General features: G+C 68.8%; 420 protein-coding genes (2 of these 420 cut by a window edge). 199 read left to right on the top strand and 221 right to left on the bottom strand.

Translation table 11 applies throughout. The features are described 5' to 3' along the window. Window positions 1-307, top strand: partial view of a LacI family DNA-binding transcriptional regulator gene (locus EV138_RS29765; protein ID WP_133982908.1) — the end only. The gene continues 722 nt to the left of window position 1, outside the view; the window shows 307 of its 1,029 coding nt (coding positions 723-1,029); its start codon lies off the left edge, out of view; the stop codon is at window positions 305-307. A 105-nt stretch (window positions 308-412) separates the two neighbouring features. Here EV138_RS29765 and EV138_RS29770 read toward each other — a convergent pair whose 3' ends face one another. Then, the gene (locus EV138_RS29770) at window positions 413-1,204 is read right to left on the bottom strand and encodes a hypothetical protein (protein ID WP_133982910.1); all 792 of its coding nucleotides are present in this window, start codon (window positions 1,202-1,204) and stop codon (window positions 413-415) included. Window positions 1,205-1,270: 66 nt separating this feature from the next. Between EV138_RS29770 and EV138_RS29775 the strand changes: the two genes are divergently transcribed. From EV138_RS29775 to EV138_RS29785, 3 genes are all read left to right on the top strand, one after another. Further along, window positions 1,271-1,762, top strand: coding sequence for a MarR family winged helix-turn-helix transcriptional regulator (locus EV138_RS29775; protein ID WP_133982913.1), 492 nt, complete (start codon window positions 1,271-1,273; stop codon window positions 1,760-1,762). A gap of 300 nt (window positions 1,763-2,062) precedes the next feature. Continuing rightward, on the top strand, window positions 2,063-2,854 hold the full coding sequence (locus EV138_RS29780; protein ID WP_133982915.1) for a GNAT family N-acetyltransferase: 792 nt from the start codon (window positions 2,063-2,065) through the stop codon (window positions 2,852-2,854). 110 nt (window positions 2,855-2,964) lie between these two features. Then, the gene (locus EV138_RS29785) at window positions 2,965-3,354 is read left to right on the top strand and encodes a YciI family protein (RefSeq protein ID WP_133982917.1); all 390 of its coding nucleotides are present in this window, start codon (window positions 2,965-2,967) and stop codon (window positions 3,352-3,354) included. A 167-nt stretch (window positions 3,355-3,521) separates the two neighbouring features. Here EV138_RS29785 and EV138_RS29790 read toward each other — a convergent pair whose 3' ends face one another. Both EV138_RS29790 and EV138_RS29795 read right to left on the bottom strand, forming a co-directional pair. After that, window positions 3,522-4,307, bottom strand: a complete 786-nt coding sequence (locus tag EV138_RS29790) for an SGNH/GDSL hydrolase family protein (RefSeq protein ID WP_202867000.1) — start codon at window positions 4,305-4,307, stop codon at window positions 3,522-3,524. 111 nt (window positions 4,308-4,418) lie between these two features. After that, the gene (locus tag EV138_RS29795) at window positions 4,419-5,246 is read right to left on the bottom strand and encodes a PHP domain-containing protein (RefSeq protein WP_133984535.1); all 828 of its coding nucleotides are present in this window, start codon (window positions 5,244-5,246) and stop codon (window positions 4,419-4,421) included. Between the two features lie 101 nt (window positions 5,247-5,347). On the opposite strand from EV138_RS29795, the gene EV138_RS29800 reads away from it, so the two are divergent. Next, window positions 5,348-8,452, top strand: a complete 3,105-nt coding sequence (locus tag EV138_RS29800; protein ID WP_133982919.1) for a sacsin N-terminal ATP-binding-like domain-containing protein — start codon at window positions 5,348-5,350, stop codon at window positions 8,450-8,452. A gap of 44 nt (window positions 8,453-8,496) precedes the next feature. Here the strand turns inward: EV138_RS29800 and EV138_RS29805 are convergent, their stop codons facing one another. Then, entirely contained in the window at window positions 8,497-10,290 is a 1,794-nt protein-coding gene (locus tag EV138_RS29805) for a BTAD domain-containing putative transcriptional regulator (protein WP_133982921.1), read from the bottom strand. A gap of 93 nt (window positions 10,291-10,383) precedes the next feature. Continuing rightward, complete coding sequence (locus tag EV138_RS29810) at window positions 10,384-11,199, bottom strand: class I SAM-dependent methyltransferase (RefSeq protein WP_133982923.1); 816 nt, start codon at window positions 11,197-11,199, stop codon at window positions 10,384-10,386. A 374-nt stretch (window positions 11,200-11,573) separates the two neighbouring features. Here EV138_RS29810 and EV138_RS29815 point away from each other — a divergent pair, with 374 nt between their 5' ends. The 8 genes from EV138_RS29815 to EV138_RS29850 all read left to right on the top strand — a co-directional run bounded on the left by EV138_RS29815 (window position 11,574) and on the right by EV138_RS29850 (window position 20,188). After that, window positions 11,574-13,406, top strand: coding sequence for an ABC transporter substrate-binding protein (locus EV138_RS29815; protein WP_133982925.1), 1,833 nt, complete (start codon window positions 11,574-11,576; stop codon window positions 13,404-13,406). Further along, window positions 13,403-14,497 (top strand): ABC transporter permease, encoded by a 1,095-nt coding sequence (locus tag EV138_RS29820; RefSeq protein ID WP_133982927.1) that lies wholly within the window; start codon window positions 13,403-13,405, stop codon window positions 14,495-14,497. Before EV138_RS29815 ends, EV138_RS29820 begins: the two co-directional genes overlap by 4 nt. Window positions 14,498-14,502: 5 nt before the next feature. Further along, window positions 14,503-15,378, top strand: coding sequence for an ABC transporter permease (locus EV138_RS29825; RefSeq protein WP_238158503.1), 876 nt, complete (start codon window positions 14,503-14,505; stop codon window positions 15,376-15,378). Then, window positions 15,371-16,186 carry an ABC transporter ATP-binding protein gene (locus EV138_RS29830; protein ID WP_133982931.1) on the top strand — a complete coding sequence of 272 codons (816 nt, stop codon included), beginning with the start codon at window positions 15,371-15,373 and terminating at the stop codon, window positions 16,184-16,186. The genes EV138_RS29825 and EV138_RS29830 overlap by 8 nt, the downstream gene beginning before the upstream one ends. After that, on the top strand, window positions 16,183-17,052 hold the full coding sequence (locus EV138_RS29835; RefSeq protein WP_133982933.1) for an ABC transporter ATP-binding protein: 870 nt from the start codon (window positions 16,183-16,185) through the stop codon (window positions 17,050-17,052). Before EV138_RS29830 ends, EV138_RS29835 begins: the two co-directional genes overlap by 4 nt. 73 nt (window positions 17,053-17,125) lie before the next feature. Next, the gene (locus EV138_RS29840) at window positions 17,126-17,941 is read left to right on the top strand and encodes a hypothetical protein (RefSeq protein WP_133982935.1); all 816 of its coding nucleotides are present in this window, start codon (window positions 17,126-17,128) and stop codon (window positions 17,939-17,941) included. Next, window positions 17,938-18,747 carry an SGNH/GDSL hydrolase family protein gene (locus EV138_RS29845; RefSeq protein ID WP_133982937.1) on the top strand — a complete coding sequence of 270 codons (810 nt, stop codon included), beginning with the start codon at window positions 17,938-17,940 and terminating at the stop codon, window positions 18,745-18,747. The genes EV138_RS29840 and EV138_RS29845 overlap by 4 nt, the downstream gene beginning before the upstream one ends. Before the next feature lie 55 nt (window positions 18,748-18,802). After that, on the top strand, window positions 18,803-20,188 hold the full coding sequence (locus EV138_RS29850; protein ID WP_133982939.1) for a sensor histidine kinase: 1,386 nt from the start codon (window positions 18,803-18,805) through the stop codon (window positions 20,186-20,188). Here EV138_RS29850 and EV138_RS29855 read toward each other — a convergent pair. The 4 genes from EV138_RS29855 to EV138_RS29870 form a co-directional block, all read right to left on the bottom strand. Further along, entirely contained in the window at window positions 20,185-21,486 is a 1,302-nt protein-coding gene (locus tag EV138_RS29855) for an alpha/beta hydrolase (protein ID WP_166678794.1), read from the bottom strand. The two genes, EV138_RS29850 and EV138_RS29855, sit on opposite strands and share 4 nt — an antisense overlap. 57 nt (window positions 21,487-21,543) lie before the next feature. Then, the gene (locus EV138_RS29860; RefSeq protein WP_133982944.1) at window positions 21,544-22,242 is read right to left on the bottom strand and encodes a phosphatase PAP2 family protein; all 699 of its coding nucleotides are present in this window, start codon (window positions 22,240-22,242) and stop codon (window positions 21,544-21,546) included. A gap of 1 nt (window position 22,243) precedes the next feature. Further along, the gene (locus tag EV138_RS29865; RefSeq protein WP_133982946.1) at window positions 22,244-22,921 is read right to left on the bottom strand and encodes a response regulator transcription factor; all 678 of its coding nucleotides are present in this window, start codon (window positions 22,919-22,921) and stop codon (window positions 22,244-22,246) included. Between the two features lie 79 nt (window positions 22,922-23,000). Further along, entirely contained in the window at window positions 23,001-23,810 is an 810-nt protein-coding gene (locus EV138_RS29870) for a PIG-L deacetylase family protein (RefSeq protein WP_238158504.1), read from the bottom strand. Between the two features lie 124 nt (window positions 23,811-23,934). On the opposite strand from EV138_RS29870, the gene EV138_RS29875 reads away from it, so the two are divergent. The 7 genes from EV138_RS29875 to EV138_RS29900 are packed head-to-tail and all read left to right on the top strand — an operon-like array spanning window position 23,935 to window position 31,341. Next, entirely contained in the window at window positions 23,935-24,939 is a 1,005-nt protein-coding gene (locus tag EV138_RS29875; protein WP_133982950.1) for a lysylphosphatidylglycerol synthase transmembrane domain-containing protein, read from the top strand. After that, window positions 24,936-26,084, top strand: a complete 1,149-nt coding sequence (locus EV138_RS29880; protein WP_133982952.1) for a glycosyltransferase family 4 protein — start codon at window positions 24,936-24,938, stop codon at window positions 26,082-26,084. Before EV138_RS29875 ends, EV138_RS29880 begins: the two co-directional genes overlap by 4 nt. After that, window positions 26,081-27,463: an FAD-binding protein gene (locus tag EV138_RS29885; protein ID WP_133982954.1), complete on the top strand. Its 1,383-nt coding sequence runs from the start codon at window positions 26,081-26,083 to the stop codon at window positions 27,461-27,463. The genes EV138_RS29880 and EV138_RS29885 overlap by 4 nt, the downstream gene beginning before the upstream one ends. Next, a complete protein-coding gene (locus EV138_RS37455) occupies window positions 27,460-28,185 on the top strand; it encodes an SDR family NAD(P)-dependent oxidoreductase (RefSeq protein WP_166678795.1) in 726 nt (241 codons plus the stop codon). The genes EV138_RS29885 and EV138_RS37455 overlap by 4 nt, the downstream gene beginning before the upstream one ends. Window positions 28,186-28,235: 50 nt before the next feature. Then, window positions 28,236-29,369 (top strand): hypothetical protein, encoded by a 1,134-nt coding sequence (locus tag EV138_RS37460; RefSeq protein ID WP_166678796.1) that lies wholly within the window; start codon window positions 28,236-28,238, stop codon window positions 29,367-29,369. Then, the gene (locus tag EV138_RS37465; RefSeq protein WP_166678797.1) at window positions 29,366-30,271 is read left to right on the top strand and encodes a decaprenyl-phosphate phosphoribosyltransferase; all 906 of its coding nucleotides are present in this window, start codon (window positions 29,366-29,368) and stop codon (window positions 30,269-30,271) included. The genes EV138_RS37460 and EV138_RS37465 overlap by 4 nt, the downstream gene beginning before the upstream one ends. A 56-nt stretch (window positions 30,272-30,327) precedes the next feature. Further along, on the top strand, window positions 30,328-31,341 hold the full coding sequence (locus tag EV138_RS29900; protein ID WP_133982958.1) for an alkaline phosphatase family protein: 1,014 nt from the start codon (window positions 30,328-30,330) through the stop codon (window positions 31,339-31,341). Window positions 31,342-31,384: 43 nt separating this feature from the next. Here EV138_RS29900 and EV138_RS29905 read toward each other — a convergent pair whose 3' ends face one another. Next, window positions 31,385-33,439 (bottom strand): phosphocholine-specific phospholipase C, encoded by a 2,055-nt coding sequence (locus tag EV138_RS29905; RefSeq protein WP_133982960.1) that lies wholly within the window; start codon window positions 33,437-33,439, stop codon window positions 31,385-31,387. 338 nt (window positions 33,440-33,777) lie between these two features. On the opposite strand from EV138_RS29905, the gene EV138_RS29910 reads away from it, so the two are divergent. Further along, window positions 33,778-34,683, top strand: coding sequence for a hypothetical protein (locus EV138_RS29910; protein WP_133982962.1), 906 nt, complete (start codon window positions 33,778-33,780; stop codon window positions 34,681-34,683). Window positions 34,684-34,742: 59 nt separating this feature from the next. Here the strand turns inward: EV138_RS29910 and EV138_RS29915 are convergent, their stop codons facing one another. Continuing rightward, on the bottom strand, window positions 34,743-36,818 hold the full coding sequence (locus EV138_RS29915) for a M6 family metalloprotease domain-containing protein (protein WP_202867001.1): 2,076 nt from the start codon (window positions 36,816-36,818) through the stop codon (window positions 34,743-34,745). 211 nt (window positions 36,819-37,029) lie between these two features. Here EV138_RS29915 and EV138_RS29920 point away from each other — a divergent pair, with 211 nt between their 5' ends. Then, window positions 37,030-37,578 (top strand): flavodoxin family protein, encoded by a 549-nt coding sequence (locus tag EV138_RS29920; RefSeq protein WP_133982964.1) that lies wholly within the window; start codon window positions 37,030-37,032, stop codon window positions 37,576-37,578. 361 nt (window positions 37,579-37,939) lie between these two features. Here EV138_RS29920 and EV138_RS29925 read toward each other — a convergent pair whose 3' ends face one another. Further along, complete coding sequence (locus EV138_RS29925) at window positions 37,940-38,845, bottom strand: hypothetical protein (RefSeq protein ID WP_133982966.1); 906 nt, start codon at window positions 38,843-38,845, stop codon at window positions 37,940-37,942. A 194-nt stretch (window positions 38,846-39,039) separates the two neighbouring features. On the opposite strand from EV138_RS29925, the gene EV138_RS29930 reads away from it, so the two are divergent. The 6 genes from EV138_RS29930 (at window position 39,040) to EV138_RS29955 (ending at window position 45,550) form a co-directional block, all read left to right on the top strand. After that, entirely contained in the window at window positions 39,040-39,621 is a 582-nt protein-coding gene (locus tag EV138_RS29930; protein ID WP_112238283.1) for a papain-like cysteine protease family protein, read from the top strand. A gap of 3 nt (window positions 39,622-39,624) precedes the next feature. After that, a complete protein-coding gene (locus EV138_RS29935) occupies window positions 39,625-40,446 on the top strand; it encodes a hypothetical protein (RefSeq protein WP_133982968.1) in 822 nt (273 codons plus the stop codon). Window positions 40,447-40,599: 153 nt separating this feature from the next. After that, the gene (locus EV138_RS29940; RefSeq protein WP_238158505.1) at window positions 40,600-41,190 is read left to right on the top strand and encodes a YbaK/EbsC family protein; all 591 of its coding nucleotides are present in this window, start codon (window positions 40,600-40,602) and stop codon (window positions 41,188-41,190) included. 85 nt (window positions 41,191-41,275) lie between these two features. Beyond that, window positions 41,276-42,031, top strand: a complete 756-nt coding sequence (locus EV138_RS29945) for a class I SAM-dependent methyltransferase (protein ID WP_133982970.1) — start codon at window positions 41,276-41,278, stop codon at window positions 42,029-42,031. A 76-nt stretch (window positions 42,032-42,107) separates the two neighbouring features. Then, complete coding sequence (locus EV138_RS29950) at window positions 42,108-44,486, top strand: phosphoketolase family protein (protein ID WP_133982972.1); 2,379 nt, start codon at window positions 42,108-42,110, stop codon at window positions 44,484-44,486. Next, on the top strand, window positions 44,483-45,550 hold the full coding sequence (locus EV138_RS29955; protein ID WP_133982974.1) for an acetate/propionate family kinase: 1,068 nt from the start codon (window positions 44,483-44,485) through the stop codon (window positions 45,548-45,550). The genes EV138_RS29950 and EV138_RS29955 overlap by 4 nt, the downstream gene beginning before the upstream one ends. Here EV138_RS29955 and lexA read toward each other — a convergent pair. Continuing rightward, window positions 45,536-46,195 carry a transcriptional repressor LexA gene (lexA, locus tag EV138_RS29960; RefSeq protein WP_238158506.1) on the bottom strand — a complete coding sequence of 220 codons (660 nt, stop codon included), beginning with the start codon at window positions 46,193-46,195 and terminating at the stop codon, window positions 45,536-45,538. The two genes, EV138_RS29955 and lexA, sit on opposite strands and share 15 nt — an antisense overlap. 77 nt (window positions 46,196-46,272) lie before the next feature. Beyond that, window positions 46,273-46,746 carry a MarR family winged helix-turn-helix transcriptional regulator gene (locus EV138_RS29965; protein WP_202867002.1) on the bottom strand — a complete coding sequence of 158 codons (474 nt, stop codon included), beginning with the start codon at window positions 46,744-46,746 and terminating at the stop codon, window positions 46,273-46,275. A gap of 67 nt (window positions 46,747-46,813) precedes the next feature. On the opposite strand from EV138_RS29965, the gene EV138_RS29970 reads away from it, so the two are divergent. The 3 genes from EV138_RS29970 to EV138_RS29980 are packed head-to-tail and all read left to right on the top strand — an operon-like array spanning window position 46,814 to window position 48,422. Further along, complete coding sequence (locus tag EV138_RS29970; RefSeq protein ID WP_133982978.1) at window positions 46,814-46,966, top strand: SDR family NAD(P)-dependent oxidoreductase; 153 nt, start codon at window positions 46,814-46,816, stop codon at window positions 46,964-46,966. Window positions 46,967-46,978: 12 nt separating this feature from the next. Continuing rightward, window positions 46,979-47,416: a PPOX class F420-dependent oxidoreductase gene (locus tag EV138_RS29975; protein WP_133982980.1), complete on the top strand. Its 438-nt coding sequence runs from the start codon at window positions 46,979-46,981 to the stop codon at window positions 47,414-47,416. A gap of 19 nt (window positions 47,417-47,435) precedes the next feature. Next, window positions 47,436-48,422, top strand: a complete 987-nt coding sequence (locus tag EV138_RS29980) for an aldo/keto reductase (protein WP_133982982.1) — start codon at window positions 47,436-47,438, stop codon at window positions 48,420-48,422. 49 nt (window positions 48,423-48,471) lie between these two features. Here EV138_RS29980 and EV138_RS29985 read toward each other — a convergent pair whose 3' ends face one another. The 4 genes from EV138_RS29985 to EV138_RS37470 form a co-directional block, all read right to left on the bottom strand. Further along, window positions 48,472-49,722: a hypothetical protein gene (locus tag EV138_RS29985; RefSeq protein ID WP_133982984.1), complete on the bottom strand. Its 1,251-nt coding sequence runs from the start codon at window positions 49,720-49,722 to the stop codon at window positions 48,472-48,474. A 12-nt stretch (window positions 49,723-49,734) separates the two neighbouring features. After that, window positions 49,735-51,273 carry an alkaline phosphatase D family protein gene (locus tag EV138_RS29990; protein WP_133982986.1) on the bottom strand — a complete coding sequence of 513 codons (1,539 nt, stop codon included), beginning with the start codon at window positions 51,271-51,273 and terminating at the stop codon, window positions 49,735-49,737. A gap of 149 nt (window positions 51,274-51,422) precedes the next feature. Then, window positions 51,423-53,630: a glycoside hydrolase family 3 C-terminal domain-containing protein gene (locus EV138_RS29995; protein WP_133982988.1), complete on the bottom strand. Its 2,208-nt coding sequence runs from the start codon at window positions 53,628-53,630 to the stop codon at window positions 51,423-51,425. A 102-nt stretch (window positions 53,631-53,732) separates the two neighbouring features. Then, window positions 53,733-54,290, bottom strand: a complete 558-nt coding sequence (locus EV138_RS37470; protein ID WP_202867003.1) for a TetR-like C-terminal domain-containing protein — start codon at window positions 54,288-54,290, stop codon at window positions 53,733-53,735. A 93-nt stretch (window positions 54,291-54,383) separates the two neighbouring features. On the opposite strand from EV138_RS37470, the gene EV138_RS30000 reads away from it, so the two are divergent. Continuing rightward, window positions 54,384-55,625, top strand: a complete 1,242-nt coding sequence (locus EV138_RS30000) for an MFS transporter (RefSeq protein WP_166678798.1) — start codon at window positions 54,384-54,386, stop codon at window positions 55,623-55,625. Between the two features lie 108 nt (window positions 55,626-55,733). On the opposite strand, the gene EV138_RS30005 is transcribed toward EV138_RS30000, so the two are convergent. The 3 genes from EV138_RS30005 to EV138_RS30015 are packed head-to-tail and all read right to left on the bottom strand — an operon-like array spanning window position 55,734 to window position 57,903. Beyond that, window positions 55,734-56,624: an alpha/beta fold hydrolase gene (locus EV138_RS30005; protein ID WP_133982992.1), complete on the bottom strand. Its 891-nt coding sequence runs from the start codon at window positions 56,622-56,624 to the stop codon at window positions 55,734-55,736. A gap of 18 nt (window positions 56,625-56,642) precedes the next feature. Further along, entirely contained in the window at window positions 56,643-57,272 is a 630-nt protein-coding gene (locus tag EV138_RS30010) for a malonic semialdehyde reductase (protein ID WP_133982994.1), read from the bottom strand. A gap of 19 nt (window positions 57,273-57,291) precedes the next feature. Further along, a complete protein-coding gene (locus EV138_RS30015; protein ID WP_133982996.1) occupies window positions 57,292-57,903 on the bottom strand; it encodes an NADPH-dependent F420 reductase in 612 nt (203 codons plus the stop codon). A gap of 80 nt (window positions 57,904-57,983) precedes the next feature. On the opposite strand from EV138_RS30015, the gene EV138_RS30020 reads away from it, so the two are divergent. After that, window positions 57,984-58,454, top strand: coding sequence for a MarR family winged helix-turn-helix transcriptional regulator (locus EV138_RS30020; RefSeq protein WP_202867004.1), 471 nt, complete (start codon window positions 57,984-57,986; stop codon window positions 58,452-58,454). 372 nt (window positions 58,455-58,826) lie between these two features. Here EV138_RS30020 and EV138_RS30025 read toward each other — a convergent pair whose 3' ends face one another. Together EV138_RS30025 and EV138_RS30030 are read right to left on the bottom strand one after the other, a co-directional pair. Beyond that, complete coding sequence (locus tag EV138_RS30025) at window positions 58,827-59,420, bottom strand: ArsR/SmtB family transcription factor (protein WP_133982998.1); 594 nt, start codon at window positions 59,418-59,420, stop codon at window positions 58,827-58,829. 12 nt (window positions 59,421-59,432) lie between these two features. Continuing rightward, a complete protein-coding gene (locus EV138_RS30030) occupies window positions 59,433-60,653 on the bottom strand; it encodes a PucR family transcriptional regulator (protein ID WP_133983000.1) in 1,221 nt (406 codons plus the stop codon). An 86-nt stretch (window positions 60,654-60,739) separates the two neighbouring features. Here EV138_RS30030 and EV138_RS30035 point away from each other — a divergent pair, with 86 nt between their 5' ends. Together EV138_RS30035 and EV138_RS30040 are read left to right on the top strand one after the other, a co-directional pair. Continuing rightward, complete coding sequence (locus EV138_RS30035) at window positions 60,740-61,828, top strand: ferredoxin reductase (RefSeq protein WP_133983002.1); 1,089 nt, start codon at window positions 60,740-60,742, stop codon at window positions 61,826-61,828. A gap of 80 nt (window positions 61,829-61,908) precedes the next feature. Continuing rightward, the gene (locus EV138_RS30040; RefSeq protein WP_133983004.1) at window positions 61,909-63,054 is read left to right on the top strand and encodes a fatty acid desaturase family protein; all 1,146 of its coding nucleotides are present in this window, start codon (window positions 61,909-61,911) and stop codon (window positions 63,052-63,054) included. Window positions 63,055-63,113: 59 nt separating this feature from the next. On the opposite strand, the gene EV138_RS30045 is transcribed toward EV138_RS30040, so the two are convergent. Further along, window positions 63,114-63,500, bottom strand: a complete 387-nt coding sequence (locus EV138_RS30045; RefSeq protein ID WP_133983006.1) for a DUF5997 family protein — start codon at window positions 63,498-63,500, stop codon at window positions 63,114-63,116. Between the two features lie 58 nt (window positions 63,501-63,558). Here EV138_RS30045 and EV138_RS30050 point away from each other — a divergent pair, with 58 nt between their 5' ends. From EV138_RS30050 to EV138_RS30075, 6 genes are all read left to right on the top strand, one after another. Beyond that, complete coding sequence (locus EV138_RS30050) at window positions 63,559-64,317, top strand: LysR family substrate-binding domain-containing protein (RefSeq protein WP_133983008.1); 759 nt, start codon at window positions 63,559-63,561, stop codon at window positions 64,315-64,317. Between the two features lie 88 nt (window positions 64,318-64,405). After that, a complete protein-coding gene (locus EV138_RS37475; RefSeq protein ID WP_166678799.1) occupies window positions 64,406-65,509 on the top strand; it encodes a hypothetical protein in 1,104 nt (367 codons plus the stop codon). A gap of 203 nt (window positions 65,510-65,712) precedes the next feature. Then, window positions 65,713-66,324 (top strand): AMIN-like domain-containing (lipo)protein, encoded by a 612-nt coding sequence (locus tag EV138_RS30060; RefSeq protein ID WP_202867006.1) that lies wholly within the window; start codon window positions 65,713-65,715, stop codon window positions 66,322-66,324. Between the two features lie 179 nt (window positions 66,325-66,503). Continuing rightward, entirely contained in the window at window positions 66,504-67,499 is a 996-nt protein-coding gene (locus EV138_RS30065) for a Gfo/Idh/MocA family protein (RefSeq protein WP_133983012.1), read from the top strand. Window positions 67,500-67,533: 34 nt separating this feature from the next. Next, window positions 67,534-68,535, top strand: a complete 1,002-nt coding sequence (locus EV138_RS30070; RefSeq protein ID WP_133983014.1) for a Gfo/Idh/MocA family protein — start codon at window positions 67,534-67,536, stop codon at window positions 68,533-68,535. Between the two features lie 22 nt (window positions 68,536-68,557). Then, entirely contained in the window at window positions 68,558-69,349 is a 792-nt protein-coding gene (locus tag EV138_RS30075) for a CPBP family intramembrane glutamic endopeptidase (RefSeq protein ID WP_133983016.1), read from the top strand. Here the strand turns inward: EV138_RS30075 and EV138_RS30080 are convergent. The 8 genes from EV138_RS30080 to EV138_RS30115 form a co-directional block, all read right to left on the bottom strand. After that, the gene (locus EV138_RS30080; protein WP_133983018.1) at window positions 69,338-70,066 is read right to left on the bottom strand and encodes a GAF and ANTAR domain-containing protein; all 729 of its coding nucleotides are present in this window, start codon (window positions 70,064-70,066) and stop codon (window positions 69,338-69,340) included. The two genes, EV138_RS30075 and EV138_RS30080, sit on opposite strands and share 12 nt — an antisense overlap. 124 nt (window positions 70,067-70,190) lie before the next feature. Continuing rightward, window positions 70,191-71,057, bottom strand: a complete 867-nt coding sequence (locus EV138_RS30085) for an alpha/beta fold hydrolase (RefSeq protein ID WP_133983020.1) — start codon at window positions 71,055-71,057, stop codon at window positions 70,191-70,193. 33 nt (window positions 71,058-71,090) lie between these two features. Next, window positions 71,091-72,053, bottom strand: coding sequence for a TIGR03557 family F420-dependent LLM class oxidoreductase (locus tag EV138_RS30090; RefSeq protein ID WP_133983022.1), 963 nt, complete (start codon window positions 72,051-72,053; stop codon window positions 71,091-71,093). Window positions 72,054-72,090: 37 nt separating this feature from the next. Next, window positions 72,091-73,764 carry an alpha-amylase family protein gene (locus tag EV138_RS30095; RefSeq protein WP_133983024.1) on the bottom strand — a complete coding sequence of 558 codons (1,674 nt, stop codon included), beginning with the start codon at window positions 73,762-73,764 and terminating at the stop codon, window positions 72,091-72,093. Continuing rightward, window positions 73,761-74,729 (bottom strand): TIGR03885 family FMN-dependent LLM class oxidoreductase, encoded by a 969-nt coding sequence (locus EV138_RS30100; RefSeq protein WP_133983026.1) that lies wholly within the window; start codon window positions 74,727-74,729, stop codon window positions 73,761-73,763. The genes EV138_RS30095 and EV138_RS30100 overlap by 4 nt, the downstream gene beginning before the upstream one ends. 37 nt (window positions 74,730-74,766) lie before the next feature. Then, window positions 74,767-75,165 carry an MAPEG family protein gene (locus tag EV138_RS30105; protein ID WP_133983028.1) on the bottom strand — a complete coding sequence of 133 codons (399 nt, stop codon included), beginning with the start codon at window positions 75,163-75,165 and terminating at the stop codon, window positions 74,767-74,769. Next, on the bottom strand, window positions 75,162-76,133 hold the full coding sequence (locus EV138_RS30110; protein WP_133983030.1) for an ATP-grasp domain-containing protein: 972 nt from the start codon (window positions 76,131-76,133) through the stop codon (window positions 75,162-75,164). Before EV138_RS30110 ends, EV138_RS30105 begins: the two co-directional genes overlap by 4 nt. Then, window positions 76,130-77,308, bottom strand: a complete 1,179-nt coding sequence (locus tag EV138_RS30115; RefSeq protein ID WP_133983032.1) for a glutamate-cysteine ligase family protein — start codon at window positions 77,306-77,308, stop codon at window positions 76,130-76,132. The genes EV138_RS30110 and EV138_RS30115 overlap by 4 nt, the downstream gene beginning before the upstream one ends. 57 nt (window positions 77,309-77,365) lie before the next feature. On the opposite strand from EV138_RS30115, the gene EV138_RS30120 reads away from it, so the two are divergent. Then, complete coding sequence (locus EV138_RS30120; protein WP_133983034.1) at window positions 77,366-77,845, top strand: MarR family winged helix-turn-helix transcriptional regulator; 480 nt, start codon at window positions 77,366-77,368, stop codon at window positions 77,843-77,845. A gap of 129 nt (window positions 77,846-77,974) precedes the next feature. Here the strand turns inward: EV138_RS30120 and EV138_RS30125 are convergent, their stop codons facing one another. Continuing rightward, on the bottom strand, window positions 77,975-78,739 hold the full coding sequence (locus tag EV138_RS30125; RefSeq protein ID WP_133983036.1) for an IclR family transcriptional regulator: 765 nt from the start codon (window positions 78,737-78,739) through the stop codon (window positions 77,975-77,977). A gap of 140 nt (window positions 78,740-78,879) precedes the next feature. Between EV138_RS30125 and EV138_RS30130 the strand changes: the two genes are divergently transcribed. Continuing rightward, window positions 78,880-80,130, top strand: coding sequence for a DUF6986 family protein (locus EV138_RS30130; protein WP_133983038.1), 1,251 nt, complete (start codon window positions 78,880-78,882; stop codon window positions 80,128-80,130). A 218-nt stretch (window positions 80,131-80,348) separates the two neighbouring features. Here the strand turns inward: EV138_RS30130 and EV138_RS30135 are convergent, their stop codons facing one another. The 10 genes from EV138_RS30135 to EV138_RS30180 form a co-directional block, all read right to left on the bottom strand. Next, window positions 80,349-81,689 (bottom strand): 8-oxoguanine deaminase, encoded by a 1,341-nt coding sequence (locus tag EV138_RS30135; RefSeq protein WP_133983040.1) that lies wholly within the window; start codon window positions 81,687-81,689, stop codon window positions 80,349-80,351. Beyond that, window positions 81,686-82,591 carry a factor-independent urate hydroxylase gene (gene pucL, locus EV138_RS30140; RefSeq protein WP_133983042.1) on the bottom strand — a complete coding sequence of 302 codons (906 nt, stop codon included), beginning with the start codon at window positions 82,589-82,591 and terminating at the stop codon, window positions 81,686-81,688. The genes EV138_RS30135 and pucL overlap by 4 nt, the downstream gene beginning before the upstream one ends. A 5-nt stretch (window positions 82,592-82,596) precedes the next feature. Further along, window positions 82,597-82,923: a hydroxyisourate hydrolase gene (gene uraH, locus EV138_RS30145; RefSeq protein WP_133983044.1), complete on the bottom strand. Its 327-nt coding sequence runs from the start codon at window positions 82,921-82,923 to the stop codon at window positions 82,597-82,599. After that, entirely contained in the window at window positions 82,920-83,432 is a 513-nt protein-coding gene (uraD, locus tag EV138_RS30150; RefSeq protein WP_133983046.1) for a 2-oxo-4-hydroxy-4-carboxy-5-ureidoimidazoline decarboxylase, read from the bottom strand. Before uraD (EV138_RS30150) ends, uraH begins: the two co-directional genes overlap by 4 nt. Window positions 83,433-83,435: 3 nt before the next feature. Beyond that, window positions 83,436-84,731, bottom strand: coding sequence for a guanine deaminase (guaD, locus tag EV138_RS30155; protein ID WP_133983048.1), 1,296 nt, complete (start codon window positions 84,729-84,731; stop codon window positions 83,436-83,438). Then, a complete protein-coding gene (gene xdhC, locus EV138_RS30160) occupies window positions 84,728-85,564 on the bottom strand; it encodes a xanthine dehydrogenase accessory protein XdhC (protein WP_133983050.1) in 837 nt (278 codons plus the stop codon). Before xdhC ends, guaD begins: the two co-directional genes overlap by 4 nt. Before the next feature lie 5 nt (window positions 85,565-85,569). After that, window positions 85,570-87,960: a xanthine dehydrogenase molybdopterin binding subunit gene (gene xdhB / locus EV138_RS30165; protein ID WP_133983052.1), complete on the bottom strand. Its 2,391-nt coding sequence runs from the start codon at window positions 87,958-87,960 to the stop codon at window positions 85,570-85,572. Then, the gene (locus tag EV138_RS30170) at window positions 87,957-89,411 is read right to left on the bottom strand and encodes a xanthine dehydrogenase small subunit (RefSeq protein WP_133983054.1); all 1,455 of its coding nucleotides are present in this window, start codon (window positions 89,409-89,411) and stop codon (window positions 87,957-87,959) included. Before EV138_RS30170 ends, xdhB begins: the two co-directional genes overlap by 4 nt. After that, entirely contained in the window at window positions 89,408-91,321 is a 1,914-nt protein-coding gene (gene uraD, locus EV138_RS30175) for a 2-oxo-4-hydroxy-4-carboxy-5-ureidoimidazoline decarboxylase (protein ID WP_133983056.1), read from the bottom strand. The genes EV138_RS30170 and uraD (EV138_RS30175) overlap by 4 nt, the downstream gene beginning before the upstream one ends. 142 nt (window positions 91,322-91,463) lie before the next feature. Beyond that, the gene (locus EV138_RS30180; RefSeq protein ID WP_133983057.1) at window positions 91,464-92,996 is read right to left on the bottom strand and encodes a PucR family transcriptional regulator; all 1,533 of its coding nucleotides are present in this window, start codon (window positions 92,994-92,996) and stop codon (window positions 91,464-91,466) included. A 198-nt stretch (window positions 92,997-93,194) separates the two neighbouring features. Here EV138_RS30180 and EV138_RS30185 point away from each other — a divergent pair, with 198 nt between their 5' ends. The 8 genes from EV138_RS30185 (at window position 93,195) to EV138_RS30220 (ending at window position 102,720) form a co-directional block, all read left to right on the top strand. After that, on the top strand, window positions 93,195-94,040 hold the full coding sequence (locus EV138_RS30185) for a hydroxypyruvate isomerase family protein (RefSeq protein ID WP_133983059.1): 846 nt from the start codon (window positions 93,195-93,197) through the stop codon (window positions 94,038-94,040). Further along, the gene (locus tag EV138_RS30190; RefSeq protein ID WP_133983061.1) at window positions 94,037-94,921 is read left to right on the top strand and encodes a 2-hydroxy-3-oxopropionate reductase; all 885 of its coding nucleotides are present in this window, start codon (window positions 94,037-94,039) and stop codon (window positions 94,919-94,921) included. Before EV138_RS30185 ends, EV138_RS30190 begins: the two co-directional genes overlap by 4 nt. Next, window positions 94,921-96,696, top strand: coding sequence for a glyoxylate carboligase (gcl, locus tag EV138_RS30195; RefSeq protein ID WP_133983063.1), 1,776 nt, complete (start codon window positions 94,921-94,923; stop codon window positions 96,694-96,696). Before EV138_RS30190 ends, gcl begins: the two co-directional genes overlap by 1 nt. Continuing rightward, window positions 96,696-97,832 carry a glycerate kinase gene (locus EV138_RS30200; protein ID WP_133983065.1) on the top strand — a complete coding sequence of 379 codons (1,137 nt, stop codon included), beginning with the start codon at window positions 96,696-96,698 and terminating at the stop codon, window positions 97,830-97,832. The genes gcl and EV138_RS30200 overlap by 1 nt, the downstream gene beginning before the upstream one ends. Next, window positions 97,829-99,172: an allantoinase AllB gene (gene allB, locus EV138_RS30205; RefSeq protein WP_133983067.1), complete on the top strand. Its 1,344-nt coding sequence runs from the start codon at window positions 97,829-97,831 to the stop codon at window positions 99,170-99,172. The genes EV138_RS30200 and allB overlap by 4 nt, the downstream gene beginning before the upstream one ends. After that, window positions 99,169-99,993: a bifunctional allantoicase/(S)-ureidoglycine aminohydrolase gene (locus EV138_RS30210; protein ID WP_133983069.1), complete on the top strand. Its 825-nt coding sequence runs from the start codon at window positions 99,169-99,171 to the stop codon at window positions 99,991-99,993. The genes allB and EV138_RS30210 overlap by 4 nt, the downstream gene beginning before the upstream one ends. 61 nt (window positions 99,994-100,054) lie before the next feature. After that, complete coding sequence (locus tag EV138_RS30215) at window positions 100,055-101,314, top strand: aspartate aminotransferase type Ic (protein ID WP_238158507.1); 1,260 nt, start codon at window positions 100,055-100,057, stop codon at window positions 101,312-101,314. Between the two features lie 92 nt (window positions 101,315-101,406). Further along, window positions 101,407-102,720, top strand: a complete 1,314-nt coding sequence (locus EV138_RS30220) for an ABC transporter ATP-binding protein (protein ID WP_238158508.1) — start codon at window positions 101,407-101,409, stop codon at window positions 102,718-102,720. Here EV138_RS30220 and EV138_RS30225 read toward each other — a convergent pair. Genes EV138_RS30225 through EV138_RS30250 form a run of 6 tightly spaced genes read right to left on the bottom strand, consistent with a single transcriptional unit; the run spans window position 102,717 to window position 109,437 of the window. Further along, on the bottom strand, window positions 102,717-103,808 hold the full coding sequence (locus EV138_RS30225; RefSeq protein ID WP_133983073.1) for an ABC transporter ATP-binding protein: 1,092 nt from the start codon (window positions 103,806-103,808) through the stop codon (window positions 102,717-102,719). The genes EV138_RS30220 and EV138_RS30225 overlap by 4 nt on opposite strands. Continuing rightward, entirely contained in the window at window positions 103,805-104,809 is a 1,005-nt protein-coding gene (locus EV138_RS30230) for an ABC transporter ATP-binding protein (protein ID WP_133983075.1), read from the bottom strand. Before EV138_RS30230 ends, EV138_RS30225 begins: the two co-directional genes overlap by 4 nt. Further along, a complete protein-coding gene (locus EV138_RS30235) occupies window positions 104,796-105,722 on the bottom strand; it encodes an ABC transporter permease (protein WP_133983078.1) in 927 nt (308 codons plus the stop codon). The genes EV138_RS30230 and EV138_RS30235 overlap by 14 nt, the downstream gene beginning before the upstream one ends. Before the next feature lie 4 nt (window positions 105,723-105,726). Beyond that, window positions 105,727-106,725 carry an ABC transporter permease gene (locus EV138_RS30240; protein ID WP_133983080.1) on the bottom strand — a complete coding sequence of 333 codons (999 nt, stop codon included), beginning with the start codon at window positions 106,723-106,725 and terminating at the stop codon, window positions 105,727-105,729. 37 nt (window positions 106,726-106,762) lie between these two features. Next, window positions 106,763-108,472: an ABC transporter substrate-binding protein gene (locus EV138_RS30245; RefSeq protein ID WP_133983083.1), complete on the bottom strand. Its 1,710-nt coding sequence runs from the start codon at window positions 108,470-108,472 to the stop codon at window positions 106,763-106,765. A gap of 32 nt (window positions 108,473-108,504) precedes the next feature. Continuing rightward, window positions 108,505-109,437, bottom strand: a complete 933-nt coding sequence (locus EV138_RS30250) for an ROK family protein (RefSeq protein ID WP_133983085.1) — start codon at window positions 109,435-109,437, stop codon at window positions 108,505-108,507. 121 nt (window positions 109,438-109,558) lie between these two features. Between EV138_RS30250 and EV138_RS30255 the strand changes: the two genes are divergently transcribed. Beyond that, entirely contained in the window at window positions 109,559-110,752 is a 1,194-nt protein-coding gene (locus tag EV138_RS30255) for an ROK family transcriptional regulator (protein ID WP_133983087.1), read from the top strand. A 55-nt stretch (window positions 110,753-110,807) separates the two neighbouring features. Here the strand turns inward: EV138_RS30255 and EV138_RS30260 are convergent, their stop codons facing one another. Genes EV138_RS30260 through EV138_RS30270 form a run of 3 tightly spaced genes read right to left on the bottom strand, consistent with a single transcriptional unit; the run spans window position 110,808 to window position 115,836 of the window. Further along, window positions 110,808-113,549: a bifunctional YncE family protein/alkaline phosphatase family protein gene (locus EV138_RS30260; protein WP_133983089.1), complete on the bottom strand. Its 2,742-nt coding sequence runs from the start codon at window positions 113,547-113,549 to the stop codon at window positions 110,808-110,810. A 5-nt stretch (window positions 113,550-113,554) separates the two neighbouring features. Further along, on the bottom strand, window positions 113,555-114,907 hold the full coding sequence (locus EV138_RS30265) for an ABC-2 transporter permease family protein (protein WP_133983091.1): 1,353 nt from the start codon (window positions 114,905-114,907) through the stop codon (window positions 113,555-113,557). Continuing rightward, window positions 114,907-115,836 (bottom strand): ABC transporter ATP-binding protein, encoded by a 930-nt coding sequence (locus tag EV138_RS30270; protein ID WP_133983093.1) that lies wholly within the window; start codon window positions 115,834-115,836, stop codon window positions 114,907-114,909. The genes EV138_RS30265 and EV138_RS30270 overlap by 1 nt, the downstream gene beginning before the upstream one ends. Window positions 115,837-116,112: 276 nt before the next feature. Here EV138_RS30270 and EV138_RS30275 point away from each other — a divergent pair, with 276 nt between their 5' ends. Both EV138_RS30275 and EV138_RS30280 read left to right on the top strand, forming a co-directional pair. Then, window positions 116,113-118,155 carry a HelD family protein gene (locus EV138_RS30275; RefSeq protein WP_133983095.1) on the top strand — a complete coding sequence of 681 codons (2,043 nt, stop codon included), beginning with the start codon at window positions 116,113-116,115 and terminating at the stop codon, window positions 118,153-118,155. A gap of 108 nt (window positions 118,156-118,263) precedes the next feature. Next, window positions 118,264-118,557 carry a hypothetical protein gene (locus EV138_RS30280; protein ID WP_133983097.1) on the top strand — a complete coding sequence of 98 codons (294 nt, stop codon included), beginning with the start codon at window positions 118,264-118,266 and terminating at the stop codon, window positions 118,555-118,557. Window positions 118,558-118,620: 63 nt separating this feature from the next. Here the strand turns inward: EV138_RS30280 and EV138_RS30285 are convergent, their stop codons facing one another. Continuing rightward, on the bottom strand, window positions 118,621-120,519 hold the full coding sequence (locus EV138_RS30285; RefSeq protein WP_166678801.1) for a putative Ig domain-containing protein: 1,899 nt from the start codon (window positions 120,517-120,519) through the stop codon (window positions 118,621-118,623). 25 nt (window positions 120,520-120,544) lie between these two features. After that, window positions 120,545-121,660 (bottom strand): WD40/YVTN/BNR-like repeat-containing protein, encoded by a 1,116-nt coding sequence (locus EV138_RS30290; RefSeq protein ID WP_133983101.1) that lies wholly within the window; start codon window positions 121,658-121,660, stop codon window positions 120,545-120,547. 109 nt (window positions 121,661-121,769) lie between these two features. Between EV138_RS30290 and EV138_RS30295 the strand changes: the two genes are divergently transcribed. Next, window positions 121,770-122,744 (top strand): helix-turn-helix domain-containing protein, encoded by a 975-nt coding sequence (locus EV138_RS30295; protein WP_133983103.1) that lies wholly within the window; start codon window positions 121,770-121,772, stop codon window positions 122,742-122,744. A 265-nt stretch (window positions 122,745-123,009) separates the two neighbouring features. Here the strand turns inward: EV138_RS30295 and EV138_RS30300 are convergent, their stop codons facing one another. Next, window positions 123,010-125,229: an NADP-dependent isocitrate dehydrogenase gene (locus EV138_RS30300; protein ID WP_133983105.1), complete on the bottom strand. Its 2,220-nt coding sequence runs from the start codon at window positions 125,227-125,229 to the stop codon at window positions 123,010-123,012. A 231-nt stretch (window positions 125,230-125,460) separates the two neighbouring features. On the opposite strand from EV138_RS30300, the gene EV138_RS30305 reads away from it, so the two are divergent. Beyond that, complete coding sequence (locus EV138_RS30305) at window positions 125,461-127,794, top strand: chitobiase/beta-hexosaminidase C-terminal domain-containing protein (RefSeq protein ID WP_238158509.1); 2,334 nt, start codon at window positions 125,461-125,463, stop codon at window positions 127,792-127,794. 76 nt (window positions 127,795-127,870) lie between these two features. Further along, window positions 127,871-128,293, top strand: a complete 423-nt coding sequence (locus EV138_RS30310; RefSeq protein WP_133983107.1) for a hypothetical protein — start codon at window positions 127,871-127,873, stop codon at window positions 128,291-128,293. Between the two features lie 3 nt (window positions 128,294-128,296). On the opposite strand, the gene EV138_RS30315 is transcribed toward EV138_RS30310, so the two are convergent. Genes EV138_RS30315 through EV138_RS30325 form a run of 3 tightly spaced genes read right to left on the bottom strand, consistent with a single transcriptional unit; the run spans window position 128,297 to window position 130,567 of the window. Further along, the gene (locus tag EV138_RS30315) at window positions 128,297-128,656 is read right to left on the bottom strand and encodes a YybH family protein (RefSeq protein WP_133983109.1); all 360 of its coding nucleotides are present in this window, start codon (window positions 128,654-128,656) and stop codon (window positions 128,297-128,299) included. Then, window positions 128,653-129,834 (bottom strand): YbfB/YjiJ family MFS transporter, encoded by a 1,182-nt coding sequence (locus EV138_RS30320; RefSeq protein ID WP_202867007.1) that lies wholly within the window; start codon window positions 129,832-129,834, stop codon window positions 128,653-128,655. Before EV138_RS30320 ends, EV138_RS30315 begins: the two co-directional genes overlap by 4 nt. A gap of 28 nt (window positions 129,835-129,862) precedes the next feature. Next, window positions 129,863-130,567, bottom strand: coding sequence for an SDR family NAD(P)-dependent oxidoreductase (locus EV138_RS30325; protein ID WP_133983111.1), 705 nt, complete (start codon window positions 130,565-130,567; stop codon window positions 129,863-129,865). Window positions 130,568-130,709: 142 nt separating this feature from the next. Here EV138_RS30325 and EV138_RS38430 point away from each other — a divergent pair, with 142 nt between their 5' ends. Next, entirely contained in the window at window positions 130,710-131,633 is a 924-nt protein-coding gene (locus EV138_RS38430; RefSeq protein WP_133983113.1) for a LysR family transcriptional regulator, read from the top strand. Here EV138_RS38430 and EV138_RS30335 read toward each other — a convergent pair. Both EV138_RS30335 and EV138_RS30340 read right to left on the bottom strand, forming a co-directional pair. Beyond that, on the bottom strand, window positions 131,612-131,986 hold the full coding sequence (locus tag EV138_RS30335) for a YchJ family protein (protein ID WP_133983115.1): 375 nt from the start codon (window positions 131,984-131,986) through the stop codon (window positions 131,612-131,614). The genes EV138_RS38430 and EV138_RS30335 overlap by 22 nt on opposite strands. A gap of 9 nt (window positions 131,987-131,995) precedes the next feature. After that, window positions 131,996-133,192, bottom strand: a complete 1,197-nt coding sequence (locus tag EV138_RS30340; RefSeq protein ID WP_238158510.1) for a low temperature requirement protein A — start codon at window positions 133,190-133,192, stop codon at window positions 131,996-131,998. Window positions 133,193-133,372: 180 nt separating this feature from the next. Here EV138_RS30340 and EV138_RS30345 point away from each other — a divergent pair, with 180 nt between their 5' ends. Then, window positions 133,373-134,113: an SDR family oxidoreductase gene (locus EV138_RS30345; protein ID WP_133983117.1), complete on the top strand. Its 741-nt coding sequence runs from the start codon at window positions 133,373-133,375 to the stop codon at window positions 134,111-134,113. A 32-nt stretch (window positions 134,114-134,145) separates the two neighbouring features. After that, a complete protein-coding gene (locus EV138_RS30350; protein ID WP_133983119.1) occupies window positions 134,146-134,373 on the top strand; it encodes a hypothetical protein in 228 nt (75 codons plus the stop codon). Between the two features lie 34 nt (window positions 134,374-134,407). On the opposite strand, the gene EV138_RS30355 is transcribed toward EV138_RS30350, so the two are convergent. Then, window positions 134,408-136,105, bottom strand: coding sequence for an MOSC and FAD-binding oxidoreductase domain-containing protein (locus EV138_RS30355; RefSeq protein WP_238158511.1), 1,698 nt, complete (start codon window positions 136,103-136,105; stop codon window positions 134,408-134,410). A 41-nt stretch (window positions 136,106-136,146) separates the two neighbouring features. Continuing rightward, window positions 136,147-136,956: a hypothetical protein gene (locus EV138_RS30360; RefSeq protein WP_133983121.1), complete on the bottom strand. Its 810-nt coding sequence runs from the start codon at window positions 136,954-136,956 to the stop codon at window positions 136,147-136,149. A 223-nt stretch (window positions 136,957-137,179) separates the two neighbouring features. Between EV138_RS30360 and EV138_RS30365 the strand changes: the two genes are divergently transcribed. Then, window positions 137,180-137,647, top strand: a complete 468-nt coding sequence (locus tag EV138_RS30365; RefSeq protein ID WP_133983123.1) for a GNAT family N-acetyltransferase — start codon at window positions 137,180-137,182, stop codon at window positions 137,645-137,647. Here the strand turns inward: EV138_RS30365 and EV138_RS30370 are convergent. Next, on the bottom strand, window positions 137,640-138,212 hold the full coding sequence (locus EV138_RS30370; protein ID WP_133983125.1) for a GNAT family N-acetyltransferase: 573 nt from the start codon (window positions 138,210-138,212) through the stop codon (window positions 137,640-137,642). The genes EV138_RS30365 and EV138_RS30370 overlap by 8 nt on opposite strands. A gap of 27 nt (window positions 138,213-138,239) precedes the next feature. Beyond that, entirely contained in the window at window positions 138,240-139,202 is a 963-nt protein-coding gene (locus EV138_RS30375) for a helix-turn-helix domain-containing protein (protein ID WP_133983127.1), read from the bottom strand. Between the two features lie 71 nt (window positions 139,203-139,273). Here EV138_RS30375 and EV138_RS30380 point away from each other — a divergent pair, with 71 nt between their 5' ends. Further along, entirely contained in the window at window positions 139,274-139,585 is a 312-nt protein-coding gene (locus tag EV138_RS30380) for a cupin domain-containing protein (RefSeq protein ID WP_133983129.1), read from the top strand. On the opposite strand, the gene EV138_RS30385 is transcribed toward EV138_RS30380, so the two are convergent. The 4 genes from EV138_RS30385 to EV138_RS30400 all read right to left on the bottom strand — a co-directional run bounded on the left by EV138_RS30385 (window position 139,582) and on the right by EV138_RS30400 (window position 143,025). Next, the gene (locus EV138_RS30385; RefSeq protein ID WP_133983131.1) at window positions 139,582-140,703 is read right to left on the bottom strand and encodes a MalY/PatB family protein; all 1,122 of its coding nucleotides are present in this window, start codon (window positions 140,701-140,703) and stop codon (window positions 139,582-139,584) included. The two genes, EV138_RS30380 and EV138_RS30385, sit on opposite strands and share 4 nt — an antisense overlap. 51 nt (window positions 140,704-140,754) lie before the next feature. Continuing rightward, entirely contained in the window at window positions 140,755-141,540 is a 786-nt protein-coding gene (locus EV138_RS30390; protein ID WP_133983133.1) for a GAF and ANTAR domain-containing protein, read from the bottom strand. A gap of 114 nt (window positions 141,541-141,654) precedes the next feature. Then, window positions 141,655-142,008 (bottom strand): hypothetical protein, encoded by a 354-nt coding sequence (locus tag EV138_RS30395; RefSeq protein ID WP_133983135.1) that lies wholly within the window; start codon window positions 142,006-142,008, stop codon window positions 141,655-141,657. A gap of 63 nt (window positions 142,009-142,071) precedes the next feature. Beyond that, entirely contained in the window at window positions 142,072-143,025 is a 954-nt protein-coding gene (locus EV138_RS30400) for a helix-turn-helix transcriptional regulator (protein ID WP_133983137.1), read from the bottom strand. Window positions 143,026-143,116: 91 nt separating this feature from the next. Here EV138_RS30400 and EV138_RS30405 point away from each other — a divergent pair, with 91 nt between their 5' ends. Both EV138_RS30405 and EV138_RS30410 read left to right on the top strand, forming a co-directional pair. Beyond that, a complete protein-coding gene (locus EV138_RS30405) occupies window positions 143,117-143,578 on the top strand; it encodes a VOC family protein (RefSeq protein WP_133983139.1) in 462 nt (153 codons plus the stop codon). Between the two features lie 175 nt (window positions 143,579-143,753). Beyond that, window positions 143,754-144,503: a VOC family protein gene (locus EV138_RS30410; protein ID WP_133983141.1), complete on the top strand. Its 750-nt coding sequence runs from the start codon at window positions 143,754-143,756 to the stop codon at window positions 144,501-144,503. 180 nt (window positions 144,504-144,683) lie between these two features. Here the strand turns inward: EV138_RS30410 and EV138_RS30415 are convergent, their stop codons facing one another. Next, window positions 144,684-145,463, bottom strand: coding sequence for an AraC family transcriptional regulator (locus EV138_RS30415; protein WP_133984559.1), 780 nt, complete (start codon window positions 145,461-145,463; stop codon window positions 144,684-144,686). Window positions 145,464-145,571: 108 nt separating this feature from the next. On the opposite strand from EV138_RS30415, the gene EV138_RS30420 reads away from it, so the two are divergent. The 4 genes from EV138_RS30420 to EV138_RS30435 all read left to right on the top strand — a co-directional run bounded on the left by EV138_RS30420 (window position 145,572) and on the right by EV138_RS30435 (window position 151,197). Continuing rightward, the gene (locus EV138_RS30420; RefSeq protein ID WP_133983143.1) at window positions 145,572-146,549 is read left to right on the top strand and encodes a zinc-binding dehydrogenase; all 978 of its coding nucleotides are present in this window, start codon (window positions 145,572-145,574) and stop codon (window positions 146,547-146,549) included. 153 nt (window positions 146,550-146,702) lie between these two features. Further along, on the top strand, window positions 146,703-149,216 hold the full coding sequence (locus tag EV138_RS30425) for a X2-like carbohydrate binding domain-containing protein (protein ID WP_238158512.1): 2,514 nt from the start codon (window positions 146,703-146,705) through the stop codon (window positions 149,214-149,216). 104 nt (window positions 149,217-149,320) lie between these two features. After that, window positions 149,321-150,067 (top strand): SDR family NAD(P)-dependent oxidoreductase, encoded by a 747-nt coding sequence (locus EV138_RS30430; RefSeq protein WP_133983145.1) that lies wholly within the window; start codon window positions 149,321-149,323, stop codon window positions 150,065-150,067. Window positions 150,068-150,156: 89 nt separating this feature from the next. After that, window positions 150,157-151,197: a ferritin-like domain-containing protein gene (locus EV138_RS30435; RefSeq protein WP_133983147.1), complete on the top strand. Its 1,041-nt coding sequence runs from the start codon at window positions 150,157-150,159 to the stop codon at window positions 151,195-151,197. On the opposite strand, the gene EV138_RS30440 is transcribed toward EV138_RS30435, so the two are convergent. Then, on the bottom strand, window positions 151,194-151,631 hold the full coding sequence (locus tag EV138_RS30440) for a hypothetical protein (RefSeq protein ID WP_133983149.1): 438 nt from the start codon (window positions 151,629-151,631) through the stop codon (window positions 151,194-151,196). The two genes, EV138_RS30435 and EV138_RS30440, sit on opposite strands and share 4 nt — an antisense overlap. Beyond that, entirely contained in the window at window positions 151,628-151,891 is a 264-nt protein-coding gene (locus EV138_RS30445) for a putative antibiotic biosynthesis monooxygenase (protein ID WP_238158513.1), read from the bottom strand. The genes EV138_RS30440 and EV138_RS30445 overlap by 4 nt, the downstream gene beginning before the upstream one ends. Window positions 151,892-152,000: 109 nt before the next feature. Between EV138_RS30445 and EV138_RS30450 the strand changes: the two genes are divergently transcribed. Next, window positions 152,001-152,609 (top strand): helix-turn-helix domain-containing protein, encoded by a 609-nt coding sequence (locus tag EV138_RS30450; protein ID WP_133983151.1) that lies wholly within the window; start codon window positions 152,001-152,003, stop codon window positions 152,607-152,609. 15 nt (window positions 152,610-152,624) lie between these two features. Here the strand turns inward: EV138_RS30450 and EV138_RS30455 are convergent, their stop codons facing one another. After that, the gene (locus tag EV138_RS30455; protein ID WP_133984565.1) at window positions 152,625-155,333 is read right to left on the bottom strand and encodes an ATP-binding protein; all 2,709 of its coding nucleotides are present in this window, start codon (window positions 155,331-155,333) and stop codon (window positions 152,625-152,627) included. A gap of 96 nt (window positions 155,334-155,429) precedes the next feature. On the opposite strand from EV138_RS30455, the gene EV138_RS30460 reads away from it, so the two are divergent. Beyond that, a complete protein-coding gene (locus tag EV138_RS30460; RefSeq protein WP_133983153.1) occupies window positions 155,430-156,128 on the top strand; it encodes a hypothetical protein in 699 nt (232 codons plus the stop codon). Between the two features lie 37 nt (window positions 156,129-156,165). Here the strand turns inward: EV138_RS30460 and EV138_RS37480 are convergent, their stop codons facing one another. After that, window positions 156,166-156,336, bottom strand: a complete 171-nt coding sequence (locus EV138_RS37480; RefSeq protein ID WP_157979594.1) for a hypothetical protein — start codon at window positions 156,334-156,336, stop codon at window positions 156,166-156,168. Window positions 156,337-156,459: 123 nt separating this feature from the next. Then, window positions 156,460-157,434 (bottom strand): iron-containing redox enzyme family protein, encoded by a 975-nt coding sequence (locus tag EV138_RS30465; RefSeq protein ID WP_133983155.1) that lies wholly within the window; start codon window positions 157,432-157,434, stop codon window positions 156,460-156,462. Between the two features lie 73 nt (window positions 157,435-157,507). On the opposite strand from EV138_RS30465, the gene EV138_RS30470 reads away from it, so the two are divergent. After that, window positions 157,508-157,717 carry a CDGSH iron-sulfur domain-containing protein gene (locus EV138_RS30470; protein WP_133983157.1) on the top strand — a complete coding sequence of 70 codons (210 nt, stop codon included), beginning with the start codon at window positions 157,508-157,510 and terminating at the stop codon, window positions 157,715-157,717. On the opposite strand, the gene EV138_RS37485 is transcribed toward EV138_RS30470, so the two are convergent. Beyond that, a complete protein-coding gene (locus tag EV138_RS37485) occupies window positions 157,718-157,885 on the bottom strand; it encodes a hypothetical protein (RefSeq protein WP_166678803.1) in 168 nt (55 codons plus the stop codon). Window positions 157,886-158,112: 227 nt separating this feature from the next. Here EV138_RS37485 and EV138_RS30475 point away from each other — a divergent pair, with 227 nt between their 5' ends. The 5 genes from EV138_RS30475 (at window position 158,113) to EV138_RS30490 (ending at window position 161,276) form a co-directional block, all read left to right on the top strand. Further along, window positions 158,113-158,451, top strand: a complete 339-nt coding sequence (locus tag EV138_RS30475) for an STAS domain-containing protein (protein WP_133983159.1) — start codon at window positions 158,113-158,115, stop codon at window positions 158,449-158,451. 24 nt (window positions 158,452-158,475) lie between these two features. After that, the gene (locus EV138_RS37490; RefSeq protein WP_166678804.1) at window positions 158,476-158,613 is read left to right on the top strand and encodes a hypothetical protein; all 138 of its coding nucleotides are present in this window, start codon (window positions 158,476-158,478) and stop codon (window positions 158,611-158,613) included. 24 nt (window positions 158,614-158,637) lie between these two features. Next, a complete protein-coding gene (locus tag EV138_RS30480; RefSeq protein WP_133983160.1) occupies window positions 158,638-159,435 on the top strand; it encodes an endonuclease/exonuclease/phosphatase family protein in 798 nt (265 codons plus the stop codon). 105 nt (window positions 159,436-159,540) lie between these two features. After that, window positions 159,541-160,569, top strand: coding sequence for an LLM class flavin-dependent oxidoreductase (locus EV138_RS30485; RefSeq protein WP_133983162.1), 1,029 nt, complete (start codon window positions 159,541-159,543; stop codon window positions 160,567-160,569). Further along, entirely contained in the window at window positions 160,566-161,276 is a 711-nt protein-coding gene (locus tag EV138_RS30490) for an NADPH-dependent F420 reductase (protein ID WP_133983164.1), read from the top strand. Before EV138_RS30485 ends, EV138_RS30490 begins: the two co-directional genes overlap by 4 nt. Before the next feature lie 183 nt (window positions 161,277-161,459). On the opposite strand, the gene EV138_RS30495 is transcribed toward EV138_RS30490, so the two are convergent. Further along, window positions 161,460-163,169 (bottom strand): sigma-54-dependent Fis family transcriptional regulator, encoded by a 1,710-nt coding sequence (locus EV138_RS30495; RefSeq protein WP_202867008.1) that lies wholly within the window; start codon window positions 163,167-163,169, stop codon window positions 161,460-161,462. 163 nt (window positions 163,170-163,332) lie between these two features. Between EV138_RS30495 and EV138_RS30500 the strand changes: the two genes are divergently transcribed. From EV138_RS30500 to EV138_RS30540, 9 genes are all read left to right on the top strand, one after another. After that, the gene (locus EV138_RS30500) at window positions 163,333-164,970 is read left to right on the top strand and encodes a ferritin family protein (RefSeq protein ID WP_133983166.1); all 1,638 of its coding nucleotides are present in this window, start codon (window positions 163,333-163,335) and stop codon (window positions 164,968-164,970) included. A gap of 102 nt (window positions 164,971-165,072) precedes the next feature. Beyond that, the gene (locus EV138_RS30505; protein WP_133983168.1) at window positions 165,073-166,107 is read left to right on the top strand and encodes an FAD-binding oxidoreductase; all 1,035 of its coding nucleotides are present in this window, start codon (window positions 165,073-165,075) and stop codon (window positions 166,105-166,107) included. A gap of 1 nt (window position 166,108) precedes the next feature. After that, window positions 166,109-167,215 carry an aromatic/alkene monooxygenase hydroxylase subunit beta gene (locus EV138_RS30510; protein ID WP_133983170.1) on the top strand — a complete coding sequence of 369 codons (1,107 nt, stop codon included), beginning with the start codon at window positions 166,109-166,111 and terminating at the stop codon, window positions 167,213-167,215. 2 nt (window positions 167,216-167,217) lie between these two features. Continuing rightward, entirely contained in the window at window positions 167,218-167,553 is a 336-nt protein-coding gene (mimD, locus tag EV138_RS30515; protein WP_133984569.1) for a propane 2-monooxygenase effector subunit MimD, read from the top strand. A gap of 6 nt (window positions 167,554-167,559) precedes the next feature. After that, the gene (locus EV138_RS30520; RefSeq protein WP_133983172.1) at window positions 167,560-168,603 is read left to right on the top strand and encodes an amidohydrolase family protein; all 1,044 of its coding nucleotides are present in this window, start codon (window positions 167,560-167,562) and stop codon (window positions 168,601-168,603) included. Next, on the top strand, window positions 168,600-169,346 hold the full coding sequence (locus EV138_RS30525; protein ID WP_133983175.1) for an iron-sulfur cluster assembly protein: 747 nt from the start codon (window positions 168,600-168,602) through the stop codon (window positions 169,344-169,346). Before EV138_RS30520 ends, EV138_RS30525 begins: the two co-directional genes overlap by 4 nt. Then, entirely contained in the window at window positions 169,343-170,368 is a 1,026-nt protein-coding gene (locus tag EV138_RS30530) for an NAD(P)-dependent alcohol dehydrogenase (RefSeq protein ID WP_133983177.1), read from the top strand. Before EV138_RS30525 ends, EV138_RS30530 begins: the two co-directional genes overlap by 4 nt. A gap of 11 nt (window positions 170,369-170,379) precedes the next feature. Next, the gene (gene groL, locus EV138_RS30535) at window positions 170,380-172,029 is read left to right on the top strand and encodes a chaperonin GroEL (RefSeq protein ID WP_133983179.1); all 1,650 of its coding nucleotides are present in this window, start codon (window positions 170,380-170,382) and stop codon (window positions 172,027-172,029) included. A 96-nt stretch (window positions 172,030-172,125) separates the two neighbouring features. Beyond that, window positions 172,126-172,515: a hypothetical protein gene (locus EV138_RS30540; protein WP_133983181.1), complete on the top strand. Its 390-nt coding sequence runs from the start codon at window positions 172,126-172,128 to the stop codon at window positions 172,513-172,515. On the opposite strand, the gene EV138_RS30545 is transcribed toward EV138_RS30540, so the two are convergent. Continuing rightward, window positions 172,509-173,480 carry a lysylphosphatidylglycerol synthase domain-containing protein gene (locus EV138_RS30545; protein WP_166678806.1) on the bottom strand — a complete coding sequence of 324 codons (972 nt, stop codon included), beginning with the start codon at window positions 173,478-173,480 and terminating at the stop codon, window positions 172,509-172,511. The two genes, EV138_RS30540 and EV138_RS30545, sit on opposite strands and share 7 nt — an antisense overlap. 239 nt (window positions 173,481-173,719) lie before the next feature. Between EV138_RS30545 and EV138_RS30550 the strand changes: the two genes are divergently transcribed. Then, window positions 173,720-175,750, top strand: a complete 2,031-nt coding sequence (locus EV138_RS30550) for a S53 family peptidase (protein WP_166678807.1) — start codon at window positions 173,720-173,722, stop codon at window positions 175,748-175,750. 24 nt (window positions 175,751-175,774) lie between these two features. On the opposite strand, the gene EV138_RS30555 is transcribed toward EV138_RS30550, so the two are convergent. Continuing rightward, window positions 175,775-177,160 carry an FAD-dependent oxidoreductase gene (locus EV138_RS30555; protein WP_133983187.1) on the bottom strand — a complete coding sequence of 462 codons (1,386 nt, stop codon included), beginning with the start codon at window positions 177,158-177,160 and terminating at the stop codon, window positions 175,775-175,777. 73 nt (window positions 177,161-177,233) lie between these two features. Between EV138_RS30555 and EV138_RS30560 the strand changes: the two genes are divergently transcribed. Next, entirely contained in the window at window positions 177,234-178,133 is a 900-nt protein-coding gene (locus EV138_RS30560; protein ID WP_133983189.1) for a cupin domain-containing protein, read from the top strand. A 5-nt stretch (window positions 178,134-178,138) separates the two neighbouring features. Here the strand turns inward: EV138_RS30560 and EV138_RS30565 are convergent, their stop codons facing one another. After that, window positions 178,139-179,509 carry an MFS transporter gene (locus EV138_RS30565; RefSeq protein WP_238158571.1) on the bottom strand — a complete coding sequence of 457 codons (1,371 nt, stop codon included), beginning with the start codon at window positions 179,507-179,509 and terminating at the stop codon, window positions 178,139-178,141. Window positions 179,510-179,663: 154 nt separating this feature from the next. Here EV138_RS30565 and EV138_RS30570 point away from each other — a divergent pair, with 154 nt between their 5' ends. Continuing rightward, window positions 179,664-180,641, top strand: coding sequence for a GTP-binding protein LepA (locus tag EV138_RS30570; RefSeq protein ID WP_238158514.1), 978 nt, complete (start codon window positions 179,664-179,666; stop codon window positions 180,639-180,641). A 48-nt stretch (window positions 180,642-180,689) separates the two neighbouring features. Here EV138_RS30570 and EV138_RS30575 read toward each other — a convergent pair whose 3' ends face one another. The 3 genes from EV138_RS30575 to EV138_RS30585 are packed head-to-tail and all read right to left on the bottom strand — an operon-like array spanning window position 180,690 to window position 185,702. After that, the gene (locus EV138_RS30575; protein WP_133983193.1) at window positions 180,690-181,205 is read right to left on the bottom strand and encodes a hypothetical protein; all 516 of its coding nucleotides are present in this window, start codon (window positions 181,203-181,205) and stop codon (window positions 180,690-180,692) included. Next, entirely contained in the window at window positions 181,202-183,022 is a 1,821-nt protein-coding gene (locus EV138_RS30580; protein ID WP_133983195.1) for a vWA domain-containing protein, read from the bottom strand. The genes EV138_RS30575 and EV138_RS30580 overlap by 4 nt, the downstream gene beginning before the upstream one ends. 19 nt (window positions 183,023-183,041) lie before the next feature. Continuing rightward, window positions 183,042-185,702, bottom strand: coding sequence for a P-loop NTPase fold protein (locus tag EV138_RS30585; protein ID WP_133983197.1), 2,661 nt, complete (start codon window positions 185,700-185,702; stop codon window positions 183,042-183,044). A 144-nt stretch (window positions 185,703-185,846) separates the two neighbouring features. On the opposite strand from EV138_RS30585, the gene EV138_RS30590 reads away from it, so the two are divergent. From EV138_RS30590 to EV138_RS30615, 6 genes are all read left to right on the top strand, one after another. Next, window positions 185,847-186,728, top strand: coding sequence for an AurF N-oxygenase family protein (locus EV138_RS30590; protein WP_238158515.1), 882 nt, complete (start codon window positions 185,847-185,849; stop codon window positions 186,726-186,728). 6 nt (window positions 186,729-186,734) lie between these two features. Then, window positions 186,735-188,075: an FAD-dependent oxidoreductase gene (locus EV138_RS30595; RefSeq protein ID WP_133983201.1), complete on the top strand. Its 1,341-nt coding sequence runs from the start codon at window positions 186,735-186,737 to the stop codon at window positions 188,073-188,075. Between the two features lie 35 nt (window positions 188,076-188,110). Further along, entirely contained in the window at window positions 188,111-188,935 is an 825-nt protein-coding gene (locus tag EV138_RS30600) for a M55 family metallopeptidase (RefSeq protein WP_133983203.1), read from the top strand. A gap of 33 nt (window positions 188,936-188,968) precedes the next feature. After that, window positions 188,969-189,646, top strand: a complete 678-nt coding sequence (locus EV138_RS30605) for a GAF and ANTAR domain-containing protein (protein ID WP_133983205.1) — start codon at window positions 188,969-188,971, stop codon at window positions 189,644-189,646. A gap of 220 nt (window positions 189,647-189,866) precedes the next feature. Continuing rightward, a complete protein-coding gene (locus EV138_RS30610) occupies window positions 189,867-190,712 on the top strand; it encodes a SigB/SigF/SigG family RNA polymerase sigma factor (RefSeq protein ID WP_238158516.1) in 846 nt (281 codons plus the stop codon). A gap of 141 nt (window positions 190,713-190,853) precedes the next feature. Beyond that, entirely contained in the window at window positions 190,854-191,429 is a 576-nt protein-coding gene (locus EV138_RS30615) for an HAD family hydrolase (protein ID WP_133983207.1), read from the top strand. Here EV138_RS30615 and EV138_RS30620 read toward each other — a convergent pair. From EV138_RS30620 to EV138_RS37500, 6 genes are all read right to left on the bottom strand, one after another. After that, on the bottom strand, window positions 191,426-192,781 hold the full coding sequence (locus EV138_RS30620; protein WP_133983209.1) for an ATP-grasp domain-containing protein: 1,356 nt from the start codon (window positions 192,779-192,781) through the stop codon (window positions 191,426-191,428). The genes EV138_RS30615 and EV138_RS30620 overlap by 4 nt on opposite strands. Further along, window positions 192,778-193,983 carry an MFS transporter gene (locus EV138_RS30625; RefSeq protein ID WP_133983211.1) on the bottom strand — a complete coding sequence of 402 codons (1,206 nt, stop codon included), beginning with the start codon at window positions 193,981-193,983 and terminating at the stop codon, window positions 192,778-192,780. The genes EV138_RS30620 and EV138_RS30625 overlap by 4 nt, the downstream gene beginning before the upstream one ends. Further along, on the bottom strand, window positions 193,980-195,983 hold the full coding sequence (locus EV138_RS30630) for a PEP/pyruvate-binding domain-containing protein (RefSeq protein WP_133983213.1): 2,004 nt from the start codon (window positions 195,981-195,983) through the stop codon (window positions 193,980-193,982). Before EV138_RS30630 ends, EV138_RS30625 begins: the two co-directional genes overlap by 4 nt. Before the next feature lie 100 nt (window positions 195,984-196,083). Further along, complete coding sequence (locus EV138_RS30635; protein ID WP_166678809.1) at window positions 196,084-197,058, bottom strand: threonine ammonia-lyase; 975 nt, start codon at window positions 197,056-197,058, stop codon at window positions 196,084-196,086. A 79-nt stretch (window positions 197,059-197,137) separates the two neighbouring features. Further along, on the bottom strand, window positions 197,138-197,296 hold the full coding sequence (locus EV138_RS37495) for a hypothetical protein (RefSeq protein ID WP_166678810.1): 159 nt from the start codon (window positions 197,294-197,296) through the stop codon (window positions 197,138-197,140). A gap of 116 nt (window positions 197,297-197,412) precedes the next feature. Further along, the gene (locus EV138_RS37500) at window positions 197,413-197,607 is read right to left on the bottom strand and encodes a hypothetical protein (RefSeq protein ID WP_166678766.1); all 195 of its coding nucleotides are present in this window, start codon (window positions 197,605-197,607) and stop codon (window positions 197,413-197,415) included. A gap of 130 nt (window positions 197,608-197,737) precedes the next feature. Between EV138_RS37500 and EV138_RS30640 the strand changes: the two genes are divergently transcribed. Further along, window positions 197,738-198,721: an alpha/beta fold hydrolase gene (locus EV138_RS30640; RefSeq protein ID WP_202867009.1), complete on the top strand. Its 984-nt coding sequence runs from the start codon at window positions 197,738-197,740 to the stop codon at window positions 198,719-198,721. A gap of 40 nt (window positions 198,722-198,761) precedes the next feature. Beyond that, complete coding sequence (locus EV138_RS30645; protein WP_202867010.1) at window positions 198,762-199,553, top strand: esterase/lipase family protein; 792 nt, start codon at window positions 198,762-198,764, stop codon at window positions 199,551-199,553. On the opposite strand, the gene EV138_RS30650 is transcribed toward EV138_RS30645, so the two are convergent. The 5 genes from EV138_RS30650 to EV138_RS30670 all read right to left on the bottom strand — a co-directional run bounded on the left by EV138_RS30650 (window position 199,546) and on the right by EV138_RS30670 (window position 205,050). Continuing rightward, entirely contained in the window at window positions 199,546-200,952 is a 1,407-nt protein-coding gene (locus EV138_RS30650; protein ID WP_133983215.1) for a WS/DGAT/MGAT family O-acyltransferase, read from the bottom strand. The two genes, EV138_RS30645 and EV138_RS30650, sit on opposite strands and share 8 nt — an antisense overlap. A 2-nt stretch (window positions 200,953-200,954) precedes the next feature. Next, window positions 200,955-202,469, bottom strand: coding sequence for a long-chain-fatty-acid--CoA ligase (locus EV138_RS30655; protein ID WP_133983217.1), 1,515 nt, complete (start codon window positions 202,467-202,469; stop codon window positions 200,955-200,957). A 32-nt stretch (window positions 202,470-202,501) separates the two neighbouring features. Further along, window positions 202,502-203,029, bottom strand: coding sequence for a flavodoxin domain-containing protein (locus tag EV138_RS30660; RefSeq protein WP_133983219.1), 528 nt, complete (start codon window positions 203,027-203,029; stop codon window positions 202,502-202,504). Between the two features lies 1 nt (window position 203,030). Next, on the bottom strand, window positions 203,031-204,500 hold the full coding sequence (locus tag EV138_RS30665) for a DUF4389 domain-containing protein (protein WP_133983221.1): 1,470 nt from the start codon (window positions 204,498-204,500) through the stop codon (window positions 203,031-203,033). A 73-nt stretch (window positions 204,501-204,573) separates the two neighbouring features. Next, complete coding sequence (locus EV138_RS30670; RefSeq protein ID WP_133983223.1) at window positions 204,574-205,050, bottom strand: GyrI-like domain-containing protein; 477 nt, start codon at window positions 205,048-205,050, stop codon at window positions 204,574-204,576. A 222-nt stretch (window positions 205,051-205,272) separates the two neighbouring features. Between EV138_RS30670 and EV138_RS30675 the strand changes: the two genes are divergently transcribed. From EV138_RS30675 to EV138_RS30685, 3 genes are all read left to right on the top strand, one after another. Further along, window positions 205,273-205,884 carry an Rv1733c family protein gene (locus EV138_RS30675; protein ID WP_133983225.1) on the top strand — a complete coding sequence of 204 codons (612 nt, stop codon included), beginning with the start codon at window positions 205,273-205,275 and terminating at the stop codon, window positions 205,882-205,884. Between the two features lie 110 nt (window positions 205,885-205,994). After that, window positions 205,995-207,002, top strand: coding sequence for a type I glyceraldehyde-3-phosphate dehydrogenase (gene gap, locus EV138_RS30680; protein ID WP_133983227.1), 1,008 nt, complete (start codon window positions 205,995-205,997; stop codon window positions 207,000-207,002). A gap of 19 nt (window positions 207,003-207,021) precedes the next feature. Continuing rightward, window positions 207,022-207,552 carry a PEP/pyruvate-binding domain-containing protein gene (locus tag EV138_RS30685; protein ID WP_133983229.1) on the top strand — a complete coding sequence of 177 codons (531 nt, stop codon included), beginning with the start codon at window positions 207,022-207,024 and terminating at the stop codon, window positions 207,550-207,552. Between the two features lie 9 nt (window positions 207,553-207,561). Here the strand turns inward: EV138_RS30685 and ppk2 are convergent, their stop codons facing one another. After that, window positions 207,562-208,389, bottom strand: coding sequence for a polyphosphate kinase 2 (gene ppk2 / locus EV138_RS30690; RefSeq protein WP_133983231.1), 828 nt, complete (start codon window positions 208,387-208,389; stop codon window positions 207,562-207,564). Window positions 208,390-208,545: 156 nt separating this feature from the next. On the opposite strand from ppk2, the gene EV138_RS30695 reads away from it, so the two are divergent. The 7 genes from EV138_RS30695 to EV138_RS30725 all read left to right on the top strand — a co-directional run bounded on the left by EV138_RS30695 (window position 208,546) and on the right by EV138_RS30725 (window position 213,830). Beyond that, entirely contained in the window at window positions 208,546-209,097 is a 552-nt protein-coding gene (locus EV138_RS30695; RefSeq protein WP_133983233.1) for a helix-turn-helix domain-containing protein, read from the top strand. Window positions 209,098-209,198: 101 nt separating this feature from the next. Further along, window positions 209,199-210,443 (top strand): type III sulfide quinone reductase, selenoprotein subtype, encoded by a 1,245-nt coding sequence (gene sqr, locus EV138_RS30700; protein WP_133983235.1) that lies wholly within the window; start codon window positions 209,199-209,201, stop codon window positions 210,441-210,443. A gap of 2 nt (window positions 210,444-210,445) precedes the next feature. After that, the gene (locus EV138_RS30705) at window positions 210,446-210,760 is read left to right on the top strand and encodes a TusE/DsrC/DsvC family sulfur relay protein (RefSeq protein WP_133983237.1); all 315 of its coding nucleotides are present in this window, start codon (window positions 210,446-210,448) and stop codon (window positions 210,758-210,760) included. A 13-nt stretch (window positions 210,761-210,773) separates the two neighbouring features. Further along, complete coding sequence (locus tag EV138_RS30710; RefSeq protein ID WP_133983239.1) at window positions 210,774-211,289, top strand: DsrE/DsrF/DrsH-like family protein; 516 nt, start codon at window positions 210,774-210,776, stop codon at window positions 211,287-211,289. Between the two features lie 48 nt (window positions 211,290-211,337). Next, window positions 211,338-212,231, top strand: a complete 894-nt coding sequence (locus tag EV138_RS30715; protein WP_133983241.1) for a class I fructose-bisphosphate aldolase — start codon at window positions 211,338-211,340, stop codon at window positions 212,229-212,231. Between the two features lie 13 nt (window positions 212,232-212,244). Then, window positions 212,245-212,958, top strand: a complete 714-nt coding sequence (locus EV138_RS30720) for a CBS domain-containing protein (protein WP_133983243.1) — start codon at window positions 212,245-212,247, stop codon at window positions 212,956-212,958. After that, window positions 212,955-213,830 (top strand): universal stress protein, encoded by an 876-nt coding sequence (locus EV138_RS30725; RefSeq protein WP_133983245.1) that lies wholly within the window; start codon window positions 212,955-212,957, stop codon window positions 213,828-213,830. The genes EV138_RS30720 and EV138_RS30725 overlap by 4 nt, the downstream gene beginning before the upstream one ends. A gap of 9 nt (window positions 213,831-213,839) precedes the next feature. Here the strand turns inward: EV138_RS30725 and EV138_RS30730 are convergent, their stop codons facing one another. The 10 genes from EV138_RS30730 to EV138_RS30775 form a co-directional block, all read right to left on the bottom strand. Next, window positions 213,840-214,895: a lysylphosphatidylglycerol synthase transmembrane domain-containing protein gene (locus EV138_RS30730; protein WP_166678811.1), complete on the bottom strand. Its 1,056-nt coding sequence runs from the start codon at window positions 214,893-214,895 to the stop codon at window positions 213,840-213,842. 1 nt (window position 214,896) lies between these two features. After that, entirely contained in the window at window positions 214,897-215,736 is an 840-nt protein-coding gene (locus EV138_RS30735) for a slipin family protein (protein WP_133983249.1), read from the bottom strand. 14 nt (window positions 215,737-215,750) lie between these two features. Next, window positions 215,751-216,374, bottom strand: coding sequence for a CBS domain-containing protein (locus EV138_RS30740; protein WP_133983251.1), 624 nt, complete (start codon window positions 216,372-216,374; stop codon window positions 215,751-215,753). 102 nt (window positions 216,375-216,476) lie between these two features. Further along, complete coding sequence (locus EV138_RS30745) at window positions 216,477-217,241, bottom strand: ribosome hibernation promotion factor (protein ID WP_133983253.1); 765 nt, start codon at window positions 217,239-217,241, stop codon at window positions 216,477-216,479. Then, window positions 217,234-217,425, bottom strand: coding sequence for a hypothetical protein (locus EV138_RS30750; protein ID WP_133983255.1), 192 nt, complete (start codon window positions 217,423-217,425; stop codon window positions 217,234-217,236). The genes EV138_RS30745 and EV138_RS30750 overlap by 8 nt, the downstream gene beginning before the upstream one ends. 16 nt (window positions 217,426-217,441) lie before the next feature. After that, window positions 217,442-218,281 (bottom strand): 2-oxo acid dehydrogenase subunit E2, encoded by an 840-nt coding sequence (locus EV138_RS30755; protein WP_133983257.1) that lies wholly within the window; start codon window positions 218,279-218,281, stop codon window positions 217,442-217,444. Further along, entirely contained in the window at window positions 218,278-218,703 is a 426-nt protein-coding gene (locus EV138_RS30760; RefSeq protein WP_133983260.1) for a hypothetical protein, read from the bottom strand. Before EV138_RS30760 ends, EV138_RS30755 begins: the two co-directional genes overlap by 4 nt. A 5-nt stretch (window positions 218,704-218,708) precedes the next feature. Beyond that, a complete protein-coding gene (locus EV138_RS30765; protein WP_133983262.1) occupies window positions 218,709-219,536 on the bottom strand; it encodes a universal stress protein in 828 nt (275 codons plus the stop codon). Window positions 219,537-219,622: 86 nt separating this feature from the next. Further along, window positions 219,623-220,495, bottom strand: a complete 873-nt coding sequence (locus EV138_RS30770; RefSeq protein ID WP_133983264.1) for a universal stress protein — start codon at window positions 220,493-220,495, stop codon at window positions 219,623-219,625. Beyond that, window positions 220,492-222,879 (bottom strand): phosphoketolase family protein, encoded by a 2,388-nt coding sequence (locus EV138_RS30775; RefSeq protein WP_133983266.1) that lies wholly within the window; start codon window positions 222,877-222,879, stop codon window positions 220,492-220,494. The genes EV138_RS30770 and EV138_RS30775 overlap by 4 nt, the downstream gene beginning before the upstream one ends. 174 nt (window positions 222,880-223,053) lie before the next feature. On the opposite strand from EV138_RS30775, the gene EV138_RS30780 reads away from it, so the two are divergent. The 3 genes from EV138_RS30780 (at window position 223,054) to EV138_RS30790 (ending at window position 226,712) form a co-directional block, all read left to right on the top strand. Next, window positions 223,054-225,642, top strand: a complete 2,589-nt coding sequence (locus tag EV138_RS30780) for a cation-translocating P-type ATPase (RefSeq protein WP_133983268.1) — start codon at window positions 223,054-223,056, stop codon at window positions 225,640-225,642. Continuing rightward, window positions 225,639-226,349 (top strand): VIT1/CCC1 transporter family protein, encoded by a 711-nt coding sequence (locus EV138_RS30785; RefSeq protein ID WP_133983270.1) that lies wholly within the window; start codon window positions 225,639-225,641, stop codon window positions 226,347-226,349. The genes EV138_RS30780 and EV138_RS30785 overlap by 4 nt, the downstream gene beginning before the upstream one ends. 126 nt (window positions 226,350-226,475) lie before the next feature. After that, the gene (locus EV138_RS30790) at window positions 226,476-226,712 is read left to right on the top strand and encodes a hypothetical protein (RefSeq protein WP_133983272.1); all 237 of its coding nucleotides are present in this window, start codon (window positions 226,476-226,478) and stop codon (window positions 226,710-226,712) included. Window positions 226,713-226,784: 72 nt separating this feature from the next. Here the strand turns inward: EV138_RS30790 and cydC are convergent, their stop codons facing one another. From cydC to EV138_RS30825, 7 genes are read right to left on the bottom strand one after another with little or no spacing between them, the layout of a single operon-like run. Beyond that, a complete protein-coding gene (gene cydC, locus EV138_RS30795; protein ID WP_133983274.1) occupies window positions 226,785-228,473 on the bottom strand; it encodes a thiol reductant ABC exporter subunit CydC in 1,689 nt (562 codons plus the stop codon). Next, window positions 228,470-230,095 carry a thiol reductant ABC exporter subunit CydD gene (cydD, locus tag EV138_RS30800; RefSeq protein WP_133983277.1) on the bottom strand — a complete coding sequence of 542 codons (1,626 nt, stop codon included), beginning with the start codon at window positions 230,093-230,095 and terminating at the stop codon, window positions 228,470-228,472. Before cydD ends, cydC begins: the two co-directional genes overlap by 4 nt. Further along, window positions 230,095-231,111, bottom strand: coding sequence for a cytochrome d ubiquinol oxidase subunit II (gene cydB, locus EV138_RS30805; RefSeq protein WP_133983279.1), 1,017 nt, complete (start codon window positions 231,109-231,111; stop codon window positions 230,095-230,097). Before cydB ends, cydD begins: the two co-directional genes overlap by 1 nt. Window positions 231,112-231,122: 11 nt before the next feature. Beyond that, window positions 231,123-232,514 carry a cytochrome ubiquinol oxidase subunit I gene (locus EV138_RS30810; protein WP_133983281.1) on the bottom strand — a complete coding sequence of 464 codons (1,392 nt, stop codon included), beginning with the start codon at window positions 232,512-232,514 and terminating at the stop codon, window positions 231,123-231,125. 49 nt (window positions 232,515-232,563) lie between these two features. Then, entirely contained in the window at window positions 232,564-233,103 is a 540-nt protein-coding gene (locus EV138_RS30815; protein WP_133983283.1) for a DUF1579 family protein, read from the bottom strand. A gap of 15 nt (window positions 233,104-233,118) precedes the next feature. After that, window positions 233,119-233,916: an ABC transporter permease gene (locus EV138_RS30820; RefSeq protein ID WP_133983285.1), complete on the bottom strand. Its 798-nt coding sequence runs from the start codon at window positions 233,914-233,916 to the stop codon at window positions 233,119-233,121. 5 nt (window positions 233,917-233,921) lie between these two features. Then, a complete protein-coding gene (locus EV138_RS30825) occupies window positions 233,922-234,812 on the bottom strand; it encodes an ABC transporter ATP-binding protein (protein WP_133983287.1) in 891 nt (296 codons plus the stop codon). Between the two features lie 173 nt (window positions 234,813-234,985). Between EV138_RS30825 and EV138_RS30830 the strand changes: the two genes are divergently transcribed. After that, entirely contained in the window at window positions 234,986-237,709 is a 2,724-nt protein-coding gene (locus EV138_RS30830; protein WP_202867011.1) for a bifunctional acetate--CoA ligase family protein/GNAT family N-acetyltransferase, read from the top strand. A 64-nt stretch (window positions 237,710-237,773) separates the two neighbouring features. Here the strand turns inward: EV138_RS30830 and EV138_RS30835 are convergent, their stop codons facing one another. Continuing rightward, window positions 237,774-240,302, bottom strand: a complete 2,529-nt coding sequence (locus EV138_RS30835) for a cation-translocating P-type ATPase (protein WP_133983289.1) — start codon at window positions 240,300-240,302, stop codon at window positions 237,774-237,776. Then, window positions 240,299-241,171: a universal stress protein gene (locus tag EV138_RS30840; RefSeq protein WP_133983291.1), complete on the bottom strand. Its 873-nt coding sequence runs from the start codon at window positions 241,169-241,171 to the stop codon at window positions 240,299-240,301. The genes EV138_RS30835 and EV138_RS30840 overlap by 4 nt, the downstream gene beginning before the upstream one ends. 194 nt (window positions 241,172-241,365) lie before the next feature. On the opposite strand from EV138_RS30840, the gene EV138_RS30845 reads away from it, so the two are divergent. Together EV138_RS30845 and EV138_RS30850 are read left to right on the top strand one after the other, a co-directional pair. After that, complete coding sequence (locus tag EV138_RS30845; protein WP_133983293.1) at window positions 241,366-242,427, top strand: zinc-dependent alcohol dehydrogenase family protein; 1,062 nt, start codon at window positions 241,366-241,368, stop codon at window positions 242,425-242,427. A gap of 4 nt (window positions 242,428-242,431) precedes the next feature. Further along, window positions 242,432-243,394 carry an Acg family FMN-binding oxidoreductase gene (locus EV138_RS30850; protein WP_133983295.1) on the top strand — a complete coding sequence of 321 codons (963 nt, stop codon included), beginning with the start codon at window positions 242,432-242,434 and terminating at the stop codon, window positions 243,392-243,394. 54 nt (window positions 243,395-243,448) lie between these two features. Here the strand turns inward: EV138_RS30850 and EV138_RS30855 are convergent, their stop codons facing one another. The 4 genes from EV138_RS30855 to EV138_RS30870 form a co-directional block, all read right to left on the bottom strand. Further along, complete coding sequence (locus EV138_RS30855; RefSeq protein WP_133983297.1) at window positions 243,449-243,916, bottom strand: GyrI-like domain-containing protein; 468 nt, start codon at window positions 243,914-243,916, stop codon at window positions 243,449-243,451. A gap of 88 nt (window positions 243,917-244,004) precedes the next feature. After that, on the bottom strand, window positions 244,005-244,880 hold the full coding sequence (locus tag EV138_RS30860) for a universal stress protein (protein WP_133983299.1): 876 nt from the start codon (window positions 244,878-244,880) through the stop codon (window positions 244,005-244,007). A gap of 97 nt (window positions 244,881-244,977) precedes the next feature. Next, window positions 244,978-247,371: a glycoside hydrolase family 65 protein gene (locus EV138_RS30865; protein ID WP_133983301.1), complete on the bottom strand. Its 2,394-nt coding sequence runs from the start codon at window positions 247,369-247,371 to the stop codon at window positions 244,978-244,980. Then, window positions 247,368-248,126, bottom strand: coding sequence for an HAD family hydrolase (locus EV138_RS30870; RefSeq protein ID WP_133983303.1), 759 nt, complete (start codon window positions 248,124-248,126; stop codon window positions 247,368-247,370). The genes EV138_RS30865 and EV138_RS30870 overlap by 4 nt, the downstream gene beginning before the upstream one ends. 276 nt (window positions 248,127-248,402) lie before the next feature. On the opposite strand from EV138_RS30870, the gene EV138_RS30875 reads away from it, so the two are divergent. Continuing rightward, a complete protein-coding gene (locus EV138_RS30875) occupies window positions 248,403-249,014 on the top strand; it encodes an Rv1733c family protein (protein WP_133983305.1) in 612 nt (203 codons plus the stop codon). Between the two features lie 63 nt (window positions 249,015-249,077). Here EV138_RS30875 and EV138_RS30880 read toward each other — a convergent pair whose 3' ends face one another. Genes EV138_RS30880 through EV138_RS30895 form a run of 4 tightly spaced genes read right to left on the bottom strand, consistent with a single transcriptional unit; the run spans window position 249,078 to window position 252,905 of the window. Then, window positions 249,078-250,064, bottom strand: coding sequence for an Acg family FMN-binding oxidoreductase (locus tag EV138_RS30880; protein ID WP_133983307.1), 987 nt, complete (start codon window positions 250,062-250,064; stop codon window positions 249,078-249,080). Then, a complete protein-coding gene (locus EV138_RS30885; protein WP_133983309.1) occupies window positions 250,058-251,437 on the bottom strand; it encodes an MBL fold metallo-hydrolase RNA specificity domain-containing protein in 1,380 nt (459 codons plus the stop codon). Before EV138_RS30885 ends, EV138_RS30880 begins: the two co-directional genes overlap by 7 nt. Beyond that, window positions 251,434-251,925 (bottom strand): hypothetical protein, encoded by a 492-nt coding sequence (locus tag EV138_RS30890; RefSeq protein WP_133983311.1) that lies wholly within the window; start codon window positions 251,923-251,925, stop codon window positions 251,434-251,436. The genes EV138_RS30885 and EV138_RS30890 overlap by 4 nt, the downstream gene beginning before the upstream one ends. Beyond that, entirely contained in the window at window positions 251,925-252,905 is a 981-nt protein-coding gene (locus EV138_RS30895; protein ID WP_133983313.1) for an Acg family FMN-binding oxidoreductase, read from the bottom strand. The genes EV138_RS30890 and EV138_RS30895 overlap by 1 nt, the downstream gene beginning before the upstream one ends. 197 nt (window positions 252,906-253,102) lie before the next feature. Here EV138_RS30895 and EV138_RS30900 point away from each other — a divergent pair, with 197 nt between their 5' ends. After that, complete coding sequence (locus EV138_RS30900) at window positions 253,103-253,657, top strand: hypothetical protein (RefSeq protein ID WP_133983315.1); 555 nt, start codon at window positions 253,103-253,105, stop codon at window positions 253,655-253,657. Window positions 253,658-253,662: 5 nt separating this feature from the next. Further along, entirely contained in the window at window positions 253,663-254,574 is a 912-nt protein-coding gene (locus EV138_RS30905; RefSeq protein ID WP_133983317.1) for a universal stress protein, read from the top strand. Here the strand turns inward: EV138_RS30905 and EV138_RS30910 are convergent. Beyond that, window positions 254,542-256,296: a GAF domain-containing sensor histidine kinase gene (locus EV138_RS30910; protein ID WP_133983319.1), complete on the bottom strand. Its 1,755-nt coding sequence runs from the start codon at window positions 256,294-256,296 to the stop codon at window positions 254,542-254,544. The two genes, EV138_RS30905 and EV138_RS30910, sit on opposite strands and share 33 nt — an antisense overlap. Window positions 256,297-256,500: 204 nt before the next feature. Between EV138_RS30910 and EV138_RS30915 the strand changes: the two genes are divergently transcribed. Further along, a complete protein-coding gene (locus tag EV138_RS30915) occupies window positions 256,501-257,433 on the top strand; it encodes a universal stress protein (protein ID WP_133983321.1) in 933 nt (310 codons plus the stop codon). 4 nt (window positions 257,434-257,437) lie between these two features. Next, window positions 257,438-259,096 (top strand): SulP family inorganic anion transporter, encoded by a 1,659-nt coding sequence (locus tag EV138_RS30920; protein ID WP_202867012.1) that lies wholly within the window; start codon window positions 257,438-257,440, stop codon window positions 259,094-259,096. A gap of 45 nt (window positions 259,097-259,141) precedes the next feature. Here the strand turns inward: EV138_RS30920 and EV138_RS30925 are convergent, their stop codons facing one another. Continuing rightward, window positions 259,142-259,603: a pyridoxamine 5'-phosphate oxidase family protein gene (locus EV138_RS30925; protein ID WP_133983323.1), complete on the bottom strand. Its 462-nt coding sequence runs from the start codon at window positions 259,601-259,603 to the stop codon at window positions 259,142-259,144. A gap of 77 nt (window positions 259,604-259,680) precedes the next feature. Here EV138_RS30925 and EV138_RS30930 point away from each other — a divergent pair, with 77 nt between their 5' ends. Beyond that, on the top strand, window positions 259,681-260,337 hold the full coding sequence (locus EV138_RS30930; RefSeq protein ID WP_133983325.1) for a response regulator: 657 nt from the start codon (window positions 259,681-259,683) through the stop codon (window positions 260,335-260,337). A gap of 10 nt (window positions 260,338-260,347) precedes the next feature. Here EV138_RS30930 and EV138_RS30935 read toward each other — a convergent pair whose 3' ends face one another. Then, window positions 260,348-261,019, bottom strand: coding sequence for a helix-turn-helix domain-containing protein (locus tag EV138_RS30935; RefSeq protein WP_133983327.1), 672 nt, complete (start codon window positions 261,017-261,019; stop codon window positions 260,348-260,350). Window positions 261,020-261,141: 122 nt separating this feature from the next. Here EV138_RS30935 and EV138_RS30940 point away from each other — a divergent pair, with 122 nt between their 5' ends. Genes EV138_RS30940 through EV138_RS30965 form a run of 6 tightly spaced genes read left to right on the top strand, consistent with a single transcriptional unit; the run spans window position 261,142 to window position 268,927 of the window. After that, on the top strand, window positions 261,142-261,732 hold the full coding sequence (locus EV138_RS30940; protein ID WP_133983329.1) for a 2-oxoacid:acceptor oxidoreductase family protein: 591 nt from the start codon (window positions 261,142-261,144) through the stop codon (window positions 261,730-261,732). Continuing rightward, complete coding sequence (locus tag EV138_RS30945) at window positions 261,716-262,960, top strand: transketolase C-terminal domain-containing protein (RefSeq protein ID WP_133983331.1); 1,245 nt, start codon at window positions 261,716-261,718, stop codon at window positions 262,958-262,960. The genes EV138_RS30940 and EV138_RS30945 overlap by 17 nt, the downstream gene beginning before the upstream one ends. A 10-nt stretch (window positions 262,961-262,970) precedes the next feature. Further along, window positions 262,971-263,984 carry a thiamine pyrophosphate-dependent enzyme gene (locus EV138_RS30950; RefSeq protein ID WP_133983333.1) on the top strand — a complete coding sequence of 338 codons (1,014 nt, stop codon included), beginning with the start codon at window positions 262,971-262,973 and terminating at the stop codon, window positions 263,982-263,984. Further along, entirely contained in the window at window positions 263,985-265,622 is a 1,638-nt protein-coding gene (locus EV138_RS30955) for an NAD(P)-binding protein (protein WP_133983335.1), read from the top strand. It abuts the gene before it with no gap. 24 nt (window positions 265,623-265,646) lie between these two features. Further along, window positions 265,647-267,734, top strand: coding sequence for a phosphate acetyltransferase (gene pta, locus EV138_RS30960; RefSeq protein WP_133983337.1), 2,088 nt, complete (start codon window positions 265,647-265,649; stop codon window positions 267,732-267,734). After that, window positions 267,731-268,927 carry an acetate/propionate family kinase gene (locus EV138_RS30965; protein ID WP_133983339.1) on the top strand — a complete coding sequence of 399 codons (1,197 nt, stop codon included), beginning with the start codon at window positions 267,731-267,733 and terminating at the stop codon, window positions 268,925-268,927. The genes pta and EV138_RS30965 overlap by 4 nt, the downstream gene beginning before the upstream one ends. Here EV138_RS30965 and EV138_RS30970 read toward each other — a convergent pair. From EV138_RS30970 to EV138_RS30990, 5 genes are read right to left on the bottom strand one after another with little or no spacing between them, the layout of a single operon-like run. Then, window positions 268,920-270,341, bottom strand: coding sequence for an NAD(P)(+) transhydrogenase (Re/Si-specific) subunit beta (locus tag EV138_RS30970; RefSeq protein WP_133983341.1), 1,422 nt, complete (start codon window positions 270,339-270,341; stop codon window positions 268,920-268,922). The genes EV138_RS30965 and EV138_RS30970 overlap by 8 nt on opposite strands. Further along, window positions 270,334-270,663, bottom strand: coding sequence for an NAD(P) transhydrogenase subunit alpha part 2 (locus tag EV138_RS30975; protein ID WP_133983343.1), 330 nt, complete (start codon window positions 270,661-270,663; stop codon window positions 270,334-270,336). The genes EV138_RS30970 and EV138_RS30975 overlap by 8 nt, the downstream gene beginning before the upstream one ends. Beyond that, window positions 270,641-271,807, bottom strand: coding sequence for an NAD(P) transhydrogenase subunit alpha (locus EV138_RS30980; protein WP_202867013.1), 1,167 nt, complete (start codon window positions 271,805-271,807; stop codon window positions 270,641-270,643). Before EV138_RS30980 ends, EV138_RS30975 begins: the two co-directional genes overlap by 23 nt. After that, window positions 271,804-272,172, bottom strand: coding sequence for a DUF779 domain-containing protein (locus EV138_RS30985; protein WP_133983345.1), 369 nt, complete (start codon window positions 272,170-272,172; stop codon window positions 271,804-271,806). The genes EV138_RS30980 and EV138_RS30985 overlap by 4 nt, the downstream gene beginning before the upstream one ends. 20 nt (window positions 272,173-272,192) lie before the next feature. Next, the gene (locus tag EV138_RS30990) at window positions 272,193-273,713 is read right to left on the bottom strand and encodes an aldehyde dehydrogenase family protein (RefSeq protein WP_133983347.1); all 1,521 of its coding nucleotides are present in this window, start codon (window positions 273,711-273,713) and stop codon (window positions 272,193-272,195) included. Window positions 273,714-273,955: 242 nt separating this feature from the next. On the opposite strand from EV138_RS30990, the gene EV138_RS30995 reads away from it, so the two are divergent. Then, window positions 273,956-274,162: a hypothetical protein gene (locus tag EV138_RS30995; protein ID WP_133983349.1), complete on the top strand. Its 207-nt coding sequence runs from the start codon at window positions 273,956-273,958 to the stop codon at window positions 274,160-274,162. A 27-nt stretch (window positions 274,163-274,189) separates the two neighbouring features. Here the strand turns inward: EV138_RS30995 and narI are convergent, their stop codons facing one another. The 5 genes from narI to EV138_RS31020 are packed head-to-tail and all read right to left on the bottom strand — an operon-like array spanning window position 274,190 to window position 282,312. Next, a complete protein-coding gene (gene narI / locus EV138_RS31000) occupies window positions 274,190-274,918 on the bottom strand; it encodes a respiratory nitrate reductase subunit gamma (RefSeq protein WP_133983351.1) in 729 nt (242 codons plus the stop codon). Then, complete coding sequence (narJ, locus tag EV138_RS31005) at window positions 274,915-275,604, bottom strand: nitrate reductase molybdenum cofactor assembly chaperone (RefSeq protein WP_133983353.1); 690 nt, start codon at window positions 275,602-275,604, stop codon at window positions 274,915-274,917. Before narJ ends, narI begins: the two co-directional genes overlap by 4 nt. Further along, window positions 275,601-277,250 carry a nitrate reductase subunit beta gene (gene narH / locus EV138_RS31010; protein ID WP_133983355.1) on the bottom strand — a complete coding sequence of 550 codons (1,650 nt, stop codon included), beginning with the start codon at window positions 277,248-277,250 and terminating at the stop codon, window positions 275,601-275,603. Before narH ends, narJ begins: the two co-directional genes overlap by 4 nt. After that, on the bottom strand, window positions 277,250-280,966 hold the full coding sequence (locus tag EV138_RS31015) for a nitrate reductase subunit alpha (protein WP_133984587.1): 3,717 nt from the start codon (window positions 280,964-280,966) through the stop codon (window positions 277,250-277,252). The genes narH and EV138_RS31015 overlap by 1 nt, the downstream gene beginning before the upstream one ends. 35 nt (window positions 280,967-281,001) lie before the next feature. Beyond that, a complete protein-coding gene (locus EV138_RS31020; protein WP_238158517.1) occupies window positions 281,002-282,312 on the bottom strand; it encodes an MFS transporter in 1,311 nt (436 codons plus the stop codon). A 333-nt stretch (window positions 282,313-282,645) separates the two neighbouring features. On the opposite strand from EV138_RS31020, the gene EV138_RS37505 reads away from it, so the two are divergent. The 9 genes from EV138_RS37505 (at window position 282,646) to EV138_RS31065 (ending at window position 289,341) form a co-directional block, all read left to right on the top strand. After that, window positions 282,646-282,879, top strand: a complete 234-nt coding sequence (locus tag EV138_RS37505) for a CBS domain-containing protein (RefSeq protein WP_166678812.1) — start codon at window positions 282,646-282,648, stop codon at window positions 282,877-282,879. A gap of 110 nt (window positions 282,880-282,989) precedes the next feature. Next, window positions 282,990-283,265 carry a DUF1876 domain-containing protein gene (locus tag EV138_RS31030; protein WP_238158518.1) on the top strand — a complete coding sequence of 92 codons (276 nt, stop codon included), beginning with the start codon at window positions 282,990-282,992 and terminating at the stop codon, window positions 283,263-283,265. Window positions 283,266-283,331: 66 nt separating this feature from the next. Then, the gene (locus EV138_RS31035) at window positions 283,332-284,189 is read left to right on the top strand and encodes a universal stress protein (RefSeq protein ID WP_133983359.1); all 858 of its coding nucleotides are present in this window, start codon (window positions 283,332-283,334) and stop codon (window positions 284,187-284,189) included. Beyond that, window positions 284,186-284,860 (top strand): CBS domain-containing protein, encoded by a 675-nt coding sequence (locus EV138_RS31040; RefSeq protein WP_133983361.1) that lies wholly within the window; start codon window positions 284,186-284,188, stop codon window positions 284,858-284,860. The genes EV138_RS31035 and EV138_RS31040 overlap by 4 nt, the downstream gene beginning before the upstream one ends. Before the next feature lie 7 nt (window positions 284,861-284,867). After that, window positions 284,868-285,848, top strand: a complete 981-nt coding sequence (locus EV138_RS31045; protein WP_133983363.1) for an ABC transporter ATP-binding protein — start codon at window positions 284,868-284,870, stop codon at window positions 285,846-285,848. A 2-nt stretch (window positions 285,849-285,850) separates the two neighbouring features. Beyond that, entirely contained in the window at window positions 285,851-287,017 is a 1,167-nt protein-coding gene (locus EV138_RS31050; RefSeq protein WP_166678813.1) for an ABC transporter permease, read from the top strand. Further along, window positions 287,014-288,174 (top strand): ABC transporter permease, encoded by a 1,161-nt coding sequence (locus EV138_RS31055; RefSeq protein ID WP_133983367.1) that lies wholly within the window; start codon window positions 287,014-287,016, stop codon window positions 288,172-288,174. The genes EV138_RS31050 and EV138_RS31055 overlap by 4 nt, the downstream gene beginning before the upstream one ends. A gap of 141 nt (window positions 288,175-288,315) precedes the next feature. Then, a complete protein-coding gene (locus EV138_RS31060) occupies window positions 288,316-288,762 on the top strand; it encodes a pyridoxamine 5'-phosphate oxidase family protein (protein WP_238158519.1) in 447 nt (148 codons plus the stop codon). Between the two features lie 324 nt (window positions 288,763-289,086). Continuing rightward, complete coding sequence (locus EV138_RS31065; protein ID WP_133983369.1) at window positions 289,087-289,341, top strand: SHOCT domain-containing protein; 255 nt, start codon at window positions 289,087-289,089, stop codon at window positions 289,339-289,341. Between the two features lie 66 nt (window positions 289,342-289,407). Here the strand turns inward: EV138_RS31065 and EV138_RS31070 are convergent, their stop codons facing one another. From EV138_RS31070 to EV138_RS31090, 5 genes are all read right to left on the bottom strand, one after another. After that, window positions 289,408-289,836 (bottom strand): Hsp20/alpha crystallin family protein, encoded by a 429-nt coding sequence (locus tag EV138_RS31070; RefSeq protein WP_133983371.1) that lies wholly within the window; start codon window positions 289,834-289,836, stop codon window positions 289,408-289,410. A 179-nt stretch (window positions 289,837-290,015) separates the two neighbouring features. After that, the gene (locus EV138_RS31075; protein ID WP_133983373.1) at window positions 290,016-291,365 is read right to left on the bottom strand and encodes an HAD family hydrolase; all 1,350 of its coding nucleotides are present in this window, start codon (window positions 291,363-291,365) and stop codon (window positions 290,016-290,018) included. 81 nt (window positions 291,366-291,446) lie between these two features. Continuing rightward, entirely contained in the window at window positions 291,447-292,004 is a 558-nt protein-coding gene (locus EV138_RS31080; RefSeq protein ID WP_133983376.1) for a hypothetical protein, read from the bottom strand. A gap of 100 nt (window positions 292,005-292,104) precedes the next feature. Continuing rightward, window positions 292,105-292,746: a glycerophosphodiester phosphodiesterase gene (locus tag EV138_RS31085; RefSeq protein ID WP_202867014.1), complete on the bottom strand. Its 642-nt coding sequence runs from the start codon at window positions 292,744-292,746 to the stop codon at window positions 292,105-292,107. Next, entirely contained in the window at window positions 292,743-293,648 is a 906-nt protein-coding gene (locus tag EV138_RS31090; RefSeq protein ID WP_166678814.1) for a lysylphosphatidylglycerol synthase domain-containing protein, read from the bottom strand. The genes EV138_RS31085 and EV138_RS31090 overlap by 4 nt, the downstream gene beginning before the upstream one ends. A 265-nt stretch (window positions 293,649-293,913) precedes the next feature. Here EV138_RS31090 and EV138_RS31095 point away from each other — a divergent pair, with 265 nt between their 5' ends. Together EV138_RS31095 and EV138_RS31100 are read left to right on the top strand one after the other, a co-directional pair. After that, window positions 293,914-294,834, top strand: coding sequence for a phosphatase PAP2 family protein (locus EV138_RS31095; RefSeq protein ID WP_133983380.1), 921 nt, complete (start codon window positions 293,914-293,916; stop codon window positions 294,832-294,834). After that, window positions 294,825-295,928, top strand: a complete 1,104-nt coding sequence (locus EV138_RS31100; protein WP_133983382.1) for a DUF3048 domain-containing protein — start codon at window positions 294,825-294,827, stop codon at window positions 295,926-295,928. Before EV138_RS31095 ends, EV138_RS31100 begins: the two co-directional genes overlap by 10 nt. A gap of 24 nt (window positions 295,929-295,952) precedes the next feature. On the opposite strand, the gene EV138_RS31105 is transcribed toward EV138_RS31100, so the two are convergent. Beyond that, entirely contained in the window at window positions 295,953-296,261 is a 309-nt protein-coding gene (locus EV138_RS31105; protein WP_133983384.1) for a hypothetical protein, read from the bottom strand. A 175-nt stretch (window positions 296,262-296,436) separates the two neighbouring features. Here EV138_RS31105 and EV138_RS31110 point away from each other — a divergent pair, with 175 nt between their 5' ends. Continuing rightward, entirely contained in the window at window positions 296,437-296,841 is a 405-nt protein-coding gene (locus tag EV138_RS31110; protein WP_133983386.1) for a VOC family protein, read from the top strand. Between the two features lie 29 nt (window positions 296,842-296,870). On the opposite strand, the gene EV138_RS31115 is transcribed toward EV138_RS31110, so the two are convergent. Then, complete coding sequence (locus EV138_RS31115) at window positions 296,871-297,119, bottom strand: DUF6343 family protein (RefSeq protein ID WP_133983388.1); 249 nt, start codon at window positions 297,117-297,119, stop codon at window positions 296,871-296,873. 113 nt (window positions 297,120-297,232) lie between these two features. Between EV138_RS31115 and EV138_RS31120 the strand changes: the two genes are divergently transcribed. From EV138_RS31120 to EV138_RS31130, 3 genes are all read left to right on the top strand, one after another. After that, window positions 297,233-297,535, top strand: coding sequence for an NIPSNAP family protein (locus EV138_RS31120; RefSeq protein ID WP_133983389.1), 303 nt, complete (start codon window positions 297,233-297,235; stop codon window positions 297,533-297,535). A gap of 64 nt (window positions 297,536-297,599) precedes the next feature. Then, on the top strand, window positions 297,600-297,800 hold the full coding sequence (locus EV138_RS31125; RefSeq protein ID WP_166678815.1) for a DUF3072 domain-containing protein: 201 nt from the start codon (window positions 297,600-297,602) through the stop codon (window positions 297,798-297,800). A 107-nt stretch (window positions 297,801-297,907) separates the two neighbouring features. Then, the gene (locus tag EV138_RS31130) at window positions 297,908-298,147 is read left to right on the top strand and encodes a hypothetical protein (RefSeq protein WP_133983391.1); all 240 of its coding nucleotides are present in this window, start codon (window positions 297,908-297,910) and stop codon (window positions 298,145-298,147) included. A 78-nt stretch (window positions 298,148-298,225) separates the two neighbouring features. Here EV138_RS31130 and EV138_RS31135 read toward each other — a convergent pair whose 3' ends face one another. The 4 genes from EV138_RS31135 to EV138_RS31150 all read right to left on the bottom strand — a co-directional run bounded on the left by EV138_RS31135 (window position 298,226) and on the right by EV138_RS31150 (window position 299,956). Then, a complete protein-coding gene (locus EV138_RS31135; protein ID WP_133983392.1) occupies window positions 298,226-298,435 on the bottom strand; it encodes a hypothetical protein in 210 nt (69 codons plus the stop codon). 61 nt (window positions 298,436-298,496) lie between these two features. Beyond that, on the bottom strand, window positions 298,497-298,721 hold the full coding sequence (locus EV138_RS31140; RefSeq protein WP_133983393.1) for a hypervirulence associated TUDOR domain-containing protein: 225 nt from the start codon (window positions 298,719-298,721) through the stop codon (window positions 298,497-298,499). Beyond that, the gene (locus tag EV138_RS31145) at window positions 298,718-299,077 is read right to left on the bottom strand and encodes a hypothetical protein (protein ID WP_133983394.1); all 360 of its coding nucleotides are present in this window, start codon (window positions 299,075-299,077) and stop codon (window positions 298,718-298,720) included. Before EV138_RS31145 ends, EV138_RS31140 begins: the two co-directional genes overlap by 4 nt. Window positions 299,078-299,146: 69 nt before the next feature. Beyond that, complete coding sequence (locus EV138_RS31150) at window positions 299,147-299,956, bottom strand: sigma-70 family RNA polymerase sigma factor (protein ID WP_133983396.1); 810 nt, start codon at window positions 299,954-299,956, stop codon at window positions 299,147-299,149. Between the two features lie 196 nt (window positions 299,957-300,152). On the opposite strand from EV138_RS31150, the gene EV138_RS31155 reads away from it, so the two are divergent. The 9 genes from EV138_RS31155 to EV138_RS31195 are packed head-to-tail and all read left to right on the top strand — an operon-like array spanning window position 300,153 to window position 309,963. Then, window positions 300,153-301,787: a carbamoyltransferase family protein gene (locus EV138_RS31155; protein ID WP_133983398.1), complete on the top strand. Its 1,635-nt coding sequence runs from the start codon at window positions 300,153-300,155 to the stop codon at window positions 301,785-301,787. Continuing rightward, window positions 301,784-303,238 carry an HAD-IIIA family hydrolase gene (locus EV138_RS31160; protein ID WP_133983400.1) on the top strand — a complete coding sequence of 485 codons (1,455 nt, stop codon included), beginning with the start codon at window positions 301,784-301,786 and terminating at the stop codon, window positions 303,236-303,238. Before EV138_RS31155 ends, EV138_RS31160 begins: the two co-directional genes overlap by 4 nt. Next, window positions 303,238-304,239: a glycosyltransferase family 9 protein gene (locus tag EV138_RS31165; protein ID WP_133983402.1), complete on the top strand. Its 1,002-nt coding sequence runs from the start codon at window positions 303,238-303,240 to the stop codon at window positions 304,237-304,239. The genes EV138_RS31160 and EV138_RS31165 overlap by 1 nt, the downstream gene beginning before the upstream one ends. Further along, a complete protein-coding gene (locus EV138_RS31170) occupies window positions 304,236-305,192 on the top strand; it encodes a glycosyltransferase (protein ID WP_133983404.1) in 957 nt (318 codons plus the stop codon). Before EV138_RS31165 ends, EV138_RS31170 begins: the two co-directional genes overlap by 4 nt. Further along, on the top strand, window positions 305,189-306,394 hold the full coding sequence (locus tag EV138_RS31175) for a glycosyltransferase (RefSeq protein WP_133983406.1): 1,206 nt from the start codon (window positions 305,189-305,191) through the stop codon (window positions 306,392-306,394). The genes EV138_RS31170 and EV138_RS31175 overlap by 4 nt, the downstream gene beginning before the upstream one ends. Next, window positions 306,394-307,002, top strand: coding sequence for a D-sedoheptulose-7-phosphate isomerase (locus EV138_RS31180; protein WP_133983408.1), 609 nt, complete (start codon window positions 306,394-306,396; stop codon window positions 307,000-307,002). The genes EV138_RS31175 and EV138_RS31180 overlap by 1 nt, the downstream gene beginning before the upstream one ends. After that, entirely contained in the window at window positions 306,999-308,348 is a 1,350-nt protein-coding gene (locus EV138_RS31185; protein WP_133983410.1) for a PfkB family carbohydrate kinase, read from the top strand. Before EV138_RS31180 ends, EV138_RS31185 begins: the two co-directional genes overlap by 4 nt. After that, complete coding sequence (locus EV138_RS31190) at window positions 308,345-309,031, top strand: SDR family oxidoreductase (protein ID WP_133983412.1); 687 nt, start codon at window positions 308,345-308,347, stop codon at window positions 309,029-309,031. The genes EV138_RS31185 and EV138_RS31190 overlap by 4 nt, the downstream gene beginning before the upstream one ends. Then, complete coding sequence (locus tag EV138_RS31195) at window positions 309,031-309,963, top strand: glycosyltransferase family 9 protein (RefSeq protein WP_133983414.1); 933 nt, start codon at window positions 309,031-309,033, stop codon at window positions 309,961-309,963. Before EV138_RS31190 ends, EV138_RS31195 begins: the two co-directional genes overlap by 1 nt. On the opposite strand, the gene EV138_RS31200 is transcribed toward EV138_RS31195, so the two are convergent. Beyond that, entirely contained in the window at window positions 309,893-310,864 is a 972-nt protein-coding gene (locus EV138_RS31200) for a UDP-glucuronic acid decarboxylase family protein (protein ID WP_133983416.1), read from the bottom strand. The two genes, EV138_RS31195 and EV138_RS31200, sit on opposite strands and share 71 nt — an antisense overlap. Window positions 310,865-310,937: 73 nt before the next feature. Here EV138_RS31200 and EV138_RS31205 point away from each other — a divergent pair, with 73 nt between their 5' ends. Together EV138_RS31205 and EV138_RS31210 are read left to right on the top strand one after the other, a co-directional pair. Further along, window positions 310,938-311,954 carry a DNA topoisomerase IB gene (locus EV138_RS31205; protein WP_133983418.1) on the top strand — a complete coding sequence of 339 codons (1,017 nt, stop codon included), beginning with the start codon at window positions 310,938-310,940 and terminating at the stop codon, window positions 311,952-311,954. 95 nt (window positions 311,955-312,049) lie between these two features. Beyond that, window positions 312,050-312,463: a CBS domain-containing protein gene (locus tag EV138_RS31210; RefSeq protein ID WP_112238713.1), complete on the top strand. Its 414-nt coding sequence runs from the start codon at window positions 312,050-312,052 to the stop codon at window positions 312,461-312,463. Window positions 312,464-312,537: 74 nt separating this feature from the next. On the opposite strand, the gene EV138_RS31215 is transcribed toward EV138_RS31210, so the two are convergent. Continuing rightward, on the bottom strand, window positions 312,538-313,971 hold the full coding sequence (locus EV138_RS31215; protein ID WP_133983420.1) for an alkaline phosphatase PhoX: 1,434 nt from the start codon (window positions 313,969-313,971) through the stop codon (window positions 312,538-312,540). Window positions 313,972-314,188: 217 nt separating this feature from the next. On the opposite strand from EV138_RS31215, the gene EV138_RS31220 reads away from it, so the two are divergent. Further along, the gene (locus EV138_RS31220) at window positions 314,189-315,604 is read left to right on the top strand and encodes an ABC-F family ATP-binding cassette domain-containing protein (RefSeq protein ID WP_305000181.1); all 1,416 of its coding nucleotides are present in this window, start codon (window positions 314,189-314,191) and stop codon (window positions 315,602-315,604) included. Window positions 315,605-315,673: 69 nt separating this feature from the next. Here the strand turns inward: EV138_RS31220 and EV138_RS31225 are convergent, their stop codons facing one another. Then, window positions 315,674-317,245, bottom strand: a complete 1,572-nt coding sequence (locus EV138_RS31225) for a tannase/feruloyl esterase family alpha/beta hydrolase (protein ID WP_133983422.1) — start codon at window positions 317,243-317,245, stop codon at window positions 315,674-315,676. A 223-nt stretch (window positions 317,246-317,468) separates the two neighbouring features. On the opposite strand from EV138_RS31225, the gene EV138_RS31230 reads away from it, so the two are divergent. Then, window positions 317,469-318,170 carry an esterase/lipase family protein gene (locus tag EV138_RS31230; protein WP_369410864.1) on the top strand — a complete coding sequence of 234 codons (702 nt, stop codon included), beginning with the start codon at window positions 317,469-317,471 and terminating at the stop codon, window positions 318,168-318,170. On the opposite strand, the gene EV138_RS31235 is transcribed toward EV138_RS31230, so the two are convergent. The 5 genes from EV138_RS31235 to EV138_RS31255 form a co-directional block, all read right to left on the bottom strand. Beyond that, a complete protein-coding gene (locus tag EV138_RS31235) occupies window positions 318,151-319,584 on the bottom strand; it encodes a WS/DGAT/MGAT family O-acyltransferase (protein WP_133983426.1) in 1,434 nt (477 codons plus the stop codon). The two genes, EV138_RS31230 and EV138_RS31235, sit on opposite strands and share 20 nt — an antisense overlap. A 2-nt stretch (window positions 319,585-319,586) precedes the next feature. Further along, on the bottom strand, window positions 319,587-320,483 hold the full coding sequence (locus EV138_RS31240) for a 2-oxo acid dehydrogenase subunit E2 (RefSeq protein WP_133983428.1): 897 nt from the start codon (window positions 320,481-320,483) through the stop codon (window positions 319,587-319,589). Then, on the bottom strand, window positions 320,434-322,425 hold the full coding sequence (locus tag EV138_RS31245) for a neutral/alkaline ceramidase (protein WP_133983431.1): 1,992 nt from the start codon (window positions 322,423-322,425) through the stop codon (window positions 320,434-320,436). Before EV138_RS31245 ends, EV138_RS31240 begins: the two co-directional genes overlap by 50 nt. A gap of 1 nt (window position 322,426) precedes the next feature. Then, on the bottom strand, window positions 322,427-323,179 hold the full coding sequence (locus EV138_RS31250) for an SDR family NAD(P)-dependent oxidoreductase (RefSeq protein WP_133983433.1): 753 nt from the start codon (window positions 323,177-323,179) through the stop codon (window positions 322,427-322,429). A gap of 65 nt (window positions 323,180-323,244) precedes the next feature. After that, window positions 323,245-323,538, bottom strand: a complete 294-nt coding sequence (locus tag EV138_RS31255) for a 2TM domain-containing protein (protein ID WP_133983435.1) — start codon at window positions 323,536-323,538, stop codon at window positions 323,245-323,247. A gap of 143 nt (window positions 323,539-323,681) precedes the next feature. On the opposite strand from EV138_RS31255, the gene EV138_RS31260 reads away from it, so the two are divergent. The 4 genes from EV138_RS31260 (at window position 323,682) to EV138_RS31275 (ending at window position 328,886) form a co-directional block, all read left to right on the top strand. Next, a complete protein-coding gene (locus EV138_RS31260; protein WP_133983437.1) occupies window positions 323,682-324,827 on the top strand; it encodes an alpha/beta hydrolase in 1,146 nt (381 codons plus the stop codon). 160 nt (window positions 324,828-324,987) lie between these two features. Then, window positions 324,988-325,872: a universal stress protein gene (locus tag EV138_RS31265; protein ID WP_133983439.1), complete on the top strand. Its 885-nt coding sequence runs from the start codon at window positions 324,988-324,990 to the stop codon at window positions 325,870-325,872. Window positions 325,873-325,877: 5 nt separating this feature from the next. Continuing rightward, window positions 325,878-328,523 (top strand): magnesium-translocating P-type ATPase, encoded by a 2,646-nt coding sequence (gene mgtA / locus EV138_RS31270; protein WP_133983442.1) that lies wholly within the window; start codon window positions 325,878-325,880, stop codon window positions 328,521-328,523. A 135-nt stretch (window positions 328,524-328,658) separates the two neighbouring features. Next, entirely contained in the window at window positions 328,659-328,886 is a 228-nt protein-coding gene (locus tag EV138_RS31275) for a hypothetical protein (RefSeq protein WP_112238721.1), read from the top strand. Window positions 328,887-328,944: 58 nt separating this feature from the next. Here EV138_RS31275 and EV138_RS31280 read toward each other — a convergent pair whose 3' ends face one another. After that, on the bottom strand, window positions 328,945-329,619 hold the full coding sequence (locus tag EV138_RS31280; protein WP_133983444.1) for a response regulator: 675 nt from the start codon (window positions 329,617-329,619) through the stop codon (window positions 328,945-328,947). Continuing rightward, the gene (locus tag EV138_RS31285) at window positions 329,616-330,779 is read right to left on the bottom strand and encodes a histidine kinase (RefSeq protein WP_133983446.1); all 1,164 of its coding nucleotides are present in this window, start codon (window positions 330,777-330,779) and stop codon (window positions 329,616-329,618) included. Before EV138_RS31285 ends, EV138_RS31280 begins: the two co-directional genes overlap by 4 nt. 154 nt (window positions 330,780-330,933) lie before the next feature. Between EV138_RS31285 and EV138_RS31290 the strand changes: the two genes are divergently transcribed. The 5 genes from EV138_RS31290 to EV138_RS37755 all read left to right on the top strand — a co-directional run bounded on the left by EV138_RS31290 (window position 330,934) and on the right by EV138_RS37755 (window position 335,415). Continuing rightward, window positions 330,934-331,833: an ABC transporter ATP-binding protein gene (locus tag EV138_RS31290; protein ID WP_133983448.1), complete on the top strand. Its 900-nt coding sequence runs from the start codon at window positions 330,934-330,936 to the stop codon at window positions 331,831-331,833. Continuing rightward, window positions 331,830-332,627 (top strand): ABC transporter permease, encoded by a 798-nt coding sequence (locus tag EV138_RS31295; RefSeq protein WP_133983450.1) that lies wholly within the window; start codon window positions 331,830-331,832, stop codon window positions 332,625-332,627. The genes EV138_RS31290 and EV138_RS31295 overlap by 4 nt, the downstream gene beginning before the upstream one ends. A gap of 127 nt (window positions 332,628-332,754) precedes the next feature. Further along, window positions 332,755-333,771 (top strand): tetratricopeptide repeat protein, encoded by a 1,017-nt coding sequence (locus EV138_RS31300; protein ID WP_166678816.1) that lies wholly within the window; start codon window positions 332,755-332,757, stop codon window positions 333,769-333,771. Window positions 333,772-333,784: 13 nt separating this feature from the next. Next, window positions 333,785-334,606: a pentapeptide repeat-containing protein gene (locus EV138_RS31305; RefSeq protein ID WP_133983455.1), complete on the top strand. Its 822-nt coding sequence runs from the start codon at window positions 333,785-333,787 to the stop codon at window positions 334,604-334,606. Between the two features lie 71 nt (window positions 334,607-334,677). Beyond that, complete coding sequence (locus EV138_RS37755; protein ID WP_202867016.1) at window positions 334,678-335,415, top strand: hypothetical protein; 738 nt, start codon at window positions 334,678-334,680, stop codon at window positions 335,413-335,415. On the opposite strand, the gene EV138_RS31315 is transcribed toward EV138_RS37755, so the two are convergent. The 5 genes from EV138_RS31315 to EV138_RS31335 form a co-directional block, all read right to left on the bottom strand. Next, complete coding sequence (locus tag EV138_RS31315; RefSeq protein WP_202867017.1) at window positions 335,357-337,516, bottom strand: hypothetical protein; 2,160 nt, start codon at window positions 337,514-337,516, stop codon at window positions 335,357-335,359. The two genes, EV138_RS37755 and EV138_RS31315, sit on opposite strands and share 59 nt — an antisense overlap. 92 nt (window positions 337,517-337,608) lie before the next feature. After that, window positions 337,609-339,204 carry a DHA2 family efflux MFS transporter permease subunit gene (locus EV138_RS31320; protein WP_133983457.1) on the bottom strand — a complete coding sequence of 532 codons (1,596 nt, stop codon included), beginning with the start codon at window positions 339,202-339,204 and terminating at the stop codon, window positions 337,609-337,611. A gap of 92 nt (window positions 339,205-339,296) precedes the next feature. Continuing rightward, window positions 339,297-340,127 (bottom strand): carbohydrate ABC transporter permease, encoded by an 831-nt coding sequence (locus EV138_RS31325; protein WP_133983459.1) that lies wholly within the window; start codon window positions 340,125-340,127, stop codon window positions 339,297-339,299. A 3-nt stretch (window positions 340,128-340,130) separates the two neighbouring features. Continuing rightward, window positions 340,131-341,036, bottom strand: coding sequence for a carbohydrate ABC transporter permease (locus EV138_RS31330; protein ID WP_133983461.1), 906 nt, complete (start codon window positions 341,034-341,036; stop codon window positions 340,131-340,133). After that, a complete protein-coding gene (locus EV138_RS31335; protein ID WP_133983464.1) occupies window positions 341,036-342,403 on the bottom strand; it encodes a type 2 periplasmic-binding domain-containing protein in 1,368 nt (455 codons plus the stop codon). The genes EV138_RS31330 and EV138_RS31335 overlap by 1 nt, the downstream gene beginning before the upstream one ends. A 126-nt stretch (window positions 342,404-342,529) precedes the next feature. Here EV138_RS31335 and EV138_RS31340 point away from each other — a divergent pair, with 126 nt between their 5' ends. Continuing rightward, complete coding sequence (locus EV138_RS31340; RefSeq protein ID WP_133983466.1) at window positions 342,530-343,411, top strand: manganese catalase; 882 nt, start codon at window positions 342,530-342,532, stop codon at window positions 343,409-343,411. Here EV138_RS31340 and EV138_RS31345 read toward each other — a convergent pair. Together EV138_RS31345 and EV138_RS31350 are read right to left on the bottom strand one after the other, a co-directional pair. Then, window positions 343,398-344,639 (bottom strand): MFS transporter, encoded by a 1,242-nt coding sequence (locus tag EV138_RS31345; protein ID WP_133983468.1) that lies wholly within the window; start codon window positions 344,637-344,639, stop codon window positions 343,398-343,400. The two genes, EV138_RS31340 and EV138_RS31345, sit on opposite strands and share 14 nt — an antisense overlap. Window positions 344,640-344,755: 116 nt before the next feature. Further along, the gene (locus EV138_RS31350) at window positions 344,756-345,214 is read right to left on the bottom strand and encodes a DUF4383 domain-containing protein (RefSeq protein ID WP_202867018.1); all 459 of its coding nucleotides are present in this window, start codon (window positions 345,212-345,214) and stop codon (window positions 344,756-344,758) included. Window positions 345,215-345,442: 228 nt separating this feature from the next. Between EV138_RS31350 and EV138_RS31355 the strand changes: the two genes are divergently transcribed. The 3 genes from EV138_RS31355 (at window position 345,443) to EV138_RS31365 (ending at window position 347,613) form a co-directional block, all read left to right on the top strand. After that, window positions 345,443-346,150, top strand: coding sequence for an ANTAR domain-containing protein (locus EV138_RS31355; protein WP_133983470.1), 708 nt, complete (start codon window positions 345,443-345,445; stop codon window positions 346,148-346,150). Continuing rightward, complete coding sequence (locus EV138_RS31360; protein ID WP_133983472.1) at window positions 346,147-346,848, top strand: GAF and ANTAR domain-containing protein; 702 nt, start codon at window positions 346,147-346,149, stop codon at window positions 346,846-346,848. Before EV138_RS31355 ends, EV138_RS31360 begins: the two co-directional genes overlap by 4 nt. Window positions 346,849-346,911: 63 nt before the next feature. After that, window positions 346,912-347,613 (top strand): GAF and ANTAR domain-containing protein, encoded by a 702-nt coding sequence (locus tag EV138_RS31365; RefSeq protein WP_133983474.1) that lies wholly within the window; start codon window positions 346,912-346,914, stop codon window positions 347,611-347,613. A gap of 7 nt (window positions 347,614-347,620) precedes the next feature. Here the strand turns inward: EV138_RS31365 and EV138_RS37760 are convergent, their stop codons facing one another. Continuing rightward, complete coding sequence (locus EV138_RS37760; RefSeq protein WP_202867019.1) at window positions 347,621-348,337, bottom strand: ANTAR domain-containing protein; 717 nt, start codon at window positions 348,335-348,337, stop codon at window positions 347,621-347,623. Between the two features lie 168 nt (window positions 348,338-348,505). Between EV138_RS37760 and EV138_RS31375 the strand changes: the two genes are divergently transcribed. Both EV138_RS31375 and EV138_RS31380 read left to right on the top strand, forming a co-directional pair. Then, the gene (locus EV138_RS31375; protein WP_133983476.1) at window positions 348,506-349,195 is read left to right on the top strand and encodes a GAF and ANTAR domain-containing protein; all 690 of its coding nucleotides are present in this window, start codon (window positions 348,506-348,508) and stop codon (window positions 349,193-349,195) included. Between the two features lie 39 nt (window positions 349,196-349,234). Beyond that, on the top strand, window positions 349,235-350,020 hold the full coding sequence (locus EV138_RS31380; protein ID WP_133983478.1) for an SDR family oxidoreductase: 786 nt from the start codon (window positions 349,235-349,237) through the stop codon (window positions 350,018-350,020). Window positions 350,021-350,077: 57 nt separating this feature from the next. Here the strand turns inward: EV138_RS31380 and EV138_RS31385 are convergent, their stop codons facing one another. The 4 genes from EV138_RS31385 to EV138_RS31400 all read right to left on the bottom strand — a co-directional run bounded on the left by EV138_RS31385 (window position 350,078) and on the right by EV138_RS31400 (window position 353,694). Then, complete coding sequence (locus tag EV138_RS31385) at window positions 350,078-350,725, bottom strand: HemK2/MTQ2 family protein methyltransferase (protein ID WP_133983480.1); 648 nt, start codon at window positions 350,723-350,725, stop codon at window positions 350,078-350,080. Further along, a complete protein-coding gene (locus EV138_RS31390; RefSeq protein ID WP_133983482.1) occupies window positions 350,722-351,918 on the bottom strand; it encodes a carboxylate-amine ligase in 1,197 nt (398 codons plus the stop codon). Before EV138_RS31390 ends, EV138_RS31385 begins: the two co-directional genes overlap by 4 nt. 135 nt (window positions 351,919-352,053) lie before the next feature. Further along, a complete protein-coding gene (locus EV138_RS31395) occupies window positions 352,054-352,575 on the bottom strand; it encodes a pyridoxamine 5'-phosphate oxidase family protein (protein ID WP_133983484.1) in 522 nt (173 codons plus the stop codon). 39 nt (window positions 352,576-352,614) lie between these two features. After that, entirely contained in the window at window positions 352,615-353,694 is a 1,080-nt protein-coding gene (locus EV138_RS31400; protein WP_133983486.1) for a serine hydrolase domain-containing protein, read from the bottom strand. Between the two features lie 244 nt (window positions 353,695-353,938). Here EV138_RS31400 and EV138_RS31405 point away from each other — a divergent pair, with 244 nt between their 5' ends. From EV138_RS31405 to EV138_RS31425, 5 genes are all read left to right on the top strand, one after another. After that, window positions 353,939-354,667, top strand: a complete 729-nt coding sequence (locus tag EV138_RS31405) for an endonuclease/exonuclease/phosphatase family protein (protein ID WP_133983488.1) — start codon at window positions 353,939-353,941, stop codon at window positions 354,665-354,667. Between the two features lie 199 nt (window positions 354,668-354,866). After that, on the top strand, window positions 354,867-355,934 hold the full coding sequence (locus EV138_RS31410; protein ID WP_202867020.1) for an acyltransferase family protein: 1,068 nt from the start codon (window positions 354,867-354,869) through the stop codon (window positions 355,932-355,934). 210 nt (window positions 355,935-356,144) lie between these two features. Further along, on the top strand, window positions 356,145-357,689 hold the full coding sequence (locus EV138_RS31415; RefSeq protein WP_133983492.1) for an alpha-L-arabinofuranosidase B: 1,545 nt from the start codon (window positions 356,145-356,147) through the stop codon (window positions 357,687-357,689). A gap of 97 nt (window positions 357,690-357,786) precedes the next feature. Next, on the top strand, window positions 357,787-359,625 hold the full coding sequence (locus tag EV138_RS31420; protein ID WP_133983494.1) for a heparinase II/III family protein: 1,839 nt from the start codon (window positions 357,787-357,789) through the stop codon (window positions 359,623-359,625). Further along, on the top strand, window positions 359,618-361,501 hold the full coding sequence (locus tag EV138_RS31425; protein ID WP_133983496.1) for a DUF2264 domain-containing protein: 1,884 nt from the start codon (window positions 359,618-359,620) through the stop codon (window positions 361,499-361,501). Before EV138_RS31420 ends, EV138_RS31425 begins: the two co-directional genes overlap by 8 nt. Here the strand turns inward: EV138_RS31425 and EV138_RS31430 are convergent. Beyond that, complete coding sequence (locus tag EV138_RS31430; protein ID WP_202867021.1) at window positions 361,498-362,589, bottom strand: LacI family DNA-binding transcriptional regulator; 1,092 nt, start codon at window positions 362,587-362,589, stop codon at window positions 361,498-361,500. The genes EV138_RS31425 and EV138_RS31430 overlap by 4 nt on opposite strands. Window positions 362,590-362,682: 93 nt before the next feature. Between EV138_RS31430 and EV138_RS31435 the strand changes: the two genes are divergently transcribed. The 9 genes from EV138_RS31435 (at window position 362,683) to EV138_RS31475 (ending at window position 371,237) form a co-directional block, all read left to right on the top strand. Beyond that, on the top strand, window positions 362,683-363,711 hold the full coding sequence (locus EV138_RS31435) for a hydroxyacid dehydrogenase (RefSeq protein ID WP_133983498.1): 1,029 nt from the start codon (window positions 362,683-362,685) through the stop codon (window positions 363,709-363,711). An 87-nt stretch (window positions 363,712-363,798) separates the two neighbouring features. Next, window positions 363,799-365,070, top strand: coding sequence for an ABC transporter substrate-binding protein (locus EV138_RS31440; RefSeq protein WP_133983500.1), 1,272 nt, complete (start codon window positions 363,799-363,801; stop codon window positions 365,068-365,070). A gap of 3 nt (window positions 365,071-365,073) precedes the next feature. Beyond that, window positions 365,074-366,033, top strand: a complete 960-nt coding sequence (locus EV138_RS31445; protein ID WP_133983502.1) for a carbohydrate ABC transporter permease — start codon at window positions 365,074-365,076, stop codon at window positions 366,031-366,033. After that, a complete protein-coding gene (locus tag EV138_RS31450) occupies window positions 366,030-366,920 on the top strand; it encodes a carbohydrate ABC transporter permease (protein WP_133983504.1) in 891 nt (296 codons plus the stop codon). The genes EV138_RS31445 and EV138_RS31450 overlap by 4 nt, the downstream gene beginning before the upstream one ends. After that, window positions 366,917-367,594, top strand: coding sequence for a hypothetical protein (locus tag EV138_RS31455; protein WP_133983505.1), 678 nt, complete (start codon window positions 366,917-366,919; stop codon window positions 367,592-367,594). Before EV138_RS31450 ends, EV138_RS31455 begins: the two co-directional genes overlap by 4 nt. 7 nt (window positions 367,595-367,601) lie before the next feature. Then, window positions 367,602-369,536 carry a glycoside hydrolase family 43 protein gene (locus EV138_RS31460; protein WP_133983506.1) on the top strand — a complete coding sequence of 645 codons (1,935 nt, stop codon included), beginning with the start codon at window positions 367,602-367,604 and terminating at the stop codon, window positions 369,534-369,536. 145 nt (window positions 369,537-369,681) lie between these two features. Further along, complete coding sequence (locus tag EV138_RS31465; protein WP_369410851.1) at window positions 369,682-370,122, top strand: Hsp20/alpha crystallin family protein; 441 nt, start codon at window positions 369,682-369,684, stop codon at window positions 370,120-370,122. A gap of 43 nt (window positions 370,123-370,165) precedes the next feature. Next, window positions 370,166-370,447, top strand: a complete 282-nt coding sequence (locus EV138_RS31470) for a hypothetical protein (RefSeq protein WP_133983508.1) — start codon at window positions 370,166-370,168, stop codon at window positions 370,445-370,447. A gap of 103 nt (window positions 370,448-370,550) precedes the next feature. Further along, window positions 370,551-371,237 (top strand): GAF and ANTAR domain-containing protein, encoded by a 687-nt coding sequence (locus EV138_RS31475; protein WP_133983509.1) that lies wholly within the window; start codon window positions 370,551-370,553, stop codon window positions 371,235-371,237. A 15-nt stretch (window positions 371,238-371,252) separates the two neighbouring features. Here the strand turns inward: EV138_RS31475 and EV138_RS31480 are convergent, their stop codons facing one another. From EV138_RS31480 to EV138_RS31520, 9 genes are all read right to left on the bottom strand, one after another. Continuing rightward, complete coding sequence (locus EV138_RS31480; protein ID WP_133983510.1) at window positions 371,253-372,092, bottom strand: endonuclease/exonuclease/phosphatase family protein; 840 nt, start codon at window positions 372,090-372,092, stop codon at window positions 371,253-371,255. A gap of 56 nt (window positions 372,093-372,148) precedes the next feature. Then, a complete protein-coding gene (locus EV138_RS31485; protein ID WP_133983511.1) occupies window positions 372,149-372,868 on the bottom strand; it encodes an alpha/beta fold hydrolase in 720 nt (239 codons plus the stop codon). 74 nt (window positions 372,869-372,942) lie between these two features. Further along, a complete protein-coding gene (locus EV138_RS31490) occupies window positions 372,943-374,250 on the bottom strand; it encodes a hypothetical protein (RefSeq protein WP_133983512.1) in 1,308 nt (435 codons plus the stop codon). 249 nt (window positions 374,251-374,499) lie between these two features. Then, window positions 374,500-375,891 carry a sensor histidine kinase gene (locus tag EV138_RS31495; protein WP_133983513.1) on the bottom strand — a complete coding sequence of 464 codons (1,392 nt, stop codon included), beginning with the start codon at window positions 375,889-375,891 and terminating at the stop codon, window positions 374,500-374,502. 3 nt (window positions 375,892-375,894) lie between these two features. Next, the gene (locus EV138_RS31500) at window positions 375,895-377,547 is read right to left on the bottom strand and encodes an FAD-dependent oxidoreductase (protein WP_133983514.1); all 1,653 of its coding nucleotides are present in this window, start codon (window positions 377,545-377,547) and stop codon (window positions 375,895-375,897) included. Window positions 377,548-377,799: 252 nt separating this feature from the next. Further along, window positions 377,800-378,663, bottom strand: coding sequence for an alpha/beta fold hydrolase (locus tag EV138_RS31505; RefSeq protein WP_133983515.1), 864 nt, complete (start codon window positions 378,661-378,663; stop codon window positions 377,800-377,802). Window positions 378,664-378,678: 15 nt separating this feature from the next. Further along, window positions 378,679-379,974, bottom strand: a complete 1,296-nt coding sequence (locus EV138_RS31510; RefSeq protein WP_202867022.1) for a discoidin domain-containing protein — start codon at window positions 379,972-379,974, stop codon at window positions 378,679-378,681. 315 nt (window positions 379,975-380,289) lie between these two features. Next, window positions 380,290-383,598, bottom strand: a complete 3,309-nt coding sequence (locus EV138_RS38530) for a S8 family serine peptidase (protein ID WP_133983516.1) — start codon at window positions 383,596-383,598, stop codon at window positions 380,290-380,292. A 365-nt stretch (window positions 383,599-383,963) separates the two neighbouring features. After that, entirely contained in the window at window positions 383,964-384,554 is a 591-nt protein-coding gene (locus EV138_RS31520; RefSeq protein ID WP_133983517.1) for a hypothetical protein, read from the bottom strand. 196 nt (window positions 384,555-384,750) lie between these two features. On the opposite strand from EV138_RS31520, the gene EV138_RS31525 reads away from it, so the two are divergent. Then, window positions 384,751-386,562 carry a ricin-type beta-trefoil lectin domain protein gene (locus tag EV138_RS31525; protein WP_166678817.1) on the top strand — a complete coding sequence of 604 codons (1,812 nt, stop codon included), beginning with the start codon at window positions 384,751-384,753 and terminating at the stop codon, window positions 386,560-386,562. A 38-nt stretch (window positions 386,563-386,600) separates the two neighbouring features. Here the strand turns inward: EV138_RS31525 and EV138_RS31530 are convergent, their stop codons facing one another. Continuing rightward, window positions 386,601-388,172 carry a DUF4139 domain-containing protein gene (locus tag EV138_RS31530; protein ID WP_133983519.1) on the bottom strand — a complete coding sequence of 524 codons (1,572 nt, stop codon included), beginning with the start codon at window positions 388,170-388,172 and terminating at the stop codon, window positions 386,601-386,603. 110 nt (window positions 388,173-388,282) lie between these two features. Here EV138_RS31530 and EV138_RS31535 point away from each other — a divergent pair, with 110 nt between their 5' ends. Continuing rightward, window positions 388,283-389,869 (top strand): MBL fold metallo-hydrolase, encoded by a 1,587-nt coding sequence (locus EV138_RS31535; protein WP_133983520.1) that lies wholly within the window; start codon window positions 388,283-388,285, stop codon window positions 389,867-389,869. On the opposite strand, the gene EV138_RS31540 is transcribed toward EV138_RS31535, so the two are convergent. The 21 genes from EV138_RS31540 to EV138_RS31640 form a co-directional block, all read right to left on the bottom strand. Next, window positions 389,851-390,546 (bottom strand): sugar transferase, encoded by a 696-nt coding sequence (locus EV138_RS31540; RefSeq protein WP_166678818.1) that lies wholly within the window; start codon window positions 390,544-390,546, stop codon window positions 389,851-389,853. The two genes, EV138_RS31535 and EV138_RS31540, sit on opposite strands and share 19 nt — an antisense overlap. 17 nt (window positions 390,547-390,563) lie before the next feature. Further along, complete coding sequence (locus tag EV138_RS31545; RefSeq protein WP_133983522.1) at window positions 390,564-391,643, bottom strand: hypothetical protein; 1,080 nt, start codon at window positions 391,641-391,643, stop codon at window positions 390,564-390,566. After that, complete coding sequence (locus EV138_RS31550; RefSeq protein WP_133983523.1) at window positions 391,640-392,974, bottom strand: lipopolysaccharide biosynthesis protein; 1,335 nt, start codon at window positions 392,972-392,974, stop codon at window positions 391,640-391,642. The genes EV138_RS31545 and EV138_RS31550 overlap by 4 nt, the downstream gene beginning before the upstream one ends. Beyond that, window positions 392,971-394,266: an O-antigen ligase family protein gene (locus tag EV138_RS31555; RefSeq protein ID WP_133983524.1), complete on the bottom strand. Its 1,296-nt coding sequence runs from the start codon at window positions 394,264-394,266 to the stop codon at window positions 392,971-392,973. The genes EV138_RS31550 and EV138_RS31555 overlap by 4 nt, the downstream gene beginning before the upstream one ends. Further along, window positions 394,267-395,325: an aminoglycoside phosphotransferase family protein gene (locus EV138_RS31560; RefSeq protein ID WP_133983525.1), complete on the bottom strand. Its 1,059-nt coding sequence runs from the start codon at window positions 395,323-395,325 to the stop codon at window positions 394,267-394,269. Further along, window positions 395,322-395,756: a hypothetical protein gene (locus EV138_RS31565; RefSeq protein ID WP_133983526.1), complete on the bottom strand. Its 435-nt coding sequence runs from the start codon at window positions 395,754-395,756 to the stop codon at window positions 395,322-395,324. Before EV138_RS31565 ends, EV138_RS31560 begins: the two co-directional genes overlap by 4 nt. After that, complete coding sequence (locus EV138_RS31570) at window positions 395,753-396,907, bottom strand: glycosyltransferase (protein WP_133983527.1); 1,155 nt, start codon at window positions 396,905-396,907, stop codon at window positions 395,753-395,755. Before EV138_RS31570 ends, EV138_RS31565 begins: the two co-directional genes overlap by 4 nt. Next, the gene (locus EV138_RS31575) at window positions 396,907-397,926 is read right to left on the bottom strand and encodes a hypothetical protein (RefSeq protein WP_133983528.1); all 1,020 of its coding nucleotides are present in this window, start codon (window positions 397,924-397,926) and stop codon (window positions 396,907-396,909) included. The genes EV138_RS31570 and EV138_RS31575 overlap by 1 nt, the downstream gene beginning before the upstream one ends. After that, entirely contained in the window at window positions 397,923-399,167 is a 1,245-nt protein-coding gene (locus tag EV138_RS31580; RefSeq protein ID WP_133983529.1) for a GumC domain-containing protein, read from the bottom strand. Before EV138_RS31580 ends, EV138_RS31575 begins: the two co-directional genes overlap by 4 nt. A gap of 28 nt (window positions 399,168-399,195) precedes the next feature. After that, complete coding sequence (locus EV138_RS31585; protein WP_133983530.1) at window positions 399,196-403,422, bottom strand: right-handed parallel beta-helix repeat-containing protein; 4,227 nt, start codon at window positions 403,420-403,422, stop codon at window positions 399,196-399,198. A 24-nt stretch (window positions 403,423-403,446) separates the two neighbouring features. Further along, window positions 403,447-404,907, bottom strand: a complete 1,461-nt coding sequence (locus tag EV138_RS31590; protein WP_133983531.1) for an RtcB family protein — start codon at window positions 404,905-404,907, stop codon at window positions 403,447-403,449. A 38-nt stretch (window positions 404,908-404,945) separates the two neighbouring features. Beyond that, window positions 404,946-406,427: a polysaccharide biosynthesis protein gene (locus EV138_RS31595; RefSeq protein WP_238158520.1), complete on the bottom strand. Its 1,482-nt coding sequence runs from the start codon at window positions 406,425-406,427 to the stop codon at window positions 404,946-404,948. Beyond that, window positions 406,424-407,641 (bottom strand): DegT/DnrJ/EryC1/StrS family aminotransferase, encoded by a 1,218-nt coding sequence (locus tag EV138_RS31600; protein ID WP_133983532.1) that lies wholly within the window; start codon window positions 407,639-407,641, stop codon window positions 406,424-406,426. Before EV138_RS31600 ends, EV138_RS31595 begins: the two co-directional genes overlap by 4 nt. A gap of 91 nt (window positions 407,642-407,732) precedes the next feature. Beyond that, on the bottom strand, window positions 407,733-408,449 hold the full coding sequence (locus tag EV138_RS31605; protein ID WP_133983533.1) for a response regulator transcription factor: 717 nt from the start codon (window positions 408,447-408,449) through the stop codon (window positions 407,733-407,735). Then, complete coding sequence (locus EV138_RS31610) at window positions 408,446-409,090, bottom strand: helix-turn-helix transcriptional regulator (RefSeq protein WP_133983534.1); 645 nt, start codon at window positions 409,088-409,090, stop codon at window positions 408,446-408,448. The genes EV138_RS31605 and EV138_RS31610 overlap by 4 nt, the downstream gene beginning before the upstream one ends. Continuing rightward, window positions 409,087-409,728 (bottom strand): sensor histidine kinase, encoded by a 642-nt coding sequence (locus EV138_RS31615; RefSeq protein WP_133983535.1) that lies wholly within the window; start codon window positions 409,726-409,728, stop codon window positions 409,087-409,089. Before EV138_RS31615 ends, EV138_RS31610 begins: the two co-directional genes overlap by 4 nt. Before the next feature lie 275 nt (window positions 409,729-410,003). Continuing rightward, the gene (locus EV138_RS31620) at window positions 410,004-411,335 is read right to left on the bottom strand and encodes a right-handed parallel beta-helix repeat-containing protein (protein WP_133983536.1); all 1,332 of its coding nucleotides are present in this window, start codon (window positions 411,333-411,335) and stop codon (window positions 410,004-410,006) included. 274 nt (window positions 411,336-411,609) lie between these two features. Then, window positions 411,610-412,641 carry a sensor histidine kinase gene (locus EV138_RS31625; RefSeq protein ID WP_166678819.1) on the bottom strand — a complete coding sequence of 344 codons (1,032 nt, stop codon included), beginning with the start codon at window positions 412,639-412,641 and terminating at the stop codon, window positions 411,610-411,612. A gap of 1 nt (window position 412,642) precedes the next feature. Continuing rightward, on the bottom strand, window positions 412,643-413,308 hold the full coding sequence (locus EV138_RS31630) for a response regulator transcription factor (protein ID WP_133983538.1): 666 nt from the start codon (window positions 413,306-413,308) through the stop codon (window positions 412,643-412,645). A gap of 194 nt (window positions 413,309-413,502) precedes the next feature. Beyond that, a complete protein-coding gene (locus tag EV138_RS31635) occupies window positions 413,503-414,525 on the bottom strand; it encodes a YihY/virulence factor BrkB family protein (protein WP_133983539.1) in 1,023 nt (340 codons plus the stop codon). A gap of 76 nt (window positions 414,526-414,601) precedes the next feature. Continuing rightward, window positions 414,602-415,174 (bottom strand): RNA polymerase sigma factor, encoded by a 573-nt coding sequence (locus EV138_RS31640; RefSeq protein WP_133983540.1) that lies wholly within the window; start codon window positions 415,172-415,174, stop codon window positions 414,602-414,604. 21 nt (window positions 415,175-415,195) lie between these two features. On the opposite strand from EV138_RS31640, the gene EV138_RS31645 reads away from it, so the two are divergent. Beyond that, complete coding sequence (locus EV138_RS31645; protein ID WP_133983541.1) at window positions 415,196-416,557, top strand: serine/threonine-protein kinase; 1,362 nt, start codon at window positions 415,196-415,198, stop codon at window positions 416,555-416,557. Window positions 416,558-416,603: 46 nt separating this feature from the next. Here the strand turns inward: EV138_RS31645 and EV138_RS31650 are convergent, their stop codons facing one another. The 9 genes from EV138_RS31650 to EV138_RS31690 form a co-directional block, all read right to left on the bottom strand. Beyond that, the gene (locus tag EV138_RS31650; RefSeq protein ID WP_133983542.1) at window positions 416,604-417,785 is read right to left on the bottom strand and encodes a hypothetical protein; all 1,182 of its coding nucleotides are present in this window, start codon (window positions 417,783-417,785) and stop codon (window positions 416,604-416,606) included. A 91-nt stretch (window positions 417,786-417,876) separates the two neighbouring features. Further along, window positions 417,877-418,089: a DUF1918 domain-containing protein gene (locus tag EV138_RS31655; RefSeq protein WP_133983543.1), complete on the bottom strand. Its 213-nt coding sequence runs from the start codon at window positions 418,087-418,089 to the stop codon at window positions 417,877-417,879. Window positions 418,090-418,250: 161 nt separating this feature from the next. Beyond that, window positions 418,251-418,808, bottom strand: coding sequence for a hemerythrin domain-containing protein (locus EV138_RS31660; RefSeq protein ID WP_133983544.1), 558 nt, complete (start codon window positions 418,806-418,808; stop codon window positions 418,251-418,253). Between the two features lie 75 nt (window positions 418,809-418,883). Then, the gene (locus EV138_RS31665; RefSeq protein ID WP_133983545.1) at window positions 418,884-419,684 is read right to left on the bottom strand and encodes an ABC transporter ATP-binding protein; all 801 of its coding nucleotides are present in this window, start codon (window positions 419,682-419,684) and stop codon (window positions 418,884-418,886) included. Beyond that, on the bottom strand, window positions 419,681-420,613 hold the full coding sequence (locus EV138_RS31670; protein ID WP_133983546.1) for an ABC transporter ATP-binding protein: 933 nt from the start codon (window positions 420,611-420,613) through the stop codon (window positions 419,681-419,683). Before EV138_RS31670 ends, EV138_RS31665 begins: the two co-directional genes overlap by 4 nt. After that, entirely contained in the window at window positions 420,610-421,584 is a 975-nt protein-coding gene (locus EV138_RS31675) for an ABC transporter permease (protein ID WP_133983547.1), read from the bottom strand. The genes EV138_RS31670 and EV138_RS31675 overlap by 4 nt, the downstream gene beginning before the upstream one ends. A gap of 15 nt (window positions 421,585-421,599) precedes the next feature. Continuing rightward, a complete protein-coding gene (locus EV138_RS31680; protein WP_133983548.1) occupies window positions 421,600-422,589 on the bottom strand; it encodes an ABC transporter permease in 990 nt (329 codons plus the stop codon). A 16-nt stretch (window positions 422,590-422,605) separates the two neighbouring features. Further along, window positions 422,606-424,270: an ABC transporter substrate-binding protein gene (locus tag EV138_RS31685; RefSeq protein ID WP_133983549.1), complete on the bottom strand. Its 1,665-nt coding sequence runs from the start codon at window positions 424,268-424,270 to the stop codon at window positions 422,606-422,608. A gap of 325 nt (window positions 424,271-424,595) precedes the next feature. Continuing rightward, window positions 424,596-425,732, bottom strand: coding sequence for an ROK family transcriptional regulator (locus tag EV138_RS31690; RefSeq protein WP_166678821.1), 1,137 nt, complete (start codon window positions 425,730-425,732; stop codon window positions 424,596-424,598). Between the two features lie 138 nt (window positions 425,733-425,870). Here EV138_RS31690 and EV138_RS31695 point away from each other — a divergent pair, with 138 nt between their 5' ends. Beyond that, window positions 425,871-426,746, top strand: a complete 876-nt coding sequence (locus EV138_RS31695) for a LacI family DNA-binding transcriptional regulator (protein ID WP_133983551.1) — start codon at window positions 425,871-425,873, stop codon at window positions 426,744-426,746. A gap of 57 nt (window positions 426,747-426,803) precedes the next feature. On the opposite strand, the gene EV138_RS31700 is transcribed toward EV138_RS31695, so the two are convergent. Next, window positions 426,804-428,018: an MFS transporter gene (locus tag EV138_RS31700; RefSeq protein ID WP_133983552.1), complete on the bottom strand. Its 1,215-nt coding sequence runs from the start codon at window positions 428,016-428,018 to the stop codon at window positions 426,804-426,806. Between the two features lie 70 nt (window positions 428,019-428,088). On the opposite strand from EV138_RS31700, the gene EV138_RS31705 reads away from it, so the two are divergent. After that, window positions 428,089-429,033 (top strand): GlxA family transcriptional regulator, encoded by a 945-nt coding sequence (locus EV138_RS31705; RefSeq protein ID WP_133983553.1) that lies wholly within the window; start codon window positions 428,089-428,091, stop codon window positions 429,031-429,033. Between the two features lie 4 nt (window positions 429,034-429,037). Here EV138_RS31705 and EV138_RS31710 read toward each other — a convergent pair whose 3' ends face one another. The 4 genes from EV138_RS31710 to EV138_RS31725 form a co-directional block, all read right to left on the bottom strand. After that, window positions 429,038-430,195, bottom strand: coding sequence for an epoxide hydrolase family protein (locus EV138_RS31710; protein ID WP_133983554.1), 1,158 nt, complete (start codon window positions 430,193-430,195; stop codon window positions 429,038-429,040). A 43-nt stretch (window positions 430,196-430,238) separates the two neighbouring features. After that, complete coding sequence (locus tag EV138_RS31715) at window positions 430,239-430,622, bottom strand: nuclear transport factor 2 family protein (protein WP_166678822.1); 384 nt, start codon at window positions 430,620-430,622, stop codon at window positions 430,239-430,241. Window positions 430,623-430,673: 51 nt separating this feature from the next. Then, a complete protein-coding gene (locus EV138_RS31720; RefSeq protein WP_133983556.1) occupies window positions 430,674-431,717 on the bottom strand; it encodes a glycoside hydrolase family 5 protein in 1,044 nt (347 codons plus the stop codon). A 148-nt stretch (window positions 431,718-431,865) separates the two neighbouring features. After that, the gene (locus EV138_RS31725) at window positions 431,866-432,762 is read right to left on the bottom strand and encodes an LLM class flavin-dependent oxidoreductase (protein WP_166678823.1); all 897 of its coding nucleotides are present in this window, start codon (window positions 432,760-432,762) and stop codon (window positions 431,866-431,868) included. Between the two features lie 61 nt (window positions 432,763-432,823). Here EV138_RS31725 and EV138_RS31730 point away from each other — a divergent pair, with 61 nt between their 5' ends. Continuing rightward, entirely contained in the window at window positions 432,824-433,228 is a 405-nt protein-coding gene (locus tag EV138_RS31730) for a MarR family winged helix-turn-helix transcriptional regulator (RefSeq protein WP_133983557.1), read from the top strand. 39 nt (window positions 433,229-433,267) lie between these two features. Beyond that, window positions 433,268-433,714 carry a GNAT family N-acetyltransferase gene (locus EV138_RS31735; protein ID WP_133983558.1) on the top strand — a complete coding sequence of 149 codons (447 nt, stop codon included), beginning with the start codon at window positions 433,268-433,270 and terminating at the stop codon, window positions 433,712-433,714. Between the two features lie 157 nt (window positions 433,715-433,871). Here EV138_RS31735 and EV138_RS31740 read toward each other — a convergent pair whose 3' ends face one another. Together EV138_RS31740 and EV138_RS31745 are read right to left on the bottom strand one after the other, a co-directional pair. Beyond that, window positions 433,872-434,156: a DUF167 domain-containing protein gene (locus tag EV138_RS31740; protein ID WP_202867023.1), complete on the bottom strand. Its 285-nt coding sequence runs from the start codon at window positions 434,154-434,156 to the stop codon at window positions 433,872-433,874. A 2-nt stretch (window positions 434,157-434,158) separates the two neighbouring features. Further along, a complete protein-coding gene (locus EV138_RS31745) occupies window positions 434,159-435,232 on the bottom strand; it encodes a dienelactone hydrolase family protein (protein WP_369410852.1) in 1,074 nt (357 codons plus the stop codon). A 105-nt stretch (window positions 435,233-435,337) separates the two neighbouring features. Between EV138_RS31745 and EV138_RS31750 the strand changes: the two genes are divergently transcribed. The 3 genes from EV138_RS31750 to EV138_RS31760 are packed head-to-tail and all read left to right on the top strand — an operon-like array spanning window position 435,338 to window position 437,924. After that, window positions 435,338-435,949, top strand: a complete 612-nt coding sequence (locus tag EV138_RS31750; protein WP_133983561.1) for a DUF1989 domain-containing protein — start codon at window positions 435,338-435,340, stop codon at window positions 435,947-435,949. Continuing rightward, window positions 435,946-437,067 carry an oxidoreductase gene (locus EV138_RS31755; RefSeq protein WP_133983562.1) on the top strand — a complete coding sequence of 374 codons (1,122 nt, stop codon included), beginning with the start codon at window positions 435,946-435,948 and terminating at the stop codon, window positions 437,065-437,067. The genes EV138_RS31750 and EV138_RS31755 overlap by 4 nt, the downstream gene beginning before the upstream one ends. Beyond that, complete coding sequence (locus tag EV138_RS31760) at window positions 437,064-437,924, top strand: polysaccharide deacetylase family protein (protein WP_133983563.1); 861 nt, start codon at window positions 437,064-437,066, stop codon at window positions 437,922-437,924. Before EV138_RS31755 ends, EV138_RS31760 begins: the two co-directional genes overlap by 4 nt. On the opposite strand, the gene EV138_RS31765 is transcribed toward EV138_RS31760, so the two are convergent. Further along, on the bottom strand, window positions 437,912-439,474 hold the full coding sequence (locus EV138_RS31765; RefSeq protein ID WP_133983564.1) for a PucR family transcriptional regulator: 1,563 nt from the start codon (window positions 439,472-439,474) through the stop codon (window positions 437,912-437,914). The genes EV138_RS31760 and EV138_RS31765 overlap by 13 nt on opposite strands. A 121-nt stretch (window positions 439,475-439,595) precedes the next feature. On the opposite strand from EV138_RS31765, the gene EV138_RS31770 reads away from it, so the two are divergent. From EV138_RS31770 to EV138_RS31785, 4 genes are all read left to right on the top strand, one after another. Continuing rightward, window positions 439,596-441,005 (top strand): cytosine permease, encoded by a 1,410-nt coding sequence (locus EV138_RS31770; RefSeq protein WP_133983565.1) that lies wholly within the window; start codon window positions 439,596-439,598, stop codon window positions 441,003-441,005. After that, window positions 441,002-441,952 carry an asparaginase gene (locus tag EV138_RS31775; RefSeq protein ID WP_133983566.1) on the top strand — a complete coding sequence of 317 codons (951 nt, stop codon included), beginning with the start codon at window positions 441,002-441,004 and terminating at the stop codon, window positions 441,950-441,952. The genes EV138_RS31770 and EV138_RS31775 overlap by 4 nt, the downstream gene beginning before the upstream one ends. Window positions 441,953-442,217: 265 nt before the next feature. After that, window positions 442,218-442,544, top strand: a complete 327-nt coding sequence (locus tag EV138_RS31780) for an STAS domain-containing protein (protein ID WP_133983567.1) — start codon at window positions 442,218-442,220, stop codon at window positions 442,542-442,544. Between the two features lie 77 nt (window positions 442,545-442,621). Further along, window positions 442,622-442,984, top strand: coding sequence for an ATP-binding protein (locus tag EV138_RS31785; protein ID WP_133983568.1), 363 nt, complete (start codon window positions 442,622-442,624; stop codon window positions 442,982-442,984). A gap of 277 nt (window positions 442,985-443,261) precedes the next feature. On the opposite strand, the gene EV138_RS31790 is transcribed toward EV138_RS31785, so the two are convergent. Then, window positions 443,262-443,651 carry a hypothetical protein gene (locus EV138_RS31790; protein WP_133983569.1) on the bottom strand — a complete coding sequence of 130 codons (390 nt, stop codon included), beginning with the start codon at window positions 443,649-443,651 and terminating at the stop codon, window positions 443,262-443,264. A gap of 128 nt (window positions 443,652-443,779) precedes the next feature. Beyond that, on the bottom strand, window positions 443,780-446,488 hold the full coding sequence (gene ppdK / locus EV138_RS31795) for a pyruvate, phosphate dikinase (protein WP_133983570.1): 2,709 nt from the start codon (window positions 446,486-446,488) through the stop codon (window positions 443,780-443,782). Window positions 446,489-447,074: 586 nt separating this feature from the next. Here ppdK and EV138_RS31800 point away from each other — a divergent pair. From EV138_RS31800 to EV138_RS31810, 3 genes are all read left to right on the top strand, one after another. Next, on the top strand, window positions 447,075-447,776 hold the full coding sequence (locus EV138_RS31800; RefSeq protein ID WP_133983571.1) for a DUF4389 domain-containing protein: 702 nt from the start codon (window positions 447,075-447,077) through the stop codon (window positions 447,774-447,776). Continuing rightward, window positions 447,769-448,530, top strand: a complete 762-nt coding sequence (locus EV138_RS31805; protein WP_166678825.1) for a DUF4386 domain-containing protein — start codon at window positions 447,769-447,771, stop codon at window positions 448,528-448,530. Before EV138_RS31800 ends, EV138_RS31805 begins: the two co-directional genes overlap by 8 nt. A 127-nt stretch (window positions 448,531-448,657) precedes the next feature. Then, window positions 448,658-451,492 carry an AfsR/SARP family transcriptional regulator gene (locus EV138_RS31810; protein WP_166678826.1) on the top strand — a complete coding sequence of 945 codons (2,835 nt, stop codon included), beginning with the start codon at window positions 448,658-448,660 and terminating at the stop codon, window positions 451,490-451,492. Between the two features lie 52 nt (window positions 451,493-451,544). On the opposite strand, the gene EV138_RS31815 is transcribed toward EV138_RS31810, so the two are convergent. The 3 genes from EV138_RS31815 to EV138_RS31825 form a co-directional block, all read right to left on the bottom strand. Next, entirely contained in the window at window positions 451,545-451,739 is a 195-nt protein-coding gene (locus tag EV138_RS31815; RefSeq protein ID WP_133983574.1) for a hypothetical protein, read from the bottom strand. A gap of 146 nt (window positions 451,740-451,885) precedes the next feature. Next, window positions 451,886-452,329, bottom strand: a complete 444-nt coding sequence (locus EV138_RS31820) for a S26 family signal peptidase (RefSeq protein WP_202867024.1) — start codon at window positions 452,327-452,329, stop codon at window positions 451,886-451,888. Then, window positions 452,326-452,847, bottom strand: partial view of an ABC transporter ATP-binding protein gene (locus EV138_RS31825; RefSeq protein WP_202867025.1) — the 3' portion only. 1,302 nt of this gene lie beyond the right edge of the window; only the last 522 of its 1,824 coding nucleotides appear in the window; the start codon falls outside the window, past its right edge; the stop codon is at window positions 452,326-452,328. Before EV138_RS31825 ends, EV138_RS31820 begins: the two co-directional genes overlap by 4 nt.

The following is a 452,847-nucleotide window of genomic DNA, read 5'->3' on the forward strand; positions in this document are numbered from 1 at the left end:
GGCGCAGTTGCTGCGCGATCACCCCACCTTGGACGGTGTCTTCGTCGCCAACGACCTGATGGCCGAAGGCGCTCTCCAGGTACTACGGGATCATGGTCGCCGGGTGCCTGACGATGTCGCGGTCGTCGGCTTCGACGACAGCCTGCCCGCCCGCCAGGCCGAACCAGGACTCACCACCATCGCCCAGCCCCTGGAAGAGATGTCCGCCGAAATGGCCCGCCTCCTCCTCGCCCGCATCGCCGACCCCACGATCCAACCCACCTCAGTCATCTTCAGCCCCCGTCTTGTCATCCGAGAATCCGCCTGACCTGGATCAACTGGCAGGCTCCGGGGTCAGGGTTGCGGATTCTGGTGCCAAGTCATCTTCACTCCCGCGTGGTCGTCCGAGAGTCGGCCTGGCAGGTGAACGTGGTCAGGTGGTGCGGTTCGGGATCAGGGTTGCTGATTCTGTGATCAGCCAGGGGAGGTTTGCCTGGCGGGACCAGCGGTTGACCTCGGTGGCGATGGCGGCTGCGCCGACAGGGTTGCCCTCGTCGCGGGTGAGGACCGCGAGGAGCGTCTGCTGGGCCAACGCGCCGAGGAGGTGGCCGATCTGCTGGCGGAGTTCCGTGGAGCGTTCCCAGTGGGCGCGGGCGAGCTTCAGATCCCCGGCCGTGTGGGCGTGATCGCCGAGGTGCCGCAGCGCGAGTGAGATCACCATCTTGTCGCCTGAGCGTTCGCCGAGTTCGAAGGCGGCGGTCAGGTGCGCGAACGCTTCCTCGGGGAACTCACGGAGGTGCTCGGCGATCATCCCCGCATAGAACGCAGCATGCCCGGCGCGCCCCTCATCAGGCGCGCTGTTCTGTAACTTCGCGGCCTGCTCGCTCAGTTCGAGACTTGTTTCCGCCGTCACCTGATCGCGGGTACGGAGCGCCATCCCGTAGGCCTTGCGGAGTTTGAGAAAGGCGAGATCCCAGCCAAGCGTGGTGTCGGGAGACTCGGTGAGCGCTTTCTCGAAGCGCTCCAAGGGGTCCTGCGCGGTGTCGAGCAGTTGGGCGAAGTCCTGGTCAACGGCGACCTCAGCCCGCAGGGCAGCGACGGCGACGGCCTCGGCGGGATCGCCAGGAGTGACGGCTTCGAGCAACTGGGTGGCTTCAGGCCAGCGGCCGGCGCGCATCAGAGCACCGGCGGACTGGAGAACGGGGGAGAGCGCGATCTGGGTCATGGCGGCAGAGTATTTCGATGTCGAAACTTTTGACAACAAACCTTCAACGGCTGAATACTTTGGTCCATGAAGGACTTCATCGACGACCACATCGACCTGTGGGCCCGCGAGCTACCGGAGATGGATCTGCGGGTCGAGGCCGTCGCGACCCGGCTGCACGTGCTGACCAAGTACCTCGACCGGCGCCGCGATGCCGTGCTGGCCGGCCATGGTCTGCAGTGGTGGGAGTTCAAGACACTGCACATGCTGCGCCGCGGCGGTTCGCCGTACCGGGCGACGCCCGGCGAGTTGGCATCCCAGCTGAACCTGTCGCCGGCAACGCTGACGAACAGGCTGGACGCGCTGGTGCGGCAGGGCTATGTGGTGCGGGAGAACGACCGCGACGACCGCCGCAAGGTGGTCGCGATGCTGACCGAAGCCGGCCTCGAGATCTGGCAGCAGGGCATCGGCGACATCAGCCGGGTGGAGCAGGAACTGGTCGGCGAACTGAGCCGCACGGAGCAGGATCAACTCATCGTCCTGCTCCGCCGTTTGGTGCTCGCCACCGACAGGCCGTGAAATTCCGCTCCGGCGATGACAAGTCCGGTCGATCGGTTCCGACGTATCCGTGAAGGCACCCACCAGGGAGCCCGGGACAGGAGCGCAGACCGATGGAACCGATGAACCTCTTGCTGGCACAACAGCGCGTCGCCGATGACATGCGCCGCAGCGTGAACCCGGGTGCGGGCGGCCAAGCACGCCGTACGACGCGGAGCACCCGTCACCGGCTGTTGAGCGCGATTCGCCAGGCGGTCACGACTCCTTCGAGGAGGGTCGAAAAGAGGGTGGCTGGACCCAGGATCGTGTCAGAGTCCTGCGGTGACTGATACGACGAACAAGGCGGCCGTCCTGCTGACGGCGTACGACGACCAACTGCGCGGCGGCTCCGAGGCGGCCGACGTGCCGACCAGTACCGACGGGCCGGTGATCCGGGTCGAGTACCCGAACCGCGGCTTCGTGAGTTACCGCTCTCTCGAGGGTGTCGAGGATCTCGATGCGTTGATCGCGCGGCAACGCGACTACTTCGCGGCGAAGAACCAGCCGGTGGAGTGGAAGACCCGCGGTCATGACCGGCCCGCGGATTTGCCGGACCGGTTGATCGCGGCCGGGTTCGTGCCTGAAGAGCGGGAAACCGTGGTGATCGCGGAGAGCGCGGACATCGTCGAGCGCCTGCGCGGGCGTGACCACGTCGACGGCGTCACCATCCGGCGTACCGCCGAGGAGGCCGACTTCGCGCGGATCGCGGCGATGGAGTCGACGGTCTGGAACCAGGACTGGTCCTGGCTCACCGCCGACCTGATCCGGCGCCAGGCAACCGGTCTCACCGACATTTTCGTCGCGGAGGCCGGCGGCGAGGTCGTCTCTGCCGCATGGGCGGTCTACAAGAAGGGCACGGACTTCACCGGGTTGTGGGGCGGCTCCACCTTGGCCGAGTGGCGCGGCAAGGGGATCTACAAGGCGCTGGTCGCTGTGCGCGCCGCTCGCGCGGTCGAACTCGGTTACAAGTACCTCCAGGTGGATGCCTCGGACGACAGTTCGCCGATCCTGCAGCGATTGGGATTCCTCGCGGTCACCACCACCACGCCGTACGTCTACACGCCTCGGAGCTGATAGACAGAGCGCTGGGTGCCGACGTGTCGAGAACCGGCATCCGGCTCCGACGTCGTTCGTGAGTGGCGCGGGAGTGCCGTCGCGTGGACCGACCTGGAGGATGCGGACTGATGAAGTACATGCTGTTGATGCACACGAACAAGCAAGGCTGGGAAGAGATGCCCGCGGCGTGGTCGCAGGAGGATCTCGGCGTGATGGTCCGGTACATGAAGGATCTCGATCGCGATCTGGCCGAGTCCGGCGAACTGGTCGAGGAGCGCGGGCTGGCAGGTCCGGACCAGATGAAGACCCTGCAGGCGCGCGACGACGGCGAGCCGATCGTCACCGACGGGCCGTTCAGTGAGACCAAGGAGGTCCTGGCCGGCTACTGGGTCGTCGACGTCGCCTCGGAGGAACGGGTCCTGGAGATCGCTCTCCACATCTCCCGCACACCCGGCCCCGGCGGCCGCCCCCTCAACCAACAAGTAGAAATCCACCCCGAAGGCGTAGCCCCGGCATAACCCCGCACCCCTACCGACGGCAGCTCCCACCTCCCGCTCCGCGGAGCGGGAGGTGCTCCGCGCATCGCGCACTGTTGCGGAGTGCGGAGTGCGGTCTCGCTCCCGTTCACCTGGGGCTGTTGTGGAGTGGGGTGGGCGGTCTCGCTCCGTACATCGGGGCTCTTGGGTCAGGGGTGGGTGCGGAGGTGATTGAGGATGAGGGCTGCTACGGCTTGCATGCCGGCTTCGTTCGGGTGGTAGGGGGTGCCGCGGCCCAGGCGAAAGCCGGTGGTCCACGGTTCGGGGGAGCCGAGGGCGTGGTCGAGGCTTGCGGTTGATGCGGTGATCAGTTCCGCGCCGGTTCTCTCGGCTGCTTCGGCGAAGGCTGCCGCGAGCCCTTCGGCCATCAGTACGACGCTGGGCAGTTGCTCCTCGTTGAGCGGTACGTCGAGCCTCGGGCGGGTGCCCGGTCCGACCAGCGTGAGGTAGTCGACGAGCAGGATCCGGCTCCGGGGAGCGCTCTGTCTGATCCGCGTCACGACCTCGCTCAGCGAATCGGCCGCGGCGTCGTACTCGCTCTGGTCCTTCAGGTAGCTGACCCGGGCGCGGATCCGGTTACCGAGTCGCTTGGCGACCAGACCGACCGGGCGCGCCAACGTGTTCATCGTGCTGCCGCGCAGGAACGTCCCGATGTAGTCGAGGTCGTTGCCGCCGGCAGTCACCGTGACGAGTTCCGTTTCGGGGCCGACGGCATCGATCTGCGGCGCCGCCTCGTTCTGCCGTTCGGACAGCAGGTTGGCCGTCGTCGCACCGGAGTACGTGACGTCGACGAGATCCAGCTCGAGCGCCTCGGCGACCAGGTGCGCGTAGTTGCGCCCTGACCGACCGGCCGCTTTGTCGAGCTGTGGTTTGATTCCGGGCCCGGCAGCGAACGAACTGCCCAGAGCGACATAGCGACTGCCAGGTGAGATCACCGCACCGAAGATAGCCGGTCTGCTGTCACGATGTGCGGGCGTTCCTCCAACACGGCACGGAGGACGCCGTCAAACCCGGGCTGCCCGTTCGGAATAGTCTCGACCGGGATTTCAGTTCGCGGTCGTCCAGGGATCCTCGGGGTTCCGGTCGGGCTGGAAGCCCGCGGACTCCGCCAGGGCGGCAGCGTCGGCGAGACCGAGGCCGAGTGCGTCCGGCGTGTGGGCGTCGCTGCCGAACGTGACGCGGCGGCCGCCGCACTCTCGCCACCACCTCAGGATCGTCGGGTGCAGCGGAACGCGGGTGTTGATCTCGAGAACGCGCTCTCCCGCGGCCAGCGCGCTCAGGGCGTGCCGGAGTTCGTCCTCGAAGTCGCCCGGCTCGAAGGCGTCGCTGCCGCCGGGCCAGGAGCGCACGGGATAGTCGATGTGGGCGAACACCTCGAACGCCTCCGACCCGCTCACCATCCGCGGGATCTCCGCCAGGTACTCCCGGAAGACCTCGTCGGCCGGCCGGTGCGGGAACAGCTCCCACGGCTCGGCGAACTCGTCGCCGTCGAGCAGACAGTGCAGCGAGCCGATCACGCGCTCAAAGGTGCCCTGGGCAAGGAGTTCGGCGACCTCGGACACGTGCAGGTGAGGTTGCCCGACCTCCATCCCCGCCAGGATCCGCAGCTCCGGGAACTTCGCTCGGCACCTCGCCACGGACTCCTGGTATCCGGCGACATCGAGCACGGGTGCGAGCAAGATCCCGTCGGTGACCAGATGCCCGAAGTTCTCGACCAGGAAGCCGGCCCGGAACGGGGTGAAATCCACATGCTCGGTGAACGAGACCGCCGGCACGCCGAGCTCCACCGCCCGTGCACAGGTCGCCTCCATCGCGCCACGGTCGGCATCCCACGACCACTCACTGTGCACGTGCCCATCAGCCGGCAGCGTCATCGTCACCTCGCATCAGTGCTCGGAAGTTCACCCCGGTCAATCTAGTCCTCACCTCCCGGACCGGCGCTGGACGCGGTGAGCCGGGCAGGCATACTCCTCGGGTGATCGACGTCTTCGGGACCGCAGCGATTCGTGAACGAGTGTTGACCGCCTGGGCCGCCGCGCCGGTGCGGTTCCGGGAGGACGCGAACGCCGAGGAGGACCTGGCGCTCGGCGGCTACCTTGACCGGGTCGTGGTCGAGCTTGCGCAGAACGCCGCGGATGCGGCGGCCCGGGCCGGCGTTCCCGGCGGCGTGCACTTCTCTTTCCGTGACGGCACGCTGGTCGTCGCGAACACCGGTACGCCGTTGTCCGCGGAGGGAGTCGAGTCGCTCGCCACTTTGCGGGCATCGGCCAAGCGCGATGATGCCGAAGCCAGCGTCGGCCGGTTCGGCGTCGGGTTCTCGGCAGTGCTGGCAGTGACCGATGAACCGGTGATCCTGTCCCGGACCGGTGGGGTCCGGTTCTCGCGAGCAGACAGTGCTGCCGCGGTCGCCGAGGCGGGCGCCGGGTCGCCGGGCCTGGCGGACGAAGTACGGCGTCGTGATGGGCAGGTGCCCGTCCTGCGTCTGCCGTTCGAGGCTGACGGGGAACCGCCGGAGGGGTACGACACGGCGGTGATCCTGCCGCTGCGGGACGAAGCGGCGTCAGAACTCGTACGCCGGTTGCTCGGCGAAGCCGATGATGCCTTGCTGCTCGCGCTTCCCGGCCTGGAACGGATCGAGATCGACCTCGACGGGGATGTCCGGGAACTCGTCGACGCCGAGTCACGGTGGTACGTACAGCGCGCGAGCGGGATCCTCGACGAGAACGACAGAGAGCGCTTGCTCGCGGATCGGCCGACCGAAGAGCGCTGGCGTCCGCACTGGTCCGTCCTCTGGGCGCTTCCGCGCGATCCGCTGGCCACGGTACCCCGAACCGTGCACGCTCCGACCCCGACCGACGAGCCGCTGTCCCTCCCGGCGTTGCTGTTGGCAACTTTTCCGCTCGATCCGTCCCGCCGGCATGTCGCCGCGGGACCGCTGACCGACCGGCTCGTCGCCGAAGCCGCGGCGGCGTACGCGGAGCTGCTGCGAAACCGTGCCGAGCAAGGCGCGAACATCCTGCCGCTGGTGCCTGTCGGACTGGCGGCGGGCGGGCTCGACCGGGCGGTGCGGGAGGCGATCCTTGCGGCGTCGCCCACGACTCCACTGCTTCGGGCAGTCGACGACGGATCGATGCTGCCGCCCAGGGAGGCGGTCGCCATCGAAGGCTCGGACGACGCGTTCAACGCTGCCATGGCGCCGCTCGTCCCCGGCTTGATTGCCTCACCTCGCCAGGACCGGACCGCGCTGGACGCGCTCGGCGTCCGGCGGCTCGAACTCGCCGACCTCGTCGACCAGTTGGGGACGGTGGCAGAGACGCGGCCGCCCGAGTGGTGGCGGGAAATCTATGGAGCGCTCTCCGAGATGGTCACGGATCCGCTGCTGCGGGAGTCTCTCGGGACCCTGCCGGTTCCGTTGGCCGACGGCCGGCTGGTTCGCGGGGTCCGGGGTCTGCTTCTGCCCGGCCAGGAGTTGGCGGCCAACGTGCTGGCTGTGTTCGGCGAGTACGGCGTACGGGTCGTCCACCCGGACGCGGTGCACGGAACGCTGGAACGGCTGGGAGCGCTTCCCACGACGCCGCGTGCGTTGCTGGAGGACAGCGCGGTCCGGTCGGCCGTCGAGCATTCCGGTGATGCGGATGATCCCGAGGCGATCGCGGACGCCGTCCTGACGGTGGTCGCCGCCGACCCGTCCCAGGCGGACGGCTTGTGGTGGCTGGCGGACCTCGCACTGCGGGATGCCGAGGGCGAGCTGGTGCCCGCCAACGCGCTGGTGATTCCCGGATCGGCCGCGGCGGCCGTACTCGACGACGAAGAGGTGGCGCCGATCGATCAGACGGTCGTCGACCGGTTCGGAATCCCTGCTCTGGAAGCGATCGGGGTGCTCGACTCGCTCGCGACCGTGGCTGCGTCCGATGTCGTACTCGACGACCTGCCGGAGTCGCTGGCCGACCTGGACGGGATCGAGGACTGGGCGTACGACGTGGCGCCGGGCGGGTCGAGGTTCGGCGCGACGGTGGGGGAGGTGGCGGCGATCCGCGATCTCGACTGGGTCGTCGACGACGCGTGGCCGCAGGTGCTCGAGTTGATCGGTGCGACACCTGAACTCCGGCGGGCGCTGGTGGAGACGGTCCGCGTGGTCGGTCCGGACGACCGGGCGGTCGGCGGGCCGTCGTACTCGGCGTGGTGGATCCGGGAACATCTGATCCTGCCTGACGGTGAACCGCTGGCCGGCCGCGCGGACCCCGAGGCCGACCCGGTGCTGGCGGAGTATCTCGACCCGGCGCCGGAGTGGACGGCTGGATTGGATCCGGAGGTGCGTACCGCGGTCGGTCTGGTCCGCGAGGTCGGCGATCTCGAGGCCGACGGAGTCGCGCAAGTCCTTACCCGGTTGGCGGATCCGGCGCGAGAGGTCGGAGAGAGCGCGCTCCTGCGACTCTGGAACCACCTCGGCCGCCTCACGGTCTACGCCTCGGAACCTCCTACGCACATCCGCGTCCTCACCGCCGAATCCGCTGGCCCGCTCGGCTGGCAAGGCGACGAGTCGGGCGGGGCCGTGGCCGAGGAGCGAGGCGCGCTCCTCGAGTTCGGTCCGGGCGGAGGCTCGGAGGGCGCTGGGCGTACGGTGATTGTTGCGGCGGGGGAGGCTGTCGTGGCGGATGCGCCGATGTGGTTGCAGCGTGGGGATCTCGGCGGCTTCGTGGTGGGGTCGGGTGTGGTGGCGGACGGGCTGGGCGATCTGCTCGACCTGCCGATGGCGCAAGAAGTTGCCGAGGGCAAGATCGATGGATTGGGCACAGAGGCCGACGTACCGGCGATCGTGGGCGAACTGGTACCGCAGACGCCCGCCCTGTGGTGGGAACACGAGGAGCTCACCGTCGATGGCGTCGAGGTCTCCTGGTGGGTGAGTGAGAACGGCGAACCCCACGCCGCGACCTTCGACGGTCTGGCCAAGGCCCTCGCCTGGGCGGCCGGCCGCTGGGACCAACGCCACGTCATCCTCGCCATCCTCTCCGACCCCACCCGCGCCTCGGAACTACTGATCGACGCGGCCTTCGACCAAACCCCCGACACGACCGAATAGAGCCCGGAGCGGTCAGGACGGAAGGCGTCCGGCACCTGCCGGCGCTACCGGAGCAAGGCGGTGAGAGCTGGGTTGTCGATGCTCGTGGCCAGGTGGCGGGCGGTTGTGGCGGCCAACGGGTCGCCGAGCCGAGCCCGGTGGAGGTTGGCGCGGACGGTCAGTTCTTTCAGTTCGCAGCGGGCGGCCAGGGCGGTCAAGCGGGAGACGAGAGGGCGCGCGCGACGGTCGTCGCCTCGGTCGAGTGCTGCGGTGATCGCGGCGTCGAGGACGTGAGCGTGGACCCACTGGTAGCGGTCCGGTTCGCGGCTGGACCTGGTAGCGGCCTGGTCGAGCCATGACGTCGCGCTCGCGTCGTCACCGCGGCCGGCGCTGAGCAGGCCGAGTCCTCGCGCGGCCATGCCCTCCCAGCAAGGATCGTTGAGCTGGCAGCTGAGTGCCCACGCCTGCTCGAAACCGTCGGTCGCGGCTTCGAGATCGCCGGCGTTCCAGTCGAGCTCCGCCTTGAGCGCCTGCGGCCAAGGCAGGAAGGCGATCCAGCGCTCCTGTCGGACCAGCTCGAGCGACTGCCGGACGGTCGCCGCCGCCTGACTCTGCTCGCCACGAAGCAGATGCGCACGACCCGTGATCGACAGCGACCACGCCTGCTGGCGACGGTTCCCACATTTCGCGGCCAGCTCGACCGACTCGCCGAGGTGCTCGAACGCAGCAGGATAGTCACCGCTGTCCGATGAGTTCATCCCTTGTACGCCGAGGATCGCGGCGTACTCGGCGTCGGTCTCGGCCAGCGCGTGCGCCTTGCTCAGCCAGGCGACCGCTGTACTGCGCCGCCCGGCCTGGACCTCGACGAAGCCGAGTTCTCGGTGGGCGTCCACGGAGGTGGCTCGATCGCCGGCCCGTTCGGCCACCAGGATCGCCTCGTGCAGGACGATGGCGCCCTCTTCGTCGTGACCGCGGATCGCGTGCACCAGAGCGCTGCCGAGGGCGGAGAGAGCGCGACCTCGCAGTACGGCGTCGTTGCAGTGGCCTGCCTCCGCGACCGCACGGCGCAGGCATTGAAGACCTGCGTCGACCGCTCCGGCGACGATCGCCGCCCGGCCTGCTTCGAGTTGGCTCATCGCCGCGGCCCGGCCGCTGAGCGCCGGGCTGGAGGGCGAACCCGGACCGAGGGTCGACGCGGCCAGGAGCGCAGGGGAGGGGGTGACGGCCAGTTCACGGCGAAGAAGGTCTTCGCAGACGGCGACCTGGCGAAGCGCGGCCGGCCGGTCGCCGGTCAGCGCGAGGCACCGGACGAGGAGTTCGTGGTTGCCCTGTTCGAGTTGGTTGATCGCAACGGCCTTGGCGGCAAAGGAAACCGCCTCGCCCGGCCGGCCGCTCGCGACGAGGGACATGGCGGCTTCGCGGAGTTTCGCTTCGATCATGCCGGCGAGACGATGGCGCTCGACCAGCAGCCACGACTCGATCTCCGGGCACGCCGGAAGCTGCACCCCTTCAAGCAGTTCACCGCTGAGGTCCAGCAGGGTCGCCGGATCGGAGGAGTCCTTGGTGAGCAGCAGAACATCGGCTGAGGTACCGGCTTCGAGAGTGATGACGATCGGGTCGCCGGCCAGGACGACGCCGGCGCCGAGGTTGCGGCGGAGCTCGGCGAGCGTCCACCGCAGGGCCCCGAGCGGATCGTCGGCATCGGCGAACAGCAACTCGGCCAGGCGTTTGCGGCTGGGTGGTCGATCAGCCAGCAACAGGTACGCGAGCAACGCCCAGGCCTTCCGCCCCCGCAGTACCCGAGCAGTTCCCTCGTCGGCCACGATCGCCGGCGCCCCCATCAACCTGATGCTTGTCATCACACCCCCTCCCCGCCCCCAGTCTCACCCACCCCCACTCCAACCGCCAGACGCCCGCAGTACGTGACATCTCGCGGTTGGAGCGGGTGATTGTCAGTGCCTGATGGCCACTGCTTCCAGGTATTCGGCGTGGGCCGCCAGGGTGCTGTCGGTGTTGTCGTCGAAGGCCCGGGGGACGTCGGCGAGGTCTGCGGCGAACTGGGCTCGGTCCGCCTCGGAGAGCGTCCCTGCCAGTTTCGTGATCGGGCCGTAGAACTCACGGAACCACTCGGAGAAGTGCTCGGCCGAGCGGTAGCGGAAGACGAAGTCGCGCCTGGTCAGCGTCACCCATTCGACTCGATCGCCGAACAGTTCCGCCAGGTGCTCCTCGGTGCCCCACAACGTCGCGGGCCGTACTCCGGCAGGCGGCGGCGCCCACTTCGACACCGTCTTGAACATCTGGCCGACCATGCCGGTCGGCGTCCACGAAGCGAGCGCGATCCGGCCGCCCGGCGCGGTGACCCGGACCAGTTCGTCCGCGGCTCGCTGGTGGTCGGGCGCGAACATCACGCCGACCGTGCTGAGAACCCGGTCGAAGGACTCGTCCGGCACCGGAAGTTGCTCGGCGTCACCTTCGAGGAACGTCACCGGCAGGTGCTCGGCGGCGGCCCGCTCACGACCCTGCTCCAACAGGTTCACCGCGTAGTCCACCCCGGTCGCCTCGGCGAAGCGGCGGGCCGCCGCGAGCGCCGCGTTCCCTTGCCCACAAGCCACGTCGAGGACCTTCTGGTCCGCCCGTACGTCGGCGGCCTCCGCCAGCAGTTCGGCGATGATCTGCAGCGTGTTGCCGACCCGGGGATAGTCCCCGGTCTGCCAGCCGGCCCGCTGCTTGTCCTTGATCGCCGCGAAATCCACAGCCGTACTCGTCATCCCATGCCCCCAAAAAGAGAAGTACGCCCCCCAGCCACGCCACCGCGGTGCGCGGTGTACCCACAGCCTGCCGGTACGCCGTGTGACGAGGCGTGTGACTGCGCGAGCCTCTCGGCAATTACGCAGCGCAAACCATCGTTGTCAACGGTTGCTCTTCGCACTGATCTGCGCGTTGGATGAGCGCATTGCAACGTTATAGCCAAAGTCTTGCCAACGTTGTCAGCGGTATTTATAGTCCGAGGAAACGTTTCCAGCCGGTGACGGCCGGATGACAGCAGGTGAGATGGAGGTGGCTTCGCACCGACTGGGCGACGCGTGAGGACGCGTCGAGTGAGGAGAGTCCCGCCGGGACTCGAGGCCGAAGGGAACACATCGTGAACGATGCGCCGCGCCCGCAGTTCGAAGACGTAGCAGACGTCCTCCGCCATCAGCTGAGCCGCCGGACCGCGATCGGAGGCGGTGCGGCCGCCCTGACCGCCTTCCTCGCCGCTTGTTCCGGCAAAGGCTCGTACTCCGACAAGCCGGCCAACAAGCCCGCCGCCACCAAGTCGGTCCAGATCGGTAAGGCGAACATCCCGACACCGCGCGACCAGACGGTGACGATCGCCCAGGTGGACTACACGGTCTACAACAGCTGGAACGGGTTCATCCCGAACGGTATGCCGCACTCGGCCGGCCTGGAGACGCTCGCCCAGGAGCCGATGTTCCTGCTCAACCTGGCCACGGGCGAACTTCTCAACTGGCTCTCCACGGGCTACAAGTACAACGCCGACTTCTCCGAGCTGACGTTCACCTTCGACCCGAAGGCGAAGTGGAGCGACGGGCAACCGCTGACCTCCAGCGACTTCAAGTTCACCGTGCTGCTACTCAGGGACCGCAAGGATCTGCTCGGCGGCGGGGGCGACCTGTCGGAGTTCGTGAAGGACGTCGAGACGCCCGATGCGCACACCGCGGTGATCAAGATGGTCAAGCCGACCCCGCGACTGCACTACGGGTTCATCGCCGCCATCGCGGGTCCGCAGTACTCGATCATGCCCGAGCACATCTGGAAGGGGCAGGACCCGACGAAGTTCCGGGCGAACCCGCCGGTCGCCAGCGGGCCGTACGTGCTGAAGCAGGCGATCCAGAGCCAGAAGATGTTCGTCTGGGAGCGCAATCCGGACTACTGGAACAAGGACAAGCTCGACCCGGCGCCGAAGTACGTGATCTTCCAGAGCACCGCGAAGCAGGCGGACTCGGCGGCGCTGGCCTTCGAGCGGGCCGAGTTCGACGTCGGCTCGATCGACGAGGAGCACGCCAAGCAACTGCGCAACACCGGCTACCCGAACCTGGTCACCACTCAGTTCCACGATCCGAACCCGCGGGTGTTCTGGCTGAACAACGACCCGGCGCGCGGGGTGATCTCCGAGCCGAAGATGCACTGGGCGATCAACTACCTGATCGACCGGGACAAGATCGGCAACAACATCTGGCCGGTGAAGGTGCCGCCCGCGCAGTACCTGTGGGCGGACTACCCGAGCAACGACAAGTGGACGAACAAGGAGCTGGCGGAGAAGTACAAGTTCGAGTACTCGCCGGACAAGGCCGTGAAGCTGCTGGACGAGATCGCACCGAAGGGTGCCGGTGGCAAACGGATGTACCAGGGCAAGGCGATCAGCCTGGAGATGATCACGCCGTCGCCGGTCGACGGGCAGGAGTACGCGATCGGGAACCTGCTCAAGACAGAGCTGAACAAGGTCGGTGTCCCGACCACGCTGCGCAGCCTGAGCGGGTCGGTGCACGACGAGAAGTTCCAGCGCGGGGAGTACGACATCGACTCCCAGTGGGCCGGCGCCGCCTTCGACCCTGAGCAGCTCTACACCGACTGGGAGAGCAGCAAGGCCAAGAAGATCGGCGTGAACGCCGTCGACAAGAACAAGGCGCGGTTCCGGGATCCGAAGCTGGACGAGCTGTCGGCGAAGCTGGCCCAGCTCGACCCGACCAGCGCGGAGGCCAAGCCGTACCTCGACCAGGCGCTGGAGATCTACTTCCAGAAGCTGCCGCTGATCCCGACCATCCAGACCGGCTACCCGTCGTACTTCAACACCACCTTCTGGACCGGCTGGCCGACCGACGACAACCTGTACCAGGTCCCACTCAACTGGTGGCCGCACTTCCTGTTCGTCCTCGGCAAGCTGAAGGCCACCGGACAGAAGGGCCCGTCGTGACCGCGACGGCCCCGCCCGCGGAGGCCGTCGAAGCGTCAGCAGAGAGCGCTCCCCGCAGCGGACTGCGCCCCTGGCTGTCGCGGCATCCGCTGGCGGCGTACGCACTGCGCCGGTTCGGGTTGTACCTGATCGAGCTGTGGGGCGCGCTGACCGTCGCGTTCTTCTTCTTCCGGATGATCCCGGGCGACCCGATCCAGACTCTGATCCAGACCCTGCAGCAGAACTACGTCTACAACCAGCAGGCCAGTGCCGAGGTGATCGCCCGGTACCAGCACGAGTTCGGGCTCGACGGCAACATCTTCACCCAGTACCTGAAGTACATGAACAACCTGATCCTGCACGGGGATCTGGGACCGTCGCTGATCAACTACCCGACGCCGGCGCAGAACGTGATCCTGCATTCGTTGCCCTGGACAATCGGTCTGCTCGGCATCTCCGCGGTACTGGCGTGGGTGCTCGGCATCATCGTCGGCGCGGTCGCCGGCTGGCGACGCGGCAAGGCGGGCTCGGCGATCATCACGAACCTGTCGATCGCGCTCTCTCACGTTCCGTTCTTCTTCGTCGCACTGATCCTCGTCTACGTCTTCGCCTACTCGCTCGGCATGCTGCCGGCGCGATCGGCGTACGACTCGAACATCAGTCCGGGGCTCAGTCCGGCCTTCATCGGCAGCGTGCTGAAGTACGGGTTGCTGCCGGGGCTGTCGATCGTGGTGATCGGTGCTTTCGGCTGGATCCTGTCCACCCGGATGCTGATGGTCCCGGTCCTCGGCGAGGACTACCTCACGTACGCCGAGGCGAAGGGACTCAAGCCGTGGCGGATCCTGACCCGCTACGCGCTGCGGAACTGCTATCTGCCGCAGGTGACCGCGTTCGGGATCTCACTCGGCTTCATCTTCAACGGCAACGTGCTGGTGGAGCAGCTGTTCAACTACCCGGGCCTCGGGACCACCCTGGTCACCGCGATCCAGCAGCTCGACTTCAACACGATCCTCGGGGTCACGGACATGGCGATCTTCTCGGTGCTGACCGCCGTTCTGCTGCTGGACCTCCTCCTGCCTCTGCTTGACCCTCGGGTCAAGTACTGGAAGTGATGACGATGCGACTGCTGACAGCCGTACTGCGAACAGTCCGCGACAGCAGGCGATTGGCGACGGGACTGGTGATCCTGGCGCTGATGGTGCTGCTCGCTGCCTTCAGCCCGTTGATCGTGCACTCGATCGGCAACGGCAACGACCCGATAGCGCTGGCGGCGTACCAGAAGTGGCTGGTGCCGTCGTCCGATCACCTGCTCGGCACCGATCAGTTCGGCCGCGACGTGCTCGCGATGGTCGTGAGCGCGATGTCGGTCTCCTTGCAGATCGGCGCGATCGCCGGGGTCATCTCGACCGTGGTCGGCGTGATCGTCGCGTTCGTCGCCGGCTACAAGGGCGGCTGGGTGGACGGGGTGCTGTCCACGTTCACCGGGATCCTGCTGGTGATTCCGACGTTCCCGCTGCTGATCGCGCTCTCCGCCTATGCCAAGAACGTGAGCCTGTTCCAGGTCGGTGTGATGATCTCGATCTTCAGCTGGCCGTTCGCCGCCAAGACGATCCGATCCCAGGTGCTCAGCCTGCGGTCGCGCCCGTACGTCGACCTGGCCCGGGTGAGCAAGGCGCGTGACCTGGAGATCATCGGCACCGAGTTGCTGCCGAACCTGCTGCCGTTCATCGGGGTCGGGTTCGCGTCCTCGGCGCTCGGCGCGATCTTCGGCCTGGTCGGCCTGGAGGTGATCGGGCTCGGACCCGGTGGCGTGATCGACCTCGGCCAGATCATCTTCAACGCGATCAACACCGGCGCGCTGACGCTGGGCGCGTGGCCGATGTTCGTCGTACCGATCGTGTTGCTGACCTTGCTGTTCGCGGCGCTGAACATGGTCAACATCGGGCTCGAAGAGGTCTACAACCCACGGCTGAGAGGAGTGGCCGGTGAGTGACGACACCGTACTGGAGGTCGCCGGCCTCGAAGTCACCTACTCGACCAACCGTGGCGACGTGCGAGCTGTGGACGGCTTGGACCTGTCCGTACGCCGCGGCGAGATTCTCGGCATCGCGGGGGAGTCGGGGAGCGGCAAGAGCACGCTGGCGGTAGCCCTGCTCAGGTTGCTCAAGCCGCCGGGCCGGGTGACGGCCGGCAGCGTGGTCTTCCGGCCCGCCGGGCAGTCGCCGGTCGATCTGCTGAAGGTCCACGGCGAGCAACTCCGGGTACTACGGTGGAGCGCTCTCTCCTATCTCCCGCAGGGCTCGATGAACTCCCTCAACCCGGTGATGCGGATCCAGGACCAGTTCCGTGATGTCATCCTCGAGCACGCGCCGGAACGCAAGGAAGCGCTCTCCGAGATGATCCCGCGGTTGCTGGGCCAGGTCGGCCTGGAGCCACGGGTGGCCCGGATGTACCCGCACGAGCTGTCCGGCGGGATGAAGCAGCGCGTGCTGATGGCGATCTGCGTCGCCCTCGAACCCGACCTGGTGATCGCGGACGAGCCGACGACAGCCCTCGACGTCACCATCCAGCGGGTGATCCTGCAGAGTCTCGCGGACCTGCGCCGCGACTTCGGCGTCACGCTGATGGTGATCTCGCACGACATGGGCGTGCACGCGCAGTTGGTCGACCGGGTGGCCGTCATGTACGAGGGCCGGCTGGTCGAGGTCGGCGACGTCCACCAGGTCTTCAAGGACCCGCAGCACTCCTACACCCGGCAGCTGATCGACTCCATCCCGAAGCTCGGAAGGAGAGCGTCATGAGCGTCATCGAGCTGCAAGGCGTCGAGCAACGCTTCCACGCCCGCGGCACCCCCGACGGCTACCTGACCGCCCTCAAGGACGCCACCTTCACACTGCAGTCCGAGCCGCCCCAGATCGTCAGCCTGGTCGGCCAGAGCGGCAGCGGGAAGTCGACCATCGCCCGCAACATCCTCGGTCTGCAGAAGCCGACCGCGGGCACCATCAGCTTCGACGGCAAGGACATCTTCAAGCTCTCCCGCACGGAGTACGACAACTACCGCCGCAACGTCCAACCGGTCTTCCAGGACCCGTACTCGATCTTCAACCCGTTCTACCGGGTCGACCGCGTGCTGTGGAAAGCGGTCAAGAAGTTCGGCCTCGCACCCGACCGCGCCAAAGGCCTGGCGATGATCGAGGAGTCGCTCGACGCCGTCAGCCTCGACCCCGCGGGTGTGCTCGGCCGCTATCCGCACCAGCTGTCCGGCGGCCAGCGCCAGCGCATCATGCTGGCCCGGATCCACATGCTCCGCCCGGCCTTCGTGATCGCAGACGAGCCGGTGTCGATGCTGGACGCCCAGATCCGCAAGACGTTCCTCGACATCCTGCTGGACTTCCGTCGCGACCACGGGATGACGACGCTCTTCATCACCCACGACCTGTCCACCGTCTACTACCTCGGCGGCGACGTGATGGTGATCAACAAGGGCACCATCGTCGAGCGAGGCGCGGTGGAGAGCGTCATGCACGAGCCCTCCCACCCCTACACCCGGCTGCTCCTCGACTCGATCCCACAGCCGGACCCCGACCAACGCTGGACCAACCGCATCCACGTCGACGACTCCGGCACCCAGACCCCGGACTCGGCGCCGCAGGAGCCCGTAGTGTGACGGGTGGTTGCTGAGAGCAAGCTGAGCCGGGTGTCGGTGCCCACGAGGGTTTCCGGCCTGAGACAGTGGTCGGGTGATTCTTGCTCTGGTGGGTGCGTTCGGTGCGGCTGTCCTGTACGGCGTGGGCACGGTTCTGCAGGCTGAAGGGCTGCGCCGCTCGGCCCGGTCGACGGCCACCACCTGGTGGGCACGGATCCAAGCAGGTTGGCTGTACGCCGTGGGCCTCGCGCTCGACGGGGCCGGATTCCTCGCCTCCGTGGCGGCACTGAGATCGCTTCCGCTGTTCATCGTGGAGTCCGCCGTCGCGTCGAGCGTTGCCGTGACCGCGATCCTGGCCGCGATCTTCCTCGGTGGGCGGCTGGATCGGCCGACGGTCCTGGCGCTGGCGGTGGTCGGCGTCGGACTGGTCGGTCTCGCGGCGAGTGCCGTCGAAGGACCGGCCAAGGCGCTCAGTGGACCGGCCGCCGTTCTGCTGCTCCTGCTCGCGGTTCCGACGGCGGGCCTCGGGTTCATCGGCTACCGCCTGGCCGCTGCGCGCGGGGTGGCGCTGCTGGCCGTCGTGGCCGGGCTGGGATTCGGTGGCGCCGGCGTCGCGGCCCGGACCCTGAATCTCGACGGCTGGAAGGTCCTCACCGATCCGGTCGCCTGGTCCCTGGTGGTCTACGGCGGCCTCGCCCTGGCCGCCTTCGGGCTCGCCTTGCAACGCGGTTCGGTCACGGTGGTGGCCGCGGTGACCTTCAGCATCGAGACCGTCGTACCGGCGGCCGTCGGGCTGATCTGGCTGGGTGATCAGGTCCGGCAAGGGTTCGCCTGGCTGACCGTGCTGGGGTTCGTGCTGACGCTGGGTGGTTCGGTCCGGCTGGCCAGGTTCGCGGTTCTCGAGCCATGACCAGGCAGCGGATGGCCGTGGTGACCGTCGCGATGATGCTGTGCGCAGGCGGTCTGCTCGCCACGCTCGGTGCGGGTGGCACGGCCGACCGGGAGACCACGAGTCTTCCCGCTACGCCGTCGCCCGGCGGGAAGCCGTTGCGGGTCGTGGCCCTGGGCGACTCGGTGACCGCGGGAGCTGCTTGTGGGTGCACAGCGTTCCCGGAGATTTATGGCCGGCTCCTGAGCCAACGGACCGGAGTACAGGTCACTGTCGAGAACCGAGGGGTGAGTGGCCTTGATTCCGAAGGGTTGTTGCGGCAGCTCGAGGCGCCGGCCGCGGCGAAGGCGGTCGGTTCGGCCGACGTCGACCTGATCACGATCGGCGCGAACGACTTCGGTGATCATCACGACGAGGTCGTGGCCGCTTCGTGTTCGCAGGACTGTGTCAGCGACGAACTGAACGAGTTGTCCGGCACTCTGCACCACATCCTGCAACGCATTCGTCAACTCCGTGCCGCTCGGCCGACCACGGCGCTGGTGACCGGCTACTGGAACGTCTTCGAGGACGGCCAGGTCGCCCGGCAGACGTTCAGCACGGACGGCATTGCGGCGACCGTCGAACTGACTCGGCGGGTGAACACGGTGATCGAGACCACCGCCCTAGCCGAAGGCGCGACCCCGGTCGATCTGGCCGGCCCGTTCCAGCGGGAGGGCGCCGATGTCACCGGCCTGCTCGCTGCTGACGGCGATCACCCGAACGGCTCCGGACATCAACTCATCGCCGAGGTTCTGCTGGCGGCCGGGTTGCCCAGGATGAGGCCGTGATCATGACGCGTCCCGAGCGCTTGCCCGCCGGTGCCCCACCGTTGCCGAGGCCGGCATGAGGGCGTTGCTGGCCGCGGTCAGGCGCCCCGGGGTCCGTGGCCGGTCGACCGCCGCGGCTGTGGTGGTGGTTGCCGTGGCCCTCGCGATCGGCGCCGGGGTCCTGGTGCTGCTGTTGCAGCGGGCGTTGATCACGAGCGTCTCCGACGCGGCCGACGCCCAGGCCTTCGAGATCGCCAGCCAGGTCCAGGAAGAGGGACGCACCGGGCTGACCCAGGACCTGCTGGAGAACGCCAGGCCGAGCCAGCTCATCCAGGTCCTCGAACCGGACGGCGACGTGGTGGCGAGTTCTTCGAGGAAGGCAGCCGGGCGGGCACTCACCACGCTCCGGCCGGCGGCGGGTCAGGAATTGCGGAGCCAGGTCGGCGAGATGCCGCTGCTCGACGACGACCACGCCTATCTGATCGTCGCCCGGGGTGCTCGGCACGAGGAGACGCTGTACACGGTCGTCGTCGCCTCCTCCATCGAGGCGCAGCGCGAGACCGTCAGTACGGTCGCCGAGTACCTGCTGATCGGCTATCCGCTGCTGTTGCTGCTGGTCGGCGCGGCGACCTGGGTGCTGGTCGGCCGGGCGCTCCGGCCGGTCGAGCGGATCAGGGCGCGGGTGCACGGCATCGGCGCCGATCAGCTGTCCGAACGGGTGCCGGTGCCGCCGACGCAGGACGAGATCGCGCGCCTTGCCGTGACGATGAACGAGATGCTCGATCGGCTGCAGACCGGTCAGGAGACCCAGCGGCGTTTCGTCGCGGACGCGAGCCACGAGTTGCGGTCGCCGATCGCCACGCTGATGGCCGCCCTCGATGTGGTCGTCGCGGACGACAGCGGGCAGGCGTGGCAGGACCTGCAGTTGGTGATGGGTGCCGAGACCGAGCGGATGCGTCGCCTCGTCGAGGACCTGTTGCTGTTGGCCAAGGCCGACGACGAAGGTCTGCGGATGCGGCGTACGGACGTCGATCTGGACGACCTGGTGGAGGCCGAGGTCCGGCGGCTGCGGAGTGCCTCCGGGCCGGAGGTGCGGCAGGAGGTCAGCGCGGTACGGGTGTCCGGTGATCCGGACAAGCTCAGCCAGGTGATCCGCAACCTCGCCGACAACGCCGCGCGGGCCGCCAGTGGAGTCGTCCGCTTCTCGCTCTCCGCCGAGGACGGGCAGGCGATCCTGACAGTCGAGGACGACGGTGCCGGCATCCCTGCGGCGGAGCGGTTCAGGGTGTTCGAACGGTTCGTCCGGCTCGACGCCAGCCGGGACCGCGGCAGCGGTGGTTCAGGGCTGGGCCTGTCGATCGTCCAGGAGGTCGTCCGCGGCCACGGAGGTTCGGTCCGGATCACCGATTCGCCCCTGGGCGGCGCCGGCTTCGTCGTCACGCTGCCGATGGCAGGACGCTAGGCCACCCGGTGGAGTGGATGGGCTCCGGCCTGGCCGCCACCGCCGACGCCGAGCTGCTGGCAGAGCCACGGGAAGATGTAGGAGAAGGCTTCCTGGGCGAACTGCCAGTTGTGGGTACCGGGCAGGATCGTCACCTGCGAGACGATGCCGTGCTTCTTTCCGGCGCTGACCAGTTGGTAGGCCTCTTTGGTGTGTAGCTTCTCGTCGCTGCCGTCCAGGAATCGTCCGGTCAGGGCCGGGTAGCGGCCGTGTCGGGCGATCACCGTCAGTGGATCGTGCGCGGCGTACGCCGCCGCGGATCCACCGAACAGGTTGGCGATGGTCTGCGCCTTGTCGCCGGTGTTCGGGAAGAGGTCACCGGAGATGTCGACGAAGTGCCCGAAGGTGTTCGGGTGCTCGGTGGTCAGGCCGATGGCACAGGTGCCGCCCATCGAGAACCCGGCCACCGCCCACGACCGTGGGTTCCTCGACGCCCCGAAGGTGTTGCTGATGTACGCCGGAACATCGCGGAACAGGTGGTCCTCGGCCTGCCCGTGCGGCCCGTTGACGCACTCGGTGTCGTTGCTGAACACCGCGGTGGCATCGACGAACACCAGGATCGGCGCGAGGCCGTGATGGCCGGCGGCGTAGGCCTGGGCGGTCTTGACCGCGTCGCCGATCCGGACCCAGTTCTCCGGCTTCGAATGCTCGGCACCGATCATCTCGACCGCAGGCAGGACCGGGTGGTGCGGGCCACGGAACCACACCGGCGGGAGATAGACGAGTTCCTGGCGGTGGGTGAACCCGCTCGGCACCGCGGGAATGGTGACCACGACCAGCTCGCCCGAACGAGCACCGGCCGGGTCCGACCGGCCGTTGACCTGCGCCAGCGAGACCTGGCCGGGAACCTTCTGTCCCTGCAGACCGGCGACGGCGTCATTGACCGTGGGGAAGTAGCCGACGAACTGATTGACTCCGTTGGCACCGACGACGGCGGCCAGCACGGCCGCCACCAAGGCGGTCAGCTTCCGCTGCCAGCGGGCGCTGGACCAGCCGACCGCCAGGACGAGGAGCGCACCGAAAGCAACGCTGAGCCAGATCCAGATCTTCAGCGGGAGTGGATCGGTGATCCCGAGCGCCGGCGAGATCACCCAGGCGGCCAGAATCCCGAACAGCACGGTGGCAGCAGCGATGACGGGCACCCGCCGGGTGCGCCAGCGGAAGTCTCGCCAGCCGACGGCCAGGATCAGGGCGAGACCCGCAGCGAACTGCAGAGTCAGCGGAAGCCACCCGGTCAAGAGCGACACCTCGACAACCATCCATGCCTCCATCGCATCCCAGGATCGCCACCAGGCGGGGACTGTTTCGCCGTTCGCTCAACGGATGACGCGCCCACCAGGTTCCGGCGCCGGACGGGTCAGATAGCCGATGGTGCCGATAATGGTGAGCCAGGTCATAGCGATCAGCCAGCCGGCCAGTACGTCGGTCGCCCAGTGGTAGCCGAGATAGAGCCGGCTCAGCCCGATGCCCAGGCTGACCAGAACTGCGCCCGCGATCACGGCCGCACGAGCGAGCCGCGCGCGGAGTACGGCGACCAGCAGGGCTGCGACGGTGCCGAAGAAGACCGCCGAGTTCAGCGTGTGACCCGAGGGGAAGGCGAAGCCGTTGTCCACCGGCCCCAGCACATAGGCGGTCCCGGGTCGATGCCTGGCGACCAGCAGTTTGAGGCCGTAGGTGAGCGCCGCCGAGCCGGCCATTGCCACCAGCAACAATCCGGGCGCGCGGTACGACCGGGTCCGGCGCCAGAACAGGAACGCCGCCAGCACGGTGAGCAGGCACAGCACGGGGACGTCACCGATGAAGGTCAAGGCGCGGGCCACGTCGGTCAACGGTGTGGATCGGAGCCTGAGAACGTCGGTCGTCAGCCGCGGATCGAACGCCGCCAGCCCGTTCGCCTCGTTCGCGCTGTCGGCCAGCGCGCCCACGCCGATGGTGCCGGCCACCGCCACGGCCACGCCCGCCACCGGTACGGCGTACCGCAGGCGCGGGGTGGTCCGTTCGTTCAGCAGGGTCATCTCAGCCGCCGTCGGTCGCCAGCCGGTAGCCCATGCCCCGGACGGTCTCGATCGCGTGACGGCCGAACGGTGCGTCGAGTTTCAGCCGCAGGTAGCGGATGTAGACCTCGACCACGTTCGGGTCGCCGTCGAAGGCCGGGTCCCAGACACTCTCCAGGATCTCCATCTTGGTCACGGTGTCGCCGCGGTGCCGCATCAGGAACTCCAGCAGCCCGTATTCGCGCGGTGTCAGCATCACTTCCCGACCGGCTCGCTCGACCCGCTTGCGAGCCGGATCGAGGGTCAGGTCACCAGCCACCAGTACGACGGGGCGCTCGGGTCCACCGCGCCGGATCAGGGCCCGCAACCGGGCCACCAGGACGAGGAAGCTGAACGGCTTGGTCAGGTAGTCGTCCGCGCCGAGGTCGAACGCGTCCGTCTGGTCGTACTCACCGTCCTTGGCCGTCAGCATCAGGACCGGCGTCCAGACGCCCTTGCTGCGCAGCTCCTCGAGCACCTTGTAGCCGTTCAGCTTGGGCAACATGATGTCGAGCACGATCACATCGAAGCTGCTCTCGCTGGCGGCCCAGATCGCGTCCTCGCCGTCGTGCACGAGTTCCACCACGAATCCGGCGTCGGTGAGGCCACGGCGGACCGTGTCGGCCAGCCGCACCTCGTCCTCCACCATCAACACCCGCACCTGACCAGTGTGCCGTCGTCTCGCTGAGAATCCGCTGAGTACGGGCCGGCACGGCGTGGATCAGCCGTACTGCGGCCGGTCAGCGGCGGGCGCGCAGAGTGGCGAAGAGGTCGTCCGTCGGGGTGGTTCGGCCGTGCTCGACGAACCATTCCCGGCCAAGAACCCGGCGGAACAGGGGAGCAGGCAGTTTGAGCAGAAGGGACAGGGTTCTCGCGCCTTCGTCCGCGCTGGCCTGGCTCGCGTGCGCCCGCATCGCCGCGCGCTTCGCATCGGCGTACCGGCGGACGTCGATGCGGTGGGTGATCTCGTCGGTCGCGGCGTAGGCGGCGTCGTAGTCCGACGTACGGACCTCTGGCAGAATGCCCGGTAGTAGCTCGACCAGCCGGATCAACGGCCGGATCGTCGCCCGGTCGATCGTTGCCTCCAGCACCAAAGGTGTACCGGCCAGCCGTGCGGCGGCCAGGCCGGCTGTGTGGACCTGCCGGTGGTCAGGATGGCCGTACCCGCCGGCCGCGTCGTAGATCGTCAGTGCGTCGGCGCGTTCCTCCCGCAGGACTGCGGCCAGTGGTGCTGCCACGACGTCCACCGGCAGCCGGCTGAAGGAGTTCGCCGAGGGCTCCTCCGAGCGGGACCACCCGGAGTCGGGAAAGCCGAACCGCACCACCCGGGCACAGCCGAGGGCGGCGGCTGAGCGGTCCAGTTCGTCGCGGCGACGCTCGGCCAGCCGGCCGTCGGCGCGGTACCGCCCGGCAGCGAGGCCTGCTTCGCCGTCGGTCGCCACTGCGAGGACCACCCGGTGACCCTCCGCCGCGGCACGAGCCAGCGTGCCGCCGGTCAGCAACACCTCGTCGTCGGGGTGCGCGTGGAACGACACCAAGCTGTAGGGCACCTGCCGAGGATCGCACGAAGAGCCGATCCGTCCCATCGGCTCTCAGCGATCTCTCAGTGGCTGCCTTCCACGATGGGCGCACAGGTCGTCCTTCCAGCAGGCCGGCCCTGACCGAGAAGGCGGCATGACGAAGTCAGCCAGAGCCCGGCGAGTGACCATCTCGCTCTTCGCCGCGGCGGCGGCGGTGGCCCTTCTCGTGCTGCTGCCCGGCACCGTCGGAACCACGTGGCAGCTGGTCGGCGGATCGCTCACCCAGGTCTCGCTGCCGGAACTCGCGCTGCTGGGCGTGGTCTGGATGGCGGGGTTGTGTTCGCACTCGTACGTCCTGGCCGCCTCACTGCCCGGCCTGACCAAGCGGCGCGGCCTGACCCTGAATCTGAGCGGCAGCGCGGTGTCGAACGTGTTGCCGCTCGGCGGCGCGGTCGGAACCGGGCTGAACTTCGCGATGACCCGCCGCTGGGGATTCAGCGCGGGCGCCTTCGCCGGGTTCCTGGCGGTGACGACCTTGGTGAACGTGCTGGCCAAGCTCGGGGTCGTCGCCGTCGCCTTGGCGCTCAGCCCGGTCCTCGGCAGTACGGCGGCGCTGCCGGCCGGACGCACAGGCCTGCTCCTGCTGCCTGTGCTGGCTGTCCTCGGCCTCGTCGGCTGGGTTCTCGGCAGGGCACCCGTCGCCGGGCGTGCGGGGCGCGGGCTGGACCGGGTGGTCGGGATGTTCCGGTCCAGCTCTTCGCTCGAGTCGTCCCTGCCCGAACTGAGGTCGGCGATCCTGGGCGTGGTCCGGCGCGGCTGGCGTCCGCTGAGCCTCGGCATGCTCGCCTACCTCTTCCTCCAGGCCGCCTTGCTGTGGCTCTGCTTCCAGGTCGTCGGAGCCTCGCTCGGGCTCCCACTGCTGATCACCGGGCTGGCGGTCGAACGACTGCTCACGCTCGTCCCGATCACGCCGGGAGGTGCCGGTGTCGTCGAGGTCGGCACCATCGCGGCGCTGGTGGCGCTCGGCGGTGACCCACCCCTCGTCACCGCCGGGCTGCTGCTGTTCCGAGGTTTCACCTACCTGCTCGAGATTCCGGTCGGCGGTACCACCCTGGCGATCTGGCTGGTGTGGAACCGTCGGCGGCCGGTCGCCGCATGAGGATCGCCCTGGTCAGCGACTGCTACCTGCCCCGCCTCGGCGGTATCGAGCTGCACGTCCACGACCTGGCGGCGCAGCTGCGGCTGGCCGGGAACTCCGTTGCGGTCTTCACCGTCACCGATTCGACCGGTCCGGACCAGGGCCCGGTACTGCGCCTGCCGGCGGTCGGCGGCATTCCATTGCCTGAGGCAATCAATGCGCTGCGCCGATCGCTCGGTTCGGGAATGTACGACGTCGTGCACGCGCACACGTCGTTCTTCTCCCCGCTGGCCTGGAGCGCGGCGCGGATCGCCGCGGCCGCCGGCGTACCGACGATCCTCACCCTGCACTCGCTGCCGGCGGCCGGGGGAGTCCTGGCTCCCCGGTTGCTGGCCGGACTCGACGCAAGGCTCGGGCCGCGCATCGTCTGGACGGCCGTCAGCGAAGTCGTCGCCGACTCGCTCCGGCAGGCCCTGCCGGGGCGCTCGGTCGAGATCCTCCACAACGGCATCGACCCGGCCCCGTGGCGACAGCCGCGGCACGCCGGCGGCCCGCCGACTTTGGTCAGCACGATGCGGCTGGTACGCCGCAAGCGGCCCTTCGCGCTGCTCCGGATCCTCGAGGCCGTGCGGTCGGAGTCACCGGCGAATCTCCGGGCCGTGATCGTCGGCGACGGTCCGAACGCCCCCGCGCTGGCCCGGGCGGTCGAGCGACGGGGGATGACCGATTGGGTGGAGTTGCCCGGCCGCCTGCGGCGAGCGGAGATCCAGCGGCTCTACGCGAAGACGGACGTCTTCCTCGCGCCGGCCAGGCTGGAGTCGTTCGGCGTGGCCGCGCTGGAGGCACGCTGCGCCGGTCTCGCGGTGGTGGCGATGGGTTCGGGTGGCGTCGGCGAGTTCATCCGCCCGGGCGTCGAAGGTTTCTTGGTCGACTCCGACGAACAGATGGCCCAGGTCACCGCAGCTCTGCTGACCGACCCGGTGCGGCTTCACCGCATGCAGAACCACAACCGGCGTACGGCGTCCGGCATGGCCTGGCCGAACGTGATCGGCAGGCACCTGCACGTGTACGGGCGAGTTGCCCCTCAGCCTGCTCTCAGTGCTCCAGTTCTAGCGTCGAACTCCACGGCCTACGAGAACCTGCAACCGACGGAGCCCACCCGATGAACGTGCTCGATCCGGACGAACGCCGGGTGACTGTTTCCGGGTGGGGGCGGACCACCCACCGGCAGTGTCTGGTACGGCGGCCGTTGTCGGAGGAGGACGTCGTCCGGGCGGTCCGGCAGGCGCCGCGGTTGACGGTTCGTGGGGCCGGCCTGAGTTACGGAGACGCGGCACTGCCTGAGCGCGGGACCTTGCTGGACATGACCGCACGACGCAAGGTGCTGTCATTTGACGAGACGACCGGGATCATCGTGGTCGAGTCCGGAGTGACATTGGCCGACATCGTCCGGGAGGCCATGCCGAAGGGCTGGTTCCCACCGGTCCTCCCCGGTACCGCGGGGGTCACGGTCGGCGGAGCGATCGCCTGCGACGTCCATGGCAAGAACCATCCAGGCAGTGGTTCCTTCGGACTCCACGTGGTGTGGCTGTCGTTGCTGCGGTCCGACGGCGCGGTTGCCCACCTGTCGCCCGGCGAGGACGCCGACGGCTTCTGGGCAACGGTCGGTGGCATGGGCCTGACCGGCGTGATCCTTCGGGCCGCGATCCAGTTGCAGCGCACACAGACCGGCTGGGCCGTCCGGCGACGTACCCGGACCCACTCGTGGGACGAGACGGTCGAGCTGATGATTGCCTTGCAGGCAAGGCAGGAACTCGATCCCGACCTGCACGTGGTCGCCTGGCTGGACACCCAGGCGTCCGGTCGACGGTTGGGCCGGGGGATCGTCGACGAGTCCCGCCCGGCGCTGATCACCGACCTTCCGCCGACGGTCGACCTGATGCCGAAGCCGGCCGGCGGCGTCGGTCGCCGGGTGGCCAGATCGTTGCCCGGACCAGGTGTCATGTTCGGTGCTTCCATCGCCGCGGCGACCTCGACGCGGTGGCACCTGACGAAGTCCGAGGAGAAGCGGATCCTGCCGCTGACGACCGCCTTGTGCCCACTCGACCAGGTCCGGTCGTGGCCGGCGGCCTTCGGCCGGAAGGGGTTGGTCCAGTACCAACTCGTCGTACCGGCGGGTGCGGCACCCACCTTGTTCCAGGTACTCGCGACCTTGATCGGGCGACGGATGGTGCCGGCCCTGACCACACTGAAGAACCTGGGGTACGGCACGGCCGGACCGTTGTCGTTCCCGATCCCGGGGATGACGCTGGCGGTCGACCTGCCGGCCAGGTGGCTTCAGAACGGCACCAGCCTGCGAGCCGTGGACGCGATCGTTGCCGATGCCGGCGGCCGGGTCTACCTGGCCAAGGACTCGGTCGCCGACCCAGAGCTGATCCCGCGGATGTACCCGCGGCTCGAGGCCTGGCGCCGAACCCGGACCAGACTCGACCCCGACCACCGCCTGAACTCGGCCTTGGCCCAGCGACTGCGGCTGCTGACGTGAATCCGGACCTCGGTACCGCCCTGTTGGTCGGAGGTTCGTCGCAGCTCGGCTTCGCGGTGCTGACGGAGTTGCTCGGACCGTCACCGCGCCGGGTGGTGCTGGCCGGCCGGCCGAGCGAAGGACTCTGGCGCCATGCCGATCAGCTGCGCGACGCGGGGTACCAGGTGTCGACCGCGCAGTACGACGCATCGCACGAGGCCGCCGGGACCGACGGGCTGCTCGAACATCTCACCGCCGACCACCAACTCGGACTGGTCGTGATCGCGGTCGGCGCGTTGTCGGCGGACTCGTTCGCCGATGCGCTGGTGGTGAACGGCCTCGCGGTCGCGGTGCTCGTACAGACACTGATCGGGCGGATGAGTGATGCGGGCTCAGGGCAACTGGTGCTGCTCTCGTCCGCCGCGGCCGCCCGGCCGAGACGGTCCGTCATGGCCTACTCGCTCGGCAAGCAGTTGGCGGACTCGACAGCCTTGCTGCTGGCCCCACAGGCGGCGGCCGCCGGCGTACGGGTTCTGGTGGTCCGGCCCGGCTTCGTCGCGACGAGGATGACCGAGGGGCTGGACCGGCCGCCGCTGTGGACCACCCCGGCGAAGGTCGCGAGTCAGGTCGCTCGCGCGATCGCCGGGCATCGCGTCGTGGTCTGGGTGCCGCGATCGATGGCTCTGGTGGTCCGGGTACTGCGGTGGCTGCCGAGTGCGCTGATTCCGGCCGGCCTGCGCTGACCGGGGTTCTCTCCGGATCCTCTCAGCGATGGATCGTTCTACTGGAAAGCATGAAGCAATCCCTCAGGACCCCGTTGCGCAAGCAGCGCCGGCGACGCCGGTTGCGGTGGATCGCGCTCATCATCTGCCTGCTGCTGGTCGTACCGATGGTGTCCTATGTCCGGGCCCTGCTGTACCCGGGCAACGCGAGCTTCTCCGTCCGGTCGGTCGAGTGGGTGCGCGACCATGGTGGCGGGAAGCTCATCGACACGATCGAGACCTGGAAGTACTCCCACCAGGCACCGCCGACGGCCGGACCACCCCAGGACGTCACCGCCGCGGCTCCTGGACCCGCGACCGCGAAGAACTCGGCCAGGTTGCCGAAGGTGACTCCGCCGAGCGGGTTGCCACCGATCTCCCACGAAGCGACCTGGGCTTCGGCCAGGCGGGACTCGAAGGGCCGCACGCTGCTGTGGACGACCTGGTTCCGGCCGGACCCGGCGCATCAGCCGGTGACCGTGGCGGCGGCCCTGGTTCCCCGCGGGGTGGACAGCCTGCACCTGATGCCTGGCACCCGGGAGCCGGTGGTCGGAATGGCTTCGCCCGTCGGCTACTCGGTGCCGGCCGGTGCCTATCCCGGGTTGGTGGCGGTCTTCAACTCGGGCTTCAAGATGAAGGACGCCCACGGCGGCTGGTGGACCACCTGGTCAGCTGCCGTCCCGTTGGTCGACGGGCGTGCCTCGCTGGTCATCTCGCGCGACGGCTCGGCCCGGATCGGCGCCTGGAACTCGACCGTGCGGATGACGCCGGACGTAGTCGCGGTGCGGCAGAACCTGGACCTTGTCATCACCGGCGGGGTCATCGCGAACGGCCTGGCGGACAACGCGAGTGGCCGGTGGGGGAGTTCTCGCAGCCAGTTCCAGTACACCTGGCGATCGGGGCTGGGAACCGATGCCCGAGGCGACCTGATCTATGTGGCCGGGAACCGGCTGACGCTCGCCACGCTGGCGGCCGCGATGCACGACGCCGGCATCCGGGACGGCATGGAGCTGGACATCCACTCGGCCATGGTCAGCTTCGACATCGAGCAACCCAGGTCCTCCGGCGTGGTCACCGGCCGGCGGCTGCTGGCTTCGATGGCCTCCGGCGCCGACCGCTATCTGCGCACCGATCAGCGGGACTTCTTCTATGTCGTGGCCCGATGACCGCTCTCCGTGACGCGCCGGTCATCGCCCGCCCAGCCAGGCTGCGGTCCTTCGTCCAGCTGAGCCGCCCACAGCAATGGCACAAGAGCCTGATGCTGTTCGCCGCGCCGTTCGCGGCCGGCGTGATCGATCAGCGCTGGGCCCTGATCCGGGTCTGCTGGGCAGCTGCCGCCTTCACCCTGCTGTCCGTGGCCGTCTACGCCACCAACGACGTCCAGGATGCGCCCGACGATCGCCGCCACCCCCGGAAACAGAACCGCCCGGTCGCTGCCGGCACGATCAGTCCCCGGCTTGCCCTCGGCTGGGCCGCCTCGACCGCCGTCGCAGGAGTTGTGGCCATGGTGCCGCTGGGTTGGCCGGTGGTGATCCTCGGCGTCGCCTATCTCGGCTCACAGCTGCTGTACGTCTTCGGTCTGAAGCATGTCGCGGTCGTGGATGTGGTCGTCGTGGCCACGGGATTCGTACTGCGTGCGGCGGCCGGTGCCGCCGCCGTTCGGGTGCCGGTCTCCAACTGGTTCCTGCTGGTCTCGCTCTTCGGCGCGTTGTTCCTCGTCGCGGGAAAGCGGCGGGCTGAGCGATCCGCTCCATCGAGCAACGGGCAGACCAGGCCGGTGCTGGCGGCGTACTCGGCGGCCTGGCTCGATCAACTGCTGACCGTGGCTCTGCTGGGCGCCTCCATGTCCTACGGCCTGTGGGCCTTCCAGTACCTCGGCACCGACGTCTACCACCAACTGCTCGCCCTCTCGTTCCTGCCCTTCCTCACCGGCCTCCTCCGCTACGGCCTGCTGGTGTCGACCGGCTCCGGTGAACTCCCCGAACACGAACTCTTCCGCGACCGCGTCCTGCTGACCGCCGGGGTTCTGTGGTCCCTCCTGGTCGCAGCGGGCCTCTACCTGGCCTGATCTCAGCGACTTCTCAGCTGTTCGGGGCTACCGTCAGGAGATCTCGAGGGGGGCTTATGGGTTTGCCAGATCTGATTCGCGGCGGGGTCGTCGCCGCGCTGATCGCAACGGCGGTCGCCTGCGGGGCGCACGCGGCCACGCAGGGATCGTCATCACCGTCACCGTCACCGTCACCGTCGCCGTCGGCGCCGAAGAGCGAGACGGTCAGCAAGAACGACAAATGTCCGCCGGCCGCGCCCGGTCAGGCGGCGGCGCCGCCGATCAATCCGGCCAAGATCACCAAACTCCTGGTGGTGGTGCTGGAGAACAAGAACGCCTGCGCGACCGTCAAGGGCATGCCGTACCTCGCCGGGTTGGCGGACAAGTACGCGACGGCCGCCCGGTACTACGCGATGGCGCATCCCTCGTTGCCGAACTACCTCACCCTGGCCGGCGGCTCGACTTTCGGCATCCGCGACGACCGGTCGCCGGCGGCCCACAAGCTGCCGGGCCAGTCGGTCTTCGGCCAGGTCCTCGCGGCCGGCGAGATCGCGAAGACCTACGCCGAGGACATGAAGTCGAACTGCCAGCTCGAGCAGGGCAAGCACGACACGTACGCCGTACGCCACAACCCGTGGCTCTACTTCGTCTCGGACGCCGAGCGGCAGGCCTGCCAGCAGTACGACGTACCGGCCGGAACTCCGGAAGCGGGGGCATTCCACGACGACGTCGCGAACGGCACCCTGCCGACGTTCGGTTTCCTGGCGCCGAACCTGTGCGACGACGCCCACGACTGCCCACTCGGCTCGGCCAACACGTGGATGAAGACCTGGTTCGAACCTTTGCTGGCCGGCCCGGACTTCACCTCCGGCCACCTGCTGGTCTTGATCACCTTCGACGAGGACGACAAGCACGCCGGCAACCGGGTCCTGATGGTCGCCGTCCACCCCTCCCTGCACCACCTGGTCGTCGACACCCGCCTCGACCACACCGCCACCAGCAAGGCCGTCTCCACCCTCGTCTCCGCCCCTCCTCTCCGCGAGGCCGCCAACGCCCCCGACCTCTACACCACCCTCGGCCTGACCCACTGACCAGCTGCGCCGAAGGTGATGAGAGGAGCGGGCTACAACGGGGTCAGGCGGTGATGATGGCTGGGTCCGTGATGCCGGGACGGCCGGTCTCTACGTGGCCGGCGAAGCGGCGCAGGAAGCTGTTGTCGCCGGCAACGACCACGGACACGTCGTACCAGCGGCTGGAGTAGCCGAGGTCGACCTTGTACGACGTCGTGGCGCCCGCGCGGACCTTCAGGACCTTCGTGCGGCCGTCGTAGGCGTTCGTGATGGTGAAGGTGACCTGGCTGCTGCCACTGTTGGTGAGAGTCAGGTCGAGGTTGCCGTCGGCACCGTTGTGGCGCGCCTTCACCTCCGGACCCGCGAGGGGCTTGCCCTTGAAGGTGCGCAGGAAGCCGTTCGGGCCGAACACGGTGAGGTCGGTGACACCGTTGGAGTAGGCGGTGTTCCAGGAGTCGGTCAGCGTCTTGCCCGCCTCGGTCGTGTAGGTCCACGGCCCGTCCGTGCGGTTGGCCGAGGTGACCAGGAACTGCGCGCCCGCCTTGGTCCCCGAGGCGAAGGTCAGCGTGAACTTGCCGGTGCTCGGCACCGCCGTACCGTCCACACTCGGTGCGTAAGGCAACGGCCTGGTACGGCGACGGCCGCGCTCCTGCACCGGCAGCTTGCCGACCGCCGGTGGCGTCGGCACGTAGTCCGGGTGCCGGTCGTGGTCCGGCGGCTGGTACGCCGAGGTGTCCGGCAACCGGCCGACCGTCGTGGATGAGCCGCTGAAGTCGAACGCCGAGGTGAGGTCGCCGCAGATCGCCCGCCGCCAGGGGGAGATGTTCGGCTCGTGCACCCCGAACCGGCGCTCCATGAACCGGATGATCGAGGTGTGGTCGAGGGTCTCGGAGCAGACGAAACCACCGGTGCTCCACGGCGACAGCACGAGCATGGGGACGCGCTGACCGAGACCGTACGGACCGGCGGCGTACTTCGAACTCCCGGGGAACAGGTCAGGCTGCACATTGACCGTCGACAGGCCCTGGTTCGCCGAGCCGGGAGGGAACGGCGGGACCACGTGGTCGAAGAAGCCGTCGTTCTCGTCGTAGGTGACGAAGAGCGCGGTCTTGCTCCACGTGTCCGGGTCGGACGTCAGTGCGTCGAGGACCTGGGAGATGTACCAGGCGCCGTAGTTCACCGGCCAGTTCGGGTGCTCGGTGAACGCTTCCGGCGCGGCGATCCAGGAGATCTTCGGCAGCGTGCCTGCCTTCACGTCGGCGCGCAACTGGTCGAACAGGCCGTCGCCGGCTTTCGCGTTCGTACCTGTGCGGGCCTTGTCGTAGAGCGGGTTCCCGGGTGCCGCGTTGCGGTAGTTGTTGAAGTAGAGCAGCGAGTTGTCGCCGTAGTTGCCGCGGTACGCGTCGTCGATCCAGCCCCAGCTGCCGGCGGCGTCGAGTCCGTCACCGATGTCCTGGTAGATCTTCCAGGACACGCCTGCCTGCTCGAGCCGTTCGGGGTACGTCGTCCAGCCGTAGCCGGCCTCGTCGTTGCCGAGGACCGGGCCGCCGCCGGTGCCGTCGTTACCGGTGTAGCCGGTCCACAGGTAGTACCGGTTCGGGTCGGTCGAGCCGATGAACGAGCAGTGGTAGGAGTCGCAGATGGTGAACTTGTCGGCCAGCGCGTAACGGAACGGGATGTCCTCGCGGGTCAGATAGGCCATCGTCGTGGACGTCTTGGCCGGCACCCACTGGTCGTACTTGCCGTTGTTGAACGCGCGATGCCCGTCCGGCCAGCTGTGCGCGAGATCCTGGATGAACTGCAGGCCGAGGTTGTCGGCGTCCGGGCGGAACGGCAGGACTTCCTCGCCACCGCTGGTCTGGTGGAAGACGGACCTGCCGCTCGGCAACGTGACCGGCCGCGGGTCGCCGTACCCACGAACCCCGTTGAGGGTGCCGAAGTAGTGGTCGAACGAGCGGTTCTCCTGCATCAGGACGACGATGTGCTCGACGTCGGTGATGTCGCCGTTGAGCCGGTGCGGCGGGATCGCGGCGGCCTGCTCGATGCTGTTCGACATCGCGGCGAGCGCGGCGCTGCCGCCGGCCAACTGGAGGAATCTCCGGCGGTTCAGTTCTGGCATGACTGATCTCCTCGTGGGCGGGACGGTCGGAGTGTTCAGTGCGCACGCTGCTTCCCTGGCACGCTCACCCGAACAGCCGACGGACGTCAGGTGAACTGCTTCCAGCGCGCCTTCGGGACCTTAACGCGCACGAGTGCTCCGAACAAGAAGAAACACGCAATTTGCTGCACGCCCGCCTCCGGCCGGCCCGGGTCCTGCTGACTGGTGACCTTCGCCCCTTTGACGCCGCGTGACGGAGCGAAAGGGTTGAAGTGTGCCGACCGGGTCGGCAGTTGCCGCTTGTTCTCGGCCGGCCCGTGCGACCGGTCCTGAAGGAGCGGGTGAGAAGGGGGTTTGCCATGGCTGCCTGGACGACGCTGGCGCTCCAACGCGTCAAGCTCTTGGACGACAAGGTGTTGCGGCTGAAAGGCGATGCGACCGATCAGAAGGCGATCCGGTCCCTCGGTGCGTTGCACGACGAACTCGTCCGCGCCCGGCTGGAGCACCATCTCGACGGTGCCCACGAAAGCGTCCTGAGTCGGCTCACCGGTAACGCGGTGAATGCCGCATGGGCGGATCTGCACCGGATCGAGGAACGGATCGACGAGTACGAGGACAGCCGCCGGCTGCTGACCGAAGCTCGCGACCACGTCCGCACGGACCTGACCAGCGACAGAGCCACCAAGGTGGACGCGGAGCTGGCCGAACTCCTGACAGCGGCTGACCAGCAGACCCGGCTCGACGCGGCGCAGCGGGCGATCCGGGAGGCCCACGACGCGGCCGAGACCAGGCATCTGTCCGAGCACAACCAGCAGCTGGGCATTCTCGGTATCTGCATCGGGCTGTTCTCGACGGCCGTGGTGGTGCTCGCCGTCCAGGTGCTCGTCGGTGATCGTCTCCGGATCCTGCCGCAGCCCGCGACCGCGACGAATCTGCCGCCGGCCGCGCTGCTCGGACTGGTGATGTTCTTCGGCATGGTCGGTGGGGCCGTGAGCGCGCTGCTGTCGCTCTACATCTCGAGCAAGCAGTACACCAACACGAAGTGGTTCGATCCCCGGCCGGCACTCACCGTGGTGAAGGTCGCGCTCGGACTGTGGACCGCGGTGGTCGGCATCCTCGCGGTTGCCTCCGGGGTCCTGGTGGGGGTCTACAGTTCGACGGCGTCGGCCCTGTTCCTGGCCTTCTTGTTCGGCTACGGACAACAGGCCGTGACGACTTTCATCGACAAGCGGGTCGCGGATCTCGCCACCGCCAAGAAGGACTGATTCAGGGCAGGCGGACAGAGTTCCTCGTCCCCGGCAAGACCCGGGGACGAGGAAGGTGGCTACTTGGCGATGCTGAGGCAGGTGGCGGTGGAGGTCTTGGTCGGGTCGCTTTCCGAGGTGGCGGTCAGGGTGATGCGGCCGACGGGGGCTGCGGTGGAGGTGTGGAGAGCCTGGACCGGGACGCGGATGGTCTGGCCTGTCTTGGCGGTCGCGAGGGCGTTCGGGAGGTTGACCGACCAGCCGCGGCCGGCTGCCTTGGCGGACAGGCGGTAGACGTCGGCGTTGAGGTAGCTGCTGACGTCCTCCGGATGCTGACCGGCCGGTGCCGCGGCCTTGCCCGTGTTGGTGAGCGGGAAGGTGCAGGTGGCCACGCCCTGAGCCGGTACGCCGACCGTCGGCAGCACCCGTACGCCGCGCCACGCGGGCCCGGCTCCGTCGAGCGACTTGATCGCCACCGTGTACGAGAGGACGCCCGAGCCGTCGCGGTGCACGTTGGTGATGTAGAAGTGCAGCCGGTTGGCCGCGTCGACGTACTCGTACTCGCTGCCCGAGTTCGTCCCCGCGTGGAACAGTGCGTCCGAGAGCTGGCGGTAGTCGCCGATCGTGATCGGGACCTTGGTGCCGTCGGGGAGCACGTAGTCGGTCATCCCGATGTTCTGCGGGTTGGCGTCGATCACCCACTCGAACGGAGCGGCGTCGACATCCTTCGTCTTCGCCAGCAGCACTCCCGAGTCCGGGGTGAAGGAGTCGGTACCGACCCGGTCGACCACTTCGACGGTGTAGTTGTTGTAGCCACGGCCGTCGCACATCGGATCGGTCTTCACCTCACACGCCGGCGCCAGATCGCCGCCACCCAGTTGGATGTTGATGCCGGACAACCCGGTCGCACCGGGCTCGATCTCGCGGGCGGTGACATCGGCGACGACCACGCCGGACTGCGCCAGCGCCTCGCGGTTCAGCCGGAGGACGTTCTTCTCGTCGACCATGCCGAGTTTGATCTTGTTGCGCAGCATGTGTTGCGCGCCCATCGACGAGCCGCCTGTGGCCGGGATCATCCACCGGCTGTGTGGGCCGCCCGGTCCGTTGAACGTTCCGCGGCTGAGCATCTCCCACGGACCGGAGTAGTCGCGCTGCGCCGGTACGCCGAACGGGTTGTTGTAGTTGTCCCCGATCCCCAGCACGTGGCTCAGCTCGTGGGCGTACGTCGACATGCCGGAGCTCTCCGCCTGCGTGGTCGAGCCGCCACCCGCATTCGGCCACAGCGACGCACCGGAGGCCCACGAGGTCCATTCGACGTACCGGGTCTTCGACCAGTTCGGCAGGGCCGGGTCCGGTGGTCCGAAGTCGTCGGTGACGTCCTCCTTGGTCGGGAACTTGATCGGCCCGAACTCCTGCCAGGTGGACGACTCGTCCTGGCCGGCGCCGAGGAAGTAGACGAAGTCGAAGCCGGCCGGAACCTCGGCGCCGACGTCGGCGACCCACGCCGCGCGCGCGTCCGTGCGGATGTTCCGGTTGCAGGTGTCACCGGCCGGGCAGGCGGTCCCACCCTGGAACTCCATGCCGTACTCGTGGGACTTGCCAGGCATCCGGTACGGCCCGAAAGCGGTCAACTGTACGCCGTACCGGCCGCCCGAGTCCTCCATCCAGTACTCGTGGATGGTGTGCCAGCGGTTGAGCGCGCCCGGCTTGTTCAGGAAGTCCCGGTAGAACGCGGGCACCTGATCGCGCGGTACGCCGTTCGCCTCGGCGCTCGGATTCCCGAACGGCGTCGAGTGTTTCGGCTGCGTGACGACGAACGGCTGGTTCGGGTAGTCGACCACGACGAGGGCGCCCTTGAACGTCCGGACCGAGCCGGTCTTGCTCGGGTCGGCCCAGTTCGTTCCCGGCGGCTGCTTGTAGTCGGACCAGGTCATCTGGTCGGGGTTGACCCAGTTCTGCGGGTCGATCGGCGACGTTGAGGTGGCGAGCCGGGCGGGGGAGGCCGACTGCTGCCAGGGCTGGGTCTGCGGCCAGTGATCGTACTGCCAGGCGTTGGCCGGATCCGGTTTCGAGGGCGACGGTGCCGCGAGGGCGAGGCTGGGGACCGAGACGGCGGCGAGTATTGCGAGCAGGCGCAACGGGAACTGGAGTTTCACGGGGCGGAGATCCGATCTACGAGGGCGGGAGAACGGTTCCTGACAGCTTGCCCTGCGTGCTCCGGCCGCGACAGTCGATCCGGCCTGTCTCAGCCGATCGGGTTCTGGCCTCGGCTGCCCCGGTGCGCATCGCGGTTCGTGGTTGCCGTACGGTCGAAGGAGCTAGCGATCGTCCTGCCGGCTCTCCCCGATCAGCACCTGAGGTGCCTCTATGTCCGGCAAGTTGAAAGCTCTTATCGTGTGCGAGTCCCTGGCCGGATCGACCCGGCTGGTTGCCGAGGAGATCGGCAAGGGGATCGGCAAGGACCTGATGATCGAGATCGTCGAGGTGAGCAAGGCGCCGGAGCAGTTGTACGGGTCCGTCGCGCTGCTGATCATCGGCGGTGCACCGCAGGCGTTCGGCAGCACCCGGCCGACCGCGGACCGGCCGGTGCCGACGCCCGACAGCGGGCTGCGCAAGTGGCTCGCCGGTCTGACCGGCTCGGCCAACCTCGCGGCCGCCGCGTTCGACACCCGCCCGATGCACAGCCGCCGGCTGCCCGGCTCGGCAGCGAACGGCGCCGCCACCCTGCTCGCCAAACGCGGCTACACCCTCGTCTCCACACCGCACAGTTTCTGGCTCAAGGACGCCACCGAGTCCCTCGCCATCGGCGAAGCCGCCCGAGCCCGCCGCTGGGGCGACGACCTCGCCGCCGCCCTCGAAAAACTCCGCAACCCCGGCCCGGCCCCCTACCGCCGCACCGCCGGCCACACCGGCTGACGCTCACAGCGAGCGGTTCGAGCCCACACCAGCCGTGGCGGCTTCGCAACCAGCATGCGCTTTCTGCCTGCGGTAGGAAAGATCAGCTGCACCCGGACAACCGGTGACCTCGATCTCGTTCGCCGGGGTGCCGGCTCCGGCTCACCACGACCGGGATCGCCTGCCGACAACGCGGTTTGCGTGCGACGAGCCGGCGCCGTCGGCGGACTCGCCGCGGCGCTCAACGCCGTTGCGTTCGGCAGGAGACGGCCTGCGCTGGGCGCGAGCCGCGACGGAGGAGCGGCGGGCTGGGGTGGGCGGGAGCGGCCGTAGCGGTGAGCGACGAAGGAGCGAGGCGCGGGAGGGCGCGTGGAGGGATCAGTTAGTCCCACTCCCAGTCGATTCCGATCAGGCCGCGCGGTACGGCGCGGGCTACTACGTGGACGCGGTTGTCGGGGGTCATCATCAGTTCCCGGCGGGCGATGTCTTCGCCGCCGGAGTGGTGGCGGCGGAACTCGCTGACGCGGACGGGCAGGGCTTCGCGGTGGAACTGCACCTCGAGGACGTAATGGGTGCCCGGCCATTCGTGGAAGCGGTAGTAGTGCAAAGCCTCGATCCCGCTGCGGTCCTCGACTTCGTAGCGGACGACCGCGGTGTCGCCGACGGCGAGCATCCGGTCGAGCAGCAGTTCGCCGAGCACAGCACCGTCGTCGGGGTCGCGGGCGATCCGGCCGGTGCGGCAGCCGGTCACGCCGCGCAACGCGATGAGTGTGACGTCGCAGCCAGGCTCACCTTGATGGACGACGATCTGCCGGTCGGTCTCCTTCACCGCCACCAGCGTCTGCACCACCCGCTTAGAGGTGACGCTGCGATCCGCGCCGAGAATGATCTCCTCGACCACGGTGACGCCGCGCAGCCGCCCGTGGGCGTCCCGCCGTACTTCGTTCAGCAGGCGGGCCAGCGTCGGCGCATAGTCGACGACGGCGTACGGCGGATCGTCGGCGGGCGACTCGGGTCGGGCCGGCGGGATCCGGACTGCCAGCCAGCCGGCCGGGAGGTCCAGCAGTTCCTCGAGCGCGGTGACGACGGCCAGCGAGCCGGGCCGGGGGTGGCGGCTGCCGTTCTGCCAGGTGCTGAGCGTGGCGACGCCGACGTGCAGCCCGCGACAGGCGAGCCTGGCCTGGATCCGGTTCAGCGCGAGTCCGCGGTTCGCGATCGCCGTCCGGAGGGCATCCGCGAAGGGCGCGTCCGGGCTGACGTCCGGGACGTGGAACCGCGCTTCGGTCATGGTGATCCCTCGCAGAGGCCTGGTCCGGCGTCAGTGTAAACGTTCACAGCTGAGCCTTGGTGACAGCCGTCACTCGCCGTTCACCACGACCCGGCCGTTCACACCGGGTGCGCAGAGCCCGAGGGTCATCTTGTCGGCCGGTGAGCAGGTGATCACGATGAGTGCTCTCACCCCGCCCCCACAGAGGAGGACCCATGAGGAGGGTCAGGATCCGCCGTACCTGGTCTTTGCTGCTGGCAACGATCATCGGACTGGCAACGCTGGTGCCGCTCGCCCCGGCGGCCTCGGCCGCGCCAGGCAGCTGGTATCTGAACATCACGGGCCAGGCGCAACAGAAGACCAACTGGTGCTGGGCCGCGTCCGGCAACAGCGTCGCGACGTACTACGGCTACGGCTACTCGCAGAACCAGTTCTGCAACCTTGCCTTCGGCTACTCGATGAACGCCACCTGCCCGAACAACCAGGCCACCCTGGGCAACGACCAGCGGGCGTTCTCGTCGATCGGGATCAGCCAGGGCAACTACGTGTCCGGCACGCTGAGCTTCAGCACCCTGGTCACCGAACTGTCGAACAACCGGCCGGTGATGACCCGGATCGGCTGGACCTCCGGCGGCGGCCACATGATGGACATCATCGGCTACGACTCGTCGAACAGCACGATCGAGTACTACAACCCGTGGCCGGACGACCAGCGGTACAACTACTCGACCTACAACTGGTACCGGTCGAACTCGCAGTTCACCTGGACCCACTCGCTCTACCGGATCGGAGCCTGAGCCATGACTCCCATCAAGCACCAGGTACTACGGGTGGCCCGTCTCACCGCCACCGCGGTCGGCATCGGCACCCTGTTCGCGTTCTCGGCGGCCGCCACCGCCGGTGCGGCGACCCCGGGCCCGGATCTCGCGGCGGCCTCCGGTGCGGCGCACTCGGCCCAGGCCGGCCAACTGCTCGACAAGGTGGCCGCCCAGATGTCCCAGCGATCCGGCCAGTCGGCCTCCGCCAAGGCGGCGACGGCGAAGGCGGCGCTCGTAGTACAGCAGGACGTCGTGCCTGTGTACGCGCTGAACCCTGACTTCGTTCGCTCGCGGTCGGCCGAGGTCGGCACGCTTTGGTACGTCGCCACCAAGGCGACCAAGGGGACCGCGGTGATGACGGTCTACACCGCGCCGGACCAGGCCGGGGCATGGCAGCCGGTCAACATCGCGACCGGTGACACCGAGGCGAGGATGGCTGCGGCCGCACACGGCGGCAAGCTGCTCATCGAGCCACAGATCGACGCGTGGTACGTCGTCGCGGGCAACCAGGTCCGCGCCCTCGACTCCGATGCCACCAAGGCGATCGGGACCAAGCCGATCAGCATCACGGCGTACCGTCAGCAGGTCGCTGCCCGATACGCCGACAAGCAGGCGGGCAGCACCTACGCGAAGAACGGCACGGCCGGCGGGTACGACGTTGCGGCTGCTCCCGCGACTGCGACCGCACCGGCGATGGCGGTGTCGGCGGACGGCAACAGCTGGCTCATCCCCGCGACCGGCGCGACGGCCGTCGTACTGGCTGCTGGTGTGGTGCTCTTCGCGCGGCGGCGCTCGCTGAGCTGATCACCGAACGCAAAGGCTGCGGGTTCCCGTTCTCGGGCCCGCAGCCTTTTCGTCGTCCCACGGGCTGGATAGAGAATGCTGCAAGGCGGCCTGCCTACCGTCGCGGGGTATGAAGCCCACGCGTACTGACCACCCCTGCACCCACTGTTCCCGGTGGACCTCAAGGTCGGCCGGCTGATGGCAAGGCGACTGCAGTGGCAGCCGCTGAAACACCGGCCGGACCTCGTCGCGGCCTCGGTCCGTTCGGTGCTCGACGACCTGGATGCCCTGGTCGCGCCGATCGACCCGGGCCTGGCGGACACGGCCGCGTTCTGCGCCGAGTACGGCGTACCGCTCGACGCCTCCGCGAACTGCCTGATCGTCGAGGGCCGCCGGTCGGCCGTCACGCGAGTGGCCGCTGTAGTCGTCCTGGCGACCGCTCGCGCGGACGTCCGCGGCGTCGTCCGGCGACATCTCGACGTTCGCAAACTCTCCTTCACCGCCCACGACGACGCGGTCGGCCGGACGGGAATGGAGTACGGCGGCATCACGCCGCTGGGGCTGCCGGCCGACTGGCCGGTCCTCGTGGACGAAGCCGTCACCACGGCGGGCTCGGTGATCCTCGGCAGCGGGATCCGGGGCTCCAAGCTGCTGGTCGAGGGCTCGGCCCTGCGCCGCCTGCCGACCGCCCAGATTCTCAGCCTCGCGCTGCCCACGACCGACGCCGACATCGAGGTCGCGCGTCCTGCCCTGTCCGGTTTCTGACACCTCCTCGTTCCACCGCCATGTCCCGGCCTCATCACCCGGGGCATGGCGGTGCCGTCGATTGACGCTGGGTACCGACCTGGCGATGAACAGCGAGAAGATGGAAGCCGAGTTCGACGTGGTCGCCGACTGGACCCGGGAGGCGGTCGAGCACCTCGGCGACGAGCACGCGATCCCCGCGGGCTGCCGTGGCAGCGCCAGTCCCTCAGCGCTCGCCTGGCTGGCCGAAGCGCTCGAGCTCGGTCCCTCGACCAAGCTGCTCGACCTGGGCGCCGGGATCGGCGGTCCGGCGGCCTGGGCGGCCCGCCGGTACGGCGTACGGCCGGTTCTGGTCGATCCGATGGAGGGTGCCTGCCGGGCCGCCGCCCGGTTGTTCGGACTGCCGGCGATCCGGGCGGACGGGTTGTGTGTTCCGTTGCGGACCGCCTCGATCGGTACGGCGTGGTGCCTCGGAGTGCTGTGCACTGTCGAGGACAAGGCCGCTCTGCTGGCCGAACTGCACCGGGTGCTCACGCCGGGCGCGCACCTCGGCCTCCTCGTCCTGGTCGCGCGGACACCGCACCTCGAACCCGTCCCCGAAGGGAACTTCTTCCCTTCGCAGGAAGAACTGGTCAGCGTGCTGGACAAGAGTGGCTTCGCGGTCGAGGAGCAGGTCGACGATCCGGGGGACACCCCCGCCTCCTGGACCAAACGGTCAGCGCGGGTCGACGAGCTGATCCGCGAGCGGCACGAGGGAGAGGAGGCGTACTCCCAGGAGGCCGACCAACAGCACCGGCTCGGACAGCTGCTGTCCACGGCTCAGGTCAGTTCCCAGTTGCTGCACGCCGTCCGGTTGGACTGATCGGCGTTGGGTACCAGACAGCGGGCGCGTGATCGCCTGGCCTGACGCGTGCCGACCGATCTTCGATGGGAGAACCGTGGAGCACGCTGACGGACGTCCGCTGACCGACGACGAACTGCAGGGACTGGACGCGTACTGGCGGGCTGCGAACTACCTGTCCGTGGGACAGATCTACCTGCTCGCGAATCCGCTGCTGACAGAACCGCTGCGTCCTGAGCACATCAAGCCGCGGCTGCTCGGCCACTGGGGGACCACGCCGGGGCTGAACCTGATCTATACCCACTTGAACCGGGTGATCCGCCAACGTGAGCGGGAGCTCATGTACGTGATCGGCCCTGGGCACGGCGGTCCCGCGATCGTGGCGAACAGCTGGCTCGAGGGCAGCTGGACCGCGACGTACCCGGAAGTCGGCCAGGACGAGTCCGGTATGGCCCGGCTGTTCAAGCAGTTCTCGTTCCCGGGCGGCATCCCGAGCCATGTCGCGCCGGAGGTGCCCGGGTCCATCAACGAGGGCGGCGAACTCGGCTACTCGCTCAGTCACGCCTACGGTGCCGCCTTCGACAACCCTCGCCTGGTCGTCGCCTGTGTCGTCGGCGACGGCGAGGCGGAGACCGGGCCGCTGGCCACCTCCTGGCATTCGAACAAGTTCATCGATCCGCGCCGCGACGGCGCGGTCCTGCCGATCCTGCACCTGAACGGCTACAAGATCGCCAACCCGGCTGTGCTCGCCCGGATCGGCGACGAAGAACTCACCGCACTCCTGCGCGGCTACGGCCACGAGCCGTACCTGGTCGAGGGTTCCGAGCCGGCCGAAGTACACCAGGCCCTGGCGGCGGCGATGGATCGCTGTCTGGACCGCATCGATGAGATCCAACTGGAAGCCCGTACGTCGGCCGCCGCGCCGGCGCGCTCGGCCTGGCCGGTGATCGTGCTCCGGACGCCGAAGGGCTGGACCGGTCCGCACACGGTCGACGGCGAACCGGTCGAAGACACCTGGCGATCGCACCAGGTCCCGCTGTCCGGCGTACGGACGAACGAGGACCATCTGCGGCAGCTGGAGGACTGGCTGCGCAGCTATCGACCCGAAGAGTTGTTCGACGGCAGTGGCCGGCCGATGCCGGGCCTCACCGAACTGGCGCCGGCGCCCTCCCTGCGGATGGGGTCGAGCCCGCACGCGAACGGCGGCGTGATCACCCGCGACCTCGAGCTGCCCGCGGCCGCGGAGTACGCCGTACCGGTGAAGTCTCCTGGTGCCGAGGACGGCGAGCCGACCAAGGTTCTCGGTGGTTTCCTGCGCGAGGTGTTCACGCTGAACGCCGACCAGCGGAACTTCCGGATGGTGGGCCCGGACGAGACCGAGTCGAACCGGCTCTCGGCGGTCTACGAGGTGACCGCGAAGGCCTGGAACGCGGACCGGCGCGACACCGACGAGCACCTGGCCGTCGACGGCCGGGTGATGGAGATGCTCAGCGAGCACACCTGCCAGGGCTGGTTGGAGGGGTACCTGCTCACCGGGCGGCACGGGCTGTTCTCGTCGTACGAGGCGTTCGTGCACATCGTGGACTCGATGGTGAACCAGCACGCCAAGTGGCTGAAGACCGTGAACCGGCTGGACTGGCGGCGGCCGATCCCGTCGCTGAACTACCTGCTCACCTCGCACGTCTGGCGGCAGGACCACAACGGCTTCTCGCACCAGGATCCCGGTTTCATCGATCATGTGGTGAACAAGAAGGCCGAGGTCGTCCGCGTCTACCTGCCGCCGGACACCAACACCTTGCTGTCGACGATGGACCACTGCCTGCGGACCCGCAACTACATCAATGTCGTTGTCGCGGGCAAGCAACCGCAGCCGAACTGGCTCGACTGGGAGGCCGCGCAACTGCACTGCGCCCGGGGGATCGGCGTCTGGGACTTCGCCAGCAACGACGAGGGCGACCCGGATGTCGTGATGGCGTGCGCGGGTGACGTCCCGACGCTGGAGACGATGGCGGCCGTCGACCTGTTGCGCGAACACCTGCCGGAGCTGAAGATCCGGGTCGTCAACGTGGTCGACCTGATGCGGCTGCAGGATGCGACCGAACATCCGCACGGGCTCACCGATCGGGACTTCGACGCGCTGTTCACGCCGGACAAGCCGGTGATCTTCGCCTACCACGGCTACCCGTGGCTGATCCACCGGTTGACCTACCGGCGGACCAATCACGAGAACGTGCACGTGCGCGGGTACATCGAGGAGGGCACCACGACGACGCCGTTCGACATGGTGGTGCTGAACAACCTGGACCGGTACCACCTCGCGATGGACGTCATCGACAGGGTGCCGTCGCTGCGCAGCCGCGCGGTCTCCGTTCGCCAGTACTTCGCGGACCAGCGCACCCGGCACCGCGCTCATGTGACGACGGTCGGGGAGGACCTCCCCGAGGTACGGGACTGGCGCTGGAGCCGGCAGGGATGAACCTGCTGATCGTCAACGCCGGTTCGTCGAGTCTGAAGTTGCGGGTGCTCGACGACGAGGACCAGGTGATCGACGAGAAGGACGTCTCCGACTGGGACGGATCGCCGGGACCGATCGAGGCGATGGCCGGTGACGCGGTGGTGCACCGGGTCGTGCACGGTGGCGACCGGTTCGACGGCGCCGCGGTGGTGGACGACGAGGTCGAGGCCGCGATCGAGGACCTCGTTTCGCTCGCGCCTTTGCATCAGCCGAAGGCGCTCGAACTCATCCGGGCCAGCCGGTCGGGTGGCCGCCCGGTGGTGGCCTGCTTCGATACGTCGTACCACCGGACCCTTCCGGACGCCGCGTCCACCTACGCGCTACCGGCGGGGTGGCGCGAGCGGTTCGGGCTGCGGAAGTTCGGGTTCCATGGGTTGTCGCATGCCTACGTCGCTCGTCGCGTGCCCGAGCTGCTCGATCGCGAGGTGCCACGGCTGATCAGTTGTCATCTGGGCTCTGGCGCGTCGCTCTGCGCGATCGAGGACGGCCGGTCGGTGGACACGACGATGGGGTTCACCCCGCTCGACGGGCTGGTGATGGCGACCCGGCCGGGTTCGGTGGATCCCGGGCTGCTGCTGTGGTTGCAGACGTCCGGCGGACTCACGGCCGAGGAGATCGGCGAGGCGCTGGAGCACAACTCCGGCCTGCTGGCGTTGAGTTCGCGATCGGGTGACCTGCGCGAGGTGCTGGAAGGCGTGGAGCACGGCGACGAGGCCTGCCGGCTGGCGTACGACGTGTACCTGCACCGGCTCGTCGGTGAGATCGCCCGGATGGCGGCGGCGCTCGGCGGCGTCGACGCGCTGGCCTTCACCGGCGGAGTGGGCGAGCACTCAGCGCCGCTGCGAGCGGCCGTCGCCCGGCGACTCGACTGGCTGGGCGTCGTACTCGATGCCGAGAGCAACGAATCCTCGGCGCCGGTGATCAGTGCTCCCGGCGCCCCGATCGCGCTCTGCGTCATCGAGTCGCGCGAGGACCTCACGATGGCCGCGCAGGCCCGCGAGGTGCTCGGGTCAGACGCTTCGTAGGACGGACACGACGACGCCGAGGACGGTGGCGTTGTCGCCGTCGATGACCTCGTACGCCGGGTTGCGCGGCTCCAGGTAGACGTGGCCGTTGCGCCGGCGGTAGACCTTCACGGTCGCCTCGTCGTCGATCATCGCGGCCACGATCTGGCCGGAGTGGGCCTCGGACTGCTGCCGGACCACGACGGTGTCGCCGTCGCAGATCGCCGCGTCGATCATCGACTCGCCGCGGACCCGCAGGGCGAAGATGGTGCCGCGGCCGGTCAGTTCGCGCGGCAGCGTGATGAAGTCGTCGACGTGCTCGACCGCGGAGATCGGCGTACCGGCGGCGATGTCACCGACGACGGGCACCGCGATCGACTGGTCGTTGCCCGCCTGCGCAGGACCCTCCCTGAGGAACGCCCGGACGTCGATCGGTCGCGACACCGATTCGCTGCGCCGCAGGAACCCCTTCTCCTCCAGGGCTGTCAGGTGCTTGGACACCGAGGAGGTCGACCGCAGCCCGACGGCCGCGCCGATCTGCCGGGTGCTCGGCGAGTACCCGTTCTTGACCACGCAGTCCCGGATCGCCACCAGAATCCGCTGCTGCCGCTCCGGCAGCGTCGAGGTGTCCAACTGACCGAACGGCTCAAGATCGTCATAACTCACCCGCCGAATCCTAGAGGCAGGAACACCTCCGCCCGCCGTCGCCTCGCTGGCCTGTGTCCCTGGACCGAAGGCGGGTGTCAGGACTGGGCCGGGGGAGTCCATTCGGGGAGCGCTTCGATGACGTGGCCGAGGAGCTCGCGGAGTTGGCGGTACCGCTGGGGACCGAGCGACTCGCGGACGTGCCGTTCGAGATCGGTGATGATGCGCTCGGCCTTCTCGAGTTCCGTGTGGCCGTCGTCGGTGAGGTGAAGCTCCTGCACGCTGCGGTGCCGGGGATGCAGCCGCCGTTCGATCAGGCCTCGCTCGATCAGCTTGGCCGTCAGGAGCGCGACGGCTTGCGGTGTGACGCCGACCAGCCGGGCGAGTTCCGCACCGGTGATGCCGGGCGTGGTCCGCAGGTTCATCAGTACGGCGTAGTTCGAGCCGGACAGACCGACCGCGCGCAAGGGCGGCTCCTTCACCGCCTGCATGGCCAGGTCCGCCCTCCGCAACGCCCACGTCGCCCGACCCAACGCGTCGGGTTCATCGCTGGTCGAACGAGACCTGTCCATGCCCGCACTCTATTGCACCTGCGATGTATCAAGTACTTGATAGGCATCAAATGTTATAGTCAGTGATATGACCCTCCGACCCAAGGCCCTGATCACCGGCGCCAGCGGCGGCATCGGAGCCTCGTTGGCGCCGGCCTTCGCGGAGCGCGGCTACGACCTGGTACTGCTCGCGCGCCGGAGTGACCGCCTCGAAGAAGTTGCCGCAGGCACCCCCCACTGAGACAGGACTTTGATGTCATTCAGCGACACCGAACTCGAATACCTGTCCGGGCAGCGGTTGGGCCGGCTTGCCACCGCGCAGCCGGATGGGACCCTTCAGATCAGTCCGGTGGGATTCCGGTACAACGGCGCGACCGGGACGATCGACGTCGCCGGACGGGGGATGGCCGCTAGCAAGAAGTATCGCAACGTCGCCGACAATGGACAGGTGGCCTTCGTGATCGACGACTTCGTCTCGCTGCAGCCCTGGCGACCGCGGTGCTTGGAGATCCGCGGCGGAGGGGAGGCGATCGCCGAGCCGACCGACTCCGCCTGGGCGACCGACCTTACCGAGACCGGCTTCGACGGGGCGATCATCAGGATCCGCCCGAAGCGGATCATCAGCTTCGGCATCGGTGAGAGCGGGACCGATGTCTATGACTACCAGGTCAGCAAGCGTACCGTCGGCTGACCTGCTCTGGAGGTGCGGTATGCATGTCAGGACGTTGGGACAAGAGCTTCGGGTTTCTGCTGTGGGGCTGGGATGTATGGGCATGTCCCAGAGCTACGGGCCCAATCCCGGAAGTCGCGAGGACATGATCGCGGTACTTCGGTCCGCGGTCGACCTCGGGGTGACGTTCTTCGACACGGCCGAGGTGTACGGGCCGTATGTGAACGAAGAACTCGTCGGTGAGGCGCTGGAACCCGTGCGGGATCAGGTGGTGATCGCGACGAAGTTCGGCTGGCGGATCGAGGGCGGGAAGAGCGTCGGGCTCGACAGCAGGCCCGAGCAGATCCGCCGGGCCGCAGAGGCATCGCTGAGCCGGCTGCGCACGGAGGTCATCGACATGTTCTACCAGCACCGGGTTGACCCGGAGGTGCCGATCGAGGACGTTGCCGGAGCGGTCGGCGAGCTGATCCAGGAGGGGAAAGTGCGGCATTTCGGGTTGTCGGAGGCGTCCGCGCAGACGATCCGCCGAGCGCACGCCGTACAGCCGGTCACCGCCTTGCAGAGTGAGTACTCGTTGTGGACCCGTGATCCCGAAGCCGAGATCCTGCCCACGCTGGCGGAGCTCGGGATCGGGTTCGTGCCGTTCAGCCCGCTCGGCAAGGGATTCCTGACCGGCACCGTCGACACCAGTACGACGTTTGCCGAGGGCGACATCCGGGCGACGATCCCGCGCTTCACCGAAGAGAACCGGGCCGCGAACGCGACCCTGGTCGACCACGTCGCCCACCTCGCCAAAGCCAAGGGTGCCACCCCAGGACAGGTCGCGCTGGCCTGGCTGCTGGCGCGACAACCCTGGATCGTGCCGATCCCCGGAACGCGGCGCACCGCCCGGATCGAGGAGAACGCGGCATCCACCGAGCTGCCGCTGTCCGCCGACGAGCTGGCCGACCTCGACACGCTCGCCCAGCGGATCGGCGTACACGGCGATCGCTACAACCCGGCACAGATGAGCTACGTGAACCGCTGAAGCAGGCAACGCAAGGAGCCCAGGGGCGATCCCTGGGCTCCCTGACGTTCTACCAGCTGTTGTTGGAGATGTCCTGGCCGAGGATGACCTGGTCGTAGGTGTTGCCGTCGTTGTCGTCGGTGTAGGCGACGGACACTTCGGAGTACGGCGAGACGGCGACCGTCTGCTGCTCCTGGCGGCCTGCCGTGAGCTGGCTGAGGCGTTGCGCCGACAGCCTGCCCGCGTCCGTTCCGGTGGTGTTGAAGCCGCGGACCCACACGTCCAGGTCGGCCGCCTGCACTGTCCAGCCGACGACCGAGTTCGACTGGTCGTCGATCCCGACCGACGGTGCCGTGCCGCCGACGGCGACCTCCACATCGGAGAAGCGAGCAGCCCCGGTTGCGTCGAAGGTGCGGGTCCAGGCGCCCGCAGTACCGGTGTGGTCGGACTCCCAGGCGACGGCGAAGTCGCCGTTGAAGTTGGTCGCCACCGACGCGTGCCGCTCCTGCCCGCTCCCGAGGGCGTTCGCCGTACGGCGGGAGAGGGTGGCCGCGCCGTTCGTGCGCGCCAACCGGATCAGGCCGACGTTGTACGACCCGTTGGCGTCACCGTCCTCGTCCCAGACGACGACCGCGTCGCCGGCGGCCGACACTCCGACATCCGGGTTGTGGTGCTGACCCGTGGTCTGCGAAGCCGTCACCTCCCAGGCCCGGGTGGTCGGACCGGTGAACCCGGCCGCCTTGACCATGGCCTGCGCGCCGGTCTGGATGTCTTCCCACACCACCGTGAAGGCCACTGCGGCGCCCGACGGTGCGCCGTCCGGATCGACAGCGACGCGCGGATTGATCTGCTGGCCCGTCGAGCTGCTGTTGGCATTGCCTGAGGCAGTGACGGTGCCGGCGGTGTTCACCACGCGGTACGGGATGTTGTAGTAGCCGTTGCCGTCCGGGTCGTCGGCCCAGACCACGACGGCGTTGCCCTTGTCGTCAAGGCCGACATCGGGGTGGAGGTGGCGCCAGTTGGTGACACCGCTGCTGCCGCCCGCGGACAGCTTCACCTCGTACGTCGCTGTGCCGTTGTGGAACATCCGCAGGAAGATCTCGCTGTGGGCGTTGTCGGTCGCGTCGGTGCTGTCCCGGTCGTCCTCCCAGACGACCGCGACGTAGCCGTTGCGGTTGGTCGCGATCGACGGCGTGTCCTGGTCGCCGGTGGCGACACTGTTCGCCGTCTGCCAGGTCGGTGTGGCCACGGCGGCACTCGCGTTCGTCGCGGTGAAGACGGCAGACGATGCCACCACTGCCAGGGCGATGAGCTTCTTCATGAGCCGGCCCTCTCAGACTGCCTGAAGGCCGGGCTGGCCCTCTTGGACGACGAACGACTTCACCGTGGACGCCGCGGCGCCGTGTTCGGACACCTTGGCCACGGCCCGGAAGTCGGCGCGGACCTGGGTCGGACTGATCGCCGTGCGCACGTAGCCGCGGCGGTTGTTGTAGAACTTCAGCCACGGGTTGGTCCCGACGTCCGGGATCGTCGTCGCGCCGTCGCCGTCGCCACTGGAGGTGACGGAGCTGGTGACGAGCTCGGTGCCGATCACGGCCGACGACGGGTTGTTGTAGTCGGCAACCAAATTGCTGGCCCAGGCGCGGTGCACGTCGCCGGTCAGGACGAGTGGGTTGCGGACGCCGCGATCGACCCAGCCCTGCTGGATCCGGGCCCGGGACGCGCGGTACCCGTCCCAGGAGTCCATGCTCGCGCCGGTCGAGTTGAACCGCCGGGCGAAGAACACCTGCTGGCCGATGATGTCCCACGTTCCCTGGTGCTGGGACAGACCGTCCAGGAGCCAGGACTCCTGGGCGTTGCCCGGCAGGCTGCGCGACGCCAGATCCGCGTCCGCGCAGACCTTCCAGCCGTCACCGCAAGCCTGGTCGTCGCGGTACTGCCGGGTGTCGAGCATGTGGAAGGTGGCCAGGTTGCCCCAGCGAATCCTGCGGAACAAGGGAATGCTCGCGCCGTTGCTGGCCTGCGCCGGTCGCAGCGGCATGTTCTCGTAGTAGGCCTGGTAGGCACCGGCCTGCCGCGCTGTCCACTGCGCCGCGGTCAGTGCCGGCACGTTGTTCTCGCGGATGTTGCCGGCCCGGTTGTTCTCGACCTCGTGGTCGTCCGGTACGACGATCCAGGGCGCGACCGCGTGCGCCGCCTGCAGGTCGGGATCCGTCTTGTACTGCGCGTAGCGCACGCGGTATTCCGCGAGGGTGGTGATCTCGGCGGTGCCGGCGTGCAACCGCGTCCGGCCGGCCGTCGGGCCGTACTCGTAGATGTAGTCGCCGAGGTGCAGGATGACGCCCGGGTTGTCCTCGGCCATCCGCCGGTAGACGGTGAAGTATCCCTCTTCGTAGTGCGAGCAGGAGGTGAACGCCATCAGCAGATCGCGACCGGCGGCGCCGAGCGCGGGCGTCGTACGGGTGCGGCCGACGGGGGAGAGGTGGCCCTGGGCGCGGAAGCGGTAGAAGTAGTCCGAGTCGGGGTTGAGGCCGCCGGCGATGACGTGCACCGAGTGCGCGGCGGCGTACGTCGCTGTGACGGATCCCGAGGCGACCACGGTGGTGAAGAGTTCGTCGCCGGCGACCTGCCAGTCCACGACCACATCGGCGTTGGCCATGCCGCCGTGGCCATCGGCGTTCAGGGGGACCGGCGCCAGCCGCGTCCACAGCACGACGCTGCTCGGGTCCGGCTCACCGGAGGCGATCCCGAGTTGGAAGGGGTAGGGCACTGCTGCGGTGGCGGTGATGACACTGGAATGGGCGGGCAGGGCGGTGGCTCCGGCAGCCGCGAGTCCGCCGAGGACAAGGGTTCGACGACTGAGAGGTTTCATGGGCCTCACCTTCAGGAGAGCGCATGGCGGTAGGCCCCTCGGACAGATGAAGCGGGCGGAAACATCCGGGGACCTTGTGGGCGGTGGTAGTGCGTTCCCATAGTTCCCGGTTTTATGTAACTTTTCTACGGCGCGCCGCGAGCCGTCGGTCAATCAGGATTGGCGGCGACCAGCAACTGTTCGAGCTGGGCGCGGGTGAGCCGGCCGCCGGAGAAGCCGACCAGGCGTCCGACCGGCAACGCACCGAGCATCGCGCCCATGTCCGCGCCGGCCGCCTCTTCGCCCATCGTGGTGCCGAAGACGGACTCGATCAGGCCGCCGAGTGCCTGCGCGCCGACCGGGTCGCGCAGGATCTCCGCGATGGTCGAGTCGAGGGTGATCGGCAGGCGGACCTCGTCACCCGCGACGACGACGGCAGCATTGGCTCGCAGGTCCCTGCTGGAGGAACCGACGGACACGACGTACTCGCCACTCTCCACGACCCAGCGATCCACTCGAATGTCCCAGTAGGCGAGGTCGCTGCGATCGATGGTCGCCTGGATGGTCGTACTCTCTCCGGGCGCCGGTGTCGCACTGCCGAAGGCGACCAGCTGCTGCGGCACCCGCGTGACGGCGGAGCCTGGCAGCGAGACGTAGAACTGAGCGACCTCGCGGCCTTCGCGCCTGCCGGTGTTGGTGATCGTGACACCGGCCTGGATCCCGGAGTCGGTGGTTTCGACCACGAGGTCGCTGTACTCGAAGGTCGTGTACGACAAGCCGTGCCCGAACGGGAAGGCCACGGCGAGGTCGCGAGCGTCGTACCAGCGATAGCCGACGTGCAGGCCCTCGCCGTACAGGACGTGCCCGTTCTCCCCGGGGAAGTTCCCGTACGCCGGTACGTCGGGCAGGCGCACCGGCACGGTCTCGGTGAGTTTGCCGGACGGGCTCACCCGGCCGAACAGCACCTCGGCGATCGCCGCGCCGCCACCTTGGCCGAGGAGGGCCGCGTCGAGAACCGCCGGAGCGATCGCGGCGACGGGAGCGATTCGTAGTACGGAACCGTGGATGAGCACGACCACCGTGCGCGGCTGAGCTGCGACGACCGCGGTGAGCAGTTCGAGCTGCTCCGCGGGGATCTCGATGTCCGTGCGATCAGCACCTTCGGACTCCTGCCGTGCGGCCAGGCCGAGAAACACGACGGCCGTCTCGGCCGCGGCAGCAGCCTGTACGGCGTCGTCGCGCAAGGCGGCCGCGTCGCCCGAGCCGTCGGTGCTGAAGCCGGGCGCGTAGGTGACGTCGGCGTGGGCACGGATCTCGTCCAGCGGCACGTCCAACCGGGTCGGCGTCACGTGTGAGCTCCCGCCGCCCTGGTACCGCGGTTGCTCGGCGAACTCACCGATCACGGCGAGCCGGTCCGAGCTGTTCAGGGGGAGTAGGTCGTCCACGTTCTGAAGGAGCACGATGCTTCGTGCGGCGGCCTCTCTGGCGAGCTGGTGATGCGCGTCGGCGTCGAAGGTGGCGTCCTCGCGATGCGCCTGCGTCGTACGGATCGCCAAGGCCGTAACGCGCTCGGCGGCTCGCGCGACGTGGGCCGGGTCGACGGTGCCGTTGCTCAGGGCAACGACCAGCTCCTCGTCCGTGGTACCGGTCGCGCCGGGCATCTCGAGATCGAGGCCGGCGGCAACGGCCGCGGGTCGATCGGCGACGGCACCCCAGTCGCTGACGACGACGCCTTCGAAGCCCCATTCGTCGCGGAGCACCTTGGTGAGCAGCCATTCGTTCTGCGAGGCGAGGACGCCGTTGATGCGGTTGTAGGAGCACATCAGGCTCCACGGGTTCGCCTCGGTGACGACGCGGTGGAAGGCGCGCAGGTAGATTTCGCGCAGGGTGCGCGGATCGACGTCGGCGCTGACCCGCATCCGGTCGTGCTCCTGGTTGTTCGCCGCGAAATGCTTCACGCACGCGCCGACACCCTCGCCCTGGACGCCACGAACCCAGGCGGCGCCGAGGACGCCGCTCACATACGGATCCTCGGAGTAGTACTCGAAGTTGCGCCCGCACCGCGGGTCCCGCTTGATGTTGATCCCGGGCCCGAGCAGCACGTGTACGCCGATCGCCTGGGATTCGCGGCCGAGCGCCGTACCGACCCGCTCGACCAGCTCAGGATCCCAACTCTGCCCCAGGCCGGCCGCCGGCGGGAAACAGGTGGCCGGCTCGTTCTCGGCGATCCCGAGCTGATCGCTCGACGCAACCTGCTTCCGAACTCCGTGCGGCCCGTCGGTCAACACGATGGCGGGCACCGCCCCGACCTGCTTGGTGGTCCAGAAGTCGGCGCCACTCCCCAACGCGGCCTGCTCAGCGGACGACAACTCAGCCATAACTCAACCCTCTTCACGGACACAGGAGCAAGCATCGGGTAGTCGAAGACTGTACCTTCGCCCCGAAGGCCGCAGGCGGTCCGAATTGGTCGCCGGAGGGGCTCAGCGGGCCATCGCGAGTACGTCGCGGACCAGGCGCCCGGCGTGGTCGTCGTCGAGCGGCAGGGCGAAGACGACGGTGTAATACAGCGGCGCCACGATGTGGTCGAGGATCTGCGCGACGGTCGGCGTCTTCTCTCCGCGTTCGTTGGCGCGCCGTACCATCTCCGCCGCCTGCTCGCGGCGCGCGTCGGTGATCGCGCAGTTCGCGACCAGGTCGACCCGGGCCGCCACCATCGCCCGCAGGTAGCGGGCTCGCTCGGGACGGTTGATGTCGCGGGCGATGATGTTCGCCCACTCGGTCAGGTCCCGCTCGAGGGACCCGGTGTCGGGTACGGACTCACCGTCGCGCGTGAGGGCTGCGACGGCGACGTCCTCGAGCAGCGCGTTGACGTCGGCCCAGCGCCGGTAGAGCGTCGTCGGGTTGACCCCCGCGCGCTCGGCGATGACCGGAAAGCTGATCTTGTCGGCGCGCTGACCGACGAGTTCGCCGACGGCCGTGTAGATCGCGGTCAGCACCCGGTTGCTGCGCCCTCCCGGGCGACTCGGTCGATCAGGCACGGCACCATTCTAAGCAAAGAAGTTTGCTTTTGGGTGGACTGGGGCACTGATGTCCTTAGAGCAAAGATTATTGCTTTTGGATGGAGGTCTCTCGTGTTCAGCCGTTCAGTCTCGTTCGTCGTCGCCGGGGCGGCCGGCGCAGCCACGCTGACTGCCGCGTCGGCGCCGTCGCCGCTGTATCCCGTCTACCAGCGGCTCTGGGGGTTCTCGGCGTTCGTGCTGACGGTCGTCTTCGCCGTCTATGTCTTCGCGCTGCTCGCCGCCTTGCTGACCGTCGGCTCGCTCTCGGACCGGGTCGGCCGTCGTCCGGTCGCCTCCGGAGCCCTCGTGCTGCTGGCGCTGGGCATGGTGCTGTTCGCGATCGCCGGAGGTACCGGCGCCCTGGTGGTCGCGCGCATCGTGCAGGGTGTTGCCGTCGGCGCAGCCACCGGTACGACGACAGCCATGATCCTGGACTCGGCGCCGAACCCACGGTTCGGTTCGGTCGTCAGCAGCGCGGTCCCGTCCCTGGGCATCGTGATCGGAGCGGTCCTCGCCGGTGCCCTCGTGGAGTTCGCGCCGCTGCCTCGCCAGCTCGTCTTCTGGATCCTCACCGCGGTCTACCTGGTGCTTGCAGCGCTCGTCTGGCTGATTCCCGAGCGCGCCCGTCCGGAGCCGACCTCGCGGGAGTCGCTGTGGAGGTCGCTGCGGCCGAGCGCCGGTCTTCCGTCGGCCGTGCGGCCGGTCTTCTTCGCCCTGATTCCTTCGATGGCCGCGACGTGGGCGCTCGCCGGGTTGTACCTGTCACTGGGGTCGTCGGTGCTCGGCGCTGTCCTCGATGTGCACAGCCATTTCGTCGTCGGCGTCGTGCTCGGAGTGTTCTTCGCCGCCGGTGCAGCCGGCACTGTCGTCTCGACCGTCACCCCGCCGCGATGGCGCGAGTGGCTCGGGTACGGAACGCTCGCCCTCGGTGTTCTGGTCACTATGGCGGCGATGCTGCTGACTACGCTGCCGCTCTACGTCGCCGGATCGGCAGTCGCTGGGCTGGGCTTCGGCGCGGGGTTCCGGTTCGCCGTCAACGCACTCGGTGAGGCGGCGCCGGATGCCCAGCGCGGGGAGGTGTTCGCGACGATGTACATCGTCAGCTACCTCGCGTTCAGTGTGCCCGCACTGGCTGCCGGGCTCGCCGCCGAACGCTTCGGCCTCGAGCCGACAGCCGTCGCGTACGGCGCCCTGGAAGTCGCCTTGATCCTGATCGCCGCAGTTGCCGGGATCATCCGCGCCGGCCGGCAGATCGGCGGGAACGAGTTGCCGACTGTCGTCGACGAAGCGGAGTTGCCCTGTCGGACCAGTTGATCGCTGTGCCGGATGCAGAGCTGGACGACTTGCGCGATTGCGGCGGCCACTTCGCGGCCACCGAGGAGCCCGACCTCCTCGCCACCGACAGTCGAGCCTTCGCCGCACTCACAGCAGACTGAGGACTGCGTCGGCGAAGTCGTCTGGGGCCTCCTGCGGGGCGTTGTGTCCTGCATTCTCGAGGACTCGGTGCTCGTAGGGGCCGGTGAAGTGCGGCCGGTCGCCTGCCGGGCTCGGTCCGAGTAGGCCGTCCGCACCGGACTCGAGCATCACCGTCGGCACTGCGATCGGCGGTTGCTGCGCCAGCAGTTCTTCGATCTGCTGGTAGCGAGGGTCGCCGGCAACCAGTCCGTACCGATGACGGTACGAGTGGATGACCACGTCGACGAAGTCGGGATTGTGCAGGCTCGGTGCACTGGCAGCGAAGGCCGCCCCGGCCTCCGCCCAGGTCGGGGACCACATGCGCCACAGCAGCGAGCAGAGCTCTTCGCGATGCTGAGTCAGCCCACGCCGTCCTCGCTCGGAGTGGAAGTAGAACTGGTACCACAGCGTGCTCTCCCACTCCGGCAAGGTGGGCTCGTTCGCGCCGGCGATGTTCTGGATGTTGTAGCCGTCGACGGTGACAAGCCCCCGGACTCGCTGGGGGAACAGGGCCGCGGTGATACAGGCAGCCCTGCCGCCCCAGTCGTAGCCCGCCAGGACGGCGGACTCGAGGCCGAGCGCGTCCATGAAGTCGACGAGATCCTGCCCGAGCGCGGCCTGCTGTCCCGAGCGCAACGTGTCCCGGTCGCGGAAGGTGGTCGGCCCGAAGCCGCGGAGGTACGGCGCAAGCACGCGGGCGTTCCGCGCGACCAGCGGCGCCACGACCGCGTCGTACGAACGGACGTCGTACGGGAAGCCGTGCAGCAGCACGACCGGTACGCCGTCAGGCGGCCCGGCCTCTTCGAAGGCGATGTCCAAAGTGGGCGTGTGGGCGACCGCCGTCGAGGTGAATCCCATCCGCCGATCCTCGCACTGTCACGCCCACTGGAGCACGTCGTCGTGTGACAGCCGTGGCAGGCGGGGGCGCCAGCTGGCCTCGCCCGGGTGCCCGATGTTGACGACCAGGATCGAGTGCAGCCGGCCGTCGGGGAAGAACTCGCTGTCCATCCCGGTCGCGTCGAACCCGCCCATCGGGCCGGCCGCCAGACCGTGCGCGCGGACCGACAGAATGAAGTAGCCGGCTTGCAGAATCGCGTTGAACCTCGCCGCTTCGGTCCGCAGCTCCGCGTTCGCCGCGAAGGTGTCCCTCAGCTCCGGCCGGAACGGGAGCAAGTACGGGATGTGCTCGTGGAACCGGGTGTCGGTCGCGAGCACGGCCACCGCCGGCGCGGACGCGGTCTTGGCCTGGTTGCCTTCGTTCATGTGCTTGACCAGCCGATCCCGCGCTTCACCGGGACGGACGTAGAGCACGCGCAGCGGCTGGGTGTTCGCCGATGTGGGACCCCACTTGGCGAGCTCCCAGATGTCGTGCAGCTCCGTGTCCGGCACCGGGGTGTCCGCGAAGGTGTTCGCGGTCCGGGCCTCGGTGAACAGGACGCGTTTGGCCTGCTCGTCCAGCCGGCCGAGCCCAAGCGAGTCCGGATCGGCGTACTCCTCGGGGTTCATCGTTGGGTGCCTTTCGACGTCAGGAGAGTGGGCGTTCGACCAGGTTTCGCAGCACGAGCGCGTTGGGGGCCTCTATCAGCCGGCCGCCTTCGTCCAGGCGTCCGACTTGAACCGGCGACAGGCCGAGCGAGTCGACGAGCTTCGCGATCCGTTCGCCGGCCTCCTGGTCGTCGGAGGCGACGAAGACGACGCGCCGCCCGACGGCGGGGTCGAGCGCTTCGGACAGCACCTTGGCGGGCAGCTGGTTGAACGCCTTGACGACTGTCGCGCCGGGCAGCTGTGCCGCGACGTACTGGGACGACGGCCGGCCGCCGAGGATCTCCTCGGCGTTGGATGCGTAGTGCGCGTTGGTCGCGTCGACCACGGTCTTGCCGGTCCAGTCCGGCAGCGACCGGCCGAACTCCGCGATCGCCGGGAAGGGGATCGCCATCAGGACGACGTCGCTCGCCAGCGCCTGCTCCAGCGGTACGGCGTGGACGCCGGCGCCGAGTTCGTCGGTGAGCTTGCGGAGCGTCTCCGGCCCGCGGGTGTTCGCGATGCTCACCTCGATGCCCGCGCGGGCGAAGAGCCGGGCCAGCGCCGAGCCGACGTTCCCGCTGCCGACGATCGAGTACTGCGGTACAGCCGTCATGATCTCCTCCAAATAGTTAACGTGTGAACCAACGTAGCACAGGTAGTTCACACATCAACCAAGTCGTGTAGGATCGTGGCGTGACGCAGACGCGGTGGCTGAACGACCGGGAGGACCGGGCCTGGCGGAGCCTGATGGCGATGCAGGACGCTCTGACCGAGTACCTCGACCGCCAACTGCGGACCAGGTCGGGCCTGTCGACGCCGGACTACCAGGTCCTGGCGCACCTGTCCGAGGCGGCCGACGGCCGGCTGCGTCCGTTCGAGCTGGGCCGATTGCTGCACTGGGAGAAGAGCCGGCTGTCGCAACACCTGAGCCGGATGGAGAAGCGCGGCCTCGTGGCGCGCGAGCGCTGTCTCACCGATCAGCGCGGCGCGATCATCGTGATCTCACCACAGGGCCGTGCACTGATCGAGGCGGCCGCTCCACTCCACGTCGCGGAGGTCCGCAACACGTTCATCGACCACCTCACGGCCGAGGAGCTGGAGACCCTCACCGCCATCGGAGACAAGATCCGGAAGCGACTCGGAGAACTCGACGCCGACGACTGAGGTCAGCGCAACCGGGGTTGGTTGGCGACCTGGTGCATCGGCGAGGTCGGTGCTGCCACGGGCTGTTGGCGACCTGGTGCACCAGCGAGGTCGGTGCTGCCACGGGCTGTTGGCGACCTGGTGCACCAGCGAGGTCGGTGCCAACACGGGTTTGTCGGCGACCTGGTGCATCAGCGAGGTCGGGGCGCAACGGGTTGGTTGGCGAGCTCGGGCACCAGCGGAGTCCGGCGGCACCACGGTCTATTGGGCGATGGGGCTTGCGGCGCGATCGCCTTTCGAGCGGGCGACGGAGGAGCCCGCGACGCCGGGTGGGTGGGAGGAGCGACCAGTGAGCGACGAAGGAGCGAGCGTGGGGGCGACGTGGGGGACTTCTCAGTCCTCGGTGACCGGAGGGAGCATCGGGTAGTCGATGATCGGGTAGAGGCCGACGGTGAAGCCGTACGTCGTGTCGCCCGAGCGCGGGAGTTGGTCGAACTCGTGGATCACCTGGTCGACCCGCTGCCAGAACTCGGCCGCGCGTTCCTCGGGGATGCGGGCGTGCCGGATGAACGAGCGCATCTGGCCGGCTTCGTACGCCGCGGCCGACTCCTTCATGGCGACCTCGAAGTCGTTGAAGTCGTGGGGGAGCGGTGAACCCTCCCCTTGCCGCCCGAGTCCGACGTAGAACATCCGCGCCGCTCGACCGTAGTACCGCTCGTCGATCGCGCGGACCCGCTTCGTCCGCACGACCCGCAGCAGGCCGGCTGTGGCCAGCACGTTGACGTGGTGCGCGACGGTGCTTTTCGGGCGTTTGACGGCGGCCGCCAGTTCGGTGACGGTCGCGGCGCGTTCGTGCAGCAGCCCGAGGATGGTGGTGCGGAGCGGGTCGCTGATCGCCCGCACCTGCTCGGCTGTGGTGAGCTCGATCGTCTCCTCGAGCTCGTAGTCCGGCACTCCGGTGGAACGAAGAGGGTTTTCAGTCGCCATGGTCGGATCAGCCTAACGAAGCGGTTCGGCGGCGAGCGCGATCGTGAGGTCGAGCACGGTCCGGGGGTCGTCGAGCAGATCACCGAACAGCTCCCGCACCTGGCCCATCCGGTACCGCACGGTCTGCGGATGGACATGTAACGCCGCCGCCACCTCGTCGCGCCGGCCCAGTTGCAGAAGCCATTCCCGCAAGGTCTCGATGAGCCGCTCGGCCGTCGCCGGACGCAGCTTCGCGAACGGCGCGAGGACGCGCGCGCGGAGATCTTCGAGCGCCGCCGGATCCGAGGTCACGACCAGACTCGCCAGGTGATGCTCGGTGTCGACCGGCGTGCTGGTTTCCACGACCAGCCCGAGATCGCGCGTTCGAAGGACTCTCTCGTACGACGTACGCACGGTGGTCCACGGTTTGTCGGGACCGACCCACGCCTGCCGTCCGCGCAGAGCCCGAAGGAGCGCGGGTCGCGCCGGCCCGTGCGCGTCGGGAACCAACAGCACTGCCACGTCCTCCTTCTCGAGTCCGGGGAGCTCGTCCTCGGTTCTCAGCGTGCGCGGATCCAAGGCGGCAAGGACCCCGCGGACGTGTGCATTCGGCAGGATCACCGCGGTCAAGGTCTTGGGCGGCTCCCAGTCGGCTCGCTCGGCCCGGTCGGCGAGCTGGTCCGCGGAGTCGCCCTGCAAGAGACTCCGCGCGAGAGCCTGCAGGTAGCGCTGACGCACCTGGCCACTCGTCGCGAGCTCGTCGGTGTGTCCGGCGACGCTTGCCGCGGACAGTTCGTCGATATAGGCGAAGACGAGTTCGGCGAACTTGGCCAGCGTTTCGGCGGACAGGCCGACCTCGACCGCAGTACCGGACAGCTCTCGCCACGAGACACGGGCTCCGACGCGATAGGCGGCGAGCAATGCGTCCATGCTGCGGCCGCTGCGCGCCTCACCGCGACCGAGGATGTACGCGCCTTCCAGGGCCGGCGTCAGCGGCGTACCGGGATCGCCGCTGCTGGCCAGGCGGAGGAATCCTCCGAGGGCGAGCTGGACGGCGCCCTCGATCTTGGCTCCCATCGGGCCGGCCAGCGCATTGGTGTAGCCGGGCACCTCGGCGATGATGGCGGTCACGGTGTTCTCCGCGATGTCGACCAGGCGGGACCGCAACAGGTCCATCGCCGCCTCGCCGAGCTCGAGGTCGGCGGCACCCCGAGCCGTGCGGCTGGCGTGACGGATGGGATCGGGATCGGCCATTCTTTGTTCGCTCCGTACAAGATCGGGAGACAGATTCACCGCCTACGGTCATGAAATTACACCCTCGGTCGAGGACATTGGAGTGTATGACGACTTTCGTGCCCGATCAGAGCCCGCGGGCGAGTTCGCGCCGACGGCTGCGCGAGCGGGTCTGGCAGCTCGCGGCCGCCGCGACGCACCCGCGCGATCCGGCCGATTACCTCGACATGTTCCGGCCGCTGCGATCCGGCGCCGACCTGCGGGCGCGCGTCGTCGAGGTCCGCCCGGAGACCGCGGACGCGGTGACCGTCGTACTACGGCCTGGCGGCGCCTGGCGCGGCCACCAGCCGGGTCAGTACGTCCGGATCGGCCTCGAGGTCGACGGCGTACGGCTCTGGCGCTCGTACTCCCTGACCTCCGCACCCGAGAACGGGCTCCTCACCATCACGGCGAAGGCGGTGCCCGACGGCGTCGTCAGCGCACACCTCGCGCAGGAGTTGCGTCCCGGCCAACTGGTCCATCTCGACCAGGCCGTCGGTGACTTCGTGCTCCCCGACCCGGCACCGAGCAAGGTTCTCTTCGTCACCGGTGGCAGCGGCATCACCCCGGTGATGGGCATGCTGCGCGCCGGGCTCGACCGGCTGACGGACGTCGTACTGGTCCACTCCGAGGCCTGTGCCGACGACGTGATCTTCGGCAGCGAGTTGCGCGGCTTCGCCGAGGACGGCCGGCTCCGCCTGGTCGAGCAGCACACCGATACGCATGGCCGCCTCGACGTCGCTGCCCTTGCGGAACTCGTACCTGATCTCGCTGAGCGGGAAACCTGGGCGTGTGGCCCGGCCGGCCTTCTCGACGCGCTCGAGGAGCAGTGGGCAGCGCCTGAGTTGCTGCACACCGAACGCTTCCGGACCGCCCTGGCCGAACCGGGTGACGGCGGGACCGTCCGCTTCACCGGAGCCGGCGTCACCCTCGAAGCCGACGGTGCCACCCCGATCCTCGAAGCCGGCGAGGAAGCCGGCGTCCTGATGCCGTCGGGTTGCCGGATGGGTATCTGTTTCTCGTGTGTGCTTCCACTGCGCGAAGGCTCGGTCCGCGACCTGCGCTCCGGCGAGGTCACCACGGCCGCGCCCGGCGACGGCGTCCTGATCCAGACCTGCATCTCGGCCGCGGCCGGCTCCTGCGACATCGACCTCTAGTCACCCGCCCCTCCGCCTTCCTTTCTTCCTTTCCCAAAGCCCCCGCCTTCCTTCCTTCCCTTCCTGAGAGAGATTTCCCTATGACAGTGCTGCAGAAGAAGGCTGACAACCCGATCGCCCACCTGAGCGCCGACGACATCGAGGAGATCGGTCGCCGGCTGGACGAGATCCGGGCCGAGGTGATCGAGGCCCGGGGCGCGTCCGACGCGGCGTACATCCGCAAGGTCATCAACGTGCAACGGAAGCTGGAGCTGTCCAGCCGGGCGGTGCTGTTGCTGTCCCTGTTCCCGCCGGCCTGGCTGATCGGCACCGCCGGTCTGTCGGTGGCCAAGATCCTGGAGAACATGGAGATCGGCCACAACGTCATGCACGGCCAGTGGGACTGGATGCGGGACCAGAAGATCCACTCCACCACCTGGGAGTGGGACCACGCCTCGCCGTCGGACCAGTGGAAGCACTCGCACAACGAGTTGCACCACACCTACACGAACGTGGTCGGCAAGGACAACGACCTCGGCTACGGCATCATGCGCGTCGACGAGGACCAGCGCTGGTACCCGCTCTACCTGGCCCAGCCGCTCTGGAACTTCATCAACGCGATGTTCTTCGAGTACGGCATCGCGGCGTACGACCTGGAACTCGGGAAGAACCTGGCGAGCAAGGAGCGCCGCCGCGACCCCGAGTTCAAGGCGCGGGCGAAGCAGGTCTTCAAGAAGATCCGCGGCCAGATGACGAAGGACTACGTCGTCCACCCGCTGTTGTCGGGTCCGTCGGCGCTGCACACGCTGGCGGCCAACTTCACAGCCAACATCGTGCGCAACGTGTGGGCGCACTCGGTCATCATGTGCGGTCACTTTCCCGAGGGCGTCGAGACCTTCGAGCGGAAGTCGATCGACGGCGAGACGCGCGGCGAGTGGTACCTGCGGCAGATGCTCGGCTCGGCGAACATCTCCGGCGGTCGCGCGATGCACATCATGACCGGCAACCTGTCGTACCAGATCGAGCACCACCTGTTCCCGGACCTGCCGAGCAACCGGTACCAGGAGATCGCGCCGAAGGTGCGGGCGATCTTCGACGAGTACGGCCTGAAGTACACCACAGGCCCGCTCCCGAAGCAGGTCGCGTCCGCTTGGTCGAAGGTCGTCCGGCTGTCCCTTCCGAACGACTTCACCAAGAAGCTCACGTCCCGCCTGGGCGTCCGCCGCCTGGCCCTCTCGGCCGGCTGACCAGCCGGGCGCAACCCGGCGCGGTCACCGACCGGTCCGTGCCGACGAAGCTGCAGTCGTCAGCTTCGGCGGCGGGATTCGGCTGCGGCCTTGATGCGCTCGGCTTCCTTCTGTACTTCGGCCTGGGTCTCGCGCTCGCGCTGCAGCCACTCCGGGTTCTCTTCCCGCAGTGCCTCGATCTGCTCGGTGGTCAGTGCGTCGGTGACGCCGCCGCGGGCGAGGCCGGAGATCGAGACGCCGAGCCGGGCCGCGACGACCGGGCGCGGGTGCGGTCCGGTACGGCGGAGTTCGCGCAGCCACTCCGGCGGGTCGGCCTGCAGGGAGTTGAGCTCGTCGCGCGAAACGACACCCTCCTGGAACTCCGCGGGGGTGGCTTCGAGGTACACGCCCAGCTTCTTCGCCGCGGTCGCGGGCTTCATCGTCTGGGTCGTCTTCTGCGGGCTCATGAGGTCAAGGGTAACGAGCGCACGCCCCTGCTCCGACCACGCCCGATAGCCTGAGCCGGTGACAGCTCCCGACGGACCGGCATCCTTCAGGCTCGCGTACGTCCCCGGGGTGACGCCCACCAAGTGGGTGCGGGTCTGGAACGAGCGGCTGCCCAGGGTGGCGCTCACCCTGATCGGCGTGACCGCCGCCGAAGCGGCCGACGTCGTACGGGCCGGTACGGCGGACGCCGGGCTGGTCCGGCTGCCGATCGACCGGACCGGGCTGAGCGCGATACCTCTCTATACGGAGACGACGGTGGTCGTCGTACCGAAGGATCACCTGGTGACCGCGGCCGACGAGGTGACCGTGGCGGACCTCGCCGACGAGTTCGTCCTGCATCCGCTCGACGACACCCTCGGCTGGGACGAACTGCCGGGCGAACCGGCGTTCGAGCGGCCGGCGACAACCGCCGCCGCGATCGAACTGGTGGCGGCAGGCGCCGGCGTGCTCGTCGTACCGCAGTCGCTGGCGCGGTTGCATCATCGCAAGGACCTGACCTATCGGCCGGTCTCGGACGCGCCCGAGTCGCAGGTCGCGCTGACCTGGCCGGAGGCGGAAACCACCGGGCTGATGGAACAGTTCATCGGCATCGTTCGCGGGCGCAGCGTCAACAGCACGCGAGGGGCGACGGCGTCGGCACCGAAGTCGGACCCCAAGAAAAAGGCCGCCTCGGCGAAGAACCAGCCCGCCAAGAGCCAGGCTGCCAAGAATCAAGCTGCCAAGAAGCAGGCCGCCAAGCGGCAGCCTGCGCGGCGCGGCAAGCCGCGTGGTCGCTGAGCTGAGAAGCCGCCACCGCTCCTGACTCGTTCCTGTCCGTCGCCGGCCCTATGCTGCCGGTGTCGGGCGCAATCGGCGAGGGGGAGCTGTGTTCGGATCGCAGGCACTGGAGACCGCCATCGGGCTGGCGCTGATGTTCTTCGTCATCGCGACCGCCTCGTCGGCGGTGGTCGAGTTCGTCTCCCGGCTGTTCGGGAAACGCTCGGCCGACCTGGAGAAGACCGTCAAGCACATGCTGGCCGGCCAGGACGTGGACGACACCGACGTCGCGAAAGCCTGGACGATGTTCGCCGGTACGTCGGTGTACGCGGCGGCGCGGGAGGGTGCGGGCAAGGCCCTGCTGACCCAGAAGCGCCGCCCGAGTTACCTGTCGGCGAAGGCGTTCGCCGATGCCACCCTGGAGATGATTGTCGAAGGCAACCGTCTGGTGGCGATGGACCAACTGCCGGCCAATCTGCGGAAACGGCTGGATCCGCTGGTGCGGCAGACGCGAGGCGAGTTGGTGGAGATCAGGGCCGGACTGGAGTCGTGGTTCGACGAGACGATGAGCCGGGCCGAGGGTGCCTACAAGAAGTGGGTGACCTTGCTGCTGTTCATCGTCGGGCTGGTGTTCGCGGTGGCGGGCAACGCGGCGACGACGACTGTCGCGGACGACTTGTGGCACAACTCCGTAGTACGGCAGTCGGTGGTTGATGCCGCCGGTCAGGTGGCGGCGAACGGTCAGGCGGCCGATGAGCTCGACTCCATCGCCAAGGCCACGTCGGCCATGCAGCAGTTCAGTCTGCCGGTCGGCTGGGACTCGCAGAGCCGGGCCGAGTGGCGGTCCGACAGTGCCTGGACCTGGCACCGTACGGCGACTGTCGCCGGATGGTTGCTGACTGCCCTCCTGGTCATGCTCGGTGGACCGTTCTGGTTCGACCTGTTGTCGAAGTTCGTCTCCCTGCGTTCCAGCGGGACGAAGCCGGTGCCGGCCGTGGACGACCACTCCTCGGCGTCCGTCAAACAACGCGCGATCAGAGAACTCAGTACGACGGGCCTGGTCGGGCTCCCCGCCGTCGACGTTCCCCAGTTCCTCGCGGCCGCTCTAGGAGTCGAACCGCCGACCGATCCGCCACCCACCGATTCGCCGCCCACCGATTCGCCGCCGGCCGAAGCGGCGGCGGCCGCCGAGGGGGCGGTCGCCCAGCCGTAGGTCGCCCAGCCGTAGGGCGCCCAGCCGTAGGTCGCCCAGCCGTAGGGCGCCCAGCCGTAGGTCGGTCGCCGAGCCGTAGGTCAGTCGCTTGGATCGGATCGATCGCAATCCGTGGTCCGGCGGGCACCTGAAATCACCGCCGCATTATGTCAACTTCGGGCCGCTTGAGCGCATCTACCAAGTGTCTCTAAGGGGGGACAATCATGAAGTCGATCCACCTCATCCACCGACCGAACCACCGACCGAACCACAGACCGATCCGCCGACCTCTCCGAGCCGCCCTCGCCGTCCTGGCCGTCGCGGCCGTCCCGGCAGCCGCGGTCGCTGTGCCGGCCGTCGCCGACGCGACCACCACCACGTGCCCCACCGGTTGGGGTTCATTGCCTGAGGCAAGTACCTATCGCGGCCTCGGTCAGCTGACGAACGTCCGAACCGGCCGGCACGACTGCTTCGACCGGATCGTGTTCGACGTCCGCGGCAAGCCGTCGTGGTTCCGCGTGCATTACGTGCCGAATGTCTACACCAGCGGGCAAGGGGCGCTCGTGCCGCTGCGTGGCGGCGCCAAGCTGGAGATCATCCTGTCGGTGCCCACCTACGACGACGCCGGCCACAGCACCTACAACCCGGCGAACATCGACGAACTGACCAACGTCAGCGGCTTCCGGACCTTCCGGCAGGTCGCCTACGCGGGCAGCTTCGAAGGTGAGACCGCGATCGGCCTCGGCGTCCGCGCCCGCCTCCCGTTCCGGGTGTTCACTCTCACCGGCACGAACAACACCAGCCGCATCGTCGTGGACGTCGCCCACACCTGGTAGTTCCCGTCCCCGGTCGGCACCTCCGGCAATCGGAGGCGCCGACCGGCAGGCCGGCCTACCTGTCGGCCTGTCGGTCTGGCTGCCGAAAGATAACTACAGGCAGTTGCGGCTCGCGGTGAACTGTCGCCCGGCGGTCATCCGGTGTTGGATGGACGGGTCGACTATGTCAGGAGGAACTTGTGTCGCAACCGCTCAAGCTCGCGGTCCTGGGGTTCTGGCACGTTCACGCGAAGGACTACGCCCAACAGACCGAGCAGCATCCCGGCACGGAACTGGTCGCCGTGTGGGACGACGACCGCGCACTCGGCCAGGCCGGCGCGGATCAGTTCGGCGTACCGTACACCGATGATCTCGACGCGCTGCTGAGTCGCGAGGACCTCGACGGCGTCATCATCACGACGGCGACCAACGTGCACCGCGACCTGATGGTCAAGGCGGCGAACGCGGGCAAGCACATCTTCACCGAGAAGCTGCTCGCGCCGACCGTCGCCGAGGCGGAGGAGATCATCGCCGCCGCCGACGCCAACAACGTCAAGCTCGTGGTCTCGCTGCCCAGGCTCGCCCACGGTTACACCAAGGCGATCCAGGAGGTGCTCGACAGCGGCGAGCTCGGACAGCTCACGTACGGCCGCGTCCGGCTCTCCCACGATGGAGCCATCGCCAAGGACGGCGGATCCGACGGCTGGTTGCCCCGGCGCTTCTTCGACTCCGAGGCTGCCATCGGTGGCGCGCTGACCGACCTCGGCTGTCACCCCGTCTACCTGCTCCAGCTCTTCCTCGGTGCCGACGCTGAAACCGTCAGCGCGACGTACCGGTCGGTGGCCGGCCGCGACCTGGAGGACAACGCGGTGGTGACGGTCGGGTACGCCGACCAGAAGATCGGCGTGATCGAGGCCGGATTCGCCAGCCCGAACCCGTTCACGATCGAGCTCTTCGGCACCGCCGGCAGCCTGACCTACACAGACGAAGGCAACGTACTGCGGGTCGCAGGCAAGGAACTTCCCGTGCCCGACCACAGCCAGGATCCCTTCGGCCAATGGGTCGGCCACATCACCGACGGCACCCGGGCCGACGACAACCTCGCCCGTGCCGTGGAACTGACCCGGATGGTCGTCGCCGCCAACGAGGCCGCCGCCACCGGCCGGACCGTCCCGTACGCCGGCCGCCAGGCCTGACCGTTCTCCCCACTCCACCTTCGAGGAGACCTCCATGCCACAAATCAAAGTCGGCCTGATCGGGGCCGGCGGAATCGCGTCCGCGCACATCAAGGGATACCGCGAGCACGCGGACAAGATCGGCGTCACCGCGGTGGCCGACGCGGTCCAGGAAACGGCCGTTGCCCGCGGCGCCGAGCTGGGCGCCACGCCGTACACGGACTATCGCCAGATGCTCGAGACCGAGGACCTCGACGCGGTCGACATCTGCCTGCCACATCACCTGCACCAGGACGCCATCGTCGCCGCCGCCGAGGCGGGCAAGCACATCCTGTGCGAGAAGCCGCTCTGCCTCACCGCGGAAGAAGCCGCGGCCGTCCGTACGGCGGTCAGCGCGAACGGCGTGACGTTGATGTGCGCGCACAACCAGCTCTTCATGCCCGCCGTGGCCAAGGCCAAGGAACTGCTCGACGCCGGAACCCTGGGCACCGTCTACGAGGTGCGGACCACCGACAGCTTCTACAACGACTTCGACCCCGCGAACATGGGCTGGCGCGCCAGCACCAAGACGAGCGGTGGTGGCGAGCTGATCGATACCGGGTACCACCCGACGTACCTGATGCTGCACCTGGCCGGCGGCTCTCCGGTCGAGGCGACCGCGATGCTGTCCACCCATCGGCTGAAGTTCATGGAGGGCGAGGACTCCGCGCAGGTACTGATCAGGTTCGACAACGGCGTCGTCGGTCAACTGGTGACCAGTTGGGCTTATCAGCCGGCCGCCAGCACCGAGCGCTTCTCCGTCGTCGGTGAACTCGGTGCTCTGCACAGCGACGGCAGTTCCGTCACCACTCGGCTCCGCTCCGGTGAGACCACGACCATCGAGCTGGAACCGGTCGACACCTTCGTCGCCGAGATCGGCCACTTCGCCGACTCGCTGCTCGGCAAGACGCGCCCGCTGCACACCGAGGAGGAAGGCATCGCCGTTCTGGGCATCCTGCTCGCCGCCTACGAAGGGGCTCGCACCAAGACCATCGCGCCCGTGCTCCGAGTCGGTTGAACGAACGCGCGATAGTTGAGGCGTGACCAGCTCCACTGACAGCGCCGGGCAGGTGGACCGGGCGACAGCTGACAGCGTGCTGGTGAAGGAGGTCTGGCTGGTCCTTGCGCTGTCCCTCGGCGCATCGGCCGTCTCGGCGTTGATTTCCTTCACCGGCGTGCTGACCTCCCATCACCCGATCGGTGACCAGACGGCGGTGATCGTCGGTTCCCGTGCGCCGGGACGGCCGTGGCTCGACCTTGCCTGGCAGGTCTTCGCCATCGTGACCGCGCTGGTCCCCGTCGCGCTGGTCGCGCACCTGCTGGCGCGCGGTGGCGAGTCCCTGCGGACTCTGGGGTTCGACCGACGGGACGCCGTACGGGATCTCGGGCGTGGAGCGGCCGTGGCTGCTTGTGTGGGTGGCGTCGGTCTGGCGTTCTACCTCGCGGCGCATGCGTCAGGGGTGAATCTCGCGGTCGACCCGGCGCAACTGCCCGGCACGTGGTGGCGGGTGCCGGTGCTGATCGCGGTCGCGGCGCAGAACGCGGTACTGGAGGAGGTCATCGTCCTCGGGTACCTGACCCGTCGACTGGAGCAGCTGGGCTGGTCCTTCCGCCGCCGTACGACGGCGAGCGCCGTACTGCGTGGGTCGTACCACCTCTACCAAGGACTCGGTGGCTTCGCCGGGAACGTGGTGATGGGGGTGCTGTTCTGCCACCTCTATCGCCGGTGGGGCCGGGTGATGCCGTTGGTGGCCGCGCACACGCTGATCGACGTGGTCGCGCTGGTCGGCGCGACGTACCTGATCGGCAAGGTCGGCTGGCTACCTGGCTGAGCCGCCGTAGCTGTGCTGAGGCAGTTTGCGGGTGTCGATCAGCTGCTGGGCGACGTCGCGCAGCTTGACGTTGTTGTCCTGCGAGTAGCGGCGCAGGATCGCGAAGGCCCGGTCGCCGTCGACGTCGAAGCGCTCCATCAGGATGCCCATCGCCTGGCCGACGAGTTTGCGGGCGTCGACCGCGGACGTCATGGTCTCGTCGTGCCGCGCGGAGGCGACCGCGACGGCAGCGTGCCGCGCGAGGATGTGCGCGATCGCCTCGTCGTCCTCGCTGAACGCATCCGGAAAAGGGCTGTAGAGGCCCAGTACGCCGACCGTGCGGGTGGTGTCGTTACCGGTCAGCAGGGGAACGTCCAGCACACTGCGGACGCCCAGGCCGGCCACCTTGGCCGCCCATTCGGGCCAGCGGTTGTCGGCGCCGGTGTCCCGGATGAGCACGGTCCGGCGTTCACGCAAGGAGGTGACCAGCGGACCGATCGAGGAGTTGAGCTGCAGGTCGTACACATCGGCCACCACCGGATCGGTCACCGCGGCGACCTGCGGCTTGGAGCCTCTCGTATTGAGTGCGACACCGGCAAAGCTGCAGTTCAGGGCCTGGAGAGCGAACTGGACGACGGCATCGATGGTCTCCTCGACGCCGTCGGCGTCGTGGAGCTCCAGGGACAGCCGGGCGAAGGTCTCCGCCATGTCGGCGGCGGCAGGGTCGAGCGGGGGCATAGAACGCTCCAGGCAGGCATCAGCACCAGGAGCACCCTCATCTCCGGAGTGATCCGGCTACAACGTAGTGCACCGCCCGGACATTGTCGTCGGCAGGGCGCGACACGCCCATCCGGCGAGACGCTCAGAGGAAGCCGCGAAGGGTGTCGACCAGCGCGCCGGGAGCCTGTTCGGCGACATGGTGGGTGGAGTCGATGCCGTGTCCGATGACCTGCGGGCACCATGGCCGCCAGATCGCCAGCGGGTCGCCGTACAGCTGTTCGAGGTCGTCCTTGGTCGACCAGAGCATCAGCATCGGGCAGTCGATCTGCCGGCCGGCGGCGCGGTCCTCCTCTTCCGTGCGCCGGTCGATGCCGAGGCCGGCCCGGTAGTCCTCGACCATCCCGTGCACGGTGGCCGGGTCGCGGATGGCGGCCAGGAAGTCGGCGTGGTTCTCCGGGCCGAGCTGATCGGGGGAGTTGACCGTCCAGGCGTTGTACCAGGTCTCCGGATCGGCGCAGATCACCCGCTCGGCCGGTTTGGCGGTCTGGGCGAAGAAGAACCAGTGCCACCACTCGGTGGCGAACCGGGCACTGCACCGCTCCAGGTGCTCGACGACCGGCAGCCCGTCCATCACCACCAGCTTGCTGACCCGGTCAGGATGGTCCATCGCGCTCCGGAAGGCGACCAGCGCGCCTCGGTCGTGGCCGACCACGGAGTACGTCTCGTGGCCGAGAGCGGTCATCAGCCCGGCGACATCCGCCGCCATGGCTGCCTTCGAGTACTGCGTGTGCTCGTCGTCCGCCGCAGGCTTGCCCGACTGGCCGTAGCCGCGCAGATCCGGGCAGACCACGGTGTAGTCGCGGGCGAGTTCCGGCGCCACCTGGTACCACGTGGTGTGCGTCCGTGGATGCCCGTGCAGCAACACCACGGCCGGACCCGAACCGCCGTACCGGACTCGCAGGGTGACGTCGCCGACCTGGATCCGGTCCAGGGTGAATCCTTCGAACATGCTTCTCCTGGGGGTTCAGCGGCTCCTGCGGGTTCAGCGTCGGCGGAGCTCGGGGAGCACCTCGTCGCGGTACAGCTTCATCATGTCGACCGAGTGCGGGCCCATGTTCGCCACGTAGATCTCGTCGAAGCCGGCCTCGAGGTACGGCTGGAACGCCTTCAGATGATCGGCCGCGTTCGCGCCGGCCGTCACGGACTTCGCGGTCTGCTCCTTGGTGACGAGCTGGCTCGCCTGCTCGAAGTGCCGCGGCGACGGGAGCACCTGCGACAGCTCACCAGGCAGGCCCGAGTTCGCCCAGATCCGGTGCGCCTGCTCGATCCCTTCCTCCTCGGTCGGTGCGTAGCTGACCTTGAAGCCGACCTGGGTGGGCTTGTCACCGCCGCCGTTCTCGCGGAACCGCTTCAGCAGGTCGGAGTCCGGCGTGGTGGTGATGTAGCCGTCCGCGATCCGGGCCGCCACATCGGTTGCCTCCGGCCCGAATCCGGACATGTAGATCGGCACCGGCGCGTCCGGCCGGGTGTAGATCCGGGCGTTGTCGACGGTGTAGTGCTTACCGTGGTGACTGACGAAACCGTCCTCGGTCCACAGCCGGCGGATGATCTCGACGGCCTCCTCGAGCATCTCCAGGCGGACGTCGACCGTCGGCCAGGCGTCGCCGAAGATGTGCTCGTTCAGGGCCTCGCCGCTGCCGATCCCGAGCGCGAAGCGGCCGTTCAGCAGTACTGCGCTGGTCGCGGCGGCCTGCGCGATCACGGCCGGGTGGATCCGCACGGTCGGGCAGGTGACCGCGGTGGTGACGGGCAGCTCGCAGACCTGCGAGATCGCCCCGATCGTCGACCACACGAACGCGCTCTGGCCCTGCTCGTCGTTCCACGGGTGGTAGTGGTCGCTGATCCACAGCCCGTCGAAGCCGGCCTCCTCCGCGAGGCGCGCCTGTTCGATCAACTCGGCGGGCGTGTATTCCTCACTGGACAGGAAGTATCCGATCTTGGTCATGGGCTGCCGGTGCCCGCCGGTCCGGCTCACAAACGCCTCAGACCAGATAGCGATCGCCGGGGTGCAGGACACGAAGCCAGCAGCAGCCGTAGGCGTCGACCGGGTGCCGAAGAGTGCCGTCGGTGCCCACCTCGGTGACAGTGCCGCTGAGCAGGTCCGCCACCCGCAGGCCGGCCGCTGCCCCTTCGACGGCGAGCTTCACCTCGGTCGGCTCGGCGGCGAAGTTGTGCAGCGCGACGACCGTGCCCTCCTCGTAGTCGGACCGGTGGGCGAAGACCGAAGGGACACCCGGGTCGAGAATGGTGCAGTGGCCCCAGGACAGCTCCGGGCTCTCCCGGTAGCGCTGGATCAGCAACTTGATCCAGTTGAGCAGCGAATCGGGGTCGCGGCGCTGGTCCGCGACGTTCACCGACTCCGCCGACAGGTCGCCCTCGACCATCGGCCGGAACAGGTCGTCGGGATCGGCCTCCGAGAAGCCGCCGTTCAGGCCCTTCGTCCACTGCATCGGCGTCCGGACGGCGTTGCGTCCCTCGATCTCGAGGTTCTCGCCCATGCCGATCTCTTCGCCGTAGAACAGCACCGGGGTCCCGGGCATGCTGAAGAGCAGGCTGTAGACCATCTTGAGCCGGGCCTGGTCGTTGCCGAGCATCGTCGGCAACCGGCGGCGCAGACCCCGGCCGTACAACTGCATGGTCTTCTCCGGCCCGAAGGCGTCGAAGACCTCCTGCTTCTCGTCGTCGGTCAGCTTGTCCAGCGTGAGTTCGTCGTGGTTGCGGACGAAGGTTCCCCACTGCGCCTCTTCCGGCGGCTCGGGCCGTTCGCGCAGCGCCTTCACCAGTTCGGCCGGTTCGGACCGGGCCAGCGACAGATAGAGCTTCTGCATGCCGATGAAGTCGAAGCACATCGTCAGCTCGTCGCCGTCCTCGTCGCCGAAGAACCTGCGGGTGTCCTTGTACGGCAGGTTGACCTCACCGAGGAGCATGGCCTGGCCGTCGCGCCGGCCGAGGAAGGCCCGCAGGTCGCGCAGGTAGTCGTGCGGCCTCGGCAACCGGCCGGCGTCCTGCGCGCCCTTGGTGTCCAGCAGGAACGGCACCGCGTCGACCCGGAACCCCGACAACCCGAGCTGCATCCAGAACCCGATGATCTTGAGGATCTCGTCCCGGACCGCCGGGTTGGCGATGTCGAGATCAGGCTGCTGCTTGTAGAACTGGTGCAGGTAGTACTGGCCGGCCTGTTCGTCGTACTGCCACAGGCTGGTCTCCTTGTCCGGGAACACGATGCCCTTGTCCGCGTCCGCCGGCGGCTCGTCGCGCCACACGTACCAGTCCCGGTACGGCGACTGCCGCGATGCCCGCGCGCTCTGGAACCACGGGTGCTGGTCCGAGGTGTGATTGACGACGAGGTCGGCGATCACCCGGATGCCTCGATCCGTGGCCAGCGTGATCAGTTCGACCAGGTCCCCGTGCGTGCCCAGCCGCGAGTCGACCCCGTAGAAGTCGGTGATGTCGTAGCCGTCGTCGCGGTCGGGCGTCGGGTAGAACGGCATCAGCCACAGACAGGTGACCCCGAGCTCGGCCAGATAGTCGATCCGCTGCGACAGGCCGCGGATGTCGCCGCGGCCGTCGCCGTCGGTGTCGAAGAACGTCTCGATGTCCAGGCAGTAGACGACAGCGTTCTTCCACCAGATGTCAGCAGTCTCGGTCAGCCTCACAGTGCGCTCACTTCCAGTTGGGGGAGAACCTTCTCGCCGAACACGTCGATGAACTCCGACTGCTCGCGCCCGACGTGGTGCAGAAAGATCGCGTCGAAGCCCAGGCCGGCGTACGCGTTCAGCCACTCGGCGTGCTGGGCCGGCTCGGACGACACCCGCACCGCCTGCCGCATCGCCTCCGGCGGCACGTGCTCCGCCGCCTGGTCGAACGCGTCGGCTGAGTCGACGTCCCAGCACAGCGGCGGCGCGAAGACGTTGGTCCGCCATTGATCATGAGCGATCCGGAGCGCGCGATCCTCGTCGGCGGCGTAGCTCAGATGGACCTGCAGGCAAACCTTGCCGCGTCCGCCGTTCTCCTTGTACGTCGAGATCATCCGGCGCAGGTGGTCTTCTTCGGCGGCGACGGTGATCAGCCCGTCGGCCCAGCCGGCGCACCACTTCGCCGTACTGGTGGAGACCGCGGCGGCGAGTAGTGGGGGCGGCTCGGTCGGCAGGGTCCACAACCGGGCGCGGTCGACAGTCACCAGTCCTTCATGGCTCACTTCGTCGCCCTGCAAGAGCTTCCGGATCACCTGAACCGATTCTTCGAGGCGCTGGTTGCGCAGCTCCTTGCGAGGCCACGGGTCGCCGGTGATGTGCTCGTTGCTGGCTTCGCCGGTCCCCAGGGCGGCCCAGAAGCGGCCGGGGTACATCGAAGCCAGTGTGCCGATCGCCTGCGCGATGATCGCCGGGTGGTACCGCTGACCTGGTGCGTTCACCACGCCGAATGGCAGCCCGGTCGCCTGCAGCGCCGCGCCGAGCCAGGACCAGGCGAAGCCGGACTCTCCCTGGCGCACACTCCACGGGCTGAAGTGGTCCGAGCACATCGCTGCGGTGAAGCCCGCTTGCTCGGCGCGCACCACCGCTTGCAGCAGGTCGGCGGGCGGGACCTGTTCATGGGAAGCGTGAAAGCCGTAGGCGGTCATGCCTCCCCGTGCCCCGACCCCGCCCGTCGTACACGCGTCACATCACGGCGATGGCTGTGACACCGAGAGTGATACCGACCAGGTAGGTGCCCATCGCGCCGACGTCGCGCAGCGGACCGTGCGTGGCAAGGGTCTTCGAGGTGAGCATTCCGGCGGCGTGCACAGTCCTCACCACCAACGCGGCGACGGCCAGCGCGTCGACCCACCAACTGTCCGACAACGCCGAGCAGACCAGCACCAGGACGATCATGGTCGGGATGTACTCGGCGGCGTTGCCGTGTGCCCGGATCGCGATCAGCAGGCGGTCGGTGGGATCGGTCGGCTGCTGGTTCCCGCCTTTCGAGCCGGCGATCGCGCGGTGTCGTGTGACGTTGGCGCCGAGCAGGAACAGCAGGATGCCCATCAGGGCGATCGAGACGATGGTGACGGTACTCATGTCAGTACTCCTAGGGTCGATTCGGTCAGCTTCCGCACCATCGCTCGGCTGAGTTGGGTGCCTAGCAGGGCGTCGGTCTTGTGCATGCCGCCGGGACAGGTCACGTTGACCTCGATCAGGCGACCTCCGATCACATCGAGGCCGGCGATCGCGAGACCGTGTCGGCGCAGGTGCGGCCGGAGTGCTGCGACGATCGCGCGGTCGGCGTCGTCGATCCCGGCGACCGCGACCGGCGGTCCGATCCGGAAGTCGTCGGTTGACGGGCGGCGCAGGACCGCTCCGACGATGTCGCCGTCGAGCAGGAACAGCCTTTTGTTGCCGTGCTCGACAGCGGGGAGGTACTGCTGGGCGATCACCTGGCGACGGCCGCCGTGGGTGGCCGACTCCAGCAACGCGGTGGCCGCGTGGTCGTCGCCGATCAGCCAGACGTCGAGCCCCGCGAAACCGTCGACCGGCTTGACCACCGCAGTACCGACGCCGGCGACGAAGTCGCGGAGACCGGGCAATCCGGCGCCTACGTACGTCGGTGGGCAGAGCTCCGGGAACCGCAGGGCGATGAGCTTCTCGTGCATCGCCCGGACGCCCTCGGGCCGGTTGACCACGCGGGTGCCCGCTGCCTCGACCAGGTCCAGCAGGTATGTCGTGTGCAGGTACCGCTGGTCGACCGGCGGGTCGATGCGCAGGTGCACCAGGTCGAAGCCGGCCGCGTCGACGACAGTCCGGTCGAGTTCGTCCCACCAGATCGGATCCACCGTCCAGCGATGGCCTGAGCCCGCGGGGTGTCGCGGGCGCAGGCGGATCCGCCGGGCCTGGACGAGAACGTTGCCGTTAGCAACTGCTAGGTCGCTGGGTTCGCAGCACCAGACATCGAGGCCCAAGTCCTGGGTGGCGCTCATCAGCCCGATGCTGGCGTCGACGTCTGCTTGCAGGCCGCCGAGCGGGTCGGTGACGAACAGCACGCCGTTCATGCGACTAGCTCCAGGTTCGGGAGCTGCGCTAGTTCGCGGCCGCGACTGGTGATGCCTGGGTCACCAGCGGCTGCCGCGCGCCAATGGTCGGCCAGGTGTGGGAGTTCGGGCTCGAGCGCGCGGAGCGTACGGCGGCGCAGGTCGTCGTCGTACATGAGGTTTTCCAGAGCCGCGATCGCCTGGGCGACCGCGGCCGGCTCCTGGGCGTCTAGGAAGCGGACTTCCAGGTAGGTGGCGCGCGGGCGGACGGGTGGGAAGAGTGTGCTCAGGTGCTCGGCTGGCCCATCGGTGAAGGGGGTGGCTGCTTCGGCGAAGGAGATGTACGCCGGGATCGGGCAGGCGCCGGGCTCTTTGGCCAGTAGGCGGTTGTCGAACCCGGTGCGGTCAGGATCGACGCTGAGCCAGGTGGTGAGTCTGCCGTCGGGTCCGGTGCTTCTCGCGAAGGCGGCGGCCAGGAACGGGGCGGCGAGATTGAGGACCCGCCATTGCTCGGCGCCTGCCTCGCCGGGCCACCAATCGAGGCAGACCTGGGTGGAGGCGGTTCGGCGCATCATCCGGCGTCCGGCCGGGCCGATCGTGTCGAAGTGGCGCTGCATCGCGGCGTACCGCGGCGTCGTCAGTTGCAGGGGGACTGTTGGGCGCGGATCGCAGGGGATGGCGTCGATGCGGATACCGGCCGGATCCAAATGCTGCCGGAGGTCGTCGGTGAGAACCGTGAGCAGGCGAGTGATCGCCGCCGATCCGGACACACACGGCAGGCTCAACTCGATCTGACCCCCGGGCTCGAAACTCAAGCACGCCGCAGCACCGGTGGAAGGGCGGACCGCCTGGGTCGGCGGGGTGGTGGGTGCGCCGGTTGACCGGCCGGCCGACTGGGTCGACAGGGTGGTGGGTACGCCGGGTGAAGGGCGGTCCGACTGGGTGATGGGTCCGCCGGTTGAACGGTCGACCGCCTGGGTCGGCGGGGTGGTGGGGGTGCCGGGTGAAGGGCGGACCGCCTGGGTCGGCGGGGTGGTGGGTGCGCCGGTTGACCGGCGTACGAGGTCGATGGGGACGGGGGCGCCGGTGGTGGTGTCGGCGACGATGAACTCCTGCTCTACCGCTACCCGGGTGGTTCGGCGGCGGCCTCGGGTGAAGAGGTCGGCGACCAGCCGGGGTTGCTCCTTGGTGTCCATCGTTCCCCCTGATACCGTAAGGTTTCCTGTCGAAATAATGGAAGGAATCCTTACAACATGTCAAGGGGTGAGTTTCCCAGGCTGGGCCGTAAGCCGCTGATCGCGCTGATGGACCGGGCCAACCGTGCGCTGCAGGCCGACATGGTGCAGGCCGCGCACCGGCGCGGTCACCCGGAGCTGAAGGCCGCCCACAACTCCGTCTTCTCAACGCTGTCCGAGGACGGGTCGCGGGCCGCGGACATGGCGGTCCGGGCCGGGGTGACCCGCCAGTCGATGGGGGAGGTGATCCGCGAGATGGTCGACCTCGGCATTCTCGAGATGCGCCCGGACCCCGAGGACCGGCGGGCCAAGCTGGTCACCTACACCGAACACGGCCGCTGGATCGCAGGTCACGGGCGCGAACACCTGATCGAGCTCGAGCAACGGTTCGCCGACGAGTTCGGCCCGGCGGAGTACGACACCGCCCGCGAGATCGTCGGCCGAATCGCAGAACTCCTCGACCGCTGGGCGGAAGAAGAAACCGAACAAACCGCCTGACCGTCAACGGAGGACACCTGGTCGGGTCAGCGAAGACGGCGCCTCAAGTCGGTGCGGTCTGGTTACCCGCTGCTGAGGTCAGCGAGGTGGCGGCTCGGGTTGGTGAGTGACCGGCTTGTTGTCAGTGGGTCAGCGGAGGTCTTCGGAGAGGGACTTCGCGGCCTCGGTGAGAAGGGGGACCGCGCGGCCGACCAGGGCTTCCGTCATCCGGCCGGCCGGGCCCGAGATCGAGATGGCCAGGCGTGACGGCACGTCGGGCACCGGTACGGCGACGCAGCGGACGCCGAGTTCCTGCTCGCCCTCGTCCGTGGCGTAGCCCTGCTCCTGGGTGCCGTGCACCTGGGCCATGAACGCGTCCGGATCGGTGATCGTGTTCTCGGTGTGCTTCGGCATGCCCGTGCGCTGGAGGAGTTCGCGGACGTCGGCCTCGGGTAGCTGCGAGAAGATCGCCTTGCCGACCGCCGTGCAGTGCGGGAGGACCCGGCGGCCGACCTCGGTGAACATCCGCATCGAGTGCCGCGACGGGACCTGCGCGAGGTACACGATCTGGTCGCCGTCGAGCATCGCCATGTTCGCCGACTCGCCGAGCTCGTCGACCAGATGCGCCAGATGCGGGCGGGCCCAGACGCTCAGCATCCGCGAGGAACTCTCGCCGAGGCGGACCAGCTTCGGCCCGAGAACGTACTGCCGAGAAGGCTCCTGCCGCAGGTAGCCGAGGTCGACGAGCGTGCGGACCAGCCGGTGGATCGTCGGCAGCGGCAGCCCGGAGGCCGTGGCCAACTGGGACAGCCCCAGCATCCCGCCGGCGTCGGCCATCACCTCGAGCAGCCCGAACGCGCGCTCGATGGACTGCACGCTGCCGGAGCGGCTCTTGCTGCCGGTCTCTTCCGTCACTGTGGTCCCACCCGTCCTCGATGCTTCCGGATCACGGAAGTTTACCCTCAGATGGCGGAAGCGCGAGCGCTTGCGACTTCCGTAATACAGATACTAGTATCCGCATTACGAAATCCCCGAGGATTTGAGGTGCGGCCCACGTGGAAGATGCACTCCTTGCCGAACTGGATCGGCGGCTTGCCGAGGCCGACGCCGAGCTGGCCGCGCTGTACCCCGGCGACCGCGGTGTCCGGCAACCCGTCCATACCGTCTATGTACCGGCCGACAAGTTCCACGCCGGCACGGTCAGCGAGTGGGCGGCTGAGGCCCGTGCCGCGCTGGCTCGGCACGGCGGTTCGCCGGCGGAGCTGGCCGAGGCGCTGGAGTTGCCACCGGAGCTGGCCGGCGAGGTCTATGAGCGGGTGCGCGCGAAGCTGGAGCGCGAGCCGATCGAGGATCTGCGGATCGACTTCGAGGACGGCTACGGGACCAGGCCGGACGACCAGGAGGACGCGGCGGCTGTCGACGCGGCGCGAGCGCTCGCGGAGCTGGTGAAGACTGCCGAGGCTCCGCCGTACTACGGGCTTCGGATCAAGTCGCTGGAGGCACCGAGTCGCCGGCGGGGCGTTCGGTCGCTCGACTTGTTCGTCGGTGAACTCGCCGGTGCCGGTGGGCTGACGGACGGGTTCGTCATCACGCTCGCCAAGGTCACGTCGGTGGAGCAGATCGAGGCGATGGTGATCGTGCTCGGCTCGATCGAGGAAGCTCATGGGGTGCCGGCGGGTTCGCTCAAGTTCGAGATCCAGGTGGAGACGCCGCAGGCGATACTCGGCGCGGACGGGACGACGCCGCTGGGCCGGATGATCCAGGCGGGCGCAGGTCGGGTCACCGGGCTGCACTACGGCACGTATGACTACTCGGCCTCGCTCGGCGTCGCGGCGGCGTACCAGAGCATGGAGCATCCGGTCGCCGATCACGCCAAGGACGTGATGCAACTGGCCGCGGCAGGCACGGGCGTCTTCGTCTGCGACGGCTCGACCAACGTTCTCCCGGTCGGCGATCGCTCAGCGGTGCACGCTGCCTGGCGGCTTCACCTGCGGTTGGTACGACGCTCGCTCGCGCGCGGCATCTACCAGGGCTGGGACATGCACCCGGCCCAGCTCCCGAGCCGCTACGTCGCCACCTACCTGTTCTACCGCGAGGGCCTCACCTCGGCCGCCGCGAGACTGCGCGCGTACGTCGACGGCGGCGACTCCGGCTACCTGGACGAACCCGCCACCGCAGCTGCCCTGGCCGGCTACGTCCTCCGCGCCCTCGACTGCGGCGCCCTCGACCCCGCCGAACTCGACGACCTGATCGGCATAGACACCCCCACCTTGGCCAAACTCGCCCGCCGCCCCCACCGCTCCTAACCGACCCCGCGCCGCCCCTCCGTCACCCCGCCCCATCCCTCCGCCACCCCCATCCCTGCGCCACCCGCCCCATCCCCCCGCACGCACCCGCCCTGCATCCGAGCCGTCCGTCGGTGGACCCCGCTTCGAGGCAGGGCAGGTGTGCGAGGGGGCGCCGGGCGTGGGAGCAGCCGCCTTGTCCGGGTGGGGGCAGGGCGGCTGCAGGTGGAAGTGGTGGGTCAGGTGGTTGCGAGGAGGCGGTGCTGGGTGTGGGTCACCTGGCGGGCGAGGGTGGGTTCGTCGATGGTGATGACTGTGTCGTGTTCGACGACCGGGCGGCCGTTGACCAGGAGGAGCTCCAGTGGGGGTGGAGTGCCCAGGATCAGGGCGGCTATCGGGTCGGGGATGCCGGCGTGGGGGAGGGTGTCGAGGCGCCAGACGGCGAGGTCGGCGAGTTTGCCCACCTCCAGCGAGCCGATCTCGTGCTCGCGACCGAGGATGCGGGCGCCGTCGAGGGTCGCCATCTCCAGAACGTCCCGTACGCCGAGCGCCTGCGGGCCGCCTCGGGCGCGGGCGAAGAGCAGCGCGTGCCGCAGTTCCTCCAGCAGACTGCCGGCTTCGTTGCTCGCGGCACCGTCCACACCGAGCCCGACCGGACACCCAGCGGCTCGAAGATCGGCGACCCGGGCGATCCCGGCGCCCAGGCGGGCGTTGGAGCTCGGGCAATGCGCGACACCGGTCGTCGTCTGCCCCAGCCGCTTGATCTCGGCGTCGTCGAAGTGGATGCCGTGCGCGAACCACACGTCCGGCCCGGTCCAGCCGAGCTGCGCGGCGTACTCCGACGGCGTACAGCCGAACTTGTCGTCACACCAATCGGCCTCGTCGGTGGTCTCGGCCAGATGCGTGTGCAGCCGGACTCCCTTGCGCCGGGCGAGCTCCGCGGCTTCCCACATCAGCTCGCCGGTGACGCTGAACGGCGAACAGGGTGCGACCACGATCTGCAGCATCGACTCCGGCGAGGGATCGTGCCACCGATCGATCGCGGCCTCGGTGGCGAGCAGGATCTCGTCGCGATCCTGCACCACCGAGTCAGGCGGCAGGCCACCGTCCTTCTCGCTCAGATCCATCGATCCCCGCGCCGGATGGAACCGGAGCCCCACCTCTCGTGCCGCAAGGATCTCGGCCTCCAGCAGGTCGCCACCGGGGAACACGTAGTGATGGTCCGAGGCGGTCGTGCAGCCGGTGCGCGCGAGTTGCGCGAGCGCGCCCTGCGCGGCGACGTGGACGGATTCCTCGTCGATCCGAGCCCAGACGGGATACAGCGTGGTCAGCCAGCCGAACAGCGTGGCATCGGTGGCGAGCCCGCGAGTCACCCATTGGTAGAGATGCTGATGTGTGTTGACGAAGCCGGGAGTGACGAGGCAACCGCCTCCGTCGATCACCCGCGCCCCTTCGTACGCCGGTGCGGGTCCGGGGCCGACGGCAACGATTCGGTTGCCGTCGACAACGACATGCCCGGTGGTCAGCTCGCGCCGTTCACGGTCGAGCGTGACCACCGCCGCACCGTCGATGACGATCAACAGAAACCCGGTACCGCGTGCCAGGCCGACCCGGCGTCGCTGGCGTCGTCGCGGACGACGGTGGCCTCGATCAACCCGTACGGGCGATCCGCCGCGATGAACACCTCGCCCGGGTTCTCCACGTCGAACGGCGACAGGTCGACCAGAAAGTGGTGCTTGTTCGGCGCCGAGAACTTGATCTCCGCGACCTCGGGATGCCGTTCGAGGACCGCCTCGCCCATCCCGTACAGGGTCTGCTGGAGCGCGAGGCTGTGGATCTTGGCGAACTGTTCGAGCAGCAGGCCCTTGATCTCGTCGTACGACTTGTCCCAGTCGACCTCGGTGTGGTCGTAGCGCCAGCGCGCGACCAGCGACGTCGCGAGGATGCGGTCGTTGGTCTCCGGCAGCGTCGTGTACTTGTCCTTGAGGAAGCCGTGGAACTCCGAGCCGGTCGACTTCAGCACGGTGAGATCGCGGATGCCGGACACGACGTACGCCGTACGCTCGTCGCCGCGGCCCTCGACGTTGACCACCGTCGTGCGGATGCCGGCGCCGCTGCGGACGAACGAGTGGTCGTGGCCGGCGCCGTCGACGGAGATCCGCTCCCACGGGTACTCCTCGACCTCGATCCGCGCGCCGTCGGCGGCGGGGGAGGCCTGCAGGAAGTGGTCTCCGAGGGTGAGTGCGAACTCCTCGATCGCGCCGACGCCCTTCTCCTTGGCGAAGGCGAACGCGGTGTTCTTCTGGGTGTCGGTCGGCAGCACGTCGGACTGGTCCCCGGTCGTGTGCGCGTTCTCGAACCGGCCGCGCAGCGCGGAGGAGACGTTCAGGTCGCGGATCTGGTGGCGCGGGGTGTCTCGGTAGATGCGGACGACGCGGCTCTCGGCCTTGCCGTACTGGTTGGCTCCCAGGTGGATCGCCATCGCGATCAGCTCCCTCGATAGGTGGAATAGGCGAACGGGCTGAGCAGCAAGGGGACGTGGTAGTGCCGCTCGTCGGTGATCGTGAACGTGACCGTCACCTCAGGAAAGAAGAACTCTTGACCGCTGGCTCGGGCATAGGCGGCGACATCGAATCGCAGTTGATAGACCCCCGGCTCCACCTGCCCCGACCCGAAATCGCTGACGCGCCCGTCGGCATCCGTCGTACTCTTTCCAATCACCGAAGAGTCCGTCGTTCTCTGTAACTGGACGGGGACTCCTTCGGCCGGACGGCCTTGGGCTGTGTCCAGGACGTGGGTGGTTACGGTGCTCATGCGGGGATCTCCTTGCTGAGGGCAATGAGTTTCTCCAGCCGCAGGGCGGCGATCTTGCGGAGTTCGTCTCGTACGACGTGGGCCTCGGTGGGCTCGTCGTTCGTCAGGCGGTGGCGGAGGTTGGTGAGCATCTGTTCGGCCGACAGGCCGGTGGCGCAGATCAGGAAGACCCGCCCGAAGCGCTGTTCGTACTCGCGGTTCCCGGCCGCGAGGGCCGCCCGGATCCCCGGATCGTCGCCCACGCCCGACTGCTCCTTGCGCGACCAGGCAGCCTCGGTGCTCTCGCCGTCCGCGCGATCGCCGATCCGCGGGTGAGCCGCGAGGGCCTGAGCGACCTCGCCGTCGTCAAGGTCTCGCGCGGCCCGATCGGCGACCTCGGTGACCGCCGCGAGGTCGTCGTACGGGCGTCCGGCGAGGATGCGGTCGACCCAGCGCGGTACGTCGCAGCAGGCCGCCAGCAGCGGTCGCAGCCGGTCGGGCGGCGATGAGTTGAATTCCTGCAGGTCCACCGATCACACCTTTCCGGAGGAGTCGTCCAGCAGTTGGCCGTCGATCCAGACGGCCCGGATGTCGGCCGGCGTCCCGAGGGTGAAGACGCGCGCCAGGGTGTCCTCGGCGTCGGCGGCATGCTCGATCCCCACCGCTAGCGGCGATCCCTCGACCGGCCGCAGCAACTGCGCGTCGAACCGCTTGCCGACGCTCAGGTCTCCGACGTCGCTCAGACCGAGCGCCTCGGCGCCCGCGGACGTCGCGAGGTGCAGCAGGTGGGCGGAACTGAGCGCGTGACCGTGATCGCCGAGCAGTTGCTGGCAGAAGTACGCCTGCAAGCCCTCCTTCAGCAACGAGAATCCGGTGCCGGCGCCCACGTCCGAGCCGAGTGCGACGCGTACGCCGTGGTCGAGGTGCCGCCCGAGCGGGAACAGTCCGCTACCCAGCACCGCATTGCTCGTCGGGCAATGCGCGACCGTCGCCCCGCTCTGACCGAGCAGCTTGAGTTCGACATCGGTCGGGTGCACGTTGTGCGCGAACACGCTGCGGTGGTCGACCAGTCCGTGCCGCTCGTAGGTGCTCACGTAGTCGCTGCCGGCGAACAGTTCGGCGACCGTGGCGATCTCGGCCTCGTTCTCGTTGAGGTGCGAGGTGAAGAGTGCCCCCGGAATCTCTTCCAGCACGGTCTGGCACGAAGCGAGCAACTCGTCCGTGCAGGACAAGGAGAACCGCGGCGTCACGGCGTACCGGTTGCGTCCTACGCCGTGCCAGCGGGAGGCGAGCGCGAGCGATTCGTCGTACGCGCGTTGCGGTGTGGTGAGCAGGTCGTCGCGGATGATCCGGTCGCTGACGACCAGTCCGCTGGTGATCCGCAGACCCACCCGGGACGCCGCGGCGAAGAGCGTGTCGACCGCTGAGGCGTAGTGAGCTCCGAAGACCAGCGCGCTCGTCGTACCGGCTGCTGCCAGGCCGCGGACGAACTCGTCGGCAACGCTGGAGGCGTACGCCGCGTCGGCCATCCGCGCCTCCTCGGGCAGCGCGTACTTGTCGAGCCATTCCAGCAGCGGCATGCCCATACCGCCGACCGCCCGGATCTGCGGGAAGTGCACGTGGGTGTCGACGAACCCGGGCAGCACCAGGCCGTCGCTCAGGTCGACGATGTGCTCGGCCGGGTGGGCGGCCCGGATCTCCGCGAAGGGGCCCCGGGCAACGATCACGCCGTCCTGGACCACCAGTGCGGCATCGGTGGCGACCCGCAGGCTGCCGCCGGTGAAGGGATTGTCCGGGGTGTCGAGGAACGTGCCTCTGAACAGGGTCATGCTGTTGCCTCACTGGGAGCCGGCGCGGTGTTGCGCTCGGCAACGAACAGGTGGAGGAGCCAGGCGGCCACGCTGACCGCGATGACGGCCGGCTCCTTGCCGGGCAGGTCGGGCAGCCCGATCGGGGTGACGATGGTGTCGATCGCCTCGGCCGAGTGCCCGTCCTCGGCGAGCTTGCGGCGGAACCGGGACCACTTCGCGCTGGACCCGATCAACCCGATCGTGGCCAGCTGCCCGTTGCGCAGAGTGGCGTCGCACAGAGCGGCGTCCTCTGCGTGGTCGTGGGTCATCACCAAGGCGTGCGTGCCCGGCGGGAGCTCGGCGATCACCAGTTCCGGGAGCACCGGTACGTGGTGCACGTGGATCCCTGCCACCGCGTCGTCGAGCACGGACAGCCGCTCGGGCGTCAGCTGGTCCGGTCGCGAGTCGACCAGGTGCAGTTCGACATCGTGCCGGGCGAGGATCCGCGCGAGCTCCAGACCGACATGTCCGACACCGAAGATCGCGACCGACGGAACAACCGGAAGAGGTTCGAGCAACAACTTCACCTCGCCACCACAACACTGCACCCCGTGCTGGTACGGCGCTTTGTCGGACAGCGCGAAGTCGAGCACCTCCGGTTCGGTGGCTCCGGCAGCGAGCAAGGACCGCGAACGCTCGATCGCGACCGACTCCAGGTTGCCACCGCCGACGGTGGCCCAGACCTCGTCCGCGGCCACCACCATCTTGGCTCCCGCCTCGCGAGGCGCATGACCACGAACCGACAGCACCGTCACCAGTACGCCGGGACGCCGCTGCTCGCGGAGCCGCTGGACCGCCTTCATCCACTCCATCTCGCTCACCTCCCTTCCGGTCCCACGAACTCTCGCGAGTGCGAACGCGAGTCCGATCCCGAGTGTGAGGTCGAGCGGGCGCGATCCAGCGCCCAGTAGACCGCCTCGGGCGTGGCCGGCGACGGCAGCTCGACACTCGTCCCAGCAGGACCGAAGGCCGCCGCTGCCTGCCGGAGCGCCTCTCGGACGGAGAAGGCGAGCATCAGCGGCGGTTCACCCACGGCCTTCGAGCCGTAGACGGCACCGTCCTCGTGCGCCTTCTCCAGCAGCCGGACGTTGAAGACCTCCGGCATCTCGGAGAAGCTCGGCAGCTTGTAGGTACTGGCCGCTTGGGTCGCCAAGCGGCCCCGGTGCGGACCGTCGCTCTCGTCCCAGCGGAGATCTTCGAGCGTCAGCCAGCCGGCACCCTGGACGAAACCGCCCTCGATCTGGCCGAGGTCGACCAACGGGCTGAGGCTGTCGCCGACGTCATGGACGATGTCGACCTGCCGCAGTCTGTAGGCACCGGAGAAGCCGTCCACCTCCACCTCCGCCGCGGCCACGCCGTACGCGAAGTACTTGAACGGCTCGCCCCGCATCGCGTTGGCATCCCAGTGCAGACCCTCGGTGCGGTAGAACCCGGCTGCCCACAGCTGGACCCGCTGGAAGTAGGCCGCGAGGACGACCTCGTCCCAGCTCAGCGTCTCGCTGTCGAAGGTCAGCCCGCGGACGGCACCGTCGACGAACCGGACATCCTTCGGGTTGATCCCGAGCTTGGCGGCGGCAACTTGTTCGAGCCGCTCGCGGATCTGCTCGCAGGCGTTCTTGATCGCCGCCCCGTTGAGGTCGGCACCCGAGCTGGCAGCGGTGGCCGAGGTGTTCGGCACCTTGTCGGTCCGCGTCGGCGCCAGCCTCACCCGCGACAGCGGTACGCCGAGGCAGGTGGCCGCCACCTGCAGCATCTTCGTGTGCAGGCCTTGTCCCATCTCGGTGCCGCCGTGGTTGATCAGCACCGAGCCGTCCTTGTAGACGTGCACGAGCGCCCCGGCCTGGTTGAAAGCGGTCAGGTTGAACGAGATGCCGAACTTGACCGGCGTCATCGCGATCGCCCGCTTGGTGTCCGGGTGGGACACGTTGAACGCGTCGATCTCCGCCTTGCGCCGCTCGATCCCGCCGGTCCCGAGCACCTCGCTCCAGCACGCCTCCAACCGGTCGGCATGACGAACAGGCTGGCCGTACGGCGTACTGTGCTGCGGCTGGTAGAGATTGCGGCGGCGCAGCTCCATCGCGTCGTACCCGAGCAGGGGTGCGCAACGACCGAGCAGGTCCTCCACGACGAGCATGCCCTGCGGTCCGCCGAAGCCGCGGAAGGCCGTCTGCGAGGTCTTGTTGGTCTTGGCGATCCGGCCGTCGACGCGGACGTTCGGGATCCAGTACGCGTTGTCGATGTGGCACATCGCGCGGGCGAGCACCGGTTCGGACAGGTCGAGGCTCCAGCCGCCGTCGGCGGTCAGGGTCGCATCGAGCGCCACCAGGTGACCGTCGTCGTCGAAGCCGGCCCGCCATTCACTGTGGAAACCGTGACGCTTGCCCGTCATCGTCACGTCCTGGGTGCGGTTGAGCCGCAGCCGGACCGGGCGCCCGGTCAACGTCGCGCCGAGTGCGGCGATGGCCGCGAAGCCGTGCGGCTGCATCTCCTTGCCGCCGAATCCACCGCCCATCCGCAGGCACTGCACGGTCACGGCGTGGCTCGCGACGCCGAGCACGTGCGCGACGATCTCCTGCGTCTCCGAAGGATGCTGGGTGCTGCTCTGCACGAAGATCTGGCCGCCCTCGTCGACCAGCGCCAGCGCGGCGTTGGTCTCGAGGTAGAAGTGCTCCTGCCCAGCGAACTCGAACTCGCCGCTGAACACGTGTGGTGCCGCCGCCAGTGCCGCCTCGACGTCACCGCTCTCCAGATGCCGCCCGGTTCCCTGGAAGTTGCCTGCGGCAATGGCTTCGCGAACGGTCACCAGCGAAGGCAGCGGCTCGTACTCGACCTCCACCGCCGCCGCGCCGAGCCGAGCAGCCTCCAAGGTCTCGGCGAGCACCCAGCAGATCGCGTGTCCGTGGAACATCACCTCGTCCGGGAAGAGCGGCTCGTCGTGCTTCACCCCGGCGTCGTTGACGCCCGGCACGTCCTCGCCGGTCAGCACCCGGACCACCCCCGGTACGTCGTACGCGGGCTTCACCTTGAGCGAGAGGATCCGCGCGTGTGCGTGCGGCGACTGGACGGGGAAGGCGTGCAGGACATCGCGGGTCCGCATCACCAGGTCGTCGGTGTAGAGAGCCTGACCGGTGACATGAAGCGCTGCGCTTTCGTGTGGCAGCGGCAGACCGACCACGCTTTGCTGCGGTCGTTGGGACAGGGCGCTCATGCGCTCACCCCCTCCGGCGAGAGTTGCTGGGCATGGAAGCGGAGTAGTGACTGGCCGAGCATCGCCGAGCGGTACGACGCGCTCGCGCGGTGATCGTCCATCGGTGTTCCCTCGGCGGCCATCACGGCAGCGGCTTCGCGGACGGTGAATTCGGTCCACGGTTTGCCGATCAAGGCTTCCTCGGTCGCGCGGGCGCGCAGCGGCGTAGCAGCCACCCCGCCGAGACCGATGCGGGCCTGGCTGACAAGACCGTCGGTGACCTCGACGGCATAGCCAACGGCAACGCTGGAGATGTCGTCGAACCTTCGCTTGGCGATCTTGTGGAAGGCGGTCATCGGTGCCAACGGCAACGGAATCAGGACGGCCCGGATCAGCTCGTCGGGTGCCTTGAGTGTCTCCCGGTAGCCGGTGAAGTAGTCGGCCAGGGCAACGACCCGCTCGCCGCGGTGGGACGCCAGGACCAGCGAGGCGTCGAGCGCCAGCAACGCGGGCGGCGTGTCGCCGATCGGAGAGCCGGTCCCGAGGTTGCCGCCGATCGTGGCGCCGTTGCGGATCAACCGGGAGGCGAACTGCGGGAACAACTGTGCGAGCAACGGAACCCGGCCGCCGAGCATCCGCTCGAGCTCGCTCAACGTCAGCGCGGCCCCGATCCGGATCTCGTCCGCCCCGACCGCGAATTCGCGCAGCTCGGCCAGCCGGTCCACGGCCACGACCAGAGGCGCTCGTACGCCGCGCAGGTTCACCTCCACGCCGACATCGGTCGACCCGGCGACGATCCGCGCCTCCGGCCGTTCGGCCAGCAGCCCGAGAACGTCGTCGAGACTGGCCGGCCGCAGGAATTCCGACCCGTCGACGGCCAGCCGCGTGGCAGGCGCCGGGGGAGGCGGCGACGACCGCCGAGTGGCGAGCGCGTCGTTCTCTTCCGGTACGCCGAGCGCGTACGCCGCGTCGCGGATCGGCCGGTAGCCGGTGCACCGGCAGAGGTTTCCACTGAGCGCGTGCAGGTCGAAGCCGTTCGGGCCGTGCTCGTGGTCGCCGGCGCACGGCGTACGAGCGGGGCGGTAGTACTCGGCGGCCATGCTGCAGACGAAGCCCGGCGTACAGAAGCCGCACTGGGATCCGCCGCGGACGGCCATTTCCTCTTGCACCGGGTGAAGCTCAGCCGGAGAACCGAGACCTTCCGAGGTGACGATCTCCTGGCCGTCCAGAGCGGCGGCCGGGAGCAGGCACGCGTTCACGGCGGTCCACTCGGTCGCGCTGTCGATACCGGGGCGGGCGACGAGCACGGAACACGCGCCGCATTCGCCTTCGGCGCAGCCCTCCTTCGCTCCCGTCAGGCCGCGGTCGCGGAGCCAGTCGAGCAGGGTGGTGTGCACGGGCACGCCGTCGAGCCGGGTGTCTTCGCCGTTCACCTTGACGGCGGCCGCGCGCAGGGTTTGGAGAGTACTCATCGGCTGCTGCTCCAGCGGGTTCGTGCGCTGTGGATGGGGTTCGCGTCCTGCAGGAAGTCGTCGAAGCGGTAGCCCGCGATCTTGGCGATCTCCAGCAGGGCGGCGGCGTGTTCCTGGTTCTCGCAGTTGCCGAGCCGGACCCGGCCCTGCTCGACGATCCGGTCGAACGACTCCGCGTCCCGCACCGAGATGACCAGCGGGAAGCCGAAGCGCTCGCGGTACGCGGCGGTGATCGAGGCGAGCTCGTCGCGATCCGGCTCGGACAGGTAGGTCAGGCCGCGGGCCGCCTGGTCGCGCAGCGACGCCTCGCCGCTGAGTCCGTCCGCGACGAACTGCGAGCCGAGCTGCGGGTAGGACTCGATCAACTCGCGCTGCTCGTCCTTCGATCCGGAGAAGAGTGCCTCCTGGAACGAGCGGCGGAGCGCGTGGGTGTCGGCGAACGGCCGCATCTCCCAGGCCCGCTCGACCATCCAGGTGGGTCCCTGGAACAGATCGGAGAAGGTCGCGACGAACTCGGCGCGGCTCATCTCGTTCACCTGGTCCAGCCGGATGGTGTCGCCCGGCTGGCCGGCGACGGCGGGGCCGAAGTCCTTGCCGACGTGGTGGAACAGCAGGTTGAGCCCGATCGCGGTCAGGCTGCCGAGGGTGATGCCGCTGCCGAAGATGATCTCGGCCCAGCCCGGCACCGCCTGGGAGATCTGCGGCTGCGCGGTGACGTACATGGCCAGGCCGACGCTGGTCGCCACGATCACCACGTTGCGGTGGTCGTGGAAGTCGACCTTGGCCAGTGTCTGGAACCCGACGACCGCGACGGTGGCGAACATCGCCAGGGCGGCGCCACCCAGTACCGGATGCGGGACTCCCGCGACGACAGCACCGGCCTTCGGCACCAGGCCGAGCAGGATCATGATCCCGCCGGCGGCCGCGACCACCCAGCGGCTCTTCACCCGGGTGAGCCGGACCAGGCCGACGTTCTCGGCGAAACACGTGTAGGGGAAGGAGTTGAAGACACCGCCGATGGTGGTGGCTAGGCCGTCGGCGCGCAGTGCCCGGGCGATGTCTTCGCGGCCGATCCGCTTCTCGACGATCTCGCCGGTCGCGAACACGTCACCGGTGGTCTCGACGGCGGTGATCAGCATGACCACGATCATCGAGATGATCGCCGCGACCGAGAACTTCGGCCAGCCGAAGTTGAACGGCGTGGTCACGCCGACCCAGTTCGCGCCGCTGACCGCGCCGAAGTGGGCGTCGCCGAAGGCCCAGGCGACCGCCGTGCCGACGACGAGGCCGACCAGGACGGCGATCGTCGCCAGGAAGCCCTTGAAGATCCGCTGGATCGCGACGATCAGCGCCAGCGTTCCCAGTGCGTAGGCCAGGTTCTTCCCGCTGGTCGGGTCGGAGGTCGGGCCTGCGCCGCCAGTGGCATCCCCGGCGGCCACGGGCAGCAGGGCCAGGCCGATGATCGTGATGACCGAGCCGGTCACGACGGGTGGGAAGAACCGGATCAGCCGGCTGAAGTAGGGGGCGATCAGGAAGGTCGCCAGACCGGCCACGAGCACCGCGCCGTAGATGACCAGCAGGCCGTCGGTCCCACCTCCGGCGGCGAGGCCGATCGCGATCATCGGCGAGACCGCGGTGAAGGTGACGCCCTGCAGCAGCGGCAGCCGGACCCCGACCTTCCAGAAGCCGACCGACTGGATGATCGAGGCGATGCCGCAGGTGAACAGGTCGGCGTTGATCAGGTGCACCAGCTGGCCGGTGCTCAGCCCGATGGAGTTCGCCAGCAGGATCGGGACGATCACCGCGCCGGCGTAGAAGGCGAGGACGTGCTGGGTGCCGTACACGGCGAGGCGTCCGGGCGAGAGCACCTGGTCCACCGGATGACGGGAAGCTCGCGTTTTTGCCTTCATCGGGCACCTTCCAAGGGGTCGCGGGCGGTTCTGGCCTGCACGACAGCTTGGGCTCAGCGGAGCGCGGATTGCACCCGAGGAACCTCCGAACTTGGCCCGATTCAGGGTCGCTCGCTTTGGAGGATCCTCCAAAGCGAGCGGCTCAGAGCGACTTGAGCGCCAGGAACACGTCGACGCGGTCCTCGAACCGCGACAGATCGCGACCGGTCAGTTGCTCGATGCGTTCGATCCGGTAGCGAACCGTGTTGACGTGCAGGTGCAGCGCCTCGGCCGCACGGGACCACGAGCCCGAACAGGCCAGGAACTCGTTCAGGGTCGCGATCAGGTCGGCGCGGGTCCGGCGGTCGTGTTCGAGAACCGGTCCGAGCACCCGGTGCGCGTAGGTGCGCCGTACGTCGTCCGGCACGGTGGCCAGCAGCAGAACGTGCGAGGCGACCTCGTCGGAGGTGACGACAGAGATCCGGGTTCGTCCGGCCAGCGCGGCCCGCTGGGCGAAGCGCGCTTCCTCCAGCGCACCGGTCAAGGCGTCGGCCGTCGTCTCGCCACTGACGCCGATCGTGAGCCTTGCCCTGGCCAGGCCGGGGGAGAGCCGGCCGAAGGCGCGACGAAGCAGATTCGGCAGGTCCGGAGAAGCGGGCAGCAAGGCGACCGGCAGTCCGTCGCGTCCGGTGGCGACGACCGCGGGACCGACGGTGAGTGCGACGTCCTCGAAGATCGTCAGCGCGATCTCGACCGGCCCGTCGTCGCGCAACTCGCCCACCGCGACGACCATCGGCCGGTCCGAGTGCACTCCGGCCTGGCGCAAGCGGGTTGCGACCTCGGCCGGTGGTCCGCCGGACTCGATCAGAGCGAGCGCGTCGGCGACCAACGGTCGCAGAGCAAGGCGGCCTTCGTCGCGGCGTACTCGGTCGAGGGCCGCGATCGCAGACAGTTCCTGCACCGCCTCGACATGGGCACGGGACCACTGGGTGTGGTCGCCCTCGACGACCAGCAGCCAGGCGGTCAGCCGGTTCCCGAGTCCCGACCCGATCGGGAACAGGCTGTACGGCGTACCGTCGGCCTCCGCGACCGCCGGGGTGCGTTCGGCGGTCAGGAACCGCCGCGTCACCGCGTCGAGAGTGTCGTCGTCCAGTGGCCCGGGCCCCGGTACGACGTGTCGCCCGGTGGAGGTGATCACCCGGCAGTCGTGCCCGATCTCGGTCGAGATCCGGGCCGTCAGCTCGTCGAGACTGCGGCCGGAAGCGATTGCCGACAGCAACTGCCGCTGGCGGACGAGACTCGCGGACAACCGGGCGCCGGTGTCGGCCGAACCGGCGGCCGCGACGTACTCCGTCACGTCCGCGAAGGCGACCTCGGTGGGCACCTCGACGAGGGTGACCTGGTGGCGCCGGCAGGCCTCGAGCAGATCGTCGGGGATCGTGCCGAGCAGTGCCTTGCCGGCGAGGATCGTGGTGGCGCCCCGGCCCGCGACCGAGGCGACAAAGGTCTCGCTGTCCGCGGCACCGCGGCGCCAGACCAGCCCGGTCAGGACCAGCTCGCCGCCGTTGAGGTAGTTACCCGGTTCGAGCAGGTCGGTGGTGATGATCCGGCCGATCGGACGGTCGTAGGCGCCTTGGGCCGCATGCAGCAGCTGGAGCCGCAGTTCGGGTGCGTCGAACAGCTCCGAGAGCAGCATCTCGACCTCCTCAGCCCGGCAAGCTCCTTGGAGGAACGTACAACGCGGGCCCGCGCGCGCGATACGTCCGTGGGGGCAACGTCCAGACCTGGCCGGTCCGGTCGCCCGGCGCTTGACGGGCCGGTGCGAGCCATCCTATGGTCATTTCGCATAGCAGAAGCAAGTTTCCATAATGCGGAAATATGAGAGAAGGATCCCATGGGCCACGCACTGCGCTACGCGGTGAACTGCTCGATCCTGTTCACCGAGCTGCCGCTGCTGGAGCGTCCGGTGGCCGCGCGGCAGGCCGGATTCGGCGCCGTCGAGTTCTGGTGGCCGTTCGCCGAGGCGGTGCCGACCGATCGCGAGGCGGATGCCTTCGTGACCGCGGTCCGGGACGCCGGTGTCCAGCTGATCGGGCTGAACTTCTTCGCCGGCGACATGCCGGCCGGCGATCGCGGCCTGGTCTCCTGGCCCAAGCGGGCCGGCGAGTTCCGGGACAACATCGAGGCCACCCTCGGCATCGGCGACCGGCTCGGCTGCCGGGCCTTCAACGCCCTCTACGGCAACCGGGACGACAACCACTCCACGACCGAGCAGGACGAACTCGCCGTCGAGAACCTCGGCCTCGCCGCTCAGGCCGCTGCCCGGAGCGACGCGCAGGTGCTGGTGGAACCGGTCAGCGGCGCAGACAGGTATCCGCTGCGCACGGCCGCCGACGTACTGGCCGTCATCGATCGAGCGCAGACGGCGTACGGCGTACAGAACGTCGGCCTGCTGGCCGATCTCTACCACCTCGCGGTCAACGGTGACGACGTCGATCGGGTGATCGCGCAGTACGCCGACCGGATCGCGCACGTCCAGATCGCCGACGCGCCGGGCCGCAACGAGCCCGGCACCGGCACGCTCCCGCTCGATGCCCAGCTGGCCGCGCTCGCGGCCGGCGGCTACGGCGGCTGGGTCAGCTTGGAGTACAAGCCGGCCACCACCACTGTCGACAGCTTCGGCTGGCTGCCGCGCGAACGCCGCGGCGCGGCCGACCCCGCCAAGGAGACTCAGTCATGACGAACATCGCCTTCATCGGCCTCGGCATCATGGGCAGCCCGATGGCCGTCCACCTCGCCACCGCCGGGCACCAGGTCGCCGGCGTGAACCTCGACCCGTCCCGGGCCAGGCCGCTCGTCGAGGCGGGCGGCCGCGCGGCCGAATCGATCGCGGACGCGGTCAAGGACGCCGACGTGGTCTGCGTGATGGTTCCGGACTCACCGGACGTCGAACTGGTGCTCGCCGGCGAGGGTGGCGTGTTCGAGAACGCGCAGCCGGACGCGCTGATCATCGACTTCTCCAGCATCCGGCCGGACGTCACCATCGAGCTGGCCCGGCAGGCCCGCGAGCGCGGCTTCCGGCTGCTCGACGCCCCGGTCTCCGGCGGCGAGACGGGTGCGCGAAATGCCGCGCTGTCCATCATGGTCGGCGGCGAGGCCGGTGACTTCCAGGAAGCCAGGCCGTTGTTCGACGCGGTCGGCAAGACCATCGTCCATGTCGGTGCGAGTGGAGCCGGGCAGACGGTGAAGGCAGCGAACCAGCTGATCGTCGCCGCCAACATCCAGGCGCTCTCCGAGGCCGTCGTCTTCCTGGAGGCGTACGGCGTGGACACGAAGGCGGCCCTCGAAGTACTGGGCGGCGGGCTGGCCGGGTCGGCGGTGCTGAACCAGAAGAAGGAGAACATGTTGTCGCGCTCCTTCCAGCCGGGCTTCCGGATCGACCTGCACCACAAGGACATGGGCATCGTCACCGCGGCCGCCCGCGAGCGAGGGGTCGTCGTACCGCTCGGTTCGCTGGTCGCGCAGTTGGTGGCGTCCGCCCGGGTGAACGGCGACGGCGGTCTCGACCACTCCGCTCTGCTGCGCGGCGTCGAGCGGCTGTCCGGAAAGGCGTCGGACTGATGGCCCGGATGCGCGCGGTCGACGCCGCGGTCCTGATCCTGGAGAAGGAAGGCGCCACCCAGACCTTCGGTCTGCCCGGTGCGGCGATCAACCCCTTCTACAGCGCGATGAAGAAGCACGGCGGGATCAAGCACGTGCTGGCCCGCCACGTCGAGGGCGCCTCGCACATGGCCGAGGGCTACACGCGGGCCAAGGCGGGCAACATCGGCGTCTGCATCGGTACGTCGGGTCCCGCCGGCACCGACATGATCACCGGCCTGTACTCCGCCTCGGCCGACTCGATCCCGATCCTGTGCATCACCGGGCAGGCGCCGGTGGCGAAATTGCACAAGGAGGACTTCCAGGCCGTCGACATCGCCTCGATCGCGAAGGCGGTCGCCAAGTGGGCGGTCACGGTGATGGAGCCGGCGCAGGTGCCCGGTACGTTCCAGCAGGCCTTCCAGTTGATGCGCTCGGGTCGTCCCGGACCGGTGCTCATCGACCTGCCGATCGATGTCCAGCTGACCGAGATCGAGTTCGACATCGAGACGTACGAGCCGCTCCCGGTGGTCCGGCCGGCGGCGACGCGGGCTCAGGCCGAGAAGGCGCTCGCACTGCTCAATCAAGCTGAGCGGCCGCTGATCGTTTCTGGTGGCGGAGTCGTCAACGCCGACGCGGCCGACCTGCTGGTGGAGTTCGCCGAGTTGGTCGGAGTGCCGGTCGTACCGACGCTGATGGGCTGGGGGACCATCCCGGACGACCATCCGCTGGCGGCCGGGATGGTCGGGCTGCAGACCTCACACCGGTACGGCAACGCCACCCTGCTGGCGTCCGACCTGGTGTTCGGGATCGGCAACCGGTGGGCCAACCGGCATACCGGCTCGGTCGGGACGTACACCGAGGGACGGAAGTTCGTGCACGTCGACATCGAGCCGACGCAGATCGGCCGGGTGTTCGCGCCGGACTACAGCATCGTCTCCGACGCTCGCGCCGCGCTGGCGGTCTTCGTCGAGGTGGCTCGTGAGTGGGCGGCTGCCGGCCGGCTGACCGACCGTTCGAGCTGGGTCGACGAATGCCGGGCGCGCAGGAGGTCGTTGCAGCGCAAGACGCACTTCGACAGCGTGCCGATCAAGCCGCAGCGGGTCTACGAGGAGATGAACCGGGCGTTCGGTCCCGACACCCGGTATGTGTCCACGATCGGGCTGTCACAGATCCAGGCCGCGCAGATGCTGCACGTGTACCGGCCGCGGCACTGGATCAACGCCGGTCAGGCGGGTCCGCTCGGGTGGACCATTCCGGCCACGCTGGGCGTCGCGGTCGCCGATCCGGAGAGCACTGTCGTGGCGCTGTCGGGGGACTACGACTTCCAGTTCCTGATCGAGGAACTGGCGGTCGGGGCGCAGTTCAACATCCCGTACATCCACGTCGTCGTGAACAATTCCTACCTCGGGCTGATCCGGCAGGCGCAGCGCGGGCTGGACATGGACTACTGCGTCCAGTTGTCGTTCGAGAACATCAACAGCCCCGAGTTGAACGGCTACGGCGTCGATCATGTCAAGGTCGCGGAAGGACTCGGCTGCAAGGCCGTCCGGGTGTCCGCTCCGGACGAGATCCTGCCCGCGCTCGAACAGGCGAAGAAGCTGATGGTCGAACACCGGGTCCCGATCGTGGTCGAGATCATCCTGGAACGCGTCACCAACGTTGCCATGGGCACCGAAATCGACACCGTGACCGAATTCGAACCGCTGGCGGAACGCCCCGAAGACGCACCGACCGCCGTCGCCCTGCTCGCCTGATGCGCATCTTGGTTGCCGCTGACAAGTTCAAAGGCAGTTCGAGTAGCGCCGAAGTGGCGGCCGCAGTGAGTGACGGCGTACGGCGGGTTCGGCCGGACGTTGTGATCGACTCGGTGCCCGTGGCTGACGGCGGCGACGGCACTCTCGCCGCCGCCCTCGCCGCGGGATTCGAGCTCGTACCGCGAACTGCCACCGGTCCGACGGGTGAGCCGGTGTCCACCGGCTTCGCGCGGCGGGGTGACGTTGCCGTTGTCGAGTTGGCCGAGGCGTCGGGGCTGAGCCGGCTGCCCGGGGGCGAGCCGGCTCCGCTGACCGCGAGTTCGCGCGGTACGGGCGAGCTGATCGCCGCGGCGATCGACAGCGGTTGCACCCAGGTGATCCTGGGGATCGGCGGCAGCGCCTGCACCGACGGCGGAGCAGGACTGCTCCGAGCCCTCGGCGCCCGGCTGCTGGACGCAGACGGCGAGGAACTGACAGAAGGTGGCGCCGCGCTGGCATCGGCTGACTCGCTCGATCTGACCGCACTCAACGACCGCCTGGCCGGAGTACAGATTGTCGTGGCGTGCGACGTGGACAACCCGCTGACCGGTCCGACCGGCGCGGCGGCGATCTACGGCCCGCAGAAGGGTGCATCGCCCGAGCAGGTCGAGCAATTGGATGCTGCGCTCACACACTGGTCCAACCTGGTCGGGTCTCAGTGCCGTGACCTGCCTGGGGCCGGCGCGGCGGGGGGTGTGGGGTTCGCGGCGTTGGCGGTGTTGGGGGCGGGGATGCGGCCGGGGATCGAGCTCTTGCTCAATCTGGTTGGGTTTCAGGAGCGGGTGGAGGACGCTGAGTTGGTGATCACCGGCGAAGGGGCGCTGGATGAGCAGACCTTGCGTGGGAAGGCGGTCGCTGGTGTCGCCGCGGCTGCGCGCAAGGCCGGCGTACCGGTGGTGGCGGTGTGTGGGAGCAACCGACTCGACGACGACCGGCTGAGGGAAGCTGGAATCGCGGCCGTCTATGCGTTGACGGACCTCGAACCCGACGTACGGAAGTGCATCGCCGAACCCGTTCCGCTGCTGAGGCAGCTCGGTGAGCGGATTGCCGGCGACTGGAGCTTTACGATGACTGCAACTGAGAGGGGCGTCGTATGACCGCGCTGGACCTCGTCGTCCGGGCCCGCCGGATCATCGGTACGACGGGCGACCTGCCCGGCGCTGTCGGCGTGAAAGACGGCCGGATCGTCGCCGTCGAGCCGTACGAGTCGGCCCTCGCAGGCGCCCGCGAACACCACCTCGGCGACGACGAGGTGCTGCTTCCAGGCCTGGTCGATTCGCATGTGCACGTCAACGACCCGGGCCGGACCGACTGGGAAGGCTTCACCAGCGCCACTCGCGCGGCGGCCGCCGGCGGCGTCACCACGATCATCGACATGCCACTCAACAGCATCCCGCCGACCTGCGACGTGCCCGCGCTGGAGTTGAAGCAGAAGGTCGCCGGGAGCCAGGCGTACGTCGACGTCGGGTTCTGGGGCGGCGCGATTCCTGGCAATGCCAGCCAGTTGCGTCCGTTGCACGACGCCGGTGTCTTCGGCTTCAAGTGCTTCCTGCTGCATTCGGGCGTCGACGAGTTCCCGCCGCTGAACCCGGCGGAGCTCGAGCTCGCGATGCGCGAGATCAGCGCGTTCGACGGGCTGCTGATCGTGCACGCCGAGGACGCCCACCGGATCGAGGACGCGCCCGCGCCGAACGGGGCCAGCTATCAAGACTTCCTCCGCTCGCGACCGCGCGAAGCGGAGTACGCCGCCATCGCCGACGTCATCGGGCTCGCCGCGCTGACCGGCTGCCGGGTGCACATCCTGCACGTCTCGAGCGCGGACGTGCTGCCGATGCTGGCGGAGGCGCGTCGTGACGGCGTACGGATCACCGCGGAGACCTGTCCGCACTACCTCACCTTTTCCGCCGAGGAGATCCCCGCCGGGGCCACCCAGTACAAGTGCTGTCCGCCCATTCGTGAAGCGGAGAACCGCGAGCTGCTCTGGGAAGGCCTGCGGGACGGTGTGATCGACCTGGTCGTCTCGGATCACTCGCCCTCGACGGTCGACCTCAAGTGCCTGGAATCCGGTGACTTCGGCGTGGCCTGGGGTGGCATCGCCTCGCTCCAGCTCGGTCTGCCGGCGGTGTGGACGCAGGCGCGCCGCCGTGGCTTCACATTGACCGACGTGGCGAGCTGGATGTGCCAGGCGCCCGCGAACCAGGTGGGCCTGCGAAACAAGGGCAGGATCGAGCCCGGGTACGACGCGGACTTCTGCGTCCTCGCGCCGGACCAGACCTTCGTCGTGGACGCTCATGCTCTGCAGCACAAGAACCCGCTCACACCGTACGACGGCATGTCGCTCACCGGAGTCGTCCGGGAAACCTGGCTTCGCGGTGAGCCTGTCGACCTCGCAGCCGGCCACCGGGGACGCCTGCTGACCCTAGGAGAACAACGATGACGTACTACGCTCCGGCCGGTGGACTGCCGGCTCAGACCGAGCTGACCACCGACCGCGCCGTCTTCACCGAGGCGTACGCCGTCCTGCCGCGCGGGACGATGCGCGACATCGTCACCAGCCAGTTGCCGTTCTGGGAGCACACCCGGCTGTGGGTGCTGGCCCGGCCGCTGTCCGGCTTCGCGGAGACGTTCTCGCAGTACATCGTGGAGGTCGCGCCGGGCGGTGGCAGCGACAAGCCGGAGACGGATCCCGGTGCCGAGGCCGTCCTGTTCGTTGTCGAGGGCAACTTGTCCCTCACCGTGGAAGGCGACAAGCACGAGCTCGAACCGGGTGGCTACGCGTTCCTGCCGCCGGCGGCCGACTGGACGGTGCGCAACACCAGCGACAGCAGGGTCGTGTTCCACTTCGTTCGCAAGGCCTACGAGCACGTGGAGGGCATCGACGTACCGGAGGCGTTCGTCACCAACGAGGCGGACGTCGAGGGGCACGAGATGCCGGACACGGACGGGCGCTGGAAGACCCAGCGGTTCGCCGATCCGCTCGACGTACGCCACGACATGCACGTCAACATCGTCACCTTCGAGCCCGGCGGGGTGATCCCTTTCCCGGAGACGCACGTGATGGAACACGGGCTCTACGTGCTGGAGGGCAAGGCGGTCTACCTGCTCAACAAGGACTGGGTCGAGGTGCAGGAGGGCGACTTCATGTGGCTGCGGTCCTTCTGCCCACAGGCCTGCTATGCCGGTGGACCGGGCCGCTTCCGCTATCTGCTGTACAAGGACGTCAACCGGCATCCGAGGCTTCCGAGGCATCACCTGTGACTGTCGCGATGTTGTGTCGTTAGGCTCTTCGGCGTACCGCCTAACGGTGAAAGGGACCCTCGTGACCAGCAATGAAGAGTTGACGGCCCAGCGCGATCGTGCGCGCCAGGACTACGAGGCGCTGGTCGCCCGGGGGCTGAAGCTGGATCTCACCCGGGGGAAGCCGTCGCCGGACCAGCTCGATCTCGCACAGGGACTGCTGGAGTTGCAGGGCCCGCTGACCGCGGCCGACGGGACCGACCTGCGCAACTACGGCGGCCTGCACGGCCTGCCGGAGTTGCGGGAGATCTTCAGCGACGCCCTCCAGGTTCCCGTCGAGCAGTTGCTGGCGGCCGGGAACTCCAGCCTGGAGTTGATGCACGACGCGGTCGTGTTCGCTCTGCTCAGCACGCTTCCCGGCGGCGAGCGTCGCTGGGTGGAGGAGCCGGAGATCGCGTTCCTCTGCCCGGTGCCCGGGTACGACCGGCACTACGGCATCTGCGAGCGGTACGGCATCACGATGATTCCGGTGCCGATGACGGCCGAGGGACCGGACATGGACGTGGTGGAACGCCTCGTCGCCGAAAATCCTGCGGTCAAAGGCATCTGGTGCGTACCGAAGTACAGCAACCCGGACGGTGTCGTGTACTCCGACGAGACCGTGCGCCGGCTGGCCGCGATGGAGACCGCCGCGCCGGACTTCCGGATCTTCTGGGACAACGCGTACGCCGTCCATCACCTGGCCGAGGAGCCGGCCGAGATCGCCGACGTCCTCGCGCTCGCGGCCGAGCACGGTCACGCCGACCGGGTGTTCGTCTTCGGCTCCACCTCGAAGATCACCTTCGCCGGAGCAGGCGTCGCGTTCTTCGGTTCCTCACCGGCCAACGTGACCTGGTGGCTGAGCCACACCGTGAAGCGCAGCATCGGACCGGACAAGATCAACCAGTTGCGGCACGTGCGGTTCCTCAAGGACGCCGACGGTCTGCGCGAGCACATGGCCCGGCACGCCGCGGTGATCCGGCCGAAGTTCGACGTGGTGGACAAGATCCTCACGGCCGAGCTCGGCGACACCGGGCTGGCGTCGTGGACCCGCCCGGCCGGCGGCTACTTCATCAGCCTCACGGTGCCCGAGGGTTGTGCTCGCGAGGTGGTTGCGAAGGCCAAGGCGGCCGGCATCGCCTTGACCCCGGCCGGTGCGACCCACCCGTACGGCGACGAGCCCGCGGACCGGACGATCCGGATCGCCCCGACGTACCCCGATCCGGCCGAACTCGAGACCGCGATCACCGGCCTGGCGACCTGTGTCCGGCTAGTTGCTCTTGACAAGCTCTTGAACGCGTAATCCTTTCCTGACGCGGCGTGTTCAGGGTTTGTGAACTCTGGACAGGCACCGTCCGGACACGGTCTACTCACCCTTGATCGACCGGGAGGGCCGTGACAGGAATCAGGCTGGACTCCGTGTCCAAGGTGTACGACGGTGGGCAGCTGGCCGTCAACGAGCTGTCCCTGGAAATCGAGGACGGCGAGTTCATGGTGCTGCTCGGACCGTCGGGGTGCGGGAAGACGACCGTCCTGCGGATGATCGCGGGGCTGGAGGACCTGACCAGCGGTTCGGTCTGGTTCGACCGTACCGAGGGCACCGGGCTGACGCCCAGGGACCGCGGGGTCGCGATGGTCTTCCAGAACGGCGCGCTCTACCCGAACCGGACGGCCCGGGAGAACATCATCTTCCCGTTGCGGATGGCGGGGGAGGACCTGGTCGAGGCCAACGCCAAGGCTTCAGGGCTGGCCCGGATCCTCGGCATCGACGGCGCGCTCGACCGGTTGCCACGCACCTTGTCGGGTGGCCAGCGGCAAAGGGTCGCGATCGGCCGGGCGATCGTCCGGCAGCCCAAGGTGTTCCTGATGGACGAGCCGCTGTCGAACCTGGACGCCACCATGCGCACCGAGTTGCGGCAGGAGATCGGGTCGATGACCCGGGACCTGAAGGTGACGACGGTCTACGTCACGCACGACCAGGTGGAGGCACTCACGCTGGCCGACCGGATCGCGATCATGCGCGACGGCCGGATCGAGGACGTCGGCACCCCGTCGCAGATCTACGACGACCCGGCGACGGCCTTCACCGCCGGCTTCCTCGGTACGCCGAGGATCAACCTGATGACCGCCACGGTCCGGGTCGCCAGCCACCACCGGGTCACGCTGGACTTCGGCAGCCAGTCGATCGCGCTCCCACCGACCGATCGCCGATCCATGATCCTGCGCGACCACGCCGGTGAGCAGGTCGTCGTCGGTGCCCGCTCGGACGCCTTCCACGTGACGTTGGACGGCGGCGAGGCGAACCAGCTGTCCGGCACGATCCGGACGCTGGAATTCCACGGCAACCAGTGGATCGCGTTCGTCACCGCCGGGATCGAGTTGCTGAACCCCGATCTGATCGGAGTCACCCGCAGCCGGCGGGTCAGAGGTGGCCGGCCCACGTCGCACAGCGCCGGCTCTCGGGCCCACCGTACGGCGGGGCGCGTGTCGGCCCTGGCTGCCAAGGCGCGCTCCGTGATCGGCCGCGAGTACACGCCACCGCCGCCGGAGCCGCTCGCGTCGGCGACCCACCGGCGCTCCGACCTGGTCCTCGAGCTCGACAACGTCGCGAACCTCAAGGCGCACGACACGATCCACCTGGTGGTGGACGTCAACCGCATCCACATCTTCGACCAGCAAGGCCGCCGGGTGGACCGCGTCAAACGCTAGTTCTTCCCGCCGTCCGGCTCCGCTGGGGTGGCGACCGGGTCCGGGGAGGCGAAGCCGGGGTCGGGCTGGGCGACGTGGCAGGCGGCGGTGTGGCGCTCGCCGAGCAGCCGGAGCTTCGGCGTGATGTGGTGGCACTCGTCGATCGCCAGCGGGCAGCGCCAGCGGAAGCGGCAGCCGGGGGCGGGGTCGATGACCTTCGGCGGCTCGCCGGTGTCACCCTCGACGCCGACACTGAGCGGTGCGCGCGGATCGGGCACCGCGCCGAGCAACAGATCCGTGTACGGGTGCTTGGGGTTGGCCAGGACGGACTCGGCCGGACCGGACTCGACGATGTGACCGGCGTACATGATCATCAGCCGGTCCGCGACGTACCGCGCGCTGGCGATGTCGTGCGTGATGTAGAGGAACGACACCCCGGCCGACTCGCGCAGTTCCGCCATCAGGTTGAGCAGACCGATCCGGATCGACACGTCGAGCATGGAGACCGGCTCGTCCGCCAGGATCAGCTTGGGCTGGTGGGCGAGCGCCTGCGCGAAGCCGATCCGCTGCCGCTGACCACCACTGAGCTCGTAGGGATAGCGATGCAGGATGTCGGCGGCCGGCGCCAGGCCGACCTGCTCGACCACCCGCGCGGCTTCGTCGTACCGCTGGTCGCGGGTGAGCTCGCGGTTGTGCAGTTTCAGGCTGCGCAGGATGCCGTGCGAGACGCGGAAGGCGGGGTTGAGCGAGCTGAACGGATCCTGGAAGACCATCGGTACGTCGCCGCGGTACGCGAGCTGCTCCCGGCGTGACCGCATCGCCGACACCGGCCGGCCCTGGTAGTAGATCTCGCCGCTGGTCGGCTGGTAGACGCCCGCCAGCAGCCGGGCGATCGTGCTCTTGCCGCTGCCGCTCTCTCCTGCCAGCGCGACGATCTCCTGGCGCTCGACGGTGAGGTTGACGTCGTCGACGGCGTGCAGCATCTTGCGGGAGAAGCCGCGGCCGACCCGGAAGTGCTGGGTCAGGTTCTTGGTCTCGAGCAGCGGACCGGTGGACGCATCCCCGGCCGGCTCGGCGGGGGACACCTTGTCGGTGCTGACCTCGGTCATGAGGTCGCCTCCTGCTTCGGTTCGGTCAGTACGCCGTCAGGTGCGTGCAGCAGGCAACGAGCCTGCACGGCTCCGACCTGGTAGAGCTCGGGCTCGATCTTGGGACAGTCGCCGAACGCCACCGGGCAGCGGGGATGGAAGCGGCACCCACTGGGTGGGTGGGCGAGGTTCGGCGGGCTGCCCGGAATCCCGGTCAGCGGGACCTTCGGCCCGCGGATCGAGGGAAACGCGTCGAGCAATCCCTTGCTGTACGGGTGCGCCGGATGATCGAAGACCGCCCGGGTGGCGCCGAGCTCGACCACCTGGCCGGCGTACATGACGAGCAGCTGGTCGGAGAAGTGGCTGACCAGCGACATGTCGTGGGTGACGAAGACGACCGCGAAGCCGAGCTGCCGCTGCAACTCCTTGATCTGCACCATCAACGACCGTTGGGCGACGACGTCGAGGGCCGAGGTCGGCTCGTCCATGATGATCAGATCCGGTGTGAACAACAGCGCCATCGCGATCATGGCCCGCTGCCGCATCCCGCCGCTGAGCTGATGTGGATAGCTCTTCAGGTGGATCGGGTCGATGCCGACCAGCCGCAGTACTTCGGCCGGCCGGTCGTCGGCGACCGGCTCGTCGTGCGCCATGATCGCGTCGTGGAACTGGGCGCCGATGCTCTTCACCGGGTTCAGCGCGTTCATCGCGCTCTGCATCACCACGGAGAAGTCGCGCCAGCGCAAGGCCGCGAGCTCTTTCTCGCTCATCGCCACGAGATTCTGGCCCTGGAACAGCACGCTGCCCGCGGTGATGGCGGCCGGTGGGCTCAGCAGTTGGGCGATGGCGAACAGCAGCGTCGACTTGCCGCAGCCGGACTCGCCGACCACGCCGACGAATTCACCGGCCCGGACCTCGAGATCCACCCGATCGACCGCGACGACCGGCTGGTCGCCGGTGTCGTATTCGACGGTGAGATCGCGGACCTCAAGAATTGGCTTGCCCTCGTTATGACCGTGCACGTCGCCTCCGAACCGGGCGCAGGGCCGGGTTGCTGATCTCGTCGAACGCGTAGTTGAGCAGGGCGAAGGCGACTCCGAGCAGGGCGACCGCCAGACCCGGCGACAGTGCCCAGGCCGGTAGTCCGTTCACCAGCGCACCTTGGTTCTGTGCCCAGTAGAGCATCGTGCCCCAGCTGAGTGAGTTGGGATCGCCGAGTCCGAGGAACTGCAGGCCGGCCGCCGTCAGCACGGAGTACAGGGCGGCGCCGAGGAAGTTCGCGACGATCAGCGAGATCATCGTCGGCAGCATCTCGACCACGATGATGTACGACCGGCGCTCGCCGCGGACCCGGGCCGATTCGAGGAAGTCGCGGTTGCGCAGCGACAGCGCCTGCGCGCGCATCTGCCGGGCGCCGTACGACCAGCCGGTCAGGATCAGCACGAAGATGATGACGGTCAGATTCCCTTTGCCCGCGTAGGTCGCCAGCACGATGATCAGCGGGAACGTCGGGAGCACCAGGAAGATGTCGGTCAGCATCGAGAGCCCGTCGTCGGCGAAGCCGCCGAGGTAGGCGGCCGAGACGCCGATGACCACCGACAGGATGGTCGCGCCCAGACCCGCGACGATGGCGATCACGAGCGATTCGCGCGTGCTGTAGATCAGTTCGGCGTACACGTCCTGGCCGAGGCCCGTCGTACCGAGCCAGTGCTTGCCCGACGGTCCTTCCAGGGGCAGGTCGCCGATCGCCCGTGGATCGCCGTGCAGCCAGGGGACGAACAGGTGCGGGAACGCGGCGAGCAGGACGAACAGCAGCAGCAGAGCCGCCCCCAGCATGGCTTTGCGGTTGCGCATGACGGCCCGCAACAGGCCGCCCCGCGGGCGACGGCCCGCGCTCGGAGCAGTTGTGGCGGTACCGGCGACGATCGCACTCATTGGCTCAACCCTTCGTCCGGGCTCGTGGATCGAGCAGGAAGACCGCGAAGTCGCAGAGCAGGACACAGATCAGTACGGCGAGCGTCACCAGCAGGAAGAGGGCCTGCAGCAACGGATAGTCCGTACTCACGGTGGCGTTGTAGAACATGTATCCCAGTCCGGGGTAGTTGAAGACGTACTCGACCAGGATCGTGCCGGAGATGACGAAGCCGAGCGACATCGCGAACCCGGACAGGTTGGGCAGGAACGCGTTGCGGCCGGCGTACCCGAACATGATCCGCCGGTTCGGGATGCCCTTGGCCCGGGCCATCCGGACGTAGTCCTCGGCCAGGGTGGCGATCATGTTGTTGCGCATGGTCAGGATCCAGCCGCCGACCGCGGTGATCAAGATGGTGCCGGCCGGCAGGATGCCGTGTTTGAGCACGCTCAGGATGAACTCACCGTTGAAGCCCGGGGTCAGGCCCTGCTCGTAGTTGAAGTCGTTGGGCAGCAACGGGTTGTTGCCGATGGCAAACAAGGAGATCAGCAGCAGGGCCACCCAGAAGTACGGCAGCGCCGAGGTGACGATGAAGACCGGCGGCACGATCCCGTCGATCAGCCCGCCGCGCCGCCAGCCGGCGATCGTGCCGATCAGGGTGCCGAGGACGAACGCCAGGACGGTCGAGATGCCGACCAGGCCGAGGGTCCACGGCAGCGCGTCGCCGATCAGCGAGGTGACCGGTACGCCGAGGCTGCTGCCGACCGAGACTCCCCAGTGCCCGGTCACCATCGCCTTCAGGTACTCGACGTACTGGAGCAGGATGTTCTTGTCCGGGTCGAAGCCGAACTCGGCCAGCACGGTGCGCAACTGCTCCGGCGAGACCACCGAGCCGCCTTTGCTGAACCTCTCCCGCAAGGCCTGCTCGGGGCTGCCGGGCATCATCCGCGGGATGAAGAAGTTCAGCGTCATGGCCGCCCAGAGAGTGAGCACGAAGAAACCGAGGCGGCGGATCAGATACCTCACGGGCGGTCAGCTCCTTGTGCTCACTCTCGCGGACGACTTACTTCTGCGCGGACTTCGAGTACAGGTTCGCGAGCACCTGACCGACGTCCGGGATGTTGTACGGCGCCGGCTGGGCATACGGGTTGTCCTGGGTCGGCCAGCCCTGGAGGTCCTTGGTGTTGTACTGGTACCAGTCGACCGACTCGGTGGTCGGGATGACCGGCACGTCCTTGATCATGTACGACGAGATCTGCTTGATCAGCTTGACCTGCGTGTCCGCGTCGGCACTCGCGTACTGGTCGAACAGCTTGTCCACCTCGGGCTTGAGGTAGCGCGAGTAGTTGCTGCTGGCCTGCTTGCCGATCGGGGCGCTGTTCTTGGAGTACAGCAGTTGCCGCAGTTCGTAGTACGGCGTCGGGCCACCGGAGAGGCTGGAGTAGGCCAGGTCGTAGTCACCGGTGAAGAGCTTCTGGTTGTACGACTGCTGCTGCAGGTCCTGGACGGTCAGCTCGATCCCGACCTTGGCGAGCTGCTGCTTGACGACCGCGAGCGAGGCGTCCCAGTCGGTGTAGCCGGTGACCGTGATGACGTTGAGCTTGAGCGGGTTGGACGCGGAGTACCCGGCGCCCTGCAGCAGTTGCTTGGCCTTGTCCGGGTTCGGCTTGTCGTAGCCGGCCGTCGCCAGCGCGTCCTTGTCGAAGTACTTGTCGAAGGTCGGGGTGACGACGCCGGTCTGGTTCGCGGCCGGCTGGTAGCCGCTCTCACCGATCTTGGAGATCTGCTCGCGGTCGAGCGCGTAGGCGATGGCCTGCCGGACGGCCAGGTTGCTGGTCACCTTGTGCGACGGGTCGAGGTTCGGGATGATCGCGACGTTCGCGGTCGGCGGGAACCAGTAGTTGTTCTCCGGCGACTTCGACTTGTAGAACTTGTCGATGTTCGGGATGTACTGGCCACCCCATTGCGCCTTGCCGCTGGCCAGGTCGAGGTTGGCCGGGTTGTTGTCCAGGTACGCCGGGTACTGCACCTTCTCGACGTACGGCTTGCCCGGCTGCCAGTAGCTGCCGTTGGCAACGTAGGAGATGTTGTTGCTGCTGCACGAGGCGACCGTGAACGGACCGGTGCCGATCGGCTTGGTGTTGGCCCAGGTGCCCGGCTTGGACGCCGCCTCACCGGTGGACCAGACGTGCTTGGGGACGATGCCGACCTGGTTGGCGAAGTTGAAGAAGTAGGGCTCGGCGGCCGCCTTGAACTTCATCGTCACCTTGTCGCCGCTGCCGGTGACGCTGGTCAGGCCCGCACCGGTCCAGAGCGAGTACAGGTCGAGGGCCGGCTGTGCCTTCATCTGGTTGAAGGTGAAGACGACGTCGTCGGCGGTGAAGGGCTGACCGTCGCTCCACTTCACTCCCGACCGGATGGTGAAGACGATCGAGTCCTTCTTCGGCGACCAGGCGAAGGCCGTCGCGAGCATCGGGGTGGTGGCACCGCTCTTGAGCACGTTGACGAACGTCAGTGGCTCGTAGACGAAGCCCAGCGCCTGCTGGTTGACCGCCGGGTTGAACGGGTTGAACTGGCACGGCCAGGTCTGCCCGCCCACGTTGGCGATCGTGACCGTGCCGCCCTTCTTGTACGTCCCCTGGCCGCCGCCGCTGCTCGATGCCTGCGGGGTGCCCGACGACGCGCCCCCGATCGGTTTGTCACCACCGCCACAGCCCGCGGCCAGTAGGCCGACCGCAATCGCGGTGACGGCGACACGCTTGATGGCCCTCATCCTCTTCTGCCTTTCACTACTCGAATGAATGATCACGCGAAGGCCTCCTCGCCGAGGTCCGCGCCGGCGGCCTGGACTCCCAGGGCGAGCGCCCCGACCAGCGGTGCGTCCGAGGGAAATCGGGCAGTCGTCAATTCCGGTGGATACGGCACCGCGGCGTCGAGCGCGCGGCGCAACTCGGGCTCGATCCGGTCCCACGAACGCACCATGCCGCCCGCGACGACGATCCGGGCCGGGTCGATCGCGATGGCCAGATTGACCACGTGCAGGGCCAGTTCGCGGACGAACTCGGTGGTCAGCGCCGCCGCGTCCGGCCGGGTGGCCGCCAGCGCGAAGACCTCGGCCGCGGTCACCGGTTGCCCGAGCCGGTCGGTGCCGGTCGCTTCGAGCGCCTGGCCGCTCACCACTTCTTCCAGGATCGTGCGCTCCACCTCGGCGATCCCGACGTCCGCTGTGGTCCGCAGGTTGTAGCCGATCTCGCCGGACGCGCCGTGGGCGCCGGTGATGACCGTGCCGCCGGCAACGATCGCCGTGGCCAGACCGGTCCCCAGGTTGAGATAGATGCCGGGATCGCAACCGAGCAGCGCACCCCAGCGCAGTTCGGCGGTGGCCGCCGCCTTCACATCGTTGCCGAGCCGGACCGGTACGCCGGGAAAGGCGTCCTTCACCGACTGCCCGAAGGGGAGCTCGCCCCAGCCGGGAAAGGTCGGCGCGAGCTCGACCCGGTCGTCGTACGGGATGCCGAGCGTCGCCGCGCCCACAGCGACCAGTTCGCCCTGCGGTGCCACGTCCGTCAGCAACTCGCGGGCCGCGGCCAGGCTCCGGGCGAGCGCCGCTGCCGCGCCTGCTCCGGCCAGGCTTTCGACAGTCGTGGCGCCGAGGCGCCGGCCCTGCAGATCGCAGACCGCCGCGGCGATCTTCGTGCCCCCGAAGTCGAGTCCGAGGACAACCGGCGTACGAGTCATGGGCTGGCAACTCCTCGTGCCTACCAAATAGAATCAATCGGAAACTACGTTAACAATCACCGTCGGCACAAGGGTCTCCGGTGACGCCGGTATTAAGACTTCGCAACGTAAGGAGCGTCAGGTGACCGTTGTCGCGGGAGGTGCCGCCGCGGCCCGCCCGCGGCTGATCCGTGCGATCAACGAGCAGGTACTGCTGGATCACATCCGGCGATCCGGGCCGGTGTCGCGGTCCGAGCTCGCCACGCTGACGGGATTGTCCAAGCCGACGGTGTCGGCGGCCCTGAGCAGTATCGAGCGGGCCGGGCTGGTGCACGCCACCGGTCAGCGCACCGGTAGTCCCGGGCCGGCCGCGATCCTGTACGAGGTGCGCCCGGAAGCCGGGTTCGTGCTCGGGCTCGACGTCGGACGTGAGTACCTGCGCGGTGGGATCGCGGATCTGGCCGGCACCGTTCGGAGCCGGCTGAGCGTGCGGACGAAGGCCGGTGACGCGATGGCGCGGGTCCAGGAGCTGGCCGACCTGGCGACGAAACTCCAGGGTGAGGCGGGCATCCAGGCCTCGCAACTGGTGCAGACCGTGATCGGCAGTCCGGGTGTCTACGACCCGAGGCTCGACACGTTGACCTTGACCGGCCGGCTGTCGGGGTGGGACTCACCGGCCGTGCTGACCGCGCTGCGGGCGAGCTTCGGGGCCACGCTGATGATCGAGAACGACGTCGACGCGGCCGCCCTCGCCGAGCGGGTGCACGGTCATGGTCGCGGCGTCGACAGCTTCGCGTTCGTGTCCGTCGGCACCGGTATCGGCATGGGCCTGGTGCTGGACGGAAAGCTCCGGCACGGTTCGCACGGCGTCGCCGGTGAGATCGCCTACCTGCCGTTCACCGAAGGCAGCGGTAGCGATGCCCGGGACGCGCGCAAACGCGGCAGCTTCGACGCCTCGGCCTCGGCGGCGGCCGTCGTACGAGCCGCCAGGCGGGCGGGACTGCGGGGTGCCTCTTCGGCCGAGAAGGTCTTCGCGGCAGCGGCCCGCGGTGATGCGGTCGCGGCCGCGGTCGTCGCCGAAGAGGCGTTGCTGGTGGCCAAGGCGGTCTGCTCCGTGATCGCGGTGGTCGACCCGGACCTGATCGTGCTGGGCGGCGGCATCGGCCAGGCGCCGGGCTTCCTCGAAGCCGTCGTCGGCCAACTCCGCCGGCTGGCTCCGGTCCTGCCGGACGTGAAGGCCAGCGTCCTCGGCACCGAGACCGTCGTCGCCGGCTGTATCGCGGCCGGCCTCGACCAGGCCTGGGAACAGCTCGTCGGCCAGATCTCGCCCACTTGATGTGCCAGAACCCCTGACCGGCAACGAGCACCGGCCAGGGGTTCTGACGAGACGATCAGCCGTCGGACTCCGGTGCCGGGAGGTACGACCCCGGTACGTCGGCCGGGGCGACGATCTTGTTCTCACCCGGGTACGGCGTCGACCAGTCGTGCGCCTGGTACCAGTCGAAGTGGTTCATCTGCGCGGGGTTGGCGAAGTCGGCCCGCGCGTTCGGTCCGGTCGTCCGCTGCTGGGACTTCCACGTTTCCCACTGGGCCGCGACCGCCTGCTGGTCCGCCGGTACGACGGCCTTCGGCGCCGGTGCCGCGTTCGGGTTCTGGGCCGCCGGAACGTCCGGGCCACAAGGCGGCGGTGTGCTCAGGCCCGCCGTCAGCGAGGTCCGGTTCGGCACCGCGGTGAACGGCGTGAAGTCCGGCTTGGTCGTGAAGGCCGTCGCCATCGGCGTCGCCGCGGTGTCCTTCTGGTTCATCGGCTTGATCCCGAGGATCTGCTCGATCGTCCGGATCACCGTGATCTGGGTGTAGTAGCGGCTGTCGACGACGCCGTGCTGGGCCCAGGGGCTGATGATCTGGATCGGCGCCCGGTGGCCGTCGACGTGGTCCAGACCCGCCTGGGAGTCGTCCTCGAGGATGAAGATCGCCGAGTCCTTCCAGTACTTGCTGTGCGAGATCTGGTCGACGATCCGGGCGGTGGCCAGGTCGTTGTCCGCGACCTGGGCGGGTCCGCTCGGCGGGCCGCCGGTGTGGTCGTTGGACAGCCAGAACATGTTCAGGCTCGCCGGTCCGGTGCGCTCGAAGTCCCGCTTGAAGATCTCGGTCTTGTAGATGTCCGGGACGCTGGTGTCGAACAGCGGGAAGCCGGGCACCGAGACGGCGTTGAGAGACGGGATCGCCGAGCCGGTCTGGATCGGATAAGCGGTGTCCTGCCCGGTCTTGGCCATGTTCAGCGTGTCGCAGTACAGGTTCTGCCAGGTCGCGCCGGCCGGCTTGACCTCGATCGACTGGAACTCGCCGTAGTCCTTGACGGACTTGCCGGCCGCTTGGGCGCCGGTCCAGAGGAAGCCGCTCTTCTGGTGGCCGAGCGCGTCGTTCTCGGTGTCGTAGCTGCGCACGTACTCACCGGCCGACGACTCGCTGTACTCCGGGTTGTCGGCCTGCATGAGCCAGTTGTGCCCCTCGGCGGAGTTCGTGCCGATGTCGTAGGTGTTGTCGTACAGGCCGAACTGCTTGGCCATCGCGTGCTGGTTGGGCGTGACGTTCTCCCCGTACTGCGCGAGCGCGGGGTCACCGTTGCCCTCGGGGATGTCGCCGTACACCTGGTCGTAGGTCCGGTTCTCCTTGACGATCAGGAAGACGTGCTTGATCGTCGACGGGTCACCGAGCTTCACCGGCACCGGGACGGGCTGCTTGCCGGCCTTGTCGTCCACGTGCGCCGAGTCCTTCGTCCAGCCGTTCTGCTGGAAGACCTCGGCGGTGCCGGCCCGGATGGCGTGGTCGTCCGGCAGCGTGAACCGGGTCAGGCTCGACGTCGTGTCGTGAGTGCTGTGGCCTGCCGCGGTCGTCGTACGGCGGGCGTCGATACCGCGGGTGTTGGACACCACGATGTCCTTGCCGACGGTCGCGACCTCGGCCGGGAAGTAGTCCGTCGGCAGCAGGCCGATGTAGCTGACCGGCTCCAGCGGATTCCTGTACTTGTAGACGGCTATCGCGTTGGCCCGACCGAGGGACACCAGCAGGTGGCCGTCGTCGGTGAGCGTCACGCCGTCGGGCTCGTAGCCGACCGAGGCTTCCGGCCACGGCTGGGTGGCGATGGTCTGGACGACCCTGCCGCGCCGGGTGTCGATGACCGAGACGTTGTTGGTCGCGGTGTTGGTGACGAAGACGACGCCGTTCTTGGCGTACATCGCGGTCGGGTGCAGGCCGACGCCGATGCTGGTGGGCGCGGCGGCCGGCTTCGACAGGTCGATCACGCTGACCGTGCCGGTGGTGGTGGCCGCGGTGAACTGCGAGGCCGGTACCTGGGTTCCGTACGACTCGATGGTCGGCTCGCCCGGCCTGGCCGGACGGCCGCCCTCGTTGCTGACGTAGAGCTTGTCGCCGACCATGACCAGGTCGCGTGGCGCGTTGCCGACGGCCCAGCTCTGCTTGACGGTCCCGGTCGCGGTGTCGATCGCGACCACCTTGTTCTGGCCGTTCACCGCGGAGTACACGGTGCTGCTGTCCGGTGAGAACACGGCCTCGCCGACGAGTGCTCGCTTGGTGCCGTCGGCGGGGATCGCCACGAACGTCGGGTCGGCCAGCGAGCCGTCCGGGTTCACCGTGAACCGGCGGTAGCCGTCGGCCTGGCCCAGCCAGACCTGCGAGCCGTCGGGGGAGTACGTCGGGCCTTCCTGGCCGACGTCGTTGCCAGGGATCTTCAGGTCGGCGGCAGCGTTGTTGCCGACGTACTGCTGGACCTTCCAGTTCTTCAGGTCGACGATCGCGAGCGCCATCCCGCCGTCGGCGACCGAGGCGGCGAGGTGGCTGCCGTCCGGGCTGACGGTGGACGACATGATCTTGCCCCGCTGGAGCACGAGGCGGTCGCCGAGCGGGTCGAGGTACTGGTCGCTGGAGATGACCTGGCCCTTGTCGGTGACCTGGCCGACCTGCTCGGTGCCGAACTGATGGGTCGAGGCGACGGCGGTGCCGGCCAGTGCCACGGCGACGGCGGTCGTCCCGGCCGTGACTAGCGGAATCCGGCGGCGAAAACGGCTGGTGAAGCCCTTCTCGTCACGCCTGCGACGGCGTGTTACCTGCATAGGGGCTATCCCTTCGGGGTGGACGGAAGCAGTTCGATGGAGCCGTCGAACTGCCAAAGCGGGTTCGGTTCGTCGCCCGACGGCGTCCGGACCAGGAAGAAGCCGTTGACTTCCTTCGGTCCGTCCCCGTCGGCGACGTACCGACCGAGTGGGTTGATGTCGAGTTGGTAGATGGCCGAGCCGGCCGCTTCGACACCGGGGAGGTGCCAGCTCACGACGCAGCGCCAGTCGTTGCCCGGGCCGACCGCGGCGACCTGGTCGCCGCCCTTCGTGCAGGCGGCCGAGGTCTGCAGTTGGTCCTCGGTGACGGCCGGCCGGTTCAGCTGCCGGGTCTGCAGACGATAGAGATGGGCGAAGGACGTGGCGACCGACTGCTGCACCTTGTCCTGCTCGATGCCGGATCCGGTGGCCCCGGTTGTCCCGGCGACCACGGCGACGGTGATTCCGAACAGGGCGACCAGCGGCAGCAGGCCCGCCGTGATCGCGGCGCGGCCCGAGCCGTCGTGCGCCGGGTTGGTGAAATCCCTGCGCAGGAAGAGGAACAGGGCCAGCGCGGTCGCTACAACAGCCCACACGAGACTGACCGCGACACCGATCAGCAGGGGTTCGAGTTGGCCGGGGCTGGTGAACAGGCCGTTCCAGCTGATGAAGGCGTAACCGGGCAGCGCGAGGCGTACGGCGACCGGGACCGGCAGCAGCTGGACCAGTTGCATCGCCAGCGCAACCATTGCCGGTAGCAACAATCCCATCGGGGACCGGCCGAAGGCGACCGAGCCGAGCAGACCGATCGCGGCGAGCGCCAAGGTGGGGGCGAGCGCGCAGAGCCAGGCGAGCACGACCTTGCCGGCCGCGTCGCCCGCGGACAGCAGGTGACCGTCGAGCCCGATCAGTGGCCGGCTGCCGATCACGACGACTCCGCTGATCGCGCTCGAGGCGACGAGGCCGATCACCAGCACCAGGATGACGGTCAGGCTGGCGAGCGCCTTGGACACGAAGATGCGCCGCGGCGACCGGACCGCCACCAGCAGGTGCCGCCAGGTGCCGAGCCGGTCCTCGACCGCGAAGACGTCTCCTGCAACCAGCGAGGTCAGCAGTGGAAGTGCCCAAGAGCCCGCGAAGCCGAGGATCACCAGCGGTCCCGCCCAACCGGTGGCGTGCATCCAGCGCCCGAAGAGGGTGTCGACCGGCAGTGAGGACTGCCGGCTGATCACGGCGACGAAGAGGGCCGGCGCGAGCCAGCAGGCGGCGATGAGCAGGCGCACCCGCCACTGCGAGAGGAGCTTGGTCAGTTCGAAGCGGTAGCCGCGCACCACCGGGACGGGACGGACGGCCGCAGGGGTGGCGACGGTTGCGGTCATCAGTTGGTCTCCGGCTGCTCGGTCAGGGCAAGGAAGGCGGCCTCGAGGGGCGAGATCACCGGCGCGAGTTCGCGGACCGCGACGCCCGCGAGCACGAGCCTCTTCACGAGTTCGTCCAGGGCCGGGACCGGTGCGGACACCACGAGCAGCTCGGCATCCCGCCGTACGCCGCTGTCGTCGACGATCCGGATCCCAGCGGTTTCGCCGGCCAGTCGCCGGGCCGTCGCTGCGTCGGAGGAGACCAGGCGGTAGTCGAGTTCGTGGGTCTCGGTGGCCAGCTTGGTCAGCGGGCCGGAGAAGGCGACCCGGCCGGTGGAGAGGATGGTGACGTCCGAACACAGCGCCTCGACGTCGTCCATCCGGTGACTGGACAGGACGACGGCGGTGCCTTCGGCGGCGAGCTTCGTGAGGACGCCGTGCACGTGCTTCTTCCCGGCCGGATCGAGTCCGTTCGACGGCTCGTCGAGCACGAGCAGGTCGGGCTTGGTGAGGAGGGCCGCGGCGAGGCCGAGGCGCTGCCGCATGCCGAGCGAGAAGCCGCGGACCCGGTCGTCGGCGAGGTCGGTGAGGCCGACCTGGTCGAGGATCTCGTCGATCCCGGCGGTGTGCTCCCGTCCGCGCAGGGCGGCCAGCGCGGCGAGGTTCTGCCTGGCGGTGAGGGAGGGGTAGAGGCCGGGTCCGTCGACGAATCCGGCCACCCCGTCGGGAGCGGCGAGGGCGCGGCCTACCGGCGTACCGAGGATTTCGAGGCGGCCGCTGTCGGCGACGGCCAGGCCGAGCAGGAGGCCCAGCAATGTCGTCTTGCCGGCGCCGTTCGGACCGACCAGGCCGTGGACCTGTCCGGCCGCGACGTCGAGATCGATGCCGTCGAGCGCCACCACCTCACCGAAAGACTTGGTGATCCCACGAGCCCGGACGGGCATGTCCATGAGTTCCTTCTTTCCCGACTTCTACGGAACATAGTTACGCTTTCCACTCACGCCTGCTTCAAACGTCCAGTTGAACTTTCGGCGAACGCCGGACGACAGACAGTCACCGGATATATTCGATGGCGGGCCGGCGAGGCGGCTGGTAGCGTCCCCGGCCTGCCTTTTCGGTATCTGCGTGAAGGATCGAATCGAACCGGATGGTGTCCGGGGCGGGACCCTGTTGATCGCCATCAGTCCGTCGTTCGTATCCGTGCCAACGCGAGTCGAGGCCCCTCCATGGTCGAATCCGTCCCTGTTCACCTTCCCGAACTCGAGGCCGAGCGGGCCTTCCTGGCCCAGGCGCGCGCCGCCCTGGTGCGCATGCACTCCGACGTGCTGGTGCGCGAGATCCCCGTCATCGGTGGCGAGGACAACGACGAGCGCTTCACCAACGAGGCGAACGCGCGCGCCCACCAGCAACGTGTGCTGGCCCTGGTCGACCTGCCCGACGTGCCGCTGTTCTTCGGCCTGCTCGACTACGAGCCCGGCACTATCGAGGGGATCGACCGGATCCACATCGGCCGCCGCCACGTCCACGACGGCAACGGCGTCCCCCTGGTCATCGACTGGCGGGCGCGCGTCTCGGTCCCCTTCTACCGGGCGACCGCCGGCGACCGGCAACACGTCGTACTGCGGCGTCGCTACGGCTTCTCCGATGCGGCCGAGCTGACCGGGTTCGAGGACGAGCCGCTGGTCGGAGCCGTCGTGTCCGATCAGGCCGACGCGTTCCTGCGGGCCGAGATCGAACGTCCCCGCACCGGGCCGATGCGCGACATCGTGGCGACGATCCAGCCGGAGCAGGACGACCTGGTGCGGGCGGCCCTGCATCCCTCGGTCTGCGTTCAGGGCGCGCCTGGCACCGGGAAGACGGCCGTCGGCCTGCACCGCGTCGCCTACCTGCTCTACACCGAGCGGGAGCGGCTGAGCCGTGGCGGCGTCGTCATCGTCGGCCCGAACAGTTCGTTCCTGTCCTACATCCGCAAGGTGCTTCCCGCGCTCGGTGAGGTCAACGTCCGGCAGATCACCATCGAGGAGCTGATCACTCACCCCACCGCGGCGTTCGACGAACCGGAGACCGCGCGGGTCAAGGGCGACGCCCGGATGGCCGCGGTCCTGGAGCGGGCGCTGTGGTCGTACGTCGGTACGCCGGTCGAGGGGATCCTTTACAGCAAGGGATCCAGGCGCTTCCGGGTCCACGACTACGAGCTCGCGGAGATCGTTTCGGCCTTGCGCGGCTCGACGCGGTACGCGCCGGGACGGAACGCCCTGGCGCAGCGGGTCGCGCACGCCGTACTGGTGCAGATGGAGCGGAGCGGTGATTCGCCGGACGATCGCGTGCAGAACGCAGTGGCGCGTTCGAAGCCGGTGAAGGATCTGCTCGCCGCGGTGTGGCCGCAGGTCACGCCTGAGCAGGTGTTGCACCGGTTGCTCTCCGATGCCGCGTTCCTTGCTGAGTCGGCCCAGGAGCTGACCGAAGAGGAACGTACTGCGCTGTTGTGGGCGAAGCCGGCTCGCTCGTGGAAGTCGGCCAAGTGGTCCGTCGCCGACACCGTGTTGCTCGACGAACTGGAGGATCTGATCGAGCGCCGTACCGGCTCGCTCGGGCACCTCGTCCTGGACGAGGCGCAGGACCTGTCCGCGATGCAACTGCGTGCACTCGGTCGCCGATGCCGCACCGGTTCGGCTACGGTGCTCGGTGATGTCGCCCAGGCGACGACTCCGTGGGCCGCGGGCTCGTGGGACCAGGTGCTCGGCCATCTCGGCAAGACGGACGGGATCGTCGCCGAGCTCGATCGTGGTTTCCGCGTACCTGAACAGATCATCAGTTTTGCGGCCCGGCTGCTGCCCGAGATCGCCCCCACGCTCGGCGTACCGACCGGCGTCCGCACGGTCGCCGACGCTCTCTCGATCAGCTCGACCGACGACCTGTCCTCGGCAGTCGTGACCGCCTGCAAGACCGCCCTCGCCGGCGAAGGTTCGGTCGCCCTCATCGCGGCCGACGCTCAGGTCGCCGACCTCCGGGACGCCCTCACCGCCGCCGGCCTCCAACCGGCCCTGCTCGGCGCGAGCGAGGACGCGATGGACTCCTCCCGCCTGGTCTGCGTCCCCGCCACCCTCGCCAAAGGCCTCGAATTCGACGCGGTGGTGGTCGCCGAACCGGCCCGCATCGTCGCCGCCGAGCCCCGCGGCCTCCAGCGCCTCTACGTCGTCCTCACCCGCGCGGTCAGTGGACTCCAGATCGTCCACACGGAACCGTTGCCCAAGGCCCTCGATCGGTAACCGTCATCGCAGCTCTGCCTGAAGCGTTTGCCTCGGCCCCGAAGCCGGTACTAGCGTCGGTATCCGTTGCACAAGGCAACGATTGGCTGATGCGAAAGGTGAATGATCATGGGACCGATGGCACGAATGGTCGCGATCGTCTCGGTAGCGGCGACGGCAGTCGTCGGCGCCGCGTCCGTGGCGCAGGCGGCTCCAGTCGAGTCGAGCACGGCTGCGGCGCCCGCGAGGGTTCAGTCGGTGCACGAGTTCTTCTGCGGACAGAACTACGACTACTGCGTCCAGCAGCACAACGTGTTCCGGCACTACGGCTACGCGGTCAGCGACGTCTGGTACCGCCAGGGCCAGACCTGCGGCGGCGGTGGCGGTTGCGGCGACGGCTGGCTGTTCAACTGGGCGGAATGACAGCCCGCAGGTGACATCTTCTCTCGGAGGAAAGATGTCACCCGCGGGCTGCTCCGGGTGAGGCTAGGAGATCGAGATGTCGTCCAGGAGGAACGTGGTCGGCGTCTCGGTTGAGCTGGTCCAGGCAACGGTGATGCTGCGTCCGCGGTACGGCGTGAGGTCCAGCGACTGAGCGACGTACCGCGGACTTGTCCGAGCGCCGGTGAAGGTGCGGATCGTCTTGCCGTCGACGGTCACCTGCAGGACGTCGGTGGCGTTCTGGCCGTTGATCCGTACGGCGAACCGCAGGCTCGGGTGTCCGATGAACGGGACCTTGACCTGCTGGGTCAGGGAATCCGTGCTCGCCGTGTCGCGACCGCCGAGCCAGGCGTAGCCGAGGCCGTGGTTGCTGTACTGGCCGTCTTCACGAATCACGTCGGTGCTCTGCGTCCAGCCACCGGTCCCGGATTCGAAGTCGCCGTTGACGACGCCCCTGGAGCCGCTGCGGGTGCTGACGACCCAGCTGATCACGGTGTTGCCCCGGGCACCGGTCGAGTCGGTCGCGGTGACCGTCGTCGAGTGAGTGTGCGGCTGGGTCGGCCGGCCGAAGATGATGCCGGTGGAGGCGTCGATCCGCAGGCCCGCGGGGAGGTCGGTCGCGGTGAAGCGGACGCGTCGATGGCCCGAGTCGGTTGCGCGGACCTGCTGCAGAACGACGTCGCCGACGGCGCTGAACTTCTGGACCGGTGCGGTGAGCGTGATCCGGTTCGCGCCGGTCGGTGAGGTGAGCGCGCCGACGCCGTTCGGCGTACCGAGACCCGTCGGGCCGTCCCAGCCGGCCCGCGCCGTACAGAGCCGGGCCGGCGCGCATTCCCCATTGTTGCCTTGGACAACATCATTGAGATTGCCGGTGCGGTCGTAGGGGTAGCTCGCGGGGTGCGAGCTGGGGGAGGGATCGCCGGCGAGCGCGTACGTCGCGGCGACGATCGGTGCGGCCGCGCTCGTCCCGCCGTACACGGCCCAGCCGTTGCCGCCCGTGGCCTGGTAGACGGCGACGCCGGTGGCGGGGTCTGCGACCGCGGAGATGTCCGCGATGGCGCGCTTGGGGCAGACGGCCGCCGGGATGACCGATTGCCAGCTCGGCTTGACGATCTCCGCCGAGCAGCCCGATCCGGTGCCGTGTCCCGGTTCGTTGTTCCAGACGGTTTCGGTCCAGCCGCGAGCAGAGTCGTCCTTCGTCAGCGACGTGCCGCCGATGGCTGTGGTCGCGGTCGAACTCGCGGGATACGAGACGCCGGCGTCGTAGTCGTAGTCACCGGTCGAAGCCGCGTAGACGATGCCGCGCGGGTTGAAGTACTGCTGGTCGAGATCGACCAGGTTGCCGGACTCCGGTCCGCCCCAGCTGAGCGAAACGAACTTCGCGCCCAGTTTCCCGGCGGTCCTGACCGCGGCGAGCAGGTCGTCGCTGGGGGAGTCGGCCTCGATCAACGTGATGCCGCAGTTCGGGCAGGTGGCCGAGACCATGTCGAGGTCGAGCGAGATCTCACCGGCCCACGATTGTGACGGAGCGGGCAACGGGCTCGGCTTGCCGTTCTGATTGAGCTTCTGGAAGCACCCGTTGTCGGTGGTACACGGTGCCAGCCCGAACTGCTTGCGGTAGACGGCGAGGTCGGACTCGGCGGTCGGGCTGTCGTAGGCATCCACGATGTAGACCCGTTGCCCGCGCCCGGCAGTTGCGGAGGGCAACTTGTACGCCGCGGCGAGGTCGCTGGGGCCGTAGCCCTGGGGAGTTCCGGCCGCGCGCGACCGGAAGCCGAGGTCCGCCCGTCGTTGTGCGAAGCAGGTGAAGAAGCCCGGCTCGACCTTCTGGCCGCAGCTGGCGACGACTTTCGGGGTCTCGCGGACCTCCGCCGACGCCACCATGCTGGTTCCGCCGACGAGGAGCAGGGCCAGCGGAACCGCCAGCCGGCGCAGTGAGTTCACAGGTGTACTCCGAGGGTTGGGGAAGTCACGCTTGGGTCCGGTGCCAGGTGGTACCGGCATCGTGGGTCACCCACAGTTGGGTGCCGGCGCCGTACGCGGCGTCGCGCTCGACCAGCCAGGCGGTGGTCGGCGACTGGAACACGAGGTCGTGGAGGTGCTCGCTGTTCTCCAGCCAGCTCTTGTCGTCGACCCGCCACGACTTGCTCAGCGCCGGCCGGTTGTAGACGAGGCTCGCGGTGACGGTGGAGACCATGACCGCGCCGTCCGCCCCGACGGCGAGCTCACTGCCGAGACCGAGAGTGCCCGGCACGCCGTCGTACCGGAAGGTCCGGCCGCCGTCGCCGGAGACCATGACCGTCTTCTCGGAGTGGCCGCGGCCGAAATTCGCGTTGCAGAGTACGAAGAGCCGGTTGTCGGCGTTGGCCGCGAGAGCTGTGACGATCGCGTCCTCGGCGTCCGCGCAGGTGACCGTACTGGTCGACCGGACCTTGCCGTCGCGCAGAGTGCTGAGCCTGCCGGGCGCGACGAAAGGGGCTACGAGTACGTAGACCGTCGAGCCGTGCGCGGCGAAGACGGCGTTCTCGTCTGCGCCGACGGTGACGTTCACCGGCTGCCAGCCGGTGGTCTTTCCGGCGGGTGCTCGCCAGAGCCTGAGTGGTTTGTCGTCGCAGACACCGGACCCGATCTCGCAGTCCGACGTGACGACGTAGGTGCCGTCGGGTGCGGCCAGCAGATTCAGGACCTTGGCCGCGCCGCCGGGGAGCGGGACCTGGGTCCAGGTCCTGCCGCCGTCCGAGGTGGCTTCGAGGAACGGGTCGTAGGCCCAGCCGAACTTCTGGTTCGCGAACTGGAGGCTGGTCAGCCCTGGTTCGCCGCTCTTGGCGAGCCCGTTGTGCGGCCTGCCGACGGTGGTCCAGGTCTTGCCGCCGTTGTGGGTCGCGCGGACCTCGGCCGGGCAGGTCGTCGTACCGCAGCCGATGCCGCCGAGCAGATAGCCGTCGCTCGGCGTCGGCCAGACGATGGACTGCGGCGCGAACTCCGGTACCGCGCTCGGCTGAGCGGTTGCTCCCGAGCTGAGCAGAACCGCGGCGGTGACGGCCCCGGCCAGGGCGATCGCTGATCGGCCAATATGTAGACGCACTGTTCACTCCTCGGACCCCGACGGTTGCCAGGGACACGCTAAACCGTGGCGGAGGTACTCCGGCGCCGGATCCGGCCAAACGCCGATTGTGGCCAACTAGGCTGGCCCGGTGGCTGATTGGGAAGCGGTGGGACTGTCCGATCTCGACGCTCGGTTGTACCGGCAGTTGTTGCGCGATCCCGGTATCCCGGTGCGGCAGCACAGCGACGCGCTCGAGGTGCCGCTGGCAACGATCGAGGCGGCGGTCGGCCGGCTGGCTGCTGCCGGGCTGATCCGGAGCGGGTCGGAGGATGCGCCGGCGCCGGTGGATCCGCGGTCCGGGGTCGGCATGCTGGTCCGCGAACGGCGGGCGGCTCTGGACGGGGTCGCCGCGCTGACGGACCAGCTCGCGCGCGAGTACAGCGCCGGGCAGTTGCTCGCCGAACCGACCCGGCTGATCGAGATCGCGGTCGGCCGGGAGGCGATCGAGGCGCGCATCGAGGACATGTTGCGCGGGGCAACGGAACAGGCGGTCGGCACGGACACTCCGCCGTACGTCGCGGACGGGAGCTCGCAGGTGTCGGGTGCCGAGCTCGCGCTGCTGGATCGTGGTGTCCGGTTCCGTGCGATCTATGCGTCCGAAGTACTGGATCATCCTGGGTGGGTTGCGCGGCTGTCGTCGATGGCCGAGCGCGGTGAGCAGGCACGGGTACTGCCGCAGGTGCCGTTGAAGCTGCTGATCGTCGACGGGACGACCGCGATCCTGCCGCTGGCTGGTGACAATCCGCCTGATCATCGACCGTCCGGGCAGGCTCGGGCTGTCGTGGTCACGGACTCGGTGCTGACCAATGCTTTGCAGGTGCTGTTCGACCAGTTGTGGGCTCAGGCCACCCCGCTCCGGCTGTCCGAAGCCGCCGACCCGGCCACCGAGCTGATCAACCTGCTCGCCAGCGGCATGAAGGACGAGGCGATCGCCCGCCAGCTGGGCATCAGCGGCAGAACCCTCCGCCGCAGGATCGCCCAGGTCCAGGACCAACTAGGCGCCACCAGCCGCTTCCAGGCGGGCCTCCAGGCCGCTCGCCATGGGTGGGTGGAAGAGGGATAGAGCACCCGCTTCGCCGCCTCCTGCGTCGGCAGCTCGACCCACCCCCCAGGACGCCGCTCCTCCGTCGCGGCTGGAAGTGCGCGGTGGTGTGCGGACGCTCGCTGCGCCGGCGGAGGTTTCAGGCTGGCGGTCAGCACAGCTGCGTTTAGCCGCGACGGAGGAGCGGCGTGCTGGGGTGGGTGGGTCGAGCGCCGACATAGGAGGCGCGAAGCGGGCGTAGTACGGCGCCCGGTGATGGGTCACCGGGCGCCGTGAAGGACGAGTGCTAGCTGAGGGTGGCCAGCGTGTCGTTCCAGGTTTTGGACGGGCGCATGATGGCGGCGGCCTTGGCGGGGTCGGGCTGGTAGTAGCCGCCGAGGTCGACGGGGGAGCCTTGGACCGCGAGGAGTTCCTCGACGATCTTCTGCTCGTTCGCGGCCAGCGTTTCGGCGACGGTGGTGAACGACTTGGCCAGGTCGGCGTCGTCGGTCTGCTTGGCCAGCTCCTGGGCCCAGTACAGCGACAGGTAGAAGTGGCTGCCGCGGTTGTCGATGCCACCGACGCGGCGGGTCGGCGACTTGTCCTCGTTGAGGAACGTCGCGGTCGCGCGGTCGAGGGTGTCGGCGAGGACCTGCGCGCGGGCGTTGCCGGTGGTCTGGGCGAGGTGCTCGAAGCTCGCGGCCAGCGCGAAGAACTCGCCCAGGCTGTCCCAGCGCAGGTAGTTCTCCTTCACCAACTGCTGCACGTGCTTCGGCGCCGAACCGCCGGCGCCGGTCTCGAACAGGCCGCCGCCGGCCATCAGCGGCACGATCGACAGCATCTTGGCGCTGGTGCCCAGTTCGAGGATCGGGAACAGGTCGGTCAGGTAGTCGCGCAGCACGTTGCCGGTGACGGAGATGGTGTTCTCACCGCGCCGGATCCGCTCCAGCGAGTACTTGATCGCGTCCACCGGCGCGAGGATCTTGATGATCAGGCCCTCGGTGTCGTGCTCGGTCAGGTACTTGACGACCTTGCCGATCAGGTTGGCGTCGTGTGCGCGGGTCTCGTCCAGCCAGAACACGGCCGGGTCACCGGTCGCCCGGGCCCGCGTGACGGCCAGCTTGACCCAGTCGCGGATCGGGGCGTCCTTGGTCTGGCAGGCGCGGAAGATGTCGCCGGCCTCGACGGCCTGCTCCAGTACGACGTTGCCGTCGGCATCGACCAGCCGGACGGTACCGGCGGCCGGGAGCTCGAAGGTCTTGTCGTGGCTGCCGTACTCCTCGGCCTTCTGCGCCATCAGCCCGACGTTCGGGACCGAGCCCATCGTCGACGGGTCGAACGCGCCGTACTCGCGGCAGTCGTCGAGGACGACCTGGTAGATCCCGGCGTAGCTGCTGTCCGGCAGGACGGCGAGGGTGTCGTGCTCGTTGCCGTCCGGGCCCCACATGTGACCGGACGTCCGGATCATTGCCGGCATCGACGCGTCGACGATCACGTCGGACGGGACGTGCAGGTTGGTGATGCCCTTGTCGGAGTCGACCATCGCCAGCGCGGGACCGTCGGCCAGTTCGGCGTCGAACGAGGCCTTGATCGCGTCACCCTCCGGCAGCGCGGCCAGCCCGGTGTAGATGCCGCCGAGCCCGTCGTTGGGGGACAGCCCGGCCGCGGCCAGCGTCTCGCCGTACTGCTCGAAGGTCTTCGGGAAGAACGCGCGGACGACGTGCCCGAACACGATCGGGTCGGACACCTTCATCATGGTGGCCTTCAGGTGCACGGAGAACAGCACGCCCTCGGCCTTCGCCCGGGCGATCTGCTCGCTGAGGAAGCGGTCGAGTGCGGCGACGTGCATCACCGAGGAGTCGATGACCTCACCGGCCAGCACCGGGACCGACTCACGCAGTACCGTCGTCCGGCCGTCGGAGCCGGCGAACTCGATCCGCAGCGAGCCGTCGGCCTCGATCACGGCGGACTTCTCGGTGGAGCGGAAGTCGTCGGCGCCCATCGTGGCGACGTTCGTCTTCGACTCCGGCACCCAGGCGCCCATCCGGTGCGGGTGGGTCTTGGCGTAGTTCTTCACCGAGGCGGGGGCGCGGCGGTCGGAGTTGCCCTCGCGCAGGACCGGGTTCACCGCGGAACCCTTGGTGCTGTCGTAGCGGGCGCGGATGTCGCGCTCCTCGTCGGTCTTCGGCTCGTCCGGGTACTCCGGCAGTGCGTAGCCGTGGCTCTGCAGTTCCGCGATCGCGGCCTTGAGCTGCGGGGCCGAGGCCGACACGTTCGGCAGCTTGATGATGTTCGCACCCGGCGTCTTGGTCAGCGCGCCGAGTTCGGCGAGCGCGTCCGGGGTCCGCTGGTCCTCCGGCAGGTAGTCGCCGAGGGCGGCGATGATCCGCCCGGCCAGCGAGATGTCACGGGTCTCCACGCCTACACCGGCCTGCGCGGCGTACGCCTGGATCACCGGCAGGAACGAGTACGTCGCCAGGGCCGGGGCCTCGTCCGTATGGGTGTAGATGATGGTCGACTCAGTCACTCGCGTCTGTCCTCTGCTCCGTCGATGTCGCTCCTCGGGCCACCCCGGGGAGGCAACCCCACCTTAGTCGGCGGACCGGCCGGGCCCGGCGGGGAGTGGCCAAGGTCTCGACCCAGCCGGACCGGGCGGGGTCGAGCCCTTCCGCAGACGGCCCGGACGGTCTACCTTCGCGGTACGTGAGAGCGCTCTCACCTCCTGCCTTCGTTCTTCCGCCCCCTGGAGGTGGCACCTGTGATTCCGAGCCCCGCACCAAGTAGCCGACGCCGGCCGCGCCTGCGCGCGAGCCTCGTCGCCGTCGTCCTGGCCGTCTGCGCGACCCTCCTGGTGAGTGGCGTCGCGACGGCTGCCGACGACTACACCCAGTCGGCCACCGCGCTGAACGCGACCCAGGCCCAGATCTCGTTCACCCCGACCACGGCGGCCTTGTACGTCGATGTCCACTACACCGGGACCGCCCAGGGTCAGCAGAACGTCCGTATGACGCTCAGCGGCGGCACCTGGCGTACGACGGTCAGCGGCCTGTCCACCGGAACGGTCCTCGACTACTGGTTCACGTACGAGAAGAACGGCCCGCAGTACGACACCCCGCACTTCTCCTACACCCACGGCGGCAGCAGTACGACGGCCGTCGCAACGCCGACCTTCTCGCCGGGTGGCGGCCAGTACTCCTCCGCCCAGACGGTGACGATCTCGACCACCACGTCGGGTGCGACCATCCGCTACACCGTCGACGGCTCCACTCCGACGGCGTCCTCGACGCTCTACAGCGGTCCGGTCAGCGTCCCGTCGAGCCGGACGATCAACGCGATCGGCATCAAGTCCGGCCTCGCGGACTCCGCGGTTGCGAGCGCGACGTACACGATCGGTACCACGTCGACGAGTTGCCCGACGCAGTCCGACGTACCGAACTTCGGCCCGAACACCCGGATCTTCGACCCGGGCATGTCGAGCGCGACCATCCAGGCCCAGCTCGACGCGGACTTCAACGCCCAGAAGGACACGCTGACCGCGCAGATGGCCAACCGCCGGGTCGCGCACCTGTTCAAGCCGGGCAGCTACAGCGTGCACGACGACGTCGGCTACTACACCTCGGTCGCCGGCCTCGGCCAGAACCCGGGTGACGTCGTCATCAACGGAGCCATCACCGTCGACGCCTTCAACGAGTCCGACCAAGGCGTCGCTCTGCAGAACTTCTGGCGCTCCGCGGAGAACATGGCCGTGAACCCGATCGGCGGCTCGGATCGCTGGGCCGTCGCGCAGGCGGCGCCGTTCCGCCGGATGGACATCCGCGGCAACCTGCAGCTCTACCCGGCCAGCTACGGCTTCGCCAGCGGCGGCTACATCGCCGACACGAAGGTGTCGGGCCAGACCGCCTCGATCTCCCAGCAGCAGTGGTACACCCGCGACAGCAACCTCGGCAGTTGGTCCGGTGGCGTCTGGAACATGGTCTTCTCCGGTACTACGGGCGCTCCCGCCACCACCTTCCCGAACCCACCCGAGACCACGCTCGCGACCACACCGGTCTCGCGCGACGTTCCCTACCTGTACCTCGACAGCGCCGGCAAGTACCGCGTGTTCACGCCGTCGCTGCGCACCAACGCGTCGGGCGCGAGCTGGGCGAACGGATCCACTCCCGGTACGTCGATCCCGATGAGCCAGTTCTACGTGGTGAAGTCGGGCGACACCGCGTCGTCCATCAACTCCGCCCTGGCCTCGGGCTGCAACCTCTTCTTCACGCCCGGCGTCTACCACCTGAACCAGACGCTGAACGTGACGAAGGCCAACACGGTCGTCCTCGGCATCGGCTACCCGACGTTGATCCCGGACAACGGGGTCAACGCGATGCAGGTCGCCGACGTCGACGGAGTACGGCTGAAGGGCCTGCTGTTCGACGCCGGTACGACGAACTCGGCAGCGCTGCTGACTGTCGGGCCATCCGGTTCCTCGGCGAGTCACGCGGCGAACCCGACCACGTTGCAGGACGTGTTTTTCCGGATCGGCGGGTCGATCGCCGGCCGCGCCACCACCAGTCTCGTGGTCAACAGCAACAACACGATCGTCGACCACATCTGGGCCTGGCGGGCCGATCACGGCAATGCCGGCACCTGGGGCTGGACGCAGGCGACCGCCGACACCGGATTGCTTGTCAACGGCAACAACGTGCTGGCGAGCGGGCTGTTCGTCGAGCACTACCAGAAGAGTCAGGTGATCTGGAACGGCCAAGGCGGCAAGACGATCTTCTTCCAGAACGAGATGCCGTACGACGTGCCGAACCAGGCCAGCTGGAATCGTCCGAGCGGCCGCAACGGCTACCCGGCGTACAAGGTCGGGGACAACGTCACCTCGCACGAGGCCTGGGGAATGGGGAGCTACAACTTCTTCAACGTCAACCCGTCGGTCAGCGCGTACAACGCCTTCGAGGTACCGAACAACGCGGGAGTTCGCTTCCACAGTCTGTGCACGGTGTCGCTCAACTACCAAGGCGTGATCACCCACGTCATCAACGACACCGGCGCCGTCACACCACCGGGCACTGTTCCGGTGAACGTGGTCAGCTACCCGTAACCGCCAGCCACCCCTGACGTCGTGGGGAGTCCGGTACCGGCCGGGCTTCCCACGAGGCTGCGCATAGGGTGTTGGCGTGGACGATCAGGCGAGTTGGCGCGAGCAACGGCGAGAGGCGGCTGCGGCCCATGCCGAGGCCCTCGATCGCCGCAAGGCTGCTGAGACCCAGCAGGCCCGCGAACTACTGGCCGGCTTCATCGAAAAACTGCGGGCGGCGGGCGTCGAGCCACAGCCGCTTCGCGCCCCGGTCGTCGGTTCGGGTACGAGCTACCGGACCGGCATCACCGGCTGGTACCTGCGCCGGAACAAGTCGCTCGGGCTGGACACCGGGGGCAACTTCTACATCCTCGGTGTCCAGCCCGGCGTGAAGGCTCGCGTGTTCGGCGTCCGGGTGTTGCCGTCCGAGCCGCCCTTGATCATCGGCCTCGGCGCTCGCGACGGCGAATCCCTGCCCCTCAAGGAACTGCTCCGGCTCCGCCTCGAGGAACTCGGCCTCTGAGGCTCAGGCGAGCTTCGAGACCTGGTAGTGGGCGATGCGCCAGTCCTCGCCGGTCCGGCGGACGATGACACTGAGGTTGACCTCGAGCGTCGGGCGGTCGACGAACGAGAAGGCGACCTCGAGGTAGCCGAGCACGAGATCCTCGCTGAGCTGCCTGGTCTCGACGATGTCGTACTGCGCCTTCATCCCCAGCGGCTGCGAGTCGTAGTACTGCGCGACACCGGCCGGGCCGACGCTGTACGGGTGCAGGCCCTGGAAGATCGCGTCCTCGGTGAAGAGCTTGCCGACGGCGCCCGGGTCGTGGGCGTCCACACCGGCCTTCCACTGGTCGAGGACGGAACGCAGGATGCTTGTCGTACTCATGCTTGGATCTCCTTGAGCTGAACGCGGCTCGGCAACGGGCCGAGGTGATGGGGGAACCGGTGTCTCAAGACGCCGGCTGCGATGGCTGCCAGTGCGACCACGCCAGAGCCGATCAGTAGCGCTTGGTGGTAGCCGTTGTGCAGTAATGGGGCGACAGCGAGCGGGCCGAGGATCTGCCCGATGCTGTAGCCGGTGGTGAGGATGGCGACCGCCCGCGGGATCTGGAGATGTGCGCCGATCGCCAGGGCGATACTGCCGATCCCGAGGAAGGTGGCGCCGAAGAGCGTCGCCGAGATCAGGGCCGACGAGACACCGCTGCTGATCGCCGGTAGCGCGATGCCGACGGCTTGGACGAGCAGCGCGGCGAACAGCAGGGTGGGACGCGACCAGGTGCGGCTGAGTCCGGCCCACAGCGCGGTGGACGGTACGGCGGCCAGACCGACCAGCACCCAGGCGCCCGCGCCGGCCCGCCCGTCGACCGTTTGGTTGATCGCGGCAACCAGGAACGTGCCCGCGATGATGTACCCGACGCCTTCCAGCGAGTAGCTCGTGACCAGCGCCGCGAACCACCGTCCACCGGGGTGGAGTTGAGGGTCCTCCTGACTGTCGTGATCAGGGAGCCGGAGCTGCCAGGCCGGGATGGTGAGTACGACCGACAAGGCCGCTGCCGACCACCACGCGGCTCGCCAGCTACCCGTCGTACGGAGCAGGAGGACGGCTGCGCCCGACAACGCGATACCTGCTCCGATACCGCCGAACGCCCACCCGATGAGGTGCTTGGCGGGACTGGTGAGCAGGCCGCTGACGGCGATCACGAAGATCACCGCGCTGGCGATCCCGGCCACCAGCCTCAGCGCTGTCCACAGGCCGCCGCTGGTGCTGATCGGCATCAGAGCGAGCGTGCCGATCAGGACCAGCAGCGAGCCCCGCAGTACCGGACGGGAGCGGATCAGTGCCGGCATCACGATCGCGGCCAGCGCACCGATCAGATAGCCGACATAGTTGGCCGTCGCGAGTCCCGCACCCAGCCGCGGCGACATCCGGGCCTGCGCCTGCATCAGGGGAAGGATGGGGGTGAACACGAATCTGCCGACCCCCATTCCCACCGCGAGTGCCGTCGCCGCTTCGCCCGCAAGGCGCCACGGCCGAACTGAGGCAATTGTCGTACTGGATGGCATTCGCGGGCTCCTTCCGGGCTGGTGTGGATCAGTGGCCGGCGCTCTGGCCGCCGTCGATGTGCAGGATCTCGCCGGTGACGAACGGCGCGTCCTCGAGGAAGGTGACGGCGTTGACGACATCGCTGATCTCGCCGATCCGGCCGACCGGGTGCAGGCCGGCCAGCGCCTCGTGGGTCTCCTCGGGGTGCATCGGCGTGTTGATGATGCCGAGCGCCACGGTGTTGGCCCGGAGGCCGCGGGCGGCGTACTCGACGGCCAGCGACCGGGTGACGGCGTTGAGGCCGCCCTTGGTCAGCGAGGCGAGTGCGGACGGCACGTTCGTGTTGGCGTGATCGACCAGGCTGGTCGAGACGTTGACGATATGGCCGCTGCCCTGTGCGACCATCGCCTCGACCGCTCGCCGGGTGATCTCGAAGAAGCCGCGCAGGTTCACGCCGGTGACGAGGTCGAAGTCCTCGTCGGTGTAGTCGGTGAACGGCTTCGCGACGAACACGCCGGCGTTGTTGACGAGCGTGTCGATCCGGCCGAAGGCGTCCAGGCCGTGCTCGATGATCCGGGTGCCGACGCCGGGGGTGGCGATGTCGCCGGCAACGGTCAGCACCCACGGGTCGTCGGACGGCTGGATCGATCGCGAGTTGGCGACCACGGCGTACCCGAGCTTGCGGTAGGCGGTCACCAGGGCGGCGCCGATGCCTTGGGACGCGCCGGTGACGACTGCGACTTTCTGGTTCATGGTGGTGTCTTCTCCTGTCTGCGGACCGGTCTGGAGACCGATCGTTCTCTGCCTTTGATGGTGGCTCGGGGAGCCGGGGTTCACCACGACCGATCGGCTCTCTGCTGAGAGGCTGAAGCTCCTACTGGCCTACGATCGACGGATGGAACTACGGCAGCTGCGGTACTTCGTTGCGGTGGCCGAGGAGCTCAACTTCGGCCGCGCCGCCGCCCGCCTGCACATCGCGGGTCCGTCGCTGTCCCAGCAGATCAAGGCGCTGGAGCGCGACCTCGGGGTCCGCCTCTTCGATCGCAACCGGCGATCCGTCACACCGACCGCCTCGGCCGACGCCCTGCTGCCCAAGGTCAGGGCCTTGCTGGCGGAAGCCGATGAGCTGCGTCGCTCAGCGGCGGGCCTCTCGGCGGCCGAGCCCGTGCGCCTCGGCTACGTCAGCTGGTACCCGCCCGACCTGGTCAGCCGGGTGTCAGGTGTCGCCCAATTGCACATCGACACTTGGGTGATGCCGTCGCACACTCAGGCCGCCCGGGTCGTCGACGGCAGCGTCGACCTGGCGATCGCCTGGATCACCACCGATGCCCTCGCCGCCAACCGGCTGGACGCGAGCTTCATCAGTGTGGACCGGCTGTACGCGCTGTCCGTCGGTCCCGACGACAGCCCGGTCCAGGCGAAGGACCTCGCCGTACCGGTCGACGCCGACCTCGCGACCTGGTCGTCCTGGAACGAGTACGCCGAGGAGTTCGCGCACGCGACCGGTGCGCGGCTGGAGTACACCGATGACGGCGGCATCACCCCGCCGTCGCTGTTCGACCATGTCCGCAGGCTCGGCCGTCCGGTGCTCAACTCGCCGAAGCGGACCGCCTTCGAGCTGCCGCCGGACATCGTCCAGCGGCCGGTCGTCGCGCCCACGCCGTACTGGACCTGGTCGTTGATCTCCCGCCAGGACGAGCCACGGGCAGCCGTCCGGGCCGCGGCGCAGGCTCTGACTCACGACGTCGCCCCGCTCGACCTGGACCCGGCGACGACCTGGCTGCCGGCGAAGGATCCCTACGCGACCGGTGCCAGATAGACCCAGCGGCCGTCCTCGCGGACGAACTGGCTGTTCTCGTGCTGCTCACCGGGTCGGCCGTCGGCCAGGTAGTGGGCGCGGAACTCGACCGTGCCTTCGGTAGGGAAGGCGGTCCCGCCGACCGTGTTGAGGATGTCGAGCGCGGTCCATTCGAGGTTCTCCTCGAAGGTCAGATGCGGCGGGCGGGTCGCCGCGGCCCAGGTGTGCAGCAGATAAGCGGCGTCCCGGACGACGAAAGCGACGTACCGCGATCGCATCAACTGCTCGGCGGTCGCCGCTGCCTTTCCCCGGTGCAGGCGGCCACAGCAGTCGTCATAGCCGGCGTCGAGTCCGCAGGGGCAGGTTTCGGCCATGACGACAATCTAGTCGGTGCGGAAGGTGATGGTCGCGGCGATCAGAAGCACCGAGGTCGTGGCGATGGCGGCTACGACCGCGGAGACGCCGATCCAGCTGACGGTCAGAGGCAGCAGCAGGATGACGGCAACGCAGCTCAGCAGGAAGAGGGGTGGGATGACCGGCTCGTCGACGAGCGGAGCGTGGACGGCCCAGAGCAAGGTGAGGAACACCGCGACCGGGATGGCGACGGCGTACGTGACTTCGAGTGGTGACGCCTCGACGTGATGACCGGTCTGGCCGACAGCGACCTCCAGGCCCGCGCCGAGGGCGGCCAGGGCGGCGAAGATGCCGTAGTGGCTGTAGCCCCACAGGTACGAGCGTTCGCGGCGGGCGCTGAGAGCCTCGCCGGCCGGCTCCAGGAAGTAGAGCCACCAGAGGGCGAACAGCAAGACGAGTGACGAGATCGCGACGGTGACGAACGCACCGCTGATCCCGGTCGCGTCAAGGGCGCCTTGGACCCCGGTGGCGGCGGCGAGGACGCTCTCGCCGAGCAAGATGATCGTGAAGAGGCCGTAGCGCTCGGCGATGTGGTGTGGATGCCAGTTGGTCGCCGAGGTGCGTTCGGCCCAGCGGGGGACGAGAAGATCGAGAACGGCCAGCACCAGGAACAGCGGGAGCTGGGTCGACGGCGGCAGCGCACCGGTGTCCAGCAGGACGAGCCGGAGCACCCATCCCACCTGCACGACGGCGATCCCCGCCGCGTAGCGGAACGCCGTACGCCGCCCGGCCGGGTCCTCGATTCCTGCTCGCACCCATTGCGCGACCAGGGCGATCCGCATGATCACGTAGCCGATCGTGATGGCGCGGAAGTCGGAGTGGTCGGCCGCTGCCGGTACGCCGGCCGCCAGCACCAGGACGCCGGCCATCTGCAGCATCGTGAGCAGCCGGTAGGCGACGTCGTCGGTGTCGTAGGAGGAGGCGAACCAGGTGAAGTTCATCCACGCCCACCAGATCGCGAAGAACACCTGCAGGAACGGCACGATCGAGACCAGGGCGTGCGCAGCGGCGATCTGGTGCGCTAGCTCGGCCGTGACCGCCGCGACCGCGACGACGAAGGTCAGGTCGAACAGCAGCTCGAGCTGGCTGGAGACGCGGTGCGGTTCGTCGATCGGCCGTGCGCTCATCGGCACCCGGATCCGGATCCTGGCGTTTGCTCCGGACAAGGGTCTCCTCCAGTCGGTCGACAGCTAGTGCCCCCGCACTAGGGACAGCACAGCGGTCACCACTGTGACAGAGGCCATCCGGAAGTCGTTCCCGGCAGCTGTCACACGCCACGGGGCTGTCCGGTCTTAGCTGGTGACCGGGCGGTGACGAGAGCCGCCGGCGGAACAGGAAGGTGTGCCATGAAGATCGTGGTTGTCGGCGGTACGGGCCTGATCGGGTCGAAGCTGGTCGCGAAACTCGGCGAGCACGGGCACGACGCGGTGGCGGCCTCGCCGAACACCGGTGTGAACACGATCACCGGCGAAGGACTCGAGGCCGTGCTGACCGGTGCGGACGTGGTGGTCGACGTCTCCAACTCGCCGTCGTGGGAGGACGACGCCGTCCTGGACTTCTTCCGGACCTCGACGAGCAACCTGCTCGCGGCCGAGGCCGCCGCGGGCGTCGGCCACCACATCGCGCTGTCCGTGGTCGGGACCGAGCGGCTCCAGGAGAGTGGCTACTTCCGGGCCAAACTGGCACAGGAGAAGCTGATCGAGGACTCGCCGATCCCGTACTCGATCGTGCGCGCGACCCAGTTCTTCGAGTTCGTCCCGAGCATCGCGGACGCGGCCTTCGACGGCACCGCGGTCCGGCTGGCGCACGTGTTCTTCCAGCCGATCGCGGCCGACGACGTGGCGCAGGCAGTCGGCCGGGTCGCGGTCGGTGCCCCGCTGAAGGGGCAGGCCGAGGTCGCCGGACCGGAGCGCTTCCGGATGGACGAGTTCTTCCGCACGGTACTTGCCGAGAGCAACGATCCGCGCGAGGTCGTCACCGACCCCGAGGCCGTGTACTACGGGATCTCGCCGACCGAACGGGCCCTTGTCCCCGACGACGACGCGACCCTCGCGGAGACCACCTACGCCGCCTGGTCCGCCAAGTGAGCTCCCAGGACCCGTGCTGACCAGGAGGAACGATGACCATGCCAGGTGAGAACGACTTCCTACCCGACCTCGAAGCCGAGGTCCAGGTCGAAATGACCATGGCCGAGGCAGGCCGCCCCGACGACGCCGCCGGGCCGGCGACCTGGCTGGTCGACCCGGCCGACGCCGCCCGCGACGAGGTCGCCCTCCACAGCCTCCTGGGCGCGGTGGAAGCCTTGGAACACGACACGCCTCCCGGCGTACAGCCGCCCTGGCGGTAGCCGATCGAGTCGATGCCGTGAGCAACCGCCGGCTTCACATGTCGAGGACCACGTCGTCCGTCGGACGGGCGCAGCAGATCAGCGTCTGTCCGTCGGGGGCGGGTTCGAGGGGAGTGGGGGAGTAGCTGACCTCGCCGGACAGGAGCGGGGTGACGCAGGTGTGGCAGACGCCGGTGCGGCAGCTCCACCGGGTGGGCACGTCGCAGGCTTCGGCGAGGTCCAGCAGATTGGTGCCGCCGAACGGCGTCGAGATGCCGCTCCGGGCGAACGTCACCATCGGTCCGGTTCCGGGCGGGCCCGCGGGTTGATGCGGTGGGCGGCTGACCTGCCCGGTGATGCCGGGGTTGGTCGACGGCAGGGCCCCGAAGAGCTCGGTGTGAATGCGATCCGTGGCGAGTCCGGCTGCTGTCAGCGCCTCCCGCAGATCGGCCATGAACGAAGCCGGCCCGCAGATGTAGGCACTCGCATCGACCGGAAGGGCGAGCTCCAGCAACTTCTCCTTGGTCAGCCGGCCGGTGGTTCCGCTGTAGTACAAGTGCTCCCGTGCGTTGGGCAGCGATGCGATCAACGCGCGGGCCTCCGCCGCCAACGGGTGTTCCTGCGTACTGCGGGCGCTGTGGATCCACCAGACCTCACGGGTACTGCGGACGCTCGCGAGCTGATGCAGCATGGCCAGCACCGGAGTGACTCCGATGCCGGCGGAGATCAGCAGCACAGGACCGGCCTGTTCGTCGAGCACGAAGTCACCGCGTGGCGCGGCCGCCTCGACGAGGGCACCCTTGTGCAGCTTGGTGGTCAGGTAACCGCTGACTTCGCCGTACGGCTCGTGCTTCACGCTGATGCGGTAGCGCTCACCGCCAGGAGCCGACGACAACGAGTAGCTCCGGACGGGCACTCGTACGCCGGGGTCGGCGATCCGCAGGGTGAGGTACTGGCCGGCCGGCGCGGGAGGCAACGGGGTGCCGTCGGGCGCGGCCAGATAGATCGAGGAGACTGTCGCGCTCTCTGCGATCACGTCGGTAACCTGCAACGGCCGGAAGCCGTTCCAGGACGGCTCATTGGGAGTCGCCTGCAGAAGGTCCCGGAACGAGCCCTGCCACCCTGGGCTGAGGGCCGGGATCTGGGTGGCGCGGAGGAGATCGGCCCGATCGCGATCGGGCAGGTAGAGAAGGGCGTCGGTGGCGGCGACCGTCAGCGCGTGCGGACCGGTCGTGGTCCTGACGATCTGATCGCCGGCCTCGACCACTCCTTCGGTGATGACCCTCAGGTAGAAGCCCGGGCGGTGATGGCTGACCAGCAGGGCGGGGAGTTCGGGCTCACCCATCCGCAGGCCCACCCGATAGCAGGTGACCCGCGGCTGGGTGACCTCGAACTCCGCCGTACCGATGCGGTAGCGGTCGCCGATACAGACCTCGTCGTCGGTCAGCCCGTCGACGGTGAAGTTCTCGCCGAACTGGCCGTAGCTGAAGTCGTCGCGGCCGAAGTACTCCTGCCAGTATCGGTAGGAGTCGAGCTGGTAGACGAGCACGGCCCGCTGCTCACCGCCGTGCCCGGCGGTGTCGCCCTGGCCGTCCCCGTCGATATTGAGCCGGCGGACTGTCGCCGGCCCGTCGACCGGATACTTCCAGACCCCGGTGTAGACGGTCTTCCCGTTCCAGGCCACGTCCTTCGGCTTGCCGACGTTCACCGACACGAGCGCAGAGCGCCCCTCGAACGACACCTGTCCCGTCACACCCACACTGCACCACGCAACCGCGTGCTGCCGCAACGAGCTCAGGCGAGGCGGATGCGGAAGATCGCCTCGTGGGCGTCGTGGCTGTCGACGTTGAGTGGAATGATCTTGGAGTTGAGCAGCTCGAGCTGGACCGTGCCGTCGCCGGGCAGCCAGTCGATCCGGTCGATGCCGCTGCCGAAGACCTTGCCCTCGTTCGGCTGGCCGGTCGCCTGGTCGTAGTTCGGGTTGTTGGTGTCCGCCGTCCAGATCACCGCCGTACCGCGGTCGTGGTAGTTCATCACGCGTTCGCGGTGGGTCTTCTTTTGCAGATCCCAGTACTGGCGCAGGTTCGGGTTCTGCGTGCCGTTGTAGGCGTCGTGCATGTAGTGGGTGTTGATCAGCACGAACTTGAGCGCCGGGTTCGACCCGTGCTGGACGGCGACCTCGTTGATCCAGCGGGGCGGCGACTCCCCGGGGACGACGCCGTGCACGAAGACCGAGTTGGAGTTGACGACCGTCCACGGGGCCGGCACCGAGATCGGTACGCGGAACGAACTCGGGTCGTGCAGGAACACGTTGTTGTACGCGGGACCGAAGTGCTGCGCGATCATCGCCGGCTCCCCCGTGTCGCCCTCGCTGATCTCCTGCCAGCCCACGAACGGCCTGGTCGCGTCACCGTTGCGCACGGCCTGGATCGCCGCGTCCCGGGCGCCGAGGTTCTTCCGCCCGATGTTGGCCGTGATCACCGGCAGCCGCACCCACTCACCGGCCGCAACGGCACTCTCACCCACCGCCCCGGCCACCGCGACCCCGGCCAGCGCCCCACCCCCAAGCCTGAGCGCCTGCCGTCTACTGATCCTGCTACCCATCTCCACCTCCACAAGAGCCCGGCCTCACGACCGGTTGGCGATTGTCCCGTCCACCACTCACCCGATCACACCAAAATCACGCCTCACCCCATCTCGACCAAACCCGATCACGCCGTACGACGTACGCCCTCACCCACCGGTTGCACCTTGCCCAACCTGAACCGGTGGCCAAGAACGCGAAAGCTGGTGTCTTGCCAACGCACCAGCGAAGTACGGTGCCTGGATGACGGCTGTGAAGCAGTGCGAAGAGCGGGTGGTCGGGGACCGGGAATTGGATGGGTTGCTGGACGGGGCGTTTGCTGAGTTGGTGGGGCGGTACGGGCGTGAGGGGCGGTCGCAGGTGAAGGAGGGGGCCCGGTATCTCGTGGTGCTGGGGGAGGGTGGGGTGGCGGTGGGCTGTGGCGCGGTGCAGGCGTTCGGGGTCGAGAGTGAGCATGCCGGCGATGGCGAGCTCAAGCGGATGTATGTGGTGCCGGCGGCGCGGGGGCGTGGGTATGCGCGGGCCTTGTTGGCCGGCCTCGAGGAACTGGCGCTGGCCGGCGGCCATCCGGTACTGCGGTTGGCGACCGGTGAGTTGCAGCCGGAGGCGATCGCGTTGTACGAGTCGAGCGGTTATGTACGTACGGCCTCCTGGGGCAAGTACGTCGACCAGCCGCTCACCCGGTGCTACGCGAAGATGCTGGTCAGGTGAGGGGGAGACGCATGAGGATTCGGGGGTGGCCGGCCAAGGTGGAGGTGGTGTCGGCGGCTTTGGTGAAGCCGGCGTGTTCGAAGTTCTTGCGGAGGCCGGCGTAGGCCATGGTGAGGTCGACCTTGGCGTCGCCGTTGTCGAGAGGGTAGGCCTCGATCGCCGGTGCCTTGTGGGCGCGAGCGAACTCGACGGCACCGGTGATGAGGTGGTGGGAGATCCCCTGGCCGCGATGCCCCGGACGCACGCGGATGCACCACAGCGACCACACCGGGAGGTCGTCGACGTGCGGGATCCTGCGATTGTGGGCGTAGGTGGTGTCGGCGCGCGGCGCGACGCCGGCCCAGCCCACGGGGGTGTCGCCGTCGTAGGCGAGCACTCCTGGCGCGATCTCCGCCTTGCACAGTTCGGCGACGAGCTCACCCCGGGCCGGACCGCGCAAAGAGTTGTTCAGCTTGGACGGGATCCGGTGGCTCAGACACCAGCACACCGTCGCCGTCGGCGACTTCGGCCCGATCACCGCACGCACATCCGCGAAGACCGACGCCGGCCGGATCTCGATGCTCATACCTCCGGATCGTACGACGTACCAGCGTCAAGGGCCTGCCTGGAAACCAGCCACCGCAGTCGGCCGGGACCTGAAGGCGCGGCGGTAGGCGCTCGGGGTGGTTCGGACGGCGGATTGGAAGCGGCGGCGGAGGTTGGTGGCCGAGGAGAGGCCGACGCGGGTGGCGATGGTTTCGATCGGGAGGTCGGTTTCTTCCAGCAGGGCACGGGTTGTGGCGATGCGTTGGGCCAGCAGCCATTGACCCGGGGCCGTGCCGAGCTGGTCGGCGAAGCGGCGGGCGAGGGTTCGCGGTGAGACGTTGATCCGGGCGGCCAGATCGTCCACGGTGATCGGTTCGGCGAGGTGATCGGTCGCCCAGTCCAGTAGTTCGCCGAGAGATTCGTTCGGTACCACGGCGGCTTCGCCGCGGTACTGGAGCTGGCCGCCCTCGCGGTGTGGCGGCATCACCATCCGGCGGGCGATCCGAGCGGCGTACGCGGCGCCGTGATCGGCCCGGATCAGCTGGAGACAGAGATCGATCCCGGTGCCGGAGCCGCCGCTGGTCGCGATGTCGCCGTGGTCGATGTAGAGCACGTCCGGGTCCACCCGCACGGCAGGGAAGCGACGCTGCAGTTCGTCGGCGTACCGCCAGTGGGTGGTGATCCGGCGCCCGTCGAGCAGGCCGGTCGCAGCCAGCGCGGCCGCACCCGAACAGATGCTGACGAGGCGGGCACCGCGCCGATGGGCCCGGCGGAGAGCACGCAGTACGGCAGGGGAGGGCTCGCGATCGAGCGGCAGCCAGCCCGGTACGACGATCGTGTCCGCGCGCTCCAGTCTTCGCAGGCCGGCCGGCACGATCATGTCGAAACCTTCAAGGGTCGCAACCGCGCCGGGCTGCTCGGTGCAAACGCCGAAGGAATAGCGCTCGTCACGGAAGACGGCCGCGACACAGCCCAGCTCGAAGCTGGACTGCGGCGCCGTCACCAGGGCCACCACGCGATGCACGACCATGGCAGAAAAGTACCGGATCGGGACTATCCAGACACTGGGACGCGACACCTCCGCGCTCCAGGATGGACGACATGCAGAACTTCGAATGGGCAGTGGCCGACGACGTACCCAGCCGTGAGGTGTTCCCCGGTATCAAGCTGCGGACCCTCTGGAAGGGCGAGGTCGCCTCGGCGCACCTGCTCCAGCTGGACCCCGGCTCCTGCTGGGAAGGCATCGACATCCACCAGCCGGGACCGGAGGAGGTGTTCGTCGTCGAGGGTGTCTTCAACGACGGAATCCGCGACTACCCCGCTGGTTCGTTCATCCACGCCCCGGCCGGTTCCTCCCATGTTCCCCAGTCGGCCGAGGGCTGCACCTTGTTCCTCTTCTACCCGGAGGGTTAGCCGAGGGCCGTCGAGATCCGGGTGAGCATCTCGGTGACGAGTTCTTCGCTCGTACCGAAGTTGAGCCGGGCGAAGGTGGTCGCCGCCGGGTCGTAGCTGGTACCCGGGCTGAGCGCGACGCCGGCTTTCGACAGCAGGAAGTGAGCCGGGTCCTCGTCGAGCGCACCGGCGAAGTCGAGCCACCCGACGTACGTGGCTTGCGGGGGAGTCCACGAGACTCCGGCGGGAAGCCCGGTGTCGATGACGGTGCGGTTCCGGTCGAGTTGGCGCAGGACGTCGTCGAGCCAGTCGTCGCACTGGGAGAACGCGACTTCGGCCGCGAGCACGCCGAGCAGGCCGGCCTGTTCGGAGGCGATCGACGACCGGCGTACGACGTCCTGCGCGCGGTCCGAGGCGGTGACCATCATCGCGGCCTTCAGCCCGGCCAGGTTGAACGCCTTCGACGCCGAGGTCAGCGAGATTCCGCACGACCGCGCCGCGTCCGATACCTCCAGCCACGGCACGTGCTTCGCGCCACCCGGAAGGACCAGCGGCGCGTGGATCTCGTCGGCGAGCACCCAGGCGCCGTACTGCGCGCAGAGGTCGGCGATCTGCTCCAGTTCGTCGCGCGGCAGCACCCGGCCGGTCGGGTTGTGTGGGTTGGCGAGGATCAGCACGTCGAGACCGTCCCGCAGTCGCGCGGCCAACCCGTCGAGGTCGAAAGCCCCGTCGGCGGCCAGGGGGATCGGCACCAGCGAGAAGCCCGCCGGCGGCAGTTGCAGCAGGAACGGGGGATAGGCGGCGGACGCGAAGCCGACCGACCCGCCCGGCGCGACGATCCGGCACAGCTCGATCAGCCCGAGCATCACGTCGGGCACGAGGGCGAGCTGATCCGGATCCACCTGCCAGTCCAGCCGTCGCCGCGCGAACCCGGCGAACGCGTCACCCAGAGAAGCCGGTACCCCGGCCGTGTAGCCGAGGTCGCCGCGGGAAACCGCGTCGTGCAGGACCGCGGTGATCGGCTCCGCCAGCTCGAAGTCCATCTCCGCCACGGTCGCGGCGATCACCCCGTCGTCGTAGCCGAACCACTTCTCGCTGCGTCGCTGCTGCAGTTCCTCCAGTGCCGGCACCTTGGGCATGGCCCTCCTTCGATCGGCTGAGTGTCCTTCCCGTACCCAGCGCGGCCGGATTCAGGCCGGCGGCCGCAGCTCCGTGTTGCCCGCGTGAGTGCCGTCCGCCGGGAGTTTGCGGGTGTCGATCAGTTGCTGGGCGACGTCGCGCAGCTTGGTGTTGGTGTCCTGCGAGTAGCGCTTGAGGATCGCGAACGCGCGGTCGCCGTCGACGTCGAAGCGCTCCATCAGGATGCCCATCGCCTGGCCGACGAGTTTGCGGGCGTCCACCGCCTGCGCCATCGAGACCTCGTGCCGGGCGGTGGCGACGGCGACCGAGGCATGCCGGGCGAGGATGTGGGCGATCGCCTCGTCGTCGGCGCCGAACGCATCCGGGTCGGGGCTGTAGAGACCGAGTACGCCGACGGTCTGCGGCCGCGTGCCACCCGTCTGGAGAGGTACGTCGAGGACGCTGCGTACTCCGAGTGCCGCGACCTTGGCCGCCCATTCCGGCCAGCGGTCCTCGGTGCCCGTGTCGCGGATCAACACGGTGGTCCGCTCCCGCAAGGAGGTGACCAGCGGCCCGGTGTCGCTGGAGATCTGCATCTCGTACGCCTCGGCGACGACCGGATCGGTGACGGCGGCGACCTCTGGACGACGGCCGCGGACGTTCAGCACGATGCCGGCGTACGAGCAGTTCAGGGCCTGCAGCGCGAACTGGGCGACCGCGTCGACAGTCTCCACCAGGCCGTCGGCGTCGTGCAGCTCGACCGCCAGCCGTGCGAACGTGTCAGCGACCTGCTGGCCGTCGGCCGCCTCGGCGTCGAGGGGTGCCTCCTCGGCGGCCACCCGGTGGGACTGAGTCATGCGCACATCATGCCAAGTCCGCCGCGCGGGCGCGTACGGACACGGCTCGATCAGTCTGCGCCGTGAGACGACGCGGGCGGCGCCGGGCGAGCGGTACGCCGGTACGTCGTTGCCTCAGGCGTGGTCGCCGTCGAGAAGCTCGTGGAGTTCGGCGACCGCCTTGGTGATGTCGTCGTAGTCGTTCTGGGCGGCGCGCGACTCGGCGCTGATCACGCCGCAGCGGTGGACTCGGCGGAAGTCGCCGTACGGGAACTTGTAGTGGCCTTTGGTCTCCTCGCTCGAATCGGTGTCGACACCGAGGTACCACTTGCCGTACTCGCTCCAGCCGTGTTTCTCGAGGTACGCGTTCTCGTCGTCCGCGCTCGGCGCGTGCTCGCTCCAGTCGTCGCGCTCGTCCATCACCGTCTGGTTCTTGCGGGCCAGGCTCTTGGCGTGGTCGAAGGCGGCCTTGTTCAGTTTCACCGTCATCGTGGTCAGCTCCTCCACTGTCGGACCTGTCCCAAGTGCCCAGCCGCTGGGTCCGAAAACGCGTCAGGTGCTTCGCGCCGCTGACTGCAGTCGCTCCGCCAGGACCCGACAGCGGTCCGTCAGCTCGGGCGGATCGAGTACTTCGAAGGGATGTCCCAGCAGGACCATGTGCATCAGGACGAAGTCGAGGCTGCCACCGCCGCTCAGTACTTCGCAGCGCTCGCCATCACGCGGTCGGACAACGGCGGCCGCCGCCGGGATCTGGGCGCGAACGGTCTCCGCCGACGCGTGCACGAGGAAGCGGGCCTGGTGCGGGTAGACCCGGCTCGACACAGCTTCCTGCACGTACGACGCTGCGTCCGGAGCCGGGCGCGCCCGGAATCGCCAGGTCCGCGCCGCCACTTCGGTCATCCGGTCGACGCGGAAATTGCGCCAGTCGTCGCGGTCCAGGTCGTACGCGAACAGGTACCAGCGCCGGTCGGAGGAGACCAGGCGATAGGGCTCGACCCGGCGCCGGCGTACCTCGCTCCCGGACGGGTAGTCGAACCCGGCCTCGACCTGGTCCCGGCACGCCCTGGCCAGCGTCATGATCACCTCGGGATCGACCGGCGCCCGGCCTCCGCCGAAGGACTCCACCGAGCCGGCAAGGGCACGCACCTCATGCCGCAACCTGGTCGGCAGCACCCGGTCGAGCTTGGTCAACGCCCGTACGGCGGCGTCGCTCGCGCTCGCCACGCCGCCACCCGCGCCGGCGAGCAGCGAGACAGCGGTGGCGATCGCCTCCTCGTCGTCGAGGAGCAGTGGAGGCAGGTCCTGCCCGGGACCCAGTTGGTAGCCGACGCCCTGACTGGCGTGCACCTGGTAGCCGAGAGTGCGGAGTCGCTCGACATCACGTCGTACGGTGCGTGGCGTGACTCCGAGGCGGGCGGCCAGCTCGGGTCCGGTCCAGACCTGGCGTTGCTGGAGCAGCCCGAGCAAGGTCAGTACGCGTTCCGTCGTACCCAGCTCGTCATCCATGACGTCCAGCCTGCCAGAACTAGCGGACCGATCCTGTCCGCTTGGGGTGCCAGTGTGAAGCTATGAAGACAGCTATGAGCGGAGCAAACCGATGAGCCGTGAAATCCAGGTCACCTTCGATGCCAACGACCCGGCCGCGTTGTCGACGTTCTGGCGGGACGTGCTGGGCTATGTCCACCCTGGTCCGCCTGGTGTGGACCTGCCGGAGGGTGCCGATCCGCTGGCGGCGTGGGACGAATTCCTCGAGCGGGCCGGTGTGCCGGAGAACGAGCGCAACAGCGCGTCGGCGCTGGAGGATCCCGACAAGCGAGGTCCCCGCCTCTTCTTCCAGCAGGTGCCGGAGGACAAGGTCGCCAAGAACCGCGTGCACCTCGACGTCCGGGCCGCGCCGGGACTGGAGGGCGACGAGCGGATGGCGGCGCTGGAGGCCGAATGTGCCCGGCTGGTCGCGCTGGGAGCGACGCGGGTCCGGCGCAGCGAGCCCGCGCCGCCGATGAGTCTTGGATTCATCGTGATGACCGACCCGGAAGGCAACGAGTTCTGCCTGGACTGACGGGATGAGGATGGCCGGGGTGGCGAGAAGCTCTTCCGGAGGCGAGCTGCTCGACCCCGGCCACCGCGCCCGCACTACCCGGTCGGCGGCTGGGGCAAACCTGCTTCCGGGGCGGTCGGCCGGCGGGATCAATTTCGGACGGCGATCGTCTGGAACGGGAGTTATCGTCGCGGTCATGGACATGTTGACGACGGAGCAGATCGAGGCGGCGGACCTCAAGGACTGGCGGAAGCTGGGCCAGGGCTTCCATGCGCGGTACGTGGTGGACGGGTTCGGCGAGGGGGTGCGGCTCGTCGCCGCGGTGGGGCAGGCCGGCGATGTGCTCGGACATCACCCGCGGGTGACGATGGGGGACGGGTTCGTCGACCTGAAGCTGATCAGCGAGGACGCGGTCTACCGTGACGGCGACGGCCGTGAGCACGTCGTCGAATGGGTGACCGAGAAGGACCTCGAGCTCGCGCGGCGGATCACCGAGATCGCTGCCGAGCAAGGGATCGTGGCAACGCCGAGCGCGGTCACCGTGGTCGAGTTCGCGATCGACACCGCGCACGCCGCGGCGATCGCGCCGGTCTGGGCGGCGTTGCTGACCGGAAGTACCGAGGCGCAAGGGCGCGGCACGATCGGCACCGACATCCGCGATGCGACCGGCCGGGTGCCGATCCTGTGGTTCCAGGAGACCGACGAGCACGAGACGCCCCGGCAGCGCTTCCACCTCGACATCTGGGTCCCGCCGGAGATCGCCGAATCCCGCATCGCCGCGGCCGTCGCCGCCGGCGGCATCGTCGTCGACGACAGCCAGGCGCCGTCCTTCACGGTCATCGCCGACCAGGACGGCAACAAGGCCTGCGTCTGCACCTACCTGTCCGCCGACGAACCCGCCACCCCCGACGAAACTCCGGAGACCCCCTGGTCCGTCGACCGATAGCCTGCCGCGGTGATCGACCTGCCGCCCTCGCGATGTCTCGCTGGGGTGGAACGAGGGCGCTGACCTCGTTGCCCGCGAACCCTCGAGCCCGGTGGGACCTCCAGCTCGACGGCGAACTCGCGCACGGGTCCAACGCGATCGTCCTCCCGGTCCTCCGGTACGGCGAACTTGGTGCCGGTCTCACCGAGGATCCGGTTCGGTGCCGGCGGCTGCTTTGCGCGTTCCTCTGAGCTGGCCTTGGGTCCGGTAGCGGCCGGGGGTGGTGCCGATGAGGTTGGTGAAGGCTGTGATGAAGCTGCTGGGGTTCGACCAGCCGCAGGCGTGGGCGACGTAGGTGGTGTCGTGGCCGTGGGCCAGGAGAACGAGGGCGTTGTAGATGCGGAGTTGGGTGCGCCATTCGTAGAAGGTCATCCCGAGTTCGTCGTGCAGGAGCCGGCTCAGGGTGCGGCCGCTGGCTCCGATCCGCTGACCGAGGTCGGCCAGTGACGTGTTGGTCGACGGGTCGTCGTACAACAGGCGGGCGAGTGCCTGCAGGCGGTCGTCTTGCGGCTCAGGGAGTTGCAGCGGTTGCTCTTGTGCTTCAGGCAGTTCGTCGACGAGAGCCCGGCTGAGGCGAGCGGTCGCGGCCCGGTCGTACGCCGGTTTGCCGGGGTCGTAGTTGCGCGGGCCGGTCAGTGCGAGCAGGAGTTCGCGGGCCAGCGCGGAGACCATGAACACCGCCGGGCGGTCGGGGATCCGCCGGGCCAGTGACGCCGGCAGGAAGAGGATTCGCATCTCCGTCTCGCCGTGAGCCCGGTGATAGTGCGTGAATCCGGCCGGTGTCCAGCCGACCCGGTTGGCCGGAACGATCGACGTACCGTGCTCGGTGTGCACTGTCAGCACACCGCTCGCGGCGTACACGAGATGCCCACGGCGATGCGACTGCGCCGGGCTCGTGCCACCGGAGGTCCACAGGTGCATGCCTCCCGAGGCCCAGAGCTGGGACGAGCGGGGAGCTTGGCGGCCGACGAGCATAAGTTGGCAGTTTACCGGTGGCCGGTCACGACGCCCGCTGGCGAGAGTGAACACATGAGTACGACGATGCGAGCGGCAGTCTGTGTCAGAGCGGGCGGCCCGGAGGTTCTGGAGATCCGTGACCTGCCCGTGCCGGAGGTGCGGGACGGCTGGAGTTTGGTGCAGGTGAAGGGAGTGGGGCTGAACCGCTCGGAGTTGAGGACCCGGCAGGGTCATTCGCCGAGCGTGGTGTTTCCGCGGGTGCTGGGGATCGAGTGTGTGGGAGTCGTCGCGGACTCGACCGATCCGGCGTTGCCGGAGGGGACGACGGTCGCGGCGGTGATGGGTGAGATGGGCCGCGCGTTCGACGGCGGCTATGCGCACTACGCGTTGCTGCCCAACTCGCTGCTGATGCCGATCAGTACTTCGTTGCCGTGGGAGGTGCTGGCCGCGCTGCCGGAGACCTACCTGACTGCGCACGGCGCGCTGGACGCGTTGGACGCCGGGTCGGGCGGGAGGTTGCTGATCCGCGGCGGGACCTCGTCGGTGGGAATGGCGGCCGCCTCGATCGCATCCGGCTACGGGATGGAGGTCGCTGCGACGACCCGGCGGGCCGACAAGGCCGACGCGTTGACGGCGGCCGGTGTCGACCACGTGCTGATCGACGCCGACGGGTCGCTGGGCGCCGGCCTGCCCTGGTCCGACGGACCGGAGTACGTCCTGGACCTGGTCGGGGCGAGCACAGTGGCGGACTCACTGCAGTCGGTACGCCGTGGCGGAACCGTCTGTGTCGCGGGTTCACTCAGCGGCTGGCTGATCCGGGACTTCGAACCGATCGCGATGATCCCGTCCGGCACCCGGTTGACCGCCTTCCACAGCGACACCCTCAAGGGCAGCGCGGGTGCGTCAACCCTGCAGCGGATCGTCCACGAGATCGAGACCGGCACCTACCGCCCCAACCTCGACCAGGTCTTCGACCTCGAGGACATCGTTGCCGCCCACAACTACATGGAGACCGACCAGGCCACCGGCAAGGTCGTCGTCCTGCCCTGACTCGAACGCCGACCGACCGCGGCGGTGGCGGTCGGTCGGCGCAGGTTAATTAACTCGATCAAGAATGTCGGCATCGAGATCTTGACATCGCCTCCGGCAGCCCTCAGGGTTCCAATATCCTATTCGATATGTGGTTTGTGAGGTCACACCCTGATGACCAGGTTCCTTCGAAACAAGGTGGTGCGGGGCGTGCTGGCGGGGGTCGCCGTCGCTGTGCTGCCGGTCGGGATCACTGCTTCCGCCGCGCGCGATCCCCGCGGTACGCCGGCCGCGCCGCGAGCTGACGCCAGAACCACGACGAGTACCACGAACGCGAGCATCTCCACGCCTGCGCACGTCACCACCACGTCGAGCGCTTCGCTCGGGCCGGCGGGGGCCGTGGCTGCCAAGCCGTACATGGGGTGGAGCAGTTACAGCATGCAGGTGTACTCCAACGACGGTGGTGGCTGGATCAACGCGGCCCAGCTCATCGCCCAGTCGGACGCGATGCACCAGAAGCTTCAGCAGTACGGGTACAAGTACATCAACATCGACGCGGCCTGGAACGGCGGCACCGACGGGTACGGTCGGCCGGTACCGAGTGCGAAGCTGTTCCCGAACGGCCTGCAGGCGGTGATCGACCACATCCACGGGAACGGCCAGAAGGTCGGTCTCTACAGCATCCCGGGCATCTCGAAGGCGATGCTGGACGCCAACCTCCCTGTCTACGGTCATCCCGAGTGCAGGACGGGCGACCTGGCCAAGCAGCCGTTGCAGCAGGGCGACTACTGGGGCTTCGGCTACCGCATCGACATGACGAAGCCGTGCGCGCAGGCGTACATCGATTCGATCGCCGACCTGTTCGCCTCCTGGGGCATCGACTTCCTCAAGTTCGACAGCGTGACGCCGGGCTCGGGTCACAACGACCTGTCGATGGACGCCCGCGACGAGGTCAAGGGCTGGTCGCAGGCCCTCGCGCGGCACAAGATCTGGCTCGAACTGTCCTGGGCCCTCGACATCAACTACGCCGACTACTGGAAGTCGGTCGCCAACGGCTGGCGGGTCGAGTGGGACGTGGAGTGCTACTGCCCGGGCGAGGCGCTGACCGCCTGGCCGAACATCGCGCGACTCTTCCCGAAGGCGGCCGACTGGTGGCGGCACGCGGGGCCGGGTGGCTGGAACGACTTCGACTCACTCGACGTCGGCAACGGCACGATGGACGGGCTGACGAAGGACGAACGCCGTACGGCGGCAACGCTGTGGGCCGTCTCCGCCGCACCCTTCTACATCGGCAACGACATGACCAAGCTCGATTCGTACGGCGTGGAACTGCTCACCAACCCTGAGGTGATCGGGGTCAACCAGGCCGGGCGTCCGGCGCAGCCGGTGTCGACCAGGACCAACAAGCAGGTCTGGCACGCGCTGAACGCGGACAGCTCGTACACCGTTGCCTTGTTCAACCTCGGGACCACCGAGGCCAACCTGACGGCGAACTTCGCCGATCTCGGCCTGGACGGTTCGGCGACCGTGCGCGACCTGTGGGCTCGCAAGGATCTGGGCAAGTTCACCTCCGGCTACACCGCGGCGGTCGTGCCTCCGCACGGCGTCCGGCTGTTCAAGGTCACGCCGCAGAAGCAGGCCGCGATCCGTGTCAACGACGACGACCTGCGGGTCGGGTACGACGGAACCTGGCAGCGCAACAACAACTACGAGGTGCCGGCCGTCTCCGAGCCGCTGACGGTCACGGTGACCGACTCGGGCACGGCGCCCGCTCCGACGCCGGTCACCACGTCCGGCGTACGGACTGTTGCCTTGAACAACGATGACCCGGGCATCGTCTACACGGGTTCGTGGAGCCGGAGTACGGGGCGTGGGCTCGGCGACTACCAGGACGACGTGCAGTACACCGAGACCAATGGCGACGCCTTCTCGTACAGCTTCGTCGGCAACGGGGTCGACTACGTCACCGAGAAGGATCCGTCGCAGGGCGAGGTCGACATCTACGTCGACGGCGCGTTCAAGGCGACCGTGGACACCCATGCGGACTCGCGCTCGGCGCAACAGGTCGTCTACAGCATCTCGAACCTGCCGAACGGGAGCCACACGATCCGCGCGGTGAAGAAGTCGGGCCAGTTCATGCTGCTCGACAAACTGGTCGTCCGACAGGAGAGTCTGCTGAACCCCGGTACGGCGGCGTTCGACCAGGGTGCCCAGGCCGACGTGACGACAGAGATCGGGCGCGACCCGGGTGAGCTCGTCTCGATCGCCAACGGTGGCAAGGCTCTTGTGAAGGGGACCGACTACACCGTCGACGGCAAGGTGGTGACGATCAAGAAGGCGTACCTGGCGACGCAGCCGGTCGGGAGTACGAAGCTCGACTTCAGCTTCCGGGGTGACTACCGCGACGACGTGCACGCCTCGACGGCAGCCGGCGCGGCGATCAACTTCACCTTCCGGGGTACCGGCATCGACTGGGTCACGGCACTGGCTCCGGACCAGGGCGAGGCCGACGTCTACCTGGACGGCAAGCTCGTCACCCGGGTCAACCTGCACAGCGACGTACGGGTCACCACGCGGCAGGTGTTCAGCCGCACCGGTCTGACGGACGCCCAGCACACGCTGCGCATCGTGAAGGTCTCCGGCGACGTACTGCGCAACGACCTGATCCGCTACACGCTGGCGAAGTAGCCCGTCCGATCACGAAGAATGCCCCCGCCGGCCCGCGGGGGCATTCTTCGTGCTGCCGACCTGATGGAATGAGGCCGGCCAGTACACCAGCGGAGGGACACGGGATGAGTGAGCGGTCGGTCTGCATCGTCACGGGCGGCGGCGGGGTCCGGATCGGCAACGGGATCTGCCGGGTGCTCGCAGCCAAGGGATGGACCGTCGTGGTCGCGGACCAGGATCTGCCGGCCGCCGTGGCGGTGGCCGAGGAGGTGCGCGGCGCGGGAGCCGACGCGGTACCGATGGCCCTGGACACCACCGATGCCGGGTCGGTGCGGGACGTGGTCGCGGCGACGGTTCGGGAGTTCGGGCGGATCGATGCCTTGGTCAACAGTGCAGGCGTCGGGTTGCGCAAACACGGCGCGGACGCGACGCCCGAGGAGTTCGATCGCGTGCACGCGATCAACTACCGCGGGCCGTGGACCTGCATCCGGGAGGTCCTGCCGGTCATGCTGGCAGGAGGCGGCGGCAGCATCGTGAACATCGGTTCGGTGCACGCCGCCGGCGCCGCCGAGACGTTCACCCTGTACGCCGCGACGAAGGCCGCCCTCGCCGCGCTGACCCGGGGGATCGCGCGGGACTACGGGCTGCGGAACATCCGCTGCAACATCGTCCATCCGGGTGCGGTGGAGAGCCGCGGCAACGAACACCTGCTGGCCGATTTCGTCGCCACCAAGCAGATGCTGCCCACCGCGATCGAGTCCGACGACATCGGCAACGCCGTCGCCTTCCTGCTCTCCACCGAGGCCCGCGCCATCACCGGCACCGAACTCTTCGTCGACGCCGGCACCACCGCCATGCTCTTCGAGCAGTAGAGCTGTCACACCACGCGGGGGTGAACTGTCTTAGCTGGTGACCGGGTGACGCTCCACGTCACCGTTCCTCGATCACCGGAGTGAGACCCATGGATCAGCAAGAACGGACCGCGGTGCTGGCGCCGATCACCACGTTGGAGAGCCTGCGGGAGCATCTCCAATGGGCGATCGAGTTGGAGCACGCCACGCTGCCGCCCTATCTGTACGCGTTGTACTCGCTCGACGAAACGCGCAATCCCGACGCTGTCCAGGCGGTGGCAGGGGTCTTCGTCGAGGAGATGATCCACCTCGCGCTGGCGGCGAACCTGCTCAACGCCGTGGGTGGGAAACCGCGGCTGGACACGCCGGGAATGCTTCCGCCTCATCCCCGGCGGCTGCCGCACGGCGATCGTGACCTGGAGTTGTCGCTGGTGCCGTTCGGACCGGAGGCGCTCGAGATGTTCCTGCGCCTCGAGCGGCCCGCCCCGCCCGGCGGCCCGGCCGAAACAGATCGGTACGAGACGATCGGGCAGTTCTACAGTGCCATCGAGGAGGGGCTGCGGTACCTGTGCACCGAACTCGGCGCGGAGGCTGTCTTCGCCGGCGATCCAGCGCGCCAGGTGTCGGCGGGCCCGTTCCGGCACAGCGGCGGCCAGGTGGCCCCGATCAAGGATCTGGAGTCGGCCCTGACGGCACTGGAGGAGATCGTCGACGAGGGTGAGGGCACGGCCCGGGGCGAGGTGTGGGACGGCGACCAGGACATCTTCCATCCTGACCACGACGAGGTCGCGCACTACTACCGGTTCCAGGAACTGAAGGTCGGCCGGCGCTACCAGCGCGGTGACACGCCGCAGTCCGGCCCGACCGGTGAGGCCGTGCGGGTCGACTTCGAAGGCGTCCGCCCGCTGCGCCACAACCCCCGGCTGTCCGATCACGCCGCGGGCACTCCGATCCGGGTCGCCCAGGAGGAGTTCAACCAGGCGTACCGCGCGCTGCTGCGGCAACTGGAGGAGGCCTTCAACGGCAGTCCGGAGCTACTCGGCGCCGCCACGCGCACCATGTACGCCCTGAAAGCAAAAGCCGCCGCCCTGATGGACCTCCAGGACGGCGACGACCTCTTCGCCGGACCCACCTTCGAGCAACGGCCTTAGTGCCAAGGATCACCGGGGGTGCGGACGAAGTGGGTCCACGTGTACCGCCATGGGATGACCGCCACGACGACCACCACGAAGAGGCAGTTGACCAGGACCGCGCGGGCCTCGGGGTTCAGGTCGTCGGCGACGAGGTGGGGGATCGCCACCGTGGCGACCCAGATGACCTTCCAGGTCACCTCGAAGAGCAGGATCGGCAGCAGCTTCACGGGGTATCTGAGGCCGAGGAAGACCAGCAGCGAAAGGGCGGTCAGCAGGCAGGTGACGACTCCGGCCGGCACCGGAAGCGTCCGAACGTCGTGGATCAGCAGCGGCCACTTGACGATCGCGAGCCCCACGCCCATGAACGCGTAGCCGACCCGCAGAACGTTGAGCCGGCGGGTGGTGAGCGCTCCGCCGGCACTGGCCGGGCTGAGGACGGGTGCGGTGGTCACGCGACTCTCCGCGAGCCGGCCCTGCGGGTCAGGAGGTGGCGGCGGGCTCGGTGGAGTTGGGGCATCAGCCCGTAGATGACGATCGGGACGGCGATCGAGGCGAGGACGAAGGTGCGGACGACCGGAGTGAGGGTGCGCAGCCAGTCGCCGAGGGCGAGGTTGAGCAGGGTCAGGGTCGGGAAGACCGCGAGCCAGATCATCAGCGCGAGCTGGTGCTTGGTCGGTGAGCCGGGGACGTTGGTCGGGTCTGGCGCGGTCACGGTGACTCCTTCGGAACGGGCGGTACGTCGTACCGGCTGGTGGTCTCAGGCTGGACCCGAGGCCCGTGTTCGCCTAGGAAGGTTGCCGAAAGTGGGAAAGGGGCGTCAGATGAGTCGCGTGAAGGACACTTCAGCGATCGAGATCGCCGGCGTACTCGAGCAGGTCGCCGGCCGGCTCAAGGACGTGCGGACCCGGCGCCGGCTCACCCTCGCCGAGGTGACCGAGGCGACCGGGATCTCGAAGAGCACGTTGTCGCGCCTCGAAACGGGACAGCGGCGGCCCACCCTGGAACTGCTGCTGGCGTTGTCGCACGTCTACCGGGTGCCACTGGGCGATCTGGTCGCGGCGCCGGAGCAGGGTGACCCGCGCATCCACCTGAAGGCCGGCCAGGTCAAGGGCCGGACGGTGATCCCGCTGACCCGCCGGCCGGACGGGACACAGGCGTGGAAGATCGTCATCCCGCCGGGCATGGTCACGCCCGAGCCCCGGGCGCACGAGGGCCGCGAATGGCTCTACGTCCTGTCCGGCCGGATGCGGGTCGTGCTCGGCGACGAGGACTGGGTCCTCGGACCCGGCGAGATCGCCGAGTTCGGCACCCAGGTCCCGCACTGGTTCGGCAGCACCGGCGACGAACCGGTGGAGATCCTGAGCATCTTCACCCGCCCCGGCGAACGAATGACCGTCCGCACGAAGCCGGCCGCGGCCGTGCTGGAGTGAATGAGCCTGTGCGCCTCAGGACACGGCAGTACGGAGCTGTCGGCGAGAGGTGATGCCGAGCTTTGCGAATGTCTTGCGGAGGTGCCACTCGACCGTGCGCGGGCTGATGAACAGCTGCGCGGCGATCTCCGGGTTGGTCAGGCCGTCGCGCGCCAGTCCGGCGATCTGCGCCTCTTGGGCGGTGAGGTCGCTGCTGGTTTCTGGTGAGCGCTTGCGGACGGTCTCGCCGGTGGCGAGCAACTCATGCCTGGCGCGTTCGGCGAAGGCTTCGAGTCCGCTGGTGGTGAACAGGTCGTGGGCCGACCGGAGCTGCTCCCGAGCATCGACCCGGCGGCCTTCGCGACGCAGCCATTCGCCGTACAGGAGCTGTGTTCTGGCTACCTCGACGCGGAGGCTGGTGCGGCTCAGGTGCTCGATCGATCGGCGGTAGGCTTCCTCGTCAGCGCTGAGCAAGGCGCGGACCCTGGCCTCGATGCCGAGTCCCCAGTCGGTCGGCGTGGCAGTGACGCGTTCGGTCAGCCAGGCGAGCGTGGACTCGACGAGTTTGGTGTCGCCGGTTCGGGAGGCCGCTTCGGCCAGCTCGCCGACCACCAGTACGCCGTACCCGAGGACGTCCTGGTCGAAGACGCGGAGCGCGGCGTCCCGGGCGTCGTCGTACCGGCCGAGTCCGTTGCAGAGCACCGACTTCGCAAAGAACGCGAAGTCGACCATGCGGCCCTGCTCGCGCTCGGTCGCCGCCGCGATCGTTGCCTCGATCAGGTCGGTCGCGGGCTTCTCGGCGCCACGGAAGGCGGCCAGCAGGAGGCCGCCGAATGCGACCTCGGGCTGGCCTGTCGCCACCGCGATCTGGCGGCCTTCCTCGACCCAGCGGGCGACGGCGGCGAGGTCGCCGGTCAGGCAGTCGAGGTTGGCGCGAAAGTTGAGTGCGAACTGCAGTTGGACGAGCGCGCCCGTCTCCCGGGCCATCTGCTCCTGCCGGCTGGAGAGCTCCTGAGCGGCGGCGAGATCCCAGACCTCCAGTGCGATGATTCCGGCGGCGCGATTCCCGGCCAGCCAGAGCCAGCTGCGGAGATCGTCGGCGCGGACGATGGCATCGCGTGCCTCGTCCAGAGCCTTGGTGAGGTCCGGCGCGGCAGCCGCGTAGCCACGCAGCACCCGCTTCGCGAAGGCCTGCAGCAGCAGGTCGGCCGCAGTAGCCGGCTCGGCCGGGGCAGGGGCGGCCTTCGCAGCCTGAGCCAGTACGCCGGGAGCGTCCGGCCCGCTGGCCCAGATCGCCGCCGACATGGCTTCCAGATGGGCCATCCGGGCCCTGGTGGCGTCGAGCGGTTCGAGCCCTCGGGCGGCCTCGAGAAGCAAGCCGGCGGCCTCGCGAGCGTGGCCCAGGTCGAAGGCGATCTGTCCGCGCAATTGCTCGGTCTCGGCTGCCCGCAGCGCGTCGGGAGGTCCGGCGGCCACGCTGGCGAGCAGGGCCAGCGCGGCGTCAAGCGCGCCCGACCCGCGTTTCGCCGCCGCCGCTGCCAGCGCGCGATCGGCTCTGCGACCAGGCGACGGACTCAGCTCCGCGGCGCGCTCCAGGAACGCGGCCGCCGCATAGAAGCCACCACGCGCCTGCGCTCGCTGCGCGGAGCGTTCCAACTCGGCGGCAACCTCCTCGTCGGGCCGCGACGTCGCCTGCGACCGGTGCCAGGCCCGCCGGTCCGGATCGGTGTCGGCGTCGGTCACCTCGGCCAGTGCCCGATGAGCGGCCTGCCGCTCCTGCGGCGACGCCATCCGGTACGCCGCCGAGCGCACCAGCGGGTGCCGGAACCGGACCCGCTGGCCGAAGCTGATCAGCCCCGACGCGATCGCGGCCGTCGCCGGGTCCGCCCCGAGCCCGAGTTGTTCCGCCGCGCGCCAGAGCAGGGTCGCGTCCCCGAGCGGTTCGGCGGCCGCGGTCAGCAGCAACATCCGGGTGTCGGCCGGCAGCGGTTCGAGGCGACGGACGAAGCCGTCCTCGATCCGGCCGGCCAGCGAACCCGGTGCCAGGCCCTCGGCCAGCTCGGCCGCACTCCAGCTCTGCGGCAGTTCCAGCAGGGCGAGCGGATTGCCACGCGTCTCGGCCACGATCCGGTCCCGCACGCGCGGGTCGATCGGGCCCGGCAACACCGAGTCCAGCAAGGCCGCGGCGTCGGCCTCGCCGAGACCGCTCAGTTCCAGCTCGGCCAGCCCGGTCAGTTCGTGCTCGACACCGTCGCGGACCGCGAAGATCATCACCACCGACTCCGCCACCAGCCGGCGAGCGACGAAGGCGAGGATCCGTGCCGACATCAGGTCCAGCCACTGGGCGTCGTCGATCACGCACAGCACCGGCTGCCGGCCGGCGGCGTCGGAGAGCAGGTTCAGGACGGCGAGGCCGATCAGGAACCGGTCCGGCGGCGGCCCGGTCAGCAGGCCGAACGCCGTCCCGAGGGCGTCGTGCTGAGGCGGCGGAAGCCGGTCGATCGCAGCCAGGAACGGCTGGCAGAGCTGATGGAGCCCGGAGTAGGCGAGTTCCATCTCGGACTCGATCCCGACCGCCCTGGCGATCCGGCAGGTCTCGCTCCGGGCCACCAACGAGTCGAGCAGGGCCGACTTGCCGACCCCGGCCTCGCCACGCAGTACCAGCGCCTCGCTGCGGCCGGACCGGGCCGCGCTGACCAATCCGTCCAGGAGGGCGAGTTCCCGCTGCCGGCCGCGTAGCCCCATGTCCACCACCGCGACAGGCTCGCATCCGGCCCGCCCGCGACGCAACGCGGCCCCGTCGCCCCGGTTCGGGCGCCGGGTTGTGCCAGGGTGGCTGGCATGGCCGAGGAGCGAGCAGGACAGACGCACCCGGGGGAGCCCCGGCTGCCGGCTGCGGCGGGGATGATGGTGGCGATCGGCCTGTACGCCGTCCTGCCGCGCTCGTTCCAGATCGGCCCCCGCTACGTGATCCCGGCCCTGGAGTTGTTGCTGTTCATCCCGCTGCTACTGGCCAACCCGCGTCGGATGAGCCGGCAGAACCGGTTGCTGCGGAGGCTGTCGATCGGGCTGGTGCTGCTGATCGCGTTGTCCAACACGACCGCGCTCGTGCTGTTGATCCACTCGCTGGTCGCCGGGGACGCGGTGGCTGGTGGGCAACTGCTGGCGGCCGCGGCGCAGGTGTGGCTGACGAACGTCCTGGTGTTCGCGCTGGCGTACTGGGAGCTGGACCGCGGCGGTCCGGTGACGCGGGTCCGGATGGCCCGCCCGGGGCTGCCCGCGGCCGACTTCCGGTTCCCGCAGGACGAGGACCACGACGCGATCAGCGAGGTCGCGATGCGGTCGTCGGCCAAGTCGGGCTGGGCGCCCGGGTTCATCGACTACCTGTACATCTCGGTCACCAACTCGTCGGCCTTCAGCCCGACGGACACCATGCCGCTGACCGTTCGGGCCAAGCTGCTGATGGCGGTCGAGTCGGTGTCGGCGCTGATGCTCTCGGTGCTGGTGGTGTCGTTCGCCGTCGGGGCGCTGCAGAGATAGCGGCCGGCTTCCGAGCGGCCCTGGTTTCCCAGCGGCCCTAGTTTCCCAGCGGCATGGGGCATTCGGGTTCGGTGGCGACGTCGTCGAGGTCGTAGGCGACCAAGGGGCAGCGCACGCAGTACAACAGCCCGTCGTCGAGGTTGCTGACGAGCTCATGACCGTGGGCCACCACCTGCTGGCCGGTCGAGTCGGCCGATGAATCGGTCACGGTCCTCATTTCCCCAGAGAGGCTGCGCAGTGCCTCCCTGGTTCCCCGTGCGTAGATTTCCACGCTGACAGCTCCATCACACCGTAGTACGGACCCACACCTGGCTCAGCAGGCGGCATCGGCTCAGCTTGCTGCTTGTTCGTCGGGAATGGCGTGCCAGGTCGTGAGCAGGTGGGTGGCGAAGAGGTTGTCGATGCCGAGTGAGCAGGCGGCACCGAAGAGGACGTCGGGGGCCGCTTCGGGATGATCGGCGACGTAGGAGTCGCACAGGTCGTGCGCCGCGATCTGCTCGTGGACGGCGTCCGCCTCGACGTGCTCGGTGAAGTAGCGCGCCTGGTCCGCGGTGGCGCCGAGCCGGGCGGCTCCGGCGGCGTACCGGCGGTTCGGCAGGGTCGAGGTCATCTCGAGCGCCGCCAGGTGGCCGACCAGCGCACCGATCCACCGGCGGTGGAAGGCGAACAGCGACATCACGTTGGACAGCGCCAGCGTCACGGCCGGTACGTCGGGAACGTAGTACCCGTAGCTGTCGTCGAGCCCCAGCCAGCGCATCGTCGTACGGAACAACTCGGCGTGCATCCGCTCGGGACGGCCGCCGCCGTACTCGTCGGCCTGGATCTCCACCAGCGCGGCCTTCGCGGCGCCGTCGAGGCGGGGGATGCCGAAGCTGTGCGGGTCGGCTTCCTTCAACTGGTAGACCGACCGGTTGGCGACGAACTCGGCGAACTGCCCCAGGTCGGCGTGCCGATGCAGGTACGCCGCCAGCGACGGGCCGTCGTCGGCGTCGACCATCCGGCGGAGCTGCGCCGACACCGGCTCAGTCGTTGCCTTCGGCCACCAGGCGTCCCGGAGCCAGTCCGACCAGGGCTCCTCGAGCCTGGTCCGGAAGGCCAGGATGTCCGGGTCCCACTCGGCCTCGGCGGGCACGCCGTCGAAGCCGCGGTAACTGAGTTCGTAGCAGCACCACAGCGTCAGCTGGAAGTCTTCGTCGGCCCATCGGGCCGCGCGGTCGCCGTCGACCGGCGGAATGGGATCCGAGTGGCCTTCCAGGCGGCTGATCAGCCAGCCGCTCAGTGGCCCCCGTGCAGGCGGTACTCGCATCGTCACCCTCCTCGTTCGAGCGGCCGGTACCCGGCCCGAAACCGGGATGCATAAGTTTGGGCACCTACTGGTCATGGACGACAAACACAGCGAGGGCGCGGTGATCCGGGCGTACGCCGACGGGCCGCTGCTGGTGCGCGGCGACTTCGAACTGCGCGACGAGGCGGGCGAGCTGATCGATCCGGGCCGCGCCACGATCGCGTTGTGCCGGTGCGGGCGCTCGGCCAGCAAGCCGCTGTGCGACGGGACACACTCCCTGCTCAAGAAGCGCCGCGAGCCCTGACTACGGCCGCTCGCCCTGCCGGCGGTAGGCGCCGGCGACCACCAGGATCGAGCCGAAGGCCAGCAGCGCGATGGCCAGACCGACCGGTCCGTCACCGGTGGCGCTGAGGATCAGCCCGGCCACGGTCATCGCGAAGCCGAGAGCGGTGAACAGCAGCGATCTCCACACCTGACTCGAGATCCTGCCGGTACGTCGTGGCGGTTCTCCCATGACTGTCCAGTACCCGCCGCGGCGCCCATCGACCCGGCCCGGCCCGGCCTGTTCATGCCGAAATCCCGGCCGAAATCTCCGCCCGGATTCGTGTGATTACGCGGCGGGTGAACGGGGTACCGGGCTCCTACTCGTCGGGCAGTGTGCGGGTAATCGTTGCATGTGTGAGGGAAGGGCCGGGGGATATGACCATCGTCGATGGTGAGACCTACGACCAAGCTGCGACGGCGACGCCTGCCGTACGGCTCGAGGTGGATGCCGAGACCGCGCGGGTCGTGGTCGAGGGCGTGCTGACCGAAGCTGTCGCGGCGGCCGCTCGGGAGTTGCTGCTCGACGCCTGCGAACTGAGGACGGCGGCCGTGGTCCTGGATCTGAGGGCGATCCTGGATCCGGCCGACCTCGATGTCCTGCCGCACCTGGTAGATGTGGCGCAGCGGCGGTGCTGGGCCGCCCGCCGCCGGTTCGACCTGGCCGTTGCCGACCCCGACGTCCGCGAAGCCCTTGCCGCCGCCGGACTCTGGTAGTTCCGACCTGGAGAGGACGCTGTGATGACCGACCACCCCGGTGAAGAGCCGTTGATCGACGACCTCGTCGACGAGACCCGGCTGCCCGAGCAGACCCCCGAGGTCGGCTCACCTCCCGACCACCAGCCCGACCCGTTGGACCCCGAGCTCTCGGACCACTGACCGGTGGACCACCAACTCCGGGTGATGACCTGGAACATCTGGTGGCGCTTCGGTCCGCGCTGGCGTGAGCGGCAACCCGGCATCCTGGAGACCGTCCGCCGCTTCACCCCGGACGTGATCGCGCTCCAGGAGGTGTGGGGCACCGACGCCGGAACGCAGGCCGACGAACTGGCCGACGCTCTCGGTCTGCACGCGGTCTTCGCCGCGCCCTCGTATCCGACTGCCCCGGAGTCACCCGAGAATCCGGATCAGGAAGGCGTCGAACTCGGGGTGGCTCTGCTCAGCCGCTGGCCGATCACGCAGTACGAAGCCATCCCGATGCCGTCCCGGCACCGTGCCTGGGATCCCGTCGTACTCAAGGCCACCATCGATCATCCGGCTGGGCCGCTGCCCGTTCTGGCGGCCTGCCTCGAGCACGCCACCACGTACAGCGACGACCGGTTGGCGCAGGCCGCGCTGCTGGCGGACCTGGCGACCGATCCCTCGACCGACGGGCCGTGTCCTTCGCTCGCGATGGGCGACCTGAACGCGGCCGCCGACAGCGCCGTACTGCGACCGCTCCGCGAGGTACTGATCGATGCCTGGATCGCCGGTGGGGGAGCCGAAGACGCGGTGACGTTGCCGTCGAGTCATCCGAGTGCTCCGCTCGAGGCCGGACCGGAACTCGTCGACCAGCGGATCGACCACATCTTCTACCGGCCGGGTCACGAGGACCAGTTGGTCAACGTCGAGTCGGCGATGATCGCCGGCGACGCGGTCGACGGTGTGTTCCCGTCCGACCACCGCGCGGTCGTCTGCGACCTGCGCTGGCACGACCGCTGATCTGCTGTGCTGAGCGACCCCCGGAATGAACCACGCCCTCTCTCGTGTTGACATGTCAACCAGGACTTGCACAATGGACCTGCCTACGAGAGGGAAGGACGCCTGATGAGCGACCTGTTGTTCGGCCTCGACACCTTCGGGGACATCCCGGAGGACGACGAAGGCCGGCTGGTATCCGCCGCGGCCGCGATCCGCCAGGTGATCGACGAGGCGGTGCTGGCCGACGAGCTCGGCGTCGACGCGATCGCGCTCGGCGAGCACCACCGGCCGGAGTACTCGATCTCCACTCCGGAGACGGTGCTCGCCGCGATCGGGGCCCGCACGTCGCGGATCAAGCTCGGCTCGGGCGTGACGGTGCTGAGCTCCGACGATCCGGTCCGGGTGTTCCAGCGGTTCTCGACCGTCGACGCAATCTCGAACGGCCGGGCGGAGGTCATCCTCGGCCGCGGTTCGTTCACGGAGTCGTTCCCGTTGTTCGGCTACGACCTGCAGGACTACGAGGTGCTGTTCGAGGAGAAGCTGCAGCTGTTCGCGCGGTTGCTCGAGGAGAAGCCGGTCACCTGGAGCGGCACCACCCGGGCCGCGCTGGAGAACGTGGAGGTCTATCCCAAGACCGAGTCCGGCCGGTTGACGACCTGGGTCGGCGTCGGCGGAACACCACAGTCGGTCGTGCGGACGGCGTACTACGGCCTGCCGCTGATGCTCGCGATCATCGGTGGCTCGCCCGAGCGCTTCTCGTCGTACGTCGATCTGTACCGGCGGGCGGCCGAGCAGTTCGGCACCGTCGCGCATCCGGTCGGGATGCACTCGCCGGGGTTCGTCGCCGACACCGACGAGGAGGCGAAGGAGATCTTCTGGCCGCGGTACAAGGTGATGCGGGACCGGATCGGGGCGTTGCGCGGCTGGCCGCCGGTGAAGCGGTCGGAGTTCGACGCCGAGGTCGCTCACGGTTCGCTGTACGTCGGATCGCCGGACACCGTGGCGCACCGGATCGCCGACGCGGCGAAGAAGCTCGACGTCGGCCGGTTCGACCTGATCTACAGCGCCGGGTCCGTGCCGGTCAGCGCCCGGCTGCGGGCGGTCGAGCTGTACGGCGCGAAGGTGATCCCGATGGTTCGCGAGCTGCTCGCATGAAGCCCACGATCGCCATTCTCGGCGCGGGCAAGGTCGGCACGGTGCTCGCCCGGCTTGCGGTGGCTGCCGGCTACCACGTCCTGATCGCAGGTTCGGGTGAGGTGTCGAAGATCGCGCTGATCGTCGAGATCGTGACGCCCGGGGCCGAGGCGACGACGGCCGCCGATGCCGCCACCCGTGCCGACGTGGTGATCCTCGCGCTGCCGCTCGGCAAGTACCGGACCGTTCCCGCCGAGGCGCTGGCCGGCAAGCTGGTCGTCGACGCGATGAACTACTGGTGGGAGATCGACGGCCACCGCGATGATCTGACCGATCCGCGGACGTCGTCCAGCGAGATCGTCCAGGAGTTCCTGCGGGGAGCGCGCGTGGTGAAGGCGTTCAACCACCTGGGCTACCACGACCTCGAGGACGGTGCCCGGCCGGCCGGAGCCCCGGATCGCAAGGCGATCGCGGTGGCGGGAGAGCCCGGTGATGTCGAGGTGGTCGCGGGGATCGTCGACGCGCTCGGGTTCGACCCGGTGCCGGCCGGTCCCTTGGCCGAGGGCGTGCGCTTCGGCCCCGACACCGAACTGTTCGGCGCGAACGTCGATGCCACGGAGGTCCGCGCGATGCTCGACCGCTTCCCGCAGACCTCACGCGGCCGGCTGGTTGCCCAAGCCCGTCACGAAACCGCGGACGGCTCGGCCGAGGACGAGGCCGCCGCCTAGATCACCTGACCGCCCTCGGCCGCCACCTGACCGCCCTCGGCCGCCACCTGACCGCCCTCGGCCGCACCTGACCGCCCTCGGCTGCCACCTGACCGCCCTCGGCCGCACCTGACCGCCCTCGGCTGCCACCTGACCGCCCTCGGCCGCACCTGACCCCGCCAGCATCAGTGGCCCTTGGCAACTTCAGGTGACGATGCCGTAGTCGCGGATCTTGCGGTAGATGGTCGCGCGGGACATGCCGAGCGCGGCGGCCGCGGCGGTCTTGTCGCCGTGATGGGCCGCCAGCGCACCGACGACGGCGTCGCGCTCGAGTGCTTCCATCCTGGTCAGGTGCCGCCGCGTCGTCGCCCGGCATTCGGCCGGCAGGTCGGCGAGTTCGATGACGCCGGAGCGGCGGCGCCGGGCGACCTCGGTCAGCACCCGCCGCAGGTGCGTGACGTTGCCGGCCCAGGGAAGTCGCATCAGCTGGTTGGTCGCGGCCGGGGACATCGTCACGCCGGTGATACCGGCCCGGCCGAGGAGCTGCCGGACCAGCGCCGGGATGTCCTCCAGGTGATGGCGCAGCGGTGGCACCTCGACCGTTCGCGGGAAGAAGTGGAGCAGCTGGGTGCCGAGCTGCTCCGAGCCGCCGGTCTGCCCGGTGAGCATCGTGAGGGCGACCCAGGGATCCCGGCCGATCGAGCCGTCGCGTGCACTCTGCAGCAGCATCGTCAGACCTTCGATGGCCTCGCCGTTCAGCAGGTGGGCGCGGGCGATGATCAGGTCCGCGCCGGACTCCAGTTCGGCGCCGGCATGGCTGAGGAAGTCCTCCGTCGGTACCGGCTCCGCGGCGTCGAGCACCGCCAGCCTGCCGTTCGGCGAGGTGTAGTCGCGCACGCTTCGCAGCAGGCTCAGCTTGCCCACGCCCGCCTCACCCTCGGCGACCAGCCATTCGGCCCGGCCGCTGGCGTCCAGGACCTCGTGGATCGTGTGCCGCCACAGCGCGCTCGTCCCGGCCAGCCCGGGCAGCGCGGGCACGCGCCCCTCGCTGGTCGTCCGCGTCCCTGAGCGCTGTTCCTTGATCTGGATGACTCCACCGGCCAGGGTGTCGCCCAGGAACGTCGGGTTGTAGGCGAGCCGGGCGATGGTCCCGCTCGGCAGGTCGGCGATGAACGTCACCGGCTTCGTGCCGCCGCGGGCGTCCCGGGTGCGATCGATGAGGGCGGCCTGGTCGGTGGAGTCGAAGTGCTGCTGGGCGTGCGAGTTGATCATGAACACCTCGTCGCCGAGCGCGATCACGGAGCCGCCGGTGTGCCGGCAGACCGCGTAGTAGTCGCTCAGCAGGGCCTGGTCCAGCGCGTTCGCCTCCTCGACGATGCGCTCCTGGATCCGCCGGGCGGCGAGCTTGGCGAACGACAGCAGCACAGCGTTCGAGTTCTTGGCCTGCGTCGTGATGTCGAGTACGCCGAGCAGGCCGCCGGTGACCGGGTGCGCGATCGGCGCCCCGGCACACGCGAAGCCCCGTAGTACGCCGGTGTAGTGCTCCTCGCCGAGGACCAGGATCGGGCCGCCGACCTCGAGGGCGGTGCCGATGCCGTTGGTGCCGACCTCGGACTCGGCATAGCGGAAACCCGGGGCCAGGTCGACGGAGTCCAGCCGCCGGATCAGGGTGCGGTCACCGCCGCGACGGTCCAGCACGACACCTTTGGCGTCGGTCAGGATGATGCACACCGGCTCGTTGGTGAGCTCCGACGACAACGCGTCGATGACCGGCCGGGCGGCTCTGGTCAGGGTGGTGTCGTAGTCGATCCCGGCGAAGTACGACGGTGCCGGCTGGTCGGCGTCGACGAGCGAGTCCTGAGAGCGCTGCCAGGACATCCGGATCGTGTTCCGGACAGGCAGGTCGGTGGGCATCCCGGCTCCCCTCTGCTCGGCGACTCCTGGACAGCGGAACACGACCAACAGTAAGTCGCCCGCCGGAAAGCCGCGTCTCACATTGAGACAGCGGCCCGCTCATCGGACACCTTTCATCAGTGCAACACGGTCATCGCCGGAAACGGCAATTCTGGAGGCAGAGATGAGCAGGCAGAGTCTCACCAAGGCGCATGCCAAGATCACCGAACTCTCGTGGGAGCCGACCTTCGCCACACCGGCCACCCGGTTCGGGACGGACTACACGTTCGAGCGGGCACCCAAGAAGGACCCGCTGAAGCAGATCATGCGGTCCTACTTCCCGATGGAGGAGGAGAAGGACAACCGGGTCTACGGCGCCATGGACGGCGCGATCCGGGGCAACATGTTCCGCCAGGTCCAGCAGCGCTGGCTGGAATGGCAGAAGCTGTTCCTGAGCATCATCCCGTTCCCGGAGATCTCCGCGGCCCGGGCGATGCCGATGGCGATCGACGCGGTACCGAACCCGGAGATCCACAACGGGCTCGCGGTGCAGATGATCGACGAGGTCCGGCACTCGACGATCCAGATGAACCTCAAGAAGCTGTACATGAACAACTACATCGACCCGGCCGGGTTCGACATGACCGAGAAGGCGTTCGCGAACAACTACGCGGGCACCATCGGCCGGCAGTTCGGCGAGGGGTTCATCACCGGTGACGCGATCACCGCCGCGAACATTTACCTGACGGTGGTCGCGGAGACCGCCTTCACCAACACGCTCTTCGTCGCCATGCCGGACGAGGCGGCCGCCAACGGCGACTACCTGCTGCCGACGGTGTTCCACTCGGTGCAGTCCGACGAGTCGCGGCACATCAGCAACGGCTACTCGATCCTGCTGATGGCCCTCGCCGACGAGCGCAACCGCCCGCTGCTCGAGCGCGACCTGCGCTACGCGTGGTGGAACAACCACTGTGTCGTGGACGCCGCGATCGGCACGTTCATCGAGTACGGCACCAAGGACCGGCGCAAGGACCGGGAGAGCTATGCGGAGATGTGGCGCCGCTGGATCTACGACGACTACTACCGCAGCTACCTGCTGCCGCTGGAGAAGTACGGGCTCACGATCCCGCACGACCTGGTCGAAGAGGCCTGGAACCGGATCACGAACAAGGGCTACGTGCACGAGGTGGCCCGGTTCTTCGCCACCGGCTGGCCGGTGAACTACTGGCGGATCGACGCCATGACGGACACCGACTTCGAGTGGTTCGAGCACAAGTACCCGGGCTGGTACTCCAAGTACGGCAAGTGGTGGGAGAACTACAACCGGCTCGCCTACCCGGGCCGGAACAAGCCGATCGCCTTCGAGGAGGTCGGGTACCAGTACCCGCACCGCTGCTGGACCTGCATGGTGCCGGCCCTGATCCGCGAGGACATGGTCACCGAGAAGGTCGACGACCAGTGGCGCACCTACTGCTCGGAGACCTGCTACTGGACCGACGCCGTCGCGTTCCGCAGCGAGTACGACGGCCGGCCGACGCCGAACATGGGCCGGCTGACCGGGTTCCGCGAATGGGAGACCCTGCACCACAACAAGGACCTGGCCGACATCGTGTCGGACCTCGGCTACGTCCGCGACGACGGCAAGACGCTGATCGGCCAGCCGCACCTGGACCTGGACGACCCGAAGAAGATGTGGACCCTCGACGACGTCCGCGGCAACACGTTCATGAGCCCGAACGTGCTGCTGAACCAGATGTCGGACGCCGAGCGCGAGGCGCACGTCGCGGCGTACAAGGCGAACGGCACCAAGGCTGCCGGCTGACCTCCTGACCCGGCCGGTGGCGCCGTGTTGCCCTGTCGTCCGGCGCCACCGGCCGTTCCACCCCTATCCGTACCAACCCACAGCCAGCTTGAGGAGGCCGTCGTGGCCGACAGCCATCGCATCCGCTTCGAACCGGTCGACATCGAGATGGACGTCACCGAGGACGACAAGATCCTCGACGCCGCGTTCCGGCAGGGCATCCACCTGATGCACGGCTGCAGGGAGGGGCAGTGCTCCGCCTGCAAGTCGTACGTCCTCGAGGGTGACCTGCAGATGGAGCGCTACTCGACCTTCGCCTGCAACGACGCCGAGGTCGCCGAGGGGTACGTGCTGCTGTGCCGGGCGCACGCCTACAGCGACTGCACGATCGAGTTGCTCAACTTCGATCCTGACGAACTGCTCGGCGGCATCCCGATCCAGACCGTCAGCGCCGAGGTCAGCGCGATCGAGCCGGTGACCCGCGACATCGTCTCGCTCCGGCTGACCGCCGGGCAGGTGTTCGAGTTCAAACCGGGTCAGTACGTCGACCTCACCATCCCCGGCACCGACGACCACCGGTCGTTCTCGATGGCGACCACCCGGTCGGCCGCGGGCGAGGTCGAGTTCCTGATCAAGAAGTACCCCGGGGGCCGGTTCTCGGCCTTGCTCGACGGCGAACTGAAGGTCGGCGACGTGTTGTCGATGACCGGCCCGTACGGCTCGTCGACGCTCAAGGACGGCCACGTGCTGCCGGTGATCTGTATCGCCGGCGGCGCGGGGATGGCGCCGATCCTGTCCATCCTGCGACACCTGCGGGAGACCGGCAGCACCCGGCCGGTCCGGTTCTACTACGGCGCCCGGACCGCGGCCGACCTGTTCTACCTGGACGTGATCGCCGAGCTCGGTGCCGACCTGACCGGGTTCGAGTTCATCGCCTGCCTCTCGGAGTCGATGGAGGGCGCCGACAGCAGTGCGGAGCGGGGCAACGTCACCGAGGTGGTCGAGCGCCGCGAGGCCGAGTTGCATCGCAGCGAGGTCTACCTGTGCGGACCGCCGCCGATGGTGGACGCCGCCTTGACGTTGCTAGAGGCAAGCAACGTGCCGAACGACCAGGTCTTCTACGACAAATTCACCAGCCCAGCGACCGATGGAGCCTGAGATGACGCAATCCGCAGTACCGAAGCAGCGCAGCTTCCCGAAGATCGAGTTCACCGACTCCGAGGCCGGCGCGCTGGAGTTCCCGAGCTCGAAGAGCCGGGCCTACAACTACTACCAGCCGGCCAAGCTGCGCGCGACGATGTACGAGGACGTCACGGTCGACGTGCAGCCGGACCCCGACCGGCATCTGAGCCAGGGCTGGATCTACGGCTTCGGCGACGGCCCCGGCGGCTACCCGAAGGAGTGGACGGCCGCGAAGTCGTCGAACTGGCACGCCTTCCTCGACCCGAACGAGGAGTGGGACCAGACGATCTACCGGAACAATTCCGCGGTCGTCCACCAGGTCGACCTCTGTCTGCAGAACGCCAAGCGAGCCAGGGTGTACGACGGCTGGAACGCCGCCTGGCTCAAGTTCATCGAGCGCAACCTCGGCGCCTGGATGCACGCCGAGAACGGCCTGGCCCTGCACGTCTTCACCAGCATCCAGCGGTCCGGGCCGACCAACATGATCAATACCGCGGTCGCCGTCAACGCCGCCCACAAGATGCGGTTCGCCCAGGACCTCGCCCTCTTCAACCTGGATCTGAGCGAAGCCGACGTACCGTTCGACGGCAGCGCCCACATCGGGGTCTGGAAGGACGCGCCCGAGTGGCAGCCGACCCGTGAGGTGGTCGAGCGGCTGACCGCGGTCGGCGACTGGTGCGAGTTGCTGTTCGCCACCAACATCGTGTTCGAGCAGTTGGTCGGATCGCTGTTCCGGACCGAACTGGTGATGCAGATCGCGGCCCGCAACGGCGACTACATCACCCCGACGATCGTCGGCACCGGCGAGTACGACTACGACCGCGACCTGAACTACACCCGCAACCTGTTCCGGCTGCTGAGCAGGGACGAGGAGTTCGGCGAGACCAACAAGGTGCTGTTCGGCGAATGGCTCGCCACCTGGGTACCGCGTTGTCTCGACGCGGCCCAGGCGCTCCAGCCGATCTGGTCGCAGCCGGCCGACAAGCCGGTCACCTTCGCGTCGAGTCTCGACGCCGCCAAGCAGAAGTTCCGTTCGCTGCTCGAGGACCTCGGGCTCGACTCACCGAAGGAGCTGGACCAGTGAGCATGCATTTCGGATCCGACACCGAGTTCTCCAACAAGTGCGGGGTCACCTTGATGAACACCCCGATCGGCCGGGTGGTCGCCGAGGTGATGGGCGCCAAGGAGGGCGTCGAGCTGACCGAGTACCCGTCGATGATCCGGGTCGACGGCACCGGGCTGCTGAACTTCGACTACGCCGAGCTGACCGACGCGCTCGGGTCGGAGTTCGACGGCTCGGTGTTCGAGGAGATCAGCTCCACCCACTACGGCCGGATGGTCCACCTGGACGACAAGACCATCCTGTTCGCCAGCCCGGAGGACGCTGCCGAGTACATCGGCTTCGACCTGGTCAGGAAGTGATCGGTCATGTACGAGCACGAGGGTGAGAAGTACTTCGTCGTCGACGCCCACATCGCGTTGTGGGACGGCCGCGCGTCCAACCAGAAGAACATCCACGGCAAGCAGTTCATCGACTGCTTCTACGACTACCACAAGAACCTCAGCCCCACCGACGCCGTCTGGGACTACGACACCTACACGTACTACGGCGGGCAGCGGCTGCTGAAGGACCTGTTCGAGGACGGCTACGTCGATCACGCGATCTTCCAGCCGGCCATCCTCGGCGAGTTCTACCGCACCGGGTTCGGCCAGACCGAGGAAGCACTCGAGCTGACCCGGCAGAACCCGGGCAGGCTGACCTACAACCACGCCTGGGACCCGCGCTTCGGCGAGGAAGGGCTGAAGCAGCTCCGCGAGGACGCGGGCCGGATGAACCTCAAGGGCGTGAAGCTCTACACCGCCGAATGGCACGGCGACTCGCGCGGCTGGAAGCTCGACGACCCGTGGTCGCGCCGCTATCTCGAGGAGTGCCTCGAGCTCGGCATCAAGAACATCCATGTCCACAAGGGCCCCACCATCCGGCCGCTGGACCGCGACGCCTTCGACGTGGCGGACATCGACAAGGTGGCGACCGACTACACCGACCTGAACTTCATCGTCGAGCACGTCGGCCTGCCCCGGCTGGAGGACTTCTGCTGGATCGCCACCCAGGAGTCCAACGTGTACGGCGGTCTCGCGGTCGCGATGCCGTTCATCCACACCCGGCCCGGCTACTTCGCCCAGATCCTCGGCGAACTGCTCTACTGGATCGGCGAGGACAAGATCCTGTTCTCCAGCGACTACGCGATCTGGACGCCCAAGTGGCTGGTCGAGAAGTTCGTCGACTTCCAGTTGCCGGCCGGCCAGTCGGAGTACGGGCCGATCACGGTCGAACAGAAGAAGAAGATCCTCGGGCTGAACGCTGCCGCGCTGTACGACCTCGACGTCCCCGAGGAGCTGCGGCTGCCCACCGACGCCGGTGACACCGACGCCGAAGTGGCCGCCGGGGCGAAGGAGGCCGTGGCGTCATGAGTACGGTCACCCCTGCTGCGAAGACCAGTTTGGCGAGCGAGGTGACGGCGGCCCTGGCGACCGTCGTCGACCCCGAACTGGACGAGCCGATCACCGACCTCGGTTTCGTCCGGTCGATCCGGATCGACGACGTCGGGGTGACCGTCCATCTGCGGCTGCCGACGTCGTTCTGCGCACCGAACTTCGCCTACCTGATGGCCGCCGACGCTCAGGATGCGCTGCGGCGCGTCCCGGGCGCCGGCCGGGTGATGGTGCTGCTGGACGATCACCACGACTCGGACCGGATCAACGCCGGCCTGGCCCTGAACGCCGGCTACCGCGGCACATTCGGGCCCGAGGCGGAGGACAGCCTGGACGAGTTGCGGCGGATCTTCCAGCGCAAGGCGCACACCGCCGCCATGGAGCGCTGTGTGATGGCGCTGCTCCGGACGACCGACCGGAAGCTCGAGGACCTGCACGAGCTCACACTCGGTGAGCTTCCGGGGGGCCCGCACAAAGAGGCCCTGTTGCGGCGCCGGACCGACATCGGGCTCGGCATCGGCCCGGACGACCTGGTCGTCGTCGACGAGGACGGCCGGCCGGTGGCGCAGTCCGCCGTACCGCTTCGGCTTCGGTACGCGAAGGCGGTCCGGGTCTCCGTGGAGGGCAACGCGCACTTCTGCCGGGGCCTGCTCGCGACCCGGTACGACGACGAGCCGGGCGGGCTGACCACTCACATCACCGACACGAGGAGAGCGTCATGAGGGCGGTACAAGTCGTCGGCTACCACACCAAGTTGCAGCTCACCGAAGTACCGGAGCCGCGGATCGCCGGGCCGCTCGATGTGGTGGTCAGGATCGGCGGCGCCGGGGTCTGCCGGACGGATCTGCACATCCTCGAAGGGCAGTGGGCCGAGAAGAGCGGCGTCGCGCTGCCGTACACGATCGGACACGAGAACGCCGGGTGGGTGCACGCGATCGGCGACGCGGTCACCAACGTGAAGGTCGGCGACAAGGTGATCCTGCATCCACTCATCACCTGCGGCCTGTGCCGCGCCTGCCGCTTCGGTGACGACGTGCACTGTGAGAACAGCCGGTTCCCTGGTATCGACACCGACGGCGGCTACGCCGAATACCTCCGTACCACGGCTCGCAGCGTGGTCCGGATCGACGACAGCCTCGAGCCGGCGGATGTCGCGGCCCTCGCCGACGCGGGCCTCACGGCGTACCACGCGGTCGCCAAGGTGGCCCGCTCCACCAGGCCCGGCGACATCTGCGTGGTGATCGGCGCGGGCGGCCTCGGGCACATCGGCATCCAGGTACTGAAGGCGATCTCGGCGGTCACCGTGGTGGTGGTCGACCGCAACCCGGCGGCCGTCCAGCTCGCCGTCGAGATCGGCGCGGACCACGGGATCGTTGCCGACGGCACCCAGGTGCGGCAGGTGCTGGAACTGACCGGTGGCAAGGGCGCGGAGGCCGTCGTCGACTTCGTCGGCGAGGGCGGTGCGACCGCCGAGGGCGTGGCGATGCTGCGCCGGGCCGGCAACTACTACGTGGTCGGGTACGGCGAGAACCTCGACGTCGCGACCATCGACATCATCTCCACCGAGATCAACTTCATCGGCAATCTCGTCGGCTCCTACAACGACCTGCAGGAGCTGATGGTGCTGGCCGCGCAGGGCAAGGTCACCCTGCACACCACGAAGTACCCGCTGGCCGACTTCCAGCAGGCGATCGACGACCTCGACGCGGGACTCGTCCGCGGCCGGGCGATTCTCATCCCTTGAAAGGCTGAATCATGGCAAAGGAACTGAGGTTCAACTCAGAGGCAAGGCGGTTGCTGGAATCCGGGGTGAACGCTCTGGCCGACGCGATCAAGGTGACGCTCGGACCGAAGGGCCGCAACGCCGTCCTGGAGAAGCTGACCGGGCCGCCGACCATCACCAACGACGGCGTCACGATCGCGAAGGAGATCCAGCTCCGCGAGCCGTTCGCCAACATGGGCGCGCAGCTGGTCAAGGAAGTCGCGATGAAGACCAACGGCGTGGTCGGCGACGGCACCACGACCGCGACGGTGCTGGCCCAGGCGATGGTTCGCGAAGGCCTGCGGGCGGTGGACGGCGGCGCCAACCCGATGCGGGTGCGGCGGGGCATCGAGCAGACCGTTCCGGTCGTGGTGGAGACGCTGCGGTCGTGGGCGGCCGAGGTCGGCGGGGCGCAGGACCTGCGGCACATCGCTACGTTGGCGGCCAGCGACGACGAGTCGATCGGCGACGTCGTCGCCGAGGCGGTCGAGCGGGTCGGCCGCAACGGGATCGTCACCACCGAGGAGTCCGAGACCTTCGGCCTGTCGGTGAACGTTGTCGACGGCATCGACTTCGACCACGGCTACATCTCGATGTACATGGTCACCGACCGGGAGCGGATGGAGGCGGTCTACGACAACCCGGTCATCCTGCTGACCAACAAGAAGATCTCCCAGGTGCAGGACATCATGCCGACCGTCGAGGTGGCCAAGCGCGCCGACCGGCCGCTCGTGGTGCTGGCCGAGGACGTCGACGGACCGGCGTTGCAGCTCCTGGTGGGCGGCAACATGCACAACACGATGCGGTCGGTCGTCGTCCGGGCGCCCGGCTTCGGTCACCGCCGGATCGCCGAGCTGGAGGACCTCGCGGTGGCCCTCGGCGGGCGGGTGATCGCGACGGACACCGGGCTGGACCTGTCCGAGGTCACGCTGGACCACCTCGGCTCGTGCGACCGGATCACGATCACCGAGAACGACACCACGATCGTCGGCGGCCACGGCGACGCGAACCTGGTCTCGGCCCGGCTGGCGCAGCTGGAGACGCAGTTCGAGCGGGCCAGGATCGAGGCCGACCAGGACAACCTGCAACTGCGGATGGCCCGGCTGTCCGGGCGGGTCGCCGTGATCCGGGTCGGCGGCGCGACGAGTGTCGAGCTCAAGGAGCGGATGCTCCGGGTCGAGGACTCGCTGGCCGCGACCCGGGCCGCGCTCGAGGAAGGCGTGGTGGCCGGCGGGGGAGTGGCGCTGGTCCAGGCCCAGGAGGCGGTCTCCCGGGTCGAACTGACCGGTGACGCGGCCGTCGGCCGCGAGGTGGTCCGCCGGGCGCTGCCCGAGCCGCTGCGCTGGATCGCGATCAACGCCGGGTACGACGGCGACGAGGTGGCCGCCAAGGTGGCGTCGCTCCCGTTGGGGACCGGCTTCAACGCGCTGACCGGTCACTACGCCGACATGTTCGACGAGGGGATCATGGATCCGCTGAAGGTGACCCGGGCCGCGCTGGAGAGCGCGGCGTCGATCGCGGCGCTGATCATCACGACGGAGACAGCGGTGGTCGAGGAGGTGCTCGGCAATCCGGGCGCGATCATGGCTCCCGGCTTCGGCGACCTGGCCGAGGGCATGGTCCGCCCGTCCAACATCTACTGATTTCTGCTCTGATTCTCCGCCGATCGGATCGATGACCCTCTACATACCTAGTATCTAGATACCGAGTATGTACATCGATCCGATCGAGGAGAACAGATGAAGATGCGAGCAGCTGTGGTGTCCGTGCTGGCAGTCGCGACGTTGGGCGCCGCTCCGGTGGCCGCGCAGGCCGCGCCGGTGGCGCACGCCAAGGCCTTCAGTCAGCCGTACAAGCAACTGGTCACGGGCACCAGTTGGAGCAGCGGGGGCACGTACATCGCTCACGGCGGCGACATCAAGCTGAAGCTGACCACGTTGCCGAAGGCCACCGAGGTGCTGGTCGAGAAGTGTGAGGGCAGGGACCTCGGCGACGTCGAGGTCTTCACGAAGCAGGCGCCCAGTCACGTGCTGGCGACCAAGGTGCCGGCGGGCACCTGCTTCCTGATCCTCTTCAACAAGCACGTGAAGACCGCCGACTACGTGGTCGAAGGCACCTTCAGCTACTGACCTTCGGCCGTCCGGGGAACAGGTGCCGTCGCGATGAGCGCGGCACCTGTACTCCGTGCGCACGGGGTCGCCGGTCGTGGCTCGGTGAACCAGCCGCGCCACCGGAGGAAGAAGCAGCCGCCGCCGAACAACAGCGCCGGGACCCAGTAGAGCAAGGCGGTGAGCGCCACCGCACCGAAGGCCGCTGTCCACGAAACACCGATCGATGCCAGGCCGGCCACGAGAGCGCCTTCGCGGGGACTCGCTCCGTGGACGCCTGGCAGCGCGCCGGCGAGCTGGCTGGCTCCGAACACGGCGACCAACTGGAACGCCGACACGGAGTCCCCGACCGCTTGGAGCGCCCCGATCAGCAATCCGAGAATCGTGGCCTGGTAGCCGATCGACAACACGACGCCGACCGCGAACACGGTGGGCGACGGCCACGGCCAACTGCCGGCGAGACCAGGGCGCCGCCGGCGTACGAGAACGGCTGCTACGAGGACCAGGGCGGCGAGTCCGAGAGCGACCACGAGCACGATCGGCGGCAGTGCGATCCCGCAGACCGCGACGGCCACGACGAGTCCGACGGCACCGACGAACCGGTCCAGCGCGACCGCGGCGACCGCGGCGGATCGTCGTACGCCGGTGGTTTCCAGGCGGTGCACCCGCCAGAGGTCGGCGCCGGCGTGCCACGGTGAGATGAGACCGAGGATCTCGCTCTCCGCATACGCCCGCACGTGCCAGACCCTGGTCCGGCCGCTGGCCGCCAGTGCGTGCCAGCGCAACGGACACAGGATGTACTTGCCGATCGCGAACGGCAGCAGCCCGATGGCGGCGGGCAGCACGGACGTGTGCGGGACCCGTTCGACATTCCACAGCGACAGCAGCACGGCACCCAGCAGCGCGGTGACTTGGACGGCCCGATTGGTGACGACCGCCTTGGCGAGTCGCAGGAATGTCCCGAATTGTTGGTGCCTGACGCGCACGACGGCCTCCTCTCGGCCAACCGAACGGCGGTGGCGGGGCACTCTGCCCGTCCCGCCACCCGGTCAGACCATAACCGCCGCGCACTACCCCCGCATCTCGCTGTCCGCGCGCCGGACGCTTGGAGCGGAGCCGAAATGTTCCGCTCGCGGGGTGTTGCACGGCGCTGGAAAGCGTTGATGCCACCCGTTCCCCGCTCGAAGATGACGCGGTTGTGACTTCGAGCGAGAGGGACGAAGACGTGAAGAGATCCAGGCGAACCGCGCTGGCGATCGCGGCGGCCGGGGCGGTGGTGGCCGTCGCCGCGCTGCCGGTGGCATCGGCCGCGCCGGCCGAGCAGAAGGTGTCCGGCGGGCGTCCGAGCTGGGCCGTCGCGTCGGCCGACCGCGGACCGACCGATCCGGGCACGGAGCTCGAGGCGCGGGTGTATCTGGCCGGACGCGACCCGCAGGCGATGACGGCGTACGCGCTGGCAGTGACCGATCCACACAACGCTGCCTACCGGCACTTCCTGTCCGCCGCCGAGGTGAACCGGCGATTCGGGCCTACTGCTGAGCAGACCCGTGCCGTCACGTCGTGGCTGAAATCGTCCGGCCTGAAGGTGACCAGCACCGACTCGCACTACGTCGGCTTTCGCGGGTCGGTGGACAAGGTGCAGCGGGCGTTCGATGTGCAGCTGCACGACTTCGCCGACGCCAATGGGTTGCACCGCGCACCGACGGGTGAGGTGAAGGTCCCGGCCCGCATCGCGAGCGCCGTACAAGGCGTTGTCGGGCTGGAGGACCCTGCAAAACAAGGCGTTCGGGCCAAATCGGCGGACGAGGTCGCGGCACTCACCGCTCCACGCGCGACCGAGCCCGACCCGTGGGGACCGAGTCCCGCGCTGTACCGCGCGGAGCCGTGCTCGAACTACTGGGGCGAGAAGCCGGCCACCGACCAACCCAAGTCCGACGGCAAGACGCGGCCGTGGACGCTGTGTGGCTACGGTCCGCAGGAGTTGCGCAAGGCGTACGGACTGGATCGGACCAGCCTGACCGGGCGCGGCGTGACGGTCGGGATCATCGACCCCTACGCGTCGCCGACGATCGAGGCCGACGTCGCGGCGTACGCGAACAAGCATGTCTCGCAGGGCTGGCGGCCGGGTCAGCTGAAGCAGTACACGACTCCCGGCGGATCACCCGACTGCTTCGGCGGCCCACCGAACGCGATCTACGTCGAGGAGGCGCTGGACATCGAGGCCGTCCACGCGATGGCACCGGACGCGGACGTCGCGTACGTCGGCGCCAAGGACTGCAGTGACCCGAGCCTCCTGGACGCGCTGAACCGGCTGGTCGACCACCACCTGGCCGACATGGTCAGCAACTCGTGGGGCGACGGCGCGAACGGGCCGGCCACCGAGGCGATCCGGCAGGCGTACGAGGACGTCTTCCAGCGGGCCGCGATCCAGGGCATCGGCGTGTACTTCTCCTCGGGTGACTGTGGAGTCGAGGACCCGGTCACCGGCTGCGGGCGCAACGAGGACTCCAACGGCGTACAGACCGAGTACCCGCCGGAGAGTGTGTGGGTGACCGGCGTCGGCGGTACGACGATGGCGCTCGGGCCGGACTACCGGAAGGTCTTCGAGGCCGGCTGGGGCAACATCCGCTCGGAGAAGAAGGCCGACGGCAGTGGCTGGGACCCGGATCCGCGGGCGGGCTACCCGGCCGCGTTCACCGGCGGGTCCGGCGGTGGCACGAGCGCGAAGGTGCGCCAGCCGGCGTACCAGGCCGGTGTCGTACCGGCGAAGCTGGCGCGGACGCTGCTGACCGGTGAGACGTCGGCGTACCCGATGCGGGTCGTGCCGGACGTCGCGATGGACGGCGACAACAACACCGGCATGATGGTCGGGCAGACCTGGCTGAAGGCGGACGGCACCGTCGGCTACCTGGAGGTCCGGCTCGGCGGGACCAGCCTGTCGAGCCCGTTGATGGCGGGTCTGCAAGCGGTGGCCCAGCAGGCACAGCGCTCGCCGATCGGCTTCGCGAATCCGCAGCTGTACCAGCGGGCCGGGTCGAGGGCGTTCGACGACGTCACCGACACCCCGTTCGGACCGAATGAACTGCTGAACGTCGTCCGCAACGACTACAGCAACATCACCGACCCGACCAGCCCGATCAAGACCCGCCTCTACACCTTCGGCCTGAACGGCCCGATCAAGGCGGTCACCGGCTACGACGACGTCACCGGCGTGGGTACGCCGAGTTCGACCTACGCCCAGTCCTACCAACGCTGAACCGAACGAACACGAAGGCCTGGGTCAGGGGTTGGGCTGCAGCGCGGCGAGGACACCGTTGAAGGCCTCGGTGGAGCTGGGGTGGGTGTAGATCGAGTCGCGCAGTTCGGTCGCGGTGATGCCGTGACGCATCGCGAGAGCGACCGTGTTGATCAGTTCCTGGGCGTCGACGCTGAGCAGGGCGGCGCCCAGGATCTGGTCGGTGTCCGCGTCGACGACGAACTTCATCAGGCCGCGGGTCTCCTCGACGATGTACGCGCGCGGCATCGCCACGATGTCGGCGACGTTCTCCCGCGCGACCTTGATGCGGCGCCCGGCCGCGCGGGCCTCCTTCTCGGTCAGCCCGATGGTGGCCAGCGGCGGCGTCATGAAGAGAGTCGCCGGTACTGCGACCCGGTCGGCCGTGCTGCGTTTGCCTTCGCCGATGAGCTGGTCGAGCACGATCCGGCTGTCGTCGAGGGAGATGTAGGTGAACTGCGGGCCGCCGTTGACGTCACCGAGGGCGAAGATGTGTGGCCGGCTCGTGCGCAGGTACTCGTCGACCTCGACCGCGCCGCGAGCCGTGGTACGGACACCGGCGTTGGCCAGCTCCAGGCCGTCGGTCACGGGAGTGCGGCCGGTCGCGGCGAGCACCGCATCGGCCACCAGCGTGTGGCGACTGCCGTTCCGCTCGTAGGTGATCGTGGTGCCGCTCGTGCCGTCGCGTACTTCGACCACGGTGGCGCCGGGCACGATGTCGACGCCCTCGTCGGCGAGGATCTGCGTCGCGGCGGCCGCGACGTCGTCGTCCTCGCGGCCGAGGATCCGGGCCGACGACTCGAAGACGGTGACCTTGGAGCCGAACCGGTTGTACATCGAGGCGAACTCGATGCCGAGGTAGCCGCCGCCGATCACGGCGAGCCGCCCCGGCAGGGTCGTGGTCTTGATCAGGTCGACGTTGGTCACCAGCCGGGTGCTGTCCGCGAGGCCGGGGATGCCGGCGATCACCGGTTCCGATCCGGTGTTGATCAGGATCGTCTCGGCCGTCACGGTGATCCGGTCCGTGCTCGTGACGACGGTCAGGGTGTGCGGATCGGCGAACGAGGCCGTTCCGGTCAGCACGGTGATCGTGTCGGCGCCGTTGAGCGAGTCGTAGTTGCCGGCCCGGAACAGCGAGGTGAGTGCCTGCACCTGGCCGACCGCGTGTTCGAACCATTCCTGGGGCGAGTCGTCCGGCCGCCGCTGGCCCGAGTGATGGACCAGTGCCTTCGTCGGCACGCAACCGACGTTGGGGCAGGTTCCGCCGTACATCTGGTCCGACTTCTCGATCAGGACGACCCGCCGGCCGAGCCGGCCGAGTTCCGCCGCGACGGCCTTGCCGCCCTTACCGAATCCGATCACTGCGACATCCGCGCGCAAAATGTTGTCCACGGAGCTAGCCTGGTCGCTATCGGTGAACCTCAATAGCTGGTTATTGCTCCAGTTCCCCTCGCGAAAGTCTCAAATGGACGCCATCAGTCACCTGCTCCAGCAGGCACAGGTCCGGGCCGTGCTGGACAAGCGCTGCCTGCTCGCTGGTGCCACGGTGATGGAGGTGAAGGCCTACGGCGGCACCGAGGCCGCTTTCCACTTCCTGCTCGACGGCGAGTGCACACTCGAGGCCGGCGGCGAGCGCATCGCGCTGGTGGCGGGCGACGCCGTCCTGCTGCCGAGCAGCCCACCGCACAGGATCCGTACTACGGGTACCGGGACGCCGCAGGTCTCGATCGAGACCCGAGGCGCCGGCATCGACCTGATCCGGACCGACAACGACGACGCGGCCGTGATCGACCTGTTCTGTGGGCACTACAGCTTCGGTTCGGCCTCGGGCTCCCTGCTGCTGCGCAGTTTGCCCGATCCCTTGGTGGTGTCGTTCGGTGCTGACGACGCGGTCGATTCGATGACCGCGGTGATGCGGCAGGAAGCATTGGCCGACGGTCCCGGGACTACCGCGATCCTCTCGTCGATCGGTACTGCGTTGCTGGCGATGGTGCTGCGGCGGTCGCCCCGCGACGTCACCCGGGCTGCGCTCTGGACTGCGGTGGACAACCCACGGATCGCGGCCGTGATCGATGCCGTACTCCGTGAGCCGGGCGCGAGCTGGCCGGTCGAGAAGCTGGCCGGCATCGCCTCGATGTCGAGGGCAACGTTCCTGCGGCATTTCGTTCGGCAGACGGGGACCACCGTCGGAGCATTCGTCACCACTGTCCGGCTGATGACGGCGGCGGACCTGCTCACCGACGGCGATCTCACGGTCGCCTCGATCGCGGCGAGGGTGGGCTATCGCTCCGAGTCGGCCTTCACGCAGGTGTTCTCCCAGGCGCTCGGTACCACCCCCGGCCGATTCCGCCGGGACGGCCGCTGACCTTCTTACCCGCGGTGTTCGAGGCGGGTGCTGAGGACGGCGAAGGCGAGGGTGGCGAACGTGGTGAGAGCCGCGGGGACGAAGAAGACGTGGGGCAGGCCGATGGCGGCGACACCGAGGCCGCCGATGGCGCCGCCGATCGCGGAGCCGACAGGGATGGCGCTGAGGAAGACGCCCGACGCCGTGCCGACGCCTTCGGGGTACAGGTGCTGGGCGATCGAGACGCCGAGGGTGCCGACGCAGGCCCAGAGGCCGGCCGTCAGAGCCTGACCGAGGAACAGGATGCCGACCGAACCGCCGATCGCGTAGGCGAGGTTGCCGGCCAGGCCCATGGCGGCCCCGCCGGTCATCACCGTCAGCGATCCGAACCGGTCGGCCAGTGCGGCGACGAGCGGAAGCAGGAGCAGTTCCAGCAGCGGCTGGATGCCGATCACCGCGCCGCGCAGCGAGTCGGAGACGTGCAACTGTTCGGCCATGTAGATGGGCAGATAGCCGAACTTGATCGTGTCGCCGGTCATCGCCAGGATGCAGACGGCGGTGAAGACCAGCAGCGGCATCAGGTGGTCGACCGGCCGTTTGCCCGCAGGGCGCTCGATGACCGCCTGGTGGTGGAAACGGGCCACCCGTTGCCGCCCGAACGGGATCACCTGGGCGAAGACGCAGACGGCTGTTGCTACCAGCAACGAGCGGAGGCCGAAGACACCGCCGTACCAGCTGCCGAGGACCGGGCCGAGGATCCAGCCGATCGTGAAGGCCATCCGGATCGCCGCGACGACACGGTTGTCGGCTCTGGTCGGATGGCGGCTCAGCTCGTCGCGGCAGGCGGCGAAGAGCTGGGCCATCGCTCCGCCGCCGACGCTGAGCGCGACCGCGCTGATCACGAAGGGGAGCCACACCGATCGAGCGGCTGCCATGGCGAGCCAGCCGGCGGCACCGATCAGGGCGCAGAGCCGGAACCAGAGCAGCCGGTCGGGAGTGCGGTCCGACAGCCGCCCGATGAGGAAGCCCGCGAGCGGGGCGGCCAGGTTCGTCACGTAGTACAGGCCGGCCACGGGCAGCGGCGTCCCGAGTTCGCGGACCAGGAACAGGGTCAGCTGGGGCGTCGCGGCCGACATGCCGATCCCGGCGATCAGCAGGGACAGGAACGCCGAACGGTAGACCCGCGACCGGACGACGATGCCCATCGCGGACTCGGACCGGTCGAGCATCAGCATCCTCATCAGACGAACAGAACTGTCACCGAACCTTATCCGCCGGCCACCGCCATGGCGTCGCCGCGGGGACTGCAGCAGTTCGCCGGCCACCTGCACCAGAGCAGCGACCGCGAGGACGATGATCGCCACTACCGCGTTGCCGGAGCCGGCGAACAGGACCATAGATGCCAACAGCAACAATCCTGTGGTGCGCGCGGCCGCGCTCGTGTCGACGATACCTCGCGAAGCGCGAACCTGGAGTACGGCGATAAGAACCTCGCCGGGCGGAGCGCGGGTGGAGAAAAGTGCTGTGGTGCGCTGGGGTGGGTGAAGTAAGGTGAGACTTACTCATGGTCGGTTGGCCTGGGGTGAGCTGAGGCCTGCTGGGGTGGGTGGGATCTTCGTGATCAAGGGGTTCAAGGGACGTGGCCGGCGGCGGCCGTTCTCGGTCGAGGCGCGGCTGGCCGAGCATGTGGACCGGCTGGGGGAGGAGCATCCGCCGATCCCGGTGGACAGCGCCGACTACACGATGGCGCGACCGGAACTGCTCGCCAGGGCCTTCGGCCCGGTGCTGACCTACATGTCCCGGGTCGAGCTCGAAGTCGAACGGAACGTCCTCGAGCTGAACCTGCTGCTGCCGGACCCGCCGGCTGTGGACCGGCATTTCTATGCCGACGTCTGGCTTCCGCAGGAGATCCATCACGGGTTGTTGCTGGATCGCCTGCAGTCGCTGGCCGGCCTGCCGCCGGCGGATCCCGACCTCACCTCGATGGCGTTCAGCTACCGGGTGCTCGGTGCGCTCGGTCGCTGGAGCGCCGTGCAGGACGTGAGCCGGATGCTCTACTACCTCACCGGCGTGGCGACCGAGCAGTCGGCGATCCTTGCCTACAACAAGCTTCATCAGGGTCTGCTGCATCTGGGTGAGCGCGCGGTGGCGACAACCGTCGTCGCTCCCATCCGCAGACAGGAGCCGGGGCACTTCGCCTACTACAAGATCGCCGCTCAGGGCCTGTGGACCGAGCTGACCGGCTGGCAGAAGTGGCTGGTGGGAACGCTCCGCCGGCACACCTTCGAACCGGTCGGTGCCTACACCAAGAAGCAGTGGGCAGAGTTCGGTGCCGTGATGCACCACCTCGGCATCACCACCGACGGCGAAGGCGGCCTCACTCGCTACGCCCAGCAGATCGGGCGGGTCGAGATGGAGCTGCTCTGGGCGATGCGGCGGGGCCTGCGGGTTCCGACGTACGTCGTGGACTCGCTCAGGTCGGCCGCCCGGCTCGCCGCGGCCGAGCGCGTCGCCACCGCCGGCAGCTGAGCACTTTCCTGGACAGCCTCGAACAACGCCTGAGCAGTCTGTAGACGCTTACCGAAGCGCCTCGAGTTCTTCCTCGAGCCACTTGTGGGCCCGGTCCAGCCGGGTGGCCAGCGCGCTCCACTCGGACGCCCGGACAGGCGCACTGTAGGTTTCCACGGATTTGGTGACGTACTCGGTGATCTCGCCCAGTCTGTCCGTGGCCGGTCCCTGCGCGGAGCCGTCGGCATGGGTGATCGCGCGTTTGCACTGCAGGGTCAGTTCCTCGATCCGATCCATCAGCTGAACGGCTTCGTCGGCCTGCGCGCGGGCCGGGTCGTCGTCCGCCAGCAGGTTCGACCAGCGGCGAACCTGGGCCGGGATGTTCCGCTCCGGCGCCAGCGGCTTGGGCACCCGCCGTCGCCAAGTCGCGATCACCAGCACTACCAGGGCGATCAGCGGCCCGGCCGGTACGGCGAGCCACGGCCAGGGGCCTGTCAGTGCGACGATCGCGCCGGCGACACCGAGCACGGACGCCTCGACCAGCGCGACGGGGTCGCTGTACCGGCGCCCGATCCCGCGCCTCACCCGAAGTTCCGGAACACTTGGACGAAGGCGTCGCCCACATCGAGCGGATCACTCGCGTCGTACTGCGCGGCCTTGGTGCGGTTCGCGATCTGGGCGAGTGTGGCGACGTCGGCGTTCTCGGCTTTTCCGTACGGCACCGTGAAGATCCGGACCGAGGTGTCCCGGCCGGCCGGATTCAGCTTGTCCAGCAACGTTCGTGCCCCACCGGGGTAGTTCTCGGTGTTCTGCCCGTCGCTGAGCAGCACGATCGCGTTGATCCGCTCCGGATCGAGCGACTTCGCCATCATCTGGCTGGCCGCGTCGGTCACGGCGTACAGGGCCGTGTTCCCGCTGGCTTTCAGGTGCTGGATCCTCGCCTTGAGCTGGGCGCGGACGGCGCCTACCCGTGACACCGGCATCACCTGCGTGTAGGACGGGTTCGACGAGAAGGTCCACAGGCCGACTTCGTCGTCGTCGTCGAGGAGGTCGAGGGCGCGCTGGGCCGCCGGGATCAGCAGTTGCAGCTTCGTCGGGTCCTGCGCGCGGTTGGGATCGTCGGCGATCTCGTTCATGGAGCCGGACACGTCCAGTACCAGCAGCACGCGGGTCTTGCGCCGTACCTTGTCCCAGCTGTTCACCATCGCGGCCAGCAGTTTGCCGTCGGGCGGCTGCACGAAAGTGAGGTGCTGATCGGCCGGCACCCCGAGGGTGTGGACGAGTTGCTCGGTCGGCCGGGTCGCGTCGTCCCGCGGCCGGAACCCGACGTTCGCGAACTCCTTCTGCTGAAGGGGATCGATCAGGAACTGGTAGAAGTCCCGCGCGATCGCTCGCTGGTCGGGCGTGGCCGAGGCGAGCACGACGTACGGATGATCGAGCTCCAGCGTCCCGTCCTCGGGATGCACCACCCGCAGTGGGTTGCGCGGGACGCGCTCGGCACTCATCTTCCCGGGATCGCCGCCGGGAGCGCCCCGGTTGTACAGGTAGGCCATCTGCTCCTGGATCACCACGGCATCGACATACGGCCGGTACTTCGTGGCGTCCTGCCGCTGCTCGGCGTCGTAGATCTGCTGCATGAAACGCACGGCCTCGTCGCCGTACCGCGTCACCGACGACTCGATGCCGTGCACGAACGCGGTGACCTGCGGATTGGCCAGATTCGCCGCCGAGAGTTCACCGGGCGCCGCGATGTAGGTGGCGACCGTCGCCGCCAGTCCCGAGGTCGAGGTCTCGGCGTTGTCCCGGCCGAGGATGAACTTTCCCCAGGCCTGCTTGCCGTACGCCGACCAGCCGGACCGCGAGAGTTCGAGCACGTCCGCCCACGTCTTCAGCCTTTTGCCGTGCTTCTCCAGCGCCTCGACCACCGACTGCGGCATCGCGATCACGAGCGTGCTGGTGGTGATCGACTGCGGCGCCGGATCGCGCGCGATCAGGTCGCCGTGGCCCTCTTGTTCGAGCAGGCGCAGCCACATCGACGACGTGGGCAACCAGACCTCGGGCGGGTCCTTCATCCCGGCGGCCAGCGCGTTCTTGGTGGCGCCCGAGGTCAGTGGCGTGAGATCGATCTTCCCGCACAGGTCGCCGACCGCGCGGCCCGAGGAGTTGTACTGCTCGGCGAGCCGGCTCATCACGACGGCCTTCTCGGTCGAGGAGCTGACCTGGATCCTCTCCGTCCGCCGGCAGGGGGCGACTGTGGCACCGTTGCCACCTTCACCCGCACGGTTGCCGTCGGCAGCTACCTGGCGTGGCCCGATCGCGGTCGCGGCGATCAGGGCGAGGCCGACGAGCAGGCCGAGCAGATGACCCCGGTGGAACCGCCGCGGTCCGGTGGTACTCGACACGCTTGGCCTCCCCAGGTCGTCAGCGAGGCTCGGTCAGATCCCACGTCTCGAAGCTGAATCGCGTGACCGTACCCGCCCAGCGGCGATAAGTCGCCAGATTATCGTGAACAGGGTCACCCGCGCGCAGGACCGATCGCAGGCGTGTCCAGACACCGCCGGGCGCCGAGGTCCGCTCGAGTTCCTCGAAGAGGTCGGTGACCGTTCCCCGCTGGGCCGATTCGCGCAGGGCCGTCGTCAGGGTGCGGCAGTCCTCCGGCGCGGAGACGAGGATCGCAAGCAGGACAAGGACTGCTTGGTAGGGACCTGTTGCGTCGGCCCCGATGAAGTCGTCCAGGTCCTTCTCGGCGACAGCCGATCGCACCAGGCGGTAGAGGTTCACGAACCGCTTCAGGGCTCGGGGTGTTTCCAGCAACGGGCGAAGGCGCTGGACGAACTGCAGTTCCTCCTCGCGAAGCCGCAACTGGTGCGGTTGGGGGTTGGCTGCCTGTCGAGCCGGGCGGGCCGAAACCTGCGGTTTGCCGGTTGCCGTCGTACCGGCGGACGCGGGGGCACCGGGCTTCGGCGTACCGGGTCCGGGGGTGCGTCCGGGTACCGCTGTGAGGTCGGTCGGCACCAGGGCGGCGACGAACCGGTCGGCCTCGCTGCCCATCGGGCGGAGGGCGAAGACGACCTGGAAGATCTTGTCGAGATAGTCGAGTGGCGAGGTTCCCGTGCTGTCCGGGCCACCGAACAGCTCGGTGTGGTACTGCTCGAGGCAACGCCGTAGCCACCGCGGGTCCACGGCGACCACCACGACGAAGAGCGGCAGCGCCAGCAGCAGGTGTACGGCGGCGAGCACGTCGACGACCTTGCGCGGTGAGCAACGGTCGAGGTCGTCGATGTAGAGGATCACCCGTTCGAGCGGCGGCGCACCCGACGATCCGGCCCGGCTCCATTCGCCGAACGCCTGCTGCGCGCTGTCACTCAGCCGGCGCAGGTCGGCATGCACATGACCAAGCACCCCGCGGTACTGGTCGTACCCGCCGGCGCGGGCGTCCTCGATCGCGAGCGCGAGCCGTTCGGCGGCGTCCAGGTTCGCGAGCCGCATCCGGGTGGCCCGCACCGACTGGTCGAGTTGAACGGTTCGTCGCCCGGCCAGTCCGCGCACCGCGCGCCACGCCGCGATCAGCCGGTCCACGATCGGGGAGGCGGACACCGCCGTGAGAGCGCCGAGGGTCCACGCCAGAAGGTTGTTGCCGGAGCTCCGCCAGGTCAGCCAGGTCACCACGCCGAGCAGTACGGCGGTGGTGCCCGCGAGCGCGATCCGCCGGCGCCAGGGCTTGAGGCTCGCCGACCACAACCGAAGACGTGCCCTCGTACGCCGGACGGCCGGCGTCTTCGGATCGGCCAGCGCCTCCAGATCACGCAACTTGTGCCGTACGGCGTCGCGCTCGGCGCGGACCTCGTCGACGTTCGCCGGGGACGGATCGGCGAGACCGGCGAAGAGGTGCTCGACCAGGCCCACCCACAGTTGGTCGTCGTTGTAGTGCCAGGCATCGAATCGCACTTGGCGGACCGCGGTGGTGAAGACACTGCGAGCCGGGTTCTGCCGCCCCTGCTCGGTCAGCCGGGCGACGCTGTCCTGGAGCTGGCGCAGGAAGCTCGATTTGCCCGAACCCCAGCGGCCGAGCAGCGCGATCGCCAGCGGGGGATCGGTTTCGCGATCCGTGATGAGCGCGGCCAGGCTGTCGACGTCCTCGGCGAAGTCGAGCAGGTCCAGCGCGCTCTCCTGGTCGCTGGTCAGCCCGGCCTGTGGTCTGGGCGTCCGGCCGGGGGACACTTCCGCACCGGTGGTCAGGTCCCAGATCCGGATCGCGCCGTTCTCGGCGCCGCTGACGAGCTGGCGGCAGTCCGGCGTGACCGCGAGGGACCGGATCGGGCTGTCGTCTGCCTGCATCGCGATCGGCTCGGTCGGCGCGTCCGGGTCCCACGCCCAGAGGCCGCCACCGAAGCCGCCGGCGATCACCTGCCGGTCGTCCGGGGTGACGGCGACGGTGACCGCGTCCTCGCAGCCGGTCAGGCGGACCGGACGGCTCGCCGGCCGGCGGTTCCAGTACTGCACGCGGCCGTGGGTGACGTAGACGATGCGCTCGCCTTCGGCTGATGCCGCCATCGCGACATCGCTGCGGGTGCGGCCGTCCAGTCTGCCCAGCTCGTTCCCGCTCCGGTCGGTGATCCGCACGAGCGGCTCGATGCCGGCCGTGATCAGCTGGCCGTTCGTGGTGACGGCGAGCTTGTCGATCCGCTCGTGCTCACTCGGCCAGCCACTGCTGTCGGCGGGCTGCACCACGTTGCCGGCGATGTCGATCGCGGCGATCGCGTCGCCGCGGGCCGAGATCGCGATGTCGGCGACGGCGGTGGCGTGCGGAGTAGTCGTGGTGACGTTACCGGCGACGTCCCAGTCGACGGTGACACTGCGGCCGCACGAGATGACCCGCTCGTTCTCGGTCACCGCGAGCGCGAGGACCCGGTCGTTGTGCACGCGATGCTCGTCGTGCTCGGCCAGCAGCAGGCCGGTGCGCAGATCCCAGAGCCGGATCTTCGCGTCGTCGCCTCCGGTCACGATCCTGCTGCCGTCGGGAAACACGGCGATCGCCCGCACCGCACCCTGATGCCCGGCGAACGGTTTCGGAGTCGACATGGCTGCCGACCCTAGCGTGCCCGGCCCGGCCGCGCCGCCTGCTGACAACTTCCTGTCACCACCGGATCACAGCGCCGCTCCATCGTTCAGCCTCTATGTTACATTGATAATGTCTTGTTGCCCGATGGTAGGGAGCTGAGAGCTGTGACCGACCAGATCGTGGCGCAAGGGGCCGCGCGACTGCTCTCGTCGGCGGCGCGGCTGTCGCGGGACCCGGCGACGGAGATCGACTGGGATGCCGAGCCGGCGGATCTGTACGGGCTGTCGCCCGAGTGGAGCACCTTGTACGGAACGGCGTACTGGGCGGAGCTTTCTGAGGACCAGCGCCGTGAGCTGACCCGGCACGAGGCGGCGTCGGTCGCCAGCACCGGGATCTGGTTCGAGCTGATCCTCCAGCAGTTGATCCTTCGCGACGTGTACTCCGCGGATCCGGCCGGCAGTGAGTTCCAGTGGGCCCTGACGGAGGTGGCCGACGAGTGCCGGCACTCCATCATGTTCGCCCGGGCGACCGGCAAACTCGGGACACCGATCTACCGGCCGTCGCCGCTCACCCGCGAACTCGGGCGGCTGTTCAAGACCTTGGCCGGCGGCGAGTCGGCGTACGCGGCCATTCTGGTGGCCGAGGAGGTCCTCGATGTCATGCAGCGGGACTGGATGCGCGATCCGCGGGTCGTCCCGCTGATCCGCCAGGTGAACAACATCCACGTCGTCGAGGAGTCCCGGCACATGATGTTCGCCCGGGACGAGACCAGGCAGGCGCTGGCCGGTGCCGGCCGGGCGCGCCGCTGGACGAGCGCGCTGGTGATCTCCATCGCCGCGTCGGTGATCGTCAACGCCATGGTCAATCCGGCGGTCTACGCGAACGCGGGGCTGAACAGTGCAAGGGCTCTTCGTGAAGCGGCCGGCAACGAGCACCATCGAGCACTGCTGCGATCGAGTTGCGCCGGCCTGATGGAGTTTCTCGGCTCGACCGGTCTGCTGACCGGGCCCGCGGTGCGCGTCTACCGGCGCGTCGGACTGATCTGAGCTCCGATGGTTTACGTCGTCGGCGCTGGCTGCTGCAGCGACGCCAGTTGCGTCGCGGTCTGTCCCGTGAACTGCATCCATCCCGCGCCCGGCGAACCCGACTTCGGCCGCACCGAGGGCGTCTACATCGACCCGCAGGTCTGCATCGACTGCGGCGCCTGCGCCGAGGCCTGTCCGGTCGACGCGATCGCGCCACTGGATCAGTTGGCCGCTGACGACCACCGGATCGCGGCGAACGCGAACTTCTACGCCGATCGTCCGGACCGCCGCAGCAACGGCGGCCTCGAGTCCTGGGGGCCACCTTCCTTCGACACCTGGGGCGCCGCCGCGTTGCCGTTGCGGGTGGCGATCGTCGGTGCCGGGCCGGCCGGTGTCTACGCGGCCCGCGAGCTGCTGTTACGCAGTACGGCCCGAATCACCTTGCTGGACAGGCTTCCCCATGTCGGTGGGCTGGCCCGCTACGGGGTTGCGCCGGATCATCCGGACACCCGCAAGATCGTCGGAGTCCTCGAACGGGTCGCGCACCATCCGCGGATCCGGTTGCGGCTGGGGGTCGAGTTCGGGCCCGATGTCGACCATGCCTCGCTGGCGGCGAGTCACGACGCTGTCCTGTATGCGCTCGGCGCGGCCCAGAGCCGCCTGCCCGGCATCCCGGGGGAGCGCGGCGAAGGCAGCTGCACAGCCGCCGATTTCGTTGCCTGGTACAACGGTCATCCGCTCGCCGGTGACTGTCCGGTCGTACTGCGCGGTCCCCGGGCCGTCGTCATCGGGAACGGCAACGTCGCGATCGACATCGCCCGGCTGTTGCTGAGCGACCCGAATCGGCTGGCCACTGCGGAGCTGAGCCCGACAGTACGCCGTACGCTGGCTGACAGTGGGATCCGCGAGGTCGTGCTGCTCGGACGACGCGGGCCTGAGCACGCGGCGTACTCCGAAGCGGCCTTCCGGGAGATCGTGGCACTGCCCGGAATCACCACTGTACTGGACGATTCCGTCGATCTGGCGGCGGATCCGTTGCCAGGGCGCCGGCTCGTTCTGCGGTTCGCGACCGAACCGCAGCGGTGGCAGGACGGCGTACTCGATGTCAAAGGCAACCATCAGGCGATCCGGGCCGGCACGTTGATCAGCGCGATCGGCTTCCGGTCCGCGCCTGTCCCGGGCCTCCCGTACGACGACGCGCGCGGTCTGGTGCCACAGGTCGACGGGCGGGTTGTCGGCATGCGGAGCACCTACCTCACCGGCTGGAGCAGACGCGGCTCGTCCGGAGGGCTTGGCCACAACCGGCTTTGTGCGGAAGAGACGGTCACCGCCCTGCTCTCCGACGCGTCGTCACAGTCCGCGCGGTAGCCTCCACCTCGGGGCAGACGCAGCTGGAGGTGGTCGTGAAGGTCTTTCTGTCGACTGACATGGAGGGGACGGCCGGCGTCGTCGACTGGGGGCAGTGCCGTGGGCCCGGGCCGGAGTACGAGTACTACCGAGGCCAGCTGCAGGCCGAGGTCAACGCTGCGATCGACGGTGCGCTCGCGGCCGGGGCGATCGAGTTCCTGGTCAACGACTCGCACTCGACGATGCAGAACCTCCGGCCGGACGAACTGCACGGGCGCGCGAGTTACCTCTCGGGCCGGCACAAACCGCTGTACATGATGGAGGGCCTCGACGACTCCTTCGACGCGGTGCTGTTCGTTTCGTACCACGGCTCGGCGGACTCGACGTCTTCGGTGCTGCACCACACCTACAACCCGCGGGCGATCGCCGAGGTCCGCCTCAACGGCGCGGTCACCGGGGAGGCCGGGATCAACGCGCTGGTCGCGCTTGCCCACGGCGTACCGGTGGTGCTCATCTCCGGCGATCAGGTGACCATCGACGAGACGCTGCCGTTCTGCCCGGGGATCGAGGCCGTGGTCGTGAAGGAGTCGGTCTCGCACAATGCCGCCCTGTCCGTGCATCCGGAGACGGCGCGGGAGCTGATCAGGGACGGTGCGCAGCGGGCGCTGGAGCGGCTGAGCTCGTTCGGACCTCCGAGCATCACTGTGCCTGCCGAGCTGACCGTCCGGTTCCACAACCGCGCGTTCGCGGAGCTGAGCTGCGCGCTCCGAGGCGTCGAACGCGCGGACGAGAAGGTCGTCGTCATCCGCGGTGACGATCCGCTCACTCTCTACCGCACCTTCATCGCCGCCGTGCTGCTCAGCCGGGGCGTCAGCGATTGATTCACTGCTCAGCCTGCGGGGTACACAAGTCAAATGGAGTCTGAAACTGTTGTGGAGACGGCGCGGCGGCTGGCGTCGGCGCTGAAACCCGGGGACCTGGACCACACGCTCGCCCAGATCACCGCGGCGGCCGTCGAAGTGCTGCCCGAAGTCGAGGCGTGCAGCATCACGATCCTGCATGCCGACGGAAGCCTGGAGACGGCAGCGCCGACCGACGAGAAACTCTGGGTGCTGGACCGGGCGCAGTACGCGTTCCGCGAGGGGCCCTGCTACGCCGCCGCGGTCGACTCCGTGCACATCACCTGCCCGCACATCGAGACCGACGAGCGCTTCCCGCGCTATGCGCAGGTGGCGCGGGAGGCCGGCGTACGGGCACAGGCCGGGCTCCGGCTGTACGACGGGCCGGCGTCGCGTGGCGCGCTCAACCTGTACTCCGAGACGCCGGGTGCGTTCGCCGATCTGGAACTGCTCGGCCCGCTGTTCGCCCACCAGTCGGCGGTGGCGATCAACTACGCCCACGAGATCCGCGAGCTCAAGGAGGCGGTGCGGACCCGGGGAGCGATCGGTCAGGCGGTCGGGGTGGTGATGGAGCGGTACAAGCTCAACGACCAGCGCGCGTTCGCCTTCCTCACCCGGCTTTCGCAGCACCGCAACATCAAGCTGCGACGGATCGCGGAGGAGATCGTTGCCGACGTCACGAGCAATCGATAGCGGCGCAAGGGGTTGAGCACCGACCGTGAGGGGCACCGAGGGGTCAAGTGACCATCGAGCCCGCGGGCACGGCTGTCACCTAGGCCGCACGCGTTGAGGACATCAGCGCGTGCGGCCGAGCACCCACCGGTTTCCTTCGCCGCGAAGCGCATGGAACGTCGCGGAACGGGATACCGGTGCGGGGAAGGGATCTGACCGCGGTCCAGAAGGTGGCCGCGCGGTGACTCACCGTCGCGAGGTCATGATGGCCACCAGTACCAGCCAGTCAGAGCCGGCACGCTGTTCGTCGGCCCGGGAACGAACCGAGCGGGAAGCTGCCACCAGCAGGCTTTTCGAGCAGCGGGAACGAACCACCGACGAGACCGAACGCCAGGCGCTGCTGGAACAGATCGTCGAACTCAACCTCGAGATCGCCAAGGCGATCGCGCACCGCTTCGACGGCCGGGGCGCGGAGAGCGAGGATCTCGTCCAGGTCGCGTGTGTCGGCCTGATGAAGGCCGCGCGCCAGTACCGGTTGTCCGCGGATACCCCCTTCATCGGGTACGCCGTACCGACCATCCGGGGTGAAGTGAAGCGCTACTTTCGCGACTGCGCCTGGACGGTCCGGATCCCGCGCCGGCTCCAGGAGTTGCAGGGAGCCCTGATCGTCAAGACGCCGATGCTGCAGCAGGAGCTGAACCGCGAACCCACCGTCGCCGACCTCGCCGAGTACCTCGGCGTGGAGGCCGAGGAGATCGACCAGGCGCGGGCGGCCCGCGGCTGCTTCAACACCCTGTCGCTGGACCGGGCCCTGCCGAACGACGACCGCCTGAAACTGGGCGACGTCATCCCCGACGACCCGGACCAGGCCGTCGACCAACTGGAAGCCGTCGACATGCTCCGCCCCGTCCTGGCCGAGCTCAGCCAGCGCGACCGCCAGATCCTCCACCTCCGCTTCGTCGAAGGCTGGACCCAAACCGAGATCGGCCGAGAAATCGGCATCAGCCAAATGCAGGTCTCCCGAGTCCTCCGCCAAATCCTCCAAACCCTCCGCGCCAAACTAACCCCCCTCCCCAACGCCGCCTGACCACACCCGCACCGCCCGGTCTCAGCCGGGCGGTGCGGTATGCGCAGCTACCACGCGAAACGCGGGGTGGTGGTGCGGTGGGGGGTGGGATGCGCTGGGATCGGGGGGTGCGGGACGTTCGGGCCCGTCGGTGGAGGCATCGTGAGGGGCATTGGTCGGCTGGTTGTGGTGCTGTGTGCGGTGGGTGGGTTGCTGGTGCCCGCGGGGCAAGCGGCTGCGGCGTCGGGTGGGGAGCACCGGCCGAAGTGTTCGGTGGTGTGGTTCGATCTGGGGAACACCTTGGTGGATACGTCCGTGCCGAAGCAGATGACGTATCTGCGGGGAGCGTTGGAGCATCTGCGGTTGCTTCGGGCTGTCGGGGTGCCGGTCGGGTTGATCACGAACGTGCCGCCGGAGTGGGGTGCTACCGACGCCGAGCGGGCCGCGGCGACCAAGGCGTACATCGACGCGGCCTGGGCCGAGGCGGAGCCCTTCCCGTGGAGTTGGTTCGGCGACCGGGTGCTGACGCCACGCAGTACGGCGGAGGCCAAGCCGGCGCCCGCCCTCTTCGAGCGGGGGAAAGCGATGGCGGGTGCGTGCCGTTCCTTCTACGAAGGCGAGACCCCGGCGGAGATCGCCGCGGCCGAGCAGTCGGGGATGACCGGTTATCTGGTCAGCCGGCCCGACCGCCCGGCGTACCTGCCCGTATGGCGGGTGTTGGTGCCGTTCGACGTCTAAGCGGTCGCGGCGAGGGCGCCTTCCAGGCCGTCGAGGATGGAACGGCAGTCGCGCAGCAGCGTCGGGGCGTCGTCAGCGGTCAGCAGGAAGACGCCCAGCCAGTTCCGGGAACCACCGGACGGGTCGAACTCGGGCACGCGCGTGCCCGCCGGGAGCATGAAAGCGGGCACGGGTTCGACGGTGCTGCCGGGGGAGAGCAGGCTCGACCAGTCGACCTGCTCGGGGTGCCAAAGCGGCTGGGTCTTCCACGGATTGCCGTCGGCATCGGCCGGTACGACGGCGACCGACGCGGCCGCCCGGCCGCCCTCCACCAGCATCGCCGGCGGGTAGTCAACGGGTTCGCCGAGTTGTTCGCGGATCAGCATGCCGATCGGGTCCAGGCCGAAGACGACCTCGACCTGCCTGGTGGTCAGCAGACCGCCGAAGCGCGCGCCGACCTCGATCACCACCAGTTCGCCGTCGGCGCGCAGTTTGAGCTCCGTGTGGGTGCCGCAGGTGTCCAGGCCGAGCGCGTCGACCGCCCGCCGGGAGACCTCCTCGATTCGGCGCTGCAGTTCCTCCGGCAGCACGCAAGGCGATGTACTGGCGACCTCGATGTACGGCGGCACCGTCGGCAGCTTGGCGGTGATCGCCAGCGGGTGGTACTTGCCCTTGGCAACGATGCCCTCGACGCTGAGATAGTCGCCGTACCCGGGCTCGGCGTACCAGCCCTCGGTGGTGCCGTCCATGATCTCTTCGACCAGCCGGTCGGCATCCGTGTTCTGCTCGTACAACTCGTTCATCCCGACCTGGCCGCCACGCTCCAGCGCCTGCTCGATCTCGGCCCAGGCATCGGCGACCTGGTCCTGCGAGGTCAGTACCAGTTGAGCGACCGAACCAGCACCCCAGGCCGGCTTCAGCAGCAGCGGCGGCGTCAAGGCGGACAGAGCCGCCCGCAGATCGGCAGCGGAGTCCACCCGCCGGAAACGGGGGATCGGCACACCCGCGGCCTGCCAGGCCTGCCGCATCAGCCGCTTGTCCCGCGCCACCCGGATGCCCGGGCCGGCGCCCGCCAGGCCAAGCCGATCAGCAGCGTTGGCCACAGCCAGTACGGCGAACTCCGACAGCGTGAACAGCGCGTCCGCGCCGACCTCGCGGGCATGCTCGACGATCGCCTCGACCACCGGCTCGCCGGGCGTCAGACCACCCGGGTGCACGGTGATGTTCGTACAGCAGGGCTCCCAGATCTCCTTGCCTGCTTCGGGAAGCGGCGACAGCGCGAGCACGTGCAGCTCACCGCAAGCCGCGATGCGCGGGAAGGCGGTCTCGAGCGGAGCGCCGCCCTTGACGTAGACGTACAGGATCTTCTTCACGCGACGTTCTCCTTGGTGGCCGCGCGTTCGCGGCTTCGATTGATCAGGACGGCGAGGGCGACCATCGCCACCGCGACGGCCACGGCCAGCAGGACCAGGAACTCCGGCATCGCGCCCCGGGCCAGGAAGCCGCCCATCACGAACACCACGAGCGCGCAGACAGCCCGGTCGGCGAGCGACTCGACGGACAGCAGTGTCGCCCGGCGGGCAGGCTCGGTGATCGCCTGGTTGACCAGCTTGCGCTGGACCGGGAACGCGAGCCCGGAGGCGAGCGAGAACACGGCAAGGCAGACCATCGTTCCGGCCAACCCCAATGGGATGACGGAGGCCAGCGCGACGGCCATCAACACGGTCAGCACCAGCACCACCCGGACCTGCCCGAAGCGCGCCAGTACGGCGGATCGCGCGGCACCGGCAACCTCGAAGACGGTCGTCGCGGCCATCAGTACGCCGAACCAGTGCAGCGGCAGGTGCTTCGACTCCAGGATCGGCTGGAACAGGTTGGCCTGCCCGATGCGGACCAGCGTGAACACCGCGATGCCCTGCGCCATCAGCAACATCAGCCGCTTCGACGAGGCCAGCGACCGCAAGGCACCCACGAGCGCAGGCAGGACGGGCTCGACCTTGTGCGACTGGATCCCAGGCAGAGCTGGGAATCCCAGCGCGATCACAGCCGCGATCGCGCACGTCACCGCCGACAGCACGTACGCCGACGGGCCCCACCAGGCCGTCAGGAATCCAGCCGCCGGCAGGCACGCGATGCGTCCGATCAAGGTCCACGCCCGCGCCGACCCCTCGGCACCCTGGTACGACGTTTCGTTGCCGGTCCGCTGCAGATACTCGTACAGGTAGGCGCTGCCCGCACCCGAGAACAGCGAGTGTGCCAACGCGATCAGCAGGAACTGGGCCAGGAAGCCCACGAAGGTCGGCTGCCAGACAGGGATCAGGTTGGCCACGACGAGGATGACCGCGCCGCCCTGCAGGCAACGGCGGTAGTCGAACCGGTCGGCGATCATCCCGGTCGGGATGTCGAGCAGGCAGAACGCCAGGTAGAAGATGCTCTGGATGGAGAAGATCTCCCGGTCCGACAACCCCGCGGATCGCTGGAACACGTAGAAGACCGGCAACCACCACAGCAGCCCGGCGAACAACTGGAAGGCGTTGTAGCGGCGGATGACCCGCTTCGCGTCGGTTCCCGTCATGCGGCGAGCTGGTACGGACGGCACTGCAGCAGCACGATCCGGTCACCGTCGACCAGCCACTCGACGTCCACCGGAGCGTCGACAGGTCCGTCGGCACCGGCGAAATGGGCCTGCAGCAACCGTCCGATCAGGGCCAGCTTGCCGAGGGTCGCCTTCGCCTGGTCGTCCACATCGCGCGCCTCGGCTCCCAGCGCCACTGTGCGACTGCCGCCCTCCATCGTGTTGTAGAGGTGCTGCAGCGGGTCCCGCGCACCGGACACGACGTCCTCGACCGAGTTATGGGCGAGGTTCAGCAGTACGGAACGGAAGTCGGCCCGGTCGAGCGGGTTCGTGGTGACCATGACGCCACCGAGTGCTCCGTCGAGTTGCTGCTGGATGACGACACCCATGAAGCACTCGGCCAGCCCGATCCCGGCCTCGTCGCGCAGCAGGACGCCGCGCGTAGTGACGAGCGAGGCCCAGACCCGCTGGATCGCGTCGATCACGTCCTCGATCGACTCCACCTCGGGCACCGACTCATAGATCCCGGCGGCGGAGAAGCCGATCAGGTCCTCGGCGTTCGAGGAACTCCGTGCGACGACTCGGCCGGCACCGGTGAGATGCCGCAGTACGGCGTCCTCGATCAGCGTGCGCAGGTCGTCGGGCAGCGGGGTGTCGCGGATGAGGCCGCCCAGTTCGGCGCAGAGCGAATCGATCTCACCGCCGAGCGCGAGTGCCATCTTCAGCTTGCCGATGGTCTGCTGGATCGCCGGCGACGACTCCAGGAACTGCTGCTGGAGAGCGAACGGCAGCGCGATCCCGCGCGGTACGACGACGTGCTCCTTGACCATCCGGTGCGCCGCGTGCGACAACTCGCCGACGTCGGTTCCGGTCACGTCGAGATGCCGGGCGAGGTACTCGAGCAGATGTGGTCGCGGCGGTCGTGGCGCCTCGTAGAAGCCAAGCCAGTAAGGCGATCCGTCCCGCAGTACGGCGGTCAGCTCGCCGAGGTTCGCCGCCTTCGTGCCGAACCGGTGCGCGTCGGTGGCACGCAACTCCTCCAGCGGGAGAATCTGGGCCGCGGCGAGGTCGGGCTTGCCGATGTCGACCTGAGTGGTGGCCCACGGCGGGCCGGCGTCGATCGCATCCGGTCGCGACACCGGTCGCACCGCCGGCTCCGGAGCGGCCTGGTCGATGGTCAGCTCGACCCAGCTGCCGTCGAGGTCAGCGAAGGCTTCGAGTGCGCCCTGCTGGATCGCGTTCGGAATTCCCCAGCCGGCCGCGAGCACGTTGGTGTGCGAGAGCGGCGTCGTGTGCCGGGCGTTGACGAGTCCGGAGACCCGCGGGATGTCGTCGGGCATCCGCTCCATCACCAGGATGTCGTGCCAGCGCACGGGATCGGTGCTGGACCGGTAGTCGGCCTCGGACTTGAAGAGCCGGAGCCGGCCGATCGTCGTACCGGGGTTGAGCGGCACGTACGGCGCGGTGGAGTAGAGCTCGTGCGCCAGGATGCGGGGCAGGTCGTCGGTCGGTACGGCGGCGAGAAAGCCTTCCTGCAGGTGGTTTGCGGGCTTCAGCAGCACCGGGATCGTGTCGTCGACCAGGGCGCGGACCGTGCGGTAGAACGAGGTCAGCAGGTCGGGGCCCATGGTGTCGACCTCGACGGTTTCCAGCGAGAAGAACCGACCGCCGTACTCCGGGCGGTCGTGCAGCGCGAGGGTGCCGAGCAGGAAGCGACGGTCGTCGGCGCGGTAGACGGAGTCGTTGAACGCGTCCAGGTTGCGGGCCAGTTCGGCGCGGGTCATCCCGAGGATGCGCTCGCCGACGTACTGGACGTGGAGCATCCGGTCGGCGCCGTCGATCAGGTGGACCGTGGAGGTCTGCTGGTCGAGGACGAGCTTGACGTACAGATAGCCGGCGACGGTGGTCGCGAGGCCCGAGAAGTCAGCCAGGGTAAGGCGATCGCCGGGCAGCGAGGGGACGATATCGGTCAGATCTGAGGGCTTGGGGGCGGTAGGCACGAGAGATCACATTAAGGTGAAGACGGCCACTCACGGTAGTTTGAGTCACCGTCTGTGAGCACAATCACCAGGATGTCACGGTATGTCAGCACATCGGACGTCACGACCGGATCCAGCGGGCGAAATCCGTCGGCGTCACATTGCTCCCGCAGAGGATGGTCGCGACTGTCCTGCCGTCGAACCGGCCGCGACCTTCGAGGATCGCGGCGACTCCTAGCGCGGCGGCCGGCTCGACCACCAGACCCGCGTGCAGATAGAGCAGGCGCATCCCTTCGACGATGGCCTCTTCGCTGACGAGGACCGCGTCGTCGGCGACCGAGGACAGATCCTCGAGCACCTCCGGGATCACGTACCGGCCGGCGACTCCGTCGGCGATGGTTGTCGGCCGGCCGACCTCGACGGGCCGTCCGGCGCGCAGAGCCAGCGTCATCGCCGGAGCCTGCTCGGGCTGAACGCAGATGACCTCGGCCGTCTTGCGCAGATTCTTCAGCGCGAAGCCGACACCGGACGCCATCGCGCCGGCGCCGAGCGAGATCAGTACCGCGTCGAGGTCGCCGGGCAGTTCCGAGAGCTCGACACCGATCGTCGCCGCTCCCTCACACGTCCCGATGTCCAAGCTGTCCTGGACCAGGAACGCGCCGGTCCCGGCGGCGTACCGCTCGGCCGTTTCGAGCGCCGCCTCGATCTCCCCGTCCACCAACATCACGTCGGCGCCCAGTGCTCTCATCCGCTCGATCTTCAAGGGGTTGGCCGCTGACGACGCGACGACTGTGACCTTCATGCCACGCCGCCGGGCGCTGAAGGCCAGCGCTTGGCCCAGATTCCCGGCGCTCGCACAGACCACGGCGTCGACTTCGCCCTCTGCTTCCAGCCGGGCGAGTACGGTCTCGGTCCCGCGCCCTTTGAAGCAGCGCACGGGATTGAGCGTCTCCACCTTCACCACCACCCTGCACCCGAGCGCATCGCTCAACGGCCCACACTCGTACTGCGGGGTGTTCACAAACACCGGATCGATCTCACCCCGAGCCGCCAGAACCCGCCCAAGCTCCAACCGCACCCGAACCTCCAGCCTCATCGGATCGACCCAAGAACCACGGTATTGCGCCGAAGGTCCTCCGACCCTCCGGCGGGGGTCGTCGAGCTGGTATCAGGTCTCAGCGGCCGGAGGTGTTGCGGCGGACGAAGCCGATGGCGCTGGTGCCGAGGAACAGGACGATTCCGATGATCGCGAGCCAGACCAGGCCTTTGATGGCGAAGCCGATGATGGTCACGATGAGCCAGAGGACCAGGAGAACGATCAGGAAGACGAGCATGACGCACCTCTCAGATGCTGCGGAATCCAGCGATTTCGGTTGGCCGGCAGACACGAGCAGTTACCAGGCCAGCGTCCACCTTCTGCCGGGCTGTGTCCATGGACGCGGGTCGGCCGTCACGGCTGGACCTTGGTGAGACGGCGTAGAGCGAGGCCGGTGATCGCGGCCGTGGTGATCCAGCGGCGGCAGGAAAGTTCGGGCAGCGCCAGCCGGAGTACGGAGCTCTGGCCGAAGCCGAGCATCGCGCCTTCGGTGCCGCCGGCAACGAGTATGGCCGGCAGTGAGACGCCACCAGTTCTTGCGGAAGGCATCACCGGCCGGCGTCGGCCTCGTCGGCCGTCAGGGCGTGAGGGCTCCCGTCGACAGGACCTTCGGCTCTGCTCATCAGCAGCCGGTCAGGCGAGATTGAGAGCGCCAACCGCCGGTGAGAGAAGGGCAGTCGTGAAGGACAACCCGACCGTTGCCGATTGGGGCGGAGCCAGCCGGTTCGCCGACCTCGACGGGCCGGTGCACTACGTGGACTTCGGCGGCCCACCCGCCGGACCGCGGCTGGTGCTGGTCCACGGGCTCGGCGGCTCGCACCTGAACTGGAGTCTGCTGGCGCCCCGGCTGGCCACGCGAGCACGGGTGCTCGCGGTCGATCTGCTCGGCTTCGGGCTCAGCCATCCGCAGGGCCGGGCGACCACCGTGCAGGCCAACGCCAAGCTGGTGGGTCGTTTCGTCGACGAGGTTGCCGGCAGCCCCGTCATCCTGGTCGGCAACTCGATGGGGGCGCTGGCCTCGATCATGCTCGCCGTACGGCGGCCGGACGCGGTGGCCGGCCTGGTTCTGATCGATCCGGCCCTGCCACTGGCTCGCGGAGTACGGCCGGACGTCGCCGTGGCGGCCGTCTTCGCGCGTTTCGCAGTGCCGTTGGTCGGTCGGTACGCGCTGGCGAAGGGGCGGCGGAAGATGTCGGCGCAGGAGCAGGTACGGCAGTTGCTCGCCCTCTGCTGTGTGGATCCCGCCAAGGTTCCCGGCGAGTTGGTCGAAGCCTCGGTGGGACTGGTGGAGCAACGCGCGAGAGTGCCTGGTCTCGACGCTGCCTTCCTGGCGGCCGCGCGCTCCCTGCTGGTCCTGAACGCGAGACCCGACCGGGCCTGGGCGATGCTCGATGCGGTGCGACAGCCCGTTTTGTTGCTGCACGGAACGAAGGATCGCCTGGTGCCGGTCGGCTCGGCCCGGGTGGCCGCGGCCCGCAACCCGGCCTGGACGGTCGAACTGATCCCCGACGTCGGTCACGTTCCGCAACTCGAAGTACCGGAGCTCACCGCGGACCGGATCGGCGCCTGGCTGGACGGTCCCGGAGCCCCGGCGGCGCGGCGCGCTGGAACGAGTGGAAGATTTGGGCGATCGCCTTACCCTGAAGGGAGTACTCCCGAGTAACGCGTAGTTCGCGTTGCTCGCCGGCCGTTAGGAGGCCCGGATGCCCGCCTCGAGAACTCAAGCCGCCAAGTCACCCGCGCTGCACTGGTATCTCACCGAACCGAGCCGCGCGGTCGTCGACCTCGGCCAACTGGCCACCGCCCGATCCGTACTCCGTACCGCGCCGCGCGGCGACGGCCACCCGGTCCTGGTGCTGCCCGGCCTGCTCGCCTCGGACGCCTCGACGACTTCGTTGCGATGGTTCCTCAACCGCATCGGCTACCGGGCGTACGGCTGGAACCTCGGCCGCAACATCGGCCCGACGCGCGCCGCGGTGGAAGGGATCCGGGCCCGCTTGACCGAACTGTCGGCGGGCCACGGCCGGACCGTCAGCCTGATCGGCTGGAGTCTGGGCGGGATCTACGCACGAGAGCTGGCGCGCGAGCATCCACAGCACGTCCGGGACGTGATGACGCTCGGCAGTCCGTATCGCCTGAGCGCACCGACCGAGACACGAGCCCATCGCGTCTTCAGCATGCTCTCGCACCTGCACGTTCCGGAGTCGGAGTTGCCGCCGCCGCACCACACCCGGCCGCCTCTACGGATGCCTGCCACCTCCGTCTACTCCGAACGCGACGGCATCGTGTCGTGGCAGAGCTGCGTGGAAGAACCTGGGTACGGCAGACAGAACGTGGCGGTGAACGGCAGCCATCTCGGCTACGGACACAACCCGGCCGTGCTGTGGCTTGCGGCCGATCGTCTGGCACAGCCGGAAGGGCATTGGCGCCCTTTCAGTCCACCGGCCGCGCTCGCGCGCCTCTATCCCACCGACATCTCCCACCGGCTCAGCTGACCCGGCGGCGACGAGCGCTCCGCCTCGCCCCGGCGGCAAGCTCGGCGAGGCTCGTCTCGATGCCTTGGGCCAGTACGGCGATGTCGGCCTCGTCGTAGTCACCGGTGATGCCGAAGGCAACGGAGTCGCAGTAGCTGAGGATGGAGACCCCGGTACGCAAGGTCGATCCGATCGGCACGTACGGGATGATCTCGACCAGCTTCCGTCCGAGCGCGTACAGCGGCCGGCGTGGCCCGGGCACGTTGGTCACGACAGTGACGACGGAGCGCTGTGGAACGTGGGCAGCCAGCCGGTACGCCGGTGCGATCAGCGGGAACGGTTCGCGCTTGGCGAGCTCGGTCAGCAGCATCACCGAGTCGATCTCGTGATGCGACTTCAGCTTGTCCAGTTCGGCCCGTACTGCGGCCAGCCGCTCGACGGGATCCTCCAGGTGCACCGGCAATCGCGCCAGCATCAGCGACACCCGGTTGTCCAGGATGCCCTCCTCGCCGGGCGCGCGAACGTTGACTGGGACAAGGGTTCGGACGGAGTGCTGCACCGGCGTCTCGCCCCGGGCCAGCATCAGTGCGCGGAACCCACCGGTGACGGCCGCCAGTACGACGTCGTTGAACGTGCCGCCGAGCTGGTGGCGAATGGCCTTCACCTCACCCACGGTCGTTCGCGCCAAGGCGAAACGACGGTTGGCCGACAGTGACCCGGTCAACGAGGACTTCTTCGCGGGCCGGACCGCCTCGGACAACGCCCACAGGCCTCGCCCGACGCTCCACACGCGATAGGCCAGCAGTTTCGGCTGCCGGATCGCCACCGTGGCCAGCCGGAGTTGCCGGGCCGGGGTGCCGAGCAGCTCAGCCAGAGCCGATGCCAGCAGCGAGGTCGTGCTGGGTGCGGGGTGCGGAGTCCAGTCGTCGGCGACGCCGGCTCTGGGCGTCGGAGAGTCGTCCAGCACCACGCCGTACAGGTCGGTTCCCGCCACGCCGTCGACCATGCAGTGGTGCACCTTGGAGATGAGCGCCCACCGATCGTCCGGCAGACCTTCGACCAGCCAGTACTCCCAGAGCGGGTGGTCGCGGTCGAGGCGGGCCGACATGATCCGGCCCATCAGCGCCGCCAGTTCCTCGTCGCCGCCAGGAGCGGGCAGGGCCGTACGGCGCAGGTGGAAGCCGAGGTCGAAGTTCTCGTCGTCGAACCACACCGGCGGACCCAGGTCGAACGGGAGCTGGCGGGCCTTCTGGCGGTAGCGGGGGATCAGTGGCAACCGGCTGGTCAGCAGGTCCGCGAACTCCTGGGCGGCCGGGGCCGGGCCCTCGAACACCGCGATCGAGGAGATCGCCATCGAGACGCCCGGCTCCTCGTCCTCGATTTCCAGGAAGGCCGCGTCCAGCGGTGTCATCCGGTCCATGGCTAGAGCTCCCGCTTCAGGATCTTGCCGGCGGCTGTCATCGGCAGCTGCGCCCGGAACTCCACCGACCTGGGGTACTTGTACGGCGCGATGCGCGCCTTGACGTGCTCGATCAGCTCCTCCGGCCGCAGATCCTGACCGGGATGCAGGGCGACGAAGGCCTTGACCTCCTGGCCCAGCAGGGCATCCGGTACGCCGACCACCGCCGCCTGCGCGACCGCCGGGTGGGTGTACAGCGCGTCCTCGACCTCGCGGGGGTAGACGTTGTAGCCACCCCGGATGATCAGTTCCTTCTTGCGGTCGACGACGAAGAAGTAGCCGTCCTCGTCGACATAGCCCAGGTCGCCGGTGTGGAACCAGCCACCGGTGAAGGCATCCTTCGACGCTTGCGGGTTGCCGCGATATCCGCGCATCACGTTGACGCCGCGGACCACGAGTTCACCGATGTGCTCGCGACCGGGCGGCAACGCGGCGCCGTGTTCGTTCCAGACCTCGACCTGCACTCCCCAGATCGGCCGGCCGACACTGTAGACGCGGCGGTCCTCGGCGCTGACGTTGAACGTCGTCGTCGACGCCGTCTCGGACAGCCCGTAGCCCTCGAGGATGACGATGCCGAAACGGCGTTCGAAGGCGTCGATCACCTCGGCGGGGATCGGTGCGCCACCCGAGATGCCGACCCGCAGCGACGACACGTCGTACCGGTCCAGGTCGGGGTGGTTGAGCAGCGCGATGTACATCGTCGGAACGCCCTCGAAGACGGTGACCCGGTCGCGTTCGATGGTGGCCAGGACGGTGGCGACGTCGAACCGGGGGACCAGCGTCATCGTCGCGGCGAACCGGGCACACACGTTGAGGATGCTCGACAACGCGAAGATGTGGAACAACGGCAGCACCACCAAGATGACGTCGTCGTCGCGAACGCCGAACAACCGGCCGGGGGTGTCGGCGTTCATGAACAGCTGGAAGTGCGTCAGCTCCGCCCCCTTCGGACGTCCGGTGGTGCCGGACGTGTAGACGATCACCGCGGTGTCACCGGGGTCGGACTGGTGGAACGGCGGCGGGCCCGGCTGTTCGGCCAGCAGGCTTTCGAAGGCGACGCTGTCTCGTGGTGCCGTCGTTCCCGGCGTGGTGACCATGACGAGGTCGGACAGCCCGGCCTGGGCGGCTCCCTTGGCCGCCTCCTCGGCGACGCCGGCCCAGGTGATGAGCAGCCGGGTCTCCGAGTCGCGCAGGATGTAGCCGACCTCGTCGGCCTTGTAGAGCACGTTCATCGGTACGACGACGGCGCCGGCCTTGAGCAGCCCGAAGTACGCGATGACGAAGTGTGGCAGGTTGGGCAGTTGCAGCCCGACCGCGTCGCCCGGCCTGATGCCACGAGCTCGCAGGTTCGACGCGAAACGGTCGGACAGCTGGTCCAGCTCCGCATAGGTGATCCGATGATCACCGCTGATCACCGCGACCTTGCCGGGGTGACTGCGGGCGGACTCGGACGCGATGGTGGCGAGGTTGAAACCCATGGTCTCTCCAAGTGCCGGTACTGCGGGGTTCTTCAGGAAATGTGGCGGTTCCAGGGAGCCGCTTCGATGGCGTGGACGGCGGCGCTGACGTCGGCGGCCCAGGCCCGGATCGTCTCCCAGTCCCGGGAGTCGCCGGCGATGTCGGAGCGGGCCATCCGCTCGGCCAGGAATCCCTTCGCCGTGGCCGGTTCCAGCCGGCCGCCGAACGTCGTCGCCGCGGTGGCGCCGATCCGGTGGGCGAGCCGCTCGACCTTGCCCGGCATCGCCTGCGGCTGGTCCTTGTCCGGCCCGACCGGCCCGCTGTGGAACAGCCAGACCTGCCGCTCACGGAGCTCGTCGCTGTGCTTGCGGAGGAACCGCACCGCCTCCGGCCGCCAACGCCTGGTGTAGAGGGCGCTGCCGAGGACGACGACGTCGTACTCCTCGATCGAGTTCACCTTGCCGACCTCGCGAACGTCGACCTGGTGGCCGCCGCGTTCGAGTTCGGCGCCGATGGCCTCGGCGATTCCGGCGGTCGCGCCCATCTTGGTGGCGTAGGCCACCAGAACCTTTCTGGACATCTCAGACTCCTGCGGTGGTGTGATCGGTGACCGGCGTGGGCCGGTTGCGAAGCGGTAGCGCGATCAGGACGGCACCGCCGAGAAGGAGCAGCAGTCCGAGACCGATCAGCGAGAAGGACAGGTCGTCCAGCCAGGGCACGGTGGCTCCCACGCCGAGATCGGCCTGGACCGCACGGCTGCCGTCGGCATTGAGGACGACGACCGTCCAGTCGCCTGCCCGCGGTTGCCAGGTGACGCTTTGCCGACCGGTACCGGAGGTGCTGGCCACCCAGAACTTCTGGGTGTCCGGAGCCGCGGCCGGGGCGGTGCCGGGCTGGTACTGATAGACGGGATCGGCATGGTTGCCGTCCAGCCGGGCGACGACGCTGTGCTCGACGCCGTCGAGGTACGACGAGGCGTCGCGTGCGGGCGCGATGCCGATGAACAGTGGCACCGCGGTCGCACTTGTGCCGGTCACGCGAATGTCACCCAGAACCCGGTTCATCAGCCACTTCGGGCCGAAATGCAGGGCGTCGGGGGACGTGCTGAGCGCATAGCCGGGGCTGGAGAACGGCCGGAGATCGGTCGCGACGTAGCCGCTGGAGTCACGGCCGGTCCGGTCGAGCAGGAGCCCTGCCGCACCGGTCGGGATCAGGCCGAAAGCGATGGTCACCAGCAAGGCGCCGGCGATGATGCTGACCACGCGGCCCGGTGACCACCGTTGAGCCGTGACGTCCGGCCGGACGGCCGGTGGGCGTGGATCCGGTCCACCGACGAACTGTGGCTGGGGCGTGGTCGTGGTACCGGCCAGCCGGTCCTGGACCGGAGTGCCGTTGCCGGCCTGGTCGCCCGGACCGGTGTCGAGGCGGAACGGCGGGTACTCGTCGGTCATCAGGAAGACGTAACCGGCCACCCGGTAGGTCCAGCGGTTCAGGCCGATGATCAGGTCGAACAGGTCACGCGGGTACCGGCCGGTGAACAGCAGGACGACGCCGGCGATCAGCACCAGCAGGCCGATCAGCCCACCACCAGCCAGATACGGCCCCGAGTCGCCGGCACGGTCGGCGAGGTAGGGCCCACCGCCGAGCAGGAGAGCGAGCACCAACAGGTGGGGGATTGCCAGCACCCACTTCACCAGCACCAGACCACGGGACAACCGCGGCGGGTGGTCGACGATCAACCGGGCCGGGTAGTCGGGGACGTCGGTCAGCGTGAACGGGGGATAGCGATCTGTGCCGAGTGCGCTGTAGGCGTAGAAGCCGACCCGCCAGGTCCAGCGCAGTACGCCGGTGTTGAAGGTGAAGATCGACTGCGGGTACCGGCCGGTGAACAGAACGGCGAAGAAGGCCACCACGGTGAGCACCGCGAAGGCCAGCCAGAGAAACGCCAGCACGATGTAGTGCGGGATGGCCAGCAACCACTTCACCAGCCAGAGCCCTCGACTGACCGCCGGATCGGGAGTTCCGACGAGGCGGACCGGATAGTTGGTCATGATGCCCTCCTGTAGTGCTGAACCTCGGTTGACAGCGGCCGGGCGGGGCCGGGTGATCGGGACGTGACGGTGGTCATGCGTCAACTTGCGCGGGCGTGAACGGCTGGATGACTTCGGTGCGCCACAGGGCCGGGCTGCCGGTGGGCGGGTCGTGGTAGATCTCCCAGGCGTCTCCGGCCTGCTCGACTCCGTGTTCGGCGATCCAGCCGGCCAGCAGCGCATAGGTCTGGCCGACCTCTTGGTACGGACCGGTGTGCCAGGCCGTCACCACGTGACCACCAGGCAGCGACGACGGCTGCACCGAGCCGTCACCCGCGATGCCCGCCTCGACCGGAAAACCGGCCTCGACGTCGAACCGGCCGTCGGAGCGGAGGTGGTAGCGGGCGAACGGATAGCCCTGGGCCGTCAGGCCGTGGCGGCCGAGGTAGCCGGCGATCTCGCCGTACGCGGCGGCGAACCAGCCTGCCAACTCGCTCTGGTGCAAGGTCGCGCGGCGGACGGCCGTCGGCTGCTCGGTAACAACTCTGTGCTGCGGATACTCGGTGTTCATGGCTTCCTCCCGTGGGCTCCATCACCAGCACACGCCGTGGGCGGGGGAGCGAGCAGGGGCGAAGGTCCTCAGTTCGGTGGGCCGATCGACGGGGCGGAGCAGGCGCTGGGTGGGGTGGGCGAACCGGCCCGGAATGCTGGGGACTTTTGCCTCTGACCGGGGCGGCGCGGCCGCGAGACCCTCGATGCCAATACTCCGGCAGCGCCGACCCGGGAGGTCGTGATGAACACCGTCCGCCAACACCACAGCGAGCTGTGGGTGCTCATGCAGGCCCGCCGGCTCGGCTTCGGGCGCAATCCGATGCGCCGCCGCTTCGACCGGGTCGAGGCGCTGCTGTTCTGGTCGGCGTTGCTGCTGGCTCTGTTGCTGGTTCCCGTCGCGGCGGCCTTCGGTACGTCGGTCAGCTCCGCGAGTGAACGGTCCGCGGCGCAGGTGCGCAGCCAGCTCCGTCAGGTCGAGGCGCATGCGCTCGAGGACGGCGGCCCGATGTTTCCGGCGACACCGGGCCAGGCCGGCGTCCGGGTACGAGTGGGCTGGCAGGACGAGACGGGCTGGCCACAGGAGGGCCGGACGATAGTTGCCAACGGCACCAAAGCTGGCAGCCCCGTGACGATCTGGCTCGACCGCTTCGGTGCGATCGCCAAGGCGCCGCGCCAGACCACGGACAGCTCGGCTCTGGGCGGCCTGGTCGGGATCGTGACCGTGATGATCGGCTGGCTGCTGCTCGCGGGGTTGTCCCGGTTGGCGCGGGTGCCGCTCGACCGGCGGCGGGCGCTGGCCTGGGAACGCGAATGGGCCGAGGTCTCACCGCGCTGGAAGAGCAACCAGAGCTGAGCTGTCCGTCAGGCCCAATACCTGTGCCACAAGGGACCTTCGGCCCTGATCCGCGGCCGCGTCCGGGCATGGAATGAGACAAGAGCACATCGCCATCGAGGAGACCAGAGATGACTGTCAGAGTGGGGATCAACGGATTCGGGCGGATCGGGCGGGACTTCCTGCGCGCCGCTCTGGAGCGCGGGAACGACGTGGTCGAGGTGGTGGCCGTCAACGACATCACCGGCCCCGCGACCCTGGCGAACCTGCTGCAGTACGACTCGACGTACGGCGTACTGAAGGAGCGGGTCGGCTACACCGACGACAGCCTGACCATCGGTGGCAAGAGGCTCCGGGTGACCGCGGAGCGCGACCCCGCCAAGCTCGACTGGGGCTCGATCGGCGTCGACATCGTGATCGAGTCGACCGGCCGGTTCCGCACGCGTGAGGCCGCCGCGGCGCACCTGACCGCCGGCGCCCGCAAGGTGCTGCTGTCCTCGCCGGGCAAGGGCGTCGACGCGACCCTGGTCCTCGGCGTCAACGACGAGACCTACAACCCCGCCGAGCACCACATCATCTCGAACGCTTCCTGTACGACGAACTGCGTGGCGCCGATGGTGTCGGTGTTGCACCAGGCCTTCGGCATCCAGCACGGCCTGATGACCACGATCCACAGCTACACCAACGACCAGGTGATCCTGGATTCGCCGCACAAGGACCTGCGCCGCGGCCGCTCGGGTGCGGTCAACCTGATCCCGACCAGTACCGGCGCCGCCAAGGCCGTCGGCGAGGTCATCCCCGAACTGGCCGGCAAGATCGACGGCGTCGCCGTCCGGGTCCCCGTCGAGGACGGCTCCCTCACCGACCTGGTGGTCCAGCTGGCCGAACCGGTCACCGTCGACCAGGTCAACCAGGCCTTCGCCGACGCGGCCTCGGGACACCTGAAGAACCTGCTGCGCTACAACGAGGACCCGATCGTGTCGCACGACATCATCGGCGACCCCTCGTCGTGCATCTTCGACGCGCCGCTCACCCAGGCGAACGGCACCATCGTCAAGGTCTTCGGCTGGTACGACAACGAGTGGGGCTACACCAGCCGTCTGCTCGACCTGACCGAGCTCGTCGCCCGGTCACTGTGAGAGGTGGAGGTGAACCGCGATGAGTGACAACGCCTTCGTGGTCCGAGACGTTCAGCAGCCGGGCTTCGTCACGACGGAGGCCGCGTACCGCGAGTTCGTCCGGGCCGCCCGGCTGCGGCCGTTGATCGCAACTCAGCTGAGGCGTCTGCGCGAAGGGGCGGATCTCGTTGCCGTCGGCGCCGCTATCCGTACCGCGTACTTCGACGCGCAGATGCCGGCCGAGATCGCGGCGGCGCTGGAGGAAGCGTCCGCGGGTCTGGGTGAGCCTGACGCCGAGCTCGTCGTCGGCAGTGTCGTCCCGGGCGATCAGCTCGACGAGTTCCTGACCGGCCCGCACCAGATCTTCGTCGGCGTGAGCGGCCAGCGCGCCTTGCAGGCCGCCGTGAAACGCTGCTGGGGTTCGCTGTTCAACGACCGCGCGATCATCTACCGAGAGGTCCGCGACATCGACCACCTGACCGTCGACCTGGCCGTGCGGATCGAGCCGATGGCAACGACCACCACGGACCGCGCAGCCGAAGCCGACCTCCAGGACGCGTCGGTCGGCTGAGCGCCCTGCTCAGGTCGCCTGGATCGCCGAGGCGTGATCCGGCACGTGGGTCTGCATCTCCCGCGGCGTCCGTTCGTACCCCTTGGACGGAGGCCGCGGGGGCAGTTCGAGCGGCGGCCGCTGGACCTCGTAGTACGGGATGGTCGACAGCAGGTGGGCGATCATGTTGATCCGCGCCGACCGCTTGTCCTCGCTCTCCACCACGTACCACGGTGCCTCCGGTACGTCGGTGTGCACGAACATCTCGTCCTTCGCGCGGGAGTAGTCCTCCCAGCGGGCGATCGACTCCAGGTCCATCGGCGACAGCTTCCATCTGCGCATCGGATCCTCGAGCCGGCTGCGGAAGCGGTTCTCCTGCTCGTTGTCACTGACCGAGAACCAGTACTTGCGCAGCTGGATGCCGTCCTCGACCAGCAGCCGCTCGAAGATCGGGCACTGGTGCAGGAACCGCGTGTACTCCTTGCTGTTGCAGAACCCCATCACGCGCTCGACGCCGGCCCGGTTGTACCAGGAGCGGTCGAACAGGACGATCTCCCCGGCGGCCGGGAGCTGCTCGATGTAGCGCTGGAAGTACCACTCGGTGCGCTGCCGCTCGGTCGGCGCGGGCAGCGCGGCGATCCGCGCGACCCGCGGGTTGAGGTACTCGGTCACGCGTTTGATCGTGCTGCCCTTGCCGGCCGCGTCCCGTCCCTCGAAGATCACCACGACTCTGGCGCCCTCGACGCGGACCCACTCCTGCAGCTTGACCAGCTCCGCCTGCAGGCGCAGGAGTTCCCGCTCGTACAACTTCTTCGGCATCCGGTCGACGCTCTTGGTCTTGTGCTGGTGACGACTCATCTGCTGCCCTCCGGCCTCTCACACCGAGCATCGCAGACGGGCCGGCCGGAAAGGCCCGAATCCCGGGACCAAAGACCCTGGTGAGTCCACCGGGCTGCCGACCAGACTCGACAGCCAGTACACGCGATGACGTAGCAGCGTCAGGAGGCGGTCGCCATGATCGGTTTGTCAGCAGGGGAGCGTGCCCGGCTCGAGCACAAGCTCGGCGAGCCGTTGCTGGCCCCTGACCCGTTGATCGACGTCAAGCAGGCCTCGGCCATCCTCGGACTGAGTACGACCACGGTACGAAGCCTGCTGCGCTCCGGCGCGCTGCCCCGGGAAGAGGCAGCCCAGGGGCAGCTGTCCAGCCGGATGATCCGGTTGGCGGTGGTGCTCGCCTGGGCTGAGGGGCCGCCACGGATCACGGTGGCCGCGGCGGCCGGCATTCTCGGCGAGTCGCGCACGGCCGTTCACCGGCTGACCGCCGTCCGGCTGCTCACCTGGTACGGCGGACCCCTGCCGCTGAGCCGTCGCGAGGTCGAGGATCTGGCCGAGCGGCGACTCGGGTGGCTCACGTTGGCCCAGGCGGCCGGCGCTCTCGAAGTCTCGCCCGAGAAGGTCCACGTGCTGCTGGCCTCGGGTGAGCTGAAGCACACCCGTGACGTCAGCCGACCGGTCGACAAAGCGCAGGTGCCGTCGACGGCGCGGATGGCCGTTCCGGCGCGCTGAGCGGAGTACGTGTGGCCTGACCAAGTCGGGTCAAAGGGCCCTGATCAGCACTGTCAGCCAGTCATAGCGTCGGAGTAGAGAGGTCCGACGAAGGGAAGCTGATGAAGCGGCTGGTGATTCTCGGGGCCGGTACCGCCGGCACGATGGTGGCCAACAAGTTGCGGCGGCGGTTGCCGATGGACGAGTGGCAGCTCACGGTCGTGGACCGGGACGACATTCACCTCTACCAGCCCGGGCTGCTGTTCATCCCGTTCGGCACTTATCGGCCGGACGAGGTGCGCAAGCCGCGCCGGCGCTTCCTGCGCGACGGCATCCGGCTCGAGCTCGGCGAGATCGACCGGATCGACCCGGTCCGGCAGACCGTCGCCCTCGACGGTGGGCGGGTGATCGGGTACGACTACCTGGTCGTTGCCACCGGCACCAGTCCGCGTCCGGACCAGACCCCCGGCATGCTCGGACCCGAATGGCGCAAGAGCATCTTCGACTTCTACAGCTACGAAGGATCCGTCGCCCTGGCCGGTGCGCTCCGCGACTTCCGCGGCGGCCGGCTGGTCGTCCACATCGTCGACCAGCCGATCAAGTGCCCGGTCGCGCCGCTGGAGTTCACCTTCCTGGCCGAGTCGTACTTCCGGCAGCGCGGCATGCGTGACCAGGTCGAGCTCGTCTATGCGACCCCACTGTCCGGTGCGTTCACCAAACCGATCGCGTCCGCGCAACTGGGCGGCATGCTCGACGAGCGGAAGATCACCGTCGAGCCGGACTTCCTAGTCGAGCGCATCGACAGCGAGCGCAAGGTACTGGTCTCGTACGACGAACGCGAGCTCGGCTTCGACCTGCTCGTCACGGTGCCGCTGAACATGGGCGCGGACTTCATCGCGCGATCGGGTCTCGGTGACGAACTGAACTACGTTCCGGTCGACAAGCAGACCTTCCGGTCCAAGGAACACCCGGCGATCTTCGCAATCGGTGACGCGAACGACATCCCGACCTCGAAGGCCGGATCGGTGGCGCACTTCTCGACCGAGATCTTCGTGGACAACTTCTGCGACCTCGTCGAGGGCCGGCCGATGACGCGGGCCTTCGACGGGCACGCGAACTGCTTCGTGGAGTCGGGCGACGGCAAGGCGCTGCTGATCGACTTCAACTACGACACCGAGCCGCTGCCGGGCGAGTTCCCGATCGCGAAGCTCGGCCCGCTCTCGTTGCTGCGGGAGAACGCCCGCAACCACTGGGGCAAGTTGGCCTTCCGCTGGATCTACTGGCACCTGCTGCTGCCCGGCCGCCGGCTGCCGCTGCCGGCCCGGATGTCGATGGCCGGCAAACACCAACCAGACAAGGAGAACTGACCATGCCTGTCGTCACGGTGGGACCGGCGACCGTCCACGTCGACGCCGAAGGTTTCCTGACGCAGTACGACGAGTGGAACGAGCCGCTCGCCCGGCAGTTGGCGGCCCGGATCGGGATCGAGCTGACCGACGAGCACTGGAAGGCGATCAGCTTCCTGCGGGCCGACTACCCGGCCCACGGTGAGACCGCGACGCTGCGGCGGGTGTCGACCCTGGCCGGCATCCCGATCAAGCAGCTGTTCGTCCTGTTCCCCGGCAAACCGGCCAAGAAGATGGCCTACATCGCCGGTCTGCCCAAGCCCCGCGGCTGCGTGTGAGAGAAGGCTCGACATGACCACCACCGACGCTGCACCCGACCTGGTCCCCGACTTCGGCGACGACACCCCGACCGGGCGCAAGCTCGCGATCATCTGCTCCAAGGGCAACCTCGACATGGCCTACCCGGGCCTGATCCTGGCGAACGCGGCCCTCGGCGAAGGCGTGGAGACGCACCTGTTCTTCACCTTCTGGGGCTTCGACATGATCACCAAGTCGAGGATGCACGACCTGAAGTTCACCATGCTCGGCAACACCGCGACCCATCTGCCGCAGGGCCTGGGCGGCCTGCCCGGCATGACGGCGATGGCGACCCACCAGATGAAGAAGCAGATCCAGGAGGTCGGCGTCCCCGGCGTACCGGAGTTTCTCGAACAGATCGTCGCCTCCGGCGGTCATCTGTGGGCCTGCCGGATGTCGGCCGACATGATGCAGCTCGACAAGTCCGACCTGTACGACGACGTCGAGGCGATCATCAGCGCCGCGGACTTCATCGAGAAGACCGACGGCGCCCAGCTCCTTTTCATCTGAACCCATCGGGTGCGGAACGTCCGCGCCCGTACCCCGGAGGTGAGCACCATGGAGACCAGGCCATCGCTGCGCGAGCTCGGCCTGAACAGCGGCAAGAAGACACGTCTGCACCGGATCCTGTTCCAGCACGGACTACGCAACGGTACGGCGTTCTTCCTGCCCTACGACCAGGGCCTGGAACACGGCCCACGGGACTTCTTCGCCAATCCGCAGGCGTCCGACCCGGCGTACATCGTCAAGCTCGCGGTCACCGGCGGTTTCAACGGGATCGCCCTGCAGATCGGGCTGGCGGAGAAGTTCTACTGGGACTACGCCGGCGAGGTGCCGCTGATCCTCAAGCTGAACGGCAAGACGGACATCCCATCCGACGCCGAGGCGCTGTCGCCGTTGCACGCGAGCGTCGAGGACGCGGTCCGGCTGGGCGCTGACGCGGTCGGTTACACCCTGTACGTCGGATCGCCGGCGCAGGAAGCCGACTTCGCGCAGTACCGCAAGGTCCGCGAGGACGCGCACCGGTTCGGGATGCCGCTGATCGTGTGGGCCTACCCACGCGGCGCGGCGATCGCGGCCAAGGGTGGCAACGATTCCTTCTACGCGGTCGACTACGCGGCCAGGGTGGCCAGCGAGCTCGGCGCCGATGTGGTGAAGGTCAACTTCCCGCACCCGGAGAAGACGAGCGGCGTGAAGCCGGCGTACCAGTCCGAGTTCAGCTCCCAGCAGGCGATCGACCAGGTCGTCAGGTCGGCCAACCACACGCTGGTCCTGGTGTCCGGCGGCGAGAAGGCCGGCGACGAGGCGATGCTGCGCAAGGCCCAGCAGGCGATGGACGCCGGCGGCCTGGGGCTGATCTTCGGCCGCAACGTCTGGCAACGCCCGTGGGACGAGTCGCTGCGCTTCGTGGAGTCCCTGCAGGAGATCCTCGCCACCCACCCGAGCAAGTGAACGGAGCGGGCTGATGAGGCACCAGCTGACCGTGGCGGATGTGATGACACCGCACGTCGTCACGGTTCCGGCCGAGACGCCCTTCAAGGAGGTCGCCAAGCTGCTCGCCGAGCACCGGATCAGCGCGGTCCCGGTGACGTCGGAGTCCGGCGGGATGCTCGGGCTGGTCTCGGAGAGCGACCTGCTGCACAAGGAGGCCTTCCAGGACGCACCCGCGCGAGCGCGGCTGCCCCGGCGGTCGCGGCGGGCGGCCCGGCGCAAGGCCCGGGCGGTGACCGCGGGCGGGCTGATGTCGCGGCCGCTGGTCACCATCGACAGCGGCGCGACGTTGCCTCAGGCTGCCCGGCTGATGGCCGGTCGCGGTGTCACCCGGCTGCTCGTCACCGACGGCGAGTGGATGGCCGGCATCCTGACCCGTTCCGATCTGCTGCGCGCCTTCCGGGACACCGATTCGGTGATCCTGGGCCGGGTCCGCCGCAACGCCGTCGAGCATGCGTTGTGGGACGACCCGTTCGGGGTCGAGGTCAAGGTCAAGGACGGTGTCGTGACGCTGACCGGTGAGCTCGAACACCGCAGCCGGATCCCGCTCGCGGTCCAGGCGGTCCGCGAGGTCGACGGCGTCGTCGACGTCGTGAACCGGCTCACCTACGCCTTCGACGACACCGTTCCACCACCTGGCCCGTGGCGTTGGGCCACCGGCCCCGAGATCGAGGAGAGAACACCATGAACGAGTCCACCATCTTCGTCGGCGTCGATGCTGCCTGGCAGAACAGCGGGGCACTCGACTGGGCGCTGCGGGAGGCGCACCTTCGCGGCCTTCCGGTTCGCGCCGTCCACGTGGTCGAGGAAAAGCTCCCGGCAGGTCCGTACTTCGCCGCACCCGGCGTCGACGCGGCCGCCAAGCATCTGATCGCGGATGTCGACGACTACCTTGCCGGTCATGACGACGGCGCCGCCTACACGACCGACGTCCTGACCGGTCCGCCGGCGAGCAAGCTGGCCAAGGCTGCCGCCGGGGCCGAGATGCTCGTTGTCGGACGGCGGGGGACCGGGCTGCTGTCCCGGCTGCTGATCGGATCGACCGCCGAGGCCGTCACCCATCTGGCCGACGTCCCCGTGGTCGTCGTCCCGGATCGCTGGCAGCCTTACCACCCCGGGGCGCCGGTCGTCGTCGGAGTGGACGAGTCGGACCAGGACGATGCGGCCATCGCCTTCGCGATCGCCGCGGCGACGGAGCGGAAGGTGCCGTTGCGGATGGTCCGGGTCTGGGACCTGCCGGCCATGTACACCTGGGACGCCGCCGCCGTGACGAACCAGTACGACGGCTGGCTGGAGCAGAGCGACAAGGCTCTCCAGGCGATGGCCGATCAGTGGCGGGTGAAGTACCCGGAGCTGGAGATCCAGACCGAGACCCGGCGCGGGCACCCGGTGGCCGGCCTGATCTCGGCGGCCGAGGAGAACAAGGCCGATCTGCTGGTCCTCGGCGGGCGCAACCACCGCCGGATCACCACGATGCTGCTCGGCTCCACCGCTCGCGGTGTCCTGCACCACGCGCCGTGCCCGGTCGCCGTCGTTCACGAGGTACCTCAGGAGAAGTGAGCCCTCTGCTCACGAGTCGCCGTCATGCCCCCTGGGCGTGGCGGCGACTCTCTCACGCCAGCCGGGTGTCCTGAGCGACAGGTAGCACAGGCCCGCCACCGGCACCGGCAGCCAGAACTGGAACAGTCGCCAGGAGACGACTGCCAGTACGGCGACGCCGCCCGGTACGCCGAATCCGATCAGACCCGGGATCAGCACACCCTCGATGATTCCCAGTCCACCGGGGGTGATCGGCAGGACGGCCAGCAGATTGGCGATGCTGTAAGCCAGCACCAGCAGAACCGGGTTCATCAGGTGACCGTAGGCCGCGAGGAAGACCCATAACGCGGCTGCGTCCAGCAGCCAGTTCGAAACCGCCCAGAGGGCGAAGGAACGCCGTACCTCGCGGGTGGTCAGCAGTTGGTGCAACTGGACGGCAACCATCTTGATCCGCGGCTGCCAGCGGCGCGGGAACCGGCGCAGCGCGAAGTCGAGGACGCGCGTCGCGGGCGCCGCGAGGCGTGACCGCTGGTGGACCACGAGGAGTCCGCAGGCCGTGAGGACAGCGCCGATCAGCCAGGTGATCAGGTACGGCGCGGTCGGTCCGTAGAGCAGGAGCGTGGGAATCAACGTGATCCAGAGGATCGCCGCGAGAGCGACCGCGCAACCGATACCCTGGGCGGCGATCGCGGCGGTGACATCTGCCGGCGCGGCACCACCGGAGACCAGAAGCCGGTAGCGAAGGGCTGTTGCGGTGGCACCGCCGCCAGGTACGACCCGGCCCAGTCCGTAGCCGGTCAGGTCGCTGCGGAGCAGCCAGTTGAAGCGGGGCGGACTCTGCCTCAGGACGCTCCGGGTGACCAGGGAGTAGCAGGTCAGGCTGAGCGCCTCCAGGGTGATACCGGCGACCACCCACCAGGGCCTGACCGCGCGGAGCAGGCGTAACGACTGATCGCTGCCGGCCAGCTGGGGGAGGACCAGATAGTCCACCAGCGCGATCAGGACCAGCAGACCGACGGCACTGCGCAGCCAGCCGAGAACGGTCGACGACCTGCGCCTCGGTGGCCGGGGCGCAGGCCGCTCCATTTCACTTGCTGAGGGCAACTGGTTGACCATTGGTGGGGGTTTCCCGTTCGGTCACCGGCGGCACCGGACGGTGACTGCCGGCAGCGGCGTTCTCCCGGGTGAGGAAGGTGCCGAGCTCGCCGATCGTGCTCATCAGCGGAGCCGGGAAGACGACGGTCGAGTTCTTGTCGACGCCGATCTCCACCAGGGTCTGCAGATTGCGCAGTTGCAGCGCGAGCGGGTGCGCCATCATGGTGTCGGAGGCGTCGCCGAGCGACGCCGCGGCCATCGCCTCACCTTCGGCGGCGATGATCTTGGCGCGCTTCTCCCGCTCGGCCTCGGCCTGGCGGGCCATCGCGCGCTTCATCGTGTCGGGCAGCTGGATGTCCTTGAGCTGCACCAGGGTGACCAGCACGCCCCACTCGGTGGTGGTTTCGTCGAGGATCTCGCGGATGTTGGCGTTGATCACCTCGGTCTCGGACAGTGTCTCGTCGAGCGTGTGCCGGCCGACGACTCCGCGCAGCGTCGTCTGGGCGATCTGGTCGATGGCCGCGGCGACGTTCTCGATCGACAACACCGACTTCGCCGCGTCGACCACCTTGTAGTAGGCGACGGCGGAGATGTCGACGCTGACGTTGTCCTTGGTGATGATGCCCTGCGACTGGATCGGCCGCGTCACGATCCGCAGCGACACCTTCCGCAGGACGTCGACCAGTGGGATGATCATCCGCAGCCCCGGCTCCCGGACCGCCTTCATCCGTCCGAGCCGGAACAGCACACCCTTCTCGTACTGCGTGACGATGCGGATGCAGGACAGGGCCAGCACCACGATCACCGCGATAGCGATCCATACGACAGTCATGACTGTTCCTTTCGTCAGCGGCCGGTGGGGGCGCCGGGCCTTGCTTCGCTGAGCCGGGTGATCTGTACCGCGACGACGCCGCGGACCGTGCCGCTCAGGAGTTCCGCGAGCCGGCGTTCGTGCGGGTCGGCCGGGCCGGTCACCGTGACGATGCCGTCCTGCACCTGGACCTGCCAGCCCGGCGACTCGGAGTTCAGCAGCTCGCCGACCTCGGTCCGGATCCGCTGGTCGCGACCGGCGAGAAGGTGGATCACGTCACTGCGGCTGATCATCCCGATCACCCGCCCCTGCTCGATCGCCGGCAGGCTCTTCATCATCGTCGACCGCATCAGATCGATCGCCACCTCGAGTTCGTCGTCGGCCCGTACGGTGACGACCAGATGCGTCATCACCTCGGCCACCCGGCGGGTCGGCGTGGGGGCGGTGGCGCGGACGGCCGCGACCGGGAACCGGTCGTCCAGCAGTTCTCCGTCGGAGACCAGATCGGCCTCACTCACGATCCCGATCAGTCCGCCGTGGTGATCGACGACCGGGAGCGAGGTGATCTTGCGTTCGTCCATCAGCCGCAGGGCGGCCCCGATCGGGGTCTGTCCGGTCACCGTGACCGCGGGGCTGGTCATCAACTCGCGGATCAACATCGCTCTCACCTCGTTCTTCAGGTCTTTCCTTCACCTTGCGACGAAGAGGTCCTGGCCGTCAGGGCCGAAGGACCCCTCCGATCCGCAGGAGGTCATCCGGGCTCAGGAGGCGACCAGCAACCCGTAGCTGCCGTCGTAGCGGCGGTAGAGGACGCGGGCCCGGTCGTCGTCCGGATCGCGATAGAAGAGGAATCTGTCCGCGGTCAGAGCCAGCCGTTCCCTGGCCTGGGCCGCGGTCAGAACCGGCGGCCTGCTGCACGACCCCTGCGGACCAGCGGCGTCAGCGGTCGGCCCCAGCACTCCGTAGCCGCCGTCGTGGCGGCGGTGGACGACGGCGTCCGCACCCGTCTCAGCGTCGATGAACAGATAGAAGTCGTGGTCGAGCAGTTCCATCTCGTCGGCCGCCTGCTCGGCCGTCATCGGTGTCAGTAGATAGGTCTTCCGCTTGATCACCCTCGAGTGGTCCTCCGAGCGCGCGGCGACGAGCTTCGGGGGCAGGCCGCCATGGCGCCAGACGCGTGGTGTCGCCGTCCTCGGCCGGCGATGGGTGGTGCGGTTGCGCGACCGCACCTGGTCCAGGCGCTGGTCCAACCGGTCGATCACCTGGTCGGCGGCGGTGGTGATGTCGCCGGCGACAGCGTGGGCCCGGATCGGCTTGCCGTCGGCCAAGGCGCTCACCTCGATCCGTGCGGGATGCCGCTGTGCGGGGTTGTTCTCGGTACTGATCACCACCCGGGCCTGCAGCACCGTCATGGGTGATCGCCGCAGTACGCGCTCGATCTTGCGCAGCGCGTCGGAGACGGGCCCACGCGGTGTGACACCGCGAAGGGTGAGTTGAAGCGGCACATCGGTCAGCTGGTCAGTCATCGGAATCCTCCTTGCCGTCGGCGTCGTGCTTCTCGGCCGCGGCGGCGCGGTTGCGCTCGCGGTAGAGATTCACGCCGAGGTAGCGCAAGATGCCGGTGGAGGCGCGGCGGCCGCTGTCGGTCGGCCGGCCCTTGGACTTGCGCAGGGCTTCCCGCTGCTGGCGGGCGTTGTCGATCTCACCCATGGTTCTGCCCTCCTTGTCAGTTCCGGGCGCTCCCGAGTGGATCGGGAAGCTGGGGGTCAGGCGTCCGCGGTTCATCCAGGCCGTCGGCGGTGGTGAGCAGGGAGCGGAGCCGGTTGACGAATCTCGCGGCCGGGGCGCCGTCGACGACGTCGTGGTCGAGGCTGACGGTCAACTGCAGCCACTCCCGCTCGACCAGTTGCCCGTCGCAAAGAGCGGGGCGGATCGTGATGCCGCCGATGACGACGCTCAGCGTGTGCACCTGGAACGCGACACCCCAGCCGCCGCCACCGGCGAACATGCCGACCGCGGTGACGCCGACGGTGCCGGCGATGGCCCGCTGCCGGCCAGGGAAGCGGTGCAGTGCGCCGAGCAACCCGGTTCGCAGTACGGCGGGGATCAGCAGGTAGGCCCGGGCCCAGGCCTGGTTGCGCACCGAGGGGCTGAGGGCCGGGTCGGCCTGAACGGCGCGGATCTCGTCGTGGAGCTCGCGCGTCGTACGCCGGCCGGCATCACGCAGTACGTGGGTGAAGGCGAACGGAACCCCGTCCAGCTCGACTTCGATCGGCAGGCCGACGTCGACCTCGGGGAAGATCACCGCACGGCCGCGGAGATCGCGGTAGGCCTGTACGGCGGGGTCGGCCGCGACGGCGCGCGCCACGCAGGCCACGACGAACGCGGTGAAGGACAACGCCTCACCTGTGTCGCGCCGTTGCGCCCGCAAGGCCTGCCTGGCCCGGGTCACGTCGACCTCGAAGAGTCCGTGGATCGAGTGCCGGCGCCGCGAGGCACGGCCCGTGTCGATGACCAACTGCCTCACCCAGGGGACCGCGACGACCCGTGCCTGCCCTCGCTTCATGACGTCACCCGTCGGGCCGGCTTCAGGAATTCGTAGCGGGCGGCCGGTACGGCGAAGGCCAGTGCCGGGACGCACCACAGCCAAAAGCCCCAGCCGAACAGCATCAGAGCCAGGTGGAACAGGATCACGGCTGTGTAGCCCAACCGCCGGGCAACGATCAGCAGGACGGCGACCAGCAGTTCACCGGCACCGAGCAACAGGGCGCACAGCCTCGGGTCCGACATGAAGATGTCCTCCCACCCTTCGCGCACCCAGCCGAAGAGCGCGGCGTCGGCGAACGGCCGGTACGTCGTCGGGTTGGTGATCGCCAGGCCGACGTGGACGAACGATCCCAGGCCGAACATCAGCACGAAGCCGGCCAGGATGACCGACCGGACCCGGATCGGATCCGGCCGAACCGCCTTGTTCTGCAGGGTTGTCATCGCGATCATCCTCCGATCGCGGCGGCCGGGATGACCGCCACCGGGCACAGCGCGTGGTGCAGTACGGTCTGGCTGACCGAGCCGAGCAGCATGCCGCTGAAGCCGCCCCGGCCGCGCGAGCCGACCACGATCAGCCGGGCGTCCGCGGACTGCTGCAGGAGCCGTTCGGCGGGGTGGCCGGTGACCTCGACGAGTTCCAGGGCTGCGCCGCCGTGGCGGCCGCGCAACTCGCTCTCCAGGTCGAGGTGGTGGACCTGGCCGTCGGCGCTGTAGAGCGGCTTCGCGGCGACCACCCGGACCCGCAGGCCGTGCCGGTAGGCGTAGTCGATACCGAAGTCGAGGGCGACGGCGCTGGCCGACGACCCGTCGTACCCGATCACCACGTGATCGCCGGCATCGATGACGTGGTCCGGACGGACGATCACGACCGGGCAATGGGCGTTGGCGGCCAGGTCGAGCCCGGTCGAGCCGATCAGGGCGCCGAGCGTCACACTCAGGCCGCGGCTGCCGATCACCAGCAGTTCGGCCTGCTTCGACTGCTTGAGCAGGATCGGCGCCGGGAAGCCGTCGTAGCGCGTTGCCTCGATCTCCAGGCCGGGCTCGAGCTTGCGGGCGAGTTCGGCCGACTCCTCGACGACCTTGTCGGCGCCGGCCCGTAGCCCCGGCGCCACGTCGCTGGCTCCCAACGGCACCTTGAACTCGGGCCAGACGAAGGCGTGCACCAAGCGCAGCGAAGCCTTCCGGGAGACGGCCTCGTCGGCTGCCCATCTGATGGCTGTCTCGGCGGCGGTCGATCCGTCGATGCCCGCTACCACCACTCGTGCTCTCGTCATCGCGGTCTCCTCCTCACTTTCACGATCCGTCCGGCCGGACCCCGGTCACAGGGCCGAAGGTCCCGGCCGCGGCGGTCTTCGGGCCGTCAGCGAACGACCGCGATCGGGCAGGGCGCGTAGTGCACCAGGGCCCGGCTGGTCGATCCGAGCAGGAGACCGCGGAAGGCGCCCCTGCCTCGCGATCCGACCACCAGCAACTCCGCGGAGCGGCCGGCGTCGATCAGCACGTCGTCCGGATGCCCGCGAACCAGTTCCTGCCGTACGACGACGTCGGGGTACTTGGCGGAGTGTCCGGCCACCGATTCGGCGAGCAGGGCGGCCGACTCCTGCTCCAGCGCGTCGAGGTCGTAGACGAGCGGCAGCAGGTCGCCCGGGCCGGTCCGGACCGGGTCGTGCCAGGCCATCACCGCGGTAAGGGTCATGTTCCTCGCCTGGGCCTGCTCGAAGGCGAAGTCGACCGCGTCGATCGACAGTTCGGACCCGTCGACGCCGACGACCACGCCGTCGGCGTCCTGCGACGACCAGTCCGCGGGGATGACGACGACCGGGCACGGCGCGTGGGTCGCGACATGCGCCGACACCGAGCCCGCGGTCAGGTCGCGGAACTCGCCCAGGCCGCGCGAGCCGAGAACGACCAGCCGCGCTTGTGTTGCCTCTTGCAGCAAAGTCGGCGCCGTGCCGCCGAACTCGACCACCACCTCGATGGCGAGTTCGCGATGGTCGGCCCGGATCCGCCGGCTGACCTTGTCCAGCAACTCATGTGCCGCGTGCCGCAGCGGCTCGAACTCCACCGTCACCGCGATTCCGAACGGGCTGCTGCTCACCGGCAGGGCCAGCACGTGGACCAGCCGCAGCTTGGCGCCCAGCCGCTCGGCCTCGGTGGCGGCCCAGGAGGCCGCTGTCTGGCTCGCGGGCGAACCGTCGTACCCGACGACGACTGCGTTTGCTCGAGAAGTCATGACGGATCCCCTTCCTGGACCGGCCAGTGCCAGTCACGGACCTCCGGCAGGTCGTCGCCGTGCTCGAGGATGTAGGCGTGGTGCCGGGCCCGCTGGTCGATCAGCCACTGGCGGAACCCGACCGCGCGCTGCGCGAGTCCGGGAACGCGGTCGATCACGTCCATCGCCAAGTGGAACCGGTCGAGGTCGTTGCGGACCACCATGTCGAACGGCGTCGTGGTGGTCCCTTCCTCCTTGTACCCGCGGACGTGCAGGTTGTCGTGCCCGGTCCGCCGGTACGTCAGCCGGTGGATGAGCCACGGATACCCGTGGTACGCGAAGATGACCGGCTTGTCGGTGGTGAAGAGCGCGTCGTACTCCGCGTCCGCCAGCCCGTGCGGGTGCTCGGCGGCCGGTTGCAGCCGCATCAGGTCGACGACGTTGACGACCCGGATCTTCAGCTCCGGCAGGTGCTCACGCAGCAGGCTGACGGCGGCCAGCGTCTCCAGTGTCGGTACGTCGCCGGCACTGGCCATCACCACGTCCGGCTCGCCCTCGTCGTTGCTGGCCCATGACCAGACGCCGAGTCCGCGAGCACAGTGCAGTTCGGCCGACTCCTGGTCCAGCCAGCTCGCCTGCGGTTGCTTGCCCGCGACAATCACATTGATGTAGTCGTGACTGGCGAGGCAGTGCGCCGCGGTGGCCAGCAGCGTGTTGGTGTCCGGCGGCAGGTAGACGCGGATCACTTCGGCCTTCTTGTTCACCACGTGATCGATGAAGCCGGGATCCTGGTGGGAGAAGCCGTTGTGGTCCTGCTGCCAGACGTGCGAGGTGAGCAGGTAGTTGAGTGACGGGATCGGTCGCCGCCAGGCCAGTTTGCGGGTCACCTTGAGCCATTTGGCGTGCTGGTTGACCATCGAGTCGACCAGGTGCACGAAGGCTTCGTAGCACGAGAACCAGCCGTGCCGGCCGGTGAGCAGGTAGCCCTCCAACCAGCCCTGGCAGGTGTGCTCACTGAGGATCTCCATCACCCGGCCGTCGACCGCGAGGTGTTCGTCGGTCGACAGGACCGCGGCGTTCCAGGCCTTGCCCGTCACCTCGTACAGGGCACCCAGCCGGTTGGAGGCCGTTTCGTCGGGCCCGAAGACCCGGAAGTTCCGCTCCTGCTTGTTGGCCTGCATGACGTCACGCAGGTAACCGCCCAGAACGCGGGTCGGCTCGTGCGGACCGCTCCCGGGATGCGGTACGTCGACGGCGTACGCCGACAGGTCCGGAAGCTCCAGATCGCGAGAAAGCAGCCCGCCGTTGGCATGCGGGTTCGAACCCATCCGGCGGTCGCCGTCCGGCACCTGGTCGAGCAGTTGCGGTACCGGCGTACCGGTCTCGTCGAACAGCTCCTCCGGGCGATAGCTGCGCATCCATTCCTCGAGCAGCGCAAGGTGTTCCGGTGACTGCCGTACGCCGGACAGTGGCACCTGGTGGGCTCGCCAGGTTCCCTCGACCAGGACCCCGTCGACCTCGTGCGGCCCGGTCCACCCCTTGGGCGTCCGGAGCACGATCATCGGCCACGCGCGTCGCGGCGCGTTCGGATCGGCCTTGGCCTCGTTCTGGATGTCGGCGATCTCGTCGAGGACCCGGGCGAGCGTCGCGGCGAGGCTCTGGTGCACCAGTTCGGGATCGTCCCCGGCGACGAGGTACGGCAGGTAGCCGTAGCCCTGGAGGAGATCGGTCAGTTCGTCCTCGCCGATCCGTGCGAGCACTGTCGGGTTGGCGATCTTGTAGCCGTTGAGGTGCAGGATCGGCAGTACGGCGCCGTCCGTGCGCGGGTCGATGAACTTGTTGGAGTGCCACGACGCCGCGAGCGGACCGGTTTCGGCCTCGCCGTCACCGATGACGCAGGCGACGACCAGATCAGGGTTGTCCAGCACCGCGCCGTACGCGTGACTGAGGGAGTAGCCGAGTTCGCCGCCCTCGTGGATCGAGCCGGGCAGCTCAGGAGCGACGTGGCTCGGAATCCCACCCGGGAAGGAGAACTGGCGGAACAGGTGGTTCATCCCGTGCTCGTCGCGCGGTACGTCGGGGTAGGTCTCGCTGTAGCTGCCCTCGAGCCAGGTGTTCGCGGCGATCGCGGGGCCGCCGTGGCCGGGGCCGATCACGTACATCATGTTCAGGTCGCGCTGCTTGATCACCCGGTTGAGGTGGACGTACAGCATGTTCAGGCCGGGTGTCGTACCCCAGTGCCCGAGCAGCCGCGGCTTGATGTCCTCGACTTGCAACGGCTTGGTCAGCAACGCGTTCCGCAGTAGATAGATCTGCCCGACGGACAAGTAGTTCGCCGCCCGCCAGTAGGCGTCCAGCGCCGCTACCTCCGTGGTGGTCAGGGGTTTGTCCGCGACCTGCTCCATGCCTGCTCCTCGGCTCGTTCGATCGGTACCTCAACCTTGCGGTCCGGCCGGCGGCCGGCGGCAGGGCCAAAAGTCCGTCGTGGCCGGGACGGTGGTCAGCGCCGCGGCTCCGGCTCGCCCATTCGGGGCTTTCGGCCCTACCGGGTGCGGTTTGCGGCCGGTGATGCTCGGGGCATGACGACGTCACCACATACCGCACAGCTGTCGGCGGGGGGACTGAGTTCGACGGAGGCCGCCCAGCGTCTGGCGGCCGAGGGCCGCAACGAACTCCCGGTCGTCCGGCAGACCCCGCCGTGGCGACTGCTTCTTGCCCAGATGACCCACCTGTTCGCGCTCATGCTGTGGGCGGCGGCAGGGCTCGCGGTGCTGGCGGGGCTGGCCCCGCTGGCGCTGGCGATCGTGGTGATCATCGTGCTGAACGGTGTCTTCGCCTTCGCCCAGGAGTACCGCGCGGATCGGGCCGCTCAGCGGCTTCGCGATCTGCTGCCGGCCCGGGTCCAGGTCAGGCGGGACGGGCAGTTGTGCACCGTGGACGCCGCCGAACTGGTTCGCGGTGACCTGGTGCTGCTGACCGCGGGGGACAGGATCAGCGCGGATCTCGAACTGCTGTCCGGGCACGGACTCGCGGTGGACGAGTCGATGCTGACCGGCGAGAGCAAGCCGGTCAGACCACCGGCGGGCGCTGCTCTGTCGGCCGGCACCTTCGTCGTCCAGGGAGAAGCCGAAGCCACTGTCGTCGCGATCGGCGGCGCGACCCGGTTGGCCGGCATCCAGTCACTGACGGAGAGCGCGGATCGGCCGGACAGCCCGTTGACCGTCGAGTTGCATCGGCTGGTCCGGGTCATCGCCGTCATCGCGATCGCTGTCGGAGTGTCACTCGCAGGGGTTTCCCTGCTGCTCGGTCTTGAGCTGACCAAGGCATTGCTCTTCGGCGTCGGGGTGATGGTGGCCCTGGTGCCAGAAGGACTGTTGCCGACCGTGACGCTGTCACTGGCCCGTGGAGCACAGCGAATGGCTCATGGCAACGCGCTGGTACGCCGCCTGGACGCGGTCGAGACGCTGGGTGCGACCACCTTCGTCTGCACCGACAAGACCGGCACGCTGACCATGAATCAGATGTCGGTCCAGGAAGTGTGGACCCCTGCCGGATCAGTGCTGATCAAGGGTGAGGGCTACAACCCCGCAGGCAGTGCCGACGGCTCGGCGACGGCGCTGGAACTCGCCGCTGAGGCGGCCGCCGCCGCGGTGACCTGTGTCCGGGGCCGCGCGGTGCGCAAGGGCGACCGATGGGTCGCGGAAGGCGACCCGATGGAGGTGGCACTCGACGTACTCGCTCGGCGGCTGGGGACGACGCCGGTGGAGCCCGGGCTGGTGACACAGCGGGTGGGCTTCCGCAGCGAGACGCGGTACAGCGCCGCCGGCGTACCGGACGGGACGTTGGTCATCGGTGCTCCTGATGCGTTGCTGAGTTTCTGCCGTGCCGGTGCTGCCGAGGCCACTGCGGCAGTGGAGGAACTGGCCGGGCGCGGTCGGCGGGTGCTCGCTGTCACGCGCTCCACCGAGCAGTTGGTCGAGGATGGCCAGCTCACCTTGGCTGCCGACGCGCTGGAGTTGCTGGCGGTGGTCGGTCTGGAGGATCCGCCGCGCACCGATGTGCGACCGGCCCTGGAAGCCTGCCGTACGGCGGGGGTACGGATCGCCATGGTGACCGGGGACCACGCGGCCACGGCCTCGGTGATCGCGCGCGAGGTAGGTCTGCTGTTGCCCGGCGGTCTCGTCGTGAACGGTGCCGAGCTGCCTGCCGGTGACGAGGAGCTGGGCGTACTACTGGACCGCGACGAGGGCGTCGTCGTCGCCAGGGTCACGCCGGCCGACAAGCTTCGGATCGCGCGTGCTCTGCGCGGCCGCGGTCATGTCGTGGCGATGACCGGTGACGGCGTGAACGACGCGCCCGCGTTGCGGGAGGCCGATGTCGGCGTCGCGATGGGGGCCTCCGGCAGCGATGTCGCCCGGGCCGCGGCCGACCTGGTGCTGCTCGACGACCACTTCGCCAGCATCGTGACCGCGATCCGGCTCGGCCGGGCGACCTTCTCGAACGTCCGGCGCTTCCTGACTTACCACCTGACCGACAACGTCGCCGAGCTCGCCCCGTTCGCCGTCTGGGCCTTGACGGGGAGCTCGATCCCGTTGGCCATCGGCGTGCTGCAGGTCCTCGCCCTCGACATCGGCACCGACATGCTGCCTGCCGTTGCCCTCGGCATCCAAGCGCCAGGACGCCACTCGCTGCAAGGTGCTGCACTGCACCGCCGGATCGTCGACCGCGCTCTGCTGTTCCGTGCATTCGCAGTACTAGGTGCGACCGAGGCGCTGCTGTCGATGGGAGCCTTCGTCACCGTCTTGCTGGCGTCCGGCTGGCGGTACGGCGACGAGCCGTCGCACGCCGCGTTGGCAGTAGCCTCCGGTACGACGTTCGCCGTGATCGCCGTCGGCCAGATGGCCAACGCGTTCGCCTGCCGAAGCGAGACGCGCCCGATCACCAAGCTCGCACCCGCGGGCAACCGCGCCCTGCTGGTCGCTGTCGCCGCAGAACTGGTGCTGCTCTTCGCCTTCGTCGGCCTCCCGCCGCTGGCAGACCTGCTGGGCGGATCCTGGCCGTCAGCCACCGGCTGGCTCTGGGCCGTCGCAGCCGCCCCCGCGATCCTCCTCGTGGACGCCACCCACAAGGCCGTCCGCGCCCACTCCAGCAAGGAGAAGACTCGATGACCACTGTTCACCCGGGCGAACCTCATCGCGGCGGCTTGGCCAGCCGGTTGAACTGGTTGCGGGCGGGGGTGCTCGGGGCCAACGACGGCATCGTCTCGACGGCCGGGCTGGTGGTCGGTGTGGCTGGTGCCACCACCTCCGCCGGGGCCATCCTGACGGCCGGGGTGGCGGGGCTGACCGCCGGTGCCGTGTCGATGGCGCTGGGGGAGTACGTCTCGGTGAGCAGCCAACGCGACTCCGAACGCGCGCTCCTGCAGAAGGAGCGTGCCGAGTTGCTGGAGTCGCCGGAGGCAGAACTGGCTGAACTGGCCGGCCTCTACCGAGCGAAAGGACTGAGCGCCGAAACCGCACAGCAGGTCGCGATCGAACTGACCGAACGAGACGCCTTCGCCGCGCATGCCGACGCGGAACTCGGGATCGACCCTGATCAGCTCACCAACCCCTGGCACGCGGCCGGTGCCTCCGCACTGGCCTTCACCGTGGGTGCGCTCCTGCCGTTGATCGCCATCCTGCTGCCGCCCGCGGGAGCACGGGTGCCCGTCACCTTCGCGGCGGTTCTGCTGGCTCTCGCGGGCACCGGTCAGCTCAGCGCGCGGCTGGGCGGCACCCGGCGGCTTCCCGCGGTGGTCAGGCTGGTCGGCGGCGGTGCGCTGGCGATGGCAGTGACGTTCGGTATCGGCCAACTGGTCGGATCATCGGTCCTGTGAGGCCGCCCTCGCCGAGGGTGACTTCCACCGGATCTTCGGGGACCTCCGGCCCTGCGCTCGGTCGCCTGACGATGGAACTCTGAGATCGTCCGGCAGACAGCCGGCGAGACCTCGGGGGACAGCGAGATGGACGCGTTGAACGGCCCACCAGTACACCTGACGCTCGTACTGATCCCACTGTCGGCTCTGTTGCTGATCCTGGCGGTCTTCTGGGTCGCATCCCGGGTGAGGCTCGCCAAGGTAGCGCGCAGCGCCGACGTCGTTCACCCGGCCGGCGATCTCTTCGACCCGGCGAGTGCGGACGCGGCTGTCAGCCCGCCTCCCGCCGAGCCCGCAGCACCGCCGGTACGCCGGCACGGGTAGGCCGCTACCCCGGACACACCAGCCCTGGTAGTCGATCAGCTCGCCTACCGGGGGCTGTCGTCCGCGAACCGCTCAGTTGGTCGGCGTGGGTTGGAGTACGTCGGCCGGGTGACCGCGGCGCTGGACCTTGCCGTGGGTGAGGACGATGACCTCGTCGAGGTCGTCCAGGTCTGCCAGCCGGTGGGTCACCAGCAGCGTGGCGCGGCCGCGGGTGGCGGCGAGGATGTCGCGGGTGAGTTCGGCGGCGGTGGGCTCGTCGAGATGGGCGGTGGGTTCGTCGAGGAGCAGAACCGCCGGGTCGGCGAGCAGGGCGCGGGCCAGGGCGAGGCGCTGGCGCTCACCGCCTGAGAGTTGGTCGGCGCGTTCGCCGACGGTGGTGTCGAGGCCGCGTGGCTGGCGATCGACCCAGGCTCCGAGCCGTGCCTGGTGCAGAGCGCTCATCAGTTCGGCGTCGGTGGCATCGGGTCTGCCGACCAGCAGGTTGTTCCGGATCGTCGTGTCGAACAGGTGGTCGTCCTGGGCGCAGACGACGACCTGGCGCCGGAACGCGTTCTCGTCCAACTCGGTGAGCGGCCTGCCGCCGTACGTGACCAGTCCTTGCTCGGTCGCCAGGAAGCCCGCCAGGGTGGCGATCAGCGTGCTCTTGCCGGCACCGCTCTCGCCGACCACGGCGATCCGGCGGCCCGGGTCGAGCCGCAGGCTGATGTCCTGCAGGGTGGGATGCGAGGCTCCGGGCCAGCGGGCATCGGCGCCGGCGATCTTCAGGGTGTGACCGATGACATCCTTGTTGCCCCAGGCAACCGATGGCTGAGGCAGTTCTTCGAGCGCCCGGAGCCGGTCGACCGCCCGCAGGCCGCGGACCAGGTGCTGGGCCGCGGCAGGCAGCGAGTTGGTCAGTTCGAAAGCGGCCAGCGGCGTCAACGCCAGGACGGCAAGCTGTACGCCGGGCAGCTGACCCGCGCGCACAGCCTGTACTCCGACCAGGAGCTCGCCCACCACCGTCAACGCCAGCGCTGTCGCACCGACAGCAGCACCCACCCCGGCGCCGGCAGCGGACCGCCGGGCCAATGACGTCAGCTTCCGGTCATGACCGGCGATCCGGTCGAGCGCCGGCCCGGCCGCGCCATAGGCGATCAGATCGGCGGCGCCGGTCAGCAGTTCGTGCACCGGATCGGTGAGAGCCGCTCGTGCTGGGGCCAGTCTGCGCTCGGCCCGGCCCGCCACCGACAACGTGATCGCCGGCGCGGCCAAACCCGCCACCAACAAGCCGATGAGCAGGACAAGTCCCGCAGCCGGCAGCAGCGCGCCCAGCAGCACCACGGTCGCAGTACCGGTGATCACCGCGACGGCGATCGGCAGCACCGCCCGGACGAGCAGGTCCTGCACGGCTTCGACGTCGCCGACCAGATTGGCGAGGACGTCGCCGGAGCGGAGTTTGCCGAGGCCGGCCGGTGCCGCCCGGTCCAGGTCGATCCAGGCCTGGACGCGGGTCCGGGCGAGGACCCGGAACGCGGCGTCGTGGCCGACCAGGCGTTCGGCGTACCGCAGGGCGCCCCGGCCGATGCCGAAGGCGCGCACGGCGACGATGGCGACGGTCAGGTAGAGCACGGGCGGTTGCTGAGCGGCTCGTGAGATCAGCCAGCCGGACGTCGCCATCAGGCCGATGGAGCAACCCAGTGCCAGGGATCCCAGTACCGCGGCCGCCACCAGCCGCCACACTTCGGGCCGCGCGATCCGCAGCAGCCAACGCACCGACATCATGCGGCCACCTCCGCCGGTGCCAGTTCGACGACTTGGTCGCAAAGACTCAGGAGCGCTGTCCGGTGCGTGACCAGTACCACGGTACGTCCGGCGAAGGCGGCCGGCAGCGTGCCGAGCAGGTCCTGTTCTGTCTCGGGATCGACGCCTTCGGTCGGTTCGTCGAGCAGCAACAGGGGAGCGTCGAGCAGCAGGGCACGAGCCAGCGCTATCCGGCGGCGCTGGCCGCTCGACAGACCGTTGCCGCGTTCACCGATCACCTTCTCCAGCGGTACGTCGACCCGGGCCGCCTGGCCGGCGCGCCGGACGGCGAGGTCGTCGGCGTACGGACGTCCCAGCCGGATGTTCTCGAAGACGGTGCCGGCGAACAGCACCGGATCCTGGCTCATCCAGGCGATCTGGGATCGCCAGCCGGCCAGCTCGACGGTCGCCAGGTCGATGCCGTTGACAACTACCTGGCCGCTGTCCGGCCGGATGAAGCCCAGGAGCACGGCGAGCAGGGTGGACTTGCCGCAACCGCTCGGCCCGAGGATGCCCGTCACCTTCCCGGCCGGGATCGTCAGGCTCAGACCGTCGAGAGCGGCGCCTTCGCGATCGTTGCCCGCTACCACTACTTGGTCGAGCTCGATCGTCCGGTCCGCTCGCACCGATGCGGTGCCCTGGTCGGGTACGTCGTGGTCGAGGACCGAGAAGACCTGCTCGGCGGCGCCGAGGCCCTCCGCGCTGGCGTGGTAGTGCGCCCCCAGCAATCGCAGGGGCAGATAAGCCTCGGGCGCCAGGATCAGCACCAGCAAGGCGGTCTGGAGATCGAGCCGGCCGTCCACCAGCCGAAGGCCCACCGAGACGGCGACGAGAGCGACGGACAACGTCGCGAGCAGCTCCAGCACCAAGGACGACAGGAAGGCGATCCGCAGCGACGACAACGTCGCCTTGCGCTGCTTGTCGGCCAGGCGCTCGATGGTGCCGAGCTGGGCCCGGGAGCGACCGAACGCCTTGAGGGTGCCCAGCCCGGCCAGCACGTCGAGGAAGTGGTGGGCAAGCAGCTGGAGTGCTGCCCATTGACGGGCCGTCAACTGCTTGGTGGTCAGGCCGACCAGGATCATGAAGGCCGGGATCAGCGGCAGCGTGACGACGACGATGGAGGCGCTCAGCCAGTCGGCGGCGAACATCCGTCCGGCGACCACCAGCGGAACGAAGCAGACCAGCACCAACTGCGGCAGGTAGCGCGAGAAGTAGTCGTCCAGGGCATCGATGCCGCGGGTGGCCAGGGTGGTCAGCTCGCCGCTGCGTTCGCCGGTCAACCAGCGCGGGCCGAGCTGGACGACCTTGTGCAGCAGGCGCATCCGGAGCTCGGACTTCACCGCCGCCGAGCAGTGGTGGGCCGTCACCTCGGCGACCCAGGCGAGCAACGCCCGGGTCACCAGGGTGATGGTGAGCAAGGTCAGCCGCCCGCTGAGATCGCTCAAGCCGGCGCCGTGCAGGAAGGCGTCCGTGATGATGGATGCCAGCAGCCACGCCTGGGTCAGGATCACCACGGCTTGACCGACACCGATCAGGACCGACAGCGTGAGGAAGACGCGCGTGGTCCTCGCATAGCGCAGCAGGCGTGGATCGATGGCGGGCATCAGCTGGTGACCTTCTCGGCCGGTTGGTAGATGTCGGTGCGACCGAGGCGCTTGCGGAACACCCAGTACGTGTAGCCCTGGTAGGCGAGCACCACCGGGGTGAAGATCACGGCGACCCAGGTCATGATCTTCAGCGTGTAGTGGGTCGACGCGGCGTTGACCGTGGTCAGGCTGAAGGCGGCGTCGGTGGTCGACGGCAGCACGTTCGGGTAAAGGGTGGTGAACAGCGTCGCGGCTGCCAACGCGATCGTGGCCGCCGTACCGACGAAGGCCCAGCCCTCCCGGCCGAACCGCGATGCGGCCAGCGCACCGATCAGGCAGAGGGCGGCAGCCAGTGCGAGCGTCCAGGTGAGCGCCGAGCCGTCGAAGGCTTGCGTCCAGGCAAGGAAGGCGGCGGCTGCGACCACAGTGGCGAGACCGATCGGCGGCACCAGCTTCAGCGCCCGGTCGTGCACCTCGCCGTGCGTCTTCAGCGCAAGGAAGATCGCGCCGTGCAAGGCGAAGAGCAGCAGGGTGGTGACTCCGCCCAGCAGCGCGTAGGGGTTGAGCAGCGTGAAGAAGTTCCCGGCGAACTCGTGATCGGCACCCATCGGCACACCGCGCACGATGTTGGCCAGGGCGACCCCCCAGAGCAGAGCCGGTACCGCGCTGCTGCCGACGATCACCAGATCCCAGCGGCGGTGCCAGCTGGAGTCGTCGAGCTTGCCGCGGTACTCGAGTGCGATACCGCGAAGGATGAGCGCGACCAGGATGATCAGCAGGGCGAGGTAGAAGCCGGAGAACAACGTCGCGTACCAGAACGGGAAGGCCGCGAAGGTCGCGCCACCCGCGACCAGCAGCCAGACCTCGTTGCCGTCCCAGACCGGGCCGATGGTCCGCAGTGTGACCTTGCGGTCGACGGCGTCGCGGCCGACGAACGGGAGCAGCATGCCGACGCCGAAGTCGAAGCCTTCGAGGACGAGATAGCCGGTCCAGAGAACGGCGATGAGCAGGAACCAGATATCAGTGAGTGCCACCGGAGTGCTCCTCAGTACAGGAAGGCCGGTTCAGCGGCCTCCGGGTCGGACGGCTCGGTCGTCTCCGCGGGAACCTCGCGGGCGAAGCGGAGCAGCAGGAAGACCTCGACCACCGCGAGTACGCCGTACAGGAGGGTGAGGACGATCAGAGAGGTCAGCACACTGCCGGCGCCGACACTGGGGGAGACCCCGTCGCGGGTCTGCATCAGCCCGAAGACGATCCACGGCTGGCGTCCCATCTCGGTGAAGATCCAGCCCAGGCTGTTGCCCAGCAGAGGCAGCAGCGGAACCGCGAGCGCCGCGCGGATGAGCCACTTGGAGGACTTCCGTTGCCTGCGGAGCTGCCACAGGGCGAGCAACGCGATCGCCGCTGTCAGTACTCCGGCCAGGATCATGAAGCGGAAGGTCCAGTAGGTCAGCGGCACGTTGGGCTTGTACGAGCCCGGGCCGAAGCGCTGTTCGTACGCCGTCTGCAGGTTGTTGATCCCCTCGACCTTGCCGTTCCAGGTGCTCGTCGCCAGGAAGGACAGCCCGTGCGGGACCTTCAGCGACCAGACCTCCTTGCTGCCGTCGAGCGACCCGATCGTCAGGATGGAGAACGGTGCCGGCGCCGAGGTGTCGTAGAGCGCTTCGGCGGCCGCCATCTTCATCGGCTGCGTGTCGGTCATGATCTTGGCCTGGATGTCACCGGTGATCATCAGCGCGGCGGCTGCGACGAGCGTCGTGATCGCACCCAGCTTCACGGCGGGCCGGAACAGGCTGCCGTTCTCGCCGGGCCGGCGCAGCAGGTGCCACAGGGCGATCCCGAGCATGAAGGCGCCGGCGGTCAGGAAGCTGGCCGCGATGGTGTGCGGGTAGGTCGCCAGCACGACCTTGTTGGTGAGCACCGCGCCGAAGTCGTGCAGTTCGGCCCGGCCGGTCGCGGAGTTGTAGGTGTAACCGCGGGGCCACTGCATCCACGAGTTGGCGGCCAGGATGAAGTACGCCGACAGCTGGGTGCCGATGGCAACAAGCCAGATCGATGCCAGGTGCACCTTCTTCGGCAACCGGTCCCAGCCGAAGATCCACAGGCCGAGGAACGTCGACTCGAGGAAGAACGCGAGCAGCCCCTCGATCGCCAGCGGCGCCCCGAAGATGTCGCCGACGAACTTCGAGTAGGAGCTCCAGTTCATCCCGAACTGGAACTCCTGGACGATCCCGGTCACCACGCCGATGGCGAAGTTGATCAGGAACAGCTTTCCCCAGAACTGCGTCATCCGCCGGTACTTCTGCTTCCCGGTCCGGTACCACGCGGTGTGCAGGCCCGCGACCAGCGCGGACATCCCGATGGTGATCGGCACGAAGAGGAAGTGGTAGACGGTGATGATCCCGAACTGCCACCGGGCAAGGTCTATGGCATCCATGGCACCGACGGTCCCAGCCCGACCAGCCCGGCCCCCAGAGTCGAAGGTCCTACACCGACGGGACCCTCAGACCCCGGTCGTCCCAGGGGCGGCAGACGTAGCGTTCGACCAGTTCGAAGGGGCCGCCGTTCAGGGAGATCTCGTTGCGCCAAATGATCCGGTCGGTCCCTTCGAGGTGCCAGTAGAGCCGGATCCGGACCGGTGCGTGCTCGTCCAGGGTCTGGAAGGTCAGCAGGTCGCCGTCGATCCGGCCGCGCAGTACGTCGGTGTGCCCGTAGCAGTCCGCGATCGTGGCGCGGTACTCCTGAGCGGCCGGATCCCAGCCCGCCACCCAGTGCAACTGCCAGCGCAGGACGAAGGTGCCGTCCGGCAGATACTGGTCCTGTTCGTAGTCGCCGACGATCCACCGGCCGTCCTGGATGACGTGGTGAAGGCCGGTTCCGGTCGCCGTCATCCGTGGCGTTCCGGGTCCCATGCCGTCCGCCTGGATCACGCCGTCCCAGCTCACGTCCTGGTGGAAGCGGGCGAGCGCCTTCATCTCGGGTCCCGGCTTGATCGGCGCGGGCACGGTACTGCTGATGGTGGTCATCGAAGACCTCCGGATTCAGTTGTGGGCGGCGATGTCGCGGCCGTCGAGGGCGGGCATGGCGATCAGGGTGAGGGCGACGGCGCCGCCGACGAGCCAGAGATAGGCGGCCGGCAGGCCCGCGCCGAGGGGGCCGCCGGTGAGTGCCTGGTCGAACGGGGACAGCGGTCGCCAGGGTTCGACGGACTCGATCATCAGGCCGGCGGCGTACAGCACGTACGCACCGGTGGCGGCAGCCGAGGCGATCCCGGCAGCGAGTGAGCGACGGCCGAGGATCGCACCGGCGGCGAGCGCCAGGGCGCCGTACTCCGAGCCGAGCAGCACCATCGCCAGCGACCCGCTGGCCGCCTGGCCCGCGCTGATCCCGACGTCGAAGACCAGACTCATCGTGGTGGTCGCGACGAACAGCACCAGGCCGAGAGTGAACAGGCAGGTGAAGAGGGCCAAAGCCTTCTGCAGAACGATTCGCGCGCCGGTGATCGGCATCACCAGCAGCAGGTCGAGGGTCCCGTCCTCCTCCTCGCCGGCCAGCGAGCGGGCGCCGTGCCCGATGCCGTAGACGAGGAACAGCGCCGGCAACAGGAGCGTGAACAGCTCGGCGTTCAGGAAGCCCGGGCCGGTGGACATGGCGTTCAGATCGAAGAGCTTGCCGAGTTCCTCCGGCATCCTGGCGTAGATGTCCTTCAGGTTCGGCATGTCCCGGATCGAGGGCCACAGCGCGGACTCGAGGCTGACCAGTACGAAGATCGCGATGGACCAGGCGCCCAGGCCGCGGCGCTGGTCGTACAGGGTCTTCCAGTACACGTTGCGGAACACGGGGCTCAGCTCCTTGCGGTGTAGTAGTCGAGGAAGATGGCTTCGAGGTCGACCTCGTGACTGACGATGTTGACGACCTGATGGGGTGCGGCGGCCTGCAGCAGGCCGGCGGTCGATCCGGCGACCTCCACGTGAGCGGTGTCGCCGTCGACGGTGATCTCCCGTACGCCGTCTGCCTGCCGCAGCGCGTCGATCGGCGCAGGACCGGCGAAGGTGAGCTCCAGCCGCCGCAGCGCGCGCTCACGCAGCTCGTCGACCGACTTCGTCACCACCAGTTCGCCGCTGCGCAGGATCGCGACGGTGTCCGCGACCGCTTCCACGTCGGACAGGATGTGCGAGGACAGGAAGACGGTCCTGCCGTCGTCCCGGGTCTCCCGCAGCAGCGCCAGGAACTCGCGCTGCATGAGCGGGTCGAGACCGGTCGTCGGCTCGTCGAGGATGAGCAGTTCGGGGCGGTGCATGAAGGCCTGGATGATGCCGATCTTCTGCTTGTTGCCGTGCGACAGGGTCTTGAACCGCTTGGTCAGGTCGAGGTCGAACCGCTTGGCCAGCCGCTCCACCTCCGACCAGTCGACGCCGCCGCGCAGGTGGGCCATGTACCGCAGGTACTGCGCGCCGGAGAGCTCGGGGTACGCCGCGAACTCGCCGGGCAGGTAGCCGATCCGGCGCTGCACGTCCTCACAGCGGTCGACCACGTCGTACCCGAGCACCTCGGCACCGCCCGTGGTCGGGCTGATCAGACCGGCCAGGATCCGGATCGTGGTGGTCTTGCCGGCGCCGTTGGGACCCAGGTAGCCGAACACCGAACCGCACGGAACCTCGAGGTTGAGCCGCCGCAGAGCTGCGTGCGACCGGAACTGCTTCGACAGCTCCCGGGTCCTGATCGCGGTGTCCATGACTGGCTCCTTCGTTCTCGGCTACCGCTCGATGGTTCGACCGTACGAAGGCAGCCCTTACCGCGGACAGGGCCCAAGGTCCGCAGTGATGGAGTCCCTCCGGCCCTGCCTGCGCGGGCCCTCCATGCGGTGGACTGGTGCCGATGGTGGATCTGTAGACGAGGAGCCGGCCAATGACCACATCCGAACGCGAGAACCCGACCGCGCCGATGGAGGTGCGGCCGGTGGCCGTCGGCTGGGACGTCCTGGCCGCCGACGGCTCGGTCGTGCATCTACGGCCGATCTGCCGCGACGACGAAGCCGCCCTGAAGGCGATCAATCACCGCGTCTCCGACCGGTCGATCTACCTACGGTTCTTCGCGCTCAGCCGCGTGAACGCCGACGAGCACACGCATCATCTGATCGGCGCCGATCCGATGCACGGGTACGTCGCCTTGGTGGCGGAGCTGGACGGCGCCGTCGTCGGTGTCGCGAGCTACGAGCCGATGCGGGCCGACGAAGCGGAGATGGCCTTCCTCGTCGACGACGCCGTGCACGGCCGGGGCATCGGCACACTGCTCCTGGAGCAACTGGCGGCCGTCGCCCGCGAGCGCGGGATCCGGCACCTGCACGCGGACACCCTGGTCGAGAACGCACCGATGCTCCGGCTCTTCCTGGACTCGGGATTCCGCGAGGTGCACAAGATGGACAGCGGCGTGGTGGAGCTCACGCTCGACACCGAGTACGACGTGCGCACGCTCGACCGGATGGCCGAGCGGGAGAGTGCCGCCGAGTCACGCTCGCTGCGGCCGGTCCTGTCCCCGCGCAGTGTCGCGGTGATCGGTGCGGGGCGTAAAGCCGGTGGGATCGGCCACGAGGTGTTGCGGAACCTGAAGGACGGCGGCTTCACCGGCAGCCTGTACGCCGTCAACCCGAACGCCGACCGGATCGCCGGCATCCCCGCTTTCCCTTCGATCAAGGAGGTTCCCGAGCCCGTCGACCTCGCAGTGATCTCGGTACCGGCCGACCGGGTTGCCCGCGTGGTCGAGGAGTGCGGGCAGTTCGGCGTCGGCGGAGCCGTCATCTTGACCTCGGGCTTCTCCGAGCTCGGATCGCAGGGGCGGCAGGCGCAGCTGGAGCTGCTCGAGATCGCTCGCCGGCACAGCCTGCGGTTGATCGGCCCGAACTGTCTCGGCATCGTCAACACCGATCCCGAGGTGCGCCTCGACGCCACGTTCGCGACCGTCCGTCCCACCGCCGGTTCGCTGGCGCTGGCGGCACAGTCGGGTGCGGTCGGCATCGCCGTCCTGGACCATGCCGGCCGGATCGGGCCCGGCATCTCGGAATTCGTGTCGCTCGGCAACAAAGTAGATGTCAGCGGCAACGATCTTCTCCTGCACTGGTGGCACGACCCGCGGACCGACGTGATCGGCCTGTATCTGGAGTCTTTCGGCAACCCGCGCAAGTTCGGCCGGCTCGCCCGGCTGGTGGGCCGGACCAAGCCGGTGCTGGTGGTCAAGGGCGGCCGGTCGACCGGTGGCCGCCGCGCCGGCGCTTCGCACACCGCTGCCGCGGCGACTCCCGACACCGCCGTCGACGCGTTGTTCGAGCAGTCGGGTGTGCTGCGGATGGAGACGCTGGAGGAGCTCGTGGACACCGCCCGGGTGCTCTCCGGCCGTCCACTCCCACAGGGTCGCAGACTGGGGATCGTCGGCAATGCCGGCGGCGCCGGAGTCCTGGCTGCTGACGCCGCGGGCGCCGTCGATCTCGACGTGCCGGAGCTCAGCGCCACCACGATGAGCGAACTGGTCGAGGTGACCGGCGCCGTCGGCGCCGGCAACCCGGTCGACCTGGGTGCCGCGGCGACTCCGCAGACGTTGGAGCACGCGATCCGGATCGTCCTGGCCAGCGGCGAGGTGGACGCCGTACTTGTCAGCTACGCCGCCACCCGGGCGGGGGATCTCGACGCGACGTACGCCGCAATCGCGCGTGCCGCGGCCGGCGCGACCGTTCCGATCCTCGTCAACTGCCTCGGTGCGTCCGGGGCCGCGGGCCCGATTCCGCTGGCGGACGGATCGAGTCTGCCTGTCTACGCGTTTCCCGAGACGGCGGTGCGGGCCCTCGGACATGCGGTTCGGTACGCCGCCTGGCGGACCCGCCCGCAGGGCGTCGTACCGGTGGTCGACGGTACCGACCGCGACGGTGCCCGGGCGATCGTCCGGCACTTCCTGAACAGCCACCGCGAAGGCGGCTGGCTCGACCCGGCCCGCGCCGAGCAGTTGATGTTGTGTGCCGGGATCCCGGTCGTCGCGGCACTCACGGCCGCGACCCGGCAGGCGACGCTGGAAGCGGGGGAGCGGGTCGGCTATCCGGTCGTCCTGAAGACGGCGGCGACCGGCATCGTGCACAAGACCGATGTGGGCGGGGTGCGGCTCGGCCTGCGGACCGCAGCGGAACTGGACCGGGCGTACGGCGAACTGACGGCCGCCGTCTCGGATCCGCACGTCGTGGTCCAGGCGACGGCTTGGCCCGGAGTGGAACTCGTGGCCGGGCTGGTCCGCGACCCGTTGTTCGGCCCGGTGTTGATGGTGGGCAGCGGCGGCGTGCTCACCGATCTGATGGCGGACCGGCGCTGGCGGGGACTCCCGCTCACCGATCTGGACGCCGCGGAGATGCTCCGGTCACTGCGGTGCGCGCCTTTGCTGGCCGGCTATCGCGGTGCCGCCGGAGCCGACGAACCCGCGGTACTGGATGTGCTGCACCGGATCGCCTGGCTTGCCGATGCGGTCCCTGAACTCGCCGAGCTCGACATCAACCCGCTGACCGCAGCCCCCGCCGGAGCCGTCGCGGTGGACGTGAAGGTGCGGCTGGCACCGGCGGATCCGGAGCCGGACTGGTACGCGCGTCACCTGCGCTGAACCGGACCCGAAGAGGCCCTTGGTGCTCGGTGAGCGCCAAGGGCCTTCTGCTGCCGCACGCGGCTCAGGACTTGCGATGCCGAAGGCGGAGCAGAGCCACCACGGCTCCCGGGATGCAGCCGAACGCGATCGCGAGCGCGAGCTGACCGATGGTGACGGGCTCCAGGCCGAGCAGGTCGCGCAGCGGATCGAGCGCGAGCGGGAGCACCTGCGCGACCACTGCTCCGGCAATGGCCACGTCGAGGAATCGCAACGCGCGCCCGTCCACACCGCGTGGGCGGCGCAGGGCGGCGGCGACACCGAGCTGGGCGAGACCGAGGGTGAGGTACGTCGTGGTCTGCCAGGGTCCGCCGGAGTGCCGCACCAGCAGGCTCGCGGCCAGCGTGACCGCCGCGATCAGGGTGCCGGTCCAGCCGATTCGTTGCCAGAGGCCCGCACCTAGGACGTGCTCCGTGGTCGGGCGGGGACCGCGTCGCATCGCCTGTGGATCGGCGGGTTCGGCGCCCAGCGCGACGCCGGGCAGGCCGTGGGTGAGCATGTTGATCCAGAGGATCTGGGCCGGAAGCAACGGCAGGGTCAGTCCGGCGAACGGCCCGAGCAGCATCACCAGGACCTCCGCGAGTCCACCGCTGAGGGCGTACCGCAGGAAGGTGCGGACGTTGGAGTAGATCCGCCGGCCTTCCTCGATCGCGGCCACCACGGTGCCCAGGTCGTCGTCGGTCAGGATCAGGTCGGCCGCCTGCCGGGCCACTTCGGTTCCGTCGCGTCCCATCGCAACGCCGATGTCCGCGCGGCGCAGGGCCGGCCCGTCGTTGACGCCGTCGCCGGTCATCGCGACCACGTGGCCGGCGGCCTGCCAGGCCCGGACGATGTCCAGCTTCTGCTCCGGCCTGATCCGTGCGAAGACCCGCACCCGCGACCCGTCCGCGGGATCCCTTCCGGCGTCGATGTCTTCGCCGGTGATCACCTCGACGCTGTCCAGCCCGACCTGGTCGGCGACCGCCCTGGCCGTGCCCGGGGCATCACCGGTGATCAGCAGCAGTTCCACGCCGGCGTCGGTGAACGCCGCGGCGACGTCGGAGGCGTTGTGCCGGACCGGATCGGTGATGGCCACCAAGCCGGCCAACCGCAGCCCCGCCTCCGCGTGAGCGGTGTTGCTGCCACCGGGCAGAGTGCGATCGGTGACAGCAAGCACCCGGTAGCCCTGATGGGCCAGGATCGAGGCAGCCTCGCGGGCCCGGGCGACCGGCCCGTACGGCGTGATGCTCTCGGCCAGGAGCAGTTCCGGCGCACCCTTGCAGATGACGAGGACCTCGTCACTGTCCGGCAGCCGGTGCAGCGTGGTCATCCGTTTGCGCACGCTGTCGAAGGGCGCCTCCGCGGTTCGGGGGTAGGCGGCCCGTAGGTCGCCGGGTGACAGGTCCGCCCGGTGCGCGAGGGTGATCAGTGCCGCCTCGGTCGGATCACCGAGTGCTCGCCAGCCGGCGTGGTCGGGGTCCGGCGGCAGCAGGTCGGCGTCGTTGCAGAGCACCACATCGCGGAGCAGCCGGTACAGGGCGTCCTGCCCCTCGGCGGATCCGCCGGCCAGTGCGCCCTCCGGCGAATAGCCATTGCCAGAGGCAACATATTCGCCGGACTCGGTCCAGATCCGCTCGGCCAGCATGACGCCTTCGGTGAGGGTTCCGGTCTTGTCGGCGGCGACAACCGTGACCGCGCCCAGCGTCTCGACGGCCGGCAGCTGCCGCACCACCGCCGACCGCCTGGCCATCCGGTGTGCCCCGATGGCGAGTGCCAACGTCACCACCGCCGGCAGCGACTCGGGAACGGCGGCAACGGTCAGGCTGACTGCCGTCACCAGCATGTCGGGCAGCGGGAGGCCGCGGATCAGGCCGGAGACGGCGACGATCGCGGACAAGGCGACGGCCGCGATGCTCAGCACTCTGCTCAACGATGCGAGGCGGCGCTGCAGTGGTGTCGGTCGCGGCCGCTGGCCGGACAACAGTACGGCGATGCGGCCCAGCGCGCTGTCAGGGCCGGTCCGGGTGACCAGGGCCTTGCCGCGGCCACGAGTGATCACGGTTCCGGCGGACAACTCGCCGGGACAGTCCTTCTCCACCGGTACCGATTCGCCGGTCAGCGCGGCCTCGTCGGCCTGCAACTGGAAGGCCTCCGCCAGCTGGAGGTCCGCGGGCACGATGTCACCGGCCTCGACGAGCACCAGGTCACCCGGCACGAGGTCGGCCGCCGCGATCAGCCGGGTCCGGCCCGAGCGCACGACCCTCGCCTGCGGTGCCGCGAGCCGGCGCAGAGCGGCGAGCGCACGTTCGGCCCGCAGCTCCTGGATCACCCCGACAGTGGTGTTCAGGACGACGACGACCAGGATCACCGTGAGATCGGTGAAGTCGTGCAGGGTGGCGGTGAGGACCGATGCGCCGAGCAGCAGCAGGATCATCGGATCGCGCAACTGGGCGAGCACCCGGAACAGCAGTCCGGGCGGCGGTACCTCAGCGATCGCGTTCGGCCCGTGGTCCTGCAGTGCCCTCAGTGCGTCCTGGTCGGACAGACCGGTCGGCAGGGTGGTCGCCAGGGTCATCGGGCCACCTCGCTGTGCACGATGGCCACCGGGCACCGGGCGTGGTGCAGGAGGCCGCGGGAGACCGAGCCGAGACGGAGTTCGGTGAACTCGGTGCGGCCGCGTCCGCCGACGACGACCAGGTCGGCGTACTCCGACTCCTTGGCGAGGACCTGGACCGGATGACCGATCGGATACCTGGTCCGGAAGATGACGTCCGGGTACTTGTCCGGCCAGCCGGACAGTGCTTCACCGACCAGCGCCCGGGCGTCGCGGTGCCAGGAAGCGTCCTCGGGATCGACCCAGAGATCCGGGCGCGGGAACGTCTCCGGAACCTCGGGGACGTGCAGCAGCGTCAGCTCGGCACCCCGTTCGGCTGCGATCTCGAAGGCGAACCCCAGTGCGGCCTGGCAGGAGTGCGAGCCGTCCACGCCCACGACGATCTGACCCTGCGCGGGCGTGTCCGGCCGCCACGTGTCCGGGACGACGACCAACGTCGTACCGGCCAGTGCCGCGCAGACCTGAGAGGTGGATCCCAGCGTCAGCTCGGCGAAACCACCGGCACCCCGCCGGCCGATCACCAGGGCGGCCGCGTCGTGGGAGGCCTTCAGCAGAGCCTGAGCCGGGTGCCCGTAGCCGACCTCCAGGACCGCGTCGGTGAACCCGATCCGCTCGAGCTCGTCCGCGGCGTCGTCGAGGACGTCGGTCCCGTCGTCGTGGTCGGCCTCGGCGGTCAACGGCCGGGCCGGCCGGTCCTCGTCCACGACGTGCAGAGCGCGGACGGTCCAGCCGCGTCGGGTGGCCAGTTCGACGGCCCAGTAGAGCGCGTGGAGTCCGTCGGCGGACCCGTCGATGCCGACGACGATGGCAGGGCGTGCGTGCGCGGACATGGGGGGCACCTCTCGCTCGGCATTCCTGCTTCCAGTGCAGCCGGAGTGGGTGTCCGCGGTACAGGGAGCAACGGCCCGTCCGGACACGACGAAGGTCCCGCCCGAGTGGTGTGTTTGGGCCCTGCTGGCGCGCCCGCGGCAGGGGCAGGGTCGAGCTGACAGACAAATCCTCAGACCCTGGAGGTCGACCGACCATGAAGGCGCTTGTCTACAACGGACCTGGGCAGCGGAGCTGGCACGAGGTGCCGGACCCGGTGATCCAGGACCCCGAAGATGCGATCGTAAGGGTGGACGCCGTCACCATCTGCGGCACCGACCTGCACATCCTGAAGGGCGACGTACCGACCGTCGAGCGCGGCCGGATCCTCGGCCACGAGGCGGTCGGGACGATCCTGTCCGTCGGCGACGGTGTCCGCGGGGTCGAGGTGGGCGACCGGGTGCTGATCTCGTGTATCAGCTCGTGCGGCCGCTGCGAGTACTGCCGCAAGGGCCGGTACGGCCAGTGCCTGGGCGGTGGCGGCTGGATCCTGGGCCATCTGATCGACGGCACGCAGGCCGAGATGGTCCGGGTTCCGTTCGCGGACCGGTCCGTCTACAAGCTGCCCGACAACGTCAGCAACGAATCTGCGCTGCTGCTGGCCGACATCCTGCCCACCTCCTACGAGGTCGGCACGCTGGCCGGACAGGTCACCCCCGGTGACACCGTCGTCATCGTCGGGGCCGGGCCGATCGGGCTGGCTGCCGTCACCACCAGCAAGCTGTACAGCCCGTCGAGCGTGATCGTCGTCGACTCCGCACCGGCTCGGCAGAAGGCCGCGCTGGACCACGGTGCCGACCTGGCCTTCGGGCCCGAGGACGACGTGGTCGAGACGATCAAGGAGCTGACCGGTGGGCTCGGCGCGGATGTCGCGATCGAGGCGGTCGGCGTACCGGCGACGTTCGAGCTGTGCACGCAGGTGATCCGGCCGGGTGGCCGGGTCGCGAACGTCGGTGTCCACGGCGCTCCGGCGACGCTGCACCTGGAAGACCTGTGGATCAAGGACGTCACGATCACCACGGGTCTGGTCGACACCTGGACCACACCCCGGCTGCTGTCGATGCTGGCCGCGGGCCGGTTGTCGATGCCGGGCCTGATCACGCACCGGTTCGGTCTCGACGAGATGCAGGACGCGTACGACGTCTTCTCCCGGGCCGGCGAAACCGGCGCGCTGAAGGTGGCGCTGTTCAGCGACGAGTCCAAGGATCTCGAGGACTGAGCGGATGCTCACGCCGACCGGCCAGGACCGCGACGAGCTGCTCCGCGCAGCCGTCGCGGCCCCGTCGATGCACAACACGCAGCCGTGGAAGTTCCGTTTCACCGGCAGCGTGATCGAGGTGTATCGAGACCGGTCCCGTGAGCTTCCGGCCGAGGACCCGGACCGCCGGATGCTGTACCTGTCGCTGGGTGCGGCGGTCTTCAACCTCAAGGTGGCGGCGGCCGATCTCGCCTACGGCGCCGTCGTGCGCAGCGTGCTCGACCGCGCCCGGCCTGACCTGGTCGCCGAGGTCGAACTCACGGCCGGCGGTGCGGAGCTGGAGCAACTGCGCCAGCTGGCGCCGTCGGTCCGGCTACGGCGGACCAATCGCCGGCCGTATTCGCGCGAGCGGATCCCGGTCGGAGCCCGCAAGTTGCTGGACCTGAGTGCCCGGCTGGAGGGCTCCCAGCTGCAATGGCTGGACGACGAGACCCGGGTGAACTGGGTTCACCTCGCGACGGCCGATGCGAACCAGGAGGACGACCGCAGTCCGACCCGCACGGGGGAACGGCGGCTCTGGGTCGGCGGTCAGCGGTCCGTCGACGGCATCCCCACCGGCTCACTGGGCCCGCGCCCGGACCGTCCGGGCGCGCCGGTCCGGGACATGGCCGCGACCCCGGCGGATGCCAATCGCGTCGCGGCGGCCTTCGAAACGTCTCCCCAGCTGGCCATCCTGGCGACCCGCCGGGACGGCCCGGCGGAGTGGCTGAGAGCCGGCCAGGCGATGGAACGGGTGTTGCTGGAGGCAACGGCTGCCGGCCTGGCGACCTCGCTGCTCAACCAGGCGATCGAGCACGACACCCTACGCTGGCTGCTGCACGATCCGCTCGGCGCCTGGACCCGGCCGCAGGCCGTCATCCGGTTCGGCTACGGGCCCGCCGTACCGGCGACGCCGCGGCGTCCGATCGCCGACGTGCTGCTGCCCTGAAAGTCGCCCTGAAAGTCGGCTCCGGAAGTCGCGGCGTGCCGCTGCTCGGGGGTCTCAGCCGATCGGCTGGAAGGGCTGGACGATCTCGGTGTGCCAGTCGTCGGGGGATCCGATCGGCGGGGAGTGGTAGATCTCCCAGGGGTCTCCGGCCGGGCGGGCGCCGTGTTCGCGCAGCCAGTCGGCGATCAGGTCGTGAGTCGCGTCGATCTTGTCGTACGGGCCGTGGTGGGTGGTCACCGCGACCGGTCCGGCCGGCAGCTCGCAGGCCTGGGTCGCACCGTCGGTGACCACCGGGAGCGCGAGCGGGAACCCGGCCTCCACCACCACCATCCCGTCGGGTGCTGGGTGGCGGCGGCTGAACGGGAAGCCGCTGGGCACGATCCGGCGGCAGCGGAGTGCTTCGGCGATCTCACGGAGCGTCATCGAGATCCAGACGGCCGCCTCGCCCGGTCGCAGCACCGTGCGCCGTACGGCGGTCGGCTGGGCCGCTAGCGTCCGGTTGTCGATCAATGCGGTGTGCATGACCTCTCCTCCTGGGGCTGACCCTCCGGTACCCGTTCGCACCGCCGCGCCATGCGCTGGGCGGCCGCGAACGGGGTACTGGGTCCGGTCAGCGGACGATCGCGACGGGGCAGTGGGCGTGGTGCAGGACGTGCTGACTGGTCGACCCGAGCAGCAGCCCGGTGAAACCGCCACGTCCGCGCGAGCCGACGACCAGCAGGTCTGCCGCCCCGGCCGCGTGCAACAGGGCACGAGCCGGCTGACCCGGGATCAGTTCGACGTCCACCTCGATGTCCGGGTGATCGGAGCGCGGCCCGGACAGAGCCTCGGCGACCAGAACCTCCGACGCCTTGCGGACCTGTTCGTTGTCGAACACCAACTCGCCACGGCCGTTCTCGTAGGTGGAGAAGGGACTGTTCCAGGCGTGCACGGCGACCACCCGGGCGCCGAGCGCCTCGGCCTGCTCGAAGGCGAAGTCGACGGCCTTGGCAGACAGCTTCGATCCGTCCACGCCGACCACGACGCGACGCCTGTTGTGCAGTGTCGGCAAGGTGTCGGGCGGCACGACGACGACCGGGCACTGCGCGTGCGCACCGACCTGTACGGCGACCGAGCCGAGGATCATGCCGGTGAAGCCGCCGAGGCCGCGGCTGCCGAGGACGAGGATGCGGGCCTGAGCGCTCTCTTCGACCAGAGCGGGGGCCGGCGGACCCTCCAGCAGCAGGGCGTCCACGCGCAGCCCGGGGTGCCGCAGCCGCACGGACTCGGCCAGTGCTTCGAGGCCTCGTTCGCGGGCGGTACGCAGCGCCGCCAGTGGTACCACCTTGCCGGGCGAGGGCCGATCGACGATGACGAGCTCGAAGACCTCGACGATCCGCAGGGAGGTGTGCTCGCGAATCGCTTCGGCCGCGGCCCAGTTCAGTGCTGCGCTGCTCGCCTGTGAGCCGTCGTATCCCACGACGACCGGGGCGGTCTGTGACGACATGGTTCCTCCTCGGAGCTGGACTCTCTGATTCGACTCTCGCCGCTCACGGTCCTCCCGGGCAGGGCTGATGGTCCTGTCCTGCAAGGGTCGTCAGGCCTCACGCATCCGGCCACTGCACCGTCTCGCCGGCGGCGAGCGACCTCGTCGTACCGTGGCAGCGGACCTTGATCGGCGGCGCGGTGCCCTGGTCGGCGGCGACTCGCAGGTGGTCCGTGCCCACCTCGACGGTCAGCCGCTGGCCGCGGTACCGAAGAGTCATCAGCATCCTGCCGAGCCCGGCCGGCCAGTGTGGATCGAAGCGCAGCACGTCGCCGGACATGGTGAGACCGGTGAAACACCGCTGCACCACGTCGACGCTGCCGGCCATCGCGGCCAGGTGAATGCCTTCGGCGGTGGTACCGGTCTGAGCGGGATCGCCGGAATCGGAACGCAACGCCTGCGAGAGGAACATCAAAGCCTGGTCCGGATCGAGCGACGCCAGCCCCCACGCGTGGACGACAGCACTCAACGACGAGCCATGGCAGGTGCGAGCGAGGTAGTAGCGGACCGTACGACGGATAAGCTGGGTGTTGATCGGGTAGCCCAGCCGCTCCAGCAGGGTGTCGAGCTCGTGCCGGGGGAGCAGGTAGAGCAGCATCAGGACGTCCGCCTGCTTGGACACCTGGTACGCCGAGACCTGGTGCCCCTCTGCCTCCAGGATCCGGTCCAGCCGGCGGATGTCGCCGTACTGGCGGCGGTAGTGGTCCCAGTCGAGCTCGGCCAGGTCGGCGTACCCCTCGAACTGGCTGATCACGCCGTCGTGGAACGGCACGTACATCCGCCTGGTCAGCTCCTCCCAGTGGCTCACCTCCTGCGGCCGCAGTCCGAGCTTGTCGGTGAGTTCGACTCGCCTCCAACCGGGTAGCCGGTCGAGTGCCTCGGCCGCCCGACGGAACAGCCAGACGGCCATCACGTTGGTGTAGGCGTTGTTGTCGATGCCCTCGTCCGGGCGGCCGGGGTAACCGGTGTGGAACTCGTCCGGACCGACCACACCCTCGATCACGTACCGGTCGCGGGTTTCGTCGTACCGGGCCAGGTCCGCGAAGAACCGCGCCACCTCCACGATCACCTCGGCGGCATGATCGGCCAGGAACTCGTCGTCACCGGTCGCCTCGACGTACTGCCACATCGTGTAGGCCACGGCCAGCCCGACGTGCCGTTGCCGGTAGGTGGCGTCGACGTTCCAGCGGCCGGACAGCGGGTTCAGATGCAGCCGCTGGCTCTCCTCGCGGCCGTCACTGCCGGACTGCCACGGATACATCGCGCCCCGGCACCCGATCTGGGCGGCCGCCCGCCGAGCAGCCGGCAGCCGTCGGTGCCGGTAGCGCAGCAGGGTGCGGGTGAGGGCCGGCATCCGCAACGTCAGGACGGGGAAGACGAACAGCTCGTCCCAGAAGATGTGGCCGCGGTACGCCTCGCCGTGCAGACCCCGCGCCGGTACGCCGGCATCGGCGTCCGAACTGTGGGGCGAGACCGACTGCAGCAGATGGAACAGATTCAGCCGTACTGCGGCAGGTGTGCCGTCGGCCGGTTCTTCGAGCTCGACGGCGAACTGCTGCCACAGCTGCGACCACGCCAGCGCGTGCGGCTCCGCGAGTTCGTCGAACACCGGCCGCTCGGGCAGCGCGGACAGCGCGGCCAGGACGGGCTCCGAGATGGCGATGTCGCGCGCGGTGTAGACGGTGGCGGCCTTGTCGGCGCGGACCACATCGCCGGGCCGGACTGCGATCGCGTAGTCCGAATAGGCTGAGCTGGAATCGACGACCCGGATCGGTTCGTCGATCGGAAGGCCGTTGTGGCGCACCGTGGTACGGGTCGCCACCGCCAACCGCACGTGCGACTGGCTTGTCCGGGCCACGACGAGCGCGGTGTTGTCGTCGGGCAGACTCGGCTCGAGGTCGACGAGGTGCTGACCGGACAGCTTCTGGTAGCGGTCCACGCCGCTGTTGGTGACGCTGCCGTCGACGCCGGACCTGAACCGCAGTACGCCGGAGAAGTTCTCGGCCGAGACGACCAGGGTCTGAGCGGCCAGATGGCTGTCGGCCATGCTGACGAACCGGCGCTCGGTGCCCGACAAGATGTTGCCGTCGGCAACTTGGAGGCGGAACCGGCGGGTCAGGATGCCGCGGCGGAGGTCGAGTTCCTGCTGGTGTTCCAGCAACTCGGCGTCGTCGGGGCCGATCCAGTCGCCGTCGCCGATCGCGAAGCACAGCGGCAGCCAGTCCGGCAGGTTGACCAGGCTCTCGTTCTCGACCGTGCGGCCCTCGATCTCGTCCGTGAGCCGGTTGTAGAGACCGGCCACATAGGTGCCCGGGTAGTGCCGGCCACCGGCCCGGGAACCGGCCCACGCGCCGCGGGTCGCGAAGTACCCGTTGCCGACGGTGCAGAGTGCTTCGCGGCGGCGCTCGTCGGACGGATCGTACCCGTCGAAGCTCAGCATCCACTCGTTCATCGGGCCGGCTCGTACTCGGGGACGACACTGACCTCGGCCAGGTCGGCGACGACCAGGTCTGCGCCGTGCGCGGTCAACTCGTCGGCGTGATCGTCGCGATCGACGCCGATCACCAGCCCGAAACCGCCCGCCCGGCCGGCCTCCACACCGGCCAGTGCGTCCTCGACGACGACGGTCCGGGACGGCGTCACCCCCAGCCGGTGAGCCGCGACCAGGAAGACGGCCGGATCGGGTTTGCCGGCAAGTCCGAGTTCGCGGGCTGCCAGACCGTCCACGCGGACATCGAAGACATCCTGCAGGCCGGCGGCGGCGAGCACGTCGGCACAGTTTCTGCTGGCCGAGATGACGGCGTACGACAGGCCTGATGCGGCGAGTTGCCCGATCAGCGCGACTGTTCCCGGAAAGGCATGCGTGCCCTCTTCCTCGAGGCTCCGGAGGAAGTAGTGATCCTTACGGTCGCCGAGTCCCCGCACGGTCGCCTCGTCGACCTCGATACCGCGGGAGGCCAGGAAGGTCCGTACGCCGTCGTAGCGGGACCGGCCGTCGACGTAGCGCAGGTAGTCCTCGTCGGTGAAGGCCGAGTGGTCTTCGTCGCGGGCCGCAGGACGGGCAGTCAGGAACTCGTCGAACAGCCTTCGCCAGGCTCGGGAGTGCACCGATGCGGTGTCGGTGACGACGCCGTCCAGGTCGAACACGACGGCGTCGTACCGGGTAGCGTCGATGACTGCCTGATCAGCGGTCGGAACTGGTGTCATGAAGACACTCTGACCCTGTCCCGCGAACCCTCCCAGGGCCCAAGGTCACCTCCACCCGGGCCGGCCTGCCCCGGTCCACCGTCCTGCCGGCTAGGGACCTTGGCCCCTGCCGCCGGCCGGACGACGCGGAGATGCTGTCAGTACAGGGGAGCCGGCCGGCTCGCCGGACCGGGGACAGACAGAGGTGGCCGAGGCCACGAGATCCGCCGTCATCAGGACGGGCACCCCGGACCCGGTCAGCCGGCGGTCCCCCTCCATCTGCCCGAGGGGACAGCGATGAGCACCGACCGACCGCGACGTGCCGAGTCGTGGGTCGCGATGCAGACCCGGCGACTGGGTTTCGGTCGCAATCCGCTGCGCCGCCCGTCCGACCGCTTCGAGGCCTTGCTGACCTGGATCGTCCTGCTGACCGGCCTCCTGATGGTTCCGGCCGGAGCCGCTGCCGGTACTTCGATCCGCGACGCGAGCCAGACCCGGGCCACCGAGCAGCGCATGCTCCTTCACGAGGTCCTGGCCCGAACCACCGCTGAGACGCCGGCCCTGACCGGGCAGGAGATCGGCCTGGTCACCTGGCCGGTCACCGTGAGCTGGCAGGACGAGACCGGTCTCGACCACCGCGGCCGGACGGACGTGGCGCTTGGTACGAAGGCCGGCACCGAGGTGACCGTCTGGATCGACGGAGTCGGCGCCGTCGCGAAGCCGCCCCGGCCTGCCGGTGACAGCGCGGCGATCGGCACGGCGGCAGGGTTCGGCATCGTCGCCTGCTGTTGGCTCGCGCTGTGGTTGTTCCTGCTCCTCGCTCGCTGTGCGCTTGACCGCAGGCGACTCGCGAACTGGGCGGCCGAGTGGAAGCAGGTGGCCGCCGACTGGACCCGCCGCGACCGCTGAACTGTCCGGCGTACAGAACGGCCCGGTCCTTGGCTGGACCGGGCCGTTCTGGTCGGATGTCGTCTACTGCCAGACGTCCAGCGTGTCGTGCCAGGAACGCCTCGGCGTCTCGGCGGCGGACTCGGCGGGATAGCCGGCCCGGAGGACGAGTTGCGGCCACGCGCCGTGGCCGACCAGGTCCTGGACCTGAGGTCGCAGCGCCGAATACTCGATGGCCTGGTTGAGGAACGAGACCACCACGTCGTAAGACGTTGCTATGAGCAACGAATGCTGCAGCGCCATGCCGGCCCGCGTCCAGCCGACCTGGTCGTCGACGGCAGTGGTGAGGACCGCGATCAGCGGATCGGTCTCGAAAGCTGCCGAGTCGCGGGCGGGATCGGCGTACCCGGCGGACAGGTCACGGACCGCGGCGGGCTTGGTGGGCAGTGGCCCGAGTGCGGCTGACGGGACGCCCTCATGGGCGCGATCGCCGCCGACCCAACGGCCCCGTTCGGTCAGTCGGTCCTCGTCGTGCAGTTCGAGTACATCGGCGGCCTGCAGAGTCTGACCCAACTTGTACCGGGCGGCGGCGTCGAGCCAGCGGAGTTCGCCACCCTCGCACCGTGCCGCGGAAGTGATCTGGTCGAGCACCGTCGAGGGGACGTCGGTGGTCGCCAGCGGGCCACGATAGGTGCGGCGACGGCGCAGCTGGCTGTAGAGGGCGCCGAGTGGCGAGTTGCGGGACGGATGCCGGGCACCGAGGAAGATGCGGACCGCGATGTCGGGGCGGTCCGGATCCGGGTCGATCGCCAGGGTGGTGTCGTAGCCGAGCATCGCGGCGCTCACCCGCAAATTGAAGGCAGCCGCACCGAGGCCGATCCTGGTCATCCGCCCGGACGGATCCTCGGCCGGCAGCGTGCGGTCCTCGTCGAGCAGGACGTCGACCACCGAACCGGTCACCTCGAAGCGCCACGGCTGCGTGTTGTGCATCGACGGCGCGGTGGCGGCCGCGCTGAGCAGGATGCCGACCTCGTCGTGACTGAGCAGCGGGTTGTCGTGCTGGATCACCATAATCTGACCCTCTCCAGGTGCTGTGGCGCGACTGCGAGCCAGCCGAGCTCGGTGCTGATGCGATCGACCAGGGCCTGCCGGGCGTCCGGCTCGCCGTGGACGACATAGACGGTCTGTGGTGGCTCCGGACTCGCGGCCAGCCAGCCGATCAGTTCGTCGGAGTCCGCATGGGCGGAGAATTCGGGGAAGTCGGCGACCTGGGCGCGGACCGGTACGTACCGGCCGTGGATCTTCACGGAGGTAGCGCCTTCGAGCAGGCTGCGTCCCCGTGTGCCGGGGACCTGGAAGCCCGTCAGCAGCACGGTGTTGCGCCGGTCAGGCAGCTGGTAGCGCAAGTGGTGCAGAACCCGGCCGCCGGTCGCCATGCCGGAGGCGGACACGATGATGCAGGGACGGCCTGGGTTGTTCAGCCGCTGTGACTCGTCCGCGCTGTGGACCAGCCGGAGGTCACCAGGGTCGAACGGGTCGCCCGGACCGGTCAGGTCGTCCCGCAGCTCGGGTGCCTTCTCCTCGATCGCGGTCCGGTAGGCGTTCAGGGCGTTCAGGGCCATCGGGCTGTCGACGTAGACGGGCAGATAGGGGATCAGGCCGTCATGGGCCAGGCCGGCCAGCGTGTGCAGCACGATCGCCGTACGGTCGACCGCGAAGGCCGGGATCAGCGTCGTACCGCCTCGGTGGGCGGTCATCGTGATGAGCCTGCCCAGCCGCTCGCGATCCATCGGCGTGTGCTTGCGGTTGCCGTAGGTCGACTCGATGACGACGGCGTCGGCCGCCGGGGGAGTGGCCGGCGGCCGGAGCAGCGGGTGCGACTGCCGGCCGAGGTCTCCACTGACCAGCAGGCGATGGCCGTGACGCTCGAGGACGGCGAAGGTCGAACCAAGGATGTGGCCCGCGCGATGCAGTGTGACCGCGGTACCGCCCGGCAGTTCTGTCTTGCTGTCACCGACCGGTTGGAAGAGCGCTATCGCCCGCTCGGCGTCGGCCGTGTCGAACAACGGCAGCGGGGGATCGTGACGCGAGTAGTTTCCAGCTCTGGCCTGCTCGGCGTCCTCCTCCTGCAGGTGGGCGGCATCGCGCAGTACGATCGCGGCGACGTCCGCGGTGGACTCGGAGCAGATCACCGGGCCCCTGAATCCCTGCCGCACAAGGGCAGGCAGGTAGCCGCAGTGGTCGAGGTGGGCATGTGTCAGTACGACGGCCCGCAGGCTCGCCGGGTCGACCGGGAACTCGTCCCAGTTGCGCCGGCGCCAGACGGCCTCGCCCTGGAAGACTCCGCAGTCGGTCAGATAGCGCTGCCCTTCCTCTTCGTAGAGGAACTTGCTGCCGGTGACGGTTCCGGCAGCGCCCAGGAATGTCAGTACGCCGGCGGTCATCGCAGGTCTCTCTCGTAGGCGTGTACAGCGGCCGTGAGCTGGTCGGACTGATCGGGGGTGAGCCGCGCAGTGAGGCTGGGGATCTCGACCTCCTGCCCGAACCGCAGCACGACGGTGCCCAGGGCGCGGACGGCGGCCAGGATCTCGACCGCCTGGAGCTGGAGTTGGGCGGTCTGGCCGAATCTGATCAGCTCGAGCCGCAGTTCCTCCATCCGGTCGACCAGTTGGACGAGTTCGTCGGTGATGATCGCGTTGTAGGCGGCCAGTGCGGCCGGGGCGTCGTCGTCCGGCAGAGCAGGCAACATCAGCGCACCGTCGGCGACGATCCGCGGCAGGACGCGCCGCCGGTAGGTGCCGACCGTCCGCTGCAGGGTGTAGAGCAGCTTCTCCGGCTCGGTCCAGCCCTCGGCCGTGCACTCGTCCTCCAGCGCGGCGAGATCGTCTTCCCAGCGAGCGATCTCGGTCTGCAGCTCCCTGACGTCGTTCATCACGACTCCTCGGCTCCGGTGTGGACGAAGGTGGAAACGGGTCGCCGGGGCGTAGCGCCGTGCACGGTGCTGTGGCCGAGGCGGATGACCATGTGGGCGTAGCCGGGTTTGCCGGTGATGCGCTGGACCGTGCGGCGCAGGTCGTCGAACTCGAGCGGCTGGTTGAGGAAGGCGGCCTTCAGGCCTTCCCGGGTGGCGACCAGCAACGTTCGCTGGAGCGCGAGGCCGGCGGTGAGTTGATCCGTCCTGGAGTCGCCGGCCGTCGACAGGATCGCCAGCGCGGGCTCGGTTTCGAAGGCCGCGGTCGGCCGGAGCCGATCAGCAGGCAAGGTGGCCATGTCGCGGACCGGGGCCGGGTAGGCGGCTGCCCGCGGACCCAGCACCGAACTGGGGACGCCTTCACCGACGCGCTCACCGCCGATCCAGTGGGAGCGCTCGTCGCGGCGGTGCCAGTCGCCGATCTCGCGCAGGTCGGTGTCGATCAGCAGGTCGAGTACCTCGTGGACCTTGTCGGGCGGCAGCCAGGTGAGGTCGGCGCCCTCGTCCATCGCGGCCCAGGTCAGCGCAAGCCGCGTGTCGGTGGACAGCGGCACCGGCCGGACCGGCTCCCTGCTGGTGTGCCGGCGGGGAATCTGGGTGAAGAGGTTCTGCAGGTTGCGGTCGGGGGTGTCCGTCGGCTCGACGACGATGCGGGCGACCAGGTCGGGTTCAGCCGGATCCGGCACCAGGCCGAACCAGCTGTTGTAGCCCATCGACGCGGCAGCGCAGCGCAGGTTGTAGGTCGCGGCGCCGGCGGCGATGCGCATCGCCCGTCCGGTCGGGTCCTCGGCAGGCAGCGCGCGAGAGCCGTCCAGGAAGACGTCGATCACGTTGCCGTCGACCTCGAACCGCCACGGCTGGGTGTTGTGCATGCTCGGTGCCGCGACCGCAGCACTGAGCAGTACGTCGATCTGTTCCATCGACAGCTGGTCTTCGGACATGACGGGCCTCCACAACCTGCTCAGGCGGCAACCGCTGCCGCACCTTCAGCCTCGGCTCGGAACCCGTCCGTGCGCAGCAGGCATGGGTCCCGACCAGTCAGGCCCTTCGGCACGTTCTGCCATGACCACGTGCTCTGCCGCCGCGAGAGCCGCGACCGCCAGGATCGAACTGTCAAACAACCCCGAAAGGAAAGACCATGACCACCACACCGCACCGGCGGCCAGTCCCCGCAGCTGTCACGGAGCCTGTAACGCCCAGCACCACCCGGGTTGCTGCCGGGCGGGCACTCGCAGTCCTCCGGATCGTCTACGGCCTCACGTTCTTGTGGGCCTTCGTGGACAAGGTTTTCGGGTTCGGCTACGCCACCAAGTCCGGCAAGGGCTGGATCGACGGCGGCGACCCGACCGCGGGATTCCTCGGCAAAGGCGCCAAAGGCCCGTTCGAGAGCTTCTACCACTCGCTGGTCGGAGACTTCTGGGTCAGCCCGCTGTTCATGATCGCCCTGGCCGGTATCGGCCTGGCCCTCACTCTTGGCATCGGCATGCGCATCGCCGCCGTGTCCGGAACCATCCTCTACGTGATGATGTGGAGCGCCGTCCTGCCCCCGGAGAACAACCCGGTCCTCGACGACCACATCGTCGGCGCCATCACGCTGATCGCTCTCGCGCTGGTTGCCGCTGGCAACGTGTGGGGCTTCGGCAAGCAGTGGGCGCGGCTCCCGATCGTCGAGCGCTACCCCTGGCTGCGGTGAGTCGGATGTCCACGCAACCTGTGATCCACGTCGGTGTCGACGGCTCTTGGCGAGACACGGGTGCGCTGGAGTGGGCCCTGCAGGAATCTCTGATCCGCAGGGCCCCGCTCCGGGCCGTTCACGTGATCGAGGAGAAGCTGCGGCACGCGCCGTACTGGGAACCCAAGGTCATCGACGAGGCCGCACTCGACCTGATCGACGACGTGTTGCAGAAGATGAAGAGCCAGGACCCGGTCCTCGACCACGAAACCGACCTCGTGGTCGGTCCGCCGGCGACGACACTGGCGAGGCTGGCCGCGGACAGCGAGATGCTCGTGGTCGGCCGCCGGGGGATGAGCACCGTCAAGCGACTGCTCGTCGGCTCGACCTCCGAGGCGGTGGCCAACCTGGCCGACGTACCGGTGGTCGTGGTCCCGGAGGGCTGGAAGCCGAAGAACCACACCGGGCCCGTCGTGGTCGGTGTGGACGACTCCGGTCAGACGGCGGCAGCCATCGAGTTCGCGGCCACGGCCGCCATCGAACGGCACACCTCGCTGCGGATGGTGAACGTCTGGGATCTGCCCTCCATCTACAGCTGGGACGCGATGAACCTCGCCGGTGTGAGCGACGAATGGTCGCGCACCGCCGAGCGTCACTACGAGGAGGTCGCCCAGCAGTGGCGCCACAAGTACCCCGACCTGCCCATCGAGGTCGAGGTCAGGCGCGGACACCCTGTCGACGGTGTCATCGCCGTCGCTGAGGTCGTCGACGCGCAGTTGCTCGTCGTCGGTGGACGGCAGCACCACAGGCTGGCCACCGTTCTGCTCGGATCGGTTGCCCGCGGTGTTCTGCAGCACGCGACCTGTCCGGTCGCCGTCGTTCACGTCGGCGACGAGAACGCCAGATCAGCTGGGGCCGGCGTTGAGGGGCGCGCGTAGTTCCAGCACGGTGCCGTGCGGCTGGTTGGACTCCAGCCGTACGGCACCACCCAATGCGGTGGCCCTGTCCTCGAGGTTGCGCAAGCCGCTGCGCCGGTCGGTCGAAGTGATACCGATCCCGTCGTCGGTGATCCGGGCGGTGACGTCGGCGCCGGTGACGATGATCTCGACCTTGACGCTGCCGGCCCGGGCGTGCCGGACCACGTTGGACAGCGACTCACGAACGGCGGCGACGATCTGCGGCCGCACCGACGCGGGAACGGCGCTGTCGATCGGGCCGGTGACGATCAGGTCGGGGCGGAAGCCCAGCGGGCCGGTGTACTCGTCGACCAGGGTCTGGATGTCGGAGCGTAGCGACGGTCTGCCGGGACCGCTCTGCAGTTCGAAGATCGCGCCGCGCAGGTCGCGGATGGTGGCATCGATGTCCTCGACCGACCGGGTGATGCGTTCCTGGACCTCCGGGCGGACCATCCGGTGCATGCCCTGCAGTTGCAGGCCGGTGGCGAACAGCCGCTGGATGACGAGGTCGTGCAGATCCCTGGCGATCCGGTCGCGGTCCTCGAGCACCGCCAGGACCGAGCGTGTCTGCTGGGCCTCGGCCCGATCGAGGGCCAGTGTCGCCTGGTTGGCGAACATCCGGACCAGGTCCGTTCCCACCGTCACGGCGAGAACGGCCCCGCGCTCGGCGGCGACCAGCAGGATTCCGCCCGTACTGCCTTCGCCGGCCGGCAGCGGGGCCAGGATGGTCCGGCCGAGCTCACCCAGTTCGGGGAAGTCCGCCAGTTCACCGGTCTCCTTGAAGAGCGTGGACAGGTCCTCGACCACGACCTGCTCGTCCCCGCCGAGGACGTCGCTCAGGATCGGCCGGTCGGCCGGCATCGAGCGGCCGAGGTAGTCGTCGAAGGCCGCCGGTCCGTCGATGGCCCGGATCACCAGGTGGCCGCCTTCCTGCAGCAGCACGGCGCCGAGCACCGAGCCCGACACCTCACGGGCCCGGGCGGCGATCAGCTGCAGGATCTGCTGGGCGTCGAAGTCGCCGAGCATCAACTGGGTGATCTCGGCCGTGACCTCGTGCCAGCGGCGGCGGCGCTCGGTATCGGCGTACAGGCGGGCGTTGTCGATCACGACGCCGGCCGCCGCCGCCAGGGCGGTGACCGTCCGCTCGTCCTCCTCGGTGAAGTCGGCGCCCTCGGCCTTCTCGGTCAGATAGAGGTTGCCGAACGCGTGGTCGCGGGTGCGGATCGGTACCCCGAGGAAGCTGCGCATCGGCGGATGGTTGGCCGGGAAACCGAACGAGCGCGGATGCTCGGCCAGGTCGGTCAGCCGCAGCGGGGTCGGGTGGTCGATCAGGAGACCGAGGATGCCGTGGCCTTCGGGGTACGGGCCGATCGCGGCGATCTCCTCGTCGGTCACGCCGTGGGTGATGAACCGGACGAGACGCTTACCGTCGGGGCCGACCACGCCCAGGGCGCCGTACCGGGCACCGACCAGCTCGCAGGCGGCGGTCACGATCCGGTCGAGGGTGCTGTTCAGGTCGAGGTCGGCGCCGATACCGACCACCGCGTCGAGCAGGGCACGGAGCCGTTCCTGGGTGTCCATGATCTCGTCGACGCGACCGAGCAGTTCCTGCAGCAGCGCGTCCAGCCGGACCCTCGACAGACCGGCGAACTCGAGCGCGCCTTCGTCCCAGCCGGTGCGGTGCCCGTTCTCTTTCCCACCCATGGCGCCACCGTACGGAACGGCGGTCGGAAAGGGAACCACCCCACCACTCGCGGTGACCGACGGACCCGGCCCCCGGAACCGGCGCCGCCGCGGGGCCGAAGGTCCCCTCGGGAGCCGTCTTCGGTCCCGTTCATCGGTGCCCGGCGGCACTGCCGGCAGGTGCCTGCGGGCGAGACGCTGGGAACAACCGATGAGGAGGACGAAATGGCTACCTGGGCACGGACCGGACCGGTGGTCGTCGAGGTCGACGGCAGCGCCGAAGGATTCCATGTCGTCGACTACGCCTGCCTGGAGGCAGTACGCTCCGGCGCCGAGTTGGTGCTGGTGGCGCACTACCAGGCGCGCAGCTCGTACAACCCGATGATGCCCGGCTACCAGCCGCAGCCGCCGGGCGAGTTGGCCGACGCCGCGCTCCGCGCGGCGGTCGCGCACATTCGCCACCACTACGGCTACACACTGCAAGTCACCGCGGTCTCCGAAGAAGGTGCCCGGCTGAAGGTGCTGCCCCAGGCGGCCCGGCATGCCCGGCTGCTGATCGTCGGCCGGACCCGGACCCGCGGGCCGCAGCGCCTGGTGGCCGCGCAGGGCAACATCTACCTGACCGCGCGGACCGGCTGCCCGGTCATCGTCGTACCGCTGAACTGGCGCCCGTCGCTGGCCGACCGGAAAGTTGCCGTCGGCATCGACGGTACGCCGCTGTCCCTCGAGGCGGTCGAGTTCGCCTTCCGGACGGCTGCCGATCGTGAGGGCGACCTCACCGTGGTACACGCGCAGCACGCGCCGCGGCACGACGACGCCGACGGCGACGTCGAGAGCTCCTGGGTACGCCGCGGCGACCTGACCGTGTCGGAGACGCTGGCCGGCTGGGCCGACGAGTACCCCGAGGTCAAGGTGACGCGGTTCCTGACGGCCAAGCCGGTGGTCGAAGCACTGGTCCGTGAAGGCGCACAGGCCGGACTGGTCGTCCTGGGAGCTCGCGCCGGGCTGCTTCCGGTCGGAGATCCGGTCGCCCGGCGGGCCGTCGCCGCGATGGCTTGCCCGGTCGCGATCGTGCCGCATCACGTGACCGCGAAGGAGCGCGCGCAACGCTCGCGGATCGTCGAGACGGGTGGCGACGTCGTCGTACCGACATACTGATCCGGTGAAGGTGGCGACCGGGCTCACCGGCCTACGGGGTGGACTGCGCGCAGACCTGGTCGCCGGTGTGACGGTGGCCGCCTACCTGGTCCCGCAAGCGATGGCCTACGCACAGCTGGCGGGACTACCGCCGGTGACGGGTCTGTGGGCGGTGCTCGGTCCGCTGGCCGTCTATTCGGTCCTCGGTACGTCGCGCTTGCTGTCCGTCGGTCCCGAGTCGACCACGGCATTGATGACCGCTGCGACGCTCGGCGTCCTGGCCACCGGCGACCCCGCGCGGTACGTCGCGTTGGCCGCCGCGCTGGCCCTGCTGGTCGGCGTCGTCTGTGTGGTCGGCTGGCTGCTCCGCCTCGGTTTCCTGGCGGATCTGTTGTCGAAGCCCGTGCTGATCGGCTACCTGGCCGGGATCGCGGTGATCATGATCGCCGGCCAGCTCGGCCGGATGACCGGCAGCAGCGTCGAAGGCAAGTCGCCCGTCGAAGAGCTGATCTCGGCCGCTCGGCAGGTCCGGGCCTGGCACCCGGCCACACTCGTTCTGTCGCTTGCTGTTCTCGCACTGCTTCTCGCAGCTACTCATTGGCTGCCTCGGTTGCCCGCACCGCTGCTCGTGATGGCCCTTGCCGCTGCTGTGGCCGCAGTGGCCGGTCTAGGTGATCGCGGCGTCGCTCTGATCGGTGATGTTCCGTCAGGACTGCCGCTTCCGGCGCTGCCTTCGATCAGCCTCCACGACCTGCGCCTGCTGATCCTGCCCGCGGTCGGAGTCGCACTGGTCGGTTATACAGACACAGTCCTGACCGGGCGGGCCTTTGCCGGCGAGCGGCACGAAAGGGTCAACGCCGACCAAGAGCTGCTGGCCCTGGGCGTGGCAAACCTGACCGCCGGAGGCCTGCACGGCTTCCCGGTCAGCAGTAGTGGCAGCCGTACGGCGGTAGCCGCCGCGGCCGGCGCGAAGAGCCAGCTCTACTCACTCGTGGCACTGGCGACAGTCGTTGCCACCCTGCTGTTCGCCGGCCCCCTGTTGTCCACTTTCCCCACGGGTGCGCTGGGCGCACTGGTCGTGTACGCCGCGCTGCGGCTGGTCGATCTCGGCGAGTTCCGGCGGATCGCGGCCTTCCGGCGCAGCGAGTTCGTACTGGCGCTGGCGACTTGCCTCGGCGTCGTCGCGCTGGACGTCCTGAACGGCGTACTGGTGGCGGTCGGGCTGTCCGTCCTGGACCTGTTCCGGCGGGTGGCGCGGCCGCACGACGGGATCCTCGGGATCGCTCCTGGTGTCCCCGGCATGCACGACATCGACGACTACCCGACGGCGCGGCCGGTTCCCGGTCTGGTCGTGTACCGCTACGACTCGCCGCTGTTCTTCGCCAACGCAGAGAACTTCCACCGCCGGGCCCTGGCCGCCGTCGACGCCGCGCCGGGGCCGGTCCGCTGGTTGTTGCTGAACGCCGAGGCGAACATCGAGATCGACATCACCGCCATCGATGCCCTGGACGCTCTGCGCGAAGACCTCGCCCAGCGCGGCATCGTGCTGGCCCTCGCCCGCGTCAAACAAGACCTGCGCAACGACCTCGAGGCCGCCGGCTTCCTGGACCGCCTCGGCCGCGACAACGTCTTCTTCACCCTTCCCACCGCCGTCGAGGCCTTCCACACCCGAACAGCCACCTGAACAAGCGGCTTCGACGGGCTCCGGGCAGCAACCGGCGAGTTGTGCCTATCGGCGCTCGTCCTCCGCCGGGTGCGGGCGCTGGGCCCAGGCGACCAGGCGGCGGCCTTCGAGGACCTCGATGGCCAGCCGGATGAGATGCCGGTCCCGGTTCGGGGCCCAGGCGCGGATCGGCCTGGTGCGCTCGAGCACCGCCACCTCCTCCGGATCGACGACGGACAGGTGGCCGGTCGCTGTCACGGTCCACCCCAGGTGCCGGTCGGGATCCACGGTGTCGACCTCGAACGCGACCACGTCCCCGCGCTGCGCCGCGCGGTACTTGTCACCGTCCGCGGTCGCGAAGATCACCGTCCGTTCGTCGACGTAGAAGTTCACCAGCCGGACGGCGGGCAGGCCGCCCAGGGTGAAGACCAGGCGACCCACCGGGACCGACGAGAGCAGCTTCAGGCACTCGTCGTCGTCGAGGATCTGCAGGCCGGTGTGGTCGAAGCGGCGCGGCGGGGCACTCATCGTGACCCCTTTCGAAGGTTCGGGCGGTCTACTGTTGTGGTCACGAGGACTGACGGCGACAGCGGGAGTGTCACGACATGGCGATCAAAGTGTTCCTGCTCGACGACCACGAGGTGGTCCGGCTCGGCCTGCGGCAGTTGCTGGAGGCCGAGGACGACATCGAGGTGGTCGGCGAGGCCGGCACGGCAGCCCAGGCGATCGCCCGGGTTCCCGCGCTGCGGCCCGACGTCGCGGTGCTGGACGTGCGGCTGCCGGACGGCGACGGCATCACCGTGTGCCGGGAGCTCCGGTCGGCGATGGACGATCCGCCGTCCTGTCTGATGCTGACGTCGTACTCCGACGACGAGGCGCTGTTCACGGCGATCATGGCCGGTGCGGCCGGCTATCTGCTGAAGCAGGTGAGCGGGACCGACCTGATCGGCGCCGTCCGCAGGCTGGCGGCGGGGGAGTCCCTGCTCGACCCGGCAATGACGACAGCGGTGCTGGAGCGGCTGCGGCACCCGGCCGAGGAGGACGAGGACCCGCGGTACAAGTCGCTCACCGAGCAGGAGCGCAAGATCCTCGACCTGATCGCCGAGGGCAAGACCAACCGGCAGATCGCCCAGGAGATGTTCCTGGCCGAGAAGACGGTGAAGAACTACGTGTCGGGTCTGCTCCGCAAGCTCGAGATGGAACGGCGGACCGAGGCGGCCGTCTACGCGGTCGAGCGGACCAAGCGCCAGCCACCGAAGTGAGCGGGCCGCTTCACCAGGCACGGATGCGGCGTCCACTGATCTGCTCCGGTTCGATCACGATGTAGACCTCGCGGTCACCACCTGCCCACGGGTCGACGTCCAGCGCCTTGCGGAGCTGGTCGGTCTCCCGGGGCCCGGCGTGCCGGGCGATACCGGCGATCACGACGCTCCATCCTTCGTGCATGCCTTCGTCGATCCGGTCGATCTCGAAGCTGACGGCCCTGGCCCCGTAGCGGCCCAACGCGGTGGTCGCACTGGTCCGGAAGACCACGGCACCGTCGTGCATGCCGAAGTTCACCGGTACGACGTTCAGCCGGCCGGCCAGCTCGAACGCCACCCGGCCGACGCCACCGGGCTCGATCAGCCGGCGGCACTCGTCCTCGCCCATCGTGTCGATGACCGGATGCAGCGCGGCGCGGCCGTGCCCGGACGGCCGCTGCGGCTGTGCTCCGAGCAACTCCGAGATCGTCGTGTCGAGGGCGCCGGCCAGCCGCATCAGGTCGCCGCCGGTCAGCGCGACCGGCGCGCTCTCGATCCGGTCGACGTAGACCGGATCCATCCGCGCACGCTCGGCGACCTCGTCGCGGCTCAGGCCGAGCGCGATCCGGCGCCGGCGGACCCGCCGGGCCAGATCCCCGCCGGTCCATCCATGGTCGTTCCCGACTCGGTTCGCCGTGTCCATCGCGCATCGCCTCCGGTCTCCATGAGACCGCGGCGCGACCCTGCGAAACATCTGCCATCGGCCCTCTGAGCCCGGGACCTATGTCCCTCCCGACCGGCAGCCGGGGCGGCGAGGATCAGGGTATGTTCCAGATTCGAGTGCACGGTCGCGGTGGTCAGGGCGTGGTGACCACCGCCGAACTGCTGTCCGTCGCGGCTTTTGCCGAAGGACGGCAGGCACAGGCGTTCCCCACCTTCGGGTCGGAACGCACCGGCGCGCCGGTGGTCGGCTTCTGCCGGATCGACGACCAGCCGATCCGCAGCCACGAGCCGGTGGCGCGCCCCGACGCGGTGCTGATCCAGGACGCCACCTTGCTGCACCAGGTGGACGTGTTCGACGGACTCGACGCCGGTGGCTATCTGCTGGTCAACACTTCGCGCACATTGCCCGAGCTCGGCCTGGCGCAGTACGTCGAGCGCTTCGGCCGGAACCAGGTGATGACCGTCCCGGCGACCGAGCTGGCCCTGAAGCATCTGGGCCGGCCGTTGCCGGGCGCAGTACTGCTCGGCGCCTTCGCGGCGCTCACCCGGCAGGTCGAGATCGAGTCGGTGCACCAGGCCATCCGCGAACGCTTCTCGGCAGTTGTTGCCGCCGGCAACATCGCCGCGGCCGACGAGGCCTACGACTACGTCCGCGCACAGATCAAGGAGTCGGCCCGTGCTGAAGCAGATTGAGGGTTCCCGCGGTGTGGCGGAGGCGGTGGCGCTCAGCCGCCCCGAGGTGATCTGCGCCTATCCGATCTCGCCCCAGACGCACATCGTCGAGGCGCTCAGCACGCTGGTGAAGTCGGGTGAGCTGGCGCCGTGCGAGTTCGTCAACGTCGAGTCCGAGTTCGCGGCGATGTCGGTGGCCATCGGTGCCTCCGCCGCCGGCGCCCGGGCCTACACGGCGACCGCCAGCCAGGGGTTGCTCTACATGGCCGAGCCGCTCTTCAACGCTTCCGGTCTCGGGCTGCCGATCGTGATGACGGTGGCGAACCGCGCGATCGGGGCTCCGATCAACATCTGGAACGACCACAGCGACTCGATGTCGCAGCGCGACTCGGGCTGGATCCAGCTGTACGCCGAGACGAACCAGGAGGCGCTGGATCTGCACATCCAGGCGTTCCGGATCGCCGAGGAGCTGTCCTTGCCGGTGATGGTCTGCATGGACGGGTTCGTCCTGACCCACGCGGTGGAGCGGGTCGACGTACCGGCCCAGGAGCAGGTCGACGCGTTCCTGCCGCCGTACGAGCCGCGGCAGGTTCTCGATCCCGAGGACCCGATCTCGATCGGCGCGATGGTCGGCCCCGACGCTTTCACCGAGGTCCGCTACCTGGCGCACGACAAGCAGATGCAGGCGCTCGACCTGATCCCGGCGGTGGCCGCCGATTTCGCGGCGGCCTTCGGGCGCGACTCGGGTGGTCTGGTCCGGCCGTACCGCTGTGACGACGCCGAGACCGTCGTCGTCGCGCTCGGGTCGGTGCTCGGCACGATCAAGGACACCGTCGACGAGTTGCGCGACGAGGGGATGAGCATCGGCGTACTCGGTCTGACCTCGTTCCGTCCGTTCCCGCTGGATGCCGTCCGTACGGCGCTCGCTGGCGCGCAGCGGGTCGTCGTACTGGAGCGTGCCCTCGCGGTCGGAATCGGCGGCATCGTCGCCGCCAATGTCCGGATGGCGCTGTCGGGCATCTCCTTGCACGGCTACACCGTGATCGCCGGTCTCGGCGGTCGCGCGATCACCAAGGCATCGCTGACCCGCCTGTTCCACGAGGCGGTCGCCGACAAGCTCGAGCCGCTGACGTTCCTCGACCTCGATCGCGACCTGGTCGAGCGCGAACTGCGGCGGACCAGGACAACGCGACGGTCCGGGCCGGCGGCGGAGAACCTGCTGCGCGATCTCGGCACCCGAGTCGGTTGAGAGGACAGTCATGGAACGCGTGCGGTTCTACCAGATCGGGAGCTACGCTGCCGGTAACCGGCTGCTGGACGGTGAGCTGCAGACCGTCCAGTCGGACACCCACCGGACGAACTCACTCAACTCCGGGCATCGCGCCTGCCAGGGCTGCGGTGAGGCGCTGGGCGCCCGTTACGCCCTGGACGCGGTGATGCGTGCCACCGGCAACCAGATGGTCGCGGTCAACGCGACCGGCTGCCTGGAGGTGTTCTCCACGCCGTACCCCGAGACCGCCTGGCAGGTTCCCTGGCTGCACTCGCTCTTCGGCAACGCACCCGCGGTGGCCACCGGCGTCGCCGCCGCGCTCAAGGCGAAGGGACGCACCGACGTACGGGTGGTCGGTCAGGGTGGCGACGGGGGGACGGTCGACATCGGCCTGGCCTGTCTGTCGGGCATGTTCGAGCGCAACGACGACGTGCTGTACATCTGCTACGACAACGGGGGCTACATGAACACCGGGGTCCAGCGGTCCGGCGCGACTCCGCACGGCGCCGCGACGACGACCACCCCGGCTGTCGGGCCCCAGCCGGGCAACGACTTCGGGAAGGGCAAGAACCTGCCCGCGATCGCGATGGCGCACCGCATCCCGTACGTCGCGACGGCGACGGTGGCGGACCTTCGGGACCTGGAGTACAAGGCGACCCGGGCGATGGAGTTCCGTGGCGCGCGGTACCTGCACGTCCTGGTGCCCTGCCCGCTCGGCTGGCGGACCGCGTCCAACGAGACCGTCAAGATCGCCCGGCTGGCCACCGAGACCGGGATCTTCCCCGTCTTCGAGGCGGAGGACGGCGAGGTGGTCGCGGTCTCCAAGATCCGCAAGCGCCGCCCGGTCGGGGACTACCTGCAACCGCAGGGCCGCTTCGCGCACCTGTTCGGCGCGACGCCGCGCGAGGACGTCATCGCCAAGATCCAGGCCGAGGCGGACCGCAACGTCCGTGTCTTCGGACTGACCGACCCGGAAGTACCCGTTCACGGAGTGGTGAGTTAGATGTCTGAGGCAAGCAAACACGGCCCGCTGCCGTTCGCGATCACCCTCGATCCCGGCTCCAGCCTGGCGAACAAGACCGGCTCGTGGCGGACCGAGGCGCCGGCGTACGTCGATCGGCTGCCGCCGTGCAACGACGCCTGCCCGGCGGGGGAGAACATCCAGCAGTGGCTGCACCACGCGGAGGAGTCCGGGTACGAGGCGGCCTGGCGCCAGATCATGGCGGACAACCCGTTCCCGGCGGTGATGGGCCGGATCTGCTACCGCCCGTGCGAGACGGCCTGCAACCGGGCCATCCTGGACGAGCCGGTCGGCATCAACTCGGTCGAGCGCTTCCTCGGCGACGAGGCGATCAAGCAGGGCTGGACCGTCTCGGTGGACGCGCCGGCCAGCGGTAAGCACGTCCTCGTCGTGGGGGCCGGGCCTTCCGGGCTTTCTGCGGCGTACCACCTGAGACTGCTCGGCCACGAGGTCACCGTTCGGGACAGTTGCCCCGAAGCCGGTGGGATGATGCGGTACGGCATCCCGGCCTACCGGCTCCCACGCGACGTCGTCGACGCCGAGATCCAGCGGATCGCCGACCTCGGCGTACGGTTCGAGCTGAACACCACAGTGACGGACCTGCAGGCCGAGCTGGACGCCTTCGACGCGGTGTTCCTGGCGGTCGGCGCGCACGTCGGCCGGCGCGCGGACATCCCCGCGGGCGACTCCGCCCGCATCCTCGACGCCGTGTCCGTCCTGGCCGAGGTGGAGCAGGGCGACCAGCCGCTGCTCGGCCGCCGGGTCGCGATCTACGGCGGCGGGAACACCGCGATGGACATGGCCCGGACCGCGCGCCGGCTCGGCGCCACCGATGCCGTCGTCGTCTACCGGCGAACCCGGGACCGGATGCCCGCGCACGAGATCGAGGTCACCGAGGCGCTCGAAGAGGGGGTCCGGATGCGCTGGCTGTCCACGATCACGTACGCCGACGCGGGCCGGATCACGATCGAGAAGATGAAGCTCGACGAGACCGGGTTCCCCGTTCCGACGGGCGAGTTCGAGGAACTGGAAGCCGACTCGGTCGTGCTCGCGCTCGGACAACTGTCCGACCTCGCGCTGGTCGAGGGCATGGACGACGTGACGATCACCGACCACGTCGTACAGGTCGGCGCGCACCTGATGACCGGCCACCCGGGTCTGTTCGCCGGCGGCGACATGGTTCCTTCCGAGCGCACGGCCACGGTCGCCATCGGCCACGGGAAGAAGGCGGCCCGCAACATCGACGCCTGGCTCCGCGGTACGACGGACCAGCGGCCGCCCCGCCACGACCTGGCGACCTACGAGCGGTTGAACACCTGGTACTACTCGGACGCGCCCGCGACAGTGCGGCCGCGGCTGGACGTGGCCCGGCGGATCAGCACCTTCGACGAGGTGGTCGGCGGGCTGGACGCGTCGACCGCGGTTTTCGAGGCCCGGCGCTGCATGTCGTGCGGCAACTGCCTGGAGTGCGACAACTGCTTCAGCGTCTGCCCGGACAACGCGATCATCAAGCTCGGCGGCGGCAAGTACGAGATCGACCTGGACTTCTGCAAGGGCTGCGGCCTGTGTGCCGCCGAATGTCCGAGCGGGGTCATCGAGATGTTCCCCGAACGGCTCTGACCGGCTTTGACTAGGGTTCGGGGTATGGGAAGCAGCGTTTACGTCGCATCGGTGGAGGGCTACACAGGTAAGTCGACAGTGGCACTGGGAGTGCTGCAGCAGATGTCGAAGCGGGTCGAGCGGGTGGCTGTGTTCCGGCCGATCGTGCGCCCGGACACCGCTCTGTACGGCGGGCGCGACTACGTTCTCGACCTGCTCACCTCTCACGACGCCGTCTCGTTGCCGTACGACGAGTGCATCGGCGTCACCTATGACGAGGTGCACCGAGACCCCGACGCCGCGCTGGATCGGATCGTCCAGCGGTACCGCGCTGTGGCCGACCGGGGTGATCCCGTGGTCATCGTCGGCAGCGACTACACCGACGTCGGTACGCCGACCGAGTTCTCCTACAACGCGAGGATCGCCGCCAATCTGGGCGCGCCGGTGCTGCTCGTCCTGAACGGTTCCGGTCGGGGACCCGAGGACCTCCGCACGTTGACCGACATGGCAGCCGCCGAACTGACGGCGAACCACGGGTCGCTGTTCGCGGTGATAGCCAACAGGGTGGACGCGGAGCTGCTCGGGCCGACCGTGGCGGCCTTGGCGGATGCCGACGTCCCGGCGTACGCGATCCCGGAGGAGCCGCTGCTCAGTGCGCCCGCGGTGGCGGATCTGATGAGCGCGGTCGACGGACGGTTGCTCAGTGGTGATCCGCGCTTGCTGTCCCGTGAGGCCAGCGGCCTGGTGGTCGCCGGGATGACGATGCCGAACGTGCTCGACAGGCTCTTCGACGGCGCCGCCGTGATCACCGCCGCGGATCGTCCCGAGGTGGTCGTCGGGGTGCTGATGGCCAACGCCTCGCAGAACTTCCCGCAGATCTCGGCGATCTTCCTCAACGGCGGGTTCGCGTTGCCGCCGCAGATCCTGCGGCTGATCGAGGGCGTCGGCAGCACGATGCCCATCATCGAGACCGAGCTGGGGACGCATGCGACCTCCACGGCACTGACCGCCGTCCGGGGGCGGCTGACCAAGAACTCGCCGCGCAAGGTCGATACGGCCCTCGCGCTGTTCGACCAGTACGTCGACGGCGCGGCGCTGCTGGATCGTCTCGCGGTGGCGCGGAGCAGCGCGGTGACGCCGCTGATGTTCGAGCACCAGTTGATCGACGAGGCCGTTGCCGACCGCAAGCACATCGTGCTGCCGGAGGGCGAGGAGGAGCGAATCCTCCGGGCGGCCGACGTGTTGCTCCGGCGAGGGGTGGCGCAACTGACGCTGCTCGGCGATCCGGTGCTGATCAGCGCGAAGGCGGCCGGTCTCGGGGTGGACATCTCGGCGGCGCGGATCCTCAGTCCTGGCGACGAGGAGCTGGGGGAGCGCTTCGCAGCGGAGTACCACCGGCTGCGCAGACACCGCGGCGTAGAGCTCGACCAAGCGCGCGAACTGGTCAAGGACGTCTCGTACTTCGGCACGATGATGGTGCAACTCGGTCTGGCCGACGGCATGGTCTCGGGCTCGGTGCACACCACCGCGCACACGATCCGGCCGGCGCTCGAGATCGTGAAGACGCTGCCCGAGGTCTCCGTCGTCTCCTCGGTCTTCTTCATGTGCCTGGAGAACCAGGTCCTCGTGTACGGCGACTGCGCGGTCAACCCGGATCCGAGCGCGGAGCAGCTCGCGGACATCGCGATCTCCTCGGCGGCGACCGCGGCGGCCTTCGGTATCGAGCCCCGCGTCGCGATGCTGTCGTACTCCACCGGTACGTCGGGGTCCGGGACCGATGTCGAAAAGGTGTCCAAGGCAACCAGCATCATCAGACAGCGCGCTCCGGAGCTGCTGGTGGAAGGACCCATCCAGTACGACGCCGCGATCGACAGTGCCGTGGCGAAGACGAAGCTGCCGGAGTCGTCGGTGGCCGGGCGTGCCACCGTCTTCGTGTTTCCCGACCTCAATACCGGCAACAACACGTACAAGGCTGTGCAGCGATCCGCGAACGCGGTAGCTGTCGGACCTGTCCTGCAAGGGCTCAAGAAGCCGGTGAACGACCTGTCCCGTGGTGCGACCGTGCGCGACATCGTCAACACCGTCGCGATCACGGCCATCCAGGCACAGCAGACCGCTGGAAGGAACCGATGAGCGCCTACGTCCTGGTGATCAACGCGGGGTCGTCCTCGCTGAAGTACAGCCTGGTCGACGCCGAGTCCGGTGAGGCCGCGGCGAGCGGCCTGGTGGAGCGGATCGGCGAGAGCGAGGGCCGGCACACGCATCGCGGCCCGCAGGGCGAGACGAGTACGGTGCTGACCGCGTCCTCGCACGAGGAGGCGCTGCGGGCGGCGATCGATGCCTTCGGCACCTATGGACCCGCACTGGACCAGGTCGGCATGGTTGCCGTGGGCCACCGTGTCGTGCACGGTGGAACGTACTTCGCCGAGCCGGCCCTGATCGACGACGAGCTGCTCACGAGGGTCTCCGAACTGATCTCGCTGGCTCCGTTGCACAACCCGGCCAACCTCGACGGGATGCGGGTGGCACTGCGGCTGTTCCCTGACCTCCCGCAGGTCGCCGTGTTCGACACGGCCTTCCACCAGACCTTGCCGCCGGCGGCACACACGTACGCGGTACCGCAGGAGTGGGCGACCGAACACGGGGTGCGCCGCTACGGATTCCACGGCACCTCGCATGCCTTCGTCTCCGCGGAGGCCGCGCGGATGCTGGGCCGGCCCGCGAGCGACGTGAACCTCGTCGTACTCCATCTCGGCAACGGCTGCTCGGCGACCGCCGTCCGCGGCGGTGTCTCGGTGGACACCTCGATGGGCATGACTCCGCTCGAGGGCCTCGTGATGGGGACGCGATCCGGCGACCTCGACCCGGCGATCCATGCGCACCTGGCGCGCGAACTCGGCTGGTCACTCGACAAGATCGACCACCTGCTGAACTTCGGCTCCGGCCTGAAGGGGCTGGCCGGCGACAACGACTTCCGCGAGCTGTCCCGCCGCCGCGCGGCCGGCGACGAACGCGCTCAGCTGGCGTTCGACGTCTACTGCTACCGGATCAAGAAGTACATCGGCGCGTACTACGCCGCGCTCGGCACCGTCGACGCGATCGTCTTCACCGCCGGCGTAGGCGAACACGACGCGGCCGTCCGCGCAGCTTCCCTCGCCGATCTCGACCGTCTCGGCATCACGATCGACCCCGACCGCAACACCGCTTCCTCCACCGACGCCCGCCGGATCTCCACCGACGACAGCCCGGTCGCCGTCCTCGTCGTCCCCACCAACGAGGAATGGCAGATCGCCCGCGAGACCGTCCGCGTGGTCGAGGTCAGCTGATCAGGGTCTTGGTGGCTTGGGCGATGTCGTTGAGGGCGGCCTTGGCGTCGTTGAAGAGCATCCGCGTCTTCGTGTCGGTGAACAGCGGGTTGTCGATGTCGGCGTACCCGTGGCCCATCGAGCGTTTGATGACGATGACGGCGCCGGCCTTGTCCGCGTCGAGGATGGGCATGCCGTAGACGGCTGAGCCCGGCGTACGGGCGGCCGGGTTGACGACGTCGTTGGCACCGACGATCAGCGCCACGTCGGTGTGGCCGAAGGCGCGGTTGGCGGTTTCCAGGTCGAGCATCTGGTCGTACGGCACATGGGCCTCGGCGAGCAGGACGTTCATGTGGCCGGGCATCCGGCCGGCGACCGGGTGGATCGCGTAGGAGACGGTGACGCCGCGCGAGCTGAGCGTGTTGGCGAGGTCGACGAGTTCGCTCTGCGCGCGGGCCGCGGCGAGGCCGTAGCCCGGCACGACGATGACGGAGGTGGCGTAGGCGAGTTGCATCGCCACGTCGTCGGCGGAGACGGACTGAACGGCCTTGTCGTCGGCGCCCGCGACGCTGGTGGTGACGGCGTTGTCGCCGGTGCCGAAGCCGCCGGCGACGATGTTGCCGAGCGAGCGGTTCATGGCCTTGGCCATCAGGACGGTCAGGATCGTTCCGGAGGCTCCGACGAGTGCGCCCGCGGTGATCAGGACCGTGTTGCTGAGCAGGAAGCCCGCCATCGCGACGGCCATACCGGTGCAGGCGTTGAGCAGCGACACCACGACAGGCATGTCGGCGCCGCCGATCGGCAGGACGAAGGTGACACCGAGAACGATCGCGGCCAGGCCGGCGCCGGCCAGTGCCCAGCCGGGCCCGGTCCGGGTCACGGCGAGCAGTGCCGTGGCCAGGACGGCGACGGCGAGCAGAAGGTTGACGCTGCGCGCACCCCGGAAGACCACCGGACGGCCCGGCACGATGCCCTGAAGCTTGCCGGCGGCAATCAGCGAGCCCGCGAAGGTGAGGGCGCCGATGGCGATGTCGGCGACCAGCACGAAGCCGGTGCCGGCGCTGATCGAGCCGAGACCGGCCGGCCGCTGCCCGGCGTCGACAACGGCCACCAGTGCTGCCGCGCCACCGCCGACCGCGTTGAACAGACTCACCAGCTGTGGCATGTCGGTCATCTTGAAACGGCGGGCAGCCGTGAACCCGGCAGCTCCGCCCACGACGGCGCCGCCGACCAGGGCGACCAGGCCCCAGGTGCGTGCGGTGCCGTCATGGACCAGGCCGACCAGGCTGGTCGCCAGCGCTAGCAGCATGCCGGCGCCGGAGACGAGATTGCCCCGCCTGGCGGTGCGCGGAGAATTCATCAGGTGCAGGCCGATGATGAACATCGCCGCCGCGGCCAGGTAGATCAGGTGCCGGCCGGTCTCGAAGTCAGTCATGAGGAGCTCCTTCGGTCCGGCCGGTGCCGGTCTCGACGGGTTTGCGGGGCCGGAACATGGCGAGCATCCGATCGGTGACGACGTAACCGCCGGCCACGTTCGCGGCCGCGAAGGCAGCGGCGACGAAGGTCAGCAGGTAGCTGCCGGTGGCCGCGGCCTCGGCGGCGATCGACACGGTGCCGACGATGACGATGCCGTGGATGGCGTTACCGGCCGACATCAACGGCGTGTGCAAGGTGACCGGCACCTTGCTGATCACCTCGATCCCGACCAGGACGGCCAGTACGAACACGGCCAGGTCAGCGAACAGGCTGTAACTCATCGTGGTCCTCCGGGGTGACGGTGCGGTGGTCATAGGTCAGGACGACGGCCGCCTGGATCGGATCGTCGAGATCGATCGCCGGCCGGCCGTCGGCGAGCAGGTGCTCGACGACGCTGACGAGATTGCGCGAGTAGACGAGCGAGGCGGCCGCGGGGATCGTGCCCGCGAGTTCGCCGGCGCCGACGACAGTGACGCCGTACGCCGTGGCGATCGTCTGGCCCGGTACCGAACCGGCGACATTGCCGCCGAAGCCACTGGAAGCGAGGTCGACGACCACCGATCCGGGCCGCAGTTGCGCCAGCGCTTCCTCGGTGACGAGGAGGGGTGGCGTCCGGCCCGGCACCTGGGCGGTGGTGATCACGACGTCGTACTTGCCGATCGCCTGGGCCAGTCCGGTCTGCTGGCGACTTGTCTCGTCCGTAGCGAGTTCCCGGGCATAGCCGCCGCTCCCGCTCGAAGTGATGCCGAGGTCCAGGAACCTCGCTCCCAGCGACTCGATCTCGCCGCGAGCCTCCGGCCGTACGTCGTAGCCGTGCACGACCGCGCCCAGCCGGGCGGCAGTCGCGATCGCCTGCAGACCCGCGACGCCGGCACCAAGCACCAGCACCATTGCCGGACGCAACGTTCCGGCGGCCGTCATCAGGAGCGGGAATGCCGACGGGTAGGCCGTGGCGGCAACCAGCACGGCCTTGTAGCCGGCCAGGTTGGCCTGCGAGGTGAGCGCGTCCATGGCCTGAGCCCTGCTGAGCTTGCGAGGCAGTTCGTCCAGGCTCACGACGGTGACGCCACGTTCGGCGTACGAACTCATCGCTTCGGTGTCCGAGCGCCTCCCGAGCAGACCGACGAGGATCTGGCCGTCGTGGAGCTCAGCTGCCTGGAGTGGGTGAACACAGGTGACGAGGATGCTGTCGGCCAGCACCTCCCGCCTGCTGACGACCCGGGCGCCGGCGGCGGTGTACTCGGCGTCGGTCGCGTACGCGAGTGCGCCCGCGCCGCTCTCGACCAGTACTTCGGCTCCCGCGGTCACCAGCTTCCGGACCGATTCCGGCATCAACGACACCCGGTGCTCGCCGGGTTGCTCGGCAGGAACCCCCACCACCACGGACCATGCCGTGGCGGTGGGGGAGGAGCCAGTGCTGTTCACGATGTCTGCCCTTCTTGGTCTGTACTGCCCGGTGCCGTGTACCGGGTGACGAAGTGGAGGCCGGGACCTGCCGCCAGCGACAGGCCGTCGGCGTAGCCGGGTTCGACGTCGAGGACGAGATCGGTGTGCGGCCAGGCGTCGAGCTGGCGCTGATCGACGTAGACCGGGCAACCGCCGACCTCGCCGACCAGGTTGTCCTGGTCGCCGGTCAGGAACTCGCCGAGTTCGAAGCACATCGGTGCGCTGCCGTCACAGCAGCCGCCGGACTGGACGAACATCAGCGGTCCTCGTCGGGCGACGAGGTCGGCTACTGCTCGTTCAGCGGCGGCGGTCGCGGTGACCCGGGGCAGCTGGGAGCTGTCCATGGCTGGGCCGGTTCCGGCGCTCAGAACAGCCCGACGGGATTCTCGTCGGTACTGATCAGGACGCTCTTGGTCTGGCTGTAGAGATCGAGCATCATCTGGTGGTTCTCGCGGCCGATGCCGGAGATCTTGTAGCCGCCGAAGGACGCGCCGGCCGGGTACTGGTGGTAGCAGTTCACCCAGATGCGTCCGGCCTTGATGCCCCGGCTCATCCGGCTCGCCCGGTTCGCGTCCCGGGTCCAGACGCCGGCTCCGAGCCCGTACAGCGTGTCGTTGGCGATCGCGAGCGCGTCGGCCTCGTCGGTGAAGGTGGTGACGGCCAGGACGGGACCGAAGATCTCCTCCTGGAAGACGCGCATCTTGTTGTGACCCTTCAGCACGGTCGGGGTGTAGAAGTAGCCACCGGCGAGGTCACCGGTCAGCCCGGTCGGGCTGCCGCCGATCAGGACCTCGGCGCCTTCGGCCCGGCCGATCTCGACGTACGACGCGATCTTGTCGAGCTGCTGCCGGGAGACCTGCGGGCCGATCATGGTCGACTCGTCCAGTGGGTTGCCCTGCTTGATCGCCGCGATGCGGGCCAGGCAGCGCTCCATGAACCGGTCGTAGATCGACTCCTGGACCAGTGCGCGGGACGGACAGGTGCAGACCTCACCCTTGTTGAAGGCGTAGAGCACCAGTCCCTCGATCGCGCGATCGAGGTAGGAGTCGTCCTCGGCCATCACGTCGTCGAAGAAGACGTTCGGGGACTTGCCACCGAGTTCGAGGGTGACCGGGATCAGGTTCTGCGAGGCGTACTGCATGATCAGGCGGCCGGTGGTCGTCTCGCCGGTGAAGCCGATCTTGGCGACCTTCGGGCTGGTCGCGAGTGCTTTGCCGACCTCGCCACCCGGTCCGGTGACGACGTTGACGACACCTGGCGGCACGACGTCCTGGATGATCTCGGCCAGCTTCAGGATCGACCACGGTGTCGGCGAGGCGGGCTTGATGACCGAACAGTTGCCGGCGGCAAGGGCCGGCGCGAGCTTCCAGGCCGCCATCAGCAGCGGGAAGTTGAACGGGATGATCTGGCCGACCACACCCAACGGCTCGCGGAAGTGGTACGCCGTGGTGAGCTCGTCGATCACCGTCAGCCGGCCCTCCTGGCTGCGCGCGGCGGCGGCGAAGTACCGGAAGTGGTCGACGGCCAGCGGGATGTCGGCGTTCAGGGTCTCCCGGACCGGCTTGCCGTTCTCCCAGCTCTCGGCGACCGCGAGCATCTCGCGGTTGGCCTCGATCGCGTCGGCGATCCGGTTCAGGACCGCGGCCCGCTCGGTCTGGCTGGACCGGTTCCATTCCAGCGCCGCGCGGTGCGCCGCGTCGAGCGCTTCGTCGACGTCCTCGGCCGACGAACGCGCCACTTCACAGATCGGCCGGCCGGTCACCGGACTCAGGTCGGTCATGTACTCACCGTTGTGCGGAGCAACCCACTTGCCGCCGATGAAGTTGTCGTAGCGTTCGGCAACGTCGACGAGACTTCCTGGTGTGCCCGGTGCTGCGTAGATCATGGATCCTCCTGGTGCGTTCGAGCTGGACAGATCCAGACTTGGCGTCCTCGGCCGCGGCCCGCAGGGCCTGAGGTCACCAGTTGACCGGGACCTTCAGCCCGGGCGGCACAGTCCGTGGCCTCCGGACAGCGCACAGGTGCGGGCGCATCGTCGGGGTATGAGGATGAGCTTGCGATCGGGCCGCATCGCGGGGATTCCGGTCGGGCCTCGGCGTACTGTTCGGGCTGCTGTTCGTGGGAGCGATGACGCCGTTGGCCGGCCCTAACCTCCTGCCCGCCGGCGCACCGGCCGACACCATCCTCGCGATCCGCCCCGTAGGACTACTGGTTGCCGTCGTCATCGATGAGGTAACCCAGGTCGTCGGCCTGATCACCGTGGCCGACAGAGCCCGAATCATCCAACTGGGCCTGCTGAAACCGGGCGCGAGTCCGCACAGCACCGCGCTCTGAGCGGTGGCCTTGCGGCAGGCGCTCAACTCAGCCGGTGCGGTCCCAGCCGCGGCGGGGGCGGTGGCTGCCGAGGCGGGTGTCGTCGCGGCTGCGGTAGACGATGTAGGGGCGGGTCAGGTAGCCCAGCGGGGCGCTGAAGACGTGGACCAGGCGGGTGAAAGGCCACAGGGCGAACAGGCCGAAGGCTACGAGGGCGTGGAGCTGGAATCCCAGTGGGGCGTCGGCCATCAAGGCGGCGTCGGGGTTGAAGGCGAGGAACGAGCGGTACCAGACCGAGACGCCTTCGCGGTAGTCGTACTCGCCGCCGATGGTCAGGATCGACCCGGCGATGGTGTTCCACATGCCGAGCACGATCACGACGGCCAGGAAGGCGTACATCACCTTGTCCATAACGGTTGTGGCCGAGAAAACAGGGCCGACCGTGCGGCGGCGGTAGATCAGGATCGCCATGCCGGCCACCGTCATCAGGCCCGCGAGCAGGCCACCGATCACGGCGACCACGTGGTACGTGCGCTCGCTGATGCCGACCGCGTCCGTCCACGACTCCGGTACCAGCAGGCCGATGATGTGGCCGCCGACGACGCCGAGCAGGCCGAAGTGGAACAGCGGGCTGCCGATCCGCAGCAGCCGGTTCTCGTAGAGCTGGGACGAGCGGGTGGTCCAGCCGAACTTGTCGTAGCGGTAGCGCCACAGGTGTCCGACCACGAAGGTCGCAAGGCAGAGGTACGGGACGACGACGAAGAGGAACTCGCTCATGTGCGGGCTCCCGGGAACGTCGGCATCGGCAGCAGAGTGGAAGCGCCGGGGCTGAACGTCGGGCTCGCGAAGGGCGCGAGTCCGACCTCCTCCTCGGGAGGTCCTTCGGCAGCAAGCCGGCGTACGGCGTCTCGCTCGTCTCCGCGTAGTGCGGGCAGGGTGGCAGTGACCGCGTCGACGAGATGCGCCCACGGCGAGCGCTTGTCGCGCAGGGACAGCCTCAGCAACTCGAGTCCGGCGCGATGGTCGAGCATCAGGTCGCGGCCGAGTTTCTGGTCGATGGTGGCGGCGAACTCCAGTACTACGCAGAGGTGGTCGGGCAGTTCGGCTTCGCCGGGCTCGAAACCCGCGCGCAGATAGGTCTGCTTGAAGCGCAGCAGCGCCATTCCGCGCTTGCGGGTGTCGCCGTGGGCGAAGTAGGTCAGGAACAGGTTGCAACGACGCCTGCTGTCGAAGGTCTCGACGTAGTCGGCCTGAAGCTCTGGCAACGGCGTTGCTTCGAGGTGGTCGAGGAAGGACCGAACAGAATCCCCGACGGTGGTCGGCAGTTCGCGCGAGGCCGAGCGGAGCAGGTCCGTGCGGGCGAGCAGATCCTCGTCGGGGTAGTCGAGGAGCAGTGAGACCGACTGCCACGCGATGGTGAGTTGGCCGGGCGGCAGCACCGGCTTGGGGCGTCGGCCGGTCACGAGTCGGCGTCCTTCGGCGGGAACATCCCGGGTGGCGATCCTTTGCCGTCCCAGTTCAGCAGGTTGACGCGACCCGCCTTGTTCTCGGGGCCGCTCAGTGAGTCCGAGGTCTGCCGGTCCTGCAGCATCTGGAAGTTCTCGACCGCGATCGGCGTCGGCACTCCGGAGCCTTCACCGAACAGGTCGTGCTGACCACCGCCGTACTCCGAGACCGAGCACTCCGTGGACAGCTCCTCCAGCGAGTGGGCCTGCTCGGCGTGAGCGGGCGGGATCACGTAGCGCTCGTCGTACTTCGCGATCGCGAGCAGGCGGTACATGTCGTACATGTCCTCCTCGCTCATCCCGACGGCGGCCGGGATCGAGGCGTCCGGGTCGCGACCGAGGTTGATGTCGCGCATGTAGCAGCGCATCGCCGCGAGCTTCCGCAGTACGGCGTCGACCGGTCCGACGTCGCCGGCGGTGAACAACTCGGCGAGGTACTCGACGGGGATCCGCAGCGCGTCGATCGCGGCGAAGAGGTTGCCTTTGTTCTCGGCGTCCTCACCGGTCTCCGCGACGACCTCGACGACGGGGGACAGCGGTGGGATGTACCAGACCATGGGCATCGTCCGGTACTCCGGATGCAGCGGCAGCGCGACCTTGTAGGTGTTGATCAGCGCGTAGACGGGGGAGCGTTGAGCGGCATCGATCCAGTCGCGGGCGATCCCGGCCTTCTCCGCCTCGCGGATCACCTCGGGGTCGGACGGGTCGAGGAAGACGTCGCGCTGGGCTTCGTAGAGACCCTGGTCATCAGTGGTGGAGGCCGCCTCGAGCACCTTGTCGGCGTCGTACAGCATCAGGCCGATGTAGCGCAGCCGGCCCACGCAGGTCTCCGCGCAGACGGTCGGCAGCCCGACCTCGATGCGCGGGAAGCAGAACGTGCACTTCTCGGCCTTCCCGGTGCGGTGGTTGAAGTACACCTTCTTGTACGGGCAGCCCGAGACGCACTTGCGCCAGCCGCGGCACCTGTCCTGATCGACCAGGACGATTCCGTCCTCCGCGCGCTTGTAGATCGCGCCGCTGGGACACGACGCCGCGCACGACGGGTTGAGACAGTGCTCGCAGATCCGCGGCAGGTAGAACATGAAGGTCTGCTCGAACTCGAACTTCACCTTGTCGGCGATCTTCGCGAGCATCGGGTCGCGGTGCGCGGTGGCGGTCGAGCCACCCAGGTCGTCGTCCCAGTTGGCCGACCACTCGATCTTCATGTCCTGGCCACTGATCAGCGACTTGGGCCGGGCCACCGGAGTGTGTTCCTGCGCGGGCGCGTCGGTGAGGGTGGAGTAGTCGTAGGTCCACGGCTCGTAGTACTCGTTGATCGACGGCAGCTTGGGGTTGGAGAAGATCGTCATCAGGTTCTTCAGGCGGCCACCGCCCTTGAGTTTCATCCGGCCGCGCTTGGTGAGCTCCCAGCCGCCCTGCCACTTCTCCTGGTCCTCGTACGTTCGCGGGTAGCCGAGCCCGGGCCTGGTCTCGACGTTGTTGAACCAGACGTACTCCGTGCCCGATCGGTTGGTCCACGCCTGCTTGCAGGTGACCGAGCAGGTGTGGCAGCCGATGCACTTGTCGAGGTTCATCACCATCGCCATCTGTGCCATGACCTTCATCAGTAGGTCACCTCCTGGCTGCGCTTGCGGATGATGGTGACCTCGTCGCGCTGGTTGCCGGTGGGGCCGAGGTAGTTGAAGGCAAAGGTCAGCTGGGCGTAGGCGCCGATCAGGTGGGACGGCTTCACCAGCAGGCGGGTCAGCGAGTTGTGGATGCCGCCGCGTTTGCCGGACGTCTCCGCCAGCGGTACGTCGATCAGCCGGTCCTGCGCGTGGTACATGTACACCGTTCCTTCCGGCATCCGGTGCGAGACGATCGCCCGGGCGACCACGACGCCGTTGCGGTTGACCGCCTCGATCCAGTCGTTGTCCTCGATCCCGACCTTGGCCGCGTCCCGGTCGCTCATCCAGATGTTCTGCCCGCCGCGCGACAGCGAGAGCATGAAGAGGTTGTCCTGGTACTCGGAGTGGATCGACCATTTGTTGTGCGGGGTCAGGTACCGCACGGTCAGCCCCTCGACCTGACCCGCCGACCCGTCGGACACGCTGCCGAGAGCGGGCTCCGCGAAGAGGGCCGCGAGGTTGAGCGGTGGCCGGTAGACGGGCAGTCCTTCGCCGAGTTCGGTCATCCAGTCGTGGTCGAGGTAGAAGTGCATCCGCCCGGTCAGCGTGTGCCAGGGCTTCTTCCGCTCCACGTTGACGGTGAAGGGCGAGTAGCGCCGGCCGCCGGTCTCGGAGCCCGACCACTCCGGCGAGGTGATCACCGGAACGGGCGGACCCTGGGTGTCGGCGAAGGTGATCTGCTTGCCCTGGTGTTCCTCGGCGAGGTCGGCGAGCCGTACGCCGGTGCGCTTCTCCAGGGTCTTGAATCCCTGCGTCGCCAGGTGTCCGTTCGTGGTCCCGGACAGCGCCAGGATCGCTTCGCAGACGTGGACATCCTTCTGCAGGGACGGTCGGCCGTCGGCGACGCCGCCCCGGACGGCGCCGTTCTTGGCCCTGAGGTAGTCGACCGGCTTGGTCAGGTCGAAGGTGACGCCCTTGGTGGTCGCGCCGAGGGTGTCGACCAGTGGACCGAGCGCGTTCAGCTTGTCGGCGATCGCGCCGTAGTCACGCTCGACCTCGACGAGCTTGGGCATGGTGACGCCGGGGATCGGCTCGCACTCGCCCTTCTTCCAGTCGCGGACGACGCCGTGCGGGTTGGCCATCGCGTCCGGGGTGTCGTGCGTGAGCGGCACCGCGACGACGTCCTTGCGTACGCCGAGGTGGGTCACCGCGAGCTTGCTGAACTTCTCCGCGATGGTCTGCCACGCGTCCCAGTCGGTCCGGGTCTGCCAGGGAGGCGCGATGGCGGGATTGAAGGAGTGCACGAACGGGTGCATGTCGGTGGTGCTGAGGTCATGCTTCTCGTACCAGGTGGCGGCCGGCAGGACGACGTCGGAGAAGATCGTCGTACTGGTCTGCCGGAAGTCGATCGTCATCAGCAGGTCGAGCTTGCCCTCCGGCGCATGGTCGCGCCAGGTGACGTCGACGGGCCGCAGTTCCTCCGGTGTCTCGGCGGCGCGGAGCGAGGAGTCGGTGCCGAGCAGGTGCTTGAGGAAGTACTCGTTGCCCTTGCCCGACGAGCCGAGCAGGTTGGCCCGCCAGATCGACAGGATCCGCGGATAGTTGCCGGGGGCATCGGGATCCTCGCCGGCGAAGCCGAGCTCGCCGGCCTTGAGCTGCTGGACGACGTACTCGCCCACCGGCTGTCCCGCGGCCGCCGCGTCGTCGCTGAGGTCGAGCGGATTGCGGTCGAAGGTCGGGTACGACGGCATCCAGCCCATCCGGGCGCTCTGCGCGATCACGTCGGCCGTCGACCGGCCCGCGAGCCGGCCCTTGCCGGTGGTGGCCGAGAGCGTGTCGGCACCGAACTGGTCGTAGCGGAACTGGTTGGTGTGCAGGTACCAGTACGCGGTCTGGATCATGTTGCGTGGTGGGCGGTTCCAGTCGAGCGCGTTGGCGATCTGCGTGTAGCCGGTGATCGGGCGGACCTTCTCCTGGCCGACGTAGTGCGCCCAGCCGCCCCCGTTGACCCCTTGGCAGCCGGTGAGATTGGTGAGCGTGAGGAAGGCGCGGTAGATCGTGTCGGAGTGGAACCAGTGGTTGGTGCCGGCGCCCATGACGATCATCGACCGGCCCTTGGACTCCTCGGCGTTCCGGGCGAACTCGCGCCCGATCCGGGCGGCCGTGGCGGCCGGCACGCCCGTGATGGCTTCCTGCCAAGCGGGTGTGTACGGCGACGACGCGTCGTCGTACCCCTTGTTCTTCCCGGTCGGCCAGGTGCCGGGGAGTGCGCTGCCGTGCTGCGATCGGCCGACGCCGTACTGGGCGAGAAGGAGGTCGAAGACGGTGGTGACCAGGTGGCCCTCCACGCGCTGCACGGGCACACCTCGGGGTAGGTCGGCGGCAGCACCGTCGGGAGTGTCGAAACGTGGCATCCGGACGACGACCGACTCGGTCGCGGTGGCGAGGAGGGACAGCGCCGGGTCGACGTCACCGAGCTCGAGGTTCCACTTGCCGACGCCGGCCTCGCCGTACCGGTGTCCCAGAGAGCCGTTCGGGACGACGGGCGCGCCGCTGCGCGAGTCGAGGAGCACCGTTTTGAAGGCCGCGTTCTCGTCGCCGGAGTGGTCCGCCAGGTCGGCGGCGGTGAGGAACTTGCCCGCGGTGTACTCGCCGTCGGCGCTCTCCTCCAACCGGACCAGATAGGGCAGATCGGTGTAGGTCTTCACGTACCCGGTGAAGTAGGGCGTCTCCCGGTCGACGAAGAACTCCCGCAGTACGACGTGACCCATCGCCATCGCGAGAGCCGCATCGGTACCGGGCTTCGCGGGCAACCACTCGTCGGCGAACTTGACGTTGTCGGCGTAGTCGGGAGCGACGGCGACGACCTTCTGGCCGCGGTACCGCGCCTCGGTCATCCAGTGCGCGTCCGGAGTCCGGGTGACCGGGAGGTTGGAGCCCCACATGATCAGGTAGCCGGCGTTCCACCAGTCGCCGGACTCGGGAACGTCGGTCTGGTCACCGAAGACCTGTGGCGAGGCCACCGGCAGATCGGCGTACCAATCGTAGAAGCTCAGCATCGAGCCGCCGATGAGATTGACGAAGCGGGCACCGGACGCGTGCGAAACCATCGACATCGCGGGGATGGGCGAGAAGCCGGCCACCCGGTCGGGGCCGTACTTCTTGATCGTGTGAACGTGCGCGGCGGCCACGATCTCGCTCGCCTCGTCCCAGCTCGCCCGGACCAGACCGCCCTTGCCGCGAGCGGACTTGTAGGCCTTGGCCCGCAAGGGATTCTCGACGATGTGCTCCCACGCCCGGACCGGATCGCCGCCGTACTGCGCCTTGGCCTCGCGGAACATCTGGAGCAGGACACCGCGCACGTAGGGGTAGCGCACCCGGGTGGGCGAGTAGGTGTACCAGGAGAAGGCCGCGCCGCGTGGACAGCCGCGTGGCTCGTACTCCGGCGAGTCCGGGCCGACAGAGGGGTAGTCGGTCTGCTGGGTCTCCCAGGTGATGATCCCGTCCTTGACGTAGACCTTCCACGAGCACGAGCCGGTGCAGTTCACCCCGTGGGTGGACCGGACGACCTTGTCGTGGCTCCAGCGGTCGCGGTAGAAGTCGTCCGCCTCGCGTCCGCCGGCCTTGGTGATGGTTCGCAGGTCGTCCGAGACGGTGCCCCGGGTGAAGAACCTCCCGGTGCGGACGAGGGCTTCGGTGAACGAACCGTCCATCCCTGGGTCGGACGTGGGCTTGGGCTGCGAGTCGGTCAACGAGGTTCCTGTCCCTTGGTGGCGGTTCGGCGGACGATCGTGAGGGTGAGCAGGAGCGCGAGGGCCGCCGTACCGGAGAGCAGCCACAAGCCGATGGCGTAGGAGTCCGTGCGACCGTAGACGTAGCCCATGATCAACGGCGGGACGAAGCCACCCAGTCCGCCGGCGGCACCGACCAGGCCGGTGACCCCGCCCACCCGGGACGGCTCGGTGACCTTGGCGATGAGGGCGAACGTCGCACCGCTGCCGGAGCCGAGTGCGGCCGCCATGGCGAGGAAGGCGAGCGTTCCGATGCCGTGCAGTGGCGGCGTACCGGCCGAGATGCCCGCGCAGACCACGACGACACCGAAGCCGGTCGCCAGTACCGGGATCGCGCCGACCTTGTCGGCGAGCCAGCCCCCGACCGGTCGCATGATGACGGCGACGAGGACGAAGCCGGCCATCCGGTTGGCCGCGTCGGCCGCGGTGAGGTGGTGCGCGGTCTTGAGGTACGCCGGGAGGTACACCGAGAAGGCGACGTACCCGCCGAAGGCCACCGCGTAGAGGACGCACGCCTGCCAGGTGATCGCGAGCCGCGCGTTGACCGAGATCCGCGACGCCAGTGAGGTGGTGGGGACGACCCTGCCGGGAGCGTCCCGCAGGACCAGCCAAGCCGCAACGGCGTAGCAGGCCAGTACGGCGGCGGTGATGAGGAAGGGTGACTTGGCACCCAGGTGGTCGGTGAGCTTGACGGTGGTCAGCGCGCTGATCGCGGTACCGCCCATGCCGGCTCCGAAGACGCCGATGGCCAGACCACGCTTGTCGGGTGGGAACCACGCGTTGACGAACGGGACACCGACGGCGAACGCGGTACCGGCGATGCCGAGGAAGAAGCCACCGACCAGGAGCAGCGCGTAGGAGTCGAGGGCGACGAACGCGATGAACAGGATCGGCAGGATGGTGACACCCGAGATGATCGGGAACATGACGCGGCCGCCGTACCGGTCGGTCAGCCCGCCGACGACGATGCGGCCGAGCGAGCCCACGACCACCGGTACCGCGACCATCAGGGCCACGTCGGACTCCGTCAGAGCGCCGAGGGAGCCGGTGGTCCGGAAGAGTGGGCCGAGCGGGCTGATCAGCGCCCAGGCCCAGAAGTTGACCGCGAAGCCGATCGTCGCCATCGCGAGCATCAGCCAGGGCGAGCGGGTGACCGCGCGAGCCCGCGGCTCCGACGCGGACGGAGCCGTCATCGCCTTGCCCTCGTCGCCGGGGTCACCTTCCCCACCATGGCCCCTCGCCGGGTCGTTGGCAATGGAGGTACTCATGTCGTCGCACCTTTCGGAGCTGGCTCAGGCACCGGTCGGCGCACGTGCCTCCGAGTACAGCCGATCCGCCAGCCCGACCGAGAGGGCCAAAGGTCCCGTCCGGGTGGCCCACTCGCCCCTTCACCGGGGTCCGGTCGGCCGGAGAAAGTTGCCAGTAGCAAGCGTCGTTCGATGATGCCGGGCCGCTGTCGATGCGGTTCCGGTCCTCGCCGGCACGTCCTGGCCGAAAGTCCCACCGATCGGAGTACGACGTCCCTGTCGCCGTACGCCGACGGTCCGGATCGTGGAATTCGACCGGACTCCGATGGCCGGTCCGTCGAGACGGAGGACGCGATGATCGAGCCGGAGACGGCTGGGGACGTGATGCACACAGACCTGATCGCAGTACGGCGGGAGACCCCGCTGGACGAGGTGGCCCGCCGGATGGCCGCGCTGGACCTGGAGGTCGTGCCGGTCGTGGACGGGAACGGCCGACTGGTCGGGTTCCTGACGATGGCTGATCTGGCGGTCCTGACACTCGAACGCGCGCGATCGCCGCAGCTGCCCGGCGGCCACTACCTCGGCTGACGGGCGCCCAAAGTGCCCTGCGAAGCGGGACCTAGGACTCTGCTCAGGGTGCCGCCCGCCGGGGCAATCTGGCAGTGCTGAGAAGTCGAGACCAGGAGAGGGCCGGACCGATGACGACGATGCGCCGCTGGAGCGTCGAGATCTACATCGACGAGCACGAGGAGAGCGGGCTGACCCACGCGGAGGCCCGACTGCACACCAACGACCGGACCCACCTGCTCGGACAGGGCGATGCACACCGCAACCCCACCGACGACCAGGTGGCCGAGATCGGCGACGAGCTGGCCGTGGCCCGCGCGCTGTCCGACCTGTCCCACCAGCTCGTCCACGCGGTCGCCGGCGATCTCGAGGACGTCGCCAAACGCTTCGGCTCGGCAGCGCACTGAGGCGCCGGCCGGTCGAGTCACGACCAGGAAATCACCTGAGTTTCCCGACTGACTGAAGGACTGATCATGAAGAGTGCACCCGAGTTCATCCTCGTCGGGGTCGACGGGACGCCGGAGAGCCAGCTCGCGCTGCGCTGGGCGATCCAGGCGGCCGCCGCGCGCGGCACCGCCGTACGGATCGTCCGGGCCTACCTGGACCAGGTGGCCCAGTGGCCGGCGATCGGGGCCGAGGGCTTCATCCCCCAGTCGCAGGCGGACCGCTACCAGGCCGAGCTCGACGCCGACGTCGACATCGTCCGGGACCGGCTCGGCTACCAGAACGGCTCCGGCTGGCTGGCCAACTATCCGGCGGCGGACGCGATCCTGACCGAGGCACCGGAAGCGGAGCTGGTCGTGCTCGGGTCGAGGGTCAGCACCAAGCTCGGTGCGGCCGTGCTGGGTTCGGTCGCGACCGCGGTGACGGCGAAGGCGCCGTGCCCGGTCGTCGTGGTCCGCGGTACGCCGGCGGACGGTCCGATCCTGGTCGGCACGGACGGTTCCGAAGACTCCGACGCTGCCGTCCAGTTCGGTTTCGAGGAGGCGCAGCGGACCCGCAGCGACCTGCAGGTCGTCTACTGCTGGCAGCCCTTGGGCCGCAACGAGGTGTCGATCGACGACGCCGAGGAGTTGCTGAAGGACTGGCTCGCCGAGAGCCTGGCGCCGTACCGCGACAAGTTCCCCGGCGTGCGGGTGCGGGCCGAGGTCGTCGCCGGCCGGGCGGCCGCCGTACTGGCCGAACGGAGCAGCGGCTGCTCGATGGTCGTCGTCGGCTCGCGAGGCCGTGGTGGAGTCAGGGGTCTGCTGCTCGGCTCTGTCAGCCAGAACCTGCTGCACCACGCGAACTGCCCCATCGCCGTCGTCCGTCCCCCGAGGGAGCAGCGATGAGACACCGGCTGACCGTCGCGGACGTCATGACGACCGATGTCGTCACGGTGCCCGAGCACGCGGGATTCAAGGTGGTGGCCGAAACACTGGCCGAGCACCACATCAGCGCCGTACCGGTGATCGGCAGCGCCGGCACCGTGGTGGGCGTGGTGTCGGAGACGGACCTGCTGCGCAAAGAGGAGTTCCAGCGGGCAGCGGAGGCGCCCTGGGTGTCGCGCTGGTGGCAGCGCCGGCGCCGGGCGAAGGCGGCCGCGGTGACGGCGGGGGAGTTGATGACCCGTCCGGCGGTCACCGTGGTGCGGGATTCGACCATCGACGAGGCAGCCCGGCTGATGGCTGCCCGGGACATCACCCGGCTGGTCGTGACCGATGCCGACGGCTACTTCCTGGACGGCATCGTGACGCGGTCGGACCTGCTGAGCGCCTATGTCGCCACCGACCGCGAGATCCTCCGGCGGGTCCGGCTGGACGTGCTCCAGCACGCGCTGTGGGACGACCCGTTCGGTGTGGAGGTGTCGGTGAGCGACGGTGTCGTGACGCTGGCCGGTGAGCTCGACAACCGGAGCCTGGTGCCGATCGCCGAGAAGCTGACCCGCGAGGTGGACGGCGTGGTCGATGTCCGCAACAACCTGACCTGGGCGTTCGACGACACCGTCACGACCCGGAATTGAAGGCATCATGTACAGCGTCGAGACCGTTCCTGCCCACCTCGAGCAGACCGCTGCCCAGGTGCTGGTCGCATCGCACCTGGGGAAGAGGTTCGGCGAACGAGTAGCGGTCGACGACGTCAGCTTCGCCGTGGCGGCGGGGGAGACCTACGGACTGCTCGGGCCGAACGGCGCAGGCAAGACGACCACCATCCGGCTGATCTGCGGACTGCTCCGCCCGGACGCAGGCCAGACCCTGATCGCGGGACAACCGGTCAGTACGACGGCGACCGCGGCGAAGAGCTGCATCGGCTATGTCCCGCAGGAGATCGCGCTGTACCCCGATCTGACCGCGCGGGAGAACCTGCGGTTCTTCGGCCGGCTCTACGGGCTGCACGGCAAGGCGCTGAACCACCGGGTCGGCAAGGTCCTCGAACTGATCGGGCTGTCGGAACGCGGCCGTGACCGGGTCGAGTCGTTCTCGGGCGGGATGAAGCGCCGGCTGAACATCGGCGCCGGGCTGCTGCACGAGCCCACCCTGCTGGTCCTCGACGAGCCGACCGTGGGTGTCGACCCGCAGAGCCGGCATGCCGTGATGGAGAGCGTGCGATCCTTCGGCGCGGCGGGGATGGCGGTGCTCTACACGACGCACTACATGGAGGAGGCCGAGCGCCTGTGCGACCGGGTCGGCATCATCGACCACGGCCGATTGGTTGCCGAGGGCACCCGTCGCGAGCTGGTCGCGCAGCTCGGCGAGCACGACCACATCCAGCTGACCGCGACCGGTGATCTCGCCGCCCTGGCCGATCGTTGCCGTGCCATCGAAGGAATCGACCGGGCCGATGTCAAGGACGGTCAGGTCCAGTTGCTGGCCGTCGAGGGACGCCGGCTGCTGCCCGCCGTACTGGAGGCCGCGGAGCGGATCGGTACGACGGTGCGGTCGGTCGAGGTCGCCGAGCCCGACCTGGAAGCGGTGTTCCTGCACCTCACCGGCACCGCCCTGCGGGAGTGATCGTGAACGCCGCACTCGTGATCGCCGCCAAGGATCTGCGCCAGCGCCTCCGGGACCGCTCGGCCATCGTCCTCGGCTTCGTCGCGCCCGTCCTGGTGGCGGCCTTGATGAGTTTCGCCTTCTCGTCCGTGGAGGCGTTCCATGCCGATGTCGCGTTCGTGGACAACGACCACGGGCAGATCGCGGTCGCCCTGCGGACGGCCTTGACCAGCCCGGAACTGTCCGACGTCCTGACCATCGAATCGGTCGCCACCGAGCAGCAGGCCCGCCAGTTGGTGGACGACGGCGACGCCGGTGCCGGACTGGTGGTCCCCGCCGGCTTCAGCGCGGCGGCAGTGGGCGACGAACCGATCGGCCTGACCGTGCTCGGCAGCCCTGACAGTCCCCTCGAGGCGCAGGTGGCGAAGGCCGTCGCGGATGCCTATGTCGCGCAGCTCAACGCCGACAGGCTCTCGGTGCATGCGGCGCTGGCGGCCGGCGTACCCGCTGGTCGTACGGCCGAGTTGGCCAAGGCGGTGGCCGGACTCAGGCTCCCTGAATCGGTCGAGGCTCGCGCGACGGGTTACCGGCAGCTGACGACAGCCAGCTACTACGCGCCGGCGATGGGCATCATGTTCGTCCTGTTCGCGATCGGCTTCACCGCTCACAGCTTCTTCGCCGAGCAACGTGGTGGAACCCTGGAGCGGATCAGCGCCGCACCGATCGGCCGTGGTGGCGTCCTGCTCGGCAAATCACTCGCGGCCTTCGCCTACAGCGTCGCGAGCCTGACCAGCCTTGCCGTGGTGTCGACACTCGCGTTCGACGCACAGTGGGGTCCACCGATCCCGGCCGCGGCGTTGATCTTGGCGATGTCGGCGGCGCTGGTGGCCCTGACTGCCTTGGTGATCACCGTCTCGCGCACGGAGCGGCAGGCCGACGGGATCGCCATGATGATCACTTTCACGTTGCTGCTGCTCGGTGGGAACTTCGTCCTGATCAGCCAGGCGCCTGAGCTGTTGCGCAAACTGGCTTTGCTGACACCGAACGGGTGGGCCCTGCGCGGCTTCACCGACCTCGCCACCGGCGCGGCCGCGACCACCGTGCTGCTGCCCGTGCTCGTGATCCTCGGGATGTCCGCGTTGGTCGGCCTGCTCGCCGGTGTGATCGGTCGTTGGAGGGCCGCCTCATGACCGCTCTCGCCGTCGCTGCCGCCTCACTTCGCCGGATGCTGCGGGATCGGACCGCGTTGTTCTTCGTCGTCCTGTTGCCGGTCCTGGTGATCGCCATCATCGGCACCGTGGTGCACAACCCGGGCGGCTTCCGGATCGGCGTACTGGCCACCCAGGCTTCGGGGCCGGCACTCGCCACTTCGCTGGTCGACGATCTCGGCGCGGCCGGCCCGGTCGAGCTCCAGACCGATGAGCAGACCGCCCGTACGGCGTTGCGCCGCGGCGAACTGGACGCAGTGGTGCTCGTTCCGGTCAACCTGGAAGCGGCTTTGCTGCGCGGTGACGATGTGGTGATCCCGGTGCTCGCCGGTGGGGCGGAGTCGACGCAGAGCGCAGTACGGTCTGCCATCTCCGCTGCGGTCGCCCGGCATGCGGAGCGGGTCCAGGCGGCGGCGTTCGCTGCCCGGCGTACGAACAGCACCGTCGCCGAACAGTTGCCTAGGGCCACTGCTTTGCAGCGGGTGACGCCACGCATCTCGGTCAGCACGGAGAACGTCGCGAGTGGGAGCGACTACCTGCCGCTAGGGTTTGGGTACAGCGCGCCGACCATGCTGGTGTTGTTCGTCTTCATCAACGCGCTGGCCGGTGGTGCGACGGTGGTGCAGACCCGACAGCTCGGTATCTACGGTCGCGCGCTGGCGGCACCGGTCCGGGCGCGCGACCTCGTTCTCGGCGAAGCCCTGTCCTACTTGACGTTCGCACTGCTCCAGTCGGCGCTGATCATCGGCACCGGCTCGCTGCTGTTCGGTGTCAGCTGGGGCAATCTGCCGGCGGCGATCGCGCTGGTCGTGACCTGGGCGCTGGTCGGCACCGGCGCGGGCATGCTCAGTGGTGCGGTCTTCAAGACACCCGACCAGGCGTCGGCGATCGGCCCGGTCGTCGGGATCGCGTTCGCCATGCTCGGCGGCTGCATGTGGCCGCTGGAGATCGTGCCGGCAACCGTGCGCACGGTCGGCCACGCGACACCGCACGCCTGGGCGGTGGACGCCTGGATCACCTTGCTGTCCCGCGCCGGCGGCCTCGCGGACATCGCGACGGATCTGGCCGTGCTGGCCGGCTTCGCCGCCGGAATGCTCGCGCTGGCCGCCGTTCTGCTCCGGCGCCGCCTGAGCAGCTAGTGCCTTCCATACACCACGGACACGCTTCAGAACTAGGGGCCTCTGGCCCTGTTCCGAACCGGGCCACTTCGGTTTTGATGGCACCGACAGGTTGATGCCGGGGGTCGTCCGTGGTCTGCGGACCGGTGGGAAGAGGTGACCTTGACGGATTCGCCGGCGACGCACGCCGTGGGTGAGCAGGCTGAGTTCGACCGGGCCGGGCTGGAGATCCTCACCGACGAGCAGTGCCTTGCGCTGTTGCCCACGGTTCCGGTCGGCCGCATCGTGTTCACCGAGGGAGCCCTGCCGGCCGTGCAGCCGGTGAACTTCGTCGTCGACGATCGCTGCGTGATCATCCGGGCGATGACCGGCTCGAAGTTGGCTGCCGCGGCGGCTGGAGCGGTGGTGGCCTTCGAGGTGGACGAGTACGACGCAACCACCGAGACCGGCTGGAGCGTGACCGCCGTCGGCCAGGCAACCGTCGTGACGAACCCGGCAGAACTCGACCGACTGTCGAAGCTGCCGTTGCGACCGTGGGCCGGACACCTGGACCACGTCATCCAGATCCGCATCGCCTTACTGCGCGGCCGCCGCCTACTTCGTACGTAGGACGGCGACCGGCTCGCGTCCGCCGACCTGAGTGGCGAGGGAAGTCCACCGCCGCTACCGCTGCGGATCGAGTTGTACGGTGCACGGCTGTTGGCCGCTTCTCCGTACCCTTGCGCCTGACTTCCCTCGCCTACCTCCATTCCAGCTCTCCGCCGCGGCGCGGATCAGGGCCGAAGGTCACTGCTTCGGAGGACTCACGGCGGCCGTGGCCCTGGCCCGCGCGATCAGGGCCGAAGGTCTGGCCGGGGGAGTCCTAAGCCTCTGATCGCCGGCGGCGGAGCGGCAGACGGTGGGTGTGTAGACATCGACTGTTGGGAGACGACGATGAGGTACCACGACGACTGGGGCTGGGGCTGGATGATGGTGGTGATGCCGTTGCTGTGGATCGCGCTGACGGCGGTGATCGTGTGGGCGGTGCTCCAGGTCGTCCACCGGCCGACGGGATCGGCACCGACCCTGCCAGGTCGCGAAACGCCGCAGGAGATCCTGGACCGGCGCTTCGCGTCCGGTGAGATCGACGCCGATACCTACACCAAGGCGAAGGCCCACCTCAGCGGCCGAGACGTGCGCACGCCGTGACAGCGGCGGCAGCACGGACGTGCGGCCGGGGTGGTCCAGCGGACCACCCCGGCCACGTGCGTCACCTCAGCCCTTGTCGACCGAGATGTGCTTCGCCGTCGGCAGCTTCTCCGGCGCGATCGGCGCCTTGATCTCCAGGATGCCGTCGCGGTACGACGCGTTCACGTCGTCCTCGACTGTGCCGGCCGGCAGCCGCAGCGTGCGGGTGAAGGTGCCGTAGTGGAACTCCGAGCGTCCACTCTCCTTCTTCTCCTCACGCCGTTCCGCCTTGACGGTCAACAGGCCGTCCTCGATCGAGATGTCGACGTCCTTGTCCGGGTCGATCCCCGGCAACTCCGCCCGCAGTACGTAGTGCCCGTCCTGGTCGAACTCCTCGACCCGGATCATCTGCGCACCGGTGAACGAACGGAAGGCCGGGAACGTGGGGAACTCGGTCTCCATCCAGTCGAACAGGTCCGCGAACGTGCCGCGCTCGCGCTTTGCCAGTGTGGTCATCGACCACCGCCTCCTTTTCTCCTCACCTCCAGTCCACCTCGGCCACCACCCCCACCACAGGGCCCATCGGCCACCCTGCCGGTGACCAAAGGCCGTAGCGGGAGCCGCTCCGCGCCGGTCGCCGCAGCGAGGGCCCGAGCGGCTCAGGCGGGTGCGAACCTGCCGGGAGCGACCGTCGGTCAGTGCACGCTGACGAGTTCGGAGGGGACGGGGAGATCGTCGAGGTTGTTGACGACAGTGGTCGCGCCGGCCGCCTGGAGGTCCTGCGGATGGCCGGTGAGATCCAGCCCGATGGTGAGGCCGAAGCCGCCGGCGCGGCTTGCGGCGATGCCTGCCGGTGAGCTTTCGACGACGACGGTCCGTCGTGGCCGGACGCCGAGGCGGCGCGCCGCGAGCAGGTAGCCCGCTGGATCGGGTGGGCCGGGCAGGCGCAGATCGGTCCAGGTGACCCGGTCGATCCGGATCTGGAACGTGTCCGCGAGTCCCGCGGCTTCGAGGAGCCCGGCGCAGTCGCGGTCGGCCGAAATCACCGCGCGATCCACTTGGCCGGCGTCCAGCCGCTCGATCAGCCGCCGGGTCGCCGCGGTGTCACTGACGACGCAGTCCAGCCCGAAGACGACCGCGTCGTACCGCTCGGGATCGATCGACAGCTCGTCCGCGGCGTGCTTGCCGGCGTTGCGCCGGGCCAGTACGACGGCCGCCACGACCAGCAGGCCACCTCCGAACACCAAGGCGAGCGGAGCTGCGGCGCGACCGGAGAACCAGGTGGTCACGGCGACCGGCAGGATCTGTACCAGCCCGATCGCGCCGACGATCACCACGACGATCTCGCGCCAGAGCACCCCGGCGCAGATGAGTCCGATGGTCGTCACCAGCGAGAAGACGATCGCAGCGTCCTCGGGCATCGTGAACATCGCGCCGAACACCAGGCCGGCGGCGGCGATCCCTTGGGTCAGGCGCTTGGCGGCGAACAGCCCAGCACGCCCGGCTGCCAGCCAGGCCGCTGAGACGACCCAGATTGCGATGCCGGGCCAGGCAGCGCCGTGCAGGTGAGCACCGGCGGTGCCCGCCGCGATCAAGGTGCCCACGAAGGTTGCGAACTGTTGGAGCGCGGTCGGCTTCGCTGCCCAGAGTCCGGCGGCGTACAAAGCTGTGGCCACACCGGTCAGCAACGCGGTGTCCAGCGTTGGCCAGTGCAGCGCTTCGTGACCCAGCAAGGCCCAGAAGGCGGCGCCTGCGGCCGTCGACAGGAACCACAGAATCGCCCGCAGGCGCAGGGTGACAGCGTCGGCTCGCGCCGGAATCAGTTGGCCGGCAGCAAGGAGAGCCAGCGCGGTCGTGGCCACGATGACCAGCCGCGTGACGGTTCCGAGGTCGGGCCAGTACTGCGCCATGACCAGCATCGCGCCGACCAGCACCACCACACCACCCAGATAGGCGAGTGCCTCGATCAGCACAGGGGTACGGCGAGTCGCCGGCCGCCCGGACAGTCGCGGCGGCGCTCCCGTTGATTCGCGCAACGGTCTCATGATCTGAGCGTCGCGAGATCTCCCCGGCTCGCACAGAGGCGAAAGTCCTGCCAAGGACCGCCACGTCCCAGGCGGGTTCGCTCAGCGCGTGCCGACCAGGCGCCACCAGGAAGGGTCGTCGGCAGGGGTCAGGAGATCGGGGTCGGCCAGGACCTCGTCGCGGTGGATGCCGGGGAGGACGTGGTAGTGGATGGAGCCTGGTTCACTGACGAGTTCGAGGATGCGCCAGAGGGCGCGAGCGTAGGCTTCCGCGGATTCGGCTCCGTCCCATTCGTAGAAGCCACGGTAGGTGGCGGACTCGTCGTGGGCCAGCCACAGCTTGGAGATCAGGCCTGGGAACCCGGCGAACAAGGGAGTGTTGCACCACGACTCCCACCGGAACAGCGTGTGACCGGCACCGCGCACCCCACGCAATCGGAAGGCGACCACGAGGACGCACGGATCGGCTGCGGGCGGGCGGTCGATGACAGTCTCCCGGTACACCCTGCCCTCGGTTCCGTCGGCGAACCGCAGCAACGTCCCGACGTGCTCGCGCGGTTGGTGAATGCGTCGCTGGAGCAGCAGTTGGAGTGTGGTCACCAGACAGCGGCCGACCGCGGCCAGCGCGACCTTCTTCGGCAGCGGACGTTGCTCGGTCATGGGCCCTCCTGTCAGGACGCCGGACTTCTTCCGCCAGTCATCGTCTGCCGGCGAACCGAGCCGCGGCAGGGTCGGAGGACCCGAAAATGTCCCTCGGACGTCAGGCTTGCGGGCCGAGCAGGTGCAGGTTCTTCCCGATGAGGCCGTCGACGCCGAGCCGGTGGGCGTCGCGTACGGCGTACTCGGTGTCGACCGGCCAGGTCAGGACGACGGTCGCGCTCCGCCGCAGCTCGGTGACGATCTCCGGGGTGAGCAGTCGGCGGTGGACGCACACGCCGTACGCCGGCCGGGTGCGCAGCCTGGCTCGCAACCGGCGTAACCCGCGTCGGCTGCCGGCCGACAGCACGAGCCGCACGTGTTCCAAGTCGCGAAAAGCGTCGAGCATCCACCAGTGTTGCGTGCACACGGTGACCACGGCGTCCGGCATGACGTGGCGCAACAGCGTCGCCAGCCTGCCCGCAAGACGAGGATGGATTCCCTTCAGATCGAGCAGCAACCGGTGATCGCCGTCGAGTGCCGCCAGCAGCTCGTGAGCTTCGAGGAGCGGGGCGTCCCGGCGGCGGAGCAGCTCGCCGCGCTCCCACAACCACCACGGGCCGAGCGACTTGTGATGCCGTACCTCGAGACGCCCCCGGTAGGCGTGCACATCGGCTTCGACCAGGTCCGCGCCGGCTTCGAGCGCGGATCGCAGCGTGCCGAGCTCGTTACCGGCTCGGTGCGCCACCACGATTCGCCGAGTCACGGCGAGCTCGCCGCCGGTTCGGTGAACCAGCCACGCCAGCGGAGGAAGAAGCAGCTGCCGCCGAACAGCACCGCGGGAACCCAATAGAGCAAGGCAGTCAGCGCCACCGCCCCGAAGGCGTCGGTCCAGGAGACCCCGATCGATGCCAGGCCTGCGACCAGCGCACCTTCACGTGGGCTTGCACCATGGACGCCGGGCAGCACGCCGGCGATCTGACTGGCACCGAACACAGCGACCAACTGGAAGGCCGACACGGAGTCGCCGACGGCGTGGATCGCACCGATCAGCAGCCCGAGAATCGTTGCCTGGTAGCCGATCGACAGCACGACGCCGACCGCGAACACCCGCGGTGACGGCCACGGCCAGCGACCGGCCAGGTCGGGACGCCGCCGCCGTACGACGAGGGCCACGGCGAGCACCACGGCCGCGAGGCCGAGTGCGACGACCAGCACGCTCCACGGCAGAGCCACTCCGCAGACGGCCACAGCGACGATCAGTCCGACCGCACCGACGAACCGGTCCAGAGCGACCCCGGCGACCGCAGCCGAGCGTCGTGCGCCGGTGGTCTCCAACCGGTGCACCCGCCACAGGTCGGCGCCCGCGTGCCACGGTGAGATCAGGCCGAGGATCTCGCTTTCCGCGTAGGCCCGCAGGTGCCATCGGCGGGTCTGGCCGCTGGTCGACACGGCGTGCCAGCGCAACGGGCACAGAACGTACTTGCCGACCGCGAACGGGATCAGGCCGATGACCGCGGGAAGCAGTGTCGGATGCGGAACGCGGTCGACGTTCCAGAGGGCCAGTCCGGCCGCGGCCACCAGCGCGGCGACCCGGACAGCGCGGCTGGCGACAATCGTGCGACCGAGCCGCAGGATGCGCGCGATCCGCCTGTCGCTGATGTGCACAACGGGCTCCTTCAGGGCTCATACCCGGCGCTCACCTCTAGCTGCCCCAGGACGCCGTGCAAAGACCATAACTGCCAGGTCCAAGCCGTGCGGCTCGTCGGCCACGGATCGGCGGTGATGTGCGACACGCCCAGTGCCCGACGGGCATCGCGAATCGGGCGCACAGGGGTGCCATTGGTCCCGCAGGCGAAGGCGGTCCGGCCCTGGGGACAGGACGGTGAGTGGACGAAAGTGGCATCACGAGCATCCGAAGGGGGAGTGAGTGATGGCGGCGCAGAGCCGGAGGACCGGGCCGCGGCTGCCACACCGCGCCTACCAGATCGCGCGGGAGGTGGCCCTGATCGCCACCGCCATCGTGTTGTACTTCGGTGTCCGGGGGCTGATCGAGACCCGGGTCGACCTCGCCTACCGCAATGCCGAGAACGTGATCGCGCTCGAACGGTCCGCCGGCGTCTTCGCCGAGCCCGCACTGCAGGCCGCGGCCGGTCAGCACGCGTGGCTGATCGACGCGGTCAGCTACTTCTACATCTACGGACACTGGCCGGTGCTGCTGACCGCTCTGCTGTGGCTGCTGATCCGGCATCGCGACGCCTACCGGACCTTCCGCAACGCGATGCTGATCTCCGGCGGGATCGGCCTGGTGATCTTCGCGCTGTTCCCGGTCGCGCCGCCGCGCTTCCTGGTCGGTTACGGCTTCATCGACACGGTCACCCAGCAGACCTCGGCGTACCGGGTTCTGCAGCCGCCGGCGTTCGTCAACCAGTACGCCGCCGTGCCGAGCCTGCATTTCGGCTGGAACCTGCTGATGGGGATCGCGATCGCCGGTCTGGCCGGTCACTGGTTGCTGCGGTTGTTCGGCTGGCTGATGCCGGCGGCGATGCTCGCCTCGATCGTGCTGACCGCGAACCACTACCTCTTCGACGGCCTGGTCGGCGGCGTGATCGCCCTTCTCGGCCTGCTCATCGCCTCCCGGCTGGCCAAGAACCAGGCCCACCGGCCATCAGCGGCCACCGGCGCGTCCGGCGAGCGCCCGGACAATGGGCGCCCGGCCAATGAGCGCCCGACCGTTGAGCGCCCGGACAATGGGCGACCCGACATCGAGCGCCCGGACAGCGAGCGCCCGACCGACGAGATTCCGGCCGGCAAGCGTCCGGTGCCGGAGCGAGGGGATCAGCCATGCGCATGAGCAAGTTCTTCGCCAGCACTCGGGCCCGGGTCGGGCTGGCGGCGGTGGCGATCGCCGCGGTCCTCCTGGGCGTCGGCTGGTACGTCGTCCGGGACGGATCGTCGACAGGGCCTTCCGGCGCACCACCCACGACGGCATCGGCTCCCGTCGACGACAGCAGCCCCGCCGGCGACGGCGCCGTGAACATGGACGGCCGAGCTCCTCTGACCGGCCTGCCCGTGACGAAGGCGCTGAATCACCCCGCCGTCACGGTGAAGGTCTCCAACACGCCGGACGCGCATCCGCAGCGCGGTCTCGGCTCCGCCGACATCGTCTTCGTCGAGCCGATCACCGGCGCTACGACGCGGCTCGCGGCGATCTTCCACTCGCAGTTGCCCCCGCAGGTCGGCCCGGTGCGCTCGCTGCGGCCGATGGATGCGCCGCTGATCAGCCCGACAAAGGGCGTCATCGCGAACACGATGGCCGACCACTGGGTGCAGCAGTACATCGACCGGGTCGCCGGTCTGGCGAACCTGGGCACCTTACGGGTCCCGAGCGGCACCTACTTCATCGACCGCACCCGCCGCGCGCCCAACCACGTCTTCGCCCAGCCGGCCCGGCTGCTCGAGCTGACCGATCGGGTCGCCCCGCCACCGCCGTACTTCAGCTATGCCGGGGACGTCGCCCACTCCTCGCCGCTGAGCAGCGGGCGGACGGCGACGTCGGTGACCGTCGGGTACGGCGGTTCGGCGACGGCGACCTGGCGGTACGACGGTGCTTCCGGCCGCTGGTTGCGCGCGGAGAAGTGGGCGGCGCACCGCCTCGAGGACGGGAACCAGGTCTCCGCGCAGAATGTCATCGTCCTGCACGCCCAGCGCGACCTGAGTTTCCCCCAGGCCAAGTCGTCGATGACGATCCTCGACCTCACCGACGCGTCCGGATCGCTCCAGCTGTTCACCGGCGGCAAGGTGGTCGACGGCCACTGGACGAAGGCCGGCGTTGACCGGCCCTTCACCTTCACCACCACGACCGGCAAGGCCTTGCTGCTCGCGCCCGGCACGACCTGGGTCGAATGCGCCCTGCCAGGCATGCCCATCCAGACGGCCGCGAGCTGAGAACCCGCGCAAACGAGGGCCGGCTCATGAGGTACGACGGCGCGGGGCGGCACCCGCTCTGCCGGCGCTGGAGAAGGCGATGGCGACGCCGAGGATGAAGCCCGAGTCGTACCAGTTGCCGTTGTTGTGCACGTCGTAGATGCTCACGTCGTCGGTGAAGAGGGACACGATGAACGTGATCGGGCTGATCGCGCCGTGCCAGAGTCCGAGCCAGAAGCCGGCGATGCGGGGGGCATCGATCTGGGCCACGTTGTTGGGACCGGCCGCGCAGGCCGTCACGACGAGGAGACCGGCGACGGCGAGGACGAGGAAGATGCGGTGTCTGGTGGTCATACCTTCAGGTTCGCGACCCAGCCGTGGTTGCACTGCTGACTTAGGTCCCGGGTGGTGCAGTCGTCGGTCAGGTTCTTCGGGCCTGGATGACGTTCCGGCGTGGTAGACATCGCGGGTGCCTGAGGGCGCGGAATGGCCGGTGCGGTCGAGGACCGCAGGACTGGGAGGTTGTCGGATGGGTGTGAAGGAACTCCGGTTGGTGGTCACGGCGACGGACTACGACGAGGCGGTCGCGTTCTACCGCGACGTACTGGGGCTGGCCGAGCGTGAGTCGTACTCGTCCGAGGACGGCCGGGTGATGATCCTGGAGGCCGGTCGCGCGACGCTGGAGATCGCCGACCCGAACCAGGCGGACTTCATCGACAAGGTCGAGGTCGGACGGCGGGTGGCGGGCAAGTTTCGCGTCGCGCTGGAGGTCGACGACTCCGCCGCCGTCACCGCCCAGCTCGCCGGGGCAGGTGCCAGCGTGATCGCCGAGCCCACCCGAACGCCCTGGAACTCCCTCAACGCCCGCCTCGAAACCCCCGGCGGCATCCAGCTCACGCTCTTCACCGAACTCGGTGACGAAGAGCCGGCTTAGCGCACCACGAAGTTGCCGTGGGCCTCGGATCAGCCCGGTTCGCCGTGGAGTTTGCGGCGGGTGATGACGACGAGGTCGACGGCGGCTACCACGGCCAGCAGGGCCGCGACGAGGATCAGGGGCAGCGGCAGGTCGAGCAGGGCGAAGACGATTGCCGCGGCGGCACAGACGAGCAGGCCGAAGGTCGCGAGGATCAGGCGCAGCGTCAACGCGCTGCGCGGGGGAGGCGGTACGCCGTACTGGTTGGTCACGGCCGCCCAACGCTCGTCATGCCGCATCCGGTACCCCGGCGGCGCGCCGCCACGCGCGCGGGGTTTCCGCCCCGCCACGCGCGCGGGGTTTCCGCCCCGGCCCGTCGGGCACCCGACAGCCGACAAGAAGGAGATTCGGGATGATCACCTGTGTGGTCGAGTACGTCATCGATCCGGCGAAGATCGAGGCGTTCGAGGAGTTCGGCCGGCGCTGGATCGAACTGGTCGACCGGCACGGCGGCACCCATCACGGCTACTACCTGCCGTCCGAAGGCGCGAGCGACCGGGCCCTGGCCTTGTTCAGCTTCCCGAGCCTGGCGGAGTACGAGCAGTACCGCGCGCTCTTCGGCGTCGATCCCGATTTCGTCGCCGCGGACAAGATCCGGGACGAGAGCGGCTGTGTACTGCGTTACGACCGCACGTTCATGCGTCCATTGACCTGATTGACCGGCGCCGACCTGGGTACCTGGTGCCCAGTAATCGAGCGGTTGTTCGACAGGAGGAATCATGGATGTCAACCCGGTGCCCGAGAAGGATCCTGAGGACTGGACGACGGGGGACGAGCCGATGACCGGGCCGCAGGCGTCGTACCTCGAGACGCTGGCGCAGGAGGCGGGCGTCGAAGTGCCGGTCGAACTCACCAAGGCCGACGCGTCCCGGATGATCGACGAGCTGCAGGCCCGGACCGGCCGGGGTGCCGACAGCTGAGTCAGGAAAAGGTGATTAGGCCCGATCGCGGAGGGTACCGGCAGTCGCACAGAGCGTAACAAAGTTGCGCAAGGCAAATGCCGAGGACGAAAGGGCGGAACCACCTGATGAGTACCATCACACGACTGATCGCGGCCGCCGGGCTTGCAGTGACGGCCGTCGTGGGCACCACGACCGCGGCGCACGCACAGACCACCGTCACGACCGGCGTCCAGTCAGAAGGCGAAGTCGCATGCGGTTACGACTACGCCAAGTGCGTGCAGCAATGGTTCGAGTACGGGGAGAAGTACATCGTCACCCACATCTACTACCGCGGTGGCGGCTACCACTTCTACTGGTGGGGCTGACGCCCGACTCCGGGATCCGGCCGCTGGCTTCCTCGACCTACTCCGCCCAGCCAGCGGCCGGTTCCCTGTCAGCGCTGATCAGTCCGGCGGCTCCACCGGGTTCCCCTGCTCGCCGCTCGTGACGTCCTGCTCACTCGGCGGCTGCCGTCCGTCGTCCTCAACGGGGCCGGGAGAACGCCGTCCGTCATCGTGTTCGACGGTGTCGACGTCTGCCAACTCCGTCTCGATGTCACCGTTCTCCAACGCATCGTTGACTTCGGTATCACTGACTGTCTTCTGATCGTTCACGCCAGGTCGATCGAAGCTCATCATCGCCTCCAGAGGTATGCCGTTCTTCGGCCAGGTGGTGTCAGGACTTCTTGCCGATCCGTCGTAACGCCGACGGTTTGTGGACCGCGGTGCCGCCCGACTTGTCGCTCCGGACGAGGTACTGCGGTTCGTCGGGGGAGGCGTCGACCGTCCGGCCACCGGCTTCGGTGCGCTCGGTGATCTTGCCTTCCACCTTCCCTTGCGCGGTACCGCCGTGGCTGTCCCACTCCACGGCATCGCCTTTGCGGAAAGACTCTTCGCTCATCGTTGCTCCCGGTTCGGTTTGCTGCGATGGCTGCGGTAGCGGACCACGATCACGCTGGCGGCAACCAGTAACACTGCGAGCAGACCTACGAAGACCAAGGGCGTCCCGGTCCAGTCGCTCGCGTCACCGTCGCTGTCGCCGGCCGGAAGCGGGCTCGGGCTGGCAGCCGCTACCGAGGCGACCGTCACGGCCGCGGTGTCGCCGCTGGTGTTGCTGGCCGCAGTAGCGGTAGAGGCAGCGAGCCAGATCCCGCTCACCGCCAGAACGACAGCCGCGGCGACCAGCACGACCCGATCGCCGACGGACATCCGCCCCCGCGGAGTCGCGGGATCGGCTGACGTCAGGTGATTGCTCATGACATCGGGGTAACCGCGGACGTCCGCGACAAACCTCTGCGGCCCGAACTTATGCAACCTGTCCATGGCTCACGCGGTGAGGGCCGCGCGGAAGAGTTGCATGATCTCGTGCAGCAGCCGGGACACCTGCATCTGGCTGACACCGATCTCGGCGCCGATCTCGGCCTGGGTGCGATGTTCGACGAACCGCCGGTGCAGGATCAGCCGCGACCGGTCCGGCAGGTCGGCGACCACCGGCCGCAGTGCCTCGACGTCGTCGACGAGTTCGTAGGTGTCGCGTTCGTCCGCGATGGTGTTGGCCAGTGACAACGTCGGTGACGCGACGACGTTGGCATCGAGCGAGGTCGGGTGGAAGCAGCCCTGCGCCCGTTGGGCGTCGAGGATCTCGGCCACCGGGAGGTCGAGCGCGGTGGCGAGGTCGTCGGCGGTCGGCCAGCGCCGCAGCAGCAGGGCCAGTTCGCCCTCGGCTGCGTTGATCGCGGACTGCACGTCCTGGATGTTGCGAGGCGGCCGGACCATCCAGGCCCGGTCGCGAAAGTACCGGCGGATCTCGCCGCGGATCGTCGGCAGTGCATAGGACCGGAAGTCGGTGTCGTCGCCGGGCCGGTAACCGCGCACGGCCTTAACCAGACCGACGCAGGCGACCTGGTGGACGTCCTCGGTGTCCACTCCTCGCCGGCAGTACCGCGCGGCCAGCGTCCGCGCCATCGGCAGGCCCGCCAGGATGGCTTCTTCGAGCAGCCGCGCCTTCTGGTACTCCGGTGCGCCTGCGGCAAGTCGCAGCAGCCGCTCCACTTCGGTGGCCTGCTGATCGCGCAGCGGGCGCGCCGGCGGCCGGACGGAAGTGCTGGGCTGGGGAACTGAATCGCTGATGGCCATGGAGCACACCCACTCGCCGAACCGGCAGTGTGGCGAGGGGCTGGGCCACGGGCCGGATCGGGCACCCGTACCCAGCTTCTGCCAACCGAATCACGCTGTAGCGCTTCGAGTGCGATGCGAGAAGAAGCGCTACTCGACGTGTACGAGCGTTGTGCCCGGGTACCTCCGCTGCTCCCCGGCGAAGGAGGTCAAGCACATGCGGGTTCTGGGCGTCAATGCGATCTTCCACGATCCGTCGGCCGCACTGGTCGTCGACGGACGGGTCGTCGCCGCCGCTGAGGAGGAACGATTCAGTCGGCGCAAGCACGGAAAACGGCCGGTTCCATGGTCGGCGTGGGAACTGCCCGAGCAGTCCATGCGCTGGTGTCTGGACACTGCCGGCCTGCGACCTGAAGACCTCGACGCGGTCGGCTACTCGTTCGACCCGTCACTGTGCGTAGACCTGGCCGGGCTCGGCGTCTCCGATCCGGGCGACGCGACCCGGCTCGACTATGCCCGCCGGGCACCGCGCTTCCTTGCGGCCGCCCTGCCGGGGCTCGATCCGGCGAAGGTCAGGTTCGTTCCTCATCACGTCGCCCATGCGGCTTCGGCCGGCTTGGCAGCGCCGTACCAGCGCAGCGCCTGTCTGGTGCTCGACGGTCGCGGCGAGCGGGCGTCCCACCTGGCCGGTCTGTACGACGGACCTGAACTGCAGGTCCTCGCCGCCCAGGACCTGCCGCATTCGCTCGGGCTGCTGTACGAGGACCTGACCGAGCACCTGGGTTTCCTGCGCTCGAGCGACGAGTACAAGGTGATGGCGCTCGCGTCGTACGGAAAACCGCGGCATCTGGCGGACTTTCGCGAGTTGGTCCGGACGACGGGCGACGGTGGTTTCGTCACCGAGCCGGTGGACTGGTCGGCGTACGCGCCCAAGGCGCAGGATGGCATGGAGTTGAGCGACGCCCAGGCCGACCTCGCCTGCAGTGTCCAGCGCCGGCTGGAGGAGGTTCTGCTGGAGCTGACCGGCTGGCTGCACGAACAGACCGGTGCGAAGGCGCTCACGATGGCCGGCGGTACCGCGCTGAACTGCGTGGCCAATTCGGTGATCGCCCGGCAAGGTCCTTACGACCACGTGTGGGTGCAGCCCGCAGCAGGTGATGCCGGTACGGCGCTCGGCGCGGCACTGCATCTCAGCGCAACCGATGGCCGGCCGGACCCGATGCCGACGGCGGCGCTTGGTCGTGGCTGGAGCGACGACGCACTGGCCGCTCGCCTCCGCCAGGCCGCGTTGCCGTTCGAAACACCGGACGACCTGGCCGCCGTGGTCGGCCAGGCCCTCGCGGACGACCAGATCGTCGCGTGGTACCAGGGCCGTTCGGAGTACGGGCCGCGGGCGCTCGGTCACCGGTCCCTGCTCGCTCATCCGGGGCGGCGGCAGAATCTGGAGCGACTCAACGAGATCAAGGGACGCGAGCAGTTCCGCCCGGTGGCGCCGCTGGTTCTCGCGGAGCGGGCGGCGGCCATCTTCGACGGACCGTTGCCGAGCCCGTACATGCTGTTCGTGCACGAGGTCGCGTCGGCCTGGCGAGAGCGCATCCCGGCCGTGGTGCACGTCGACGGCACGGCGCGAATCCAGACGGTCGACCGGGCCGACGAACCGTTGCTCGCGGAGCTGTTGACCGAGTTCGAGCGACGGACCGGGCTGCCGGTCCTGGTGAACACGAGCCTCAACACGGCCGGCCGGCCGATGGTGGACAGCCCGTCGGACGCGCTCGAACTGTTCGGCTCGACGCCGGTCGGCCTGCTGGTGCTGGGACCTCACGTCGTCCGCCGGGCCGAGGCGTTCCGATGACGACCTGGTCGGTGGTGATTCCGACGGTGGGCAGGCAGGGCCTGTTCGACCTGCTGGACGACCTCGCTGGTCAGGTCCACCAGCCCGATGCGATCTACGTCGTCGACGACCGGCGCGAACCGGAGGGCCGCTTGCCGGTCGACGCGACGATCCTCACGGCCGGTGGTCATGGCCCGGCCCGGGCGCGGAACCTCGGCTGGCGGGCCGCCGGCACGGAGTGGATCGCCTTCCTCGACGACGATGTCCGGCTCTCCGGCACCTGGTCGGAGGATCTGCTCGCGGATCTCGCGAGCGCGGCCCCGTCGACCGCCGGGATCCAGGGCGCCATCGTCGTACCGCGGCCCACGGATCGGCCGGGCACCGACTGGGAGCGCTCGACGGCCGGGCTGGAGACAGCGCGGTGGGCCACGGCCGACATGGCCTATCGACGCCAGGCGTTGCAGGACGTCGACGGTTTCGACGAGAGATTTCCGCGGGCCTACCGCGAGGACGCCGAACTGGCGCTCCGGGTACGCCGGGCCGGCTGGATCTTGACGCGCGGCGGCCGCTATGTGATCCATCCCGTGCGTCGTGAAGGCTTCTGGGTCAGTGTCCGCGTGCAGCGCGGCAACGCCGACGACGCCTTGCTGCGAGCGATCTACGGCCGCCACTGGCGCCGGCTGGCGGAGTGCCCGCCGGGACGCTTCAAGGCACACCTGGCCGCCGTTGGCGCAGCGGTGCTGGCGACGAAGTACCGGCGACTCGGGGCGGTCGCCTGGCTGGGGCTGACCCTCGAGTTCATCGCCCGCCGGATCGTACCGGGGCCACGGAGTCCCGATGAGATCGCCCGGATGACCGTGACCTCGGTGGTGCTGCCCTTCGCCGCTGTCTGGCACCGGTTGTCGGGAATGTGGCGGCACCGGGGCAGTACGGCGTGGCCCGGACCGGTCCGGGCGGTGCTCTTCGACCGGGACGGCACGCTGGTCGAAGACGTTCCCTACAACGGCGATCCGGAGCGGGTCGAATTGGTTCGGCACGCCCGTGAATCGGTCGAGCGACTGCGCACCGCGGGTCTGCAGGTCGGCGTGGTGACCAATCAGTCCGGGATCGGCCGCGGCCTGCTGACGGCCGAGCAGGTAGCGGACGTGAATCGCCGGATCGACGACCTGATCGGGCCTTTCCAGACCTGGCAGGTCTGCCCACACGCACCCGCCGACGGCTGCGCGTGCCGTAAGCCGGCCGCGGGACTGGTCCTGTCCGCGGCCGCCGAACTGGGCGTGCCGCCGCGTCAGATCGTGGTGATCGGTGACATCGCGGCCGATCTGGCCGCCGCCGAGGCGGCCGGCGCGCGGTCCGTCCTGGTGCCGAACCGGCAGACCAGGGCCGACGAAATACTGGAGGCCCGCACGACCGCCCCCGACCTGGCCGCCGCGGTCGACCACGTCCTCGCCGCTTCCGGGGCAGGCCGCTGATGCGAACGGTCCTGATCACGCGGCTCGACAACGACGGGGACGTGCTGCTCGCCGGACCGGCGATCCGGGCCGTCGCGGCGACCGATCGGGTCGTGTTGCTGGTCTCGCCGTCCGGGGAACAAGCGGCCCGGCTGCTGCCAGGTGTCTCGGACCTGCTGGTCTGGCCCTGTCCGTGGACCGGCTTCAGCCCGCCCGCGGTGAACCGGCGCAGCGTGAACACCTTGATCGAGGTCCTTTCGCTGGCCCACCTCGGTGCGGCGTTCGTCTTGACCTCGTACCACCAGAGTTCGTTGCCGATGGCCCTGATCCTGCGGATGGCCGGGATCAAGAACATCGCGGCCGCCTCCGAGGACTACCCGGGCGCGCTGCTCGACCTCCGCCACCGCGCGCCGGCCGGCCACGAGGTCGTCCGGCAACTCTCGCTGGTCAGGGCCGCCGGGTACGAACTGCCTCCGGGTGACGACGGCGGCCTCGCGGTGCGGCAGACCAGGCGGGTACGACGGCCGGACCGCCCGTACGTCGTTGTTCACCCCGGCGCCTCGGTGTCGGCTCGCGCGGCCCGGCCGGAGTGGCTCGCCGATGTGGTCGATGCGCTGGTTGCCGCCGGCCACGAGGTCGTGGTGACCGGCTCACCGGCCGAGCGGGACCTCACCAAAGTGGTTGCTGGGAGCAATGGAATCGACCTGGGTGGCCAGACGGACTACGGCCAGTTGGCCGAGGTACTGCAGGCCGCTTCCTGTGTGGTCGTCGGCAACACGGGGCCGGCGCATCTCGCCGCCGCGGTCCGTACGCCGGTGGTCTCGTTGTTCGCCCCGGTCGTCTCGGCGGAGCAGTGGGCGCCGTGGCGGGTGCCTTCCATCCTGCTCGGCGACCAGCAAGCGGAGTGCCGGGGCAGCAGGGCCCGCGAGTGCCCGATCCCGGGTCATCCCTGTCTGAGTGGCATCGCGGTCGACGAGGTAGTCGTTGCCGTCAGCAAGTTGATCGAGGAGGGAGCGGGATGAGAATCCTCGCCTGGCATGTGCACGCGGCCTGGATGACGTCCTTCGTCCAAGGGCCGCACGAGTACTACGTTCCGGTGCTGCCCGATCGCAGTGCGGACGGCAAGGGCAGAGCCCAGACCTACGACTGGCCGGACACCGTCCGCGAGATCACTCCCGAGGAACTGCGGACCACCGACCTCGACGTGGTGCTGCTCCAGCGTCCGTGCGAGGTGGAGCTGTTCGCGCGCTGGGCCGGGCGCGCGCTGGGGCGTCACGGCGTACCGGCTGTGTATGTCGAGCACAACACACCACGAGGAGATGTCGCCGACTGGCAGCATCCACTGGCGGCGCGGGCTGATGTGCCGATCGTGCATGTCACCGAGTTCAACCGGACGGTGTGGGACAACGGCATCGCGCCGGCCTTCGTGATCGAGCACGGCGTTCCCGACTACGGCTACGGCTACGTCGGCGACGACGACTCACTGGTTGCCGCGATCAACGAACCGGTACGCCGGTGGCGGGTGGCCGGCACCGATCTGGTCGCCCGCGTCACCCAGCAGGTGCCGGTCAGTGTCTACGGGATGGGCACTGCGGAACTACCGGCGCGGATCCCCGGACTGGCTGGTGTCGACGACCTCTCGCAAGCCGAACTGCACGAGCGGATGGGCCGGCACTTCGGCTACCTGCACCCGTATCGATGGACCAGCCTGGGGCTGTCGCTGATCGAGGCGATGATGCTCGGGCTCCCGGTCCTGGCGATCGGTGCGACCGCCGCGTACGAGGCGGTGCCACCGGAGGCCGGTCTGGTCAGCACCGCCCCGGACCGGTTGATCGAGACCGCGCAGCGCTGGCGCCGGGATCCGGCCGAGGCGCGGGCCCGCGGTCAGGCCGGGCGCGCCCATGCGCTGCGGCAGTTCGGACTCGCTCGATTCCTGGATGACTGGGACGGATTGTTGAAGGAGGTCTGCCGATGAGGATCGCTTTGGTGTCGGAACACGCGAGTCCGCTGGCTGTCCTGGGCGGCGCCGACGCCGGTGGGCAGAACGTCCACGTGGCCGCGCTCGCGTCGGCCCTGGCTGATCGCGGCCACGACGTGGAGGTCTACACCCGCAGCGACGACGCAACGCTCCCGGAGCGGGTTCCGTTCGGACCCGGCGTCGACGTCGTCCACGTGCCGGCCGGACCGCCCGAACCGGTCGCGAAGGACGACCTGCTGCCGTACATGCCGGCGTTCGGCCGGTGGCTCGGAACACGCTGGTCGTCGGCCGTACCCGATGTCGTGCACGCGCACTTCTGGATGTCCGGTCTCGCCTGCGACCACGCTCGCCGGCTCACCGCGTTCCCGTTCGCGCAGACCTTTCATGCGCTGGGGGTGGTGAAACGACGTCACCAAGGTGACCGGGACACCAGTCCACCCGGCCGCCTGGAGATCGAGGCGACGCTGACCCGTACTGCGGACGCGGTGATCGCCACGGCGACGGACGAGGTGCGTGAACTGCTGGAACTGGGAGCGCCGGCCGAGTCGCTGCACGTCGTACCGTGTGGGGTCGAGCTGTTCGGTGGTGGTGCTGCCGACGACCGGTGGTGGCGAACCGGGCCGGGCGGACGGATCCTGTCCCTCGGGCGGCTGGTCGAGCGCAAGGGTGTCGACACCGTGATCGCGGCGCTGGCCGAGGTCCCCGGTGCCGAGCTGGTGGTGGCCGGCGGCCCTGTGGTTGCCTTTGACAACGACCCGGAGGTGCGCAGGCTGCGTGCCGAGGCTGATCGGCTCGGGGTGGCCGATCGGGTGCGGTTCATCGGTCCGGTGGCCCGCGGTGATGTCGCGGGGCTGATGTTGTCGGCGGACGTGGTGGCCTGCACCCCGTGGTACGAGCCGTTCGGCATCGTGCCGTTGGAGGCGATGGCCTGCGCCCGGCCAGTGGTCGGTGCGGCGGTCGGAGGGCTGCTGGACACCGTGGTGGACGGCGTCACCGGCCTCCTGGTTCCTCCTCGGGATCCCGGCCGGCTCGCGGCGGCCCTGCGTGACCTGCTGTCCGATCCCGGCCGGCGTGAACGGCTCGGCCGAGCAGGAGCCGCCCGGGTACGGCGTAACTACACGTGGCCGCGGGTCGCCGCGGCCACCGAGGAGATCTACCGGCGCATCGGTGCGTCGGTCATCACCGGGAGGGTGTCCTGATGGCGCGCTTCGGAACCGTCGCAGAGCACCTCGGCCACCTGCGCAACGGCCTGGCCAGCCTCGACCGGCAGGCCGGCCTGATCGACAGCTGGGGACAACAGCTCACCACCGCGTTCGTCGCCGGTCACAAATTGCTTGCTGCTGGCAACGGTGGGAGCGCGGCCGAGGCGCAGCACCTGACCGCCGAGCTGGTTGGCCGGTTCGAGTGTGACCGTGCGCCGCTGCCGGCGATCGCGCTGCACGCGGAGACGTCCAGTCTGACAGCGATCTGCAACGACTTCGGGCCGGACGGGATCTTCGCCCGCCAGGTCAGGGCCCACGGCCGCCCGGGCGATGTCCTGATCCTGCTGTCGACGAGTGGCCGGAGCCGCAACCTGCTGGCCGCCGCGGCTGACGCACGGGACCGGCAGATGCAGGTCTGGGCGATGACCGGGCCGGGCCGCAGTCCGCTGTCGGACCTGGCCGACCAGACCCTGGCCGTCGAGACAGCGGCACCGACCGCGGTCCAGGAGATCCACCTGATCGCCGTCCACGCGCTCTGCGCGGCGGTCGAGCGACATCTGCCGTCGGTGCGGTGGGCGGACCAGGCCGCCGAGGTGTCCCGATGACCGCGCGCGTGGTCGTGCTGGGGGATGTCCTGCTGGATCGGGACATCGAGGGTGAGGTCCGGCGGATCATGCCGGATGCTCCGGCCCCCGTGGTTGAGATCGGGTCGGAAAGAGATCGCGCCGGTGGCGCCGGTCTGGCAGCCGTGCTGCTGGACCGGCCAGGGATTTCGGTGCACCTGCTGACCGCGCTGGCCGATGACGAGCCCGCGAAGCGTTTGCTCAACCTTCTGACGCAGCGGATCCCGGTCACGTCGGTGCTGACCTCACCCGGCACCCGGTGCAAGACCAGGATCCGCAGCGGTGGGCAGTCCTTGCTGAGGATGGATGTCGAGGCCTCGGCGAGCAGTGACGGCAGCTGCGACATCGCCGCCCTGGAAGCGGCCCTGGACGAAGCGGATGCGCTGCTCGTGTCCGACTACGGCGGCGGCGTGCTGAACCACCCCGAGGTACGACGCGTTCTCCTCGACTGGGCAGGTCGCCGGCCAATGGTGTGGGACCCGCATCCGCGCGGAGCCGAGCCGGTAGCCGGGGCGACCGTGGTGACACCGAACAAGGCCGAAGCCGTCCGGTTCGGGTCCGCGGGAGTCGAGCACCCCGACCGGCTGGCCGTGGAGCTTCGCGAGCGATGGCAAGCCTGGTCGGTCGCCGTGACGGACGGCGGCAACGGCGTGTTCACGGCGAGCGGGGGAGCGCAGGCCCAGTTCACTCCGGTGCCGTTCAGATATCGCGGTGACAGTTGCGGCGCCGGAGACCGGTTCGCGGGCACGGTCGCTGCCAGACTCGGCGCGGGCGCGACGACGAGCGAGGCGGTCGAAGCCGCCGTACAGGACACTGCGGACTGGCTTGCTGCCGGGGGAGTGCAGGCGACCGCGGAGACCGTGTCTGTGGCGCAGAGCCTCGACGCCGAGGCGGTGGTCCGGCGGGTGCGTGCGGCCGGGGGAACAGTCGTGGCCACCGGCGGCTGCTTCGACATCCTGCATGCCGGCCACATCGCCTCGCTCGAGGCCGCAAGGAGCCTCGGTGACGCCCTGGTCGTTCTGCTGAACTCCGACGACAGCGTCCGGCGGCTCAAGGGCGACGGCCGGCCGGTGAACTCGACGGAGGACCGGTGCCGGGTCCTCACTTCCCTGCGGTGCGTGGATGCCGTGGTCGTCTTCGACGACGACGATCCGCGCGCGGCCCTGCAGCGACTGCGCCCGGACATCTGGGCCAAAGGTGGCGACTACACCGCCGAGATGTTGCCCGAGAACCCTCTGGTGACCAGCTGGGGTGGCCGAGTCGTCCTGATGCCGTACCTGCCGGGCCGCTCGACCACCGCGATCCTCGAGAAAGGAACCACCCGATGAGTCTGGACCGAGTAGCCGTCACCGGTGGCGCGAGTGGACTTGGCGCCGCCGTCGTTCGCGCAGTACGCAAGCACGGCGGGACTGCCGTGGCCGTCGACCGGCAGAAGCCGGGCGACGACGTCGGCTGGGTCGAGGCCGACCTCGCCGATCCTGCCTCCGCCGAAGGGGCGCTGGCGGCCGCGGAGGAACAGCTCGGCGGACCGTTGACCGGTGTGGTCACGGCCGCTGGAGTCGACGCCTGTGGCCGGATCGAGCAGGTCGACCTGCAGGACTGGGTGCGGGTGATCAACGTCAATCTGATCGGTACTGCGGCGATCGCCCGAGCCGCCGTCCCTCGACTCGAGCAGACCCGCGGCCGGCTCGTCACGGTGGCGTCGACCCTGGGGTTGCGGGCCCTCAGCGACGCGACGGCGTACTGCGCCTCCAAGTTCGGCGTGGTCGGGTTCACCCGGGCACTTGCCGTCGAGACGGCCGGGCGGGTGGGCGTGACCATGCTGGTGCCGGGCGGCATGCAGACCGCGTTCTTCGACGGCCGCCCCGAGCAGTACAAGCCCGGACCGGATGCCATGCTCAACGATCCCGCCAACGTCGCCGACGCGGTGGTCTTCGCGCTCGGTCAACCCGCCGGTGTCGAGATCCGCGAACTGGTGATCTGCCCGTCCGTCGAACCTTCCTGGCCGTAGTGCCCCGGCCGGTCCTGGTCCTGCGAGCCCTCGGCCTCGGCGACGCGCTCACGGCCGTCCCGGCGCTGAGGGGCCTCAGACGCCTGTACGCCGGCCGCCCGCTGCTGCTGGCGGGCCGGCAGCCCGTGTCCAGCTGGCTTTGGGGGTTGGGACTGGTCGACGAGGTGGTGCCGACCGACGGGCTGTCCGGGCCACCGCCCGGGCGCTCGCTCGGCCGGCACACCGCGGTCAACCTGCACGGCCGTGGACCGGAGAGTCATCTGTTGCTCCAGGCAAGCACCCCGGACCACCTGCTGGCGTTCGACTGCGCTGCCGCGGGTCATCACAGTCCAAGCCGCTGGGGACTCGATGAGCACGAGGTGGATCGCTGGTGCCGGCTGGTGGGGGACGCCGGCGGCTCGTGTTCTCGCGAGGATCTTCGGCTGTCGGTGCAGGCCGCGCCGGACGAAGCGGTCGTGGTCCATCCAGGAGCCGCCAGCGTCGCGCGGCAGTGGCCGCCACACAGGTGGACCAAGGTCATCCGGGGATTGCGCGAGGACGGGCAGCACGTAGTACTGACTGGTTCGGAAGTGGAATTGTGCGGGTTGCTGGCTCGGGAAACAGGCGCCGAGGATTTGGCTGGACGGTTGTCGCTCGAAGAGCTGGCCGGTCGGGTTGCCGCGGCGGCGGTGCTGTTGTCCGGCGACACCGGAGTCGCCCACCTTGCGACCGCGGTCGGGACCAGATCGGTGACCTTGTTCGGCCCGACACCGCCACTGTGGTGGGGCCCTGCGATCGACCCCGACCGGCACACCGTCATGTACCACGGTGGGTCGCCAGGCGACCCGCATGCCGATCAACCCGACCCGGCCTTGCTCCGGATCACCGTCCCTGAAGTGCTGCGGGCCGCTCGGGATCAAGTGCTTCGCGGAACCAGGCAACCGTCGACCTGAGCCCCTCTTCCCAGTCCACCTGGGGTTTCCAGCCGAGCAACTGCTCGGCCAGCGTGGTGTCGGGCCGTCGTACGGCGGGGTCGTCGACCGGGCGATCGATGAACTCGATCGCGGACCGTGAACCGGTCGCCGCGACGACGTCCTCAGCGATGCGCAGGACGGAGCGTTCGTCGGGATTCCCGATGTTGACCGGCCCGGGGTGTGTGCTGAAGGCCAGCCCGAGAATGCCGCTGACCGTGTCGTCGACATGGCAGACCGAGCGGGTCTGGCTGCCGTCCCCGGCGACGGTGAGCGGTTCGCCGGCCAGCGCCTGGCGGATGAAGGTCGGGATCGCGCGGCCGTCGCTCGGCCGCATCCGCGGGCCGTAGGTGTTGAAGATCCGCACGATCGCCGTGTCCAGGCCCTCGCTGGTCCGGTAGGCGGTGGTGAGCGCCTCGGCGTACCGCTTGGCCTCGTCGTACACGCCGCGTGGGCCGATCGGATTCACGTGGCCCCAGTACGACTCGGGCTGGGGATGGACCTGCGGGTCGCCGTACACCTCGGAGGTGCTGGCCAACAGGATGCGGGCCCCCTTCTCCTTGGCCAGGCCGAGTGCGTGCCAGGTGCCGATCGCGCCGACCTTCAGGGTCTGGATCGGCAACCGGAGATAGTCGATCGGCGAGGCCGGACTCGCGAAGTGCAGCACCAGGTCGACCGGGCCGGGAACGTGCACGAACTCGGTCAGGTCGGTCCGCGTGCAGGTGAACGCGGGATCGTCGAGCAGGTGGGCGACGTTGCCGGGCGATCCGGTGAGGAAGTTGTCCAGACAGGTCACCTGGTGGCCCTGCTGGAGCAAGCGCTCACAGAGATGACTGCCGAGGAATCCGGCCCCGCCGGTGACCACCACGTGCTTTTCGTCCATAGCCCGGGGTACCCGTCACCGCGGCTTGGAAACCGAGGACGCGCCGGTGAATCGGCCGGGGTACAGGTGCGGCATGCGACTGCGTCGAAGCCATCCTGACAAGCCGGGGTACACCCGCCGGCGCCGCGGCAGCGGCTTCAGCTATCACGACGCCGAGGGCGGCCGGATCGAGGACGCCGACGTGATCGAGCGGATCCGGACCCTGGCGATCCCACCCGCCTGGCGCGACGTGTGGATCTGCCCCTATCCGAACGGGCACATCCAGGCGATCGGCACCGACCAGGCCGGCCGGCGGCAGTACCTGTACCACGACGACTGGCGCACGGCGCAGGACGGCGACAAACACGACCGGGTACGCCGGCTCGCCCGCAAGCTGCCGGCGTTCCGCGAGGCCGTCGACGCCGACCTCTGCGCCGGCGGCCTCGGGCGGAGTCGTGTGCTGGCGGTTGCGCTGAGAATGCTCGACTACGGCGTCTTCCGGACCGGCAACACGCAGTACGCCGAGGAGTACGGCAGCCGTGGCGCGTCCACTCTGCTGCGCGACGACGTCCGGGTCAGCAAGGGCAAGGTCGTCTTCGACTTCGTGGCCAAGGGCGGCCAGCAGCGCAAGATCGCGTTGGACGACGACCGCCTGGTGGCCGCCGTACGGTCACTCAAACGGGCTCGCCACGACAGCCCGCGACTGCTGGTCTACCGCGACGAGTCCGGGTACCACGAGATCGACGCGGGGATGGTCAACGACCGCTTCCACGAACTGGTCGGGGACGACTACACGGTCAAGGACCTGCGGACCTGGACCGCCACGGTGCACGCCGCGGTCGACCTGGCCGAGGCGGATCCGCCGGCCACCAAGAAGGCGCTGAACGCCGCGGTGAAGGACATGCTCGAAGAGGTCTCCGATCATCTCGGCAACACCCCGACCGTCGCCCGCGCCTCCTATGTCGATCCGCGGGTCGTCGAGCAGTACGAACACGGGCGGACGATCGCGGACGCCGTCGAGAAGGTGGGCACCGACCTCGACGACGACAAGACCCGTGCCGTCGTGGAGCGCTCGGTGAACAAGCTGCTGGACCAGGACGCCCGTGCCTGATCGGTTGTGGCTCCGGCCCGTTTCGATCGGCCGCGGAGGGGAACCGCAGAGCTGTCCGTTGACAGCCAGCAGAGTTCGGTGAGGAGTTGAAGACGATGACCAAAGCACGGGATCTGATGACAGCCGGTGCCGAGTGTGTCGGTGAGAACGAGACACTGGTCGACGCGGCTCGCAAGATGCGCGACCTCGATGTCGGCGCTCTGCCGATCTGTGGCGAGGACAACCGGTTGAAGGGTGTGCTGACCGATCGCGACATCGTGGTCCGTTGCCTGGCCGACGGCGGCGACCCGGCGACGGCGCTGGCCGGCCAGTTCGGGCAGGGCAAGCCGGTCACGATCGGCGCGGACGACAGCATCGAGGAGGCGCTGGCGACGATGAGCAAGCACCAGGTCCGCCGGCTGCCGGTGATCGACGGCCACGACCTGGTCGGCATGCTCGCCCAGGCGGACATCGCGCGCGCCATGCCCGACGCGGCAACCGGCGACGTCGTCCAGGACATCTCGCAGTAGGACGTCCGCCAGTAGGACTCCCGCGGGCGAAGAGGTGACACGGTCAGCCGTGTCACCTCCTCGGCGTTGGTTGCTCAGCCGAGGTAGTCGCGCCAAGGGCCGGTGATGGCCAGCGTGATGCCCGGGGTCTGGATGTTGACGAACAGCACCTTGCCGTCCGCGGAGAAGGTCGGCCCGGTGAACTCGGAGTCGTTGAGCATGTTCCGGGCGATCGCGTACGTCGGGCCGCCCGGCGTCGCGCTCAGCACGTGGCTGCTCGCGTTGCCGTCCTCGGCGAGGATGAGCGAGCCCCACGGCGTGACGGTGACGTTGTCCGGCCCGTCGAAGTTGAGGTCCGCGTAGCCGACACCGTTCTCGGCGGCCGGGTTCGACGGGAAGTAGGTGACCAGCTGGATGGTCTTCGACTTGTAGTTGTAGAACCAGACCATGCCGTCGTGCGGGACGGCGTCGGCCGGTACATCCGTCGTACCGGACTTGGCGTAGGAGTTCACGACGTACACGCCGTCGTGGGTTCCGTAGACGCCCTCGAACTTCTTGCCGCGGGTGACCTGGCCGTCGGTGAACTGCTTGCGGGTCGAGACGGAGACCGCGTCGCGGTCCGGCACCGGCACCCACGCGACCCGGAACGGGCGCAGCAACTGGGCCGAGGTCAGGTAGGCGACGTCCGGGATCGGCTTGCCGTCGTCACCCAGGATGGCCATCGCCTCCAGCTTGCCGAAGCCGGCGTTCTGCAGGTCCTTCCAGCTGTCCTTGCCGAGCCGGTAGCCGGCCGGGGCGCTCCAGCGGTAGAACGATCCGTTCGGGCCCGACGCGTCCTCGGACAGGTAGATGTGCTGCCGGTCCTGGTCGATCGCGAGCGCCTCGTGAGCGTAGCGGCCGAGTGCCTTGAGCGGCACGGGGTGAGCGGTCCTGCCGTCGGCCCAGACCTCGAACACATAGCCGTGGTCCTTCAGCCGGGTCGTGCCGTTCGCCTTGTTCTCGGTCTCCTCGCACGTCATCCAGGTGCCCCACGGGGTCGGGCCGCCGGCGCAGTTGGTCAGCGTGCCGGAGATGCCGACCCACTCACCGTGGTTGGTGCCGTCACGGTCGACGGAGATGACGGTGCAGCCGCCGGCCGCGCCGACGCCCTCGTCGTACACGGTGCCAGGGATCTGCGGTACGCCGAGGGCGGAGTTCGCGCCGATCTCGTGGTTCTGGATCAGGGTGTAGCCCCTGGGCCCAGCAGCGAAGGCCGCCGTACCGTCGTGCAGTTCCGGGGTGGGCTGGCCGCTCTTCAGCTTCGTCTCGCCGGCGCGGGTGACGACGGTGTACTTGAAGCCGGGCGGCAGGGCGAGCAGACCCTTCGGGTCGTCCATCAGCGGCGGGAACGGGCGGTGCGCCGGGTACGGCCGCGAGGCGGGCGCGGGCGTGGCCTCGGCGAGCGAGGGGACGGCGCCGACGGCGGCGAATCCGACACCCGTGGCGCCGACGGCGGCACCCCGCAGGACGGAACGGCGATCGAGGGACATGGCGGAGCTCCTTGCATTGAAGTCGGTCGTACTGCGCCCCGATCCTTCACCCGACCGGCAGCGCCCAGGCAAACACCACCTGAACAATCACCTTTCCCACCGTTCATCATTTTGTGTTGTCACCTGACTACAACGAGTGTCCCTGACACCCGGCACCGGTCCGCGGCCGAGACCGTTGTCATCGGCAACTACCGCCCGCGGCAGAGCCTGCTGTCGTTTGCTAAAGCTGGCGACGAGATTTCGTGGAGGAGAGCAGACGTGCGGTCTGGTCGCGCCGATCATCCAAGCACTGAACGCGATCGAGTCCGGTGACGTCGCGGAGGAACACTTCACCACGGTCGGCGACGACTGGGACATCGAGGAGCGCACGGTCGCCCAGCTCGATCGGCTCGGTCTGGGCGGCCTCGAACTCGACCACAGCCTGAGCACAGTCAGCGGAGGCCAGGTCATCTCACTCGGCCTGGCCGCCCAGCTGCTCAAGCGACCGGACGTCCTGCTGCTCGACGAGCCGACCAACAATCTCGATCTGGTTGCCCGGAGCAAGCTGTACGACGTACTGGACGAGTGGGCCGGATGCCTTCTCGTGGTCAGTCACGATCGCGTGCTGCTCGACCGGATGGACCGGATCGCCGAACTGGACCGAGGTGAACTCCGCGCGTACGGCGGCAACTTCACGGCGTACGAACAAGCGGTCGAGGCGGCTCGTGAGGTCGCGGAGAAGAACCTGCGGAACGCCGAGCAGGAGGTCAAACGCGAGAAGCGCGAACTCCAGCAGGCCCGGGAGCGCGCGGCGCGGCGGGCCGGCAACGCGAGCAAGAACCTCGGCAACGCGGGTCTCCCGAAGATCTTCGCCGGAACGATGAAGCGCAACGCGCAGGAGTCGGCAGGCAAGGCGAACGAGACCCACACCGCGCGGGTGAACGACGCCAAGGCGCGCCTCGACGAGGCGGGCCGCGCGGTCCGCGACGACCAGCGGATCGCGTTGGAACTGCCCGCGACGAACGTGCCGGCCGGGCGAACGGTCTTTCACGGCGAAGGCCTCCGCGTCACGCTGGGCGGTCGCGAGATCATCGGCGGCGCCGACCTCACCATTCGCGGCCCGGAGCGAATCGCCCTGACCGGTCCCAACGGCGCCGGCAAGTCCACGCTGCTCAGGCTGATCCACGGCGACCTGACTCCGGACGCGGGTGAGCTCAAGCGCGCGGACGGCCGCATCGCCTACCTGTCCCAGCGCCTGGATCTTCTCGATCTCGACCGCACCATCGCCGAGAATCTCGCCACCTTCGCGCCGGGGCTGCCCGAAGGTCAGCGGCTGAATCTCCTGGCCCGCTTCTTGTTCCGTGGCTCGCGCATCCACCTGCAGGCCGGCGTACTGTCCGGTGGTGAACTCCTGCGGGCGACGCTCGCCTGCGTCCTGTACGCCGAACCGGCACCCCAGCTGCTCCTGCTGGACGAGCCCACCAACAACCTCGACCTGGTCAGTGTGAGCCAGCTCGAAAGCGCGCTGGACGCGTACGAAGGCGCGTTCGTCGTCGTCAGCCACGACGAGCGCTTCCTCGCCGGACTCAAGGTGTCCCGATGGCTCCGGCTCGAGCACCAGAAGTTGCTTGAGGCAAGCGCTCCGGACGCCTGACTCCGCCTTGCTGACAAGACAGACGCGACGGCCCCGGACCATCGTCCGGGGCCGTCGTGGTGGAGCTGGTCAGCGGGTGCCGCAGTGGGAGTCCTGCGTGAGCATCGGGTAGCGGCAGATGTCCTGGGTGGTCGTGCCGTCCGGCGATGTCACCGGCAGGGTGGCCGGTGCGTCACCCTTCTCGACCCAGTTGACCAGGGCGTCGAGGTCGGCGCCCGGCTTGACCAGCGGACCGGTGCTGTAGAGCTTGGTGCCGCAGTGATCCACGCCGGGGAGCAGGAACAGGCGGTAGAAGTCGTCCACGCGCTTGGTTCCACCGAAGAGCGCGTCCACCTGCCGGCGGTAGTGGACCGTGCCAAGGGTCGGGATCAGCTGGTCGGACTGGCCGTGCCAGGTCAGCAGCTTGCCGCCGGCCTTGGCGAACTTCGACAGGTTGGGGTTGTTGTCGGCGATGACAGCGTCGTACTGCGTGGTCGCCGAGGCGAACACTCGCTCGAAGGTCGCGTAGGTGAGCTTGGTGCTGTCGAACGACGGGTTCTTCGTCACGAAGTACTTCGCCCACTGATCCGGAACCGTGAACGGTTTGTTGTAGGCGGCAATGAAGTCGAAGGAGGAGCCCTTGTTCTGGCCGTACCAGAGCTTCTTGCCCCAGGGCGTGACCGGACCGGCCCAGAGCTTGTCGACAGCGACGGCGAGCGCCTTGCTGATGGTGAGTTCCTTGCCGTCGCAGAGCACCTTCGTGCCGATCAGGCGGCGCGCGTCCCAGGTGCAGGTCGCCGGGTTGTCGATGACGCCGTCCTTGACCCCGTCGAGAGTGTCGCAGGCAGCGACCGCGGCGCTGGTGAACGCGTCCAGTTCACACTTGGTCGGTGCGACGTGCTCCTCGTTGAAGACCGCTTGCGACCACAGGGTGGCGATCTCGAACCGGTTCCAGTCGACCGCGGGCGCGTTGGCGAGGATGCCCTGGAAGTCGGTGGGGTGGTACTCGGCCTCGGCGTACCCCTGGCGGCCACCGGTCGAGCAACCGGTGAAGTACGAGTAGCTCGCGGCGCGCTGGTAGAACTTCGCGGTCACGTCCTTGCCGATCACGGCGAGGTCGTGCACCGAGCGGGACGCGAAGTTGGTGAGCAGACCGGTGTTGGTCCTGCCGTCCGCGGTCAGCCCCCAACTGGCATCGAGGCCGTCCTTGACGCCGGCGTCGGTGGCTGCACCGACATACCCCTTCTTGACCGCGCCGATCAGCGGGATGCTCAGGTCGCTGATGTCGCCCGCCGAGTAGCCGCTGCCGCCCGTGGCCTGGAAGCGGCCGTTCCAGTTCTTCGCGTCCTGGGGGAGGGAGACCTTGATGGTGACGGTGTCGTTCGCGCCGGGATGGGTCACCACGATGCGTACGTCACACCAGGCCGGTACGTCGGTGATCGGGTCGGCGGGCGGATAGGCGTTCGGGAAGGTGAAGTCGCCGCCCGGCCTGGCCACCGCGTCGACCGACACCACCTTCGTGCCGGTGGGCGCGGCGACCGGGACGGGCGCGCAGGTTGTCGTAGCGGGGGAGTTGTCGGCCGCGGCGCTGGACGCCACGGGAAGGATGACCGCGGCGGCCGGCATCACCGCAGCGATCAGCATGATCAGGGGTCGCTTCATGCCCGCATCCTGACCCGTCAGCAACCACCGTCGCCCCAGTGAGAACCACTGGCCAACCCCCTGGGCGCCGGCTTTGTCGGAGACGAGCCGCCCCGGGATATCGACAGAGCCAAGTAGGGCAGGTCTATTTCCACCTACACTTTCACGGAGGAGCGTGAACAGTATGGCCGCTGACCGGAAGTGGGAACCTTTCAATCCGCCGGCTGAGGCACGCGTGCGGGAGATGGTGGGCTGGCTGTCCTATGTCCAGGCAGTCGGGCCACCGGTTCCCGCCGTGGACCCGCGCCTCTCGCAGCAGGTGCCGGCCCTGCTCGTGCCCGGCTTCCTCGCGGGTGACTGGTCGCTGATTCCGCTGGCGCGGCATCTGCGGCGCTCCGGGCACGCCACCTTCACCAGTGGTATCGCGCTCAACTCCGGCTGCACCGAGATGCTGCTGGGCCTCCTCGAACGCCGGCTGGAGCAAGTGGTCCAGGAGGCGGGCAGACCCGTCGTCCTGGTGGGTCAGAGCCGTGGCGGGACACTCTGCCGGATGCTGGCGATCCGTCGGCCGGACCAGGTGGCCGGCCTCGTCACCCTGGCCTCGCCGTTGCTCCATCAACTGGCGACGACACGGGACCTGGTCGCCCAGGTGAACCTGCTGGCTCGCCTGAATGTTCGCGGTTGGCCGTGGCTCGTGTCGTCCGACTGCCTGACCGGCGGCTGCGCGGAGCGGACGAGCGCTCTGCTGGAGTCCCCTTGGCCGACCGGGCTGCCGTTCATCTCGGTGTACTCACGGCAGGACGGCGTGGTGGACTGGCGGGCCTGTCTCGACCCCGCCGCGGAGCAGATCGAGGTTCGCAGTACCCACAACGGGATGGGCGCCGACCGGGCTGTTCAGCGACTGCTGACCGCCAGATTGCGGACTCTCAGCGATCAGCAGCCTTGACCAGGAGGGCAAGTTCCTCGGCCGTCCAGTCCGCGATGCGTTGCACGTCCGGCACCTGATCGCGGTCCGCGACGACGCCGACGTGGAGCCGTCCGCAGTAGCTCAGCACGGTGATGTTCAGGCCCAGGCCATCGGTGATGCCCGCCAGCGGCACCACCGACTCCACCTTCGCGCCCGCGAGGTACAGGGTCTGTTGCGGCCCTGGCACGTTGGAGATATTCACGTTCATCGCCGGTGGCAGAACCGGCCAGGCGTTGAGCCGGGTGAGTAGTTGCGCGGTCTGTACGAAGAGAACCGGCGGCACCAGCCGGACCGTATCGACGAGCGCGTCCGGCGCGGTCGTGCCGAGATCACGCAACGCGGCCAGCATCGCGGCATGCGCACCGTTCAGCCGGGCGACCGGATCATCCACCCCGGTCGGGATCGGCACCACGACGGCGCTCAGGGCGTTGCCAAAGGCAACCGATCGGTCGCCGCGCAGCGACACCGGTACGACGGCGGTCAGTGGTTGGGCCGGAAGCTCGTCGCGCTCCAGCAGCCAGCGACGCAGCGCACCGGCCGCGAGCGCCATCACCACGTCGTTCACGCTCACCGTGAACCGGTTCTTCACGAACTTCACGTCGTCGAGCGCGAGGGTGGCGATGCCGATCCGGCGATGCCGGGAGATCCGGCGGTTGAACGACGTACGCGGTGCCCTCGCGACCGGCGTGTGCCTGCGTTCGCGCCGTACCAACGCGAGGCTCGCGCCGACCAGCCGGGCTCCGGGCATGGTGCCGAAGACCGGCAACTCGTCCAGGCCGGACAACATCGCCGGTACGCCGGACACTGCCCGCCACGGCTGGCGGACGAAACCGGCCAGGCCGCGCGCCAGCATCGACACCGAGGACGGCGGCGGTGGGACCGGGGGTGCTGTGAGGCCGGCAGCAGGTGGTGGATGCGGCTCGGTGTCCGTGAGAGTGGCCACCATCTGTGCTCCCGCGCGACCATCGGCGGCCGCGTGGTGGACCTTGGTCAGTACGGCGGCCCGGCCGCCGGCGAGTCCTTGGATCAGGTACATCTCCCACAGTGGCCGCGAGCGGTCCAGCGGCCGGGAGAAGATCCGCGCGACCTGCTCGCGCAGCAGGTCGTCGTCACCCGGCGACGGCAACGCGATCTCCTGCACGTGATAGTCCAGGTCGCTGTCGGCCTCGACCCAGTACGGACGGTCGAGTCCGAGGGGGACCCGGACCACCCTCCACTGGAAGGCCGGTATCAGTGGCAGACGCTCGCGCACGACGTCGCGCAGGCGGTCGATCGTCAGCCGTCCGCCGGGCAGCGCGGCCGGATCGATCGTGATCAGAGCCGCGGTATGGGTGCTGACCCGCGCGTTCTCCGCAGCCAGGTACATCGCGCCGAGGTCGTCCACCTGTCGCATCGTCACGTCTTCCCGGGAACAGCCTCGTCCGCGCCGCGCTCCTGCCGTACGGCGTCCTCCGGTGAACCGAGGTGATGCCGTGGGTCCTCCAGTCGGCAGGCCAGCAACTCGGCGGACCGGGCGGCGTACAGGCCGTCCACGATCCGCTCGTCGAACGTCCAGCGCAGAGCGAGCATCGGCCTGACCTGAACCGTTCCTGCCACGGCCACCGGCACGGGCCGCACCCTTCCCACCACGAGGAACAACGGGCAGTTGCCGTGCTGGTAGAGGTGGTGGAACGCCGCGTCGGTCTTGAGGCTGCCCAGGTTCGAGACGACAGCCGATGCGTACAACGGGTCCGAGTGGGTCAGCGCACTCGGCAGCACGCCTCGTTCGTCAAGCCAGTGAGTCACGCTGATCGCCGCGTCGAGCAGTGGCGTCGGCAGGCCGAGGAACAGTCTCACCTCCTTGTCGACCTCGGCGCCGGCACCGGTGCGCGCCTCGGTCACCGCCGTGTCGAGACTGCGGATCACGCCGGCCAGGCTTTCGTTGGGCTCGAACCGCCGTTTCAGCATCTCCAGTGGCGCGTCGTCGGTCATCTCCTTCTTGGCGCCGAAGGACAGCAGTACCCCGTCGCGGTCGTAGAACCGGCGACGGGCGATGAACCTGTTCAGCCGGGGCCGGTCGTACAGCAGTTGAGCCACCTGGCTCAGGACCAGGACGAAAAGGCTGAGATGTGGGCCCCCCGCCTCGTTCCAGCGCCGTACCCAGGCCTGGGCCGCACCGATGTCGACGTTCTGCTCGAAGTAGACCTCCGAGTCCGTGCGTCTGCGCATGATGAACGGCATGATGGCGCGCTCGTCGGGTACGTCAGTGACGAGTCGGCCGTCGGTCCGGGGCAGTCTGATCCGCAGTGTCATGGCGTCCTCCTTCGCTTTCGATGGTGAACACCCGCGAGGCACCCGAGTAGGGCCGAAGGACCCGATCGCGGACCTCGCCGTACCAGCGGATCCGGTGCTCGCCCGGCGGTTCACCGGCGGGAACCGTCCAGGCGACGACGGCCACCTGGCCGCGCCGGCCGCGGCGCCACCGGAAGGTGGTGGACCAGTCGCCGTCGTCGGCGACTGTCACCCAGCCGGTTCCGTCGTAGCGCTGGACCTCCAGGTAGGTACCGTTCCGACGCAGATCGTTGTTCGGATAGGCGGCTGCGAAGACCGCCGTGACCGTGTCCCCAGGGCGATAGCGGAACCGCGGTTCCACGAGGACATCGCCGAAGGCGCGACCGGGCGGTGGGCGGTCGTGAGGTATCCGGAGCCGGGCGTGCCGTTGCCGACCGCTCAGGTCCGGTTCGGGTACGCCGTACCGCGTCGGCCGGCCGTCCCGCATCGCCGCTGCGAGTTCGGCCGCGACCTGTACCAGAGCAGGCAGGGTCCAGCGACCGAACAGTGTGCTGCCGCCTTCGTACTGCTGGGTGTCGTACTCCTCAGGAGTGGTCACGTAATGCAGGTAGCCGTTGCTGTAGCCGGCCACCAGTACGTCAGCGAGGTCGGCGGACACGATCGAAGCGACGGCACGACGCAGGCGTAAGCCCGCAACGACCGTGACCTCGGCCGGGATGCCGATCAGGTAGAGCTGACCGATCCGCAGCAACTGGATCACTGCCGTGCGCGCGACGTAGGGACCGAGCAGGTCGAGCGCACGCCCACCGACGACCATCGCCTTCGGCGCCTGGGTGTCCCGCAGCCGCGGCGATCGGGCGTAGACCCGCCGGGAAAGCCAGTCCCAGAAGGGATTGCGGCCTTCGGTGAAGCCGCGGAACGCCGGACCGTCCTCCAGACTGCCGGCCAGCGCCGAGGCACCGCCGATCGGGTTGCCCGTGCGGTGCATCGCACCGTCACCGGTGTACTCCGGCCGGATCACGACCGAGGCGAGGTCGATCTGTGTCATCCGGTGGTCGACTCCGTCGGTCAGGCGTCGGCCCGGCGCCGACATCAGCGCGGCGGCAGCCTCGTACTGGCGCAGTCCGATGATGCGGGTGTTTTCCACGTCGCTGGTGGTCGGACCGCAGCCGGGGCGCAGGTCGAGGTTCGGGGTCTGGTCGCCGGCATTGGTCTGGGCGAACGCGGCAACGAAGTCGCCGGATCGGCGGGCACGGTAGTCGACGCCCTCCACCTGCCGCTCCCAGTGGTAGGCGGCGTATCCCTTGTTGTCTCCGCTGATCAAGGTGTTGGTGTTCGTCATGCTGGTGTTGTGGGTGGCGAACCAGTTGATCGCGGCCACCGGTTCGCCGTCGCGATCGATGCGTAGCAGGGTCGTCTGCGGATCGATGCCGGTCGGGAACTGCTCCCGGTCCGCCGCAGGATTGTTGTCAAAGGCAACTTTAGAGCGATTGGCGCTCGCGTCCCACAAGTGCCCGTGGGCAAGCGTGAGTACCGCGGGGGACAGGTCGTTGTGGGCCCGCCGGACCGCCTCGGTCATGCCGTCGACGATGGCGGTGAAGGTCTTCGGCCGGAAGCCGCCGGTGTTCGAGTGGTACAGCCGATGATGCGAGTAGCCACCTGGTCCGCTGTGCGTGTGCGTGGCGGTGACCATGGTGTTCTGCTCGGTGTAGAGATCGCCGTACGAGCGGGCCAGGGCGCGCAGCAGCGCGCGGTGGATACTGCCGAAGACCATCGGCAGGTCGTTGACCACGAGCAGCACCCGCCGCCCGCTCGCCGGGTCCATCACGACAAAAGCCCTGGAGCGCAGCCGCAGGTGAATACCGTCGCTGCGCTGCCAGAACTTTCCGTACCCGAGCATGCCGCTCTCCACCGGCTCACCATTGATATCGGCAATGCCGCGGCCGACGAGGTACCCGGTCATCTCAGCGGGCCAGGTAGCCGCCGTCGATGTCCAGTTCGAGCCCGGTGACGAACGACGCGTCGTCGCTGGCCAGGTAGGCGACACCGGCGGCTATCTCGTCCGGACGGCCGAGCCGGCCCATCGGCGTCAACTGGGTCATCACGTCCCAGAACGGCGTACCGCGGGCCTGGTCGAGGATCGGGGTGTCGATGAAACCGGGGTGGATCGAGTTCACCCGGATGCCCTCGGTGGCCCAGTGCAGGGCGGCGTTCTTGGTCAGGGTCCGCACCGCGCCCTTGGCCGCGTGGTAGGCCGGCGACGTACCGAAACCGCCGCTGATGCCGAAGATCGAGCTGATGTTGATCACCGAGGCGTGGCCGGAAGCCTTCAGGTACGGCGCGGCCGTCCGCATCCCGAGGAAGACACCGGTCTGGTCGACGTCGATGGTGTGCTGCCAGTCCTTCAGGGTGGTGTCCTCGATACTCGCCAGATCGCCCATGCCCGCGTTGTTGACCAGGATGTCGAGCCCGCCGAACTCCTCGGCGGCCCTGGCGCAGGCCGTCTCCCAATCGGCCTCGCTGGCGACGTCGTGCCGGACGAACACGGCGCGCGCACCGGAGTCCCGGAGGGCTTCGGCCAAGGCTTCGCCGGCGTCGGTCTGGATGTCGGTGACCAGGACGGCCGCGCCCTCCGCGGCCAGCCGCCATGCGGTCGCCTTGCCGATCCCGCTGGCCGCGCCGGTCACCAGCGCAACCCGATCATCGAGCCTGCCCATGTCGTTCTCCTCAGGTGTCGAGAGCCGGCCCGGGAAGGGCCGGCTCCGGGGGGGGGTGGGTCTGGTCAGTGGCGGTGCGCGATGCGGTCCATCGCGTTCTGGACGGCGGTTTCGCTCGGCTGGGGCGACAACACGTCCCAGGCGTGGAAGATCACGCCGATACCCCAACCGAACATCGGGAACGCCGGCCAGAAGAAGCTCGCACTGGTCAGGTACCAGATGACCACCAGGAAGGTGTTCACCGTCAGGTAGGCGAGGATGTGCCCGCTCAGCTCACGCCGCTTGCGCAGTTCCTCCACCGCCTGTTGCCGCAACTTCTCGTCATCGGTCCGAACCGACCCCAGTGGCTGCTCGTCCATGACTGCCTCCTAGTTCCTCACTTCAACCCTCGGACGATCCCTGGTGCCGTTACAGGGCCCGAAGTCCTGTCCTCGGCGTGCCTTCCGCCTCTGCTGAGGTGCCGGTCGGGCGCGAAGGCTGGAAGTTGGGGCGAGGAGGAACGATGTCGACGCAGCTGGGCCCGGAGGCGGGCGGCAGAACCGGATCCCGTACTTTCGCGACGCGCGTGCTGGACCGTGGTAATCGCAGACAGCGAGCCGTGATCGCTGTCGTGCTGGGCCTGATCGCCGTTCCGGTCGGCGTCGGGCTCGGCATACCGCATTTGAAGGCTGGTGTCGGCTTCACGACGATCGCCGGTCTGATGATTCTCGTGGGCGGCTTGGTACTGATCTGTGCCGGCGGTGCATTGCTGGTCCGGCTCACCCGAGGTTGGCGCCGGGTGCTCGTCGTGCCGGCGTTGCTGGCGACTTTGGTGGTCTCCTTGTACTCACTCGGTCAGGCGGTCGCGGCGACGAACGTGCCGCGGACCGAGCTCGGCGAGCTCAGTCCGGCCGATTTCGGTCTGACCTTCAGCGACGCCCGCTTCCGCACGACTGACGACGTACTGCTGTCCGGTTGGTACCTGCCGTCCGAGAACAGTGCCGCGGTCGTCCTGCTGCACGGAGCCGGGTCGACCCGATCGGACGTCCTGGCGCACGCGGTCGTGCTGGCCGGGCACGGGTACGGCGTACTGCTGTTCGACGCTCGCGGGCATGGCCGAAGCGGTGGCCGGGCGATGGACTTCGGCTGGTACGGCGATGAGGACATTGCCGCGGCAGTGTCGTTCCTGCAGGCCCGGCCCGAGGTGGATGACAGCCGGATCGCAGCGGTGGGGGTTTCGATGGGCGGCGAAGAGGCGATCGGCGCGGCGGCCGGCGACCAGCGCATCCGTGCCGTCGTGGCCGAGGGTGCGACCGGGCGAGTAGCCGGCGACAAGGCGTGGCTGTCGGAGCAGTTCGGCTGGCGCGGAACGCTTCAAGAAGGGCTCGAGTCGCTGACCTACGGCATCACCGATCTGCTGACCGCGGCCGAGCCCCCCATCGCTCTGCGCGCCGCGGTGGCCGCCTCTGGTCGCCCGGTACTTCTGATCGCGGGCGGCGCCGAACCGGACGAGCCGAAGGCCGCCCGCTACATCCAGTCGGCGGCGCCCACAACCGTCCGTGTCTGGGTCGTTCCGAACGCCGGCCACGGCGCAGCCCTCACCACCAACCCAGCCGAATGGACCGACCACACGATCGACTTCCTCACCACCGCCCTCCAGCCGCGCTGACCGGTACCGCAGGTCGACACTTCGGCCCTGCGAAGGGGGCGTCCACAGAACAGCTCGGCGAAGGGACTTTCGGCACCTCGGTGCATGACCGGCGCCCCTGATCCCGCGACCGGCCAAGCCACAGACTCGGAGGGCCGCATCGATTCAGGAGGAACGACCCGTGACGGTATCGGAGATCTTCGTAGGCGTCGACGCCTCCTGGCGTGAGACCGGAGCGCTCGACTGGGCCCTGCAGGAGGCGGCTCTCGACAATGCCTCCTTGCGGGCAGTGCACGTGATCGACGAGCAGATCGGAACCGGCCTGTTCCATCCCCCTGTCCAACTGGACGAGGCGGCGGCCGAACTGGTCAAGAACGTTCAGCACTACCTCGACAACTCCACGTCGGCGGTGCCCCGGGAGGCCGAGTCCGTGATCGGGCCGCCCGACACCACCTTGGCGAAGATCGCCGCGGGCAGCCGCATGCTGGTGGTCGGTCGCCGCGGCATGGGCACCTTCCAGCGGTTGCTGATCGGATCGACCTCGGAGGCCGTGGCCTATCAGGCGAGCGTGCCGGTGGTCGTGATACCGACCGGATGGAAACCCGTCCAGCTGCATGCGCCGGTCGTCGTCGGCCTGAACGACTCCGGTGAGAACGATCCCGCGATCGACTTCGCGGTTCGGCAGGCCGTTGCCCGGCACGTGGCCTTGCGGATGGTCCACGCCTGGGTGCAGCCGACCGATTACGGCTGGAGCTCGAGCAACATCGAAAGTGTCAGTGAGGCCTGGGAAGAGAGCGCCGAACGTCACTTCGAGACGATCGCCGACCAGTTGCAGGACACCTATCCGATGCTCGAGATCACCTTGGAGATCAGCCGGCTGCATCCGGTCCAGGCTCTTGTCGAGTCCGCCGAGGCCAGTGGGGCGCAGCTGATCGTCGTTGGTGGACACAATCGCCACCGACTCACCGGTGCACTGCTCGGGGCAGTCGTCCGCGGCGTTCTGCAGCACGCGACCTGCCCGGTCGCGGTCGTCCACGCCCCAGCGAACCAGCCCACAGCCAGCTGACGGCGATGACCTTGTACGCCGCGCGGTCCGTGCCATCGGGCGACCTCGTGGAGCTGGCCGATGCTGCGGCGAGTCCCTTGGAAGACGTCCTCGGCATGCTGCACCTGAGGCCGGAGTCGGGGCTGTCCGGCGATGAGGTCCAGCGTCGTACGGCGGTCTTCGGACCCAACGCGGTCAGTTCACATCGTGCTCGCTGGCTGCCGGTGCTCTGGCACCAGCTGCGGTCGCCGCTGCTCGGCCTGCTGGTCGCCGCTGCGATCGCGTCGTACGTCGTCGGCGAGCGGGGCAGCGCGATCATCATCTGTGCCATCCTCGCGGTGTCCGTAGGACTCGGCTTCGGCAACGAGTTTCGCGCCGAGAAGGCGGCAGAGGCGCTGCACTCGCAGATCCGTCACCAGGCTGTCGTCGTGCGGGACGCCCGAGAGGTCGCGGTCGACGTGACGGCGCTGGTGCCTGGCGACGTGGTCCGGTTGCGGCTGGGGGAGGTCGTTCCCGCCGATGTCCGGCTGCTGTCGGTGAACGGACTTCAGTGCGACGAGTCCGTCCTGACCGGCGAATCTCTGCCGGTCAGCAAGTCGACCGCTCCGGTGGCGGCCGGAACGTCGCTCGCCGACTTGTCGAGCTGCGCGTTGATGGGCACCGTCGTGCACTCGGGAAGCGGCAGCGGTGTGGTGCTGAGCACCGGCGGGAGGACCGAGTTCGGCAAGATCGCGGCCGGCCTGGACACCCATCCACTCGACACCGAGTTCCAGGTCGGTCTGGCCAGGTTCTCGATGCTGCTCGTGTACGTCGGCGCCGCGTTGACCACCTTGATCTTCGGCCTCAACCTCGTGCTGCACAAGCCGCTCCTGGACGCCCTGCTGTTCTCGCTGGCCATCGCGGTCGGGATCACTCCCCAGTTGCTCCCGGCCGTGGTGTCGACCAGTCTGGCGGCGGGATCGCGCCGGATGATCCGGCTCAAGGTGCTGGTCAAGAGGCTGGTCTGCATCGAGGATCTCGGCGATATCGACACCTTGTTCACGGACAAGACCGGCACCCTGACCTTGGGCCGGATCGATTTCATGCGCGCCGTCGCGGCCGGCGGCGAAACCACGGACGCGGTACTGCGCTGGGGCCTGCTCTGTACCGAGAGCGCAGCAGCGGCCGGAAATCCGCTCGACCAGGCACTGTGGGGTTCCCCGGCGGCCGGCGCACAGCGCGCCGCACTGGCCGGCTTCAGCCAGATCGCGATCCTGCCGTTCGATCACGAACGCCGGCTGGTCTCGGTCGTCGTCAAGGATCCAGCCGGCCGACTGCTGCTGATCACCAAAGGGGCGCCGGAAGCGGTCCTGGCCCGCTGCCTCGGCGTACCGGCGGAGACCGAAGCGTCCCTGCAAGCCGAATTCGCCGACGGCAACAGGGTCGTCGCCGTCGCGATCCGGCCGCTGGATCGGCCACAGTCCGCGGTGACCGCCGCCGATGAGCACGGCCTGCGGCTGGCCGGCCTGTTGGTGTTCCTGGATCCTCCGAAGCCCGACGCCGCCGCTGCACTCCGGCGGCTCGCCGGTCTCGGGATCAGTGTCAAGATCGTCACCGGCGACAACGGGCTGGTGGCCAGCAAGGTGTGCCGGGACATCGGACTCGGATCGGGCGAGGTGCTCACCGGCGCCGACATCGATGCCCTGACCGATGCCCAGCTCGCCAAGGCGGTGCAGACCACCATGGTCTTCGCCCGGGTCAGTCCCGAGCACAAGGCCCGGATCGTCCGGACCCGGCGGCGCAGCGGTGGCGGGGTCGCCTTCCTCGGTGACGGCGTCAATGACGCGTTGGCCCTGCACGCCGCCGACGTCGGCATCTCGGTCGACTCCGCGGTGGACGTTGCCAAGGACGCCGCGGACGTGATCCTGCTCGCCAAGGATCTCGACGTACTGGCCGACGGCGTGGCGGAGGGGCGCCGGATCTTCGCGAACACCATCAAGTACGTCCTGATGGGGACATCCAGCAACTTCGGCAACATGGCCTCGGCCGCGGGCGCCTCGCTGTTCCTGTCGTTCCTGCCGATGCTGCCGTCACAGATTCTGCTGAACAACCTCCTGTACGACAGCAGCCAGCTGGCCATTCCGACCGACAACGTCGACGAGGAGCAACTCCGGCGTCCTTCGCACTGGGACATCGGTTTCATTCGCCGCTTCATGATCTCGTTCGGCCCGCTCAGCTCGTTGTTCGACTTCGTCACCTTCGGCGTGATGCTCTGGGTCTTCCACTCCGGTCCGGCCCAGTTCCGCTCGGGCTGGTTCGTCGAGTCGCTCGCCACCCAGACACTGGTCATCTTCGCGATCCGGACCCGCCGGGTGCCGTTCTTCCGCAGCCACCCGAGCCTGCCGCTCACCCTGGCCGCGTTGTCGGTGGTCACGGTCGGGGCCGTCCTGCCGGCGACACCCGCCGCGCACGCACTGGGGTTCCAGCCGCTGCCCGGTGCGTTCTTCGCTGCCCTGGTCGCCATGGTGATCGGGTATCTGGTCCTGATCGAGGCCGGCAAACGCGTCTTCTACGGCGCGATCCGGCCGCCGCTTCCCCCGGTAGCGGCTCCGGACCGGCGACGTCACCTCCGCCGTCGCGCCGGCCACTTCAGTACCGCGTCGCGACAGCGAACCGGTCCTGCCTCGACATGACGTCGAGGCAGAGTCACTCTGCGTGGGCCCGGCTCATCGGTTTTGCTCCGGCTCGCGTAACCGAAGGCGTGGGAGCGAACCGGTGCCGACCGGGTGGTAGAGCTCTGGACGGGAATTGGGGGCATACTGGGGTTGATGGAGCCCTCCCGCGCGACGACGCGTCGTCACCTGTCCACGAGTCCCTTCAAGCCTCGGGTGCCCGAGCCGGTCAAGACGTTCGAAGAAGGTGACCGGGTCTCCCACGACAAGGAGGGCCTCGGGCGGATCACTGCGGTCGAGGGCACCCACGCGGTCGTCGTCGACCTGGGCGGCGGCAGGCTGCTGCGCGTGGTCTCCCCGTTCGACAAACTGCATCTCCTCTGACCGGCGCTCGTTCCGCGCCGCCGGCGTCACCTGTTTCGAGTCTGCGCGATGAACCCGGTCAGAGCAGTCCGGCGTCGTGGAGGCGGTTGGCTATCTGGACCCGGTTGGTGGCTGCGAACTTGACCATGATGCGGGACACGTGGGCCTTGACCGTGGCCATGCTGAGGTAGAGCTCTTCGGCGATCTGGGCGTTGGCCTTGCCTTCGCCGACGGCGATGGCGACCTCGCGTTCGCGGTCGGTGAGAGTCTCGGTGAGAGCTTGCGCGTCGAGAGCCCGCCGCGGTTCGGGGTTGGTCTCCCGCAGCCGGGTGATCAGTTGCGCCGTGACGCTGGGGGAGAGCATGTGGCCGCCGGCAGCCACCTTGTGCACGGCCGCGACGATCTCCGCCGGCGGGGTGTGCTTGAGCAGGAACCCACTGGCGCCGTCGCGGAGAGCACGTAGTACGTAGTCGTCGGCGTCGAAGGTCGTCAGCACGATCACCTTGGGCGGCGCCGGGCGGCTCATCAGCCGGGTGAGCGCCTCGAGACCGTCCAGCCGCGGCATCCGGATGTCCAGCAGTACGACGTCGGGCGCCACCCGCGCGACGAGTTCGAGCCCGGCCTGGCCGTCGTCCGCTTCACCGGCCAACTCGATCCCGGCGTCGTCGCGCAGGATCATCGCGAGCGCGGTGCGTACCAGCGCGTCGTCGTCGATGATCACGACACGGATCGGGTCACCGGCAGCTTCGGTCATGCCGGCCACGGTAACCAGGCGCGGACCACGAAGTCTCCGTCGGAGCTCGTATGCTCCAGGCGGCCACCGATCAGTTCTGCGCGCTCGGTGAGCCCGAGCAGGCCGAGACCGGAGCCGGGCGTAGTACTCGTTGCGGCGCCGAGCCGCAGCGGGTTGCGTACCTCGAGCATCAGTTGCCCACCCGGCCGCCCACTCAGCGTGACGTCGACGGCCGTGTCCGGTGCGTGCTTGCGAGCATTCGTCAGGCTCTCCTGAACCATCCGGTACGCGTTGCGTCCGATCGCCTCGGGCGCGTCGGCCAGGTTCTCGATCTCGTTGTGCAGTCGGACTCTCGCGCCCGATCCGGTGGCCTCCCGGACCAGCGCCGGCAGGTCGACCAGCGTCGGTTGCGGCGGCTCCGGTGGCGCGTCCGAATCGAGCGTCCGCAGAACTCCCAGGATCTCGTGCAGGTCGTTCAGGGCACGATGGGCGCTCTGGCGGGTGATGGCTGCCGCGTTGGCCACTTCGTCGTCGCTCAGACTGCGGCAGTACTCCAGTGCGCCCGCGTGCAAGGCGACCAGCGACAGACGATGGGCCAGTACGTCGTGCATCTCGCGCGCGATCCGGGCGCGCTCGGTGACGTGGGCCTGCTGGATCCGCAGGTCCTGCTCGCGTTCGGCGCGGTCGGCTCGTTCCCGCAGCGTTGCGAGCAGGTCTCGCCGGGCGCCGACGTACATGCCGATCGCGATGACCGCGCTCACGAAGACGAGGGTGAAGGCCACCGAGACGGCCAGACCTTTCTGGCCGGGCTGGGTCTCGAAGTACACGATCGAGGCGACGAGCCCCACCACCGCCAGGGGCACGATCTCCGGCAGTTTCCGTCGGGTCGCGAGGGACAAGGCGGTGACGACCACCGCTCCCGATGCCGCCGACGAGACCCCACCGATGGCGCTGACCAGCAGGGCGATCGCCAGTGGGTAGCGCCGTCGCCAGCGCATCAACACCACGCTGAGGACGCCGAGGCAGAGGTCGAAGACGAGGTAGGGGCGGAGCACCCAGTCATAGGCATTGGCGAGGGTTGCCACCCAGAAGACGGCGCCGGCGACGACGGCGAAGAGGTAGCGCCACCTCGACTGCCAGCGGGTCAGCGGAGGTGGTGGCGCGGCTTGGAAGGCGTCCACGGCCTCACCGTACGGGACCGGCCTGTCTCAAGGCAGAGACCGCGGTCGGGGTCCGGCCCCCTACTACGGGCTACCCCGAGGCCTGTCCCGTGGTCTGCCGCGATGGCACTGCGGCTGATGTGCGAGGGCTGCCCTCGGCGCCAGGCTCGACCTCATGATCACAGTCGAAGAACTCAGCAAGCGGTACGGCGCGTATCAGTCCGTCGACCGAGTCTCCTTCCAGGCACGGCCCGGATCCGTCACCGGATTCCTCGGTCCCAACGGCGCCGGCAAGTCGACCACGATGCGGATGATGACCGGGCTGACGCCGCCGTCGGCCGGTCGCAGCACGATCCTCGGTGTCCCGTACGCCGACCTGCCCAACCCGGGCCGCCATGTCGGGGTCCTGCTCGACGCCTCCGCGCAGCACGCCGGCCGGACCGGCCGCGAGATCCTCCGGCTCGGCGCCCTGCTGATGGGCCTGCGCCGGCAACGCGTCGACGAGTCGCTCGAGCTCGTCGGCCTGTCCGGCGACGAGGGCGACCGCCGGATCGGCGACTACTCCCTCGGCATGCGGCAGCGGCTCGGCATCGCGCACGCGCTCCTCGGCGATCCGCAGGTGCTGATCCTGGACGAACCCGCCAACGGACTCGACCCGGCCGGGATCCACTGGATGCGGGGACTGCTGAAAGGCTTTGCCGACCGTGGCGGGACGGTCCTGCTCTCCTCGCACCTGCTGCACGAGATCGAGATCATCGCCGACCACCTGGTCGTCATCGGCCGCGGGGTCATCGTTGCCGACGGCACCAAAGCGGACCTGCTGAGCGCCGCGGGAACCCTGGTTCGCGGGCTCGATCCGGCCGCCTTGGCGACGTGCCTCGACGCGGCCGCCTTGAGCTACCGGAGCACCCAGGACGGCGCGTACGTCGTACAGGCCAGTCGTGAGCAGGTCGCCGCGGCCACCGCGCAGTACGGCGTTGTTGTGACCGAGTTGCGCGGCGCGGACGGCGCCGGACTCGAGGACATGTTCTTGCAGCTCACCGCCGACGACGCACGAGAGAAGGTCACCGCATGAGTACCGCGACTTCGCCCGACCTGTTGGTCTCCCCGGATCCGGCTGTTGTTGCCGTTCCCTTCAACCGACTGCTGCGAGTGGAGCTGCGCAAGCTCGTCGACACCCGGGCAGGGTTCTGGCTGCTCACCGCCATCGGCCTGATCACGGTCGCGGTCATCGCCGTGTTCTTGTTCGTCGCCGATCCGGACGAGTTGACGTTCCTGAACTTCGTCGGCGCGGCCGCGACGCCGCAGAGCATCCTGCTTCCGGTGCTCGGGATCCTCGCGGTCACCGCCGAGTGGAGTCAGCGCACCGGCCTGGTCACCTTCACCCTCGAACCGAGCCGGATGCGGATCGCCGTCGCCAAGCTGCTCGCCGTGACGTTGGTCGGGCTCGCCGCGGTGGTCGTGGCGCTCGGTGTCGCCGCGCTCAGCAATGTCGCCGGGATGGTGTTCCTGGACGGCGCCGGCACCTGGGACGTGGGCGCCGCCAACGTGCGCGACTTCTTCGCCCTGCAGTTGATCGGCATCGTGCAAGGCTTCGCCTTCGGCATGCTGCTGATGAACACCGCGGCCGCGATCGTCTTGTACTACGTGATCCCGATCGCCTGGAACCTGCTCTTCTCGATGGTCGACGCACTCGGAAAGGTCGCTCCCTGGCTCGACCTCAACACCGCCATGGCACCGACCTTCGCCCGGCAGACCTTCACCCCCACGGACTGGGCCCACATCGCCGTCTCCGGCACCATCTGGGTCGTCATCCCGCTGGCCGTCGGCCTCCTGCGGCTCCTCCGCCGCGAGGTCAAGTCCGCCTGACGACCCCGGACCCGGTACCGGTCTGGCCAGATGGTTGCTTCAAGCAACTTAACGCTGTTCGCCATCAGGCGCCGATGGTCGTACCTTGGGAGGAAGCGCAGCGCGCTGTCCGGGCTTGGGGGCTACGGTGACGAGGACGAGCAAGAGCGAGATCGAGGCGGCGGAGCGGTCGTGCCGACCGGAGATCGACTCCGCGCAGGCCGCCCAGACGCCGAAGGCGGCGTTCAACCTCGGGGTCCACTGCGAGGACCGGGGCGACCTCGCCGGGGCCGAGCGGGCCTATCGGCAGGCGATTGCCTCCGGGAACGCCGACCACGCGCCGAAGGCGGCCGTGAACCTCGGAGTTCTCTGTGAGGGCCGCGGCGACTTCGTCGGCGCGGAGGAGGCGTTCCAGGTGGCGATCGACTCCGGGCATGCCGACTTCGCCCCGATGGCGGCCGTCAACCTGGGCGTGCTCCGAGACGATCGGGACGGCGCCGAGCGGGCCTACCAGCTGGCGATCGACTCCGGCCACGCCGACCAGGCCCCGAAGGCGGCCGTCAACCTCGGGGTCCTTCGTGAGCGCCGGGGTGACTACGTCGGAGCCGAGCAGGCCTATCAGGTGGCGATCGACTCCGGGCACCGTGACATGGCCCCGACGGCGGCAGTCAACCTCGGCGTACTCCGCGAACGCGGGGGAGACCTCGAGGGGGCGGAGCAGGCCTACCGGCTGGCGATCGATTCCAGGCACACCGACCGCGCGCCGAAGGCGGCCGTCAACCTGGGAGTGCTCTGCGAGCGCCGGGAAGATTTCGCCGGGGCCGAGCTCGCCTACCGGGTGGTGATCGACTCCGGCCACGCCGACCAGGCGCCGCAGGCGGCGGTGAACCTCGGGGTCCTCTGCCATGGTCGTGACGACTTCGACGGAGCGGAGTCGGCGTTCCAGTTGGTGATCGCCTCCGGGCATGCGGACCTGGCACCGAAGGCGGCGTTCAACCTGGCGGTACTCCGTGAGGGGCAGGGCGACCTGGCCGGAGCCCAGCGCGCCTGTCAGCTCGCCATCGACTCCGGTCATCCGCTGGCCGCGTCGTGCGCCCGGGAAATGATGACCGAGCTGCAGAGACGCTCCGGCGCGAGTGCTGCGATCTGCGACCGCACCCCTTAGCCTCGACAGGGAGATGGCGACAACCGACGAGCCCGTACGACGTACCGAGCTGCGCGCCGACTGCGCGCGGTGTGCCGGGCTGTGCTGTGTGGCGCTGGCACTGACCTCGTCGGCCGACTTCGCCATCGACAAGCCCGCGGGGGAACCGTGCCCGAACCTGAAACACGACTTCCGCTGCGGCATCCACGCGCGGCTGCGAGACGGTGGCTTCCCGGGCTGCACCGTGTACGACTGTTTCGGTGCCGGCCAGAAGGTCACGCAGGTGACCTACGGGGGCCGCGACTGGCGGCGGGCAGCGGACTCGGGCGCGCAGATGTTCGGGGTGTTCGCGGTGATGCGACTGCTGCACGAGCTGCTCTGGTACCTGACCGAGGCGCTGGAGTTGGCGCCTTCGCTGGAACCCGAACTGCGGCGTGCGGTCGACGGTACCGAACGCCTGACTCTCGGCAGCGCCGAGTCGCTCGAGGACCTCGACGTCATCGCCTGTCGCTCGCAGATCAACTCCCTGCTGCTGCGGACCAGCGAACTCGCACGTGCCGGAGTCTCGCAGACACCGCAGAACCACCGTGGCGCAGACCTGATGGGTGCGAAGTTGCGTGGTGCGGACCTGCGCGGCGCGGACCTGCGCAGCGCCTATCTGGTCTCGGCAGACCTCCGCGAGGCAGACCTGACGGCGGCGGACCTCATCGGTGCGGATCTGCGGGACGCCGACCTGCGCGGCGCGAACCTCGCGCGGAGCATCTTCCTCACCCAGATGCAGGTCAACGCGACCCGCGGCGACGCCGGTACGACGCTTCCGCCGCGGCTGATCCGCCCCTCGCACTGGTCGAGGTGAGCACGGGTACTGCCCCCACCGATAACTTCCGCGGCCCGCCGCGCATCAAGTAGGTGTCCTAAGGGGGCACCGTGAAATCTCTTCACAGAAAGAAACATCGTCCGCTGGTCGGCAGTTTGCTGACCGCGACGGTGGCGGCAGGTTTGTTGTTGGTGGGGACTCCGGCCGCGTCGGCCGAGAACACGACCACGGTTCTGCCGCCGGTCTTCACCCACGTACGGGTCTCCTGCAACGAGGCCGGTGGTGAGGTCGAGGCAGACCTGCGCAATCCGAACAAGACCAGCCAGGACTACATGGTCGGGATCCATGCGGGCGAGATCTACTACACCTATGTCGTGTCGCCGCCCGCACGTGGAGTCGCGCCGGTCGATTTCGGCGGCCTGCCCGACGATGCGTACGCAATGCAAGCCGAGAACGCCGGCGGGAAGATCGTCGCCCGTGCCCGGATCCGTGTGCACTGCGAGGTGAAGCCACCGACCAGCACTCCAACGCCCACCCGCACGCCGACCGCAACGCCAACTCGCACGCCAACGGCAACGCCCACGGGTAGGCCGACCTCGACGCCATCGAGCACGCCGACTGTGTCGGAGACGCCGGCCACCTCACCGACCAGGGGTACGACGAGCGCCGTACCGTCCACGCCGATCGCGCTACCGACTGCGGTGGATGCAGGTCTCGCCGGTCCTGTCGCGCAGGCCGGCTCCAACCACCGGGCCGCCTACGCCGTCGGCCTGATCGTCACAGGCGGGATCACGGCTGGTCTGGGCTGGTTCCTTCTCTGGCAACGTCGCCGTCTGCGTCAGCTCTGAAGTCGATCTCGACAGTGGACCCGGTGGGAGCACCGGGATGACGCAACCACAACACACCGACCTCGGCGTCGTACCGGAGGTCGGTGAGTTGGGCCCCATCAACTCGAACAGCTGCCGGCTCGGCCACTACGCGCAGCGCGGTTGTCACCTGCACCCCGCGAGGTGCCTCGCAGCCGAAGCGGATCCCGGTCCGATCACTTGTCCACTCCACGATCCGGCCCGCGGAGGCGAGGAGCGGTTCGTCGTCGTAGGTGAGATCGCGGAGCCAGGTCAGCTCGCCTGGACCGAGCTCCCGATGCCGGACGATTCCCAGCTGCGGATCGAGCAGGTCGAGGTAGATGCCCTCGACAACATGAGAGCCGCCGGTCTCTTCGAGGACGGCTCCGACGAGGTACGGGCCGCGCTGCACCGACAGCCAGTTGCTCGGCTCCCAGCTGAGTCCGCCGGTCTCGGCAAGCTCGCGGATGGCCCCGACCAACTCGGTCGCGCGGGACGACGATTCGGTGAAGCCGGCCGGACGGGAGGCGAGGAACCGGACCTGGCCCTGACCGATCGGCTGTACGCCGTCGCGCAGGCGATCGGCGCCGAGCGCCTCGGCGAGATGGTCGACGCAGGTGTCGTAGCGACCGGTCCACCACGAGCGGATCTCGTGGTACGGGTCGCTGCCGTCGCCGACGTACAGCAGGCTGCCGCCGCGGCTGACCCAACCGGCCAGCGCGTAATGGATGGCCGGCGTCAGTGGCTTCTGGAATTCGTAGCTGAGGACAAGGATGTCCACATCGTCCAGTGCGTCAGGTGTGTCGACCACGTTCTCCAGTTGGACCGGACAGACTTGCTGGCCGTCGTACAGAGGTGGCAGTGCCAGCCCGTAGAAGTCGGAGAAGTGCAACTGTTCGCGGCCCTCAAGTGCGAGTGCGTCCTGCAGACCGTCGTAGTGTCCGCTCTCGCCAGTGGGGGACCAGCGCTGGAACATCGCGGTGTCGGAGAGCGCGATCCCGATCCGCGGGCCGGGCCGGCGGACCGCGGGCCGGTCCAGGTCGCGCAGGCTGTTCATGGCGATCAGGTAACTGGTGGCGGTCTCCGGCGGGATGGGCTGTCGTTCGGTGGATCCCTCGCGCAGATAGGGGCGGTTGAAGATCCGGTGGGGCCACGGCGCGACCTCGTACCGCGAGACGCCCGGGTGCAGGAGGGAGGCGACGAGGGTGCGCTGGTAGTTGGCGAGGTAGTCCTCCCAGGTGCGGTCCGGGTGGTCCTCGATCGGGTCGTGCAGGAACCACAGGCGTCGGTCGGTGCCGCGGGTGAGGTCCTGTGCGATGCCGTACTCCAGGTACGCCGTCTCGAACGTCCGCTCGGCGACCTTCCCCGCGTACACGTTCGGCGTACGGGCGGTTCCGGTCCACACCTGCGCGATGGCGCCGTCGATCGAGGGCAGCGTGCGCAGGCGTGATTCGGGGCTGATGATCTGCCATTGCGTGTAGTTCAGAAGGCTGTGGGTGGGGATGTAGAAACGCACCTCCCGGCCCTGTTGGAGCGCCTCGTCACGCAGTACGGAGGTGACCCGGTCGAGGCTGCGGGAGAGCAGGTGCTGCTTGAGCTGGCCGGAACGGAACTGCGCCTCGGCGCTGCTGTGCGGAGGCTGCCACGGCTCCCGGAAGTAGGCCTGCCACTCGCGCCGGAAGGATTCCGAATAGCCGGCCCGGGCCCAGAACTCCGGCTCCTCGAGATGGATGCCTTCGACACCGAGTTCGATGATCGGGCGGAGCTTCTCCAGCAGGTACTCGGTGAAGCCGAACGTCGGCACCAGATACGGGATGTCGGTGCTCTGGCCGTGCAGGATCGGTGACCCGTCGGCCACCGTCTGCGCGTCCGCCCAGTGGTCCGAGCCGTCCCACCGGCCGTCCAGATAGTCCTGGTACCTGCCCCATGAGATGCCGGTCATCAGGTGGACGCGATAGCCGGCCTCGCGCCACCGGGCGATGCGCTCCGGCGTGGTGTCGTCGAGGCCGTAGACCATGACGAAATCGGTGCGCAGGTCGATCGATTCGTCGTACGGCGCCTGTTCCTGGAACCCGGTCGCCTCGGCGGCGTTGCTGTCCGTCATCCGGCCTTCCCGTTCGTCGTCGACTGCCGTCAACGCCGGCCGGTTCCGGTGCGCCGCCGCAAGGGGGACGTCCGGAACCGGTCGGCGGGTGGTCAGACGACCGCGGGTGGGACGTTCTTTTCGGCGAGGCGGTTCTGCTCGCGTTTGCGGGGGAGCATGAGGGCCGGGACCAGGGTGAGGGCGACGAGCACCCAGGCGACCCAGTAGGTGTGCGAGAACGCCGACGCCGCGTCGACCAGGCCGCGGGCGATGGCGGCGGGGTCGAGGTGCAGTGCGGCGACGTTGTCGGGGCGGGTGTTGGACAGGATCGCCGCCTGGGTCTCGCGCAGTCCGCCGCCCAGCCCGGGGATCTGCTGGGTGCCGGGGATGATCGGCGAGTCGTTGAGCTGGTTGGTGAGGATGACCGACATCGTCGCCACGCCACAGGAGGACGCGATCTGCTGGCTGATGTTCAGCAGCGTCGAGCCGCGCGCGACCTGGGCTCCGGTCAGCGTCCGCAGCGCGGTGGTGAACAGCGGCATCATCGTCGCGCCCATCCCGAAACCCATCACGACCAGCATGGCGATGATCAGCCCGTACGACGTGGTCGCGGTGATCTGGGTGAGGCCGAACATCCCCACGACGATCAGCGCGATCCCGACCGGCACGATCCGGCCGACCGGGATCTTGTCGACCAGCCGGCCGGCGATCGGCATCGTGACCATCGCACCGAGTCCCTGCGGTGCCACCAGCAGGCCCGCGTGCAGGGTCGACTCACCGCGGATCTGCTGGAAGTACGTCGGCACCAGCAGCAGGCCGCCGAAGAACGCTGCGGCGAACAGGAACATCGTGATGATCGAGACGGTCAGGTTGCGGTCGCGGAACAGCCGCAGGTCGAGCAGCGGGTGCTCCGGCCGGAACGAGTGCCAGACGAAGGTCGCCATCAGCACCACGCCGATCAGCATCGAGACCCACACCCTCGGCGCGCCGAAGTCGCCGCCCTTGGCCGGCAGCGAGGAGACCCCGAAGAGGAACAGCGCGAGACCCGGCGACATCAGCGCCACCCCGAGGAAGTCGAAGGACTCCGAGCGCTCCGCGTGGTCCGGCGCCAGCGCGTACCACGCGTAGATCAGCGCGATCACACCGAGCGGCACGTTGATCAGGAAGATCCAGTGCCAGCTCGCCACCTGGATCAGCCAGCCACCCAGGATCGGGCCGAGGATCGGCCCGAGCAGCATCGGTACGCCGAGGATCGCCATCAGCCGGCCCATCCGGTGCGGTCCGGCGGCCCGGGTCATGATGGTCATGCCGAGTGGCATCAACATGCCACCGCCCAGGCCCTGCAGGACCCGGAAGCCGATCAGCATGTCGATGCTCGACGCGGTCGCGCACAGGGCAGAGCCGGCGGTGAAGAGGAAGATCGCGGTCATGTAGAGCCGCTTGGTGCCGAACCGGTCGGCGGCCCAGCCGGTCAGCGGGATCACGGTCGCGAGCGCGAGCGTGTACGCCGTCACGGTCCAGGCGACGGTCGAGTAGGCGACCGGGCTCTGCGGTGAGCCGAACGTGTCCTGGAAGGTCGGCAGTGCGACGTTCACCACAGTGATGTCGAGAATGGACATGATCGCCCCGAGCACCACAACACCGGCGATCTTCAGAACGGCGGCGTCGATGTTGTCGGGGTAGTCGGTCTGGGCTGCTGGCTGGCTCACGGTTCTCCCCTCGGCACGGATCCCAATGGGGCCGACATTACGCGCCCCCGTACCGCCGCGACGAGCATTTTCTTGGTCGGAGACGAACCGGTTCAGCCCTTCTGGGCGGTGGTGGCGACCCCGTCGAGGATGTAGCGCTGGCCGAAGGCGAACAACACGATCATCGGTACGACGGCGATCACGCTCGCCGCGATCGCGATCTCCCACTCGTAGTGACCGGACAGGGCGAAGGCGTCGATCAGCTGTTTCAGGCCGCGCGGCATGGTGAAGTACTCCGGCGTCTGCAGGTAGATCAGCGGCTTCATCAGGTCCGACCAGCTGGCCTTGAACTCGAAGACGAAGACGATCACCAGCGCCGGTTTGCACAGCGGGAAGGCGATCCGCCGGAACATCGACAGGTAGCCGCAGCCGTCCACCCGGGCCGCCTCGAACAGTTCCCGCGGGATGCCGAGGAAGAACTGGCGGAGCAGGAAGATGTAGAAGGCCGAGCCGAACAGGTTCTGCGCCCACAGCGGGATCTGGGTGTCGATCAGGCCGAGCCGGTTCCAGATCAGGTACACCGGGATCATCGTCACGGCGCCCGGCAGCATCATCGTCGACAACACGATGCCGAACAGCAGGTTCCGGCCGCGGAACCGGAAGTAGGCGAAGCCGAAGGCGACCAGCGCGCTGGACAGCGTCACCGTCGCGGCAGCCATGAAGCCGACCGTCAGCGAGTTGACCAGCCACCGCATCACCGGGCCCGCGTCCCACACCCGAACGTAGTTCTGCGGCTGGAAGACCGCCGGGATCAGCCGGTTGTCGAACACCTGGGAGCGCGGTTTGAGCGACGCGCTGATCAGCCAGACCAGGGGATAGACGAACAGGAAGGTCGCGGCGACCAGCGCGACCAGGAACGGCAGGCGGCGCCAGGGAATCGTCATGCCTCAGCGCTCCCCGTGGTAGTAGACGTACCGGTTGCCGATCCGGACCTGGACGAAGGTGATGCCCAGGATGATCACGAAGAGCAGCCAGGCCATCGCCGAGGCGAAGCCCATCTTGAAGAACTGGAAGGCGTTCTGGAACAGGTAGACCATGTAGACCAGCGACTCCTCCGACGCGGCGGCCTTCTGCTGCGGCCCGTAGAACATCGTGTACGCCTGGTCGAACATCTGCATCGCCGCGATCGTGTTGGTGATGACCGTGAAGAAGAGTGCGCCCGAGATCATCGGCACGGTGATCCGGAAGAGCCGGGTCACCGGTCCGGCGCCGTCCAGTTCGGCCGCCTCGTACAACTGCCGCGGTACGCCGTTGAGCGCGGCGAGGTAGATCACCACGGTGCCGCCGAGGGTCCACAGACTGACGATCGCGAGCGACGGTTTCAGCCAGTTCGGGTCGGTGGTCCAGTTCGGGCCGTTGATCCCGAACCAGCCGAGGACCTTGTTCACCAGGCCTTGCTGGCCGTTCAGCAACAGCAGGAACATCGCACCGGCGGCGACCGCGGGTGTCATCTCGGGCAGGTAGAACGCGGTCCGGAAGAACCCGCTGGCCCGGCCGACCCGCTGCAGCATCAGCGCGAGCCCGAGAGCCGCGACGGTGCCGAGCGGTACGAACATCGCCGCGTACACGAAGGTGTTGCTCAGCGACTTCAGCACCCGCGGGTCGTCGAACAGCGCACGATAGTTGTCGAAGCCGACCGGGCGAGGACTGCGGATCATCTGGTAGTCGGTGAAGGACAGCACCAGGCTGGCGATCATCGGACCGGCCGTGAAGATCAGGAAGCCGGCCACCCAGGGGAGGACGAAGAACCAGCCGGCCCGGTTCTCCCGGCGTACCAGCTCACTGCGCGGCATCAGCCCTGACTCGCCTTGTCGAAGGCCGCCTTCGCTTCGGTCTGCGCCTGATCGAGCGCGGCCTGCGGTGTCGCCGTACCGCCGAGGGCCTTGCCGACGGCGCTCTTCCAGGCCGCCTCGATCTCCGCCCCGGCCGCGGACGGATTGAGCGGCTTGGCCACGTCGAGGCTGGCGTAGTAGTTGTTGATCGCCTGGTCGAAGCCCGGATCGCCGGTGGGCTTCAGGTACTTCGCCTTGATCTGCTCGTCGGCGACCTTGTTGCCGGTGAACAAGCCGGTGAAGAACGTCTTGTCCTTGGCGACGGTCTGCATCCGGGCCTCGGCCGCCTTCTGCCAGGTGTCCACCGCGGTCAGCGTCTTGGCCCACTTGCAGGCCGCGTCCTGATTCTTGGCGCCTTTGGGGACGACCCAGGCCGAGCCGCCCAGCGTACTGATCGGCTTGCCCTGGCGGTCGGTGAACATCGTCGACTGCAGTTTCAGCCCGTTGCGCCGGGAGTCGAGCAGCACGTTCAGGTACCAGTTCTCGATCGGCATCACCCCGAGCTGGTCCTGGGTGAACTGGTTCTTCTCACCGAAGATGTCGAAGGTGTCGCGGAAGGTCTTGAAGTTCGACCAGCCGCCCTGGTCGTTGACCAGCTTGATCGCATACGTCAGCGCTTCGACGGCCTTGGGGTCGTTCAGGTTCGGCTCGCCGCCCGGTTTGATCAGCTCGGCGCCGTTGTTCAGCGCCCAGAGCGGGAAGAAGTCGGGCATCCGCGGGTCGTAGCCGATCCGCGCCGGCCGCCCGTTCTTGGCCTTGTACAGCTTCTTCGCCGTCTGCTCCAGCTTGCCCCAGTCGGTGGTCTGGATGTCGGCCGTCTGTACTCCGGCGGACGCCAGTGCCGTGCTGTTGATCAGGTTCACGGTGACTGTGTAGAACTCCGGGATGCCGTAGGTCTTGTCCTTCAGTTTGACCTCGTTCAGCGCGGCCTCGCGGTACTGGCCGGTGTCGATGTCGTTGTTCTTGATGCAGTCGTCGAGCGGCAGGATCGCGCCCTTGGCGGCGTACGTGCCGACCAGATTCCGGGCCATGTAGACGACATCCGGCGCATTGCCGCTGGAAACCGCGGTGAGGAACTGCTGGGCATCGAAGTCGCCTTTGTTGTTCTTCACCGTCACGGACGGATAAGCGGCCTTGAAGGCCGCGATGCGCGACTGCGCCACTTCGTCCTCACCGCTGAAACCCATCACATTCAGGGTTCCGGTGGGTGTGGAGCCGGCCGATCCGGCCTTGCCGCCGGTGTCGTCCTTGCCGCCGACCCCGGCGCAGGACGTGATGACCAGAGCTCCGGCGGCAATACCCGCCAACGCCCACCCGCTGTTCTTCATGCTGCCTCCCCATTTCCGCAACCTTCAGTCCGCAGCACTGGTACCCAGACCTAGTACTCGCCGTTAATAAGGCCGCCGAGCGGGAACCTCGCTGATTCGCAGTTCGCCCGCTCACAGGAGGCAACGATGTTTTTCCACCGTCAGGAACTGCAGTTCAAATCCACCCCGGACCGCGCGGACGCCGTCTACGCGCGCAAGTTGCAGGAGGTGCTCGGCGGTCAGTACGGCGAGATCACCGTCGCGATGCAGTACATGTTCCAGGGCTGGAACATGCACACCCCCGGCAAGTACCGCGACCTGGTCTTCGGCGTCGGAGCCGAAGAGGTCGGCCATGTCGAGATGCTCGCGACGATGATCGCGCAACTGCTGGAGAAGGCGCCGCTCGGTATCACCGACGACGCCGTCCAGGACGACCCGACGGTCGCGGCCGTGATCGGTGGCACCGACATCCAGCACGCCATCGTCGCGGGGGCCGGCGCCCGCGCGGTCGACAGCATGGGTAACCCCTGGCAGGGCAGCTACATCACCGCCAGCGGCAACCTGCTGGCCGATTTCCAGGCCAACGCCAACGCCGAGATGCAGGGCCGGGTGCAGGTCGCCAGGCTCTACCACATGACCGACGACCACGGCGTCCGTGACCTGCTCTCGTTCCTGCTCGCTCGAGACACCATGCACCAGAACATGTGGCTGGCGGCCGCCGCCGAGCTGCGCGAGGAGGGCGCCGAACTACTCCCGGTCCCGAGCAACTTCCCGCAGAACAAGGAACACACCGAGGTCTCGTACCAGTACCAGAACTTCAGCGACGGTCCGGCCGCGAGTGAAGGCTCCTGGGCGAAGGGGCCGACACCCGACGGCAACGGCGAGTTCACGTACCACGACGGGTCGACGACCAGCGCGCCGATGCCGGCGCCCACCCGGCCGGACGCGCGGTTCTACGGCACGACCGACCTGCCGAACCTGATGGAGAAGACCGCGGGCAAGGTCCAGGACAAGCTCAAGAAGGAGTGATCGTGACGTCTTCGGCAGTCCTGGACAGCCGAAGGGCTCGGTAAGCAGGCAGTGGGGAGAGCGCGGCGAGTGTCAAGGCGAGCCACAATGTCGGGCGGATGCCGAGCCACTCGCCGAGCACTCCGCCGAGCAGAGCTCCGACCGGGAACAGGGCCATGATGAGCGTGCGGGCGCTGGCGTTCACCCGGCCGAGCAGTTCCGTGGGGCACAACTGCTGGCGCAGGCTGACCGAACTGATGGCGTAGACGATCTGTCCGAGCTCGCTGACAGCAGTGCCGAGTACGACGAGGCTCACTGACAACCCAGGCCGGGCAAGTGGTCCGAGCAACGCGATCGGCCCGGGCACGACCAACGACAACCAGACGATCCGCGCCGATCCGAAGCGGTTCGCCAACCGGGGAGTGAGGGCTGCGCCGAGCATCGCGGTGACCGAACCGACCGCGAGCAGTACGCCGACCGCTGCCGGTGACAGTCGCAGGGTGCGGACCAGGAAGATGTAGTTCACGGCGGAGGCCACGGCGAAGGAGAAGTTTCCGACCGCACTGGTCACGGTCATGGCCCGCAGTACGGGGGATCGGCTCAGGAAACCAAGGCCCTCTTTGATCTGTCCTGATAGCCGGGAGTGCTCCGGCTGCGGGGTGGGCTGAGGTTCGCGGACCTTGATCGCCAGCAGACAGGCGGCGGAGACGGTCAGAGCCATTGCCTGGATCAGCAGGACATTCGCGGAGCCGAGCCGCCCGACCAGCCAGCCACCGAGACCAGGCCCGGCGACCTGTCCGGAGGCCCGGACTGTTTCCATCGCGGAGTTGCCGGCGATCAGTCGCTGCTTGCCGACCACGTCGGGCAGGTAGCTCTGGTAGCCGACGTCGAAGAAGACCCGGGCCACGCCGATCAGCAGCGAGACCACCACGAGTTGAGTGACGGTGAGCCTCCCGAGCCAGGCCGTCACCGGGATCGAGATCAACAGGGCCGCGCGCGACAGGTCGCCGGCGACCAGGACCGGCCGGCGGCGTACCCGATCTATCCAGGCGCCGGCCGGCAGACCGATCACCGCGAAGGCCACGGTGCCGGCCGCAGTCACCAGACCGACTTGCAGAGGCGAGGCCCGCAGGGTCGACACCGCCAGCAGCGGGACGGCGATGCCACTGATCTGGGCACCGAACTGGCTGGTCGTCTGCCCGAGCAGCAACCACTGGAAATCACGCCGGGAACGTGAGCCTTTCCGCACGACAACCTCCGGGACGAGTGAGGAACGAACCCCACCCGAAACGCCGAAAATCGTCGCTAGGGGAGGGGAACATTACCAGACCGCCTCGGAGGTTGCCGGTTCCGTGCCGGCAAGGATCAGCGTGCCGACCCCCTGGCCCCGACCGGTCGCCGGGACAGCACGACACCCAGGAGGACCATCGCGAGGCCCAGCAGGAGATGCAGCCAGTTGTCGGCCGTGTTGAGCGGTACGAAGTTGGCCGCGCTGGCATGGTCGATCACCAGGCCGTAGACCCACAGCACCAGGTAGATGATCCCGCCGCCGATCAGATAGTTACGCGCGCCCGCGACGGACCGGGCCAGCAGGAGACCGGCGATGCCGAACAGCAGATGCACGACGTTGTGCAGGATCGATACCTGGAACAGGCCCAGGAGTTTGGCATCGGAGTGATGCCCGCCGAACATCATCGTGTCGTAGTTGGTGGTGATCCCCGGGATGAATCCCAGCACCCCGACGGCCAGAAAGGCCAGTGCGACCACCACGGCTGCCTTTTGAACCGTGGTCCTGGTCAGGTTTCTCGATGCAGCGTCAACCATGATGACGTCGTCCTTTCGCTGCAGCCGGTGATCGGTTCACCGGCGCGATGCCGAGCGGCATCTGCCGGCCCCCAGTGCCGCCGCGACGGCGTCGATTCGTCGAACTTGTGCAATCGTCCGACCGATTTCACCGCTGCCGGGACCGGGGCGTGGGAGGGTGGAGGCAGGCGGCCGGTGCGGACACCGGCCGGGACGGACAACAGGTGGGGACGGACGGGGTGACGGCGGATGGCTGAGCTGGATCGGACCACCTTGCTGGCCCGGCTGGCGAGATTGATCGCCGACGACGACAACGGCCTGCAGCTGGAGACGCGTCTTTGCCGTGCCTATCTGGCGATGATGTCGGGAGACGGCGCGGCCCTCACGCTGTCCTACACCGAGCCGGAGCGGGTGACGCTCTGTACGACCGACGATCTGGCGGCCCGGCTGGAGGACCTGCAGGACGTGCTCGGCGAAGGGCCCGGGCCGACGGCGTACGTGACCGAGCAGATCGCGGTCGCCGACCTGCGGGCCGAGACCGGCCAGTGGCCGCTGTTCACCGACGCCGCGCGCAAGGTCCCGGGCGCCGCGGTCCTGTACGCCATCCCGATCCGGCCGTGGAACGACGGTGTCATCGGGGTGCTGACGATCCATCAGCACACGACGGAGTTGCCGGATGCGGGTCAGGCGCAGTTCCTGGCGAGCGCGATCGGTGCCGCCCTGGTCAAGGACCCACCGGTCGAGTTCTCCCTCGGCTCGGGGCCCTGGACGACCCGGTCGGAGATCCATCAGGCCACCGGCATGGTGGTGGCCCAGTTGCGGATCAGCCCCGACGACGCGCTCGCGCTGCTGCGGGCGCACGCGTTCTCCCACGACATCACCTTGGCGGCGGTGGCCGAACTCATCACCAGCCGGCGCCTGCACTTCACCGACGACGCCGAAAGCGAGACTCCATGACTGCCGCTACCGCTTCGCAAGCGTTCGTGGACGCCGCCGCGGCCATGGTCCAGCAAGACGATGTCGCCGACACCCTGACCCGGCTACTGGCCGACTGCGCGAAGTTCACCGCCGCGGACGCGATCGGGCTCCTGGTCAAACACGAGGACGGCTCGCTGGAGATCCTGAGCGCCACCTCGCACCACGCGGCGCAGCTCGAGCTCTACCAGCTCCAGCAGGACTCCGGGCCATGCGTCGACGTGGCTCAGAACGGCTCCGCGTTGTCGGTCGCCGGCGATGCGGAGCTCGTCGAGCGCTGGGGTCGGGTGGGTGAGGCGATCATCGCCGCCGGATACCACGCCGTGCACGCGGTCCCACTGCGGTGGCACGGCCGGCTGATCGGTGCGATGAACGCCTTTCACAGCGCGCCGGAGACCGCCGACGGAGAGGCCGAGCAGCTGACCCAGGCCTTCGCGGACATCGCCGCCGTGGTGATCATCCAGTCCCACGAACTCACTCCCGGTCAGCTCGACGAGCGGATCCGGACGGCGCTGGCCGGCCGGACGGTGATCGAGCAGGCCAAAGGCGTCCTCGCCCAGCTCTCGCGCGTGGACATGGCCGCCGCCTACGACCTGCTCGTCCGGCGAGCAACCGACGGCGGCGTCAGCCTGACCCAGGCGGCGAACGGGATCATCGGGGAAGCGCGCAAGCGGCCGTGATCAGTACTGCGCCGCCGGCGCGGCCGATCGCTTGGAACGACTCTGGAGGGGTACCGGCCGGAAATGGATGATCGGGAACTGATGGAGGCTGCGGCCCGGCTGGTGAAGTCGCTGACGCCGGGCGACCTGGACCACACGCTGAGCCGGATCACGGCGGCGGCGGTCGAGGTCCTCCCGGAGGTGGAGTACGCGAGCATCACGGTCAAGCACAGCGACGGCCGGCTGGAGACGGTGGCGCCGACCGACGAGGTGCTGTGGGGTGTCGATGCAGCGCAGTACGACCTGCAGGAAGGGCCTTGTTACGAGGCGGCTGTCGACACGGCGCACGTCATCTCGCCCGACCTGGCCGCCGACGCGCGGTTCCCGCGGTACGCCACGACCGCCGTGGCGGTCGGGATCCGGGCCCAGGCAGGGCTCCGGCTCTTCGACGCACCGAGATCGCAGGGTGCGCTCAATCTCTACTCCACCGAAGTCGGTTCGTTCACGGACCTGGGATCGCTCGGGCAGCTCTTCGCCCATCAGTCGGCACTGGCGATCGGATACGCCCAGGAGGTCGACAACCTGCAGGTGGCGCTGCAGACCCGGCGGACGATCGGGCAGGCCATCGGGATCCTGATGGAGCGCTACAGCCTGACCGACCAACGGGCGTTCGCCTTCCTGACCAGACTTTCCCAGCACGGCAACGTCAAGCTCAACCGGGTGGCCGAGCAGCTCGTCGGCGATGCCGAGAACAAGGGCGAACGCGGTACGGGCCAGGATCGCTGACCCGGCCTCAAGCCGTGTAGTTGCCGCTCCGGAGCCCGGCGGCGATGTCGACCAGCAGCGCGTCGGTCGTGACCGGTTCGAGCTGTCCGCCTTGCCGCTGGCGCACCGCTGCCACGAAGTGCTCCGCGAGGACACGCAACGGAACTCTGCTGTTGCGCGAGTGCCAGGTGAGCATCGCGAACGCCGCGTCGGCCTCCAGCCCGTAGACCGCCATCAGGATCCCCTTCGCTTGATCGATGGTTGCCCGGGACAACAGCGCCCGGTGGAGCTGCCGTACTTCGGCCAGCAGGGTCTGCTGATCGGGCAGCGCGGCTCCCGGTGTGGCCAGCATCCCCTCGACGGCCTCGGCGACCGTCTCGAACGTCCGGAGCTGCTGGGGGCGATCACCGCAGAGCCGGTGCAGAAGCAGGCGCTGCGCCCGGCGGAAACCGGCGACCCCGACCGGTAACCCGGCCGCACTGTGGACGACGGCCTCGGCCAGCGCCGTCAGCCCGGTTTCGTCCGAAGGGGCGAGCGTCGTCGCGTCGATCAGGATGCGCTCGGGTCGCTGAGTCGACGCGTCGTGCAGGATCGAGCGCAGCGGCCGGCCCGAGCGGCTGGTGAGCCGGCCGATCAGCCGGGCGATCAGCAACGGGGGAGTGAAATCCAGGTCGACCTCGAGGTCGGAGCACGGCCGGGCCGCCCAGCGGAACCGTGGTCCGGGACTGTCAGGGGATGGTTGCACCGCAAATCCTCACTGGCGAGGTGGGATCCAGGCTGCGCACTCAACCTGTGTCCAAGGTAGGCAGGCCACGCGCTTTGCGTCCAGGCGAAGAGCGCCGTCGGCAACGGCCCGGATCAGGCGTACTGTCGAAGACATCCCATTCAGCTCCTCCGGACGGAGGGCCAGGACATGGAGCTGCGCGAACTCATCGCCGTGATGACGGACGTCGCCGAGACGCTGCAGTTACCGATCGACCTGACCGATGCCCTCGCCGTGATCACCCGCTCGGCGGCGGAGTCCGTTCCCGGGGTCGATCACGTCAGCATCTCGGTGACGGCGAGGAATCACCAGATCCAGACACTGGCCCCCACTGATCCGGTGGCCGTCCGTGCCGACGAACTGCAGTACACACTGCGGGAAGGTCCGTGTTACGAGGCGGTCCACGGCCGGCCGGTCGTCCAGGTGGACGACCTCGCCACCGACCCGCGCTGGCCGAGCTACGGAGCCCAGGCGGCCTGCCTGTTCGGGCTGGGATCGCAGCTGGCCTTCCAGTTCGAGGCCGCACCACACGTCCGGGGCGCACTGAACCTGTACTTCGACCGTCCGTCCGCGATCGACCCCGAAACCCGCCAGTTCGGCATGATGTTCGCCCGGCTGGTCGCGCTCGCGCTCGGCTGGGCCCGGCAAGGCGAGACGATGACCCGGGCGCTGCAGTCGCGCACCACGATCGGGCAGGCCGTCGGCATCCTGATGGAGCGCTACCGGCTGGACGACGACCGCGCCTTCTCCTTCCTGGTCCGCCTGTCCCAGTCGACCAACGTCAAACTCCACGACGTCGCCGCCGGCATCATCACCGACACCGTCAACCACGCCGGCTGACCACCGTTAGTACGCCGTACCGCGGGGTACCGGCGCGGCATGCCTACAGCGATAGTCACCGGTTCTGACAGCGGTATCGGCAAGGCGACCGCGGTCGCGCTGGCCAACGACGGCTTCGACGTCGGAGTGACCTGGCACAGCGACTCCGAGGGCGCCGAGCAGACAGCCAAGGAGGTTCGGTCGCTCGGCCGCCGCGCCGAGGTGCGGCAGCTTGATCTGCTCGATCTGCCTGCGGCCGCTGACGTCATCGACGACCTGGCCGACACGCTGGGCGGTGTCGACGTGCTGGTCGCCAACAGCGGAACCGGCACCAGCGAACTGGCCGTGGAGCTGTCCTTCGACGACTGGCGGAAAGTGTTGTCGGTCGATCTCGACGGAGCCTTCCTCTGCCTGCAGAGGGCCGCCCGCCGGATGATCCAGCAGGGCCGTGGTGGCCGGCTGATCGCGGTGACGAGCGTGCACGAGCACCAGCCACGGGTCGGCTCGGCGCCGTACGACGCGGCCAAGGGCGGCCTCGGCCTGCTGATCAAGACGCTGGCGCTGGAACTGGGGGAGTACGGGATCACCGCGAACGCGGTGGCGCCTGGTGAGATCGCCACCCCGATGACCGGCCAGGAAGACGAGGATCCGCGCGGTACGAAACGTCCCGGCGTACCGCTCGGCCGGCCCGGCGACGCGCGTGAGATCGCGGCCGTGATCGCCTTCCTGGCCTCACCGGGTGCTGCTTATGTGACCGGCGCGAGCATCGCCGCCGACGGCGGGATGCTCAACATGGGCCCGATGGCAGGCAGCCACCTCACCTCCGACGACTGGCGCCGCCCCTGACGGACCGCGGGTCGCCGATCGGTGTACGGGGTCCGGGTCCGGTGAGGCGATGGTCGATCAAGAGCGGTCGGCTTTCGCGCGGATGATCACGACTTCTTCCTCGTCGATGTCGGCGGGGATCGTGCCGGCCTGCTGCTGGGCGCGCATCAGCGGTCCGAGCGGTCCTCGGCGGCGGCTGCGCACCTCGACCTCGGTGAGCCCGGCTTGCTCGAGCCGGTTCACGGTCGTGTCGGTTCCGATCAGGGAGGAGTGCACGAGGAGCAGGGTTCCGCTGGGTCGCAGGTGCTCAGGCGCCTGATCGCAGAGGTTGTCGAGGACGATCCGGCCGTCGTGACCGGCCTCCCACGCGCGACTCGGCCCGCGGCGCGGGACGTCGGGTCTCGGGGACGGCACGTACGGCGGGTTGCTCACGATCAGGTCGAACCGCTCGCCCGCCACGGGTGCGAAGGTTCGCCCGCGGCGCGTCCGGACGCGCACACCCGATCGCCTCGCGTTCAGCTTCACGGTGAGGAGTGCGCGGCGGGACACGTCGACGGCCGTCGTCGTCGCACCGCAGGCCGCCGCGGTGAGGGCGAGAACCCCACTGCCGGTGCAGACATCGAGCGCCAGTGAGCCCGGACCGATGTTCTCCTCGCGGATGGCTTCGGCCAGCATCCAGGAGTCGGAGATCGGGGCGAACACCCCCGGCAAGGTCAGCAGCTTCATGCCGGGAACACCTCCGCCAGCCAGGGAACGACCCGTTGCGGCCCGAGCGCTCGCAACTGCTTCACCGGTGGGTTCTCGACCATCGCCCGTACGCCGTCCAGGCCGCCGGCCGCGTAGTGCTCGGCGCCGTCGATGAGGTCGTGCAGACAGCGACTGGTGGGCCGGGCCTCGCCGGTTCGAAGGTCGAGCAGCTCGCCGCCGACTCCGTCTCGCAGGGCGGCCCAGCGGTTCTCCGCGATCTTCCACGACGGCGTCGGTGGGCCGAGCTCGCCGAGGTGGTACCGGTCTGTCAGTTGGGCCGCGAGAGCTTGGACGAGCTGGGCGATCGCGCTGGTCTGCTCGGTGGTCGCCTGGACGTCGAGCACCCGGAGTTCGAGGGTGCCGTACCGAAGGTGCGGCCGGAGCTCCCACCACCATTCCGCGGCGTCCGCCACCGCGCCGCCGCGGGCCAGCCAGGCCAGGTCGTCGGCGAACTGCTCCCAGGAGTCGATGATCGGCGGCACACCTTGACGCGGGAGTTGCGAGGCGATCACCGGGCGTATGGAGCACAGACCGGTGTCCCGTCCGGCGGCGAAGGGAGCGGAGGCCGCCAGGGCGGCCAGTTCGGGCAGGAGATCGCGCAGCGCGTGGTACACCGCCAGCGTGCAATCGGCGTCGCCGAAGGCCAGGTGCACCTGCAACGACGAGACCAATTGCCGATTGATGACCTCGGGGTAGCGAGCGCTCAGGCCGGCGGCGCGCTCCGTACGGGACAGTGCGGTGGATCGGTCGAGGAGTGGATGGACGGGCGCCGCGATCGGGGCCAGCTCTGGATCGCAGGCGGCGGCGATCAGGGCTCGACAGGCGCGAAGCTCTTCGACAGCACCGGCGACATCGGTATGGACGGAGGTCGCGATCTCGAGCTGGCACGCCGGGAGCTCGGGTTTGACCCGGGGGTCGCCGACATCCTGGACCAGCCCCGCGGCATCTGCGGGCAGCCAGTTGTCCCGGCGTACCAGCAGAAGCTCCTCTTCGAAGCCCACGGTTCCCGGGACGGTGCTCGCGAACAACGACCGGAGCAGCTCCGCGTCGACCGGCTCGGCGATCGACGGCTCAGCGGTAGCTCTCGGTGGCAACTCGTCGAGCCCGGCCGCACCCAGGACAGGGTGGACGGCTCCCAGCTCTGCCGGTTGAACGGACCTGATGTCGGCCATGGAAGCCCCCTCCGTGCGCTGCTCACGCTCCGGACTCAGGCTTCCTGCTGAACCCAGCCCCCCGATACCCCGTTTCCTGCCGCCCCACACGTACCTGCCCGCGCGAAGGAAGCAATTGCCGGGAGCAACAGATTCTCAGGTCCAGTCGTAGCGGGTCTGGGAGGATCTGCTGCCGGTGGTGAAGGCGAAGGCTTTGTCCGGCTGGATCCGGTAAAGCTGAGCGTCCCCGCTGCGGACGGCGTCCGTCAGTTCGTACCAGGTTCCGTCTTCACGGGTGACCTGCCAGCCGTAGGCATCCTCAAAAGCAGTGGCCACCGCTTCTTTGGTGGACTGGTCGGTGATCAGGCTTGCCGTGCCTTCGATGACGTAATCGGTGCCGGTCAGGGTTTCCGTTCCCGCGGTGATCACACAGTGCTGGTTGGCCGCGAGATTCCTGGCTTTCTGTTCGTCGGCGCCGGTGGTGAACCACATCGCCCCGAGCGTCCAGACCGCCAGCAACGGTGTGACGTGCGGGCGGCCGTCACGGCGTACGGTGCAGAGCTGGAACTTCTGGATCCGGCGCAGGGCGAGCTCGGTCTCCTCCCAAGGCGTCAGGTCGGCGCCGGGCGCCGAGAACGGACCAAGGCTCGCTTGAGGTGGTGTCGGGGTCTTGTCCACAGAACGTCTCCTTCTGGTGTCGGCCTCGCGCGCGGGAGGTCAGTGGTCGGCGGCGAGGTGATCGGCGAGGATTTCGGTGACTGACAGGGCAGCGTCGAAGCTCGGCGTGAGGCGGGTTTTGGTGAGGGCGAAGGCGACTCCCCGGACCGGGTCCGCGTAGGCGTAACTTCCGCCGCCGCCGGGCCATCCGAAGGCTGTCGAGTTCTCCTCGGCGGGGGCGCCGATTCTCCCGATCGGATAGCCGAGCGTCATGCGCGCCGGCGTACCGAAGACCTCGTCCGTGCCCTCGAACGCGATCTCCGTCAGGAGTGCGGGGTCGAAGAGTTTGCCCTGGAGGACGGCGTTGTACATCGTGGCGAGACCGTACGCCGTGGCGGTGCCCACCGACGGTATGTCGGCACCGAGGATCTCGGCGTCGTTGCCGAGCTCGGCGCTGGGCCGGCTCTCCCAGGGCGCCAGGATCGGATCGTCGTCCTCGGGATCGGCAGGCCACTGCTCGGGTTGCTGCTCCAGGCGCGCCAAATCCGGCAGTACTTCGTGCGGTACGGCGAAGTACAGCTGCCCCTCGATGCCGAGGGGCGCGGTGATCCACTCGTGAAGTAGTTCGTGCACTGGTTGCCCGGTCGCGCGGCGGGCGAGCTCGCCGACGAGATAGCCGAAGGTGTAGGAGTGATAGCCCATGGCCGCACCCGGTCGCCAGCGCGGTTCGGCGGCGGCCAGCGACGCACAGACCGTGGACCAGTCGGGAAGTTCGCGCGGCGTGATCTCGGGTGGCATCGCCGGAAGACCCACGGTGTGGGTGAGCACGTGCCGCAGCGTCGCGGTCGCCTTGCCCCGTACGCCGAATTCGGGCCACACGTCGGTCACCGGAGTGTCGTAGTCCAGATCACCGCGCGCGACGAGCAGGTGCGCGAGGGTGGCCGCCACATTCTTGGCCGTGGAGAAGCTGAAGATCGGCGTACGGGAGGTCAGCGGCCGCCCGGTACCCGCGTCCGCCGTACCGGCCACCGCATCGACGACCAGCTCGCCGTCGCGATACACAGCAACCTGCACACCGGTCTCGATCCCAGCGTCGACCAGCCTGTCGATCTCGCGCTGGATCTGCTCCTGTATGCCCATCTCTCACTCCCAACACTCGCTCCCGTCAGACAGTAACGTCGGAGCCGGCCACCCAGCCTCGACATCGTGTCCTCGGCGTCGCGGTGCGGACAGTTACGTGGTGTGCTGCTGCCGGTGCGGACCGCGCTGATTTGTGCCGCGGTTGGCGGGTACTGGTGAGCTGCTGGGGGAGTGACCGGAGTGGACTACAAGTTCTGCTCCGCTGAAGCAGAGCAGCACGAACTGGCCGACGGGTAGGGGTGTCATGCGTTTCCTGACCTGGAACGTGGGGGGACGGTTCGACGACCACTGGCCGCGGCGGCATCGCGCGATCGTGGATGCGATCCATGCGCAGAGTGTCGACTTCGTGGCGCTCCAGGAGACCTGGTCCGCGGACGGTACCAGTCAGGCGGACATGCTCGGGGCCGAGCTGAGGATGTCGTCGACGTTCGCCCCGTCGCGGATGCCGCGCGACCCGGATCCCGGCGTACAGCTCGGTCTCGCGGTTCTGAGCCGGTACCCGTTCCTCGGGATCGAGCGACACCCCTTGGCGGGCGACACGATCGCCGTACGGGCGGAGATACGTCTCGGTGATCGCAGCCTGCATTTCCTCACCACGTGTCTGGACTGGGACGAAGACCACGACGCGCAGCGCGCTGAGCAAGCCGGTGCGCTGCTGGAACTGGTCGAGAAGCTGTCGGCGGTGGGCGACAAGGTGTTCGTGGCAGGCAATCTGAACGCCCCACCTGATCGGCCCGAGTTCATGCGGCTGCTCTCGGTGCTGCACGACTGCTCACCGGACGACACCAGCTACAGCTCACACAACCCGTATCTCGGTCAGGGGGACTGGCTCGAGGATCAACGGATCGACTATGTCCTGTCCGCGGACACACCCAGCCGGTACCGGTCGTGGCTGGCGGGACTGAACGAGGACGGCGGCCTGCCGCCGTCGGACCACTACGCGGTGGTGGCCGACATCGCCGTCACCGACTGACCTCGCACGGCCGGGACGCCCGCGCGCCGCAATGATGCCATTAGCAACCAACAGGTCCACGGGCTGAGTTCGTTCGGCTCCGGCCGGAAAGATCGTGCTATCGGTGGAGGGCCGCCCGGCCCGGGTCAGACCAAGGGATGAGGCCGCTCCCGACCCGAGGCCGATGGCAGCGTGGCCGGATCCGCCTAAGTTCTCCAGCATGGTGAAGGCGGAGGGGAACCGGATCGCGTGGGCGGATGTTGCCAAGGGCATCTGCATCCTGCTGGTCGTGTTGTGGCACGTGATCATGAAGCACTATCTGCAGCTCGACTGGCACATCGGTGGCCGGGCGCGGGGTCTGTGGGGAACGCTCGGCGAGCAGCTGCTGCCGCTGCGGATGCCCTTGTTCTTCGCGGTTTCCGGGTTCTTCGCCGTCCGCGCGGTTCACCGTCCCTGGTCGGCAGTGGCCCGCACCAAGGTGGCGAAATTCTCCTACCTCTACGTCCTCTGGCTGGTCGTCCACACCGCCGTCCTCGCCCTCGTGCCGGACTTCGCCACCGAGCGTGCGGACGGCGCGCTGAAGTTCCTTGCCCAGTTGACGATCACGCCGTCGAACCTTTGGTACCTGTACGCCCTCGCGCTCTACTTCGTGATCGCCAAGGCGACCCGCCGCGTGCCGCCCTGGGTGGTGCTCGGCCCGGCCTTCGTCTTGTCGGCAACGGCTTCGGCCGGATTGCTCGACGTGCCCGGCGACCGCGGCGGCGTCTACCAGAACCTGGTCTTCTTCCTCGCCGGCCTCTACGGCAAAGGCTTGATCGAGGACCTGGCAGCCCGGGCAAGCTGGCGACGACTGTTCCTGATCGGTACGCCGTACGTCGTGCTGCTCGCCGTGATCGCGGTCTTCGACGCGAAGACCTGGTTCGGCCTGTGGCCGCTGGTGAGCGCGGTGGCGATCGTCCTCGGCGTCACGGCCGCCGGTCTGGTGTCCCGCTGGGAACGCCTCGCCACAGCACTCACCAGCATCGGCCGCCGGACTCTCCCGATCTACGTCATGCACCTGCCCCTGCTGGCCTTGACCCACGCGGCCCTGATCAAACCCCTGTCGTCGGCAGGCCCAGCCATCCAATGGACCGCCGCGATCGCAGAGCCGGTCCTACTCACGGCCCTCCTGACCTACCTCTGCCTCTTGCTCCACCGCCACCTCCCCGACGTCCTCTTCGACCTCCCCTTCGCGACCCGCACCTCCGCCGCGGTCGAGCCGGCGCGCGCCGAAGCGTCGGCCTCTTGAGGACGGCCTGCGGCTACGGACCGAAACTTGGCCATTGCCCTCGGTGGGAGGTGGCGCTATGTTAGCGCTAACACTCGCTCCGCCCCGTTTTCTCCGATCGGCAGCACCTGGCCGAAGCACGCCGCGGTGACGCGACCTGGCGTGCCGCTGAGTCATGTCCCGGTCGGGGGATCCGGCAGTGGTGCTCGGATGCAACGGAAGGATCAGCAGATGGCACGAAGGTCGAGATTCTTGCTCCCGCAGGCGGCGCTTGCCGTCGCCGGCGCGCTCGTCGCGAGCCTGGTGGTCGGCGGCGGCACGTCCCAGGCGGCCACCCAGGGGCCGTGCGACCTGTACGCGGCCGGTGGTACGCCGTGCGTCGCCGCGCACAGCACCACCCGGGCGTTGTACGGCTCCTACACCGGCCCGCTCTACCAGGTCCGGCGCGCGTCGGACAACGCCACCCGGGACATCGCCCCGCTGACCGCGGGCGGCGTTGCGAACGCCGGCACGCAGGATTCGTTCTGCTCGGGAACCACCTGTCTGATCACGATCATCTACGACCAGTCGGGCCGCAACAACCGCCTGACGCAGGCGCCGCCCGGCGGCTTCAGCGGCCCGGCCGCGGGTGGGTACGACAACCTCGCCAACGCCACCGCGGCACCGATCACCGTCGGCGGCCACAAGGCGTACGGCGTCTATGTTGCCCCCGGCACCGGTTACCGCAACAACAACACCAACGGCGTCGCGACCGGTGACCAGTCGGAGGGCATGTACGCCGTGTTCGACGGCACCCACTACAACGGCGGCTGCTGCTTCGACTACGGCAATGCCGAGACCAACAGCCGCGACAACGGCAACGGCACGATGGAGGCCATCTACTTCGGCAACAGCAGGTCGTGGGGCTCCGGTGCCGGCAACGGTCCGTGGATCATGGCCGACCTCGAGAACGGCCTCTTCTCCGGGGTGAACACGGGGAACAACGCCAACGACCCGACCATCAGCCACCGCTTCCTGACCGCCATCGTCAAGGGCGGCCAGAACCGCTGGGCGATCCGTGGCGGGAACGCACAGTCCGGTGGCGTGTCGACCTTCTACAACGGGGTCCGTCCCAACGCCCCGGGCTACAACCCGATGAAGAAGGAGGGCGCCATCATCCTGGGCATCGGCGGTGACAACAGTGTCGGTGCTCGCGGCACCTTCTACGAAGGCGTGATGACGTCGGGCTACCCGTCGGACTCGACCGAGAACGCGGTCCAGGCCAACATCACCGCGGCCGGCTACGCCACGAACTCCAGTGGAACCGGCCTGACGCCCGGCTCGGCCGTTTCCCTGCGCGCCACCACTGCCTGCTGCACTGACCGCTACATCCACCACACCGGTTCGACCGTCGACACCGCGGTCATCGGCAGCGGCAGCTCCACCACCGAGAAGGCCAACGCGTCCTGGACCGTACGGGCCGGGCTCGGCAACAGCTCCTGCGTGTCCTTCGAGTCCAGGAACACGGCCGGGCAGTACCTGCGGCACTACAACTACAAGCTTCAGCTGCAGGCCAACGACGGGACGTCGCAGTTCGCTCAGGATGCGACGTTCTGCCCGGAGGGCGGCCGCAACGGTCAAGGCGTCTCGCTCAGATCGCTCAACTTCTCCGACCGGTACGTCCGGCACTACAACAACATCGTCTACATCGCGGCCAACGGGGGCTCGAACGCCTTCGACAGCATCAACGCGTACGCCGACGACGTGAGCTGGCTGGTCAGCTCACCCTGGGGCTGATCCCGGGCGACCGCCTGTCGGCTTCGAGTCTGAACGACTGTGATCGATTCTGTTCGGCAACTGGCCGACAGGCGGCGGCACGCGTGAGGGTGGTCGAATGTCGATCGCGCACCAGTGGCACGCCCTGAGTCCGGCGATCCGGTCAGCGGCGCTGGACTCGGCCAGGGACCGCGTCGGCGTACCGGAGCTGCGGGAGCGTGCCGTTTGGGAATCGCGGACCGCGTCCGCCCGGGCTGCGATTCTGGCCCGGGCGGACTCGGATCGCGGCAAGCCGTGGCCGCACACGTTGCTGTCCGACTTCGCCCGCTACTGGCGTGACGGAGTGCGTACGGCGTACGAGGGGCCGGCGGGGGAGTTGCGGCAGAGGACGAGTACGGCTGTTCTCGCCGCCGTACTGACTGCGGATGAACAGTACGTCGACGAAGCGGCCGACGGACTGTTGTTGCTGTGCGAGCAGACGACCTGGTGCTGGGCCGCGCACGAGTCGTTCGCGACGGCCCGGCAGGAGGTGGTCGCGGACCCGGCCGAGCCGTACCTGGATCTCGGTGCGGCCGAGACCGTGGAGATCCTGGCCTGGGCCGACCTCGTCCTCGGTGCGGCGCTGGACGAGCGCGTACCGGGGCTGCGCCGGCGCCTGCGCGAGGAGGCACGCCGACGCGTACTCCAGCCCTTCGTCGACGACCGTCGCTGGCACTGGCTCGGCCTCGACGGTCACCTGCACAACTGGAACCCCTGGATCCACGGACACATCCTGGCGGCAGCCCTCTTCCTCGAGACGGATCCGGCCACGCGCGCGCAGGTGGTGGAACTGGTCGTCGACGGTCTCGATCGCTACCTTCGCGCCCTCCCGGCCGACGGTGGGTGCGACGAAGGCTACGCCTATTGGTGGAACGGGCCCGCTCGCCTGGCGAGCGCACTGGAGTTGCTCGATCGGGTAACGCAGGGCGCCTTGCATCCCTGGCACTGTGACCCGCTCCCGGAGGTTGCCCGGTACCCCCAGCGGATGGCGCTCGGCGATGACTGGTACGTGAACGTCGGTGACGGTCCGGCGAGACCCAGCCCCCGACAACCCTGGGACGTGCTGCACCGCTGGGGCCGGAGAAGTGGCGATCCTGCCGTCATGGCGCAAGCAGTTGCCCACCGCAAGGAACTGCCGGAGGTCGGTCTCGGTCGCGCATTGTTCGCCCTCGTCGACGACGACTGGTGGCAGGCCGAACCCGGACCGCTGCCATTGCCCCGATGGAGTTGGCTCCCGGATGTGCAACTGCTGGTCACCCGGCAGTACGACGGCTCCGCCGACGGCTGGGCGCTGGCGGTCAAGGGCGGCCACAACGACGAGAACCACAACCACAACGACGTCGGTTCGGTCATCGCGGCTCTCGATGCGGCGCCGGTGCTGATAGATCTCGGCCAGCCGACCTACACGGCGATCTCGTTCTCCGAGCGTCGCTACGAGCAGTGGGTGGTCCGCAGCGAATGGCACAACGTGCCCGTTGTCGACGGCAAGCAACAGGAACCGGGCCGGCAATGGCGCGCCACCGACTTCGCCGTACGCCGGGACGCCGGTGCCGAGGTCGACCTCTCGGACGCCTATCCGACCGGGCAGCTCCGGAGGGTGGCCACGCTCGACCGCGGTGAGCAAGCCGTTCGGATCGTGGATTCCTGGGCAGCGGAGACCGAGATCGCCGAGCACTTCGTGATCGCGGGACGACCCGTCGGCCACGAGGCCGGCCGGTTGGTGATCGAGACACTGAGCGGCGGTCTGGCCGAGCTGGGGTGGGACCCTGGTCTCGGGACCGGGCGACTGGAGACGCGGGCGGTCGACGACGACCTGCTGGCAGGCGTCTGGGGCCCGGCTGTGCATCGCTTGATCATCGACGTCGGCGCGGGCCGGCGGACTTTCGGACTGACGCTGACGAGGAGTACCCGTGACTGACGCCGGCTTCACCGGCCTGACCCGCGAGGCCTGGGGCGTGGCCGCCGATCGGCTGCTGCTCTCGTTGCGCCCCTGGGCCGCACCTGATCACGCCCGGATCGACCTGCCGGGACCGAACAGCGCCTACGGTCCGGACAGCGATTCGCTGGAGGCGTTCGCACGATCCTTTCTGCTGATGGCGATCCGGCTGAAAGGTGACGACGGCAACGATCCGCACAACCTGGCCGAGTGGTACGCCGACGGTCTGCGGGCCGGGACGGATCCCGCGTCACCGCACGCCTGGCCGCGCCCGGACCAGCTCGGCCAGGCGAAGGTGGAGGCCTGCTCGGTCGCGCTCGGGCTGCACCTGTCCCGCCCCTGGTTGTGGGACCGGCTGAGCGACCTCGATCGTGAGCGGATCGTTGCCTGGTTGGGGACCGTGGTCGGTTCGCAGTACCCGCCGATCAACTGGGTCTGGTTCCAGATCGTCGTCGAGACCTTCCTCAAATCGGTCGGCGGCCCGTGGGCGCCGGCGGACATCGAGAGCGGCCTCGCCGTGCACGAGTCGCTGTACCGCGGCGACGGCTGGTACGCCGACGGGCCGGAGCGCGCCTTCGACCACTACAACGGCTGGGCACTGCACGTCTATCCGTTGCTCTGGGCATCGATGGACCCGGAGCTGTGCGACCCGGCCCTGGAGAAGGCCTGGCGGGACAGGCTTTCCGCGTTCCTGACGACCGCGGCTCACCTGGTCGGTGGCAACGGGGCGCCACTGGTCCAAGGCCGGAGTCTGACCTATCGCTTCGCCGCCGCCGCGCCCTTCTGGATGGGCGCGATCACCGGCGCCACCGACCTCAGCCCCGGCGTACTGCGTCGCGCCGCCTCCGGAATGCTCGGCCATTTCCTCGACCGCGGTGTGCCGGACCAGCGCGGACTGCTCAACGTCGGCTGGTACGCCGAATGGCCGGCCATCGCGCAGTCGTACTCGGGCTTCGGTTCGCCGTACTGGGCCGTGAAAGGCATGCTGGGCCTGATGCTGCCGGCGGACCACCCGGTCTGGACAGCCGCCGAGGAACCCTTGCCGGTCGAGCGTTCGGACTTCACGCTCGAGCTCCCCGAGCCCGGGTGGATCGTCAGCGGGACCCGCGCCGACGGAATCGTCCGAGCCGTCAACCACGGCACGGACCACTCGGTGGCGGGGGACGAACGGGCAGACTCACCGTTGTATGCCCGCCTTGGATATTCGACCCACACCATGCCACCGATGGCGAAGCCGTTCTGGGCGCAGCCACTCGAGAACAGCATCGGCATAGTTCATCCCGAGCTCGGATTGTCGCACCGGAACGGATTCGTCGGTATCGGGCCGAACGTGTCGATCGCGACGACGCACTGGGTGCGGACGGACGACGACCAAGGACCCGAACACGGCTCGGGTCGCGGGGGAGCGGTCATTGCAGGGCCGCGGATCGCGATGGGGTCGCTGCTGCGCGGAAGCCACGAGATCCGGGCCGCGCTCGTCGACCCCACCGCGGAGTTGGCGCCGGACCAGGTCCTGGAGCTGTCCGGCTGGCCACTGTCCGCGGACGACCCGCCAGAGGGTGAGTCGGTCGACGGCCGCGCCGAGGTCCGGGCTGACGAGCTGGTGTCGTCCGTCGAAGGACGGATCGGCTTCGAGACGGCCAACCGGAGGCACACCCGAGAATCGAGTGCCCTCGGCAACCACACTGCTGTTCCGCTGTTACGTGGACCGGCCGTCGCCGGGCAGCTCTTCGTTGCCGTCGTCTCCCTTTCCGGCGCCGCCTCGGAACCTCTTCCACAGCTCCGGATCGGCGGCCGGGAGATCGAGGTCAGTTGGTCCGACGGCGACTCGGAGCCCTTGTCCCTGGACGTCTTCTAGCCCGAGCGAGCCATCGTCGAGTCCCGGATGATCAACTCCGGGATGATCAGGATCCGTTGCGTCGGCCGGCGCCGGCCCTCGCTGAGCCGGGCGACCATCTGTTCCACCGCGGTCCGGCCGACCATCGGTTTCGGCGGCCGGATCGCGGTCATCGCCGGCTCCGCGAGATGCGCGATCTCGTCGTCGTAGGCAACGATCGCCAGCTCTTCGGGAATCCGGATGCCTTGCTCCGCGCAGTACTGGGCGACTGCCATCGCGTCCGGGTCCGAATGGATGACCAGGGCCGAGATACCCGCCGTACGGCAGCGGTCGAACAGCTGGGCGATGATGTCGCGGTGACCGGGCTGGTCCATGTTCACGGACTCGCGGATGACCAGATCGGCCGGGATACCGAGGTCGGTGCAGACCACGTCCCAGCCGGCCGCGAGGTGGGCCGAGGTCGGGCTGCCCTTGGACAGCAGCAGGCCGAGATTGCGGTGCCCCTGGTCGTACAGGTGCCGCACGGCGACCTCGACGCCGAGCGCGTGATCGCTGCGCACCCACTCGACCTGGTACTTCGTCCGCGTCCACCGCGGCGGCTGCCGCTCGACCAGGATCACCGGCACCGGCAGCTGACCGATCCAGTCGATCATCTCGGCGACATCGCCCTCCAAGTTGGGCGCCAGCAGCAGCCCCTGCACCTGCTGGGCCTCGATCAGCCGGGTGATCTGGCGGCGGTCCTCGGCCCAGTCGTACGTCGATCCGCGCAGCTGGATCGCCACGCCCAGCGCGGCCGCTGCCGACCGGGCCCCACCGACGATCGGCGGCCAGTAGTAGTCCAGCGAGGGGACCACCATCCCGATGGTGAACCGGGGCGAGGCCGGGCCCCGGCGGCGCGCAGGTGGTGCCAGGTCGGTCGGCAGCGTGGCGCCGCCGTGCACCTTGGTGAGCAGGTTCTGCGCGGCGAGCGCGGCGATGTCGCGCCGGATCGTCAGCTCGCTGACGCCGAGCAGCTCGGCCAACTCCTTCACCCGGACGGCCCCTTCGCGGCGGAGCTCGTCCATCACCCGCTCATGGCGCTGCAGGCCGAACAGCCGGTCGTCCGACACGGGCACCAACCTCCGATGTTCGAATCTGTACGTTTGCGAACGATCACGGACGAGCCGTAGATGATGTGATCGCTGTGGTCATCTCATGTTCACATGACCGCAACGGTAACCGCTTGCCGCAGTGAGGCGCTGCTCGTGATGAACCGCGAGGCGTTCGATGCCCACTTCGACCAGACCAGGCTCGACCGGCTCGCCTCGCTGGTGGCACTGCCCGAGCCGATCTGGACGGACGAGCTCGACTCTGCGAAGGCGCGCGCACGGCTCGAGACGGCCGACCTCCTCGTCACTTCGTGGGGCGTACCGCGGCTGACGGCGGACCGGCTCGCCTCGGCGCCGCGGCTCAAGGCCGTCTTCCACGCCGCGGGCAGCGTCCGTTCCCTCGCGGACAGCGTGCTCTGGTCGCGCGACATCGTGGTGACCAGCGGCGCCGACGCCAACGCCGTCCCGGTCGCCGAGTACACGCTCGCTGCCATCATCTTCGCCGGCAAGAAGGCTCCGTTCCTGGCCGCAGACGCCGGTACGGCGTACCAGGGCTGGAGTCAGTTGCAAGGCTTCGGTGACCTGTCGAACTTCCGCCGCACGATCGGGGTCGTCGGCTTCTCCCGGATCGGCCGCCGGGTCGTCGACCTGCTCCGGACCCTCGACGGCGCGACTGTCCTGGTCGCCGATCCCTACGCCGATCCGGCCGAGGTGCAGGCGGCCGGTGCCGAGCTGGTCGAGCTCGACGAGCTGCTGCCGCGGGTCGACGTACTGTCCCTGCACGCGCCCGCTTTGCCGAGCACGCATCACATGATCGGCGCGGCCGAGCTGGCTCAGCTGCCCGACCACGCCACGGTGATCAACACGGCGCGGGGGAGCCTGATCGACTCAGCCGCCCTGGCGGCCGAGTGCCGGATCGGACGGCTGTTCGCGATCCTCGACGTCACCGATCCCGAACCGCTCCCGGCGGACTCGCCGTTGCGCTCGGTCCACAACGTCATGGTCACCCCGCACATCGCCGGGTCCCTCGGCACCGAGATCCATCGGCTGACCGATCACGTGCTCGCCGAGGTCACCCGCTGGCTGGCCGGCGAACCACTGCGGACCCGGATCACCGCCGACGTCTTCCCCCTCACCGCCTGAACCGCCCGAACCCGTCGAACCCGTCTGAACCGCCCGAACCCGCCCGAACCCGCCACCTACGCCGTACCAGAGTCCAAGGAGAACGTCGTGAAGCGACACCTCGTCACCACCATCGCCGGCGCCGCCGCGCTGGCCCTGCTCACCGCCTGCGGAGGTGGCTCGTCCGGGCAGGCCGCCGCCGACGGGCCGCAGACCATCAAGGTCGCGCTCTGGAACTACGCCACCACACCGGAGTTCAAGGCGATCATCGACGGCTTCCAGCAGGCCAACCCGCAGATCAAGGTCGAGCCGGTCGACATCCTGGCCGACGACTACCAGACCAAGCTGACCACGATGCTGGCCGGTGGTGACACCACCGACGTACTGACGATGAAGAACGTCATCGACTACGCCCGGTTCGGCACCCGGGGACAGCTGCTGCCGATGACGGACCAGGCCAAGGCGCTGGACCCGGCGAAGTACTCCGGACTGAAGGCCTACGAGCTGGAGGGCAAGTACTTCGCGCTGCCCTACCGCCAGGACTTCTGGGTGCTCTACTACAACAAGACCCTGCTCAAGCAGGCCGGCGTACCGGAGTCCAAGCTGCAGAACCTGACCTGGGCCGACTACGCCACCTTGGCGAAGAGCCTGACCAAGGGCGACGGCCAGTCCAAGGTGTACGGCACGTACCAGCACACCTGGCGCTCGGTCGTCCAGGCCACCGCGGCCGCTCAGACCGGCGGCAACCTGCTCGGCGGCGACTACGGCTTCTTCAAGGACCAGTACGCGATGACACTGGACCTCCAGAAGAGTGGCGCGCTGTTGCCCTGGGCAACCGCCAAGAGTCAGAAGGTCACCTACAACACGATGTTCTCCACCGGCAAGGCCGCGTTGATGCCGATGGGCACCTGGTACGCCGCGACGCTGCTGGCCGACACGAAGTCGGGCAAGACCAAGGTCGACTGGGGGATGGCGCCACTGCCGCAGCGGACCGCGGACGGCAAGACGACCACCTTCGGCTCGCCGACCGCGTTCGCGGTGAACAAGAACTCCAAGCACGCCGACGCCGCGAAGAAGTTCGTCGAATGGGCCTCCAGCGAGGCCGGCGCCACCGCGGTCGCGAAGGCAGGCGTGACGCCGTCGCTGCAGACCCAGCCGATCCTCGACACCTACTTCGGCCTGCCGGGCGTGCCCGGCGACGCGCTGGCCAAGAAGGCGTTCAAGCCCGACGACGTCGTGCTGGAGATGCCGGTCGGTGACAAGTCCTCCGACGTCGACCAGATCCTGACCGAGGAGCACGAACTCGTGATGACCGGGCAGAAGTCGCTGGACGACGGCCTGGCCGAGATGTCCAAGCGGGTCAAGAACGAGGTCGGCTGAGCAATGACCACCCCTGTGTCCGCCCCTGCGTCCGGGCCCGCGTCCGGGCTTGCCTCCGGCCCGGGGCCGGCCGCCGCGGCCGCGCCGCGGCGGGTCCGGCGTCGCAGCCGGACCTGGGTCGGCTGGAGCTTCATCCTGCCGAACTTCCTCGGCTTCGCCGCGCTGACCCTGGTGCCGGTGATCGCCTCGCTCGTGTTGTCCTTCCTGGACTGGGACTCCTACAGCACGCCCCGCTGGGTCGGGCTGGCCAACTTCGAGCGGATGATCCACAACGACACCTTCTGGACCGCGCTGGAGAACACCGCGTACTACGCCGTCGGGCACGTCCCCCTGACGTTGTGCGCAGCCCTCGGCTTCGCAGTACTGCTCAACCAGAAGCTGAAGGCGGTGCAGTTCTTCCGGACCGCGTTGTTCTTCCCCTACATCACTTCGCTGGTCGCGGTGGCGGTGGTGTGGAACATGCTGCTCAGCCCGGACATGGGCCCGGTGAACCAGTTCCTGCGGGCGGTCGGCATCGACCACCCGCCGGGCTGGACCACCTCGACCACCTGGGCGATGCCCGCGGTGATCGTGGCCAGCGTGTGGCGCGACCTCGGCTACTACATGATCCTGTACCTCGCCGGGCTGCAGACGATCCCGGCCGAGTTGTACGAGGCGGCCGAGGTCGACGGGGCGAGCGGCTGGCAGCGGTTCCGCCACATCACGCTGCCGTCGCTGCGGCCGACCACGTTCTTCGTGCTGATCATGCTGACCATCTCCAGTTTCAAGGTGTTCGACCTGATCCAGGTGATGACCGAGGGCGGCCCGGGCCGCGCGACGCTGGTGCTGTCGCAGGTGATCTACCGCGAGGGCATCGTCCAGGGCCGGTTCGGCTACTCGTCGGCGGTGTCGATGGTGCTGTTCGTGATCGTGCTGACGATCACCATGGTCCAGTTCCGGCTGCAGCGAAGGAGCGAGCGATGACCTTGACGATCTCACCACCGGCGACGCCGGAGACGCCGCTCACCGAGCCGCGGCGGCCGCTTCGCCGGACGGGGTTCTCGGTACGGCGTACGCTCGCCTACCTGCTGCTCGGGCTGCTCTCGGTGGCGGTCCTGGTGCCGTTCGCCTGGATGGTCTCGTCGTCGCTGAAGCTCGACGCGGACGTCTTCAGCGTGCCGGTCCGATGGATCCCGGCCGAGTTCCACTGGCAGAACTTCACCTCGATCTGGTCGCGGATCCCGCTGCTCACGTATCTGCGCAACTCGGTGTTCCTCAGCCTGACGATCACCGCGTTGCAGGTGCTGACCGGAAGCTTCGCGGCGTACGGGTTCGCGAAGGTGCGGTTCCCGGGCCGGGACGCGTTGTTCCTCGCCTACATCGCGACGATCGCGGTGCCCTGGCAGGCGTACATGGTTCCGCAGTACGTGATCATGCAGAAGGCCGGGCTGGTGAACACGCACCTGTCGCTGATCCTGCTGCAGGCGTTCAGCGCGTTCGGGGTGTTCCTGATGCGGCAGTACTACCTGACCATTCCCGACGAGCTGAGCGAGGCGGCGCGGCTGGACGGGCTGAGCGAGTACGGCATCTGGGCCCGGATCATCCTGCCGTTGTCGAAGCCGGCGCTGGCGAGCCTCGCGCTGCTCACGTTCGTCAACACCTGGAACGACTACATGGGACCGTTCATCTACCTGACCGACAACAACCTGTGGACGATCCAGCTGGGGCTGCGCTCGTTCGTCGGCCTGTACGACGCCGAGTACGCGATGATCATGACCGGCTCGGTGTTGTCCGTGCTGCCGATCCTGGTGATCTTCCTGCTCGGCCAGAAGTACTTCGTGCAGGGCATCGCGACGAGTGGGATGAAGTGATTGCCTCGCCGTTGTCGCGGGTGAACGTCCGCGCGGACGCGTGGGACCTGCTCTGGTCGTTCGCGCATCGCGTGCTGGCGGTCAATCTCGTCCTCGCCCTGGCCGGGTCGCCGTTGATGCTGGCTCTCGGTGCCGTCGACGCACCGTTGCGATACCCCTTGTTCTTCGGCCTGCTGGCCCTTCCGCTCGGTCCGGCCGCGGCCGGGGCGTTCGCGTACTTCGCCCTCGACGACCCACGTCCTCCTGTGACTGCGCTGCTCCGCCTCGTCTTGTCGTTCAGTCGGCGCGCGCTCGCTGTGACCTTCATTGCGGCGGCTCTGACGGGCGTGCTGCTTTCAGACCTGAAGGTGCTGGCCGGCCGCCCGCCAGGCGCAGCCGTAGTACCGCTGCTGGTGGTACTGCTGGTGCTTGTCCTCGCCACTTCCCTTACTGCGTTGGTGCTTGTGGGGACCAGGCCGGAGCTGAGAGTCCGGGCACTGCTGCGCCTCGCTGTCTACACCGGCGTACGGGGCTGGCCTCTCAGTCTGTTGTCGCTCGGCGTCCTGGCAGTGGCCCTCGTCATCGTCAGTCAGGTCCCGGTGGCCGGCCTCGCTGTCGTGCCGGGCTGCGCGTTGTGGGTCGTCGCCACGAACAGTTCCTTCCAGCTCCGGCACCTCTCCGCACCGCCCAGTTAGGAGAACGATGAAAGCATCCAGATCGGTCCGCGGCGTCGCCTTGGTGAGCGCTGCCCTCGCAGTACTCGGCCTGATCACGGCGCCGATCAGTTCCGCTTCGGAGAAGTACAGCTCGTTCCGTCCCGGTCTCGAATGGCGCGACACCGACGGCCAGGTCATCCAGGCCCATGGGGGACAGGTCGTACCGGCGACCGACGAGGACGGCCGTCGGATCTGGTACTGGTACGGCGAGGACCGCAGCAACGGGTACTACGACAGCCCGGGTGTCCACGTCTACTCGTCGTACGACCTCTACAACTGGAAGAACGACGGGCTCGCCCTGCGCACGATGAGCTCGCCGGACCAGTTCGACGACAAGTACTTCGGCAAGCTCTACAAGAAGTACTCCGCCGCGCAGAAGGAGATCGTCTGGCGGGACCTGTCGACCAACAGCGTCCGGACCGACGGCTGGGCGAAGCCCTCGATCCTCGAGCGGCCGAAGGTGATCTACAACAAGGCCACCCGCAAGTGGGTCATGTGGGTGCACTCCGACGGGCCTTCGTCGCCGACCAGCACGTCGACGTACGCGCGGGCCGAGGCCGGCGTGGCGATCGCGGACTCGCCGAAGGGCCCGTTCCGCTGGGTGGACTCGTACCGGCTGAACCACGTGCCGACCGATTCCGTGCCCTGGTGCGGCACCGGCTCCTCGTTCGACCCGGCCGGCGGGATGGCGCGGGACATGAACCTGTTCGTGGACGACGACGGTACGGCGTACATCATCTACGCGTCCGAAGAGAACCGGACGATGTACATCTCGAAGCTGAACCACGACTACACCTACCTGTCCGCGCGGCCGGAGAATGCCGTGCAGGGCAAGGACTTCGTGCGAACGCTGGTGTGCAACCAGCGCGAGGCGCCGGCCATGTTCAAGTCCGACGGCCGGTACTACCTGATCACCTCGGGTGCGACCGGCTGGGACGCGAACCCGGCCAGGTACGCGACCTCGGAGAACATCCTCGGCCAGTTCACCGACCAGGGCAGCCCGATCAGCGGACCGGGCGCGGCGAACACGTTCAGCTCGCAGAGCACCAGCGTGATTCCTTACGACCAGAAGCAGAACAAGTTCATCTTCATGGGCGACCGGTGGACGCCGGACTCGCTGGCGACCGCGCCGTACGTGTGGATGCCGATGTCGTTCGGCGAGGGCGGCAGTCTCTCGATCGGCCCGGATCAGGAGTGGCGGCTCGGCGACCTCCCGGCGTACCAGCGGTGGACCGTCGACACGCAGCTTCCCGATCACGTGGCACTGGGGGACACGAGCACGCTGCCGGCCAGTGTGAGTGTCAAGACAGGCTCGGTGTCGAAGCAGGTGGCCGTGACCTGGGACGCCTCGACCGTCGCCCGGCCGGGACCGGCGAACGTCCGCGGCACACTGGCGGACGGGCGGACCTTCACCCGCGCGATCGTCGTGGTACCGCAGGGCCTGCGGTACGCCGTCAACGCCGGTGGCGTGGCGACCACGGACTGGCAGACCCTGACGAAGGCGGCCGGGTCGCTGTTGAACTCGAGCCCTGAGCAGCCGCTCGGGGTGGATCCGGCGACGGGGAAGACCTGGGGTTACACCGGCGCGAGTGCACCCGCCGGTCCGGCGAGCGGCGATCTCTACAGCACGCTGCGGTACGCCAAGAACCACGAGCCGCTCGTCTACACCTTCGAAGGGCTCGAGCCGGGAACCTACACCGTGCACGCGGGCTATTTCGATCCGTGGCCGTGGGCGAACCGTGCCGCGCAGGTGACGATCAACGGTTCGGTCGTCGACCAGCAACGCCTCTTCACGGGAACCAACGAGGCGGCGGCTTACCACGACGTACCGGTCGGTCCCGACGGCAAGGTCACCGTCACGATCGCCCCGACCCGCTCACCGGACATCCAGGTCAGCTGGTTGATGATCGCGCGCAGCTGAGCCGGCGGACCGGATTCGACGAAGGCGAATCGTCAGCGATGGGATGACGGAACTACTTGTCATCGTTTTGATGACTTGCTATAAGGGAAGTGCGTGTTGACACCACCGTGGAAATCGAGTTTCAGGAGGTGTAAGGACGATGTTGATGCGCACTGACCCGTTCCGTGAGTTCGACCGGCTGGCCCAGCAGTTCTTCGGCAGCCAGGCACCGGGCACGTGGTCGCGGCCGACCCCGATGCCGATGGACGCCTACCGCCACGGCGACGAGTACGTCGTCTCCTTCGATCTGCCCGGTATCTCGCCGGACGCCATCGAGCTCGACGTCGAACGCAACGTCCTCACGGTGAAGGCCGAACGCCGGCCGCTCGAGCTCGGCGACGACGTCGAGGTCCAGGTCGCCGAACGCCCGCTCGGGGCGTTCTCGCGGCAGCTGTTCCTCGGCGACACCCTCGACGCGGACAACATCCAGGCGAACTACGAGGCCGGCGTCCTCACCTTGAAGATCCCGGTCGCCGAGCAGGCGAAACCGCGCAAGATCTCGATCACCGCGACCGACAGCGGTGACCGCAAGGAGATCAACGCCTGAGGAGGCCTCCAGGCAGTCGCATGCTGTTGATGGGGTGAGATCGATGACGGCAATCCACCAGCGGACACCGGTCGACGAGGTCTTCCTCGACCTCGTGCTCGACGACAGCGACCTGCTGCGGGCCGAGTTCGACGCCTTGATCACCGCCTGCTGGGAGACGCCGTGCCAACCGCCCCGGCGCAAGCTGTGTCCACCGGTCGGCGGCTGGGCCGCGCCACGACCGGCCGCCCGATCGCAGCGTGACGGTTTCCTGCCGACGGACATGTCGCCGGCGCGTCCGCCGCGGGGCCGGCAGCGTGGTCCTCCGCTCGCTCACCTGGTTTGACCGATTCGGAGGAGGTGAGGAGATCCGACAACTTCGATGCCATTGACCCGGTGATGCGGCCCTTCGAGCCGCATCACCCTGGTCCTCTCGGTGGAGCAGGGACATGGAACTGTCTGAGTTTGCTGAACTGATGACGACCGTCGCCGACTCGTTGCGTCAGCAGGGCGATGTCGACAGCACCCTCGCGCTGATCACCGCCGGCGCTGTGGAGGCAATCCCCGGTGTGACCCACGCCAGCCTCTCGGTGGCCGGCAAGAACGGCACGATCCAGACCCTGACTCCCACGGACGAGGTCGCCGACCTCGCCGACCGTACGCAGTACGAACTCCGGCAAGGGCCGTGCGTCGAGGCCGCGCTGAACGCGCAGGTGGTCCAGGCCGACGACCTGGGGAGCGATTCCCGCTGGCCGCTGTACGGGCCGAAGGCCGCCGACCTCGGCCTGCGGTCCCAACTGTCGTTCCAGTTCCGCGCCGATCCGTTGGTCCGCGGCGCGCTGAACCTGTACGCCGACGAGCCGGCGGCCTTCGGACCGGACGCACGCTACCTCGGCGCCATGTTCGCCAACTGGGTGGCGGTGCTGCTCGGCTGGAACAGCCAGGGAACAAGCTTGTCCCGCGCCCTCGAAAGCAGGGGCGAGATCGGGACGGCCGTCGGAATCCTGATGGAGCGCTACCGGCTCGATCAGCAGCGCGCCTTCGCCTTCCTGGTCCGCACTTCCCAGACACAGAACGTCAAACTCCGCGAGATCGCCGCCGGCATCGTCACCCGAACCTCCGCCCATGCGGCTTGATCGCCTGCGTCGGCCTCAGTCCCACTCACCGACGGGCCGATCGGGCCGAACCAGTTCGGCGAACAGCCCGAAGTGGTCGCTGACCCACACACCGTCGACCGGTTCGTCGAACACGATCCGGCAGTCGCGCACGTCGAGCAGTGGTCCGTGGATGCCGGAGCGGACCATGATGTAGTCGATCCGGCGGCCGCGCTCGAGTTTCATCTCCCCGGCCGGCACCAAGGGATTGGCCGGGCTGAAGGTGTGACCGGGTTCGTCGCGGTGTCCACTCTCCCAAGCGTCCTCGTAACGCACACTCAGCTCGTCGAGCGACTGACGGCCGGTCCAGAATCGGATGCTGGCCGCCTGCGCGTCCGCGTCGAAATCACCGAGCAGCACGACCGGGAGATCAGCCCGGACACCGACCAGCTCCTCGATCCAGCGGGCGGCGGTGACGGCTTGGCGTTCGCGGACGTACTCGCTCGTCAGCTGCCAGTTCGGTTTGTAATGAACGACCAGAACGGCCCCGAGCGGATCCGGCGCCTGCACTTCGACCGCGACCACAGCTGCCCATGGCAGGCCGCCCGCCTGCGGGGTGACGTGCAGGTCGAGACTGTGCACGGCACCCAGCGGCCACCGACTTGCCAGACAAGCACCCACCGGGTCGGGTGGCTGCGACGGGTGATCGACGATCGTGTACTCCGGGCCGAGCAGTTCGCGCGCCTGGTCGAGGTGCTCGCTCCGGGTGACTTCCTGCAGCGCCACGACATCCGGCTGCAGAGCTGCGATCCCGGCGCGGAGCACCTTCTCCCGCCGGGGCCCGTCCGCATGATCGCGAGACAAGATGTTGTACGTCAGCACCCGCATCCCGGTCATCGTCCTCCTTCGCCAGCGTCCATCCCTTCTCGACGCTGTCGGTACCCCGTTGGCGCCTACTGCACGCCGGTGCGGGCCGCGCGGAGGATCAGGTCCGCAACCTCGGCTGGCTGAGAGGCGAACACCGCGTGCGAAGCGCCCTCGATGCTGACGACCTCGCCCTTGGCGCGCTCGGCCATGAAGCGATGCGCGGCGAGCGGGATGTTCTTGTCCGCCTCGGCGATCAGGAAGAAGCTCGGGACCGACGCCCAGGCCTGCAGTCCCTCGGCCGGCTCGTTCAGCGCGGCGACGGTGATCGGCCGCTGGGTGGCAGCCATCAGCCGGGTGGTCTCCTCCGGTACGTCGGCGGCGAACTGCCCGCGGTACAACTCCTGCGCCACGTACATGTCCTGGTTGCCGTCCGGGAGTGGCACCGGCCGCAACGTCTCGCCGAGCGAACTGCCCGGGAACTGGCTCGACAATGCCGCCGCGGATTCGCCGGCCTCGGGTGCGAACCCGGCGACGTACACCAGTGCCGTGACGTTCTCCGCACCCGCGCCGGCCTTACTGATCACCATTCCACCGTAGGAATGCCCGACCAGCACGACGGGCCCGTCGATCGTGTCGACCAGCGCCCGCACCTGCGCCGCGTCGTACGCCACCGACCGCAACGGATTCGCCGCCGCGATCACCGTGTGCCCCTCACCCTGCAGCCGCTCGACGACCGGCCCCCACCCGCCCGACTCCGCAAACGCCCCATGCACCAGAACAATCGTCGGCTTGCTGTCGTTCGCCATCACTACCTCCGGTTTCGGTTCCTGTCGCGCTCCTTTGCCAGCTTTATATCCTTAATAATGAACAAACCCCACCCTCACCCCTGAGGCCGGTCACCGAAGTGCGCTGGGCGCGCACTGCTCCACAGGAGTTCGGCTTCAGCCAGGAACTGTGGGAACCAGGTGTCGGCCGGTTGGAGGACGAACTTGGGTTCGCCTGGTGCCTGGAAGGTGTAGTACTCGATGAACAGGGCCGAGTAGTCGGTATGCCGGCCGGCGGCGGCGTCGACTGCGACAAGGCCGAGTGGGATCGGGTGGCTCGTGAGGCGAACTTCGAGCGTTCCACCGGTCGACGCGGCCAACTCGGACAGCAACCGCAGGGCTTGGTCGATCCGCGCCTTGGCGGACTCCAGGGACCGCTCCGCGTAGTACCTCTGGGCCGCGGTCTCGACCGCGTTCGACCTCGGGTCGATCAGCAGGATACGGATGGCGCAGCCTTGCCGCAGCCAGCGCTCGAACTCGGTGTAGTTCTCGACCAGCAACGTGTTGCGCGCGACGCCTGTGATGAGAAGCTCCTTCGCAGCCTTCATCGAGGTCAGCAGTTCGGCGCCGAACGATTGAGTGAACTGGGGGCGTGCGAGTGCGTTCAATCGCCGCCCGGGCGGCGGTGGCCATGCAGTGCCGGCTTCCCACAGCCGCTCGGCCTGACGCGCATAGAAGGTGAACCATGCACCGTCAGCTTCGGCGAAGTGCAGGATCGGTCCAGGCTCGGCAGCGGGTCTCAGTTCGGGGTGCTGGATGGTCACGGTCGCAGAGCCGCGCGCGTTGATGAGGCTGACGCCGATGGGAGGGATGAACTGGGCGACGCGGATCGCCAGGTTGCCTTGCGTGCTGGCCTTGAGCTCGACCAATTCGTCCAGCGTTGTTCTGATCCGCTGCGACAGCAGGGCTGCGCGACCGGTCGGACGCAGCAGGGCTGCTTGCTCGACGAGTTTCTGGTCGGTCGGGTCGACGATGAGGACACGGATGCGTGCGCCACGAGTCAGCGCACGATGGAGGTCGTCGCGTGCGCCCTGGATGGTGCGTGCCATCGCGATGCCGATCAGAAGGAGATCGTCGGCATCGGCTCGTCGGCGGATGAGATCCTCCGGGAAGTTGTGCAGCAGTACGTCGGCAGGTCCGGCGCGGTCGGCGATCTGCGCGACCAGACGCCGGGAGCGGATCTGCGAGATGGACAATGCTGCGAGCAGCGCGAGGATCGCCGAACTGAGCACGCTCATGCTCGCTACGTTCACGATTCCGAGGACTGTGAATACACCGGCTGCGCCGGTCAGCAACCAGAGGTCGAAGTTGTCGTCTGTCAAAGTGCGGTGGGCGGCCCGCAATGAGGCCCGTACGAAACTCACCGCCCCACCGTACGGTCGGTAGGTGTGCTTCGGAGGTCGACGGCGCGTCGTGAGCTCGGCGCCGCACCGGAAACCCTTTCCTGCACGGAATGGAAAGCCCGGGGGCCTTGGGTCTCGCCGCGCCCGTGGGTGCAGGCATGGCCGGCGCGCGCGGGTTTTGAGCGGCGACGGAGGAGCCGCGACCCGGGGTGGGTGGGAGCGCCGACGGAGGAGGTGCGTGGGAAACGAACCGCTGGCGGAAGGTGGTGATCAGGTGGTGGGTTTTTGGTGGGTGGGGAGGTGGACGTGGAGGGTGGTGTTGCCGGGGGTGGAGGTGATGGTGATGGAGCCGTTGTGGTGTTCGGTGATGATGCGTTGGGCGATGTCGAGTCCGAGGCCGGTGCCTTTGCCGACGTCCTTGGTGGTGTAGAAGGGCTCGAAGGCGCGGGCTGCGACTTCGGGCGACATGCCTTCGCCGGTGTCGGTGATCTCGACGACGATCTCGTTGCCCTCGGCACGGGTGTGCAGGCGTAACGTGCCGGTGCCGTTCATCGCGTCGACCGCGTTGTCGATCAGGTTGGTCCAGACCTGGTTCAGCTCGCCGGTGTACGCGTCGATCCGGGGCAGGTCGCCGTACTCGCGGACCACCTCGATCCCGTCGCGGAGTTTGTGGCCGAGGATCACCAGGGTGTTCTCGAGGCCTTGCGTCACGTCGGTGGGCTGCAACGAGGCGCGGTCCATCTGCGAATAGGACCTGACCGCCGCCACCAGGTCGGAGATGCGCCGGGTCGACATCCTCACCTCGGACAGCAACGCCGTCGCGGCGAAGGTGCTCGCCACCCACTCCAGCCCTGGTTCGAAATTGTCCTCATCCAGTACTGCGGCCGCGCGCTCGCACCAGGCGACGTCGACCCCGGCCGCGGCCAGCGGTTGGGCGATCACCCAGTCACGTTCCACGCCGTGCCGCCCGAGCCAGGTGGCCAGGGCGGTCTCCTGATCGGCGATGTCCAGCGGATCCAGGCCGACCGCGGCCGGCTGGATCTCGCGGCGCAGCTTGTCGAGCGCGGTCAGTTGCGGAGCGGAGATCTCTCCTTGGGCGAGGCGGTCGAGCGAGGTGATCAGGGTCTGGCAGACCGCTTCGAGCGCGTCCGCGGCCCGTGTCGCGGCGGCCGCGGGATTGTTGAGTTCGTGCGCGAGGCCCGCGGCGAGAGTTCCCAGTGTGACCAGCGACTGGCGTTGCCGCGCTGTCGCCTCGATGGAACGTGCGGTCCCGTAGACCCCGTTGATCAGGTGACTGCCCAAGGGAAACCAGGCGTCGGTGAGCGTACGCAGTACCGGAGCCGGCACCCGGAGTACGCGGCCTTCCTGCACGCCCCGCCCCGACGCGAGATAGACGCCACGCTCGTCCCACGCTCTGAAGCCACCGGCCCACCGACCCGGTACGTCGAGCCGCCCGACCACCGAGTCCTCGCGGCCGACATGCCGCGACAGTTCGATCGCGCCGTCGATCAGCACCCACCAGTGATCGGCATGGTCGCCTTCGGTGAACAGCTTGACTCCAGGCTCGATCAGTACTTCGGAACCTCCGTCGATCAGCTGCTGCAGTTGCTCGTCGGTCAGCCCGGCGAAGAGCCCGAGCCCGCGGAGGTCGTCGACTCGCATGGCCTACACCGTGGCCAGATAGCGGTGTACGAGATAGACCGACATGGCGCCTTCGCCGACCGCCGAGGCGACGCGCTTCATCGAGTCGAGCCGTACGTCGCCGGCCGCGAAGACCCCGGGCACACTCGACTCGAGCGCGAAGGGGGCCCTCGGCAACCGCCATACCTTGTCGTGGGCAAGCAGTTCCTGACCGGTCACCACGAATCCCTTGTCGTCCCGCAGTACATCGGGGCCGAGCCATTCGGTCCGCGGCGAGGCGCCGACGAAGACGAACAACCAACTCGCCGGGACCTCTTCGACGCGACCGTTGTCCCGGGCGGCGATGGTGATCGCTTCGAGGTGGCCGTTCCCGCGGCAGGCGGCCACCTCACTGCGGCACCGCACGTGGACGTTGGGGGTGGCGGCGATCTTGTCGATGAGATACCGCGACATCGTGGCTTCGAGCGAGGCGCCCCGCACGATCAGTACGACGTTCGTCGCGTAGCGCGCCAGGTTGAGCGCGGCCTGACCCGCCGAGTTGGCGCCGCCGACGAGGTAGACGTCGTCGCCCTGGCACTGGCTCGCGTCGCTCGCACTCACGCCGTAGTACACGCCGCGGCCGGTGAGCTCGGCAAGCCCGGCCGCGTCTAGCCGTCGGTAGGAGACCCCGGTGGCCACGATCAACGCGCGGGCCTCGATCTCGGCCGCGCCCTCGACCTGGACGGCGTGCACCGGGCCCCTGGTCTCGAAGCCGATCACCGAGCGGGCGAGCACCATCTCGGCGCCGAACCGCGAGACCTGGGCGACCGCACGCTGGGCCAGATCCGAGCCGGTCAGTCCTTTGGGGAACCCGAGATAGTTCTCGATCGCCGCGCTCTGCCCGGCCTGTCCGCCCGGCGCCTCCCGCTCGACGATGACCGTGCTCAGGCCTTCGGATGCCGCATAGACCGCGGCGGCCAGACCGGCGGGACCACCGCCCACGATGCAGACGTCGTACAAGGGCTGCTGAGCAGTGGTGCGCAGACCCAGCGCGCCCGCCAGATCGAGAGTTGACGGCGAGCGAAGCGTGTCGCCGTCGGGGATCAACACCAGCGGCAGATCGGCCGGCATCGCCTCCGCCAGTTGGGCGAGTCGCTGAGCCTCGGAATCGCGCTCCACGTCGTACCAGCGGTAGGGCACGTAGTTGCGGGCGAGGAACGTCTTCAGTTCGTGGCTGCGATCGGACCAGCGGTTGCCGATCACCCGGACGTCGGAGGTGTGGTCGGGATTGGCCTGGCGCCAGTCGTCGAGCAGGTCCTCGACGACCGGGAACAGCCGCTCCTCGGGCGGATCCCACGGCTTCAGCAGGTAGTAGTCGAGGCCGATGTCGTTGATCGCCTTGATCGCCACGTCGGTGTCGGCGTATGCGGTGAGTAACAGGTACTTCGCGCCGGGTGCGTGCCCGCGCGCCTGCTCGAGCAACTCGATCCCGGTCATCTCCGGCATCCGCTGGTCGGCCGCGATCAACGCGACCGGCTGGTTGCGCAGCGCGAGTTTCGCCAGCACCGCAAGGGCTTGCGCGCCCGAGCTCGCCCGGACGATCAGATAGTCGTCACCGTAGCGGTTCCGCAGATCCCGCGAGATCGCGGCGGACACCATGGGATCGTCGTCGACGGTCAGGATGGTGGGTTTGCTCATCTGATCTTCCCCCCGAAACCGAGCCTAACCACCTCGACCGACTTCGACCAGTGGTCGCAGTCGTTGTTCAGGGCTCCTAACCCGAACAGTCCCGGCCGACCGGCGAGCAGACATAGTTGCCCTCAACCGAGGGTGATCAGCCGAAGCGGATGGTGTAGGCCACCAGGTCAGGAGGAGGGTGACGACGGCAGCAGCATCAGCGCCTCACCGTGCTGAGCCTGCCCGAAGTCCGATCGTTCGTCGATGCGGGGGTCAGGCGCGGGCGAGCTGGGCCACGATGGCGTCGACGTTGTGCATCAGCGACAGGTGGCCTTCGCCGGGGACCAGGTGGGTGGTGGCGCCGGCGACGTGGTCGCCGAGCCAGCGTCCGTGGTCGCGCGGGACCATCCGGTCCTGGTCGCCCTGCCAGATGGACACCGGTACCCCGATGCCGGCCAGGTCGATGCCCCACGGGCTGAGGAACGCGAGATCGTCGTCGCGCCAGCCGTCGTACCCGCGGGAGACGGCGGCACGACAGGAGGCGGCGAGGAAGTCGGCGAGGCCGCCGCGCAGCGCAGCCTGATCGACTTCGGACAACAGGTCGCCGAAGGCCGCGATGATCTCGTCGGCCTGGACATCCTTCAGTCCGGCACTCGCCTCGGTGAGGAAGGCGTCCAGCGCTTCCTTGCCGGTGGCCGCTGCTCCGAACTCGGCGATGTTCTCTTCGCCCATACCGGCCAGCCAGTCGAGCCCGTCGGCGTCGTACGGCGCCACACCCGCGACGCTCGCCGCGGCGCGACACCTGTCCGGCAGTAGAGCTGCGCAGGCGAGCGCATGAGGGCCGCCACCCGACCAACCGAGGGTGACGAACTCGTCAGCTCCCAGAGCATCGAGCAGTACGGCGACGTCGCCGGCCACGTCGGCTACTCGGCGCCCCGGCTGCGGCGTGCTGTCGCGATAACCCGGCCGACTGTGAGTCACGAAGCGCAGACCGTGCCTGGCAGCCGCTTCGGCGATCGGCGCCAGCGTCATCGCAACACCTGGCGTGCCGTGATGCATCACCAGGGGCCGGCCACCCGCCGGTCCCTCGACCACGTATTCCAGCACCCGGCCACCATCGACTTCGAGTCGCTCCATGAGCGCATCCTAGGCTCAGCCGGGCTGCGCCGGCGCGGTGCAAGGCAGGGTCCCGGCGCGGAGCGCGTGGCCGCCGTCGTTGCCGTCGTCGGCCCACACGACCTGCTTACGCCCCGCGGTACAGGTGGATTGCGGCGCGATCGCGAAGCCCTCGTTGTTGTAGTCGGGCAATTGCGCCGGCCGATCGTAGGTGTGCGAGACAGTGAACTTGCCGTTGGTGATCGAGAGCGTCGCACTGCGTCCTTGACAGGTGTCGTCACAGACAGACCAGAGCAGACCGGTTTCCGGCTCGAACTCCAGGTCCATGATCGTCGGGAATCCGCCCGCGAAGGCGGCGACCCGGGTGAAGGTCCCGCCGGACTGGTTCAGCGCGTACGCGTAGACCATGCCGTTGTCCTCGAGCCCGACGAAGTACAGGCCGGTGCCGTGGTTGGCATAGGAGCTCGGGGTGTAAGGGGCGTTCGTGCGCTCGTCCCGGAAGCCTTGTGCGGTGAGGAACGAGTCCGGTATCCACGAGATCGCCTCGGGACCGCTGTTGGCGTCCACCGCCGGCAGGTCGTCGGTGAGGTCCCATTCCGCAGTCGCATTGAGCGACTTCGCCGTGGACGCCGGATCGAACCGGAGGATCTTGGCCAGACTGGTCCCGTCGTCGTCGCCGTCGCGTTCTGTTGCCACCAGCAACCCGTCCGGCGTACGGACCACGCCTTCGGCGTCAGGATCGCCGCTGCCGTCGCGGTAGTTCACCGCTCGGCCGCCGATCGCATCCGGTCGCCAGAGCGTGCCGTCACGGACGAGGCGGTACAAGGTGCCGGGCCCGTTCTTCACCGCCCACAACACGTCCGGACCCTCGAACGACAGCCCGCTGAGGTTCTCGCCGAAGACATTGGTGCCATCGGCAACAGTCACCGCGGCGCCACCGGGCCATCCGGTCTGCGAGTCCCCGGTGATGGAACCGTAAGCCTGGAGTTCCCAGAAGGAGTAGCCGTACTGCGTGGCGCGGGTGAGACCCACGAACCTCAGATACCGCCCGCGCGCGGTGAAACCGGCCAGGTCGTCGGTCCTGCCGTCACCGTTGTCCACGGCAACGACCGTGCTGTAGGCGACGCCGTCGTCGGAGATCTCCAGCCGGTACTTCGTGGCGTAGGCGGCCTCCCAGTCCACCTTGATCCGGTGCACAGTGGCGATCCGGCCGAGGTCGACCCGCAACCACTGCTGGCCGGCGCCCTCCGCGCTGGCCCACCGGGTCGTGCCCGAGCCGTCGACGGCCTTGGTGCCGGCGAAAGAACTGCTCTCGGTACTGGAGGTCGTCACGGGTTTTCCCTGTGACAGCAGGACATCCGCGGCTCTCGCCGGAGTGACTGTCACGGATGAGAACAACAACGCCACAACTGCGGCGGACCAGGCGGTACTGCGGAACAGGTACACGACGCGCTCCTTCGGCCTAACGGGGCGGGGTCAGGTGAAGCAGAACAGTTAGTAAACCTTCTTAACAGATAAGTGACTGTACCGAGCAGCACGCGCGGCGCGCAACCGGCCGGCAGCAGCAGTTCGGGCCGGATCCTGGAGATCCGGCCCGAACTGGTCGAGCTGAAAGCCAACCGGCCAAGCCGGCTGGACCTGGTCGAACTAGTTGACGGTGATCTTGTCCACCTCGATCGTGAGGCCCTTGACGAGTGGCGTGGAGGTCCCGGTCGTGACGGTGCCGGTGCCCTTCTGCACACCCTTGACGGTCATCGAGTACGTCATCGACCCGCCGGGCGCACCGGGTGCGCTCTGCACGCGGTAGTCCTCGACGGGCGGACCGGTGATCTGGCTGCCGGCCGTCCCCTCGAAGTTCTCGGCACCGACCGTGAGGCCGTACGCCGGCCCCGGGTCACCCGGCAGGTTGCCGGGGTCGTAGGTGTAGGAGATGTCCTCGGCACCGTTGGTGCCGATCCATTGCTGGAACACCTTCAGGGTGTTGGTGCCGAACAGATGCACCCGCCACTCGATGACGAGCCAGTTGTTGACCCCGTCGGTCAGGTTGCCGGCCAGCACGCCCGGAGCGCCGGTGCCGTCGAGGTCGGTCCAGTACGAGGCGAGCACGTTGTTCGGGCGCGCGGGATCGGGCAGGTTCTGCGGCGCGAACTGGACGTCCTCCGCCGCCGTGGTACCGCCGACGACCGAGTAGCCGTCGGAGACGACGCCGAGCTTGTTGTACGTCTGCCCGGCGAAGACGAACGGCGCGACGTTGAAGTTCAGCGCCTGCTCGTCGCCGATCGGCGTCGGCGTGATGCCGAAGAGGTCCAGCGGGAGGTAGCCCGCGGGGCTCGTGCCCGGCGCGATGACCGGCCGGTCAGGCTGTCGCCCGGCCAGCGTGGCGGTCTTGGTCGCCAACTGGGTGCCGATCTTGGTTGCGCCCGTGACGCTGGTGAGTTGTAGCTGCGAGCTCAGCGTGCTGGCCGCCGTGACGTCGGTGGTCTGCAAACTGTTGTTCTGCACAGTGACCGTGCAGGTCGACTGCCCGGTGTTCCGCGGGATGCTCGACGGCGTACAGGTCTGGTCGATGGGCACGATGCCTTCCTGGCGGAAGAACGCGACCGGTAGGTGCAAGGCCCGGCTGCCGCCGACCTGCTTGAGGTTGACCTGCCCGAAGTACTGACCGTCGGCCAGTGCCGGTGCGGTGATGGCGATCGTCAGTTTCTGCGTCTTGCCGGGCTTCACGGAGAACACCGGTGGTAGCACGGTGATGTTCGCTCCGCTGACGGTTGTGCCGCTACCGGTGAAGGTGAGCGTCTGGTTGGTGACGTTCTTGACGGTCCGGGTGGCCGTGATCAGGCCCGGCATGGTCGGCGCGTTCACCGAGGGCAGGTTCAGATCGATCCGGTTCAGCGCGTCGGTGGCCGAGGCCGCGTAGTTCGCAGCGGTCTCGTCCATGGTCAGACCGGGGTCGCCTGCCTTGGTCAGGTCGATGCGACCGCCACCGTCGTCGAACGGGTCGGCTTGGGTGACCCGGTCGGGCTTCTTGACCGCGGTCTTTGCCGTCGTCTCCAGTGCGGACTTGACCTGGCCCGGTGTCCACGAAGGATGCAGCGCGAAGACCAGCGCTGCCGCACCGGCCACGTGCGGTGAGGACATCGAGGTACCGGCGATCACCTGGTAGAGGTTGCCGGGCGGTCCTTCGGCCGGCGACTCGGGTGTCGGCGTCTGGCCGGCGAGGATGTGCAGACCGGGAGCGGTGACGTCCGGCTTGAGGAAATCGCCGCCGGGGCCGCGCGAGGAGAAGTACGTCATCACGTCGCCCTGCCAGGTGGTCTTCGTGCCCTGCGTGAACGACGCGGTGGTGCCCGGGTGTGCCGCGAGGAACGACAACAGGATGTCGGCGTCCGGCTTCTCGAGTTGGACGGCCGGCAGCCAGTGGTTGTCGGTGAAGACGTCGAACGGCGCGGAGTTGTACATCAGCATTCCGATCGCGCCGCCCTGCTTGACGTTGAAGCCCTTCATCACGCGGCCCGAGGTGAACTGACAGGCGACGATCTTGCCGGCGAAGACGCCAGGAGGAGCAGGCGTATTGCAGGTCGCGTCGCTGTACCCCGGTGTGGAACCAGCCAGTACGACGGGCGCCGGCGTACTGATTCCGGCCGTGATCGAGGCACCGGAGACCGTGGCGGTCGCGCCACTACCCGAGAGGGTGACAGTCGAGCGGAAGGTTCGGCTCTGGGTGGAGGCCGCCACCGTGGTGACCCACGGGCTGCGGTGATCGGTCGTGTTCGCACCCGGACCGGAGTTGCCGGCCGAGGTGGAGACGAACACGCCCGCGGCGTACGCGTCCAGGAAGGCCAGTTCGACCGGGTCGCTGTACGGGTCGCTGCCGCCGGAGATCGAGAAGTTGATCACCCGGACGCCGTCGAGGATGGCCCGGGCGACCGCCGCCGCCGAGTCGGACGGGAAGCAACCGGCCGCACCGCAGACCTTGTAGACGGAGACGGCAGCCGCGGGTGCGATGCCGCGGATCGGCCCGCGGCTGATGCCCAGCGGGTTCGCGTCCGCGACCGGGCCACCGGCCGACGTCGTCGAGGTATGCGTGCCGTGACCGTTGGAGTCACGGGCGGAGTCGGGGTAGATCTCGCTGCCGATCACCGCGTTGTAGGTGTCGAGGAACGGCCGGCCGCCGATCAGCTTCCGGTTGCACACGAACGGATCGTTCGCCGGTGTCAGCGGGTTGTCGCCGAAGTCGCAGACGCGCGGTGCGCCGTCAGCGGTAGCCGGTGGCGCCGGCAGCGTGCCCGGATCGGCGTACGACGGATGCTCGGGCCACGCGCCGCTGTCGAGGATGCCGACGATCACGCCCTTGCCCGCGGAGGCCGCACCTCCGAGCTGGTTGTAGATCGTCGGGGCGCCGATGAAGTCGCCGCTGGAGTCGGTCAGCAACTGCTGCGGGTTGTCCTGCTGGACCGCCGCGACGCCAGGCAACTTCAGCAGGTCGCGGGCCTTGTTCGCCGGGACGCTGAGTGCGACACCGCCGTACACGGTGCGCAAAGTCTGTCCGGCCCGGGCGCTCGGGATCCTGGTCCGCAACGCGGCGAGGAAGTCGTTCTCCATCGTGGTCACGTGCTTCAGATACTTGGCGGCGTTCGTGCCCTTCGGGTCCAGGCGCTTGCCGGTGACGGAGGGGCTGGTGCCTGGCAGGCCTTTGAGGCCGCCGCGATAGGCCGCGAGGGAGTCGTAGTCGAGCTTGACGACCACGCGGACCTGGTTGGCCGACGTGCTGTTGATCAGCGCGGGATCGCTCTTGGCCAGTTGACCGCTCGGCGACTTGGCGCCGTTGACAGTGCTGGCGAGCGTGAGTGGCGTCGCCGTGAACTTCCGGGCGCCTGGGGGAGACGGGTCTGCCGCGATCGCGCCCGTGGTGGGCAGCGTGGCGGCGAGCAGCAGACCGGCGGACAAACCGGCCATGACGGTACGTCGGGGACTTCGTCGGTGGATCGTGGATCGCATACGCGGGCCTCCCGTGAAGGCAGAAGACGCCGTCACCGCAGGAAGCCACGTCGAACGTCAGGGTGACCCCCCAGGTCGCCGCTGTCAGCCCCTCGGTCCCGTGACCGAACCCCCCCGGGTTCCGGCGTGCCGGCCGGCACCCCCACGGTGCCTGCCTGAGCCGAGGCTAAGCCCTAACTCCGGTCGCAGCCAGAGCTCGACGTGCCCGAGCTCGCCGGACCGTCGCCGACGTTGCTCCAGGCAATCGCCGGGCCGAGCGTCAAAATTGCCGGGCCGAGCGTCAGCCCGCCGTCGTTGTCGTGGCCGCGGCGGTCCCGGCCGAATCAGTCGCAGGTGTCGCAGACCCCGGTGGCCGGCGTCTGCAGATTGCACTGGGGGCACTTGTTGATCGGGCGCTCGGCGATTGCGGCCTTCCGGGCGCGCGCCCGGAAGGCGCCGAGCTTCGGCGGGATCATCGCGCTGCCGCCATCGGCCGGCAGCCCGGCCGCCCCGAAGTGGCGGTAGGCCGCGAGCCGCTCGTGGGAGGCGTGGGTATCGGGGTCCGGGGGAGTGGTGCCGGTGGCCGCGCCGACGATCGCGGCGTACCCGTCGAAGACGCTCTCGTCGGGGTTGACGCACAGCGCCGACAGCATCGGCTCACCGCGCCGCAGGCTTTCGGCGGAGACCTCGGCGAGCACGCCGCCGATCCACTGCCGGGTCGGCTGCTTGGTGCGGATGCCGGTCAGGTCCTGGACGCCGGTCGCGATGTCCTTGTGCTGCACGAGTCCCTGGTACTTCTTCGCGGCGACGAGCAGCAGCTCGCGAGCGGCCCCCGCCCACTCGATCCGCGCGGCGGCCACGCCGACGTCGGCGACGTCGCGCTCCACGAGATCCGGCAGTTCCTGGTCTGGTGCGGCGACATCGAGAGAGGACACGCGAGAGACCTTAACGGGGGCACCGCCGTTTGGCGAAAACGTGGGTCCGGTGCCTTGACAGCGATCGGGGGCGGTTCCATGATGCTTGCACTTGGTGCTGATAACTGCGCATAACTAGCTTCTTCATTCAACAATGTGCAGACAGTTGGCGCAAGTTGCTCAAGACCCGTAGGCCGCCCCACCCCAGGAGATGAGCATGATCGCTGTCAACCGCCGCAGATCGGCCGCACTGGCCGTCGCCGTCGTACTGGCCGGAGCGGGACTCGGGGTGAGCACTCTGCGCCCCGCCGCTGCCGACAGCGTGGCCGCGAACACCAGCACACCGATCGGCGTGAAACCGATAATGGGCTTCAACAACTGGGCACGGTTCACCTGCGCGGCACAGGCCCGCCTCGACGGCACCCGTACCGGCTATTCGTTCCAGCAGTTCATGCAGGACCAGGCCAAGGCCATGAAGGACACCGGGCTGGTGGCCGCCGGCTACACCAACCTCACCGTCGACGACTGCTGGATGCAGCGCACCAGCGCGGGCTACTTGCACGGAGCGGCCACCTGGGGCGGTAGCAGTCAGCCGGGCTTCGACTGGGAGCTGACCGACTACTCCAACTACGTGCACAGCCAGGGGATGGAGACCGGTCTCTACAGCACCTCGGGCGTCAACACCTGCCAGGGCGTGCCCGGCGGAGTGCTGGGACACGAACAGGCCGACGCCAACTCCCTTGCCTACTGGGGAATCGACTCACTCAAGCTGGACAACTGCGGGACGACGACCAGCAACCGTCAGCAGGTCTTCACCACGATGGCCAACGCTCTGAAGACGGCCACGGCCAACACCAGCCGGAAGATCCTCTTCAACGAGTCCGCTCCGGCCGGCTACGGACCGACCAGTTCGGAGAAGTACAACTCGCTGGACTGGGTGCGCACGCTCGGCCAGATGTGGCGGGTCAGCCCGGACATCGCCGTCTGGCACGGCGACAGCGCCTCCGCCTGGAGCTGGCCGCACGGCGGCGACTACTACGAAGGCGGCGTGCTGCAGAACCTGAACGACACCGTGGCACTGGCCCGGTACGACGGCCCGGGCAACCACAACGACGCGGACATGCTGCTGATCGGTGACAACAACCAACTGAGCCTGGCCGAGCAGCGCAGCCAGTTCGCGCTCTGGTCGGCTATGGGTTCCCCGTTGATGATCAGCTCCGACATCCGCAAGCTGGCCGCCGACCCCACGACGTACGCGGCTCAGCTGGCGATCCTGAAGAACAGCGACATCATCGCGGTCGACCAGGATTCGCTCGGCGCGGGCGGTTACCTCGCCTCCCGCGACAATTCGTCGGTGAGTGCCGGCGTCGATGTCGTGGTCAAGCCGCTTGCCGGGGGTCGCCGCGCCGTCGCAGTACTGAACAAGAACGCGGCCTCGATCAACTACACCTTGGACCTTGCCCGTCTCGGCTTCGGCAACACGACCTGCACCCGGACGGCACGGAATCTGTGGACGCACACCAACCTGTCGGTCCAGTCGACGATCAGCACGACCATCGCGAGCCACGACACCGCGATGTTCACCGTCGATCCGGGAAGCTGCGGAGCGCCTATCGCCGTCGGTCAGCTCCAGGCTCCGCAAAGCGCGTTCCAGGCCTCCGCCCTGTGCCTGGACGCCTACACCGGCGCGGTGGCCGGTCACAAGGTCGCCTTGTACTCCTGCACGGGCAACAGCAACCAGCAATGGCAACGCCAGCCGACCGGCCTCATCTCCTCCCTGCAGAACAACACTCTCTGCATCTCCGGCGACTCCACCGGCCTGCGCCTCGCGACCTGCAACAGCAACGACAGCAAGCAGAAGTGGACCTACAACCGCTCCGGCCAACTACGTCAGGCGAGCGGCGTCTGCGTCGACATCGCGGGGAGCGACTTCACCAACCCCAACTCGATCGTCGCCACCTACACCTGCGGCAGCCACCAACCCAACCAGACCTGGAGCGCCCCCTTCGACACCCCACCCGCCCCTTAGCCGCGCCGCCCCCTCGGCAGACGACTCCAGCCGGCCGGCTATTCGCGCCAGCCGGTGAGGTCGACGGACTTGGCGGTGTCGACGCGGAAGCCGAGTTTGATGCGGACCTCGTCGTCGGCGGGCAGGTCGAGTTTCCAGGTGACGACGCCGAGGTCGGTCACTTCGGCCGGCTCGGGTTCGGTGCTGATCGGCTTGACGGCGATCTCGTGGTCGCGGGCCACCGGCAGTTGGTCCAGCACCGTGACCCGGGCCGTCCGCGGGGTGTGGTTCTCGATCCGGGTCTCGTACTCGACCTCGCGGCGACGCGTCGAGCCGAGCGTCGCCTTGCTCGCCGTACGGCGTACCAGCTTGCGCTCGACGCGGATCCGGTCGTCCAGGCCGAGGGCGAGCTCGACTTCTTCGCCAGGAGCCCACAAGGGCAGCGCGGCCGAGCCGACGAAGTCCGCCTCGTGGAAGACGGCGGCCTTCCCGGCGGGCAACGTGTGCGCCGAGGAGTTCACCACCGTCGCGCGCAGGTGGACGTCGGTCGACCGGACGGGTGCGGTGATGTAGTCCAGCTCGGCGTCGAGGCCGACGGAAGCGATCGTCGCGCGGTGAGAAGCACCGTCCGCGGGTACGGCGACCGGTCGTGGGGGAGTGTAGGTCGCCGCCGTCACGCCCTGTTCGACAGTCGCCGTGAGGTCGGCGAAGGCGGGTCCCGCGGCTTGGACGCTCTCGGCGGCGAACGCGGTCGGCATGGCGTCGCGACTCATCCGGCGTGCGCCCGGCGCGGGCGGAGCCGAGACCGGCACCGGCGGGTGATAGCGGTCGAGGTACCACGGATCGAGCTCGGGCACCTTGGCGGTGACCATCGGCCGGGCCGTCGAGAGCGTCAGGTCGCACTCGGGCCAGTCCTCGCCGGTGTGCTGGGTGATGAGGCCGTACCAGTTCAGCGTCAGCTCTTCGCCGGTGAGGCGGACGTCGTACGAGCTGGTCCAGCCGGCGCCCGGTACGACGTACGAGAGCTCGAGTTCCACGTCTGCCTCGGATTCCAGCGCCAGGGCGACGGCGGCCGAACGGCGGTCGGGCACGCGTTGCTGCGCGACCTCGGCCAGCCGGCGATCGGCGGCGGCGAGGCGCTCCTCGGCTTCCTCGCGTTGGCCGGCCAGTTCCCGTCGCTTCGACCGTACGGCGGACAGCCGGGCGGCCAGCGACTCGGTGAACTCGCCGAGCTGGGCGCCCGCCTCGCCGGCCGCAAGGGTCCGGGCGAAGCTGCCACCGGCGCGCCGTCCGAGCTGTGCGAGGAAGGTGTCGAGCTGGGCCTGGACGTCATCCGCATCGACCAGTTCGGCGACCTCGGCCTCGGCCTCGCGGCGTCGGCGTTCCAGGTCGGCCACCGTCTCGTCCGGCGCCTGCGAGTGATGCCGCGTCGCCACGTCGACCCCGACCACGGTGGCCGGCCCGCGACCGGAGACCCGCACCGAGTCCTCCTGCAAGGCGAGCGGCAGCGGCTCGACGTACACGGTCTGATCGCCCGCCGGCACGGTGATCCGGCCTCGCCGGGTCACCCGCGCCCGGTCGGGATAGACAACGACAGCCACGATCGGCGCATCCACCACAAGTTCGCTCATCCCCCGACAGTAGCCGCGGCACTCACGAGCAGGACCTGGCCCAGACGGCGTAGTGGTTCTCGTCCGAGCGGGTGATGATGCGGCCCGGCTCGCCCGGGAGCCTTGGGAACATGAGTGAGCCGACGGTCACCGCGCTGGGTCATGCCGGTCTGCGCCTCGACGCCCCCGGCGTCCGTCTGCTGGCCGATCCCTGGCTGTCGGCGACCGGTGCCTTTCTCGGGGCATGGTTCCCGTTCCCGGACAACTCGCACCTGCTCACTCCCGACCTGCTCGACGTCGACCTCGTCGTCGTCTCGCACGAGCATCTCGACCACCTCGACCTGGACCTGATCGCCGGACTGCCGGCGGAGGTTCCGGTGGTGATCCCGCGGTACCCGTCGACGATCATGCAACGCCGGCTCCGGGCGATCGGCCGCACTCGCGTCGTCGTACTGGATGCCTGGCAGCGGTACCCGTTGGGGCCGGACGACTGGCTGACGGTGATCCCTGAGCAGTGCCCGATGAGCCACGACGCCGCGGTACTGATCAAGGTCGCGGGCCGGAGTGTGCTGCACACCAACGACGCCCGGATCTCGCTGGGTCAGACCCGGCGCGCGATGACGGAGGCCGGCGGGCGGCTCGACCTGATGGGCGCGCAGATGTCGGGCGCGAGCTGGCACCCCGTCCGGTACGAGTACGACGAGGTCGAGCGCGAGCGGATCGCCACGATCAAGAGGGTCGGCAAGTTCAAGGCCGTCACCCGGCTGGTCCGCCAGGTCCAGCCACGACTCGTCATGCCGTACGCCGGTCCGCCGTGCTTTCTCGACGACGACCTGTTCGACCTCAACAGTGGCCTCAGGCCCGGCGGGATCTTCCCCGACCAGGGCGAGGCGCTCTCCTGGCTCGCGGACCGGCTGCCCGAGCAACCCGGCGTCTGCCTTCTGCCCGGCGACAAGGTGGACCTCGGCAGTCTCGCGGTCACCAGAGACCCACAGTGGCAGGCTTTCTCGCTCGACGCCGGCCCGGAGGCGAGGCGGCACTACCTCGACGAGTACGCCGTACGCCGGCGTGCCGCGATCGATGCTGTCTGGGCGGCCAACCCGCCGCCGTCGCCCGGCCTGGCCGAGAGGTTCAAGGCCCACTTCGAGTCGCTGGGCACCTTGTCGGAGTACTTCCTGGCGCGGATCGGCATGACGGTCCGCTTCGAGGTCGAGGGGCCCAACGGTGGCGTGTGGGACGCCCACATCGGGCCGGACCGGGTACGGGTCGACCTGGACGGTGGCGACTGCCACGCGGACTACCGGCTGATCCTGGACGGGCGCTGGCTCGACGGTGTCGTGTCGGGCCGCACCCGGTGGGAGGAGCTGTTGCTGTCGCTCCGCTTCACCGCACGCCGTCAGCCCGACCAGTACAACGACTACCTGGTCGGGCTGCTCAAGCACGCGGACCGGGCCGCGTTGCGGGCGGTGGAGGAGTTCGAGGCGGCTCGTGATCCCGGCGAGACGATCGAGCTGACGGTGAACGGTGAGACGATCCAGGTCAGTCGCTTCTGTCCGCACGCCGGTGAGGATCTGGCCGAGACAGGTGTCGTCGTCAACGGCGTCCTGCGCTGCCTGGGCCACAACTTCGAGTTCGATCTCCGCACCGGCGACTGCCTGAACGCCCGCGCCGACTCGCTGCACATCAGGCGCGACGAGCCTTACTCGGAAGCGGTCTGACTCCCGACCGATCGCTGGACATCGGCCAGGCCGGTGACGAACAACGCCGTCAGCAACAGGTAGTGCAGCGTTCGCCTGAGCGTTGGGCGGCCCAGGTACTCCTGGTCGGCGGCGACCCTGAGTGGGACCAGCACCTGGAGATAGTAGGCCTCGACATCGGACCAGTTCGGCGGAGCCACCGCGGACTTCTCCCGGTAGTGGAGCTGGGCCGGGCCGGTGAGTCCGGGGCGCGCGAGCAGGATCGGCCTGCAGGACTCTGGGTAGCGCCTGGCGAGCGCGTCGCTCTCCGGGCGCGGCCCGACCAGCGTCATCTGGCCTCGCAGGACATGCCACAGCTGGGGGAGTTCGTCGATCGCGGTACGGCGCAGTACGCCGCCGAGCCGGGTGATCCGGACATCCGCCGTGGCGGTCACTTCGGGGCCCGAGGCAACCACTCGCATCGTCCGCAGCTTGTAGAGCGTGAAGCGCCGCCCGTTCTCGCCGACCCTGGACTGCCGGAAGAACACCGGCCGGCCATCGGTCAGCAAGATGCCGATGGCAACGATCGCGATGATCGGCACCACCACGACCGACAGCAGGACGACGACCACGACGTCGAGTGTTCGCCGGATCGCGCCGATGCCGTACGCCGATCGGCCGGCGGACGCCTTGCTCCGGGTGCGGGTGAGCTGGGACATGGTGGGCTCCTCCTTCTTCAGCCGGTGCCGGCGGCAACGAAGACCGCGCTGAAGGCGGCTGCGGCCAGGTCGCATTCGTGACCGAAGGCGGCGCTGTCGGCCGGCAGTTGCGACGGCGTCATATGGGTGATGAGTTGCCGGCCGTCAGCGCGCCGGCGGATCAATTCGGTCCACAGCGGGTTTCCGGACAGGCCCGGCCCGAGCAGGCTGACGACGTTGCCCTGGTACTGCTGGCGCCAGGTCCAGATGTCGACCGCCCGCGCTCCGGCCGCGACCGGTACGTCGATGTAGGTGACCGCGTCGTCGTTCGCCTGTCCGGTGTCTCCTTGGTAGCCGTCCGGTTCGGCGAGCGCCTTGCGGGCCTGGAGGATCGTCAGCTGCGGCCACCCTTGGGCTTTCACCCGGTTCCAGACATCCACCTGGGCCTCCCGTTTGGTCAGGCCCCATTTGGCGTACGTCGCCTCCTCGAGCAGACCGGTACTGAGGTCGAGCCGGTCGATCAGCCCGGCCCGCAGGTAGCCCTCGAGCGCGGCCGCCGTGGCCGCCGGATACTTCAGCCGGACGCGTTGCGCGCAGCCCTGCTGGTTGGTCCCGCGCCACGGCAGGCAGCCGAGCTCCGGCACCACCGCGTCCACCAGCAATTGCTTGCCTGGGGCAACTTGTGCGAGCCGCGTCTTGGCCGCCCGGAGGAACTGTGCCGCTTCCGCCACGGTCTGCAGGCCGTCGTGGTAGCCGATCTCGTCGGACACCTTGAACCCGACCACCCCCGGCACCTTCCCGAGTGCGCCGAGCCGGTCGATCGCCTGGTCGAATGAGCCCGGGCCCTCCAGCCAGCGGGCCACCAGATCGGTCTCCCACCAGATGGCGACGCCACGCTTGTGCAGCGCGTTCGCGAGCTCGACGTAGCGGTCGGCGGTGAAGGCGGGTCCGGGTGCGGTGGACGGTAAGGACACCCCGGTCGGTCCGCCCGTCGGCCGCGGCGGGAGTGCGGTACTGGTCATGCCGGGCGGGGCGTTGGTCGGATTGGCGTCCGGTGACCCGCCGGAGCAACCGGTGATGAGAATGAGCACAGGCAGTGCCAGTACGGCGAGTTTCATGCGGACACCTCGGTTGCCTGCACTGTGCTGCTGCGACGGGCCCTCGAGGGCGTGCTGAGCCGGAGCAGTACGCCGATCAGCAAGGCGTCCGTGGACAGGTAGGCGGCTGTGGAGGCGATGGCCGCGCCCAACGCACCGTGCGCAGGAATCAGCAGCACGTCGAGGACAACGGTGACGAGCAGGCCGAAGCCGAGGACGATCGAGTTCAGGCCGGGGGTCCCACGCCCGTACAGGTAGGCGCTCGCGACCCCGGACGCTCCCGCGAGCAGCATGCCGGCGAGCAGCACGCGCGCCGGCGTCACAGCCGGGCCGAAAGACGCGCCGTACAGAAGCCGCATCACGGGTGAGGTCAGCAGCGCCACCGGAATCGCGGCCAGCAGGATCCCGATCAGGGTGGGCCGGATCATCCGCCGTGCGGACGCCGCCGCCTCCGCCTGCCCGAGTTTCGCCAGCCGGGGGTAGCACACCCAGGTCAACGCGTTGCCGGGCAGCCTGAGCAGTTCGGCGTACTTCGAGGCGACGGCGTAGCTTCCGAGCACGGCCGGTCCCGCCATCGCCCCGAGAATCGCGAAGTCCAGCCGGAGGTTGAGCAAGGTGATGAGACCACCGACCTGCCCGCGCAGGCCGTACGACGCGATCTGCCCGCCCAGCGCGCGGTCCGGCCGACCGAACCAGCCCAGGCCGTCGGCCGCCAAGCCGAACCGCCGCCAGCCGAGCAACCGGCTCACCCGGCGCCAGGCTTCGACCGCGACGACGAGATCGGCGAGTCCGAGGCCGATCACGATCGCAGCGACACCGTGGATCCCGGTCACCAGTGGCAGCAGGTAGCAAGGGAGGAAGGCCAGCTCTTCGGCGGCGATGACCACATCGCCGCCTCGCCGGTCCTCGAGCCCTTGCAGCGTCGTCTTACCCAGGGTGAGTACCAGTTGTGTCGGCACTGTCAGCCCGGCCGCGGCAATCATCAGCGTGGACTCTTGCGGGAAGAACACGTGCGCGATGACCGGTGAAGCCGCCAGCCAGGCCACCGTGCCCAGCAAGGCGCCACCGAAGCCGATGGCGATCAGGGTCGGCCACAACCGCGGCAGGTCCCGCCGGGGAGCCGCGAGGAAGTAGGCCAGGGCACCGGGGAGGCCCAGGACACAGAGCACACCGACGAGCCCGGGCAACATCCGTAGCAGCGCATATTCACCGACAGCGGACGGGCCGCCGGTCCGCGCGACGAGCACGGTCGCCAGCGTGAGCCCGGCGATCGCCAGCGCCCGCGCGGACGTGTTCGCCACCACGGTTCGGAACATCTCGCCACTGACGGGCAAACGCAGCCGGCCGCTCATGAGACCCGCTTCTTCTGCTGGTCCTGCAGGACGAGCACCAGCGCGGCGACGAGACCGAGCCAGGTCCACAGATGCCGGAAGTGCAGTACCTCGTAGAACCCGGCCGCGGTCGCCATCACCGGCCCGATGACGGCAAGCAACCACGGTCTGGGCACCAGCGCGGCGTACGCGTCCGGCAGGGTGCCGATCACCAGCCGGAAGCAGCGGACGCCGATGGCGAGGCCCAGCGCGAGCAGCCCGAGCGCGCCGATCAGGCCCCGTTCGAGCAGGGTTGCGAGGTAGTCGTTGTGCGCTTCCTTGACGTAGGGCGCCTGGTTCGCGGCGAGCGTGGCTTTCGTGCGGGCAGGGCCGTACCCGGTGACGTCTCCCTGGAAGTACAGCCGGGTTCCCTCGTGCACGATCGTTGCACGTTCACTGGTGGAGCTGGCGCTCCGGCCGAAGGAGTCACGCAGCAGCGGGACACTGCCGGCTGCCGCCTCACGGACCTGCCCCAGGTCGACCCGTGGCATGACGAAGGTGAACACCAGTCCGGCCAGCAGCATCGACACGGCGAGCGTGCTGAGGCCGGCCACAGGGCCGCTACGCCGGTATCTGGTCACTGCGACCGTGAGCACGAGTCCGACCAGCAGGGTGAGCATCGCGCCGTTCGATCCGGTGAAGCCGATCGCCGTCACGACGAGGATGTAGGCGATTCGCCGTACGCCAGGAGACCGCGGGCATTTGCACGCCGCCATCACGAACAAGGAGACGACCAGGTAGTTGCCGGCCAGGTTCGGGTCGCCGAAGGTGTAGGACGCGCGAACGCCGTCCTTGGCCGAGACCCCGCTGAGCGCGTTGATGCCGAGCAGGTAGGCCGCTGCCATCACACCGGAGTACACCGGCGCGGTCCGGCACCAGGCGCGGGTCACGGCGGACACGATCGCCGGGTTGTGGCGCCCCAAGGCCAGTGCCGCACCCCAGGCCAGCAGGAGCAAGTCCTGGGCCAGTACGAGGCCGACGCCGACGGGTGCCTGCGCGATGTATGCCGCGAAGGCGCCACCGAGCACCAGTCCGGCAACGCCCAGCAGATAGGGCACCTTGACCGGCAGGTGCTCCCGGACCGACCAGAGCAGGGCCAGCCCGATGCACAAAGTCATGCCGACGTCGGCCAGAGCGGTGTTACCAGGCCCGGCAGGGACCAGGAACGGCAACAAGCAGACGGTCAGGCCCATCATCGTCGCGAGTACGTCGCCGCGCGGCCGGCCGGCCCGGCTGATCCCCCCGGAAGCTCGGTGCGAAGCAATGATGGTCATCTAGCTCACCCCTGGTTCCTGCCGGCCCGGGGCCGACAGCGGCAGACCGGCGAGCAGCTCGAGATGGCTGCTGCCGAAGTCGTCGTCGTTCGCCAGCGCGGCCACTTCACCGAGGCCGGTCAGTGCGGCGGCGTACCAGAGCTCGGTGGGTAGCCCGAGAGCGGCGAGTCCGTCGCGAAGGTAGGAGCGGACCAGCTCCGGCAGCCAGCCGTCACCGAGCAGTCCGTAGCTGATCCCCGCGCCGAAGCCGGTACGCCGCAGTCCGCGGTGCCGCAGAACCCGGCGTCCGGGGCGGGTGTGGCGATCAAGGTAGAGGCAGTAGCTCACCGCGAACCGGACCAGGTCCCGCAGCGGCCAGCCACTGCGAGCACCACACTCCCAGTCCACGACACCGGTGATCACGTCGTCGTGCACCAGCAGGTTGCCGAACCAGTAGTCGCCGTGCACCATCGACCGGCACACCCGTTCGGCTCCCAGCAGGTGGTCCGCCGACGTCAGCCTGAGCAGAGCGGCCTCGAGCCGTTGATGGGCGGGCCAGCGGTCGCGCAGTTGGTCGCTGACCTCTTCGGCCCAGCGGATCCGGCTTGCCTCGCCCGCGGTCGCCCGCTGGAACCGGCGGAGCCAGCCACCGGCCAGGGCGAAGTCCACAGCGACCGAGCGACGCCGCGCGGTGTGCAGCCAGTGGTGATAGGTCACGCTCATCGGCCTGCCCCGCAAGGCTGTCGACACCAGCGCCGGCAGGCCGTCGCTGTCCAGCGTCTCGAGGTACTGCGGAACCATGCCGGCGAGACTGCCGAGGCCGGCAGCGCGCAGGTCGGACAGCATCTGTGTCTCGTGCCGGATCGCCGCCGCGGCCGCCGCGGTGGCCGGAATCTTGACGGCGATCGCGCCCGTCGGCCGGCCGGGGTAGGCGCTCGGTGCCGGGGTGACGATGAAGGTCAGCTTGGCGTCCGGATCGCGCGAGGCAGCGATCAGGATCCCCCGGGTGTCCGGTGCGAACAGGACTTCGTGCACCGACCGTGGCGGCCGGGGCTGGATCGAGCGAGGTGCTTCGGTCATGGTCTTCTCCCCAAGAGAACGCGGCCGGGTGCGGTCGCGCCGGTCCAGCTCCACGGCAGCAGCCGGGCCAGACCGATCAGTGCCGACGCCGGCAGAGCGCTGAGCGCCAGTCCCGGCGGGACGGTGGCGATCGTGGTCCAGAAATGCCGCACCGACGGCTCGGTGTCGTCGACCAGGACGACCGGCCGGTGCAGCGTCGGCAGCACGATGACCTCGCGCTCGATCTCGAGCGCCAGCCGCCGCGCCAGCCGGCGCAACCGGCGGCGGCTGAACGGGCGCTGGTCGACGAGCAGGACGGGCAGACCCGGCTCGAGCTCGGCCACGACGGCGTCGTCGGTCCGGACGTCGATCTCGAGCGTGCCGGGTGGACACAGGGTCATCCAGGGTGACGTGGCGAGCGGGGACCGGCCGGCCGGCCTCGCGAGACTCATCGCCGTACCAGACCTGCGGTCAGGCCGCCTGAGTACACCTGGTCGAGTACTTCGGCCAGCCGCTCGGCATCGAACGTCGCTCCGGCCAGCAACCGGCCCTGCCGAACCAGCCGCTCCGCGGTCCGCGGATCGTCCAGTACGCCGTCGATGGCGGCCGCGAGCAGCTCCGGTCGGCCGGGCGGGACCAGAACTCCGCTCTCACCGGGGACGACGAGATCCGGGACGGAGTTCACTGCGGTCGCCACTACGGGTACACCGCACCGCATCGCTTCGACCACGGCACAGGGCAGCCCTTCGTACCTGCTGGCCATCGCGAACACGTCGAACGCGGGCAGCAGACCTGCGACGTCGGATCGCTCGCCGGCGAACACGAAACGATCCAGAAGCCCTTGGTGGCGGACGATTTCCCGAGCTCGCGCCAGTCCCGGCCCGGAGCCGATCCAGACCGCCATCGCGTCGCGGTGCCGCAGCTTGGCGATTGCCGCGATCAGGTGCTCCGGTGCCTTCTGGTAGTCGATCCGTCCGACGGTGCCGACCACTGGGGTTTCGTCGTCAAGCCCCAGCTCGGCCCGGGCGGCAGCCCGGCTCTCGGTGGTCTTCGGCACGGTGATCGCCTCGACCACCGGCGCGATCGTGCGCAGGGTCGACGGCCTGGCCAGGCCACGGCGCAGTGCCTCCGTCGCGACCCCGCTGCCGATCGCGAGGACGGCGTCGGTGATCGCGGCGAGCCTGCGCTCGATGGCGATGTACGCCGCCTTCCGTACCGGGTTCTGGAACTCGTGGAAGGGAAAGCCGTGGTAGGTGTGGACGATCAGCGGTACGCCGGCACGGTGTGCCGCGAGACGCCCCAGGGCTCCGGCCTTCGCGCTGTGGGTGTGCACCACGTCGTACCCGTCGGTCTCGCAGAGCCTGGTGAGACGGCGCAGAGCGGTCCGGTCGTCGCGCGGTGAAAGCGGGGCGACCAGGGAAGGTTCGATCACGACGTGGAAACCGGCGGCCTGGGCCCGCTCGGTCAACGGGCCGCCCTGACCGGTGATGATCGTGACGGCGTAACGAGCAGGGTCCAGCGGCAGTACGCCGCGCAGGGCGACTCCGCCCGCTCCGGCGATGAAGCGGGTGACGATCTGCGCGACCTCGATCCGAGCCGTCATCAGGACACGCTGTCGGAGTGGACGGCATCGAGGTACGGATGCAGCAGCTCTGTGAGGCCGGCACCGGGCTGCCGGCCCAGTTGGAGTTCCAGACACGGCAACCGGGCGGCGAGGGTGGCGGCGACCTGCTGGACCGGTGGGTGGGCCGGTCCGCAGCCGGTTGCCATCGCGAGGGCCGCAGCGATCGGCCAGAACCGGAGCAGCTCACCGGCGGCGTAGGTGCCCGCGACGATGGCCCGGGTGGCCTCCGACTCGGTTATGGGCCGCAGTCGAGGATCCGGCTGGAGCCCGCGGCGCAGGACCACGATCAGTTCTGGCCGCAACGATCGCAGCCGCGTTTCCCAGCCGTGCTCGCGGCGGCCGTGATAGGTCCTGCGGCCGCCTGGCTCGGTCAGCTCGGCCGGCAGCCGGATCGGTTCGGCCAGCCCGTAGGCGATGGTCCCGTCGCAGGCGGCGAGGTTGTCACAGGTGGCCCGGCCACCTGCTGCCATTTCCCGGGAGACCAGGCTGGACTTGCCGACTCCGCCCGGTCCCGCCAACAGCACGGCGACTCCCGCGATCCGGACGACGGACACGTGCAGCGGTGCGAGGCCTTGCTGCATGGCCAGCCAGAGCGCCGGGTAGTGGACGAGCACCTGTCCGGTCAGCGCATGGTGCCTGGCCGGGAGCAGCCGGGCCGCGGCTGCCTCTTTGGCCGACGGCGTCCACCGGCTGATGACCCGGAGCCCGTCCTCGTCGATCGACCAGAGCTGGCTGAATCCGGAGCCGCCGGCGCTCGCGATGATCGCCTCGTGCCGGCCTGTCGCCCACACGCCGCGGGTGACCGGTTCACAGCCCGAGGTGTCGAAGCGTTCCTTGGAGCGTTCGAGCGAGAGGACGAGGTTGGCCACGTCGTCGCAGCCGCTCTCGCCGCCGCCGGTGGCCGCGAGGACCGTGGCGACCGCGGCCGCGGACTGCTCGACGGCAACTCGCTGGCCGGCGGTGTGAAGCAGCGTGCGGGTGATCGGTACGCCGGTCACAGCAGCCTGCCGAAGCGACGCTTGGCCGGACCGCTGACGATACCGAGCACCGGCCAGCGGACGGCCTTGAGAATGTCGTCCAAGTCGTCGAGCCGGCGCAGGAGCAGGCTGCCACCGGATACGACCACCACGCCGGCGGTCATCTCGTCCTGAGGCGTGACGGCCGACAATCCGGTGAACCGGACGTCGGCGAACGGAGAGTCGAGCCCGAGCAGACTCGATTCCGTGACGTCCTCGGCCCCGCCGGGCGTCGTACTCTTCGCCCGGTGCGGAGCGGACGAGAAGCTCGCCAGCGCGAAGAGCAGGTGGCTGACCGTGTCGGCGTCGGAGTCGTCCGCGCCCATCAGGACGACCGCGTCGACGCCTTGCCGACGGGCCGCCAGCGCCATCGTGTTGCGCAGCGAGGTGAGTTCCTCGGACGACTTGCCGAGCACAGGTGCCTCGAGGAGGTGAGCCAGCGCCCGGACGCTGGCTACTCGTGGCCGGATCGTCTCCAGCACCGCGGCGGCGGTCAGTCCGAGGATCAGGCCGAGCAGCAGTGCCAGCGCCGCCTGGGGGAGCATCGACGACCGCACCTGGCTGACGTCCGGCTTGTCGCCGACCGGTACGACGATGTCGCGGGTGGCGTCGGCGGTCGTCAGCGAGGCCCGCTGGGTGGTGAGCTGGGACAGCAACTGGTCAGCCGACTGGATCTGGGTCTGGATATTGCCCCGCGCGTTGATGTCGGCGATGCCGGCGAGTTGCTGGGTGAGCTTGTTCCGGTGGGCGGTGGCGTCGTCGACCTGCTTGTCCAGCTTGGTGATCGCGGCGTTGAACGCGGCCCGGTCGCCACTGTTCATGAAGAGAGTCACCCGCTCGGCCAGGGCGGCGACGATCCGTCCGGCCGCGACCGGGTCGTGGTCGGTGACGCTCAGTTCGACGATCGACGACTCACCGAGTCGCTGGGCGGCGACGTGCGTGGCCGCGAAGTCGGCGAGCTCGCGTTGCACCCCGGCCTTCTTCAGTGAGGCGTCGAGCAGGCCGGGCGTCGTCGCCAGCGCGAGGACCCGGCTGCTGATCCCCTCGGCCTCGGTCGCCGACCGTGGCGCGCCCGAGACGACCTGGAGCCGGATCGACGCCAGTGACGTGGCCGGCTTGCTCGACTGGAGCGCGATCGCCGCGGCGACCGGCAGCAGTACACACACCAGGATGATCCCCAGGTGGGCCCGCACGATCCGACGGAACATCTCTTCGAGAGTCATCGCTGTGCCCTTCGTCCGCTGATGTGCCTCACAGCAGCACCAGCACTGTCTTCGTAGCGGAACTGGACAACCCGACCGTGTCGGTCACCGTCACCTTGACGACGAACAACCCGATCGAGGAGTAGGTGCAGGTGGTGGTCGGCGTGGTCTGGACCGGCTGGACCGAACCGTTGCCGCAGCTGAACTGGTAGGTCGCGATGGGCGACTTGTCGACGCTGGTCGAGCCGGACGCGTCGGCGGTGACGGACTGCTTCAGCTTGATCGAGGTCTTGTTCAGCTTGAGGTCCGCGGTCGGAGCGACGTCGGCGAGGATCTTGACCGGCGTGGTCGCCGTACTCGTCACGCCGGCCGTGTCGCGCACCGTCACCCGGGCGGTGAAGCTGCCCGCGTTCGGGTAGCTGCAGGTGTACGACGAAGTGGTCAGGGCAGCCGAGGTCTGGCCGTTGCCGCAATCGAACGTGTAGCTGACCAGCGGCCTGCCGTCGGCGTCGGACGACGCGCTGGCGTTCAGGACGACTGCTTGCGGCCGGTAGGCCTGGCTGGGCGTCGCGGTGATCCGCGCGGTCGGCAGGCCGTTGGGCTTCACCACGATCGGCGCGCTGGTCCAGGTGTCGCTGAGACCGGACGAGTCCGTCACCGTGAGCGTCGGGGTGAAGGTACCTGCTGCGACGTACTGGCAGACGCCGCTAGCGGTGGTCAGCACCGTGCCGTTGCCACAGACGATCCGGTACGCCGTGATCGGCGCGCCGAGAGCGGTACTGGCCGACCCGTCGACGGTCACGTCCACCGGGGCGAACCCGGTCGCGGGGGTGACGGTCGCACTGGCCGACGGGCCGACGTACTCGAAGGCACCGCGGTCGGCGAACAGGATCGGCCCGACGCCGGTGTTCGGGATGGCCGGGTGGTCCACGGGCGCCGTACCGTCGCGGTTGGTCGCGGTCCAGCCGGTGACCGCGGTGTCGGCGGCGTCGATGGCGGGGGAGCGGCTGGTGAGGTGCAGATCGCGGCTGGTCAGGTTCACGAAGCGCGGGTCGGCCGCGGCGCCGGCCGCCTCCTGGCCGCTGGCGGTCCGGTAGGCGGCGATCGTGGTGTAGCCCTTCGACGCCCACTCGAACAGGTTCCCGGTGGCCGACGTCTGGAAGACCAGGTCGCGATCGAGCGTGGTCCCCGGGCTGGACGCCTCGTCCACCCGGATGTCGCCGATCGTCCGGGTACTGCCGACGGCGTTGTCCATCGCCACGTTGTTCCGGCTGACGGAGTTGGTCGAGCCGCCCTCGAAGTTGATCCCGGCGGTCGCGTTGCGGACCACCGTGTTCGACAGCACCGTGGTGGCCGGCGCGAACGAGGTGTCGATGCCGTGGTCACCGTTGTCGTAGACGACGTTGCGGCGGACCGTCGTACCGGTCGAGCCGCTGTAGGTCTCGATGCCGGAGTCGTCGTTGCCATAGGCAAGGTTTGCCTCGACCAGCGTCTGCGCGGAGGAGGAGCTGACGTCGATACCGGTGGCGAGCCGGGCGGACAGGCGCTTGTTGCCGTAGCTGGTGACGCCGGCCACGGTGACCCGGGTGCTGCCCTGGACGCTGACGCCGTGGTGCTGGTTCTCGTGGGTGATCGAGTTGCGCAGTTCGCTGTCGGTGGAGTTGAAGAACCGGACGCCGATGGAGAGGTTGAAGGCCGACTGGATGCCGGTCAGGCTCGCGTTGCTGGAGGCGTCGACGGTGATCCCGGGCGCACCGGCCTGGGCGATGTCGAGGTTGCCGAGGGTGATGCGCTGGGTCCGGTCCAGGTCGACGGCGTTGAAGTTCTGCTGGCGCAGGGCGAAGCCGGAGACGGCGATGTCGCTGACCTGGCGGAGCAGGATGCCGAAGCTGCGAGCACCCGCGGCGACGGTGTGACCCGCCGCCGGGTTGGTGCCGCCCGTGTCGACGTACAGGCTGGTGGTGGCGGTGTCGTAGTACCAGCTGTTGGTCGTGGTGGTCGTGGCACTTGTTGCCTTGGGCAACGCCTGGCCGTCGAGGAAGACCTGGCCGGGCGCGGCGGCCAAGGTGTGCTTCCAGGCGGTCGTCGCGGTCGCGGTCCAGCCTGCTGCGTCCGAGACGTCGTCGGTACCGACGATGACGGCGCTCGGCGAGGTCGCTTTCAGGGTGATCGGGTCGGCCGCATCGCCGCTGGTGGTGATCGTGACCTGCTCGCGGTACTGGCCTGGGCCGACGAGAGCGGTGTCACCGGCGAGAAGCTTCCTGGTGGCCGCGCCGATGGTGCAGAACGGTGCGGCGACGGTGCCAGGGCCCGTGTCGCTGCAGGCCGGGTTGGTCTGCTCGACCGAATAGGTCTGGACCGGGCGGGTGCTGACGACTTCCTGCGCGCTCGCCGAGCTGGTGAGACCGGCGGCATCCGTGACGGTCACGGTGACCGCGTAGCTGCCCGGACCGGCGTAGGTGTGGGTGGCGGTCGCCGCCGGCTGCGGACCGACGACGGTGCCGTCGCCGAAGTCGAAGGTGTACGACGCGATGCCGTTGATGTCGTTGTCGCTCGAGCCGCCGGCGTCCGCTGTCACCGGAACCGAAGGCGGAGTGCTCATCGCGGTCGGGTTCAGGACCAGCGCGGCGTGGGGCGGGTAGTTGGTCACTCCCGCCACCGGCTGGAACTCCAGCGCGCCGCGATCGGCGTACGCCGGACTGCCCGCGCCGGTGTCCGCGATGATCGGGTCGTCGGCGAGCTGGTTGCCGGCGGCATCGATCGGCTGGAAGCCGGCCGGTGCGGAGGTGGCCGAATCGACCGCGGTCGATCCCGCGGTCAGCCGGAAGTCACCCGACGCGGGGTCGACGAGGCCGGGATCGGCCGACGATCCGTGCGCCTCCTGGCCGCTGGCAGCGGCGTAGCCGGACAGCTTCGGGTAGATCGTGCCGCCGACCTTCGTGGTCGGGGCCGTCGTGTGGTTGAAGGCGCTGTCGTAGTCGGCACTGAAGCCGGGCACGGACCCGGCGTCGACGTACAGGTCGTACTCCGTCGCGCTGACGCCGTTGTCGATCAGCAGGTTGTTGGCCAGGGTCGCGCCGGTGGCGTTGCCCTCGACGGAGATCCCGTCGCGGCGGTTGGCGTAGGAGGTGTTGTTCAGGTAGCGCACGCCGGTGGAGGCGAGCGTGTCGAAGCCGTGGTCGCCGTTGGCGTAGGAGATGTTGCGGACGACCAAGGCGCGGTGCGAGCCGCTGTAGACCTGGATCCCGGTGTCCTGGTTCTGGTACGTGACGTTGTTGCTGACCGTGTTGTCGGGCGAGTTGGTGTTCACGTCGATGCCCGCCGAGGTGGCGGCCGGGTTGACGGACGTGTTCGCGTAGGCGGTGTTGCCGACGATCAGGTTGTTCGACGAGGTGGACAGGCCGATCCCGTGCAGGCCGTTGTGATGGCTGGTCGATCCGGTCACGGTGACGCCGCTGGAGCCTGCGATCCGGATGCCGGTCGACAGCGAGCCGTCGACCGCGGCGGCCCGGACGGTGATGCCGCCACCGGGCGAGGTGTCGATCAGGATGCCGTTGCTCGCGGACTGCGAGGCGGTGACGTGGTCGATCGTCGTCGCCGTCGCGGACAGCAACCGGACACCGGCCAGATTCGGCCGGATCACCTCGAGGTTGCTGATGGCAACATTCGCGCGGCTGCTCGCGGTGACGCCGAAGGACTGGGCACCCGCCTCGATGGCGTGGCCGTCGCCGGGATTGGTGCCGCCGGCATCGACGTACAGGACCTTGGCCGTCGCGTCGTAGAACCAGCTGTTGGCGGTGGTGGTGGCCGCGGAGGCCGCCGCGGCCAGGCGCTGACCGTCCAGGAACACCTGCCGTGGCGGCGACGGCGGCGCGTACGGCGTACTCCAGGCCGTCGTGCTCGTCGCGGTCCAGAGTGCCGCGCCGCCCAGGGCGCGGGTGCCCAGGATGACGACGCCCGGGCCGTCGCCGGTCACGGTGATCGGGTCCGCGGCGGTTCCGGACGCGTTGACGGTGACCTGCTCACGATAGGTACCGGGCGCGACGTGCACGATGTCGCCCGGCGCGATCGCCTTCTTGGTTCCTTGCGAGATCGTGCAGAAGGGCTGGGCCTGGGTGCCGGCCGTTGCCAGGGTGTCGCTGCAGTTGGCCGCGCCGTTGTTCACCCAGTAGCCCGTGCCGGCCGCGGCCGCCGTACTGCTGGTGAGCACCGCCAGGCTGGACGTGGCGAGGATCATGACCGATCCGGCCGCCAGGTGCTTGAGCCGTTTGTTCATGACCTCTCCTGCCTTCGACTGCGATCAGTGGAGAACAGCAATTGGGCGCATCCGGGCGACCGGCTGGACCAGCCGGTTCCGGACGAGGACGTCGAGCGCGGCATCGACGCCACGGTCGTCGAAGTGGTAGGCGTCGGTGGGAGCACCGTCGTCGTAGCGGTAGCGGCGCGTCTTGCGCCCGAGCGGGTCGTTGTCCGAGATACCGCGGGTGACGAGGTCCTGGACGACCGTGCCGGCGCCGTGGCAGGCGGAGTACAGGCTGGTCGCGGCGTTGTCACCGGCAACCGCGAGGTAGCTGGAGGTGCGATGCGTACCGGGCAGGAGGACGGCCTGACCGGTGTCGGCGAACGTGGTGCCCGGCGTCATCATGCCGGCGGGGAAGGCGCGGCAGGAGTTGTGCCGATGGACCACCGCGGTCGCTCCGTCGACCGGCTCCTCGTAGATGCTGTTGTGCGGTGAGTCGACGACGAGCCGCCCGGTGGCGCCGCCGAACGACTCGGCCGCGATCTTGCGCAGCGCGGCGTACGTCGCGGTACGGAAGGCGAACCCGTAGTTCATCGCGGCCGCGGTCGCGAGCATCAGCCGCTGACCCTCGTCGCCGGCCAGCTCGAGCGGAGCACAGCCGTCGGTGAAGTACAGACTCAGCCGGGCCTTGAGCTGGGCGAACGACCTGGCCGAGCGCAGGTGGAACCACGGCTTCAGGGCCGCGTTGACCGCCTTGAGCTGGCGCGGGTAGTCCTTGCGCCGGAAGAACAGCCGGCCGATCTCGCCGGTGAAGACGCCACCGCCGCCGTGGTACTGGATCGTCAGCTGGCCCTCGGTCACGCCGAGCTTCGCCGCGCGGACCGGATCCAGGATCTCCTCCACCCGCTGGAGTTCGACGAAGTGGTTCGACGGGCCGACGGTGCCGAACCGGTACCGGGCCAGCTGGAAGGCGACACCGGGCAGTTCGGACTGCAGCCGCTCGATGCCGCCGTAGCGCTGGAGTTCGAGCCGGCCGCCTTCCTCGATCCGCTCCAGGTCCTCGGCGGGTGCTCCCCAGCGCTCGACGCTGAACTCGGAGCCGTCCCGGACCGCCCTGATCACTTCCGAGCGGGACAACTCGCGGGTGCCCTGGGTGGGATAGGGGTACCGGCTCCGGACGGCCCGCATGAAGGTGTCGACGGCCCGGTCGTCGGGGACCTCGGAGTCGACGGCGATCAGGGCCATCCCGCAGTTCACCGACGAGCTGGTCAGGTCGGGACGGATCGTGCCGATGGTCGCGACCGCGACGCTGGACGGCAGCTCCATCCTGGACTTGTGGTGGAAGTCGGGCAGGACGACCGGCGGGGCCGCCAAGTCCGCGCCCTCGACTCGATGGCGCAGCGCTGCGACTGTGGTGTGATCGGCCGGCAGGAGGCTGGGGTCATCGAAGACCGTCGGGGGGCTGGTGACGGTCGAATCGAGGACGCGGACGTTCAGTGGTGGCCTGGCTTCAGTGGTCATCTCTACTCGCAGTCGTCTCGGCTGGTTTCGGGTCGGGCTCAGAAGTCGTCCGGGTACGGCGCGCCCGCGGTGACCGCGGACACCAGCCCGGGCGCCGGCGTGTACTCCGGGACGAGCCGGCGGAGATGGCGGAACACCTCGTCGGGACGGTTGTGCGAGGCGGCGTCGTACAGTTCGCGCAGGCCGGCCCGGAAGCCCTGGATCGCGTGCGGTGGCCGGGTCATCGAGATCCGTGGGTGATCGGTCGGCAGCGCTTCCTCCTCGCGGCCGAACAGTTCCTCGGTGAGCTTCTCGCCGGGCCGCAGTCCGGTGTAGCGGAACTGCACGTCGCGGATGTTCAGCAGGTTCGCGAAGTTGCGGACCAGGTCGACGATCCGGACCGGTTCGCCCATGTCGAGCACGTACGTCGAAGTGCGGTCGGCCATCCTCGCCGCTTCGAGGACGAGCCCGACGGCCTCCTCGATGGTCATGAAGAACCTGTTCACGTCCGGGTGGGTGACGGTGACCGGGGTGCCGCTGGCCAGCTGGTCGCGGACCACGTGCAGGAGCGAGCCGCGGCTGCCGAGCACGTTGCCGAACCGGACGGCGGTCAGCACGGTGTCCGAGCCGTGATGGGTCTCCAGCACGAGTTCGGCCAGCCGTTTGGTTGCCCCGAGCACCGAAGCCGGGTTGGCCGCCTTGTCGGTGGAGATCAGCACGAACCGCTCTACGTCGTACGCGATCGCCGCCTCGACCAGGTTCTCGGTGCCGCGGACGTTCGACTTCACGCCCTCACAGGGATGCCGCTCCAGCACGGGCAGGTGTTTCAGTGCCGCCGCGTGGAAGACGATCTGCGGACGATGGTCGCGGAACAGCTGGTGGATCCGCTCGGCGTCGCGGATGTCGGCCACGACGGTGCTTTCGGTGTCCAGCAGCGCCTCGCCCCACAGGTCGAGCTGGCTGCGGTGCAGGTTCGACTCGTCGTGGTCGAGCATGACCAGCTCGGCCGGCCCGAAGCCGTAGAGCTGACGGCACAGCTCGCTGCCGATCGAGCCACCGGCGCCGGTCACCAGGACCCGCTTGCCGGCGATCGCCTCGGCCGCGCCGCGGCTGACGACGTGCATCTCCGGTCTGCCGATCAACGGCCCGACCTGCAGTGCGCGCATGTCGGTGCCGGCGATCTGTCGCTGCAGTGCGGACAGGAACGGCGGCAGGTGCAGCACGGTGACGCCCTGTGCCGCGGCTCGCAGACCGAGCTGCTTCACCTCGTGGGTCGGCATCGACGGGATGGCCACCACGACGACGTCGACGCGGTTGCGGTCCAGGACCTCCTCGAGATCGGCCAGCGTCCCCAGGACCCGGCGTCCTCCGAACCGCCTGCCCTGCTTGGCCGCGTCGTCGTCCAGGAACCCCACCGGGTGCAGGCCGAACGAGCTGACCCGGTGCAGGTCGCGGGCCAGGGCGAGGCCGGCCTCACCGGCGCCGACCACGATCGTCCGCAACAGATTCTGGTCCCGTCCTAGCAGCACAGGCTGACTCATGACGCTCCCTTTCTGGTGAACTGCCGGTGGGTGGCGTCTGCCAACGCCGCGCAGACGGCATCGATCTGGCCGTCGGTCAGACGGGGATGGATCGGTAGTGACAGCAATTGGCCGAACAGGGTGTCGGCCCCGGCCATCCCGGCCGGGGGAACCGACGCGATCCGGGCGAAGTAGGTGAGCTGGTGGACCGGGATGAAGTGCACCGAGGTACCGACCCGTCGCTGTGCCAGTTCGGCGATCACCTCGTCCCTGTCGATGCCCGGAGCCAGCCGGACGGGGTACAGATGCCACGCGTGTGTGCCGGTTCCAAGGGCGGGGCGGTGGGGGAGTGCGATCCCTGGCTGCGCGGCGAGCAGGGTGTCGTACCGGGCCGCGATCTGTGCGCGGCGGTGCTGCCAGGCCGGGAGGTGGGTCAGCTGTGCGCGTCCCATCGCTGCCTGGAGATCGGTCATGTTGGCCTTCAGGCCGGCCTCGGCGACGTCGTAGCGCCAGCTGCCGCCGGGCAGGTAGCGCCGCCAGGCATCGGCGGTCATGCCGTGTAGACGGGCCTGATGCAACCATCGGGACCGCTCGGGGTCGTTGGTGGTGACCATCCCGCCTTCGCCCAGCGGCAGGTTCTTCGTTGCGTAGAAGCTGAAACAGGTCGCCGCGCACTGCGATCCGATGGGTGTCGTCCCGGCGGACGTGCCGAGCGCGTGGGCCGCATCGACGACGATCTGGTCCAAGGTCAGCCCGGCCGCCTCGGCCAGGGCCGGCACGTCCGCGAGGTCTCCGGCCCAGTGCACGACAGTCATCGCGGCGGGCGGCCCGTAGGCTCGTACCGCGTCCCGCACCGTGGCCGGGGTCGGCATTCCGGTGCCGGCATCGACATCGACGAGAACCGGTTGCAGACCGGCGTGCACGATGGCCTGGACCGCGCCGCAGAAGGTCATCGTCGAGGTCAGGACCAGTGATCCGCGCGGCAGGCCGAAGGAGCGCAGGGCCAGCTCGATCCCTTGGGTACAAGAAGAAACGGCAACCGCGTGGCCTGCGCCGACGTATCCGGCGAACTCGGCCTCGAACGCGGCCACCTCGCGGCCGGTGGTGAGCCAGCCGGACCGCAGGACGCGGAGTGCGGCGTGTTGTGCGGCGGTGGTGATGTAGCAGTCCGCGAACGGGACCTCGACCTCTTCGGCCGGTACGGCGCGCGGCACAGCATTGATTCGGGTCGTCATCCCGTAGCCCCCCTCAGAGCCCCTGCTTTGACCTCGACGCTACGGGCTGTGAACGGGTCCCGCGCCCGACGAGAAGGTGAGAACACCTACGTCAATAGGACGATTCGGCCCTGCCGGCGGCCGGGAGATCGCCGGTCTCGTCGATACCCTGTACACCGTGTGACCGCGCGAAGGCGACCAGTGCCAGTGCCGAGTGCTGCCCCGAGCTGCGCAGCAGACTCTGGACATGGGTCCGCACAGTGTTCATCGACACGAACAGGTGCTGGGCGACCTCGCCCCTGGTCATCCCCGACACCAGGCAGCGCAGTACTTCGAGCTCGCGTGGCGTCAGGTCGGCGACGAAGCCGGCCGCTGCCTCCCGCTCGCGCGCGTCCGACAGCAGATGGGTCAGTACCGGCCGCAAGGTGGACGGCGCAAGGTACATCTGGCCGTCGAGGACCTGCCACACCGCCGTCACCAGCGCGTCCAGCCGGGTGGTCTTGGACAGCCAGCCCTTGGCGCCGCGCTCGAGTGCCTTGACGATCAGCCGCGGGTCGCTGCTGCCGGACAGAACGATCGCGGCCGGGGCCGCCGTACTGCGGGTCAGTTCGCTGAGCAGGTCGAAGCCGGACTCGTCGGCCAGAACCAGGTCGAGCAGCACGACATCGGGTGGATCGGTGGCGAGCAGAACGCGCGCCGCTGCCAGCGAGGCCGCGTGGGTGACGCGGTCGATTCCGTCTTGTTCCAGCAGTGCTTCGCGCAGCACATCCGCGAACACCCGGTGGTCGTCGACGAGCAGGATGACCGCCCCCGTGGTGCCGGCCGTCATCGCGGCCTTCGTTCGGCGGTCGGCGACCTGACCGCGTCGAGCAGACCGGCCGCCGCGGCAACCCGCGCGATCTTGCCTCTGCCGTGGACGCCGAGCTTGCGGAGGATCTGCTGCACGTGGGTGCGAATCGTGTGCCGGCTGACGCCGAGCTCGTCGGCCATCAGCTGGGTGGAGTGTCCTTGTACGACGAGCCGCAGTACTTCGAGTTCGCGGCTGGTCAGCGCGTCGACCACACCGTTGTCCCCCCGCCGCTCGGGCGGGGGCCAGCCTTCGGACACCTGCTCGCCGTCCGCGACGCGCTCGATCGCCGCTGTCAGCACGGCGAAGGCGCAGGCCTTGTTGACGATGCCTTGGAAGAGCCCTCGCTCGTAGGCGTCCCAGACACCGTCCCGGCACGAGTCGGTCAGCAGTACGACGGCCGGCCGGGGGTCGAGTCTGGCCAGTTGCTCGGCGACCTGCACAGCAGATGGGCGGGCAGTCACGATGTCGAGGACACAGACTTCGATCCGGGCTTCGGCAGCGGAACTCAGCAGCACTGCCGGTTCGTGGGTGGTCAGTACGGTCAGATGGCCTTGCTGGTCGAGCGCTGTGGCGAGGACGGACGCGAACAATCCTTGCTCGTCGCAAACGGCGAGCCTCATGCCGGCCGGACCGGATGCCGTAGCGCCGGCACGCAGAGCCGGACCGTGGTGCCGACCCCTGGACCGCTGGAGATCTCCACCCGCCCCCGGCAGGCCCGCACGGCAGCGGCGACGATCTGCAGGCCGTGTCCGGTGCCGGACGGGATGCCGCCGAAGCCGGCACCGTCGTCGACGACCTCGACCTTCGCCTCGCCGGCGTCCAGGCCGACCCTGACGACGACCGTGCCGCTCGGGCCGGCCGCGCGGCACGCGTTGTCCAGCATGTTGCCGACCGCGCGCCTGAGCAGCGCCCGCTCGCCGTCGACGAGGACGTGCTTCGAGCGGGTGACCGTGATCCGGCCGCGATGGGTCAGCCGGACGACGTCGGCGCACTCGCTGGCGAGCCGGGAAAGGTTGACCGCGCCGGTGCCCTGGTCGCGGTCGAACTCCGCGGCGAGCAGTTCGGCGATCGCGGTGAACTGCTGGTGGATCAAGGTCATCCGGGTCTGCCCGGCTTCTTGTCCGGTTCTCGGTTCGGACAGCAGCAGACCCGCGGCGACGTACTGCCGCAGGTCGTGACACAGCCTCATCGTCTGGTCCGGACCGCCGGTCGGAGAACTCTGACCGACGAACGGTTCCGGCGCACTGACAGCACTCATCTGTGACCCCCCTCAAGGTCATCACCGAGCCAAACCGCTGCCCCCGCGGTTCCGTGCTGCCTCAAGCTCGACGATGTCGGCTACTGACGGTCACCCCGTGTTGCCGTTTCGACGAGCCCCCCGAGGACGCACCTCTCGGTCCCAGAACTTCAGTACAGGCGCCTGGCCGCCTGAACGGGGGGTGTTCCGCGGTTCCGTCATCAGGCGGTCATCTTTCTGTCATCTACTGTCCACCCGGTCCGGACGGTAACGATCTCACGGATCGTGACCGCGGATCAGGGCCGGAACTCGAACGCCCCGAGGTCGTCGTAGCGGCGCAGGCCTTCGGCGAAGGTGTTCGCCGTCGCGAGATCGTCGTACCGCGCAGCGCCGGTGAAGTCGCTCGCCTGCGCACCGGAGACGCCCGAGTCGCCCCGGTCGATCGCGGCCGAACCGGCTCGCAGCCGCAGGTCCCAGGTTGCGGTCGACAGGAAGCGGGGATCGGCTTGAACGCCGTGGGCTTCCTGATGGGTGGCGGCCTGCATCGCCGCGAGCGAGGTGTACGTCGTGGAGAACGCGTAGAGCTTCCCGGCCGTGGTCAGCCAGACCAGGTTGTGATCGACGATCGTGCTGGCCGGCGCCGAGTCCCAGATCCCGATGTTGCCCGCCCGCCGGGCGCACGAGATGCCGCGGTAGGCCGGGTAGACCGCGTTGTCGACGGCGATGTTGTTCACCACGTGGTAGCTCCCGGACGTTCCCTCCACGTTGATGCCGGTGGTGCAGTTGCGGTACACGGTGTTGGAGATGATCCGGCCGCCGGTGACGTTGAGGTTGTCGATGCCGTGGTCGCCGTTGTTGTAGGTGACGTTCAGCGCGGCGAGGTTGTTGTTGCCGCCGGGGTAGAACTGCATCCCGGAGTCCTCGTTGTCGTGGGTGAGGTTGCGGAGTACCGCGTTGCCCGGGCTGACCACGTTGATGCCGTTGGCATTGCGCTGGTAGCCCTCGGCATTGAAGCTCGCGGTGTTGCCGGACACCGTGATCCCGGTCGCGCCGGCCGTGAGCAGGATGCCGGAGCCGTTGTTGTGGTGCACGTAGTTGCCGCTGACCACCGAGGAGGTGGCGCCGCGGACGCTGATCCCGGGGGCCGTCCTGCCCTGTGCCTGGCGACCCGCACCGGTGACGGTGTTGCCGGTGACGGTGAGATGGTCACCGTTCGACACGTAGATGCCATCGGCAACGGTTCCGGTGAAGGTCAGTCCGGAGACGGTGACGTAGCTGCGGCCGGTCAGGTTCGCGCCGTAGTACGTCGAGCCGGTGACCGTCGGGGTGCGTCCGGCCCACCTGGTGATCGTGATCGGCGCGGACGCGGTCCCGGAGACGGCGGGCTTGATGGTCTCGGCATAGCTGCCGTTGCCGATGTACAGGATGCGGCCCGCGGCGAGGTTGCTCACGCCCTTGCCGATCGTGCAGTACGGCGTCGTGGTGGTGCCCGGTCCGGAGTCCGAGCACGCGACCGTCCGGTCGACGTACAGGGTGGTGGTCGTGGCTCGTGCCTGCGTGGGCAGCGCCAGCAGGACGGCCGGCACCAGCGCCGTCGCGCACAGTCCCAGGATCCTGGTCGGTCTCATGCTTCCAAGGTAGGAAGCAGCGAGAATAGTTGCATCATGCAAACGACGTAACGGTCGATGCCGGCTGGTGGAGAGCGACGTGGTCCTGCGTACGCCGGCCAAGGGTGCCTGTGGCGGGCCGCGGCTTGGGGGAAGCCGGTGAGCCGGCGACGGGCACGACGGTGAGGCGGACGGGGGATGTGCCGTCCCAGCGTGTCGACGTACGCAGTTGCCATCAGGTTGCTCGCCGGGGCGCCGTCAGGGCAAGGAAGATGACAGGCTTGTCATCGGGCGGTCAGCGCGGCAGCGTGAGCTCGAACACCGCGCCGCCGAGCGGACGGTTGGCGGCCGTGAGCGAACCGCCGTGCGCCGTGGCGGTCGCCCGGGCCATCGGCAGGCCCAGACCACTGCCCATCGGACCGTGCGGTGGCATCCGGTGCCAGAACCGGTCGAAGATCCGGTCGAGGTCCTCGGCCTCGATTCCTGGCCCGGAGTCCTCGACCGTGACGACGCAGGTCCGGTCCAGCAACCGGCAGCCGAGGGTGATGGTGTCGCCGTCGGAGGTGAAGTGCACGGCGTTCTCGATCAGCGCGTCGATGGCCAACGTGATCCACTCGGGATCCACGGTGACGAGGCCGGTCGGGTGGTTGCGGACCTGCCATCTCCGATCGGCGCTCGCCGACCAGTTGGTGCCCAGCTCTTCGACGAGCTCGGACAGGTCGGTCGGCCGGCGTCTCAGCCCCACGCCCGAGTCCGGCCGGGCCAGCGCGAGCAAGCGGTTCGACAAGGCCGACATCCGCTCCAGTTGGTTCAGCGCGACGGCGATCCCCGCCTTCGCGCCGGCCGTCAGCCCGCTGATCGCCGCGAGTTCCAGATGGCCGCGCGCGATCGTCACGGGCGTCCTGATCGCGTGCGAGGTGTCCCGGAAGAACTCTCGTTCCCGCTCCAGCCCGGCCAGTTGCCGCGCCGCCATCTCCTCGACCTGACGCAGGGCACTCGCCCGGCGCTGCGCGTGCCAGACCATCACTCCGACGACCATCGGCAGCAGCGGGATCTCGGCCAGTTCGGCGCGCGCGAGGAAGCCCTCCTCGGCATGGGTCCACATCAGCCAGCCGCTCGGCAAGGTCATCGCGACCAGCAGCGCCGCGGTCGGCACGACCGGCCAGACGCGGAATCCGTAAACCACGGCGACGCCCAGGAACATGATGTGGAACGGCGCCGCCTCGTGGCCCGGCAGCGCCACCATCAGGCCCGTCATCGCCAGCACGAAGACGCCGAGGCAGGCATCGATGGCCAGCCCGGCCCGCGGGCGCCGTGCAGCCCGCACCTCAGGCGCTCTGGAGTTGGTAGCCGACATTGCGCACGGTCAGGATGAGGTCGGGCCGCACCTTGGCCCGCAACCGGCCGATACAGACGTCGACCACGTTGGTCGCCGGGTCGAAGTCGTAGCCCCAGACCTCGGAGAGCAGTTCCTGCCGTGAGCAGACCGCGCCCGGGTTGCGCATCAGGTGCAACAGCAGCAGGAACTCGCGCTGCGACAACACGGTCGGCTTGCCGTCCACCACCAGCCGCCGGGCCTGCAGGTCCAGCACGATGTCGCCGACCTGCAGGATGTCTCGCCGCTTCGACGCGCCGTTCTCCTGCAGGCGGCTGCGCACCCGGGCGATGAGTTCCCGGACGGCGAACGGCTTGGCCAGGAAGTCCACCGCCCCCAGTTCGAGACAGGAGATCCGCAGCTGGACATCGCCGGTGGCCGACAAGATGAGCACCCGCAGGCCGGGGTCCTGTGCCATCAGCGCGGACAGCACCGCCTCGCCGTGGACGCCAGGCATGACCAGGTCGAGCACGACCAGGTCGGGGCGCTCGGTCAGCGCCAGCCGGATTCCGTCGTGCCCGTTCGTCGCCGTCAGGACCTGGTAGGCCTCGGTCTCCAGCGCGCCCCGGACGAACCGGACCAGGTCGGGTTCGTCGTCTATCACCAAGATCTTGGTCATCTCGCCCCCCTCAGGATGATGACCTTGTGTAGTCCTCCGCGGCCCATTGTGATCAGGACTAGGCCGCCCGCGATAGGGCCAGACGTCCCTGAACGGGTGGAGATTCACTAACGCCTGGTGATCGGACAGCGAACGAGGGCTCTTCGCTGACACAGAGCAATCTGCCGACCACCCGGTGTCGGCTGAGGCGTACCTCAGCTGGGATCTGCGGGTGGCCGGTCGTCCCGCGGGGGCTCGGGGGTGGGCGGTTCGAAGGTGACTTCGATCGTTTCGGTGGACTTGTGGCGTTGGGCCTGGGCGTACATCGCGTAGGCGCGGTGGTCGGCAGGTGTCAGGTCGGTGGCCGAGTCGGTGAACAGCGCCAGCAGCGAGCGCGGGTAGAGGTGGTGCGCGATCACCGAGTTGAGTTCCGCGCCGATGACGGCGATCACCGAGGCGGCGTAGATGAGCCCGATCAGTCCCAGGGTCAGCGCGAATACGGCGTTCACCTCGCTGGTCTTCGCCAGGACGTCGTTGACGTAGACGCCGCCGAGACGCTCGAGCAGATGCCAGCCGAGAGCGGTGAACAGCGCACCCGGGACGATCTTGCGAAGAGGCGGCCGCGGCCTTCTCCCGGGGCGCAAGCAGAGGGTCAGCATGGCTGTGAGCACCAGGACGGAGCCGATCGAAACCAGCCAGCCCATGCCGTTGGCGACTCCGCTGGACAGGGACACCTGGCTGCCGACCAAGACGGTCAGCGTGGCGAAGCTGAGCACGGTGAAACCGGCCAGCGAGAGCAGTGCCCCGGACCGCAAGCGACCCCGGAACGGATCGGGGCGGCCGTTGCGGGGAACTCCCCAGGTGACGTTGACCGCGTTCTGCAGCGCCTGCCCGAGCCCGATCACGCCGTACGCGGCGGCGAGGGTGCCGACGATGACGGCCGGGGCGCTGCCCTGCAGACCTTGCGGAGTCGCCAACTGGGTGCCGACGATCGGGAACTCCTTGAGCGCCGATTGCAGGACGGCCTTCTGCAGATCCTCGTTGCCCTGCAGGACGAAGCCGAGAACGGACGAGGAGATCAGCAGCATCGGGAAGATCGCGGCGAAGGCGTAGTACGTGATGATCACCGCGAGATAGCTGCCCTGGTCGTCGAAGAACTTGTACACCACGGCGAGCGGGAAGCCGAGCCGCCGATGCCGCCGCTGGGCAGCGTCCAACCGGCGTCCTAAGGTGCTCACGCCCCCAACCGTACGATCCCGGCCCAGGTCACTCGCGCCGAGGCGCGGTCACGAGACCGACAATCTGCGCGGCGGCTCAGTCGTGGCGGGGGAGCAGGTGGGCCTTGAGACAGGCCCGGGCCCGGCTGATCCGGGACTTGACGGTGCCGACCGGGATGCCGACCTGGTCGGCGATCTCGTCGTAGCTCAGCTCGTAGATGTCGCGCAGCATCACCGACGTGACCGTCTCGGGCAGGTCGGTCTCCAACTGCTCCAGCGCGTCGAGCAGATCCAGCCGGGTGCCGGCCACCACGCTGGTGGTGCGCGGATCGGGCCGGTCGTACCTGGCCGGGCGGTCGTCGTCCTGCCAGGCCGCGGTGTTCTCGACGGCGCGGCGCTTCAGGCGCCGGTAGGTCTCGCGGGCGGCGTTCGAGGCGACCACGTGCACCCAGGTGGAGAACCGGCTCCGGCCGGAGAAGGTGCCGATCTTCGTGGCGATCGCCAGCAGCGCGTCCTGGCAGGCGTCCTCGGCGTCGGCGCGATGCGGCAGCACCCGCTGGCAGATCCGCATCACCTGCGGCTGTACCCGGCGGATCAGCTCGTCCAGCAGAGCGGGATCCTGCGCAGCGCGCCGGGCCAGTTCGTCGAGCGCGTCCGCGTCGTTCGCCATGGCGTTGAGCATAATGACGCCATGGTCCAGCCCTCCCACTTCGGCCGCTACGCCGTGATCCGAAGGCTGGGCAGCGGTGGGTTCGCCGCTGTCTGGCTCGCCCGGGACGAGGAGCTGGACGCCGAGGTCGCGGTCAAGGTGCTGGCGGAGCACTGGGTCGACGATCTCGACGTACGCCGTCGCTTCGTCGAGGAAGGCCGTTTCCTGCGCAAGGTCGAGTCGCCGTACGTCGTCGGCGTGCACGACATCGGCAGCACCGACGACGACCGGCCGTACCTCGTGCTCACCTACGCCGATCGGGGCACGCTCGCCGACCGGATCAAAGCGGGCCCGCTTCCCTTGACCGACACAGTGGCGCTGATCGGCAACGTCAGCACCGGCCTGCAGGAACTGCACGACCGGGGTGTCCTGCATCGCGACGTGAAACCGGAGAACGTGCTCTTCCGCAGTACGCCGACAGGCGAGCGGGCGATGCTCGGCGATCTCGGCCTGGGCAAGTCGCTCGACGCGGTGTCGCGGGTGACGATGCCGGGCGGCACGCCGGCCTATGTCGCACCGGAGCAGGTGCGCGGCGACGTACTGGATCCGCGCGCCGACCTGTACGCGTTGGCCGCGGTCACCTATGCCGCGCTGGCCGGCCAACCGCCGTACGGTGCGACCACTCTGGCCGCGGTGCTCGCCGTGGAGGGACCGCCGGCCTCCTTGCGGACGGTTCGCGACGACGTTCCTGCCGAGGTGGACGCCGTCATCCTGCGCGGGTTGAGCCGGGACCGGGAGCAACGGTGGCCGGACGTGCGGTCGTTCGCCGAGGCGCTGCGGGCGGCTGCTTTGGTTCCTGCCACCGTGCGCCGTCCTTCGGTGCGGCCATGGGTGGCGGCTACGGTCGCAGCGGCGGTGCTGGGGAGTGCCGGTGGCTATCTGGGTTGGCAGTACGGCGTGCAGCGCCAGCAGGTGCGGGTCGTGGATCAGCAGCAGGTGCTGTCGGTCGAACTGCCGCGCGGCTGGGCGCGTACCCGGGCCGGCGACGGCTGGCGACCACAGGGATCGACCGGCACTTTGCCCGGCCTGCTGGTGAGCTCCGACAACGATTCGTGGAGCAAGGCCGACAGGAAGGTGCCGGGCGTCTTCGCCGGGGTCCTGCCGCCGGGGGAGCTGCCGTCGGCTGCCGGATTCCCTGTTCCTACGGGGTGCACGGTGTCGGCGGACTGGGTCGACAAGCCCTCGGTCGCAACGGCCAAGTATGTGGGTTGCCCGGCCGGCATGACGACGTACGAGCGAGTGAAGGAGATCCGCGGGGCGCTGGTGCGCATCCAGGTGCGTGCCGAGAACGATGCGCAAGCTCAGCAGGTGCTCGACTCGGTGGACTACACGCCAAGAAAATAAGGCGATGCGGCCTCCCTTGGTCGGGAGAGCCGCACCGCCTCGGATGTCAGTGGCCGAGCTGGTAGGGCCGGTTGTTGCTGTCGCCGGTGCCCTTTTTCAAGGGGGCGGCCAGCTCGCAGGTTCCGGTCTTCGGTGCGCAGCGGGCGATGGCGGTCCGGCCGCTTTGCTCGGCGAGCACCAGCACGTGGTCGGTGTCCTCCATCACGGTGGAAATGATGGCGACCTGCGAACCGCCCGACCACTCACGGATCGCCTTGCCGGTCTTGAGATCCAGCGCCGCGAACAGCCCGTCGCCGTACCCGTCCCGGTACGCCGGGCCGCCGAGGGCGAAGTCGCTGCCGCTCCGCAGTTCGTCGACCGCATAGGTACAGGTCGTCCAGCGCTTGCCGGCAGCAGGCAGGTCGACGAGCGCGGTGCAGCTACCGTCGTTGGCCTGCGAAACGATCGACGCCGCGAGCTGGAGGTCCGACGACACCGCGGACGGGGACGGTGCCGCATTGATCGCCTTCGGCGCAGTGTCGCCGGCCGTCCACTTGTAGAGGGTCTGCTTGCCGGTCTTGGACAACGCGCTGAAGTACACCTCGCTGCCCTGTACGGCGTGCACGACCGCTCCGTGCTCACCGGCGCGCTGCAGCGAGTACTTCGTGCCGCTGGCGTTGTCGCGCCAGGTCAGCGTGAAACGGGGCAGCTCTGTGCCGTCCGCAGAGGTCGGCTGTACGGCGTACGCGCTGGTCGTCTGGTCAGTCGACGACAGTACGGAGTTGACGTCGCTGACGGACTCCCGGCGGGAGCCGGCGCTCCAGGTCGTGAGCACGCCCTTCCCGTCGTCCTTCGGGCTGTGCAGAACGAGTGCGCTGTCGGTCCCTGCCCTGGCAACATCCCAGACCGGGCCGTCCGAGGCCGGCAAGGTGAACTGGGTCTGGCCGAAGCGCACGGTGCGGCCGTCGACGTACGCCGTACTCGGTGCCGCACCTTGCTTCAGCTTGCTCAGGTCGAGCGTCAGCTTGACCGGCCGGCTCTGCGCCGACGTGGTCGCGCTCGATGGCTTGGTCGATGTGGTGGACTTCGTCGGTGCGGGGTGGCTCACGCTGTCGATCGGCTTGACGCCGCCCCCACCGGACGCCGCCGCCAGCGTTGGCGTCTGCTGCGCCGCAACCAGCGCGCCCGCAACCACGGCAGCAACCGAAACCCCCGTCACCAGGCCGGCCAGCTTGATATTCCGATTCATGATGCCCTCCGAATAAGCCCTCAGTGTGTCCTACCGAAAGGCTTTGATGGTTGGCCGACACAATCGGTTCACGAGGCCGTCACCCGGCTGCTCAGTGGTCGTGCGGCCGGCCCATCTGCTCGGCGGTGAGGATGTGGGCGCCGGCGCCCGGGACGACCACGGTCTCCGCGTCGCTGTCGTCCCAGCGGACGAGGTACGGCGGTGCGCCGTCCGCCCCGTGGACCTCGAGGATCAGGCCGTGCCGCTTCCGGTCGTTCAGGTGCGTGCCTTCGATCATCAGCCAATCACCGGGTGCCGCCTTCATGATCCCGCTCCTTCCCCTCGGCTGCCCGCCGGCACCTCACCAGCGGCTTCCTTCCAGCAGACAGCGCCGACGAGTCATCGGCAAGCCCGGGCACACCCTCGATGGCGCCCGTTGCTCGCGCGAGCGCGCAGGCCGAGGGCGCGCCGGACGGCGTGAAGTTGTCAGGTCGGGCGGTTGGTGAGGTGGTCGCGGAGGCGGTCGACCAGGCCCACACCGGGGCCGACCAGTTTGTGGAAGAGCTCGGAGTTCGGTGCCGACGGGTGCGGCCTGGTCGGGGCGACCTTCTTCGCCAGTTCGACCTTCTCCTTCAGGTCGATCAGCTTGGCGGCCGGGATGTGGGCCCGCAGCTGCGGGAACTGGTCGGTCTCTTCGTCCCGCACATGGTCGAGCAGCACTCGCCGAAGGTTGCCGAGGGCATCATCGAACTCGGCGCTGCCGGTGTCCGCCCCCTCGAGTTGCTTCATCAGTGTCTCGAGTTCCTTGTGTTCCTGGGTGTCGTGCTCGACGGCCTGGTCGCCGTTCGGCAGGTGGTCGCGCATCGCGGGGTAGACGAACATCTCCTCGGCGACCGAGTGCCGCACCAGTTCGGCGATGAGCTGGTCGGTCAGGTCCCGGCGCTGTTCGGCATCGGCGGTCGTGGTGATCTGGGCGACGAGTTCCTCGGCCTCGCGGTGGTCGGTGGTGAGGACGTCGATCACGTCCGGATCGGTGGCAGTCATGGGTTCCTCCTGGTAGGGCAGTGAGCCCTGCGGGTACCCGGATCGAGTCGTCGTACGCGCTGCAACCCGAACGGATCACCGCACGCGCTTGGCGAGCCGGCGTTCCGGGGCGGGAGCGGCTTCGGCGAGCAACTGGGTGTACTCGTGCTGCGGATCGAGGATCACGTCGTCGGCCGGGCCGTGCTCGACGACGGAGCCGCGGTACAGAACCATGATCTCGTCGCTGAAGTGCCGGGCCGTCGCGAGATCGTGGGTGATGTAGAGCACCCCGAGGTTCTCCTCCCGCTGCAGCGTCGCCAGCAGGTTGAGAACACCGAGCCGGATCGACACGTCGAGCATCGACACCGGTTCGTCGGCGACCAGGATCGCCGGCTCCGGCGCCAGCGCGCGGGCGATCGCGACGCGCTGCCGCTGACCACCGGACAGCTCGTGCGGCTTCCGGCCGGCGAAATCCGGGTCCAGCCGGACCCGGTGCAGGAGGGCCAGGACTCGCTCGGCCACCTGCGCGCGCGAGAAGTCCGGGTGGTGCAGCCGCACCGGGCGGGCGAGGTGGTGGCCGATCGTGTGGTACGGGTTGAGAGACCCGAACGGGTCCTGGAACACCATCTGCACGGCCCTTCGATAAGCCGCGGCGCGCGCCCCTCGGTACCGCATGGGGTCGCCGTCGACCAGAATCGCCCCTGAGGTGGGCCGCTCGAGCTGCATCAGCAACTTCGCGATCGTCGACTTCCCCGATCCGGACTGACCGACCAGAGCGATGGTGCGCCCCGGCTCCAGCGTGAAGCTCACCTCGTCCACCGCGCGCAGTCGCGTGCTCCGCAGACCGTCGCGCAGCCGGTAGTCCTTGACCACCTCGCGCATCTCCAGCACGGTCATCGTGCTTCCTCCTTGTCGATCCCGACGTCCTCGGCCGCTGTGGCCTCCAGGGTCTGCTCGGTCTCCTCCAGGGCGATGTCGCCAGTGAGTACGCCGCTGCGGATGAAGTCGCCGCGCTCGCCGGTCAGGCTGGGGAAGGACGACAACAGCCGCCGGGTGTAGGGATGCTGAGGGTTCGTGTAGAGCGTCAGCGCATCGTCCAGTTCGATGATCAACCCGGCCCGCATGATCGCGATCCGGTCGCTGATCTCGAGGAGTAGGGGGAGGTCGTGGGTGATGAAGACGACCGCGAAACCGAGTTCGGACCGCAGCCGGGTGATCTCCTGGAGGATCTCCCGCTGCACCACCACGTCGAGCGCGGTGGTCGGTTCGTCCATGACGAGGACCTGCGGTTCGAGTGCGAGTGCCATCGCGATCATGACGCGTTGCCGCATGCCGCCGGACAGTTCGTGCGGATAGGCCCGGAGCCTGCCGCGGTCCACGCCGACGAGTTCGAGTAGCTCACCGCAGCGTCTGCGCCGCTCGGCCTTGCCCAGCTCCGGCCGGTGGGTCAGGAAGACGTCTTCAAGCTGCTCGGCGATCCGTAGTACCGGATTGAGTGAGTTCATCGCGCCCTGGAAGACCATGGCGATCTTGTCCCAGCGGAACGCCCGCAAGTCCTCACCGCCGAGGGTCGACAGATCGATGTCGTAGCCCTCGCGGGACGAGAACACGACGCGCCCGCCGGTGATGAACGCCGGCGGCTTCAGCAGGCGGGTGAGTCCGTACGCGAGGGTGGACTTCCCGCACCCGCTTTCCCCGGCGAGGCCGAGGATCTCGCCGCGCCGCAGCGTCAGAGAGACATCCCGTACGGCGTGCACGGTGGTCTCGGCGAGGTAGTCGATGCTCAGGTTCTCGATGCTGAGAACGGGATGCTCCGCCGTCTTCATGCGTTCACCTCCGCGGTCACCTTGCGCTGCCGGCGGCTCAGGCCCCACTTGTTGCGTTCGGCACGCGTCTGCGAGCGCAGCTTCGGGTTGATGATCTCGTCGATGGAGAAGTTGATCAGGGACAGCGCAGCGCCGAAGAGGGCGATCAACAGTCCCGGCGGCGCGAACCACCACCAGGCGCCGAGGCGGAGCGAGAGCCCGTTCTGCGCGTAGAAGAGCATGGTGCCCCAGGTGAACGATCCGGAGGCGCCGAGCCCCAGGAACGACAGACCGGCTTCGCCGAGGATCGCGAAGATCACCGCGAAGACCACCTGCGAGGCGAGCAGGGGGATGAGGTTCGGCAGGATCTCGACGAGCAGGATCCGCCAGCATCGCTCACCACCGATCCGGGCAGCGAGCACGTAGTCACGGCTGCGTACGCTGAGGGTGAAGCCGCGCAGGACCCGGGCGGAACCGGCCCAGCTGGTGATGGCCAGGACCGCCGCCACCAGCCAGATGGATTTGTTCGGCACGTAGCTGGAGATCACGATCACCAGGGGCAGACCGGGGATGACCAGCATGATGTTGGTGAAGAGTGAAAAGGCTTCGTCGACCCAGCCGCCGACGAACGCGCCGACGACGCCGAAGAAGGACGACAGCACCAGGGTGATCGCACCGACCACGACGCCGATGATCAGCGAGCCGCGGGTCGCGTAGGCCAGCTGGGCGAAGATGTCCTGCCCGGTCTGGGTGGTTCCGAGGATGAAGCCGTGGCCCGGGCCGGTCAGCCCGAGGTCGCGGACCGTCGACGGATCGCCGACGACCAGCGGGCCGATCAGCCCGAACATCGCGACCAGACCGGCAATGGTCAGACCGACGGCCAGCTTCAGGGTCATCGGCGGCAGCATGCGCCTCTTCCGGGTGACCGGCTGCTTTTCGTCGGTGGCCGCCTGCGCCGCCTCTTCAGGGGCTCCTTGAGTGGTGATGGCCATCGGATTCACCCCTTCCTAGGACCGCGCACGGGTGCGTGGGTCGATGACGCCGTACAAGAGGTCGACGAGCAGGTTCGCCCCGAGAACCGCCAGGGTGATGATCAGGAACACGCCCTGCATGAGCGCGTAGTCGTTGTTGCTGACGGCAAGCAACAACGCGGAGCCGATGCCGGGGTAGGAGAAGACGGCCTCGGTCACGATGGAACCGGCGACGACGAAGCCGAGGGAGATGGCGAATCCCGAGATGGACGGCAGGACCGCGTTGCGGGCGACGTACCGCGAACGGATCCGGCGCGGCGTGAGTCCTTTCGCCTCGGCGGTGAGGACGAAATCCTCCGACAGGGTGGACACCATCATGTTGCGCATGCCGAGCATCCAGCCGCCGACGGACGACACGACGATGGTCAGCGCCGGCAGCGTGCCGTGGTACGCGACCGACTGGACGAACGGCAGGTTCCATCCCGGTGTCACCGAGTACACGTCGTACCCGCCGTTGAGCGGGAAGATCGGCCAGGTGCTGCCGAGCAGGAACAGCAACAACAGCGCGAGCCAGAAGTACGGCACCGACTGCAGCATGGTGGTGACGGGGATGAGATTGTCGATCCACGAACCGCGCCGCCAGCCCGCCGCGCGGCCCAGCAGGATCCCGAGGGCGAACGAGATCGCCGTCGCCAGGCCGATCAGGCCGACCGTCCACGGCAGCGTCTGGCCGATCACCTGCGAGACCGGCGCCGGGAAGTAGGCGATGGAGGTCCCGAGGTTGCCGGAGACCAGTTGGTGAAGGTACTTCCCGTACTGGTTCCACAGGGATCCGTTGGTGTCCGTCCCCAGCAGTGCCTGGATCGCCGCCCGGGTCGTGGGGGTGACCGGGCCCTTGGTCGCCAGCTTCGACAGCATGAGGTCGACCGGGTTCCCCGGCATCAGCCGGGGAATCAGGAAGTTCAGGGTCAGGGCCGCCCAGAGGGCGGCGACGTAGAAGACGAGTTTTCGCAGCAGGTAGCGCACGGTCGGTCCGCGCTGCTCAGCCGGCCGGCGTGATCGTCTTGAGGACGATCCCGGCGTCCCAGGCCTTCCAGGCCGCCGGCAGCACGTACAGGTTGTCCTTGGTCGGCCAACCGGTCGCGCGCGAGGTGTTGAACTCGGTGAGCATCGAGTTCACGTAGATCGGGATGTAGGGCAACTGGTTCTCGATCACGGCCTGGATCTTGGCGAACTGTGCCTTCTGCGCCGCCTTGTCGGCGGTGCCTGCCGCAGCGGTGAGCGCGGCGTCGACGGTCGGGTTGGAGAACCGGGCGAAGTTGCCCGCCGTGGCCGTTTTGCCCACCGGCACCGTGTTCACGGTCGCGAGCTTGCCGTTGTAGACGAAGTACGGATTCGTGGAGGCGCCCAGGCCGACGGAGTCCAGCGACAGCTGGAACTTGCCGTTGGTCTGCGCGGCGTTCCACTCGTTCCAGGAGACCTGGCTCGGCTTGAGCTCGATGCCGACCGCGGACAACTGCTGCTTGAGGGTGTCGTTGATCGAGATGTAGTCGCTCCAGCCGGTGACCGTCTGGATCGTCAACGAGAGTCGCTTGCCGCCCTTGGTACGGACCCCGTCACTGCCCTTGGTCCAGCCGGCCGCGTCGAGGACCTTGTTCGCCTCCGTGGCGTCGGCGGACTGGGGCAGCGTCGCGGACCCGGGTGACGCGATCCAGTCGCGGTCGCGATCGGGAAGCAGGAGGGTCGGCGATCCGACGCCGGCGACCCCGCCGCCGGCGAGCTTGGCGAGTTGGGCGCGGTTCATCGCAAGGTAGATCGCCTTGCGGACGGCCGGGTCGGTCTGTGGGCCGGTGCAACCGAGTCCTGGGTTGGAACACGTCACGATCAGCGTCGTCATCACCGGGGTGTTCACATACGACAAGTTCTTGCCGGACTTGATGATGTTGTCGATTCCCGGCAGGTAGGCGCTGGCCCAGTCGACCTTGCCCGCGACCAGCGCCGCGCTGGCGGCGTCGGCCGATTCGATCGGGATGTAGCGCACCTCTTTGATGGCGGGCTTGCCTTGGTCCCAGTACTGGTCGTTCTTCGTCAGCACGAAGCTCTGCGGGGTGAACGACTTCAGCTTGAACGGGCCGGTGCCGACCGGGTTCTCGTTGAGGTTCGTCGTCGGGTCCTTGATGTCCTTCCAGATGTGCTCGGGCACGATCGCCTGATTGGCGAGTACCGCGGGCTCCTGCATCAACGACTTGGACTTGAAGGTCAGTACGGCGGTGTCGTCCGAGGCAGCCTTGGCCGTCGCGGCGAGTCCCGACGGATTGAGTGCGGGTGTCTTCGAGACGAGGTTGAAGGTGAACGCGACGTCCTTCGCCGTGAACGGCTGACCGTCGTTCCACTTCACACCGGGGCGGATCTTGATGGTGAGCTCGGTCCCGGCCGCGTTCCAGGAGAAGCCGCTCGCGAGCACCGGCGTCGGTTCCGACTGCTTGGCGAAGTTGTACCAGTACAGCGGCTCGTAGATGACGCCGAGCGTCGGCTGGAGCGCGGTGGTGCTGAACGGGTTGAAGTTCTTGGTGGTGATGGCGCCGGCGGCGATGGTGACAGAAGCGTCCTTGCTGCCACCGGCTTCCTTGCCTGCCGCGTCGGAGCAGGCGGCGAGCAGGAGCGCAGCAGCCGTCGCGGAGGCCGCTACCCCGAGCAGGCGGCGCATCCTCGTACGGTTCGTCGGGTTCCGGAGCATTGGTTGATTCCTTTCCGGGAACGGTCGTTCCGCCCGGAGGCGGGCCTGCGAGGGCATCCCCTGGCGTCACCAGGAACACAGGAGATGAAGCGGTTAAGCACCTTTGAGCGGGTAACTTAGTTTGCCTAACAAACAATGCGCAAGGGTCTGACCGGTAACGGTTCGACAGCGGAGCGTGGGCGCTCAACGCCGACGCGCAGCGTGCAAGGACCGCGGCTAGGCCGAGACGGCGTGGTCCGATCCGAGCAGCGCGGCTACGCCGAGACGGCGCGGCTGGGCTCGAGCGCCAGCGCGGCTAGGCCGAGACGGCGTGGTCCGATCTGAGCATCATCAGGGCGGCTCCGATCGCGGCCGCGTCGTGGCCACGCTCGTCGAGGACGACCTCGGGGGTCACGCTTCGGCCGAAGGCGGAGCTCAGGATCCGCTCCTGGAGGATCGGCAGGTAGATCGTCCCGGCGACGGCGAAGGCGGGGCCGGTCAGCACCAGCAGTTGTACGTCGTACATGTTGGTGATCGCCTGGGCGCCCAGCGCGAGCCACGCCGCGGAGTCCTTGATGATGGCTTCGGCCCGGGAATCCCCGGTGAGAGCGAGTCGTGCGATCGCCGCGAACGCCGCGACGCCGCTGCGCCGGTGCGAGCCGAGGTCGAGTCCGGCCGCGCGGGCCTTCGCGATGACCGTGGCCGGTCCGGCGACCGCCTCGAGGCAGCCGGTGCTCCCGCACCAGCAGCGCGGGCCGCCGATCTGGACGCAGATGTGCCCGACCTCGCCGGCGTTGCCGTGGGCACCTTGGTAGACGTTGCCGTTCAGCCGCAGGCCCGATCCGATTCCCTCGCTCATGAACAGTGCGGCCATCACGGAGACGTCGTGGCTGGTCGTCAGCCGCGTGCCTGCGGCCGCCGCCGTGGCGTCGTTCTCGAGCAGCGCCGGCAGACCGAGCCGTTCCTCCAGACGCTGATGGACCGGGAACCCGACCCAGCGCGCCATCATCGGCGGCGCCGAGGCCACGCCGTTGTTGCGGATCAGTGGACCTGGGCAGACGAAGCCGAGGCCCAGGACGAGAGTGGAGTCGATGCCGGCGCGGTCGATGAGTTCGCCGGTCTGCGTCGCGATCCGCTCGACGACCTCCTCCGGGTCGCTGTCCTCGCCCGGGCCTTCCCGCCGCCAGCGGGCGACGACACCGCCGGCGTAGTCGACCAGGACGTAGGTGAGGCTGTCGTAGCTCAGATGGACGCCGACGACGTACCGAGCCGTCGCTCTGATCTGCAGCAGGGTGCGCGGCTTTCCGCCCGTGGACGTGCCCCGGCCGGCCTCGTCGACCAGGCCGTCGTCGATCAGCCGGCGTACCAGGGCCGTCACCGATGGCGCCGTGAGACCGGTGATCTGGGTGAGTTCGACCCGGCTGAGTGTGCCCGTGGAGCGGATCCTGTCCACAATGAGGGCACGGCTGCTCGACGGCGCCGGATCGTAACCCGGTGATCGCGACGAGTCGCTGCCCTGCTGCATGAAGTCCGCCTTGCCGAGTTAGTTAGGTCTGTGAATATAGTCCTCGGACTACTTAGGAGGCAGTTTATGCAGGAGGTCACCTCTCCCGACCGTGTCGTTGGGCTGGTGCTGGCGCGCACCGGGAGAGTGCTCGGGCTGGAACCGTTCATGGCCGACCTCAGCCAGGGCATCGAGGAGTACTTCGCCGGACGGCACTGCAGCCTGTTGATCGAGTTCACGGCCGACCTCGCCGGCGAAATCGCCGTCTGGCAGCGCTGGGCGGCCAACGACTTCGTCGACGGCCTCATCCTGGTGGACCTGCGCAGCGAGGATCCGCGGCTCGCCGAACTCGCAGGCCTTCGGGTGCCGGCGGTGCTGCTGGGCGGACCGGAACTGCAGGTGCCGATCACCACCGTCCTGGTCGACAACGCGGAGGGCGCCCGGGCAGCGGTTCGCGCCCTCGCCGATCTCGGCCATGACGACATCGCCCGGGTGAGCGGCCCGCGCGACATGACCCACTGCAAGGCCCGCGATGAGGCCTTCGTGGAAAGCTGCGCGGAGCGGGGCATCCGGGGAATGGTCGTCGAAGGGGACTACTCCGAGGACTCCGGCCGGGCCGCCACCCGGCAACTGCTGACTGGTGACCGGATCCCGACGGCCGTTGTCTACGACAACGACCTGATGGCGATCGGCGGCCTCGCGGTCGCCAGAGAGTTGGGCGTCGAGATCCCTCGCCAGTTGTCCGTCATCGCCTGGGACGACACCGCGGTCGCACGGCTGGCGCACCCGCCACTGAGTGTTGTCACCGTCGACGTCCACGGCCTCGGAACCATCGTCGGCAAAGCCGTTCTCGCCGCCATGGACGGCGCCGGGACAACGACGTACGAAGTACCGAAACCGACGATCCGGCTGGCCGGATCCACCGCCGTCAAGAACCAGAACGCGCTACCTACCAACGCCTGACAGTTGCCCGCGGGATCGGTTAGCACTTGTAACTCCGCACAAGCCTTCTCCACCCGCTCAGGCTATGACCGGCGACTTGGTCCGGCCGCCTCTTGAGGCGTGGCTGAGGATTGTCAGGAGGGCCGCGATCAGCATCGCGGCTACCGTGGTCAGTGCGGTGATTCCCCAACCGAACCACGCGACCGCGGAGGGGCCGAAGGCCGTGCCCAGGCTGCCTCCGACGAAGTACACCACCATGTAGCCGCCGTTCAATCGCGCCGGCGCTGATGGGTCGATGGCCAGCACCGTGCTCTGATTCGCCACCTGAGCCGCGAACAGGCCGGCGTCGAAGAGCGCCAGGCACGCCATCGTCACAGCCGGAAGGTGAAGGGTGGCCGCGCTCACGATCGTCGCGACGACCGCGAGCGCCAGGCCGAAGAGGATGACCTTGCGGGCGCCGACCCGGTCGGTCCAGCGTCCGGCGACCTGCGTGGCTGCGATCCCGGACAGCCCTGCCAGGCCGTAGAAGCCGATGCGCTCTGGTGAGTAGTTGAACGGCGGCTCCGCGAGAGCCACGGCCAAGCCCGACCAGACGGTGCAGAACCCGAAGAACCACAGGGCACCTCGCAGCGCGGCCGTCCGCAGGGTCGCGTAGCGGACGAAGAGTCCAGGGATGGAACGGATGGTGGTGAACAGGCTCCCGGAAACCGCGGCCTGCCGGTCGGTCAGCAAGCGCGCGCACAAGAGTGCGAACACGGCGCTCGCGCCGGCGAAGATCAGCAACGTGACCCGCCATCCGAACCGGTCGGCGAGGAATCCGCCGACGATCCGTCCCGCGATGATCCCGGCCGAGATGCCGGACGTGACGATCCCCAAGATGGTGCCCCGCCGGTGCGGCGCTGCCAGCCGCCCGACGATGGAGCTCATCCCGGAGCCGACCACGGAACTCGTACCGGTGATCGCGATCAGCAGCCCCAGCACCGCGACATCCTGGACCATCGCGCTCGCACCCAGGGCGATGGCGAGCACGAGAAACTGCGCCGCCAGCACCCGGCGGGGTGAATACCGGTCCACCAAAGGGGTCAGGACCAGCAGCCCCAGCAGGTAGCCGATCGGCCCACAGGCCAGCGCCAGGCCGATGTCGCCGATCGGCGAACCGAGCGAGCCGGCCACCTGCCCGACCGAGGGCTGAAGTAGGTAGAGGGTAGAGGTGCCCAACGCGGCCGCGATCGACATGAAGGTCACTGCGGCACCGCTCAGCCCGACCTGGTCAGTGGTGTCTTGAAGAGTCATAGGTCCACCGTGGCTGCACGGGCAGCCGGTCAACAGTGACCGATCTGACCGCATTGCTACAATTTCGGACATGGCCCATGTCGTCGCGCTCGCACTCAGCGAAGGCGTACCGATCTTCGAATTGGCCGCCCCGTGCGCGATCTTCGGCGAAGATCGCAGCCAACTGACCGGCACCGACTGGTACACGCTGAAGGTGTGCGGACCGCCCGACGCGCAGGTCGATCGCTGGTTCGCCGCGGCGACGCCGTACACGTACGACGATCTCGCCGTCGCGGACACCGTCATCCTGCCCGCCTGCCACGACGCGGGTCTGAGGCCGGCCGCCGACCTGGTCGATGCCGTTCGGGCCGCCGCGGACCAGGGCGCCCGGATGGTGTCGATCTGCACCGGCGCCTTCGTCCTCGCCGCCGCGGGCGTGCTGAATGGACGTCGGGCGGCGACGCACTGGATGCATGCCCCGACGCTGGCCGAACGCCACCCCGACGTCATCGTCGATCCGGCACCGCTGTTCATCGACCAGGGCAACGTGCTGACTTCCGCCGGCAAATCAGCCGGTACCGATCTCTGCCTGCACCTGGTGCGCAAGGACTACGGCGCCCATATCGCCAATCAGGTCGCCAGGATCCTGGTCGCACCACCCCAGCGGGAAGGGGATCAGCGGCAGTACGTCGATCCTCGGCCGGCTCCCCAAGCCGGCGACAGCATCGGCTCAACGATGCAGTGGGCGCTCGAGCACCTCGACGAGGGAACGACTGTCGAGCAACTCGCCAGGCATGCTCGGGTCAGCGTCCGCACGTTGCACCGGCACTTCGTTCAGCGGACCGGTGCGAAACCACTGGAGTGGCTGAACAGTCAACGCGTTCAGCGCGCCCAGCAACTCCTCGAAACGACCGACCTGCCGGTCGAACGGATCGCCGGTTTGGGCGGCTTCGGGACCTCGGCCGCCTTGCGCCGGCACTTCCAGGACGCACTCGGCACCACCCCGGACCTCTACCGCAGAACCTTCACTGCCTGACTCGTCAAAGGTGTGCGAGATCGCGGAAGAAGGCGCGGATGTCCGTGACCAGGAAGTCCGGTTCTTCCAGGGCCGCGAAATGGCCGCCGCGCGGGTAGCTCGTCCAGCGGACGATGTTGTTCGTCTTCTCGGCGATGTGTCGCAAGGGGATGAAGTTGTCGTCGGGAAAGTCCGCGAGTGCTGTCGGTGTGGTGGACGCTTCGATCGGCCGGCCCGAAGACGCGGCATGGCTGCGCTCGTAGTAGATCCGCGCGGCCGGGCCGGCGGTCCTGGTGAACCAGTAGAGCGACACATTCGTGAGCAGGTGGTCCCGGTCGATCGGGCTGCCCGACCACTCCTCGAACTTCTCCGCGATCCAGGCCAGTTGCCCGACAGGGGAGTCCGTCAACGCGTAGGCGACTGTCTGCGGACGGGTGGCCTGCAGGTCGGCGTACCCCTGCTTCTCTTTGAGCCAGCCCTCGAATCGGTGCCATGACGCCCACGTGCGTTCGCGTTCCGCGGGGTCGAGCGGCGCGAGCTCTTCCTCGGTCGGTTCCGACGTTGCGCCTGCGCCCGGGATGAGGTTGAGGTGTACGCCGATGACGCGCTCGGGCTGGATCCTGCCGAGCTCCTGCGAGATCGCCGCACCCCAGTCACCACCTTGTACGCCGTACCGGTCGTACCCGAGACGCTCCATCAGCTCGGCGAAGGCGCGCGCGACCCGGTTCGCCTCCCAGCCGGTGTCGTGCGTCGGTCCCGAGAGCGTGAAGCCGGGGATGCTGGGCATCACCAGAGAGAACGCGTCCGCCGGGTCACCGCCGTACCGGCGTGGGTCGGTCAGTGGGCCCGCGATCTGCTGGAACTCGACGATCGAGCCGGGCCAGCCGTGCGTGACCAGGAGCGGCGTCGCGTCCGGCTCGGGTGATCGGACGTGCGCGAAGTGGATGCGGGCACCGTCGATCGTGGTGGTGAACTGCTCCCACTCGTTGAGCTGCGCCTCAGCCTTCCGCCAGTCGTACTCGTGCCGCCAGTAGTGCACGAGGTCCTGCAAGTACTTCAGCGGTACGCCGTACGCCCACCCGACGCCGGTCAGTTCCTCCGGCCAGCGGGTCAGCTCGAGACGTCGGTGAAGCTCGTCGATCTCGTCCTGCGAAACTTCCAGCCGAAACGATTCGATGCTCATGGCAACACCATCTCGCACCCGGGGCCGGCACCGCATGCGGGTTTCAGGCCGTCGCCAGGCGCGGCCCGGCATGACCGGCCAGGCAGACCCAGCGGCCGGCCACCAGGACCCACGTCTGGGTCATCGGCATCCGGAAGGATTCGACTCCGGACCCTGAATCGACCTGATCTGTCACGACACAACGCAGTACGGCGGCGTCGCCGGCCACGACGACGACCTCGATGTCGGTCAGTACCTGGGTATGCCAGACCAAAGGTCCGGACGTGTTGGACGCGACGTACCGCTCGCGATCGAACTGTTCACCGCGATGCGATGTCCAGTGGAAGTCAGGATGGAGCAGTGCCAGCAACCGCTCAGCATCCCTTCGCGCCAACGCGTCCGCTCGTTCGAGCGCAGCAGCCACGACCTCGTCCCTAGTCTCCGCCACGCCCACATTCTTTCAGCCCGCTGGCTGGCTGCTGCTAGCCGGCAGCTGCGTTCACAATCCCCAGCCGTACCTGACTCGGTCGCGGCCGGAGGAATTGCGGACGGTCAGGTTGAGGTTGGTTCCGCTGCCGCTCAGGGCGAACATCGAATACCAGTCGTAATTGCCGCCATTGGTGGGCTTTCCGCCGAGTGCGGGCCAATAGGTACCACCCATCTGATTGTCGCGCATGACCTGGGTGACGGCCCGCAGATAACGCACGTAGTTGTCGGTGCTGCCCGAATCCGCATAGTTGAGACCGGTGGACATCGGCGCGCCGTACTCGGTCATCACCGCGCGGGACGCGCAGTTTCCGAGCCGGGTCTGGATATGGCTGCGGAAAGCGTCGTACGTCATCGGGCCGTAGAAGAAGGTGTAGTAGTGGAAGGAGAGCAGCGTTCCGCTGAAGCGGCTGTCGTTGCAGATGTCCCGCAGGTCCTGGCTGTAACCGGTGCCGCCGATGAGCACCCGGCTGCGCACCGCCGAATAGTGGTAGCTGAGCCAGTTCGCCGCGACGTTCCGCCAGTCCGCCGAACTGTAACCGTGCGGCTCGTTCATCGGCTCGAAATAGACATTGGTGTTCGCGCCGTAGGTGCTGGTCACCCGGGACCACATCGTGTTCCACGCCGTGTAGTCCGTGACCTTGCCGCCCGAGGCGGCACCGTCCTCCCAATAGGCGAGAATGACCTTGAACCCGCGCTCGGTGGCGGCGTCGATGGCGCCCCGGTAGTTGTTCCACCAGGTCGTGCCGACGGTGTGGGTGTTGATCGGCAGGCGGACGGTGTTGACGCCCACCGCTGCCATGTCGTCGTACACGGCATTGGCCTTGGCGCGTACGGTCGCGTTGCTGTCGTTCTGGCTCAGGCCCGAAATGACGAGCGGGCCTTTGCTGAAGTTGTCACCCAGGACGGCCCAGTTCATACCGCGGAACTGGTTGGTGGTGGCGCCGGCCGGCGCCGAGGTGGCGACGATGCCACTGAGGGCGAGGACCATCACCACCAGCAGGGTCAGTGATCGGCGTAATGCTGTGGTGCGGGAATGGGGCGGTCTTCCGTTCATCGTTTTGCCTCTTCTGAGCGCTCGAGGGTCTACGGCTTTACCTGTTCAGGAATATCCGGCCCCGCACCGAGCGGTGTCCATCCGTTGATCAGAGGTGGGCAAGAACGTTCAGACCCGAACATGCCGGGTGAGATGAGACCGAATCATTTCAGGAGGTTGGGTCGATGATTTCCTTGATCAGCCAGTCGACGGCGCGGTCGGGGTACGGGCGGGGGAGTGAGAGGACGATGTGATCGAAGCCCAGTGCAATTGCCTTGCGGACGATCGCGCGCGTCTCCGCCGGGTCGGAGTACGAGACGATTTGTTGCAGCGACCGGCTGATCGTCGCGGGGTCCCGGCCGATCCGCTCGCATTCTGTGTCGAGCCGTCGTAGCCGGTCGGCGAGTGTGTCGAAGTCGGTGTGTGGCGGGCCGCCGATGTTCCAGCTGTCGGCGTACTCCGCGACGAGTCGCAGCATCCGGTTGCCCCAGCCGCCGATGAGAAGCGGCGGGCCGGGTCGCTGGATCGGCTTCGGCTCGTTCCGGTTCTGCTCGAGGGTGTAGTAGCGGCCGTGGAAATCGAACACGTCCTGGGTCCACATCCCGCGCAGGATCTGGATGGTCTCGCGAAGCCTGTCGACGCCTTCACCTGGCGGCACGAGCGTCAGCCCGTAGGCGGCGTACTCCTCGATGGCCGGGTTGGGGCCGGGGATTCCGCTCAGACCCGCCGGCTGATGGGTGCCGCCGGCGCCGAGACCCATGACGAGCCTGCCGCCGGAGATGACGTCGAGGGTGGTGGCGATCTTGCCGAGCACGGCCGGCGGGCGGATGCGGTTGCTGGTCACGAGCAGGCCGAAGCGGAGGCGCGTGGTCTGTGCGGCGAGTGCGGTCAGCAGTGTCCAGCCCTCGTAGATCTCGCCGTCCTTCGGGCCGGCCAGCGGGAGGTAGTGGTCCCACAGCCACGCGTCCCGGATCTGCGGGGCCTGGTCGGCTTCGAGCCAGACGCGCCGGATATCGGCGTACGGGACATGCATCGGGGTCGTCTTCAAGCCGAAGGTCACAGTCATATCATCAGGGTAACTGATGATCAGCTCACCTGACGATCAGGGGAGCTGTAGATTGGGCTGCATGGTGTCCGACCGGTTGGGGTATCTGCTCAAACACGTGCTGGCCGAGCTCACCGACGCCCAGGCGGCCGCACTTGCGCCACAGGGGATCAACGGCCGCGATCTCGCCGTACTCTCGGCCGTCGCGTCGGGGGAGCCGCTGTCACAGCTGGAGGTCGCCGCGCGGCTCCGGGTCGACCGGACCTCGATCGGCGACCTGCTGGACGGGTTGGAAGAACGAGGCCTCGTCGAGCGCCGACGCAGTACGGAGGACCGCCGCCGCAATGTGGTCGTGCTGACCGCGCAAGGCGAGTCCACGTTCGAAGCAGCCGAACGAATCCGCCTGGACGTCGAGCGCGACTTCTTAGCCGCCCTCCCGCACCCCGCCCGCTTCCGCAAGGACCTACGCCTACTACTCGGCGAATAACGCGTTGTCGGTGCCGGAGTCGCCGTTCATAGTTGGGGTGTGGACTGGTCGTTGGAGGTTCGGGTCGATCGGCGGTTGGAAGAGGAGTTGACCGAGCAACTGGTGTCGTTCAACAGGGCGGCTTCGCCGGTCGTCGACGTGCGGTTCGAGCCGGACAACCTGAAGTCCGAGCCGGTCCAGGTGTACGCCGTGACGGGCGACGGGTCCTTGATCGGCGGGTGCGTCGGCCGGGTCGAGCGGGTCTGGCACTGGCTGACGGTCGACCTGATGTGGGTCGACCGGACCTGGGCGGGACGTGGCATCGGCTCGGCTCTGCTCGCGGCACTGGAACACGAGGGCCGGTCCCGTGGCTGCCGCTGGTCGGACGTCACCACGTTCGACTTCCAGGCCCCCGACTTCTACCGCAAACAGGGCTATAAGGAGTACGGCGTCAAACACAACTACCCGCCCGGCCACTCCAACCACTTCCTCCGCAAGGACCTCTGAGCCGCTCCACGGATGTTGCTTTAGGCAACGCGAGTCTGCTGGGGAGCCGGTCAGGTCAGCGGCGGATCCACTTCACCGTTCCGCCGCTCGCGGACATCACCGCGCCGACGACGAGCACGCCTACCGAGGCCGGCGGTAGACCGGGCCGCAGGTTCGGTCAGTGTGAGCCGTTGTCGTCGAGCAATTCGGTGAGGCGTTGGCGGAGTTCGGGCTCGTTGCCGGCGACGTCGACCAGCTTGTCGCGGCTGGTGGCGCCGCGTACCAAGGTCACCGCGGCACGTCGTACGCCGAACGCGGTCGCGACTGACTCCAGCACGGCCTTGGTCGCCTGCCCTTCCACTGCGCGAGCTTTGACGGCGACGACGAGAGCCGGTCCGCCGACGCCGTCGTACCGGCCGCCGACTGTTGAGCGGGAGGCCCCTGGCCGAACCCGTAGCAGCACTCTCAAAGCGTGGGCGCCGTTCCTGGTCCGGTCAGCGTTTCGGCCAGCCAGTCATAGGAGAGGCGGCCGCTGACTGCGTGCTCGACCCCAGGCACCAGATCGCTCCGGAAGCAGTCGGCTGCTTCGAGGTCGGTATAGACCGCCGATACCGACTCCACGGCCGACCGAAAGCCGGAAGCGGGGAAGATGGGGTCCTCTGCGCCCGACTCGAGGAAGAGCGGCCGAGGTGCGAGTAAGGCGAGAAGGTCGGGCTGCTCGGCCACGGTGAGCAGGCCGGGAACGAAGTTGCACGCGCAGTGGTGCACGGCCAGGAAGCTGTCCGCAAAGGTGTTGGCGAAGCCGCAGAGAACGCCGGCCCGGATTCGCTCGTCGAGCGCCATCGCGATCATCGACCACAGTGAGCCACCTGAGTGACCGAAGATTCCGATCCGGTCGCGATCGATGTCGGGGTGTGCCGCGACCGCGTCGAGCACCCCCAGCAACTCTGCGATTCGCAAGCCCGTGAGGGTGTAGCCGCTCATCATCAGCTCCATCGAGAGCCGATAACAAGAACTGGGCGCCGCCGAGTCGTAAGCCCGGTCGACGTCGGTCATCCGCTCACCAAATCCCACCACGTCGGGAGCGATGACGACCAATCCTCTGCGGACAAGCTGCACAGCGAACCGGCCGTAGAGATCGTTGCCATCGGCATCAGAGCTGTCGTCGGCTCCCAGGCCGATGATCTGACGGCTGCCATAGCCATGCCCGTGCACGGCCAACACCCCGGGCGACGGCGCACGTATCCCGTCCGGCACCAGAACGTAAGCCCCGAACCGAATCCCCGGCAGCACCTCGAGCTCCACCCGGTCACGCCGATAGCCGTCACACGGCACCCGCTCGACCACCGACAACTCCGGCTCCGAGAGGCGCTCGAACGGATCCACCAACGACCGCAGGAACCCAAGCCGCCCCGCTCGCGACACCGACCCCCGCGCCACCCCGGCGCGCACCCTCAACTCGCCCAGCAGAGCGTCGACTCCGTCGTTCACGATGTCCCCCAAACCACCACCGCATCCTAGACGCGAATTCCCCGCCACAGAACACAGCGAGCGCTCGGGGCGATGGAGGATGGTCCACTTGTCGGTAGGAACGGTGGAGGAAGGTCTATCGAGGGCTGGTCGTTGGGCTGGTTGAGTACTGGCATGAGATCAGCTGCTGTACCGACTCTTGTTCCCGCGCGTTCGGGGCGCGCGGTGCGAGTTGCGCGGGGTGAGTACATCCGGGTGACCGATGTGGAAGGTGGGCAGGTCGGTGACCTGTTCGCCTTCGTGGCCGGCGATCCGTCGGGCGGGTATCTCAGCGCCTCGCATACCCGGACCGCCACCGGCCGCATGTTCCCGGCGGTGAACGAGACCTTTGTGACCGACCGGCGGCGGCCGATGCTGACCCTGGTCGATGACACGTCGCCCGGGCATCACGATCTGCTGATCGCTGCCTGCGACCCGCAGCGGTACGCCGAGCTGGGCGTGCCCGACCACCCGTCCTGCACAACGAACCTGATCACCGCGCTGGCGACGATGGGCCTCGCCGCGCCGGTCGTTCCCCAGCCGGTGAACGTGTTCATGCGGGTTCAGGCCGACGCGGACGGCCGGCTCGACTGGTTGCCGGCGGCCACCAGTGCCGGAGACAGCATCACCTTCCGCGCTGAGCTCGACTGCGTCGTCGTGCTGTCCGCCTGTCCCCAGGACCTGACCGTGATCAACGGCAAGAACCCCACCGCCCTCGCACTCGATGTACTGGAGGAGATCCGATGACCGACCACCTGAAGCATCCCGCACTCCAACCGGTGCGGATCGGGCCGCACGCGTTGCCGAACAGGCTCGTGGTCGCCCCGATGACCCGCACCTCGGCCACGCCCGACGGCATTCCGACCGCCGAGATGGCGCAGTACTACGCCGACTTCGCGGCCGGCGGCTTCGGCGTGATCCTGTCCGAGGGCACCTACACCGACACGGAGTACAGCCAGGGATACCTGAACCAGCCGGGACTGGCCAGCGAAGAACACGTCGCCGGTTGGCGCGACGTCACCGAGCAGGTCCACGCTGCCGGCGGCCGCATTTTCGCGCAGTTGATGCACGCGGGCGCGCTGTCCCAGGGCAATCCGTACCGCTCGGACACCACGGGTCCGTCGGCGGTCCAGCCACTCGGCGAGATGATGCCGGACTACGGCGGCAGTGGTCCATGGCCGGTCCCGCACGAACTGACCAAGCACGACCTGGACGCTGTCGTGGAAGGCTTCGTCGCCGCGGCGCTTGCCGCAGTACGGGCTGGTTTCGACGGCGTCGAGGTACACGCGGCGAACGGGTATCTGCTCGACCAGTTCCTCACCGACTACACGAACCAGCGCACCGACGAGTACGGCGGTCCGGTGGCCAACCGGATCCGCCTGACCGCCCGGGTGACGGCGGCCATCGTCGACGCGCTGCCGGCCGGGCTTCCTGTCGGGGTCCGACTGTCGCAGACGAAGGTGAACGACCTGGTCTACCGCTGGCCGGGCGGAGCAGCCGATGCCGAGGTCGTGTTTCCCGCGGTCGCCGGGGCCGGCGCGACGTACCTGCACCTGGCCAGCGAGGGACGCGACTGGCTGGAGACCTCGACCCTTCCGGACGGCCGTACCATCACCGGACTGGCCCGCCGGCTGACCGGCTTGCCGGTGATCGCCAACGGCGGCATGCACGACCCGGCGCAGGCCGCGCAGGTGCTGGCCGACGGCCACGCCGACCTGGTGTCGGTCGCTCGCGGTGCCCTGGTGAACCCGGACCTCCCGAAGCGGCTGGCCGAGGGATCGCAGCTGCGCGTCTTCGACCGGAACATGCTCCACCCGGATGTCACCCTCGCGACCGCACGGGCGTGGCAGGCTGTCAGGTCATGAGCCCCAGCTGGTCCGACGGCGCCGCGGCGGTGGCCGCCCTGACCTTCGACGTCGACGCGGAGACGCCGGTACTGGCCCGCGGCCGGCGCTACGCCGAGCACGTCTCGACCATGTCTCACCAGGCGTACGGTCCGGACGTCGGCGTACCGCGGATCCTCGACCTGCTGGACGAGCTCGAGGTCGCGGCGACCTTCTTCGTCCCTGGCTGGGTCGCCGAGCAACGCCCGGGCCTCGCCGCCTCGATCGTCGAGCGCGGGCACGAGGTGGCACATCACTCGTACAGCCATCGGCCGCCGACGTCGTTGACCGGCCAGGAGGAGCGTGACGACTTCGAGCGGGCGCTGGCGGTGTTCGATGCCCAAGGCATCGAGGTGTTCGGGCACCGTGCCGCCCTGTGGGAGGCGACCACGCGGACCGCGGAACTGATCGCCGAGCATGGCTTGCTGTACGACTCGTCGTTGATGGGCGACGACCGGCCGTACCTGCTGCAGGCGGGCGGAGTGGTCGAGCTGCCGGTGCACTGGTCGCTGGACGACTGGGAGCAGTACGCGTTCCTGCCGGAGCCGGACATCGGTTCGGTGATCGAGTCGCCGCGCAAGGTTCTGGAGCTGTGGAAGGCCGAGCTCGACGGCATGCGGTTCTATCGGTGCCTGTTCACGCTCTGCCTGCATCCGTTCCTGTCCGGCCGGCCTGGTCGCTTGATGGCGGTGCGGGAGCTGATCGAGTACGCCCGGTCGTGCGGCGACGTGAGCTTTGCCCGGTGCCGCGACATCGCCGTACGGGCGCAGGCGGACGACACGCTGCCGGTGCGGCCGGTGTCCGTGCCGCATGCGAGTCGGGACGTCTACCCGGACTGAACCAGCTCGTCGGCTTCCAAGGCCAGGTAGAGATCGACCCGGTCCTCGGTCCGGGTGACGTCGCGGCCGGTCAGCTCGGTGATCTTCGCCAGCCGGTTGCGCAAGGTGTTGACGTGCACGTACAGGGCGGCCGCGGTCGCGCCGTACTGGCCGTCGTGCTGGAGGAAGGCCCGCAGAGTGACCTCCAGATTCGCGGCGCGCTTGTGGTCGAACTCGCGCAGGGGCCGCAAGATCCCGTCCGCGAACCCGCGCAGTGTCTCGGTGGTCTGCAGACCCAGCAGCAATCGATGGGTGCCGAGGTCGTGGAACGACGCGACGGCCGGCGTCGACCGGCGCCGTAGTACCCGGCAGGCCTCACGGGACTGGATCAGTGGCTGCCGGAGCGCCTGGGCATTGGCCGCCGGCTCGCCCAGCCCGATCACCGTACGGCGGTCCGGGAAGCGCCGTGTGATCGTGCGGTGCAAAGCTGCGGCCAACTCGCGCACGTCCTGCCGAGGCCGCTGCAGTACGGCCACCACATCTTGGGTGCCTCCGGCAACGACCACGGCGAGGCCCGTCGCCAGGAAGAAGCCGCTGATTGTTTCGGTGAGCCCGGGCAGCGTGGATTCCTCCCCGTCGGCGAAGGCGGTGGTCAGCACGATCAGCTCACCGCCCGGGTCGACTCCGAACGCCCGCAACCGGTCCGGGACCTCCGCGGCTCGCTGGGCACCGGAGAGAATCATGTCGAGCAGTTCGCTGGCGAACCGCAGCTCGATCGCCTGCACTGCTTGCTGTTTGGCGACCTCCAAGCTCAGGAAACGAGCCGCCTGCTCGAGCGCGTCCTGCTCCGCCCGGCTCAGCTCGGCCAACGGCCGCACGCAGACAAGAGCCGCGTCGGTGTCGCCGACAGCGCCGACCAGGAACAACGTCGCCCGGCCGATCCCCGCCTCGAGATCCACCTCCAGCGCGGGCGGCCGCCGAGCCAGACCCGCCGCGATCAGCCGGCATTGCTCGGGGGTGAGCTGCGCGCCGGCCGCCGCCAATGGGCGCGCCATCCGGTCCACCACGACCAGCGGCAGATCGTGCTCACGCCGGAGAACGGCCAGTACGCCGGACGCTCCAGCACCGTGCGAGATCGCGGCGGCCAGCGCGTCTCCACGCCGTACCATCCCCACCAGCGCATCACGGCGTTGATCGGCCTGGAGCATCGACGCGGCCTGCGTCACGGCGGTGAACGGTACTTCGATCGCGATCTCCGCCAGCGGCAACGCGAGCCGCTCGCACGCCCGCACCAGTTCGTCGGGCGTCGACGGCGCCTCCTCGCGCAGCCCGAACACGATTCCGGCGGCACCCGCGCGGTGCACGTTAGCCGCGAACTCCGCCGCGGTCGTCTCGGCCAGCCACAGACCGTTGGTGAGCACGAGTTCCCGCTCCCGCACGTACGCCGACGGGTCGGGCAGTTCCGTGTTGTGCACCCACAACGCCTCGCGCTCCAGCGCGCCCGGCGCTCCGGGGACCAGCACCGTCAGCTCCAGAGCCGGATCCCGAACCAGGGCAGCAAGACTGAGCACCCTGTGAACATATCCAGCCGGGGCGGATTTCACTAGAGGTTCAGCCACTGACCCGAGCATGTTCCGACTGCTTTCCTGGGCCGATCAGCGTGACCTGTCGCACTATTGCCTGGAGGCCGTCATGCGTACCGAGACCGAAGCCGTTCCCTTCGATGCCCACGGCGTCGACCCGATCCCGGCCGGCGGCCGGGACTCCACCCCGCGCGAGCAGTTCTGGATCTGGTCCGGGGCGAACCTCGCCCCGATCAACTGGGTGCTCGGGGCACTCGGCATCACGCTCGGGCTGAGTCTGCTGGAAACCCTGCTCGTTGTTGCCATCGGCAACCTGATGGGCTGCGCGGTGTTCGGGTTGTTCAACGTCATCGGCCACCGGACCGCGGTCAACCAGATGGTGCTGGGCCGGGCGGCGTTCGGCCGTCGCGGGGCCGCCGTACCGGGAGTGGTCCAGTGCCTGCTCACCATGGCCTGGGTCGGGGTCAACACCTGGGTGGTGCTGGATCTGGTGCTGGCGATTCTCGGCAAGCTCGGGGTGCACGGCGGCGTCGTACTGGAGTACCTGGTGGCGGCCGTGATCATGATCGTCCAGCTCGGACTCGCGCTGTACGGCTTCTACGCGATTCGCACGTTCGAGAAGTACACCGTGCCGCTCACTGTCCTCGTGATGGCGGTGATGACGGTGCTGGCGTTGAGCCAGGCCGATCTGCACTGGACCGCCGCGAGCACCGACGGACCAGCGGCGAAGGTCACCGCGATCACGCAACTGATGACCGCGATCGGGATCGGCTGGGGCCTGAGCTGGCTGCCGTACTCCGCGGACTACAGCCGCTTCGTCCGGCCGTCCGCATCCAGCCGGGCGGTGTTCTGGTCATCCATGCTCGGGATGTACGTGCCGACCGTATGGCTCGCCGCTCTCGGCGCCTGCCTGGCCAGCGCGGGCAGCGGCAGCGACCCGTCGACGCTCGTGATCAGCACATTCGGCGCGTTGGCGCTGCCGGTACTGCTGCTGATCATGCACGGGCCGGTCGCCACCAACATCCTGAATCTGTACTCCTGCTCGCTGGCCGCGCTCTCGATCGGTGTCCGCGCGGCCCGCTGGAAGGTCACCCTGGTAGCCGGTCTGGTCGCCTCCGGTGTACTGGTCGTCTTCGTCCGCGCCGACAGCTTCGCGTCCGCCTTCGACCAGTGGATGGTGTCGATCCTGGTCTGGATCAGTCCGTGGGCAACGATCGTCGGCCTCGACTATTTCGTCGTACGCCGTGGCCGGCTCGACATCGCCGAGCTGTACGCCGCGGACTCGGCGTACGGGCGTTGGAACAAGGGCGCCCTGCTGAGTCTCGCGGCCGGGCTGGTGGCGGGCTGGTGCTGGCAGTACGGGCTGGTCCCGGCGATGCAGGGACCGATGGCCACGGCGATGAACGGGACCGACTTCTCGTGGTTGTCCAGTTCGCTCGTCGCCGGTGGGCTGTACTGGCTGGTCTCGCGGCAGCGCAGCATCGTGAAGGTCGCCAGCGTGGGGTGGGAGGGCCGGTGAACGTCGGTCTGCTGACGACCGGTGGGACGATCGCGTCCGCGCCGGGACCTGATGGCACGGTCGGCGTGGCCGTGGCCGGCCGCGACCTGCACGGCCTCGACGACTGGCCGGTGCCGGTGACAGTACGGGAAGTGGCGCTGCGGCACAGCTTCGCGCTGTCACTTGCGGAGGTACGAGATCTCGTGAGCACCATCCGCGCCGAGGCAGCGCAGTACGACGGCCTTGTTGTCACCCACGGCACGGACACGCTGGAGGAGACCGCGTACCTCCTCGACCTGGTGACGCCTGCCGACTCGGTTCCCGTCGTACTGACCGGCGCACAGCGTCATGCGGGGGAGCGGGACGGCGATGGGCCACGCAATCTCGCCGACGCGGTCCGGATCGCCGCCTCGCCGGCGGCTCGTGGCCTGGGCCCCCTCGTCGTCATGGACGGCCGGATCCACGCCGCCCGCCAGGCCGTCAAGGCGCACACCCTGGCGCTCGACGCGTTCGCGTCGTTCGACGGCGGCCCGATCGGCGAGGTGCGGCGGGGGAGCGTGCGGATCTGGTCGTCACCGGTCCGCCCGGCCGGTTTCGACCTGGCTCCCGTCCTTCCCCGCGTTGATGTCGTCACCTCGTACGTCGGCGCCGACGGCGTCCAACTCGCGGCCTGCCGGGAAGCCGGTGCCCGCGGGATCGTCCTGGAGGCCCTCGGCGCGGGAAATCCGACCCCGGGCCTGCTGGCCGAGGTCCGTCGCTGTCTGTCGGCCGGTCTGCCCGTCCTCGTCACCAGCCGATGTGTGTCCGGCCCGACCGCCGCGATCTACGGCCACGGCGGCGGCGCCGATCTCGCCGCTTCCGGCGCGCTCATGGCCGGTTCACTCCCTTCCTCAAAGGCCCGGCTCCTCCTGTCGATCGCCCTCGCCACCGACGCCCTTCCGCGCCTCGGCGACCACCTCGCCGCCTGAGAGCCGCGTTGTCACACCGGCGGACGTCAACACTGCCTCGCGGCGACTCAGTTGCCATAGGCAACAGAACGGCGCAAGCCTCGTGGTTCCACCGCGGGTGTAGCGCGACGTCCACTCTCTCCGCGGCGAAGCGTGGAAGTGGGCGACCATTTGAGGTGTGAAGTCGCGGCCTCTGGTCGGTCCGTGGCGGTGACATCGGCGCCTATCCGTGCGACTGTGAGAGGACCCGTTGCACCGCAGGACAAGTTGAGAGAGCGGCACGCCCATGAGCAGAGGCGAGCCTGAACGATTCCGGACCTATCTGCACGCCCCGCTCCATATCGGGCAGGAGACCGACGGCCGGGTGATCACGATGATGCCGGTCGGATTGTTGTCGACGTCCAACGCCTCTCAGTTGCGCGACGCGCTCCTGAAATGTGTGGCCGATCAGCCGACAGCGATCGTGGTCGACCTGGCATTGCTTCGCGTTCATCAGATCTATGCCTTGAGTATCTTCGCGTGGTCGCGCGGCAGGCGGCGTTGTGGTCCGGAGTACCGCTGCTGCTGGTCGCGGGGCACGACCTGGAACGCCAGCTTCAGTCCAGGTCGTTAGGGCGCTTTGTCGGGATCTACCCCACGATCCGCGGTGCGTGGGGGGCTATTCCGAAGCGGCCCGTCCGGCTGTTGGCGTTGAGGCGGCTGCCGAACGACGCACGCAGCGCCAGGACGAGCCGTACCCAGGTCGCCGAGACCTGCGAGAGTTGGGGCTGTTCCCGGCTGACGACGGACGCGGTGGCGGTGAGCGACGAGTTGGTCAGCAACGGGCTGCGCTACACCCAGTGCGACCTGAGCCACCGCTTGGAGCTACGACGCGGATTGCTGACTGTCGCCGTGACCGACTCGAGCCCGGAGCCGGCGCAGCTGAGAGAAGAGCGTGACGGCGAGCTGCCGACTGGTGGGTTCGGGTTGCAGCTGGTGTCGGCGTTCTCGGCCGCGTGGGGGTCGTCGCCCACTTCGGCCGGCGGAAAGACCGTCTGGGCAGTACTGCGCTGAAGACCGCCGGGACCCGAGGCTGGGACGTGTCTGCTACGGAATCTCGGGATTCCGGCGCCAAGGCGGCGTTGGGCGTAGTGTCGGAGGGGCAGTGTGCGATTGGCAGTGACCGTGGACAGCGAGTTCATGGGCTGCAGGCAGCGCGCATTGCCGATGAGAGGGAAGCCGATGAACGAGCGACCCACACCAGTGCGGCCTGATGATGTTACGAGTAGAGCCGATGAGCGCGACCGGGTGGATTCGAAGGGCGACCGAACCTCTGCCGCCGACGACCGCGTCAGCCTGACCGCAGCACCCCGCGACCGCCGCTGACCGCCCGAAGGTGACGGTGTTCGACGAGCTGGACGGCCCAGATCGTCATGACGAGGCCGACGAAGACGGTCAGGAGGAGCTCGGCGGCTGAGGTGTCGGCCAGCGCCAGGGCCAGCAGGCCGCTGGTGGTCGCGGCCACCGACAGCAGCGTCGTGAGCCAACTGATGGCGCCGTTGTACTGGTCGTCGGCCAGCATGACCAGCGCGCTGCCGCCGAGCATGAGGGCCAGGGCGGACATCGCGCGCAGATCATCGGCCAGCAGGACCTCCTTGCCTGCCACGACGGCGACATAAGGCACGACGAGGGTGCCGACCAGCGTGGTGGCGACGAGGTCGCGGGTCCGGCGTTCCGCCATCGCGGGGCGTGGGTAGCGATGATGTCGAGGCCACAGCGGCCTGATGACGAGTTGCATGGCGTCGCTGCCTTCCCTCGGGGTTGCGCTTTCGTCGTACCACGCCCCGCAGTGGGTTCGCTTCTTTCTGGTCAGCGGGTGTCGGTGGTGGAGGCGGCTACCGCTGCCCGGCCGGCTTCCAGGCGAGCGACCGGAACGCGGAAGGGGGAGCAGGAGACGTAGTCGAGGCCGGCCTGGGCGAAGAAGTCGATCGAGCCCGGGTCGCCGCCGTGCTCGCCGCAGACGCCGATCACCAGGTCGGGGTTGGCCGCTCTGCCTTCGGCGACTGCGATTTCCACGAGCCGGCCGACGCCCTCGCGATCCAGCGTTTCGAAGGGAGAGACCGCGAAGATGCGGGACTCCAGGTAGCGGGGGAAGATCGTCGCCTCGACATCGTCGCGACTGAAGGCCCAGGTGAGCTGGGTGAGGTCGTTGGTGCCGAACGAGAAGAAGTCCGCGGCACGGGCGATCGCCCCGGCGCGGAGCGCGGCCCGCGGTACCTCGATCATCGTCCCGATCCGGATGGCGAGCCGCTGTCCGGTCTCGGCGGCGACGGTGGTGAGCACTTGCTCGATCTCGTGCCGGACCAGCCGCATCTCCTGCTCGCCGGCTACGAGCGGCACCATGATCTCGGGCCGGACGTCACCGCCGGCCGCGGCCACCGCGGCGGCTGCTTCGGCGATCGCCCGGGTCTGCAGGGCGAACAGACCGGGGATGACGATGCCCAGCCGGACGCCACGCAGACCGAGCATCGGGTTCATCTCGTGCATCCGGCGTACGGCGGCCAGCAACCGGTCCGCGTCGGAATCGGCGCGCCCTTGCGCGCGGTCGACCGCGACCCGAACCGACAGGTCGGTGAGGTCGGGCAGGAACTCGTGGAGCGGCGGATCGATCAGGCGCACCGTGACGGGCAGGCCGTCCATGGCCGTGAAGATCTCGGTGAAGTCCGCGCGTTGCAGGGGCAGCAGCTGGTCGAGCGCTGCCTGCTGCTCGACCGGTCCCTCGGCCAGGATCAGCTGTTCGACCAGTTGCCGGCGTTCACCGAGGAACATGTGTTCGGTGCGGCACAGACCGATGCCCTCGGCACCGAAGCGCCGCGCACGCCGGGCGTCCGCGGGCGTGTCGGCGTTGGCGTGGACGCCGAGCCGGCGGCGTCGGTCGGCATGCCGCAGGACGCGGTCGACCGCGGTGACCAGTTCGTCCGTTTCGTTGCCATCGGCCCCTTTTTCGAAGAAGGCGACCACCGGTGAGGGCACGACCGCGACGCGGCCGCGGTAGATCGTGCCGGTCAGGCCGTCGACCGACAGCAGGTCACCCTCGACGATCTCGACACCGCCTGAGGCGACGGCGCGACGGGCGTCGGCGTCCACGGTCAGCGTGTCCACGCCGCAGACACAGGTCTTGCCCATGCCGCGGGCGACGACGGCCGCGTGGGAGGTCTTGCCGCCCCGCGTGGTGACGATGCCTTCGGCCGCGACCATGCCCGGCAGGTCGTCCGGTGTGGTCTCGCGACGAATCAGGATCACCGGTTGTCCGGCGGCCGCGAGTCGTTGCGCCTCGGCCGAGTCGAAGGCGGCGACGCCGACTGCCGCGCCCGGCGAAGCCGCGACACCGCGAGCCAGTACCGGCGTGTCGTGCCCGCTGTCGAAGCGGGGGAACATCAGGTGGGCCAGTTGCGTACCGCTGACCCTGGCGAGGGCTTCGTCCAGCGTGATCAGGCCCTCGTCGACCAGTTGGACGGCGATCCGGAAGGCGGCCGCCGCAGTACGCTTGCCGACCCGGGTCTGCAGGATCCACAGCCGCCCGCGCTCGATCGTGAACTCGATGTCGCAGAGGTCGCGGTAGTGATGCTCCAGGGCAGACATGGCCGCCAGCAGTTCCTGGTAGCTCGCGGGGTCGATCGTGCGCAGCTCGGCCAGCGGCACAGTGTTGCGCACACCGGAGACCACGTCCTCGCCCTGCGCGTCCTGCAGGTAGTCGCCGTACACCCCGGGTTCGCCGGACGCGGGATCGCGGGTGAACGCGACGCCGGTGCCGCTGCCCGATCCACGGTTGCCGAAGACCATGGCCATCACGTTGACCGCCGTGCCGAGGTCGTCGGGGATGCCTTCCTGCCGCCGGTACAGCTCGGCCCGCGGTGTCGACCAGGAGCGGAACACCGCACGGATCGCGAGCTCGAGTTGCTCGTGCGGATCCTGCGGGAACTCCCGGCCGGAGTACTGCGCGATGACGCCCTTGAGTGCGCCGCAGGCCCGCTCGATCGCGGGCGTCGGCAGCTCCTCCGGGGTGGCCACACCATGGACGGCGTACTCGGGCGACATTGCGGCCTGCAGGAGTTCGTCCGGCACCTCGAGCACCGTGCGCGCGTACATCTGCAGTAGCCGACGGTAGGAATCCCACGCGAAGTGGTCGTCGCCGGAGTGCTTGGCCAGCCCGTGGACCGAGCGGTCGTTGAGGCCGATGTCGAGAATCGTCTCCATCATGCCGGGCATCGAGAATTTCGCACCGGAGCGCACGGACACCAGCAGCGGATCTTCAGCGTCGCCGAGTGCCCGGCCCAGCTCGTGCTCCAGCCGGCCCAGGTGGGCGGCGACCTCAGCGGACAGACCGGAGGGAATCTCCCCGGTGGTCAGGTAGGCACGGCAAGCCGCGGTCGTGATGGTGAACCCCGGGGGGACTGGCAGGCCGAGCCGGGTCATCTCCGCAAGGCCGGCGCCCTTGCCGCCCAGCAGATCGCTCTGCTCCTTGCTTCCCTCGGTGAAGTCGAAGACGAAGGACGTTCGGTGCTGTGTCGTGGTCATCAAGCCACCTCCTCTGCCACCTTCACGAAAATCCGCGGCACGGAGCAGGGTCTAAAGTCCCGACTAGGCGGCCGATGTGCCGGTGCGGAACAGCTCCGCGATCGAGCACCGGCTCCTGCCGCGGCCCGCTCCGGCCCAACGCAGCAAGACAAACATCCGGCGATGTTGCCCACGGCAAGATCGGTGTCACCGCGACGAACCCAGCACGGGGTGATCAGCGGCAAAGGTCAAAACAATCACCGAGACGGTGCGTTGATGGGCGTGGCGGTCGCCGGCTGCGGGACGAGGCGCAACGTTGACAGGGCTGGTCCTCGCGAGGATGGTGGGCAGCACGGGGCATATGCGGGCGGGGGTGTCGGGCAGCTCCGTCGTCGACGGACAGTGGCGCCGAGATCTTGTGCCGCCCGCAGGGAAGCTCAGCCGCATGGCGAAAGTGGGCGCTGCAGGACTGACCGCGATCGAGCGGTCCCTGGGGGCAATCCATGCCTGGACGCTGCCCGAGTCGAAGGACACGCCTGTCCCTTTGGCGTGAGAGCCGATCGGTCCGGCTTCAATCATTGCGCAAGACCCCATGGAGATGGTTTTGATGACGACATCCGTCGCATACCCCGTGCACGTGAACGCCGCGCTGGATCCGCACTCTTCCAGGTTGCTCTGGCTCGTCAAGTGGATCCTCGTGATTCCGCACTACGTCGTCCTGGCATTCCTGTGGATCGGGTTCCTGCTCAGCTCGGTCGTAGCGTTCTTCGCGATCCTGTTCACCGGGCGCTACCCGCGCGCCATCTTCAACTACAACGTCGGCGTCATGCGGTGGTCCTGGCGAGTGACGTACTACGCGTACGGCGCGCTCGGCACCGATCAGTACCCGCCGTTCACGCTGGCCGAGGTCGAGGACTACCCCGCACATCTGTCCGTGGACTACCCCGAGCACCTGTCCCGCGGACTCGTCCTGGTGAAGTGGTGGCTGCTCGCGATCCCGCACTATCTCGTCGTCGGCATCTTTGTCGGCGGTGGTTCGTGGGCCGCGAACCGCTCGGACAACTGGCAATGGAACCTCGGCGGCAGCGGCGGCCTGGTCGGCATTCTGGTGATCATCGCCGCCATCATCCTCGCCTTCACCGGCGCCTACCCACGGCCGCTGTACGACGTGATCCTCGGAATGAACCGCTGGGCACTGCGGGTCGCGGGGTACGCCGCCCTGATGACCGATGTGTACCCGCCGTTCCGCCTCGACCAAGGCGGCAGCGATCCCGTCCTCGCCGTCCCGCCTGTTGGAGCCGGTGAATAGTCAGATGGACCCGGCCGCACACCGCCAGCTCAGCAGTACGGCGTACACCAGGAAGATCGCCACGCTGACAGGCTGGCTGATGGCGGTCACCTTCGTTGCCTCCATCCCGGCGTACTTCGTCTTCTACGCGCCACTTCGTGATCACCCGGGGTCCATCACCGGGAGCGGCTCCGACCCGACCGCAAGCGTGGCGTTGGGAGCTGTCCTCGAACTCGTCGTCATCATCGCCAATGTCGGCACCGCCGTGGTGCCCTACGCGATCTTCAAGCGCTACAGCGAGAGCCTCGCGCTCGGGTACGTCGCGGCGCGGCTCGTCGAGGCCATGTTCATTGCCATCGGCATCGTCAGCGTGCTGACCTTTGTCTTCCTGCGGCAGGAAGGCACGGCCGGCACCGACGCCGCTCTCGGCCAGGTCTTCGTCGCAATCTACGACCGGGCATTTCTGATCGGGCCCGGCTTCTTCGCCGGCGTCGCGAACGGAATGGTCCTCGGCTACCTCATGTATCGCTCCGGCCTGGTACCACGACGGATGGCGATGCTGGGGCTGGTCGGCGGGCCACTGATCGCGGCTTCGGGAATCGCCGTCATGTTCGACGTCATCGGCCGTGGCGGCGCGGTTCAGGGCATTGCGACGATTCCGGAGTTCTGCTGGGAGTTGTCGTTCGCCATCTACCTCATCGTCAAGGGATTCCGGCCGTCTCCACTGCTGGCTGAGCTCGACAGGGAACACCTCACAGGCGCCGCGGGCTCATAGCCGGGCCCAGTGCCGAAGACTTGCCAACGAGCGGCAGTGCGGCTTGAGTTCAGGGCAACCGGGGGCGCGGGCCCTAGAATCGAGCGGGTCTTGCTTCGAGATGGCAAAGGGGTGTGGGGCGCTGTCGTTGCACCAGTTCGATTTTCGGATCCTTGGGCCGCTGTCGGTGACGTGTGGTGGCGAGGAGCTGTTGCTGGGTGGACCGAAACAACGCGGGCTGCTGGCGGCGTTGCTGCTGAACTCGAACCGGCGAGTCGCGCTCGAACGTTTGGCTGAGCTCCTCTGGGACGAGCCGCCGCAGTCGGCGACCGCGAACCTTCGGACCTACGCGTCCGGGCTGCGCCGGGTGATCGGTGATCGTCTGCTGGCTCGGGACGGCGGGTACGAGCTGGCCATCGGTCCGGGGGAGTCGGACGTCGAGCGGTTCGGCGAACTGGTGTCGCGTGGCAGGGCGGAGCTGGCGGCCGGGAACCAGTCGGCCGCCGACAGCCGGCTGCGCGAGGCGCTCGATCAATGGCGCGGCCGATGTGGTGAGGACTTGCCTGGCGACATCCCGCTGGCTCGGCACCTGGGCCTGCTCGACGAGCAACGCCTGCTTGTTCTGGAGGACAGCCTGCAGCTGCGGCTGGACCTTGCGGACTTGCGCCAGACGGTGACCGAAGTACGGGTTCTGCTGACCGATCACTCCACTCGGGAGCGGTTGTGGGCGGTGCTCATGACCGCGCTGTACCGGAGCGGCGATGTCGCCGGATCCTTGGCCGCCTATCGTGCAGCGGCCGAGGCGCTGGACCGCGAACTGGGCATGCGGCCGGGCCAAGAGCTGCGTGACCTGCAGCAGGCGATCCTCGCCCGCGATCCTGCCTTGGAAACGGGCGAAGCCGTCAGAACGCCCGGTACGCCGGTGCCCGACATCCCGCGACAGCTGCCGAGGGACAGCCGGGTGATGGTCGGTCGCGACGACGAGCTGGCCGCGATCATGGCGGTGTGCTCCGGCGCGGGCCGGGATCCGGCGCAGCCGACCGTGGTGTCGATCGACGGGCAGGCCGGGGTCGGCAAGTCCGCGCTCGCGTTACGAGCCGCGCATCTGCTCGCCGGCAGACATCCGGACGGCCAGCTGTACGTCGATCTTCGTGGCACCACGACCGGACTTGAACCCGTATCCAGCGTGCACGCGCTGGCCGGACTCCTCCGCGCGTTGGGGGATCCGCACCAGACCAGCCTGGACGAGCACGAACTCGCCGCCCGGTTCCGCACCATCACGGCTGATCGCGCGCTCCTGCTGGTACTCGACAATGCCAGTCACACCCAGCAGGTGTTGCCACTGCTTCCGGCTAGCGGGAATTGCACCGCCCTGGTGACCAGCAGGCGTCGGCTCACGACGCTGGACGCCTCGTTGTGTCTGTCGCTGGACGTGCTGTCGCCGGCGGCGGCCCGCGCCACGCTGACGGAGTACGGGCCGCCCGGTGAGCAGGACGAGGAGGGTGCGGTCGCGGATGTAGCCGAACTCTGCGGGCGGCTGCCGCTCGCGCTTCGGATCGCGGCGGCTCGCCGCGCCTCGCGCCCCGACTGGTCACTCGCCGAGCTCGCGCGGCAGCTTGCCGACGACCGCCGTCGGCTGGACGAACTGAGCACCGACGACGTCAGTGTCCGGGCCGCATTCGCGGCGACCTTCGACGCCCTGCGGCTCGGCGACAAGCCCGGCGAATCCACGGCCGCCGAGCTCTTCCGACTCATGGGTGCGCTGCCAATGCCGACGTACGGCGAGGAGGTGCTGGCCGCACTCGCCGATGTCGCCGAAGCGGAGCTCAAGTTGGCGCTTCGGCGGCTGGTCGATCTGCACGCGGTCGAGCCTCGGGCCGGGCGGTTCGTGCTGCACGATCTCCTTCGGTTGTTCGCTGCCGAACTTGCCGAGCACGAGCTGACCGACCACGAGCGCGAGGCTGCGCTGGCGCGTGTCTTCAGCTACTGTGCCGAGGCTTCGCGGCAGGCGCGTGCGCAGTTCAGGCCGGTACGACGTGATCTTCCCGCGGTGGTGTCGATCGCCCGGCAGGCACCACGGCCACGATGCGACACGATCGACCAGGCCGCGATCTGGTTCGACTCCGAGCGCGAAGCGCTCCGGGCGATGGTGCGCATTGCCGATCGCGGGCCGGCTGAGCTCTACTTGCCGACCACGGTCATCGTCGACGCGCTCTCCGCTGACCTCGAACGTGACCAGCGGTTGCCCGAGGCAATCGAGCTCAATGAGACGCTGGCCCGCATTGCCGAGCGGAACGGGGACAACGTCGAGGCGTCCGACTGCTGGCGATATCTGGCCAGCTGCCATCAGCGGCTCGGCAACCGGACGCTTGCGCGCGACTACGTCGCGCGTGGAATCGAGTTGGCCCGGAAGACCGGGCAGACCACCAGGCTCGTTTCGGCGCTCAACACGTTGGCGATCTTCAATACCGAAAGCGGTGACTTCGGTGCCGCGGAATCCCTGGTGACGGAGGCCCTGGGGCTGGTCGGCGACAGCGACGAGGTCGCAGTCGGAATCCTCCTCAACACCCAGGGGATGAACGCGCGCTGGGCCGGTGACAACGCCAAGGCAGTCGGCCATCTGCTGGCGAGCCTGGCGATTCGAAGGCGGGTCGGGGACCGAGTGGGGCAGGCCTACACGAGGTACCAGCTCGGCCGGGCGTATCTGGCATCGGATCGGCTGGAGGACGCTCTGCTCCACCTGAACGCCCTCGTCGAACTGGCCGTCGACCTGTCCGCCCGTGATCTCGAGCGCGAGGGCCGGATCGCCCGGATGCAGGTTCTCAATCGTCTCGGCCGCCTCGTCGAGGCCAAGGAGGACCTGGCTCAGGCCCTCGACCTGTGTGAGGTCGTGGGGCAGGTGACGGCGCGCTCCCAGGTGCTCGTGGCCGCCGCGGATCCTGCTGCCGACCCGGAGCGGGACACGGCCCTGGCCACCGGCTGACAGCCCGCCGATGTCCCGGGGCGACGCCTGCCGCCCCGGGACGACGTACGGGTCAGCAGCTCCCGACGTGCTGCCAGGAATCACAGCGGATGGTCGCGCACTCGACGTTCCGGTAGCACGTCCGCCGGAACTTGACGTGGTCGAGGCACTTGTAGTCGTAGTAGGTCACGGGACAGGCCGAGGCCGCTGCCTGGGGCACGATCCGCGCCAGCGCCTGGTCCGCAACTGCCCTGAGTCTGGTGAGCATGCGAGTCCTTCCTTGGTCAGCCGGTCGGTCGACCGGATTGATCGTGACGCTAGGCGCGCGGCGTACAGATCGGGATCGATGGTGCATACAGGTACGGCGATGCCGCCGGTACTGCGGAGTTCGCTCGCACCGTCCTTGGCCGGGAATCACCGGCCCACCTGTCGCAGTACGACGCCGAGCACGCGCTCGCCGGCGTAGGACCCGGCCGTTCGCGAGTCGACGCTGTTGGCCGCGTTGTCGCCGAGCAGAATCAGCTGGCCGGCCGGAACGATCGCGTGTGGCACGGTTCGGGCGACCTCGGGTGGCACCAGCTGTCCGGGCAGGCCGGCGATCCGCTTCACCACCCAGCGATGGTCGCCGACAGCGCCGAACGGAGGCGACGTCGCCGGGGACGCGGAAACCACGACGACATCGCCCCGCCGGAGACCGTCGGCCGAGGTCCGGCGGACCAGCAGCCGGTCTCCGGGCCGGTACGACGGCTTCATGCTGGTGCCGTCGACAGTCACGACGACATAGCGACCGCGCATCCACCACAGGATCGCCGCGATACTCGCCGACCCCACAGCGGCGGCGAGGAGTGGCCGGATCACTGGGCCAGCTCCTCCAACTGATACCCCGACGCCTGCTTGCGGAACAGACCGGCGTACACACCGCTGCGCGCGAGCAGGGCCTGATGGCTGCCCTGCTCGATGACGCGGCCGCCGGACAAGGTGATGATCAGGTCCGCGTCCCGAAGCGCGCCGAGCCGGTGCGAGATGAGCACACTGGTACGGCCCCGGCGCAGGCCGCGCAGACGGTGGTGCAAGTCGTGCTCGGCATCGGCGTCCAAGCCGGAACTCGGCTCGTCGAGGATCATCAGATCACGGTCCTCGCGCAGCATCGCCCGGGCGGTTGCGAGTTTCTGCCACTGGCCGCCGGACAGGAACACACCGGTCCCAGGCGTTTCGTCGGCCTCGTCGGCTTCGTCGGCGAAATTGCGGCTGAGTAGTGTCCGGTAGCCCTTGCCCAGCGCGCGAACTGTCGCGTCGACACCGGCGTTGCGGCCCGCGGCCTCGATCCGGTCGAGGTCGGTGATCGCGCTCAGGTCGCCGAGGCCGATGTTCTCGGC

This window comes from Kribbella voronezhensis, from assembly GCF_004365175.1.
GTDB lineage: Bacteria > Actinomycetota > Actinomycetes > Propionibacteriales > Kribbellaceae > Kribbella > Kribbella voronezhensis.

What these genes read in the sequence shown, in the direction of transcription:
- EV138_RS29770 (WP_133982910.1), bottom strand. Translation starts at nt 1,204, where the DNA reads ATGACCCAGATCGCGCTCTCCCCCGTTCTCCAGTCCGCCGGTGCTCTG.
- EV138_RS29775 (WP_133982913.1), top strand. Translation starts at nt 1,271, where the DNA reads ATGAAGGACTTCATCGACGACCACATCGACCTGTGGGCCCGCGAGCTA.
- EV138_RS29785 (WP_133982917.1), top strand. Translation starts at nt 2,965, where the DNA reads ATGAAGTACATGCTGTTGATGCACACGAACAAGCAAGGCTGGGAAGAG.
- EV138_RS29795 (WP_133984535.1), bottom strand. Translation starts at nt 5,246, where the DNA reads ATGACGCTGCCGGCTGATGGGCACGTGCACAGTGAGTGGTCGTGGGAT.
- EV138_RS29805 (WP_133982921.1), bottom strand. Translation starts at nt 10,290, where the DNA reads ATGACAAGCATCAGGTTGATGGGGGCGCCGGCGATCGTGGCCGACGAG.
- EV138_RS29810 (WP_133982923.1), bottom strand. Translation starts at nt 11,199, where the DNA reads ATGACGAGTACGGCTGTGGATTTCGCGGCGATCAAGGACAAGCAGCGG.
- EV138_RS29825 (WP_238158503.1), top strand. Translation starts at nt 14,503, where the DNA reads ATGCGACTGCTGACAGCCGTACTGCGAACAGTCCGCGACAGCAGGCGA.
- EV138_RS29835 (WP_133982933.1), top strand. Translation starts at nt 16,183, where the DNA reads ATGAGCGTCATCGAGCTGCAAGGCGTCGAGCAACGCTTCCACGCCCGC.
- EV138_RS29845 (WP_133982937.1), top strand. Translation starts at nt 17,938, where the DNA reads ATGACCAGGCAGCGGATGGCCGTGGTGACCGTCGCGATGATGCTGTGC.
- EV138_RS29850 (WP_133982939.1), top strand. Translation starts at nt 18,803, where the DNA reads ATGAGGGCGTTGCTGGCCGCGGTCAGGCGCCCCGGGGTCCGTGGCCGG.
- EV138_RS29855 (WP_166678794.1), bottom strand. Translation starts at nt 21,486, where the DNA reads ATGGTTGTCGAGGTGTCGCTCTTGACCGGGTGGCTTCCGCTGACTCTG.
- EV138_RS29860 (WP_133982944.1), bottom strand. Translation starts at nt 22,242, where the DNA reads ATGACCCTGCTGAACGAACGGACCACCCCGCGCCTGCGGTACGCCGTA.
- EV138_RS29875 (WP_133982950.1), top strand. Translation starts at nt 23,935, where the DNA reads ATGACGAAGTCAGCCAGAGCCCGGCGAGTGACCATCTCGCTCTTCGCC.
- EV138_RS29880 (WP_133982952.1), top strand. Translation starts at nt 24,936, where the DNA reads ATGAGGATCGCCCTGGTCAGCGACTGCTACCTGCCCCGCCTCGGCGGT.
- EV138_RS29885 (WP_133982954.1), top strand. Translation starts at nt 26,081, where the DNA reads ATGAACGTGCTCGATCCGGACGAACGCCGGGTGACTGTTTCCGGGTGG.
- EV138_RS37460 (WP_166678796.1), top strand. Translation starts at nt 28,236, where the DNA reads ATGAAGCAATCCCTCAGGACCCCGTTGCGCAAGCAGCGCCGGCGACGC.
- EV138_RS37465 (WP_166678797.1), top strand. Translation starts at nt 29,366, where the DNA reads ATGACCGCTCTCCGTGACGCGCCGGTCATCGCCCGCCCAGCCAGGCTG.
- EV138_RS29900 (WP_133982958.1), top strand. Translation starts at nt 30,328, where the DNA reads ATGGGTTTGCCAGATCTGATTCGCGGCGGGGTCGTCGCCGCGCTGATC.
- EV138_RS29905 (WP_133982960.1), bottom strand. Translation starts at nt 33,439, where the DNA reads ATGCCAGAACTGAACCGCCGGAGATTCCTCCAGTTGGCCGGCGGCAGC.
- EV138_RS29910 (WP_133982962.1), top strand. Translation starts at nt 33,778, where the DNA reads ATGGCTGCCTGGACGACGCTGGCGCTCCAACGCGTCAAGCTCTTGGAC.
- EV138_RS29920 (WP_133982964.1), top strand. Translation starts at nt 37,030, where the DNA reads ATGTCCGGCAAGTTGAAAGCTCTTATCGTGTGCGAGTCCCTGGCCGGA.
- EV138_RS29925 (WP_133982966.1), bottom strand. Translation starts at nt 38,845, where the DNA reads ATGACCGAAGCGCGGTTCCACGTCCCGGACGTCAGCCCGGACGCGCCC.
- EV138_RS29930 (WP_112238283.1), top strand. Translation starts at nt 39,040, where the DNA reads ATGAGGAGGGTCAGGATCCGCCGTACCTGGTCTTTGCTGCTGGCAACG.
- EV138_RS29935 (WP_133982968.1), top strand. Translation starts at nt 39,625, where the DNA reads ATGACTCCCATCAAGCACCAGGTACTACGGGTGGCCCGTCTCACCGCC.
- EV138_RS29945 (WP_133982970.1), top strand. Translation starts at nt 41,276, where the DNA reads ATGAACAGCGAGAAGATGGAAGCCGAGTTCGACGTGGTCGCCGACTGG.
- EV138_RS29955 (WP_133982974.1), top strand. Translation starts at nt 44,483, where the DNA reads ATGAACCTGCTGATCGTCAACGCCGGTTCGTCGAGTCTGAAGTTGCGG.
- EV138_RS29965 (WP_202867002.1), bottom strand. Translation starts at nt 46,746, where the DNA reads ATGGACAGGTCTCGTTCGACCAGCGATGAACCCGACGCGTTGGGTCGG.
- EV138_RS29970 (WP_133982978.1), top strand. Translation starts at nt 46,814, where the DNA reads ATGACCCTCCGACCCAAGGCCCTGATCACCGGCGCCAGCGGCGGCATC.
- EV138_RS29975 (WP_133982980.1), top strand. Translation starts at nt 46,979, where the DNA reads ATGTCATTCAGCGACACCGAACTCGAATACCTGTCCGGGCAGCGGTTG.
- EV138_RS29980 (WP_133982982.1), top strand. Translation starts at nt 47,436, where the DNA reads ATGCATGTCAGGACGTTGGGACAAGAGCTTCGGGTTTCTGCTGTGGGG.
- EV138_RS29985 (WP_133982984.1), bottom strand. Translation starts at nt 49,722, where the DNA reads ATGAAGAAGCTCATCGCCCTGGCAGTGGTGGCATCGTCTGCCGTCTTC.
- EV138_RS29990 (WP_133982986.1), bottom strand. Translation starts at nt 51,273, where the DNA reads ATGAAACCTCTCAGTCGTCGAACCCTTGTCCTCGGCGGACTCGCGGCT.
- EV138_RS29995 (WP_133982988.1), bottom strand. Translation starts at nt 53,630, where the DNA reads ATGGCTGAGTTGTCGTCCGCTGAGCAGGCCGCGTTGGGGAGTGGCGCC.
- EV138_RS30005 (WP_133982992.1), bottom strand. Translation starts at nt 56,624, where the DNA reads ATGGGATTCACCTCGACGGCGGTCGCCCACACGCCCACTTTGGACATC.
- EV138_RS30010 (WP_133982994.1), bottom strand. Translation starts at nt 57,272, where the DNA reads ATGAACCCCGAGGAGTACGCCGATCCGGACTCGCTTGGGCTCGGCCGG.
- EV138_RS30015 (WP_133982996.1), bottom strand. Translation starts at nt 57,903, where the DNA reads ATGACGGCTGTACCGCAGTACTCGATCGTCGGCAGCGGGAACGTCGGC.
- EV138_RS30025 (WP_133982998.1), bottom strand. Translation starts at nt 59,420, where the DNA reads ATGGCGACTGAAAACCCTCTTCGTTCCACCGGAGTGCCGGACTACGAG.
- EV138_RS30030 (WP_133983000.1), bottom strand. Translation starts at nt 60,653, where the DNA reads ATGGCCGATCCCGATCCCATCCGTCACGCCAGCCGCACGGCTCGGGGT.
- EV138_RS30035 (WP_133983002.1), top strand. Translation starts at nt 60,740, where the DNA reads ATGACGACTTTCGTGCCCGATCAGAGCCCGCGGGCGAGTTCGCGCCGA.
- EV138_RS30040 (WP_133983004.1), top strand. Translation starts at nt 61,909, where the DNA reads ATGACAGTGCTGCAGAAGAAGGCTGACAACCCGATCGCCCACCTGAGC.
- EV138_RS30045 (WP_133983006.1), bottom strand. Translation starts at nt 63,500, where the DNA reads ATGAGCCCGCAGAAGACGACCCAGACGATGAAGCCCGCGACCGCGGCG.
- EV138_RS30060 (WP_202867006.1), top strand. Translation starts at nt 65,713, where the DNA reads ATGAAGTCGATCCACCTCATCCACCGACCGAACCACCGACCGAACCAC.
- EV138_RS30070 (WP_133983014.1), top strand. Translation starts at nt 67,534, where the DNA reads ATGCCACAAATCAAAGTCGGCCTGATCGGGGCCGGCGGAATCGCGTCC.
- EV138_RS30080 (WP_133983018.1), bottom strand. Translation starts at nt 70,066, where the DNA reads ATGCCCCCGCTCGACCCTGCCGCCGCCGACATGGCGGAGACCTTCGCC.
- EV138_RS30085 (WP_133983020.1), bottom strand. Translation starts at nt 71,057, where the DNA reads ATGTTCGAAGGATTCACCCTGGACCGGATCCAGGTCGGCGACGTCACC.
- EV138_RS30090 (WP_133983022.1), bottom strand. Translation starts at nt 72,053, where the DNA reads ATGACCAAGATCGGATACTTCCTGTCCAGTGAGGAATACACGCCCGCC.
- EV138_RS30100 (WP_133983026.1), bottom strand. Translation starts at nt 74,729, where the DNA reads ATGACCGCCTACGGCTTTCACGCTTCCCATGAACAGGTCCCGCCCGCC.
- EV138_RS30105 (WP_133983028.1), bottom strand. Translation starts at nt 75,165, where the DNA reads ATGAGTACCGTCACCATCGTCTCGATCGCCCTGATGGGCATCCTGCTG.
- EV138_RS30110 (WP_133983030.1), bottom strand. Translation starts at nt 76,133, where the DNA reads ATGAACGGCGTGCTGTTCGTCACCGACCCGCTCGGCGGCCTGCAAGCA.
- EV138_RS30115 (WP_133983032.1), bottom strand. Translation starts at nt 77,308, where the DNA reads ATGGACACCAAGGAGCAACCCCGGCTGGTCGCCGACCTCTTCACCCGA.
- EV138_RS30120 (WP_133983034.1), top strand. Translation starts at nt 77,366, where the DNA reads ATGTCAAGGGGTGAGTTTCCCAGGCTGGGCCGTAAGCCGCTGATCGCG.
- pucL (WP_133983042.1), bottom strand. Translation starts at nt 82,591, where the DNA reads ATGGCGATCCACCTGGGAGCCAACCAGTACGGCAAGGCCGAGAGCCGC.
- uraH (WP_133983044.1), bottom strand. Translation starts at nt 82,923, where the DNA reads ATGAGCACCGTAACCACCCACGTCCTGGACACAGCCCAAGGCCGTCCG.
- guaD (WP_133983048.1), bottom strand. Translation starts at nt 84,731, where the DNA reads ATGACCCTGTTCAGAGGCACGTTCCTCGACACCCCGGACAATCCCTTC.
- xdhC (WP_133983050.1), bottom strand. Translation starts at nt 85,564, where the DNA reads ATGGAGTGGATGAAGGCGGTCCAGCGGCTCCGCGAGCAGCGGCGTCCC.
- xdhB (WP_133983052.1), bottom strand. Translation starts at nt 87,960, where the DNA reads ATGAGCGCCCTGTCCCAACGACCGCAGCAAAGCGTGGTCGGTCTGCCG.
- EV138_RS30170 (WP_133983054.1), bottom strand. Translation starts at nt 89,411, where the DNA reads ATGAGTACTCTCCAAACCCTGCGCGCGGCCGCCGTCAAGGTGAACGGC.
- uraD (WP_133983056.1), bottom strand. Translation starts at nt 91,321, where the DNA reads ATGAAGGCAAAAACGCGAGCTTCCCGTCATCCGGTGGACCAGGTGCTC.
- EV138_RS30180 (WP_133983057.1), bottom strand. Translation starts at nt 92,996, where the DNA reads ATGCTGCTCTCGGAGCTGTTCGACGCACCCGAACTGCGGCTCCAGCTG.
- EV138_RS30185 (WP_133983059.1), top strand. Translation starts at nt 93,195, where the DNA reads ATGGGCCACGCACTGCGCTACGCGGTGAACTGCTCGATCCTGTTCACC.
- EV138_RS30190 (WP_133983061.1), top strand. Translation starts at nt 94,037, where the DNA reads ATGACGAACATCGCCTTCATCGGCCTCGGCATCATGGGCAGCCCGATG.
- gcl (WP_133983063.1), top strand. Translation starts at nt 94,921, where the DNA reads ATGGCCCGGATGCGCGCGGTCGACGCCGCGGTCCTGATCCTGGAGAAG.
- EV138_RS30200 (WP_133983065.1), top strand. Translation starts at nt 96,696, where the DNA reads ATGCGCATCTTGGTTGCCGCTGACAAGTTCAAAGGCAGTTCGAGTAGC.
- allB (WP_133983067.1), top strand. Translation starts at nt 97,829, where the DNA reads ATGACCGCGCTGGACCTCGTCGTCCGGGCCCGCCGGATCATCGGTACG.
- EV138_RS30210 (WP_133983069.1), top strand. Translation starts at nt 99,169, where the DNA reads ATGACGTACTACGCTCCGGCCGGTGGACTGCCGGCTCAGACCGAGCTG.
- EV138_RS30225 (WP_133983073.1), bottom strand. Translation starts at nt 103,808, where the DNA reads ATGACCGAGGTCAGCACCGACAAGGTGTCCCCCGCCGAGCCGGCCGGG.
- EV138_RS30235 (WP_133983078.1), bottom strand. Translation starts at nt 105,722, where the DNA reads ATGAGTGCGATCGTCGCCGGTACCGCCACAACTGCTCCGAGCGCGGGC.
- EV138_RS30245 (WP_133983083.1), bottom strand. Translation starts at nt 108,472, where the DNA reads ATGAGGGCCATCAAGCGTGTCGCCGTCACCGCGATTGCGGTCGGCCTA.
- EV138_RS30250 (WP_133983085.1), bottom strand. Translation starts at nt 109,437, where the DNA reads ATGACTCGTACGCCGGTTGTCCTCGGACTCGACTTCGGGGGCACGAAG.
- EV138_RS30260 (WP_133983089.1), bottom strand. Translation starts at nt 113,549, where the DNA reads ATGCAGGTAACACGCCGTCGCAGGCGTGACGAGAAGGGCTTCACCAGC.
- EV138_RS30265 (WP_133983091.1), bottom strand. Translation starts at nt 114,907, where the DNA reads ATGACCGCAACCGTCGCCACCCCTGCGGCCGTCCGTCCCGTCCCGGTG.
- EV138_RS30270 (WP_133983093.1), bottom strand. Translation starts at nt 115,836, where the DNA reads ATGGACATGCCCGTCCGGGCTCGTGGGATCACCAAGTCTTTCGGTGAG.
- EV138_RS30275 (WP_133983095.1), top strand. Translation starts at nt 116,113, where the DNA reads ATGGTCGAATCCGTCCCTGTTCACCTTCCCGAACTCGAGGCCGAGCGG.
- EV138_RS30280 (WP_133983097.1), top strand. Translation starts at nt 118,264, where the DNA reads ATGGGACCGATGGCACGAATGGTCGCGATCGTCTCGGTAGCGGCGACG.
- EV138_RS30315 (WP_133983109.1), bottom strand. Translation starts at nt 128,656, where the DNA reads ATGAGTACGACAAGCATCCTGCGTTCCGTCCTCGACCAGTGGAAGGCC.
- EV138_RS30320 (WP_202867007.1), bottom strand. Translation starts at nt 129,834, where the DNA reads ATGCCATCCAGTACGACAATTGCCTCAGTTCGGCCGTGGCGCCTTGCG.
- EV138_RS30325 (WP_133983111.1), bottom strand. Translation starts at nt 130,567, where the DNA reads ATGAACCAGAAAGTCGCAGTCGTCACCGGCGCGTCCCAAGGCATCGGC.
- EV138_RS38430 (WP_133983113.1), top strand. Translation starts at nt 130,710, where the DNA reads ATGGAACTACGGCAGCTGCGGTACTTCGTTGCGGTGGCCGAGGAGCTC.
- EV138_RS30335 (WP_133983115.1), bottom strand. Translation starts at nt 131,986, where the DNA reads ATGGCCGAAACCTGCCCCTGCGGACTCGACGCCGGCTATGACGACTGC.
- EV138_RS30345 (WP_133983117.1), top strand. Translation starts at nt 133,373, where the DNA reads ATGAAGATCGTGGTTGTCGGCGGTACGGGCCTGATCGGGTCGAAGCTG.
- EV138_RS30350 (WP_133983119.1), top strand. Translation starts at nt 134,146, where the DNA reads ATGACCATGCCAGGTGAGAACGACTTCCTACCCGACCTCGAAGCCGAG.
- EV138_RS30360 (WP_133983121.1), bottom strand. Translation starts at nt 136,956, where the DNA reads ATGGGTAGCAGGATCAGTAGACGGCAGGCGCTCAGGCTTGGGGGTGGG.
- EV138_RS30365 (WP_133983123.1), top strand. Translation starts at nt 137,180, where the DNA reads ATGACGGCTGTGAAGCAGTGCGAAGAGCGGGTGGTCGGGGACCGGGAA.
- EV138_RS30370 (WP_133983125.1), bottom strand. Translation starts at nt 138,212, where the DNA reads ATGAGCATCGAGATCCGGCCGGCGTCGGTCTTCGCGGATGTGCGTGCG.
- EV138_RS30375 (WP_133983127.1), bottom strand. Translation starts at nt 139,202, where the DNA reads ATGGTCGTGCATCGCGTGGTGGCCCTGGTGACGGCGCCGCAGTCCAGC.
- EV138_RS30380 (WP_133983129.1), top strand. Translation starts at nt 139,274, where the DNA reads ATGCAGAACTTCGAATGGGCAGTGGCCGACGACGTACCCAGCCGTGAG.
- EV138_RS30385 (WP_133983131.1), bottom strand. Translation starts at nt 140,703, where the DNA reads ATGCCCAAGGTGCCGGCACTGGAGGAACTGCAGCAGCGACGCAGCGAG.
- EV138_RS30390 (WP_133983133.1), bottom strand. Translation starts at nt 141,540, where the DNA reads ATGACTCAGTCCCACCGGGTGGCCGCCGAGGAGGCACCCCTCGACGCC.
- EV138_RS30395 (WP_133983135.1), bottom strand. Translation starts at nt 142,008, where the DNA reads ATGACGGTGAAACTGAACAAGGCCGCCTTCGACCACGCCAAGAGCCTG.
- EV138_RS30400 (WP_133983137.1), bottom strand. Translation starts at nt 143,025, where the DNA reads ATGGATGACGAGCTGGGTACGACGGAACGCGTACTGACCTTGCTCGGG.
- EV138_RS30405 (WP_133983139.1), top strand. Translation starts at nt 143,117, where the DNA reads ATGAGCCGTGAAATCCAGGTCACCTTCGATGCCAACGACCCGGCCGCG.
- EV138_RS30410 (WP_133983141.1), top strand. Translation starts at nt 143,754, where the DNA reads ATGGACATGTTGACGACGGAGCAGATCGAGGCGGCGGACCTCAAGGAC.
- EV138_RS30415 (WP_133984559.1), bottom strand. Translation starts at nt 145,463, where the DNA reads ATGCACCTGTGGACCTCCGGTGGCACGAGCCCGGCGCAGTCGCATCGC.
- EV138_RS30420 (WP_133983143.1), top strand. Translation starts at nt 145,572, where the DNA reads ATGAGTACGACGATGCGAGCGGCAGTCTGTGTCAGAGCGGGCGGCCCG.
- EV138_RS30425 (WP_238158512.1), top strand. Translation starts at nt 146,703, where the DNA reads ATGACCAGGTTCCTTCGAAACAAGGTGGTGCGGGGCGTGCTGGCGGGG.
- EV138_RS30430 (WP_133983145.1), top strand. Translation starts at nt 149,321, where the DNA reads ATGAGTGAGCGGTCGGTCTGCATCGTCACGGGCGGCGGCGGGGTCCGG.
- EV138_RS30435 (WP_133983147.1), top strand. Translation starts at nt 150,157, where the DNA reads ATGGATCAGCAAGAACGGACCGCGGTGCTGGCGCCGATCACCACGTTG.
- EV138_RS30450 (WP_133983151.1), top strand. Translation starts at nt 152,001, where the DNA reads ATGAGTCGCGTGAAGGACACTTCAGCGATCGAGATCGCCGGCGTACTC.
- EV138_RS30455 (WP_133984565.1), bottom strand. Translation starts at nt 155,333, where the DNA reads ATGGGGCTACGCGGCCGGCAGCGGGAACTCGCCCTCCTGGACGGATTG.
- EV138_RS30460 (WP_133983153.1), top strand. Translation starts at nt 155,430, where the DNA reads ATGGCCGAGGAGCGAGCAGGACAGACGCACCCGGGGGAGCCCCGGCTG.
- EV138_RS30465 (WP_133983155.1), bottom strand. Translation starts at nt 157,434, where the DNA reads ATGCGAGTACCGCCTGCACGGGGGCCACTGAGCGGCTGGCTGATCAGC.
- EV138_RS30470 (WP_133983157.1), top strand. Translation starts at nt 157,508, where the DNA reads ATGGACGACAAACACAGCGAGGGCGCGGTGATCCGGGCGTACGCCGAC.
- EV138_RS30475 (WP_133983159.1), top strand. Translation starts at nt 158,113, where the DNA reads ATGACCATCGTCGATGGTGAGACCTACGACCAAGCTGCGACGGCGACG.
- EV138_RS37490 (WP_166678804.1), top strand. Translation starts at nt 158,476, where the DNA reads ATGACCGACCACCCCGGTGAAGAGCCGTTGATCGACGACCTCGTCGAC.
- EV138_RS30480 (WP_133983160.1), top strand. Translation starts at nt 158,638, where the DNA reads ATGACCTGGAACATCTGGTGGCGCTTCGGTCCGCGCTGGCGTGAGCGG.
- EV138_RS30485 (WP_133983162.1), top strand. Translation starts at nt 159,541, where the DNA reads ATGAGCGACCTGTTGTTCGGCCTCGACACCTTCGGGGACATCCCGGAG.
- EV138_RS30490 (WP_133983164.1), top strand. Translation starts at nt 160,566, where the DNA reads ATGAAGCCCACGATCGCCATTCTCGGCGCGGGCAAGGTCGGCACGGTG.
- EV138_RS30495 (WP_202867008.1), bottom strand. Translation starts at nt 163,169, where the DNA reads ATGCCCACCGACCTGCCTGTCCGGAACACGATCCGGATGTCCTGGCAG.
- EV138_RS30500 (WP_133983166.1), top strand. Translation starts at nt 163,333, where the DNA reads ATGAGCAGGCAGAGTCTCACCAAGGCGCATGCCAAGATCACCGAACTC.
- EV138_RS30510 (WP_133983170.1), top strand. Translation starts at nt 166,109, where the DNA reads ATGACGCAATCCGCAGTACCGAAGCAGCGCAGCTTCCCGAAGATCGAG.
- mimD (WP_133984569.1), top strand. Translation starts at nt 167,218, where the DNA reads ATGCATTTCGGATCCGACACCGAGTTCTCCAACAAGTGCGGGGTCACC.
- EV138_RS30520 (WP_133983172.1), top strand. Translation starts at nt 167,560, where the DNA reads ATGTACGAGCACGAGGGTGAGAAGTACTTCGTCGTCGACGCCCACATC.
- EV138_RS30525 (WP_133983175.1), top strand. Translation starts at nt 168,600, where the DNA reads ATGAGTACGGTCACCCCTGCTGCGAAGACCAGTTTGGCGAGCGAGGTG.
- EV138_RS30530 (WP_133983177.1), top strand. Translation starts at nt 169,343, where the DNA reads ATGAGGGCGGTACAAGTCGTCGGCTACCACACCAAGTTGCAGCTCACC.
- groL (WP_133983179.1), top strand. Translation starts at nt 170,380, where the DNA reads ATGGCAAAGGAACTGAGGTTCAACTCAGAGGCAAGGCGGTTGCTGGAA.
- EV138_RS30540 (WP_133983181.1), top strand. Translation starts at nt 172,126, where the DNA reads ATGAAGATGCGAGCAGCTGTGGTGTCCGTGCTGGCAGTCGCGACGTTG.
- EV138_RS30560 (WP_133983189.1), top strand. Translation starts at nt 177,234, where the DNA reads ATGGACGCCATCAGTCACCTGCTCCAGCAGGCACAGGTCCGGGCCGTG.
- EV138_RS30565 (WP_238158571.1), bottom strand. Translation starts at nt 179,509, where the DNA reads ATGGTCCTGTTCGCCGGCTCCGGCAACGCGGTAGTGGCGATCATCGTC.
- EV138_RS30585 (WP_133983197.1), bottom strand. Translation starts at nt 185,702, where the DNA reads ATGTCGACTCCGAAACCGTTCGCCGGGCATCAGGGTGCGGTGCGGGCG.
- EV138_RS30595 (WP_133983201.1), top strand. Translation starts at nt 186,735, where the DNA reads ATGGTTTACGTCGTCGGCGCTGGCTGCTGCAGCGACGCCAGTTGCGTC.
- EV138_RS30605 (WP_133983205.1), top strand. Translation starts at nt 188,969, where the DNA reads ATGGAGTCTGAAACTGTTGTGGAGACGGCGCGGCGGCTGGCGTCGGCG.
- EV138_RS30625 (WP_133983211.1), bottom strand. Translation starts at nt 193,983, where the DNA reads ATGACGGGAACCGACGCGAAGCGGGTCATCCGCCGCTACAACGCCTTC.
- EV138_RS30635 (WP_166678809.1), bottom strand. Translation starts at nt 197,058, where the DNA reads ATGAGGCTGGAGGTTCGGGTGCGGTTGGAGCTTGGGCGGGTTCTGGCG.
- EV138_RS37495 (WP_166678810.1), bottom strand. Translation starts at nt 197,296, where the DNA reads ATGCTCGTCTTCCTGATCGTTCTCCTGGTCCTCTGGCTCATCGTGACC.
- EV138_RS37500 (WP_166678766.1), bottom strand. Translation starts at nt 197,607, where the DNA reads ATGCCTTCCGCAAGAACTGGTGGCGTCTCACTGCCGGCCATACTCGTT.
- EV138_RS30645 (WP_202867010.1), top strand. Translation starts at nt 198,762, where the DNA reads ATGCCCGCCTCGAGAACTCAAGCCGCCAAGTCACCCGCGCTGCACTGG.
- EV138_RS30650 (WP_133983215.1), bottom strand. Translation starts at nt 200,952, where the DNA reads ATGGACCGGATGACACCGCTGGACGCGGCCTTCCTGGAAATCGAGGAC.
- EV138_RS30655 (WP_133983217.1), bottom strand. Translation starts at nt 202,469, where the DNA reads ATGGGTTTCAACCTCGCCACCATCGCGTCCGAGTCCGCCCGCAGTCAC.
- EV138_RS30660 (WP_133983219.1), bottom strand. Translation starts at nt 203,029, where the DNA reads ATGTCCAGAAAGGTTCTGGTGGCCTACGCCACCAAGATGGGCGCGACC.
- EV138_RS30665 (WP_133983221.1), bottom strand. Translation starts at nt 204,500, where the DNA reads ATGACCAACTATCCGGTCCGCCTCGTCGGAACTCCCGATCCGGCGGTC.
- EV138_RS30670 (WP_133983223.1), bottom strand. Translation starts at nt 205,050, where the DNA reads ATGAACACCGAGTATCCGCAGCACAGAGTTGTTACCGAGCAGCCGACG.
- EV138_RS30675 (WP_133983225.1), top strand. Translation starts at nt 205,273, where the DNA reads ATGAACACCGTCCGCCAACACCACAGCGAGCTGTGGGTGCTCATGCAG.
- gap (WP_133983227.1), top strand. Translation starts at nt 205,995, where the DNA reads ATGACTGTCAGAGTGGGGATCAACGGATTCGGGCGGATCGGGCGGGAC.
- EV138_RS30685 (WP_133983229.1), top strand. Translation starts at nt 207,022, where the DNA reads ATGAGTGACAACGCCTTCGTGGTCCGAGACGTTCAGCAGCCGGGCTTC.
- ppk2 (WP_133983231.1), bottom strand. Translation starts at nt 208,389, where the DNA reads ATGAGTCGTCACCAGCACAAGACCAAGAGCGTCGACCGGATGCCGAAG.
- EV138_RS30695 (WP_133983233.1), top strand. Translation starts at nt 208,546, where the DNA reads ATGATCGGTTTGTCAGCAGGGGAGCGTGCCCGGCTCGAGCACAAGCTC.
- sqr (WP_133983235.1), top strand. Translation starts at nt 209,199, where the DNA reads ATGAAGCGGCTGGTGATTCTCGGGGCCGGTACCGCCGGCACGATGGTG.
- EV138_RS30705 (WP_133983237.1), top strand. Translation starts at nt 210,446, where the DNA reads ATGCCTGTCGTCACGGTGGGACCGGCGACCGTCCACGTCGACGCCGAA.
- EV138_RS30710 (WP_133983239.1), top strand. Translation starts at nt 210,774, where the DNA reads ATGACCACCACCGACGCTGCACCCGACCTGGTCCCCGACTTCGGCGAC.
- EV138_RS30715 (WP_133983241.1), top strand. Translation starts at nt 211,338, where the DNA reads ATGGAGACCAGGCCATCGCTGCGCGAGCTCGGCCTGAACAGCGGCAAG.
- EV138_RS30720 (WP_133983243.1), top strand. Translation starts at nt 212,245, where the DNA reads ATGAGGCACCAGCTGACCGTGGCGGATGTGATGACACCGCACGTCGTC.
- EV138_RS30725 (WP_133983245.1), top strand. Translation starts at nt 212,955, where the DNA reads ATGAACGAGTCCACCATCTTCGTCGGCGTCGATGCTGCCTGGCAGAAC.
- EV138_RS30730 (WP_166678811.1), bottom strand. Translation starts at nt 214,895, where the DNA reads ATGGAGCGGCCTGCGCCCCGGCCACCGAGGCGCAGGTCGTCGACCGTT.
- EV138_RS30735 (WP_133983249.1), bottom strand. Translation starts at nt 215,736, where the DNA reads ATGACTGTCGTATGGATCGCTATCGCGGTGATCGTGGTGCTGGCCCTG.
- EV138_RS30740 (WP_133983251.1), bottom strand. Translation starts at nt 216,374, where the DNA reads ATGTTGATCCGCGAGTTGATGACCAGCCCCGCGGTCACGGTGACCGGA.
- EV138_RS30745 (WP_133983253.1), bottom strand. Translation starts at nt 217,241, where the DNA reads ATGACTGACCAGCTGACCGATGTGCCGCTTCAACTCACCCTTCGCGGT.
- EV138_RS30750 (WP_133983255.1), bottom strand. Translation starts at nt 217,425, where the DNA reads ATGGGTGAGATCGACAACGCCCGCCAGCAGCGGGAAGCCCTGCGCAAG.
- EV138_RS30755 (WP_133983257.1), bottom strand. Translation starts at nt 218,281, where the DNA reads ATGAAGCGAGGGCAGGCACGGGTCGTCGCGGTCCCCTGGGTGAGGCAG.
- EV138_RS30760 (WP_133983260.1), bottom strand. Translation starts at nt 218,703, where the DNA reads ATGACAACCCTGCAGAACAAGGCGGTTCGGCCGGATCCGATCCGGGTC.
- EV138_RS30765 (WP_133983262.1), bottom strand. Translation starts at nt 219,536, where the DNA reads ATGACGAGAGCACGAGTGGTGGTAGCGGGCATCGACGGATCGACCGCC.
- EV138_RS30770 (WP_133983264.1), bottom strand. Translation starts at nt 220,495, where the DNA reads ATGACTTCTCGAGCAAACGCAGTCGTCGTCGGGTACGACGGTTCGCCC.
- EV138_RS30775 (WP_133983266.1), bottom strand. Translation starts at nt 222,879, where the DNA reads ATGGAGCAGGTCGCGGACAAACCCCTGACCACCACGGAGGTAGCGGCG.
- EV138_RS30780 (WP_133983268.1), top strand. Translation starts at nt 223,054, where the DNA reads ATGACGACGTCACCACATACCGCACAGCTGTCGGCGGGGGGACTGAGT.
- EV138_RS30785 (WP_133983270.1), top strand. Translation starts at nt 225,639, where the DNA reads ATGACCACTGTTCACCCGGGCGAACCTCATCGCGGCGGCTTGGCCAGC.
- EV138_RS30790 (WP_133983272.1), top strand. Translation starts at nt 226,476, where the DNA reads ATGGACGCGTTGAACGGCCCACCAGTACACCTGACGCTCGTACTGATC.
- cydC (WP_133983274.1), bottom strand. Translation starts at nt 228,473, where the DNA reads ATGATGTCGGTGCGTTGGCTGCTGCGGATCGCGCGGCCCGAAGTGTGG.
- cydD (WP_133983277.1), bottom strand. Translation starts at nt 230,095, where the DNA reads ATGCCCGCCATCGATCCACGCCTGCTGCGCTATGCGAGGACCACGCGC.
- EV138_RS30810 (WP_133983281.1), bottom strand. Translation starts at nt 232,514, where the DNA reads ATGGATGCCATAGACCTTGCCCGGTGGCAGTTCGGGATCATCACCGTC.
- EV138_RS30815 (WP_133983283.1), bottom strand. Translation starts at nt 233,103, where the DNA reads ATGACCACCATCAGCAGTACCGTGCCCGCGCCGATCAAGCCGGGACCC.
- EV138_RS30825 (WP_133983287.1), bottom strand. Translation starts at nt 234,812, where the DNA reads ATGGACACCGCGATCAGGACCCGGGAGCTGTCGAAGCAGTTCCGGTCG.
- EV138_RS30830 (WP_202867011.1), top strand. Translation starts at nt 234,986, where the DNA reads ATGACCACATCCGAACGCGAGAACCCGACCGCGCCGATGGAGGTGCGG.
- EV138_RS30835 (WP_133983289.1), bottom strand. Translation starts at nt 240,302, where the DNA reads ATGACCCTGGCGACCACCCTGCCGACCGGTCTGTCCGACCAGGACGCA.
- EV138_RS30840 (WP_133983291.1), bottom strand. Translation starts at nt 241,171, where the DNA reads ATGTCCGCGCACGCACGCCCTGCCATCGTCGTCGGCATCGACGGGTCC.
- EV138_RS30845 (WP_133983293.1), top strand. Translation starts at nt 241,366, where the DNA reads ATGAAGGCGCTTGTCTACAACGGACCTGGGCAGCGGAGCTGGCACGAG.
- EV138_RS30850 (WP_133983295.1), top strand. Translation starts at nt 242,432, where the DNA reads ATGCTCACGCCGACCGGCCAGGACCGCGACGAGCTGCTCCGCGCAGCC.
- EV138_RS30855 (WP_133983297.1), bottom strand. Translation starts at nt 243,916, where the DNA reads ATGCACACCGCATTGATCGACAACCGGACGCTAGCGGCCCAGCCGACC.
- EV138_RS30860 (WP_133983299.1), bottom strand. Translation starts at nt 244,880, where the DNA reads ATGTCGTCACAGACCGCCCCGGTCGTCGTGGGATACGACGGCTCACAG.
- EV138_RS30865 (WP_133983301.1), bottom strand. Translation starts at nt 247,371, where the DNA reads ATGAACGAGTGGATGCTGAGCTTCGACGGGTACGATCCGTCCGACGAG.
- EV138_RS30870 (WP_133983303.1), bottom strand. Translation starts at nt 248,126, where the DNA reads ATGACACCAGTTCCGACCGCTGATCAGGCAGTCATCGACGCTACCCGG.
- EV138_RS30875 (WP_133983305.1), top strand. Translation starts at nt 248,403, where the DNA reads ATGAGCACCGACCGACCGCGACGTGCCGAGTCGTGGGTCGCGATGCAG.
- EV138_RS30880 (WP_133983307.1), bottom strand. Translation starts at nt 250,064, where the DNA reads ATGGTGATCCAGCACGACAACCCGCTGCTCAGTCACGACGAGGTCGGC.
- EV138_RS30885 (WP_133983309.1), bottom strand. Translation starts at nt 251,437, where the DNA reads ATGACCGCCGGCGTACTGACATTCCTGGGCGCTGCCGGAACCGTCACC.
- EV138_RS30890 (WP_133983311.1), bottom strand. Translation starts at nt 251,925, where the DNA reads ATGAACGACGTCAGGGAGCTGCAGACCGAGATCGCTCGCTGGGAAGAC.
- EV138_RS30895 (WP_133983313.1), bottom strand. Translation starts at nt 252,905, where the DNA reads ATGTCCGAAGACCAGCTGTCGATGGAACAGATCGACGTACTGCTCAGT.
- EV138_RS30900 (WP_133983315.1), top strand. Translation starts at nt 253,103, where the DNA reads ATGACCACCACACCGCACCGGCGGCCAGTCCCCGCAGCTGTCACGGAG.
- EV138_RS30905 (WP_133983317.1), top strand. Translation starts at nt 253,663, where the DNA reads ATGTCCACGCAACCTGTGATCCACGTCGGTGTCGACGGCTCTTGGCGA.
- EV138_RS30910 (WP_133983319.1), bottom strand. Translation starts at nt 256,296, where the DNA reads ATGGGTGGGAAAGAGAACGGGCACCGCACCGGCTGGGACGAAGGCGCG.
- EV138_RS30915 (WP_133983321.1), top strand. Translation starts at nt 256,501, where the DNA reads ATGGCTACCTGGGCACGGACCGGACCGGTGGTCGTCGAGGTCGACGGC.
- EV138_RS30925 (WP_133983323.1), bottom strand. Translation starts at nt 259,603, where the DNA reads ATGAGTGCCCCGCCGCGCCGCTTCGACCACACCGGCCTGCAGATCCTC.
- EV138_RS30930 (WP_133983325.1), top strand. Translation starts at nt 259,681, where the DNA reads ATGGCGATCAAAGTGTTCCTGCTCGACGACCACGAGGTGGTCCGGCTC.
- EV138_RS30935 (WP_133983327.1), bottom strand. Translation starts at nt 261,019, where the DNA reads ATGGACACGGCGAACCGAGTCGGGAACGACCATGGATGGACCGGCGGG.
- EV138_RS30940 (WP_133983329.1), top strand. Translation starts at nt 261,142, where the DNA reads ATGTTCCAGATTCGAGTGCACGGTCGCGGTGGTCAGGGCGTGGTGACC.
- EV138_RS30950 (WP_133983333.1), top strand. Translation starts at nt 262,971, where the DNA reads ATGGAACGCGTGCGGTTCTACCAGATCGGGAGCTACGCTGCCGGTAAC.
- EV138_RS30955 (WP_133983335.1), top strand. Translation starts at nt 263,985, where the DNA reads ATGTCTGAGGCAAGCAAACACGGCCCGCTGCCGTTCGCGATCACCCTC.
- pta (WP_133983337.1), top strand. Translation starts at nt 265,647, where the DNA reads ATGGGAAGCAGCGTTTACGTCGCATCGGTGGAGGGCTACACAGGTAAG.
- EV138_RS30965 (WP_133983339.1), top strand. Translation starts at nt 267,731, where the DNA reads ATGAGCGCCTACGTCCTGGTGATCAACGCGGGGTCGTCCTCGCTGAAG.
- EV138_RS30970 (WP_133983341.1), bottom strand. Translation starts at nt 270,341, where the DNA reads ATGACTGACTTCGAGACCGGCCGGCACCTGATCTACCTGGCCGCGGCG.
- EV138_RS30975 (WP_133983343.1), bottom strand. Translation starts at nt 270,663, where the DNA reads ATGAGTTACAGCCTGTTCGCTGACCTGGCCGTGTTCGTACTGGCCGTC.
- EV138_RS30985 (WP_133983345.1), bottom strand. Translation starts at nt 272,172, where the DNA reads ATGGACAGCTCCCAGCTGCCCCGGGTCACCGCGACCGCCGCCGCTGAA.
- EV138_RS30990 (WP_133983347.1), bottom strand. Translation starts at nt 273,713, where the DNA reads ATGATCTACGCAGCACCGGGCACACCAGGAAGTCTCGTCGACGTTGCC.
- EV138_RS30995 (WP_133983349.1), top strand. Translation starts at nt 273,956, where the DNA reads ATGACGCCGTTGGCCGGCCCTAACCTCCTGCCCGCCGGCGCACCGGCC.
- narI (WP_133983351.1), bottom strand. Translation starts at nt 274,918, where the DNA reads ATGAGCGAGTTCCTCTTCGTCGTCGTCCCGTACCTCTGCCTTGCGACC.
- narH (WP_133983355.1), bottom strand. Translation starts at nt 277,250, where the DNA reads ATGAAGGTCATGGCACAGATGGCGATGGTGATGAACCTCGACAAGTGC.
- EV138_RS31015 (WP_133984587.1), bottom strand. Translation starts at nt 280,966, where the DNA reads ATGGACGGTTCGTTCACCGAAGCCCTCGTCCGCACCGGGAGGTTCTTC.
- EV138_RS31020 (WP_238158517.1), bottom strand. Translation starts at nt 282,312, where the DNA reads ATGAGTACCTCCATTGCCAACGACCCGGCGAGGGGCCATGGTGGGGAA.
- EV138_RS37505 (WP_166678812.1), top strand. Translation starts at nt 282,646, where the DNA reads ATGATCGAGCCGGAGACGGCTGGGGACGTGATGCACACAGACCTGATC.
- EV138_RS31030 (WP_238158518.1), top strand. Translation starts at nt 282,990, where the DNA reads ATGACGACGATGCGCCGCTGGAGCGTCGAGATCTACATCGACGAGCAC.
- EV138_RS31035 (WP_133983359.1), top strand. Translation starts at nt 283,332, where the DNA reads ATGAAGAGTGCACCCGAGTTCATCCTCGTCGGGGTCGACGGGACGCCG.
- EV138_RS31040 (WP_133983361.1), top strand. Translation starts at nt 284,186, where the DNA reads ATGAGACACCGGCTGACCGTCGCGGACGTCATGACGACCGATGTCGTC.
- EV138_RS31045 (WP_133983363.1), top strand. Translation starts at nt 284,868, where the DNA reads ATGTACAGCGTCGAGACCGTTCCTGCCCACCTCGAGCAGACCGCTGCC.
- EV138_RS31055 (WP_133983367.1), top strand. Translation starts at nt 287,014, where the DNA reads ATGACCGCTCTCGCCGTCGCTGCCGCCTCACTTCGCCGGATGCTGCGG.
- EV138_RS31065 (WP_133983369.1), top strand. Translation starts at nt 289,087, where the DNA reads ATGAGGTACCACGACGACTGGGGCTGGGGCTGGATGATGGTGGTGATG.
- EV138_RS31070 (WP_133983371.1), bottom strand. Translation starts at nt 289,836, where the DNA reads ATGACCACACTGGCAAAGCGCGAGCGCGGCACGTTCGCGGACCTGTTC.
- EV138_RS31075 (WP_133983373.1), bottom strand. Translation starts at nt 291,365, where the DNA reads ATGAGACCGTTGCGCGAATCAACGGGAGCGCCGCCGCGACTGTCCGGG.
- EV138_RS31080 (WP_133983376.1), bottom strand. Translation starts at nt 292,004, where the DNA reads ATGACCGAGCAACGTCCGCTGCCGAAGAAGGTCGCGCTGGCCGCGGTC.
- EV138_RS31095 (WP_133983380.1), top strand. Translation starts at nt 293,914, where the DNA reads ATGGCGGCGCAGAGCCGGAGGACCGGGCCGCGGCTGCCACACCGCGCC.
- EV138_RS31100 (WP_133983382.1), top strand. Translation starts at nt 294,825, where the DNA reads ATGCGCATGAGCAAGTTCTTCGCCAGCACTCGGGCCCGGGTCGGGCTG.
- EV138_RS31105 (WP_133983384.1), bottom strand. Translation starts at nt 296,261, where the DNA reads ATGACCACCAGACACCGCATCTTCCTCGTCCTCGCCGTCGCCGGTCTC.
- EV138_RS31110 (WP_133983386.1), top strand. Translation starts at nt 296,437, where the DNA reads ATGGGTGTGAAGGAACTCCGGTTGGTGGTCACGGCGACGGACTACGAC.
- EV138_RS31115 (WP_133983388.1), bottom strand. Translation starts at nt 297,119, where the DNA reads ATGCGGCATGACGAGCGTTGGGCGGCCGTGACCAACCAGTACGGCGTA.
- EV138_RS31120 (WP_133983389.1), top strand. Translation starts at nt 297,233, where the DNA reads ATGATCACCTGTGTGGTCGAGTACGTCATCGATCCGGCGAAGATCGAG.
- EV138_RS31125 (WP_166678815.1), top strand. Translation starts at nt 297,600, where the DNA reads ATGGATGTCAACCCGGTGCCCGAGAAGGATCCTGAGGACTGGACGACG.
- EV138_RS31130 (WP_133983391.1), top strand. Translation starts at nt 297,908, where the DNA reads ATGAGTACCATCACACGACTGATCGCGGCCGCCGGGCTTGCAGTGACG.
- EV138_RS31140 (WP_133983393.1), bottom strand. Translation starts at nt 298,721, where the DNA reads ATGAGCGAAGAGTCTTTCCGCAAAGGCGATGCCGTGGAGTGGGACAGC.
- EV138_RS31145 (WP_133983394.1), bottom strand. Translation starts at nt 299,077, where the DNA reads ATGAGCAATCACCTGACGTCAGCCGATCCCGCGACTCCGCGGGGGCGG.
- EV138_RS31150 (WP_133983396.1), bottom strand. Translation starts at nt 299,956, where the DNA reads ATGGCCATCAGCGATTCAGTTCCCCAGCCCAGCACTTCCGTCCGGCCG.
- EV138_RS31155 (WP_133983398.1), top strand. Translation starts at nt 300,153, where the DNA reads ATGCGGGTTCTGGGCGTCAATGCGATCTTCCACGATCCGTCGGCCGCA.
- EV138_RS31160 (WP_133983400.1), top strand. Translation starts at nt 301,784, where the DNA reads ATGACGACCTGGTCGGTGGTGATTCCGACGGTGGGCAGGCAGGGCCTG.
- EV138_RS31165 (WP_133983402.1), top strand. Translation starts at nt 303,238, where the DNA reads ATGCGAACGGTCCTGATCACGCGGCTCGACAACGACGGGGACGTGCTG.
- EV138_RS31170 (WP_133983404.1), top strand. Translation starts at nt 304,236, where the DNA reads ATGAGAATCCTCGCCTGGCATGTGCACGCGGCCTGGATGACGTCCTTC.
- EV138_RS31175 (WP_133983406.1), top strand. Translation starts at nt 305,189, where the DNA reads ATGAGGATCGCTTTGGTGTCGGAACACGCGAGTCCGCTGGCTGTCCTG.
- EV138_RS31180 (WP_133983408.1), top strand. Translation starts at nt 306,394, where the DNA reads ATGGCGCGCTTCGGAACCGTCGCAGAGCACCTCGGCCACCTGCGCAAC.
- EV138_RS31185 (WP_133983410.1), top strand. Translation starts at nt 306,999, where the DNA reads ATGACCGCGCGCGTGGTCGTGCTGGGGGATGTCCTGCTGGATCGGGAC.
- EV138_RS31190 (WP_133983412.1), top strand. Translation starts at nt 308,345, where the DNA reads ATGAGTCTGGACCGAGTAGCCGTCACCGGTGGCGCGAGTGGACTTGGC.
- EV138_RS31200 (WP_133983416.1), bottom strand. Translation starts at nt 310,864, where the DNA reads ATGGACGAAAAGCACGTGGTGGTCACCGGCGGGGCCGGATTCCTCGGC.
- EV138_RS31205 (WP_133983418.1), top strand. Translation starts at nt 310,938, where the DNA reads ATGCGACTGCGTCGAAGCCATCCTGACAAGCCGGGGTACACCCGCCGG.
- EV138_RS31210 (WP_112238713.1), top strand. Translation starts at nt 312,050, where the DNA reads ATGACCAAAGCACGGGATCTGATGACAGCCGGTGCCGAGTGTGTCGGT.
- EV138_RS31215 (WP_133983420.1), bottom strand. Translation starts at nt 313,971, where the DNA reads ATGTCCCTCGATCGCCGTTCCGTCCTGCGGGGTGCCGCCGTCGGCGCC.
- EV138_RS31225 (WP_133983422.1), bottom strand. Translation starts at nt 317,245, where the DNA reads ATGAAGCGACCCCTGATCATGCTGATCGCTGCGGTGATGCCGGCCGCC.
- EV138_RS31230 (WP_369410864.1), top strand. Translation starts at nt 317,469, where the DNA reads ATGGTGGGCTGGCTGTCCTATGTCCAGGCAGTCGGGCCACCGGTTCCC.
- EV138_RS31235 (WP_133983426.1), bottom strand. Translation starts at nt 319,584, where the DNA reads ATGCGACAGGTGGACGACCTCGGCGCGATGTACCTGGCTGCGGAGAAC.
- EV138_RS31240 (WP_133983428.1), bottom strand. Translation starts at nt 320,483, where the DNA reads ATGACACTGCGGATCAGACTGCCCCGGACCGACGGCCGACTCGTCACT.
- EV138_RS31245 (WP_133983431.1), bottom strand. Translation starts at nt 322,425, where the DNA reads ATGACCGGGTACCTCGTCGGCCGCGGCATTGCCGATATCAATGGTGAG.
- EV138_RS31250 (WP_133983433.1), bottom strand. Translation starts at nt 323,179, where the DNA reads ATGGGCAGGCTCGATGATCGGGTTGCGCTGGTGACCGGCGCGGCCAGC.
- EV138_RS31255 (WP_133983435.1), bottom strand. Translation starts at nt 323,538, where the DNA reads ATGGACGAGCAGCCACTGGGGTCGGTTCGGACCGATGACGAGAAGTTG.
- EV138_RS31260 (WP_133983437.1), top strand. Translation starts at nt 323,682, where the DNA reads ATGTCGACGCAGCTGGGCCCGGAGGCGGGCGGCAGAACCGGATCCCGT.
- mgtA (WP_133983442.1), top strand. Translation starts at nt 325,878, where the DNA reads ATGACCTTGTACGCCGCGCGGTCCGTGCCATCGGGCGACCTCGTGGAG.
- EV138_RS31275 (WP_112238721.1), top strand. Translation starts at nt 328,659, where the DNA reads ATGGAGCCCTCCCGCGCGACGACGCGTCGTCACCTGTCCACGAGTCCC.
- EV138_RS31280 (WP_133983444.1), bottom strand. Translation starts at nt 329,619, where the DNA reads ATGACCGAAGCTGCCGGTGACCCGATCCGTGTCGTGATCATCGACGAC.
- EV138_RS31290 (WP_133983448.1), top strand. Translation starts at nt 330,934, where the DNA reads ATGATCACAGTCGAAGAACTCAGCAAGCGGTACGGCGCGTATCAGTCC.
- EV138_RS31295 (WP_133983450.1), top strand. Translation starts at nt 331,830, where the DNA reads ATGAGTACCGCGACTTCGCCCGACCTGTTGGTCTCCCCGGATCCGGCT.
- EV138_RS31305 (WP_133983455.1), top strand. Translation starts at nt 333,785, where the DNA reads ATGGCGACAACCGACGAGCCCGTACGACGTACCGAGCTGCGCGCCGAC.
- EV138_RS31315 (WP_202867017.1), bottom strand. Translation starts at nt 337,516, where the DNA reads ATGACGGACAGCAACGCCGCCGAGGCGACCGGGTTCCAGGAACAGGCG.
- EV138_RS31325 (WP_133983459.1), bottom strand. Translation starts at nt 340,127, where the DNA reads ATGACGATTCCCTGGCGCCGCCTGCCGTTCCTGGTCGCGCTGGTCGCC.
- EV138_RS31330 (WP_133983461.1), bottom strand. Translation starts at nt 341,036, where the DNA reads ATGCCGCGCAGTGAGCTGGTACGCCGGGAGAACCGGGCCGGCTGGTTC.
- EV138_RS31335 (WP_133983464.1), bottom strand. Translation starts at nt 342,403, where the DNA reads ATGAAGAACAGCGGGTGGGCGTTGGCGGGTATTGCCGCCGGAGCTCTG.
- EV138_RS31340 (WP_133983466.1), top strand. Translation starts at nt 342,530, where the DNA reads ATGTTTTTCCACCGTCAGGAACTGCAGTTCAAATCCACCCCGGACCGC.
- EV138_RS31350 (WP_202867018.1), bottom strand. Translation starts at nt 345,214, where the DNA reads ATGGTTGACGCTGCATCGAGAAACCTGACCAGGACCACGGTTCAAAAG.
- EV138_RS31355 (WP_133983470.1), top strand. Translation starts at nt 345,443, where the DNA reads ATGGCTGAGCTGGATCGGACCACCTTGCTGGCCCGGCTGGCGAGATTG.
- EV138_RS31360 (WP_133983472.1), top strand. Translation starts at nt 346,147, where the DNA reads ATGACTGCCGCTACCGCTTCGCAAGCGTTCGTGGACGCCGCCGCGGCC.
- EV138_RS31365 (WP_133983474.1), top strand. Translation starts at nt 346,912, where the DNA reads ATGGATGATCGGGAACTGATGGAGGCTGCGGCCCGGCTGGTGAAGTCG.
- EV138_RS31375 (WP_133983476.1), top strand. Translation starts at nt 348,506, where the DNA reads ATGGAGCTGCGCGAACTCATCGCCGTGATGACGGACGTCGCCGAGACG.
- EV138_RS31380 (WP_133983478.1), top strand. Translation starts at nt 349,235, where the DNA reads ATGCCTACAGCGATAGTCACCGGTTCTGACAGCGGTATCGGCAAGGCG.
- EV138_RS31385 (WP_133983480.1), bottom strand. Translation starts at nt 350,725, where the DNA reads ATGAAGCTGCTGACCTTGCCGGGGGTGTTCGCCCCGATCTCCGACTCC.
- EV138_RS31390 (WP_133983482.1), bottom strand. Translation starts at nt 351,918, where the DNA reads ATGGCCGACATCAGGTCCGTTCAACCGGCAGAGCTGGGAGCCGTCCAC.
- EV138_RS31400 (WP_133983486.1), bottom strand. Translation starts at nt 353,694, where the DNA reads ATGGGCATACAGGAGCAGATCCAGCGCGAGATCGACAGGCTGGTCGAC.
- EV138_RS31405 (WP_133983488.1), top strand. Translation starts at nt 353,939, where the DNA reads ATGCGTTTCCTGACCTGGAACGTGGGGGGACGGTTCGACGACCACTGG.
- EV138_RS31410 (WP_202867020.1), top strand. Translation starts at nt 354,867, where the DNA reads ATGGTGAAGGCGGAGGGGAACCGGATCGCGTGGGCGGATGTTGCCAAG.
- EV138_RS31415 (WP_133983492.1), top strand. Translation starts at nt 356,145, where the DNA reads ATGGCACGAAGGTCGAGATTCTTGCTCCCGCAGGCGGCGCTTGCCGTC.
- EV138_RS31420 (WP_133983494.1), top strand. Translation starts at nt 357,787, where the DNA reads ATGTCGATCGCGCACCAGTGGCACGCCCTGAGTCCGGCGATCCGGTCA.
- EV138_RS31435 (WP_133983498.1), top strand. Translation starts at nt 362,683, where the DNA reads ATGACCGCAACGGTAACCGCTTGCCGCAGTGAGGCGCTGCTCGTGATG.
- EV138_RS31445 (WP_133983502.1), top strand. Translation starts at nt 365,074, where the DNA reads ATGACCACCCCTGTGTCCGCCCCTGCGTCCGGGCCCGCGTCCGGGCTT.
- EV138_RS31450 (WP_133983504.1), top strand. Translation starts at nt 366,030, where the DNA reads ATGACCTTGACGATCTCACCACCGGCGACGCCGGAGACGCCGCTCACC.
- EV138_RS31460 (WP_133983506.1), top strand. Translation starts at nt 367,602, where the DNA reads ATGAAAGCATCCAGATCGGTCCGCGGCGTCGCCTTGGTGAGCGCTGCC.
- EV138_RS31465 (WP_369410851.1), top strand. Translation starts at nt 369,682, where the DNA reads ATGCGCACTGACCCGTTCCGTGAGTTCGACCGGCTGGCCCAGCAGTTC.
- EV138_RS31470 (WP_133983508.1), top strand. Translation starts at nt 370,166, where the DNA reads ATGACGGCAATCCACCAGCGGACACCGGTCGACGAGGTCTTCCTCGAC.
- EV138_RS31475 (WP_133983509.1), top strand. Translation starts at nt 370,551, where the DNA reads ATGGAACTGTCTGAGTTTGCTGAACTGATGACGACCGTCGCCGACTCG.
- EV138_RS31480 (WP_133983510.1), bottom strand. Translation starts at nt 372,092, where the DNA reads ATGACCGGGATGCGGGTGCTGACGTACAACATCTTGTCTCGCGATCAT.
- EV138_RS31485 (WP_133983511.1), bottom strand. Translation starts at nt 372,868, where the DNA reads ATGGCGAACGACAGCAAGCCGACGATTGTTCTGGTGCATGGGGCGTTT.
- EV138_RS31495 (WP_133983513.1), bottom strand. Translation starts at nt 375,891, where the DNA reads ATGCGAGTCGACGACCTCCGCGGGCTCGGGCTCTTCGCCGGGCTGACC.
- EV138_RS31500 (WP_133983514.1), bottom strand. Translation starts at nt 377,547, where the DNA reads ATGAGCAAACCCACCATCCTGACCGTCGACGACGATCCCATGGTGTCC.
- EV138_RS31505 (WP_133983515.1), bottom strand. Translation starts at nt 378,663, where the DNA reads ATGGAGCGACTCGAAGTCGATGGTGGCCGGGTGCTGGAATACGTGGTC.
- EV138_RS38530 (WP_133983516.1), bottom strand. Translation starts at nt 383,598, where the DNA reads ATGGCCGGTTTGTCCGCCGGTCTGCTGCTCGCCGCCACGCTGCCCACC.
- EV138_RS31525 (WP_166678817.1), top strand. Translation starts at nt 384,751, where the DNA reads ATGATCGCTGTCAACCGCCGCAGATCGGCCGCACTGGCCGTCGCCGTC.
- EV138_RS31530 (WP_133983519.1), bottom strand. Translation starts at nt 388,172, where the DNA reads ATGAGCGAACTTGTGGTGGATGCGCCGATCGTGGCTGTCGTTGTCTAT.
- EV138_RS31535 (WP_133983520.1), top strand. Translation starts at nt 388,283, where the DNA reads ATGAGTGAGCCGACGGTCACCGCGCTGGGTCATGCCGGTCTGCGCCTC.
- EV138_RS31540 (WP_166678818.1), bottom strand. Translation starts at nt 390,546, where the DNA reads ATGTCCCAGCTCACCCGCACCCGGAGCAAGGCGTCCGCCGGCCGATCG.
- EV138_RS31545 (WP_133983522.1), bottom strand. Translation starts at nt 391,643, where the DNA reads ATGAAACTCGCCGTACTGGCACTGCCTGTGCTCATTCTCATCACCGGT.
- EV138_RS31550 (WP_133983523.1), bottom strand. Translation starts at nt 392,974, where the DNA reads ATGAGCGGCCGGCTGCGTTTGCCCGTCAGTGGCGAGATGTTCCGAACC.
- EV138_RS31555 (WP_133983524.1), bottom strand. Translation starts at nt 394,266, where the DNA reads ATGACCATCATTGCTTCGCACCGAGCTTCCGGGGGGATCAGCCGGGCC.
- EV138_RS31560 (WP_133983525.1), bottom strand. Translation starts at nt 395,325, where the DNA reads ATGACCGAAGCACCTCGCTCGATCCAGCCCCGGCCGCCACGGTCGGTG.
- EV138_RS31565 (WP_133983526.1), bottom strand. Translation starts at nt 395,756, where the DNA reads ATGAGTCTCGCGAGGCCGGCCGGCCGGTCCCCGCTCGCCACGTCACCC.
- EV138_RS31570 (WP_133983527.1), bottom strand. Translation starts at nt 396,907, where the DNA reads ATGACGGCTCGGATCGAGGTCGCGCAGATCGTCACCCGCTTCATCGCC.
- EV138_RS31580 (WP_133983529.1), bottom strand. Translation starts at nt 399,167, where the DNA reads ATGACTCTCGAAGAGATGTTCCGTCGGATCGTGCGGGCCCACCTGGGG.
- EV138_RS31585 (WP_133983530.1), bottom strand. Translation starts at nt 403,422, where the DNA reads ATGAACAAACGGCTCAAGCACCTGGCGGCCGGATCGGTCATGATCCTC.
- EV138_RS31590 (WP_133983531.1), bottom strand. Translation starts at nt 404,907, where the DNA reads ATGACCACTGAAGCCAGGCCACCACTGAACGTCCGCGTCCTCGATTCG.
- EV138_RS31595 (WP_238158520.1), bottom strand. Translation starts at nt 406,427, where the DNA reads ATGAGTCAGCCTGTGCTGCTAGGACGGGACCAGAATCTGTTGCGGACG.
- EV138_RS31600 (WP_133983532.1), bottom strand. Translation starts at nt 407,641, where the DNA reads ATGACGACCCGAATCAATGCTGTGCCGCGCGCCGTACCGGCCGAAGAG.
- EV138_RS31605 (WP_133983533.1), bottom strand. Translation starts at nt 408,449, where the DNA reads ATGACGGCCGGCACCACGGGGGCGGTCATCCTGCTCGTCGACGACCAC.
- EV138_RS31610 (WP_133983534.1), bottom strand. Translation starts at nt 409,090, where the DNA reads ATGAGGCTCGCCGTTTGCGACGAGCAAGGATTGTTCGCGTCCGTCCTC.
- EV138_RS31615 (WP_133983535.1), bottom strand. Translation starts at nt 409,728, where the DNA reads ATGAGTGCTGTCAGTGCGCCGGAACCGTTCGTCGGTCAGAGTTCTCCG.
- EV138_RS31620 (WP_133983536.1), bottom strand. Translation starts at nt 411,335, where the DNA reads ATGAGACCGACCAGGATCCTGGGACTGTGCGCGACGGCGCTGGTGCCG.
- EV138_RS31630 (WP_133983538.1), bottom strand. Translation starts at nt 413,308, where the DNA reads ATGACCAAGATCTTGGTGATAGACGACGAACCCGACCTGGTCCGGTTC.
- EV138_RS31640 (WP_133983540.1), bottom strand. Translation starts at nt 415,174, where the DNA reads ATGGCGAACGACGCGGACGCGCTCGACGAACTGGCCCGGCGCGCTGCG.
- EV138_RS31645 (WP_133983541.1), top strand. Translation starts at nt 415,196, where the DNA reads ATGGTCCAGCCCTCCCACTTCGGCCGCTACGCCGTGATCCGAAGGCTG.
- EV138_RS31650 (WP_133983542.1), bottom strand. Translation starts at nt 417,785, where the DNA reads ATGAATCGGAATATCAAGCTGGCCGGCCTGGTGACGGGGGTTTCGGTT.
- EV138_RS31655 (WP_133983543.1), bottom strand. Translation starts at nt 418,089, where the DNA reads ATGAAGGCGGCACCCGGTGATTGGCTGATGATCGAAGGCACGCACCTG.
- EV138_RS31660 (WP_133983544.1), bottom strand. Translation starts at nt 418,808, where the DNA reads ATGACTGCCACCGATCCGGACGTGATCGACGTCCTCACCACCGACCAC.
- EV138_RS31665 (WP_133983545.1), bottom strand. Translation starts at nt 419,684, where the DNA reads ATGACCGTGCTGGAGATGCGCGAGGTGGTCAAGGACTACCGGCTGCGC.
- EV138_RS31670 (WP_133983546.1), bottom strand. Translation starts at nt 420,613, where the DNA reads ATGAAGACGGCGGAGCATCCCGTTCTCAGCATCGAGAACCTGAGCATC.
- EV138_RS31675 (WP_133983547.1), bottom strand. Translation starts at nt 421,584, where the DNA reads ATGGCCATCACCACTCAAGGAGCCCCTGAAGAGGCGGCGCAGGCGGCC.
- EV138_RS31685 (WP_133983549.1), bottom strand. Translation starts at nt 424,270, where the DNA reads ATGCGCCGCCTGCTCGGGGTAGCGGCCTCCGCGACGGCTGCTGCGCTC.
- EV138_RS31695 (WP_133983551.1), top strand. Translation starts at nt 425,871, where the DNA reads ATGCAGGAGGTCACCTCTCCCGACCGTGTCGTTGGGCTGGTGCTGGCG.
- EV138_RS31700 (WP_133983552.1), bottom strand. Translation starts at nt 428,018, where the DNA reads ATGACTCTTCAAGACACCACTGACCAGGTCGGGCTGAGCGGTGCCGCA.
- EV138_RS31705 (WP_133983553.1), top strand. Translation starts at nt 428,089, where the DNA reads ATGGCCCATGTCGTCGCGCTCGCACTCAGCGAAGGCGTACCGATCTTC.
- EV138_RS31710 (WP_133983554.1), bottom strand. Translation starts at nt 430,195, where the DNA reads ATGAGCATCGAATCGTTTCGGCTGGAAGTTTCGCAGGACGAGATCGAC.
- EV138_RS31720 (WP_133983556.1), bottom strand. Translation starts at nt 431,717, where the DNA reads ATGAACGGAAGACCGCCCCATTCCCGCACCACAGCATTACGCCGATCA.
- EV138_RS31725 (WP_166678823.1), bottom strand. Translation starts at nt 432,762, where the DNA reads ATGACTGTGACCTTCGGCTTGAAGACGACCCCGATGCATGTCCCGTAC.
- EV138_RS31730 (WP_133983557.1), top strand. Translation starts at nt 432,824, where the DNA reads ATGGTGTCCGACCGGTTGGGGTATCTGCTCAAACACGTGCTGGCCGAG.
- EV138_RS31750 (WP_133983561.1), top strand. Translation starts at nt 435,338, where the DNA reads ATGAGATCAGCTGCTGTACCGACTCTTGTTCCCGCGCGTTCGGGGCGC.
- EV138_RS31755 (WP_133983562.1), top strand. Translation starts at nt 435,946, where the DNA reads ATGACCGACCACCTGAAGCATCCCGCACTCCAACCGGTGCGGATCGGG.
- EV138_RS31760 (WP_133983563.1), top strand. Translation starts at nt 437,064, where the DNA reads ATGAGCCCCAGCTGGTCCGACGGCGCCGCGGCGGTGGCCGCCCTGACC.
- EV138_RS31770 (WP_133983565.1), top strand. Translation starts at nt 439,596, where the DNA reads ATGCGTACCGAGACCGAAGCCGTTCCCTTCGATGCCCACGGCGTCGAC.
- EV138_RS31780 (WP_133983567.1), top strand. Translation starts at nt 442,218, where the DNA reads ATGAGCAGAGGCGAGCCTGAACGATTCCGGACCTATCTGCACGCCCCG.
- EV138_RS31790 (WP_133983569.1), bottom strand. Translation starts at nt 443,651, where the DNA reads ATGGCGGAACGCCGGACCCGCGACCTCGTCGCCACCACGCTGGTCGGC.
- ppdK (WP_133983570.1), bottom strand. Translation starts at nt 446,488, where the DNA reads ATGACCACGACACAGCACCGAACGTCCTTCGTCTTCGACTTCACCGAG.
- EV138_RS31800 (WP_133983571.1), top strand. Translation starts at nt 447,075, where the DNA reads ATGACGACATCCGTCGCATACCCCGTGCACGTGAACGCCGCGCTGGAT.
- EV138_RS31815 (WP_133983574.1), bottom strand. Translation starts at nt 451,739, where the DNA reads ATGCTCACCAGACTCAGGGCAGTTGCGGACCAGGCGCTGGCGCGGATC.